Here is a 441,838-nt window from a genome sequence, read left to right as displayed (position 1 = left end):
AGAGTAGGACGCCGCCGAACAAATTTTAGGAAAGGCCCACGCCGTATGGCGTGGGCCTTTTTGCGTTTGAGCCCAGGCTGTTCCCCGAAAGGGGTGAGCCGGAGCGGATCAGAGCCGGCCCGCCCCTTTCAGAGCCAGATACGCATCCGCCAATGCCGGCGCCAGATCCTCCGGCGTCGCGTCCACGACCGTCACCCCATGACGACGGAGCTGCTCAGCCGTGCGCTGACGTTCACTCTGCGCCTGAGCCGCTGCCGCGGCCTCGTACACCGCCTCCGTGTTCCCCCGGGCCTTCGCCATCCGAGCGATATGCGGGTCCGCGACCGAGGCGACCAGAAGGCTGTGTCGCTGGGTGAGCTGGGCAAGCACAGGAAGCAGACCCTGTTCCACAGGAGCCGCGTCGAGAGACGTGAGCAGCACGATCAAGGAGCGGCGAGGTGCCGTACGCAGCGCGGCCGCGGTGAGCCCGCGCGCGTCGGTCTCGAGGAGCTCCGGTTCCAGCGGGGCCATCGCGTTCACCAGACCTGGCAGTACGTCTCCTGCCGAGCTGCCCTGGACCAGAGCACGTACCCGGCGGTCGTACGCCAGGAGTGCCACGCGGTCGCCGGCTCGGGAGGCGAGCGCCGCGAGGAGGAGAGCCGCGTCCATGGAGGCGTCGAGGCGTGGTGCGTCGCCCACACGGCCGGCGGAGGTACGGCCGGTGTCGAGGACGAGCAGGATGTGACGGTCGCGTTCCGGGCGCCAGGTACGGACGGCGACGGCGGACTGGCGGGCGGTGGCTCGCCAGTCGATCGAGCGGGTGTCGTCGCCGGGGACGTACTCGCGCAGGCTGTCGAACTCCGTTCCCTCGCCACGGGTCAGCACGCTCGTGCGGCCGTCGAGTTCGCGCAGTCGCGCGAGCTTCGACGGGAGATGCTTGCGGCTGGTGAACGGGGGCAGGACCCGCACGGCCCAGGGCAGCTTGTGGGTGCCTTGGCGGGAGAACAGCCCGAGAGGGCCGTAGGAGCGGATCGTCACCCGGTCGGCCTGGCGATCGCCGCGCCGGGTGGGGCGCAGTCGGGTCGTCACACGTCTGCGTTCGCCCGGAGGCACGGTCAGACGGTGCCTGGAGGCCTCCGTCTCGGTGCCGGGCTGCCAGCTGCTGGGCGGCCACGCGTCGCGCAGCCGCGCTCGCAGAGGGCGACGGGACGGGTTGGTGACCGTGACCGTGACGTCGGCGGTTTCGCCGAGTCGGATGGAGGTGTCGCCGGACCGGGACAGGACGAGCCGTCGTACCGGCGCGGCGAGTGCGTAGTCGCAGGCGCAGGCCAGGGCCAGTGGGCCGTTTACCGCGAGGATGCCCGTCCAGCCCGGTTCCAGGACGCCGACGGGGATCGAACCGAGGGCCGCGAGAAGAGCGGCGCGTCCGGTGAGCGCCATCAGCGGGGGACCGGGACGTGCGTGAGGACGGCATTGATGACGGAGTCTGCCGTCACGCCCTCCATCTCTGCTTCGGGGCGCAGCTGGATCCGGTGCCGCAGGGCGGGCAGGGCGAGGGCCTTCACATCGTCGGGGATGACGTAGTCGCGGCCCGTCAGCCAGGCCCAGGCGCGGGAGGCGGCCAGCAGCGCGGTGGCACCGCGCGGGGAGACGCCGAGGGTGAGGGAGGGCGACTCTCGGGTGGCGCGGCAGATGTCCACGACGTAGGCGGTGATCTCGGGGGACACCGTCGTCTTGGTGACGGCGCTGCGGGCGGCTTCCAGGTCGGCGGGGCCGGCGACCGGGCGTACGCCGGCGGCGCGCAGGTCGCGCGGGTCGAAGCCCGAGGCATGGCGGGTCAGGACGTCGATCTCGTCCTGCCGGGAGGGCAGCGGGATCGTCAGTTTGAGCAGGAAGCGGTCCAGCTGGGCTTCGGGGAGAGGGTAGGTGCCCTCGTATTCGACGGGGTTCTGTGTCGCGGCGACCAGGAACGGCTCGGGGAGCGGGCGCGGGGTGCCGTCGACCGTGACCTGGCGCTCCTCCATGGCTTCGAGGAGAGCGGACTGGGTCTTGGGCGGCGTGCGGTTGATCTCGTCCGCGAGGAGGAGGTTGGTGAAGACCGGGCCGGGCTGGAAGGAGAACTCGGCGGAGCGGGTGTCGTAGACGAGGGAGCCGGTGACGTCGCTCGGCATCAGGTCCGGGGTGAACTGGACGCGCTTGGTGTCGAGTTCGAGTGCGGACGCCAGGGTACGGACGAGCAACGTTTTGGCGACCCCGGGGACTCCTTCTAGCAGGACGTGTCCGCGGCACAGGAGAGCGACGACGAGGCCGGTCACGGCGGGGTCCTGGCCGACCACGGCTTTGGCGATCTCGGCGCGCAGGGTTTCCAGCGAGGCGCGTGCGGTGCTCGCGTCCCCGGTGGTCCCGGCGTTGTCAGTGGTCGGGTCCATCATGGACGGCGTACCTCTCTTTCGAGGGCGTCGAGTTGGTCGGTCAGTGCGATGAGGGCCGCGTCGTCGCCGGGCGGCGCCCCGAAGAGGAGGGAGTGCAGGGTCTGTCCGTCGCCGGAGAGGTGGGCGGACAGGGCGGGCAGCAGGGCCTCGGGCGCGTGCGCCTGGGTGACGGGGACACCGACGAGGGGGGCGAGCCGGGTGCGGGTGGCGGAGCGAAGAGCGGCGGCCGCGCGGTCGCGGGCGTCGGCCTTGCGGTAGAGGCGGGCGCGGCCTTCGGTGGTCTCGGAGGCGCGGATCGCTACGGGGAGTCTTTCGGGTACCAGCGGGCCGAAGCGGCGTGCCCGCCAGAAGGCGGCGACGAGCGCTGCGATGAACAACTGCAGGGTGCCCCAGAGCCAGCCCGAGGGGAGCAGGTCGAGGAAGTTCTTCCGGCCGCCGGTGTCGGTGGCCGAGGTGTCGGCGAGCGAGGGGAGGTACCAGACCAGATGGGGGCGGGAGCCGAGGAGTTGGAGGGCGAGCGAGGCGTTGCCCTGCTTGTCGAGTCGGTCGTTGTAGAGGATGTCGGGCGCGCCGAGTACGACGGTGTCACCGCCCCCGGATGCCTCGGGGATGCGCAGCACGGTGGCGAGCCGGTTGCTGGGGTAGCAGGAGTCGGCGTCGAGGTGGGTGGTGGTGTAGCGGACGCCGCCGGTGTCGGCGGAGCCCGCGCGCCGGGCCTCGGGCAGGGTGCAGTCGGGGGCGAGTGTGGTGCCGGTGCTGATGGCGGGGTCCGCGGTGACACCGGGGGCGAGCCGCTCGACGGACGGGCCGCCGGCCGCGACGAGTACGGTGCGCCCGCCGGAGGCCGCGGTGGCCCGGTGCAGCCAGCTCTGTTGACGGTCCGTCAGAAGATCGGGTACGGCGATCAGGAGAGTGGTGTCCGGCCCGACGGCGGTGCGTGCCGCGCCGAGTGTGGTGACCACGCGTGTGGAGACGCCCCGGTCGGCGAGGAGTTGGGCGACGGCGCGGCTGCCGTAGGGGTCGGCGGAGCGCGGGTCCAGTTCGCCGTGCCGGGCGGTGGAGCGTACGGCGGCCATGGCGACGGCCGCCGCCAGGATCAGTACGACGGCGAGTGCGATGCCCCGCGCGCGGGTCCACACCTGGCGGACGGCGGGTGCGGTGGAGGTCGTCGGCAGCGTGGCCTCGGCAGTCACTCGGCGGCCCCCCGGTGGGTGGTGGGGGCCGTGCTGGTGGTGCTGTGGGCGAGTGCGGGCCGGGTGCGTTCCAGGTCGCGGTCGAGTCCGGCGATGCGGTGGTACGACTCCTCGGTGGCCCTGCGCCCGCCGTATGTCACGTCGTCGAACTCGCGGGCCGCGGCGCGCAGTCGGTCGGTGTGTACGGGCAGGGTCCGGCCGGCCTCGGCGGCTGCCTCGTCGGCGGTGCGGCCCGGACGGGCGTCGAGCAGGGTGCGTTCCTCCAGAGAGCGGACGATGGCCCGCATGCGTTCCTGTACGGCCTGGTTCCAGTGGCCCTGGGCCGCGTGCGCCTCGGCGGCGGCGCGGTGTTCGGCGGCGTTGCGGGGGCCGTCGTCGAACAGGACGGCGGTGGAGGAGGGTTGCCGGCGCGGGGTGCCGAGCCGCCACCACAGGGCGGCCAGGACGGCGACGACGAACAGGACCACGACGATCAGGCCGATCGTGCCGCCGGGTGTCGCCGAGGCGGCCGAGTCGAGCAGCCGGTCGAGCCAGTCCCAGAACGCCTTCAGCGCCCGCTGGAACAGCCCGGGGTCGTTCTCGTGGTACATCCGTTTGGACAGTTCGCGGCGAGCCGCCTCCCGCGCCGGGTCACGCGGGATGGTCACCGGCGGCTCGGCTCCCGAGCCGCCTGCCGCGCGGGCCGTGCGCAGCAGGCTTCGTACGACCGTGCCGCCGGCTTCCGACGGGGCCGCTGTCGTGAGCACTCCCCCCGTGAGGCTCACCGAGTCAGCTCCCCGGGACGGGACCGGGGGCGCCGGAGCCGGCGTCCTGGACACCGGCGGCGCGGGCCAGTTCGAGGTCGAGGGCCTCGCGGCGGATGCGCTGGTCGATGTAGAGGAGCACGGTGACGCCCGCGCTGATCGGCAGGGTGAGCGCGGTGCCGATCAGGGCGCCGATGCCCTGGATGATCAGGGCGGCCCAGCCGATGTGTCCGCCGCCGGTGCCGAGCATGTCGTCCACGCCGTCGCCGCTCACGGCGGCCCCGATGGCGGTGAAGGGGATGCTGATGAGCGCCTCGACGATCCTGACGATGAGCGCGGTGAGCAGCAGGATGCCGAAGGTGCGCCACCAGGCGCCGCGTACCAGCTTCGCGGAGCGGCTCATGGCCTTGACGATGCTCTGGCGTTCCAGCATCAGGGCGGGCGTCGACAGGCAGAAGCGGATCAGCAGCCACACCGAGACGATGATGGCGCCGAGGATGCCCAGGGCCAGCAGCGCCGCCCCGCTGTTGTCGCTGCCGCCGAAGGCCAGGACGAGAATTCCGGGCAGTGCCCCGGCGAAGAGCACGCCGATGACGATCAGGCCCAACAGGATGAGCAGCCCGAACAGCTTGAGGAGTTGCGGGCGGGCGTCCCGCCAGGCCTCGCCGATGCTGACCGGCCTGCCGAGGACGGCACGGCTGGTGATGGTCGTGAGCAGGGCGGTGGCGATGACCACGGCGACGCCGGAGATCAGCGTGACGATGCCGGTGCCGAGCATGACGTCGGGCAGGGCGCGGAAGACGTCGTCAGGCCGGGCGTCGGGGGCGTTGACCCGAACCTGTGCGAGGGCGTCGTTCAGGACGAAGCCCTGCACGAGGACGAGGCTGACTGCCGAGAACAGGGCGACGGCCAACGAGATGCCGAGCACCGTGCGCCAGTAGGTGCGCATGGTGGAGACGGCGCCGTCGAGGATCTCGCCGACGCCGAGCGGGCGCAGCGGGATGACGCCGGGCTTGGCCGCGGGCGGGGGACCGCCCCAGCCGCCGCCCCAGCCGCCGTAGCCTCCGGGGTTGCCGTGACCGCCGTAGCCGGGGGGCGGGCCGCCTCCGGGGCCTCCGGGGCCGGCGGGCGGACGGGGGCCCCAGCCCGGTCCGGGCGGAGGGGGCGGCGGGGCCTGGTTCGGGCTGGGGGCACCCGTGGGCGCGGACCACTGGCCGGGTGGCGGCTGCTCCTTGGACCACTTCACGCCTGGATGCTGCGCGTTCGCGTCCGACTGGGGCTCGGGTGTGCTGTCGCCGGGGCGGTCGGCAGGCTCTGCGGGACCGGACGCGCCGGGTTCCCGCCCCTCGTTCGACGGGGCGGATCCGGGCGAGGCCCAGCCCGGAGTGTCTGTCATCGAAGCTCCTTCTCGACGCCCGTCCGCGGTCGCGGCGGCAGGTTGGCTGCCATCGTGCCATGGGGTGGTCACGGGGGTACCGGCCGCGGTGGGGACTGGACGCCTTCCATTGTTCCGCCGGATCCGGGGCAGACTGACCGCATGGCTGATCAGCAGGCGCGAACGGACGGGAACAAGCGGTCGACCGAGATACCCGTGATCCGATGGGAGGAGCCACCTGAAGGCCCTGTGCTGGTGCTTCTCGACCAGACACGGCTGCCGGCCGAGGAGGTCGAGCTGGTGTGCACGGACGCACCGGCGCTGGTGGAGGCGATCCGCTCGCTCGCCGTGCGCGGGGCGCCGCTGCTCGGGATCGCGGGCGCGTACGGTGTCGCGCTCGCCGCCACGCGCGGCTTCGACGTGGCCGAGGCGGCGGTCGCGCTCAAGGGCGCCCGGCCCACCGCGGTGAACCTGTCGGTCGGCGTGCGCCGGGCCGAGGCCGCGCACCAGGCCGCGCTGGCGAAGACCGGAGACCCGGCCGCGGCGGCCGCGGCGGCTCTCGCCGCGGCGCGGTCGCTGCACCGGGAGGACGCCGAGGCCAGTGCCCGGATGGCGGCCCACGGTCTGGCGTTCCTGGACGAGCTGCTGCCCGGCGGCGGACACCGGATCCTTACCCACTGCAACAGCGGTTCGCTGGTGTCGGGCGGCGAGGGCACGGCCTTCGCGGTGGCGCTCGCGGCGCACCGTGAGGGACGGCTGCGGCGGCTGTGGGTGGACGAAACACGTCCGTTGCTGCAGGGCGCCCGCCTGACGGCGTACGAAGCGGCCCGCAGCGGCATGGCGTACACCTTGCTCACCGACAACGCGGCGGGTTCCCTGTTCGCGGCGGGTGAGGTGGACGCGGTGCTGATCGGTGCGGACCGGATCGCGGCCGACGGCTCGGTGGCGAACAAGGTGGGGAGTTATCCGCTCGCCGTGCTGGCGCGGTACCACCATGTGCCGTTCATCGTGGTGGCGCCGGTGACGACGGTCGATCCGGGCACCCCCGACGGGGCGTCCATCGAGGTCGAGCAGCGGCCCGGCTCCGAGGTGACCGAACTTTCGGTACCCCAGGTACCGGTGACGGGGCCGGGGGGCGGGCTTCCGGTGGCGCCGCTGGGAACCCAGGCATACAACCCGGCGTTCGATGTGACGCCGCCCGAGCTGGTGACGGCCATCGTCACCGAGGAGGGGGCCGTTTCACCCGTGACGGCCGAGACTCTCGCGGAGCTGTGCGCCAGGTCGTGCCCGTGACGATCGGACGGGGAGACGGCACGCCTTCGGTGCTCGGGTAGCCTCTTTGTTCACGCGGTCAGGGGTACCGGATGGACCTCGTCGGCCAGGTGGCCAGCACGTTCGTGGATGCGCTGGACCGCTTCGGCCGAGGGGGCCTCGGAGAGGCAGTAGACCGTGCCGGACTCGGGGTCAGCCCAGGCTCTCTCGAAATGGACGCCTTCTTCCTTCTCGATGGCGAGGTCGGCCCTGTGGGCCTGCATCAGCTGATCGGCCGTGATGCCCTTCATCCCGTGGTGGACATCCATGAACTGGGGCATGGCGTTGTGCCTCCTTCCGGCTGTCGCGTCCCGGCGTACCGCGGCGTGGCTTGTCAGGTCCGCCATGTCCCATCATGTGCCTGTACGACTGCGATGGCGACCGCCGCTCCCCGGTCAGGAGCTGAGCGACGTCAGGGCCGACATCTGTGACTGACATCGACGTCGGCGGACAGGGGCAGACAGTGACGGCTCCGTACGACTATCGTCACCGGCCAGTGACCTCGCTCACCAGCGCCTCTGTCACTGTTACGAGAATGGGATGATGTCGTTTATGAAGGGACGAGTCCTTGTCGTCGACGACGACACCGCACTGGCCGAGATGCTCGGCATCGTGTTGCGTGGTGAAGGTTTTGAGCCGTCTTTCGTAGCCGACGGCGACAAGGCGCTGGCCGCTTTCCGGGAGACCAAGCCCGATCTGGTGCTGCTCGACCTGATGCTGCCCGGACGGGACGGCATCGAGGTGTGCCGGCTGATCCGGGGAGAGTCCGGGGTGCCGATCGTGATGCTCACGGCGAAGAGCGACACCGTCGATGTCGTCGTGGGCCTGGAGTCGGGCGCCGATGACTACATCGTCAAGCCGTTCAAGCCGAAGGAGCTGGTCGCCCGGATCCGGGCGCGCCTGCGCAGGTCGGAGGAGCCGGCGCCGGAGCAGCTGACCATCGGTGACCTGGTCATCGACGTGGCCGGGCACTCGGTGAAGCGGGACGGGCAGTCGATCGCACTGACCCCGCTGGAGTTCGACCTGCTGGTCGCGCTCGCCCGCAAGCCGTGGCAGGTGTTCACGCGTGAGGTGCTGCTCGAACAGGTGTGGGGCTACCGCCACGCCGCCGACACGCGGCTCGTCAACGTGCACGTCCAGCGGCTGCGTTCCAAGGTCGAGAAGGACCCGGAGCGCCCGGAGATCGTGGTGACCGTCCGTGGCGTCGGTTACAAGGCCGGACCCAGCTGACATGTCCGGGGACAGCGCCGCTTCGGCCCCCGGTCGGCCCGGGGCCCGTCCGGGGCGGCCTGTCGGCCGGACGGCTGGTGCGCGGTTCAGGAGTCTTTTCGAGGGCGGGCTGCTCGAGGGCGGGGTTCAGGGGAGCCCGGTCCTCAGGCTGTTCCTGCGCTGGGTGCGCCGCCCGCTGCTGCCGGTGATGCGGCTGTGGCGGCGCAACATCCAGCTGAGGGTCGTCGCCACGACACTCGTGATGTCGCTGGGCGTCGTCCTGCTGCTGGGTTTCGTCGTGATCGGGCAGGTGCGCAACGGCCTGCTGGACGCGAAGGTGAGGGCCTCGCAGAGCCAGGCCACCGGAGGTTTCGCGGTGGCCAAGCAGAAGGCCGACGAGGCGGCCAGTGGTGCCGGTACGGGCGCGGCCACCGGGAGCGGCACCGCCGACGGCACGTCGACCACGGACGGCCGTCCGTCGCAGAACGTCATCCCGTGGATGAGCGACCTCGTGGAGTCCTTGTCCAGTGGTGGCGCGGGCGCCTTCAATGTCGTCACGCTGCCCGTGGGAGACGACAGCGGCGGCGGGCGCAGCCCCCGTGGCTCCGGGTACGTCAACGCGACCTCCAGCGTGCCCACCGATCTGCGCGATCGGGTCAACAGCGGTACGACGGCCGCGCAGAGCTACACCCGGATCACGTACTCCAACGGCAAGGAGTCGCAGCCGGCGCTGGTCATCGGCAAGCAGGTCAACGACCCCAACGGGCGGCCGTACGAGCTGTACTACCTCTTCCCGCTCACGCAGGAGGAGAAGTCCCTCAGCCTGGTCAAGGGCACCCTCGCGACCGCCGGGCTGTTCGTCGTCGTGCTGCTCGGGGCCATCGCCTGGCTGGTGGTGCGTCAGGTCGTCACACCGGTGCGGATGGCGGCCGGGATCGCGGAGCGGCTGTCCGCCGGGCGGTTGCAGGAGCGGATGAAGGTCACCGGCGAGGACGACATCGCGCGCCTGGGCGAGGCCTTCAACAAGATGGCGCAGAACCTCCAGCTGAAGATCCAGCAGCTGGAGGACCTGTCGCGGATGCAGCGCCGGTTCGTCTCGGACGTCTCGCACGAGCTGCGTACGCCGCTGACGACCGTCCGGATGGCCGCCGACGTCATCCATGAGGCGCGCGAGGACTTCGACCCGGTGACCTCGCGGTCGGCGGAGCTGCTCGCCGACCAGCTGGACCGCTTTGAGTCGCTGCTCGCGGACCTGCTGGAGATCAGCCGCTTCGACGCGGGCGCGGCGGCGCTGGAGGCCGAGCCGATAGACCTCAGGGAGGTCGTCCGGCGCGTGGTCAGCGGCGCCGAGCCGCTCGCGGAGCGCAAGGGCACGCACATACGCGTGCTGGGCGATCAGCAGCCCGTCGTCGCCGAGGCCGACGCCCGGCGCGTGGAGCGCGTACTGCGCAACCTCGTCGTCAACGCCGTCGAGCACGGCGAGGGCAAGGACGTCATCGTCAAGCTCGCCGCGGCGGGCGGCGCGGTCGCCGTCGCCGTCCGCGACTACGGCGTGGGCCTCAAGCCGGGCGAGGCGACGCGCGTCTTCAGCCGCTTCTGGCGGGCGGACCCGGCACGCGCGCGGACCACCGGCGGTACGGGCCTCGGGCTGTCGATCGCCCTGGAGGACGCGCGGCTGCACGGCGGCTGGCTGCAGGCCTGGGGCGAGCCGGGCGGTGGCTCCCAGTTCCGGCTGACGCTGCCGAGGACCGCGGACGAGCCGCTACGGGGCTCGCCGATACCGCTGGAGCCCAAGGACTCGCGCCGCAATCGCGGCCTCGACGAGGCCGGTCTGCCCGGCGGAGCCGAGGAGAAGCGGGCGACCGTACCCGTGCAGCAGGGCGGCGGCCAGACACCCGCGCTGCCGCCGCGCGCCCCGATCGCGCCGCGGCTGAGCGCCGTCGCGCCCGCCGCCGATCCGGCCGCACTGCCCGGCAACGGCAACGGCGCGCGTGTGGTGCCCCGGCCCACGGGTGGCGCACGGCGCACGGACGACAGGGCTGCCGTGGATACGGACGGCAAGGCCGCCGTGGATCCGGCACCCGAGGCGGGCGCGGCCCGTCCGGACGCGGCCGGGCCACAGGACGACGCGGTTGGGCCGAAGAACCACGTGGCCGAGCCGCAGGACCACGTGGCTGGGCCGCAGGACTCGATGGAGCCAGGGGAGGCATTTCGTGGGCGCTGACCGCACGGGGGGCGCTCGGCCCAGGCCGGGACGCGCGGTGGCGTACACCGCCTTGGGGGCCGTACTGCTGGCCGGGTGCGCCTCGATGCCCGACAGCGGGGACCTGAAGAACGTGGAGTCCACGCCGCGGCAGGACACCGGGGTCCGGGTGTTCGCCGTGCCGCCGGCCGAGGGCGCCGGGCCCGCCGAGATCATGCAGGGCTTCCTGGAGGCGCTGACCAGCGACGATCCGGGGTATGACACGGCCCGCAAGTACCTGACGTCCGACGCGGCGAGCACTTGGCGGCCGGATCGGTCGACCACGGTCCTCGCGGGCGGACCGAGCATCGAGCCCGGCTGCCGGGCGGGTGGCAGCCCGGATCTGCCCAGCAGCATCACCTGTGTCCTGGCGGGCAGCCGGGTCGCGACCGTGGACGGGCAGCAGGCGTATCAGCCGACCGGTGGTTCCTTCCGCAGGAAGGTGCATCTCACGCGGAACCCCAAGGACGGTCAGTGGCGCATCGACAAGCTGCCCGACGGGGTCGTCATGGGCAAGTCGGACTTCCAGCGCAACTACACGTCCGTCGACAAGTACTACTTCGCTTCCGACACGGTGGTCAGGTCGACGGGGCAGCCGGTGGCGGTCGCCGATCCGGTGTTCGTGCGCAGCAAGGTGGACCCGATGACGCAGATGGTCCGCTCGCTGCTGGCCGGCCCCTCCGGCTGGCTCGACCCGGTCGTCAGGTCCGGCTTCCCGATGGGTACGGCGCTGCAGAAGGACGTGTCGGGTCTGGCGCCGGACGACCAGAACAAGCTGACCGTGCCGCTGAACCTGAAGGATTCCCAGGTCAAGGCGACCAGTTGCACCGAGATGGCGACGCAGGTGCTGTTCACCCTGCGGAACCTGGCGCCGACGCTGGAGTCGGTCGAGTTGCAGGGTGTCGGCGGCCACCGGCTGTGCGACCTGAGCGAGGAGCGCGCCGAGTCCGCCGCCTGGCACGGGTCGGCCAAGAGCCCCGACAACCTGTACTACCTCGACGGCAAGCACCGGCTGGTACGGATGCCGACGGGGAGCACGAACACCGACGCCCTCGCCGTGCCGGGGCCGCTGGGCGAGGGTGCCAAGGCGCTTGAGTCGGTGGCGGTGTCGCGGGACGAGCACTCTGCGGCCGGGGTCGGTGACCAGGGCAGATCCTTGTACATGACCTCGCTGACGACGGGTGCTTCGCTGGGCGGCGCGCTGGTGACCAGCCAGGGCCCGACCGCCCACGACCGGCTGACGACGCCGAGCTGGGACGCCCGCGGCGACCTGTGGGTGGCCGACCGCGACCCGCAGCGCGCCCGGCTCTACATCCTGCGGCAGGGCGCCACCAAGGCCGAGCAGGTCGCGGTCCCGGACCTGCCCGGCCAGATCACGGACGCCCGGGTGGCGGGCGACGGTGTGCGGATCGCGCTGGTCGTGGAGAAGGACGACAAGCAGTCCCTGCTCATCGGCCGCGTCCAGCACGGCGACGGCACCGGTCAGGGCATGTCGGTCGTCGACCTGCGCTCGGCCGCGCCCGACCTGGAGCAGGTCACCGCCCTGTCGTGGGCAGGTGACAGCAGGCTGCTCGTCGTCGGCCGGGAGCAGGGCGGTGTGCTGCAGATGAGGTACGTCCAGGTCGACGGCTCCACACTCGACGGTCCGACGCCGGGCGGGCTTCCCGGCGTCAAGGCGATCGCCGCGTCCGAGGACGAGCGGGTGCCGCTGGTGGCCTACTCGGACGACGGGATCGTACGGCTGCCGTCCGGGGCGCAGTGGCAGAAGGTGGACAAGGACGGTACGGCACCGGTCTATCCGGGCTGAACACCGCGTCTCCATTCCGGGCTGAACACCGCGTCTCCATCCGGGCTGGACACCGTCTCGCGCGCTACCCGGCGTTGTCCACAGGGGGTTTTCCACAGGGGTGGCAGAGCCGCTTCGGCGTTGGCACAGTGGTGCACATGCGGGGGTGGTGGCGGGACCTCACCGACCTGGTGCTGCCGGCCGACTGCACGGGCTGCGGAGCACCTCGTACGGTGCTCTGCCCACGGTGCCGGGCCGCGCTGTGCGGACGCGCGCCGCGGCGGGTGCGGCCGGTGCCGGAGCCGGCCGGGCTGCCGGTGGTGCACGCGGCCGCTCCGTACGCGGGCGAGGTGCGCACACTGCTCCTCGCGCACAAGGAACGGGGCGCGCTGTCTCTCGCGGGAGTGCTGGGTGTGGCTCTGGCGGGGGCGGTGCGGGCGGGGCTCGGCGGCAGTGGTGCCGGGGAAGCGGGTCTGCGGCCCGTGCTGCTCGTCCCCGTGCCCTCCGCCCGGTGGGCCGTGCGGGCGCGTGGGCACGATCCGGTGCGGCGGATGGCGCTCGCGGCGGCCGGGGAGCTGCGGCGCAGTGGCACGCCCGCCAGGGTGGCGGCCGTGCTGTGTCAGCGGCGGGCCGTGGCGGACCAGGCCGGGCTCGACGCCCGGCGGCGCCTCGCGAACCTCGCGGGCGCCCTGGAGGTCACGGCGGGCGGTGCCCGGCTCCTCGGCGGCGGACAGGTCGTGCTCGTGGACGACCTGATCACGACCGGTGCGAGCCTCGCGGAGGCGGCACGAGTCGTACGGGAGGTGGCGGAAGAGCGAACCATAGGGGGAACGGTCGTGTACGAGGGCGTAACTCGGGAAGGAAGGGATGAACGACGGATCGGAGCACGGCAGGAGAGCGGGAAGTGGATGCATGGTGCACCGGAAAAGGGGGCGTTGAACGCCCTCGGGGGTGTACTCCATGCGGCCGTGATCGCCGCTCCGCGGGATTCTTTTGAAATAAACAGGAACTGACCGCTGACTCGCATCGTTGCAGGTAGCGAGAGGCGCAATTCACCTGAACGGAGGTACGCCGGAGTAGAGGGTGACGACATCCGTCCGGGCGAGATATGTTCGGTTGTGAGGAAAGGCGCAGGCCACACCTCGCATATCGGAATGCCGTGCCATGGGTTTTCCACAAACACCGGGCCGGCGGGGTGGAGATCTCGCCCTTGGGGGAGGAGGAGGTGGACGTCACCGAGTCCGAGGTCCGGTGCTCACCGGATCTGGTGCAAGAGGGAGATGCTCCGCCGCTGGAGCGGAGCGATCCGGGAACGGAGTTCTGCGTGGACATCGTCGTCAAAGGCCGCAAGACCGAGGTGCCCGAGCGGTTCCGCAAGCACGTGGCCGAGAAGCTGAAGCTGGAGAAGATCCAGAAGCTCGACGGCAAGGTGATCAGCCTCGACGTCGAGGTGTCCAAGGAGCCCAACCCCCGACAGGCCGACCGCTGTGACCGAGTGGAGATCACGCTCCGCTCCCGCGGTCCGGTGATCCGGGCGGAGGCGGCGGCCAGCGACCCGTACGCGGCACTCGACCTCGCCGCGGAGAAACTGGACGCCCAGCTGCGCAAGCAGCACGACAAGCGGTTCTCGCGCCGTGGCGCACGGCGGATCTCGGCGGCCGAGGTCCCCGACCACGTCCCTGGCGCGGCCACGCTGAACGGCAATGGTCTGCCCGTCCAGGAGGACGAGGCGGACGGAGTGCCGACGAAGAAGATCGGCTCGCTGGAGGTCAAGGGTGAGGGCCCCCTCGTCGTCCGGGAGAAGACCCATGTCGCCGCTCCGATGAGCCTGGACCAGGCCCTCTATGAGATGGAACTGGTCGGCCACGACTTCTACTTGTTCGTCGACTCGGAGACGAAGGAACCGAGCGTCGTCTACCGGCGACATGCCTACGACTACGGTGTGATCCACCTCAACACGGACCCGATGGTCGCGCAGCTGCCCGCGACGGGGGGCGCGCTGGGCGGCTGACGTCACCCGGCCGACGTCGAGCCGGTGCCCCTGGAAGCGCGTGTGCGCCCCCAGGGGCACCTGTGTGCGACCACTTCACGCCCCGCACGTCACCTCGGTGTCGCCTGGGCATGAAATCATGGCCGGACCGGCCCAACCGGTGGGCCGCTGCCTTGGGTTGGCGATGGCACAGGATCACAGGCCACAGCCTTCAGGGGGAGGAACGATGGCGGACACCTTCGGACCGATGCGGGACGAGGACGGCGACGACGGTGTCATCGGCATGGGCCCGGACACCGGCTCCGTACGCGCGGAACCGATCAGGGTCCTGGTCGTGGACGACCACGCTCTCTTCCGGCGTGGCTTGGAGATCGTGCTGAAGGCCGAGGAGGACATCCAGGTCGTCGGCGAGGCCGGCGACGGCGCCGAGGCCGTGGACAAGGCCGCCGATCTGCTGCCCGACATCGTGCTGATGGACGTCCGCATGCCCAAGCGCGGCGGGATCGAGGCCTGCACCTCCATCAAGGAGGTCGCCCCCAGCGCCAAGATCATCATGCTGACGATCAGCGACGAGGAGGCCGACCTCTACGACGCGATCAAGGCGGGCGCGACCGGATACCTCCTCAAGGAGATCTCCACGGACGAGGTGGCGACCGCCATTCGCGCGGTGGCCGACGGGCAGTCGCAGATCAGCCCGTCCATGGCGTCCAAGCTCCTCACCGAGTTCAAGTCGATGATCCAGCGCACCGACGAGCGCCGGCTGGTGCCCGCGCCGCGGCTGACCGACCGGGAGCTGGAGGTCCTCAAACTCGTCGCGACCGGGATGAACAACCGGGACATCGCCAAGGAACTGTTCATCTCCGAGAACACCGTGAAGAACCACGTCCGCAACATCCTGGAGAAGCTCCAGCTGCACTCCAGGATGGAAGCCGTGGTCTACGCGATGCGGGAGAAGATCCTGGAGATCCGTTAGGCGAGCGTGCGGCCCAGTTCTCTCGTCAGGGGCTCGCGCAGCTCCGGGGGGTCCATCCGCTCCACGCGGACGTCTGTGCAGTTCACCCAGGTGGCTGCCTCGATCAGGGCCTGGGCGATGGCCGGGACCGCCTTCGGGCCGTCCGCGGTGACCTGCTTGGCCACCAGAGTGCGCCCCTCGCGCGCCGGGTCCACGCGCCCGACGAGTCGGCCGCCGGCGAGCACCGGCATGGCGAAGTAGCCATGGACCCGCTTCGGCTTGGGCACATACGCCTCCAGGCGATGGGTGAAGCCGAAGATCCGCTCCGTACGTGCCCGCTCCCAGATCAGCGAGTCGAACGGCGAGAGCAGCGTGGTGCGGTGGCGGCCGCGCGGCGGCGTCGCCAGAGCCGCCGGGCCGGCCCAGGCCGGCCGGGACCAGCCCTCCACCTCGACCGGGACCAGACCCGAGTCGGCGATGACCGCGTCGACCTGCTCGCCCTTGAGCCGGTGGTAGTCGGCGATGTCCGCGCGTGTGCCCACGCCGAGGGACTCGCCGGCCAGCCGGACCAGACGGCGCAGACACTCGGTGTCGTCCAGCTCGTCGTGCAGCAGTGCGTCCGGGATGGCGCGCTCGGCCAGGTCGTACACCCGCTTCCAGCCGCGGCGCTCGACGCACACCACCTCGCCGTACATCAGCGCGCGTTCCACGGCGACCTTGGTGCCGGACCAGTCCCACCATTCGTTCGTCTTCTTCGCGCCGCCCAGCTCCGTGGAGGTCAGCGGGCCCTCCGCGCGCAGCTGTTTGACGACCTGCTCGTAGGTGCCCTCGGGCAGTTCGTGGTTCCAGTGCGGGCGGTCGCGGTAGGCGCGGCGGCGGAAGGCGAAGTGCGGCCACTCCTCGACGGGGAGGATGCAGGCCGCGTGCGACCAGTACTCGAAGGCGTGCGGGCGCGCCGGCGACACGCCGACGGACGCCGGCTTCCAGTAGGCGGACTCGACCGTCTTGCGGCCGATCGCGCCGAGCCGGGAGTACGGCACCAGTTCATGGGAGCGGGCGAGGACCGAGATCGTGTCGAGCTGGACCGCGCCGAGGTGGCGCAGCACGCCGCGGACTCCGGCCCGCCGGTCGGGCACGCCGAGGAAGCCCTGGGCCCGCAGGGCGATACGGCGGGCGTCGTCCGCGGTGAGAGTGGTGGTCGGGCGCGGAAGGGTCGTCATGCCCCGGACGATAGAGGGCGGCACTGACAGTCCGCGCTGAGCTGCGGTTTCACCGGACGCGGGCGGGCAGGTACGGCGCCGTGGACGGCAGACCCAGGTCCGAGGGGAGCAGGGAGGCGACCCAGCAGTCCCGCCGCACCCCTCTGTTGTTGATCGCGGAGCGCAGGGTGCCCTCGATGGTGAAACCGGCTCGCTCGGCCACCGCGCGGGAGGCACCGTTGCCGACCTCGGCACGCCATTCGACCCGGTCGATGCCGACCGCGGTGAAGATCCAGCGGCAGGCGGTGAGCGTGGCCTCGGTGAGGTAGCCGTGGCCGCGGCGCTCCTTGGCCCCCCAGAACCCGACCTCCGCCACACCGAGCGAGCGCATGGTGAGGCTGAGCATGCCGGCGAGTTCCCCGCCGGTGAGGAAGACCCCGAAGGTGCACATCGAGCTCTGCGCCCAGCCGTCGGGGACCAGTTGCTCGGTGAAGCCGCTCGCGTGCTCGGGCAGATACGGTGAAGGCACTGTGGTCCAGCGCTGGATGTCGGGATCCTGCGCCGCCTCGTACACCGCCTGGGTGTCGTGCGGGCCGACCGTGCGCAGGACCAGGCGGTCCGTGGTGAGGGTGACGGGTTCCATCGGCCGATTGTGCTCGGCAGGCCGCGCGCGGGCCATCGGATTTCGCTGCGCGTGAGCACGTGATCACATTTCGCGCAATTCCTTGCGCCGATGCGGCACTATCGGCCTGGCCCGTCCGTTGTCCCGGATGAAGCAGCCGTCGGGCCGCCAGGCCTCCCGAGCCAGCCGGGTCCTCGCATACGATGGCCGTTGCTCAGTACGTCCAATGGAAACCGACCGTCCCAGGCCCGACCGGCAAGGAGACAAACCCCCGTGTCCGTCCTCTCGAAGATCATGCGTGCAGGCGAAGGTAAGATCCTGCGCAAGCTGCACCGCATCGCGGACCAGGTCAACTCCATCGAAGAGGACTTCGTCGACCTCTCCGACGCCGAGCTGCGGGCCCTCACCGAGGAGTACAAGCAGCGGTACGCCGATGGTGAGAGCCTGGACGACCTGCTCCCCGAGGCGTTCGCCACCGTCCGTGAGGCCGCCAAGCGCGTCCTCGGCCAGCGGCACTACGACGTGCAGCTGATGGGTGGCGCCGCCCTCCACCTCGGCTACGTGGCCGAGATGAAGACCGGTGAGGGCAAGACCCTCGTCGGCACCCTGCCCGCGTATCTGAACGCCCTGTCCGGCGACGGCGTCCACATCGTCACGGTCAACGACTACCTGGCCGAGCGCGACTCCGAGATGATGGGCCGCGTCCACAAGTTCCTGGGCCTGGACGTCGGCTGCATCCTGGCCAACATGACGCCGGCCGAGCGCCGCGAGCAGTACGGGTGCGACATCACGTACGGCACGAACAACGAATTCGGCTTCGACTACCTGCGCGACAACATGGCGTGGTCCCAGGACGAGCTGGTGCAGCGCGGCCACAACTTCGCCATCGTCGACGAGGTCGACTCCATCCTGGTCGACGAGGCGCGTACGCCGCTGATCATCTCCGGCCCGGCCGACCAGGCCACCAAGTGGTACGGCGACTTCGCCAAGCTGGTCACGCGCCTGAAGAAGGGCGAGGCGGGCAACCCGCTCAAGGGCGTCGAGGAGACCGGCGACTACGACGTCGACGAGAAGAAGCGCACGGTCGCCATCCATGAGTCCGGTGTCAGCAAGGTCGAGGACTGGCTGGGCATCGACAACCTCTACGAGTCGGTGAACACCCCGCTCGTGGGTTACCTGAACAACGCCATCAAGGCCAAGGAACTCTTCAAGCGCGACAAGGACTACGTCGTCATCGACGGCGAAGTCATGATCGTCGACGAGCACACCGGCCGTATCCTCGCCGGCCGCCGCTACAACGAGGGCATGCACCAGGCGATCGAGGCGAAGGAAGGGGTGGACATCAAGGACGAGAACCAGACGCTCGCCACGATCACCCTGCAGAACTTCTTCCGCCTCTACGGCAAGCTCTCCGGCATGACCGGTACGGCGATGACCGAGGCCGCCGAGTTCCACCAGATCTACAAGCTCGGCGTGGTCCCGATCCCGACCAACAGGCCGATGGTCCGCAAGGACCAGTCGGACCTGATCTACCGTACCGAGGTGGCCAAGTTCGAGGCCGTCGTCGACGACATCGCGGAGAAGCACGAGAAGGGCCAGCCGATCCTCGTCGGCACGACCTCCGTCGAGAAGTCGGAGTACCTCTCGCAGCAGCTCAGCAAGCGCGGCATCCAGCACGAGGTGCTGAACGCCAAGCACCACGAGCGTGAGGCGTCGATCGTCGCTCAGGCCGGCCGCAAGGGCGCGGTGACGGTGGCCACCAACATGGCCGGCCGTGGTACGGACATCAAGCTCGGTGGCAACCCCGACGACCTCGCCGAGGCGGAGCTGCGCCAGCAGGGTCTTGACCCCGAAGAGCACATCGAGGAGTGGGCGCAGGCACTGCCCGCCGCGCTGGAGAAGGCCGAGCAGTCGGTCAAGGCCGAGTTCGAAGAGGTCAAGGACCTCGGCGGGCTCTACGTCCTCGGCACCGAGCGGCACGAGTCGCGGCGCATCGACAACCAGCTGCGCGGTCGTTCCGGCCGTCAGGGCGACCCCGGCGAGTCCCGCTTCTACCTCTCCCTCGGCGACGACCTGATGCGCCTGTTCAAGGCCCAGATGGTCGAGCGCGTGATGTCCATGGCCAATGTGCCGGACGACGTCCCGATCGAGAACAAGATGGTCACGCGCGCGATCGCGTCCGCGCAGTCGCAGGTCGAGCAGCAGAACTTCGAGACCCGTAAGAATGTTCTGAAGTACGACGAGGTCCTCAACCGCCAGCGCGAGGTCATCTACGGCGAGCGTCGGCGCGTGCTGGAGGGTGAGGATCTGCACGAGCAGGTCCAGCACTTCATGGACGACACGATCGACGCGTACATCGACGCGGAGACCGCCGAGGGCTTCCCCGAGGACTGGGACCTGGACCGGCTGTGGGGCGCCTTCAAGCAGCTCTACCCGGTGAAGGTCACCATCGACGAGCTGGAGGAGACCGCCGGGGACCGGGCCGGTCTGACCGCCGAGTTCATCTCCGAGTCCATCAAGGACGACATCCACGAGCAGTACGAGGCGCGGGAGACGCAGCTCGGCTCCGAGATCATGCGGGAGCTGGAGCGCCGGGTCGTGCTGTCGGTCCTCGACCGCAAGTGGCGCGAGCACCTCTACGAGATGGACTACCTCCAGGAGGGCATCGGCCTGCGCGCGATGGCGCAGAAGGACCCGCTGGTCGAGTACCAGCGCGAGGGCTTCGACATGTTCACCGCGATGATGGAGGGCATCAAGGAGGAGTCCGTCGGCTATCTGTTCAACCTGGAGGTCCAGGTCGAGCAGCAGGTCGAGGAGGTCCCCGTCGAGGCCGAGGAGCCGGTCGGCGAGGGCGTCCAGGAGACGGTTCCGGCGCAGGCCGGGGCGCGTCCGGAGATCCGTGCGAAGGGGCTGGACGTTCCGCAGCGGCGGGATCTGCACTTCTCGGCGCCCACCGTGGACGGTGAGGGCGGTGTCGTGGAGCGCGACCTCGAGGACGACGAGCCGGTGCGCTCCGAGTCGGACGGGCTGACGCGGGCGGAGCGACGGCGCCAGGCCAAGGGCGGACGGCGTCGTAAGAAGTAGGGCGTCAAGCAGGGCGTCAGTGCGGCGAGTCGGCCGCTGAGAAGGGCCGGTTCCCTCGGGAGCCGGCCCTTCCGTGTTGCCGCCTCACTCCTGCCGTGCGGTGCTCTGCGCCGTCAGGTGCCTTGTGCCGCCGCGGGGCGGGGGCCGGTCTCCACCGCTGTGCAGCGCCAGCGGAGGTCCTGGCCCAGCTCCAGACGGAAGGCCAGGGCGCGCAGCCGGTCGCCGGCGGCGATACGGGCGAAGACCTCCAGGGCGCCCTCGCCGGGGACGTAGTAGCCGATGTCCTGGACGACGGGGCGGGATCCTCGGGTGCGCAGGGGGCGGCGTTCGGCGAGGCGGGTCAGGTCGTCGTAGGCGCGGCCCACGGTGTGCCGGAGCATCCAGTGGACGGGCCGCTGACCGCTCAGGACGGCCAGCAGACGCTCGGCGAAGAGGTCGGTGGGGCGTACCGGCGGCCGGGCCGTCTCCGGCGCTGTACGGGCCGTACCCGCGTTCCGGGGCACGGCGGGCGGCAGGTCACGCATGCTCCTGACCGCTGGCTTCCGGGGCGGGGCACCGCCCGGGCGGCGGGTGTCGCGGCGGGTCGGCGGGCAGTGGCGCGGGCGGGGCTGGGCGGTGCGGTTCATGACCTTGTTCATCGAGGTCCCCGTTCGGCGGGCCCGGTCGGTACCGGGCGGTAACTCGCTGGTGGGGATCTTGTACGGGGCTCGGGAGCGGGGTGGCAAGGACGAAGGCAGGGGCGCGGAAGGGGCGGAGAGGTTCACCTATCCGGGGGAGGAAGAGGGTGCCGAACCCCAGGATCCGGCGGGTGCGCCGGGTGAATGCGCGGCCTGGAGTTGACGGCTTCCCGGGTGTGGGCACAGACCCGAAAGGGGACGGGCGCACGTATCCTGAAGGCCCTCCGGGAGACGCGGCAGCCGGCCTTCCCGGGGCCACAGCGGAGCCTTTGAACAGGAAAGAGCGGCCAGCATGCGCGTCTACGTCCCCCTGACCCTCCCCGGTCTCGCCGAGGCGCACAGGACGGGTGAGCTGGGGAGCGGCCCCTTCCTCGCGTACGCCGTCACGCCCGCGCTGCGCGAGTGGTACCTCTCCGAGGACATCGAGGAACTGGAGTACGCGGCGCTCAGCCGGGCCGCGCTGGCCTCGCTGCGGCTGCTGGCGGCCGAGCCGGATGCCCTGCGGCGCCGGGTCGTGGTCGCCGTGGACGTGGCCGACGGCGCCGCGGGCGCCGACCCGGACCGCGGGCTCGACCCGTCCGCCCTCGGCGAGGTCACCGTCACGGTGACCGTGCCGCTCGCGAAGGCGGCCGCGGTGCATGTCGACGCCGGTGACGCGGAGCGGGACGTGGCCGCGGCGGCGGACGTGGTGGAGGCGGCCGACGGCGGGGACGACGACGCCCAGTTCGTCGTGGACGGCGCCGAGGATCACGAGCTGCTGTGGTACGCCACGCAGGAGATCCCCAACCTGATCGGGCTCGCCTGACTGCTCCTGCCCGCCCCCGGCCGGCAGACGTCGTTGTCAGTGGTGGCGGGTACGGTTTTTGGCATGGGGATGCAGGAGAGCGCACACATCGTCTGGGATTGGAACGGCACGCTTTTCCACGACACCGACGCGATCATCGGCGCGACGAACGCGGCCTTCGCCGAGCTGGGGATCGCGCCGATCACGCTGGAGCAGTACCGGTCGCTGTATTGCGTGCCGGTGCCGAAGTTCTACGAGCGGCTGATCGGCCGGCTGCCCACCGACGCCGAGTGGGAGCTGATGGACGGGATCTTCCACCGGCACTATGCCGAGCACCGGGGGCGGTGCGCGCTGACCGAGGGGGCGGCGGAGCTGCTCGCGGGGTGGCGGTCGGCGGGGCACAGCCAGTCGCTGCTGAGCATGTATGTGCACGAGGAGCTGGTGCCGCTCGTGCGGGGCTTCGGGATCGAGACGCACTTTCTGCGGGTCGACGGGCGTACGGGGCCGTCCGGGGGCAGCAAGGCGGAGCACATGGTGCGGCATCTGCGGGCGCTGAGCGGGGTCGTGGAGCCGGCGCGGACCGTCGTGATCGGGGACGCGGCGGACGACGCGATCGCGGCGCGGGGCGTCGGTGCCCGGGCCGTGCTGTACACCGGGGGGTCGCACGGCCGGGCCAGCCTCGAGGAAGTGGGGGTGCCGGTGGTGGACACCCTGGAGCAGGCGGTGGAGGAAGCACAGCGAATAGCCGCGTAGCCGCGGCCCGGGTTCCGGTGGTCCTCGCGGGGGTGGGTGCGATCGCGCAGGTGGGCGCGGTGTCTCAGCTCGCCGGTGCCGTCGCTCGCAGGATCTTCAGGAACTCGCGCATCCAGGCCGGGTGGTCCGGCCAGGCCCGGGAGGAGACCAGGGTGCCGTCGACCACGGCCTCGCTGTCCTGGAAGCCCGCTCCGGCTGCCTGCATGTCCGGTTCGAGTGCCGGGTACGCCGTGACGCGGCGGCCGCGCAGGCTGTCGATCGCCGCGGTGAGCAGCGGGCCGTGGCAGATCTGGGCGACGGGCTTGTCGGAGTCGAAGAACGCCTTGAGGATCTTGCGGAGTTCGGGGTCGTTGCGCAGATACTCGGGGGCCCGGCCGCCGGGGATGACGACGGCCACATAGGCGCCGGGGTCCACGTCGGCGAAGGCCAGGTCGGCGGGCCAGGTATAGCCCGGCTTCTCGGTGTAGGTGTCGTAGCCGGGTTCGAAGTCGTGGACGACGAAGCGCAGGGTCTTGCGGGAGGGGGCCGCGATGTCGACCTCGTAGCCTTCCTCGCGCAGACGCTGGTACGGGTAGAGGACTTCCAGGGACTCCGCCGCGTCGCCGGTGACGATCAGGATCTTCGCGGGCATGTCGGCTCCTCCGGGTGCTCCGAGGTGCTCCAGTACTCCTGGGCGGGACGCGCACTGTCCCAGGGCAAGGTGCCAACACCGGGCGTGCTCTGCCAAGAGGGCCGCCGCGGTTCCGGCCCGCCCTGTACTCAGAGTGCGGTCGCGGCTCCGCCGGCGCGACCGGACGCCGCACCCGGCCGTGCCCGCTCCCGTGGGCCGTCGGATCCTCACCGGACCCCCATGGGATACGTCACCACCCCCCACTCCGATGCTGTGCAGATCGTCAAACTTCACCCCTTGGTTTTGTACACATACGGCTCATGACGGGCCCCGGGTAAGGAGCGATAGCCTTGTGGCGTGATCAGCGCGATAGTTCGCGGGGGCGATCCTGTCCCCGCCCCGCGCCCGGGTTGCACGGAACACCTCCGTGACCGGGCGGCGGTCGCTGGTCTTCGCGGGCGGGACGGGGCCACAGGAGCCCCCGGGACGCCGAGGACAACCCTGGACACGGCGGCGCCGAGAGCAGCGTCACACCCGACGGGCGTGTCGAGAATGGCCGAATTCCCCCCGCACATCTCACCTCGCGGCATAGCGTCGATGCGGACCGGACACCCCGGGCCGTGGCGTCGAGCCGGAGGGAAAGAGGCCGTACTTCCTTCTACGTCACGCAATGGCGCGCGACAGGAGTCAGAGGACAATGCAGACCAAGCTGGACGAAGCCAAGGCCGAGCTGCTCGAAAGGGCTGCTCGGGTAGCTGAGAACAGCCCGGTCGGGGGGCACCTACCGACCGGGACCGCGGGCGAGGGCTCCCCGGGCACCCCGGACAGCGAGTCCGTACTCGCGTTCCTCCAGCGCTACTACCTGCACACCGCCCCGGAAGACCTTGCCGACCGCGACCCGGTCGACGTCTTCGGCGCCGCGGTCTCGCACTACCGTCTCGCCGAGAACCGCCCCCAGGGCACGGCGAACGTGCGGGTCCACACCCCGACCGTGGAGGAGAACGGGTGGACCTGCAGCCACTCGGTCGTGGAGGTCGTCACCGACGACATGCCCTTCCTCGTCGACTCGGTCACCAATGAGCTGACCCGGCGCGGGCGCGGCATCCACGTCGTCGTCCACCCGCAGTTCGTCGTCCGGCGTGACCTCACCGGCAAGCTGATCGACGTCCTGCCGGCCGCGCCGGGCGAGGACCTCCCGCACGACGCGCACTTCGAGTCCTGGATCCATGTGGAGATCGACCGGGAGACCGACCGGGCCGATCTGAAGGAGATCACGGCCGATCTGCTGCGGGTGCTCTCCGACGTCCGCGAGGCCGTCGAGGACTGGGAGAAGATGCGGGAGGCGGCGACCCGGGTCGCCGCCGATCTGGCGAGCGAGCCCGTTCCGGGCGACCTGCCCGGGCCCGAGGTCGAGGAGGCCCGCGAGCTGCTGCGCTGGCTGGCCGACGACCACTTCACCTTCCTCGGCTTCCGCGAGTACCAGCTGCGTGACGACGACACGCTCGCCGCCGTGCCCGGCACCGGCCTCGGCATCCTGCGCTCCGACCCGCAGCACGCCGAGGACGACCAGCACCCGGTCAGCCCCTCCTTCGAGCGGCTGACGGCCGACGCCCGGGCCAAGGCCCGCGAGCACAAGCTGCTCGTGCTGACCAAGGCCAACAGCCGGGCCACCGTGCACCGGCCGTCGTACCTGGACTACGTCGGCGTCAAGAAATTCGACGCGGACGGGAACGTCGTGGGGGAGCGGCGCTTCCTCGGGCTGTTCTCCTCGGCCGCGTACACCGAGTCCGTGCGCCGGGTCCCCGTCATCCGCCGCAAGGTCGACGAGGTGCTGCACCGCGCCGGGTTCTCGCCCAACAGCCACGACGGCCGCGACCTGCTCCAGATCATGGAGACCTACCCGCGCGACGAGCTGTTCCAGACGCCCGTCGCCGAACTGCAGTCCATCGTCACGAGCGTGCTCTATCTGCAGGAACGGCGCCGGCTGCGGCTCTACCTGCGGCAGGACGAGTACGGGCGCTACTACTCGGCCCTCGTGTACCTCCCGCGTGACCGCTACACCACCGGTGTCCGGCTGCGGATCATCGACATCCTGAAGGAGGAGCTCGGCGGTGTCAGCGTCGACTTCACCGCCTGGAACACCGAATCGATCCTGTCCCGGCTGCACTTCGTCGTCCGTGTCCCGCCGGGCTCCGAGCTGCCCGAGCTGTCCGACGCCGGCAAGGACCGCATCGAGGCCCGGCTGGTCGAGGCGGCCCGCTCCTGGGCCGACGCGTTCGCCGAGGCGCTGACCGCCGAGTGCGGCGAGGAGCACGCGGCCGAGGTGCTGCGCCGCTACAGCCACGCCTTCCCCGAGGGCTACAAGGCCGACCACACCCCACGCGCCGCGGTCGCCGACCTGGTCCACCTGGAGCAGCTCAGCGAGGACAGGACCTTCAGCCTGAGCCTGTACGAGCCGGTGGGCGCGGGTCCCGAGGAGCGCCGCTTCAAGATCTACCAGAAGGGCGGCTCGGTCTCCCTCTCGCATGTGCTGCCGGTGCTCAGCCGCCTCGGCGTCGAGGTCACCGACGAGCGGCCGTACGAGCTGCGCTGCTCGGACCGCACCACCGCCTGGATCTACGACTTCGGGCTGCGCGTGCCGAAGGCGAACGGCGCCGGGGAGTACCTCGGCGACGACGCCCGCGAGCGCTTCCAGGAGGCCTTCTCCGCCACCTGGACCGGCAAGGCCGAGAACGACGGCTTCAACGCCCTGGTGCTGAGCGCCGGGCTGTCCTGGCGGCAGGCGATGGTGCTGCGCGCCTACGCCAAGTATCTGCGGCAGGCCGGTTCGACCTTCTCGCAGGACTACATGGAGGACACCCTCCGCAACAACGTCCACACCACCCGGCTCCTCGTCTCGCTGTTCGAGGCGCGGATGTCCCCGGACCGGCAGAAGGCCGGACTGGAGATCACGGACGCCCTGCTGGAGGAGCTGGACGCGGCCCTGGACCAGGTGGCGAGCCTGGACGAGGACCGGATCCTCAGGTCCTTCCTCACCGTCATCAAGGCGACCCTGCGCACGAACTTCTTCCAGGAGAGGGTCGACGGCACGCCGCACGACTACGTCTCCATGAAGTTCGACCCGCAGGCCATCCCGGACCTGCCCGCGCCCCGCCCGGCGTACGAGATCTGGGTGTACTCGCCGCGTGTCGAGGGCGTGCACCTGCGCTTCGGCAAGGTCGCGCGCGGTGGCCTGCGCTGGTCCGACCGGCGTGAGGACTTCCGGACCGAGATCCTCGGCCTGGTCAAGGCCCAGATGGTGAAGAACACGGTCATCGTGCCGGTCGGCGCCAAGGGCGGCTTCGTCGCCAAGCAGCTGCCGGACCCGGGCAAGGACCGCGACGCCTGGCTGGCCGAGGGCATCGCCAGCTACAAGACGTTCATCTCGGCGCTGCTCGACATCACCGACAACATGGTCGCCGGCGAGGTCGTACCGCCGCAGGACGTGGTCCGGCACGACGGGGACGACACCTACCTGGTCGTCGCCGCCGACAAGGGCACCGCGACCTTCTCCGACATCGCCAACGACGTCGCGAACACCTACAACTTCTGGCTGGGCGACGCCTTCGCCTCCGGCGGCAGCGCGGGCTACGACCACAAGGGCATGGGCATCACCGCGCGCGGTGCCTGGGAGTCCGTGAAGCGGCACTTCCGTGAGCTGGGCGTGGACACCCAGTCCGAGGACTTCACGGTCGTCGGCATCGGTGACATGTCCGGTGACGTGTTCGGCAACGGCATGCTGCTCTCCGAGCACATCCGCGTGGTCGCCGCCTTCGACCACCGGCACATCTTCATCGACCCCACGCCGGACGCGGCCACGTCCTACGCCGAGCGCCGCCGGCTGTTCGAGCTGCCCCGCTCCAGCTGGGCCGACTACGACACCGAGCTGCTGTCGGCGGGCGGCGGGATCTTCCCGCGCGCCGCCAAGTCGATCCCGCTCAACGCCCACATCCGCGAGGCCCTCGGCATCGAGGGCAAGGTCGCCAAGATGACCCCGGCCGACCTCATGAAGGCGATCCTGCACGCACCGGTCGACCTGCTGTGGAACGGCGGCATCGGCACCTACGTGAAGTCGTCGGCGGAGTCGAACGCGGACGTCGGCGACAAGGCCAACGACGCCATCCGCGTCGACGGCAAGGACCTGCGGGTCAAGGTCGTCGGCGAGGGCGGCAACCTGGGGCTGACCCAGCTCGGCCGGATCGAGTTCGCCATGCACGGCGGCAAGATCAACACCGATGCGATCGACAACAGCGCCGGCGTGGACACCTCCGACCACGAGGTGAACATCAAGATCCTGCTGAACGGTCTGGTCGCGGAGGGCGACATGACCGTCAAGCAGCGCAACAAGCTGCTTGCCGAGATGACCGACGAGGTCGGCGCGCTGGTCCTGCGCAACAACTACGCGCAGAACACCGCGCTGGCCAACGCCCTGTTCCAGGCGGGCTCCATGCTCCACGCCCAGCAGCGGTTCCTGCGCCATCTGGTGCGCGAGGGCCATCTGGACCGGGCGCTGGAGTTCCTGCCCACCGACCGCCAGGTCCGCGAGCGGCTCTCCCAGAGCCAGGGTCTGACCGGTCCGGAGACCGCGGTCGTGCTGGCGTACACGAAGATCACGGTCGCCGAGGAGCTGCTGCAGACCTCGCTGCCGGACGACCCGTATCTGCGGACCCTGCTGCACGCGTACTTCCCGACGGCCCTGCGCGAGCGGTTCGCCGAGGCGATCGACAGCCACCCGCTGCGCCGCGAGATCACCACGACCGTGCTGGTCAACGACACGGTCAACACGGGTGGTACGACGTATCTGCACCGGCTGCGCGAGGAGACCGGCGCCTCCCTGGAGGAGATCGTCCGGGCCCAGACCGCGGCCCGCACGATCTTCTCCTCGGCCCCGGTGTGGGACGCGGTGGAGGCGCTGGACAACAAGGTCGACGCGGCCGTCCAGACCCGGATCCGGCTGCACTCGCGCCGGCTCGTCGAGCGCGGCACGCGCTGGCTGCTCAACAACCGGCCGCAGCCGCTGGAGCTCGCCGAGACGGTCGAGTTCTTCGCCGAGCGGGTCGAGCGGGTCTGGCAGGAGCTGCCGAAGCTGCTGCGCGGCGCGGACCTGGAGTGGTACCAGCACGTGTACGACGAGCTGTCCGCGGCCGGCGTCCCGGACGAGCTCGCCACGCGCGTGGCCGGCTTCTCCTCCGCCTTCCCGGCGCTCGACATCGTGTCGGTGGCCGACCGCATGGGCAAGGAGCCCCTGGACGTCGCCGAGATCTACTACGACCTCGCCGACCGGCTCAGCATCACCCAGCTGATGGACCGCATCATCGAGCTGCCCCGCGCCGACCGCTGGCAGTCCATGGCCCGCGCCTCGATCCGCGAGGATCTGTACGCGGCTCACGCGGCGCTCACCGCGGACGTCTTCGCGGCCGGCAACGGCACCTCCAGTCCCGAGCAGCGCTTCACGGCCTGGGAGCAGAAGAACGCGCCCATCCTGAGCCGGGCGCGCACCACCCTGGAGGAGATCCGGGCTTCGGAGACGTTCGACCTCGCCAACCTCTCGGTGGCGATGCGTACGATGCGGACGCTGCTGCGGACGCATTCGTAGCCGTACGACGGCGTTCGTAGCCGTACGGGAGTGAGGGCGCCCCGGGCCGACGTGGAATCGGACCGGGGCGTTCCCCTTCTTGCTGACCTTTAGCAAAAAACGATCAATGAATTTACCGTTTCCTGCTAATCGGCAGCCTTCGGTTAGGGTCGACGCTGTGACTGTTCAACTCACCGAGACTCGTCCGGCGGCACCCCCCGCGCCGGCTCCGGCCCGGCCTGTCAGGCGTGTCGTGCTGGAGGTGGTGAGATTCGGGATCGTCGGCGGCAGCGGTGTCCTCGTCAATTTCCTGATCTTCAACCTGCTGCTGCGCGGCTTGGGTTGGCAGGCGATGACCGCGACCGTCCTGGCCAGCTGCATCGCGATGGCGACCAATTACCTGGGTTTCCGCTATTTCGCCTATCGCGACCGGGCCTCGCGCACGCGCAGCCAGATCATCCTGTTCTTCGTCTTCAGCGGCCTCGGTGTCGTCATGGAAATCGGCCTGTTCTGGGTCGGTTACCACGGACTGGGCCTGCACGGAGTGCTGCAATCGAATGTGGCGAAGGCCCTGTCGATCGTGCTTGCCTCCGCGTTCCGATTCCTCGTCTATCGCACTTGGGTGTTCCAGCAGGATGCACACCGCACCGCCTGATACTGAACCGGTGAACCGCACACAGCCGACGGCCGGCGCCGCCCGGGCCGGCCGGGCACTGCCGCAGGTGGCCGCCGCGCTCGTCGTGGTGCTGCTGCTCCTGGTGGTCGTCCGGCTGCCATGGGCGGGCGACCTCGGCATGCACGCCGCCACCATCCAGCGGCTGAGCCATGACCTGTTCCATCCCGGCAATCCGCTGGTCGACGCGGACACGCCGAGCCCCTACTACTCGCCGTGGATGCTGGTGCTGGGCGCGGTCGCCAAGGTGACCGGTCTGTCGGTGTTCATGGTGCTGCGGCTCGGCGCGCTGGTCGCGCTGACGCTGTTGGTCACCGGGGTCTGGCGCTATGTCCGCACCCTGTCCGCGCATCGCGCCGCACCGGCCCTGGCGCTGCTCAGCCTGCTCTTCCTGTGGGGCCCGGTGCTGTTCACCTGGTCCGGGTTCCTGGGCCTGAACTCGCTGGCGCTGACGGTGTCGTACCCCAGCGTCCTCGCGCTTGGCCTCACCTTCCACTTCTGGGCCTGGGTCACGCGGGCGGTGCGCGAGGAGACCGCGTGGGGAAGGTGGCTGTGGCTCGGCGGGCTCTGGGCCCTGATCCTGCTCTGCCACCAGTTCACCGGCGTCGTGGCGTCGCTGGGGGCGCTGGCGATGGTGATCGCGGCGCGGCCGGCGCGCCCGGTGCTGCTGCGGCTGGCCGCCGCGCTGGCGCTCGGCGTGGTCCTGCTGTGGCTGTGGCCGTACTACGACTTCTTCTCGCTCTTCTCCGCCGGCGCGGACCTGGAGGCCATCCACCGGCCGCTGTACGGGCAGCTGGCCGAGCGGTTCGGGCTGGTGCTGCTCGGGGCGCTGGCGCTGGTGCTCCGCTTCCGGCGCGACCGGTGGGACCCCCTGGTGCTGTTCTTCGTCCTCGGGGTGCTGATGTTCGCCGCGGGCGGGCTGACCGGGCACTACTCCTGGGGCCGGGCCCTGCCGGCCGCGCTGATCCCGGCGCAGCTGGCCGCCGCGGTGGAGACCGTGGCGGCCGGGCGGCGGGCGGTGCGGCTCGGGTGGGCGTGTGTGCTGGGCGCCGCGCTGCTGGTCGGGGCGTGGACGCAGGTCGGGACGCTCGGGTATGTGACGGGCCGGGGTGCGCTGCCGTCGGTGGTGGCGGCGAAGTACCGGACGCCGTGGGTGGGGTACCACTGGATCACGCCGTGGGTGAAGTACGGGGATGTGGTGATGGCCCGGACGATGCCGGCGCGACAGATCCCGGCGTACGGGCCGTACACCGTGGCGCCCGGCTATCCGGATGTGTTTCTTCCGGATGCGGGGCGGAGGGAGGCGGCGGTCGAGCGGTACTTCGCCGGAGCGACGCCTTCTTCTGAGCGGGCCGGGATTCTGCGGGAGTACGACGTGCGGTGGGTCGTGGGACCGGACGGTCTGGCCGGTCCTGGCCTGCGAAAGGTGACCGCCGGCCCGGATGACCAGGTCCTGTACCGAGTCGTGCGCTGAGCTGACGCGTGCGCTGAGCGTCGTGCGCCGAGCTGACGCGGGCCCGCTTCGTTGGCGGGCCCGCGGTACAACGGTGGTGCGACGTGCGACCCGGTGCCTACCGGAGCACGCTCGACAGCAGCTTCGCCGCCTTGCGGACCTTCGGGGGGGCCACTCGCTTGATGACCGGGCGGATCACCCGTGCCGTCACTCCCACCGGGCGCCAGTGGAACTGGAGGCGGCCGGGGGCGCGGCCCTCCGGCTCGATGGTGACCTCGTGCGGGGCAGCGCCGGAGCGGTAGTCGATGCGGGTCTTGAGCGTGGGGAAGGCCAGCGGGGCCAGCAGCAGGCCGGAGTTGGACAGGCCCTGCTGCTGGAGGCGGATCAGCGGGTGGCGTGCGCCAGCGAAGCCCTGGAGGGGAAGCGCGGCGGTGGTGAGGTCGAGGCGGACCTCGCCCTCGAAGACGCCGGGGCTGATCGGGTTCAGACGGAAGGGCACCGTCATCCGCCGGCCACCGGGAGAGAGCAGCAGGCTGGCGCGCTGGGGGCCGACCGGGAGGCGAAGCCCGGGGTCGTAGGTGCGGATCGCCAGGGTGAGGGTGGCGCCGGGGCCCGGGGTCAGTTCCGTGATCTCATGACGGAACTGCGCGCTCGGGAACGGACGCGTGTCCAACTCCAGGTCGGACACGTCCAGTTCGCGACGGCCGCGCTCGGTGGACGGCACACTGTCGCCCCAGTACGGCACACCGGACGCGTCGGCCGTGACCTGCCGCGGCGCCACCTGAGGCGCCAGGCCGCGCGCGGCGGGCCGGACGTCGTCGAGGCGGCGCTCCCGCAGCAGCTCCAGCACGATCCGCTCGGAGCGGGGCAGCCGGGCGTACGCGCCGGGGGAGAGGGTGTCCAGGTAGGGGTTCATGATGTCCGCGAAGGCGCCCACCCAGTCCTCGTCCCGGTAGGGCAGGTCACCCGCGTACAGCCTGAAGTCGTGCTTGAGGAACTTGTAGTCCTTGTCCTCCCGCAGCCCGGTGTGCCCGCTCTCCTCCAGGAAGTCGTCGATCATGCGGTGCACGCGGATGCGGTCCTCGACGTTGGAGATCTTGTGCCGCTGGTTGGAGATCGTGGCCGTCTCCGCTGCCGCGAACGGCTCGATGTGCCAGACGTACACCGGCTCCGGGATGATCGTGAACGCCTTCGCCAGGCAGAACGCCTGGATCGAGAACAGCTGGTCCTCGTAGTGGACACCCTCCGGGAAGCGGAGGTTGTGGCGGTTCAGGAAGTCGGCGGTGTACATCCTGTTCGTCGACAGCGGCCAGAAGAGCAGGTCCGGGTCCGACTCGATGCTCTCCACCGTGCGCCGCTCGGCGAACAGCTGCGGCATCCACGTGGAGCGGCGGCCGGTGTCCACCCTGAGGCGCTGGCAGGTGCCCATGGTGAAGTCGACCTCGCGCTCGCGGTGCGCGGCGAGCAGCAACTCCACCGCGTTCGGCGGGAGTTCGTCGTCACTGTCGAGGAACATCAGATACGGCGCCCGGGCGATCTCGATGGCCCGGTTGCGCGGGGCGCTGCAGCCGCCGCTGTTCTCCGGCAGACGGAGATAGCGGATGCGATCGTGCTCCGCCTCCAGCCGGCGCGCCACCGTCGGAGTGTCGTCCGTGGAGTGGTCGTCGCTGATGATGATCTCGATGTTGGCGTGCGTCTGGGCGAGCGCCGAAGCCACCGCGCGGGGCAGGAGGGCCGCGTCGTTGTAGACGATGACGGTGACCGTGACATCGGGGGTCGTGGTCGTTGCGGTCGTCATGCCGAGGCCTCCTCGGGGGTCGGGGCGGGGGTGCGTTCCTCGAGCGGGATCACCGGTGGCAGTGACTCCTCCGGCTCGCCCAGGAACACCCGTCGTACGACGCGTTCGGCGGCGCGTCCGTCGTCGTACTCGCAGAACCGGCGGCGGAAGGCCGTGCGTGCCTTGGCCGCGCTCTCGTCGCGCCAGGCGCCGGAGGCGAAGATCTCCGTCAGCTCCTCCTGGGTGCGGGCGACCTGGCCGGGGTGTTCGGTCATCAGGTCGAAGTAGACGCCCCGGGTGGTCCGGTAGGTCTCCCAGTCGTCGGCGTAGACGACGATCGGGCGGTCGAGGTTGGCGTAGTCGAACATGATCGACGAGTAGTCCGTGACCAGCGCGTCGGCGGCCAGGCACAGCTCCTCGACGGGGTCGTAGGAGGAGACGTCGATGATCCGGCCGGAGCGGCGCAGTCCGGTCAGCGGGGAGGCCGCGCCGCCGTAGAAGTAGTGGGCGCGGACCAGCAGGACCGTGTTCTCGCCGAGCCGGTCGGCGAGTTCGGCGAGGTCCAGACGCGGGGTGAAGCCGGCCTCGTAGTCGCGGTGCGTCGGCGCGTACAGCAGGGCCGTCTTGCCGGGCGGGATGCCGAGGCGGGCGCGGGCCGCGCGGACGGCCTGGGCGTCGCTCGTGTAGAAGACGTCGTTGCGCGGATAGCCGTAGTCGAGGGAGGTGTAGCGGGCCGGGTAGGCGCGCTCCCACATACGGGTCGAGTGGCTGTTGGCGCTGACGCTGTAGTCCCACTTGTCGATGCGGGACAGCAGCGCGGCGAAGTCCAGGCCCTTGGCGGCGGCCGGGTGTTCCATCTGGTCCAGGCCCATGCGCTTGAGCGGGGTGCCGTGGTGGGTCTGGAGGTGGATCGCGTCGGGGCGCTTGACCACCGCGTTGGGGAAGTTGACGTTGCTCGTCAGGTACTTGGCACTCGCCAGGATCTCCCAGTAGCGGCGGGTGCCGGGGACCACATGGTCGGTGCCGGGCGGCAGCAGGGCCGTGTTCTGCTTCGACACCGTCCACACCTGGTGGATGTGCGGGGCGAGTTCGGCGAGCTTGGCGGCGATCGCGGCCGGGTTGCAGGCCACTCCGCGCTCCCAGTACGCGTCGAACACGGCCAGGTCGGGGTCGACCGGGCGGCTCAGGGCGCGGTGGTACTGCTGGTCGCGGAGCTTGGCGCCGACCTGGCGCTTACGGGTCCGTACGGCCTTCTTCGCGGCGCGGCGGGTGCGGTTGGCGGCCTGGAACGCGCGGTACTTGGTGTACGCGCCCTCTTCCAGCAGCCCGTGCCGTACGCCCTCCACGCCCGCCGGGCGCTCGTGGTTCTCGGGGCGCCAGCGGACCGCGGCGAGCGAGGCCCGGCGGAAGAACTCCCGGGCCACCGCGTCGGGCAGGTTCTCGCCGGCGAAGGTGCGCACGAGGTCGCGCATCATCAGGTCGTACAGCACCGCGCGGGCGGCGCGGCGGTCCCTGGCCGGCGCGAGCAGCGCGTCGTAGCGGTCGATCAGCGCGAAGCGGTCCTCGGGGGCGCGCGGCGGCAGGCTCTCGGGGCGCAGCTCGCGGCGTTCGTACGCCACCTGGTTCAGACAGGCGACACGGCCGGCGCGCAGCAGGGCGGCCTGGGCGGCGTGCGGCTCGTCGTCGGTGGTGAGGTCCGCCTCGTGCGCCCGCCAGAAGTCGGTGCGCAGGGCGCGGTTGCCGAGCAGCGGGGTGAGACGCAGCAGGTCGGCGGCCTCGTCCAGGGGCAGGCCCTCGCGGCCGACGGCGGCGAGCAGGCGGCCGTCGCGCGAGGGCCTGGCGGCGGTCTGCCAGGTGGTGGTGACGTGGTCGAGGAGCAGGAGGTCCACGCCGGCGCCCGTGGCCCCGGCCGCCCCGGTGGTGCCGTCGGCGTCCGCGGCGTCGAGTTCGGCGGTCCGCTCGGCGATCAGCCGGGGGGCACCGGCCGGCAGGCTGTCCTTGGCGTGGACGAAGTGCAGCCAGCGGCCGGTCGCGCGGGCGGCGCCCGCGGCCCGCGCCGCCGCGTCACCGGTGTCCTCGGGCAGCGGTACGACGACGGTGTGCGGGGCGTGCCGCTCGGCGGCCTCCCGCGCCCAGTCTCCGACCGCCGCGACGATCACTTCGGCGTCCGTGAGCGGATGGGCCTCCAGGGAGTCCAGCAGCTCTGTCAGATGCCCCTGTGCGTTCGGTCCGTAGACGATGACGCTGAGTTGGGGCATCGCAGTGGACTCCTTCGGCTTGTGGGGTTTGGGGATTCTTCATAACATACTGTCACTAAGCGGATGAAAGGGATATCCGCTCGTGGAGTAAGAGATGGCCCAAGAAGGAAGACGGAGTTCCGTGGTCTCCGGTTTCTTCCTCGGTCACCTTTTCTTCTTCTTCTCGCCATCCGGCTCGCTCACGCGGCCTTGCGCGCGCCGGCCTTCTTGTCGCTCTTGTCGCCGGTGAAGGCCTCGTACTCCTTCATGACGTCCTCGGTCGGCCCGTCCAGGCGCAGCTCGCCGCGCTCCAGCCAGATAGTGCGCTCGCAGGTGTCGCGGATCGACTTGTTGTTGTGGCTGACCAGGAAGACCGTGCCCGCCGTCGCGCGCAGCTCGCGGATCCGCTCCTCGGAGCGCATCTGGAACCTGCGGTCACCGGTGGCCAGGGCCTCGTCGATCAGCAGGACGTCGTGGTCCTTGGCGGCGGCGATGGAGAAGCGCAGCCGGGCGGCCATACCGGAGGAGTAGGTACGCATCGGAAGGGTGATGAAGTCGCCCTTCTCGTTGATCCCGGAGAAGTCGACGATGTCCTGGTAGCGCTCCTTGACCTGCTCGCGGGACATGCCCATGGCGAGACCGCCGAGGTAGACGTTGCGCTCACCGGTGAGGTCGTTCATCAGGGCCGCGTTGACGCCGAGCAGGGAGGGCTGGCCGTTGGTGTAGATGTGGCCGTTCTCCACCGGCAGCAGGCCGGCGACGGCCTTGAGCAGCGTGGACTTGCCGGAGCCGTTGGTGCCGATGAGGCCGATCGCCTCGCCCTTGTAGGCGACGAACGACACCTTCTTCACCGCGTGCACCTTGCGCACCCCGGCCGCCTTCTCGGTCTGCTGGCGGCGGAACATGCGGTTGAGGGCGGCGGTGGCGCTGCCGCGGCCGGCGCCGGTGCCGTTGACCCGGTAGACGATGTCGACGCCGTCGCAGACGACCGTGGGGATCTTCTCGTCGCCGTCGAGGCGTTCGAGCCGCTCGCGCATCATGCGCTCGTCGGGGGTCTCTTCGCGGACCTCGTCGAGGATCTCGTCGCGGATCTCGGGGTTCTTGGGGGTCTGCTCAGCCACGGCCGTACTTCTCCTCTGCCTTCCAGAAGTAGATGAAGCCGCCGATGCCGACGGCCAGGGCCCAGCCGGCGGCGACCAGCCACACGTGCGGGGGGAGCTGCTTGGAGTGGAAGCTGTCGATCAGCGCATAGCGCATGAGGTCGATGTAGACGGCGGCCGGGTTGTTCTCCAGCAGGACCAGGACGATGTGCGGCAGGTGGTCCTTCTTGGTGAGCTTGCCGATGCTCCACATCACGCCGGACACATACATCCAGGTGCGCAGGATGAACGGCATCAGCTGGGCGATGTCCGGGGTCTTGGCGCCCATCCGCGCCATGATCATGGCCATGCCCGCGTTGAACAGGAACTGCAGGATCAGCGCGGGGATGGCGAGCAGCCAGGACGCGGCGACCGGGATGCCGAAGCAGAGCAGGATGACGACCAGCGCGGTCATCGAGAACAGCAGCTGCTGGAGCTGCTGGAGACAGAAGGAGATCGGCAGGGCGGCGCGCGGGAAGTGCAGGGCGCGCACCAGGCCGAGGTTGCCGGAGATCGCCCGGGTGCCGACCTGGATCGAGCTCTGTGTGAACGTCCAGATGAACACGCCGGTGACCAGGAACGGGACGTAGTCCTTCACCCCGTGGCTGGTGCCGAGCAGCACGCCGAAGATGAAGTAGTAGACCGCCGCGTTCAGCAGCGGGGTCATGACCTGCCAGATCTGGCCGAGCTTGGCCTCGCTGTACTGCGCGGTGAGCTTGGCGGTGGCGAAGGCGGTGATGAAGTGGCGCCGGGCCCACAGCTGGCCGATGTACTCCGACAGGGAGGGGCGGGCGCCGCTCACCGTCAGGCCGTGCCGGGCGGCAAGCGCCGCGAGATCGTCGTCGGCCGGGGCCTGGGTGGGGGGCGGTGTGTCGAGGACCTGGCTCACATCCGCTGCTTTCGCTCGGGGGGAGGGGGATGCGCGTCCGGCTGGCCGCCGGGGCGCGGCACGGTCAGCCGTCCGACGTTTCCTTACGCTTCTCTTCACGTTCTCTTACGTCAGGACGGGACCGTATCGTCGCATCGTGAGCGTAGAACCAATCGACGTCGGAACGCAACCGTTTCGTCGTAACGCACCTATGCTGTGAGTCATGACGACGAACGCCGACGAGATCCCCAAGCGTGAACGCCGCAGGGCTCCTGCGGGAGCCGCCGTGCTCCGAGAGGACGTGACCGAAGCCATTCGCGCGGCGGTCTTCGAGGAACTCGCGGCGGTCGGCTACGCCCGGATGTCGATCGAGGGCATCGCGCGCCGGGCGGGGGTCGGCAAGACCGCGGTGTACCGGCGCTGGCGTTCCAAGCTGCACCTCGTCCTGGATGTCGTCTCGGCGATGGCGGTACTGGGCCTCCCGGTCCCCGACACCGGCTCCCTGGAGGGCGATCTGCGCCTGCTCTACGAGGTCACGTCCCGCGCCCTGCGCCACCCGGTCGCCTCGCAGATCATCCCCGACCTCCAGGCGGAGGCGGCCCGCAATCCCGATATCGCCGATGCCTTCCAGAAGGCCCTGCGGGACGGTCAGGAGGGCGTGGCCAGCAAGATCGTGGCGGCGGCGGAGGCGCGGGGCGAGGTCAGCGCGGGCATCGACCCCGACCTGGCCCTGGATCTGATCTCCGGCCCCCTGTACTGGCGCGCGGTGGTCATCCGCTCCCCCAAGCCGCCGAAGGGCTACCTGGAGAAACTGGCCCGGGCCACGGCGGGGGCGCTCAAGGCGCTGTGAGGGTACGGCCGGGCCCGTCGAGCAGTTGCCCGGCGAGACCCCGCAGATCCCGCGCGCCCAGCACGCGTGCGCCGAACCCCGGCAGCGGCACATGCAGCGGTTCGAGCCAGCGCCCCGGTATCGCCCCGGCCCCGTACACCGCTCCCGCCAGCGCCCCCGTGACCGCTGCCACCGTGTCCGTGTCGCCGCCGAGATCGACGGCGGCGCGCACGGCTTCCTCGTACGACGTGGTGGTCCGCAGCGCCCACACGGCCGAACCGAGACAGGGCCACACGGCGCCGTTGAACTCGGTGGCCCGGTCGGGGTGCCACTGGGGGGAGAGGACCGTTTCGTAGCGCGGCAGATGCCCGGGGTCGAGGGCGGCCAGCGTCGCCGGTACGGCGCTGAGCGGGTCGTCCCCGGTCAGGGCCACGCGGATCAGCTCGTGCAGCGCCGCCGTGCCCTCCCAGGCCGCGGGGTCGCCGTGGGTGAGGGCGGACAGCCGGCGGGCGGCGGTCATGGTGGACTCGCGGCCGTGCCGGGCGAAGTGCACCGCCGAGGGGGCCGCGCGCATCAGCGCGCCGTTGCCGGCGGCCCGTTGATTCATCCGGAAGTGGAGTGCGGCGGCCGTGTCCCAGGGGGCGCCACCGCTCAGGACGGCCTCCGTCTGGAGGCCGATGTCCTTCGGGCCGGCCGCCGCCCAGCGCTGGAAGCGCCGGAAGACGTCCGGCGGATCCAGACCGCGGCGCTCCAGCAGGGACTCGGCGGTCAGGACGGCCATCTGTGTGTCGTCGGTCGCCTCGCCCGGATCCCAGCCGCCGCCCCCGCACATCTCGCCGCCGTGTCCGGGACGGGGGAAACGGGCCGAGAAGGCGCCCTCGGGACCGAACTCGAAGGGCGCCCCGAGCGCGTCACCGACAGCGGAGCCGAGTACGGCGCCGACGGCGCGCTCGGTGCGAGAGGGACCGGTCATCCGCAGAGCGTACGACTCCGGCGGGGCCGGCGGCTGCGAGGGAGACCGGGGCCCGCCGGAGGCTGCGGCTATGAGCGGGCGGCTTCCGGGTGGTGGCGGAGCCAGCCCTCCCAGGCCGAGGTGATCATGTCCTGGACGTCGTACTTGGCCTGCCAGCCCAGTTCGGTGGCGATGCGGTCGGCCGAGGCGACGACACGCGCGGGGTCACCGGGGCGGCGCGGGGTGACGGTCGGCGCGCGGTCGTAGCCGGTGACCGCGTTGATGCGGTCGATCATCTCCCGCACCGACACACCCTCGCTGCGCCCGATGTTGAGGGTCAGGTCGGTGCCGGGGGCGGAGGCCAGGGCGCGGGCGACGGCCACATGGGCCTCGGCCAGGTCGACCACATGGATGTAGTCGCGCACACAGGTGCCGTCCGGCGTCGGGTAGTCGTCGCCGAAGATGCGCGGCGGCGCGCTCTCGGTGAGCTTCTCGAAGACCATCGGGATCAGGTTGAAGACGCCGGTGTCGGCCAGTTCCGGGGTCGCCGCGCCGGCCACGTTGAAGTAGCGCAGCGACGCGGTCGCGAGGCCGGTCGCCTTGCCCGTCGCCCGCACCAGCCATTCACCGGCCAGCTTCGTCTCGCCGTAAGGGGACATCGGGACGCAGGGGGTCTCCTCCGTCACCAGGTTGACGTCCGGCATGCCGTAGACCGCCGCCGAGGAGGAGAAGAGGAACGACGGGACCTCGGCCGCCGTGACCGCTTCCAGCAGGACCCGCAGGCCCTCCACGTTCTCCCGGTAGTAGTGCAGCGGGCGCTCCACCGACTCGCCCACCTGCTTCTTCGCCGCCAGGTGCACGACCCCGCTGATCTCGTGCTCGGCGAGCGTGCGGGCCACCCGGTCCGCGTCCAGGACGGAGCCCTGGACGAGCGGCACCTCCGCCGGCACGCGTTCTGCGACACCCGTGGACAGGTCGTCGTAGACGACCGTGCGTTCGCCCGCCTCGGTCATCGCCCGTACGACGTGTGCCCCGATGTATCCGGCACCGCCGGTGATCAGCCAGGTCATGTGCGGCCGTCTCCTCCTCAATTGCTCGATCGGCCCCCCGTGTGTCAGCGAAACGGAAGACGCTCTCAGTGAAGCAGGCGCCTGAGCCTGCCGCGCGCCACCTGCAGGACCCCGCGCACGCCGGTCGCCACCCGTACGGCGAGTGCGCCGGAGTGCGTGGCGTACGGCTGGATCAGGAGCACGCCGTGCCGGGCGCTCGGGACGGCGCTGCGGCGCAGCCGGCCGGCGCCCGTCAGCGCGTGCGCCGTGACGTCCCGCTCCGCGCCGTCCGCGAAGCGCACGGTCACCCGCAGATCCCAGGTGCCCGCGCCGAGCGCGCCGAGGCCGACGGGCAGTTCGGCCGACCAGCTCTCCGCGCCGGACTCCGCACCGCCGGGCGTCAGCGGAGCCGTCGTGTGCCCGCGCAGGTGCTCGTCGTCCCGGGACTGCCAGGCCACCTCCACCTCGCGCGGGTCCGCCTCGGTCACCCTGCCGTACAGGTCGTGCAGCCGCAGGAGCAGGCGTGAGGCACGCGCGCGTGGCTGCAGTTCCGCGTCGACGGCGAGCGGCAGGGCGGAGACCGGGCGGGTCATGAGCGGGGCGAGGGTGACCTGCGGAAGGTCCTCGGACCACACGGGGACGCCGTCGGGGGTGCGGGCGTAGGGCGGCAGCAGGCGCGCCGGGCGCGCGGCCAGTTCCCGCATGCGGGGCAGGTCGCGGGGCTCGGGCGACTCCAGGACGACCCGCGCGATCACCCGGCCGGGGGCGCAGGGGTTCAGCTCCCAGTCGGCGGCGTCGTAGTGCGCGAGGTGCTCCCGGGTGTGCGTCCACCACGCGCGCCGGTACTGCTCGTCACGCAACCCCAGCTCGCGCGTGTACATGCGCACCTCGTGGTCGAGGAACTTGGCCCGCACCGCCCGCGCCAGCTCCTTCTGCCCGGCGCCCAGCAGGATGTCATACGCCAGCGTGCACGCCTCGACGCGCGCCTTCCAGTTGTCGATGCGCTCCCGGTCCAGCGAGAGCGACAACTGCTCGGCGGACCGGCGCACATGCCACACATACACGCGGTCCGGTACGAGCGTGAAGCGCGGGCCGGCGGCCATCACGCGTGCGGTGAAGACGATGTCCTCGTAGAGGAAGCGGCCCTCGGGGAAGCGGATGCCGTGCTCGCGCAGGAAGTCGGTGCGGTACAGCTTGTTGACGCACAGCGTGTCGTGGACCAGGCGCGGGCGCTGGGCGGGGCGCGCGAGGACGGTGTGCGCCGTGTAGAGGGGCGCCTGCCAGGGCTGTTCGCGCCCCGAAGGCAGCTCCCGGCGCACGCACAGCCCGCTCGCGACCTCGGCGTGCGCCCCCGTGGCCGCCGCCAGCAGCGCGTCCACCGCACCGGGCGGCAGCACGTCGTCGCTGTCCAGGAACATCACGTACGGCGTCGTCAGCGCGTCGATGCCGGTGTTGCGTGGGGTGCCGCAGCCGCCGCTGTTCTCGCTCCGGCGCACCACGCGCAGCCGGGGCTCGGTGGCGGCCAGCTGCTCCAGCAGCTCGGCACTGCCGTCCGTGGAGCAGTCGTCCACGGCGACGACCTCGGCGACCGCGGGGCCCTGGGCCAGCGCAGAACGCACGGCATCGGCCACATGGGCGCGGTGGTTGTAGCTGATGACGACGACGCCGACCTGCGCCGCGCGCGGCGACTCGGCGGTGCCTGTTCTCTCGACGGCACCCGCCGGCTCGGCGGTGCCTGTTGTATCGGGGGCGTCGGACGGGTCTGGTCGCATCGGATCCACGGGCCGGGAGCGTAGAAATATTCGGTAATAGCCCGTTAAGAGACGCTCAGGGCTCGTTCCGGAAGACGATCGGAATCGGGTTGAGGTTCCCTTGTTTTCATAGTCTTTTCATTCGGTCGTGATGTGCGCCACAGACGGACGAAAGACAGTACGGCGGCGGCTGCCAGGATCCCATTGCGAGCCAGCATCAGCACACAGCCCGCCCAGGTGCCGTCGATCACGTCGCCGTAGCGCATCGGGAACACCAGTGTGCTCAGCGCGGTCGCCGCCAGGACCAGCGCCGCGACCGGCCGCTGGCTTGTGTGCCGCGAGGTCAGGCACACCGCGGCGAGCCCGACCAGCCAGATCATGTACTGCGGGCTGATCACCCGGCTGGTGACCGTGAACAGCAGCACCGCGCACAGCGCCGCGTCGAACGGCGTGGCCTCGCTCCAGCACCGCGCCCGCGCCCGCCACAGCACCAGCAGCGCGAAGGACAGCGCCGTCAGCGCCAGCGAGGCGGTGGCGACGGCGCGCACGTACGGGCCGACCATCTCGACGGCGCCGAACTGGTAGCGGGCCTGGCCCGGCCAGCCCAGGTGCCGCGCCAGGTTCAGCGCCGTACCGCCGAGCGACTCGATCTGCACCCCGCGTCCGCCCTGCTCCCGCAGAAAGGACAGCGGATGGCGGAACGGCACCGCGAAGAGGGCGAACGAGACGGTCCCGGCGGCCGCCGCCCACGCCCACGTCCCGCGTGTCTGCCGTCCCCGGGGCGTGCCCAGCAGCACCAGCGCCGGCCACACCTTCACCAGCGCGCCCAGCGCCGCGAACACACCGCCCGCGCGCGGGGAGCGGCCGAGCGCCAGCAGGGAGAGCACGGCCAGGGCGGTGACCTGGACGTCGTAGCGGGCGAGCGGGAGCTGCAGCAGCAGCGGCAGACCGCCCGTCCACAGGGCCGCGCCGAGCAGGCTGCGGCCGGCCCGGCTGCCCGCGCGGGTCAGGGCCGTCGTGACCAGCGCGTCCACGGCCAGCGTGAGAGCCACGAACGCCTGAAAGTAGGTCAACCAGGGCAGCAGGCCCGGCGCCAGCAGCACCGCGCCCGCGCCCGGCGGGTACTGCCACAGGGTGTCGTGCGTCGGGAACGAGCCGTGCGCGAGGACGCCGTACCAGTGGAAGTACAGCCGCCACACCTCACGGCTCACCGAACCCCCGCCCAGCACCGGGGCGCTGTCGTGGACGAGCAGCCACAGCATCAGGCCGCGCGTGGTGAGCCACAGGGCGGCGAGGGCGTGCACCGGACCGGAAGTGACACGGAGACGGTTCATCGCGTGGGAGCCTAAGCCGCGCGGATGGTGTATCCCTTCCGATACGCCGTCATGACAGCTAAAAGGTTGGTTAATCGTAAAAGAACGGGCCGTGGTGAACGTCGGGCTTCCTCTGAAACCGCAGTCGCGCCGGGCGGCTGCAGCACCAGTCTTCGGGCCGGCCGGCGGTGCGACGCGCCTGCCGGAGGACCGGCGGGCCCGGATACGCCGCCGGGCCGCCGTCGGCGTGCCCGCGCTGGTGATGCTGGGGATCGGGCTCTGGGGGCTCGACCGGGGCGGGATGTGGCGCGACGAGGCCGTCAGCTTCCAGGCCGGGCGGCGCACGGTGCCGCAGATCTGGCTGCTGCTGCACGACGTGGACGCCGTGCACGGTCTGTACTACCTCCTCGTGCACACCGTCCTCGCCGTCCACCCCGGCGAGGTCGTCTTACGGCTGCCGTCGGTGTGCGCGGCGGCGGTGACGGCCGCGCTGGTGGCGGCGCTCGGCACCCGGCTGCTGCGGCCGCGCGTCGGGCTGTGGGCCGGGCTGCTCTACGCCGTCGTGCCGATGGCCGGGCACTATGCGCAGGAGGGCCGCTCGTACGCCCTGGTGGCCGCCGGTGCCACCGGCGCGACGCTGCTGTTCGTGCGGGCGGCGCGGGGGGACGGCCGGGGCGGCTGGTGGCCGTACGGCCTGGTCCTCGGCCTGACCTGCTGGTTGCACGAGTTCGCGGTGCTGCTGCTGTGCGCCCATGGGGCCTCGCTTGCGCTGGCCCGGGCCGGGGCGCGGGTGTGGCGGCGCTGGGCGTGTGCGGCGGGCGCGGTCGGGCTCTCGCTGCTGCCGATGGCGCTCGTGTCGCGGGGGCAGTCGGCGCAGGTGGCATGGCTGCGCAGGCCTACGGCGGATACGGCGCAGGGGCTGCTGCGGGCGTTTCTCGGGCCCGCGGACGGGGTGTACTGGGTGTGCCTGGGGCTCGCCCTGGCCGGGCTGGTGGGGTCGGCGGGCCTGGTGGGGCGGCGGGGGGACATCACCCTTGCGGGGGTGGCCCTGCCGTTGACCGTGGTCCCCCCTGCGGTGCTGATGCTGGTGTCCCAGGCGTCGCCGCTGTATGTCGACCGGTATGTGCTGTACGCGTTGAGCGGGGCGCCGCTGTTGGTGGCGGCGGGGGCCGAGCGGGTGGCGGGGTCGGTGGGACGGGCGGGGCGGCTGTGTGCCGACCGGGTGGGGGAAAGACGTCGCTCGCCGCAGCGTCCCTCGGTGCCACAGCGTCTTTCGGTCCGGCAGCGTCTCTCGGTGCTCCGGCGTCTTTCGGTGCTCCGGCGTCTCTCGGTGTCGGGGCCCTCTCTCCGCACCCTCGCCGGTGTGTTCGCCATCGTCCTCGCCCTGCTTGAGCAGCTCCCCCTGCTGCGTGCCGACCGTGACCCGGCGACGCGGGCCGATGATCTGGGGGCCGTCTCCCGGGTGGTGGCGCGGGAGACGGGGCCGGGCGACCCGGTGCTGTTCCTGCCCGGCGATGCGCGCAACGCGGCCCTCGCCTATCCACGGGCGTTCCGTGGGGTGCGGGACGTGGCGCTGGTCGAGGGGGCCGCCGAGTCGGGGACCCTGTACGGGCGGGAGGCCGGGCCGGCCGAGATGCGGCGCAGGCTGGGGCGGCTGGACCGGGTGTGGGTCGTCGCGGACCACGATCTGCTCACCGGGCGCTGGAGCCCGCGCAAGCCCGCCGAGCTGACCAAACTGGCCGTGCTGAAACGCGACTTCACCGGGCAGAAGGAGATCCTCCGGGACGGCACGGCCGTCCGGCTGTACGTCCGCAACCCCCTGCCCGTGCCGGCTATCCCGCCTCGCGCTCCGCTGCCGCCTCGCGCTCCGCTTCCGTCAGGGCCGCCGCGTCCAGTGCGGTCGTGAGCTGGTCGAGGCGTTCGCGCAGGTCGGTGATCTCCGCCAGGTCGAAGCCGGTCGCGCCCATGATGCGGCGCGGCACCCGAAGGGCCCGCTCGCGCAGCGCCGCGCCCTCCTCGGTGAGCCGGACCTGTACCGAGCGCTCGTCCCGCGCGCTGCGCTCCCGGCGTACCAGGCCCGCCGCCTCCAGCCGCTTGACCAGGGGGGACAGCGTGCCGGAGTCGAGCCGCAGATGCTCGCCGAGCGTCTTGACCGGCACGTCGCCGTATTCCCACAGCACCAGCATCACCAGGTACTGCGGGTAGGTGAGCCCGAGGTCCTTGAGGATCACGCGGTAGACGCCGTTGAAGGCGCGGGACGCGGCGTGCAGGGAGAAACAGATCTGGCGGTCCAGGCGGAGCCAGTCCGTGTCGGCGGGGGAGGAGGCGGTGGAAGGGGCGGAGGGGGTGGAGGACGAGGCGGTCATGGTTCCAGGGTAGCTCCAGTAGCCCATTTAATTGTGCACAACTGAATTGTGTGCTCTACTTGTACTCGCAACGGACACCGCATCGAGATCAGCGAGAAGGACGGGTCACCATGGACGCGATCTACACCGCAGTCGCCACCGCCACGCACGGCCGGGACGGTCGTGCCGTCTCCTCCGACGGCAAGATCGACCTGAAGCTGGCCCCGCCGGTGGAGCTGGGCGGCAACGGCCAGGGCACCAACCCCGAGCAGCTCTTCGCCGCCGGTTACGCCGCCTGCTTCGGCAGCGCCCTCGGCCTCGTCGGCAGGCAGGCGAAGGTCGACGTCACCGAGGCCGCGGTGACTGCTGAGGTCGGCATCGGCAAGCAGGGCGAGGGCTTCGGCCTGAAGGTGACGCTGCGCGTCGAGCTGCCCGACACCGTGGACGAGGAGACCGGCCGCAAGCTGGTCGAGACCGCCCACCAGGTCTGCCCCTACTCCAACGCCACCCGCGGCAACGTCGACGTCGACCTCGTCATCGAGTAACCGTCGAGCGGCCCACCCGGGTGCCGGTCCCCGTCCGCGGGACCGGCACCCTCGCGTATGCGCCCCGAGGCCCTGTCGGCCTACGCCGACGTCAGCGCGTCCCGTCCCGCGGGCTGCCCCGGGATCCGCAGCGCGGCGGGCTCCGGCATGGGTTCGCCCAGCAGCAGCGTCCGTACGACGCGCTCGGCGGCCCGGCCGTCGTCGAACTCGCAGTACCGGGCCCGGAAGTCCGCCCGCAGCAGCGCCGACTCCTCGTCCCGCCAGCACCCCGAGGCGAACAGCCAGGCCAGCTCGCGGTAGGAGCGGGCGACATGGCCCGGCGGCTCGGCGGTGATGTCGACGTAGGCGCCCCGGCTCGCGGAGAACGCGGGCCAGTCGTCGGCGTGCAGCACGATCGGCCGGTCCAGGTTGGCGTAGTCGAACATGACCGACGAGTAGTCGGTGACCAGGACGTCCGCCGCGAGCAGCACGTCCGTGAGGCGCGGCTCGTCGGTGGCGTCGATCACGATGCCGCGCCGCGCCAGCTCCGCGAGGCCCGCCCCGCGCGCCGGACCGTTCGCCAGCGACGGATGCAGCCGGACCACCAGGGTGCGGCCCTCGCCCAGGTCGGCCGCGAACCGGGCGAGGTCGATCCGCTCGACGTGCCCGACCCGCCGGTAGTCCCGGCGGGTCGGCGCGTACAGCACGACGGTGTGGCCGGCCGGGATGCCGTGCCGCTCGCGGAAGTCGCTCGGGCCGCCGTTCACCAGCACGTCGTTGCGCGGGCTGCCGGTGCGCAGCGAGGTGAAGTGACAGGGATAGGCCCGCTCCCAGGCCAGCTCGGCGTGGCGGCTCGCGACCAGGCTGTAGTCCCAGCGGTCGGCCCGGCGCAGCATCTGCGGCACGTCGAAGCCGAGCCGGGCGCCCGGCTTGTCCAGCAGATCGGCGCCCAGGTACTTCAGCGGGGTGCCCTGGTGGGTGTGGATGTGCACGCTGCCGGGCCGCTTGGCCAGCGCGCCGGGCCAGTTGACGTCGTTGACGAAGAACTTCGCCCGCGCGGCGACCTCCAGATAGCGCCGGGAGCCCACGATCACATGCTCCACGTCCGGCGGCAGGAGAGCCGCGGTCTCCTCGTCCCGCACCGCCCACACCCCGTGCAGCAGCGGGGCGATCTCCCGGGCCGTGGCGTAGACGGCCGCCGGGTCGCCCAGCATGCCGCGGTGCGAGGACGCCGAGTAGAGGACCAGGCGCGGGTCCAGCGGGCGCAGTGCGTGCAGGGACGCCCAGCCGGCGCGGGCCCGCGCGGCGGCCGCGTCGCGGACCAGGCCGGCCCGCCGCGCCGCCTCCTGCCCGGCCCGCGCCGTCTGCCGCCGGATCCGGTACGCCGTCCAGGAGCCCTCCAGCGCGCCGGTCCCACCGTCGACGACGGCTCCCTCGGGCCGGTGCGCGCGGAACATCTGTGCCGTACGCCGGAAGAACTCGGCCTTGTCGCGGGGCGGCAGCCGGTCCGGCTTGGCCAGGATGTCCAGGCAGTGCTCGCCCATCTTGCGGTGCAGATACGGCCGCCAGTGCGCCAGCCCGGGGCGCTGTTCGACGAACGCGAAGACCCGCTCGTACTGGTCGTGGACGTCGAAGTGCTTGGCGCTGGTCGTGGACAGGATGTTGCCCTGCCGGCGCTGCCGGTAGTTCAGACAGATCCGGTCCAGCACGGCGATCCGCCGGGCGCTGAGCATGACCGGGAAGGTCCAGGGGGTGTCCTCGTAGTAGCCGGGCGGGAAGGAGAAGCCCTCCGCCGCGACGAACGCGCGCCGGTAGACCTTGTTCCACACCACCATCAGCAGATCCAGGATCTTCGGGTACTGCGCGGCGGTGAAGGTGTCCGCCCCGGCCTCGGCGAGGATCTCGGCCAGGACATTGCGCCGGGTGCCGCCCCACCAGTAGGTGCGCGCGTAGTCGAAGACCAGCACATCCGGGTCCGCGGCCTCGGCCAGCCGGTCGGCGACGGCCCTGAGCGCGCCCGGGGTGAGCGTGTCGTCGCTGTCCATGAAGAACAGATAGTCGCCGGTGGCGAGCGCCAGACCCGCGTTGCGGGCCCGGCCGAGGCCCACGTTCTCCGGCAGGTGCAGCACCGTCACCCGCGGGTCGCGCCCCGCGTACTCGTCGAGGATCGCGCCGCAGCCGTCCGGGGAGCGGTCGTCGACGGCGATCAGCTCGAAGTCGCCGTAGGACTGCGACAGCACCGAGTCCAGGCACTCGCGCAGAAAGCCCTGCACCTTGAAACAGGGCACGATCACACTGAAGCGGGGCACGGCGGGTCAGCTCCTTGCGAGGGTCGCGGCGGCGGGGGCGGGGACGCGGTCCGCGAGCGGGATCACGGGGGGCAGCGCCTCCGGCGGCTCGCCCAGCAGCACCCGCCGTACGACGCGCTCGGCGGCCCGCCCGTCGTCGAACGCGCAGAACCGCTCCCGGAACGCGGCTCGCAGCGCCGCGGCCCCGGCGTCCGCGTAGGAGCCGTCGCGAAAGAGCGCGGCCAGTTCTTCGGGCGTGCGCGCGATGTGGCCGGGCGGCTCGGCCGTCAGGTCGAAGTAGACGCCGCGTGTCTCCCGGTAGACGTCCCAGTCGTCGGCGTACACGACGATCGGCCGGTCCAGGTTGGCGTAGTCGAACATGATCGACGAATAGTCGGTGACCAGCGCGTCCGAGGCCAGGCAGACGTCCTCCGAGGAGCGGTGCGCGGTGACGTCGATGATGCGGTCCGAGCCCAGGGCGCGGCCCCGGTCGTAGAAGTAGTGGGCACGCAGCAGGACGACGATGTCCTCGCCGGCCGCCGCGCAGAACGCCTCCAGGTCCAGGCCGGGCTCGAAGCCGGTGTGGTGGTCGCGGTGGGTCGGCGCGTACAGCACCGCCGTCGCGCCTTCCGGGACGCCCAGCTCGCGCCGGACGCGGGCCACATCCTCGCCGGTCGCCGTGCAGTAGACGTCGTTGCGCGGATAGCCGTACTCCAGGTGCTCGTAGGAGCCGGGGTAGGCCCGCTCCCACATCTGGGTGGAGTGCCGGTTGGCGGAGAGGTTGAAGTCCCAGCGGTCGACGCGGCCCAGCAGCTTGGTGAAGCTGCCCGAGCGGGCGGCCACCACCGGGTACGTCGACTGGTCCACGCCCATCGTCTTCAGCGGGGTGCCGTGCTGGGTCTGCAGATGCACACTGCCGGGCCGCTTGACGATCCCCTCGGCGAAGTTGGCGTTGTTGACCAGGTAGGTCGCGCGGGCCAGCACGTTCCAGTAGCGGCGGGAGCCGATCACCGCGTAGTCCACGTCCTGCGGCATCGCGTGCGCCTGGTCCGCCTCGACCAGGAACACCGAGCGGATGTGCGGGGCGAGTTCGCGGGCCTTGGCGTGGATCGCGGCCGGGTTGCAGGCGTAGCCCCGGCCCCAGTACGCGCAGTACACGGCCAGCCGGGGGTCGAGCGGGCGGCGCAGGTCGCGGGCGTAGCGCAGCCGGGTGCGCAGCATGCGCGGGCGCGGCAGCCGCTCGGCGGCCCGGACGGTCACCTGGTTGGCGCCGCGCAGCGCGCGGAAGGCGGTGTACGCGCCCGCCGCCAGCAGCCGGTGCTGCACCCCCAGGCTGCCACCGGGCGCCCGGTACCCGGCCGGCCGGTGGCGCCGGTAGAGGCCGGCCGCGCGGCGGAAGAACGCCCGGTGCCCGGACGGCAGCCGCTCCGGCCGCGAGGCCGTCTTCAGCACCTGCGTGAACAGCTGCTCGAACAGCGCCCGGAACCGCTCGGCGGACAGCGCGCCCCCGGCGGCCCGGGTCAGCACCAGGTCCACCTGGTCGAGCAGGGCGTGCTGGTGCGGCCCCGGCAGATTGAGCCGGCTGCCCTGCCGGCGCAGCCGGTGCCGTACGACGACCCGGCGCAGCACCGCGATCCGGCCGGCCGCGACCGTGGTCAGCCCGCCCCAGCCGAGGTCGGTGAAGTGGCTGTCGGGGAAGGCGAGTTCCTGCTCGACGAGGAAGGAGCGGCGGTAGACCGCGCTCCAGGCCGGGAACGGGACGCCGGTCAGTTCCGGCAGCTCGGCCGGGGCGAAGGAGCCCGTGGGGGCCTTCGCCAGCAGCGGGGCCGCCGGGTTGCCCGGCTCGCCCTCCCACCAGGGGGCGCGCTCGTGCTCGACGTAGAGCACGTCCACGGCGCCGGTCTCGGCGAGGCGGGCGTCCAGCGCCGCGAGCGCACCCGGCAGCAGCAGGTCGTCGCCGTCGAGGAACAGCACATACGCGCCGGTCGCCGCCCGCAGCCCGGCGTTGCGCGCCCCGCCCAGCCCGGCGGACGGCGGTGAGTCGACCGGGGTCACCCGGCAGTCCCGCTCGGCGTGTCCGGCGGCCACCTCGCCGGCCGGGGCGTCGGGGGCGTCGCAGACCGGGATCAGCTGCAGATCGCCGAAGGACTGGCCGAGAACCGAGTCCAGCGCCTGGGACAGCCGGCCGGCGACCCCATGGGAGGGGACGATGATGCTGAAGCGGGGCATTCTGTTCTTTCCGTTGTCTCGCGGACCCGGCCGGGCACACGGCCGGGTCGCCCTGCCGGACGCCAGGTGGACGGCCGGCTCGGGGTGGGCCGCGTCGAGCCGAGGAGCAGGGGAACTCCCGAGGGGATCAACGGTGGTCAACGCCTCTCGGTGACGGGGAGGGAACCGGAAGGTTGCGGCACGGTGGCCAAGGGGGAGTGCTCGCAGGCCGACGGCACCGGCTTGCGCTCCGCGACCGGCACCACCGACGGCAGCCCCTGCTCACCGAGGACCAGATGCCGTACGACCCGCTCGGCGGCGCGTCCGTCGTCGTACGGGCAGAAACGCTCCCGGAACGCCGCCCGCAGCTGGGCCGAGCGGGAGCCGCGCCAGTGGCCGGTCGCGAAGATGTCGATCAGCTCGTCCTCGGTGCGCGCGACCGCGCCCGGCGGGAAGGCCCGCAGGTCGAAGTAGGTGCCGCGGGAGGCACGGTAGGCCTGCCAGTCGTTGCAGTGCACCACGATCGGCCGGTCCAGGTTGACGTAGTCGAACATGATCGACGAGTAGTCGGTGAGCAGCGCGTCCGAGGCCAGACACAGGGATGCGACGCTCGGGTGGCCGCCGACGTCGATGACCCGGTTGCCCGTGCCGAGCGGGCCGCCGTGCACGGGGTGCGGGCGGGCCAGGATCACAAAGCGCGGGCCGAGGCTGCGTGCGATCCGTTCCAGGTCCAGCAGCGGGCGCTGGGTGCGCACATGGTCGCGGAAGGTCGGCGCGTACAGGATCGCGACCGCGCCCTCGGGGATCCCCAGCGACTCACGCAGCCGGGCCACGTCCGCCGAGGTCGCGCGCTGGAAGAGGTCGTTGCGCGGGGCGCCGTACTCCAGCGTCGTGTAGCGGCCCGGGAAGACCCGCTCCCACACGAGCGTGGAGTGCTGGTTGCCGGACAGGACGACGTCCCACTGGTCGACGCCGCGCAGCATATGGGCGAAGTCGGTGCCGCCGGCCGCCGCGGGCCGCTCCTGCAGATCCAGGCCCATGTGCTTGAGCGGGGTGCCCTGCCGGGTCTGGATCATCACCTGTCCGCGCCGCTTGCGCAGCCGCCGCTCCAGTACGTCGTCGGTGACCAGGTACTTGGAGCGGGCCAGCGCCGTGAAGTAGGCGGCGGTGCCGGGCCGCAGCCGGTGCGGGCCGGGCGGGACCGTGTGCCGGTGCTCGTCGCGGGCGATCCACGCGGTCCGCACCTGCGGGGCATGGGTGCGGAACGCCTCCTCCAGGGCGCCCGGATCCCCGCTGTGGCCGCGGCCCGCCCCGGAGGCGAACACCGCCCGGTCGGCGCGGACGGGCAGCCGCAGCTGGATCCGGTAGTGCAGCCGCAGCGCGCCGGCGCGCACCGCGCGCGCCAGCTTCACCATCGCCTTCAGGGTGCGCCGGCGCACGGCCGAGGACAGCTGGAGCGCCCGGAACGTGCGGTGCAGACCGAAGCGGACCAGGGCGTGCCGCAGCCGCAGCCGGGCCCCCGGCACCCGATGGCGGCGGCAGTGGGCGCGGGCCCGGCGCAGGAACTCGCCGTGCGTCCCGCGCGGCAGCCGGCCCCGCCTGGCGAACACCGTCGCGAAGTGGTCGACCATGCGACGGCACAACTCCGGCCGCCAGCGCGCCAGTTCGGGATGGTCCTCGACATACGCGAACACCCGGTCGTACTGCTCGAACACATCGAAGTGCTTATGGCTGACGGTGCCGAGGATGCTGCCCTGGCGGCGCTGCCGGTAGAGCACGCACACCCGGTCCAGGGTGGCGATCGACCCCGCCGTCATCAGCACCGGGAAGGTCCAGGGGGTGTCCTCGTAGTAGCCCGGCGGGAAGGCGAAGCCCTGCTCCTGGACGAACTCCCGCCGGTAGGCCTTGTTCCAGGCCACCATCAGCACGCCGAGCAGCCCCGGCCGGTCCTCCAGCCGGAACGCCGCCGGGCCCTGCTCGACGAGCTGGGCGGCGAGCTGGTTGCGCACCTGGCGGCCGTCCCAGTACGTGCGCGCGTAGTCGTACACCAGGACGTCCGGCTCGCCGCACTCCTTGATCCGGTCGGCCACGGCCCGCAGCGCGTCCGGGGTGAGGGTGTCGTCGCTGTCCAGGAAGACGAGGTAGTCGCCGCTCGCCTCGGCCATCCCCGCGTTCCGGGCCCGGCCGAGCCCCTGGTTCTCGCGCAGGTGCACGGCGCGCACCCGCGCGTCACGGGCGGCGTACTCGTCGATGATCGCGCCGCAGGCATCCGGTGAGCAGTCGTCCACCGCGATCAGTTCCAGATCGGGATACGACTGCGACAGCACCGAGTCCAGGCACTCGGAGAGATACGCCTGGACCTGGTACGCGGGGACAATGACACTGAACCTGGGCAAGGGACATCCATGGGTCGTCGGTCGGCGCGGGGGCTTTGACCGGAAACGGCCGATGGAGTGAATCGGTTACGGTTTCGTACGGCATGTGGGGGACAAGGGGTGTTGGGCGCGCCGCGGGACACCCCCCGCCCGTTCGCCGGATCGGGGGGTGTCCCGGTGTGCGGCTACTTGACCGCGCCGGCCATCACCCCGGACACGAACTGCCGTTGGAACGCGAAGAACACGGCCAGCGGGATCACCATGGAGATGAACGCGCCGGGCGCCAGCACATCGATGTTGTTGCCGAACTGCCGTACCTGCGTCTGCAGGGCGACCGTGATCGGCTGGGTGCCCGACTTGGTGAACACCAGCGCGACCAGCATGTCGTTCCACACCCACAGGAACTGGAAGATGCCGAGGCTCGCGATCGCCGGCCCGCCGAGCGGCATCACCACCCGTGCGAACAGCCGCAGTTCACCGGCGCCGTCGAGGCGGGCCGCCTCCAGCAGCTCACGCGGGATCTCCGCGAAGAAGTTCCGCAGCAGGAACACCGCGAACGGCAGACCGAAGCCGGTGTGGAACAGGATCACGCCGAGGATGGTCCCGAACAGGCCGATCCTCCCGAACAGTTCGGCGATCGGGATCAGCGCCACCTGAACCGGCACCACCAGCAGACTCACCACACCCAGGAACCACCAGTCCCGGCCCGGGAACTCCATCCAGGCGAAGGCGTAGCCCGCGAGCGCGCCGATCACGACCACCAGCAGCGTCGCCGGGACCGTGATCAGCACCGTGTTCAGCAGGGAGTGGGTGATGTCGCCGTTCTCCAGCAGCTTGTGGTAGCTGTCGAAGGTGAGCTGGGACGGCTTGGTGAACACCTGCCACCAGCCGCTCGCGCTCATGTCCTCGGGCGCGCGCAGCGAGGAGATGAGCAGACCGATCGTCGGCACCAGCCAGAACAGGCCCACGACGATCAGGAACACCCGGACCAGACCGCCGCTCAGCCGCTCGGCGATCTTCGAGCCGAGGGACTGCCGCGCCCTCACCGTCCGGGCCGGTCCGCCCTCCGTGATGCTTCCGGCGGTCGCCGTCATCGCCGCACCTCCCGCCTGAGCCGACGGATGTTGAACGCCATCACCGGGATCACCAGCACCAGCAGCAGCACCGCGATCGCGCTCGCGACGCCCGGCCGGCCCTCCGCGAAGCCCTTGCGGTACAGCTCCAGGGCGAGCACGTTCGCATCGTCCTGGGAGGAGCCCGGCGCGATGATGTAGACGAGGTCGAACACCTTCAGCACATTGATCATCAGCGTGACGGTGACCACCGCGAGCACCGGTGCGAGCAGCGGCACGGTGACCTTGCGGAACACCTGCCACTCGGTGGCGCCGTCCACCCGCGCCGCCTCCAGCAGCTCCCGGGGCACACCCGCGAGCCCCGCCGCGATCAGCACCATCGCGAAGCCCGCCCACATCCATACATACGCCCCGATGATCGCCGGGGTGACCAGCGCCGGGCCGAGCCACTCGACCCCGTTGTACGGCTCCTTGAAGTTGCCGGCCGGAAGCCACAGCCGGGCCCCGTCGGCGGACGCCGGCAGTGTGAAGGTGCCGTCACCGGCCGCCGTGGTGGCGGCGACGACCTTGCCGTCCTTCACCGCCTCGATCCGCATCCCGGCATAGCCCAGCTCGGAGGGATCGGGTGCGCCGAGCCGTCCCACGCCCTTGCCGCGCGTGAAGTCCTGCCAGGTGGTGCCGGTGACCTTCCCCGGCTCCGGCCTGGCGGTGACGGCCTTCTTCGCGCCGCCGGGCAGCTGGTCGGGCGCGACACCGACGAGCGGAAGCGCGACGGGCCGCCCGGCGTGGACGGTGGCCCTGGTGAGGAAGCCGCCGTTCTGCGCGACGAGCGGCGACTCGCGGCCCGGGTGGGCGTTCGGGAACGCCGACGACTGCGCGAAGGTGTCGTGCACCCCCACCCACACCGCGTTGGCGACGCCCTTGTGCGGATCCTGGTCGTACACCAGCCGGAAGATGATCCCGGCCGCCAGCATCGAGATCGCCATCGGCATGAAGACGACCAGCTTGAACGCCGTTCCCCAGCGCACCCGTTCGGTCAGCACCGCGAAGACGAGCCCGAGCGCGGTGGACACCGTCGGCGCGAACACCACCCAGATGATGTTGTTCTTCAGGGCGGTGCGGATGCCGTCGTCCGTGAAGAGGGTCTTGTAGTTGTCGGCGCCCGCGAAACCGTCACCGGAGTTGTCGTAGAAGCTGCGGACGAGCGAGTACCCGATCGGGTAGACCACGAGCGCGCCGAGCAGCACCAGGGCGGGCAGCAGGAACAGCGCTGCCACGGCCTTGCGGGTGCCGGTCACGCTCCTGCGAGCGCGGGGTGCGGCCGGACCCGGTGGGGCCCCGGCCGCCGCTGCCGACGCCATCGCCGGCTCAGCTCCCGCTTCCGTACGCCGCCGCCGCGTCCTTCTCCAGCTTCGCCTGGGCGCCCGCCACGTCCGCCGGGTTCTTCAGGAAGTCCTGCAGGTCCTTCCACTCGCCCTTGCCCGGGGTGCCGCCGAAGGCCTGCGGGGCCTGGTCGGACATGTCGAAGCGGAAGTCGTCACCGGACGCGATCAGCGCCTTGGCGATCTTCTGCTGCACCGCGTTCGGGTACGCCGAGACCGGCACGTTCCTGTTCGGCGAGAGATAGCCGCCGAGCTTCGCCTGGATCGTCGCCGCGTCCGGGGAGGCGAGGAAGGTGGCCAGGGCCTGCGCCGCCTTGGAGTCCTTCAGGATCACCGCCGCGTCACCGCCGGAGACCACGGGCGCGGCGGAACCCACGGCCGGGAACGGGAACACCTTCGCGTCCGTGCCCACCTTCGCCTTGGTCTCACCGATGTTGACCTGCACGAAGTCGCCCTCGTAGACCATCGCGGCCTTCGGCTGGTCGCCGCCGGTGAAGGTCTGGGTGACCGAGGCCGGGAACTCCGTCTGCAGCGCGCCGTCCTGACCACCCGCCAGATAGTCCTTCTTGCCCCAGATCTGCGCGAGTGTCGTGAGGGCCTGCTTGACCGAGGGATCCGTCCACTTGATCTTGTGCTGGGCGAGCTGGTCGTACTTCTCGGGCCCCGCCTGGGACAGATACACGTTCTCGAACCAGTCCGTCAGCGGCCAGCCGTCGGCGCCCGGCACCGAGAACGGGGTGACCCCGGAGTCGTACACCGCCCGCGCCGCGGTCAGCAGGTCCTGCCAGGTCTTCGGCTCCTTGGCGCCCGCGTTCTCGAAGACCTTGGCGTTGTACCAGATCAGCGACTTGTTGGCGGCCTTGTAGTAGACGCCGTACGGCGTGCCGCCGACCGTGCCGATGTCCTGCCAGCCCTGCGAGTAGTTCTTCCGCAGTTCCTTCAGGGCGTCCGGGCCGAGCGGCTTGGCCCACTTGTTCTGCACGGCCTGTTTGATCGCGCCGGGCTGCGGCAGCATGGCCACGTCCGGCGGCTGGCCGCCAGCGATCTTCGAACCGAGGAAGTTGATGATCGGGTCCTGGGCGGGCACGAAGGTGACGGTCGCGCCCGTGCGCTTCTCGAACTCGGCGAGGACCTTCTTGAAGTTGGCCTGCTCGGCGCCGGTCCAGACGGCGGCCACCTCCAGATGGGCGCCGTTCAGCTTCGGCAGGGAGACGGTGGAGGCGCTCGGGGTCTGCTCCCCGCCGCCCTTGTCCTTGTCCTTGTCACCGCTGCCGGAGCAGGCGGTGAGCGCGAGGGCTCCCGCGAGCAGCGCGGCGAGTGGGGTGAGGGTCCTGTGTGTCCGGATGGTGCTGCTCCTGCTGCGCATCACTTCCCCGTTCGTCGTTCTCCGTTGAACGTCGTCTGAACGTCGTCGAGCCTCAGAACTCTTCTCTTGTGCGCTCCGGTGTACGCCGGGCCGCTCAAGGCGGGCAAGAGCGCCTGCGGTGTCCGGCGGCTCATCGTGACCGGCTCGTGACCGGGGGTGTATGCGTCTGTCTTCGGCAGCCCGGCCTACAGCAGGGACGGCACCCGGGCCGCCGACACCTCCCGGGCCGCCCGCTCCACCGCGCTCGCCAACAGTGCCAGGTCGGTGGGGCCGTTGCCCAGCTCCCGCACCGGCCGGCGGGTGGGCGGGTCGCCCATACGCTGCCAGTCCAGCGGCACCACTGTCGGCCGCTGGGTCGCCGTACGCGGGATACGGCCCGTCACCCGGCCGCCCTGGAAACCGATGCCCTGCCCGTCCGGCCGCGCCAGCCGGCCACGCCCCGGCGCCGGTTCCTCCGGCCCCTGCTGGGGAGCGTCGAGCACGACCCGCAGGGCCGCCTGCCGCGCGGGCTCCGTCTCCGCCGTACGACCCCCGATCCCGGCCGCCGCCACCAGGTGCACCCCGAGCCGCTCGCCGTCCCGGGCGACCGCCTCCAGGGCGCGCATCACCGAACCGGCCGCGGGCCGGCCCGGCGAGCCGAGCGAGGGTGAGACCAGCGCGTCCAGATCGTCGACGACGACCACGAGCCGGGGCAACGGCGGCGCCGCCTCGGCCTGCCGGCGCGCGGCCGCCCCCGGCCGCAGCCGCAGGGTGGAGCTGGGCGGCGCCTCTATGTCGCCGTTCGCGGGCGCGCGCTGCGTCACGAACCGGCCCGCCGCCGCACGCCCCGCGTGCCACTGCGCGAAGTCCGTGCGGTCCAGCAGCTCCGCCCGCCGCTTCAGCTCGGCGGCCAGCGACTGGGCGAACTCCCGCATCCGCACCGGGTCGTTGGCGACGAGATGCGTGGTGACATGCGGTATGTCGGTGCACACCCGCAGGCCCTCGCCGCGCGCCGCGCCCGTCGCGATGCCGTCCCGGCCGTCGACCAGCACCACGCCCAGCCGGTCCGGCCGCTCGGCGGCGGCCAGCGAGGCCACCAGGGCCCGCAGCAACTCCGTACGACCGCTGCCGGCCGGCCCCTCGATCAGCAGATGCGGCCCGTCGGCCACCAGGTCGGCCGTGAGCGGTCCGTGCGGCCCGGCACCGAGCACCGCCCGCGCCCGGCCGCCCGCCGCCCGGGTGTCGTCCGCGGCGTCCGCCCAGCGCGCCATCAGCGACGCCGGGGTGGCGCGGGCCAGCCCCAACTCGTCCAGCAGCCGCGCCGACTGCGGCAACGGCGCGGCCACGCGCGTGTCCCGCACACCGACCGGGCCGTCCGGTCGCAACGGTGCCAGCGCCCGCGCGAACCGCTCCGCCCAGGCGGGGGAGACCGCGTCCACGGCGGCGAGCGTGCCCGGTCCGACGGGTCCGCCCGGCGCCACCCGCATCAGATGCAGCGCGGTCGCGACATCACCGCTGAGCAGCGCCACGGCACCGCAGTGCCGGAACGTCGGCGCCACCGCGCACGCGGCCTCGTACGTCAGCGCCACGGGGGAGGCGGGCGAGGCCGGCTCCGTCTCGGCGAGACAGATCACATGGATCCCGGCCCGCGGCCCGGCCGCGGCAAGCCGCGCCATGGCGTCCTGCAGCGCGCCGCCGCCGGGATCCCCGTCCACGACGACGACCGTGTAGGGCCCCGGGAAACCGCCTGCGCCGGTCTCGCCGTCACCCTTGGCCCAGGAGGGCCGGCGGGCGGCGGGACCGGCCGGCGCGTGGTGGGCGGAGGAGGCGGTGTGCCCGCCGGGCGCGGGAGCGGACTGCTGGGAGGGGATCCCGGCGGTGTCGGGGGCGGCGGGGATGCGGGGGGCGTGCGCAGGCGTGGAGTCGCCGGGGTGGCCGGGGCGACGGGGGAAGGGTGCGGGAGGCGGTACGCCGGGGGTGCCGGGGTGGCCGGGGTGGCCGGAAACGAGTCCCGGGGCGGGGGCGGCGGGCCCGGCGGGGCCGGGGCCGTGGTCGCCGGCCGTCCGGCCCGGGGAGGGCGGCGCACCGAGCGCCTCGGCGGCATCCCGCGCCGCCGGTGCGCCCGAGGGGGAGACCTGGGCGACGGCACCCGGGCGGGAACCGTCCACGACGGTGCCGGACGGATCGCCGTGCCCGAGGGCGCCCGACGGGTCGGCGTGCCCGGGGGTGCCGGACGGATCGCGGTGCCCGAGGGTGCCGGACGGATCGCCGTGTGCGGAAGTGCCGGACGGATCGGCGTGCGCGGGGGTGCCGTACGGATCGGCGTGCGCGGGGGTGCCCGGCGTGGTGGTGGGCACGGTCGCGCGCCCGGGGTGGGCGGCGCTCCGGCCGGTCGCCGCGTGGTCGTCCACCCGGCGCAGCAGCTCCTGCGCGCGGGCCGCCGCCTGTTCGCGGTCGTAGGCCAACAGCAGCCGGCAGTCCTGGCCGTGGGCCGGCCGGATGTGCGGCAGCCAGCCCAGCCAGGACCACTCGGCCGTGCGCTCCGCCACGGGGCGCGAGCGGTCGGCGCTGATCAGCACGATCTCCAGCTGGTCGGGGGAGTGCAGCGCGGCCAGCTGGGCGAGCACGGCGCGGGCCAGCCCGGACAGCCGGGGGCGCGGACCGGCCAGACCCAGCGCGCCCGCCTCGCGCAGTGCCGCCGTCACGGGCACCGCGGGCAGCAGGCCGGAGCCGTCCGGCGCGCTCCGGTCGGCCGTGCCGAGCCGCACCGTCAGCGCCTCCGCGTGGCCGGGCTCGCGCTCCCACAGCCGGGGCCCGGGGCCGAGCGCCGCCAGCAGCAGGGCGGCGGGATCCGGCCAGGTCTCGGGCTGCTGCGGTGCGCTGGCCGGCGGGGCGGCGCCGCTGTCGGTGCCGGCCGGGGTGCCGTCGTACGTCTCGGGGCCGGCGGGCTGCTCACCGCGCCCTCCGGCCAGCCGCCGCGCCCACGCGCCGAGCCCACGCCGCCGCGCGCCCTGCGGCACGCCGCCGCCCCCGACGGAAGTGTCCTCACGGCCGTCCGCGCGCGGATCCTCGCCGGGTGCGGGGAACGCTCCGGCCACCGGACCGGGCCCGCCGACGCCGAAGCGCCCGGCGTGGGTGTCCCCACCCCTGTGGTTCTCGATACCCCTGTGGTTCTCGATCGACGGCGCCCTGCCCTGGCCCGGCACCACGCCGGGCTCCGCGGCCCGGTGCGCGGGACCCTCACCCCCCGAGGCCCCCCATCCGCCGGCCCCGTACCCATGCTGAGCCGACCGCCCGGAAGCCGCGTCGGCACGGGACGCCGCCGCACCCGTCGCCGACGCCGCACCCGCGGGAGACCCGCCCGGGGCCGCCGACGGCGCATCCTTCCCGCCGGAACCGGAAAGGTCGTCCCGGACGACCCGGAGACACCCCTCCCCGTCGGAGACGACCCGCGCCCCCGCCCCCGGCGTCACCGCGACCCGCAGCGCTGACTCCCCGATCCGCAGCAGGCCCCCGGCAGGGACCCGCACCGGACGCTCACCCACCCGCACCCCGTCCAGCGCCGTCCCGTTCGTGGAGCCGAGGTCGGCGACCGAGACGCGGCCGTCCGCGCCGACGGTGACCGCGCAGTGCAGCCGGGAGACATCGGGGTCGTCCAGCGGCACATCCGCTTCGTCCGAGCGGCCCACGGTGATCCGGCCGCCGTGCAGCAGATGGACCCCGCCGGCGTCCGGGCCCGCCACGACATGCAGCTGGGTCGGCGCGTCGTCCGGCTCGGGATGCGGCTCGGCGGCCGCCGGGGCGCCCAGGGACAGCACGGCGCCGTCGACCAGCGGGGGCTCGCCGAGGGTGCGGTGGCGGGGGTCGAGGCGTTCGGTCCCGGCGTACAGCACCACGGAGGCTCCGCCGGTGTCGCGGCCCGCGCCGCCCTCGCCGGTGACCGCCCCGGCCAGCGCCGACGCGACCGCGGCCAGATCCGTGCCGGTGGGCGCCGTGACCAGCACGTCGCGGCTCGCGGCACGCCCCCGCGGCGAGGACGGGCCCAGCGGGTCTACGACGGTCAGCCGGATCTGCATCCCCACCCCAACACGAGCACGTCGGCCAGTACTGGAAGGCATCCTCGCACCTGCCACCGACAACGCGCCCGGCACCCGGAAAGAAGTGATCTTGATTGGTCGGCTCTGCCCCCAAAAGTGCCTGACCAGTAGGACACCGGCGATCACTTGAGATCAGTCACGTCCGGTCCCGGCAACCAGGAGGCCGGGACGCGCGTCTTCCGGACGAGCAGTGACGCCCCCGAGGGCGGCACTACAGTGGGGCGGAACAACCGGAATGCAGGCAAGCAAGCACCAGCAAGCAGCAGGGAGCGCGTGACGTGCGGCCAGTCGGCAGCAAGTACCTGCTTGAGGAGCCGCTCGGACGCGGCGCCACAGGCACCGTCTGGCGTGCGCGCCAGCGCGAGACCGCGGGCGCCGAGGCGGCCGTGGCCGGTCAGCCGGGCGAGACGGTCGCGATCAAGGTCCTCAAGGAGGAGCTGGCGAGCGATCCGGACATCGTGATGCGCTTCCTGCGGGAGCGCTCCGTCCTGCTCCGCCTGACCCACCCGAACATCGTCCGGGTCCGCGACCTGGTCGTCGAGGGCGATCTGCTGGCGCTGGTCATGGACCTCGTCGACGGCCCCGACCTGCACCGCTATCTGCGCGAGAACGGCCCCTTCACCCCGGTCGCCGCCGCGCTGATGACCGCGCAGATCGCCGACGCGCTCGCCGTGAGCCACGCCGACGGGGTCGTGCACCGCGACCTGAAGCCCGCCAACGTACTGCTCGCGCAGAACGACGGCCAGATGCACCCGATGCTGACCGACTTCGGCATCGCCCGCCTCGCCGACTCCCCGGGCCTGACCCGCACCCAGGAATTCGTCGGCACGCCCGCGTACGTGGCACCGGAGTCCGCCGAGGGCCGCCCGCAGACCTCCGCGGTCGACATCTACGGCGCCGGCATCCTGCTGTACGAGCTGGTCACCGGCCGTCCGCCGTTTGCCGGCAGCACGGCCCTGGAGGTGCTGCACCAGCATCTGAGCGCCGAGCCGCGCCGCCCCTCGACCATCCCCGACCCGCTGTGGACCGTCATAGAACGCTGTCTGCGCAAGAGCCCGGAGGAGCGCCCGAGCGCCGAGAGCCTCGCGCGCGGACTGCGGGTCGTCGCCGAGGGCACCGGGGTGCATGCGAACCCCGCGCAGATCGCCGCGGCCGAGGGCGTCGGCGCGCTGCTGGCCCCGGACCCGGCCCCGACGGCCGTCCCGGGGGTGCCCGGTGCCGCCGACCCCACCCAGGTGCTGCCGACGAACGCGCCGCAGGGCTCGTACGACCCGAACGGGGCGACGAGCGTGCTGCCGCACACCGGTGGCCCCGCCGGCGCCGCCGACCCCACCGCCGTACTGCCGAACACCGGTGCGGCGGACCCGACGGCCGTGCTGCCGAACACGGGCCCGCAGGGACAGCAGCCCGAGCAGCCGCACCCCTGGCAGTCCCAGCTGGCCGCGGCCCGCGACCGCAACGAACAGACCCAGGTCCAGCAGTTCCTGTCCCCGGAGGACGACCCGCTGCGTCACCGGCCGCAGCGGCAGGTCGCCCGGCCCGGACAGCAGCCGCGCCAGGCCCCGCAGGGCCGCCCCCAGCAGCCGCAGCGGCGCGGCCGGCAGCAGGGATACCAGCAGGGGTACGGCTATGCGCCGCAGGCGCAGCCCCAGCAGTACGCCCCGCCGCAGCAGCCGCAGCGGTACGCGCCGCCCGTCCCGGAGCCGCAGCGGCCCGCCCGTGAGCCGCGCGCGCCGCGTCAGCGCAGCGCCAACCCCATGAAGATCCCGGGGCTCGGCTGTCTGAAGGGCTGTCTGTTCACGATCGTCATCCTGGTCGTGGCGAGCTGGCTGATCTATGAGCTGACCCCGCTGCACACCTGGATCGGCCAGGGCCGCGGCTACTGGCACGAGGTGACCCACTGGGTCCACCAGACGAGCAAGTGGGTGAAGGAGCTGGGCGGCTCGGGCGGCAACTGACCCCTGGTACATGAACCCCGTACTCGCGGTAACCGGTCGCGAGTCTGGGGATTTGTCGACACCTGGCGGGTGATTTCCGTCTCCGCGGTGAAGGTTGGCTCGCCGGACGCGTAGTTTTAGCGGCAACACGCGTCTGTAGGAGCAGTCTTGGCACGGAAGATCGGCAGCCGGTACACCGCGAACCAGATCCTGGGGCGGGGCAGCGCCGGCACGGTGTGGCTGGGCGAGGGGCCGGAGGGCCCCGTCGCCGTCAAGCTGCTGCGCGAGGACCTCTCCTCCGACCAGGAGCTGGTCGGACGTTTCGTCCAGGAGCGCACCGCGCTGCTCGGCCTGGAGCACCCGCACATCGTCACCGTGCGCGACCTGGTCGTCGACGGCAACGACCTGGCCCTGGTCATGGACCTCGTGCGCGGTACCGATCTGCGCACCCGCCTGGAGCGCGAGCGGCGGCTCGCCCCCGAGGCGGCCGTGGCCATCGTCGCCGACGTCGCCGACGCGCTGGCGGCGGCCCACGCGGCCGGGGTCGTGCACCGCGACGTCAAGCCCGAGAACGTCCTCCTCGACATGCAGGGCCCGCTCGGCCCCGGCGGCGCCCACCCCGCCCTGCTGACCGACTTCGGCGTCGCCAAGCTGATCGACTCGCCGAAGCGGACCCGGGCCACGAAGATCATCGGGACGCCGGACTACCTCGCCCCCGAGATCGTCGAGGGCCTGCCACCGCGCGCGGCGGTCGACATCTACGCCCTCGCGACGGTCCTGTACGAGCTGCTGGCGGGCTTCACCCCCTTCGGCGGGGGCCACCCGGGTGCGGTCCTGCGCCGCCACGTCACCGAGACGGTCGTCCCCCTCCCCGGCATCCCCGAAGAGCTGTGGCAGCTGCTCGTGCAGTGCCTGGCCAAGGCGCCCGCGTCCCGGCTGCGCGCCTCGGAGCTGGCGGCGCGGCTGCGTGAGCAGCTGCCGCTGCTGGCCGGGATGCCGCCGCTCGACGTGGACGAGCCGGACCTCTCCGAGGAGGCGGCGGAGGAGTCCGCGCCGACGGCACCGCCGGCGGGGGAGCCGGTACGCCGGCGGGGAGCGGTGTCCCTCGTCCCCGGGGCCAAGCCGGACTCCAACCGGGACACGCATACGTCGATGCGGGTGCCGGGGCCGGACGAGCTGGCGGGCGGCGCCCACGGGACCGCGCGCGCCCCTCGGGCCACCGGTACGCCACGGCCGGGCTCGGCCAAGCACCGGGCCACGGTGCGGCGGCGCCGGATCACGCTGGGCGTGGCCGGGGTGGCGCTGGCGGCGATCGTGGGGGTCGGCGCGTACGCGGCCTCTTCCGACGGGGACTCGAAGCCACCACAGGACACCCACAGCACGTCTGCCCCCTGACTCATCCCGGGGGCTCCCCCCTGGACCTCGGGCCGGGGGCGGGAGGAGGGAAGAGCGGGGAGGGCGGTCGTGCGATTCCGGTCGGTCCGGTCCGCCGGGACGGTGCCCTCCCGGCCGACCGGGACGGGTGGGTGGGTGGCAGGCGGGGGTCTGTGGGCGGAGCCCCCGGGCAGCGGGGCCGAGGTCGGTTGCCACAGCCGTTACGCTGGAGGCGTGGCAGTCGTCGATGTATCCGAAGAGCTGAAGTCCCTCTCCTCGACCATGGAGTCGATCGAGGCCGTCCTGGACCTCGACGCGATGAGGGCAGACATCGCCGTGCTCGAGGAGCAGGCGGCCGCGCCGTCCCTCTGGGACGACCCGGACGAGGCGCAGAAGATCACCAGCAAGCTCGCCCGCCTCCAGGCCGAGGTCAGGAAGGCGGAGGTGCTGCGCGGCCGGATCGACGATCTCGCCGTCCTCTTCGAGATGGCCGAGGAGGAGGACGACCCGGACACCCGTGCCGAGGCCGAGTCCGAGCTGGCCTCCGTGAAGAGGGCGCTGGACGAGATGGAGGTCCGCACCCTGCTGTCCGGCGAGTACGACGCCCGTGAGGCGCTCGTCAACATCCGCGCCGAGGCCGGCGGTGTCGACGCCGCCGACTTCGCGGAGAAGCTGCAGCGCATGTACCTGCGCTGGGCCGAGCAGCACGGCTACAAGACCGAGCTCATCGAGACGTCGTACGCCGAAGAGGCCGGCATCAAGTCGACCACCTTCTCCGTCCAGGTGCCGTACGCCTACGGCACCCTCTCCGTCGAGCAGGGCACGCACCGTCTCGTGCGTATCTCGCCCTACGACAACCAGGGCCGCCGTCAGACGTCCTTCGCAGGTGTCGAGGTGCTGCCCGTGGTCGAGCAGACCGACCACATCGAGATCGACGAGTCCGAGCTGCGCGTGGACGTCTACCGCTCCTCCGGACCCGGCGGCCAGGGTGTGAACACCACCGACTCGGCGGTGCGCCTCACCCACCTCCCCACGGGCATCGTCGTCTCCTGCCAGAACGAGCGCTCGCAGATCCAGAACAAGGCCACGGCGATGAACGTCCTCCAGGCCAGGCTGCTGGAGCGCCGCCGGCAGGAGGAGCAGGCCAAGATGGACGCCCTCAAGGGCGACGGCGGCAACTCCTGGGGCAACCAGATGCGTTCGTACGTGCTGCACCCCTACCAGATGGTCAAGGACCTGCGCACCGAGTTCGAGGTCGGCAACCCCGAGGCCGTCTTCAACGGCGAGATCGACGGCTTCCTGGAGGCCGGTATTCGCTGGCGCAAGCAGCAAGAGAAGTAACTTTGTCGACAAGGTAACTGCCGCCCGAGAGGCGGCAGTTGTCTTTTGTCTGGGTTTTACATCACACTCACAGGCTTCAATTCGCCGCAAACCCCCATCTGCGGGACATGGCGCCCGCAATGCCCTTGACGTTGCTTTGAAAAATCGGGAGGGTGACACGCGGCATGCGTACTTAAAGGGGCGCATGTGAACCGGGGGAATGAGTTGACGCAGACTTCGTCACCGGCTGCCTCCCGTCGATCACGGCACGCCCCACGCGCCGCCTCATTGACGAACAGCTACTGGGGGTAGCAACCATATGACGAAGAAGACGCGGATCCGGGTCGCGCGGATAGCCGCCGGCGCCGTGATCGCGGCCGGTGCGTCACTCACCGCCGCCGGCGCGGCCTCGGCCCTGGACCTCGGCGTCCAGGCCGGCCCGATCAACCTGGGCGTGCACACGAACGCCGGTGAAGACGACGGTGGCACCGACGGCGGCTGCCCGATCGCCGTCTGCACCACCGACGGCGGCGGCAACGGCACCACCGGCGGTGCCTCCACGACCGGCGGCGACAACGGCACCACCGGCGGTACCGACACCACCGGCGGCAACGCTGCCACCGGCGGCAACGACTCCACCACCGGCGCCGTCACCATCGGCGGTGTCATCGGCGGCGGCGACACGACCGGCGGTGACAACGGCACCACCGGCGGCAACGGCACCACGGGCGGCAGCACCACCGGTGGTGACAACGGCACCACGGGCGGCAGCACCACCGGTGGTGACAACGGCACCACGGGCGGCAGCACCACCGGTGGCGACAACGGCACCACCGGCGGCAACGGCACTGGCGGTGACAACGGCACCACGGGCGGCAGCACCACCGGTGGCGACAACGGCACCACCGGCGGCAGCACCACCGGCGGTTCCACCACCACGGGTGGCAGCACGACCGGCGGTTCCAGCACCACGGGTGGCAGCACGACCGGCGGTTCCAGCTCCACCGGCGGCAGCACCACCGGTGGCTCCGGCAGCACGGGCGGTTCCAGCTCCACCGGTGGCTCCAGCACCGGCGGCAACAACGACACGCCCCAGGGCGGCAACAACAACGCCACCCAGGACCAGGGCTCCTCGAACCTGAGCGACACGGGCTCCGACAGCAAGCCGCAGGGCAGCGGCAAGCAGCTCGCCGAGACCGGTGCCGGCCAGACCGCGTTCCTGGTCATCGGTGCCGCGACCATGATCGCCGGCGGCGTCGGCTTCCGTATTCTGCCGCGGCTGGTGAACGGCCGGGGCGGCGCGGCCGCCTGAGCGTAGCCGTCAGGTCACGCAACGCACGCAGTGCGTACGATCAAGGGCCCGGAGCTTGGCGCTCCGGGCCCTTGTGGCATGTCCTGGGGGATTCTCGGGCTTGCCCTGCGTCACTCGCGCGTCCGCACGTGCTACGCGGTCTGGTGCGCCAGCAGCGCCACCGCGGCGACCAGCACCGCCAGCAGCGCGATCAGCGCCATCGGGTTCACCCCGCCCAGAAATCCCTCGTGCTGCAGTCGCTCGCGGTTGGCACGGCACACCGGGCACCGGCCCTCGCTCACGGGCGCCGCGCAGTTCGCGCACACCAACCGGTCGTACGTCATGCGGTCGCCCTCCTCGCACCGGCCATCACTCGTATCAACGCTCACGGGAACGAGAACGTTCCCCCTCCACTGTGCCAGGTTCGTACACGCCATGCTCGGGCCCCGGAAGAGCGGGACGGAATCAGGAGCCGGTACAAAAACGTACAAGCCTTACTCAACCTCGGCCTGCGACTGCACTTGCAGACCCGGTTCGCGTATGGTCACGCTCATCTACCCCCGGCGACCCGTGGTGCATCCGTGATCCGATTCGACAACGTCTCCAAGGTCTACCCCAAGCAGACCCGCCCCGCACTCAGGGATGTCTCCCTGGAGGTGGAGAAGGGCGAGTTCGTCTTCCTCGTGGGGTCCTCCGGCTCCGGAAAGTCCACCTTCCTGCGGCTCGTCCTCCGCGAGGAGCGGTGCAGTCACGGACAGGTGCACGTGCTGGGCAAGGACCTCGCGCGCCTCTCCAACTGGAAGGTGCCGCAGATGCGCCGCCAGCTGGGGACCGTCTTCCAGGACTTCCGGCTCCTGCCGAACAAGACCGTCGCGGAGAACGTGGCCTTCGCCCAGGAGGTCATCGGCAAGTCCCGCGGCGAGATCCGCAAGTCCGTGCCGCAGGTGCTCGACCTCGTCGGGCTCGGCGGCAAGGAGGAGCGGATGCCCGGCGAGCTGTCCGGTGGTGAGCAGCAGCGCGTGGCCATCGCGCGGGCCTTCGTCAACCGGCCCAAGCTGCTCATCGCCGACGAGCCCACCGGCAACCTCGACCCGCAGACCTCCGTCGGCATCATGAAGCTGCTCGACCGGATCAACCGGACGGGCACCACCGTCATCATGGCGACTCACGATCAGAACATCGTGGACCAGATGCGCAAGCGCGTCATCGAGCTGGAGAAGGGCCGCCTCGTCCGCGACCAGGCCCGCGGCGTCTACGGCTACCAGCACTAAGCAAGTTCACGACGGAAAGGCTTGACCCGACGCCATGCGCGCCCAGTTCGTCCTGTCGGAGATCGGTGTCGGTCTCCGCCGCAATCTGACGATGACCTTCGCCGTCATCGTCTCCGTCGCCCTGTCCTTGGCACTCTTCGGCGGCTCGCTGCTGATGAGCGACCAGGTGAGCACCATGAAGGGCTACTGGTACGACAAGGTCAACGTCTCGATCTTCCTGTGCAACAAGCACGACGCCGACTCGGACGTCAACTGCGCCAAGGGCGCGGTCACCGAGGACCAGAAGAAGCAGATCCAGTCGGACCTGCAGAAGATGCCGGTCGTCGAGAAGGTGTCCTACGAGTCGCAGGACGAGGCCTACAAGCACTACAAGGAGCAGTTCGGAAACTCTCCGCTGGCCAGCTCGCTGACGCCGGACCAGATGCAGGAGTCGTACCGGATCAAGCTGAAGGATCCGCAGAAGTACCAGGTCATCGCGTCGGCCTTCAACGGACGCGCCGGTGTGCAGTCCGTGCAGGACCAGAAGGGCATCCTGGACAACCTCTTCCAGCTGCTGAACCTGATGAACCGCGGCGCGCTCGGCGTGATGGCGATGATGCTGATCGTCGCGCTGCTGCTGATCGTCAACACGGTGCGTGTCTCGGCGTTCAGCCGCCGGCGCGAGACCGGGATCATGCGCCTGGTCGGTGCCTCGGGCTTCTACATCCAGGCGCCGTTCATCGCCGAGGCCGCGGTCGCCGGGCTCATCGGCGGCGGGCTCGCCTGCGTGGGCCTGGTGGTCGGCCGGTACTTCACCATCGACCACGGCATGGACCTCTCCCACAAGCTCACCCTCATCAACTTCGTAGGCTGGGACGCGGTGTTGGCCAAGCTGCCGCTGATCCTCGCCACGAGCGTGCTGATGCCCGCGTTGGCGGCGTTCTTCGCGCTGCGCAAGTACCTGAAGGTGTGACGCATCCCAAGAGGGCCGTACGGGCATCCGGCCGTACGGCCCTTCGCGTTGTCCTAGACTCACCGCCATGTCAGGCCGAGACCGGTTGTCCCCGCCCCGCCGCATCCGCCGCGGGGCCGCCCTGACCTTGGTCTTCGCCGGCGTGCTGGTCACCGGCGCCGCGACCGGCTCCTTCCCGGAGCCCGACGCTCCGGCGCGCAGGACCACCGTGGGGCCGGCGCCCGAGGCCACCCACGAGGACGTCCGGGCCGCCGCCGCCGAGGCGATGGCCGACGGAAAGTCCCCGATGGAGGCGGCCGAGCGGGTGGTCAGCCGCAGCGGGGACCGCTGGGGCGCCGTCTACTCCGAGGGCGAGTACCAGGAGTTCCAGGAGGCCCTCGACGGCCGCTACACCGGCGTCGGCCTGTGGGCGGGGCGCGAGCGCAGCGGCCGGATCGAGGTGACCCGGGTGCAGCCCGGCTCGCCGGCCGCCGTGGCGGGGATCCGCAAGGGCGACCGGCTGCGCAGTGTCGACGGCCGCAAGGTCGACGGGCGGCCGGTCACCGAGGTGGTCTCCTTACTGCGCGGCGAGGCCGACGATGCGGCCGCCGGTACGACCGTCACCCTGGGCCTGCAGCGCGGCACGCGCGCGTGGACCGAGAAACTCCGCCGGGCCAGTCTGTCCACCGACTCCGTCACCGTGCGCAGACTGGCCGGCGGGGTCGACGTCATCAAGATCGCCGCGTTCACCAAGGGCTCCGGCGACGCCGTACGCGCCGCGCTGCGGCAGGCCCCGGCCGAGGACGGGATCGTCCTCGACCTGCGCGGCAACTCCGGCGGCCTGGTCACCGAGGCGGTGGAGACCGCCTCCGCCTTCCTCGACGGCGGCCTGGTCGCCACGTACGACGTCGACGGCGCCCCGCGCTCCCTGCACGCCGACTCCGGCGGCGACACCGACCGGCCCCTGGTCGTCCTCGTCGACGGCGGCACGATGAGCGCGGCCGAGATGCTCACCGGGGCGCTGCAGGACCGGGGCCGCGCGGTGGTGATCGGCTCGCGCACCTTCGGCAAGGGCTCCATCCAGATGCCGACGCAGCTGCCCGGCGGGTCCGTCGCCGAACTGACCGTCGGCCATTACCGCACCCCCTCCGGCCACAGCGTCGACGGTCGGGGCATCACCCCCGACCTCGATGTCGGGCAGGCCGACGGCCAGGCCGCGGTGGAGCGGGCCGAGACCGTGCTCAGCGGCCTGGGCGACGCCGATTAAGGGCTGGCCGTAAGCCCCCTCCGTAGTGCGAAAATGGACGGCACTATGAGCAAGGGAATGTACGTACCGAAGGAGTCCCAGCCCAAGCAGGGCGGCGGGGCCGGCAAGGCCAGGGACGGCGAGAAGGGCGGCAAGCGCAAGATCGTCGCCCAGAACAAGAAGGCCCGGCACGACTACGCGATCGTCGACACCTACGAGGCCGGTCTCGTGCTCACCGGCACCGAGGTCAAGTCGCTGCGCGAGGGTCGGACCTCGCTGACCGACGGCTTCGTCCACATCGACCGGGGCGAGGCGTGGCTGCACAACGCCCACATCCCCGAGTATCACCAGGGCAGCTGGACCAACCACTCCGCGCGCCGCAAGCGCAAGCTGCTGCTGCACCGCGAGGAGATCGACAAGCTGGAGTCCAAGGCCCAGGAGTCGGGTCACACCATCGTGCCGCTCGCCCTGTACTTCAAGGACGGCCGCGCGAAGGCCGAGATCGCGCTCGCACGGGGCAAGAAGGAGTACGACAAGCGCCAGACCCTGCGGGAGAAGCAGGACCGGCGTGAGTCGGACCGGGCGATCGCGGCGGCGAAGCGGAGGCAGCGCGGCGTGTAGCCCGGGAATACGGTGGCATCGGCGAGCGTTGGTCACGTACGATGGCGCCAACACCGGTTGAACCCGGTGTGTGCATTGAAAACACAACATGGGGATGATCGGTTTCGACAGCGGCTGTCGAAGCAGGGGAAGCGTGTCGAGGAAGCGGCAATGATCTCGTAAACCATATGTCGCAAAAAATAATCGCCAACACCAAGCGCGATTCCTTCGCCCTCGCTGCCTAAGTAGCGACTTGCGAAGTGTCAGCCCGGGGCTGTTCCCGACCCGGATCCTGGCATCAGCTAGGGAACTAAACCTTGATCCCGGTCACGGGGTGAAGAGGGAAACCAAACAGTGACTGAGCCCGTCGGCGACTTGTTCGCGTGATCGCCGGGGCTGAGAAAATCACAGCGAACTGCACACGGAGAAGCCCTGATTCCGCACCGTTGGACGCGGGTTCGATTCCCGCCATCTCCACCAGCCCCTCCGGGGGTACCCCATGTGGGCGAGGCCCCGTCGCGTTGAGCGGCGGGGCCTTACGTCTGTTTCCCGGACCCGACCAGCTTCCCGGACCCGACCTGCTTCCCGGTCCTGGCCGCCACGCCGATGATCAGTGCCGTGCCCGCCGCCGCGACCGGTACGGCGAAGCCGGACTCCGGTGCGGCGTGCTCGGCCGTCCAGCCGCCGATCGCCGAGCCGCAGGCGATGCCGGCCAGCAGCCCGGTGACGGCGAGGCTCATGCCCTCGTTGAGGCACCCCTCGGGGGTGCGGCGCTGCACGAGCGTCATCGCTGTGACCATCGTCGGCGCGGTGGCCATGCCCGCGACCAGCAGGGCGGCGGCCAGCGCGAGCAGCGACCCGGTGCCGCGCGCGGACAGCAGCGGCAGCGTCATCAGGGCCGTCATCGCGGCCAGGCACCGGGGATGGAGCCGCTCGGCCGGCCCGGCCGGCCGCAGTGCGCCGTACAGCAGACCCGCCGCGCACGAACCCGCCGCCTGCAGGGCGAGGACCACACCGGCCGCCGACCGGTGCCCGTGTGCGTCGGCGTACGCGATCGTGACGACCTCCATGGACCCGAAGACGGCACCGGTGGCGAGGAATCCGGCGAGCAGCGCGGGGAACCCGGGTGCCCGCAGCGGTCCCTTCCCCCGGGCCCGCCGCTGGACGGGCGGCTCGGTCGAGCGCTGCCCGGTGAACAGCAGCATGCCGGCGAGCAGCAGCACCGCGCCGACGAGCGTGCCGGCCTCCGGGAAGAACGCGCCGGTCAGGAAGGAGGCGAGGACCGGGCCGAGCATGAAGCACAGTTCGTCGGCGGCCTGCTCGAAGGAGTTCGCGATGTGCAGCGCACCGGGGTCGTCGCGCAGCAGATGGGCCCAGCGGGCGCGGGAGAGCCCACCGATGTTGGGGGTGGTGGCGGTGAGGGCGTAGGCGGCGAACAGGGTCCAGTCGGGGGCGCCGTAGCGCACGCACAGCAGCAGCGCGAGGCTGCCGAGCACGGCGGCGAGCGTGGCCGGTACGGCGACACGGGCCTGCCCATGCCGGTCCACGAGCCGGGCGACCCAGGGGCCGGCCAGCGCGGTCACCGCGAGGCCGGTGGCGGTCACGGCACCCGCGAGGGCGTACGAGCCCCGGGAGCCGGCGATCATCACGACCGCGCTGATGCTGAACATGCCCATGGGGAGACGGGCGAGGAGGTTGCCGGCGGTGAAGGCGCGGGTGCCGGGGAGGGAGAACAGACGGCGGTAGCTCCGTCGCGCGGGCGCGGATATGAGAGGGGGCATGCGGCAACTCTCGCCCCGAGTGGATCAAGCGGTCCAACACCTTCTGCGCACCGATTAACGCTCCTGTGTTGTAAGTTCACGCCCATGCCCGCTCCCGCCCACCTGGACCCGCGCCTGCTGCGCGCCTTCGTCGCGGTCGCCGAGGAACTCCACTTCACCCGGGCCGCCGCCCGTCTGTACGTCGCCCAGCAGGCGCTCAGCCGGGACGTACGCCGGCTGGAACGGGAGCTGGGCGCCGAGCTGTTCGTCCGTACGACCCGGCAGGTGACGCTGACGGCGGACGGCGATCGGCTGCTGCCGCTCGCACGCCGTGCGCTGGCCGCCCAGGACGACCTGCTCGCCGCGTTCGCCGCCGGCGCCGCCCGCCCCCTGCTCGTGGACCTCAACTCCCCGGGCCTTCTCACCGGCCGGCGCGTCCTGCACCGGGCCCGTGAACTCGCCCCCGACTGCGAGCTGATGGCCCGCTACGAGAGCGGCCTGACCGGAGCCGCCACCGAACTGCTGGCCGGCCGCCTCGACGCCTCCTTCGGCCGCTTCGCCGGCCTGGACCCGGCACTGCGCTCGGGGCTGGCACAGCAGCCGGTGCGCTACGAGCCGATGGCCGTCGTCCTGCCCGAGGACCATCCCCTGGCCCCGCGTGCCGAGGTACCGCTGGCGGCGCTGGCCGGGGAGACGGTGTACGCCGGCGCCGGCAACCCCCGCACGGCGGAGTGGACCGACCTCGCCCGCCGGCTCTTCGAGGGGCGCGGCATCGACGTCGCCCCGCCCCTCCCGCTGGCCGTCGGCGACGAGGAATTCGAACGGATCATGTCCAGGACCCGCCACCCGGTACTGGCCGTGGTGGACTTCCCGGCCATGCCCCGCACGGTCCGCCGGCCGCTCGTCGACCCCGTCCCGCTGTCACCGGTCTCCCTGGTGTGGCGCAAGGGGCTGGCCCATCCCGGACTGGACGCCCTGCGCCGGGCGGCGGCCGAACTGGCCCGGGCGGAGAACTGGCTGCGGCAGCCGGCCGGCGGATGGCTGCCGGCCGTGGACGCCGGTGAGGGCCACCGGTGAGCGGGAGCCTCACCGACCCGTGCCGGGTCCGGTGAGAGCAACGTTTTCTTGCGGTCACCCACAGGCACAGGGGTGAAACGCGCTCTCTCTACCTTCGGGTCCGGAAGTGAGCAGCCGGAGCACCGTGGAGGAGCGATGACAGCCCCAGCCCCAACCCGTCGCAGTGGCCGCTGGATCGAGCGCTGGGACCCGGAGGACGAGGGGTTCTGGAAGGCGACCGGTCAGCGGACCGCCAACCGGAACCTGCTGTTCTCCGTCCTCTCGGAGCACATCGGCTTCTCGGTCTGGACCCTGTGGTCCGTCCTCGTGCTGTTCATGGGCCCGGAGTACGGCCTCACGCCCGCCGACAAGTTCCTGCTGACCTCGATGGTCACCCTCGTCGGCGCCGTGGTGCGCGTCCCCTACACCTTCGCCGTGGCCGTCTTCGGCGGCCGCAACTGGACGATCGTCTCGGCGAGCCTGCTGCTCGTACCGACCGTCGCCGCCTACACGGTGATGAAGCCGGGCACGTCCTTCGGCACGTTCCTGTGGATCGGCCTGCTGGCCGGCATCGGCGGGGGCAACTTCGCCTCCTCCATGACCAACATCAACGCTTTCTTCCCGCTGCGGAAGAAAGGCTGGGCGCTCGGCCTCAACGCGGGCGGCGGCAACATCGGCGTGCCCGTCATCCAGCTCGTCGCCCTCGCGGTCATCGGCGCGAGTGGCGGCCCGCGCGTGCTGCTGGGCATCTACATCCCGCTGATCGTCGTGGCCGCCGTGTGCGCCGCTGTGTTCATGGACAACCTGGCCACGGTGCAGAACGACACCGGCGCGGCCAAGGACGCCGCCAGGGACGCCCACACCTGGATCATGTCCTTCCTCTACATCGGCACGTTCGGGTCGTTCATCGGCTACAGCTTCGCCTTCGGGCAGGTGCTGACGATCCAGTTCGGCCGCACCCCGCTCCAGGCGGCCTACCTCACCTTCATCGGCCCGCTGCTCGGGTCCCTGATCCGGCCGGTCGGCGGCCGGCTCGCCGACCGGTACGGCGGCGCCCGCATCACCCTGTGGAACTACGTCGCCATGGCCGCCGCCACCGCCGTACTGATCGTCGCGAGCCGGCAGAAATCGCTGGTGCTGTTCGTCAGCGTCTTCGTGGTGCTGTTCGTGCTCAGCGGGCTCGGCAACGGCTCCACGTACAAGATGATCCCCGGCATCTTCCAGGCGAAGGCCCTGGCCGAGGGGCTGGCAGGGGAGGAGGCCGTGGCCTGCGGGCGGCGGCTGTCGGGCGCCGCCATGGGGCTCATCGGCGCGGTCGGCGCGCTCGGCGGGGTCGGCATCAATCTGGCCTTCCGCCAGTCCTTCCTCTCCTACGGCTCCGGCACCGGCGCGTTCGTCGCCTTCCTCGCGTTCTACGGCCTGTGCTTCGCGGTGACCTGGGCCGTATACCTTCGCCGCCCGGCCGCACAGGCTGAGACCATGACCGTACAGGAGACAAAACCGCAGCTCAGCTATGCCGACGTGTGACGTAACACCGGCGCAATGAAGCCGAACCGAGCCTGTCACGCGCCGTTGACAGGCTCGTTCGGCTTGCCGGTCAGCTAGGAGAGCCCCATGTACGACGAAGAGCAGCAACCCCGGCAGCCCGGTGCCCCTGAGCATGGTCCGCTCGCGGGATTCACCGTGGGTGTCACCGCCGCGCGCCGGGCCGACGAGCTGGGCGCCCTGCTGCAGCGGCGCGGTGCCGCCGTGCTGCACGCACCCGCCCTGCGCATCGTGCCGCTCGCCGACGACGGCGAGCTGCTCGACGCCACCAAGGACATCATCGACCAGGTGCCGGACGTGGTCGTGGCCACCACGGCGATCGGTTTCCGGGGCTGGATAGAGGCCGCCGACGGCTGGGGCCTCGGCGAGCAGCTGCTCGCGCGGCTGCGCCAGGCCGAACTGCTGGCCAGGGGCCCCAAGGTCAAGGGGGCGATCCGCGCGGCCGGTCTGACGGAGGAGTGGTCGCCGTCCTCGGAGTCCCTGGCCGAGGTCCTGGACCGACTCCTGGAGGAGGGCGTGGACGGCCGCCGTATCGCCGTACAGCTGCACGGTGAGCCGCTCCCCGGCTTCGTGGAGTCGCTGCGGGCCGGGGGAGCGGAGGTGGTCCCGGTCCCGGTGTACCGGTGGATGCCCCCGGAGGACATCACCCCGCTGGACCGTCTGCTGGAGGCGACGCTCGCCCGTTCGGTGGACGCGCTCACCTTCACCAGCGCCCCGGCGGCCGCCTCCCTGCTCTCCCGCGCGGAGGACCGGGGGCAGCTGCCGGAACTGCTGGCCGCCCTGTCCCATGACGTCGTGCCGGCCTGTGTGGGCCCGGTGACGGCGATCCCGCTGCAGGTGCGGGGCGTGGACACGTTCCAGCCGGAACGCTTCCGGCTGGGCCCGCTGGTCCAGCTGCTCTGCCAGGAACTGCCGGCCCGGGCCCGCTCGCTGCCGGTCGCCGGGCACCGGATGGAGATCCGGGGCCACGCGGTCCTGGTCGACGGCGACCTCAAGCCGGTGCCGCCGGCGGGCATGTCGCTGTTGCGCGCCCTGGCCCGCCGCCCCGGCTGGGTGGTGCCCCGCGCGGACCTGCTGCGGGCGCTGCCGGGCGCGGGCCGAGACGAACACGCGGTGGAGACGGCGATGGCCCGGCTGCGTACGGCCCTCGGTGCGCCGAAGCTGATCCAGACGGTGGTGAAGCGGGGCTACCGCCTGGCCCTGGACCCGGCGGCGGACGCGAAGTACGCGGACGCGTAGAGCTGCGCGGACGCGTAGAGCCACGCGTCCGCGCAGCGCGCCGGGTCGCCGGCCGTGCCGTTCACCGGGTCGCTCACCGCGCGTCGTACTCGTCGTGGCGGCGCCACCAGACGCCGGACTCGTTGCGGCCGAGGGGCGCGCGGTCGAGCCACTGGTACATGCCCCACAGGGCGTCCAGCCCGCGCGAGTACGCCGAGTAGGTGTGGTGGACGACGCCGTCCTGCAGGGCGAACGCGCTCACGCCGGGGCCTTCTCGCCGGTACGTCCGCCAGTCCGTGCCGACGATCGACTGGCTGAAGGCGTCCCGGGAACGCTTCTCGTCGGCCGTCGCCGGCCGCAGATCCGCCTCACCGAAGTTGTACGCGACGACACCGGCCTCCCACTCCTCCTCGGTGTGCGCCACCCCGAAGTCGGTGTTGAAGTCGCTGCCGTGGGACGACGCCCAGGGGAAGCTCCAGCCCATCCGCTGCCGGTACGCCTGGAGTCTGCCGAGCGGGGCCCGGGAGACCGCCCAGAACATCACGTCGTGGTGGGCGAGATGGACCACGGTGGTGTCGAAGCCGTCGGCGATCGCCGAGCAGGACGGGCATCCGGCGGTGTAGTCGGGCCCGAACATGAAGTGGTAGACGAGCAGCTGGGAGCGGCCCTGGAACAGGTCGGCGAGCGCGACCGTTCCCTCGTCCGTCTCGAAGCGGTAGTCCTTGTCCACCCGGACCCAGGGCAGCTCCTGCCGGCGCCGGGCCAGCTCGTCGCCGCGCCGGGTCAGTTCCTTCTCGTCCTTGAGCAGCTCCAGCCGCGCGGCGAGCCACTCCTCGCGTGTCCCCGTCCTGTGACCGGTCATGGTCTGTCTCCTTCGTCTTCTTGACCTGCTGTTCTGTCGTCACATCGGTGGTGGTGCGATCCCCGGGACCAGTGCGGGCGCGACGACGAGCACGATGCCGAGCCCGACCGTCGCCAGAGCGGGCGGAACGTCGACCGCGGTCTTCGCGGGCAGCAGTTTCTGGGTGCAGGCGAGGACGGTGACCACCGCCATCCACCAGGGGCTCATCACGTCCAACGCCACGAGCACCGCCATCAGGCCGAGGTCGGATGCGGCGCAGTACAGGCCGAACCCGAGCCCGGATGCGGCATCCTCGCGGCAGCGCCGCCGGAAGTACCGCTTGACCGGGGTGAGTTCATAGGCGCCCGCCGCGATCACCACGACGCCGGCGGCCCCCGGCCCGTGCGGCCGGTCCAGCGCGTACGCCACGACACCCGCGAGCACCCAGACGGCCAGGCAGGAGGCGGCGAACGGGGCCGCGTCCCGCGTCCGGCCGCTGCCGCGGACCTGCCGGGCGAGTGCCGGGGCCACGCCCGGCAGCATCATCGCGGCCATCATCGTCGTCCACGTCACGGCGAAGAACCCCGGCGAACCGGGCCCGGACGCGATCCCCATGTCCATGCCCCGCATCAGCGGGACCGCGGCCGCCCAGCATGCCGCGGCCAGCCCGAGCGTCAGCCCCAGCACGACGGCCGGCGCGCTCGGGCGCCGCACTGCCGGCATTGCCATGTCCACCATCGCTTCTCCCTTCGCGGTGTCGGCGATGCGACCGGGCGGCGACCGGCGTCACGCGGAGCCGCGGGCCTGCTCGTCGAGGTGGTCCTTCAGGGCGTCGAGCGGACTGTCCCAGTCGCGCGCCAGCGCGGCCAGGAACTGCTGCGCCACCTGCATCGGGGCGGACCGCAGCCGGTAGCGCACCCGGCGCCGCTCACCCGGTTCGGCCGTCACCAGGCCGGCCTCGGCCAGCAGGGCCAGGTGTTTGGCGATCGCCTGCCGGGTGATCGGCAGCCGTCCGGCCAGGTCCGTGGCCGTCGCCGGCCCCCCCGAGGCCAGCGCGGCCAGGACGGCGCGCCGGGTCGGGTCGGCCAGGGCGGCGAAGACCTGCTCGGCGATCGCCTCGACGTCAGGCTGCGGCATCGAGGTGGTCGACCAGTTCGCCCAGCTCGCGCGCCCAGCCCTCGGTGTGGCCGTCGTACTCCTCGCGGTGGAGGTCGTCCGGCAGCTGGGCGAAGCCGGTCTCGACCACGGTGAGCCGGGTGCCGGTGGCGACCGGTTCGAGCGTGAACTCCACATAGGTGCGGCGCGGATCGTCCTTGGGCAGTCCGGCCATGCGCCACGTGAAGCCGAACACCGTCGGCTCCTCCACCCGCTCCACCCGCATGTCGGCACTGTGGCCGCCGTCCCATGTCATCCAGGCGGAGCCGCCCGGACGCAGGTCGATCCCGGCCTTGTCGCCGAACCAGGAGCTCAGACCCTCGGCCGTGGTGAGCGCCGCCCACACCGTGGCCGGCGGGTGCGCGATGTCGACGGTCCGCTCGATGCGATCAGGGAATGCCATAGCTGCCTCCACGTGTATAGCAACCAACTGATTGCGATACTATGGCAACCGATTGGTTGCGTCAATCGCCGGGGTGCCGCCGGAGATCGAGCCGGTACCAGGTCCCCGGCTTGCCGCCGAGATCGGCGGGATCGGCCGGGCCGGCCGGGACGAAACCGGCCTTGGCCAGCACCCTTCGGGAGGCGGCGTTCGCATGGGCCGCGGCCGCCCGGACCGTGTGCAGCCCGTACCGCCGCGCCGCCGGCCCGCACAGCTCGCGCACGGTCGCGGTCGCCACACCGCGCCCGGCGACGTCCCGCGCGACCCGGTAGCCGAGCACCGCCTCGCCGTCCGCGATGTCGACCAGGTTGAACCGGCCGAGTACGGAGCCGTCCTCGGCGACCAGCACATGGAAGGCGCAGACGCCGGCCTCCTGCTCGGCCAGCAGGGCGCGGTACCGGTCGGTGAAGCGGTCGAAGTAGGCGTCGCCGCGGTCGGAGACGAAGGCGGCGAAGTAGGCGCGGTTCGCCAGCTCGAAGGCCAGGACTTCCGGGGCGTGGCCGGCGGTGAGACGCTGCAGCTCGGGCATCGCCCGACCGTATCCGGCTACGCCGACCGAGACGATCGAGACGACTGCGCTGACTGCTCCGACTGTGCGGACCGCGCCGACTGTGCCGACTGCGGGGAGCGGTCGAGGCGGCCGTACAGCAGCAGGGCCCGGGCCAGGAGTCCCAGCGCCAGGGTCGAGCCCACCGCGCGGACCGTGTTCCAGGCCACCCAGGGGCCCTCGAAGTGGTCGCGCAGCGCGGCCGGGGCGCCCTTCGCCGCCAGGGCGTTGTTCAGCGGGATGCTGAACGCCATCGTGACGAGGAAGACCAGGGCGTACGCCGGCAGGGCCGCCCGGTTCGGTCGTCGCTGCGGGCCAGGGCCGGCATCACCGCGCAGGCGAAGATGGAGAAGACCCCGGCGCTCAGGCCCATGGTGATCGTCGCCGCGACCAGGACGGCGGTCCTGGCGGGCGTCGTCGTGGCGGCCTCGGAGGCCGTGGCCGCGGTGTGTTTCTGCGTGTGCTTCTGCGCCGTGTGCCAGGTGTTCGTCATGTCTCCGGGCAACCCGCTGCCCCCCGGTCCCGGACATGGCCGAGGCGCGGTCCGGCATACGCGTGCGTCCAGCCGGTACGAGGGGTTCCGGCAGGGCGTCCGGGCGGGCACTGTGAAGGGGAGAGCGGTGACGGAACGGTTCCCCCATCACAGTCCCGGCCTAGGCGGTGACAGGCACATGGCACTGGGTACGGCCACGCCCCCGTACGAGCTGCGTTTCGACGCCGGACGGATCTGCCTCGATCTCCTCGCGACCACGTATCCGGCCGAACGGCTGGACTCCGTCGAGTCGTTGTGCGCGTGGATCGCCGGGGCGGCGCTGGTGCCGGAGGGTACGGCGCTCGGCCACGCCGACGCCCCCTGGCTCGTCGGGTTCCGGGAACTGCGCGCGCACGTCGGGCAGTTGCTGCGAGCCGCGCACGCCGTGGACCCGTCGTCGTACGACCGCTCCCTCGCCCGCGTCAACGAGGCAGCCCGCGCCTCGACCCCGGCCCCGTTCGCGGTGCGGGCCGAGGACGGCCGCCTGGTGCGGGAGCTGGCCGGCCCGCCGACCTGCGCGGGGCTGCTCGCGCTGGTCGCGCGGGACGCCGTGGAGCTGCTCACCGATCCCGTCGCACGGGCTGCCGTGCGGGAGTGCGAGGGCGACAACTGCCCGCTGGTGTACCTGGACACGTCCAGGGGGCGCCGCCGGCGCTGGTGCTCCAGCGAGGTCTGCGGGAATCGGGAGCGCGTGGCCCGGCACCGGCGGCGGGCCGCCCTCACGCGGGTCTGACCCCCCCCACCGCGACCACCCCACCGCGACCGCCCCACCGCGACCGCCCCACCGCGATCGCCCCGTCATGACCCCCGGCCACGATCCGCCCGCCCGCGACACGCCCGGATCCGGCCCGCGCGCGGCGTGATGTGCGTAACACTCCGTTTCCCGGCGGCTCGTGCGGGGCAACTCTGCGGTCCGGGCCACCCCTCGACGATGTGTCGGAAATGTAAAGATCATGCGGGGGGAATATGCGCGCATGTCCCTGTCGGCGCGTCATCCCCGAGAAAACTGTCGCCTCCGTTTGAACACCGCGCCGCCGCTTTCCGTACGGGTGGGCGAGCGACCGACTGGGGGAACCCCCGGACACCGGAGGTGGGCGTGCGCAAGGATGCGGCCGTGGCCAATGAACGTGGATCGAGGGCCCGACATCGCATGTCCTCACAGCCCTCGGAACCTGACGAGGAGCTGATGCGTGCGCTCTACCGGGAGCACGCCGGACCCTTGCTCGCGTATGTCCTGCGACTGGTCGCCGGTGATCGGCAACGCGCCGAGGACGTCGTACAGGAAACGCTCATCCGTGCCTGGAAGAACGCCGGTCAGCTCAATCGGGCGACCGGTTCGGTACGCCCCTGGCTGGTGACGGTCGCGCGCCGCATCGTCATCGACGGCCACCGCAGCCGGCAGGCCCGGCCGCAGGAGGTCGATCCGTCGCCGCTGGAGGTCATCCCCGCGGAGGACGAGATCGACAAGGCGCTGTGGCTGATGACGCTGTCGGACGCGCTCGACGACCTGACCCCGGCCCACCGGGAGGTGCTCGTCGAGACGTACTTCAAGGGGCGTACGGTCAACGAGGCGGCCGAGACGCTGGGTATACCCAGCGGCACGGTGCGTTCCCGGGTGTTCTATGCCCTGCGATCGATGAAGCTGGCACTGGAGGAGCGGGGGGTGACGGCGTGATGAGCAGTGGTTACGGGGGAATCCAGGGATTCGGTGCGGGTGGTCCGGGTATGTCTGGTCCCATGAACCCCAGGTCGGGATCTTCGGTGCCGAGCGAGCACGAGACCGTCGGCGCCTACGCCCTCGGGATTCTCGACGACGCCGAGGCAACCGCTTTCGAGGCGCATCTCGCCGGCTGCGAGTGGTGCGCCCAGCAACTGGACGAGCTGGCCGGGATGGAGCCGATGCTGGCCGCCCTCGCGGATCTGCCGGGCTCCGGCAGCACCCCCGCGATCGGCGACTCGCTGTCCGCCAGGCCCAGCCCCCGGCTGGTGGAGAAGCTGGTCGACGAGGTCGCCGACAAGCGCGCCCAGAAGCGCCGGCGCGGCTTCTACATGATCGCGGCGGCGGCCGCGCTGATCATCGCCGGACCGCTCGCCGCGGTGGCCGTGAACGGCGGCTCCGGTGGCACGGGCCGGACCACCGCGTCCTCGGCCCAGACCACCTTCGAGGCCATGCCGGACAAGAAGTCGGCCACCGACCCGACGTCCCAGGTCAGCGCCACCGTCGGCATGCAGCAGAAGGACTGGGGCACCCAGGCGGTCCTGGAGCTGAAGAACGCCAAGGGGCCGCTGAAGTGCTCGCTGGTGCTCGTCGCGAAGAACGGGCAGCGCGTGACGATGTCCTCGTGGTCCGTACCGGACTGGGGCTACGGCATCCCGAACGCCAAGACGGAGGAGGCCAAGAAGCCCCTGTACATCGGCGGCGCGGCGGCCTTCAAGCCGAACGAGATCGACCACTTCGAGGTCGTGACCTTCGAGGGCAAGAAGCTGGTGCAAGTGCAGGCGTAGCGGCAACGGGGGCGACGCCCCCAGGTGCCGTCCCGTGGCTTTGAGGGCCCCCTTCGCGTACGGTTGACGGCTGCCCAGCACGTCAGAAGGGGGCCCGGTGGCCGCTCAGGTTCAGCAGTCCGCGGTCGGCTCGGTACACGCACACGATTCCGTCCGTGACCGGGAGATCAGCGTCGAACAGGAACACCTCGACCGGGTGTACCGGCGGCTGGAAGAGAAGATCCACGAGGCCGAGTTCCTGATGCACGACGCGGCCAAGCGCGGCCAGGTCGGCACCCCGGGTGCGCTGGCCGAGCGGGACGCCCAGGTCTTCCGGGCCGGCATCCACCTCAACCGGCTCAACAACGAGTTCGAGGACTTCCTCTTCGGACGGATCGACCTGCTCCTCGGCAAGGACGGCAAGAAGGGCCCCGACGGGGCCTACACCGCCGTGGAGCCGGCGGACGGCGCCGTGCGGGGCGACAACACCGCCGACATCGCCGAGACCCTGCACATCGGGCGCATCGGCGTCCTCGACGAGGACTACTCCCCGCTGGTCATCGACTGGCGGGCGCCCGCCGCCGCGCCGTTCTACCGGGCCACCCCGGTGGACCCGGGACGGGTCGTACGGCGCCGGGTCATCCGCTCCAAGGGGCGCCGGGTCCTCGGCGTCGAGGACGACCTCATGCGGCCCGAGCTGACCGCCTCCCTCGACGGCCGCACGCTCCCCGTCATCGGTGACGGCGCCCTCATGGCCGCGCTCGGCCAGGCCCGCAGCCACACCATGCGGGACATCGTCTCCTCCATCCAGGCCGAGCAGGACCTGGTGATCCGGGCCCCCGCCGCCTCCATCACCTATGTCGAGGGCGGCCCGGGCACCGGCAAGACCGCCGTCGCCCTGCACCGCGCCGCCTATCTGCTCTACCAGGACAGACGCAGATACGCGGGCGGCATCCTCATCGTCTCCCCGACCCCGCTGCTCGTCGCCTACACCGAGGGCGTGCTGCCCTCGCTCGGCGAGGAGGGCCAGGTCGCGATCCGTGCGATCGGCTCACTCGTCGACGGCGCCGAGGCCACGCTGTACGACTCCCCGTCCGTGGCCCGCGCCAAGGGCTCGTACCGGATGCTGAAGGTGCTGCGCAAGGCCGCCCGGGGCGCCCTGGAACAGGGCTCCGCCGCCGCGGCGGGGCAGCTCGCCCTCGACGAGGACACCGAGGCGCCGGCCGTCACCCGGGCGCCCGACCGGCTCCGCGTCGTCGCCTTCGGGCGCCGGCTGGAGCTTCAGGCGCCGGAGCTGGAGCGCGTCCGCCGTACCGCCCTCGGCGGCACCGCCCCCGTCAACCTGCTCCGCCCGCGCGCCCGCAAGCTGCTCCTGGACGCCCTGTGGGCCAAGTCCGGGGCGGGTACCCGGCACAGCGACCCCGAGCTGGCCGCCGAACTGCGCGCCTCCTTCGACGAGGACGTCACGACCGAGGACTCCTTCCTCGCCTTCCTCGACGCCTGGTGGCCCGAGCTGACCCCGAAGGCGGTGCTCGCCGCCATGGCCGACGAGAAGCGGCTCGGCCGCTGGGCCCGCCGGATCCTCAACCCCGGCGAGGTCCGCAGGGTCGCCCGCTCGCTCCAGCGCGACGGCCACTCCGTGCACGACATCGCCATGCTCGACGAACTCCAGGCGATCCTCGGCGCCCCGGCCCGCCCGCGCAAGAAGCGCGAGCTGGACCCGCTGGACCAGCTCACCGGCCTGGAGGAGCTGATGCCGGTGCGCGAGGAGAGCCAGCGGGAGCGGGCCGAGCGGCTCGCGCAGGAGCGCACCGAGTACGCGCACGTCATCGTGGACGAGGCACAGGACCTCACGCCGATGCAGTGGCGCATGGTCGGCCGCCGCGGCCGGCACGCCACCTGGACGGTCGTCGGCGACCCCGCCCAGTCCTCCTGGTCCGACCCGGACGAGGCGGCCGAGGCCCGGGACGAGGCCCTCGGCACCCGGCCCCGGCGCCGCTTCCAGCTCACCGTGAACTACCGCAACCCTTCCGAGATCGCCGAGCTCGCCGCCAAGGTGCTCGCGCTCGCCATGCCCGGCTCAAAGGCGCCCAGCGCCGTGCGGTCCACCGGGGTGGAGCCGCGTTTCAGCGTCGTACGACAGGGTCTGGAGCGGACCGTGCGGGCCGAGGCCGAGCGGCTGCTGGCCCTGGTCGACGGCACGGTCGGCGTGGTCGTCGCCATGAACCGGCGCGAGGAGGCCCGGCGCTGGCTGGCCGGGCTCGGCGACCGGGTGGTGGCACTCGGCAGCCTGGAGGCCAAGGGGCTGGAGTACGACGCGACGGTCGTCGTGTCCCCGGCGGAGATCGCCGACGAGTCCCCGGCCGGTCTGCGGGTGCTGTACGTGGCGCTGACCCGGGCCACCCAGCAGCTGACGGTGGTGTCGGGGGAGCGGGACGAGCCGGACACGGCCGGGGTGCCCGACCTGCTGCGGGACTGACTTTCCTGTGAACATCCCGGAGGGGAATGGCCGTACGGCATCGGTTTGTTAGCCTTGGTGTGGCACCGGCCCGATCCAAGCCCCCGGGCCCAACCTTTGTCCCTGCGAGGGACCACTTGCCGCGAGGCGAGCATGGCGGGTCGGTGTCATCAACGTGTGGGAGACCCACATCACGGACGTGATGTGGGTCTCTTTCTTTGGTGCCGACGCCCCTTTTCCCGCCTGATCGTTTCTCGTATGGTGGAAGAGGTTTTCCGAAATCGCGCACCACTCATGAACAAAACGTCCGCAATCCAAGGCGACTACCACGTACTCCGCGGTAGGTGCGACGATCGGACGGCATAACTCGCGACACGGTGAAAGCAGAGGAAGTCGGCCATGGCAACGGCGCCCAGCGTCTCCTACTCGATGACCATTCGGCTGGAGGTGCCCGCGAGCGGAACCGCCGTCTCGCAGCTCACCACCGCTGTGGAGTCCTCCGGGGGCTCGGTTTCCGGCCTCGACGTCACCGCGTCCGGCCACGAGAAGCTCCGTATCGACGTCACCATCGCGGCCACCTCCACGGCCCACGCCGAGGAGATCGTCGAGAAGCTCAAGGGCATCGAGGGCGTCACCCTCGGCAAGGTCTCCGACCGTACGTTCCTGATGCACCTCGGCGGCAAGATCGAGATGCAGTCCAAGCACCCCATCCGCAACCGTGACGACCTCTCCATGGTCTACACGCCGGGTGTGGCCCGCGTCTGCATGGCGATCGCCCAGAACCCCGAGGACGCCCGCCGCCTCACCATCAAGCGCAACTCGGTTGCGGTCGTGACGGACGGTTCCGCGGTGCTCGGCCTCGGCAACATCGGCCCGAAGGCCGCGCTGCCCGTCATGGAGGGCAAGGCGGCCCTCTTCAAGCGCTTCGCGGGCATCGACGCCTGGCCGCTGTGCCTGGACACCCAGGACACCGACGCGATCGTGGAGATCGTCAAGGCGATCGCCCCCGGCTTCGCGGGCATCAACCTGGAGGACATCTCCGCGCCGCGCTGCTTCGAGATCGAGGCCCGGCTGCGCGAGGCCCTCGACATTCCCGTCTTCCACGACGACCAGCACGGCACCGCCATCGTCGTGCTCGCCGCCCTGACCAACGCCCTGCGCGTCACGGGCAAGGCCATCGAGAACATCCGGGTCGTGATGTCCGGCGCCGGCGCGGCCGGTACGGCCATCCTCAAGCTGCTCCTCGCCGCGGGCGTGAAGAACGCCGTCGTCGCCGACATCCACGGTGTCGTGCACTCCGGCCGCGCGGACCTGGTGGACGCCCCGGCCGACTCGCCGCTGCGCTGGATCGCCGACAACACCAACCCCGAGGGCCTCACCGGCACCCTGAAGGAGGCCGTGCGCGGCGCCGACGTGTTCATCGGCGTCTCCGCCCCGAACGTCCTCGACGGCGACGACGTGGCCGCCATGGCCGACGGCGCCATCGTGTTCGCGCTCGCGAACCCCGACCCCGAGGTCGACCCGGCGATCGCCCGTCAGACGGCCGCGGTCGTGGCCACCGGCCGCTCGGACTTCCCGAACCAGATCAACAACGTGCTGGTCTTCCCGGGTGTCTTCCGCGGTCTGCTGGACGCCCAGTCCCGCACCGTCGACACCGGGATGATGCTCGCCGCCGCGCAGGCCCTCGCCGATGTCGTCAGCGAGGACGAGCTGAACCCGAACTACATCATCCCGAGCGTCTTCAACGACAAGGTCGCGGGCGCCGTCGCCGGAGCGGTCCGCGAGGCCGCGAAGGCGACCGGAGCGGGGGCGACGGCCTAGGGCTGGCCCAGGGCCTGTCCGCACACCCCTCGGGCCCCTGCGCGCCTCGCCGCGGTGACGCTGTGACGTACTGTGCAAGGGCTGTGAGGATCACCACGGCGGCCCGCGCACCGGCGCGTCGTGGAACCAGCTGATGCCGGGCGCGCTCTAGGGTGGCGCCGAGCGGGCGCTTTTCGTGTGACTCCCCAGGGTGTTCTCACGACTCCTACGGGTGCCGGATTGGCTTTACCGCCGCAGGTAGGGGCAGGATGCGTCCCTGGGCGCGAGCGCATCGGCATCGCAGTGCCTCGGGCGGATCCGCCGCGTGGCACACCCCAACGGCAAGAAAAACACGGGAGTAACAACATGAACCGCAGTGAGCTGGTGGCCGCGCTGGCCGATCGCGCCGAGGTGACCCGCAAGGACGCCGACGCCGTGCTGGCCGCGTTCGCCGAGACCGTCGGCGAGATCGTCGCCAAGGGCGACGAGAAGGTCACCATCCCCGGCTTCCTGACCTTCGAGCGCACCCACCGTGCCGCTCGCACCGCGCGCAACCCGCAGACCGGCGAGCCGATCAACATCCCCGCCGGCTTCAGCGTGAAGGTCACCGCGGGCTCCAAGCTCAAGGAAGCCGCCAAGGGCAAGTGATGTTGCCGTTCGTGCGCCACGGGACGGCGTACGAGGCGTTCTGACACACGATGACGCCAAAGGGGCGGCCCTCCGGTGAGGAGGGCCGCCCCTTCGTCGTACGCGCGTGACAGGCCGTCAGCCGAGCGCCTTGCCGGGCAGTTCCACCTTCGCGCCCAGTTCCACGAGCTTCTCCATGAAGTTCTCGTAGCCGCGGTTGATGAGGTCGATGCCGTGGACGCGGGAGGTGCCCTCGGCCGCCAGGGCCGCGATCAGATACGAGAAGCCGCCGCGCAGGTCGGGGATGACCAGGTCGGCGCCCTGGAGCCGGGTGGGGCCGGAGACGACCGCCGAGTGCAGGAAGTTGCGCTGGCCGAAGCGGCAGACGGAGCCGCCCAGGCACTCGCGGTAGAGCTGGATGTGGGCGCCCATCTGGTTGAGCGCGGAGGTGAAGCCGAGCCGGGACTCGTACACCGTCTCGTGGATGATGGACAGGCCCGTGGCCTGCGTCAGCGCCACCACCAGCGGCTGCTGCCAGTCGGTCTGGAAACCGGGGTGCACGTCCGTCTCCAGCGCGATGGACTTCAACTGGCCGCCCGGGTGCCAGAAACGGATGCCCTCGTCGTCGATCTCGAAGGCACCGCCCACCTTCCGGTAGGTGTTCAGGAACGTCATCATCGAGCGCTGCTGGGCGCCGCGGACGTAGATGTTGCCGTTGGTCGCGAGCGCCGCCGACGCCCAGGACGCCGCCTCCAGGCGGTCCGGCAGGGCGCGGTGGGTGTAGCCGCCGAGGCTCTCCACACCGGTGATGCGGATCGTGCGGTCGGTGTCCATCGCGATGATCGCGCCCATCTTCTGCAGCACGCAGATGAGGTCCTCGATCTCCGGCTCGACGGCCGCGTTGGACAACTCCGTGACGCCCTCGGCCATGACGGCCGTCAGCAGCACCTGCTCGGTCGTGCCCACGGACGGGTACGGCAGCCGGATCTTCGTACCGCGCAGGCCCTTCGGGGCCTCCAGGTACTGTCCGTCCGCGCGCTTCTCGATGGTCGCGCCGAACTGCCGCAGCACATCGAAGTGGAAGTCGATGGGCCGGCCGCCGATGTCACAGCCGCCGAGGCCCGGGATGAACGCGTGGCCGAGACGGTGCAGCAGCGGACCGCAGAAGAGGATCGGGATACGGCTGGAACCCGCGTGGGCATCGATGTCGGCCACGTTGGCGCTCTCGACATGCGTCGGGTCCATCACCAGCTCGCCGGGCTCCTCGCCCGGACGGACCGTCACCCCGTGCAGCTGGAGCAGGCCGCGGACGACCCGCACGTCACGGATGTCGGGAACATTGCGCAGTCGGCTCGGCGCGCTGCCCAGCAGGGCGGCGACCATGGCCTTCGGTACGAGGTTCTTCGCACCGCGGACACGGATCTCGCCCTCCAGCGGGGTTCCGCCGTGGACAAGCAGTACGTCGTCATTGCCGTTGACGGTCATGTATCTCGCGTTCCGATGAGTTGGGCAGGGGCCGGCCGATCACTGTGCGCAGGGGCCGGGAAGACAGGGTAATCGCCGATTACCCCCCGTCCGTAAGCCCGAGTACCGCCCAGTCCGTCATAGCTGTGTCACAACACGAACCGTTCCCTTTCGGGCACATGGGGTCACCGGGCGCGGATGTGCGCCTGGGGCGCTCCCGTACTCCCTGAGCTGCGTTCACTCCGGCCACCCGTTGGCTCCCCACGGCGGGGGAAGATGCGGGATCATGTCTGGCATGACCGAGGTGTCCTCGCTCACAGGGCGGCTGCTCGTGGCCACACCCGCCCTGGCGGACCCGAACTTCGACCGCGCGGTGGTGCTCCTTCTCGACCACGACGAGGAGGGTTCGCTCGGTGTCGTCCTCAACCGCCCCACCCCGGTGGACGTGGGGGACATCCTCGAAGGCTGGGCGGACCTCGCCGGCGAGCCCGGAGTGGTCTTCCAGGGCGGCCCCGTCTCGCTGGACTCCGCGCTCGGCGTGGCGGTCATCCCGGGCGACGCGAACGGCGACCTCGCCCCGCTGGGCTGGCGCCGGGTGCACGGCGCGATCGGCCTGGTCGACCTGGAGGCCCCGCCGGAACTGCTCGCCTCGGCCCTCGGCTCCCTGAGAATCTTCGCCGGATACGCCGGCTGGGGCCCCGGCCAGCTGGAGGACGAGCTGGTCGAGGGCGCCTGGTACGTGGTCGAGTCGGAACCCGGCGACGTCTCCTCGCCGGCCCCCGAGAGACTCTGGCGCGAGGTACTGCGCCGCCAGCGCAACGAACTGGCCATGGTCGCCACGTATCCGGACGACCCTTCTCTCAACTGATGCGTGTGAGCTTCAGTACCCTGGCTGGTATGAGCACTCTTGAGCCCGAGCGCGGGACTGGTACGGGGACACTCGTAGAGCCGACACCGCAGGTGTCCCACGGCGACGGCGACCACGAGCGCTTCGCCCATTACGTCCAGAAGGACAAGATCATGGCGAGCGCCCTCGACGGCACCCCCGTCGTGGCGCTGTGCGGCAAGGTCTGGGTGCCGGGCCGCGACCCGAAGAAGTACCCCGTGTGTCCCATGTGCAAGGAGATCTACGAGTCCATGGGCAGCGGAGGCGACGACAAGGGCGGCAAGGGCGGCAAGGGCGGCGACAAGTAAGGGTCCGTCCGGGATCGGCTCTCCGAGGTCGTGAGGCCCCTGGTGCGTGCGCGGTGCGCGCGTGCCGGGGGCCTTCGTGTTCTCTGGTCAGGAGTGGTCGAGACCTGTAGCCTCCTCGAAGTTGTGCACAGTGAAACGGTCGTTGCACTCAGTGCAACGCATGTGGCGGAGGTGCGGCGGGCGACATGAGTGACGAACCCCTCTTCCCGGAACCCGACGTGGCGCTGATCCCCGCGCCGGCCGGCATCACGGCCTCGCTGCCCGGTGGCGGCACCGGATCCGTCATCGACGAGCACACCGGGATCGAGGCCACCGAGGGCACCGAGCGGGTCGCACGCTGGCTGCGTACGACGGTCGGCGCGGCGACCGGCCTGCCGCTGGCCCCGCACCGGGCCGGCGGGTCCCGTGTCCTCCTGCGGATCGATCCCGCGCTGGAGGACGAACTCGGCAGTCCGGAGGCCTATCAGCTGGGTGCCGACGGCGGTCTCGTCGCGATCGACGGTGCGAGCGAGGCCGGCCTTTTCTGGGGCGCCCAGACCTTTCGTCAACTCCTCGGTCCGGAGGCCTTCCGGCGGGCGCCGGTCACCGGGCGGACCGAGTGGGAGTTCCCGGCCGTGACCGTCCGCGACGCCCCCCGATTCCGCTGGCGAGGCCTTCTCCTCGACGTGGCCCGGCACTTCATGCCGAAGGACGGGGTGCTGCGCTATCTCGATCTGATGGCCGCGCACAAACTCAACGTCTTCCACTTCCATCTGACCGACGACCAGGGCTGGCGCATCGAGATCAAGCGCTATCCGAAGCTGGCCGAAACCGCCTCCTGGCGGGCACGGTCGAAATTCGGTCACCGCGCGTCCCTCTTGTGGGAGGAGAAACCGCACGGGGGTTACTACACCCAGGACGACATCCGGGAGATCGTCGCCTATGCCGCCGAGCGGCATATCACCGTCGTCCCGGAAATCGACGTACCGGGCCATTCGCAGGCCGCCATCGCCGCGTATCCGGAACTCGGCAACACCGATGTCATCGACACCACCGCCCTCGACGTCTGGGACAACTGGGGGATCTCCGCCAACGTACTCGCCCCCACTGACACCACCCTGCGCTTCTACGAGGGGGTGTTCGAGGAGGTCCTGGAACTGTTCCCCTCGCGGTTCATCCATGTCGGCGGCGACGAGTGCCGCAAGGAGCAGTGGACCGAGTCGGTGACCGCCAAGACCCGGATCGCGGACCTCGGCCTCGCCGACGAGGACGAGCTGCAGTCGTGGTTCATCGGCCACTTCGACGCCTGGCTCTCCGCGCGCGGGCGCCGGCTCATCGGCTGGGACGAGATCCTGGAGGGCGGGCTCGCCCGGGGTGCCGCGGTGTCGTCCTGGCGCGGCTACGGCGGCGGGATCGCGGCCGCGCGGGCCGGCCACGACGTCGTCATGTGCCCGGAGCAGTACGTGTATCTGGACCACCGCCAGGCCCCGGGCGAGGACGAGCCGGTGCCGATCGGGTTCGTGCGCACCCTGGAGGACGTCTACCGGTTCGAACCCGTTCCGGCCGACCTCACGGAGGCGGAAGCCCTGCATGTGCTGGGCACTCAGGCCAACGTCTGGACCGAGGTGCTGGAGGACGCCGCGCGCGTGGACTACCAGACCTTCCCGCGGCTCGCGGCCTTCGCCGAGGTGGCCTGGAGCCGGCTGCCGGCCCCCGCGGAGCGGGACTTCGCCGGCTTCGAACGCCGTATGACAGCCCATTACGCGCGACTTGACGCCCTCGGAGTCGCCTACCGGCCGCCCGCCGGGCCCCGGCCGTGGCAGCGGCGCCCCGGCGTCCCGGGCCGCCCGGTCGAGGGGCTGCCGCCGGACAGGTGACCTCGCGGCCGGACCGCCGCCCCGAACAAGTGCCGGAAAACCGCGCCAAGAGTCACCAAAGAGTGTCAATCGCCGCGCACCGGTGATGCCATGCGAAAACGGACCATCTCCGTGGTGAGGTGGGCGAATGCCTCCTAGCGGACCCCCGCGTTCGGCCCTTGCGAAGATGTGCCAGAGTTGCCACGTCCGCCCTGTGAGCACGTACCGTACGGCCACACAGGTGGGACCAGGTGGGGCAGCGGGAAGGGGCAGCCGGTTTGACCACGCACGCACCGCAGGCGGCGCAGGCCGTCACGCTGCCCACGACGCTGGACGAGGCGGTGGCGGCCCTCGGCGCCATGCCCGCCGCCGTGCCCGTCGCGGGCGGCACCGATCTGATGGCCGCCGTCAACTCCGGCCAGCTCAGGCCCGCCGCCCTGGTGGGTCTCGGGCGGATCAGCGAGATCCGGGGCTGGCAGTACCAGGACGGCCACGCACTGCTCGGCGCGGGCCTCACGCACGCGCGCATGGGCCGCCCCGACTTCGCGGCCCTGATCCCGGCGCTCGCCGCCGCCGCGCGCGCCGCGGGCCCGCCGCACATCCGCAACGCGGGCACCCTCGGCGGCAACATCGCCTCGGCCGCGCCGACGGGTGACGCGCTGCCGGTCCTCGCCGCCCTGGAGGCGACGCTCATCATCGCGGGCCAGAACGGCGCCCGCCGGGAGATCCCGGTGTCGCACCTGCTGGCCGGCGTGGAGATGCTGCGCGGCGGCGAACTCATCGGCTTCGTGCGCGTGCCGCTGCTGCACGCCCCGCAGGTCTTCCTGAAGGCGACCGGACGCACCGGACCGGGCCGCTCGCTGGCCTCCGTGGCGCTCGTCCTCGACCCCGCCCGGCGCGGAGTGCGGTGCGCCGTCGGTGCCATAGCGCCGATGCCGCTGCGGCCCCTGGAGGCCGAGCAGTGGGTCGCGCAGCTGATCGACTGGGACAACGACCGCGCGCTCGTCCCGGAGGCCCTGACCGCCTTCGGCGAGTACGTCGCCGCGGCCTGCATCCCGGACCCGGCACCGGAGCCCGACGGCTCGGTGACCCCGCTTCCGCCCGCCGTACTGCACCTGCGGCGCACCGTCGCCGCACTGGCCCGACGAGCACTGGGGAGGGCGCTGTCGTGACCGACGACCAGCATGGAGAGGCCACGCCCCAGGGCGGCGGCCGCTGGGACCCGTTGCCCCAGGGCGACTACGACGACGGCGCCACCGCCTTCGTCAAGCTCCCCGAAGGCGGCATCGACGCCCTGCTGTCCGGCGACAGCCCGCTGGCCGCTCCCGGGCACGGCTATGTGCCGCCGCGGATAACGGTCGCCCCCGGCACCGGGGACCCCGCCGCGACCGGCACGTGGGCCGCGCCCGCGAGCGGCGTGGAGTGGCCCGACCCGAACGCCGCACCCCAGGCGCCGGCCGCGGACGACCGGTTCACGTACCAGCCCGGCGCGACCCAGCAGTGGACCTTCGAGGAACCCCCGGCCCCGGCCCCGGCCGCGCCCGGACACGACGTCACCGGGCAGTGGTCCATCCCGGTCGCCGGTGGCGACCTTCCGGACGAATCGGGCGAGTTCACCACGTCGTCCCTGGTCGAGCAGTGGGGTGGCACCCCGCCGGCCACGCTGCCCGGCGGCGCGTCCGCGCCCTGGGCGACGGAGGGCGCGGGCCGCCCCTGGGACCGCCCCGCGGACACCGGTCACGCCGAGCACACCGGTCACACCGGCCTGCCCGACCACACCGACGCGCACCCGGCGGGCGGTTCGGCCGCCCCCGCGCCGGGCGGCGCGCCGGCGCAGGAGTACACGCCGGACGAGCAGTACACCCAGGAAGGGCAGTTCGCGTCGGACGAGCAGTACGCGCCGAATGAGCGGTTCGCCCCCGAAGGGCGCTTCGCCCCGGACGAGCGGTACGCCTCGGACGAGCGGTACGCCCAGGATCCGACCGGTCGCGAGGAGACCCGGCACGAGGAGACCCGGCACGAGACGGCCGGGCATGAGGCCACCGCGCACGAGGCCACCGCGCACGAGATCGCCGGTCATGAACCGATCGGTCACGAACCGGTCGGTCACGCGGATGTCGGGCACGCCGACGCCGCGCACGCGCGCGCCGTGGAGGCCACTCACCCCGGCGAGTTCGCCGAAGCGGCGCAACCGGCGGGTGCGCCGGCCGCGGCGCCCGACAGGGACGGCCACGCCCCCGCCAAGGCCCCTGAGGGCCCCGCTGACGGCCCCGTGGGCCACGACGGCCCCGCAGGGCCCGTCGAGAGCCCGGAGGCCGCCACAACGCCCGCTACGGCCGACACGGACGCGACCGCCGACCCGACGGCACCTCAGACCCCGGCCGCCGCAGCCGTACCGGAGGCCGCGGTCCTGACGACCGACACGCCCGAGGCACCCGGGGAGGGCGGCACACCCGAGGACGCCCCCGAGACCGCCGACGCCCCCGACGTCACCGGCCAGGACGCCGCGCCCCGGCCGGAGGCGGCCGCCGCCGAGGAGCACTCCGCGCCCCAGCCGCCGCACGACGACCACCCGCTCGCGTCCTACGTCCTGCGGGTCAACGGCGCCGACCGGCCCGTCACCGACGCCTGGATCGGCGAGTCGCTGCTGTACGTCCTGCGCGAGCGGCTCGGCCTCGCGGGCGCCAAGGACGGCTGCTCGCAGGGCGAGTGCGGGGCCTGCAACGTCCAGGTCGACGGCCGGCTGGTGGCCTCCTGCCTGGTCCCGGCGGTCACCGCGGCCGGCAGCGAGGTGCGTACGGTCGAGGGCCTGGCCGCCGACGGACAGCCCTCCGACGTGCAGCGCGCGCTCGCCCGGTGCGGTGCCGTGCAGTGCGGTTTCTGCGTGCCCGGCATGGCGATGACCGTGCACGACCTGCTGGAGGGCAACCCCGCGCCGACCGAGCTGGAGACCCGGCAGGCGCTGTGCGGCAACCTGTGCCGCTGCTCCGGCTACCGGGGCGTCCTGGAGGCCGTCCAGGAGGTCGTCGCCGAACGCGAGGCGTCCCACGCCGCGCCCGGCGACACCGAGCAGGAGGCGGACGAGGTCCGTATTCCCCACCAGGCGGGCCCCGGCTCCGGCGGCGTCAACCCGTCGGCGTTCGAGGCGCCGGGCGCCTTCGACACGCCGTCGGCCGCGCCCGCGGGCTACGGCGACGCGCGCGATCCGTACGGCACGCCCGACCCGTACGGCACGCCGCCGCACGGCACCCCGGGACCGCATGACCCGCACGACCAGCACTACGGCCAGGACGGAGGCCAGGCGTGAGCAACGAAGCCGCCACGGCGACCACCGCCGCGGAACCCGCTGCCGAGACCGAGGCGTTGCCGCACGGCCTCGGCGTCTCCCTGCCGCACGCCGACGCCCGCGCCAAGACCGAGGGCACCTTCCCGTACGCGGCCGACCTGTGGGCCGAGGGCCTGCTCTGGGCCGCCGTGCTGCGCTCCCCGCACGCGCACGCGCGCATCGTGTCCGTCGACACCGGCCACGCGCGCGAGATGCCCGGCGTCCGCGCGGTCATCACGCACGAGGACGTGCCCGGCACCCCGCGCCACGGCCGGGGCACCCCCGACCGGCCGGTGTTCGCCTCCGAGGTCGTACGGCACCACGGCGAGCCCATCGCCGCCGTCGCCGCCGACCACCCGGACACCGCGCGCATGGCCGCCGCCGCCATCATCGTCGAGTACGAAGTACTCGATCCCGTCACCGACCCGGAGCAGGCCTTCGAGGCGGAGCCCCTGCACCCCGACGGCAATCTGATCCGGCACATCCCGCTGCACCACGGCGATCCGGAGGCGGCCGGCGAGATCGTCGTCGAGGGCCTGTACCGGATAGGGCGCCAGGACCCGGCCCCCATCGGCGCCGAAGCCGGCCTCGCCGTGCCCCGCCCCGACGGCGGCGTGGAGCTGTACCTGGCCTCCACCGACCCGCACGCCGACCGCAACACCGCCGCGGCCTGCTACGCCCTGTCCCCGGATCGAGTGAAGATCGTGGTCACCGGGGTGCCGGGCGCCACCGCCGACCGCGAGGACCAGGGCTTCCAGCTGCCGCTCGGCCTGCTCGCGCTCAGGACCGGCTGCCCGGTCAAGCTCACGGCGACCCGCGAGGAGTCCTTCCTCGGCCACGTCCACCGCCACCCCACCCTGCTGCGCTACCGCCACCACGCGGACGCCGAGGGCAAGTTGGTGAAGGTGGAGGCGCAGGTCCTGCTGGACGCGGGCGCGTACGCCGACACCTCCGCCGAGGCGCTGGCCGCCGCGGTCTCCTTCGCGTGCGGCCCGTACGTCGTCCCGAACGCCTTCATCGAGGGCTGGGCCGTGCGCACCAACAACCCGCCCTCCGGCCATGTGCGCGGCGAGGGCGCGATGCAGGTGTGTGCCGCCTACGAGGCGCAGATGGACAAGCTGGCCAAGAAGCTGGGCCTGGACCCGGCGGAACTGCGGCTGCGCAACGTCCTGGCGACCGGCGACGTGCTCCCCATCGGCCAGACGGTGACCTGCCCGGCTCCGGTGGCCGAACTCCTCCAGGCGGTACGGGACTTCCCGCTGCCCGCGCTGCCCAAGGACACGCCCGAGGAGGAGTGGCTGCTGCCGGGCGGGCCCGAGGGCGCGGGCGAACCGGACGCGGTGCGCCGGGGTGTCGGCTACGGCCTCGGCATGGTGCACATGCTCGGCGCGGAGGGCGCCGACGAGGTGTCCACGGCGACGGTCAAGGTCCACGACGGGGTCGCCACCGTGCTGTGCGCGGCCGTCGAGACCGGCCAGGGCTTCACCACCCTCGCCCGGCAGATCGTCCAGGAGACCCTCGGTATCGAGGAAGTGCATGTGGCGCCGGTCGACACCGACCAGCCACCGGCGGGCGGCGGCTGCCGCGGCCGGCACACCTGGGTGTCGGGCGGTGCGGTGGAGCGCGCGGCGAAGATGGTCCGCACGCAGCTCCTGCAGCCGCTCGCCCACAAGTTCGGCATGTCCACCGAACTGCTCCAGATCACGGACGGCAAGATCACCTCGTACGACGGTGTGCTGTCGACGACGGTCACCGAGGCGATGGACGGCAAGGAGCTGTGGGCCACCGCCCAGTGCCGTCCGCACCCCACCGAGCCGCTGAACGCCGCCGGCCAGGGCGACGCCTTCGTGGGCCTGGCCTTCTGCGCGATCCGTGCGGTGGTGGACGTCGACATCGAGCTGGGCTCGGTCCGGGTGGTGGAGCTGGCGGTCGCCCAGGACGTGGGCCGGATCCTCAACCCGACCCAGCTGGCCGCCCGGATCGAGGCGGGCGTGACCCAGGGCGTGGGCATCGCCCTGACCGAGAACCTGCGTACGCCCCGCGGTCTGATCCGCCACCCCGACCTGACCGGATACGCCCTGCCGACCGCCCTCGACGCCCCGGACATCCAGATCGTCAAACTGGTCGAGGAACGGGACGTCGTGGCTCCCTTCGGCGCCAAGTCCGTCAGCGCGATCCCGGTCGTGACGGCACCGGCCGCGATCGCCTCCGCGGTCCGCGCGGCCACCGGCCGCCCCGTCAACCGGCTCCCGATCCGCCCGCAGGCGGCGGTGGTGACGGACCGGTGAGCGCGCTCCGCCGCACCTGATCCGGGAGCTTCCCACGGGCGCGCAACGGAACCGTGGTGCCGGGCGTCCCTCCTGGCGAGGGCCGTTGTCAGTGGGGCGGCGTAGTGTGCTGGGCAGTGGGGGATGCCGCCCAGGGCCGGGTGCGAGGACGCGCGCGGTCACGCACGGGAAGATCGCGGGGGAGCGATGAGCACGACCGACGCCGGGGTTCCGGCGATCACGCTGACCGAGGCCGAGCTGGACCGTTATGTCACACACGCGCCGACGCGCGGCCTGCTCGGCGGCGCCGGACTGCCCGCGGACACCGACCTGCTGACCTTCTCCCCACTGCGCCGGCACGGTCTGCGCACGCTCGCCGACGCCGCGGACGGCCCGTTCCGTGTGGCGGACGAGCTGCGCGACCGCCTGGTGATAGGCGAGCTGCTCAACCCGGCGGGCATGGCACGCGAGTCCATCCTGCTCGACGGCGGCACCGGCGAGCTGACGACCGCCTATCTCTTCGACCCGTCCGCCGCCCGCCCCTTCGCCCCCTGTCTCGTCACCCTGCTGCGCTTCGCCGCGGTCACCGAGGAACTGGCCGGCCTGCGCGGCCGTTTCGCCTCCCTCGCCGGCCGGTACGGCCCGAAGACGGTGGCCGAGGCGACCCGCCGGCTGCTCTCCCTCTTCGAGGAGGGCACGGCCGGCAGGGTCCCGCCGTACTGGAAGGCGGCCGCCCTGATCCGCCCCCTCGCCCTCGTCGCGGGCCCCGGCACGGCGTCCGGGCTCACCCTGGACGTCCCGGGCCGTCTGCTGGACCAGGAGTTCGGGCACGGACGGGTGGCCCGCTTCGAGGAGGTCGACTTCCCCGCGACGCTCACCCACGAGCCGACCCGGCGCTTCCTGCGCGAGACCGGGCTGCCGGAGGAGGCGGTCCTCTTCCACGCCGACACGGACGTCCCGCTGCCCACGCTCCGGGAGTACTTCACCGAGGAGTACGCGGGCGACTTCGCCCTGGACGAACTCCCGGCCCACGCCGATCACTTGATCCGCCTCGGCCGTCTGGTCGAGGACAACAGCCTGGTGGTCGACGGCAGAACGGGCGCGGTGCTGACCTTCAGCGAGCCGGAGGCGACGCTCCACCCCCTCAACACCGATATCTCCACCCTCGCCTGCACGCTCTGGCTCCTGCACCACGAGCGCACCATCGACAAGCACCTCGGCCGGGAACTGACGACCCACGCCTACGACCAACTGGCCGCGGCCATGCTCCACACCCTGACCGCCCTCGACCCCACCGCCACCCTCCCGGACACGTCCTGGCACTACTGGACGGAGCAATTCCGGGACGAGTCGGGCGGGGTGCTCTGAGGGAGAGCGAGCGGTTCAGGACCCCGTCGGGGTGCCGTGCAGCCGGACCGTGCTGAGGATCTTCATGATGGTCGCTTTGGGAACCTCGTCGGGGACGCCCTTGGCGCCGAAGAAGATCCATGACACGAAGTCACCGGCCGCGTTCTTGAAGCCGAACGCGAGCGCCTTGCCGTCGGTGGCGCACTTGCCCTTCTGGGGCGTGTGGGACGACCGGGCCCAGGCGATGCTCCCCTGGACTCCCGAGGCGGTCTTGTAGGGCTGGGCCTTCGCATCGACGGTGAAGCTCTTCTTGTCCGGCTGTGTATAGGGGGCGTAGACCCACCAGCCCACCGTGTTCACCGCTACTTCGTCGGTGTTCTTGGCGCCGCCCGCGCCCTTGCTGCCGGCCGCGGCCAGATCCGTGTCCTCCGTCCGGCCGTCCTTGTCGTCGTCGGACGTGCACCACTTCGGCTTGTATTCGGCTACGCCTGCCATATAGGCAACGGGATTGCCCGTCTTGTTGTCCGCGAAACCGAAGGCGGAGGTCGGCGATCCCACCGTCCAGTCCGCCGGCACGTCGAAGGCGATGCCCCGCTTGGGGTTGACGGTGACCTTCCAGCCGGGGATGGTCGGCTTCTCGCCCCCGGCGTCACCCCCGGCGCCGCGCGGGTCGTCGCCCGACCCGGACGCGGAGGCCGTCGGGCTCTGCGAAGCACTGGCCGACGACGTGGGCTTGTCGCCCCCGGCGTGGTCGTCCTTGTTGCCGCCGAGGACCAGGAAACCGGTGACACCGGCGGCCACCACCACGACCGTGGCCGCCCCGATCGCGATGGCCTTGGTCCGGTTCCCCCCGCCGCGTGGCGGCTGCGGCGCCCCCACGGGCGGGGGCGCACCCCACTGCGACTGCGTCGGCTGCTGATAGGGATTCGGCTGCTGATGCCCCGTCTGCTGGTACGGGTTCGGCTGCTGGTAGGGATTCTGATGCTGCGGGTTCTGCTCGCCCCCGGGCGGCTGCTGTCCTGGCCACATGGTCGGTAACCCTAGGGGGGCGACATCCCTTGGAGGGTGCCGCCCCCTGCCTGGTCAGGCACCAGAGGCCGTGGCGGGATTCGAACCCACGTAACTCGCTTTGCAGGCGAGTCCCTGAACCACTCGGGCACACGGCCGTGTTGAGTTGTCGTTCTCGGCCGTGGTGGGATTCGGACCCACGTAACTCCCCGCGGGCGGAGCCCGCTGATGGATGCTGCGCAGGCGAGTCCCTGGACCACTCGGGCACACGGCCGTGTTCGTGGTGATGACGCTATGGCGCGGGGTGGGCGGGCTCAAGGGGAAGCGCGGGGCTGCAACGGGACTGCCATACCGCGTTCATGAAAGGGGGTTGAAGGGGCTGAGGGGGGCTGAAGGACAGGTCTACGACCAAGGTCGCAGGGTGGGCCGGACCATTGACAGGGGTCAAACCGGGCTGCGGGTCTTACTCTGACGGGCATGGCCGCCCTGGAACCCGGTGACGACGCCGCCGTGTCCCTGTCCGTCGAGCGAGGCGACGACGGCGTGCTGAGCCGCGCCTATCGGGCGCTGAGCGTCGGGATCGTCTCCGTCGTGCTGCTGATCGCCTTCGAGGCGACCGCCGTCGGGACCGCCATGCCGGTCGCGGCACGGGAGCTGCACGGGGTGGCGCTGTACGCGTTCGCGTTCTCCGGGTACTTCACGACCAGCCTGTCCGGGATGGTGCTCGCTGGGCAGTGGTCCGACCGGCGGGGGCCGCTCGGGGCGCTGACCACGGGCATCGGCGCCTTCGCCGCGGGGCTCGTCGTCGCCGGTACGGCCCAGGTCATGTGGGTGTTCATCCTGGGCCGGGCCGTGCAGGGGTTCGGCGGCGGACTGGTCATCGTCGCGCTGTACGTCGTCGTCGGCCGTGCCTACCCGGAGCGGCTGCGGCCCGCGATCATGGCGGCCTTCGCGGCGGGCTGGGTCGTCCCCTCGATCGTCGGCCCGCTCGCCTCCGGCGCCGTCACCGAGCACCTCGGCTGGCGCTGGGTCTTCCTCGGCATACCCGTCCTCGTCGTGCTCCCGCTCGCCCTCGCCCTGCCGCAGATACACCGCAGGGCCGCCGGCCCCGTGGACGCGCGGGCGGGCGCCCACTCCTTCGACCGGCGGCGTATCCGGCTCGCCCTCGGTGTCTCCCTCGGCGCCGGCCTCCTGCAGTACGCCGCCCAGGACCTGCGCCCGCTCTCCCTGCTCCCGGGGCTGGCCGGCGCCGCCCTGCTGGTGCCCGCCGTCCTCGGCCTGCTGCCGCCCGGCACCTACCGGGCGGCCCGCGGACTGCCCGCCGTGGTGCTGCTGCGCGGACTGGCCGCCGGCTCCTTCATCGCCGCCGAGTCCTTCGTCCCGCTGATGCTCGTCACCCAGCGCGGCCTGTCGCCGACGCTCGCCGGTTTCTCGCTGGCCGCGGGCGGCGGCACCTGGGCGCTGGGCTCGTGGCTGCAGGCCCGGCCGCAGGCGCAGCCGTACCGGGAGCGGCTGATGAGCACGGGGATGGTGCTGATCGCCGCCGCGATCGCCGCCGCCCCCGGTGTCCTCGTGCACTCCGTGCCCGTCTGGACGGTCGCCGTCGCCTGGGGATTCGGCTGCTTCGGGATGGGCCTGGTGATCTCCTCCACCAGCGTGCTCCTGCTCCAGCTGTCCGCACCGCAGGAGGCCGGCGCCAACTCGGCCGTGCTCCAGATCTCCGACGCCCTCTCCGATGTCGTCCTCCTCGCCGCGACCGGCGCCGCCTTCGCCGCCCTGGGCGGCGGCAGCGCGGCGGCCGCCACGACCGCCACGACCGCCACGGCCTCGACCGCCCACGGCACCCACCCGGCCGCCTTCGCCGCCGTCTTCCTGCCCATGGCGGGGGTGGCGCTGGTGGGGGCGTGGGTGACGACGCGACTGCGGGCGCGCCGACCCGAACGGGGTGGATCCCGGCGGCTGTGACGTCGATCCCACCCGCGGCCGACCCACCCTCGTCCGGGCCTTGGGGGCCGGGCGGCGCCGGTAGGGTGGCCCGGTTGTCATACGTAGCCGAGCCTCACACAGCCGAGCCCGACACAGCCGAGCCCCACCAGACGAGCCCCGCAAAACGGAGACCGTGACTACCACCGCCGCTTCTTCCGCGCACTCGCACCACCTCTCGCCCGCCTTCCCCGGCAGGGCCCCCTGGGGTACCGCCAGCAAGCTGCGTGCCTGGCAGCAGGGAGCGTTGGAGAAGTACGTCCAGGAGCAGCCGCGTGACTTCCTGGCCGTCGCCACGCCCGGCGCCGGCAAGACCACCTTCGCGCTGACGCTCGCCTCCTGGCTGCTGCACCACCATGTCGTCCAGCAGGTGACCGTGGTCGCGCCGACCGAGCATCTGAAGAAGCAGTGGGCGGAGGCGGCGGCCCGGATCGGGATCAAGCTCGACCCCGAGTACAGCGCGGGCCCGCTCGGCAAGGAGTACGACGGCGTCGCGGTCACCTACGCGGGTGTCGGCGTGCGCCCCATGCTGCACCGCAACCGCGTCGAGCAGCGCAAGACCCTCGTCATCCTCGACGAGATCCATCACGCCGGTGACTCCAAGTCCTGGGGCGAGGCCTGTCTGGAGGCGTTCGAGCCCGCCACCCGCCGGCTCGCGCTGACCGGTACGCCGTTCCGTTCCGACACCAACCCCATCCCCTTCGTGACGTACGAGGAGGACAACGCCGGCATCCGGCGGTCCGCCGCCGACTACACGTACGGGTACGGGTCGGCCTTGTCGGACGGGGTCGTGCGGCCCGTCATCTTCCTCTCCTACAGCGGCAGCATGCGCTGGCGTACGAAGGCCGGTGACGAGATCGCCGCCCGGCTCGGCGAGCCGATGACCAAGGACGCGGTCAGCCAGGCCTGGCGTACGGCGCTCGACGCGCGCGGCGAATGGATGCCGAGCGTGCTGCGCGCCGCCGACCAGCGGCTGACCGAGGTCCGCAAGGCCATCCCGGACGCCGGTGCCCTCGTCATCGCCTCCGACCAGGACTCCGCCCGCGCCTACGCCAAGCTGATCCGCGAGATCACCGGTACGAAGGCGACGCTCGTGCTGTCCGACGACGCCGGCGCCTCGAACCGGATCGACGAGTTCAGCGACAGCGACGACCGGTGGATGGTCGCGGTGCGGATGGTGTCCGAGGGCGTCGACGTACCGCGGCTCGCGGTCGGGGTGTACGCCACCACCATCTCGACCCCTCTCTTCTTCGCGCAGGCCGTCGGGCGTTTCGTACGGTCCCGGCGGCGCGGCGAGACCGCGTCCGTGTTCCTGCCGACCGTGCCCGACCTGCTGACCTTCGCCAATGAGATGGAGAAGGAACGGGACCACGCCCTCGACAAGCCGAAGAAGGAGGGCGAGGAGGACCCGTACGCCGAGTCCGAGAAGGAGATGGAGGAGGCGAACAAGCAGCAGGACGAGGACACCGGCGAGCAGGAACAGTTCGCCTTCGAGGCGCTGGAGTCCGAGGCCGTCTTCGACCGGGTGCTCTACGACGGCGCCGAATTCGGTATGCAGGCCCACCCCGGCAGCGAGGAGGAGCAGGACTACCTCGGGATTCCCGGGCTGCTGGAGCCGGACCAGGTCCAGATGCTGCTCCAGAAGCGGCAGGCCCGGCAGATCGCGCACAGCCGCAAGAAGCCGGACAGCGAGGCCGATCTGCTGGAGCTGCCCGCCGAGCGGCGGCCGGTGGTCAGCCACAAGGAGATGATGGAGCTGCGCAAGCAGCTCAACACCATGGTCAGTGCGTACGTCCACCAGAGCGGCAAGCCGCACGGGGTGATCCACACCGAGCTGCGGCGGGTGTGCGGGGGGCCGCCGAGCGCGGAGGCCACGGCGGGGCAGCTGCGGCAGCGGATCGCCAAGGTGCAGGAGTGGGCCACGCGCATGCGGTGACGCTCCGCCGGGTCAGCCGATTTCTTTCCCACCCACCCACCCACCCACCCACCCGTCTCGGTCGGCTGAAAGGCCGACGCCACGGGGCTCCACCCCGGACCCCCCCAGGCAGATGGCGCGTGTCAGTTCCTGGGGTGTGTGCGTATCCGGACGAATTGCGGCAGGCCGGATCTCGCCTTGCCCGGATTCTGGACGGAGCCTTCCGCTCAGCGAACCTGCTTCGCTACTGTCCCGCTACGCACACGCCCCGTGGCAGCGCCGCCGCGGAGCGCAGCCGTGAAGCGACACAGCCCGGAGCCGCCGGGCCGTACGGCCGATCGGCGGCCTCTGAAGCGCGTCGCCGACGGGACTCGGTGACGCATCCATCGCTCGGTGGCCGTCGACCTCACCACCAAAGGAGTGGGCGTCGTGACCGCGGAGACCTCTCAGACGCTCGACCGGGGGCTGCGTGTCCTCAAACTGCTGGCCGACACCGACCACGGGCTGACCGTGACCGAGTTGTCCACAAAACTGGGCGTGAACCGTACCGTGGTGTACCGGTTGCTCGCCACCTTGGAGCAACACGCCCTCGTACGGCGTGACTTGGGCGGGCGAGCCCGGGTCGGGCTCGGGGTGCTGCGGCTCGGACGGCAGGTGCATCCGCTGGTGCGGGAGGCCGCGTTGCCGGCCCTCAGGTCGCTCGCCGAGGACATAGGCGCGACGGCGCATCTGACACTGGTGGACGGCACGGAGGCGCTGGCCGTCGCCGTGGTCGAGCCGACGTGGACCGACTATCACGTGGCTTACCGGGCCGGCTTCCGGCATCCGCTGGACCGGGGAGCCGCGGGGCGGGCGATCCTGGCGGCCCGGCAGTCGCCGTCCCTGGACCCCGGGTACACCCTCACGCACGGGGAGCTGGAGGCCGGGGCGAGCGGGGCCGCCGCGCCGCTGGTGGGGGTCAGCGGGGTCGAGGGCAGCGTGGGTGTCGTGATGCTGACGGACTCCGTACCGGAACGGGTGGGAGCGAGGGTGCTGGAAGCGGCCCGAGAGGTCGCCGACGCCCTGCGCTGAGTCGTCCTGGCCGTCCGGCCGACCCCCGACCCCCGACCCCCGGCTTCGGCCGATCCGCTCACCCCGCGCCGCGATCGCGGTGGACGCTGCATGCGGCATGAGGCACCGGTCCTCGTCACGTTAGATTGATGTCGTGCTCTCTCGTCTCACACGTCCCCAGGCCGTAGCCCTCTGCGCGCTGCCCGTCGTGGCCCTGCTGGCCACGGCGGCGTTCGCGCCGCTGCCGTTCGCGGTGGCCCAGCCCGGGATGACGGCGAACGTGCTCGGCGAGAACAGGGGCAGTCCGGTGATCACCGTCTCCGGCGCGACCGCCCGGAAGACCAGCGGACAGCTGCGCATGGTCACGATCGAGGCGACCGGCCCGGACACCAAGGTGACCTTCGGTGACGTGCTCGGCAACTGGTTCCGTACCGACCGGGCCGTGATGCCGCACGACGCCGTCTACCCGAGCGGCGACACCGTCACGGAGATCGAGAAGCACAACGAGGCGCAGATGCGGCAGTCCCAGGACGCGGCGACCGAGGCGGCGCTGAAGTATCTGGGGCTGAGCGCCGACAAGGTCAAGGTCACGCTGAAGCTCGCCGACGTGGGCGGGCCGAGCGCGGGTCTGCTGTTCACCCTGGGAATCATCGACAAGCTGCACGGCGACGGCAGCGGCGGCGACCTCACGGGCGGCCGGAACATCGCCGGTACGGGCACGATCGACGCGGACGGCAAGGTCGGCGCGGTCGGCGGGGTGGCTCTGAAGACACAGGCGGCCCAGCGGGACGGGGCGAGCCTCTTCCTGGTGCCGAAGGCCGAGTGCGCCGACGCCAAGGCACAGCTGCCGAAGGGGCTGCGACTGGTCCCGGTCACCACGCTGAAGGGCGCGGTGGACTCCCTGGTCACGCTGGAGAAGGGCAAGGGCTCGGTCCCGAGCTGCTAGGGCCTACTTCACGAACCCCTGCTGCTTCATCCAGTCCAGGGCCACCTGGTGCGGATCCTGGCCGTCCACGTCCACCTTGGCGTTCAGCGTCCGGGCTACCGTGTTGTCGAGCCTCTTCGTGACCGGCTCGATGACGGTCGCGACGGCCGGCCATTTCTCCAGGACCTTGGTGTTGATCACGGGGGCCGCGTTGTAGTTGGGGAAGAACTTCCTGTCGTCCTCCATCACGGCCAGGTTCATCGACTTGATGCGCCCGTCGGTGGTGAACACCTCCCCGTAGGCGCACTTCCCCTTGTCCACCTGGGTGTAGATGATCCCGGTGTCCATCTGGGTGACGTTCTTCGCCGGCACGCTCATCCCGTACGCCTTCTCCAGACCGGGCAGCCCGTCGGCCCGGTTGGCGAACTCGCTCTCCACGCACACGGTGACGGCGCCCGGGTCCTTCGCGGCCAGCGCGGCCACCTGCGAGAGCGTCCGGGTGCCGTACTTGTGGAAGTTGGCCTGGTTCATCGCCAGGGCGTAGGTGTTGTTCAGCCGCGCGGGCGGCAGCCAGGTCAGGCCGTTCCTCCGGTCGGCGTCCCGCACCGCCTGCCACTGCTGCTCCGGGTCGGGGATCGGGTGGCTGTTGCCCTGATAGGTGATCCAGGCGGTGCCCGTGTACTCGTACATGGCGTCCGCGGCCCCGCTCCTGACCGCCTCGCGCGCCCCGATCGACCCCTGGATGCCGGTGCGGTCCAGAACATCCGCGCCGGCCGCCTGAAAGGCGATCCCCATGATCGCGCCGAGGATCAGCTGCTCGGTGAACTCCTTGGAGGTGACGGTGAGATGGGCCCCCTTGAGCGGCTCGCCGCCGCCGACGACGCCGGGCCGGACGTCGTCGGCCATGGGGGAGCCGCTGGTCAGACCGCAGCCGGACGCCGACAGCAGCCCCGCCGCCAGCAGACATACACCGCGTCTCATCGGCCCGCCTCCAGTCCGCGCGGACGCAGCAGCACCTCCGCCAGCGAGGCCAGCCAGTCCACCAGCAGGGCCAGCGCCACGGTGAGGACCGACCCCAGCACCAGCACCGGCATGCGCTGGGTGGTGATGCCGGTGGTGATCAGCACACCCAGGCCGCCGCCCCCGCCGAAGGTCGCGAGCGTCGCCGTACCGACGTTGAGGACCAGGGCCGTACGGACGCCCGCGAGGATCAGCGGGACGGCGAGCGGGAGCTCGACCCTGCTCAGCACGCCGAGCGGGGACATGCCGATGCCACGGGCCGCCTCCAGCAGCGTCGGGTCGTTGGCGTTCAGACCGGCGATCGTGTTGGAGAGGACCGGCAGGATCGCGTAGACGATGATGCCGATCAGCGCGGCCTTCGTGCCCGTGCCGAGCCAGATGACCAGCAGGGCCAGCAGACCGATCGCCGGGGTCGCCTGGCCCATGTTGGCGAAGGTCATCGCGAGTGGGGTGGCCCGGCGGAAGATCCGCCGGGTGAGCACGATGCCCAGCGGGATCGCGATGATCAGCACGAAGAACGTGGAGATCACCGTCAGTTCCACGTGCTGCCACAGCGCCTTGGAGACCTGGCCGCCGGACAGCGCGTTCCGCGAGATCGTGTCCAGCCGCGCCTGCCGGAACCACAGCCAGGTCGTGAGCAGCAGGACCACCAGGAAGGCGGGCAGGACCGTCAGCCGCGGCCAGGACAGACGCCGGGCGGGCGGGCGCTGGACCGGGGGCGGGGCCTCCTGCTCCGCCTCGCCCTCGTCACGGAAGGCGAGCCCCTTGACCTCGTGCTCGCCCTCGGGCCGCGGCTGCTGGTCGGTGCTCACGCCTTCGTCACCCCTCCGGGACCCTCCTGCTCCTGATGGGTCTGCTGGGCGCGGGTCTCCTCCAGTTCGTGCTGGGCCTCCATCGCCTCCAGCCGGTCGGCCTCCAGCAGCTCGTGCACGGAGTTCATCAGGGTCTCCATGTCCACGACGCCGATGTACTCGCCGCGCCGCCCGGTCACCGCGACCCGGCCCGCGTTGTCCGTCAGCACGGCCTCCAGCGCGTCCCTGAGGGTCGCGTCCCGGGTCACCGTGTCGTGCACCAGCGTGCCCGCGCGGGCCAGCGAGCCCTTGGCCCGCATCAGGTCGCCGCGGCGCAGCCACTTGTAGGGACGGTGGCGCTTGTCGAGGAGCAGGATCTCGTTCGTGCCGCTCCCGCGGATCGCGGTGAAGATCTGCTGGAGCGGGGTGTCCAGGGTCACCGTCGGGTAGTCCTGCATCTCCACGTCCCGCACCCGGGTCAGGTTCAGCCGTTTCAGGGCCGCGCCCGCGCCGACGAAACCGGAGACGAAGTCGTCGGCCGGGTTGGTGAGGATCGCCTCCGGGGTGTCGAACTGGGCGATGTGCGAGCGTTCGCGCAGCACGGCGATCCGGTCGCCCAGTTTGATCGCCTCGTCGAAGTCATGGGTGACGAACACGATCGTCTTGTGCAGCTCGTGCTGGAGCCGGATCAGCTCGTCCTGGAGGTGGTCGCGGGTGATCGGGTCGACCGCGCCGAACGGCTCGTCCATCAGCAGCACCGGCGGGTCGGCCGCCAACGCCCGTGCCACGCCCACGCGTTGCTGCTGGCCACCGGAGAGCTGGCGCGGATAGCGGCCGTGGAACTCGCCCGGATCGAGCCCGACGAGGTCCAGCATCTCCTCCACCCGGTCCCGGATCCGCTTCTTCGGCCAGCCGGTCATCTTCGGTACGAGCGCGATGTTCTGCGCGACCGTCATGTGCGGGAACAGGCCCGAGGACTGGATGGCGTAGCCGACCTTGCGGCGCAGCCTCACCGGGTCGATGTCGGTGACGTCCTCACCGTCGATGCGGATACGGCCGCCGGTCGGCTCGATCAGCCGGTTGATCATCTTGAGCGTCGTGGACTTCCCGCAGCCGGACGGGCCGACGAAGATGACCGTCTCGCCCGCCTTGATCTCCATGCTCACGTTGTCCACGGCCGGCTGCTGACCGCCCGGATACCGCTTGGTCAGGTTCTCCAGCTCGATGGAGGCGCCATGGGTGGCGGTGTCGCCCGTGCGGGCGGACGTCTCAGACACGGATCCCCCTCGGAATGGTCAGCCGGCCGATCAGGACGTACGCCGCGTCGAACAGGAGGGCGAGGATGATGATCCCGAGGGTGCCCGCGAGCACCTGGTTGAGGGCGTTCTTGCTGCCCAGGGAGGCGAGTCCGCGGAAGATCTCGTTGCCGAGGCCGGGTCCGGAGGCGTAGGCGGCGATCGCGGCGATGCCCATCAGCATCTGTGTGGAGACCCGGATGCCGGTCAGGATCGGCGGCCAGGCCAGCGGCAGCTCCACCCGCAGCAGCCGCATCGGACCGGACATGCCGATGCCCCGGGCCGCGTCCACCAGCGCCGGGTCCACCCCGCGCAGGCCCACGATCGCGTTCCGCACGATCGGCAGCAGCCCGTACAGCGTCAGCGCGATCACCGTGGGCGGCACGCCCAGGCCGACGACCGGGATGAGCAGACCGATCATGGCGAGGGAGGGGATGGTGAGGATGGTGGAGGTGGCGGTGGTGGCGAGGTTGCCCGCCCAGTCGGAGCGGTAGGTGACGACCCCGACCAGCACCCCGATGGCCGTCGCCAGGACCATGCACTGGAAGACCGCGCTGGCGTGTTGGTAGGCGTCCGCGAGCAGCTGCTGGTGGCGGTAGCCGAGGTACTCCCAGAACGTCACCTGCACTCACCTCGGATCGGGCCGCGTCCCTTTCGCCTCCCGGGCGGCCTGTTCCACCAGGGGGATGATCCGCAGCGGAACGGGGTTCTCCATGACGATCGTCGTGGAGGCCCGGACGATGCCATCAAAGCCGACGACCCGGTCGATCACCCGTTGAAGATCGGCGTTCGAGCGGGCCACCAGCCGGCACAGCATGTCTCCGCTGCCGGTGGTGGTCAGCAGCTCCAGCACCTCCGGCACGGTCGCCAAGTGCGCCCGGACGTCCGGCCCTTGGCCCTGCCGGATCTGCAGCGTCGCGAAGGCCGTCACCGGATATCCGAGGGCCGCCGGGTCCACCTGCGGACCGAATCCGCGGATGACTCCATTCGACTGAAGCCGGTCCAGCCGGGCCTGCACCGTGCCCCGCGCGACCCCCAGCCGCCGGGACATCTCCAGCACGCCGATGCGTGGCTCCCGGGCCAGGAGCACGATGATGCGCCCGTCCAGATGATCGATCGCCATGGCACCCCCAGGATGGTCATCCTGTACAGAAAGACCGCCGACTCGGTCGTACTGCTAGGCATATTGCCCAGTGAATACGCGAACTATTGCGCACCTTGCAGAGCGGGGTCACCCTTCCGCTATGACGCAGACCACACACCACACTCCCGACACCGCACGGCGGGCCGACCCCTTCCCGGTCAAGGGAATGGACGCGGTCGTCTTCGCCGTGGGCAACGCCAAGCAGGCGGCGCACTACTACTCCACCGCCTTCGGCATGCAGGTGGTCGCCTACTCCGGACCGGAGAACGGCAGCCGCGAGACCGCCTCCTATGTGCTGGAGAACGGTTCCGCCCGGTTCGTCTTCACCTCGGTCATCAAGCCGAGCACCGACTGGGGCCGCTTCCTCGCCCGGCATGTGGCCGAGCACGGCGACGGCGTCATCGACCTGGCCATCGAGGTCCCGGACGCCCGTGCCGCCCACGCCTACGCCGTCGAGCACGGCGCCCGCTCGGTCGCCGAGCCGTACGAGCTGAAGGACGAGCACGGCACCGTCGTCCTCGCCGCCATCGCCACGTACGGCGAGACCCGGCACACCCTGGTCGACCGCTCCGGCTACGACGGCCCCTATCTGCCCGGCTTCGCCGTCGCCCGGCCGATGGTCGAGCCGCCCGCCCGGCGCACCTTCCAGGCCGTCGACCACTGCGTCGGCAACGTCGAGCTCGGCAGGATGAACGAGTGGGTGGCCTTCTACAACAAGGTCATGGGCTTCACGAACATGAAGGAGTTCGTGGGCGACGACATCGCCACCGAGTACAGCGCGCTGATGTCGAAGGTCGTCGCGGACGGCACCCTGAAGGTCAAGTTCCCGATCAACGAGCCCGCGATCGCCAAGAAGAAGTCCCAGATCGACGAGTACCTGGAGTTCTACGGCGGCGCGGGCGTCCAGCACATCGCGCTGAACACCAACGACATCGTGCAGACCGTCCGCACCATGCGCGCGGCCGGCGTCGAGTTCCTCGACACCCCCGACTCCTACTACGACACCCTCGGAGAGTGGGTCGGCGACACCCGGGTGCCCATCGACACCCTGCGCGAGCTGAAGATCCTCGCCGACCGCGACGAGGACGGCTATCTGCTGCAGATCTTCACCAAGCCGGTCCAGGACCGTCCGACCGTCTTCTTCGAGATCATCGAACGGCACGGCTCCATGGGCTTCGGCAAGGGCAACTTCAAGGCCCTGTTCGAGGCGATCGAGCGCGAGCAGGAAAAGCGCGGCAACCTGTAGGCGCCTACGGGGCCTACAGGGCCGACGAGTCCTACGAGGCCTACCGGGTCTCACTGGGCGGCGGTTCCCCGGAAACGTCGCCCAGTTCCCGCAGCGCGGCCTGCGCCGCCGAAGCTCCCAGCGGGGAGAAGTACGGGTTGATCCGCAGGTGGGGACGTACCCGGTAGGCACACACGGTGGTCCAGGGCGCACACTGTGCGTCAACACGACGAGCCCATCCGGGCGGCCCAAGGCAGTCATGGACGGGGTTCACACCGATGGCCGCGAGTGCCAAGCTGTGATCATGAGCCGTATCGAAGCACCCGTCGAAGATGGCGCTGCGGCCGATGAAGGCGCTGCGGCAGCCGGCGATCTCAGCGGCCGGCTCCTGGCCGGTCTGCCCGCCGAGGCCGTCCTGACCGACCCCGACGTCACCGCCTCCTACGCCAACGACATGGCGAGCTTCTGCCCGGCCGGTGCCCCGGCCGTCGTCGTCCTGCCGCGCACCGTCGAGCAGGTCCAGCACGTCATGCGCGTCGCCACCGAGCTGCGCGTCCCGGTGGTCCCGCAGGGCGCCCGCACCGGCCTGTCCGGCGGGGCCAACGCCACCGACGGCTGCATCGTGCTGTCGCTGACCAAGATGGACCGGATCCTGGAGATCAGCCCCGTCGACCGGATCGCCATGGTCGAACCGGGCGTGATCAACGCGACCCTCTCCCACGCGGTCGGGGAACACGGCCTGTACTACCCGCCGGACCCCTCCAGCTGGGAGATGTGCACCATCGGCGGCAACATCGGCACGGCGTCCGGCGGTCTGTGCTGCGTCAAGTACGGCGTGACCGCCGAGTACGTCCTCGGCCTGGACGTCGTCCTCGCCGACGGCCGTCTGATGTCGACGGGCCGCCGCACCGCGAAGGGCGTGGCGGGCTACGACCTCACCCGCCTCTTCGTCGGTTCCGAAGGCTCGCTCGGCATCGTCGTACGGGCCGTGCTCGCGCTTCGGCCGAAGCCGCCGCAACAGCTGGTGCTGGCCGCCGAGTTCCCCTCCGCGGCGGCCGCCTGCGACGCCGTCTGCCGGATCATGGAGGGCGGTCACGTCCCCTCCCTCCTCGAACTGATGGACCGTACGACCGTCAAGGCGGTCAACGACCTCGCCCACATGGGCCTGCCGGAGACCACCGAGGCGCTGCTGCTGGCCGCCTTCGACACCGTGGCTCCGGCCGCCGACCTCGCCGCCGTCGGAGCCCTGTGCGAGGCCGCCGGCGCCACCGAGGTCGTCCCGGCCGAGGACGCCGCCGAGTCCGAACTCCTCCTCAAGGCCCGGCGGCTCTCGCTGACCGCGCTGGAGGCGGTCAAGGGCACGACGATGATCGACGACGTGTGCGTGCCCCGGTCGCGGCTCGGCGAGATGCTGGCGGGCGTCGAGCGGATCGCCGCCACGTACGGCCTGACCATCGGGGTCTGCGCGCACGCCGGTGACGGCAACACCCATCCCACGGTCTGTTTCGACGCCCAGGACGTCGACGAGTCGCGGCGGGCCCGGGAGTCGTTCGACGAGATCATGGCCCTCGGTCTGGAGCTGGGCGGCACCATCACCGGTGAACACGGCGTCGGTGTGCTGAAGAAGGAGTGGCTGGCCCGGGAGATCGGCCCGGTGGGGGTCGAGATGCAGCGAGCCGTGAAGCAGGCCTTCGACCCCCTGGGCATCCTCAACCCGGGCAAGGTCCTCTGAGCCCGCGTCCGCGCCCCCGCTCACCGGGCCAGCAACTGGTCGAGGGCGTCGTCGATGCCCAGCTGCCCGCCCTCCGTTCCCGGCGGTACCGCCCGCAGGGTCCGCTCCAGCCAGGCCGACACCTGTGGGACCGGCGCCTCCAGCAGCGCGTCGCCGTCCGGCGAGCTGAGCGCCATCAGTACGACGCTGCGCCCGTCCACCTTCGTCGGCCACACCCGCACGTCCCCGTGCCCGCACGGCCGGAACACCCCTTCCACCAGCAGTTCGCGGGCGAACGTCCAGTTGACCGGGGACTCGGAGTTGATGTGGAAGGTGATGTGGACGGCGTACGGATCGTCGGAGCGGTAGCTCAGCCGGGCCGGCACCGCGATACCGCGTTCCGGCGACAGGATGAGCCTCAGTTCCAGCTCGCGTTCCACCACTGTGTGCTGCATGACCTGCGTTCCTTTCCTCGTCTGCGCTGGTCGGGGCCGATCGGGGCGGTCCCGCACCAGGGGAGAGCGGGCAGGGGCCGGGCCATTACGCGGGTTCGGAGAAATTTTTTGTGCGAGCGTGTGAGAGCCGGGTACGGCGTTGCCCGGAAAGGAGTGGGTCCTGCGGGACTGGCGCTGCGGGGGGCCCGGGTCTGATAGATGTGGAGACCCCTATTCACACCCCCGAGCAGATACGGGACGACGGACCATGACCGCCCCAACCCCGGCCCCTGGTGACGACAGGCCCCGCGAGGGCTACTACCCGGACCCGTCCATCCCCGGCTACGTCCGGTACTGGAACGGCGCCTCCTGGGTGCCCGGCACCAGCCGGCCGGCGCCGAAGGACGGCGAACCGCTCGCCCCGCCGCCCGGCGTCCACCCCGCGACCCCCGCGGTGGAGGAGACGGGCCCGCACTTCTTCGACGAGGACCCCGGGCCTACGCCCGCCGGGCAGGACCGCGGCGATGACGCCGGCCGGCCCGCCGGACGGTTCGGTGCCCCCGCGGACGGCGGCGCACCCACCGGCTGGGGCGTCGACCCGAGAGTGCCCGCGGAGGACCGGGCCCGGCCCTCCGGCCCCGCGGCCGAGCCGTCGGCGCAGGACGGCGAACCGGACCCGAGCGGCACGTTCATCTTCCGCCGCCCGGTCCCGGGGCCCGCCGCCGTCAGGGACGAGGGCACGATGACCTTCCGTCCGGTACCGGGCCAGGGCCGGCCGGGCGCGGGCGCGCCGGACCCGCGCTACGGCACACCGTCGTCGGCCGCTCAGCAGCCCGCCGGTGCGGAATCCGGGGCGGCATCCGGTTTCGGGCCGCACGGTGCGGCCGGTGCGGGCGGTGTTCCCGGTGCTTCGGGTGCGTCCGGTGCGTCCGGCGGCTTCGGACCGCAGGGCCCCGTCGGCGCGCCCGTCCCGCCCCCCGCCGCGGCCCCCTCGATCCCCGCGCCGCAGTCCCAGGGCCCCGGTTTCGGTGCCGGAAAGGCGGCCGCCGCGCGCGCCGCGGCCGCCCAGACACCGCACATGCCCCAGGCGGCGCTGCCCGCCCAGGCCGCGCGCTCGGCCGTGGCGCCCTCGGTGCCGGCCCAGGGCGGCACCCCGGGCGCCCCGGTGACCAGCGGCCCCGGTGGCGGTCAGGCGTCCTGGGCGCAGCAGGTGCATCAGCTGGCCGGCGGCGCCGACGAGCAGCCCGTGGCGCCGTGGAAGCCGGTGGTGGAGGACCCGTTCCAGGCGGCCGCGCGCCGCCAGGCCGCCGCCCGTCCCGCGGGACTCGGCAGGCGGTTCGCCGCCCGGCTGATCGACACGCTGGCCGTGGGCGCGGTGACGGCCGCCGCCGCTGTACCGATCGGCACCAGGGCCGTCGACCACGTCCAGCAGAAGATCGACGCGGCCAGGCTGTCCGGCCGCGAGGTCACCGTCTGGCTGCTCGACGGCACGACCGCCACCAGCCTCGGCATCGTGCTCGCCGTCCTGCTGCTCGTCGGCGCCGTGTACGAGGCGCTGCCCACCGCCAGGTGGGGCCGCACCCTCGGCAAGAAGCTGCTGGGTCTGGAGGTGCGGGACATCGAGGGGCACGAGCCCCCCTCCCTGGGCGCGGCACTGCGCCGCTGGCTGGTCTACAGCGTGCCCGGCCTGCTGGGCATCGGGATCCTGGGCGTGCTGTGGTGTGTGTTCGACCGGCCCTGGCACCAGTGCTGGCACGACAAGGCGGCGCACACCTTCGTCGCCGGCTGAGCCGTTCCGGCCGAGCACAGGCTGAGCGAGGGCCGACGGGCGGCCCGTACCCCGTACGGCCGCCCGCCGGGTGCGGCGCCGGGGCGTTCGGGGTCCACTCGGGCCATGAGCAGCGAACCGCCCCCCGGCTCCGGAGAGCAGCCCCCCGAGGACGATCCGTTCAGGAAGCGGCCCCCGTCGGACCAGGGGTCGGGCTCGCCGTACGACACCCCGTACGGCGGCGCCCAGCAGCCCCCACCGTCCGGCGGCGGAGGTCCGCAACCGCCCCCCGGCGGACAGCAGCCACCCCCGTGGGGCGGACAGCAGCCACCCCCCTACGGCGGACAGCAACCGCCCCCCTACGGCGGTGGCCAGCCTCCTCCCTACGGCGGCGGGCCGTACGGCGGCGGCCCCTACGGCGCCGGGCCCGGCTACCCCGCCGACCCGCTGGCCGGTATGCCCCCGCTCGCCGACAGCGGCCGGCGCACGCTCGCGCGGATCGCCGACATGATCCTCGTCGGCATCGTCGTCTGGCTGCTCACCTGGGCGTTCGGTGTGCGCGAGTACAACGTCAACGGCAATCACGTCGAGGTCGGCAAGTCCGTGGGCCAGTCCGTCATCGCGGCCGTGCTGTACATCGCGTACGACACCTTCATGATGAGCAAGTACGGCCAGACCCTCGGCAAGAAGTGGCTCAACATGCGGGTGGCGAACCTCGACAACGGCGCCACGCCCTCGGTGCAGACCAATCTGATCCGCTCCCTGGTGCTCTGGGTGCCGTTCGCCTTCTGCTGCGCCTGTATCTGGACGTTGATCTGCGGCGGCTGGAGCTACTTCGACAAGCCGTACAAACAGGGCCTGCACGACAAGGCGGCCAAGACGGTGGTGGTCACCACCGGCTGAGCGGCGGCGGCACACACGAAAACGGCGGGTCCGTACTCAGGTCACGGGCCCGCCGTTCACGTGTGTGCCGTTCAGAGCGGCGTGGACACCGGTTGCTGCTGTTCCTGGGGTGCGGGCTCGGCGGATCCGGACGCTGCCTCGGCCTTGGCGGCCGGTGGCAGTGGCACCGTCATCGCCACGAGCAGGCCCAGGGCCATGGCCGCGAGGACGATGACGGTGATCCCGAGGCCGGAACTCGTCTGGGACAGCAGCAGCATGGCGAGCGTCGAGAAGATCACGGTGCAGGAACCGTAAACGAGCTGTGCGGCGGTCGGACGAGGCATGGCAATCGTGTCCTCGGAAGTCTTCGGGATGGGGGGTGCCATTCGACTCTCTTCGCGTGCATGCCCGAACGGAACCCCTGGTAAGCGTGACCTAACCCACGGTACAGGTGCACGGGGGGCGCACAGGAAGCACGGTATCCGTAAAGCGGACGCCAACTCCGCATAGTGCACAGGAAGTGGCCGAGTCAAGGTCTGTCTTTTCTCTTAAACCTCTAGTCAAATTACGTCACTTGAAAAACGCGCTCGATCATGCACATCTGCGTGCAGCGTGGGAGGGGAACTCAAGTGACCAGCAGATCCTGGACGTTCAGAGCCGCCGCGATCGGGGTGACGCTCGCGGCGGCCTCCGCGACGTTCGCCACCTTCGCCGTCGCGGAGGCGAGTACTCAGGCCCGGCCCGCGGCTGTCGACCGGCACGACCCGGCTCCGGTGAAGCAGCGGGCGCACGATCTCGACGGCCCGCTCAGCAAGACCCAGGAGGCCCAGCGCCGGGAGGCGCTCAGCCAGCTCATATCGGGCAAGGCCACGGCGCGGGAGCGGAACGGCTCCAAGGTCGTGGCCCTGAAGAGCCGCAAGGGCAAGAGCAAGTACGTCGAGCTGAGCCGCGAGAAGACCGACAAGATCTTCACGATCCTGGTGGAGTTCGGGGACAAGACCGACCCCAAGTACGGCGGCACCGCCGGCCCGCTGCACAACAAGATCGCAGCGCCGGACCGCAAGCAGGACAACTCCACGGCCTGGCAGAAGGACTACAACCAGAAGCACTACCAGGACCTCTACTTCGGCACCGGCAAGAAGACCGAGTCGCTGAAGAAGTACTACGAGAAGCAGTCCTCGGGCCGCTACTCGGTCGCCGGCGAGGTCTCCGACTGGGTCAAGGTCCCCTACAACGAGGCCCGTTACGGCAACAACGCCTGCGGCCAGACCAACTGCCCGAGCGTGTGGAACGTGGTCAGCGACGGCCTGAACGCCTGGGTCGCCCAGCAGAAGGCGGCCGGCAAGACCGACGCCGACATCAAGAAGGACCTCGCCCGGTACGACCAGTGGGACCGCTACGACTACGACCACGACGGCAACTTCAACGAGCCCGACGGCTACGTCGACCACTTCCAGATCGTGCACGCCGGTGAGGACGAGTCCGCGGGCGGCGGAGCCCAGGGCAAGGACGCGATCTGGGCCCACCGCTGGTACGCCTTCGGCACCGACTCGGGCAGCACCGGCCCCGCGGACAACAAGCTCGGCGGCGCCCAGGTCGGCGACACCGGTGTCTGGGTCGGCGACTACACCATCCAGCCGGAGAACGGCGGCCTCGGTGTCTTCGCCCACGAGTACGGCCACGACCTCGGCCTGCCCGACGAGTACGACACCGCGGGCGGCGACAACTCCACCGGCTTCTGGACCCTGATGTCCTCCGGCTCCTGGCTCGGCACCGGCAGGGAGTCCATCGGCAACCTGCCCGGCGACATGAACGCCTGGGACAAGCTGCAGCTGGGCTGGCTGAACTACGACACCGCCAAGGCCGGCAAGCAGTCCACGCACAAGCTGGGCGTCGCCGAGTACAACACCTGGGACAAGCAGGCCCTCGTGGTCGACCTGCCGGACAAGGCGGTCACCACCACGATCACCGAGCCGGCCCAGGGCGCCACCCAGTGGTGGAGCGGCAGCGGCAACGATCTGAAGAACACGCTGACCCGGTCCGTGGACCTCACCGGCAAGTCCTCGGCGAAGCTGGACCTGGACGGCTGGTGGGCCACCGAGGACGGCTACGACTTCGTCTACACCGAGGTGTCGACCGACGGCGGCGCCAACTGGACCGCCCTGGACGGCACGGCGGACGGCCAGGCGATCCCGCGCGACGGCAGCGGCAAGCCGGCCCTGACCGGCTTCTCGCAGACGCACAAGAAAGTGTCGTTCCCGCTCGACGCCTACGCGGGCAAGAAGATCGACCTGCGCTTCCGCTACGCCACCGACAGCGGTGTCGCCGGGAACGGCTTCACGGCCGACGAGATCAGCGTGAGCGCCGACGGCGCGCCGGTCTTCTCGGACAACGCCGAGACGCAGGACACCGGTTGGACCGTGAGCGGCTTCTCCCGCATCGGCGCGTCCTTCACCAAGGACTACAAGCAGTACTACATCGCCGAGAACCGGCAGTACGTGTCCTACGACAAGACCCTCAGGACGGGCCCGTACAACTACGGTTCGGGCAAGCGCCCCGGCTGGGTGGAGCACTACCCGTACCAGAACGGCCTGTTGATCTGGAAGTGGGACACCTCCCAGGCGGACAACAACACCAACAGCACCAACGGCCACCCGGGTTCCGGTCTGATCCTGCCGGTCGACTCGCATCCGCAGGCGCTGAAGTGGTCCGACGGCACGCTGCTGCGCAACCGCATGCAGGCCTACGACTCCCCGTTCAGCCTGTACGGCACGGACGGCATCACGCTGCACAAGGCGGACGTCCCCACGGTGATCAAGGCGTCGAAGGGGGTGCCGGTCTTCAACGACCACACCAGCACCTACTACGACCCGGCGAACCCCACCGGCGGTGTGAAGATCACTGACACTAACACCAAGATCGCGATCGTCAAGGAGGCCGCCAATGGCTCGACGATCTTGCTCAAGGTTGGTCCAGCAGTAAAGTAATCCATGTTTTCGCAGGTCAGACGCGTATCGGCGGCAACCCCTTGGCGGGTTGCCGCCGCTCGTGTTTAGGTGCGTCCTGTGGACCGCTTATTGACACCGACCGAAACGGGGATGTGACGGCATGGCCGCAGGAGGCTTTTGCAGACTGCCGAACGGCACGGTCGTAGTGGCTCTGAACCTGCCCTACGACTCCGCCGCCGTGCGGGTGCTGGTGCACGCCCAGAACCGGGCCCGGGCCCTGACCAGGCTCCGCAACCTGGGACTGCGTGCGATCTACCTCCGGGGGAACGCCGCGCCTCCGACACCGGACGAGATCACGGCCGTACTGCACCACCCGGACGGCCTGATATGGCGCACGGCACCGACCGACAACGGTGTCATGGTGAATGAGCTGTGGCATCCGATCCGGGCACTGCTGCGGAGGTCCGCGGTGGTGTAGGACTTCGGGGACGCGTCAGACGACGGGCTTGCCGGTGAGCTCCACGCCCGCCGCGCGCAGCTCCTCCAGCGCCCGCTCGGTGGTCTCCTCGGCGACGCCCGCCGTGAGGTCCAGCAGCACCTGGGTGCGGAAGCCCTCGCGCGCCGCGTCCAGCGCGGTGGCGCGCACACAGTGGTCGGTGGCTATGCCCACGACGTCGACCTCGTCGATGTGGCGCGCGCGGAGCCACTCGGCGAGCGGGACGCCGTTCTCGTCGGCGCCCTCGAAGCCGCTGTAGGCGGCCGAGTACGCGCCCTTGTCGAAGACCGCGTCGATCGCGCCGGAGGCGACGGCCGGGGCGAAGTTCGGGTGGAAGCCGACGCCCTCCGTGCCCGCGACACAGTGCGCGGGCCAGGAGCGGACGAAGTCGGGGTTGTCGGCGAAGTGGCCGCCGGGGGCGATGTGGTGGTCCCGGGTGGCCACCACATGGCGGTACCCGGTGCCCCCGGCCTGGCCGATCAGCTCCGTGATCGCGGCGGCCACGTCCGCGCCCCCGGACACCGCGAGGCTGCCCCCCTCGCAGAAGTCGTTCTGCACATCTACGACGATCAAGGCGCGGCGCATGGTGGGTGTCCTTCGACTGATGGGTTAAGTAACTGAGCCTAGAGACTTCCGGGCCCGGACGGGAGGGGGCGTCCGAAGGAGACCGCCACGGTCTTCTCCAGGGCGTGTTGCGAAAGTCCCGCCTGCCGCCCGACGCAACACGCCCTAGCTGCCCGGGCGCCCCTGGACGTACTCCGTCGGAATGACGGGTTCCCCTCGGGAGAGCTGGGTCGCGGAGAGGGGGAGATTGGCGCGGGCGGCGATATGGCGCTCGCGCGGGACGTCCAGCGTCTCGCGGGCCACCACGTCCCCGCCCTTGACCAGTTCGACCAGCAGCTGCCGGTCCGCCAGCCGGGGCGGCACCGCGCCGGTGCCCACGACCTCGGCCTCCGCCACCCCGTCCTCGTCCAGCCGGCGTGCCGCCCACTTGCGGCCGCCGACGGAGGTCTTGCCGCCGCTGGACTTCTTCGCGACCGGCACCAGCGCTGCCTCCGGGTCGCCGGACCCGGCGCGTGCGACCAGCTTGTAGACCATGGAGCAGGTCGGGTGCCCGGAGCCGGTGACCAGCTGGGTGCCGACGCCGTACGCGTCCACCGGGGCGGCGGCGAGCGAGGCGATCGCGTACTCGTCCAGGTCGGAGGTGACCACGATCTTCGTCTTCGTGGCGCCCAGCTCGTCCAGCTGCTGGCGGACCCGGTGCGCGACGAGCAGCAGGTCACCGGAGTCGATACGGACCGCGCCCAGCTCGGGGCCGGCCACCTCCACGGCCGTACGGACGGCGCGGGCGACGTCGTAGGTGTCCACGAGCAGGGTGGTGCCCCGGCCGAGGGTGTCGACCTGGGCCTGGAAGGCGTCCCGCTCGCGGTCGTGGAGCAGGGTGAAGGCGTGGGCCGAGGTGCCGACGGTCGGGATGCCGTAGCGGAAGCCGGCCGCCAGGTCGGAGGTGGTCGCGAAGCCGCCGACGTACGCCGCCCGGGCCGCGGCCACCGCCGACAGCTCGTGGGTGCGGCGGGCGCCCATCTCGATCAGCGGGCGCCCACCCGCGGCGGAGGCCATACGGGAGGCGGCCGCGGCGATCGCCGAGTCGTGGTTGAGGATGGAGAGGATGACGGTCTCCAGCAGCACGCACTCGGCGAAGGTGCCCTCGACCCGCATGATCGGCGAGCCGGGGAAGTAGACCTCGCCCTCGGGGTAGCCCCAGATGTCCCCGCCGAAGCGGTAGTCGGCGAGCCACCGCAGGGTCTCCTCGTCGACGATCTCCCGCTCGCGCAGGAAGCCGAGGACGCCCGCGTCGAAGCGGAAGTTCTCCACCGCGTCCAGGACGCGTCCGGTGCCGGCCACCACGCCGTAGCGGCGCCCGTCCGGCAGCCGCCTGGTGAAGACCTCGAACACGCTCCGCCGCTCGGCCGTACCGCCCCTCAGCGCGGCCTGCAGCATCGTCAGCTCGTACTGGTCCGTGAAGAGCGCCGTCGAGGGAACATCCACCGGCAGCCCAAGGTCCGCTGTGTTCATGGCAATGGATAGTACCTCCATTTCGTCAGTGTGACGATTTTCGCTGAGCGTGGCAGCATGGGCACTGTGACGTCACCCGCGCCCGTAGAGATCGAACGCACCGAGTCGGCGGAGGAGGTCTTCGCCGTACCCGAACCCGACGTCCCCTGGGTCACGATCGTGCACAACGACCCGGTCAACCTCATGAGCTATGTGACGTACGTCTTCCAGACGTACTTCGGCTACACCAAGGACAAGGCCACCAAGCTCATGCTCGACGTCCACCACAAGGGCCGGGCGGTCGTCTCCAGCGGAACCCGCGAGGAGATGGAGCGCGACGTGCAGGCCATGCACGGCTACGGTCTGTGGGCCACCCTGCAGCAGGACCGGAAGTAGCGAACCCAATTCCATGCCCGGACACTTCGAACCGCTCCCCGGCGGCGGCGCGGCCGTCGCGCTCGACGACGTCGAGATCTCCATCATCCGGTCGCTCGCCGTCCAGCTGCTGGAGCTGATCGGCCCCGGCCCCGGCGCCGATTCCCCGAAGGACCCGCTCGCCGAGCTGTTCGCGGAGGGGCCGAGCGAGCCGCCCGCCGATCCGGTGCTCAGAAGGCTCTTCCCGGACGCCTACAGCGACCCGGAGAAGGCCCCGGACTCGCCCGCCGACGCCGAGGAGCGGCTGGCCCACTCCGCCGAGTTCCGCCGCTACACCGAGAACGACCTCAGGGCCGGCAAGCGCGAGAACGCGCTCGTGGTGATCCGCACCCTGGACGCGCTCGCCCCGGTGGACGAGGGCGGGGCGGTGCTGAAACTGACGCCGGGGGAGTCCCGGCAGTGGCTCAGTGCCCTCAATGACCTGCGGCTCGCGATCGGCACCCGGCTGGAGATCATCGACGAGGACGACACCGATCTGCTCTACCGGCTCCCCGACGAGGACCCGCGCAAGCCGATGGTGATGGCCTATCTGTGGCTGGGCGGGCTCCAGGAGACCCTGGTCGCCACGCTGATGTCCTGACCGTGTCCTGATCGCGGCTTGCACGGTGCACGAGTGTTCGCTCAGCGGACGCTCAATTCCGGATAACGATCCCGTCACCGTCATGGCCGGTTTTGTCGCATTCGAGCGTCGTCTGTCCGCTTTTACCTGTGTGATGCGCCACAGCGTGCCCGTGTGATCAATATTGCGACCGTGATAAATCTTCACGATCGCCCGGGCGGACACCACCCATGTCCGGCCGGGTGCGCCACCGAGCCGACGACCGTCGGCCAGGCTCAGCGGACCCGGAGAAGCCCGAGCGCGTTCCCACGCCGCCCGGACTTTCCCGAGCCCGCTCAACTCCATCATCCGGGGGGATCGAAACCCGATCCGAGGCCGACGACTAGGCCCGGGTCGGCATGGAGAAAGGCGCACCACACAATGACCTCATCGCAGGTCGACCAGCTTCGCGACGGCAATGAGGCCGCGCGGGCCGAGGACAGCGAGGACGGCGAGGGGTATCAGCGCGGGCTCGGGTCCCGGCAGATCCAGATGATCGCCATCGGCGGTGCCATCGGCACCGGCCTGTTCCTCGGCGCGGGCAAGGGCATTTCCAAGGCGGGCCCCAGCCTGATCCTCGCGTACGCCATCGCCGGCGTCGTCATCTTCCTGATCATGCGGGCGCTCGGCGAGCTGCTGATGTACCGCCCCGTGTCGGGTTCGTTCTCCGAGTACGCGCGCGAGTTCATCGGTCCTTTCGCGGGCTTCGTCACCGGCTGGACGTACTGGCTGTTCTGGGTGGTCACCGGCATCACCGAGGTCACGGCCGCGGCCGCCTATATGACGTACTGGTTCGACATCCCGCAGTGGGTCTCGGCGCTGATCTTCACGTTCGTCCTGTACGCCGCCAACCTGATCTCCGTGAAGCTCTTCGGTGAGCTGGAGTTCTGGTTCTCCATGGTCAAGGTCACCGCGATCGTCGGCATGATCCTGATCTGCGCCGGCATCCTCACGATCGGCTTCTCCGACGCCGGCAAGACCGCCTCGGTCAGTCACCTGTGGAACGACGGCGGCTTCTTCCCGCACGGTGTCGGCAGCACGTTGATGACCCTGCAGATGGTCATGTTCGCCTTCCTCGCCGTCGAGCTGGTCGGTGTCACCGCGGGCGAGTCCAAGGACCCCAAGAAGGTGCTGCCGAAGGCGATCAACACGGTGCCGTGGCGCATCGCCGTCTTCTACGTCGGCGCGCTGATCATGATCCTTTCGGTCGTGCCGTGGACCAACTTCCACCCCGGCGTGAGCCCGTTCGTGGCCGCGTTCCGGAAGATGGGCCTCGCCGCCGGCGCCGGCATCGTGAACTTCGTCGTCCTCACGGCCGCGCTGTCCTCCTGCAACTCCGGCATGTACTCCACCGGCCGCATGCTGCGCGACCTGGCGCTCAACAGCCAGGGCCCGAAGTTCTTCACCAAGCTGACGCGCAGCGGCACCCCGCTGGCCGGCACCACGTTCTCCGCCGCGCTGATGCTGGTCGGCGTCTGGATCAACTACCAGTGGCCGGGCAAGGCGTTCGACTACGTGGTGTCCTTCGCGACCATCTCCGGCATGTGGGCCTGGATCGTCATCCTGGTCTGCCAGATCCGCTACCGGGCGAAGGCGAACCGCGGCGAGCTGCCGCAGAGCGAGTTCCGCGCGCCGGGCGCGCCGTACACCAGCGTCTTCGCGCTGCTCTTCATCTTCATGGTGATCGTGCTCATGGGTATCGACAAGGACGCCCGGGTCTCGCTGTACTGTGCTCCGCTGTGGGGCGCGATTCTCGGCGTGTCCTACTGGGTGCTCCGGCGCCGCAACCCGGAGGCCGCGGCCTTCCGCAAGCGCTGAACACCGTAGGACCAGCTGGACACCGCAAGACCGGCTGGTCACCGCAAGGCCAACGGAAAGGACGTCCGGCCGGCGAGGGTACTCGTGGCATTCTCGCCGGCCGCCGCTCAGGACGTCCAGCATGTGGGCCGCCCTGTACCACACCTCGGTACGGGGCGGCCCCTCTGCTTATCCTGACCGTCATGCTGACCATCACCCAGGCCCTGTACGACCAGATCGTCGCCCATGCGCGCGAGGACCACCCCGACGAGGCGTGCGGCGTGGTCGCCGGCCCGGTGGTCGCCGGCCGGCCCGAACGGTTCATCCCGATGCTGAACGCGGCCCGCTCGCCCACCTTCTACGAGTTCGACTCGCAGGACCTGCTCAAGCTCTACCGCGAGCTCGACGACCGCGACGAGGAGCCGGTGATCATCTACCACTCCCACACCGCGACCGAGGCCCACCCCTCCCGCACCGACATCTCCTACGCCAACGAGCCCGGCGCCCACTACGTCCTCGTGTCCACCGCCGACACCGACGGCCTCGGCGATTTCCAGTTCCGCTCGTTCCGGATCGTGGAGGGCGAGGTCACCGAGGAAGAGGTCAAGGTCGTGGAGGCCTACTGATCTCGCCATCCGGCCGGAATTCATCCAGCATGCGAGATCACACTCCGGAATCCGGACCGGGAATCGATACGATGAGCCCATGGTTCTGAACGACGTGAGCGAGAAGGCGCGGGGCGAGCTGCTCGTGGCGCGGCTGCACGTCGACCTGTGCAGGCTGAACAGCGCCATCTGTTGATTTCCCCCTGCCGCCGTTCGGCCCGTGTGCCGCGGCGGGCCGCCGCACGCCCGAACCGACGACACTTCCGACAGGAGCCCTGAGCCATGGCCATCGAGGTCCGCATCCCGACCATCCTCCGCCAGTACACCGACGGTCAGAAGGCGGTGGAGGGCAGCGGTGACACCCTCGCCGAGCTGTTCACCGACCTCGAGACCCGGCACACGGGCATCCAGGCCCGCATCGTGGACGAGGGCAAGCTGCGCCGCTTCGTCAACGTGTACCTGAACGACGAGGACGTCCGCTTCCTCAACAACATCGACACCAAGCTGTCCGACGGCGACACCGTGACGATCCTGCCGGCCGTCGCCGGCGGAATGCACTGATCGGTTACTGAGCAGCGATGCGCTACGACTCCCCGCTGGCGGCGGTGGGCAACACCCCCTTGGTGCGCCTGCCGCGACTCTCGCCGTCCGCCGACGTCCGCATCTGGGCCAAGCTGGAGGACCGCAACCCCACCGGTTCGGTCAAGGACCGTCCCGCGCTGCACATGATCGAGCAGGCGGAGAAGGACGGCCGGCTGACCCCGGGCTGCACCATCCTCGAACCCACCTCGGGCAACACCGGTATCTCCCTTGCCATGGCGGCCAGGCTCAAGGGCTACCGCATGGTGTGCGTGATGCCGGAGAACACCTCGCAGGAGCGCCGGGACCTGCTCGGCATGTGGGGTGCCGAGATCATCCCCTCGCCGGCCGCGGGCGGCTCCAACACCGCGGTGCGGATGGCGAAGGAGCTGGCGGCCGAGCACCCCGACTGGGTGATGCTCTACCAGTACGGCAATCCGGACAACGCGGGCGCCCACTACGCCACGACGGGCCCGGAGATCCTCGCCGACCTCCCCTCGGTCACCCACTTCGTCGCGGGTCTCGGCACCACCGGCACCCTGATGGGTGTCGGCCGCTATCTGCGCGAGCACAAGCCGGGCATCCAGATCGTCGCCGCCGAACCGCGCTACGACGACCTGGTGTACGGCCTTCGGAACCTGGACGAGGGCTTCGTACCGGAGCTGTACGACGCCTCCGTGCTGACCTCGCGCTTCTCGGTCGGCTCGGCCGACGCGGTCACCCGCACCCGTGAACTGCTCCAGCAGGAGGGCATCTTCGCGGGCGTCTCGACCGGTGCCGCCCTGCACGCGGCGATCGGTGTGGGCAAGAAGGCGGTCAAGGCGGGGGAGTCCGCCGACATCGTCTTCGTCGTGGCCGACGGTGGCTGGAAATATCTGTCCACCGGCGTCTACACGGCGGCCACCACCGAGGAGGCCATCGCAACACTGCAGGGCCAGCTCTGGGCGTGATGCCGCGCCTATCAGAACCGCCCGTTCCGCATCAAGCGGTGATCTGGCCCCCTCTCTCATGAGGGGGCTAAGCCATTCCTATGGCAGAGCAAAGAAAACTCTCCGGTACTGCCGGTGATGCCCGGGCCAGGATTACGTTCCTCCCGCACCCTGTCATGTCACGCTCACCCAGCGTCCATGACAGGTGTCTGCGAATGTCATGCTCATGACTGCGCGGTCACGCCGCCGCTACGCGCGTCACGGGCCTGCCAATCCAGTGCGCATCCCCACGTCAACGGAGGCAGTACCCCATGCGTGAGTCACGCCTGAGCAAGCGGAGACGGAGTCTGCGAAGACTCCTGGCGGTCTCCTTCCCCGCCCTCACCCTCACCGTCGCCGGACTCGTCGCGGCACCGACGGCCGGAGCCCAGCCCACCGCGGCCCACCCGCACACCACCAAGGTCACGCAGAACGACAAGGCGCTGACCGCACCCGGGCGGCAGACCTACCACTCCACCGGCAAGGCCGGCCAGAAGGTCCCCACGACCCATCTGTGCGCCACCGCCAAGCCGGGGCACGCGTCCTGCTTCGCCCAGCGCCGCACCGACATCAAGCAGCGGCTCGCCTCGGCGCTCGCCGCCGCGGCCCCCTCTGGCCTCTCCCCGGCCAACCTGCACAGCGCCTACAACCTGCCCACCGCGGCCGGTTCCGGCATGACGGTCGCCATCGTCGACGCCTACAACGACCCCAACGCCGAGTCGGACCTGGCCACTTACCGCTCCACCTACGGCCTGTCCGCCTGCACCAAGGCCAACGGCTGCTTCAAGCAGGTCAGTCAGACCGGCTCCACCACCTCGCTGCCGACCAACGACACCGGCTGGGCCGGTGAAGAGATGCTCGACATCGACATGGTCAGCGCGGTCTGCCCGAACTGCAGCATCGACCTGGTCGAGGCCAACTCCGCGAACGACACCGACCTCGGCATCGCCGAGAACGAGGCCGTCGCGCTCGGCGCCAAGTTCATCTCCAACAGCTGGGGCGGCTCCGAGTCCTCCTCCCAGACCAGCGAGGACACCCAGTACTTCAAGCACCCGGGCGTCGCGATCACCGTCTCCTCCGGTGACTCCGCCTACGGCGCCGAGTACCCGGCGACCTCCCAGTACGTGACCGCCGTCGGCGGCACCGCGCTCACCACCTCCTCCAACTCCCGTGGCTGGAGCGAGTCGGTGTGGCACACCAACTCCACCGAGGGCACCGGCTCCGGCTGCTCCGCCTACGACCCGAAGCCGAGCTGGCAGACCGATACCGGCTGCGCCAAGCGCATGGAGGCCGACGTCTCCGCGGTCGCCGACCCGGCCACCGGCGTCGCGGTCTACGACACCTTCGGCGGGTCCGGCTGGGCGGTCTACGGCGGCACCAGCGCCTCCTCGCCGATCATGGCCTCGGTCTACGCCCTCGCGGGCACCCCGGGCTCCGGCGACTACCCGGCGAAGTACCCGTACCAGCACACGGGCAACCTGTACGACGTCACCAGCGGCAACAACGGCAGCTGCTCCCCGTCGTACTTCTGCACCGCCGGTACCGGCTACGACGGCCCGACCGGGTGGGGCACCCCGAACGGCACCGCCGCCTTCACCGCCGGCTCCAGCAGCGGCAACACGGTGACCGTGGCCAACCCCGGCGGCCAGTCCACCACCACGGGCGGCTCGGCCAGCCTGCAGATCAACGCCACCGACAGCGCGGGCGCGGCCCTGACCTACAGCGCGACCGGCCTGCCGACCGGGCTGTCCATCAACAGCTCCACGGGCCTGATCTCGGGCACCGCTTCCACCGCGGGCACCTACCAGGTCACGGTCACCGCGAAGGACTCCACCGGCGCCTCCGGCTCGGCCTCCTTCACCTGGACCGTCGGCTCCGGCGGCGGTGGCTGCACCTCCGCCCAACTGCTGGCCAACCCGGGCTTCGAGTCGGGCAGCACCGGCTGGACCGCGACCAGCGGTGTCATCAACACCGACTCGGGTGAGGCCGCCCACGGCGGCTCGTACAAGGCCTGGCTGGACGGTTACGGCTCCTCGCACACCGACACGCTGTCCCAGTCGGTGACGATCCCGGCCGGCTGCAAGGCCACCCTCACCTTCTACCTGCACATCGACACGGCGGAGACCACCTCCTCCACCGCGTACGACAAGCTGACGGTGAGCGCCGGTTCGACCACCCTGGCCTCGTACTCGAACCTCAACGCCAATTCCGGGTACGCGCAGAAGACCTTCGACCTGTCCTCGCTGGCGGGCCAGACGGTCACCCTGAAGTTCAACGGCGTGGAGGACTCCTCGCAGCAGACCAGCTTCGTCGTGGACGACACGGCCCTGACGACCAGCTGATCCGTCCCCTCCGCACCACCCGGTGATCCCGCACGCGGAAACGGTCCGCGTGCGGGATCCGTTCGTCGTGCTGCTACGTCTCATCTGCATCAGGCGGCCGACCCCACCCGGCCACGGCAGAAAGGCGAACCCCCATGCGCCGTACGACGACCTCCCTCGCCCTCGCGGCGACAGCGCTGCTCCTCGCCGGATGCGGCTCGCACAAAGGCTCGGACAACGCGGGCGGCGGTGCCAAGGTGTCGCCGTCGGCGACCTCCGCACCGGCCAAGGGCGGCTGTGCCGCCGATGTGCAGCTGAAGGCCGCGGACGGCGGCCGTACCGTCTGCGTGAGCAAGGGCGGCGAGGTCCGGCTGACCCTGGACGGCACCAAGTCCCGCCCCTGGAAGCCGGTCATGGTGAGCGGCAGCGCCCTCAAGGGCATCAACGCCGGCTTCGCCATCCAGCCGGGCGACGCCAACGCGGCGTACCACGCGGTGACGGCCGGCACCGTGAAGCTGACGTCCTCCCGCCCGCTGTGCGCCCAGCCGACGGCCCCCGGCCAGGTCTCCTGCAAGGGGATCCAGGACTGGACGGTCACGGTCACCGTGAAGTGATCAGCCGGCCAGGTGCCGTACCTGGTCCCACAACACCGGGTCGACCACGCCCACCCGGCGCCGGAAGTCACCCACCGGTACCTCGCGCAGCTCGTCGGTCTCCAGGAAGCTGGGCCGGCCGTGGGCGTCGCCGACCGCGCCGGGCGGGAGCGGGATCACCCCGGCGTGTTCGTCGTGGTACTTGCTGGTTATCTTCGCGACCGTGGCCCGGTTCCCGCGCACGGCCAGCACCAGACACGGCCGGTCCTTCACCTCGGCGCGGTCCTCGTAGGGCACGTCCGCCCACCAGATGTCCCCGGGGGCCGGCCGGGCCGCCCGCGGCGGGCGCGTCCCGGCACGCCCGAGCGGCCGAAGCCGCCGTCCGCCGGGCCGGCGACCGCGCCCCCAGCCGTCGACGAGCGTGGCGACCAGCGCGAGCAGTACCACCGCCGCGAGCGCCAGCCACCAGGACGTGTCCATACGACGACGTTACCGGCGCGCGCCGAGGATCGCGCGCCCTCTGATGAACCTTGTGCGCCCCTGGTCCAGCCGAACCGGTGACAGCGCAGGTGAGTTCGCCCACAACGGCCCTTTGCGGAGGAGCGACCCGCGCCCCCGCGCCGTACGCTCGACAAACCGCACGACCCCCGTTTCCTGCCCTTTTGATCTTTGTCGTTCGACCTTTCCCGTGATCTTTCCCTCGATCTTTCCGCCAACGGAGGTTTCTGCTTCATGAAGCTCACCGTCGTCGGCTGCTCGGGGTCGTTCCCGTCCGCGGAATCGGCCTGTTCGAGCTACCTCGTCGAGGCCGACGGCTTCCGGCTGCTCCTCGACATGGGCAATGGCGCCCTCGGCGAGCTGCAGCGCCACTGCGGTCTCTACGACCTCGACGCGATCTTCCTGAGCCATCTGCACGCCGATCACTGCATCGACATGCTCGCCTACTTCGTCGCGCGCTACTACCGCCATGACGGCGGCCGCTGCGCCCCCATCCCGGTCTACGGCCCCGAGGGCACCGAACACCGCCTGACCACGGCCTATGCCGACACGCCCTCCGCCTCGTCCATGAGCGAGGTCTTCGACTTCCACACCGTCAAGCCGTCCACGTTCGAGATCGGCCCCTTCACGGTGCACACCGAGCGGGTGCGTCACCCCGTGGAGGCGTACGCCATCCGGGTCGAGCACGACGGGCGGTCGCTGACGTACTCCGGCGACACGGGTGTCACCGAGGCGCTGGACGAGCTGGCCCGGGACACCGACCTGTTCCTGTGCGAGGCCGCGTTCACGCACGGCAAGGAGAACATCCCGGACCTGCACCTGAACGGCCGTGAGGCGGGCGAGTCGGCGGCCCGCGCGGGCGCCCGCCGCCTGGTCCTCACCCATATCCCGCCGTGGACCGACCCCGAGGTCAACGTCCGGGACGCGCGCGAGGTCTTCGCCGGGCGGGTGGAGCTGGCCGCGCCGAGGGCGACGTACGACATCTAGCTCTTCCGCGCACAAAAAGGCCCTGGAACCCGTTCGTCCGGTTCCAGGGCCTTCGAGCGCCTGTGGAGGCCTTACCCGAGGCCTTACTTGGCCTCGGCCTTCTCCAGCTCGGCGAGTTCCTCGTCGGACTCACGGCCCGGCGTCGGCAGGTTGAACCTGGTGATGGCGAAGCGGAAGACCACGTAGTAGACGGCGCCGAAGCACAGGCCGACCAGGGCCAGGCCCCATGGGTTGCTCGCGATGCCGAGGTTCAGGGAGAAGTCGATGGCGCCGGCGGAGAAGCCGAAGCCGTCCTTCATGCCCAGCGCCCAGGTCAGCGCCATGGAGATGCCGGTGAGCACCGCGTGGATCGCGTACAGGACCGGCGCGATGAACATGAACGTGAACTCGATGGGCTCGGTGACGCCGGTGACGAAGCTGGTCAGGGCGAGCGAGAGCATCATGCCGCCGACCACCTTGCGGCGCTCCGGGCGGGCGCAGTGCACGATCGCGAGGCAGGCGGCCGGCAGGCCGAACATCATGATCGGGAAGAAGCCGGTCATGAACTGTCCCGCGGTCGGGTCGCCGGCGAGAAAGCGCGCGATGTCGCCGCTCTTGCCGTGGTAGTCGCCCGCCTGCAGCCAGGGGAAGGAGTTCAGCAGGTGGTGCATGCCGATCGGGATCAGCGCACGGTTGGCGACACCGAAGATGCCGGCGCCGACGGCGCCCGAATGCACCAGCCACTCACCGAAGTTGTGCAGGCCCGTGCCGAGGACCGGCCAGATGTAGCCGAAGACGATGCCGAGGATCAGACCGGCGAGGGCCGACAGGATCGGCACCAGCCGGCGGCCGCCGAAGAAGCCCGCCCAGTCCGGCAACTTGGTGCGGTAGAAGCGCTGGTAGAGCAGGGCGACGGCGAGGCCCATCACCACACCGCCGAGGACCTTGGCGTCCGCCGGGGCGTTCGCCATGACGATCTTGCCGTCGACGACCGTCGCCACCTTCGGCAGGTTCTTGTCGGTGAACGTGCCGAGGACGTTCTTGAAGACCAGGTAGCCGACGACCGCGGCGAGGGCCGTGGAACCGTCCGACTTCTTCGCGAAGCCGATCGCGATGCCCACGGCGAACAGCAGGGCCATGTTGTCGAGGATCGCGTTTCCGCCGGCGGCCATGAACGAGGCGATCTTCGTCAGGAACGTCGGGAAGGAGGCGCGTCCCAGCATGTCCGTGTTGCCGAGGCGGACCAGCAGGGCGGCGGCCGGCAGCACCGCCACCGGCAGCATCAGGCTGCGGCCGATGCGCTGCAGCACGGCCATCACGCCGGGGCCCTTCTTCTTCTCGGCCGCGGGAGCGGCGCTGGCCGTGGTCACAACTTCCTCCTGGGGGTACCCCCGGCCGGAGGCTGGGGGAGGGCATGCGAGCGCCGCCCGGGGATCCATGGGAGGGGGACGGCAGCGTCTCTGGTCTACACCACTCAGTGGTGTAGACCTGTTGTAGCACGATGAAGGCGGTGTAAGGAACCACGAAATCCGCTACGGGAACGCTACGCGGCGTGCCCGACGACCCCGGCTCAGGCCTTGGTGATGTCCTCGACCTCGTCCTCCGGCTCACGGCCCGGCGTCTTCAGGTCGAATCTGGTGATCGTGAACCGGAAGGCGACGTAATAGACCGCCGCGAAGCACAGGCCGATCGGGATGATCGCCCACGGCCGCGTCGCCAGTTTCCAGTTGATGACATAGTCGATCAGGCCGGCCGAGAAGCTGAAGCCGTCGTGCACCCCGAGCGCCCAGGTCACCGCCATCGAGACACCGGTGAGCACGGCGTGGACCGCGTAGAGCGGGGGGGCGATGAAGAGGAAGGAGTACTCGATCGGCTCGGTGATGCCCGTGACGAACGACGTCAGCGCCACCGACAGCATCAGACCGCCGACCTCCTTGCGGCGGTGCGGCTTGGCGCAGTGGGTGATCGCCAGCGCGGCCGCCGGCAGCGCGAACATCATGATCGGGAAGAAGCCCGAGGTGAACTGGCCCGCGTGCGGGTCGCCGTTCAGGAACATGTTGATGTCGCCGTGCACCACGGTGCCGTCGGGCTTGGTGTAGCTGCCGAACTGGAACCAGATGGGCACGTTCAGGAACTGGTGCAGGCCGACCACGAGCAGCGCCCGGTTGGCGAGCCCGAAGATCCCCGCACCCCAGGCGCCCGCGTCCCGCAGCCAGTGGCTGAAACTCTCCAGGCCGCTGCCGATCGGCGGCCAGATCCACAGGCACAGCGCCGAGAAGACGATCGCGACGAACGCCATGAGGATCGGCACCAGGCGCCGGCCGTTGAAGAAGCCCAGCCAGTCCACCAGCCGGGTGCGATGGAAGCGGGCCCAGAAGAAGGCGGCCAGCAGACCCATGACGATGCCGCCGAAGACGCCCGGGTTCTGGAAGGTGAAGGGCGCAACCGAACCGGTGCCCGCGCCGACGGCCACCTGGCAGCCGACCTGCGGGATCGCCTTCGCGCCGGCGGGGCAGGACTCGGGGAACTGGTGCAGCACGCCGTAGTAGACGAGGAAACCCGCCACCGCCGCGAGCGCCGTCGAGCCGTCCGCCTTCTTCGCCATGCCGATCGCCACGCCCACACAGAACAGCAGCGGCAGACCGAGGGAGCCGTCCAGCAGGGCACCGCCCGCGCCCGTCATCACCTGGGAGACGTCCGTCCAGCCCAGGCCGTCCTTGCCGAACACGTCCGGCTGGCCGAGGCGGTTGAGGATGCCCGCCGCCGGCAGCACCGCGATCGGCAGCTGCAGGCTGCGGCCCATCTTCTGCAGGCCCTGGAACAGGCGGTTCCAGCGTTCCCGCGCCGCGCCGGGGGTGCTGCCGGCAGGTGTGCTCTCGGCGCTCATGGCGTCCTCCCGGACGGGCGACTTCGTCGCGGTTTGGCGACCGTCCCCCGGGTGGTGTAGACCAGTTGGCGGACGGTTCCGCTGTCGTGATCGCCATCATTCGGCACGGACGGCATGACCGCTCGCGAAGATGGGCCAACTGTGGGTTACTGCGACAAAGCGGTTCGGATCAGGGAGAAGGAACATGGCCAGCAAGGCTGAGAAGATCGTCGCCGGCCTCGGCGGTATCGACAACATCGAGGAGATCGAGGGCTGCATCACCCGGCTGCGCACCGAGGTGTCCGACCCCGGCCTGGTCGACGACGCCGCCCTGAAGGCCGCCGGCGCCCACGGAGTCGTCAAGATGGGCACCGCCATCCAGGTCGTCATCGGCACCGACGCCGACCCGATCGCCGCGGAGATCGAAGACATGATGTGAGCCGAACCGGTTCACCGGCAAGGGGCTCCTCCCGAGGCGGGAGGGGCCCCTTCCCTTTGTACGACTAGGCTCCATGCCATGTCTCGCATCGACGGCCGTACTCCCGAACAGCTCCGCCCGGTCACCATCGAACGCGGCTGGAGCAAGCACGCCGAGGGCTCCGTCCTCGTCTCCTTCGGCGACACCAAGGTGTTCTGCACCGCCTCCGTGACCGAAGGCGTCCCGCGCTGGCGCAAGGGCAGCGGCGAGGGCTGGGTCACCGCGGAGTACGCCATGCTGCCCCGCGCCACCAACACCCGCGGCGACCGCGAGTCCGTCAAGGGCAGGATCGGCGGCCGCACCCATGAGATCTCCCGGCTCATCGGCCGCTCGCTGCGCGCCGTCATCGACTACAAGGCGCTCGGCGAGAACACCATCGTCCTCGACTGCGACGTCCTCCAGGCCGACGGCGGCACCCGCACGGCCGCCATCACCGGCGCCTACGTGGCCCTCGCCGACGCCGTCGCCTGGGCCCAGGGCAAGAAGCTGATCAAGGCCGGCCGGCAGCCGCTCACCGGCACCGTCTCCGCCGTCTCCGTCGGCATCGTCGCCGGCGTCCCCCTCCTCGACCTCTGCTACGAGGAGGACGTGCGCGCCGAGACCGACATGAACGTCGTGTGCACCGGCGACGGCCGCTTCGTCGAGGTCCAGGGCACCGCCGAGGCCGAGCCCTTCGCCCGCGAGGAACTGAACGCCCTGCTCGACCTCGCCGTCGGCGGCTGCGCCGACCTGGCCGCGATCCAGCGGGCCGCCCTGGACGCCACACTCGGAAAGTAAAGGACAGACCAACAGCAAACGTGCGCGCGGGCAACCCGCGCGCCCTCCCCGGCGTCCTAGGGATACGGGCGCACGGCCCCACCACCGTGTGCCCGGCCAGTTCCGCCGGGCGCCCAACCAGGGGAGGGACCACCACCATGGCCGTCAGCCGACGCCGTCTCACCGCCGTCGCCGTCGTCGTGGCAACCGCCACGCTCACCGCCGGCCTCACCACCGGCTGTGACGCCGTCGGCAAGGCCCTGGACTGCGTGCAGACCGCCGACTCCATCGCCGACAGCGTCACCGACCTGCAGCAGGCCGTGGAGAACGCCGCGAACGACCCCACCCAGGCCGACAGTTCGCTGAACGCCATCGAGAAGAACCTCGACAAGATCGGCGACAAGACCGACAACGCCGACGTCAACAAGGCGGTCGATCATCTGCAGAAGGCCGTGGACAACATCCGTACGGCCATCAAGAACGGCGACAGGACACCGGACGTGAGCCCGGTGACGGACGCGGCCGGCGAACTGACCAAGGTCTGCACGAAGTAGCCGCCGTGGGACGGGCCGTGGGCGGCCACGGGCCGTCCGCCGCCGGTCGCGCCCACCCGGCAGCGCCGCCTGCCGGCGTACGGCCCCGTGTCCCTCGGAGGCGGCTCAGTACTCCCCGTCCCGGCCCTGCTCCCGGCGCTCCAGCTTCTCCTGGCGGCGCTCCTCCTTCAGGCGCTTCTGCTCGGCCCGGGTGACCTTGCGCTGCACGGCGACCCCGCCCCAGAAGGCGAGCCCGCCGATGATCACCCGCGGAGCGCCCGGCTCGGCCGGGCCGGCGTCCCTCGGGTGCTCGAAGCCGCCCATGATGCCGATGCCACGGACGACCACCTCCACCCCGGGCTCCACGATGACCTGCACACCGCCCATGATCGCCACGCAGTTGATCTCGACCTCGCGGTCCGCGAAGTCCGCCTCCCGCAGGTCGATCTCGCCGCCGCCCCAGAACGCGAAGCAGCTGAACCGCTTCGGCACCGTCCAGCGGCCCTTGCGTTGGAAGCCCGACATGATGCCGACCGCACCGGTCGAGGACCCCTCACCGCCGACGATCCGGCCGGCCCAACCGCCGTCCCGCGCGGGCTCCTTGGTGAAGGAGACGGGGGCCGGCGCCGCCGCCGTGCCGGCCGTCGGCAGATCGCGGGTGATCGGAGCCAGCTCGCCGTAGGTCCGTGCCTGGTACACCGCCTCCAGGCGCTCCTCGAACTCGGTCATGTCGAGCCGGCCCTCGGCCACGGCCTCCCGAAGGACTTCGGTGACCCGCTCCCGGTCGGCATCGGAGGCCCGCAGGTCCGCACGCGCGTCGTCGCTCATGACAGCAGCCTACGAGACCGCCTTCTCCGCGTACATCTTGGCGATGACGGCCTCGATGTCCGGTTCCCGCACCGACAGGTCCACCAGTGGATACTCCGCCGCGAGCCGCGCGACGAGCGGCGCCGCCGACTGTCCCGCCGGGAAGGCCAGCCACTGCCGCGGCCCCTCCACCCGCACCACCCGCGCCGACTCCACCTCGACCGGTGGCAGCTCCCGCTCCAGGTCCACCACCAGCGTCCGTTCGCTCTCCCCGGCCTCGTGCAGCCCGGCGAGCGGACCGTCGTACATCAGCCGGCCGTGGTCGATCACCATCACCCGGGAGCACAACTGCTCGATGTCCTGCAGATCGTGCGTGGTCAGCAGCACGGTCGTGCCCCGCTCCGCGTTCAACTCCCGCAGGAACCCCCGCACCTTGGCCTTCGACACGACGTCCAGACCGATCGTCGGCTCGTCCAGGTACAGCACCTCGGGATCGTGCAGCAGCGCCGCCGCGATGTCCCCGCGCATCCGCTGCCCGAGCGAGAGCTGCCGTACGGGCACATCCAACAGGGCCTCCAGCTCCAGGAGTTCGACACACCGGTCGAGATTCTCGCGGTAACGGGCGTCCGGGATCCGGTACATGCGGTGCGCCAGCCGGTAGGAGTCGATCAGCGGCAGGTCCCACCACAGGGTCGTACGCTGCCCGAACACCACCCCGATCCGGTGCGCGAGGCGCCGCCGCTCCCGCGAGGGGTCGATGCCCGCCACCCGCAGCCGCCCCGCGCTCGGCGTCAGGATGCCGGTCAGCATCTTGATCGTGGTCGACTTGCCGGCGCCGTTCGGCCCGATGTACCCGACCATCTCCCCGCGCGCCACGGTGAACGACAGCGAGTCCACCGCCCGCACCTCACGCCGCTCCCGTTTCAGGAACCCGGTCTTCCTGCGCACCACGAAGACCTTCTCGACCTGCTCCAGCGCGATGAAGTCCGCGGTGCCGTCCTCGGTGAGGGTGTCGTCCGCCATCAGTCAGCTCCCTGTGCTCCGGTACGAACGAAGTCCCGTCCGCCAGGCCAGCCCCGCCAGGGCACAGCACGCCACCGCCACCAGCGGCGGAGCGAACGCCAGCCATGTGGGCAGCGCCAGCGGATACGGCCGCCCCAGCACATAGGTCGCGGGCAGCCAGTTGACGAAGGCCAGCGGCAGCACGAAGGTCACCCCGCGCACCAGCTCCTTCGCGAACACCGTCGGCGGGTACTGCAGCAGCGTCGTACCGCCGTAGGTGAAGGCGTTCTGCACCTCGGAGGCGTCCTGCGCCAGGAACTGGAAGGCCGCCCCCGCCACGAACACCGCGCAGAAGATCCCGCAGCCGCTCACCAGCATCACCGGCATCAGCACAACCTTCAGCGGGGTCCAGTCGACGTCGAGCCGGGTCAGCGACCAGCCCAGCACCAGCGCGCCCTGGACCACCCGGCCCAGCCGCCGCAGCGCGAACTGGTCGGCCGCCATCTGCACCAGCACCGGCGCCGGACGCACCAGCAGCGTGTCCAGCGTGCCGTCGCGCACCCGCCGCCCCAGCCGCTCCATCGACCCGATCAGCAGGTCGGCCAGCCCGAAGGCCGTACCGGACAGGCCGTACAGAAAGGCGATCTCGGGCAGCGACCAGCCGCCCAGGGCGTCCACCCGGGAGAACATCAGCATGATCCCGACGAAGTCGAAGAACGTCGTCGCGAAGCTGCCGAACGTGGTCATCACGAACGAGGCGCGGTAGGCCATCGTGGACCGCACCCACATCCCGGCGATCATCAGATAGGTCCGCACGCCCTCGCGCACCGGGCCGCTCTCACCCACCCTGGACCACCACCCGCCGGGTCGCCGCCGCCTGCACCAGCCGTCCCGCGCCCAGCAGCGCCACCGCCCACGCGCCCTGGAACGCGTACGTGCCCCACGGGTCCGCGTGCCCCAGCAGGATCTGGGCCGGCGCCTGGAGCAGGGAGGACCACGGCAGGGCCCGTACGACCTCGCCGAGCGCCCCGGGAAACACGTTCAGCGGCAGCAGCATGCCCGAGCAGAAGTAGCTCGCGAGCCAGGCCATCTGCGTCACCCCCATGCCGTCCAGCAGCCAGAACGCGCTCAGCGCCACCAGATAGCGGATCCCGAACCCGACGAGCATCGCCAGCAGCACGGCGACGAGGAAGGCGACCCAGGTGCCCGCGTCCGTCGGCAGATACACCGGGAAGCACAGGGCGCCGAAGGCGAAGGGCACCACGCCGCGGCCCAGCAGCTGGAAGAAGGCCCGCCCCAGGTCGGTCGCCAGCCACCACAGCTGCAGGTCGGAGGGACGGTAGAGATCGATTGCCACGTCCCCCGTACGGATGCGATCCATCAGCTCGCCCTCGACGCCCCCGCCGCCGATCGCGAGCGTCGACAGCAGCGCCTGCCCCAGCCACACATAGGTCACGACCTGCGATTCGTCCCACCCGCCGAGGTGCGGCCGCTCGTCCCAGAGCGCGCGATAGGTCGAGACGAGAATCAGTCCGAAGACCGTGTTCGTGAACACCCCTGCCGCAGTGGCGGCCCGATACGTCGCGTACCGTCTGAATCCCCCCGCCGCGACGGCACCGTACAACCGTCCCGCGCCCACGCCAGTCCACCTCCTGGGACCGCTCGACACCGAAGCGCAGGAGCCTAGTCCGGAGGTCCGGCTGCCGGCCACGCAATTTGTGGCCGAAGCGTGCCGGAATCCGGGAACGGAACGCCAGGTGCGAGAGTCTTCAAACCGGGGGCGCAGAAGCGTACGAGGCGTACGGGAACGTACGACGCGAATACAGACGCGAAACAGGAGTCCGTGCACGACATGAGCGACGAGCCGCAGCCGCAGCAGCCGACCGAGGGCGTGCCGCCGAGCAAGCCGCTGCAGGCTGAAGGGCCCGGTGAGCCCGGGGGCCGCGATGACACGGCCCCCGCGACGGCCGGGGGGACCGACAAGCCGACCGGGGCGCAGCCCGCGCGGACGCCGGAGCAGGCGGAGGCGACGGAGGCGGCCGACTCGGAGCGCTCCGGGCAGGCCGGGCAGGATGGGCGGGCCGGACGGGCCCGTCAGGCCCGCGGCGGCCGAACGGGTGATCGTCCGGCGTCCCCGCCCCCTTCGGCTCCTGCCGACGACCCGGCCCCGGCGGCTCCCGCCGACAAGCCGGCCCCGGCGGCTCCCGCCGACAAGCCGGCTCCGGGGGACCCTTCGGCCCAGGACCGGACGGCCTCCATGGCCCGTGCCCGCCAGGCGGCCCGAGACGGCCGCACGGAGCCGGGCCCGGCCGGTCCGACCGGCGACACACCGACCGCCGGGGACCGGGCGCCCGGCGCGGCCGCGGCGCCTGGCGGGAACGCGGCGCCTGGCGGGAACGCGGCGCCTGGCGGGAACGCGGTGCCCGGTGGGAACGCGGTGCCCGGTGGGAACGCGGCGCCCGGTGGGAACGCGGCGCGTCGTGAGGGCCCCGCGCCGTCCGACGGGGCCGTCGGCGGTGCGCCGGCGGCCGGCGCGGCCTCGGGTTCCGGTGACGATGCGACGCGTCGCGCGGGCTCGGCCCCGGGCGCCTCGGGTGGTTCCGCGGATCGCGCTGCGGCGTCCGCCGCCGGTGCCTCGGAGCAGCCGCAGTCGCCCGAGAGCACCCAGGTGCTGCGGCGGGTCACGGCGCCCCGCGGCGCGAAGGGGGACGGGTCCGGCAAGGCGGCCGAGCAGACCCCGGCGCCCGAGAGCACCCAGGTCCTCCGGCGGGTGAACGCACCCCGAGACGGCGCGGGGACGGACGACGCCGCCAGGACGCCGGCCGCCGCCCCGGCCGGCGAGCCGAACGCCACCGGCCGTACGCCTCGCACTCCCCGTACCGCCGCTCCCGGCGCGAACCGTGCGGTCCGTGCGGCCGGAGCGGTGGCCGTCGGCGCGGCCGGAGCCGCCGCCGGTGCCGCAGGCACGGCGAACGCGGCAAGCGCGGCGAACGCCGTCGGCGCCGCCGCTCCCCGCCCGCGCACCGGCGCCCAGCGCACCGCCGGGCGCTCCACCCCCGGCGGTGACTCCGCCCCCGCCCCCGAGCAGGGCACCGCTCAGCGGGCCGAGGACGGCGGCAAGGGCAAGGGGAAGAAGCCGAAGCGGCCGAAGCGGACCGGGTGGCGCAGGATCATCCCCACCTGGCGCATGGTGCTCGGCGGCTTCTTCGTCTGTGTGCTGGCGGTCATCGGGCTCTTCTTCCTCGGCTACTCGATGGTCAACATCCCGCCGGCCAACGCCATGGCCATGAAGCAGAGCAACGTCTATCTGTACGCCGACGGCTCGCAGCTGGCCCGCGACGGCGACATCAACCGGGAGAACGTGAGCCTCGCCCAGGTCTCCAAGGACGCCCAGCACGCCGTACTGGCCGCCGAGGACCGCGACTTCTACTCCGAGTCGGCCATCGACCCCAAGGCGATGGTCCGTGCCCTGTGGAACACCGCGACCGGCAAGGGCAAGCAGTCCGGCTCGACGATCACCCAGCAGTACGTGAAGAACTACTACCTGGCCCAGGAACAGACGGTCACCCGTAAGGCCAAGGAGTTCTTCATCTCGATCAAGCTGGACCGGCAGAAGTCCAAGGACGAGATCTTCGAGGGCTACCTCAACACCAGCTTCTTCGGCCGCAACGCCTACGGTATCCAGGCCGCCGCCCAGGCCTACTACGGCGTGGACGCCAAGGACCTGGACCCGGCCCGCGCCGCCTATCTCGCCGCGCTCGTCAACGCGCCCAGCGAGTACGACGTCGTGGCCCACCCCGAGAACAAGTCCGCAGCCGTGGCCCGCTGGAACTACGTCCTCGACGGCATGGTGAAGAAGGGCTGGCTCAGCCAGTCCGAGCGCACCGGCCTGAAGTTCCCCATGCCGAAGGAGCAGACGGTCTCCACCGGCCTGTCCGGGCAGCGCGGTTATCTCGTGCGGGCGGTCAACGACTACCTGACCAAGAACAACATCATCGACGCCGACACACTGGAGGCCGGCGGCTACCGCATCACCACCACCATCCAGAAGAACAAGCAGAACGCCTTCGTCAAGGCGGTGAACGACCAGCTGATCTCCAAGCTGGACAAGAAGAACAACAAGGTCGACAACTACGTCCGCGCGGGCGGCGCCTCCGTCGATCCGAAGACCGGCAAGGTCGTCGCGATGTACGGCGGCATCGACTATGTGAAGCAGTACACCAACGGCGCGACCCGCGGTGACTTCCAGGTCGGCTCGACCTTCAAGCCGTTCGTGTTCACCTCGGCGGTGGAGAACGGCTCGACCACCCAGGACGGCCGCCCGATCACCCCGAACACCCAGTACGACGGCACCAACGAGCGCCCCGTGCAGGGCTGGAGCGGCGGCGCCTACGCCCCGCAGAACGAAGACCAGAAGTCGTACGGCCAGATCGACATCACCAAGGCGACGGACCTGTCCGTGAACGCCGTCTACGCGCAGATGGCGGTCGACGTCGGCCCGTCCAAGGTCAAGCAGACCGCGATCGACCTGGGCGTCCCGTCCGGCACCCCGGACCTGCAGCCGTATCCGTCGATCGCGCTCGGCACCGCCACCGCCAGTGTGCTGGACATGGCGGAGAGCTACGCCACGCTCGCCAACCACGGCAAGCGCGGCGCGTACACCATGATCGAGAAGGTCACCAAGGACGGCACGGACGAGATCAGGCTGCCCGGGCAGCCGGTCAAGCAGGCCGTCAGCCGGGAGGCCGCCGACACCACCACGTCGATCCTGCAGAGCGTGGTCGACAACGGCACGGCCACCGCCGCGCAGGGCGCGGGCCGTCCGGCGGCCGGCAAGACCGGTACCGCCGAGAACGACACGGCCGCCTGGTTCGCGGGTTACACCCCGGATCTGGCCACGGTGGTCTCCGTCATGGGCCAGGACCCGGTGACGGCCAAGCACATGGGGCTGTACGGCGCGCTCGGCCAGGCCCGGATGAACGGCGGTGGTCCGCCGACCCAGATCTGGGCCCAGTACACGCAGGACGCGCTGCGGGGCAAGCCGGCCGCCGACTTCGACCTCCAGCTGGAGCAGGGCGCCGACGAGCCGCAGCCGCCGAGCGCGACCGGCCCGGCCCAGTCGGGTACCCCCTCCGGCCGGCCCACCGGCAGTGCGACCGCCAGCCCGACCGGCGGCGGCGCCACCATGAGCCCGGCCGGCGGCACCACCGGCAGCACCCCGACCACCGGCGGCACCACCGGCACCCCGACCACCGGCGGTGCCACGACCGGCGGCACCACCACCGGTGGTGACACCACGGGCGGCGGGACGACCGGCGGCACCGACACCACCGGCGGGACGACCGCCGGGGATGCCACCGGGGGTGATGCGGCGGCCGGCGGTGCGGACGGCGCCGGCGGTACGACGGGGACAGCCGCCGGCGACGGCGGCGGCCCAGGCCCCGTGACCTGACGTCTCAGTGGCCGCTGGTCGCCTTCAGCCCCACGACGGCGACCAGCAGCAGACAGACGAAGAAGATCCGGGCGGCGGTGACCGGCTCACCCAGCACCACCATGCCGAGCACCGCCGCACCGGCCGCCCCGATGCCGACCCACACGCCGTAGGCGGTACCGATGGGCAGGGACTTCGCGGCGTACGACAGCAGGATCATGCTGGCGACGATTCCGGCGCCGGTGAACAGGCTGGGCACCAGCCGGGTGAAACCCTCCGTGTACTTCATCCCGATCGACCAGCCGACTTCGAGCAGACCGGCGACGAGCAGCAGAACCCAGGCCATGACAGGCACCTCCGAGACGCAGTGACTCTTCTTCGGTGCGTCGTCTTTGCCTGTGTCCCGGTACGGCGCGTCTCGTCGGGTTCGCTCTCGAAGATAGCAAAGGAAACGCAAAAGGGGCCGGTGACGATGGTCACCGGCCCCTTTTGCGACAGGGACTCGATTCGGAATCAGAGATACGGAATCAGAGATACAGCCCCGTGGAGTCCTCCGACCCCTCGAAGCGGTCCGCGGCCACGGCGTGCAGATCCCGCTCGCGCATGAGCACGTACGCCACACCCCGCACCTCGACCTCGGCCCGGTCCTCCGGGTCGTACAGGACGCGGTCCCCGGTCTCCACCGTGCGTACGTTCTGGCCGACCGCGACGACCTCGGCCCAGGCCAGTCGGCGTCCGACCGCCGCGGTGGCGGGAATCAGGATGCCGCCCCCGGACCGCCGCTCGCCCTCGCCGGTGTCCTGCTTGACCAGAACCCGGTCGTGCAGCATCCGGATGGGGAGCTTGTCGTGATGGGAGGTGCTGTGCTCGTCTCTGATGGGGCTCACGCCTCGAACCTACCTGTCCTCGCCCTGCCCGTATGCGTCCGGGTCAGTCCTTGCGCCGCCGGGAACCCACCGCGAACAGCCCGACCACGCCGACGGCCAGCAGCGCGACCGGCACGACCCGCTCCAGCCGCACCCCGCCCGCCTCGTCGACGAACTGCCCCCTGACCTCACTCACCAATCGGTTGACCTGCACATATGCCCGGCCCAGAGTGTGGTCGACATGGGCGACGGCCTTCGCCTTGGCATCGCCGACGATCGTCTTCGGATGCACCCGCACCCCGATCTCGTCGAGTGTCTCGGCCAGCACGTCACGGCGGCGCTTGATGTCCGCCTCGATCTGCGCCGGGGTTCTGGTGTCCGAGGTGTCCGCCACCGTACAGCCTCCGAAGTCTCCTGATGTTGTTCCGAACAGTTTGTCAGTTGTGGGCCGCACCGCGCCGCAAGGCCCCCCGGTTACGCTGGCCCGATGAGCGAGCGACTCCAGCCGGGGGACGTGGCCCCCGCCTTCACCCTCCCCGATGCCGACGGCCATGAGGTGTCCCTGTCGGACCACAAGGGCCGCAAGGTCATCGTCTACTTCTACCCGGCCGCCCTGACCCCCGGCTGCACCAAGCAGGCCTGCGACTTCACCGACAACCTGGAGCTGCTGGCCGGCGCCGGCTACGACGTCATCGGCATCTCCCCCGACGCCCCGGAGAAGCTGGCGAGGTTCCGTGAGAAGGAGTCCCTGAAGGTCACCCTGCTCGCGGACCCGGAGAAGCAGGTCACCGAGGCCTACGGCGCCTTCGGCGAGAAGAAGAACTACGGCAAGACGTACCTGGGTGTCATCCGCTCCACGATCGTCGTGGACGAGCAGGGCAAGGTCGAGCGGGCCCTCTACAACGTCCGCGCCACCGGTCACGTGGCCAAGATCATCAAGGATCTGGGTATCTGACCACCGGGACCCGCTGCCCGGCCGCTAGCATGGCCGGGCAGCATCAGGCGGCCGTGGTGGAATTGGCAGTCACGCTGGGTTTAGGTCCCAGTGGGGTAACTCCCGTGAGGGTTCGAGTCCCTCCGGCCGCACCAGAGTTCGGCAGTTCGGCCGGGCGCCTCGCGCACGTCAGCCGAGCAGTTCACGGACGACCGGCACCAGCGCGCGGAACGCCTTGCCGCGGTGGCTGATGGCGTTCTTCTCCTCGGGGCTCAGCTCGGCGCAGGTGCGGTCCTCGCCCGCCGGCTGGAGGATCGGGTCGTAGCCGAAGCCGCCCGCGCCGGCGGGCAGGTGCCGCAGGGTGCCGCGCAGCTGTCCCTCCACCACCCGCTCCGTGCCGTCCGGCAGGGCCAGGGCGGCGGCGCAGGCGAAGTGGGCGCCGCGGTGCTCGTCCGCGATGTCGGAGAGCTGGGCGAGCAGCAGATCGAGGTTGGCCCGGTCGTCGCCGTGCCGGCCGGCCCAGCGGGCCGAGAAGATGCCGGGGGCGCCGTTCAGCACGTCGACGCAGAGGCCCGAGTCGTCGGCGACCGCCGGCAGACCGGTGGCGCGGGCGAGCGCGTGCGCCTTCAGCAGGGCGTTCTCGGCGAAGGTGACGCCGGTCTCCTTGACGTCGGGGATGTCGGGGTAGGCGTCCGCGCCGACGAGTTCATGGGGCAGTCCGGCGTCGGCCAGGATGGCCCTCAGCTCGGTGATCTTTCCGGCGTTGCGGGTGGCGAGGATCAAGCGCGTCATGCCCGCCAGTATTCCCCGCCCCGCGAGCCCGGCTCCGCCCGCCCCGCTCCGGCTCCGCCTGTCCCGACAGGACTTGCCTGCCCCGACATGACTTACAGCTCCGCCTGCCCCGCGCCCTTGAGCACGCTCAGGTCGAACACCTCGGCCATCCTGCCGAAGCCCAGGTCACTGGGGTGCAGATGGTCGCCGGAGTCGTAGTCGGGGCGCAGCCGGCGCGGGTCATAGGGGTCGCGCAGCGCCTTGTCGAAGTCGACGACCGCGTCGTACACACCACCGGAGCGTATCTGCGCGTTGACCTGCCGGCGTACCGTCTCGCGGGCCGGGGTGTAGCCGCGGTGGCCCCGGAACGGTGTCAGGGTGGCGCCGACGACCTTCAGACCGCGGCCGTGCGCCTCGCGGACCAGGGTGCGCAGTCCGGCGAGGATGCGGCCGGGGTCGGCGAGGCGGGGGTTGCGCAGGATGTCGTTGACGCCGAGGTCGATGACGACGACCTTGACGTTCGGGTGGGAGAGCACATCGCGGCCGAAGCGGCCGAGGCCGCTCTGGTTCTCGGCGGGCCTGCCGAGCCCGTCGGCGAGCACCTGGTTGCCGCTGATGCCCTCGTTCACGACGCTGTAGCGCGGCACCTGCCGCCCGCCTGCGGCCGCGTCGCGCAGCCGGCCGGCGAGGAGGTCCGGCCAGCGGTGGTTGGCGCCGGTGGTGGACGTTATGCCGTCGGTGATGGAGTCACCGAGGACGACGACCGTGCCGTCCGCCTCGTTGCCGAGGACGTCCAGACTCGTCACATAACGCCAGTACGGCGTCTGTTCGGTGTACGGGGCGCCCGTCGCGTCCTCGGTGCGGTCACCGTCGGCGACGTACGAGGTCTGCTGGGCGTGCGGATGGTAGGTGACCGGGCCGGACGGCGTGGGGGAGTAGGTGGTGACCAGCACATCGCCGTCGTGCGGGACGGTGAGGCGTACGGCGTCGCTGACGGCCTCGCCGCCGGCCGGGATCACCACGCTCGTGGCGCCGCCGAAGGTGAGACGGCGCATCGAGTCCGGGTCGGCCGCGGCGGTGCCGTCGCCCGCGGACACGGCGATCGAGGCGTGGGTGAGGGGCAGCGGAGCCTGGCCGTAGAGATTGGACAGTGTGATCCGGGCGCTCGTCCCGCCGGTGCTCGTGTGCACGACATTGCGCACCGAACGGCCCGCGAGGCCCTGCGCCTCGGTGCCGGGCTCGCCGCCGGCCGGGGAGGCGGACCAGGCGCCGACCCAGGTGCCGGTCGAGGCGGGGGCCGCGGCGGAGCCATGGTGCGGGCGGTCGTCGGTGAACGCGCCGCGCGAGCTGCCGTGGTCGGCCGCCACGGTCAGATAGATGGCGGCGGACACGGCCACGACCAGCGCGAGCAGCGCACTGAGCACGGCATAGCCATGTCGCTTGGTCACGCTGTGGTGTTCTCCTCGGGGAAGGGAGCCCGAGGCTCCGATCTTGTGAGCCCATCATGCGTCATGGGCCGGGCGGAGCTGTCAGGGCCCTGCCCATACCCGCGCTCGGACAGACGCCGGGAACTCTTGTTCCGTTCCGGGAGTCGGTCAGGCAGGGACAATTTGTGTGCGGAATCACCGCGGGATCACCGAACGGGTGGAGCTGATGGAACCGACCGAGACGGAGACGGCGCCGGTACCGGCGCGCGGGGTGTCGTACCGCACCATGACGGCCTTCACCCCGGCCGACGAGGAACGCCGGCGCGGGGTGCGCCGTATGAAGCTCACGGCGACCGGCCTGCTGCTGTTCGTGGCGCTGGTCTACGTCCTGGCCAAGCTGGCCGCGCACGAGGGCGCCGGGCCCTGGGCGGACTATGTGGCCGCGGCGGCGGAGGCGGGCATGGTCGGCGCCCTGGCGGACTGGTTCGCCGTCACCGCGCTCTTCCGGCACCCGCTCGGGCTGCCCATCCCGCACACCGCGATCATCCCCACCAAGAAGGACCAGCTGGGCGTCTCGCTCGGCGAGTTCGTCGGCGAGAACTTCCTCTCCGAGGACGTCGTACGGCAGCGGCTGCGCGCGGTCGGCATCGGCAGCCGGCTCGGGGCCTGGCTGGCCGAGCCTGAGCACGCGGACCGGGTGACGGCGGAACTGGCCAGCGCGCTGCGCGGCGCGCTGACGGTGTTGCGCGACTCCGATGTGCAGGCGGTCGTGACCGAGGCCGTCACCCGGCGGGCGAACATCCAGGAGATCGCGCCCGGCATCGGCAAGATGCTGGAGGGGATCGTCGCCGACGGCGGGCACCGGCGCGTGGTGGACCTGGTGGTGACCCGGGCGCACGACTGGCTGGTGCTGCACCGGGACGACGTGATGGTCGCCGTGGAGGGCGGCGCGCCCGGCTGGACCCCCCGCTTCGTGGACCGCAAGGTCGGTGAGCGGGTCTACCGGGAACTGCTCCGCTTCGTCACCGAGATGCGGGACATGCCCGCCCATCCGGCGCGCGGCGCGCTGGACCGCTTCCTCAACGACTTCGCCGCCGACCTGCAGTCCGACACCGACACCCGGGCGCGGGTGGAGCGGCTCAAGGGCGAGGTGCTGGGCCGCGGCGAGGTACAGGACCTGATCGCGTCCGCCTGGACGGCCGTACGCTCCATGATCGTGGCGGCGGCCGAGGACGAGCGCAGCGAGCTGCGACTGCGGGTGCGGGCCGCGCTGCTGTCGCTGGGCAGGCGGATGGCGACCGAGCCGAAGGTGCAGGAGAAGGTCGACAGCTGGGTCGAGGGCGCGGCGGTGCATGTCGTGACGACGTACCGCAAGGAGATCACCTCACTGATCACCGACACCGTGGCCGGCTGGGACGCCGAGCACACCACCCGGAAGATCGAGGCCCACATCGGCCGCGACCTGCAGTTCATCCGGATCAACGGCACGGTGGTGGGATCACTGGCGGGCCTGCTGATCTATGTGGTGACGCAGACGCTGGGGGCGTGAGGGGTCCGGCGGCGGAGGGCAGGCAGAGGAGAGGCCAGAGAGCTGAAACCCGGTGCTCTCAGGCCCCTGTCGTGGAACCCGGTCGCACGATCATCAGAACGGTCACGGTGGCCCACAACAGGTTGAACACCCCGGTGACCATGGCGAGCCGTGCGGGGTTCGCGTCCCGGCCCTCCACGAGCGCGCTCTGGGCGGGCAGCACCAGCGCGGCGAGGACCACGGCGGCGAGGGCGGTGAGCGCGATCGACACGATCAGCCAGGCACTGCCCAGCACCCCCATCTCGCTCGCCGTGGCGAACCCGAAGACCGGGACGACGACACCGACCAGGGCGTACACCCGGCAGATCCGGTGCAGCAGCCGCAGGGTCCCGGTCGAGCCCGCGTCCTTGGGGTCGGCGGCCATCCGGCGCGCGACGGGCGGGAACATGCTGGCGGCCACGGTCACGGGTCCTACGGCGACGATGGCGGCGAGGACGTGGACGGCGAGGAGGAACTTGGTCACGCGCTGACGGTAGGCGGCGACCGGATCATGCGACAGCGGCGAGAATGCCAGTCTTCAACGGATTCCCGCCAGAGGTATGCAGGGGCTGCAGGGGCGGGCTGTCCAGGGGGATATCCACTTCTCCGACGCTGATGGGTGCTGTTGGCCACAATTCGTCGTAGCCCTAGGATCCCGCCATGCACACCGTGGCCGTACTGGCGCTGGACGGCGTCGTCCCCTTCGACCTCTCCGCCCCCATCGACACCTTCGGCTGGGCGCGGCTGCCGGACGGCCGGGAGCCGTACCGGGTGCGGGTGTGCGCGGAGCGCGAGGAGGTGAGCGCGGGCGCCTTCACGGTACGGGCGCCGTACGGCCTGCGCGCCCTGGCGGAGGCGGACACGATCATTCTGCCGGGCCTGGCGGAGCTGCCGACGGAGTTGCCGGAGGGCGTCGCCGAGGCGCTGCGCTCCGCGGCCTCGCGGGGCACCCGGATCGCCTCGATCTGCGTGGGCGCCTTCCTGTTCGCGGCGACGGGCCTGCTGGACGGTCTGCGCGCGACGACGCACTGGTACGCGGCGGACCGGCTGGCGGCGCTGTATCCGAGGGTGACGGTCGACCCGAACGTCCTCTACGTCGACAACGGCCAGTTCCTGACGTCGGCGGGCGCGGCGGCGGCGCTGGACATGTGCCTGCACATGATCCGCAAGGACTTCGGCTCGGCCGTCGCCGCGCACGCGGCCCGGATGTCCGTGATGCCGCTGGAACGGGAGGGCGGGCAGGCGCAGTTCATCGTCCACGACCTGCCGCCGGCGCCGTCGGGTGCCACCCTGGAGCCCCTGCTGCACTGGCTGGAGGACCACTGCGACCGCGATATGACGGTGGACGAGATCGCGGCGCGGGCGGACATGAGCACCCGTACCCTCAACCGCCGCTTCCGTGAACAGACCGGCACGACGCCCTTGCAGTGGCTGCACCGGGCCCGGGTGCGGCGGGCCCAGCATCTGCTGGAGACGACGCCGTACCCGGTGGAACGGATCGCGGCCCAGACGGGCTTCGGCTCCCCGACGGCCTTCCGCGAACGCTTCCGGAGGGTGGTGGGGACGAGCCCCCAGGCGTACCGGAGGGCGTTCAGGGCGGGGGAGTTGCGAGGGGAGGGGCGACCGGGGTGAGGGCGCGGCGGCCGGGCTCCGGGACGCGCCGACCGGACTCCACTGAGGCCTCTCAGGCCTTGCGGTCGGCGACGGTCCAGGAGGCCAGGGCGACGGCGCCGGCGACGCCGAGGACGGACGGCCAGGCGCCGACCTTCTTCGCCAGCGGGTGGGATCCGGCGAACGCGGCGATGTATCCGGCTGTCAGCGCACCGGCGGCCTTCCCGCCGGCCTGCTTGCGCCACTGCTGAGCGGCAGCGACGCCCGCGACGGCCAGTACGGCGCCGCCCAGTTGCCGCTTCTTGGTCCAACGGGCGACGCCGTACCCGCCGACGAGCCCGGTAGCGGCGACAACTGCACTGGGAATCCTGGCCACGAATGCCTCCTCTGTTTCTGCCTGCGGCCGAGGCTAACGCGCAGGCCACCGAGGAAACCGAACCTGAGTCGAGATGTGTCAAGTCTCCACTCTCCCCGGAGAGCTGGACCAAGCCGAAAAGCCCCCCGTTGCTGGGAGGCTTGTCGGCTGATCTGCCATTTGTTGTGTCATTCACCGGGGATGCGGACCGTTGCCGGAACAAGGTCGGCATCCCCCGTGTCGGCGGTGGGCAAGCCGGCCGGCCCACCGGACGCCTGGCCAGCTGCCGCTGTCCGCCGTCAGGGATTTACGGTTGCCGGCCTCTTTAGAAGGCGCTGCTGTTGCAGCCCATGGTCGAGCCGAGGTGGCTGGACTGCGCACCCGGGTCGCCCTCGCCGTTGAGCGCGTTGCCGAGCACGCCGTTGAGGATTCCGACCTCGCCGAGGACGTCGACGTTCAGGTCGTGCGACCGGCAGTTGGCGCTCTGCAGGACGCTGCTGTTCCCGCCCCCGCCGCCCTCGCCACCGGCGAAGGCGGTGCCGGAGGTCAGGAGCCCGACGCTGCCGATGGCGGCGACCAGGACGGCGGTCTTGCGAAGCTTGTGCATGTCATCTCCATGGTGTGGGTGCGGATACGGTCGGTGACGGATCGACCGCTTGCGGTTATGGAGATTAGTGAGAAAATACCCCGCAAATCACCGAGGCGCGCCGATTTCGTGATCAGGTGATGGAAACACGACGAAACCATCACGACCCACTACAAACAGCTAATACGACAGATGATCCCGGCTCCAGCGGCCCAGCCGTCCCACCGAGTTCGCCCTTGCCGCGGGCGGACAGCCGGCGCCCCTCCGACCGCGACGCCTACGGTCAGCACAACCGCGTCGAGCGGCGCACCGCCCGACCGGAGCAATGGGGCGGAACTGCTCAACTACTACGACGTGCAGGTCGACGGAGTCAGGACGGAGCCTCAGCCTTGTTCCAATAGGTCAGGGCTTTCCGGATCAGGGCGCAGGCGGCATCTCCATAGTCGGCCGCGCTCCTCAAGGCGCCGAATGCCCTTTCATGAAGGGCGAGTTCGTCCGGATCCGTGATGTCCACGCCGGACGAAACGAGTTCATAGTGCGCTCGCCCGCCGTCGTACAGGTTGAACAGGTTGAAGCCGGGAAAGGGGACCACACTGACCTCGGCGGCGGTCGGGAGGACGCCGAGCGTGAGCGAGGGCAGTGCGATGTCGCGGAGCAGGCGCTCCATCTGTCCTCGCATGACCTCGGGCCCTCCGACATTCGTGTACAGGGCCTGCTCGCCGAGGATCACGTCGTAGTGATGCTCCCCGTCGTACAAGACCTGTTGGCGCTCCATGCGTTTGGCCACACCCGCTGCCACGTCGTCTGGCACGCCGAGGAAATCGACGACCTTCCGGAGGATCACGCTCGCGTAGGCCTCGGTCTGGAGTGTGCCCCAGATCATCGCCGGCACATACGCCTTGCCGTGCCGCGTCTGCCGGTACCAGTGGACGACTTCGTCCTGGATGTCTTCCGTGCCGCTGGACAGCCGCTCCTGCCAGGGAATCAAGCCGGTCATACCGTCGCTCCTTGTTCAACGGGACACATCAGCTCAGGCCTCGCACGGTTCGGAGAACACGTCACTATCGCGAGCGACAGGTACGAGGGGCGTTCGAGATAGAACCCGAGTGCCACGTCATCACCCGAAGTCAGTTTCCCGGCAGCCGAGTTGACCAGCACCGTGAGCTTGGCGAAGTCCCGCTCCCATTCGGAGGCGAACCGAGGCGCATACTCGGCCACACGCGCCCCGACCCAGGCGGCGGCGTCCTTCGCCTCAGCCCACGTGCCACGCACCAGTGATCGCGGTTTGACGAGCCAATACGCCGTCTCCAGCGGAGGAAGGTCCACGACCGGGAACTCCGCTGCGACTTCGCGGTAGCGCTGGATCAGCTCGGGTTTGCATCCGGCCGGCGGCGGCTCGGGATGCGGAGGCCGCCGTAGGGCTTCCTGATCGAAGCGTTCTTTGGCTCCCACCCATAGATAGCCGTGGTGATGCACAGTCGTTCCTGTCGGGCGTCGAAGGTCGAGGGGCGGGCCGGTCCCGGCCTCCATGCGGAATCCGGGACCGGCCAGGGGCATCAGACGGACAGTCCGAACCTCTCCGGATCGATGCCGGCCACGGCCAGCTCCTCCGTCGTGAACCGCAGCGGCTCCATCTCCGGCCGCTTGCTGTCACCCAGCGCCCAGGCGTCATCGCCGATCCGGGCGAGCGTCACGCACCCCTCGGTACAGGGCCCTCCACAGGACTTCACGAAGGAGGCCCCGCTGATGTCGAGCCCGTACAGCTTGTTTCCGTCCAACATCACTGCACCTTCCTGTTCATCTGATCGCGGCCATGACCGACCGCCGCCGCCCTGACGGGACGGGAGTTCATGCGGGAGAGGGGCGCGATACCTCAGCGCCTGGAGCTCTTGCCGCGTCCGTCGCAGCGTTGACACGCACACGGTGGCCACTCGGCGGTGATCAGGGGCGGAAGGTCATCCACGGCGAACACCGCACGCTCTGGGCCCCAGGTCTTCCCGGAGTCCCACGAGACACGAATGGTCATGAGGGGGCTGTCGACAAAGAGCCTGATTTCCATTGATCCTCCCCGGTTTTCATGACGCACACATGATTCACCGGCGGTGGCGCAAATCCCAGCTTTATTCCCGTTGGCTCCTAAAGATCAACGGTAGAGACTCGCCCATTCTTGAAGAAGGGACCGGGCTGTGTCTCCGAATCGCGCCTGCTCCTCGTACTGCTTGAAAACTTCCAGATGTTCGGCAATATCACGAGAGTCGCGGAAGACGGTCCGCCCGGTGAACGTCTCGACAGTGGCAAGCCTGTCGTCGTAGACCGTGAAAGTGTTCATGGGGCCACGGCTTATGACCGTGCCCATGGGTATGAGACCGATCCGTATGTTGGGGAGATGGGACAGCGAAGCTAGGCGATCGATCTGCACAGCCATGGCTGGAGGAGGGATCGCGGCCCAGCGCACGGCCTGCTCGGTGAGCAGGAAGGTGAAGTGCTTCGTGGTGTCGTACAGAACCGCTTGACGCTCCAACTTTCGGGCCACCGTCTTGGCGACGTCTCCTGGTGAGTACTCGAGGCTGGCACGGATGTATTCAGGAGTAGCCAACAATCCAGTGATCATCGCAGGAAGAAAGAGCCGAAGCTTCTTGGCTTCAGCTTCCAGGGTGGCCAATTCTGCCTGGCGCTTTTCAAGTCCGCGTCGCCAGGACGACCGGATGGGTTGCCACTCGGTGTTCGCTAGCCGCGCCAGCACCGCTATTTCGGTAACCAGTTCCTCTGGAGCTTCGAGCGCCCGCAGGATGAGCTCGACGTCGATCAGGCTCGGCGTGATCTCGGCAGTCTCGATTTTACTGATCTTGGACTGTGACACATTGCAACGCTTGGCGAGCCGGACTTGGGACAGTCCGGCTCGCTTGCGCAGCGTTCTCAGGGTTTCGGCCAGGTCGGCTTTCGACTCTCCCAGCCGCTCAGGATCAAGCGTCAAAGCCCTTCACGTACTCCTCGAAGGGCACCGATTCTGTGAGGGCGATGCGCTGGTACTCCCGGTATGGTTCCGGGGCGCCTTCGTACATTTCCCGATCGATCTGAGTCCCGTCCGGCTCGTAGTTCATGAGCACAATACGAGAGCGGTCGAACATCCAGAAGTCCTGAACGCCGTCTAGGGGGTTGGGACGATCGGTCACGTCGAGGATGCGGATCGCCTCACCGGCTTCAACGTTGTGGCGGTAGTGCTCGAACTCGAAGCGCAGGTAGTCCGAGAGAGGCTGCGCGATGATGTGCACTCGCCCAACGCTGCGGCCGCTCGTCACGTACGCCTTGACCCGATCGAACCAAGGCTGTGTCGCTTCACGCGTCACGGGCTCGCCGGCCAGGAATCGGCGCACGGCCTCTTCCTCCTGCGGCACGCGGTAGACGGGCAGAGTTTCCAGACGCCATGCCTCTTGTTGCATGGCGTCGAAAGCCCTCCGCCAGTCCTCACCAGCCAAGAGCACGGACAGCCTCCCTCAGGACCGCCTCCGGGATCTCCACGAGTGCTTCGCCCTCCGGCGGATCGAAGGCGCGCGACAAGTTCCCTTGGACCACGATTGCCCCCGAGCCGGTCCGGTACACGTTGGGGCAATCGTCGCCCCCACACTGGCCGTTCCCGTTCCCGTTCCCGGTCAGCCGAGTCAGATCTCCACGTGTCATGGTTCCGCCCTGTGCGCCGGGCAGGGCCCCTCCCTGCCTCAGGGAGGACGTTAGGGCGGCTGGGAGGAGCGGGTCCATGACGCCACGGAAATATTCCAGTAGTGGGGTAGTTGATCTAGCAGCGGGTGTAAGTGCTCGTCACGTGAGGAAACGATTTTGGGGTACCGAACGAGGTGCCTGTCCGGGCGGTTACGCAGACTGCGGGGAGGTATCCGGACGCGTCGGCGAGCTCCTCCGCTGGATGCATACGCCTGGCCGTGACGCGGACGACGTAGTCGACCGAGCCCAGACACGCTTCGAGGCGGAAGCCGAGAGGCTTACCCGCTGGTGATCGCGGCGGAGTAAGACCACACGTCGGCGGGGAGCTCATGCTGCAGGTCCCAAGTGATCGCCATCGGCTTGTTACCAGTGTGCTTCACGTAGGTGGCCGGGCCCAGGAGCATCCAGGGCTCGGGCTTACCAATGCTGTTCACCTTGTAACGGCGCAGGAACAGCAGAACTTGGCTGCCTTGGTCGGCGTGGTGCTGGTAGCGCAAGCCCGTCCGGGACCTTTCGGACGTGCTGTTCTGGGACTCCCAGTGGTAACGGGTGGGGCTGATCGCGTAGTCCCTGTAGCGAACGTTGGGGGAGAAGTCTCGTTCGTTCTTCTCTGAGGTGATGAAGAGCGCGTCGGTCTTGATGTCCTCGACCCAGCTCACCCCCTGACTGAAGACGCCTGGAGCAGCGGGGTGGAAATTTCTTCGGTAGGAGCGACTGCGGCCTTCTGTCCGGCCGGCCTGCGGGCGGCCGGACGTCGGTGTCAGCGCTCCAGCATGTTCGCGAAGAAGCCCAGGCGAGGATCCTCAGGGGTGCCGACGAGCAGCGCGCGGTCGAGGAGGATGTTGTTGTGTTCGCAGCTCGTCTCGGGGAGCATCACGCAGGCGTGGCACGCCGCCAGGTTCGCACCCGCGGACCGTGCCTCGACGCACAGCGGGTCGGCCGAGCACCAAGTGGCACGCCGCAGCGCAGAGCGGAGCACCTGGGCGAGGCGTTCGGGCTCGCCCTGGGTCACCATGCCGCCGAGACTCCCCGCAGAATCGCTGGTCGCGGTGTAGACGAGGAGCCCGGCCATGCCTGCGTCCGTGTACAGGCGCTCGCGGAGTGCCGCAGCGGGATAACCGGCCTCCAGGCTCCACTCGTTGATCAACACGTGTGCCAGGGTGTGCAGCAGCACCATGCGGGGCGTCGCCGGAGAGAGCGGCACCTCCGCCGGGTCGGCGGCCCGCTCCCTGAGCGCACGGTCGTGGTGGGTGCGCATGCGCTCCACACGGGCTGCCACCGCGACCGACCGTGTCCAGTCGTCCAGCCGGTTCTCGTCGAGACGCACGAAGACGCCCTCACCGTGTACCTCCATGGCAGGGAGCCAGTCGGTCGGCGTCAGGGAGAGTGCCGCCTCGTGACCCTCGGAACTGGACTCCGGGTCCGCGATGCGGGTGAACGCCTTGAGCGCTCGCACCTCGCGCAGGCGCTTGACCAGCATGGGCCTTTCGACGCCGTACGGGGCGAGGACCACAGGGTCGGAGACGGGCGGTTCGCACACGAACTGTTCGTCGCGCCCCTTGTCCCCCAGCGCGTTGCCGGCGCACAGCCGCTCGTACTCCTGGCGGCGCAGCGCCTGGTAGCGGTTCTCCGACCTGGCGTCCGCGGCGCCCTCCTCGGCCGAGTCCTCCGCCTGTTCGGCCTCCAGCAGTGCCATGACGGCGTCGAGGGATATCGAGTTGTCACCCTGGAACGCTCCCATGAGGTAGATCTCGATCTTCTCGCGGGACGAGAGCGAGCGCAGACGCTCCCAGTGGCCCACCAACTTGTCGGCAATGCCATCGCTCCACGGGGGGATGGACAGGGCGGACTTCAGCACCGGCTGCCAGACCGCCGACGAACCACGCTGGAGCGTGCGGGGCGCCTGACTGCAGAACTCGGCGGGCGCGTCCTTGAGCCAGGGCCGCTTGCCTTCGCACCGCACACCGAGGTCGCTGAGGGCCGACCGGCGGAAGGCGCCTTCCATGGAGGCCTCCGGCACACCGCACGTGCAGGAGATGAGAATGGAGCGCAGCGAGGCGCTCTGGCCGGAGAAGCGCATGCCCATCTCGCCGCCGCAGTGGCCGGTGGAGCCTTCCTCGCGGTTCTTGCGGTGGAGCCACTTCCAGTAGGGGAAGTCGTCGAGGTGCCCGTCCTCGCACGCCGTGACGAAGCGGGACGGCACGAGGGGCTCGTCGTCGCAGACCGTGCACACGTTCTTGCCCGGCGGGGGATTGAAGCCTCGTACGTGTTGCAAGGACTGACACCTCGGGCACGAGTGCCACAGTGGGAACCGTCGCACGCGTACTCCGTCCTTGCTCGTGTCCTTGGAGGCCGGGGGCAACCGGAAGTGGCTCACACCCAGGACTCGGGCGAGACGGTGCTCGTGGATGATCGGTGCTTCGTCGAGCGGCCAGCTTCGGTAGGCGTCGTCGATGCCGGAGACGATGAACGACTCGTTGTCGACGGCGATCAGCGCCCCCACACCGTACGTGGTGATCATCTGCGCGCGACGAACAGCGCCACGGCGGGGGAGGGCGAGACGGGGCGCTGCCGAGTCGCCGTCGGCGCGACGGCGGCGACGCTCGCGGGGTGGGGTCATCTGGAAGCCTCCAGGAAGAGAGCGGACTCGGCGTCGACGTCGCGCAGGCTCCACAGGGTGGACCATGCGCGGTTGTCCTCGGACTCGTCGTCGTACGGCTTGAGCAGGGCGGGGGTGAGATTGCCGTGGACGGGCTCGTACAACAGGCCGCCGTGGCCGTCCGCCATCTCCTGCCACCAGTCGACGAACTCGTCGAAGGCATCGGAGGTGTCCTGCAGCTCCTCGGGGGCGATCTGGGAGACGCGATCCGTCAGCAGCGGCTTGATCTCGGTGTACAGGCGGTCCACGTACCCCTCGATCCGACCGGCGTCGTCGTTCTCCCGGGCCTCGGGGATGAGGATGCGGGCGAGGGCCACGACCACGGCGTGCAGGCCGCGGTCACGGGACCGGGCGGAGAACGGCGTCACGGACGTCGACTCGACCTCGCGATAGAGCGCGGAATGGAAGTGCAGGAAGCTCTCGTAGTGCGAACGGTCGCGAGCCCGGGCGGAGTTGAGCATCACGGCCACCAGCCCCGGATGGGCGCGGCCCACGCGGCTGGTCGCCTGGATGTACTCGGCCGTGGTCTGCGGCTGGCCCATCAACGCCATCAGGCCGAGGCGGTCCACGTCGACGCCGACGGCGATCATGTTGGTGGCCAGGAGGACATCACGGACATCGGGATCCGGGTACCGCTTCTCGATCTCCTTGAGCCGGGTGGGGATGAGGCTCGCGTCCACCCGGCTCGTCAACTCCGAGTATCGGTTGGAGAGACGTACGTCCGTGCCGTCCCGTTCGGCGAGCAACCTGAGGTAGTCCTCGACGTCGTCGTTCACCTGGAGTTCGGCGGCCGACAGCAGACGAAGGCTGTTGAAGTAACCGACCAACGTCCAGTACGCGTCCCGGACCTCGTCGCTCGTCTCCGCGCACATGGCCTGATGCAGCAGGGCCGCGTACGTGCGGATGAGGAGAACGGACTGGCTGGTGGCGGGGGCGAGCAGGCCCACGTAGCGTCGACTGGCCTTGGTCCTGCGGTCGGTCTCCACGGCGAACCACGAGTCCCGGGCGTCCAGACCGGCCGGCGGGAACTGGCGTACGTCCCGGTCGAAGAGATTGCGTCCCTGATCGGACGCGCGACGGATGGTCGCTGTGGAGGCGATCACCTTCGGCCGGTCGGCAAGAGCGTCGACAGCCGTCTCGTACAGACCGGTCAGTGTGCCCAACGGCCCTGAGATCAGGTGGAGTTCGTCCTGGACGATCAGTTCCGGGGGTGGGGTGTCGTCGCTGACGCGGTCGCGGTTGAAGAGCGCGGCCGTCTGCTTGCGCCACGGCATGGACGCGAACTTGTCGACCGTGGCGATGACGAGGGTGGGGCGGGCCTTGTAGACGGTCTGGTCCACCACGTGCACGGGTAGCCCGGAGGCGAATGCGCAATCCGGGCCGGGACAGCGCACATCCATGCGGACGTCGTCCTCGTCCACCGTGTAGTTGTGAGCGTCCAGTGCCGTCCCGCACCAGGGACAGGAGTGGAGCTGCACGGGGTTCTCCGTCTGCAGGTTCTGTCCGCCGCGCAGTTTCAGCAGTTTGTCCGAGGCTGTCTTCAGGTCGTTGGGTGTGGCCGACCTGCCGACCCACATGCCGATGGAGATGCCTTCGTGGCCCAGGCGTTCGGGGGCGGCTCGGCGCATCGACTCCATCGCGCAGATGAGGATCGTGGCGCGCTCGAACTGCTGGAGGGTGAGCAGCCGCAGCGTGTACCGCATGAGCACGGTGACGCCGCCGCCGTCGGCACCCCGACGCAGCCGGCGCAGGAACGTGGTGAAGGCGATCAGGCCGAGGTAGGCCTCGGTCTTGCCACCACCGGTGGGAAACCACAGCAGGTCCGAGATCCTGCGGTCGGGGTGCTTCGGGTCGTCGATACCGCGGAGGCACAACAGAATGAACGCGATCTGGAACGGTCGCCAGCGCTGGACCGAGAGGTCGGGCGCACCCACACGGCCGCCCTTCACCCAGGCGCTTCGCGCGCGCTGCTCCGCCATTGCCCGATTGGCCAGTCGGAAGGCTTCCATGACATCCGGTTCGTCCGCCAGGGCCCGGATGCCCTCACGCATCCGGCCGAGGGCTTCGCGGCAGGCGTCGAGCTGCGCATGCGCCGCATCCTGGTAGGGGGTTCCGGCGAGAGCGGTGGCCTCCGATGCCTTGGCCTCGATCCACTGCTCGTATCCGAGGGCCAGCCCGCGCAACGCGGACAGCACCTCGGTGTCCGGGCGTTCGGCGAGGCCGAGCATGCCGAGCGCCGAGCTGTCGATCTCCGGGTTGGAGTCGGTCAGCAGCACCTCGTGGGTGGGCAGGAACTCAGAGCGGACCTCGCTGACCGCGGCACGCTCTATGTCGGTCAGACCGACCTGTGGCGGCGTCCAGTGCCAGTGGGCGGAGCAGCCATGACCCACTGCGAAGGTCGGGGCATGGCGGTACAGCAGGCGGCTCGCGGCCAGCTCCAGGTCGGCGGCGGGGACGTCGGGGGAGCGTTCGACGAATGCGGACGCACCGTTGACCGCACGGACCCGGAGACCGGGCTGGAACAGGGCGAAGGCGTCCTGGAGTTCCCGCTCACCCACGACCTGCAGGTTGATCAACGTCACCGTGACGGTCACCGTGCCGGAGGATGCGTCCGCCGGTCGGACGAGGACGTGCAGCTTCACCCGGCCGGTGGCAAGGCCCAGCTCGTGAACCTCGGGCCGGGTGACATCGATCGGCGTGTCCGACAGCTCCAGTTCCCGACGCTGCCAATGCTCGCGCTGTTCGACCGTGGTCCTGGCCTCCGCGTGCCGGGCCGCAACCGTCCGGCCCGCGGCGTCCACCGGGACGTACACAGCGGCTCTCGCGGAGACCACGATCTCGGAGCTGATCTCGGGGGCGACGGCGAAGGTGAGACCCATGGCCGACGGGCGACGGTCACCCGACACCGGAGGTTCGAAGGAGGGGCCGGTGTCCTCCGAGCTGTCGTTGCCGAGCAGCGGGGGCTCCGGGCCCTCCTGCTCGGCGGTGTCCTCCTCCTGCCGTCGGCGGCCGTCGGCGTCGGCGGCCCGGGGGAAAAGGACACCGATCGGATAGCGAGTGATCGGGGCGTCCTGGGTGAGGATCTCGGCCGGGTCGTCCCCTGCCTCGACGTCCGGACCGAGAAGCTCGCGGCGCAGTCGGGTCACCAGTGCCTCACGGACCCGGTAGTGCTCGGTGTGCGGGCTGGTCCTGTGCGTCATCCCTGTTCCTCCCCGGCGCGTTCGCCGCGCAGATGCCGACCGATTCCGGTGATACGAGGGGCGATCCACACCCCGTTGCCGCCGACCCCCGCGTTCGCGCCGGCCGCCGTGCTGCCCGCCACCGTCTCCAGCGTGTCCACCCGCAGGTCCACGATCTCCGCCGGCCAGGTGACGTCCCACGAGCGCGAGATCATCTCCACCGCGTACAGGTCCCGACGGAAGCGCTCGGAGACCTCGCCGACGATCCGGTCGCGGTGGACCAGGTCGTAGGGCGGACTCTGGTCCGGACCCGTGGGGAGCGCGTGGCGCATCCGAAGCGTCACCGCATCGCCTGGACGAACCTGCTCGAGGAGGTAGGTCTGTGTCTCCACGGCGGACACGTCCGCGTCGTACGGGCCAGGAGGCTGCCCGCGGTGGATGTCTCCCGGCATGACCTGGACGCCGTAGCGCTCATGCTTCCTCCAACCACCCAGGTACCAACGGCCGGTGGAACGGTGACGCCGTATACGGGAGGTGTCGGGACCGGTCACGTGGTACAGGTCCTGGCGGGCTCGCGTCATGGCGACGTACAGGGCCCGCGCCTCTGCCGGTATGTCGAGGTCCTCGTGCGCTCGGCGCAGCTCCGCGACGGACGGCGGTGACAGGAGGAGCACCCGGTCGTACTCCAGGCCCTTGGCCCGGTGCACCGTCGAGACGGTCAACCGAGCCGTCTCCGGGTCGGTCAGATCGTCGGGGAACCGTCCCTCGGCCACCAGACGCCCCACGGCGGTCACGTCGACAAGGCCCCGGCCGGTGCGTCGAGTCACGGCACGCAACGATCGCCAGCAACGCTGCGGCTCCACGCCCGTGGGCAGCGGGATCCCGCCGAGCAGTTCCAGGAAGCGGGCCTCCGTGAGCGTCGACGACCCGGCACGGCGCAGCAGTTCGGCGACCCAGGACGGCACGGGCCGGTCCTGCAGCGAACGCTTGAGTGCGTGATCCACGCCTTGCTCGTGGAGGAGTTCGGAGACGGCGAGCGCCTGACGGTTGTCGCGCGTGAGAATGGCACAGGTGTCGGGGTACGCCTTCAACGTATTCAGCGTGAATTCATCGGCCAGGTCGCCCAGGCCCGGCAGGTCGAGCAGCCGGTCGCGCAGCTCGTCGTGGAGCACCGCGGCCGCGGCCTCCTGGCCGCCCGTGGAGACGGCCAGGCGCTGCAGCTGGTCGCTCACGGTGAGAGCCGTGCGCGCCTCGGGGCTCTTCGCTCGGAAGTTCTCGGTCAGTTCGAGTTCGACGAGGTCGTCGTAGGACGTTCGCAGCCAGGTGAAGAACCGATCCGTCTCTCCGGCACGATCCGACGGGTCCTCGATCTGGAAGCCGTAGATGCCCTGGGCCGAGTCGCCGACCACGGTGAATCCGCACGAACGCTGGAAGCGATCGAGCAGGGTCTCCACCAAGTCCCTTCGATCGCCGACGAGATCCTGCGCCTCGTCGATCACCACATGTGAGGGAGCGCCCAGCTCTCCTGCTTCCACCGCGCCCTTCATGATCGCGTTCGTGGCCGCGCGGATGCGCTCGTCGAAGCCGAGGGCCGTCCAATCCTCGTCCGGGTAGGCCGACACGAGCAATTGGTACGCCCACGAGTCGAAGGTCTGGACCCGAACCCTGCGGGCTCGGTCGCCATGTCGGGCGATCCGGTCCCGCAGCTCACGGACGGCGGCGTGGGAGAAGCTCAGGACGAGGATGTCGCCCGCCTCCAGCACCTCCTCGGGGTCCTCGTGTCCCACCAAGGCGTCGAGACGCCGCACCACCGTATGGGTCTTGCCCGAGCCGGCTCCCGCGGTGACGAGGAGTCGAGTGTCCCAGGGAAGGGCGACGACGGCCCGCTGCTCGTCGGTGAGCCGAGGACTGTCGCCGTAGGGGTCGGTCACTTGCTGCTCCACAGGTGCTCGAACTGGGTGAAGGCCAGGGCGGTGTCGAAGTTCTGGATGTTGTCCCTGACGTTGAGGATCAGGCAGGTCTCCTTGCCACCGTTGAGGGGACCGCGCAGGCCGCGTCCGATCATCTGCTGGTACATGTTGGGGCTGTAGACCGGGCGCGCGACCACGACGGCTCGAGTGGCGGGCGCATCGAAGCCCTGAGTGAGCACGCCGTAGTTGGTGAGCACGCGAGTGCGGCCCGCTCGGAAGTCGTCGATGCGTCGACGGCGGTCGTGGGACGACGTCGTGGAGTCGACCGCGGTGGCGGTGACGTTCCGGTCACGGAGCTTCGCTGCCAGGTACTTGGCATGGTCGACCGAGGTGGCGAACACCAGCACCGGCCAGTCCCGCGGCATGTCCGAGATCTCGGCCAGGATGCGGGCGTTGCGGTCGTGGTCGTCGGCCAGCCGCTGCTCGGCTGCCCTGGACAGGAGACTCAACTGCTGGGCGCGTTGCTTCTCCTCGGGCTTCAGGGTGATCGTGCCGCCTTGCAGGATCCGATGCTCGACCTGTGCCAGCATCTTGAGTCGCTGCAGCTCGGCGTAGGCATCCCCGTCCGGGAAGACGCCTTCGTCCAGACGCCGACCACCGAAGCGATTGATCAGGCGGCGCGTCTCCTCCTGGTTGGTGTTGCGGAAGGGCGTCGCGGTCAGACCCAGGAGATGACGTTCGGTGCGGGAGGCCGTCAGGCCCAGGTGCGTGAGGATCTCGGTATAGCGAGGTGTGATGGCGGTGTGCGCCTCGTCGACGATGACGAGGGCCGCGTCCCGCAGCCATGCATAGGCGTCGGCCGCGAGGCAGTTCGGCTGCTGGAGCTTGGCGTCGGTGGCGACGACCAACTGCGGTCGGTCGCCGACCAGACTCGCCTCGTTCGTCGACCACAACCGGTTGATCGCCAGCGGCGTCTCCGCGCCGACCTTCTCCCAGACGAACTTCCAACTCTGCACCGCCTGCTCGCACAACTCCTCGGTCTGGGCGATCCACAGGATCGGTCCGTCGAGCTGCCCCACCTGCTTCACCCAACGGATCACCGCCTCGGCCGTGACACGCGTCTTACCGGCGCCGGTCGGCAGGGACAGCATTCCGCGCTGAGGGACGATGCGGTCCAACATCGCGAAGACGTTCGCGGCCAGGCGCTCCTGGTAGTCGTGCAGACGGGGGAAGCGCCGCGGCCCGTCCACATCGATCCGCGGCTCCAACGACGGTGCCTTGAAACCGGCGAAGGCGTCCGGGAAGCGGAGGTCCGCCACGAAGGCCACTGCCGTGGAGGCGCCCGTGAACGACGCCGGGGCGTGGCTCGGATAGACGTTCTGCAGGTCGCGGGCGTGCACCTGCAGGATGCTGTCGCCATGCGCGTTGAACGCCATCTGCGCGACGCGGTGGTCTTCGGGCTCGGATCCGCCGTTCTCCGCGCGCTCACCGTCCATCAGCCCTGCCGGCAGACGATCCCGTAGGGCTTCGGCGCCCAGTAGCAGCAGGAGCTTGGCCACCACGTCGTCGGCCTCACGCACGGCCTTCAGCGCGTTCTTGACCTTCTGGTCCTGCTCCTGGCGCTGCTGAACCTCCAGCAGCTGTCGGCAACCGGACTCGCCCATTCGCCAGTGGAGTTCGCGGTCCACCGCCATCACGGCCTCCAGAGGTGTGGCCGGTTCGAGGACGAGGATCACTGCGCCCTGCAGGCTGCTGTTCAGGGTCTTGGGGCGCATGCCGTTGGGACTGCGCGTCACCTCTTCGAGGACCTTGCACCTCTGGAGCGTGTACTGGTCCACCTGTGAACCGCGCAGCTGCCGCAGCGTGGGAAACGCTTCCTTGAGCGGTATCGACTCACCGGCCGGCTCGTACCGGATCTCGCGGCTGATCACATCGGCGTACGGCAGCATCCCCCACTGCTTCACGAGCAGCTCGGCGTCCTCGGCCGACGCGGCCGACAGGGCGGGCAGTCGTTCGGCCCGCAGCGCCCGATACTCCTCCTGCGACGAGGCTACGGCGATCTCGCCGTCGGGGCGCGTACCCCACTCGTCGCCGATGCGACACCGGGTGAGGGTGTCCTCGGGGAAGGACACCTCCAGGCGCGTCAGCAGCACGTACGTGTTGCCGACGAAAGCGTCGTCCTCGCTGTGCTGCAGCTTGTCCAGAAGCTGGCTCCAGAACGAGTCGGGCACCGCCTCGACGCCGGCGGCGAGGCGGAGCTTGCGGGCCTTCTCGGTGCTGATCCGAGCCACCGGCAGCACGTCCCCGTACGCGGAGAGCTGCGGACCGACCGCCTCGGTGACGCGGCGCAGGCCCTGCGAGGTGAGGACGAGGCCGTGCCGCTTGAGCATCCAGCGGACGGGCGAGGGTACGGCCCGTCGGGTGCCGACCTGTGCCCCCACCTGCAGCGTCCAGTTGTCGACGAGGGCGTCCTCGGGCAACAGCTCCAGGAAGTCGGCGCGGGCCCGGTCCGAGAGCTGAGGCAGCAGATGCAACGGTCCGCCGATCGCAGCGCCCTCCAGCTTGATCTTGGCGAGTGCGGGGCGGGACGCCTGATCGGGCAGGGCCGCGCAGTAGGCCCTGTGCATGGCCTCCCGGTACTGCTCGAACCACGGCTCGCCCTCCGGCCGGTAGCCCCCCTTGGGCCGGTCACGCAGCCCCACTTCGCGGAAGAGGGTCATGTCGTCGGAGTGGAATCGGGCGTCCACGGTGATCGAGGGGTCCGATTCCGGTGTGACGACCGGACCGGGCAGCAGACAGTCCCGCATCGGGCGGAAGCGACCGTCCGAGGTGCGTACGTGCAGAGTCGCCGAAGGATCGGGCACGCGCCGCTGTACCTCGTGCGACAGCAGGCCGCTGCCGGCCTGGTGGAACAGTTCCCAGAAGCGGATCCACTCCTGAGGGCCGTACGAGGCGAACCCCTGCTCCAGGACGCTGACGAAGCGGCCTCGCACGTCGGCCTCGCGGATGCCGACCAGGGTGAGCGCACTTGCGAGCGAGGGGTCGTCGGACAGCGCGCTGTCGACGTAGACGAGGGACTCACGCAGTCCGTCCTGATCGGCGCGGCGGAACACCTTGCCGACGACCGGGGCCACCATGCCGTGTTCCTCGGTCAGCACGACCCTTGCGGCGCGAGCCTCGTCCGCGTACGGCGAGGACGACTGGATCATGTCGGCGACGACACGGACAGCGATGGCGGACGCCTCGGCGGATCCGTCGGCGACCAGTGCCTCCAACCACTCCCGGACCGAGGCGCGTTCGCGCTTGGCGGCCTTGAGGATGTGCTCCACCTTGCCGGAGCGGACGTCGGTGGCCTCCACCGACGGGTGCAGCCAGTTCGCGGGTCGGCCAGGGTACGAGTTCCACAGCGTGAGCCAGCGGACCAGGGACTTGTTGTCCTTGCCGAGCGACGGGTGGATGTTCAGATCGCGCGGGACCTGCAGTCGTCCGTCCTGGTCCGGGAGCGACGGACGGTGTGCGGTGGCCTCCCAGATCTGCTCGGTGAGATGGCGGTCGGCCCAGCTGACCGTCTCGGACTCACGAGAACGTCCGGGGAGAAGCGGGAGATAGGCGGCCGGGTCGTCGGCGGGAGCCAGCTTGGGCAGCGACTCGACCACCAGACGGGCGGCCACCTGGATCATCTCCTGGTTGAACGGGGAGGAGTCCAGGAGGTTCTGGCGGTCCTCGTTGGTCTTCCAGGCACCGTTGAGGATTCCGCTCAGCGTCATCTCGTACTTGGTGGGGAAGAACGACCAGAATCGACCCCGGCCCTTGAAGGTGGCCAGGAGTCCGGTGGCCTCCTTCACATACTCGGGTACGGCCCACGAGATGTCGAGGGAGACCCGGTCGTGCAACTCTCCTGCGCTGGAGCGGGCGGCGGCGGTGGGCTCGTGGGTGAGGGTGAACACCCGCCATCTGGTGGTCGAGGAGGGCCGGCCGGGCGACAACTCGCACACGGTGTGCAGCTCCTGGTCACGCTCGACCGTGAGGGTCCGTCGCACGACGGGGCGTGGACGACGGTCCTCGAGGATCACCTTGGCGACGTGTGGTGAGAAGAGCTGGAACCCGACGGGGAACTCCTCTCGGCCGCCCGAGGGTCCTCCGTGCATGTCCTGCCCCAGTCGATCGGCGGCTCCGTCGAGCAGCGGCAGGCGCACGACGGTGGTGGCCCATCCCAGGAGTCCGTCGAGCACGGGGTCGGCGGAGCGCTCGGCGGCTTCGTCCAACGGGCGAGCCATGCGGAGCACAGGAGACTCGAACTCCTCGCCGAGACGAGCCGTGACCTCGGGAACGGAACGGATCTGCTCGTGCGCCCACTCGCGATCGAAGCCGAAGGAGCCGGTGCTGCCGAAGAATTGAGGGGCGTCGGTCACGACGAGCACGGACTTCACACCCACGCCGAACCGGCCGATCTGGCCGCCGCGCTTGCGCGACATGCTCATCCGGAGAATCGTCTCGGCACCTTCGGCGGTGACAGGGGTGCCCTCGTTCGCACAGTAGAGATGGGTGTCCGTCAGAACGACGTGAACGCAGCCCCCGGGCTCGGCGGCGATTTCGTCCGCGGCGTTCTGCACGAGTTCGAAGAGCTGTCGGTCGCCGTATCCGCCCTGGGTGATCCGCCTTTCTCCGTTCGCATGCTCCGGAATGAGACCGGGATCGACGGCGTACGTCCTGAGAACGCGCGAGGACTGGTCGACAACGGCCTTGATCACGGGGGTCGGTTCGGGAGGCACGGGACTCCGATCCTGGACGATGACCTGCATGGGGATGGGAATTGAGGGCGACTGCGGTGTCGAGACGTTCACCGAACTGATGTTGCGTCAGGCCATTGGCGGTGTAGGGATGATGGCATGGACGTTGCTGCTGTGGCAGCGGTTCCGGTTTTTCGAGGTGGATTTTCCGAAGTCCGGCGGAAGGTCTCACTCGAGGGGTGGCAATTCTGCACTGCGGCCTGCACTCTCCGGGGCGGGAATTGCGACCGAGAAGCCTGGGGAGGAGAAGAAGGCACACGTCTGCCAAAGCGATCGGAGAATGGTTTCTTCCGATGCGGATGAGGCCGCTTCGGGGACCGTACTCGGCCATGTCGAGGATGCGCAAGGGTGCTTTCCGGTGGGGTGCTTACCGGACAGGGAAACGGACAACTGTGGATGATTCCGGGTGAACTGCTGGCGGTATGGGTGTCCTGGCGTCCGGGGCGCTGTCAAATGTCCTTTGACGGATCGTGTGCTGTCAAAGGGGCCGGTAGGGTGGTGCTGTCCGACGCAAGTGGAGCAGGCCCCGAGAGCAGGTGACCGTGGAAGCAGGCGAGGACTTCGGTCCATGGCTGGCACGGCAGTTGAAGCTCGTCGACATGACGCAGACCGAGCTGGCTCAGACCGTGAAGGTGACGCGCGCGGCCGTCTCGGCGTGGATCACCGGAAGAGCGACTCCGCGTCCCGAGACGATCGACCGCATCGCCCAGGCCTTGAACACCGACCTGGCCACGGTGCACACCCGCACCACCGACACCCAGGCCGGCCTCCCTGTCGGCTGGTACCACCGCCCGGGACACGTCGATGGGGGGCGGGAGTTGGGCAATGCCGCCGCGTTCGCCTTCGATGCCGACGTGTCGGTGCTGGCGCGGGAGACCTGCCAGAACAGCCTCGACGAGCGACTCACGACCCATGGGCAACCGGTGCGCGTGCGCTACACCCTGCACGAGCTGACCGGGGAGACACTCGCGCGGTTCCGTGAGGCGATCCACTGGGACGACCTCTACCCACACTACGAGGCTTCGCGCGCACAGGACAACAAGGTCGGTCGGGTCATCGACGCGGGGCTGCGCGACATGTACGAGCACGACCGCCTGGTGCTGCTGCGGGTGGACGACTACAACGCGGCAGGCCTGACCGGCGACGATTACGGTGACGGCCGCTTCGCGGCGGTGGTCAGGCGTCAGCTCGACAGCCACAAGTCCGTGAGCACCGCGGGGGGTTCGTACGGTCTCGGCAAGGCGACCCTGTGGGCGACCAGCCGGCTCGGCCTCGTGCTCATCAACTCCACGTTGTCCGAGCCGCACGAGGGTCGTACCGAGCGCCGTGTGATCGGGCGCCTCGATCTGCCGTGGCGTCAGGTGAACGGCGAGCCCTGTGCCGGGCCGGCCTGGTTGGGTCGGCCCGACCCCGACCGACCCGGGGCCAAAGTGGTGCGCTCCTGGTGGGCGGACGAGGAGGCCGTCGAATCCCTCCACCTCACGCGCGAGAGCGGTGAGCCCGGCACGTCGTTCCTGATCGTCGGGGCTCATGACGTGGCGAGCCTCGCCGACGACAGCTCTGCCGCCGAGGGCGACGAGGCCGAGGACGACGACAGCATCCAGCGGATGCATCGCAGGCTCGTACATGCTTTGGGCACGAACTTCTGGGCCGCGATGGTGGGTGGGGGCGACCGTCTGCCGCTTCTGGAGGCATCCGTGCGTACCCTGCGCAACGGGGCCGTGGTCATCGAGGAGAAGCGCGTGGATCCCATGGTCACGCAGCCTTCCCGCACGCGGGCCTTGAAGGCCTTCCTCGACGGCACGACCGTGGAGCATCTCACGGAGTCCGGGCAGGTCGCCGCGACCACCGTGCCCCTCAACCTGCCCGCCCGCGGCGGCAAACGAGTCTCCATGGGAGAACATCGCGCAGTGCTCCTGGTGACGAACGCCGAGGACGCGGACGACAAACCCAATCGTGTCGTGGCCATGCGCGGTAACCGCATGACGGTACGGGACACCGCTGTTCCGGGCCTGCCCCTGTCCGTCAACCCCTTTCAGGCTGTCCTGCTGACGGGCGAAGCCGCAGGAATGCAGGCCCCGTTCGCAGCCGAGGCCGAGCAGTTCCTGCGTGCCGCCGAGCCTCCGGAGCACAACAAGTGGGGACAGACCGAAGAGCTGACGCTCACCTACTCGCCCTCGGCGTTCCGTCGGATCAGCGGCCTCACCCGTGAGACCAACTCCGCGATCAAGGCCTTGGTCGCTCGCCCCAAGAAGGGGTCCAAGCAGGGGGGCGGGCGCCTGGCCCGGACGTTGACCGTCGGTGCGACGAAGAAGCGGAGGCGATTGTCGGCGGCGACCATGCCGGTGCTCGAGGAGCTGGACGCCCAGATACTTGAAGGAGGCGCTTGGCAGGTCATCGGCGAGATCAAGGTCCCTGCCGGCGGCCGGGACTGGCGCCTCGTGCCGGTGGCCAAGTTCGACGTGCGCTCCGGCCCACGTCCCGGCATCGCGTGGGCCGAACTCGTGGGAGTGGACAACTGCCAGGTGGTGGACGGAGCTCTTCGATTCTCCGCCTCGGGCACGGCGACGTTCCGCGGAGTGACCGACCCCACCACACACGCCGTCCGGACGAGTCTCAGTGGTCTTGTCGTCGAACTGCGCACCGGTGAAGGGGAGTCGGCGTCATGAAGGTGTTCCCGTATCCGCGGCTGCGCGGCACGGTCTCGTTGCGGGTCGACGCGGCGCGTGTGAAGGCACCCGAGCGGTCCCGCGAGCAACTCGACTCCCGTGCACGTTCCGTGGTCGAACGTGTCGTCGCGCTGGGTATGGCGGAGACGGAGGACTGGGACACCGCCACCCTGACCGTCTCGGCGACGATTCCCTCGAAGGCGACCGAGCCGGGGGCTCCGTGGTCCGACATCGCCGTGGTCGCCGTGCTGACGGACCGGAGCACGAACACCCGGGTCACGTCCAGGCTCGCCTCCGATGCGGAGAGTGGCCGCGAATGGCGCGGTGAACTGCAGATGCTCCGCTCCGACCTCTCCGACCGTGCCGACCTGACGGTTCAGGTCGTCGCGACGGTCGAGGGGGTGCCCGGGCGCATCGTCGGGGAAGCGTCGGACGACTGGATCATCGACGTCGGGAGCGACGTCCCGACCCGGGAGCAGAGCTTCGAGATCAAGGAGGTCGGGTTCGCCAAGGGGCCACGCCGGCTGCAGAACTTCACCGACGCGCCGTGGATCGTGAACACGTCGGGGGCATTGCCCACCGTTCACATCAACACCGACTTCGAGGGCATGACGGATGTCCTCGAAGCCGAAGGGCGGGGCCCCGAAGGCCTGGTCAACGCGATGATGGTGTCCCAGATGGCCGCGGACGTCTGGATCGCCGTGTTCCACTCGGCCATCGGTGACCTGGAGATCGAGGCCGACGGCACTCCGCTGTTCCCGTACGGGTGGCAGGGCGAGGTGCTCAGGGAGATGCTGGCCGACGTCGTGCCCGACCGGACACTCGAGGACGCGCTGCGTGAGGTGCATCGCAGGCGTGTGGGCGCGACCGGATGGGCGGAACTGCAGCCGCGCATCCAGTACGCGGCGATGCGCAGGGCCGAGGTGCCGCGGGCGCTTCTGGAGACCGTACGCGGCCTGGAGAAGCTCAAGCGTGAGGATGAGGCATGACGGAGAAGCCCGACCACCTGCAGGAGTTCCTGGCTCGGCTCGCCGACGAGGAGGCGGCGCAGTTCATCACGGACGGGGTGCTCTCGGGGAAGGACAACGTTCCCTACATCGCCCTCAACCAGTCGACCGAGCCGCTGCCCGAGAGTCCCCGCCGGCGAACGGGTCCGGTTCGGGACCTGATCGACGACGCGATGTACATGCACAAGGACCACAGCCCGACTCAGGCGGACGCCTGGCTCGCCCCCCGTCTCCATGCGGTTCTGCGTCTGACGCGTGCGGAAGCGGCGGATCCCGCGCTGTGGAACTACTTGGCCCTCGGCGTCGCTCCCGACTTCGTGGTCTGGCGGCATTTCTCGGAGAAGCGCAAGACCGTCAATGCCCGGTACTTCAAGGGCCCTCACTACAAGCAGGCCCTCGCGAGGCTCTGGTGGTCGGCCGAGCTGTTCCGCGACGGGCCCGACTACGAGCCCGTCGTAGCGGCTTGCGGAAACCAGGACATGCTGAACACGGTGTTGCGGTTGGACGTCATCGACCACCGGCCGACGGCGCAAGCGCTGGTGCGGCTGCTGCAACGTGGTGTCGTGCGGACGGGCCGTGAGGCGAACGCCTTGGGCAAGGCCGTCAACGCGGCGGCCGCGACTCTCATGTACGACGTCATCGCGCCTGACGTACAGCGGGATGCCGGCGCCGTGCGCCGATGGATCGACGAGGGGGAACAGGGCGGCACGGTGCTCCACCGCGCTCTTCCCGCGGGCCCGGCCGACGGGCGTGCCCCGGAGGACTCGGTGGAGCGCCTGACGAATCACTTCTCGGAGCTGTTCGAGGAAGCGAGGGTGCGAGGAAGGGAAGAGAACCACGAGGAGACGGAGGTGGACTGATCGTCCCGACCGAACTCCTCGTCACCCGCTGGGATCTGAGCGGATGACACCCGAGGCTCCCCATGTGTTGGAACGTCAAAGTGATGTATCTCACTACCTGCTTGACTGCTGTTTGCAGGTAGCCCGGAGAAAGGGTTCTGCGAGTTGGATCAAGGGCGGTAAGGTGTAGCGCAACTTGACTCCCCCCCGGCCCCGATCGCCTCGGCTGGGTACCGAGGCGTCAGTCTTGCCACCAGGCAGGCTGACAGCAGCCCGGGTAAGGAGTTGAGCCGCGATGGGCGGTAGTCGCAAGGGGCCCAGGAAGAAGAGGCGGGATCCGGATTGGTGGATCCCCGTCCTGCTGGCTGTCCTGTCGACGATTACGGCAGTCGCAGGATGCGTGAGTCAGGTGGCCGCCCGCTAGCGGGCCGGAGTTCGGCCGTAGCGCTCGTCAAGTGAGTGCGACCGGTTGATGGACGGCCGAACCCACCTGACATGGAACGCTCCGAATGCGGCCCGGTATGGATGGCAGTCCATGCCGGGCCTTCATTCTTGAAGCGCGAGCGCTGTTTCTCGTGACGACCTGGAGGGTCACGAGCCATCTGAGCTTGGATCGTAAGTTTCGCGCACCTGTTGATGCAAGCCGAAAGACTCGGCGGAATGATCCTATCTATTTGTGAAGTCGCAGGTCAGGATGGTGGCGGCACAACGCGTGTTCAATTTGATTTGACATCGAGGGGGCTGTCAAATTGTGAGGTGAATGCGCCTTTTGTAGTGACTCAAGTGGTCAAGCTCCGACGTCCATGCGCGCGTGGGGAGGTCGCCAGGTCTTGAGTGCTCCGATGGCCCGCTGCTTCCGACTTTCGCCCAGGCGCAGTGCCGTGCACAGGATGTGGATGGCCAGGAGCGGCGGGATCGCGTTGCCGATCTGCTGCGCGACGTCGGTGCCCCGCCAGGGGTACTCGACCGGGAACGTCTGGAGCAGGCCGGCCTCGCGGAGTGAGAAACGATCCTGTTCCGGACCCAGTTCGGGCTCGCCGTTCTCGTCGAACCCCTTGAGGTCGTACAGCTTGTTCCGGCTCACCTTGCCGGTGACCGTGGCGGCCGGCGTGTCGGAGGTGCGGAGCCCTCGCTTCTTGGGGTCGCCTCCCGATCCGTAGTTGGAGCGAACGACGAAGTCCGTGGACCGTGTGTCCATGAGGGCGTCGCGCATGGAGACCCACGGCTCCAGCCGCCCGCGGGGCTGGGTCGGAGGGTCGAAGAGGGGGCTCTGGTGTACCGCGGGGCTCGGTGCTTCCGGTTCCTGCGGAGCGAGTCGCTTCGCCCCCTTGCGATAGCGCTGATGTGTGAGGGGAGGGAAGTCCACGCCCTGCCCTGCGGTTCCCCGGTGGCGGGCGATCAGTACCGCCCGGCGCCGCGTCTGCGGTACGCCGTACTCCTCGGTGTGCAGGATGTGGCAGTCTGCGTCGTAGCCCAGCTCGCGAAGGATGTCGCAGTACTTCTTCCAGACCGGCAGGACGGTGGGTACCTGTTCCAGGACCACCACCTCGTAGGGGTCGGCCTTGAGCTTCTTCTCGACGATCCACCGTAGAGGTTGCAGTACGAGTCCGGTCCGCTCGTCGGCCCACGACAGTTCCTGGGCTCTCCGGTTCACCTCGGCCCAGGCCCGTTCGAGATCCTTGACGTTCCGGCTCTGCCCCACGCGCTCGGCGAGGTCCTTCACCTCTTCCAGGGCCTTGTGCCCCTCGCGGTTGCCCGCCACCGAGTACGTCTGGCAGGGCGGACCGCCGGTGAGAATGCGAGCCGAGGCGACCTCGGGGTCGAGCGGGTTGACCTTCGCCACATCCGGTTCCTCGGTCGTGCGTAGGCCTGCCGCGTGCCGCGTCGCTCGAGTCGACTCCTCCCATTCCACGCCGATGGTGGGCAAGCCGAGCACCTCGGCCGCGATGTCCAGGCCGCCCGGCCCTGCAAAGAGGTCCACAATATCGGGCTTTGTCTGGTTTGCGTCCGGATGGGGTGCTCGGGTCATGAGGTGGAAGTGTAGCCGGCGTGGGGTCGCCTGCGCCGCCTGCGTCACGCGGTCGGTCGGGAACCCGCAGTTCCTCCCGTGACCTGGTGATTCCTCGTTCAGGATCGGAGCGCCCGGGCGATGGCCCGGCCGAGCGCCTCACTCACCGGCGGCGGGGAGGCGTGGCCGATCTGCCGGTACCGGGCCGTCTTCCTACCCGTGATCTCCCATTCGCTTGGGAAACCCTGCAGCAGGGCCGCCTGGTCCACGGTGAGCTTCACCATGCCCTCCTTGCCGAGTCCCGGTGCCCACGCGAAGTCCGACCCAGGGATCTCGTCGCCCAGTGAGTGGGCGTTCACCCCCAGCTTCTCCCACTTTCGTTTGGAACCGGCCGGGCCGAGGTCGGCCCCGCCCCGGTTCTTCGATCCACCGACCAGCGTGGGAGCCACGGTGGTCGCCTGGGACGCCCACAGCTCGGCGTCCCTCCAGCCGCGCGACCGCATGGAGGGTGCCAGAGCCTCGCCGACCGAGACATGGTCCGTCACGGTGGGGGACGGCGGTCGGAACGACGGGAACCACTGCTTCTTGATCGCCACGAGAACCCCCTGCTGCCGGTCCTGCGGCACCCCGAAGTCGGCGGCGTTGAGAACGAACCAGTTGAACTCGTAGCCGAGGTGTTCCAGTTCTGCGCGGGCGAACTCCCGGAAGTCGCGGAATCTGTCCGAGTGGGTCAGCGTCGGCACGTTCTCGACGAGCAGCGCCCGCGGCCCGACGGCGTGCGCGAGGTACACGGCGGCCCTCAGCAGTCCTTCCTCCTCGCCCGACTCGGCCCGGGCAGCCGTGGCGTTGGACCTCACCCGTGGCAGACCCGCGGACAGCAGATCCACGTCGTAACTCTGTGGGTGCTCGCTCGGATCGAAGTCCAGCAGGTCCGCCTGCAGCACGTTCCAGTGCGGACGGTTGGCCCTCAGGGTCCGGCAGGCGTCGTCGTCCTCGTCGAGCAGCAGTCGCGGCTCGAAGCCGGCCAGCTCCAGCCCCAGGGCGAGCCCACCTGCCCCCGAGCACACATCGACAAAGGTCAGTCCGCTCAACGATCTCTCCCCCGTCCTTGCTGGGCCCGCCTCCGCTCGACCGCCGCCGCGATGCGCAGGGCCACGTCCTCCGGCGCTTCATGTTCCCAGAAGCGCAGTACTTCCCACCCGGCCTCCATCAGGTGCTCCGTGGTCTCCACGTCTCGCGCCATGTTGCGGTCCAGCTTCTGCCGCCACCACTGCGCGTTCGACTTCGGTTGCGTCGCGTGTTCCGGGCAGCCGTGCCAGAAACATCCGTCGATCAGCACGGCCAGCTTGACCGAGGTGAAGGCCACGTCGATGCGGCGCCGGGCCATGCCCGGCACCGGATATTCGACGCGGTAGCGCAGCCCGGCCGCGTGGAGCAGGCGTCGGACGGTCAGCTCGGCCGCCGTGTCCTTGCTGGCCTGCTTGCTCATGCGTGCCGAGACGGCGGGCGACGACGGTTTCACTGTGCTCAAGGCGACTGTGCCTCACGATCGTGGCTCGGTCCGGGTGGCCGCCGAATCCGGGTGGATCGTTCGAGACCTCGGACTTACGGCTGTGATGTCGATTCCATCACGGGGCCGTGCGCCATCACACCGCCTTCACGCCTCCGAGCCGCCGTGGCACTCCCCATAGACCTCCTCCGTCCCGCACCAGCACTCCGACCCCCGTTGCGGTGGCCAGGCCACTGCGCGGCCGCGGGAGGCCAGAGTCGTTGCGTATTGGGGGAGGAGGGTGGTGTCCTCCGGCGTGGTGCCTTCTGAGGCGGCGAAGGCCTCGTAGGACGGGACCGTGCCCGTGACGATGCCGAGGTTCGCGGTGCCCGAGGAGGACAGCTCGCGCAGGGAGGACTCTATGGTCGACAGATGGGTCTCGTGGGACGGGTACTCCGACGACAGGGTGGGGTAGGCCGAGAGGAGTTCGGTCAGTTCGCCCGCCGGCCAGTGCAGGACCGCCACCGGGAAGGGGCGGGAGAGGGCCTCGCGGTAGGCGCCCAGTTCGGCGCGGAGGCGGGAGATCTCCGCCTGGAGTTCCGCCGGGTTGTCCGAGCCCAGGGACCAGACGCGTTTGGGGTCGTGGAGTTCGTCCAGGGGGACAGGGGACGTGTGGAGACTGTCCGCCAGGGTGTCCCAGTCGTCGTGCGGCCGGCCCAGCATGCGGCGGACGCGGTGGCGGCCGTAGAGAAGGGCGTGGGTGGAGGGGGCCGGGGCTGGGGAGTCCGCTCCCGGTGCCGGCAGGAGCAGGTGCGCTCCCTCTGTGAAGGTTTCCGCCGCCGCCTCCAGCTCGTCGTGCGACTCCAGGGACTCCGCGATGATCACCCAGGGGGCCGGGTCGCGCGGGGCGGTCACCCGGATGCCCTCGATGATCGCCCTCGCCTCCGCCTCGTGGCCGTACTCCCAGAGGTTCGAGGCCTTCAGGGCCCGCACGAGGGACGGGCTCTCCAGGGCGGCGGCGGACGACAGCAGGCGGTCGTAGAGCGCGGTCGCCGCGGGGCGGTCGCCGGACAGTTCCAGGTGGGCCGCGGCGCGCAGGAGCAGGGCCTCGGCGTCCTCGGGGTACAGTCCGGCGGTTCGCTCCAGGCGTGCCGCTTCGGCGGTGTGGTCGACGTTCTCGGCAGGCGTGTCGGGGCGCATGGGGGACACCGTACTGCCGAGGCGTGGCGGAAGGGGGTAAGCGCAGGTCAGGGGATCGTCAGTGAGCGTTCACGGTGTACCCGGCGTTCACGTCCGTCCGTGGGTGTTCACCATGCCACTCCGTCCACGTCCGTCCGTGGGCGTTCACCGTGTCGCCCCGTCCGCGTCCGTCCGCGGGTGTTCACCGTGTCACTCCGTCCACTTGCAGTGTCTGGACCGACTTCGGTGCGAAGGAGGCCGAGACCGTCTTCCCTGACAGATAGGTGTCCGTGTGCGGGGTGTAGAGGTCCGCGCCGCCCGTCGTCACCGTGTTCCAGCGGGGGACCAGGCCGCCCGGGCCGCCGGTCACCGAGGAGAACCGGGAGAGGTCGAAGGTCAGGGTCTGAGCGGTGGTGGAGGTGTTCGCCGCCACGATCACCAGGCGTTTCGCCGATGTGTCCAGCGCCGCCGCCGCGTAGCTCGCTCCCGTGTCCAGGATCGTCATTCCGGGGCGGATGTGGCGGGTGAATTGGGCCAGTACGTAGTACTTCGTCTGTATGGTGGTCGGCTGGAGCGTCGAGGCGTCGTAGGCGATCGTCGCCCAGCCCGCGCTCGGGTCCATCACCTGCCAGTACACCCACGCCGTCGGATGCAGCCAGCGGAAGTCGTAGAGGAGGTTTCCGGCCAGGGTGAGGCCCGTGCCGTCGCTGTCTCCTGTTTCCGAGTTCCAGAGTGACTTGCCGGACGTCGTGACCACGTCCGTGTAGAGGAGGTCGCGGCGGCCGCCGGAGCCCTGGTAGCCGTGGACGTTGACCCGGTCGACGTAGCCCTTCGTCGTCGAGGAGAAGGAGTTCCAGGTGGTGCGCGCCAGGTCGTAACTCGTCTCGTCCGAAGCCGAGATCTTCGTGGCCGTCAGGCCCCGCTTGTTCAACTCGCTGCGCAGATACGGCAGTACGGCCGACTGGACCGTCGCGTCCATGTGGCAGCCCTCCTGGGTGCCCGTCGCCGTCCACCAGGAGGACGAGGGCTCGTTGAAGGCTTCGACCGTCGCGAACGTCACGCCCCAGTTCTGCTTCGGGTACAGGGCCACGGCCGCCAGGTGGGAGGCGTGCTGGCGGTAGTTCCAGGACTGGAGGTTGTCGCCGCCGTCGGAGGCGCCGGACGGGTTGTGGTTCAGGCACATCCACCACATCGGGGAGTTGGCGAACAGCTCGGTGGTCGCGCCCCGTCGGGCCGCTTTCTGCAGCATCGCGCGCTGGGCGGCGTCCGCCGTCCACTTCCAGGAGGAGGAGGCCGGGTCCTCGTTCGTCCAGTCCTGCCAGTAGCCCTCGATCTGCTTGAACGACGGGATGTTCGGGGAGGCGGTCATCGACTCGCCGTTCACGCTGTTCCAGCCGCACCCGCCCAGGTTGTAGCGGGCGATGTTCAGGCCGAGGCCCGGGAGTGACGTGCCGTCGTACGTCGTCGTCCTCGTGGTGAAGAAGATGTCGGCGAAGTCGTCCCTCGCGCCGAAGACGTTGGCCCACCAGGCCAAGGACGTGCCCCAGCCCTCCCAAGTGCCGTACGTGGTCGACGGGTTGACCGCCACCGTCGCGTCCGCCCGTGCCGTGCCCGTCGCCAGGGCGCTGCCCAGGATGCCGCCGCTCGCCGCGGCGAGCAGGGTTCTGCGTCGGATCATGACTTCTCCGCCTCTCCGTTGCGGCCTCTCCGTTACGGCTCCGGCAGCAGGAAGCATCGGGGGTGACGGGCGGGTTGTCGAGGGTTGTGACAGCCCTTTCTCAAACCGCTTGAGGAAGGGCCTCCCCCTTGTGGGCATGGCCAGTTGCGCGCGCTGCGCCTATCTTGCGGGCGGCTCCCCCGGAGATGCGACGCGGAGATTCCGCGTGGAGGTCGGCGCGGGCGTGAGTGCGGGGGTGGGTGCGGATGCGGGTCCGGTCCGGCGTGCGGGTCCTACGGCACAGTGACCGACGTCGGCGTGCCCGGCGCCGGCGTGTGCTGTGGGGCGGGGGAGAGGTGCTCGTCACCGTCGGGGTGCTGCTCATGCTGCTGGTCGTGCACCAGCTGTGGTGGACCAACCGGGAGGCCCGGCGCGGGGCCGAGCGGAAGGTGGAGGCGTTGGAGCGGGAGTGGGGCAATCCGGGGGCCGGGGCCGGGGGCGGTGGCGGGAGTCCGCCGGTCACCCCGTCCGGCTCGCCCACGGCTTCGGCTTCGGCTTCCGCGGCCGGCTCCGGCAGGTCCACCCCGCGTGCGCCGCGCTCGTCGTACGCCCCCGTCGCCCTGCCCCGGACGTCCCAGGCCTACGCCGTCCTCACCATCCCGCGGCTGGGGCTGCGCGTCCCCGTCGCCGAGGGGGTGAGCAAGGCCGACGTCCTGAACATGGGCTACGTCGGCCACTACCGGGGCACCCAACAGCCGGGCCAGGCCGGGAACTTCGCGCTCGCCGGGCACCGGAACACCCATGGCGAGCCGTTCCGGTACCTGCCCCGGCTGCGGCGCGGGGACGACATCGAGGTGGAGACGCGGACGGCGTCGTACACGTACGACGTCGACCAGGTGCTGCCGCGGACCTCCCCGACGGACTCGGGGGTCGTCCGGCCCGTGCCGCGCTCCCTCGACCGGCCGTCCTACGGCTATGCCGCGCCCGGCTACTACATCACCCTGACCACCTGCACGCCCGAGTTCACCTCGCGCTACCGGATGGTGGTGTGGGGGAAGCTGGTGTCCATGCGGCCCAGGTGAGCCCCCCCTCCCCGCGAGATCACCGCTCGACGTCACTGCCGCGCACTCACCGCCCGCGCAGCGCCACCGGCACACCCACCGCCCCCCCCGCAGCGCCGCCGGCACACCCACCCCACACACAGCGCCGCCGGCGCACTCACCGCTCCCGCAGCACCAGCACGCTCACCGCACCCGCCGCCGCCAGCCCCGCCGACACCAGCAGGGCGATGTTCGCGCCCGCGGCCAGGGTGTGGGCCGAGGTGGCGAGGGCGATGGTGAGGGCCACGCCGGCGCAGGAGCCGATGTAGCGGAAGGTCTGCTGGGCGCCCGAGCCCATCGCGGCGCGCTCCCGCGGTACCGACTCCACCGCCAGCAGCGGCAGCGCGCCGTTGAGCAGGCCGCTGCCCACCCCGCTGATGATCAGGCCGGGCAGCAGCCGGGCCCAGGAGCCGGAGGCCACCGCGCCGAGCATGGTCAGTACGGCGACGGTGTGCAGGGCGAAGCCGACGGCGAGCTGCGCGCGCGGCGCGATCCGGCCGGCCAGGTGCTTGACCTGGAGGGCGACCGCGAAACTCAGTCCGGACCAGAGCAGGAACAGCCAGGCCGTGTCCATGGGGGACAGCCGGAGCGTCTGCTGGAGCAGCGCCGGCAGGAAGCTGAACATGCCGATCACGGCGAGGCCGGTGAACAGGCCGCCGGCGGCCGAGGCCAGGAAGCGGGCGTGGCGCAGCAGACCGAGGTCGATCATCGGCGTGCGGGTGCGGTGTTCCACCACGGCGAAGAGCGCGATGAGGACCGCGGCGGCGGCGAACAGCAGCTCGACCGGTGCGCGCAGCCAGCCGTCGCGGCCGAGCGTCAGGGCCGCGACCAGGGCCACCAGGGCCAGACCGAAGGCCAGCGCGCCGAGGACGTCCGGCCGGCCGCCGCGCGGCGCCCGGGACTCGGTGAGGGCGCGGGTACCGAGCGCGGCGACCACGAGGGAGAGCGCGCCCAGGACGCCGTACGCCACCCGCCAGCTCGGCAGCGCGCCCGCGACCAGTGGGCCCACCGCGATGCCGCCGCTGACGAAGGCGCCCCACACACCGGTCGCGTGCAGCCGGCTGCGCGGTGCGGGGAAGGCCGCCACCAGCAGGCCGAGGCTGCTTGCCAGGATCGCCGCGCTCGCCGCTCCCTGGGCGATACGGGCGAGGGTGAACTGCCAGGTCGACGTGGTGAGGGCGCCGAGTGCGGTGGTGAGGCCGAGGGCCAGGGTGCCGCCGAGGAAGATCCGGCGGCGGCCGTAGTCGTCGGCGAGGCTGCCGGCCACCAGCAGCAGGGCGGCGAGGCCCAGCGGGGTGCCGTTCAGCAGCCAGGCCTGCCCGGAGAGCGGGGTGTGCAGGGAGGCCGCGGTGTCCGGGAGCGTGACCATCGGGGCCGTGTACGTCATCAGGGCCGCGGCGGTGGCCGCGCTGGTCAGGGCGAGTGTGGCCCGGGGGCGTGCGGGTGCGTCCCGGGCGGTCGTGCCGGATACGGCCGTGGCGGCGGGGGCGGTGGCGGGGTCGAGCCCGGTCATGGCGTGGTCCTGTCCTCTTTGGGCTGTAGGTTCGTTCATTGAATCGACCTGGCCCGGCCACCGTAACACTGTCAGTTCGGTCATTGAACCAAGGTGTCGGAAAGTGGCTACAGTGGACGGCATGGCACTGGGCAAGGACTACGCGACACAGGAGTGCTCGATCGCCCGCGCGCTCGAGATCATCGGCGAGCGCTGGACGCTGCTCGTCGTCCGGGACGCGCTGTACGGCGTGCGGCGGTACAACGACTTCCTGGTCCACCTCGGCATCCCGCGCGCCGTGCTGGCGGCCCGGCTGCAGACCCTGACCGGCGAGGGCATCCTCGAAAAGCGCCGCTACCAGCAGTCGCCGCCGCGCGACGAGTACGTCCTCACCGAGCGCGGCCGCGCCCTGTGGCCGACCCTGCGCGCGCTCGGCCTGTGGGGGCGCGAGCACTTCACCGAGACCCAGCTGCGCTACTTCCGGCACGCGGACTGCGGCACGGAACTCGGCCCGTACGGCGAATGCCCCGCCTGCAAGGCCGTCGTACCGCTGGAGGACGTCGTCATGGAACCCGGCCCCGGCCTCGACCGCGCCCCGGCGGACCCGGTCAGCAGGGCCCTGCTGAAGCGGAAGCGGCTGCTGGAGCCGCTGGAGACGGAACCCGCCTGAGAACCCGCCTGAGAGCCCCCCCAAGGGCCCGCGGGCCTCGGGTCGCTCAGGGCGCCGCCTGCCCGTCGCCCCTGAGCAGGTCGACCGCCATCTGGTCGGTCTGCTCCGACCGGCCGCCGAGCCGGTGGACGACCACCCAGCGGCCGTCCGCCATGGCCCCGGCGAAGACGGAGGCGTGGCGGGTCGCGCCGTTGTGCCACAGCAGCGCGCCGGCCGTCTGCCACGAGGGCGCGGGCTCCCCCAGCCGGCGGTCCACCGCCAGCCGGACCAGCAGATCGGCGACCGCGCGCGGGGTGGCCCACAGCCCGCCCGCCGGCAGGATCGCCCCGTCCATGGTCCAGGGCCTGCGGTCCCGGCCGAGGAACCCGGGGGCGAGCAGCCGCCGGCCCGCCTCGGGGCGCACGCTCACCTCACAGACGTCCAGCGGGCGCAGGACGTGCTCGGCGAGCAGTTCCTCGTACGGCGCGCCGGCCGCGGCGACCAGGGCCGCGCCCAGCACGGCGTACCCGAGATTGGAGTACTCCTCCTCCTGTCCCGGCGGCCGGACCACGACCCCGTCCAGCCGGCCGAGCAGCCGGCGCAGGGCCGCGTCGTCGAACCCGGCGTACGGATCGCGGTTGCCGGTGTCGGGCGGCAGCCGGGGCAGCCCGGAGGTGTGCTGGGCCAGCTGCCGCAGCGTGATGCCGGTGCCGGGAGCGGCGGGGAGCCAGCGCTCGACGGGGTCGTCGGCGTCGAGCAGGCCCGCGGCTGCCATCCGCATGAGCGCCGTACCGGTGAGCACCTTGGTGAAGGAGCCGATCTCGACGAACTGGTCCACCGCGTGACCGTCACCGGCGCGCGCGGGAGAGGTGTCGCTCAGGATGCAGAAGGGAGTACGAGGCACGCGGGGTCCTTGGGGGTTCTCGGGGGCTCTTGGGGATTCATGGAGTACGGCGGCGACGGCGAGTACGGCGACGACGACGAGTACTGCGGAGACGGGGAGTACTGCGGAGACGGCGAGTACTGCGGCGACAGCGGTTTTTCGGCCATCACCCGCCCCTGTACTTGGTGTTCGCGCTGTTCAGGTATAAAGGGCAGGATGGCATGGGTGGTTGTGACCGTGGGGAGGGGAGTCGAGTGGTCCGCAGAGTGACGCGATCGCGTGAGTTCGCCCCGCTGCTGCTTCTTCTGCTGCTGCTGCCGCTCTTGCTGCTCGACACCGGCAACCTGACCGCGACCGTGGCCCTGGCCGCGACCGCCGCCGCCGGTTCCGCGCTCGCCCTCTGCTCCCTCCTCGCCGCCCGCAGCGCGCCCGCCGTCCCGCCCACCCGGGTACGCACCGCGATCCGGGACCGCGCGCGGCGTACGGCCTTCCTGCCGCAACGCGATCCCGACGCGCCCGGCCGGCGCCGGCCCAGGGCACCCGGACACGCCCTTCCGGCGACCGCCGCGTAGGGCACGTCCCACCGCACTTCCGGGTACGTGACCCCGCGCGGGTCGTCATGCCGCTCTGCTCATCCGCGCGCCTTCCGCGCGCTTCCGGCACGACGAGACCCCCGGAGGGCTCACCCACACATGTCCGTCTTCTCTGTCTTCTCCGTCTTCGCGCGTCTGGTGGAGCAACTCGCCGACCTGCTCCAGCCGCTGTTCCACGCCTCCGCGGCCGCCGCCGCGATCGTCCTGTTCACCGCGCTCGTACGACTCCTCGTCCACCCGCTCTCCCGCGCCGCCGCCCGCCGCCCGCGGCCAGCGGGCACGCGCCGCACTCCAGCCGCGCCTGGCCGAGCTGCGCCGCAAGCACGCCAAGGACCCGCAGCGGCTGCAGCGGGCGGTGCTGGAACTGCACCGCGAGGAAAAGGTGTCACCGCTGTCCGGCTGTCTGCCCGGACTGCTCCAGCTGCCCGCGTTCTTCCTGCTCTACCACGTCTTCTCCAGCTCCACGATCGCCGGCGAGGCCAACGGGCTCCTCGGCCATCAGCTCTTCGCCGCGCCGCTCGGCGGGAAGTGGGCCGACGCGCTCGGCGCCGGGGGGCCGTTCGGCCCCGCCGGGCTGGTCTACCTCGTGCTCTTCGCGCTCGTCGCGGCCGTAGCCGCCTTCAACTACCGGCGGACCAAGCGGATGATGGCGGACAATCCGGTCACCGTGGGTGCTGGTGCTGGTGCTGGTGCTGGTGCCGGTGCCGGTGAGCAGGTGCCGGGGCTCGGCGCGGTCAACAAGGTCATGCCGTTCATGTCCTTCTTCACGCTCGTCACCGTGGCGGTCGTCCCGCTCGCCGCCGCGCTCTACGTCGTGACCAGTACGACCTGGAGCGCGGTGGAGCGGGCGGCTCTGTATCGGTAGAGGGCCTGGTCACAGCCCTGGTTACGGTCCAGTACGTGAACAGGGTCTTGCGGAGTGGACGCCTCGATTGGAGGATCGACCAGTCCTCCGATGGCTGCACCCATCGGTCCGGGCGTCCGCTATCGAGGGAGATGGTGACCATGAAGCTGCTGCGAGTCGGTACGGCAGGGGCCGAGCGGCCCGCGCTGCTCGATGCCGAGGGGACCCTCCGGGACCTGTCGGGCATCGTGGCCGACATCGACGGCGCGTTCCTGGCCGACGAGAGTGCGCTGGACCGGGTACGGGCGGCGGCCGAGGCCGGTGAGCTGCCCGTGCTCGACGCCACGGGCCTGCGGATCGGGCCTCCGGTCGGCCGCATCGGAAAGGTCGTGTGCATCGGGCTCAACTACCACGACCACGCCCGTGAGACCGGTGCCGAGCCGCCCGCCGAGCCGGTCGTCTTCTTCAAGGCGGCGGACACGGTGGTCGGGCCGCACGACACCGTGCTCGTCCCCCGTGGGTCGCGCAAGACCGACTGGGAGGTGGAGCTGGCCGTCGTCATCGGGCGTACGGCCCGCTATGTGGAGTCGGCCGAGGAGGCGCTCGCGCATGTCGCGGGGTACGCGGTCGCGCACGACGTGTCCGAGCGGGAGTTCCAGATCGAGCGGGGCGGCACCTGGGACAAGGGCAAGAACTGCGAGACGTTCAATCCGCTGGGGCCGTGGCTGGTGACGGCGGACGAGATCCCCGACCCGCAGCGGCTGTCGCTGAAACTGTGGGTCAACGGGGAACTGAAGCAGGACGGTACGACGGCCGAGCAGATCTTCCCCGTGGCGGAGGTCGTGCGGTACGTCAGCCAGTTCATGACGCTCTACCCCGGGGACGTCATCAACACGGGGACGCCCGCGGGGGTGGCCATGGGCCGGCCCGAGCCGAAGCCGTATCTGCGGGCCGGGGACGTCGTCGAGCTGGAGATCGCCGGCCTCGGCCGGCAGCGCCAGGAGCTGAAGGACGCCTGAGCCAGGTAGAGATGTGGGGCGCCCTTCGCGCAGTCGGTCCCCGGGCGCCTCACACCTTCAGGAACTGCTCCAGCGCCGCCACGACGAACCGGTGGTCCTCCAGCTGGGGCAGGCCGGAGACGGTCACCGCGCCGATGACGCCCACGTTCTCGACGCGGACCGGGAAGGAGCCGCCGTGGGCCGCGTAGGCGTCCGGATCGAGCCGCGAGGAGTCCTCGAACGTCGTGCCCTTGGCGCGGAAGCGGGCGCCGACCAGGTAGGAGGAGGCGCCGTAGCGCTCCACCACCCGGCGCTTGCGGGCGATCCAGGCGTCGTTGTCCGGGGTGGAGCCCGGCAGGGCCGCGTGGAAGAGCTGCTGGCCGGCGCGGTGGATGTCGATGGCGACCGGGGCCCGGCGCTCCCGGGCCAGTCCGACCAGGAGCGAGCCGAGGGCCCAGGCGTCCTCGTGGCTGAACCGCCGGAAGACCAGCCGGCGTTCCTGCTCCTCCAACTCCTCGACGGACGGGGCGGGTTCGGGGGTGGTCCGAGGGGCGGGCCGCGACATCAGAGGGTCACCGTGACCTTGTCGCGGGCGGACCGGCGGGCCGCTTCCAGTACGTCCAGGGCGGCGGCCGCCTCCAGCGCGGTCACCGGGTTGGGTCCCGTGCCGGTCAGGGCGCGGGCGACGGCCGTGTAGTAGGCGGGGTAGTCGCCGGGCAGGGTCGGTACGGGGGTGCCGCCGCCGGTCACCGGCGACTCTCCCCCAGAGCCGATACGGCCCCACAGGGACGCCTCCTCCGTGCCCCAGTCGGCGGTGGTGCCGGGGCGGTCGCCCTCGCGCAGGGCCGCCTCCTGCGGGTCCAGGCCGTACTTCACATAGCCGGCGCGGGAGCCCAGCACCCGGAAACGGGGGCCGAGTTGCGCGGTCGTCGCGGAGACATAGAGGTGGGAGCGGACGCCGCCGGCGTGTGTGAGCGCGATGAAGGCGTCGTCGTCGGTCTCGGCGCCGGGGCGGCGGATGTCCGTCTCCGCGTACACCTCGGTGACCGGGCCGAAGAGGACCAGGGCCTGGTCGACGACATGGCTGCCGAGGTCGTAGAGCAGACCTCCGATCTCTGCCGGGTCGCCGGACTCGCGCCAGCCGCCCTTCGGCTGCGGGCGCCAGCGCTCGAAGCGGGACTCGAAGCGCCAGGGGTCGCCGAGTTCGCCGTCCTGAAGGAGCTTACGGAGGGTCAGGAAGTCATTGTCCCAGCGGCGGTTCTGGAAGACGGACAGGAGCAGGCCGCGCTCCTCGGCGAGGGCGGCGAGGCCACGGGCCTCGGCCGCGGTGCCGGCGACCGGCTTGTCGACGACGACCGGCAGGCCCGCCTTCAGGGCGGCGGTGGCGAGCGGGACGTGCGTCTTGTTCGGGGAGGCGATGACGACCAGGTCCAGCCGGTCCGCGCGGTCGAACAGCTCCTCCGGCGTGGCGACGGGCGTCACGTCAGGGAACTCGGCGCGGGCCTGCCCCTGCCGCTCCGGGTCGGAGGTGACCACGGTGTCCAGGGCGAGGCCCTCGGTGGCGGCGATCAGCGGGGCATGGAACACGGAGCCGGCGAGGCCGTAGCCGATCAGGCCGACGCGGAGGGGGGTAGCAGTCATGCGTCCTACTTTCGCAACGCTGTTGCCAAAGTGCAAGTGGTGGGGAGAATGGGTGGCGTGAACAGGACGAGGTCGAGGACGGCGGCGAGCACGACGGCGAGGGCGGGCGCGGAGCCGGAGCCGGGCCCGGCGGCGGCGCCGGCTCCGGGGCAGGAGCAGGGGCCGGGGCAGGAGCGGCGGCCGGGGATGGGTACGGCGGGGGCGAATCTCGGCGCGGTGCGCAGCCACAACGCCGCGCTGGTGCTGGGGCTGCTGCGGGACGCCGGCGCGGAGGGCATCAGCCGGCTGGAACTCGCCGAGCGGACCGGGCTCACCCCGCAGGCCGTCAGCAAGATCACCGCACGGCTGCGCGAGGAGGGGTACGCGGCGGAGGCCGGGCGGCGCGCGTCGACGGGGGGCAAGCCGCGGACCGTGCTGCGGCTGGTGCCGGAGGCGGGGCACGCGGTGGGGGTGCATCTGGACCGCGACGAGCTGCGGGTGGTGCTGGTCGATCTGGACGGCGCCGTGGTGGCGCAGCGGCGGGCGGAGCTGGATCTCGGGGCCCGGGCGGAGGCGGTCCTCGGGGTGGTCGCCGAGGCGGTGGAGGAGCTGGTGGGGGAGGCGCTCGGCCTCGGGGACGAGGGTCTCGCCGGTGCCGGGACGCTGCTCGGGGTGGGAGTGGCGCTGCCGGGCCCGCTCGATCACTCCCGTGGTGTGCTGCACCGGGTGACCGGGTTCCCCGAGTGGGACGGATTTCCGCTGCGCGACGCCCTCGGGGAGCGGCTGGGGGTGCCGGTCGTGGTGGACAAGGACACCAACGCGGCGGCGCTCGGGCTGTCGGTGGGGGGCGAGGCGGGATCCCGGTCCTTCGCGTATCTGCATCTCGGTACGGGGCTCGGTGCCGGTCTGGTGATCGGCGGGCGGGTGCACCGGGGGGCGCGGACCGGGGCGGGGGAGTTCGGGCACCAGGTGATCCAGCTGGACGGGCCGCTGTGCGAGTGCGGGAACCGGGGATGCGTGGAGGCGCTGTGCCTGGCGGCGGTGGGGCGGGGGGAGCCCGGGGAGGCGGCGCGTGTGCTGGGGGTGGGGGCGGCGAATCTGGTGGCGCTGCTGGACATCGATGTGGTGCTGCTCGGGGGGCGGACGGTGGCGGGGGAGCCGGGGGTGTTCGTGCGGGGGGTCGAGGACGTGCTCGATGCGCGGGCTCGGCGGGCGGGCGCGCGGGGGGAGCCGGTGCCGGTACGGAGCTCCACGCGGGGGGAGCGATTGGTGGCCGAGGGCGCGGCGCAGCTGCTGCTGGCACCGGTGTTCGGCCGGGGCGACGCGTGACGGCGCGGTGAGTTGTGGCGGGGTGGGGCGGGTCGCCTGTCGGCGCGTGCCGGGTGCTGCTCGCCCACCCGTGCCGCCTGGGACCGGACAACCTGATGGGGCGGGCCTGGTCCGCGGTGCCCACGGCCCGGCGCATGGCCGCGCTTGCGCGCGCCGCCAAGAGCGCGGGTTACCGTCTCGCTCTCTTGTCGAACAGCTTCGGCATGGATCCGTTCAACCCGTATGAGCAAGCAGGGATTTGGGGCCTGTTCGAGGTGCACATCATCTCCGAGCAGGTCCGCACGGCGAAGCCCGACCCTGCGATCTACGAGCTGACGTTGGAGCGTCTCGGACTTCCTGCACAGGCATGTGTGTTCGTTGATGACCATCCCCGGAACCTCCCGCCTGCCGAGGCCCTGGGTATCACCACCGTCCTTGCGACGGATGAAGCCGCCACGGTGGCCGAGCTTGAGGCATTGCTCGGAGTGAGCGCTGCACGTTCCGTCTCTAGGGAACATCATGCCCGCGGCTGTGGTTGTGGTGGCCGAGATCGTTTCCCGACGTGAGGAGGACGCATGCCCACGGCCGTGCAAGTGAGGCAAACCGGCGGTCCCGAGGTGCTAGAGGTTGCCGAGGTGGAAGTTGGCGACCCGGGCCCGCGCCAGCTCCTGGTCGATGTGGCGGCCGCGGGTGTGAACTACGTCGACACCTACCAGCGCAGTGGGCTTTACCCGATCCCCTTGCCTTATACCCTCGGCCTTGAGGGCGCCGGGAAGGTAGCCGCGGTCGGTGCTGACGTGACCGGGTTCGCCCCAGGCGACCGGGTGGCCTGGCAGGGTGTGCCCGGTAGCTACGCGCAGCGGGCGCTGATACCGGCCGATGCCGCGGTGCACGTACCGGACGGGGTGACGGACCAGATCGCCGCCGCCGTACCGTTGCAGGGGATCACGGCGCACTACCTGGTCACCTCCACCTATCCAGTCAAGTCGGGCGAAGCGATCCTGGTGCACGCGGCGGCCGGTGGGGTCGGCCTACTGCTGATCCAATTGGCGAAGGCACGCGGCGCCCGGGTCATCGGCACGGTGTCCACCGCGGCGAAGGAGAAGCTCGCCCGCGAGGCCGGTGCCGACGATGTGATCCGCTATGACCAGGTGGATTTCGCCTCGGCAGTTCGGAACCTGACCGCTGGCGAGGGCGTACACGTCGTCTACGACGGAGTCGGCAGGTCCACACTGGACGGAAGCCTGAATAGCCTGCGCAAGCGAGGCCTGTTGGCGCTGTTTGGCGCATCCAGTGGGCCGGTGCCGCCGATCGACCCGCAACGGCTCAACAAGGCCGGTTCGGTGTACCTGACCCGCCCGGATATCGACGACTACAGCCAGACCCGTGAGGAGCTGGAATGGCGGATCGGCGAGCTTTTCGCTGCTGTGGCCGACGGTTCGCTAAAGGTGCGGATCGGCGCCACGTACTCGCTTACCGACGCACGGCAGGCCCACGACGACCTACACGCCCGCACGACCACTGGCAAGGTGCTGCTCATCCCCTAGATGGATGAGTCCAGGGGATGGCCTGCGGGCGTGAGACGAGGGCGTCCAATGTCGGTGTGTGAAGACAGACCTGGACACCCTCGCGACGGCACTCTACGCCCGGATCGACGACGAGTTGAAGGCTTCGCCGTGGCTGGCCCCCTGGCGTCCGGAGACCGGGATCTCGCCTCGGCTCAGTGACGCGGAACTGCTCACCCTCGCGGTGATGTCGGCGCTGCTCGGCTACACGTCCGAGCGGCGCTGGCTGCGCCGTGTCGATCGGGACTTTCGCGGCCTGTTTCCCTATGTGCCCCGGCAGTCCGGCTACGGCAAACGGCTGCGTGCCGCGTCCTCGCTGCTCACCAGCATGATCCGGATTTTGGCCCGGGACACCTCGCTGTGGCACGACGACGTCTGGCTGGTGGATTCCACCCCGGTCGGCTGCGGCTGCTCCCGCGAGACGGCCAGACGCTCCGACCTGGCTGGATGGGCCCAGTACGGGTACTGCGCGTCACACTCACGGTACTTCTGGGGCCTGCGGCTGCACCTGGTGTGCACCCTCGGCGGGCTGCCGGTCCTGTTCGCACTGACCGGCGCGAAAGCCGACGAGCGCGAGACGCTGCGCGACATGCTCGACACCGCACCCGAGGTGACCGCCTCCCACCCGGGGCAGACGATCATCGCAGATAGGAACTACTACGGCCGCGAGTTCGAGCACGCCCTCACCGAGCGTCAGCTGCGGCTCCTGCGGCCGGCTCGCCAGGGCGAACCCGAGCGGGCCGGGGCGCACCTGTTCAAGCCGCTGCGACAGGTCATCGAGTCGATCAACCAGACATTCAAGGGGCAGCTGGACCTGGAACGACACGGCGGCAAGAGCCCAGCGGGGGTGGCGGCACGCGTCCTGTGCCGGATCCTCGCCCTCACCGCGGCGATCTGGCACAACGACAAGACCCGACAGCCGATCAAACGATCACTGACCGCCTACGACCACTGACCGCAGCGACACCCCTTGGACTCATCCATCTAGCGGCGACTTCCGGTCAACTCGCTCTGTCCGCAGAGGCTGCCGTCTCCCCGTAGGAACCCGCCGCTGTGCCGCACGTCCATGATGTCCCCCTGCGTCGACAGCTGATCGACCCCGTCGTCGTGGGGCCAGACGCACGACCGTGTCACGCTCAGCCGCCTGTCCCATTCCTGCACCGGCCGCGCGATCACCTTCGCGCCCCTGTGACCTACGCCGACGCACGCGCCGTGGCCGCGTCTGGGCCGTTCGGGTGGTCACAATGGGACCAAGCGCATCAAGCGAATCAATAGGCCACTGTCATCTCACACGACGCACCCATCAGTGCGGTGAGGAGTGAGTATGCGCCGCTCTCGGATCGCCCGCGTCGCCCGTATCGCCACCGCAACCCTCGTCGGCGCCGGCACCGCCCTCGTCGCGCTCGCCGGGTCGGCCGCCGCCGCGCCGGTCGGCACCGTCAGCCCTGCCTCGGTGAAGCCCGGTCAGAGTGTGCGGCTCACGCTCACCGGATGCAGCGACCCCCGCCAGGGCGGCCGTGCCGAAGGCGCGCCGATCGGCAACGGCACCACGGCCCGCAGCCCCATCGACGGCGTCGACCTCAGGTCCACGGCCGGGGACACCCTGAACGGGACGGCCACGATCGTGCGGTACGCACAACCCGGCGTGGCACAGATCTACCTGGCCTGTGCCTCCGATCCGTCCACCGTGGTCACCGTGGACGTCACCGTCACCGGCTGACCCCCGCTCTGCCCCCACGGAACTCCGCTGATCGAGCGGAGTTCCGTGGGCCCCCGGAGTGGCAGCTCTCCGTGTCGCCGGACGTCCGGCATGGTCATGTGTTCATGCGACTGTGCACGTCCCTGCCGCCCTGCCTTGCCGCAGCGGCCGCCGTCACCGTCCTCGCCCCCGTGCCGTCGGCCGTCGCCCATGCCGGCACGCCGCCCCCCGCCTGCGTCGCCGCCGACGCGCACGCGTTTCCGCTCGTCACCCGGATCCGCGGCGGACCCGGCTCGTACGAGGCCGGCGGCGGATACGGCACCTGGTACGTCGACCTCACCAACACCACCGGCCGGATCTGCACCGGCGTCCATCCGCTGATCGTGCTCGTCGACGACAACCGCGCGCTGCGGCCCGACCAGCCTCAGCTGGACTTCTATGACGGTTCCCGGGCCCGGCCGGTGACGTTCGAGGGCACCGACGAGCAGGAGCTGATCGGGGTGCTGGACGCCACGGGGTTCGCCGGGTTCGCCGTACCGCCCGGCGGGACCGTCAGTGTCAAGGTCAGGCTCGCGCTCCCCTCCGATGTCGCGCCGGACCGGGTCACCGTCAACGCGGCCGTCGTCCAGCGCCGGGGCGACGACGGGGACTGGGTCGGGGAGTCCGACGCGTACCGGTTCGCGGTCAGCCAGGACGGACACGACCCGCCGCCGGATCCGCAGAGCACGCGGGACGGCGGGAGCGTGGCGCCCAGCGCGTCCGGCAGCCCGCAGGCCACGCCCGGTGCCGGCACCGCCACCCCCGTCGCCGACTCCACGCCCACCCTCGATCCCGCCCCGCCGTCGGCCCAGGCGGCGGGGGAAGCGGGGAGCCGGGCGGGTGAACTGTCCCGGACCGGACCCGGCTCCGCCCGCGCGCTGCTCGCGGCCGCCGCCGCGCTGACCGCCGTCGGCGCGGGCGCGCTGCTGGCCCGCAGACGCGGCTGAGGCCCGGCTGAGGCCCGGCTAAGGCCCGGCTGAGGTGCGGCCGAGGCGTGGCCGAGGCGTGGCGGGACCGGGGGCCGTACGATCAACTTCCGGTCGGTCTGCGACGATCCCCTGGTGGACTACCCGAACGACCAGGCCCCCGGCGCCCCCGTCCGCTCCGGCATCCCCGAGCACGGGCGCATCCCCAAGTACTACGCGGTGAAGGCGCGGATCGCCGCGCTGCTGGACGAACTGGGGGAGGACAGCGTCATCCCCACCGAACGGGATCTCGCCGAGCGCTATGACGTCGCCCGCGAGACCGTACGGCAGGCCGTGCGTGAGCTGGTGCTGGAGGGGCGGCTGCGGCGAAAGGGGCGCGGGACCGTCGTCGCCGGGCCCAAGCTGGCCCAGCCGCTGTCCCTCGCCAGCTACACCGAGGGCGTGCGGCGGCAGGGCCGTACCCCCGGCCGTACGCTCGTCACCCTCGACCGCTTCCCCTGCCCGCAGGCCCTGGCCGCCGAGACCGGGCTCACCCGGGGCGAGCCCGTCTGGCACCTGGAGCGGGTGCTGCTCGCCGACGACGAGCGGGTCGGCCTGGAGAGCACCTATGTCGCCGTCGAGCGGGTGCCGGGTCTGCGCGGCGACTTCGACCCGGACTCCTCCTTCTACGCCTATCTGAAGGCCCAGGGCATCGACTTCGGCGACGCCGACGAGCGCGTCGAGACCGTGCTGGCCACCCCGCGCGAGGCCCTGCTCATCGGCACCCCGCCGGCCCTGCCGATGCTGCTGATCCACCGCGTCTCCCGGGACACGCAGGGGCGGCCGCTGGAGCGGGTGCGCTCGCTCTACCGGGGCGACCGGTTCTCCTTCACCGCCCACCTCACGGGCTGACACCGTCCCGCCGGGCTGACACCGCCCCTACCGGCCGGTACCGCCCTCTCGCGGGCCGGTCACGTCCGGAATCCGCCCATCGGTACCCCCGTGAACATTACGAGAAGATAACGGGTCTAGCCCAAACGTGATGGGTCGTTCACGCTCTCGTTGTCAGCCGGACCCTTCCGGTTCCCCGATCCCGAGGAGCGTTGACGTCGTGAGACTGACAGTCGTGGGAGCAGGCGTGGTGGGCACCATGCACGCCTGGCAAGCAGTGCAGCGCGGCCACCAGGTCGTCCAGATCGAGCGGGAGGCGGAGGCGCGCGGCGCCTCGCTCCGCAACTTCGGACAGATCTGGGTCAGTGGCCGCGCGGGCGGAGAAGAACTGGAGACCGCGCTGCGGGCGCGGGAGCTGTGGGAGGAGATCGGCGGGCGCGTGCCGAAGCTGGGCTTCCGGGCCAACGGCTCGCTGACCCCGGTGCGCGGAGATCTCGAACTCGCCGTCGCCGAGGCCGCCGTGGCCCGCCCGGACGCCGCCGCCCGCGGCTACAAGCTGCTGACCCCCGGCGAGGCCCGGACCGTCAACCCCGCCCTGCGCGGCGAGTTCGACGCCGCCCTCTACTGCGAGCGCGACGCCGCCGTCGAGCCCCGCACCGCCCAGCTCGCCTTGCGCGAGGAACTGCTGAAGTCCCCGCACTACACCTTCCTGCCGGGCCGTGAGGTCCGTGACGTGGTCGGCGCCGCAAGCGTGCGCGACGACCACGGGGACGTGCACGAGGCCGACGCCGTCGTGCTGTGCACCGGCGCCTGGCTCGGCGGACTCGTCCGCGAGCTGGCCGGCCCCGACCTGCCGGTGCGCCGCGTACGCCTGCAGATGATGCAGACCGCCCCGCTCGGCGAGCCGCTGACCACCTCGGTCGCGGACACCGACAGCTTCCGCTACTACCCGGCCTACGCCTCCCCGGCCCTGGACGCGCTCAACGCCGGCCGGCCCCAGGCGCGGACCGCGGCCGAGCACAAGATGCAGCTGCTCATGGTGCAGCGCGCCGACGGCGGACTGACCATCGGCGACACCCACGAGTACGAGCACCCCTTCGCCTTCGACACCGTCGAGGACCCCTACGACCACCTCACCGGGGTCGTCGAGTTCTTCCTCGGCCGGCCGCTGCCGAAGATCCGCCGCCGCTGGGCCGGCGTGTACGCGCAGTGCACCGACAAGAGCCGTGTCGTGCACCGGCAGCAGGTGAGCGACGGCGTGTGGCTGGTCACCGGACCCGGCGGGCGCGGCATGACCTGCTCGCCGGCGATAGCCGAAACGACCGCGAACGAACTGGGCTGGTGAGCACCCCCATGACCGCATCCCCCGAGAACATCCGTCTCGTCGTCCTCGACATGGCCGGGACCACCGTCGCCGACGACGGCCTCGTCGAGCGCGCCTTCGCCGCCGCCGCGGCCGAACTGGGCGTCGAGCCCGGCTCGGCCGAGCACACCGAACACCTCGCCTACGTCCGCGCGACCATGGGCGAGTCCAAGATCTCCGTCTTCCGGCATCTGTTCGGCACCGAGGACCGCGCCCAGCGCGCCAACACCGCCTTCGAGAAGGCCTACGGCGACCTGGTCGACGCCGGTCTGATCGCCCCCGTGCCCGGGGCCCGCGAGGCCATCGAGGCACTCGCCGCCGACGGCCGCAGTGTCGTCCTGACCACCGGTTTCGCCCGGGTCACCCAGGACGCCATCCTCGCCGCCCTAGGCTGGCAGGACCCCTCGTTCCCCGTCTCGCTCACTCTGTGCCCGGCCGACGCCGGCGGGCGCGGACGGCCGTACCCGGACATGGTCCTGGAGGCCTTCGTCCGCACCAAGGCCGCCGAGGGCGTGAGCCAGATCGCCGTCGTCGGCGACACCTCGTACGACGTGCTCAGCGGCGTCCGCGCCGGGGCCGGACTGGTCGCCGGCGTGCGCACCGGCGCCCATGGCGACGAGGCGTTCCGCGCCGCCGGTGCCACCCACGTCCTCGACTCCGTCGCCGACCTGCCCGCCCTGCTCTCGGGAGCGCGCTGAGATGGGCATCCGCTTCGACTCCGTCACCGTCGCCTACGACGGCAACGTCGTCCTCGACCAGCTCGACCTGACCGTCGAGCCCGGCGAGGTCATGGCGCTGCTCGGGCCGTCCGGCTCCGGCAAGACCACCGCGCTGCGGGCGGTCGCCGGATTCGTACGGCCCGTGTCCGGGCGGGTGCTCCTCGGCGGCCGGGACGTGACGGACCTGCCGCCGTACCGGCGAGGCATCGGCATGGTCGTGCAGCAGTACGCGCTCTTCCCGCACATGCGGGTCGACGAGAACGTGGCCTTCGGGCTCAGGGCCCGCAAGGCGGCCAAGGGCGAGATACGGCAGCGGGTCGCCGAGGCGCTGGAGATGACCGGCATGGCCGCCTACGCCCGCCGCCACCCGCGCGAGCTGTCCGGCGGACAGCAGCAGCGGGTCGCCATCGCCCGCGCGCTGGCCATCCGGCCGGACGTGCTGCTCCTGGACGAGCCGCTGTCCGCGCTCGACGCCCGGCTGCGCTCCGGGATGCTCTCCGAACTCGCCCGGCTGCACCGGGAGTTGCCCGACGTCTCGATGCTGTACGTCACCCACGACCAGGTCGAGGCGCTCACCCTGGCCGACCGGATCGCGGTCATGGACAAGGCGCGGCTGCAGTCCTGCGGTACGCCGAAGGAGCTGTACCGCTCCCCGGCCGACGAGTTCACCGCCTCCTTCGTGGGCGGCGCGAACCTGGTGCCGGTGACCGTCGGCTCCGGGGGTGTCTCCTTCGCGGGCACCGAGCTGAAGGTCGACACGACCGGGGTGCTCGCGGGGGCGCGGGCCACGCTGTGCGTACGGCCGCATCTGGTCGGGCTCGGCGAAGGGCCCAACCGGGTCGTCGGCACGGTCACCGAGATCCAGTGGCGGGGCGCCACGCACCGGCTGTACGTCGAGGTCGACGGGCACAGTGTGATGGCGGACCTGCGGGAGCTGAGGAATCCGCCGGCGCTCGGGGACGCGGTGGCTCTGCACTTCGCCCCCGAGGACGCGGTGCTGCTGCCCGCCGGAGTCACCCATGAATAGGCGTCTGTTGTGGGCCCTGCCACCGGTGGCCCTCCTCGCCCTCTTCTTCCTCTACCCCCTCGCCCTCGTCGTCCAGCAGTCGTTCCAGCCGGACTCCGGAGGCACCTCGCTCACGCCGTACTCCGATGTCTTCGCCTCCGAGGCCTTCCGGAACGCGCTGTGGACCACCGTCTGGCTGGCCGTGGCCTCCACCATCGGGTGTCTGGTGCTCGGGTTCCTGCTGTCGCTGGTCATCGCGTTCGTGCCGTTCCCCGGGGCGAAGGCGGTGGCGCGGTTCATCGATGTGTTCCTGTCCTTCCCGTCCTTCCTGATCACGCTGGCGCTGCTGTTCATCTACGGCAGCGTCGGCATGGCGAACGGGGCGTGGACGGATCTGACCGGTGCGTCGAGCGGGCCGTTCCAGTTCCTGACCACGCCCTGGGGGGTGCTGCTGGCCGAGGTCACCTACTTCACGCCGTTCGTGATGCGGCCGCTGCTCGCCGCCTTCTCACAGCTGGACACCGCGCAGCTGGAGGCGGCCGGCTCGCTCGGGGCGCGGGCGCCGCGGATCGTACGGCAGGTGATCCTGCCGGAGGCGCTGCCCGCGCTCGCGGCCGGCGGCAGCCTCGTCCTGGTGCTCTGTCTCAACGAGTTCGGGATCGTGCTCTTCACCGGTGCGAAAGGGGTCACGACCCTCCCGATGCTCGTCTACAGCAAGGCGATCCTGGAGTCCGACTATCCGGGCGCGTGCGTGGTCGCCGTCGTCAACGTCCTGATCTCCGTGGGGCTGTACGGCCTCTACCGGGTGGTGAGCCGTCGTGCTGGTGCATAGCCGTGGGGCCAAGTGGGCCGTATGGGCGGTGTTCCTGCTGCTCTTCGTGCCGCTGTTCGCCCTTCCCCTTCTCGTGGTGCTCGGCGCCTCCTTCGCCACGCACTGGTCCAGCGTCCTGCCCTCGGGGCTGACCACGGCCAACTACCGTGCCGCCACCCGCGGCGAGGCCCTCCAGGCGCTCACCACCAGCCTGCTCACCGCCGCCGGAGCGAGCCTGCTCGCGCTGGCCGTCGGCACCTGGGCCGCGCTGGCCGGGGCCGCCCTGAAGCAGCGCTACCGCAGGGTCGTCGACGCCCTCTTCGTGCTGCCGGTCGCCGTGCCGTCGGTCGTCGTCGGACTGTCGGTCCTGGTGGCGTTCTCCAAGCCGCCGATGCTGCTCAACGGCACCCGGTGGATCGTGATCCTCGCGCACACCGTGCTGGTCACGGCGTTCGCCCACCAGTCCGTGTCGGCGGCGGTCACCCGCCTCGACCCGGCCTACGAACAGGCCGCCGCCTCCCTCGGCGCCCGGCCCTCCACTGTGCTGTGGCGGGTGCGGCTGCCCCTGCTGCTGCCGTCCCTGACCGCCGCCGCCGGCCTCTGCTTCGCCCTCTCCATGGGCGAGCTGAGCGCCACGATGATGCTCTATCCGCCCGACTGGACCCCGCTTCCGGTCCTGATCTACGCGGCCACCGACCGCGGTGCCCTGTTCACCGGCTCCGCCGTCGCCGTGGTGCTGATGGCCGCGACCCTGCTCGTCCTGTTCGCCCTCTCCCGGGTCCGCACCCGGGCGTCGTACCGCTGACCCCCCGCATCCCCCCCGCACCCCCACCTCCCCCGTCATCCCCGTGAAAATGCCAGGAGTTGGCCTCGCCATGCCCAGAACCCGTATCACGCTCGCCGTAGCCCTCGCTCTGCTCGCCACCCCCGCGCTGTCCGCCTGCGACGGCTCCTCCGCCGCCTCCGACGCCAAGGAAGTCACCGTCTACAGCGCCGACGGCCTGAAGGGCGAGAACGGCGACGGCTGGTACGACAAGGTCTTCGCGGACTTCACCAAGCAGACCGGCATCAAGGTCAAGTACGTCGAGGGCGGCTCCGGCGAGATCGTGCAGCGCGCCGTCCGCGAGAAGAGCAACCCGCAGGCCGATGTGCTGGTCACCCTCCCGCCGTTCATCCAGGAGGCCGGCGGCAAGGGCCTGCTGGAGAAGTACGAGCCGGGGGACGCCGACCAGGTCAGCGGCGCCGACAAGGCCACGGACGGCACCTGGACCTCGGTCGTCGACAACTACTTCGGCTTCGTCTACAACAAGAAGGAGCTGAAGCAGGCCCCCAAGACCTGGGACGAGCTGCTCGACGCCGAGTACAAGAACAAGCTGCAGTACTCCACCCCGGGTGTCGCCGGTGACGGCACGGCCGTGCTCATCAAGGCGATGCACGACTTCGGCGGCAAGGAGCAGGCCCTCGCCTACCTGAAGAAGCTCCAGGCCAACAACGTCGGCCCGTCCGCCTCCACCGGCAAGCTCGCCCCCAAGGTCGACAAGGGCGAACTGCTCGTCGCCAACGGCGATGTGCAGATGAACTACGCCCAGTCCAAGACCATGCCGGGCCTCGGTCTCTGGTTCCCGGCCGGCAAGGACGGCAAGCCCACCACCTTCGCCCTGCCCTACGCGGCCGGCCTCGTCAGCAAGGCCCCGCACAGCGAGAACGGCAAGAAGCTGCTCGACTTCATGCTCGCGCAGAAGCAGCAGCAGGAGGTCAGCGAGATCGGCGGCGGCTTCGCCTCCCGCCAGGACGTCAAGGCCACCGACGCCAACGCCATCGCCCTGACCAAGATCATGGACGGCGTCGAGTTCTTCGAGCCGGACTGGGCCGACATCAACAAGAACCTGACCTCGTACGTCGAGGACTGGAAGTCGGCCACGGGCAGCTGAGCCCTCCGGGGGTTCGGCCGCCAACGGGTCCCGCCCCGCCGCACGTCACCGTCCCGCCGTCGCGGCCGGTCGCGCAGTTCCCCGCGCCCCTGGGGAACTGCCGTACCGTCGGCCGCACAGTGGCCGTGGCGCCGGTCCACGCCGCGGCAGCTGCGAGCAACGTCCGGGTGCGGTTCCGCTGCACCGGCGGAGACAACTGGTATCGGGTGGTCGACGGAGTGCGGATCAGCCAGGGCTGAGCAGGGTCAAGTCCGGGCCGCTCTGATTAGGCTGGGGGCGTCGGTACGCCGTGGTTCCGGCGCCCCCGCTTTCCCGACCGTACGCATGCCAGGAGACGCGCAACATGGCAGACCGCAAGCCCATCGAGTCATGGCTCACCGACATGGACGGCGTCCTGATCCACGAAGGGGTGCCGATCCCCGGCGCCGACGCCTTCGTGAAGAAGCTCCGTGAGTCCGGGCGGCCCTTCCTGGTGCTCACCAACAACTCCATCTACACCGCCCGTGACCTGCACGCCCGGCTGAACCGCATGGGCCTTGAGGTGCCGGTGGAGAACATCTGGACCTCGGCGCTCGCCACCGCCCAGTTCCTGAGCGACCAGCGGCCCGGCGGCAGCGCCTACGTCATCGGCGAGGCCGGTCTGACCACGGCGCTGCACGACATCGGCTACATCCTCACCGACCACGACCCCGACTTCGTGATCCTCGGCGAGACCCGCACCTACTCCTTCGAGGCCCTGACCAGGGCCGTACGGCTGATCAACGACGGCGCCCGGTTCATCGCCACCAACCCCGACAACGTCGGCCCGTCCACCGAGGGCGATCTGCCCGCCACCGGCTCCGTCGCCGCCCTGATCACCGCCGCGACCCGCAAGAAGCCGTACTTCGTCGGCAAGCCCAACCCGCTGATGATGCGGGCGGGGCTCAACGCGATCGGCGCGCACTCGGAGACCTCGGCGATGATCGGCGACCGCATGGACACCGACGTCCTCGCCGGCCTGGAGGCCGGGATGCGGACGTTCCTGGTGCTGTCCGGTGTCACCCAGCCCGACGATGTCGACCGCTACCCCTTCCGCCCCTCGCAGGTCGTCGACTCCATCGCCGACCTGGTCGACCTGGTCTGACCTGCGCAGATCCACTGATCCCAAGCTCCGGTCCACCCATTCGGAGCAATGGGGCGCCTCCCGGGGATGCGGCGGCGCCCCGGCCGGGGGAGCCTCCTGATAACTGGAGGTTCACGATGGGCTCACTACGCCTCACTCTCTGTACGGCGGTCCTCGCCGTCACCGCGTTCGCCCCGGCCGCCCACGCGGCCGACCCCGACTCCGGCTCCGTCCTGGTGACCCCCGCCTCCCCCGCACCCGGCACCGATGTGGCCCTGCGGGTCAAGGGCTGCTCCGGGCCGCGGGGCACCGCCGTCTCCGGCGCGTTCGTCAGCGACGCCCTGCTCACCGGAAGCCAGGGCAGCCTGTCCGGCGAGACCCGCGTCCGCACCTCCCTCAAGCCAGGCGCCTACGCCGTCAGGATCACCTGCGCCGACTACGTGATCAGCGGGCGGATCACGGTGGCCGGCGACGGGTCGGGGGCGGCGGGAGAGACGGGCGGGACGGGCGGCGACCGGGGGTCCGGACAGGGCGACCGGGGCTCCGGCCGCGAGCCCGGCGACGCCGCCACGCCCATCGCCCCCGTCCACGCGGGCGGCGGCGGTACCGCGCACTTCGCCACCGTCGCGACCACCGAGTCCGGGCCGGACACCGTCCAGGAGGTGTCCGGCCTGACCCTCGCCGGGATCGCGGCGGCCGTCGTCGGGCTCCGCGCCCGCCGCCGCCGTAAAAGGCGCTGACGGCGGCCCATGTCCGAGGACCGTGAGCCCGCCGCCGGCAGCGGCACCGGCCGGCTGGTCACCGGCCTGGTCTGGGCGGTGCTGCTGCTCGGACTGTGGCTGTGGGGGCGTGCCCTCACCGGCGTACCGCACGGCACGGACGGCTCCGCCAGGGGCGATCTGTTCGCCGGCGGCCCCGCCGTGCTGCCCCGCGCCGCCGCGCCGCTCGGGGACGCCCTGCCGCAGCGCGTCGACATCCCCCGGCTCGGGGTGCAGGCGCCGGTGGTGAGCCGTGGCCTGGACACCCAGGGCGCCGTGGACCCGCCGCCCTTCGACCAGCCGGGCGTCGTCGGCTGGTACGGCGCCGGCACCCGGCCCGGAGCCGCGGGAGCGGCACTGCTGGTGGGCCACGTCGACACCGCGACCCGGCCCGCGGTCTTCTACAAACTCAGCACGCTCGAACCCGGCAACACGGTCCGGGTGGTCCGCTCGGACGGCAGGGTCGCCGCGTTCACCGTCGACGACGTCCGTGTCCTGCCCCGCGCCCGCTTCGATGCCCACCAGGCCTACGGCCCCCATCAGACGGGCCGCGCCGAACTCCGCCTCATCACCTGCGGCGGCGTCTTCGACCGCGTCAGCGGCAGTTACACGGCCAACGTGGTGGTGTCCGCGTACCTCACCGGAACCACCCGCTGACCCCCGTACGCCCCGTCACGCGACCTCGTGACGGACCGGTCGGATATGCCACGATTGGGACTCGTACCAGTTCGCCCAGGGGGGACCAGGGGGATACGCATGGACGACATCAGGGGGGCCCGTTCTTCCGCGCGGGCGTCGACGGCGGTGGTGCTCGGGGCGGCGCTGCTGCTCGCCGGATGCTCCTCCTCGGGGGGCGACAAGAACGGGGACCCGGGGGGCCGGATCACCCAACAGCCCAAGGCCGCCGACCCGTTCTGGGTCAACCCGGACGGCACCGCGGCCCGCCAGCTCACCGCCTACACCACGTCGGGCGACAGGACGAAGGCCGAGCAGATCCGGAAGATCGCCGAACAGCCGGTGGGGGAGTGGATCGGCCCGGACAACCCGCAGGACGAAGCCCGCGGCTTCACCGAGGCCGCCCGGAAATCCGGCCGCACGGCCCTGCTCGTCCTCTACGACATCCCGCACCGAGACTGCGGCCAGTACTCGCAGGGCGGCGCCGCCGACGGCGACACCTACCGCGCCTGGATCGACGGGGTGGCCCGGGGCATCGAGGACCGCTCCGCCATCGTGATCCTCGAACCCGACGCCGTACTCCACCTCGTCGACGGCTGCACCCCGGACCGGTTCCACGAGGAGCGCTACGACCTCCTCAAGGGCGCGATCGCCAAGCTCAAGTCGCTGAAGAACACGAAGGTCTACCTGGACGCGGGCAACGCCGGCTGGGGCCACCCCGACCAGATCTTCCCGTCCCTCCAGCAGGCCGGCGTCGACCAGGCCGACGGCTTCGCCGTCAACGTCTCCAACTTCTACTCCACCCAGGACTCCATCGCCTACGGCAAACAGCTCTCGTCGAAGGTGGGCGGCAAACACTTCGTCATCGACACCAGCCGCAACGGCAACGGCCCCTACACCTCGGGCGACCCGGCCCAACGCTGGTGCAACCCCCCGGGCCGCGCCCTGGGCGAAGCCCCGACCACGAGGACGGCGGACCCCCTGGTGGACGCCTACCTGTGGGTCAAGCGCCCGGGGGAGTCCGACGGAACGTGCAAGGGAGGCCCGAAGGCGGGCCAATGGTGGGCGAGTTATGCACTCGCCCTCGCCGAGGGCAGCAAGTGACTCAGGGAACCCTCACCCACTGCGCCTCACTCGGCGTCCCCTGGTCGTCGTCCACGAACAGCATGTACCACCCCGACTGCACCAGATTCCGGCTCTTCGGCACCGTCACGGTGACCCTGTTCCCGGACGCCTTGAAGTCCAGCGCGACGGACCGCTGATCCACGTCCGTGACATGTGTCGACGCACTCGGCCGGATCAACCGCGCCTTCCTGATACCGGCCGCGTGCTCCGACGTGAACGTTCCCGACGCGCCGCGGGCGATCGTCTGCGGGCCACCGCCCAGCGTCGGCCGGGAGCCCCGGTACAGATACGGCGGGGTGTAGATCTCGATCCGCTGCTCGAACTTGCCCGGCTTGGTGTTCGCCTTGTCCCCGTACAGCGAGTCGGACCCGAAGAACATCACCCGCCCGTCCGGCAGCAGGATCGACCCGGAGTGGTAGTTGCGTCCCACCAGCGGATCGGCGACCTGGGTGAAGCTGTTGCTGTCCGGGTGGTACAGCCGCGCCTGCAGGATGTCGGAGTCACCGCGCCCCCGGTAGTCCTCTGAGCCCCCGCTCACCAGCACCGTGTCGTCGGGCAGGATCGACGTCTGCGGATACCGGGTGCCCTTCTCCAGTTCCGGACCGTCCACGAACCTGGGATCCGGGTCCTTCAGGTCGATCAGCCGTGTCTTCCTGCTCGACAGCTTGGACTCACCGACGCCCCCACCGCCGACCACCATGAACTTCTCGTTCTGCGCCGGAGGCAGCAGCACGGTCCCGGAGGTCTCCATCCGGTCCGGATCGCCGAGGCCGGGCAGCCTGGTGAACCGGTTGGTGCCGACGTCCCAGACACCGGGCTCCCGGCCCACGTTGTCCGGCCCGTACCCCGCGTTCGAACCCGAGTAGAAGATCTTCCCGTTCTGCATCAGGAACAGCGCCGGGTACGTCGGGAACTGCCGGGTCGTCCTCGTGTACGTCCACTTCTTCGTCTGCGGATCGAAGACCTCGTTCTTGCCCGGCACCAGCTGACCGATGTCGTCGAGACCGGAGACACTGAGGATCCTGCCGTCGGACAGGGTCGTCAGCGTCGGGTACCAGCGGGCCTCGTTCATCGGGTCGACCTTGATGTACCGCTCGGCGACCGGATCGAACTCGTAGGAGTCCCTGATCCCTTCGAAGTCCTTCTTGTCGAGGGCGAGCTTCTGCGCGATGCCGTAGGTGTTGCGGGCGTCGGGGCCGGTCAGTCCCTGGATGCGGTAGTTGTCCTGGGTGCCGGTCTCGTACCGGGTGCCCTCCGCCTGCGCCTCGACGTAGACCCGGCCGTAACCGGGGTTGTTCCGCAGCCACTTGCCGGCCCTGTCGAAGACCTTCGTGGCGCGCGGGACAAGGACCGGGTCCTGGGAGGCGAACGTCCTGTGGTTCTGCCGGCCGGTGAACCTGGTGCCCGCGGGCAGGGTGATCGGCTTGTCCGGGTTCTCGTTGTACAGGATCATGACGCCGCCGGCCTTCTTGACGTCGCCCTTGAGCTTCTCGTACCGCTTGGTGCCGCCCGCGATCAGCAGATTGCCGTTGGCCAGCTGAGTGTGGCCGGTGCAGAACAGGTCGTTGGGCGTGGGGATCTTCTTGACCGTGCCCTTGACCGGGTCCCAGATCCGGGTGTCGAACTCCTTCCGGTCGAAGTTGTCCTGGTTGTTGCCCGAGCCCGCGACCAGCAGCACCTCGCCGGTGTGCAGGAGCGCCGCGTGGATGGTGTCCTGGCGGTACTGCGGCGGGAACTCGATGATGTCCCAGTGGCCGTTCTCGGCCTTGTACTCGGGTCTGTTGATCTTGTACTGGTGGTACTGCGCGGTGCCGAAGCGGTACACCCACGGCCCGTTCATCCCGGCCAGCGCGAGTACCACCGCCGTACCGATCGCGAGCCTGCGGGCACGACGGCGGCCTGCCCCGTCCCTCATTCCTTACGTCCCCCCAGTCCGCCGAGAGCGATCTGCATGGCCTGCTCGCTCTGCTCGCTCCGGTCCGCGCTCCGCTCCCCGTACCCGGTGTTCGCCCAGGTGGGCCGCGCCTGCGGGACATGCGGTGCGCGGGCCGCGTACGGCACGGGCGCGTCCCGGGGCGGGGGCACCGGCACGGGTGAACCGGCCGGGTGCCGGGACGCGCGCCGCTCCTGCCGCAGGGTGTACCGCCAGACGAAGATCGGCGAGGCGGTGATCAGCAGGGCGAAGGACGCCCATGTGATCATCGCGGGCTGGGAGTGCCCGAGCGCGAAGCCGGCGGCGAGCGAGCCGGCGAAGACCAGGATGAAGAACCAGTGGATCCGGAACGTCCCGAACAAGGTGTCGGGGCTGGCCGATTCGCCCTTGGGCGTCACCACGAACCTGCTCTTGCGGCGCAGTACGGCGTCCATCAGGGAGCGCGCGTAGACCGGCGCGGACAGCGCGGACATCACCATGCCCGCGACCCCGCCCGACCCCTCCGGCTCGTGCGGGGAGACATTGTGCCGCCGGTTCCAGATGTAGAGGCCGATCTGGAGCGCCGAGGCGTTGCCGTACAGCATCAGCCACACGGTCGGGTCGATGTTCACACCCGAGGCGCCCAGGCCCAGGAACAGCGCGCAGCTCAGCGCCGCGAGGATCCAGTTGAGGGCGGACATCGGATAGAAGATGATCATCATGGTGTAGTTGAAGAGCTTGCCCGGCCCCAGCGTGAACAGGCCCTTCCAGTACTGCTTGAGGATCGTCTCGTAGGTGCCCCGGGACCAGCGCAGCTGCTGGGTGAAGAAGTCGGTCCAGGCGTTCGGGCCCTCGCCGACGGCCAGCACGTCCGGCGTGTAGACGGACTTCCACTTCTTCCCCGTCGCCGGGTTCTTGGCGCGGTGCATCTCGAAGCCCGTCGCCATGTCCTCGGTGATCGAGTCGTACAGGCCGCCGATCTGCTGCAACGCCCTGATCCGTACGGCGTTGGAGGTGCCGACGAACATCGGGGCGCCGTAGCGGTTGCCGGCGCGCTGGATCAGGGCGTGGAAGAGGAACTGCTGGGACTCGGCGGCTTTGGTGACGAACGTGTCGTAGTTGCCGTACACCTGCGGGCCGATGACGAAGCCGACGTCCGGGTCGCGGAAGTAGCCGAGCATCCGCTCCAGATAGTTGGGCAGCGGGACGTGGTCGGTGTCGACGGAGGCGAAGAAGTCGTAGGACCCGCCGTGCGCCTCCAGCCAGGCGTTGTAGTTGCCGTGCTTGGTCCTCGCGCGGTGCGGGCCCTTGGCCTGGTTCCACCTGGCGACGCCCTTGCGGGTGAAGTGGTGCACGCCGAGCCGGGCGCAGACCTCCTTGACGGCCGGGTCGTCGCCCTCGTCCAGCAGCCATACGTGCAGCAGCCCCCGGTGGCGCAGTTTCACCGCCGCCTGAAGGGTCTTCGTCACCATGTCCAGCGGCTCCTTGCCGGGCACGAAGGAGGTGAGGAAGGCGACGCGGGTGCCGGCCTCGGGCACGACCGGGACCGGGTCGCGGGCGACGAGCGTGGCGTGCGCGTTGGACAGCACGTTCATGCAGCGGAAGAACTCGATCAGACCGATCGAGACGAGCATGACGGTGTCGAGGGCCGGCAGGAAGTCGTAGGCGGGATAGTCGCGCTGGGTCCAGTGCTCGGGCTGGAGCAGCCAGAACAGCAGCACCAGGGAGAGCACGGGGGCCGCGCCCAGCATCAGCGCGGCGCGCAGGCGGTGCGGCTCCTGGGAGAGCAGCGAGCGGTACTGCACCGTGTAGGGCCGGGTCGGGTCGGGCTGGGTGAGGGGGCCCGCGAGCCGGCTGTAGTGCTCGTAGTCGTATCTCGGCAGGCTCTTCCTCATCCGGCGGAACTGGCCCGTACGGTGGTTGACCACCCTGAGCTGTGTGGTCTGTGACGGATCGTCGTGAGCGTGGCCCGGTCCCGCGCCCGTCGGCGTCGACGCCATGAGTCATTCCCCCCACACGCAGGTCACCGCGTGTTCGGTCGGTCCTTTGCCGCACGCGGCCGACTCCCCTTAAGCCCGCCCGCGCGGTTCAGTGGCAGTGCGCAGTCCTCACGTCTTCCCCACGTCGCAGACACAGGACGGCGACCTTCCGGTTGCATGATGCCCCCCTCGGCACCGATTCATGAGCGGGTCCCCCTCCCCGCCTGCCGGCAACCGGGTGCTTCCCCCCAACTCCCGCCAAACGGCGGCAGCTTGGACATCCAGGGTTCTACGATGATCTGCATGATCGCAAGATGCGAAACGCGGTGTTTACCGCTCAAACCCGTTCATTGTGGCGCGGGTGGGGCGCGGGAGGCCGGCGTGCGCCGGTGGTCTCGGAGGGTCGGGGCGCACCGGTGGTGGCGAGGCGGACACGGATGTTGCAGAAGTGGTCTCTTATGGCCTCCTCCGCCCGTATCGCATCACCGGAGCGGACCGCGTCCAGGATCTCCCGGTGCTGGCGGCAGGTGACCCTGGGGTCCTGCGGCACGTCCACCAGATCCCGCTGCACCCGGTGGAAGGCGTCCCAGAACGCCTCCAGCACCTCGCTCAGCAGCACGTTGTCCAGCCCCCGGTAGAGGGTGGCGTGAAAGGCCCGGTCCGTCTCGGCGAGAGGGGCCCCTTCGGCGGCCTCCCGTTCCATACGGTCCACGAGGGCGTCCAGTTCGAGAAGGTCCGTCTGCGGCAGCCGCCCGGCCAGCCGCGAGACCAGCCCTCGCTCCACGGCCTCGCGCAGCTCCAGCAACTGCAGCAGCGAGTCCTCGCCCCGGTAGTGGCCGGCGACGGTGCGGAAGACCAGCCCCTCGATCATCGGCGCGAACGACATCGAGCCGACGTACGTCCCGAACCCGTGCCGGATCTCCACGATCCCCATCGCCTGGAGCGCCTTCAGAGCCTCGCGCACCGAGTTCCGGCTCGCGCCGAGGTACTCCATCAGCTCCGGCTCGGTCGGCAGCGGCGCCCCCGAGGGCAGCCGTCGGTCCACGATCAGCTTCTTGATCCGCTCCTGAAGGTTCCGGGCTGCCATGGCCAGAGGGTATCCGGCCAATCGGGGGTACGGACCGGTTCCGGCCTCCCGGCGCCGGTCACTGCGGCTGGGGGGGTGTGGGTGGCGGAGCCCCCACTTCGCGCGGCGCGGCCGCGCAAAAACAGAGATGGCGAGCCAGGTCCGCGCGTTTTGCGGACATAGCTCGCCATCGTCATCGTGCGCCGCCAGGGACTCGAACCCCGGACCCGCTGATTAAGAGTCAGCTGCTCTAACCAACTGAGCTAGCGGCGCCTGCTGACGGAGATAACTCTACCTGACCTTTCGGGGTGCCTTCGACCGCCTTCTGGGGGCCTCACGGTGACCGGATGGGCACCCGGAGGAGCCGTGTACATCATTCGGACCGTCAAAGTGGCGGTCCGGTGGACAGTTGGGAAACTGACCAACGTGCACACTCGCGGACATATCCCTTCCAAATGTGAGGCAGATCGCATGACGGCTCCGGTGTTCGAGGAATTCGACCCCGCGAGCGACTGCGACTGTCCCGGCTGCGTGCCGGGGCGGTGGGCCGGTCCCCGCCTGCCGTCCGGCCGCACCGGCTCTCACCCGGCCGCCACCTGCGGGATCGTGGCCGTGGCCGCCGCGTCCGCCGTCCTCGGCGCGGTCGCCCCGGCCGCCGCGGTCACCCCCGGCCGGCCCACCGAGGAGCGTCCCCCCGCCCCCGGCGGCGACGAGCCCGAGACCCCCCAGGGCGGCCGGGCCCCCCTGCACGGCCCGGCCGGCAAGCCCGCCACGCCCACCGTCCCGATCCCCGCGGCCACCCGGACGCAGATCATCAACCGGGCCAAGCTCTGGGTGACCGCACAGGTGCCGTACAGCATGAGCGCCTTCTGGTCCGACGGTTACCGGCAGGACTGCTCGGGCTTCGTCTCCATGGCCTGGGGTCTGCCCGGCAACGAGTGGACGGGCAGCCTCGGCCAGTACGGCGTGAAGATCACCAAGGAGGAGCTGCAGCCCGGGGACATCTTGCTGTACCACAACCTCGACAACCCCCAGCAGGGCTCCCACGTGGTGATCTTCGGCGGCTGGACGGACTACACGCACACCAACTACACGGTCTACGAGCAGACGCCCCCGCACGCCCGCAAGCAGGCCACGCCCTACCCCTACTGGAGCCACACCGACAAGTACGTCCCCTATCGCTACAAGGGTGTCACCGGCGACACGACGACCCCGACGCCGGGCACCGTGACTCCACCGGCCACCGTCCCCCCGCCGGCCACCGCCACGACACCGGGCACCATCACCATCCAGGGCACCGTCACGATCCCGGTCGCCGCCACATCACCCGTCGCCGGCTCGCCGGAGGCGCCCGGCTACCCCGGCCGGAGCCGGTTCCGCCCGGGCGAGGAGAACGCGGATGTCGCACAGCTGCGCCGCCGACTCGTGCGGAAAGGGTTCGGTGGGTTCTACGCGACCGGCCACGCACCTGGCTGGGGCGACGCGGACCGGCGCGCGGTCGGGGCCTTCCAGCGCGCCCAGGGCTGGCGCGGTGGCGCGGCGGACGGCTATCCGGGGCCGGAGACCTGGCGCCGGCTGTTCGCGGCGGCCGACCCCGGCGAGGTGATCGACCTCTGACCCCTCCCGTACACCCCACCACCTGTTCATGACGCATCTGGCGCGGAGGCTGGAGGCACGCATGAGTACGACCACGTCACACACACCGCCCGAGTCCGAGGGGCCGGCCGAGGGCGCCGTGGCACCGGGCGGCCGGCCGTCCCGGCTGATCCAGAACGAGGTGACCACCGAGATCCCCGTCCATCTGCTCTTCCGGGACGGCCCCGACCCCGTGGCGGTGCCGCTCAAGCCCGCCGTGGTGGCCCGCCGGCAGAGCACCGGCGAGCTGCCGCGGCTCAGATCCCAGGCGTCGGCCCGCCGCCGGCCGCTGCCGGAGCTCGACCCTGAGCTGGTGGAGCGGTCGGCGCGGGTGCTGCCAGGGGCGGCCGGGGTGCTGGCCGGGGCGTGCGGGATCGCCGGAGGCCTGGCGACCTCATGGTGGGCCGGGCTGTTTCCGGCCGGCGCGGTGGAGGCGCTGCGGCTGCCCGCGTCCGCGGGTGCGGGGCTCGGTCCGGCGCAGTGGGCGGCGTACGCCGGGGCCGGGGCGCTCGGCTGGTTCGGCTTCGGCGGGCTGGCCCGGGGGCGGACCGGGCGCGCCTGGGTGCTCGGCCTGTTCGGCCGCTACCGGGGGACGGTCCGGCGCACCGGGCTGCTCTGGGTGAACCCGCTGGTGCTGCGCCGGCGGGTGGATGTGCGGCTGCGGCACTGGCGCAGCGCGTCGATGGCCGCGGCGGATCCGGAGGGGATGGCGCTGCGGGTGGTGGTGCTGGTGGTGTGGCGGGTGCGGGACACCGCGCGGGCCGTGCTCGGTATCGAGGACCACGAGACGTATCTGGCCGAGTGTGTGGAGGCGGCGCTGGCCCGGGTGCCGGTGGAGCCGGCGTGCGGGAGCAGGGGCGGGGTGACGGCGGCCGGGGACGCGCTGACCCGCCTGGTGTCCGAGGAGACCGCGCCGGTCGGCCTTCAGGTGTTCTCGGTGCGGCCGGTCCGGGTGGAGTACGCCCCGGAGGTCGCGGCGGCGATGAACCGGCGCAGGATCGCCGCGCTGGACGCCCGGCAGCGGGCCAGCATGCTCAGCTCGGTAGTGGACTCGGTGGAGGACACGGTGACCCGGCTGACCGTGCGCGGCCTGGTCGAACTCGACGACTACGAACGCAAGGTGCTGGTGCGGGACCTGACGGTCGCCTTCTGCTCGGGGCGCGGGGAGCCGTCCTAGGCTGTACCACGGTTGGTGTGGACATGTTCAACCAACGGCAATAATCTGACACTTGGTCTAGACCTACCTGCACAGCTCACCGAACTCCCCACGTTCTCCAGGAGCGGCAGCATGCGCACCAAGACCACGTTGTCCGCGGTCGTGCTCGGGGTGGTGACCGCCGGAGCGTTCGCGCTCTCCACCGGCGGCGCCAGCGGGCACGGCTACACCGACCTCCCCATCAGCAGACAGAAGCTCTGCGCCAACGGCACCGTGACGGACTGCGGTGACATCCAGTACGAGCCGCAGAGCGTCGAGGGCCCCAAGGGCTTCCCGGCCGCGGGGCCAGCCGACGGCCAGATCTGCAACGGCGGACTGAGCCGGTTCGCCCAGCTCAGCTCGCCGGCCACACCCTCCGGCGGCGCCTGGCCCACCACCAGGGTGACGGGCGGCCAGACGTACACCTTCCGCTGGCAGTTCACCGCCATGCACGCCACGACCGACTTCAAGTACTACGTCACCAGACAGGGCTGGAACCAGAACCACGCCCTGTCCCGCTCGGACCTCGACCTCACCCCGTTCCTGACGGTCCCGTACAACGGCCAGCGCCCGCCTGCCACCCTCAGCCACAGCGGCACCCTGCCGTCCGGGCTGAGCGGGCACCACGTCATCGTCGCGGTGTGGACGATCGCCGACACCGGCAACGCGTTCTACGCCTGCTCGGACGTCACCTTCTGAGGTCCGTTCCGTCACGGCACGGAAACTGAGGTTCCCTTGAGGCCGGGCGCCCCCTGTGCCGGGTACGTTCCCGGCACGCCGATCACTCGGAGCGGCGTACCGACCTCGGGGGACCTCATGTTCGAGCTGTTCTTCTACGCCGTGCCCGGCCTCATGATCGCCATGGCGGTCTTCACCCTGGTCCGGATGGCCGGCCGGTCCCGCCAGGTGCGCAGCGCCTGGAACAGTGGGCTGACGGCCGAGGCGCGGTGTCTGCGGACCTACACCACCACCAGCGGCGGCGGCGGAGAGACCTCCGTGCACACGACCCTCCACCACGTCTACGAGTTCACCACCCGCGAGGGTCGTGCCGTCCGCTTCGAGGAGCGGAACGGGCCGGGGACGACCCTTGAGGGCGACATCGTCACCGTGCACTACACGGCCGAGCACCCCGAGCGGGCGACGGCACACGCCCCGGCGCGCGGAAAGCTCGCGGCCGAATCGGGCTGTGTGGTGGCGTTCCTGGGCGTGTTCATCGCGGGGTGTGTCGCCTTCATGGTCACCGCCCATCTGGCGTTCTCGGCGACGGACGGCTTCCTGCCGTAGTCTCCACATCTGACGTAGCGTCAACTATCGTGCGCCCTCATGGACTCCACGAGGCACACGGTCGCCGACCTGGTGGCGGCACGCTGGGGCGACCACCGGCCGGGGCTGTGGTGCGGGGAGCGGGTGCTGACGCAGCACGAAGCGGCCGCGGGCGCCGCCGCCCGGGCGGCACTCCTCGCCGACCTGCTGCCCCCGGGTGCCGTACCGCACATCGGCGTCCTCCTCGACAACACCGAGGAGTTCCCGCTGTGGCTCGGCGCCGCCACCCTCGCCGGCGCGGCCGTCGCCGGGATCAACCCCACCCTCCCCCACGCTCGGCTTCGCTCGCGCGGGGGGACCCCCAGGCCCCGAACTGGCCCGGGACATCGTGCACACCGAGTGCCCGCTCCTGGTCACCGAGCGGATCCTGCTGCCGCTGCCGGCGGGCCTGGAGCTGCCGGGGGTGCGGATCCTCGTGACCGACGACGAGGAGTACGGCGCCCTCCTCGCCCCGTACGCCGGCGCCGTACCCGACACGTCCCGCGCCGCCCCCGGCGACCGGCTGATGCTGTACTTCACCTCCGGATCGACCGGCGCCCCCAAGGCCGCGATCTGCTCCCAGGGGCGGCTGGCGGCGGCCGGGCAGGCGCTGGCCGGGCAGTTCGGGGTGCGCGCGGACGACGTGCACTACGTCTGCACGCCGATGTTCCACGGCAACGCGGTCATCGCCGACTGGGCGCCCGCGCTGGCCGCGGGAGCCGGAGTGGCCCTGCGCCGCCGCTTCTCGGCGTCCGGGTTCCTCACCGACGTACGCCGCTACCGGGCGACCTATTTCACCTATGTCGGCCGGGCGATCCAGTACATCCTCGCCACCGAGGAGAGGGCGGACGACCGTGACAACCCACTGCGGCTCGGCTTCGGCACGGAGGCCGGCGCGGTGGACGCGGCGGCCTTCGAGCGCCGGTTCGGGGTGCGCCTGGTCGAGGGGTACGGCTCCTCCGAGGGCGGTGCGGCGATCCAGTGGGCGCCGGGCACCCCGAAGGGCGCGGTGGGGCCGGCCGGGCCGGGGCTGGTGGTGCTCGATCCGGCCACCGGACGCGAGTGCCCGCCGGCCGTCCTCGACTCCGCCGGGCGCCTGCTCAACGGGGAAGAGGCGATAGGGGAGCTGGTGAACCGGGCGCCGAACCCCTTCGAGGGCTACTGGCGCAACCCGGCGGCGGAGGCCGAGCGGCGGCGGGCGGGTGTGTACTGGACGGGCGACCTCTTCTACCGGGACGCCCGGGGCTACCTCTATTTCGCCGGCCGTGCCGATGACCGCATCCGTGTCGACGGGGAGAACCTCGCCGCCGCGATGATCGAGAACATCGTCGCCCGGTACGAGGGCGCGGCGGCCGTCGCCGTCTACGGGGTGCCGGACCCGGTGACCGGGGACCAGGTGATGGCGACCCTCGCCGGCTCCTTCGACCCGGCGGGCTTCACCGCGTTCCTGGCGGCCCAGCCCGACCTGGGGACGAAGATGGCGCCCCGGTTCGTGCGGGTGGTGGAGCGGATGCCGGTGACGGCGACGAACAAGATCCACCGGGCGCTGTTGCGCCGCGAGGGCTATGCGTGCGCCGATCCGGTGTGGTGGCGGCCGCCGGGGGAGCCCGGCTACCGGAGGCTGACCTCGGGTGCCGCCGAGGGGGCGTGGGTGGCGGAGCCCCCACAACGCGCGGCGAAGCCGCGCAAGAACGACGATGGCGAAGCATGACCGCGCTTTTTGCGGTCATGCTTCGCCATCGTTATCGTGCGCCGCCAGGGACTCGAACCCCGGACCCGCTGATTAAGAGTCAGCTGCTCTAACCAACTGAGCTAGCGGCGCATGACTCTCGCCTTCCGTGGGGTTTTACTCCCGCGGTCGGCGACGAAGAAAATACTACCTGGTCCGAGGGGGTGCTGATGACCACCCCCGTGACCCCCGGACAGGCCCTAGATCGTCAGGGACAGCAGAACCGGTGCCGCGTTGCGGTTGAGCGCGTCGGCCGCCTGCTTCAGACGGTGGGCGTGCTCCACCGGGAGGGACAGCGCGAGGCAGCCCACCGAGGAGCCCGCCGTGATCGGGACCGCCGCGCAGACCGTGCCGACCGCGTACTCCTGGAGGTCCAGGACCGGCACCGTCGCCGGCTGTGACTCCAGACGGGACAGCAGCAGCTTGTCGCTGGTGATGGTGCGCGAGGTGAGGCGGGCCATCTTGTGCCGGGAGAGATGGTCGCGGCGGGCGTTGTGGTCGAGCTGGGTCAGCAGGCTCTTGCCGACCGCCGTGGCATGGGCGGAGTAGCGGAAGTCGACCCACTCGTTCACCGCCGGGGTCGTCGGACCGGCGGCGTACTGGGTGACCTTGACCTCGCCGTCGACGTACCGGCTCATGTAGATGGCCGCGCCGACCGAGTCGCGCAGCCGGTCCAGGGTGTGCTGGAGCTTCTCGCGCACCGCCTGCTCGCGGTCGTGCGCGGAGGTGAGGCGGCGCAGGGTGTCGCCGGTGACGTACGCCCCGTCGGTGATCTGCTCGACATAGCCCTCGCGGCGCAGCATGCGCAGCAGGGCGGTGAGCCGTTCGGAGCCGAGGCCGGTGTGCCGGGCCAGCTCGGTGTCGGTGACGCCGGCGGAGTGGCGGGCCACGGTCTCCAGCACGCGCAGCGCGTCCTGGGCGGAGTGGTACGGGGCGGTCGGCTCGTGCATCAGCGCCACGGTGGTCTCCCCCTGCGCTCGCCTGTCAGTGGCCGCGAGATCCGGTCGGTGGATCGCGTTCCACGATAACGGGCAAACCCGCTGCGGGGTGAGGGGGTTGGCGAGATTGTTGCCCTCGCCGTGCCCCTCCCAACTGCGGCGCAGACCCTTTGGCATATGCCAGGGTCATGACCCAGTGGTCGGACCTCGGTGTCTGCCGGATCCGTGCCGCATCTCACAGGACCGCGCCGCACCTCACAGGACCGCGCCGAGGAATTCCCGGGTGCGGTCCTGCTCCGGGTCGCTGAAGATCTTCTCCGGGGAACCCGACTCGATCACCCGGCCGCCGTCGAACATCAGCACCTGGTCGGAGATGTCACGGGCGAAACCCATCTCGTGGGTCACACAGAGCATCGTGATGTCCGTGCTGCGCGCGATGTCCCTGAGCAGATCGAGCACGCCCGCGACCAGCTCCGGGTCGAGCGCGGAGGTCACCTCGTCCAGCAGCAGCACCCGCGGCCGCATCGCCAGCGCCCGGGCGATCGCCACCCGCTGCTGCTGCCCGCCGGACAGCCGCGTCGGCCGGGCGTCGCACTTGTCGGCCAGCCCCACCAGCTCCAGCAGCTCGCGGGCCCGCGCCTCGGCCTCGTCCTTGGACATGCCGAGGACCTGCACCGGCGCCTCGGTGATGTTGCGCAGCACGTTCATGTTCGGGAACAGGTTGAACTGCTGGAACACCATCCCGATCTTCTTGCGGACCTCCCGGATCTGCTTCTCCGGCGCCGGGAAGAGCTGCTCGCCGTCGACGGCGATCGTGCCCTCGTCCGGCTGGGTGAGGGTCATCAGCAGCCGGAGGATCGTCGTCTTGCCGGAGCCGGACGGGCCGATCAGGGTCACATGCTTGCCGGGGTCGACGGTGAAGTTCAGGTCGTCGAGGACGGTGTTCGTGCCGAAGCGCTTGGTGACGCCCGCCAGCCGGATCAGCTCACCGCCGGCCGTGTTCGCGCCGGCGCCCGGCTCGGTGTCTTTGGTCAGGGGAGTGTCAGCGGACAAGACGTCGCTCCAGGGCTCGCATGAGAAGGGAGGCCAGATAGGAGATGAGGATGAAGGCCACACCGATCACGGTGACCGGCTCGGTGAACTGGAAGTGCTGCTGGGAGTAGAGCCGGGCCTGCCCGAGCATCTCCAGCACGGTGATCACCATGAGCAGCGGTGTGTCCTTCAGCATGGCGATCACATAGTTGCCGAGCGCCGGGACCACCCGGCGGATGGCCTGCGGCAGGATGACCGCGGTCCAGGTCCGGTGCCGGGGCAGGTTCAGCGCGGTCGCCGCCTCCCACTGGCCGGCGGGCACCGCCTCGATGCCGGCCCGGTAGACCTGCATGGTGTACGTCGAGTAGTGCAGGCCGATCGCGAAGACGCCGGTGGTCAGCGCGGAGAAGGTCAGACCCCACTCGGGCAGCACGTAGAAGAGGAAGAACAGCTGGACCAGCAGCGGGGTGTTGCGTACGAACTCCGTGACCACCCCGACCGGCCAGCGCACCCACCGGGTCGGCGTGCGCATCAGCAGCGTCCACACCAGACCGAGCGTGAAGGACAGCAGCGAACCGAGGGCCAGGGCCTCCAGGGTGACCCGCAGTCCGTCCCAGAAGTGCGGCATGAAGCCGCTCACGGCATTCCAGTCCCACGTCATGCGACCCGCCCCCCCACTCCGGTCGTCTGCGCCCGCTTCAGCTCACGCGCCGCGGCGAACGTGCCGGCGTCCTTCCCGACGCCCGCCTTCAGCCGCTTCTCCAGAGCGCGCATCAGCCGGGTGAGCACGAAGGCGATGGCGAAGTAGATCAGCAGGATGTACGTGTAGATCTCCGCGCTCTGCTGCAACGCCAGCCGCACCAGATTCGCGCTGAACGTCAGATCGCCCATGCCCATCACCGACACCAGCGCGGTGCCCTTGAGCAGCTCGATCAGCAGATTGCAGAACGAGGGGATCATCTCCGGCACCGCCTGCGGCAGCACGATCAGCCGCAGCCGCTGCCAGGGCGTGAAGCCGAGCGCGATCCCGCCCTCCTTCTGCGCCGGCTCCACCGCGTTCAGCGCACCGCGCACGATCTCCGAGCCGTACGCGCCGTACGTCAGACCGAGCGCCAGCGTGCCCGCCCACAACGGCACCAGCTGCCAGCCGGAGACGATCGGCAGCACGAAGTACACCCAGAAGATCATCACCAGTGCCGAGGTGCCGCGGAACACCTCGGTGTAGACGCCGGCGACGAAGCGCACGATCCACAGCCGGTGCGTGCGCGCGACGCCGACGACGAACGACACCGCCGTGGCCAGCAGCGCGCCGAACACCAGCAGCTGGATGGTGGTCCAGACACCCTTGAGTACGAGTTCCCACAGCCCCGAGGTCATCCGCCGCACAGCTCCTTCGCGGTGAGGTCGGTCATCTCGGCCTTGGTGAAGCCGAACGGCTTCAGGATCCGGAACAGCTCGCCGCTCTGCCTCAGCTTGTGCAGCTCGGCATTGAAGGAGTCCCGCAGACCCGTCTCGGTCGGCCGGAACGCGAACGCACCGCCGTCGACATGCGGCTTCCCCTTGACCAGCGGCGCGAACGGCTCGGTGGCCTCCGCCTTCGCGGACTTCTTCACCACTTCACGGGTGGTGAGCGCCGTACCGGCGAAGACATCGACCCGGCCCGCCTCCACGGCGTTCAGCCCGGCCACCTGGTCCGGCACGATCAGGATGTCGCCCTGCTTGTACCCGGCCCCGACGGCGTACTCGATCTCGGCGTACCCGGTGCCGGTGGCGAACTTCGCCTTCTTCGCGACGACGTCCTTGTAGGAGTGCAGCCCCAGCGGATTGCCCTTGCGCACGATGAACGAATCGAGCATCTGATAGTCGGGGTCGGCGAAGATCACCTGCTGGCAGCGGTCCGGATTGACGTACATCCCGGCGGCCACGACATCGAACTGCTGCGAGTTCAACCCCGGAATCAGCGAACCGAACTCGGTGGGCACGGGCTGCACCTTGTCCACCCCGAGCCGCTTGAAGATCACCTTGGCCAGTTCGGGCGCCTCCCCCGTGAGGTGCCCGTCCTTGTCGATGTACCCGAAGGGGATCTCACCGGCGATCCCGAGCCGCACGATGCCCTGTGCGCGCAGCCGCTCCAGCAGGTCGCCGCCCTTCTTGCCCGACGCCTCGGCCACCCGTGTGCAGCCCGCCGCGCCCAGCGCACCGAGGGCGGCGAGCCCGCCGAGACCGCCGAGCACCGAGCGTCTGCTGTGTCTGTGTCCCGACCGGAATGTGTGTACGTCGTTCCCAAGTGGTGGAGCCATGGCGGCGCGGCTACCCAAGCGCATCCCGGCTATGCACCCTTGTTTTCATGGCCGATCGATTCGTCACCGTCTCGCTCGACAAGCGGGACGTGCACTGCACCGCACGACTGCTGGCCGACCGCGCGCCCCTGACCTGCGCGGCGGTATGGGACGCGCTCCCCCTCGCGGGCGACGTCTACCACGCCAAATACGCCCGCAACGAGATCTACGCCCTCTTCCCGCCGTTCGCCTCCACGGAACCCCCACTGGAGAACCCGACGGTCACCCCGATTCCCGGCGACCTCTGTTACTTCTCCTTCGCCGGCGCCGAGCTGGGCACGAAGGCCTACGGCTACGACCGCGAGGTCCGCCCCGGCAGCACGGTGGTCGACCTGGCCCTGTTCTACGAACGCAACAACCTCCTCCTCAACGGCGACGTGGGCTGGGTACCGGGGATCGTCTGGGGCCAGGTGGTGGAGGGCCTGGAGCCGATGGCGGAGGCCTGCAACGACCTGTGGCGGACGGGGGCGGCGGGCGAGACGCTGAGCTTCCGGCGGGCGTGAGTGTTTTTGGTTCACTGCTGAAGCTGTGGCGTCCTCGCCTCTCGGACCATGCAGTCGTACAACGGGGCACCTTCCCATGGATGCGAGGTCCCGATCTTGTGGTAGCCCCATGCCAGATAGGCGGAGCGAGCCGGGTTTGCCTCCGGTTCGGGTCGGACGGTGAGCGTGACCCGCTCCGCGTCAACGCCGTTCAGGAGGCGAGTGTGCAGACCGGCGGCGATGCCGCGCCGACGCCACGCCCTGCGTACGGCCAGTTCAATGATCGCAAAGGAGCGATGGCCGTTCTCCCGCATGAACGCCTCCGGCAGCGTGACATCCTGAAGGTTGTGCCACCAGCGGGTTTCCGGGGCAAGAAAGTAGCCGTATGCGAAGCCGACCACCTCCTCTCCGTCCCGGGCGACGACCAGGCGCATGCTCGGACGGCGGACGTGCACCTGGTAGTGGTCGATGAACTCGGCAACGTCCCAGGGCCCTTCCCGATAGGGGGGGTCGGCATAGATTTCCTCGTACGCCGCGAGGAACCCGTCGAGGTGGTCGGCAGTGGCTGGGCCCTCGTACCGGTCGAACGTCACGGTGGTCATCAGGCGGCCCTTCGCCCACAGGCATACTCGCGCAACTCCTGGGCGGCGTCGCGGGCGCTGACGGCGTGCGTCCTGTCCAGCAGATCCACCACCTCCCCGAGGCGCCGCATCACACGCCCGGACTCGATCTCTTCCAGGTGCTCCAGGCTTCCGACGGCATGAGCGGCACCCTGGTCGACATTGCCGGCGTTGACCATGCCGCGGGCAAGGGTGATCCGGTACAGGGCACGGCTGGGACGAGGTGACGAACGGCCTGGTGGGCGCCGTCCTCGCGGCCATGATCGCCCTGCGGTACGTCAACGGCGACCGAGCGCCGGAAGAGTTCAACCAGATCATCTTCCGGCGCACCCGCCGCGGCCGTGAAGCCCTGGAAGCCGCGGACGTCTGACGCCTGACGTTCCGCACCTGCGCCCGGCGAGCTGCCCCGATCGGTCGAGCCGGGGCAGCGCTGCCGTCCGGAACGGCGAGAACCGCCGTCCGCCGGGGATGACCCAGCTGCTTCCCGCCGCAGCCGAGCTAAGCCACGCCACGGACGGGCGCCGCCGAAGCAGCCCCGGCCTCGTACAGCGCATGTGCGGCCCGTAGGACCAGATCGTCCCGGTGCCGGGCGGCCACGATCTGCAGCCCCACCGGCAGGCCGTTCCCGTCCGTCCCCACCGGGATGCTCGCCGCGGGCTGCTGGGTCAGGTTGAAGGGGTAGGTGAACGGCGTCCAGCCCGTCCAGCGGCGGTGCGCCGAGCCGCGCGGCACCTCCACCCCCGCCTCGAACGCCGTCACCGGCAGCGTCGGGGTCACCAGCAGGTCGTACCGCTCGTGGAAGCGGCCCATGCGGCGGCCGAGGTCCATACGGACGTCGACGGCGGCCAGGTAGTCCAGCGCGCTCAGCCGGGCGCCCCGCACACAGATCTCGCGCAGACCGGGGTCGAGGAGCTGGCGCCGGCGCGGGGAGAAGCGCTGGGTGAGCCGGGCCGCGCCGCTGAACCAGAGGGCGTGGAAGGCCTCCAGCGGGTCGCTGAAGTCGGGGTCGGTCTCCTCGACGTACGCGCCGAGGCCGGCGAGGGAGGACACCGCGCGCCGTACCGCCGCCGCGACCGCCGGCTGGACCGCGACCTGTCCGCCCAGGGAGGGCGAGTAGGCCACCCGCAGTCCGCGGACGCCTCCCTTGAGGCCCTCGGTGAAGGAGCCCGGCGCGGGCGGCAGCGCCGACCAGTCCCGCGCGTCCGGGCTCGCGATGACATCCAGCAGCAGGGCCGCGTCGGCCGCGTCCCGGGTCATGGGGCCGGTGTGCGACAGCGTGCCGAAGGGGCTCGAAGGGTAGAGAGGGACCCGGCCGTAGGTCGGCTTCAGGCCGAAGACGCCGCAGAACGCGGCCGGGATCCGGATGCTGCCGCCGCCGTCCGTGCCCAGCGACAGTGGGCCCGCGCCGAGCGCGACGGCCGCCGCGCTGCCCCCGCTGGAGCCGCCGGCGGTGCGGGAGTGGTCGTGCGGGTTGCGGGTGACGCCGGTGAGCGGGGAGTCCGTCACGCCCTTCCAGCCGAACTCGGGGGTCGTCGTCTTGCCCAGGAACACCGCGCCGTGTTCCCGCAGCCGGGCGACCGAGGGGGCATCCTCCTCCCAACGCCCCTGTTCCGAGCGGGTCTTGGAGCCGCGCAGGGTCGGGTGGCCGCGCATCAGCAGGATGTCCTTGACCGTCACCGGCACGCCGTCGAGCAGTCCGGCCGGCTCACCGCGCCGCCAGCGCTCCGCCGACTCCCGGGCCCGGACCAGCGCGTCCTCCCCGGTGAACCGGACGAAGGCGTTCACCTCCGGCTGGGTCCGCCGGGCCCGTTCCAGCGTCTGCTCGGTGGCCTCCACCGGACTGAACTCGCCCTTGCGGTATCCGTCGAGGAGCTGAACGGCGGTCAGGTCGGTGAGTTGCATGCACCCTCCTGGTGGATCAGTGGCCGGGGACGTAGCCGCGTTTCTTGTCGACCACGTTCACCAGTGATCTGCCCGCTGCCCACCGCTCGTACAACTCCACGAACTGAACCCCCAGTTCATCGCGCCAGCCGACCGTGTCGCCGCTCATGTGCGGGGAGACGATCAGGCCCGGCAGTCCCCACAGCGGGCTGTCCTCGGGGAGGGGTTCGGTGGTGAAGACGTCCAGCGCCGCGCCCGCGATCCAGCGGTGGGCCAGGGCATGGGCCAGGGCGTCCTCGTCGACGAGCTGACCGCGGCCGACGTTGACGAAGAAGGCCGAGGGCTGCATCACGCCGAAGCGACGGGTGTCGAACATGCCGTACGTCTGCTCGGTCAGCGGCGCCGCCGCGATCACCCAGTCCGCGCGGGAGACCAGCCGGTCCAGGTCGGCCGGGCCGTACACACCCGTCCTCGGTACCCGTCCGACCAGCGCCGTCGTGACACCGAGCGCCTTCAGGGTCCGTACGATCGCCCGGCCGATCGGGCCCGAGCCGACCACGCACGCGCGCGTGCCCGCCACCCGCCGGCCCTCCCGGTGCCGCCACACCCGCTCCCGCTGGAGCTCCAGGGTGCGCGGAAGATCCTTCGCGACGGTGAGCACGAGCGCCGCCACGTACTCGGCGATCGGCTGGTCGAAGATCCCGCGCGCATTGGTCACCACCGTGTCGGACGCGGCGAGTTCCGGGCACATCAGATGGTCCACGCCCGCGCTCGCCGTGTGCACCCAGGCCGGCCTCGCCCCCTGGCCCGGCCAGGCCTCGCGCACCGCGTGCGAGGTGAAGTCCCAGACCAGCAGGGCGTCCGCCCGCGGCAGCCGCTCGGCCAGCCCCGCGGCGTCGGTGTGCACGATCCGGGCGTGACCGGTGAGCCTGCCGAGCCGGGGCGGCGGCTCGGCGTCCAGGACGAGAAGGGTGGGAAGGGTTCTCATACGGGGCGGCTCCGGGCGTCTGACATGCACGGATAATGCGCGGATTGACCACGCTCGCACCCGAACCTACCTTCGTCAACACGGGCGTGCTCGACGCGCCTTGCCCCTCGTCGTTCTCGTGTGAGGCGGTGCCTGCCCATGGACGTCACCTTTCTCGGCGGCCCTCGCCCCCAGCGGGGGGTCGGGGTGGTCGCCCCTTTTGACTTCGCCCTCGACCGGGAGCTGTGGCGCTGGGTGCCCGACGAGGTGTCGCTGCATCTGACGCGCACGCCGTTCGTGCCGGTCGAGGTGAGCCTGGACCTGGCCCGGCTGGTCAGCGAGCACGAGACGCTCGGCGACGCGGTGCGCGCCCTGACCGCCGTCACGCCCGAGGTCGTCGCCTACGCCTGCACCTCCGGCAGCTTCGTCGGCGGCGTCACCGGGGAGCGGGTGATGCGCGCGGCGATGAGCCTGGCCGGGGCCCCGCCCTCGGTGACCACCTCCGGGGCGCTGCTGGAGGCGCTGGCCGAGCTGGACGTCCGCCGGGTCGCGCTGGTCACGCCGTACACGGTGTCCGTGACCCGGGCGCTGGAGGAGTTCGTCGCCGAGGGTGGCGTGCAGGTCACCGGGTGCGCCTTCATGGGGCTGACCCGGGAGATCTGGCGGGTGCCCTACCGGGACGTCGTCGCCATGGCGCGGCAGGCGGTCCAGCCCGGCACCGCCGACGCGCTCTTCATCTCGTGCACCAATCTGCCGACGTACGACGTGATCCCCCAGCTGGAGGCCGAGCTGCGCATCCCGGTGCTGTCCGCCAACCAGGTCACGATGTGGGCGGCGCTGCGCCGGCTGGGTACCCGAGCGGTGGGGCCCTATCAGGCGCTGCTGGACGCATCGGCGCGTGTCTGGCCCCCGGCAGTGCCGGAAGAGACGCAGGAACACCAGGAAGGGCCGTCATGACCGCACTCGGATTCCTCTACCCGGGCCACTCCGCCGAGGACGACTATCCGCGCATCGAGCAGCTTCTGGGCAGCGACATCCGGGTGGACCTCGTCCACACGGACATCGGCGAGGACGCGCACCGGGTGGACGCGCTGCGCGAGATGGGCTCGGCCGAGCGGCTCGGGGCGGGCATGGAGCGGCTGCGGCTGGCCGGCGCCGAGACGGTGGTGTGGGCGTGCACCAGCGGAGGGTTCGTGCACGGCTGGGAGGGCGCGCAGACGCAGGTGCGCACGCTCGCCCGGCTGGCCGGGATGCCGGCGTCCTCGACGTCGTTCGCCTTCGTGCACGCCGCCCGGGAGATCGGGGTACGGCGGGTCGCCGTCGGGGCGACCTATCCGGCGGACATCGCCGCGCTGTTCGCGGACTTCCTGCGGGCCGGCGGTCTGGAGGTGACCGGGACCCGCTCCTCGGGGATCGTCACGGCCGCGGAGGTCGGCACCTGGGGCGAGGAGGATGTGCTGACGCTGGCGCAGGCCGCGGACGTCCCCGACGCGGAGGCCGTGCTGCTGCCGGACACGGCCCTGCACACGGCCGCGTATCTGCCGCTGCTGGAGAAGGCGCTGTCCAAGCCGGTCCTCACGGCGAACCAGGTCAGTGTGTGGGAGGGGCTGCGGCTCGCGGACCGGCGGGTGAACGCGCCGGTGCTGGGGGCGCTGTTCACGAGGGAGCCGATCGTCCAGGTCTGAGGCGGGAATAAGCGGAGACTGTCTCCTGTTAGCCGACGCAGGACAGCACCGAGGACCGCTCACGCTCGAAACCAGGAGGCCCACACCGTGTCGGCAGACGAGATCCGGGGCACGACGCACGGGACCGCCCCCGTCCCCCTCTCCGTACTGGACCTGGTCACCGTCGGCGCCGGCAGTACCGCCGGCGACGCCCTGCGCACCAGCGTGGCGCTCGCCCGGTCCGCCGAGGCGCGCGGATTCCACCGGTACTGGGTCGCCGAGCACCACTCGATGCCCGGTGTCGCCTCCTCCTCGCCCGCGGTGATCCTCGCCCACCTCGCCGCCCACACCGACCGCATCCGGCTCGGCTCGGGCGGCGTGATGCTGCCCAACCACGCCCCGCTGGTGATCGCCGAGCAGTTCGGCACGCTGGAGGCGATGGCGCCGGGACGGATCGATCTCGGCCTCGGCCGGGCGCCGGGCACGGACGGCGCCACGGCCGCCGCGCTGCGCCGCACCGACCTGCCCGACCAGGGCGCCGACGACTTCCCCGAGCAGCTCGCCGAACTCACCCGCTTCCTGGACGACGACTTCCCGGACGGGCATCCGTACCGGCGTATCCACGCGATCCCCGGCCCCGTCCAGGCCACCGCCCCCGGCGGCGTCCAGTCCCCGCACCGGCCGCCCGTCTGGCTGCTCGGCTCCTCCGGCTTCAGCGCCCGCCTCGCCGGTCTGCTGGGTCTGCCGTTCGCGTTCGCGCATCATTTCTCCGCGCAGAACACCATCCCGGCCCTGGACCTGTACCGGCAGACCTTCCGCCCCTCCGCGGTCCTGGCCGAGCCGTACGCCCTGATCGGCGTCTCCACCCTCGCCACCGACGACGCGCGGGAGGCCGTCCGGCAGACCCGGGCGACGGCTCTGAACATGCTGCGGCTGCGCATGGGCCGGCCGGGTCTCTTCCCCGACCCGGCGGAGGCCGAGAAGCACGAGTTCAGCCCGATGGAGGAGGAGTTCATCACCTCCTGGACGGCCAACATCGTGCACGGCACCGCCGACGAGGTCCGCTCCGGCCTCGACGACCTCCACAAGCGCACCGGCGCCGACGAGCTGATGCTCCTCTCCCACGCCCACCGCGGCGAACTGCGCCTGCGTTCCTATGAGTTGATCGCGGACGCCTATGGATTGCCGACCGCGTAGGTCTGCTCGCCGAGGAGTTCGGAGATACGATCCGGCGACACCGGGCGGGAGTACAGCCAGCCCTGCCCGGTGTCGCAGCCGATCCGGCGCAGCCGGGTGGCCTGGGCCGAGGTCTCCACGCACTCCGCGGTGACGGTGATGCCGAGCCGGTGGGCGAGCTGGATCATCGCCTCGACGACGACCTCGTCGGCGGGGTTGGGCGCGAGCGCCCGCGCGTCGCCCTCGTACTGGAAGCCGCGCACGAAGGAACCGTCCAGCTTCAGCGTCGAGACCGGCAGCCGGCTGAGGTAGGCGAGGTTGGAGTAGCCGGTGCCGAAGTCGTCGATGGCGATGCGGACACCCATGTCGCTGAGCGCCTGCAGGGCCTGCAGGGGCTGGCCGGCCGAACCCATCACCGCGGACTCGGTCAGCTCCAGCTGCAGCAGATGCGGGGCGAGCCCGGTCTCGGCGAGGATCTCCGCCACATCGGCCACCAGGTCGGAGTCCCACACCTGCCGTACGGCCACATTGACGCTGACGAAGATGGGCGGCTCGGCCGGATGGTCGAGCTGCCAGCGGCGGGCCTGCCGGCAGGCGGTCACCAGCGCCCAGCGGCCGAGCTGCACGATCGAGCCGTCCTCCTCGGCCAGTCCGATGAACCGATTCGGCGTCAGTGTGCCGAACTGAGGATGATTCCAGCGGATCAACGCCTCGACCCCGCTGAGCCTGCCGTCCTCCATACCGACCAACGGCTGGTATTCGAGCGCGAATTCGCCGCGTTCGATGGCGGGGCGCAGAGTGGACGACAGGGCCTGGCGGGTCATCCGGTGGGCGTTGCGCTCGGGATCGAACAGGGTCCAGCGGCCCTTGCCGTCGGCCTTCGCCCAGTACAGGGTCGTATCCGCCGCCTGCATCAGACCGGTGGCCGTCGTACCCGCAGCGTGGCGCTCCACGACCCCGATCGACGCCGTCAGGGACAGCCGCTGGCCGGCCAGGTCGAAGGGGGCCTGAAGGGCCTTGAGCGCCGACTCGGCGAGTTCGGCGAGCTGTTCGGTGCCGGTGGAGTCCTCCACGAGCAGGGCGAACTCGTCGCCGCCCAGCCGGGCCACCAGCGGGGTGACGGCGCGGGCGTAACCGGCCTCGTCGGCCACCCGGGTCAGCCGCTCGGCCGCGGCCGCGAGCAGCCGGTCACCGACGCGGTGGCCGAGGGTGTCGTTGACGGCCTTGAAGCCGTCGAGGTCCAGATAGCACAGGCCGATCCGGCCGGTGCCGCTCTGCTCGTACGACTCCGCCTCCAGCGCGGCCGTCAGCCGCTCGAAGAACAGGGTGCGATTGGGCAGCCGGGTCACCGGGTCGTGCATCTGCAAGTGCCGCAGCCGCGCCTGGAGTTCACGGCGGGCGCTGATGTCGGCGACGGACAGCAGCACCCCGGGCTCGCCGTCGCCGAGCGGGGCGATGGTGACCTGCGCCCACACCGAGTGCCCCTCGGGGTGTTTCAGCCGGCGGGTGCAGCGCAGCTTGGCCTGCCGGCCGCGCAGGACCTCGCGGTAGGCGTGCCAGCTGCGGGTGTCCGAGGTCAGGTCCACCAGATCGGCGGCGACCCGGCCGATGACGGTGTCCGGGTCGGTGCCGAGCAGCTCGCCGAAGGCCCCGTTGGCGGCGGTCACGAGTCCGCCGCGGTCCACGACGGCCATGGCGAGTGGTGCGGCCGCGAACACAGAATGATAGGTGGGATGGTCACTGTCTGTTACGGCTGACCGGTCGAGGTCTGCCGCGGGCGTCGGCCCTTCGGACGTTCCGCTCACCGCTCGCTCCCGCAGTGCACTCGATCTCTGTCCGTGCCGGAAAGTGTGCCGATCATAGAGGCTGGCCCCGGGCCCTTCCAGCCACTCTCCAGTGTCCCGGACGGAGCAAGGTTTCTGACAGATCGTTTCTGCCCGCACGTGGGCGGGTTCTTCGGGCCTCCGACCAGTTGTGACGTTCCGTGAGTGTTTCGGGGTGTCGAGCGCCGGAGCGCGCGGGCGCGCCGGACGGCGCACTCACCCTAGTGGTGCAGATAAACAGGGCATAGCGCAACACATACCAGCAATCTGGATGAGGTCTCGATGAGGTCTCGTGAGTCGCATCCGGAGGTCAGGTCCGTGCCCAAGCTGCGTAGCACCGCCGCCGTGTGCACCACGCTGTCGGCGCTCGCCGCGACGTCGATCCTCACCGGCCCGTCGGTCGCCGAGCCCTTCTCCACCACCCCCTGCGCCCTGCGGCGGACCGACGCCCACCACTCCGAGGGCGTGGACACCTGGAACCCGGACTACACCCGGCCGACCCGTCCGCTCGACGCCGTGCTGGTCTTCCTCTCCTTTCCGGACTCCACCCCGCACGCCACCGCCGCCGAGTTGACGGCCGATCACTTCCCCGCGACCAGCCGGTACTACGAACAGGCCTCCTACGGCAGGTTCACCCTCCGCCCGCACCCGCTGAAGCACTGGCTGCGCATGCCCCGGCCGTCCACGGCGTACGCCATGAAGCGCGACTGGAGCGTGGAGGACCGGGCCGCCTATCTGCGGGACGCGTTCGCGGTCGCCGACCAGGAGGTCGACTTCTCCCGGTACCAGGTCGTGTACCTGGTCGCCGACCCGGACGCGCCCGGCGTCGACTCGGACGCCACGAAGGTCGTGAACCTCGATACGCCCGTGCATGTCGACGGCACGGATGTCCGCCGGGTCGTCACCGTGTTCGAGAAGCATCCGCCGGACCGGCTGGTCCTCGCCCATGAGACCGGCCATGTCTTCGACCTGCCCGACCTCTACCATCGCCCGGACGACGGCAAGGGCGACTGGGACACCTACGTCGGCGACTGGGATCTGATGGGCAGCCAGTTCGGGCTCTCCCCGGACCTGTTCGCCTGGCACAAGTGGCGGCTGGGCTGGCTGGACCCGCGCCAGGTGGAGTGCGTGCACGGCGTGACGCCGACCCGGCTGACCCTGGAGCCGCTGGAGGCCGGCCCGGGGGTCCTGGTGCAGGGCGCGGAGGGTGCCCCGGCGTTCGGCCTCGGGCACGGGCTGAAGCTGGCGATCGTGCGCACCGGACCCGACAGCGCGCTGGCCTTCGAGGCGCGCGGCTCGGCCGGGAACGACCGGGCCGGCTGCCGGCAGGGGGTGCTGGTGTACCGGATCAGGAGCGGGGCGGAGTCCGGGGGCGGGCCCGTGGAGGTCGTCGACGCCCACCCGCACACCGAGGCCTGCTGGGAGAACTCGGTCTACCCGCCCCTCGCCGACGCCCCGGTCGCCCTCGGCGAGAGCTTCACCGTACCCGGGGAGGGCGTACGGGTGGAGGTGGAGGGGAGAACGGCTTCGGGGGCGTGGACGGTACGGATCACACCGGGGGCGCGTGAGGACTGAGCGTCACCGAAGACCGACTGCCGTCGTATACGAAAACAGCGGGCCGGATTCTTTCGAACCGGACCCGCCGTTTCCTTCGCGTGCGCCGCCAGGGACTCGAACCCCGGACCCGCTGATTAAGAGTCAGCTGCTCTAACCAACTGAGCTAGCGGCGCCTGCTGACGTCGTAGACCTTAGCATCCTGGTCGGCGGGAGGAAAAATCGATATCCGCACTGCCGCGCGGGCCGCGCGGACGGCCGCCCAGAGCACGACCTCGGGGCCCGGCAGCCACGGGTGGCGGGTGTCCGGGGCGACCAGCCAGCGGGCGGTGCCGGCCGCGTCGCCTCCGCCGGGTGCCGGGACGGTGACCGCGTCGCCCGTGCCGTGGCAGAGCAGTGGCGGCACCGCCCGGGTGCGGTTCGAGCCCCACTCCTCCCAGGCCAGCAGCGAAGGTAACCGCGGGGCCGTGCCCGGTGCGGCGAACAGCAGTACACGGCCGCGGAACACCGCGACCGGGCCCGAGCCCGGACCGTCGTCCCACAGCCGGTCCAGCATCCGGCGGCCGAAGATCGCCGGCGCGCTCACCACGTCGAAGACGGTGCCGCAGGGCAGGGCGACCGGGGTGTCCGGGTGCGCCTCCCAGAGGGCGGCCGTGCGACGCGGATACGTTCCTGCCGAGGCGAGCCAGTCGATGCCGGCGGGGGTGACTCGGGTGACGTTCGGTGCGCTGCTCATGACGCCCATATGTACCGGGGGTGAGCGGCCCGTTCTTCTGAGTTGCCGAAAGTCGGGACAAAGATGGCAGGGGAGGAGTATCTTGCCCGCCTGGCATATGCCAGGCGGGGATACTCGGGGGATATCAAGGGGACCGCCGCACCGGGCCGGGGTGGGGCGGGCGCGCGGTCACACGGGAGCCGGGCGCGCGGTCACACGGGGTCGGCGGACGTCCGCCCCTCGGTGTTCCCCCGCATCAGGTCCCGCCCGAACTCGACCATCTTCTTCGCGTAGTCCTCCGTCCACTCCGCCTGCTCGGCGATGTCCGCCGGGGTCAGCCGGTCGAAGCGGCGCGGGTCGGCGAGCTGGGCCGCGGCGACGGCCTGGAACTCCACGGCCCGGTCGGCGGCCGCGCGGAACGCCTGGGTCAGCTCCGTGGCCCGGGCCAGCAACGCCCGTGGATCCTCGATCGACTCCAGGTCGAAGAAGTGCTCGGGATCGGCGGCCGCCTCCGCGGGCTCGAAGATCAAAGGCGCGGGGCGTAGCCGCGGTTCGGCACGACGCGGCGTGGGCTCCGCCATGTCCTGTCTCCTCCTCGTACGGTTCACTGGGCACCGCCTCCGGACGGCCCACCGTCCATTGTCCCGCGCCCGCGCAAGGGGCCGGTGGGGGGGGAGCGGGGGAGGGGCGCCGGCGGACGCGTGGCCGATGCCGTGCGCCGCATGCGAACGGCGGCCTGCCGGGTGGGTCCGGCAGGCCGCCGTCGTCGGGGGTCAGGCCGTGGCGCTCGTGATGATCGCGAACGGGGCGCCGAACGGGTCGAGCAGCATCGCGAAGCGCCCCACGCCCTCGCCGTCCATGGCGGGGATGATGACGGTGGCGCCCAGCTCGGCTGCCCGGGCCAGGGTGGCGTCGCAGTCTGTGACCTCGAAGTACGGGTGCCATTCGGAGGTCGATCCGGCGTCCAGGTTCTCCTGGGCCAGCTGCATGATGCCGCCGTGCATGGTCTGCTCGCCGCCGCCGGCAGGAGCGGCGACCGTGTAGACGACGCCTTCACCCATGGGCTTGTCCCGGGTCTCCCACGACAGGACGCTGCCGTAGAAGTCCTTCGCGGCCGCGGCGTCGGTGGTGTACAGCTCGATCCAGCTGACGCTGCCAGGATCGTTGACGAGCTCCAGGCCGTCGGTGTCCCGCGGTTGCCACACGGCGAACTCGGCGCCCGTCGGATCGGTGAAGCCGGCCGTCCGTCCGGACGTGAGGACATCCGTCGGCGGGACGCGGACGGAGCCGCCGGCCTGCTCCACGGCCTTGGCGGTGGCGTCGGCGTCCACGCTGCGGAAGTACACCGTCCACGCGGAACTCGCGCCCTCCTCCGTCAGCGGGCCGACCGCGGCCACCATCCGGCCGTCCTGCCGCAAGAAGCCGTAGCCTCCGGCCTCCGGGCCCGCGGAGGCGAACTCCCAGCCGAACACACCCGAGTAGAAGGCGACGGCCGCATCGACGTCGGGGGTGCCCAGGTCGAGCCAGTTCAGCCCGCCGGGGACCTGTGTGGACGTCAGCATGAAGTGCTCCTGTCGTGTCTGGTCTCCTCCAGGGCCGGCGGCCCAAGAGCCTGCCTTCAGCGTGGCAGCGGGCGCCGCCCCCGGGGGGTGTACCGAACACTTTCGGCCAGCGATTCGGCCGTGCCCCGACTGCGGGTGAGTCAAACGGCTCCTCCGAGGATCATGGCCGCCAGCTCATCCGGTGTTCGGCCGGGTGGGCCAGGATCGCGTGGTTCGCCTCCCATCCGTCCGGGGCTGTAACCATGGGCCGCCTCCGGCGGCGTGCCGGACTCCGTCCGGCGGATGGGGGCACGGCAGCCGAGGCCGTCCGGGCGGGCACCGAAGGGGTCGGTCAGGGGCGCCAGACCACCCGGTGCTCGGACCAGTGATCCCATGTGGACATCATTGCCTCCCACCCGTCCGGGGCTGTAACCATGGGCCGCCTCCGGCGGCGTGCCGGACTCCGTCCGGCGGATGGGGGCACGGCAGCCGAGGCCGTCCGGGCGGGCACCGAAGGGGTCGGTCAGGGGCGCCAGACCACCCGGTGCTCGGACCAGTGATCCCATGTGGACATCATTGCCTCCCACCCGTCCGGGAACTTCACCAGCGTGCCCAGCTGGACCGGTTCCGTGGAGGGGTAGTCGTCCAGGAGGTCGCCGATGCCGGCGCGGCAGACCACGATGCAGGCGTGGCGGTGGCGGGAGGCCAGGACGCACAGGCGGCCGGTCTCCAGGTGGAAGGCGGTGGCGTCGGGGCGGCCGGAGAGCGGGTGCAGGACGACCGTGACGTCGTACTCCCGGCCCTGGAGCCGGTTCGCGGTGTCGACCGTGACGTCCGCCACGCCCAGCTCGGCGAGCGCCGTTCGGACCGCCGCCGCCTGGTCGCGATGGGCGGTGCCGACGGCGACGCGGTCGGCGGTCAGCGGCAGCGGCCGGCCGGGCGCGCGCTCCGACGTCGCCGCGCCGCCCCGGTCCAGCAGCCGGCGTACCACGGTGGCCACCGCGCGCACCGCCTCCGGATCCGTGCGCGGGGTATGCCGGGCGGGCAGCTCCAGCAGGCCCCAGCCGGAATCCGCCGCCTCGTCGATCACCCGGTCCGGTCCGGAGCCGTCCGAGGGGACCGCGAAGCTCAGCCGGCGGTCGCCGTGGGCGGTGCCGCTACGGAACGGGGTGTACGGGTAGAACGCGTCGGAGACCAGCGGCGCCGCCGAGGCGGGCAGTCGCCAGGAGACCGGCAGGCGGTGCTGGGGGAGCGCCGGGTTGTGGGCCAGCAGGGTGGTGACGGCGGAGGCCGAGGGGTCGTACGACAGGCCCGCCCACTGCTCGCTGCCGACGATCGCGAACGGATCCAGCTGGCCCGGGTCGCCGACGAACAGCGCCCGCTCGAACAGCCCGGCCACGGCCAGCAGCGAGTCGGAACGCATCTGGTACGCCTCGTCCACGATCGCGTGCCGCCAGGGCTCGTCCACCTTCACATGCGCCCACTTCGCCGCCGTGGACAGCACGACCGGCAGAGCGCCGAGGTCGGCGGCCTTCGCGGACGTGCGGACCTGCGGCAGGTCGTCCAGCGCCTTGTCGTAGGCGTCGGTGTCGCTGCTGTGCAGCCGGCCCACCGGCAGGTCCGGGTTCTTCTCGGCGAGCCGCAGGACGAGGTCGTCCACCTGGGCGTTCGTCTGCGCCACGACCATCAACGGGCGGCCCGCCTCAGCCAGTTCGAGGGCCGCGCGGACCACGAGTGTCGACTTGCCGGCGCCCGGCGGGGAGTCCACGACCACGCCCCGCTCGGTGCCGTGCACCGTGTCGTGGAGGATCGCGTCGGTGGCGCGGGCGGCGGCGGCCCCGGGGGCCAGGTCGGCCGTCGTCACAGCACGTCCTCCTCGGTCACGGTGTCGGGGGCCTCCGGCGCGGGCTCACCCGGGGGGCCGCCGTGGGTCCACGGCGTGTCCTCGGGGTCGGGCAGTCTCGCGCCGCCGCGCTGCTCGTGCTCGAAGAGCGTGAAGCAGATCCGGTCGCCCTTCTCCGGCACCGAACCGGGCTCCGGCTCCTTGCCGCGGCCCATCTTGTCCAGGACGCGCAGGACCAGCACCCCGTCGGCCTCCTGCCCGGCCAGCTCCGCCGACTGCGGCCTGCCGCCCAGCGAGCGGTACACCTTCGCGCGCTCCGCGAGATGCGGCCGGTCGTCCGTGCGGACCGTCACCAGCGGGCGCGGACTCGGCCGCTTGCCCTCGCTGTACGCGAGGACGACATCGGTCACCTCGCCCGTGAACGCCTCCCCGGCCAGCCGCCGCCCCGCCATCACCAGCGGGTCGTCCAGCGCCTCCTGCGCCTCCAGCCGGGCCTGCTCGCGCTCGCGCGTGGCCAGCTTGTTCGCCGCCGTCACCGCGTCGTCCCGGCGCGGCTGCGGGGGCTCGCCGGCCAGCACCCGGTCGCGATGGCCGGTGAAGGACCAGCGGTCGCGCGTCCAGCGCTCCTCGGCATGCGCCCCCTCGGGCAGCGCCCGCAGCAGATCCAGGCCCCGCCACACCGCGTCCCAGGTGGGCCGGGTGCGGCTCGCCACCAGGTCGCGGACCTCCCGCTCGGCCGCCGTGAGCGCGGCCAGCCGGTCGTCGGCGGCCAGGGCGTCCTCGGCCGCGGCGAGCGCGGTGCGGGCACGGTCGTAGCGCTCGATCGCCGGGGCCAGCAGCTTGTTGTCGAACGCCGGGTCGGTGGCGGGACCGGCCGGCGGACACAGCAGCTGGCCCGCCGCGTCCCTGGCCAGCTCGGCCCGGCGCGCGGCCGCGGCGCCACAGCCGCCCTCCGGAGGGTCGATCCAGGCGAGCAGCGCGCCCAGATGCTGGTCCTCCAAGGCGGACTGGCCGCTCGCCCAGTGCCGGGACAGCACATCGGTCAGGGCGAGGAGGAGGGAGGAGCCGGGGACCCGGGACCGCTCGCCGTAGTGGGTGAGCCAGCGACCGAGCAGCGGCACCCGGGGCGGCGCCGGATAGGGCGCCTCGGGGTCCTGCTCGGCCGTACGGCGGAACCGCATCGAGCGGCCCAGCAGCCGTACGAAGTCCAGGCCCGCGCGGCTCGGCACGATCAGCTGGGGGGCGTCCGCGCACAGCTCCGCCTCGACCTTGACCCGCTGGCCGGTCTCCGGGTCGGTCTCGGTGCGCTCGGCCGCCTCCACGGACCCGGCGTAGGAGTCGATGTACGGCAGGACGGTGTCGGCCAGGTCGGCGAGGAACGTGAAGCGCAGATCGCGGTCGCGCGGCTGCGGTACGACCAGCAGACGCGGGGCGTCCCGGTCGGTGCCGGCCAGCGCGCCGAGCGGGGCGCCGGCCTCACCGGCGGTGGTGAGCGGCACGAACACCAGCGGCCGCGCCGACAGATGCCGGTGCCGGACGGTCGCGACGGGCTGGGCACGGCCGCTGCTGACGGCTTCCAGCCGGGCCAGGGTGGTGATCAGGGACACGCGGACACCTCCGCCAGAGCCTCGGCCCGCAAGGCCGCCGCCCGGCGCAGCGCCGCGACCGCCGGGTCGTCCGGCTCGCCCGTCTCGCCGCGGGCCGCCGCGAGGACGTCCTCGACCGTGCTCAGACCGCCCAGTTCCGCCCGCAGAGAGCGGCCGAGGCGGGTGACGGCGCCCGCCTCGCGGGAGCGTTCGCGGCAGTGGAAGGCCAGCTCGCAGGCGGACAGGCACTCGGGTGCGTACGTCGCCGGGACCGCCGCCACGGCGGCCGTCAGCTGCTCGGCACTGCGGTCGGGGGCGAAGCACACGCCCTCCGGCAGGGCCTCGGCGATCTCCTCGATCCGGGTGAGCCGGGCCAGCTGGCGCGCGGTCACCGCGCGCTGCTTGCGGACGTCGACGGCACGGCCCGCGGCCAGGTTGGAGAAGTCCTTCGGGCACACCAGCAGCACCCGGTGACGCACGCGCGGCACCGGATCGAGCCGTGCGGCGACCTTCTCCAGCGCCAGCACGTACACCGCCGCCTGCCGGGCCGCCGCGCCGACCTTGGCCGGGTCCGCCGAACCGTCCAGCATCGGGAAGGACTTGATCTCCACCACCGACCAGCTGCCGTCGGGGTGCACCACCACCGCGTCCGGCTCCAGGAAGGCGAACGAGCCGGCCACGTCCAGCGCCAGCATCGGATGGTCCAGGAGCGTCCAGCCGCCCGCGCGCGTGGCCTCGCGCAGCGCCAGCGCCGTACGGGCCGTACGCCCCTCGGGGCCGTGCGCGGTCAGGTCGGGTACGGCGGCCCCGGCCGGCGGCTCGGCGCCCGGGTCGAGACGGGTGTGCGCGAGGCGCAGCAGCTCCGCGCCGCCGTCGGCCTTCACCCGGGCCTCGAACGCGTTGCCCCGGGTCAGCGCGAACTGCGACTGCCCGAAACCGGAGGGCGCGCCCAGCGCGCTCGCCAGGCGCGCCTTGTCCACCCCGGCGCCGTCCAGGATCGCCCGCCGCGCGCACCCGGGGTTCGCGGCGAGTGCCGCGAGGGCGCGCGCGTCCAGGGCCCTGGCGGGGACGTCGGGGCCGCGCAGCTCAGCGAGCCGACGCCCGAGCCCCTTCGCCCGCGTCGCGGGGGGAGGCGTCCGGTTCGGCACCGGCGTCGAGCTGCGACTCGCGCTGCCGTGGAATTCGCTCACCCGCGGAAGTCTGGCATCCGCCACTGACAATCGGGGAGTCCGTGCCGGCCGCGACCGCCGCGCCCCGCCGGAACAGCCGGGAACGGAGCAGGTCCAGGCCGCGCATGACCCGCGGCGCGAGCAGGTAGCCGACACCCATCACGGCGACGCCCGCGACCGCGTCGAGGAAGTAGTGGTTGGCGGTGCCCATGACCACGAGCGCGGTCCCCAGCGGATAGGCGACGCCGAGGATCTTCGCGAGGCGGGTGCCGCCGTGCCGCCACAGCATCACGCCGCACCACAGCGCCCAGCCGACGTGCAGGCTCGGCATCGCCGCGTACTGGTTGGTCATCCCGCCCATGCCGCGCGGCGCGCTCGCGTCCGCGCCCCACCAGCCGTACGAGCTGTAGTGCGCCATGGTGTCCACGAAGCCGTGCCCCGCGGCCAGCAGCCTGGGCGGGCAGGTCGGCATCAGCGTGAAGCCGATCAGGCCGATGAAGGTCGAGGTCATCAGCCAGGTGCGGGCCCGCCGGTAGTGCTCGGCGCGGGCCCGGAACAGCCAGATCAGCAGGACGGGCGTGATCAGGTAGTGCAGCGAGGCGTACCAGAAGTCCGCCGGCACGCCCAGCCAGGGCTCGCGCGTGAACAGCCGGTTGAGCGGGTGCTCGGCGTTCAGGTGCAGGGCCTGTTCGAGGCGCAGGAGCGCCAGACCGTGGTCGACGGCGCTGTGCACGTCACCGCGCGCGAGCAGCCGGCCGGCCGAGTAGCAGCCGTAGACCAGGAGGATCAGCGGCAGCTCGGTCCACCAGCGCAGCCGGGTACGCGGGACCCCCTCGGTGCCCGGTGGCTCGGTCTGCGGCATCCGATGGCCCTCCCCGTTCGTTCCGCTGTGGTGCGCCGCCGTGGGCGACCGTGCCACTTTACGGCGTCCGTATCTCGCCCATGCGGGCCCTCCGGCCCACAAAGACGCCGACATCGCCCGTCGGGTTGCCCCGAACGGGTGTGAGCGATGATGGAGAAGTCCTCTTTTCTTGTTCCCGTGGCGTCTGTGTGGCGTCCCGCTCCCGGAAAGGTCCCTCATGGCACCGCGCATCCTGCTGGCCCGGCACGGACAGACGCAATGGTCGCTGTCCGGCAAGCACACCGGCAGGACCGACGTGCCGCTGCTGGAGGAGGGCCGGCGGGGGGCCAAGCTGCTCGGCGAGCGACTGCACCGCGCTCCGCTGGACGGGCTGCCGGCGGTGGAGGTGCGCACCAGCCCGCTGGCACGCGCGCGTGAGACGTGCGAACTGGCCGGCTTCGGCGACCGGGCCACCCCGTGGGACACGCTCATGGAGTGGGACTACGGCGCCTACGAGGGCATGACGCCGGCCGAGATACAGGCGGTGCGGCCCAGGTGGCTGATCTGGCGGGACGGTGTGCCCGAGGGCGAGAGCATCGCCGACGTGACCGCGCGCGCCGACGAGGTGGTGGCCTGGGCGCGGTCGGCCGACCGCGACGTCCTGGTCTTCGCCCACGGCCACATCCTGCGCTCCATCGGCGCCCGCTGGCTGGGCCTGCCACTGGACTTCGCCGCGCGGATCCGCCTCAGCCCGACCTCGCTGTCCGTGCTGGGCTGGGCTTATGGCGAGCCGGCGATCGAGAGCTGGAACGACATGGGCCACCTGGCGGTGTGACCCCCGAAAGCCGGCGCGCCCCTTCCAGGGGCGCCGACTGCCGCACCCCCGCGCCGACTGCTCCCCCTACCCCCGACCGCTACGCCCGCCCGACCCGCGGCGCACACGCGTGGCGGTCGAGGAAGTCCGACACCCCCGACGCCCGCCGGTGCGGCAGCAGCACCCGCGCCGTCCCCGCCAGCATCGACTGGATCCGGGACGACTGCACCTGGTCCAGCAAGGTCAGCACCCGCAGCCCCGCCTCCGCCGCCTCGTCGGGACGCCCCTCGCGGGCGAGGTCGTCGGCCAGCTCGGCGGTGTACAGCGCGATGTTCCGGGTGAAGTGCGGATCCTGCAGCTGCGCCGCCCGGCGCGCGTGCCGGGACGCGCGCCGCCAGTCGCCCAGCGTGGACCAGCACTGCGCCTCCAGACCCTCCAGCTCGGCCTCTCCGTAGAAGCTCATCCACTCGGGGTCGGCGTCCGAGCGGCCCCGCCCGAAGAAGGTCTGCGCCCGCACGAGCGCCTGCTCGCAGCCGGTGCGGTCGGCGAGCCCCGCCCAGCCGCCCGCCTCGCGCAGCGCGAGCAGCGACAGCAGCCGCGCGGAGCCCAGGGGCCGGGCGGCGCGCTGCGCGGCCTGTGCCGCGCGGACCGCCTCGCGGGGGCGGCCGGCGTCCCGCGCGAGGAACGCGGTGTTGCAGAACGCGTGCGCCTCCAGCGCCGGATCCCCGGTCATCCGGGCCGTGGCCAGCGCCTCCGCGTAGTGCGAGCGGGCATCGTCGAAGCGGCCGGAGTCGTGTGCCAGCCAGCCCACGGAGATGGCGAGTTCACCGGCGCCGGAGTGCAGCCGCTCGGCGGTGGTCTGCCGGGTCGCGCCGGCGTCCAGCAGCGCGTAGGCCGCGCGCAGGGGAGCCGCCGCACGCCGGTAGAGGCCGTCCGCGCCGTGCCGGTCGTCGAGCAGCCGGATCCGGCGGACGGCCTCCTCCAGGGCGGCCGCCTCGGGGCTGCCGGGCCGGCGCGCGGACCGTACCGCCGCCGCGGTGTCCGTGGTGAGCCCCATCGGGGTCAGCGTGGCGGCGGCCACCGTGGCGCCTCCGCCGGTCATGAATGCGCGACGCAGCACGTCGCTCTCCTCGTGGTTCAGGTGGTCTTTCGCGTACGGCTCGTGCGGGTCGTGCGGGTCGTGCCCGTCCGGTGTGTCATACGGCAAGAGCGCCCCCGGCGTCTCACCGGCCCGGTGGCGCTCACCGACGATGAGCGTCACGGGCGCGTCCGCCGTCGTACGCGCCGCGCGGCCGCGGACGGACGAGCGGGGCGCGAACCCGAGGTCGGTGAGCGTGCGACCGGGGAACATATGCAGGAACACCCGTTCGTATGCGTAGTTCGGGCAGCGGATCTCGCCCGCCTCGACCCTGCCGATGTAACGCGCGTCACAACTCACCCGCTCACCGATCTCGCGCGCGGCGCGCCGTACGAGCGCCGCGAACTCGGCCGGTGAGCGCCTGCCGCGCAGTTGCCGGAAGGCGAGGTTCGGCCGGGATGGCCGTTCGGGCAGTGACGAGGTCGCGGTTGACGACGCCATGGCCGGGTCCTCTCGTGCGAACCGTCGAACCATGCCGGATCCGGGGCGGATTCGGGACGAGTTGTCCGAGTGACGCCCTGGTTCCGGCGGGCATGAACGTACCTGCTGTGAAGGACCCGCCACGCTGTGTTTAGCTACAAACCGGATATCTCATCCATGATCTGCCATGAAGTGCCATCCTTTGCGGCGCACTTGTGCCGTAGCCGTTGACGCGCTGACGCGTTGAACTCCATGGACCGCAACAGGGCTGTGTGGTGGAGGCCGGCATGGAGACCAGCCAGAGCAACGATCCTTGTACGTCGCCGTCGTCGTCCGTAGAGGACGCGGCGGCCTGCGACCTCGTGACGGTACCGGCCCGGCAGGGCCTTGAGGCGGTCGACATCCTGCGGCGCGGTGCCGGTGACGGCGTGGGCCCCGTCCTGCACGACGGCGGCTGCGCCACCCTCGGCTTCCTGGTCCCGGCCGGCACGGCGGCCTGCTGGGACGTGCCCGGCAGTACGTGCACGGAGACGGACGGGCGCGGACTCAGACTGAACCCCGGGGAACCGGTGGAGAGCTCCGACTGGCTGCTGCCGCCCGGCGAGGCCGACCTCGCCACCGACCCGGTGGTGCTGCGCCGGGCCCTCGGGGAGGCGGCCCGGATGATCGAGGCGGCCGACAGCCGCAAGTGAGGCGGCGGGCTCAGCCGGCTCCGGGCGGGCTCAGTCGGCCCCGGGCGGCCCGCGGCGGCCGTCGGGGTCGGCCGGCCGTCGGCGCGGCGCGGTCCCGCACGGCCTGCGACAATGGCCGAATGGGCAGGTCCAGGAGCACGCGGCAGACACGGCGCGGATCGGCCGCCGTCGAAGCCGTCGTGGAGGCGGTCGACGGCGGACTCGCCCAGCTCGTCCCCGATCCCGACCGCGGCCGGGCATGGACGCTGCTGATCGACGGCGCCCCCCAGTCGCACGTCGACCTGGACGACCCCGCGCACCTCTCCTTCGAGTACCAGCGCCGTCTCGGCCATGTCATCGACCTCCTCGCCCCGCCCGGCAAGCCCGTGCACGCCCTGCACCTCGGCGGCGGTGCCTTCACCCTCGCCCGGTACGCCGCCGCCACCCGGCCCCGCTCCACCCAGCAGGTCATCGAGCGGGACGCGAGCCTTGTCCAACTGGTCCGCCGGGAACTGCCGTTGGACGCGAACGCCCGGATCAGGGTGCGTTCGGCGGACGCGCGCGCGGGTCTCGCCAAGGTGCCGGACGGCTGGGCGGACCTGGTCATCGCCGATGTCTTCAGTGGCGCCCGCACCCCGGCCCACCTGACCTCCGTCGAGTTCCTGGACGAGGTCCGCCGGGCCCTGCGGCCGTCCGGGATCTACGCCGCCAACCTCGCCGACGGCCCGCCGCTCACCCATCTGCGCGGCCAGATCGCCACCGCCGCCGCCCGGTTCGCCGAACTCGCGCTGATCGCCGACCCCGCGGTGCTGCGCGGCAAGCGCTTCGGCAACGCGATCCTGGTGGCCTGCGACGCCCCGCTCCCACTCGCCGAACTCACCCGCCGCGCCGCCTCCGACCCGCACCCGGCCCGGGTCGAACACGGCAAGCAGCTCACGGACTTCACGGGCGGTGCGCTCCCGGTGACGGACGAGACGGCGGCGGCCTCCCCGGCCCCACCTCCCTCGGTGTTCCGCTAGGCCCTGTCGTTAAATTCCCGTCGTTGACAGTCTCTTTCGATGCAACTCACATCATTTCAGGAGCCGTCCGCGTGTCGCCCTCTGACCGGTGCTGATCTGGTGACCCATTTCCGCGGAAGTGTCCGCGGAAGTCCTCCAGAAGCAATCGGAAGGAAACGGTCATGAGCGCTGCCGTCCGACGGACCGCCTCTGCCCTGGGCGCGGTCGCCGCGGTCCTGCTCGTCCTCGTCGCGTTCAACTCGTTCACCTCGTCCTCGGCCGGTGCCGCGGTCTCCAGGCCGCTCGTCAGGTCCACGTACTTCACCGGCTCCGCCACGGTCACCTGCCCGTCCGGCTACACGGCCACCGGCGGCGTCGGCGTCGACGTGCAGAACAGCATGTACGTCGCGCGCACCGAGCCCGTCACGAACTCCGCCGGCAAGCCCGTCGGCTGGAAGGGAGACATACGGCAGCGGGTCAACGGCGCGGCCGCCACCGGAACGGTCTACGTCGTCTGCGCCCAGTGACCTGTCAGTAGGCGCCGACCTCCACATGCGGCGGCCCGTCGTGCCAGGTGCAGATCACCGACACCCGGCCGGTGCCCCGGCTGAACTCCACCCGGATCCATGTCGCGGTCTTCCACACCTGCATCGACCAGCCGGCACCCGGGGTCGCCGACACCAGCGTGGCGCTGGACGCGTCCAGTTCGAACACCGCCCGGCCGCCGTCGGTGTCGTAGGACTTGACCTGGCCGGACGCGGAAGGGGACGCGGAGGGGCTGGGCGAGTGGCCCGGCGTCCGGGGGGTGTGGGCAGGGGCCGGTGCCGCCGAGCCGGCCGGTGGCCGCTTCGAGGGGGACGGCCGTCGCGTCGGCGAGCCCAGCGCCTGGGTGCCCTGCGCCGAGGCGCCGGTGTCCGTGATCGGCAGGGCACGCGGCGGGTCGTACGCCGTCGCGGCCATCACCGTGTGCACACCCCACCACGACAGCGTGACCGCCGCTCCCGTCGCGAGCAGCCACGCCAGTACGTGTACGAGTCCTCTGCGCATCGCGGGCCATACTGCCTCAGGGGCACCGCCGTACGCACACCCCCCGGGTTATCCACAGGCAGCCGCCGGTGTGGACCGCATGGCGTACGGTGCGGCGCATGGCAAGTGTGCTCGTGGTCGAGGACGACCAGTTCGTACGCTCGGCGCTCATCCGGCATCTGACCGACGCCGCACACACCGTGCGCAGCGTCGGTACGGCACTGGAGGCGCTGCGCGAGGTCGCCCATTTCCGTTTCGACGTGGTCATCCTGGACCTCGGACTGCCGGACCTGGACGGCTCCGAGGCGCTGAAGATGCTCCGCGGCATCACCGACGTGCCCGTCATCATCGCCACCGCCCGGGACGACGAGCCGGAGATCGTCCGGCTGCTCAACGCCGGTGCGGACGACTATCTGACCAAGCCGTTCTCCGTCGAGCACCTCTCGGCACGGATGGCGGCCGTGCTGCGCCGGGCCCGCTCCGGCGGCGGTGAGGCCCCGCCCTCGTCCGTGTTCCGCGTCGGCGGCCTGACCATCGACCCGCTGCGCCGCCAGGCCGAGCTGGACGGGGCCCGCCTCGACCTCACCCGCCGCGAGTTCGATCTGCTCGCCTTCCTGGCCGGCCGGCCCGGGGTGGTCGTCCCGCGCAAGGAACTCCTCGCCGAGGTCTGGCAGCAGTCCTACGGCGACGACCAGACCATCGATGTCCATCTGTCCTGGTTGCGCCGGAAATTGGGGGAGACGGCCGCACGGCCCCGCTATCTGCATACGCTCCGGGGGGTCGGCGTGAAGCTGGAGCCGCCCATGGACGGGGAGCCGGCGCGATGAGGTGGGCCCTGGTCAAGGTCTGCCTGGCGGTCACCACCATGGTCGTGGTCGCCTTCGCGGTGCCGCTCGGCCTGGTCGTCAAGGAGATGGCCCGTGACCGCGCGTTCTCGAACGCCGAGCGGGAGGCCGCCGCGGTCGCGCCCGCGCTGTCCATCACCACCGACCGGGACAAACTGGAGCGGGTCGTGGCCTCCGCCGGCGCCGACTCCGGGATGGCCGTGCATCTGCCCGCGGACGGGGGCCGGTCCGCGCTCGACCTCGGCCGGCAGCGCGCCGCCGGCCGCGACATCGAGGCCGTGCGGAAGATGGGCCGGGTCTCCACGACCACCGTGGCCGGCGGCTCGACCCTGCTTCAGCCGGTCGCGCTCGGCTCCGGCGCCATCGCGGTCGTCGAGGTCTTCGTCCCCGAGTCGGAGGTGACCAACGGTGTGGGCACGGCCTGGGCGGTGCTCGCGGCCGTCGGTCTCGGGCTGATCGTCGGCTCCGTCGCGGTCGCCGACCGGCTCGGGGTGCGCATGGTGCGGCCCGCCCAGCGGCTGGTCCGGGGCGCGCGTGAACTGGGCGAGGGCAGGCTGGGCGCCCGGGTGCCGGAGGACGGCCCGACCGAACTGCGGCTCGCGGCCGTGGCCTTCAACTCCATGGCCGACCAGGTCGTCCAGCTCCTCGCCAACGAGAGAGAGCTGGCCGCCGACCTCTCCCACCGGCTGCGCACCCCGCTCACCGTCCTGCGGCTCAACGCGGCCTCCCTCGGCGGCGGACCGGCCGCCGAGCAGACCCGGGCCGCCGTCGCCCAGCTGGAGCGCGAGGTCGACACCATCATCCGTACGGCCCGCCAGGCCAAGCCGCAGACGGTCGCGGCCGGGCCCGGTGCCGGGTGCGACGCGGCCGAAGTGGTCCGCGAGCGGATGGAGTTCTGGTCCGCGCTCGCCGAGGACGAGGGCCGTAAATGGCGGGTGGCCGGTGCGGAGCGGCCGGTGCGCATACCGGTGGCCCGCGCCGACCTGGCCGCGGCCCTCGACGCCCTGCTCGGCAATGTCTTCCGGCACACCGCCGAGGGCACCGCCTTCGCGGTCGATGTGCACAACGGCGAGGACGCGGTGATCGTGCTGGTCTCCGACGCGGGCCCCGGCATACCCGACCCGGACGCGGCGATGGCGCGTGGCCGCGGCTCCGGGAGCGCGGGTTCGACCGGGCTCGGACTGGACATCGTGCGCCGGCTGGCCGAGTCCACCGGCGGGGACGTCCGGCTCGGCGCCTCGGTGCTGGGCGGTGCCGAGGTGCGGATCTGGTTCCAGCTGGACGGGCGCGGGCCGGTCGGGCGTGGGCACCGGGGAGCGGTGCGAAGACGCCGGTCGGGCAAACCGGTCCCCGCTGGTCTCGACCATTAATCGTCCCCGATCCCTTCCTTAAGCGAACCCTAAGGTCTGCAAGGGCCGTCCCGATCAAGTGTTTTGCCCGATTCCGGATCGCTAGCGTGCTGACGCACCCCACCCCCGTGAACAGCGAAGGCAGGCACACGCATGAGCACGCACCGGCGCAGGATCAGTGGCAGGAACAAGGCGATAGGCGGTCTCGTGGCCGCGGCCGTCGTCGGGGGCGGCGCGGTCCTGCTCACCGGCACCGCCAATGCCGCCGGCGTGAACGCCGCGTACACCAGGACCAGCGACTGGTCGACCGGCTACACCGGCCAGTACGTCGTCACCAACAACAGCAGCCGGCAGGAGAAGACCTGGACTCTCCAGTTCGACCTCCCGGCGGGCGCCAAGCTCAGCTCGCTGTGGAACGGCGAGTCGAGCGTCAGCGGTTCGCACGTCACCGTGAAGCCCCCCAAGTGGGACACCGCGGGCCTCGCCCCGGGCAAGTCGGTGACCGTCGGCTTCGTCGTCGACGGCGGCGGCGCCCCGACGGGCTGTCGTATCGACAACTCCGCGTGCTCCGCGGACGGCGGCGCCACCCCCGAGCCGAGCGGCCGGCCCACCAGGACGCAGTCGCCGGCCCCGACCGGCACGCCGGGCAAGAGCGCCACGCCCACCCCGACCAGGACCGTCACCCCGACCCCGACCGCCAGCCAGACCACCGGCAGCGGCAGCGGCACCAAGGCCGCCGGCGGCTTCGCCCCGTACGTCGACACCTCCCTCTACCCGGCCTTCGACCTGGTCGGCGCGGCCGACGCGACCGGAGTGAAGAACTACAACCTCGCCTTCGTCACCGACGGCGGCGGCTGCACCCCCAAGTGGGGCGGTGTGACCGACCTGAACGGCGACGCGGTGGCCAAGCAGATCGGTGCCCTGCGTGCCAAGGGCGGTGACGTCCGGGTCTCCTTCGGCGGCGCCTCCGGATCGGAGCTGGCCACCACCTGCTCCTCCGCCGACGCGCTGGCGGCGGCCTACGGCAAGGCGGTCGACGCCTTCAAGCTGACCAAGGTCGACTTCGACGTCGAGGGCGGGGCACTGCCGAACACGGCGGCCAACACCCTGCGGGCCAAGGCGATAGCGAAGCTCCAGGCACAGCACCCGGACCTGGACGTCTCCTTCACCCTCCCGGTGATGCCCGAGGGCCTCACCCAGGACGGCGTGAACCTGCTGTCCAACGCCAAGTCCAACGGCGCCAGGATCTCCACCGTCAACATCATGGCGATGGACTACGGCGCCTCCTACAGCGGCGACATGGGCGGCTACGCCCAGCAGGCCGCCACCGCCACCCAGGCCCAGATCAAGGGCGTCCTCGGCCTGTCCGACTCCGCCGCCTGGAAGGCGGTCGCGGTGACCCCGATGATCGGCGTCAACGACGTCTCCTCCGAGGTCTTCAAGGTGGACGACGCCACCCAGCTGGTGGACTTCGCCAAGTCCAAGGGCCTCGGCGGCCTGTCGATGTGGTCCGCGGCCCGCGACAAGCAGTGCGACGGCGGCGCGAAGAACTCCGCCGACCCGACCTGCAGTTCGATCGTCCAGGACAAGAACGCCTTCTCGAAGGCCTTCGGCGCCTTCAACTGACACGCCGCGCACCGTCTCCGACGTCAGATCTGCATGCACATGCCTATATAGTTCCGGCCCGGGCGATCTTCGCCCCGGGGCGGACGTCGTCGGTCACAGCGACGCACAGCCCCTTTCACATGTCATCCGCCCGGGCGCCCGCGTCCGGGCCGCACCACTTCGGGGGAATCGTGACGTCCATTCGCCATGCCCTGGTCACCACCGTGCTCGCCTGTGCCGCGCTCACGCTGACCGCCTGCCAGCCCGACGACGGCACCGACGCCGGCGCCGCCGTCACCCCTTCCGCCACCGCGAGCCACGCCGGCAAGGCCGGCGGCCAGGACAGCGACAAGGGCAGCGGCAAGGGCAGCGGCAAGGGCAGCGACAAGGGCGGTGCCAAGAGCGCCTGCCACACCCTGGCCCCGGGCCACAAGTACGTCCAGGTCGAGAGCGTCTCAGGCGCCATGAACACCCTCACCACCAAGGACGCCACCCAGAACTGCAACCCTGACGAGGGCGCCTTCTACCAGGCGAAGGGGAAGGAGCACGAGTACACGGTCGCCTCCGGCGCCACGCCCATCTACGTCCTCCATGTGAAGAAGAAGGGCCCGGCGAAGATGACCGCCGCGGGCGGCGGCATCGAGCACGTCCGCATCTGCGCCGACGGCACCGCGCAGGACACCGGCACGCCCGCCGACACCAGCGACTGTTACGGCGAGAACTTCTACGACGTGGTCGTCAACAGCGCCGGCAAGCTCACCGAGATGACCGAGCTGTACGGCTCCTGAGAGCCCTGGCGTGGCCCCGGATGGCCGGTAGCATCGGAGCATCCGGGGCACGAGGGGGCGCAGTGATCGAACTGTCCGACATGATCCGCGAGTTGAGGGCGCAGCTGACGTCTGCCGTGGCGGACGGGGACGGGCAGTTCGTACGCTTCGAACTGGGCCCGGTGGAGGTCGAGGCGACCGTCGCGGTCACACGCGAGGCGGGCGCGGACACCAAGGTGCGGCTGTGGGTGGTCGACGCCGGCGCCAACGGCAAGTACGCACAGGCGCAGACCCAGCGGATCAAGGTCACCCTGACCCCGCAGGCCGTCCCGGCGGACGGCGGCCCGGTCCGGCCCGTTCTGATCGCGGGCGGCGAGGTTGACGGCGAGCGCTGAACCCGGTCTTCGGCCGGAGCGGGTCGCCGAGATCATCGTCAGCCTGCCGGAGGGCGGGGGCCGGCGCGGGACCGGATACCTCGTCTCGGCGAAGCTGATCCTGACCGCCGCGCACGTGGTCGACGGCGCCGCGCGGATCCGGGCCCGTTTCCAGGCCGACCGCCCCGAGGAGCGGACCACCGAGGCGACGGTGCTCTGGCGGCACCAGGGCATCGACATCGCGCTCCTCGCCTTGGGGCCGACGGAGTCGACCCTGCCGAAGGAAGAGGTCCCGCCGGTCTCCTACGGCCGGATCGGCGAGCTGGACGCGGTGCTGACCTGTACCACCCTCGGCTTCCCCCGCTTCAAGCTCCGCGCGGACGATGCCGGTTCACGTTTCCGGGACGCCGAGCACGTACGAGCCACCTGCGCCGTTCTCTCCAACCGGCGCGAGGGGACCCTCGACCTCGCCGTCGCGTCGGCGCCCCCCGACGACCCGGACCCCGAGCGCAGCCCGTGGGAAGGCATGTCCGGGGCACCCGTCTTCGCCGCCGGCCGGCTCGTCGGCGTCGTCGCCCGCCATCACCGCGGCGACGGACCGGGACGCCTCGCCGCAAGCCGCGTCGACCGCTGGGCCGACGGTCTGGACGCGCCGGAACGATCCGTTCTGGAAGAACTGCTCGGCCGCGAACTGCGCTGCTCCGCGCTGCCCGCCACCACACCGCTCGGCGGCTCCGACCTGGTCCAGGAGATCTACCGCGCCCAGCTCGCCGACATCGCACCGCAGCAGCTGGAGGACAGACGGACCGAGCTGGACGACCTGCTCTCCTTCTGCGCCGGCGCCGAGCCCTACCGCTGGCTCCAGGCCCCGCCCTGGGCGGGCAAGACCGCCCTCGCGGCCTGGTTCGCCCTGCACCCGCCCCGCGGTGTCGTACCCGTCTGGTTCTTCATCACCGCCCGCTACGCCGGCCAGTCGGACGGCGCGGCGTACACGGAAGCGGTCATCGACCAGCTCGCCACCATCGCCGGCCGGGAACCGGTCCGCAACGCCTCCGCCATGGCCCGCGACGGCGAACGCCGGCTGCTGCTGCGCCAGGCCGCCGAACGGGTGGCCGAGCGGGGCGGCACCCTGCTCCTCGTCGTCGACGGCCTCGACGAGGACCAGTCCCTCGGGCCCGGCGGCAGTGGCACGAGCATCGCCTCGCTGCTGCCGGAGCGGCCACCGGCGGGTGTCCGCGTCCTGGTGACCAGCCGGACCAACCCCGGCATCCCGGCCGACGTCGGCGGCGCACATCCGCTGCGCCACTGCCGGACGGAGAAGCTGGCTCCCGCCGCCGCGGCCCGGCACACCGAGCACGAGGCGAAGTACGACCTCCAGCAGGCCCTGTCCGGCGACCGTCTGCAACGCGACCTGGTCGGCCTGCTGACCGCCGCCCGCGGCGCCCTCACCCTCGACGACCTGCGAGAACTCATCGAGAAACCGGCCTACGAGCTGCGCGGACGGCTGGGCAGCGCGTTCGGCCGCATTCTGCGGCTGCGGGGCGATGTGAACGTCGGGGGCGGCGGCGGAGACAGCTCCGGCATCGACGGCTACGGCTACGGACACACCAGCGGAGTGACGCTGTACGCCTCCAGCCGCGGCTACCTCTTCGCGCACGAGACCCTGCTGGCCGCGGCGCAGGACGAACTCGGCCCCGACACGGCCGCGTACCTGGAGCGGCTGCACACCTGGGCCGAGACCTACGAACGACAGGGCTGGCCGGAGCACACCCCGCCGTACCTGCTCCAGCCGTACGGCCGCCTCCTCGCGCACCTCGGAGAAACCGACCGCACCGCACGGCTCGCCACGGACGCCGGGCGCCGCGAGCGGCTGCGTCAGCTCACCGGCAGCGACGCCGCATGCCTCGCGGAGATCGCGGCGGCACGGGAGAACGTCCACCGGGCCGACCCCGGCGACCTGGGCGCGCTGGCGGCGCTGGCGATCGCCGAGGACCTCGTGGCGCGCACCAACGAGTCGCTGCATCCGGCCATTCCGGAGGTGTACGCGCGTCTCGGCCGCATCCGGCAGGCGATCGGTCTGGCGCGCAGCGTCTTCCGGCCCCAGGACCGGGCGTACGCACTCGTCCGCGTGGCCCGCGTCCTCGCCGAGGCGGGCGACACACGGGCGGTGGACCTGGCGGAGGAGGCCGTGGAACTGACAGAGCCGATGATCGACGAGGAGGGCCGGCACCACGACGACGGCCAGGGTCTGTGGGCCCGTGGGCAGGTGGCCACGGTGCTGGCACTGCTGGGGAACCGGACGGAGAGCCTGCGCAGGCTCCGTGAACTGTCGCTGCTGCACCACGCCGACGATTCCGGGAGCGTCGTCCCGGCCTACGTCCGGACCGCCACGGCGCTGGGCGACCGGCCGTCCGCCGTCGAACTGCTGGACCAGGCGGAGGCATGGGCCGAGGAGCAGAGCGTGTTCCCGGCCGTCCAGATCCATGTGCTGGCATCGGTCGCCGACGCATGGGAGCGGATCGAGGAGCCGGGCCGGGCAGCACGGCTCTACGACTTCGCGGCGGAACTCGCCCTGTGCCACGCAGACCCGGCCGAACTTCCCGAGGCGGCCGAAGAGGCCCTGCGCCGGGCTCGACCCCATCAGGCGGCACGCCGCACCCGGCTCGCCCTGTCCCATGCCGACGGGCTGCTGCGGGCCCCGGAGCGCCTGAGTACCTGGCAGGAGGGGTTCCACGCCGTGCGCGCACTCGTCGCGGCGGGCCGGGCGGACGATGCCGAGCCGCTCGCGCACGAAATCTCGGCAAGGGGGCCACGGGAGTTGGCCCCGGTCCTGGGAAACCCATGGTCCGTGATCGCGGAAGGACATGCCCGAGCGGGCAGAGCCGAGCAGGCATGGAACGCGCTGGTGGCCGCCCAGGAGTTCGCCTTCGACGAGGACGACTCCACCCCCACACGCGTCGCCGGTCTGCTGGCCGAGGCCGACGCCGCCGATCGGCTGGAGGCACTGCTGGGCGCCTCGACACAGGCCCGGCCGATGGCGGTCGCCGGCGCGTACGCGGCCCTGGCCCGCCACTTCGCCGACCGCGACGAGGCGCGCTGTCTGCGCCTGCTCGACCAGGCCCAGCAGGTGCGCAGGGCCGCCTACGGTGCCGAGGAGGAGCGCCTCGCGGTCTTCGCCGCGGCGCTCGCCCGCACGGGCCGGGCCGAGGAGGCCGAGCGGCTCGTGGCGAGGATCGGCTCACCGGACGTACGTGCCTGGGGATATGCGGCCGTGTCGGTGGCCCTCGGGGACCGGGACACCCGGAACGCGCTGCGCTGCGCCCGGCGGGCGGCCCGCGTGGCCCCCGTGGTGGAGGATGTGAACGCCCAGGTCAACGTGTCGATCGCGATCGTTCAGGCCTGGGCGTGGTCGGGATCGGCACAGGAGGCCGGGGCGGCGGCCGAACAGCTCCCCGAGGTGCCGGGGGAGGTCTGGCCACGGCATCGGGCCCGTGCCCTGGCCGCCGCGGGCCTGTGGACCCATGACCCGGAGGCGGCGGGCCGGCTCTTCGACGCGTTCATGGCGGACATGGACCACCGCCTCGTCGCCGAGGCAGCGCAGTTCCTCGCGGCGGCCCTGCCCCACGACCGCACGCGCGCGGACCGCGCCATGCAGCGCCTGCTCGACCTCTCCTACGACGACCGCTCCTGGTCGTACCAAGACAGAGCGCTGGCCTGTCTGGTGACCGCCACCACGGAGCCCGCCATCGCCCGGGACACCTTCGCCCGGCTGGTACGGGAATGGGAGAGCTACCCTTTCGACGAGAATCCGGTGATCACGTTCGCCCTCGTACGCGCCGCGCTCCACGGACTCGAAGCGGTTCACCCGGTCCTGTACGACACGGCAGACGCGGAGCGCTCCGAGACGCTCGCCCACCTCGCGGCCTACGCCGCCGGCGTACCGGGCGATTTCCTGCTCACCCGGCTCACCGGAGAGCCACGAGGCCGCGTGCACACCGCCCTCCGCCTCGCCACCCTCCTCGCCCCGCTCCCGGCCGGCCCCGACCTCCCCCGCGCCAGAGCGCTCCTCGCGGAGACCCTCACCCGGGACGGCTGGCAGCACGCCCTCCCGATCCTCGCGGCCATCGACCCCGGGGCGGTCCTGCGGGCGCGGGACCTCGTCCTCACACACCTCGGCCTGCACGAGTGAAGAGCGCGCGGCACCCCTCCGAGTGCCGCGCCCCCTGCGCCCCTCACACCCCCGGCAACACCCCGGAACGCGCCGCCTCCCCGTACCACCGCGCGCTCGACTTCGGCGTCCGCTCCAGCGTCCCGTAGTCCACGTACACCGCCCCGAACCGCTTCCCGTAGCCGTGCCCCCACTCGAAGTTGTCCAGCAGGGACCACAGGTAGTAGCCGCGCACATCGGCGCCGTCCGTGATGGCCCGGCGGACCGCCGACAGATGGCCGTGCAGGTAGGCGATGCGCTCGGGGTCGTGGACGCGGCCGTCCGGGTCGGGCTTGTCGTCGTAGGCGGCGCCGTTCTCCGTCACGTACAGCGGCAGCCCGGGCGCCTCCCTCGTGTACCGCATCACCAGGTCGTACAGGCCCGTAGGGTCGATCGTCCAGCCCATCTCGGTGCGCTCGCCCGGCGTCTGGTGGAAGCGGACGTCATCGGCGCCCGGCCAGGGGGAGTGGTCGCTGGCGCCGTGGCCGTCCGCCCGCGGGCCCCCGGTGCTCCCGGACGCGGCCGACACCAGGGACGGGGTGTAGTAGTTGAGGCCCAGCGCGTCCAGCGGGACGTGCATCGCGCGGGTGTCGCCGTCGTGGACGTACGACCAGTCGGTGACCGAGGCCGTCGCCGCGAGCAGGGACGCGGGGTACGCCCCGTGCAGCAGCGGGCCGTGGAAGATGCCGTTGGCCAGGTCGTCGATCCGGCGGGCCGCGGCCAGATCGGCCGGGTCCGGCGAAAGCGGCCGGACCACCGCGGAGTTGAGGCTGATCGCGATCTCGTTGCGGGCCGGCATCACCGCACGCAGGGCGGATGCGGCCAGGCCGTGGCCGAGGTTGAGGTGGTGGGCCGCGCGCAGGGCGGCCGCCGGGTCGGTACGGCCCGGGGCGTGCACACCGGAGCCGTAGCCCAGAAAGGCGCTGCACCAGGGCTCGTTGAGGGTGATCCACTGCTCCACCCGGTCGCCGAGGGCCTCGGCCACCAGCTGGGCGTACTCGGCGAACCGGAACGCGGTGTCCCGCTGCGGCCAGCCCCCCGCGTCCTCCAGCTCCTGCGGCAGGTCCCAGTGGTAGAGGGTGAGCGCGGGCCTGATGCCGTGCGCCAGCAGCTCGTCCACCAGCCGGCGGTAGAAGTCCAGGCCCGCCTGGACCGCCGGGCCCCGGCCGGTGGGCTGCACCCGTGGCCAGGAGACCGAGAAGCGGTACGCGGTGAGGCCCAGCTCGGCCATCAGCGCCACGTCGTCGCGGTAGCGGTGGTAGTGGTCGACGGCGATGTCACCGGTCTCACCGCCGGCCGTCCGGCCCGGCGTATGGCTGAAGGTGTCCCAGATGGAGGGGGTACGGCCGTCCTCCCGCACCGCCCCCTCGATCTGGTAGGCGGAGGTCGCGGCGCCCCAGAGGAAGGCGGGGGGAAACACCGCGGGAGAGGCGGGGGAGGCGGGGGAGGAGGAGACGGAGTCAGGCATGGAAGCGCTCCCATGGGGTCGAAGGAGACCGACGGAGTAGGCGGGCCGGGGAGAGGAGGTGGGCCGGAGAGAGGAGGAGGGCGCGCGTGATCAGCCCTTGATCGCGCCCTGCATGATCCCGCCCACGATCTGCTTGCCGAACAGCAGGAAGGCGAACAGCAGCGGCAGCGTGCCGAGCAGCGCGCCCGCCATGATCACCGCCTGGTCGGGGACATACCCGGTGCCGAGCGAGTTGAGGGCCACCTGCACGGTCGGGTTCTGCTGGTTCAGGGCGATGATCGGCCACAGGAAGTCGTTCCAGGCGAACACGAACGTCAGCAGGCCGAGTACGGCCATCGCGGGCCGCGCCGCCGGGAAGACGACGTGCCACACGATCCGCAGGCTGCTCGCGCCGTCCACCCGGGCCGCCTCGATCAGTTCGGTCGGCAGCGCCTGCACCAGGTACTGCCGCATGAAGAACGTACCGAAGGCGGTGACGAGACTCGGCAGGATCACCGTCTGCAGCTGGTTGGACCAGCCGAGGTCCGACATCCACAGGTACAGCGGTACGACGGCCAGCTGCGGCGGGATCATCATCGTGCCGACGGTCAGCAGCAACAGCAGGCCGGAGAAACGGAACCGCAGCTTGGCGAAGGCGAAGCCGGCCAGCGTCGAGAACAGCACCGTGCTCACGGTGATCGTGCCCGCCACGATCACCGAGTTGAACATCGCCGTGCCGAGCCCCGCCTGGTCCCAGGCGCTCTGCAGGTTCTTGAACAGATTGCCGCCGAACCACAGCGGCGGCGGGGTCTCGTCCAGCCGGTGGGCGGTGCGCGAGGCCGCGATCGCCGTCCACACCAGCGGGGCCAGGGAGGCGAGGGCGAAGACGGTCAGCACGACATACGTCACCGGACCCGCGTGCAGCTGCCTGCCGGCACCCGTCCGGCCCCGGCGCGCCCTCTGAGCGACCTGGGGTGACGTCAGTTCACCAGTAGTCATGGAGACTTCCTCAGCCGTCGGGTGAGCAGCAGATTGACCGCGGCGACGACCAGCAGGATCAGGAACATCGACCAGGCGATCGCGGACGCCTTGCCGAGGTTGCCGATGATCCAGCCCTGGTCGTACATGTACAGACCGAGCGTCTGGTACTGGTGCTCGGAACCGCCCTTGGACCCGCTGACCCCGCCGAACAGCAGCGGCTCACCGAAGAGCTGGGTCGCGCCGATCGTCGAGACCACGACCGTGAACAGGATCGTCGGCCGCAGCTGCGGAACCGTCACATGCCGGAACTGCTGCCAGCGGTTGGCCCCGTCGAGCGCCGCCGACTCGTACAGATCGGCCGGGATCGCCTGCATGGCCGCCAGATAGATCAGCGCGTTGTAGCCGGTCCACCGCCAGATCACGATCGACGACACCGCGAACCGCGAACCCCAGTCGGATTCACGCCAGTTGACCGGGTCCACCCCGAAGAAGTGCAGGATCCAGTTGACCATGCCGCCGTCCCAGGAATACAGCAGCGTGAACACCAGGGTCGCCGCGGCCACCGAGGTGGCGTACGGGGTCAGCATCACCACACGCCACGCGGTCGAGCCGCGCAGCCGGTAGTTCAGCAGATGGGCGAGCCCGAGCGCGGCCAGCAGCTGCGGCACGGTCGAGATGACACCGATGCTGAGGGTGTTCCTCAGCGCGTTCCAGAAGAAGTCCGAGGACCACAGGTTCCGGTAGTTGTCGAGGCCCGCCCACGTCTGGTGGTCCAGCGCGGACAACTGCACATGGTGCAGCGAGTACCAGGCCGTGTAGAGCAGCGGGACCAGCGTGAACGCCGCGAACAGGACGAAGAACGGCGACACGAACACATACGGCGAGGCCTTCATGTCGAAGCGGTACAGCCGGCTGCGCCAGGAGGCGGCGCCCGGCGGGCTGCCGGACGCGGCCTCGGTGCTCGACGCGGAGCGCGCGAGAACCTGCTCGGGGCTGGTCACTGGCCCAGCACGTCCTTGATCTCCTTGGTCGCCGCGTCCCAGCCCTGTGACGGCGACTTGCCCTTCTGCTCGACCTGGAGGATGCCGATGTCGCTGATCGCGTTGTCGATCGGCTTGTCCTTGGCGCCGAGGGGCTGCGGGGGGATGGTCTTCGCCGCGTCGGAGAAGATCTGGGTGAGCGGCGCGTCCGAGAAGTACGCCGTGGTGTCGGCCTGCGGCTTCAGGCCCGGGTACGCCGACGGGGTGGAGGGGAAGCTGGCCTGCTTGGCGAACACCTTCGCCTGCTGCTCGGGCGCGGTGAGCCACTTCGCCAGCGCGACGGCCTCCTTCTGGTGGCTGGTCGCGGTCGGTACGCCGAGGAAGGAGCCGCCCCAGTTGGACGCGGCCGGCGCCGCCGCCACGTCCCACTTGCCCTTGCCCGAGTCACCCGACTTCTGCTCGATGTAGCCGACCATCCAGGCCGGGCAGGCGACGCTGGCGAAGGTGCCGTTGGCGAAGCCCTGGTCCCAGGTCGGGTCGAACTGCTTGAGCTTCGCCGACATGTTGCTGGTGGCGACGGTCATGGCGGCGTCCCAGGCCTTCTTCACGCCCTCGGACCTGTCCCAGACGACATTGCCGTCCTTGTCGTAGTACCGCTCGCTCGCGCCGCCCACCGCCGCGTTGTAGACGGAGGAGGCCGAGTCCACGAACGTGGTGCCCTTGGGCGCCTTCCGCATGTACTGCTTGCCGAGATCGACGTACTTGGACCAGTCGCCCTTCCACAGCTCGGCGAGCTTGGTCCGGTCGGTCGGCAGCCCGGCCTTCTGGAACAGGTCCTTGCGGTAGCAGACGGCCATCGGCCCGACATCGGTCCCGAGCCCGATGAGCTTGCCGTCCTTGGTGGTGGCCTGGGCGTTCTTCCAGGCCAGCCACTGGGACTTGTCCACATCCTTGCCGAGGTCCACGAACTTGTCGGCCTGGGTCTGCACGGCCTCGGTGATGTTGCCGATCTCGATGGCCTCGATGTCGTCCGTGCCGGAACCGGCCTGGAGCCGGGTGAGCACCTTCGGCCAGTACACATCGGTACGGGTGGTGACGTTCTCCTTGACGCTGATGTCCGGATGCAGCTTCATGTACTCGTCGTAGAGGCCGGCCTGCTTGTAGCCGAAGACGCCGAAGGTGCCGATGGTCAGCGTGATCTTGCCCTTGCCACTGCCGTTGCCGCCGCCGGAGTTGTCCGACGAGCCGTCGTCCGAGTCCTTGGCGCAGCCGGCCAGCAGTCCCGTGGTCAGGGCGGCCACGGCCGCGAGGGCCATCAGCCGCTGGGACCGGCGGATGCTCGTGCGCATTGCGTCCTCCTGTTGCCTGACGTGCGTGCGGGTTGTGTAGGTGTCAGGTAGTGTGGGAGCGCTCCCATTCATGATGTGTTGAAGAGTCGTCGGTGCGGCGCGGGGTGTCAAGGGAGCGGACAACGGCAACGGCGTTCGTTTATTGGGTCGTTAGGCGACAGCCCCGAAAGGCGGCGAGCACGGCGAACGGTGCTGTTACATTCCAGGCCGGCACGGAGGACATGACGAGAAAGGCGGCGCCCATGGCAAGCCACGGAGCGCGGGGCCGCGGCGGGGGCCGGCCCACGCTCGAAGAGGTCGCCGCGCGGGCCGGGGTCGGCCGGGGCACGGTCTCGCGCGTGATCAACGGCTCGCCCCGGGTCAGCGACGCCACGCGCGCGGCGGTCGAGGCGGCGGTCGCGGAACTGGGCTACGTCCCCAACACCGCCGCCCGCGCCCTCGCCGCCAACCGCACCGACGCCATCGCGCTCGTCGTCCCCGAGCCGGAGACCCGGTTCTTCGCCGAGCCGTACTTCTCGGACATGCTGCGCGGTGTGGGCTCCCAACTCTCCGACACCGAGATGCAGTTGCTGCTGATCTTCGCCGGCGGCGACCGGGAGCGCCGGCGTCTGGCCCAGTACCTGGCGGCCCATCGCGTCGACGGCGTCCTCCTGGTCTCGGTCCACGCCGACGACCCCCTGCCCGATCTGCTGGCCCAGCTGGAGATCCCGGCCGTGATCAGCGGCCCGCGCTCGGCCGGCGAGACGCTCACCTCGGTGGACTCGGACAACTACGGCGGCGCCCGCTCGGCCGTGGAGCATCTGCTCTCCGGCGGCCGTACCCGCATCGCGCACATCACCGGCCGCCTCGACGTGTACGGCGCCCAGCGCCGCGTCGACGGCTACCGCGACGCCCTGCGCGAGGCGGGCCGGGAGGCGGACGAACTCCTCGTCGAGCCGGGGGACTTCACGGAGGAGGGCGGCCGCCGGGCGATGTCCGTACTCCTGGACCGGCGCCCGGACCTGGACGCGGTCTTCGCCGGCTCGGACGTGACGGCGGCCGGCGCCCGGCAGGTGCTGCGCGAGGCGGGCCGCCGTATCCCGGACGACGTGGCGCTGGTCGGCTACGACGACTCGGCCATCGCCCGCCATATGGACCCGCCGCTGACCAGCGTCCGTCAGCCGATCGTGGAGATGGGCCGGGCGATGATCGACCTGCTGCTCTCGGAGATCGCCGACCACCGCCCGCCCGCCTCGCGGGGACCGGAGCGCCGGCATGCGGTACTGCCCACGGAGCTGGTGCCCCGGGCGTCGTCGTGACGACGGGCCCCTGTGTCCGCGCCGCCGGGCCCGGCGGCGCGGCTGCGGCGTGGCACCGGCGGATCGGTCGGCGAAAACGAATCAGCCGGTGACCCGTCTTTCGACGGAGTCACCGGCTGATCGGTGAGGGTGAGTGACGGGACTCGAACCCGCGGCATCCTGGACCACAACCAGGTGCTCTACCAGCTGAGCTACACCCACCATGACCGGTGGTGGAACTTGTCGTTTCCCCGACCGGCCGAGAAGAAGTCTACAGGGTCCGAGGGGGTGCTCGCGCACATGTTTTCGCGAGCCCCTCTCCTCGGTGTCCCCGCGGTGCTACGGCGCGGGCAGGACGTGCTTGGCGGCGATCGCCTTCGCGGTGTCGGAGTCCGGGCCGGGCTGCGGGACGAAGACGGCCTCGCGGTAGTAGCGCAGCTCGGCGATCGACTCGCGGATGTCGGCGAGGGCCCGGTGGTTGCCGTTCTTCTCCGGGCTGTTGAAGTACGCCCGCGGATACCAGCGCCGCGCCAGCTCCTTGATGCTGGAGACGTCCACGATCCGGTAGTGGAGGTAGGTCTCCAGGGCCGACATGTCGCGCTCCAGGAAGCCGCGGTCGGTGCCGACGGAGTTGCCGCACAGCGGAGCCTTGCCGGGCTCCTTCACGTACTTCTTCACATACGCGAGGACCTGTGCCTCGGCGTCCGCCAGGGTCGTACCGTTCGGCAGCTCGGCCAGCAGCCCGGACGCGGTGTGCATCTGACGCACCACCTCCGGCATCGTCTCCAGCGCCCGGTCCGGCGGGCGGATGACGATGTCCACCCCCTCGCCGAGTACGTTCAGCTCGGAGTCGGTGACGAGGGCGGCTACCTCGATGAGAGCGTCGTCGGACAGCGAGAGGCCGGTCATCTCGCAGTCGATCCACACCATGCGATCGTTCATGCGACCACCCTAAAGCTGACGTCGGCTTTTGGGCTCCCCCGTGCCGGTGCCGGGCTCGTGGCCGACAGGTGAGGGCCGAAGAGGACGGAGCGGAAAAGAAAGAGGGGCGAGCGTGCGCTCGCCCCTCTTCCCCTCCTGCTCAGCTACCGCTGCGTGGTCCCGGCAGCAGGCCCACCGCGCCGGCCGCCTGGCGGCGGCTCTGCATCGGGACCCCGTTGTCACGGTCCGGGTGCAGCATGGGCGGGTGCCCCAGCGGGCCGGGGCCCGCGAGACCCGGTGGCGGGCCGGGCTGGCCGGACATGGACAGCGACGCCTCCGCGTCGGCCGGCCTGTCACCCTGCGGCCTGCGAGCCCGGTAGGCGGCCCGGTAGGCGGCGGGGGACGAGCCGAGCTGGCGGCGGAAGTGCCCGCGCAGCGCGACGGGGGAGCGGAAGCCGCACCGGCCCGCGACCTCGTCCACGGAGTAGTCCGACGTCTCCAGCAGCCGCTGTGCCTGCAGCACCCGCTGGGTGATCAGCCACTGCAGCGGTGCGCTGCCGGTCAGCGAGCGGAACCGGCGGTCGAACGTACGGCGGCTCATATAGGCGCGTGCCGCCAGGGTCTCCACGTCGAACTGCTCGTGGAGGTGTTCCAGCGCCCAGGCGACGACCTCGGCGAGCGGGTCGGCGCCGATCTCCTCTGGTAAAGACCTGTCGAGATAGCGCTCCTGCCCGCCGCTGCGGCGCGGCGGGACGACCAGGCGCCGGGCGAGCGCGCCGGCCGCCTCGTTGCCGTGATCGGTCCGCACGATGTGCAGACAGAGATCGATTCCGGCCGCGGTGCCCGCCGACGTCAGCACATCGCCGTCGTCGACGAACAGCTCCCGCGGATCGACGTGCACCGACGGATAGCGCTTGGCCAGCGTCGGCGCGTACATCCAGTGGGTCGTCGCCGGGCGGCCGTCCAGCAGGCCCGCCGCCGCGAGGACGAAGGCCCCGGTGCACAGCCCGACGATGCGGGCACCCTCCTCATGCGCCCGGCGCAGTGCGTCGAGCGCCTCCTCCGGCGGTGGCGCGGTGATCGAACGCCAGGCCGGTACGACGACCGTCCCGGCGCGCGAGATCGCCTCCAGCCCATGCGGCGCGGTGAGTTCCAGGCCCCCTGTGGTCCGCAGCGGGCCTTCCTCGCCGGCGCACACCAGCAGCCGGTAGCGCGGCACTCCGGCGTCCTGGCGGTCGATGCCGAACACCGACAGCGGAATGGAACTCTCGAAGATGGGGCCGCCGCTGAACAGCAGCACCGCGACAATCTCCTTGCGGCGTCGCCCGGATAGTTTCCGGGCAGCGGCCTCCGGCGCGGCAGTGGAGTCGTGGCTCATACTGCTAAGCCCCCCTCGGTGGTCGCGGCTCCTCGGTTGTGTCGCTCCTGCACGTTTCCCCTCGGTCCTGCACGAGTCCCCCGCCGTAAGACAGTCAAGATCGAATCTACTGGCTCCCGCGGTCTCACGGTGACCAGTTCCGAACGCCCCAGATTGTCGACATGACAACTTGGCGTGAAGCATTCGATCACGAAGCGTTGCACTCGCGGGGCGTGCAGGGAAGTGCGCCTTGTCGCAGTGGCCAAACCGCGTAGGGTGCGCATCGGCCCGTAGACCCTTTCCGTGCAGGTCGAACGGGGGTTGGGGGGTGGTTCGGACCCCCCTTGGGCCGTATTGAGAAGTTGGCTGAAAACCAGCTGTCGAGGGTGTGGAAACAGGTCAATCGACCGGTGTCCGTCGGCGGGTGTGACGTCCGCCTCTTTGCTCCGCGCAATGCTTTGCGGAACGGTTCTGTCGCAGGGCGCACCGCTCGGAGCGGCGCAGCAGGATCCGGCACACGGCCGTGACGGCGACCAGACCCAGCGCGGCGCCGGCCGCGCCGGCCAGCGAGGTGCCGTACCAGACCAGGACCACGGGCACGAGAACGCAGCTGAAGGCGGCCCAGCGGATCACATCGCTCACGGTGTCCGGCGCGGCGGGCGGCTCGGAGGTGGGTCGGGGACCGGGCATCACTCGTACTCCCTGTGGCTGCGGTTCAACCGGGTTCAACGTCTGTTCGACGGGTCGGTCACCGGCCGTACGTCTGTGAATCCCGTGCAAACCGCCTGTACGGGGCAGCAACCATTGCGTTACGGGCGCGGCTCGTGCATGCTCCGGTGAACCCCTACGGACATCGGGGGACCGCTTACGGAGCGTGCGCGGGATCTGGGCTCAGGAGGCGTGCCGCCGTACCCTTGGGGGTATGGGGTTGGGAAGATGTTTCCCGGACACAGCTCCGTGACACAGCTCTGCGCACACCGTCGTCCCTCCCATAAAGGATCACAACGCCGAGACAGCCATGGCCGGTCACGAATTCTCCGAACCCGCGGACCGCAAGCGGCCCGTCGCCGATCCCACGGCGTCCGAGCCCCTGGCGGCGGAAGAGTCACGCCCCTCCTGCGACCCAGCCTTCCGGCACGGAGTCGTCGTCGGCTTCGACGGCTCCACCTCCAGTGAGCGCGCCCTCGCCTACGCCATCGGCATGGCCCACCGCTCCCACTCGGGCCTGATCATCGTCCATGTCGCCAACCGGCTGCCGACCACCGTGTGGGCCGGCTGCGAGCCGCCCGTCTTCGTCGACGTGCCGGACCATCGCACCGAGGTCCTCGGGCTGGAGCTGGCGTGCGCGGACTATCTGGCCGAGGTCCCGTGGATCCTCGTCGAGCGCGGCGGGGACATCTGCCACGAACTCGAAGAGGTGGGGCGTGAGTACGAGGCGGACGCGATCGTCGTCGGCTCCACGCACGGCATCGTCGGCCGGATCTTCGGCTCCGTCGCCGGGCGGCTCGCCAAGCGGGCGCAGCGCCCCGTGATCGTCATCCCCTGAGCGCCCCAACTCCCTTTGTGCAGCGCGAAACTACTCGCGCGTAGAGGTGGTTTGTGCCCTTGTGAAGGGCATATATCGGTCACCCCGCAACAGCACAGCACGAAGGGAGCCCGCCGTGGACAGCGAAGTCTCTGCGGGAAGCGGAAGTACGACGGTGGTGGGCCGACTCGCCCTGGGGATCACCCTGTTGGCGTTCGGCCTCGGTACGACTGGTGTGATGCACGGCGTGGCAGCGTCCGACGCCGTGTCACTGGCTCACTATGTGGGCGGAGTTGCCCTGTTCCTCCTCGGCCTGGTGGCCTTCCGGGGCGGCGACAAGGCCTCCGGTACGGGTTTTGTGTCTCTCGGCGCCCTGTGGTTCACCTGGGCCGTCGCGGATCACTCGTCGGCGAACGCGGCCGGACTCTTCCTTCTCCTGTTCGCCCTCGTGGCGCTCACCCTGACCCTCGCGGGCGGGGACAGCCTCGGTCAGCTCATGCACGCGCTGCTGTTCCTGGCGATGCTGGTGCTGGCCGTCGCGGCCTTCGCCGACAGTTCCTCCCTGGCCAAGGTGGGGGGCTGGGTCGCCACGGTTTCCGGTGCCGTGGCCTGGTACGCGGCGACCGCGGTGCTGGCTCACTGGCCCACCACCCTGCCCGGGCGTGCCGCCGGCCGGGGGGTGACGGCCACCGGCTGATTCCCAGCGGCACGGAGCGGCCCCCCGCGTGCACGGTGGCACACGCGGGGGGCCGCTCTGTTGTCGCCCTTTCGGGCGGGCTATTCCACCGTCACCGACTTGGCGAGGTTCCTCGGCTTGTCGATGTCCCGCCCGAGGGCTGTCGCCGTGTGGTACGCCAGCAGCTGCAGCGGGATGCCCATCAGGATCGGGTCCAGTTCGTCCTCGTTCTTCGGGACGATGATCGTCTGGTCGGCCTTGTCCTGGTGCCGGTGGGCGACCGCGAGGATCTTGCCGCTGCGGGCCTTGATCTCCTCCAGGGCGGCGCGGTTCTTCTCCAGCAGGTCGTCGTCGGGGACGATCGCCACCGTGGGCAGGGCCGGCTCGATCAGGGCCAGCGGGCCGTGCTTCAGCTCGGAGGCGGGGTAGGCCTCGGCGTGGATGTAGGAGACCTCCTTGAGCTTCAGGGAGGCCTCGCGGGCCACCGGGTAGCCCCGGACGCGGCCGATGAAGAGCATCGAGCGGGCCTCGGCGTACAGCTCGGCCAGCTCCTTGATCTGCTCCTCCTGCTTGAGGATCTCGGTGATCTGGTCCGGCAGCCTGCGCAGGCCCTCGATGATCCGCTTGCCGTCGCGGACCGAGAGGTCACGGGTGCGGCCCAGGTGGAGGGCCAGAAGCGCGAACGCCACCGTCGTGTTCGTGAAGCACTTGGTCGAGACCACACAGACCTCGGGGCCCGCGTGGACGTAGATCCCGGCGTCGGCCTCGCGGGCGATCGCCGAGCCCACCACGTTGACGACGCCGAAGACCCGCGCGCCCTTGCGCTTGAGCTCCTGCACGGCGGCGAGGACGTCGTACGTCTCACCGGACTGGGAGACGGCCACATAGAGGGTGTCGGGGTCGACGACCGCGTTGCGATAGCGGAACTCGGAGGCCGGCTCGGCGTCGGCGGGGATGCGGGCCAGCTCCTCGATCATCTGGGCGCCGATCATGCCCGCGTGGTACGAGGTGCCGCAGCCGAGGATCTTCACGCGGCGGATCTGGCGGGCCTCGCGGGCGTCCAGGTTGAGGCCGCCGAGGTGCACGGTGGAGAAGCGGTCGTCGATGCGGCCGCGCAGCACGCGGTCCACGGCGTCGGCCTGCTCGAAGATCTCCTTGTGCATATAGGTGTCGTGGCCGCCCATGTCGTAGGAGGCGGCCTCCCACTCCACGGTGGTCGGCTCGGCCGCGGTGCGGGTGCCCTCCGTGGTGTAGGTGCGGAAGTCGTCGGCCTTGAGGGTGGCCATCTCGCCGTCGTCGAGGGTCACTATCTGCCGGGTGTGGGCGACCAGGGCGGCGATGTCCGAGGCGACGAACATCTCCTTCTCGCCGATGCCGAGGACCACCGGGGAGCCGTTGCGGGCCACCACGATGCGGTCGGCGAAGTCGGCGTGCATGACCGCGATGCCGTAGGTGCCCTCGATCAGCCGGAGGATCTCGCGGACCTTGTCCTCCAGCTTCTCGGCCGTGGAGCGGGCGATGAGGTGGGTGAGGACCTCGGTGTCGGTCTCGGAGAGGAACTCGACGCCGTCCGCCTCCAGCTTGCGGCGCAGGTCGGCGGCGTTGTCGATGATGCCGTTGTGGACGACGGCGACCTTGCTGTCGGCCGACATGTGCGGGTGGGCGTTGGTGTCGGAGGGGGCGCCGTGGGTGGCCCAGCGGGTGTGGGCGATGCCGGTCGTGCCCTTGAAGCGCGCCGGGACCTTGGCCTCCAGATCGCGCACCCGGCCCTTGGCCTTGACCATCTTCAGTCCGGGCGCCTTCGGGGAGGTGACGACGATGCCCGCCGAGTCGTAGCCGCGGTACTCCAGCCGCTGCAGGCCCTCCAGGAGGAGAGGGGCTACGTCACGCTTCCCGATGTATCCGACAATTCCGCACATATATAGGTATCTCTCAGCCTGGCGTCTCAGCCGTAGACCATGCGGCGCAGCTGCCTGAGCGTCAGCTCGGGCGGTGCCACCGCGCGGTATTTCAGGTCCGCCCCGATCCGCTCGAAGATCTCCGTGTTCACCAGGCCCTGGGTCTGCAGCTCGCGATGGCGGCGACGGACGTAGTCCTCCGTCGACTCGTCGAAGTAGGCGAGCACGTCCTGGATCACCCGCAGTGCCTCGCCCCGGCTCAGGGGCGTGGACCGCGACAGATGATCAACGAGTTCGTCGTGCACCCGTAGATCCTGGGGTACCGGCGCCGGTTTCGCAAGAATCCTGCCCGATTTCGGGCAACCGCCCGGCGGGGGGTCTCGTGGATCTCTGTTCGTCGGCTGTCCATCCTGTGTCTTGCGTCTCATTGAAAGCGCCCGCGCGTCAGACTCTCGTGGCGCACCATGATCGGAGGCGGTGGCGTGACGCCCATGCGAAGGGGCTGCAGCGCCCGACGGCTGCCGAGCTGTCGAGGCAGGTCATCACCGAGGCGAAGAAGACTTCGGAGCGGGCCTGGCTCGGTGCGGTTTCTGCGGTGGTGCTCCAGCAGTCCCTGCGGGACCTGGAGACGGCGTACAGCAACTTCTTCGCCTCGAAGAACGGCACCCGCAAGGGTCCGTCGATGGGCCCGCCGAAGCTGAAGAGGAAGACCGCCCGGCAGGCGATCCGATTCACCGCGAACGCCCGCTGGTCGATCACCGAGGGTGGGAAGCTGCGGCTTCCGAAGGTCGGCGACATCGAGGTGCGCTGGTCCCGCGAGCTACCCTCGCAGCCGTCGTCGGTGACGATCATCAAGGATCTGTCCGGCCGGTACTTCGCGTCGTTCGTCGTGGAGGTGGAGGACAAGCCGCTGCCCGAGCTGGATGTGGAGGAGACGGACACCGGGATCGACCTGGGCCTGTCCTCCTACGCCGTGCTGCGCGGCCGGAAGATCGCTTCTCCGAAGTTCTTCCGCCGCCGGGAGAGGAAGCTCAGGCGGGCCCAGCGGGCTGTGTCTCGCAAGCAGAAAGGATCGAACAACCGGCGCGAGGCCCAGCGGGCCGTCGCAAGGATCCATGCCCGCGTTGCCGACCAGCGACGCGACTTCATCGAGCAGGAGACCACCCGCATCGTCCGCGAGAGCCAAGCGGTCTATGCGGAGGACCTGAACGTGAAGGGCATGGCGAGTCGGAACGGCAGGCTCGGCAAGAGCGTCCATGACCAGTCCCTGGGCAGATTCGTCCGCATTCTTGAAGCCAAGTGCGCCCGGCACGGGCGGATCTTCGTCAAGGTCGACCGGTGGTTCCCCTCCACCCGGCTGTGCTCACGATGCGGGTGCCTCACCGGCCCCAAGGGCCGCGAGGAACTGCACATCCGCGTGTGGACCTGCGCGGAGTGCGGAACCTGGCACGACCGGGACGAAAACGCCGAGGCCAACATACGCGCCGCTGGACGGAAACATGCCGCTGAGATGCGGCATGGGGCGGAGCGTCGAAACGCCTGTGGAGAGCACGTCAGACCTCGCAAGCCGGGGCAGCACTCGCTGAAGCAGGAACCCACCCGAAGCCTCGCCGTAAACGGCGGGGCAGGCGGGAATCACCCACGCACACGCGGGTGAGGACGTCAACTCAACTACTCCTTCCGCGCCGTTGATGCACTACAGGCGGTCCTCACATCCGCTTGAGGACCGCCTGCTTGGCCACGGCGAACTCGTCGTCCGTCAGGATGCCGTCGCGGTGCAGGTCGCCCAGTTCGCGCAGGCGGCGCAGCAGGGTGTCGTGGTCGTCCCCGTCGGCCGCCTTGTCGAGCACCGGCGGATCCTGCCGTACGTCCCCCTCCTCCGCCGCCGGATGCGGCAGCCGCGCCTGTACGGCGGCGCCCACCAGGGCCATCAGCGGGTCCTTCTTGAAGCCCCACAGCTCGACCGCGTTCGGGTCGTACTTGGGCGGTGCCGTGACCGGGGCGCCGCGCACCAGGAACCGCAGATGGCCGTTCTCCAGCCCGGCCGCCGGCTGCCACTCCACCGCGGTGATCTCCGTGACCGGGATCGTCCGGGGACCGCCGGCGGCCTTGGCGTCCTCCGTCTTCCAGTTCCACTCCAGCCGTACCCGCTCCCCGTCGAAGCTCGCCGTGCCGTCCCCGGCGGAGGCGGACACCGGCAGCGAGGGCCCCGGCAGCAGATACCCGGCGACGGGACCGGGGGAGACCCCGTCCAGCAGCAGTGCGCCCCGGACCTCGTCCGCGAAGTACTCGGCGACGCCGTACCGGTCGGACTCCACCGTCAGCTGGTAGGGGTCGTTCGCCTCGCCGAGCCGGCCGCCGGTGGCCTGCAGCAGTGGATCGGCGCCGTCGCGCAGCCGCAGCCTGAGCCGCCCCGACTTGCGCCCCTGTTCGACGGAGACCCCGGCCAACGCGCCCAGCGGAACGATGAGTTCGCCCAGCTCGCGGCGGAGCAGACCGATGTTCTTGTCCCGCCCCGGGGTGAGCCGCAGGGCGTCGCCGTCGAACGCCCAGGTGCCGTCCTTCTGGATGATTTCCGCCATGGAGGGATTGTTTCACCGGATCTGCGGGATGGTGGTCTCGACCACATCTGAAGGGAGCGCATGTGAGACGCGACCACAGCACGACTCCCCGGACACCCCGCATCCTCGGTTCGCTGCTGCTCGTCGCGGCGGCCGGGGCCTTCACGCTCGGCGCCGCGCCCACGGCACAGGCGGCCGCCCCCACCCCGCTGGACCGGGTGGTCCCGGCGCCCGCCTCCGTCCAGCCCGGCGGCGTCCCGTACCGCATCACCCGCGCGACCGGCGTCCGCGTCGACGGCTCCGCCGAGGTCCGCCGCATCGGCGGCTATCTCGCCGGCATCCTGCGGCCCTCCACCGGCTTCGCGCTGCCGCTGACCGAGAGCGGCGCCGGCGGCATCCGACTCCATCTCGCCCAGGGCGACTTCGGCGCCGAGGGCTACCGGCTGCACAGCGACGCGGCCGGTGTCACCATCACCGCGAGCGCCCCCGCCGGACTCTTCCACGGGGTCCAGACGCTGCGTCAGCTCCTCCCGGCGGCCGTGGAGAAGGGGACCGTGCAGTCCGGCCCCTGGCAGATCGCCGGCGGCACCGTCGAGGACCGGCCCCGCTACTCCTACCGGGGCGCCATGCTGGACGTCTCCCGGCACTTCTTCGGCGTCGCGCAGGTCGAGCGGTACATCGACCGGCTGGCCATGTACAAGATCAACGAACTGCATCTGCATCTCAGCGACGACCAGGGCTGGCGCATCGCCATGGACTCCTGGCCGCGCCTGGCCGCCTACGGCGGTTCCACCGAGGTCGGCGGCGGCAAGGGCGGCTACTACACCAAGGCCGATTACCGGGAGATCGTCTCCTACGCCGCCTCCCGCTATCTGGAGGTCGTGCCCGAGATCGACATGCCCGGCCACTCCAACGCGGCCCTCGCCTCCTACGCCCAGCTCAACTGCAACGGCCAGGCACCCCCGCTGTACACCGGCACGGAGGTCGGCTTCAGCTCACTGTGCGTGCCCAAGGACGTCACCTACGACTTCGCGGACGACGTGGTGAAGGAGCTGGCCGCGCTCACCCCCGGCCGCTATCTGCACATCGGCGGCGACGAGGCGCACTCCACCAGCCACGCCGACTATGTGACGTTCATGGACCGGGTACAGCCGATCGTCGCCAAGTACGGCAAGACGGTCATCGGCTGGCACCAGCTCACCGGCGCCCACCCGGCCAAGGGCGCCATCGCCCAGTACTGGGGGCTGGACAGCACCAGCGCCGCCGACAAGGCCCAGGTCGCCAAGGCCGCCCAGAACGGCACCGGTCTGATCCTGTCCCCGGCCGACCGGGTCTACCTCGACATGAAGTACACCAAGGACACCAAGCTGGGCCTGGACTGGGCGGGCCTGGTGGAGGTGCGGCGGTCGTACGACTGGAACCCCGGCGACTACCTCGCGGGCGCGCCGGGTTCGGCGGTCCGGGGCGTGGAGGCGCCCCTGTGGTCCGAGACCCTGAAGACGGACGCCGACATCGACTACATGGCGTTCCCGCGGCTTCCGGGCGCGGCCGAGCTGGGCTGGTCCCCGGCGGCCACGCACGACTGGGACGCGTACAAGGTGCGCCTCGCCGCACAGGCCCCGCGCTGGGACGCCCTCGGGATCAGCTACTACCGCTCGCCGCAGGTGCCGTGGCCCGCGCCGTAGGGTGACAGACCGGCGGGCTCCCCCAAGGACCGTACTCGGGGGAGCCCACCGGCCCGGATCAGAACCCCGCGATGGGATTCTTCAGGGTTCCGACCAGCTGGAGGGCGCCCGAGGGATCCGCCAGGTCGACCATCTGCCGGTTGTCGCGCAGCTGGAGCCGGTTGAGGCAGGACAGCGCGAACTCGGGGGCGAACATGTCGTACTGCCGGAACTTGTCACCGAGTTCGGGGTTCGCCTCCTGGTACTCGCGGGTGACCTCCGCGACCGTGCGCCAGAAGCCGTCCTCGTCCAGGATCTCCTCGCCGGCGAGGAGGGCGGCGAGGAAGCGGAAGAAGCAGTCGAAGACATCCGTGAAGATCGACAGCAGCTTCTTGTCCTCGGGGACCTCGACCGCGATCCGCCGTACCTCCGGCGGCAGCACCGCGTCGGGGTCCATCACCACGATCTCCTCGGCGATGTCCTTGTAGACCGCGCGCTGTACGACCCCGTCCTCCAGGGCCAGGATCACGTTCTCGCCGTGCGGCATGAATGCCAGGTCATAGGCGTAGAAGCTGTGCAGGAGCGGTGTGTAGTACGCCCGCAGATAGCGGCGCAGCCACTCGGTGGGAGTGAGCCCGGAGCGCTCGATCAGCGCGCCCGCGAAGGAGGCGCCGGCGTGGTCGACGTGCAGCAGGGACGCCATGGTCGCGAGGGACTCGCCCGTACGCAGCGAGGGCACCGGGCTCTCCCGCCACAGCGCGGCCAGCATCTTGCGGTACGGCGAGTAGCGGTCGGTGGCCTGCTCGTACTCCAGGTGCCGGTAGCCGACGGCCGCCCGTTCCCGGATGATCGTCAGGCCCGTCGACTTCAGCACGGGGTCGTTCTCGATCAGCTGGGCCAGCCAGTCGTTGATCGCCGGGGTGGCCTCCATGTAGGCGGCCGAGAGTCCGCGCATGAAGCCCATGTTGAGCACGGACAAAGCCGTCTTCACATAGTGCTTGTGCGGGGCGCTGGAATTGAAGAAGGTCCGGATCGACTGCTGGGCCAGATACTCGTCGTCGCCCTCGCCGAGGCAGACCAGATGCCGACGGGCGACCTCGGCGGCGAAGGTGACGGACAGCTTGTTCCACCACTGCCAGGGGTGGACCGGCAGGAACAGGTAGTCGGCGGGGTCGAGCCCCTGCCCGGTGAGCGTGGCACGGAAGCGGCTCAGCGCCCGCTCGCCCAGCTCTCCCCGCAGGAAGTCCTCGTACTCGATCCCGACGCCCGCCGTGAACGCGGCCCGCGAGCGGTGCGCGGCCAGCCACACCAGCCGTACGGGGCTCGCGGTCTCCGGGGCGTACGACAGATACTCGTGGACGCCGAACCCGAGTCGCCCGTTGTTCCCGACGAAGCAGGGGTGCCCCTCGGTCATCCCGGTCTCGATCGCCTGGAAACCGCTGCCCGCAAGCTCCGCCGAGGTGACGCGGGGCTTGGTGAGCTTGTAGCAGGTGCCGGACAGGGTGGAGGAGATCTCCTCCAGATAGACCGGCAGGATCTCGTCGCTCAGGCCCAGGGACGTCTTCAGCTCGATGAAGAAGTCCAGTGCCGCCAGGGGCAGTTCGCCGCCCTCGCGGTGCCGGGTGAGCGAGTCGGCGTCGATCTGCCAGTGGTCGAGGGCGCGCCGGACGGCGGAGAACCGGTACGCGGTGAGGCCGTCGTCGCTGCGGACGACATACCGCTCGCCCTCCCGCTCGGGGGTGATGAGGCGCTCATGGGCGAACTCGGCGAGCGCCTTGCGTAGGAGGAGCCGGTTGGCGCTCGCCCAGCGCTCGGGGGACAGATGGGCCACGGCGTCGGCGAGGCTCATACGGCCACCCCCGTCGCGGCGGCGTACCGCTCGCGCGTGCAGAAGCTCAGCAGGGCCGTCTTCTCCGGCTTCTGGATCTCCCGCTCGGGCACGAACCCGACGGCCTCGTTCAGGGCGTGTACGGCCTTGTTGGCCACGTCCGGTTCGACGACGACGCGCCGCACCGCCGGGTCCTCGAAGAGGCGGGCCATGACGGCGGTGATGACGGACCGGGTGAACCCGTGCACGGGCGTGTCGGTCGCCGGGGTGAGGAAGTGCATGCCGATGTCGCCGGACTGTGCCTCGTACAGGCCGGTCAGCTCCCGCTGCGCGGGGTCGTACTGCTCCATGAGGAAGACCGGTTCGCCGTCCCGCAGCCCGAGCAGCGCGTGGTGGTGCGCGTCCGCCGCGATCTCCATGTACGCGCGCTCGACGTCCTCCAGTTTCGCATCCTGCATCATCCAGAAGGCGGCCTTGGGATGGGTGACCCAGGAGTGCAGGAGCTCGGCGTCCTGCAGGGGATCGACGGGACGGAAGGTGAAGGTCATACGGCGAACTCCTGGAAAGCGATGGTCTTCTCGACCGGGTAGTACTCGGTGCCGAGCAGCTCGCGGACGATGTACGCGTTGCGGTACGCGCCCATGCCCAGGTCGGGGCTGGTGACGCTGTGGGTGTGGACGCCGGCGTTCTGCAGGAAGACACCGCGGCCGGTGACGTCGACGGCGTAGTTGCGGGCGACGTCGAAGCGGCCGTGGCCGTCGAAGAGCAGCCGGTCGCGGAGCGGGGTGAGGAAGGCCGGGGGCTCGTAGTGGTAGCCGGTGGCCAGCAGCAGGCCCTCGGTGCCGATCTCGAAGTCCTTGTCCTGCTCGTCCTGGTGGAAGCCGAGGGTGTAGCCGCCCTCGTCGTGACGGGCGCTCGTCAGGCTGGAGTTGGTGAGCAGCCGGGTGGGCACGGGACGGTCGCCGCTGGTGACGTTCTTCTGGTAGAGCAGGTCGAAGATCGAGTCGATCAGATCCGAGTTGATGCCCTTGAACAGGCCCTTCTGCTGCTTCTCCAGCCGGTAGCGGGTCTCCTCGGGCAGTGCGCGGAAGTAGTCGATGTAGTCCGGGGACGTCATCTCCAGGGTCAGCTTGGTGTACTCCAGCGGGAAGAACCGCGGGGAGCGGGTGACCCAGTTGAGCTGGTAGCCGTGGGAGTCCATCTCGGCGAGGAGCTCGTAGTAGATCTCGGCGGCGCTCTGGCCGCTGCCGACGATCGTGATGGACTTCTTCGCCTGCAGCTCCGCCTTGCGGTGCATGTACTGGGAGTTGTGCAGGAAGTCGCCGCCGAGGTCCTGGCAGGCCTGCGGGACGAAGGGGACCGTGCCGGTGCCGAGGACCAGGCGCCGGCCGCGGAAGACCTCACCGGTGTGGGCGCGGACCACGTACAGCTCGTCCTCGTACGTCACCTCGGTGACGGTCCGGCCGAAGCGGACGCTGCTGAGCCGGCCGGCCGCCCAGCGGCAGTAGTCGTCGTACTCGACCCGCAGCGGATAGAAGTTCTCGCGGATGTAGAACGAGTACAGCCTGCCCTTCTCCTTCAGATAGTTGAGGAAGGAGTACGGCGAGGTCGGGTCGGCGAGGGTGACCAGGTCCGACATGAACGGGGTCTGGAGGTGGGCGCCGTCCAGGAACATCCCGGCGTGCCACTCGAAGTCCGGCTTGGCGTCGAGGAAGACACCGTCGAGGCCGTCGATGGGTTCGGTGAGGCAGGCGAGGCCGAGGTTGAAGGGGCCGAGCCCGATCCCCACGAAGTCATAGGTGCGGCTGGCTTCAGGAAGCGCGGTCAAGGGACTCTCCCAGGTACTGCTCGGCGTGGCCGGCGATCAGATCGAGGACGGCGGCGATGTCGGCCGGCGTGGTCTCGGGGTTGAGCAGGGTGAACTTCAGGTAGTGGCGGCCGCCGACCTTGGTGCCCGCGACCACGGCGTCGCCGGAGGCGAACAGGGCCTTGCGGGCGTAGAGGTTGGCGCGGTCGATCGCGGCCGGGTCGGTGACGGTCGCCGGGATGTAGCGGAAGACGAGGGTGGACAGGGCGGGTTCGACGACGACGTCGAAGCGGGGGTCGGCGGCGAGCAGTTTCCAGCCCTCGGCCGCGAGGTCGCAGACCTCGTCGAAGAGCGCGCCGACGCCGTCGGCGCCCATCACCCGCAGGGTCATCCAGAGCTTGAGGGCGTCGAAGCGGCGGGTGGTCTGCAGGGACTTGTCCACCTGGTTGGGGATACGTTCCTGCACCATGCGGCGCGGGTTGAGGTACTCCGCGTGGTAGGTGGCGTGGCGCAGCGTGGCCGCGTCCCGGACCAGCACCGCGGACGAACTCACCGGCTGGAAGAAGGACTTGTGGTAGTCGACCGTGACCGAGTCGGCGCGTTCGATGCCGGCGATCCGGTCCCGGTGCTTCAGCGAGGCGAGCAGCCCGCAGCCGTAGGCCGCGTCGACGTGCATCCACACCCCGTACTGCGCGCACAGTTCGGCGATCTCCGGCAGCGGGTCGATGGAGCCGAAGTCGGTGGTGCCGGCGGTGGCGACCACCGCCATCGGGACCAGCCCGTCGCGCCGGCAGCGCTCCAGCTCATGGGCGAGGGCCACGGTCTGCATCCGCTTGTCGTGGTCGACGGGGAGACAGACGACGCTGTCCGGGCCGAGGCCGAGCAGTTTCGCGGACTTCTGCACGCTGAAGTGGCTGACCTCGGAGGTGAAGATGCGCAGGTCGGCGACGGAGTCGGTCTTGGCCTCCTCCCTCGCCAGAAGCAGCGCCTGGAGGTTGGACTGGGTGCCGCCTGAGGTGAACACGCCGTCGGCGGCGGGCCCGAGGCCGATCCGCCGGGTCGTCCAGTCGATGAGCTTGCGCTCGATGAGGGTGCCGCCGGCCGACTGGTCCCAGGTGTCGAGGGAGGAGTTGACGGCGGTGAGCACGGCCTCCCCGAGCACCGCCGGGATGACGACCGGGCAGTTGAGGTGGGCGAGGTAGCGGGGGTGGTGGAAGTAGACCGCGTCCTTCAGGTAGAGGTCCTCCAGCTCGTCCAGGACGGCGGCGGTGTCGCTGAGCGGGCGGTCCAGGTCGATGGCGTCGACGCGGGGGGTGAGGGCGTCGACCGTGACGCCGGTGAACGGACGGTCGGTGGTGGCGAGTTTGGCCGCCACCCGCTCGACTCCTTCGGTCACGGAGCTGCGGTAGTGCTCCGCGGTGAGGCCATTGAGCAGGTGCGAGCGCATGTGGGGGTCCTCCGAGGGGACGGTCCGTGCGGGGGTGCGAACGGATTCCGTTCTACTTAGGTTAGCCTAACCTAACTTTTCTGGATCAAGGTGTGCGGCACCCGTGACCGGTGTCACGCCGAGGGGGTCGCTCCGGAGCTACTCCGCGGCCCGCAGCTGTTCCTCCGTCAGGCCCTGGCGCCAGTAGCCGACGAACGTCACCCGTCGCCGGTCGACCCCGCGCTCACCGACGAAGTGCCGGCGCAGCGCCTTCATCTGTCCCGACTCGCCCGCGAGCCATACGTACGGCCGCTCGCCGAGGGGCGGTCGGGCGGCCCGTACGGCGTCGACGGCCATGGGGGCGCCGTCGTGCCGTACGAGCCAGGTGATCTCCGCGTCCGCGTCCGTGCGCACGTCCTGGATGTCACCGGCGTGCGGCACCTCCAGCCAGGCGTGGACGCGGGTGCCGGACGGCAGGGACTCCAGGATCGCGGTCGCGGCCGGTACGGCCGTCTCGTCGCCCCACAGCACGACGAGACCGGTGTCCTCGGGCGGGCGGAAGCGGATCGCGCGGTTGTCGGCGACGGCGGGCCCGAGCAGCAGGACACGGTCGCCGGCGGTGGCCCGGGAGGCCCAGCGGGAGGCCGGGCCGGCGGGGGTGGGTGCGCCGGGCTCGACGCCGTGCAGCGCGAAGTCGATGTCGATCTCGCTGGTGTGGCCGAGGGCGTCCCGGCGCAGGGCGCGCAGCGTGTACGAGCGCATCACCGCCCGTATGTCGTCCGGCAGTTCCCGCCACGCCTGCCACCACCCGTCCCCCAGATCCAGGGGCACGACGGGCTCGGGCTGGCCCGGGTGCGGCAGGAACAGCGACAGGGACTGGTCACACCCGTCGGAGTGGAAGGCCCGCAGATCGGCACCGTCGAAGGTGACCCGGAGCAGAGACGGCCCCAGCCGCCTCGTCCGTACGACCTGCAGGGAGAAGAACCGGAACGGGGCGGCTACGGCCGTCGTCATGTGTGGCTCCTGAAAGGGGGGTGGGATTCAGGGCTTTTCCGCGCTGTCCGCGCTGTCTTGAAGGTTTTCCCTGACCTCAGCCGACCTTCTTGGCCTTCTCCAGGGCCTCGGCCAGAGTCGTCAGCAGCGGCACGCACTTGTCGTACGACAGGATCGGCTCGGGGGAGCGGGAGATGACCTGCCCGGCCTTCACCGCGGGCAGCTTCTTCCAGGTCGGCTTGGTGATGTCGGCGGGCTGGATCGCCGAGGACCGGTCGTCCATCATGATGATGTCGGCGCGGTACTTGTCGACGTTCTCCCAGCTCAGCGACTCGTACCAGCCGCCGCCCTGCTTCTTCGCGCTCTCCGGCGGCTCCACGAAGTTCACGCCGAGGGCCTTGAAGTACTCCAGGTCGACGGAGAGGTTGGTGCCGGAGACGTAGAAGAGCGGGTCGCTCGCGCTGCCGGCCATGACCTTGATGTCCGGCTTGGCCTTGGCGGCGGCGCGCAGCCGGGCGGCCGCGGCCTCGAAGCGCTTCTTCGCGTCCGTCACCTTGGCGGCCTTCATGTCGCCGCCGAGCGACCCGGCGAGGTCCCACATGCGCTGCAGCGGCGCGGTGAGCTGACGGTCGTAGACGGAGACGGCGACGCTGGGCGCGAGCTGCGCGATCTTCTTCTTCGACTCCTCGGGGACGTACCAGAGCGTCCCGGCGCCGTCGAACATCGTGGTGATCAGCACCTCGGGGGCGAGGGAGGCGTACTTCTCGATGTTGAACTGGCCCCAGGTGTTGCCGAGGACCGTCACCTTGCTGATGTCCATGTCACCGGCCTGGACATCGGGCTTGCCGTCCTTGGTCCTCGTCGGCCCGAAGACGCCCTTGACCTGGACGCCGTAGTCGTAGAGGGCCGCGCCGACGCCGGTGAAGGCGACGATGTCCGCCGGGACCTTGTCGAGCTTCACGCTCGTGCCGCGGTCGTCCTTGAAGGACCAGGGGCCGGACTTCCCGGCCTTCGTCCCGCTGCCCGCGTCACTGTCTTTGCCCTTGCCGTCCCCGCAGGCGGCGAGCGCGCCACCGAGTCCGACGGCGCCGCCCGCGACGAGGAGGCCGCGGCGAGTGAGGTGGGTGGCACGGGCTTGGGACATGGGTATGACTGCTTTCGAACGGGGCGGAGCGCCCGCCGGACAGGTTCGAAGGTAGGTTAGCCTAACCTCACCTGATGTCCAGGGTTGGGGCGAACCCGCGCGCCTGGCGCCCTGCCGCTCGCAGGAGAGCGCGACCTGCTTCGACGTCACCCGACGGGGCGCGTAGCCGTCTTGTACATGGCGGCGGCTGTGAATGTCCCCCTGCCGTTCACCATGCCCGGCTACGGTGTCGGCGGCGCGACATACCTTCGCAGGAGAACCATGAGATCCCCATCCCGTTTCGGGTTGGTCGCACTGGTCACGGCGACAGCGGCCGTTTCCGGCGCTCTGCCCGCATCGGCCTGGTCGCCGCATGACGGCTACCCCGGGAACCCGCACCGCAGCGATGTCGTCGACATCCAGGTGCTCAACGTCTCCGATTTCCACGGCCAGCTCGACCCGCTCAACGTACGTGGCGTCGGTGACGTGGGCGGTGCGGCGGCGCTGAGTTCGTACTGGAAGGCCGACCGCGAGAAAAACCCCGACACGCTGCTGCTGACTGCCGGTGATGCCGTCGGCGCGAGTGCGCCCATCTCCGGCTTCTTCGACGACACGCCCACGATCCGGTTCATGAACCACGCGGGCTTCGACGCCGACACGTTCGGCAACCACAACTTCGACAAGGGCCTGGAGCACCTGCAGGACCAGATCGACGCCGCGCAGTTCCCGTACGTGTCGTCGAACCTGACGCACCTGGACGACAACCTGAGCGACGTCAGCCCCTACACCATCAAGAACGTCGACGGCGTGCGGGTCGCGATCATCGGCGTGACCAATCCCGAGGCCCCGACCCTGGTGGCGCCGGGAAACCTCGGCACGATGACGGTCGCCGACCCGGCGGCCGCGGCCATGCGCGCGCGTACGGAGGCGGCCCGGCACGGCGCCAGGGTGTTCATCGCCCTCGGCCACCTCGGTATCGAAGGCACCGACCCCTCGGGCAACCAGACCGGACCGCTGACGGACTTCGCGCAGAAGGTCCACGGCTTCGATCTGGTCCTGGGCGACCACACCGATGTGCGGTACCAGGGTCAGATCAACGGCGCCCTGGTGCTTGAGAACCGGAGCAAGGGCGCCACCTATGCGCGCACCACGCTGACCTACGACCGCCGTCGCGGCGGCCGGGTCGTGAACGCCGCCTCCGAGTTCGTCGTACCGGTCAGCAACGCGGTACAGCCGGATCCCGAGGTGGTGGCGATGCTGAAGCCCTACCGCGACGAGATGGCGAAGCGTTACGACAGCACGGTGGGAACGGCGACGGGGCTGTTCGGGAACGAGGAGAGCGACGTGCGGGGCCGGGAGACGGCGCTGGGTGACCTGACCGCCGACGCGCTGCGGGCCACCTACAAGACGCAGGTCGCCTTCACCAACGGCGGCGGAATCCGTGCGGCGCTCCCCTCGGGGTATCTGCCGGCCGACACCTCGCTCAGGCGTCCTTCCTCGGGCTATGCCGCCGGTCCGCCGTATGACCTGGTGACGGGTGACGCGTACTCGGTGCTGCCGTTCGGCAACCAGTCGCTCACACGGACGCTCACGGGCGCGCAGCTGTGGGCGGTGCTGGAACACAGCGTCAGCAAGGCACCCGGCAGCTTCGGCGGCTTCCTGCAGGTTTCAGGACTGCGGTTCACCTACGACTCCGCCAAGCCGGCCGGGTCCCGCGTCCAGTCGGTGACCCTCGACGACGGCACGCCGGTGGCGAACGACGCCACCACGTACACGGCGGCCACCAACGACTTCACCAACGCCGGCGGTGACGGGTACACGATGCTGGCCGACGGCCAGGGCACCAGCCGCAACCTGATGGCGGCGGACCTGCTGGACTACATCACCGCCCGGAAGACACTCACACCGGCCACGGACGGCCGCATCGAGGACGCCGCCCGACCGGGTGCCTGACGGACACACCGACATCCCTCGCCTCCGTCCGGGCGGGGATGTCGCGTTTCCGCACCCGAGAACACTTCGTTCGCGCTGAACCCCTGGGGACAGACGGTGGCGGGAGGACCACGGCCGGCCGCCGCGCGACGGGCACCGACCTGCGGGAGGAAGCGGCCTTCGCGGACGGCCTTGAGGGCGTCATCCATCGACCACCACATGAGCTTGAAGTCCGCATTCCACGGCATGAGTTGCCGAGGGCCGCAGGTGAGATGTGCGGCCGCGAAGAGGTGCACTCTGTCAGTAGAGCCCCACCCATCTGCCACGGGGGAACGACGGACGGGCGGGCGGCTCAGCCGACGACCGGCACGAGTTGGTCCGCAGAGTTGAGCCATAGTCGCTGTCCGTCACGGTCCACGGTCAGTCCGAACCGGTCCCGGCCGGGCCGTTCCTGCTCCTCCCACCAGTGACAAGCCGCCTCTACTTCATCCCAGAGTCGTCGGGGCCCTGACTGCCGCACGCTTGCACCTTCTACGTGGGCTCAGGAGCCGTCAGCGGCCCACAGGCGGCAGCCGATCACCTGTCGGTCGTTGTCCAGGTCAGATGGAGCGCGGCGCTCGTGCTCGTTGTGGTGTCGGCGCTAGCTGGGTGCAACGCTTCTGGGAAAGGCAAACCGGCGGCGGGGGCGCCGGTTGCGACGGGCCCGGTGACGATGCCCGACCTGGTCGGGGAGAACGCTGAAGAGGCTGAGGATCAGCTGGAGAACCTCGGGGTGGCCGAGAGCCGGATCAAGCTGAGGGCGGACGACGGGCACCATGTGGTGGTGCTGGTGGCATCGAACTGGGACGTGAACACCCAGTCGGTGAAGACGGGTGCGCGGCTCGGAGCGAAGCAGGTGGTCGTCCTCGGCGTTGGGAAGTCGACGTGGCGCGAGCGTCACCACGGCCACCTGCTCTAGGCGGAGTCCGACGGGTCGTGCGGACGGCCTGGTGATCCTGGCGTGAATCGCGCGGCTGCTAGGAGCCTCGGGGTGGGGTCTTGGGGAGGGTAGCCCTGCTCAACGGGCGATCTTGTCCAGCAGTGATGCCAGTTCGATCGGTCGGGACAACATCGGCCAGTGCTCGGTCGGCAGGTGGCGTAGGTCCATGTCGGCCATCGGCTCGAACACTGGGTTGCCGCTGTCGGCCGGCATGCGCACCTGTTCGGGGCTGAATGCTGAGGCGATCACCGAGCAGTGCGTGTCCGGCGGCACCGTGGGGCGGTTCAGGGGGCGAGTGGCGGTCGCGAACGGCTGAGGTGTGATGATCCGCTCCATCCGCTGACCGGCGCTCAGGACAGGAGTGAGGGGAGCGGCAGTGAGCGATGCGCGGCGTCGGCGTTCAAGGCCACCGGCACAACTTGAGGACCGACGCCGCGCGGCGTCTCAGCTCCTCAGCTCACCTTGATGGTCGCCTTCCACGGCGCGATGGCACGGGGGCACTTGTGCCCGGGGTCAGCCCGGCACTGCCGCACGGCGGAGATGGTGCTGGTACCGGGGCTTTCCGCGTGCAGGACCGCGTACGCGTCACCGGCCGGTGTTGTGCCGCCGATAGTCCGGCTCAGGACGTGGGCATCGCCGGAGCTCGGCATGCTCCACGTATACGTCAAGCCCCCCTCGCGCGAGGCCTTCAGACGGATCATGGTGTCGTCACCGACCGATCGAGCCACGCTCTGGCCGTTGTCGGAGTCGGTAAGGACGTGAGGGTCGTCCAGACCGGAGTGTGGTGCGGCGGAAGCGGCTGTGGTGACCAGCGCGGCGGTCACCGCCAGTCCCAGCGTCAATCCGGTCGCATACTTCGCGGCTTTCACGGTTACCTCCAGGCAGACGACGGACGTGCTGATCAACGTCCCGCACGCCCGTCACGCAATGCCCTTCCCCGGGAGAACCACCTGATTCGCCGAACGGCGCCAGACGGGGGCAGACGGGGGGCCGGACGGCGCCGCCGGACCGACTCGTACGACGGCGCCCCCGTACCCCTGGCTCACCTAGCTCACCAGCCCCAACTCCCGCGCGATCAGCATCCGCTGCACCTCGCTCGTGCCCTCGCCGATCTCCAGGATCTTGGAGTCGCGCCACATACGGGCCACCGGGTACTCGTTCATGAAGCCGTAGCCGCCGTGGATCTGGGTGGCGTCGCGGGCGTTGTCGACGGCGACCGTCGAGGAGTACAGCTTGGCCAGGGCCGCCTCCTTCTTGAAGGGTTCGCCGGCGACCAGGCGGGAGGCCGCGTCGCGCCAGGCGAGGCGGGCCGTGTGGGCCTTCATCTCCATGTCCGCGATCTTGAACTGGATGGCCTGGTTGGCGCCGATGGGGCGGCCGAAGGCGTGGCGCTCCTTCGCGTACTTCACCGACTCGTCGACGCAGCCCTGGGCCAGACCGGTGGCGAGTGCCGCGATGGCGATGCGGCCCTCGTCGAGGATGCGCAGGAACTGGGCGTAGCCGCGGCCCTCCTCGCCCACCAGGTTGGCGGCGGGCACCCGGACGTCGGCGAACGACAGCTCACGGGTGTCGGAGGCGTTCCAGCCGACCTTCGAGTAGGGCGCGGCGACCGTGAAGCCGGGGGTGCCGGACGGGACGATGATCGCGGAGATCTGCGGCCTGCCGTCCGGCTTGCGGCCGGTCACGGCGGTGACCGTGACCAGCCCCGTGATGTCCGTGCCGGAGTTGGTGATGAAGCACTTCGAGCCGTTGATCACCCATTCGTCGGTCTCCGGGTCCAGGCGGGCCGTCGTCCGGGTCGCCCCGGCGTCGCTGCCGCCGTCCGGCTCGGTCAGCCCGAACGCGCCCAGCATCTCGCCCGCGCACAGGCGGGGGAGCCACTCGCGCTTCTGCTCCTCGGTACCGAAGAGATGCAGGGGCATGGCGCCCAGCGAGACGCCCGCCTCCAGGGTGATCGCCACCGAGGAGTCCACCCGGGCCAGTTCCTCCAGGGCGATGCCGAGCGCCAGATAGTCGCCGCCCATGCCGCCGTACTCCTCCGGGAACGGCAGCCCGAACAGGCCCATGCGGCCCATCTCGCGGACGATCTCGTACGGGAACTCGTGCCGCTCGTAGAAGTCACCGATCTTCGGTGCCACGACATCGTGCGCGAACTCCTCCACCGTACGGCGGAGTTCCTCCAGCTCGGGGCTGAGACGGTGGTCCATGCTGATCACTGGTCCTTGTGGGAGAGAGCGCGGACGGTACGGGACGGGCTGGGCCGGTCCAGATGGGCGGCCATCCACACGCTCGTGGCGGTCAGACGGCCGAGGTCGACCCCGGTCTCGATGCCGAGGCCGTGCAGCATCCAGACGAGGTCCTCGGTGGCGAGGTTGCCGGTGGCGGACTTGGCGTACGGGCAGCCGCCGAGGCCGCCGGCGGACGCGTCGATGGTCGTCACGCCGTGCTCCAGGGCCGCGTAGGTGTTCGCGAGCGCCTGGCCGTAGGTGTCGTGGAAGTGGACGCCGATCGTGTTCGTCGGCACGCCCTCCTCGTTCAGCAGGGCGAGCAGTTCGAGGACGTGGCCCGGGGTGGCCACCCCGATGGTGTCGCCGAGGCTCAGCTCGTCACACCCCATGTCCCGCAGGGCCGTGCAGACGCGGGCCACCTGGTGGAGCGGCACCGCGCCCTCCCACGGGTCGCCGAAGCACATGGACACATAGCCGCGGACATGCGCGCCCGCGTCCCTCGCCTGCCGCACCACCGGCGCGAACACGGCGAGCGACTCGTCCACCGTGCGGTTGAGGTTGGCCTTGGCGAAGGACTCGGTGGCGCTGGCGAACACGGCGACCCGGTCGGCGCCGAGCGCCAGCGCCCGGTCCAGTCCGCGCCGGTTGGGCACCAGCACCGGCAGCTCGGCCCCCACGAGATCCTTGACCATCGGGAACAGCTGCTCGGCGTCGGCCAGTTGGGGCACCCACTTGGGGTGCACAAAACTCGTCGCCTCGATCGTCGTGAGGCCCGCGTCGGCGAGCCGGCGGATGAACTCCGCCTTGATCTCGGTCGGTACGGCCCGCTTCTCGTTCTGCAGGCCGTCACGCGCGCCGACCTCGTGGATCCGCACCCGCGCGGGCAGATCGGCGGCCGGTACGACCATGGGGAGACCGTTGGCAGTCACTCCGCCACCACCCCTTCCTCCTCGTGTGGTGCGATCACGGCGAGCACCTGGTCCATGGCGACCGTCGTGCCCGCGCTCACGTCCAGTTCGGCGACCGTGCCGGCGTGCGGGGCGGAGATGACGTGCTCCATCTTCATCGCCTCCACCACCAGCAGGCTCTGCCCGGCGGCCACCTCGTCGCCGACGGCCACCTTGACCACGGTGACCGTGCCCGGCATGGGCGCGGTCAGGGAGTCGGCGCCCGCGTGGGCGGACCTGCCGAGGGACGCGGCCACCGGGTCGTGGTCCCGCACCTGCCAGGCGTCGCCGTCCCGGCCGATCCAGTCACCGGCCCGGCGGAAGGCGTGGCGGACGCCGTCGAGGGTGACGGAGACCGTGTCGTGCGTGACGGTCGCGGTGCCGCGCGGGGTGTACGTCACCGGGTCCTGCACCCGCAAGTGGAAGGCGGGCGGCTTCGGGGTGCCGCCGAGCCGCCAGCCGCTCGGCACCGAGAAGGGGTCGACCCAGCCGTCGGTGCGCGGCTCCAGCGCACGCGCGCGTACGGCCGCCGCCGCCTCGTAGACCTCCTCCGGGACGTCGGTGGACACCAGGTCGTCCACCACCCGCTCGACCAGGCCGGTGTCCAGGTCACCCTGGACGACGGCCGGGTGGGCCAGGAGCCGGCGCAGGAAGCCCGCGTTGGTCGGCACGCCCAGCGTGACCGTCTGCGCGAGCGCCGCCCGGAGCCTGCGCAGCGCCGTCTCGCGGTCGGGGCCGTAGGCGATCACCTTGGACAGCATCGGGTCGTACAGGCTGCCCACCTCGGTGCCCTCGCTGAGCCCGGAGTCGGTGCGGACACCGTCGCCCTGCGGCTCGTCCAGCAGCAGGACCGTGCCGCCGGAGGGCAGGAAGCCGCGCGCGGGGTCCTCGGCGCAGATCCGGGCCTCGACCGCGTGCCCGGTGAGCGTGATGTCGGACTGGGCGAAGGGCAGCCGCTCGCCGGCTGCGACTCGCAGCTGCCACTCCACCAGATCGAGGCCGGTCACCAACTCGGTGACCGGGTGCTCTACTTGGAGACGGGTGTTCATCTCCATGAAGTAGTAGTTGCGATCCCCGCCGGAGACGATGAACTCGACCGTACCCGCACCACGGTACCCGCACGAGCGCGCCGCCTGCACGGCCGCCTCGCCCATCGACGCGCGCGTGGCCTCGTCGAGGAGCACGCTCGGCGCCTCCTCGATGATCTTCTGGTGGCGCCGCTGGAGCGAGCACTCGCGCTCGCCGAGGTGGACCACGTTGCCGTGGCCGTCGGCCAGCACCTGGATCTCGATGTGCCGGGGCCGGTCGACCCACCGCTCCACCAGCAGCGTGTCATCGCCGAAGGAGGCGCGGGCCTCACGGCGGGCAGCCGCGATCTCCTCCTCCAGCACGGTCAGGTCCCGCACCAGGCGCATGCCCTTGCCGCCACCACCGGCGGACGGCTTCAGCAGCACGGGCGCGCCCAACTCGCGGGCTGAGTCGGCCAGTTCGGGGTCACGGCCGCCGGGCACCACCGGCACCCCGGCCGCCTTCACCGTCTCCTTGGCGCGGATCTTGTCGCCCATGAGCGCGATCGCGTCCGCCGACGGGCCGATGAAGACCAGCCCCGCCTCCTCGCAGGCACGCGCGAAGGCGGCGTTCTCGGCGAGGAAGCCGTACCCGGGGTGGACGGCCTGCGCACCCGTGCGGGCGGCGGCCTGAAGCAGCCGCTCCGTCGACAGATAGCTCTCGGCGGCCGGCGCCGGACCGATCCGTACCGCCGTGTCGGCCTCCCGGACATGCCGCGCGTCGGCGTCGGCGTCGGAGAAGACCGCCACCGAGCGCACGCCCAGCGAGCGGAGCGTACGGATGACGCGTACGGCGATCTCGCCCCGGTTGGCGACCAGCACTGTGTCGAACACGGTTCCCCTCCTCACATCCGGAAGACGCCGAACTGGGGGTCTCCCAGCGGCGCGTTGGCACAGGCGGTCAGCGCGAGACCGAGCACCTGACGGGTGTCCAGCGGGTCGATCACGCCGTCGTCCCAGAGACGGGCGGTGGCGTAGTAGGCGTTGCCCTGGCTTTCGTACTGCGCGCGGATCGGGGCCTTGAAGGTCTCCTCGTCCTCGGCGGGCCAGGCCTCTCCCCGGGCCTCCAGCTGGTCGCGCTTGACCGTGGCGAGGACGCTCGCGGCCTGCTCGCCGCCCATGACGGAGATCTTGGCGTTGGGCCACATCCACAGGAAGCGGGGGGAGTAGGCCCGGCCGCACATCGAGTAGTTGCCCGCGCCGTACGACCCGCCGACCACCACCGTCAGCTTCGGCACGCGCGTGCAGGCCACCGCCGTCACCATCTTGGCGCCGTGCTTGGCGATACCGCCCGCCTCGTAGTCCCTGCCGACCATGAACCCCGAGATGTTCTGCAGGAACACCAGCGGGATGCCGCGCTGGTCGCACAGCTCGATGAAGTGGGCGCCCTTCTGGGCGGACTCGGAGAACAGGATGCCGTTGTTGGCGACGATCCCGACCGGGTGGCCGTGGATCCGGGCGAAGCCGGTGACCAGGGTCTGCCCGAACTCGCTCTTGAACTCGGCGAAGCGGGAACCGTCGGCCACGCGCGCGATGATCTCGCGTACGTCGTAGGGGGTACGGGAGTCCACGGGGACGGCGCCGTACAGCCCGTACGGGTCCACCTTGGGCTCGGCGACCGGTGTGACCTCCCAGGGGAGGGACCGCCGGGCCGGGAGCGTGGCGACGATGTTCCGCACGATCCGCAGGGCGTGCGCGTCGTCCTCGGCGAGGTGGTCGGTGACCCCGGAGACCCGGGAGTGGACCTCGCCGCCGCCCAGCTCCTCCGCCGTGACGACCTCGCCGGTGGCGGCCTTCACCAGGGGCGGGCCGCCCAGGAAGATCGTGCCCTGATTGCGGACGATCACGGCCTCGTCGCTCATGGCCGGGACGTACGCGCCACCCGCTGTGCAGGAACCGAGCACGGCCGCGATCTGCGGGATGCCGGCCCCCGACATCCGGGCCTGGTTGTAGAAGATCCGCCCGAAGTGGTCCCGGTCGGGGAAGACCTCGTCCTGCATCGGCAGGAAGGCGCCGCCCGAGTCCACCAGGTAGACGCACGGCAGCCGGTTGTCCAGAGCCACCTCCTGCGCGCGCAGATGCTTCTTCACGGTCATCGGGTAGTACGTGCCGCCCTTGACGGTGGCGTCATTGGCGACGATCACGCACGCGCGCCCGCTGACCCGCCCGATCCCGGCGATCACCCCGGCGGCCGGGGCCTGGCCGTCGTACATCCCGTCGGCCGCGAGCGGCGCCAGCTCCAGGAACGGCGAGCCGGGGTCGAGCAGTGTGTCCACTCGGTCCCTCGGCAGCAGCTTGCCCCGCGCGGTGTGCCGGGCCCTTGCCTTCTCGCCGCCGCCGAGGGCGGCCGCGGCCAGCTTGGCGCGCAGCTCCTCGGCCAGCGCGAGATGCGCCTGTTCATTGGCCCGCCAGGCCTCCGACGCGGGGTCTGCCGCGCTCTGAAGCTCCGGTGCCTCCTGCATCCTGCGGTTCCCCTCACCAGTGATCGAACCTGTGGGTCGAAGGTGTTAATGAGCGTTAACCATTTCCTTCAGGTTAACGACCGCTAACCTCGCTGTCTAGAATTGCCTGCATGGTCACCAGAACCGATGCCCCGACCCGCCGTGAGCAGATCCTGAAGGAGGCCGCCCGGCTCTTCGCCGAGCGCGGCTTCCATGGCGTGGGTGTCGACGAGATAGGCGCCGCGGTGGGCATCAGCGGGCCCGGCCTCTACCGGCACTTCCCGGGCAAGGACGCGATGCTCGCGGAGCTGCTGGTCGGCATCAGCGGCCAGCTGCTGACGGGGGCGAAGCGGCGCCTGGCGGAGGCGGACGGGGTGCCCGCGGGCCGGATCCTGGACTCCCTCATCGAGGGCCACATCGACTTCGCCCTGGACGACCGTCCCCTGATCACCCTGCACGACCGCGAGCTGGACCGCCTGCGCGACAGCGACCGCAAGCTGGTGCGCCAGCTCCAGCGGCAGTATGTCGAGCTGTGGGTGGAGGTGGTGCGGGAGGTGTACCCGGCGCTGACCGAGCCGACCGCCCGCTCGGCCGTGCACTCCGTCTTCGGCCTGCTCAACTCCACCCCGCACCTGGGTCGGGCCGGGACTTTGCCGGGCCGGGGAGCTACCGCGGCGCTGCTGCACCGGATGGCACGGGGGGCGTTCGCGGCGGCGGGTGCAACCGGGGGCTGAGTCGGGGCGGCCGATGAGCCTGCTGGCAGCGCCGCGTCTCAATACTCTGGAGCCATGGGCATGGACTACGCGAAGATGCGCGCGATCGCCGAGGATCTCGGGACCTACGCTGAGCAGCTCGAAGGGGCCTGGAGCGTCGAGATCGGCCCGTCTGGACCGATACTGGCCATGATGTGCCCGTCGAAGCGCCATGAGGGCACTATCCGCCGTATCTGCAAGCAACTGGACGAGCAGCTCCTCGCCACGCACCCCGGCTACATCTGTGCGAGCGGCCCCGAGATCGAGCACCCGGCGCTTGGCCGCATGCGGCTACCCGACGCGGTCGTTATCCCCGAGGCTGTCCTCGATGAGGAAGGTCTCGCTGTTGACGCGACTCAGGTGCTTGCGGCTGTCGAGATCGTCTCGCCGTCCAGCCCGAACAACGACTATGTCGAGAAGCTCGACGACTACCCGGCCATGGGCATCGCCGATTACATGATCGTCGACCCCCGCACGGGAACCATCGAGGTGTACTCCGATCCCTGCAAGGGGCGTTACACCCGCAAGGACCCGTACATCTTCGGCGACTCGGTGCCGTTCGGCCCCTGGACGGTGGACACCTCCGCGTTCCGCCGCTACGGCAAGGCCGGTAACTGACCGTTGCCACTCGCCCGTGCCGGGCGGGTGGCACACCTCACCCTGGACGCATCGCCGTACTCGCCGGTATCTTCGATGCTGAGCAAGCGCTTAGACAGGTACCTGGAGGTGGGCGGCGTGCGCCGTACGGTGTTCAACGAGGATCACGAGGCGTTCCGGGAGACCCTGCGCGCCTTCATCGAGGCCGAGGTCGTCCCGGTCTACGACGAGTGGTTCGCCGCCGGCCAGGCGCCGCGCGACTTCTACTACAAGCTCGGTGAGCTGGGCATCTTCGGCATCAACGTCCCCGAGGAGTTCGGCGGCGCGGGCATGGACAGCCACAAGTTCGAGGCCGTCCTCTACGAGGAGACGGCCCGCGCGGGCGTCCAGTTCGGCGGCTCCGGCGTGCACGTCCTGCTCGCCCTGCCGTACATCAAGATGCTCGCCTCCGACGAGCAGAAGAAGCGCTACCTGCCGAAGTTCGTCAGCGGCGAGGAGATGTGGGCCATCGCGATGACGGAGCCGGGCACCGGTTCCGACCTCGCGGGCATGAAGTCCACCGCCAAGCTCTCCGAGGACGGCACCCACTACGTCCTCAACGGCGCCAAGACCTTCATCACCGGCGGTGTCCACGCCGACCGCGTGATCGTGTGCGCCCGTACCTCCGCGCCCACCGCCGAGGACCGCCGCCACGGCATCTCCCTGTTCGCCGTGGACACCAAGTCCGAGGGTTACTCCGTCGGCCGCAAGCTCGACAAGCTCGGCCTGAAGACCTCCGACACCGCCGAGCTGGCCTTCGTCGACGTCAAGGTGCCCGTCGAGGACCTGCTCGGCGAGGAGAACAAGGGCTTCTACTACCTCGGCCACAACCTCGCCTCCGAGCGCTGGGGCATCGCCTTCGGCGCCTACGCGCAGGCCAAGGCCGCCGTCCGGTTCGCCAAGCAGTACGTGCAGGAGCGCACCGTCTTCGGCAAGCCGGTCGCCCACTTCCAGAACACCAAGTTCGAGCTGGCCGCCTGCCAGGCCGAGGTCGACGCCGCCGAGGCCGTCGCCGACCGCGCGACCGAGGCCCTGGACGCCGGCGAGCTGACCCCCGCCGAGGCCGCCTCCGCGAAGCTGTTCTGCACCGAGGTCGCCCACCGCGTCATCGACCGCTGCCTGCAGCTGCACGGCGGCTACGGCTACATGAACGAGTACCCGATCGCCCGCCTGTACGCGGACAACCGCGTCAACCGCATCTACGGCGGCACCAGCGAGATCATGAAGTCGATCATCGCCAAGGACATGGGCCTGTAAGGGCCCCGTAACCGGACATCATCAGCGGCCGCTACAACTGACGCCATGAGCCAGGCACTTCAGGATCTCCTCGATCTGCTCGACCTGGAGCAGATCGAGGAGAACATCTTCCGCGGCCAGTCCCGCTCCGCCGTCGTACCCCGGGTCTTCGGCGGGCAGGTCGCGGCGCAGGCGCTGGTCGCCGCCGGGCGGACCGTGCCCGCGGACCGGCCCGCCCACTCCCTGCACGCGTACTTCCTGCGCCCCGGCGACCCCGGCGCGCCGATCGTCTACACCGTGGACCGCATCCGCGACGGCCGCTCCTTCACCACCCGCCGCGTGGTCGCCGTCCAGCACGGCAAGCCGATCTTCCATCTCTCGGCGTCCTTCCAGACGCACGAGGACGGCCTCGAACACCAGGCGCCGATGCCGCCCTCGCCCGACCCGGCGACCCTGCCCACCTCGCAGGAGCGGCTGCGCGGCTACGACCACCTCGCCCCGGAGGTCGTGGAGAAGTTCCTTGAGGCCCGCGAGGCGATCGACCTCAGGTATGTGGAGGAGCCGCCGTACGGCCGGTTCGGCGAGCCGCGCGAGCCGCACTCGCAGGTCTGGTTCCGCACCAACGGCAAGCTGGCCGACGACCCGTTGCTGCATGTCGTCCTCGCCACCTATGTCTCCGACATGACCCTGCTCGACTCGATCCTGCTCGCGCACGGCCGCGGCGGCTGGGCCGTGGGCGATGTCGTGGGCGCCTCCCTGGACCACGCGATGTGGTTCCACCGGCCCTTCCGCGCCGACGAATGGCTGCTGTACGACCAGGAGTCGCCGTCCGCGCACGGCGGCCGCGGCCTCGGCCAGGCTCGGATCTACACCCAGGACGGGCAACTCGCCATCACCGTCATCCAGGAGGGCGTGGTCCGCGTACCCCGGCCCTGACTCGCCGAGATGCCGAGTGACACCCCGGGCACTAATCTCTAAGAGTGAAAGCCGTAGCACACGGCGTAATCGGCTGACGAGTTTCCGGGCTCCGGAACGGCAGACGTCGGCGGCGACCGTCGTGTCCTCAACCTCTGCGGCCACACCTGAAGAGCGCGCCGTGCCTTCCCCCTCTGTGAGCACGGCGCCGGCCATCCGTCCCGCGCCTCCCCGACAAGCCGCGAGGGATGGAAACGAAAGGGTAGTACTCCATGCGAGCACAGCGCGTTAGGCGTTATGTCGTGATGTCCGCGGCAGGTTTCCTGCTGGCGGGCGGAACCGCCATCGGTGCGGCGGGCACCGCCTCGGCGGCACCTGAATGCGGTCACCACCACGGCCGTCACCACCACCATCATCATCACCACCACGGCCACGGCGGCCACGGCAACGGCCGCGGTGACAACGACAACGGTCGTGGTGACAACGACGACAACGGTCGTGGCGACAACGGCAAGAACAGCGACAACGGCGACAACGGCAAGAGCAGCGGCAGCAGCAAGGACAGCGGCAGCAGCAAGAACAGCGGCAGCAGCAAGAACAGCGGCAGCAGCAAGAGCAGTTGACCGCGGCCGTGGACTGACGTCGTCAGCGCCCGCACTGTGCGGCTCCCCCTGCGGGGCCGCACAGTGCTGTCGGGGTATGGGCGGGTCAGGTCAGGAAAGTCCCGCCTCCGCCAGCAGATACGCCGTCATCGGGTCGTAGTGGCGGGGGCTGACCACATGGTCGTCGAGCGGTACGACGACCTCGACGGTGCCCTCGGACTCGGCGAGGAACAGCGCCGGGTCGTTGCAGTCGGCGTACCCGACCGAGTCCAGGCCGTGCTGTCCGGCGTACCCGGCCCAGCCGTGGTCGGCGACAACCAGGTCCGGCAGCGGGCGCCCCGCACGCTCAAGTCCGGTCAGAATGGCCCGCATCGGCTCCCCGGAGTGGGTGTGCCACAGCGTGGCCCCGTGCTCCAGTACCGCCACGTCCGCGAACTGCATGACGTATCCCTCGTCCGTCTGCAGCCCGTCCGGGATGACCATGATCTCGCAGCCGGCGGCGCGCAGCGCGGCGGCCGTGGCCCGGTGCACATCCAGCAGACCGCCCGGGTGGCCGGTGGCGAACAGCACCCGCTGCTGCCCCCCGGCCGCCTTGCGCAGCCGTGCCGCCATCCGGTCCAGCGCGTCCACGGTCAGCTCGGGGTCGATGGTGTCCTGTCCGTAGCGGTACTCGGGGTCGTCGTTGACCCCCACCCGCTCGGCCATCACCGCGAGCACGTCCTGCTCGTCCGTCCAGCGGTCGCCCAGCTCCAGGCCGAACCAGAAGTTGCGGACACCGTTGGCGAGCTGACGGTAGTGGGAGAGGTTGTTCTCGCGGGGTGTGGCGACGTCCCCCGCGATACGGGTCCTCACCAGATGGTCGAGGAGCTGGGCGCGGCTGGGTGTCCCGGATATCGGCATGCCTCCCATTGTGAGGCAGCGCGTCGCGGGCGTCCTCGGCGTACCGGTCGCTGGGACGGGGCTCACCCGCCAGGTCAGCCGTGCCGCAGCGCGAACCACAACTCCATGCGTACGTCGGGATCGTCGAGGTCGGCGTCCAGCAGGGCGGCGCAGCGGGCGATCCGCTGCCGCACGGTGTTGCGGTGCACCTCCAGCGCCACCGCCGTACGGTCCCAACTGCCGTGCAGGGCCAGCCAGTTGCGCAGGGTCTCGGCCAGCTCGGGCCGGCCGGCGAGCGGGGCGAGCAGGGCGCGGGCGTGTGCCTCGGCGTCCGGCTGGGGCACCAGGTCGGTCAGGCCGGGGCGGGCGCGGTGCCGGACGAGCGGGGCGCGGGTGGCGCGGGCGCGGGCCAGGGCGCGGGCCGCCTGGGCGTCGGCGGCCGGCCACTCTCGCGGCGCCACGGCGGCACTCGCCCCGAGCGTCCAGCCGGGCTGCGGCTTCGGGGTCCGCCCGCCCGGCACCAGCACCCGCACCGCGTCCTGGCCGAGGTCGACCAGCGCCGAGCCCAGGGCGGCGCCGAGCGCCGAGGCGGCCACGGCGTCCGGCGGCTGTGCCTCGGGCCGGGCGTGCACCACGACCCAGCCCTCCTCCCCGAGCAGGGGAGCGACGTCCTCGGGCGCCGCGCCGAGCAGGAGCCGCACCAGCGCCGAGGACCGCGCGGCCCCGGCCCCGCTGCGATGCTCCCCGGTCAGCAGCGACAGCAGCACCGCGGCCACCGAGGCGATGGTGTGCTCGCCGGGGTCGCGGCGCGCGGTGACGACACCGAGCACGAACCCCTCACCGGCGCCCAGCGCGTAGACGGCGAGATGGCTCTCCCCGACGGTGTCCGTCGCGGAGGCGGGCAACGGCCGTCCGGCGGCCGCCGGCGGGACGGCGGGTCCGGGCCGTCCGGCGGCCGGGGAAGCCGCGGTGGTCCGCTCGGCGGCGCAGCGGTCCGCCGCGACGGCCGTGCCTGCTGCCGTGGTTGCCGCGGTGCCGCTTGCCGTGTGGCCGTCGCCCGGGGTGGCGGACTCGGCTCCGGTGCGGTCCGCCGCCCGGCGCGGTCCGCTCGCCGTGTCGGCCGTGTCGGCCGTGTCGGCCGTGGCTGTGGTTGCCGCGGTGCCGCCTGTCGTACGGCTGTCGGCGGGGGCACCTGGGGCACCTGGGGCGCCGGGGGCGGTGGTGCGGTCGGCCGTGCCGTTCGGCTCCGGCTGGGGCGGGGTGAGTCGTCCGTCCGGGGTGCCGGGATCGGGCCCGGGGGCCGCCTCGGGTGCCGGGGCGCCGGCGGTGGGGCGGACCACCGCCGCCAGGGCGGCCAGCGCGGCGCGGACTTCCGTGGCGGGCTCCCGGCCCGCCGTGGCGAGAGCCGTGCCGTCGGGGCCGTAGAGCACCGCGTGGCCGAAGAGGTGCTGGGCGAGCCGGCGCAGCACCGACGGCACCGGGTCCGGGCGGGCGGCCGCGGCGGCGAGGCTCTGCTGGGCCTCGGTGACCCGGCGCAGCTCGGCGAGGCGGGCCCGCGCCATCAGCTGCCAGACCGCGCGGGCCACGCCGGAGAAGGTGGTCTGGGGCGGGACCTCCAGCAACGGGAGGCCGTGGGCCTCGCAGGCGGCGACCAGGGCGCGCGGGACCGTGTCGTGCACCGGGGCCACGCCGAAGCCGAGGGCCGCGCCGCCCGCCGCGACGATCCGGGAGACATAGTCGTCGAAGTAGTCGCAGGAGCGGCCGGAAACCGCCGCCTCAGGGATGTGCACCCCGGCCGTCAGCAGCAGTTCGCCGCCCAGCAGATACGGGTACGGGTCGGCCATCTCCGAGGTGTGGGCCCAGTGGATCGCGATCCCCGGATCCGCCGGCCCGGCGATCTGCCGCAGGGCCAGGTCCTCGCGGGCCAGCAGGGCCGACAGCGGTACGGGTGGGGTCGGTGGGACCGCTGGGGTGATCGAATCCGACATGGTGTGCACACCCTCCACTCCATCCCGTTCGCATGGATAAAACGTACACTTCCGAGGCTCGCCGCGGACACCTAATGTCGACCCAGGAACCACCTGAGCAGCACATGCGCGATGAAGCGCAAGAAAGAAGGCACTTCACCATGAGCAGCAACGACACGCCCCGCGGTCCCGTCGACTCCTCCCGCGTCCCGCGGTACGCCGGACCCGCGACCTTCGCCCGGCTGCCCCGCCTGGACGAGGTCGGCACCGCCGACGTCGCCGTCGTGGGCGTGCCGTTCGACTCCGGTGTCTCCTACCGGCCGGGCGCCCGCTTCGGCGGCAACGCCATCCGCGAGGCGTCCCGGCTGCTGCGCCCGTACAACCCGGCCCAGGACGCCTCCCCCTTCGCCCTCGCCCAGGTCGCGGACGGCGGCGACATCGCCGTGAACCCGTTCAACATCAACGAGGCCGTCGACACCATCGAGGCCGCCGCCGACGACCTGCTCGGCACCGGCGCCCGTCTGATGACCCTGGGCGGCGACCACACCATCGCGCTGCCGCTGCTGCGAAGCGTCGCCAAGAAGCACGGCCCGGTGGCCCTGCTGCACTTCGACGCCCACCTGGACACCTGGGACACCTACTTCGGCGCCGAGTACACCCACGGCACCCCGTTCCGCCGCGCGGTGGAGGAGGGCATCCTCGACACCGAGGCGCTCTCGCACGTCGGTACCCGCGGCCCGCTGTACGGCAAGCAGGACCTCACGGACGACGAGAAGATGGGCTTCGGCATCGTCACGTCCGCCGACATCTACCGCCGCGGCGCCGACGAGGTCGCCGACCAGCTGCGCCAGCGCATCGGCGACCGCCCGCTGTACATCTCCATCGACATCGACTGCCTCGACCCGGCCCACGCGCCCGGCACCGGCACCCCGGAGGCGGGCGGCATGACCTCCCGTGAGCTGCTGGAGATCCTGCGCGGCCTCGCATCGTGCAACCTGGTCTCGGCGGACGTCGTCGAGGTGGCGCCCGCCTACGACCACGCCGAGATCACCTCGGTCGCGGCCTCCCACACGGCCTACGAACTGACCACCATCATGAGCCGCCAGATCGCGGCGGCGCGGAAGGACGCGTAAGCGCAGTGACCCACGACCACGACCTGGTACTCCGCCCGACGCAGGCGCAGATCGCCGCCGCGCTGAATCCTCCCCCGGGGCGAAACGGCGGAGACCTGGTCGTGGAGACCCTGGCCGGGCTCGGCGCGACGACCGTCTTCGGCCTGCCCGGCCAGCACGCCCTCGGTATGTTCGACGCCCTGCGCAGGTCCGCTCTGCGCTATGTGGGCCTGCGCGTGGAGAACAACGCGGGCTTCGCGGCGGACGCGTACGGCCGGATCACCGGAGAGGCGGCCCCGCTGCTGCTGTCGACGGGCCCCGGGGCGCTGACATCCCTCGCGGCTCTCCAGGAGGCGGTGGCGGCCTCGGCCCCCGTGCTGGCGATCAGCAGCCAGATCCCGACGGCCGGCCTCGGCGGCGGCCGCCACGGCTATCTGCATGAACTCCCCGACCAGTCGGCCTCGTTCCGGGGCGTGGTGAAGTCCGTCCACACGGTCCGTACCCAGTCCCAGATCCCGTCCGCGATCGCGGAGGCCTGGAAGTCGGCGCTCACCGCCCCGCACGGCCCGGTGTGGGTGGAGATCCCGCAGGACGTGCTCCTCGCCGAGACCCTGCTGCCGGTGGTGACGGCTCCGGACGCGACCCCGGAGGAACTTCCCCCGCGCCCCGAACTGACCGCGGTGGCGGCCGACCTGCTGTCCCGCGCGGCCCGCCCGGCGATCATCGCGGGCGGGGGCGTCGTACGGTCGGACGCCTCGGGCAAACTGCGTCAGCTGGCCGAGAAGCTCCAGGCCCCGGTCGTGACGACCTTCGGCGGCAAGGGCGCGTTCCCGTGGCACCACCCCCTGTCCCTCCAGTCCTGGCTGGAGGACCGCCACACCACGGACTTCCTCCAGGACGCGGACGTACTCCTGGTCATCGGCTCGGGCCTCGGCGAACTCTCCTCGAACTACCACACGTTCACACCGCGCGGCCGGGTGATCCAGATCGAGGCCGACCTCGGCAAACTGGAGTCCAACCACCCCGCCCTCGGCATCCACGCGGACGCCCGCCTCGCGCTCCAGGCCCTGCTGGAGACGGTGGAGGAGCGTGACGACGCCTCGGCGCCGGAGCGGGTGCGGGAGGTGCTCGGGAAGGTCGCGGATCGCATCGCCGGGCAGGAACTCACCCTGGAACAGGACGTGTTGGCCTCCGTCCGCCGCGCCCTGCCCAAGGGTGCTCCGTCCTTCTGGGACATGACGATCCTGACGTACTGGGCATGGTCGGCCTTCGACCCCCAGGGCGCGAACACCATGCACTCCGCACAGGGCGCCGGCGGCCTCGGCTACGGCTTCCCGGCGGCGCTGGGCGCGGCGGTGGCCGACCCCACGCGCCCGGTGCTGGCGGTCTCCGGCGACGGCGGAGCCCTCTACTCGATCGCCGAGCTGGCGACGGCCCGCCAGTACGACCTCCCGGTCACCTGGCTGATCGTCGACGACGGCGGCTACGGCATCCTCCGCGAGTACATGACGGACGCCTTCGGCCAGGCCACGGCGACGGAACTGACCCGCCCCGACTACGCGGCCCTCGCCGAGTCCTTCGGGGTGCCGGGCGTCCGTACGACCCCCGAGACCCTCGCGGAAGACCTGGCGAAGGCACTGGCGGCACCAGGCCCCTCGGTGGTCGTACTCCCGGCGGTGCTGCGTATGTTCGCGCCGACGCACCTCTGACTCAGGACACCGGGAACGGCTCCGAGGGTGCTCAGTGGCACGTGCTCGACGAGCTGATGTACACCTGCGTCGGGTGCGCTCCGTTGAAGGCCCAGCCCTCACCCGGCTTCATGCAGATGGCGGGGTGGTTGGAGAAGCGCACGTAGGCCACGTCGTCGTGCCGGGTGTTGAGCGCGCCCTTCGCGCTGCGGCTCGCGCCGAGCGACTGCCAGTAGCCGGTGTCCTTGAACTTTCCGGTCATCGTGTTGCCGTTGTAGAAGCACACGTACGGATACGGACAGCTGGGGCGGGCGGCGGCGGCCGAGGCGGCCTGCGCGGAGACGGTCAGGCCGCCGGCCATGGCGCACGCGGTCAGGACGGTCGCGGTCGCGAGACGGAATCGCATGGATGCTCCCTGAGGTCGATCGCTGGTCGGTTGCCGGTGCGGCCCGCCCCACCCCCGTGGGGGCGGGCCGCCTGGGGCGGTGCGGGGTGGACCGCACCGCCCGTCGTGCACCACCGACAGTGCGGGCCGAGTCCGGGGCGGGGACAGGGCTGCCGGACAGATGCCGTCGGCGGGGGACGTCCCATCCGTTGACCTGTGGGAACGCTCCGCGCCATGAGGCGCCGGCGGGACGCGCGGACGCCCGCCGAGGCGGCCGAAACCATGCGCCCGCCCCGCAGGCCACGGGAACCGCGGGCGCGCGAGGGGCATCCTCGTTGGAGTTGGCAACAGACGTCGGCATCAGACGCTGGCAACAGACATGGGGTGGAACATGTCTCGCTGGAAGGAGTTGCCCGGCTCACTCGATCCGCGAGTGCGACAACTCGCCGTACAGATGCGCCGGATCAAGGACCACAGCGGACTCGGACTTGAGGCGCTGGCCGGCCGGACCGGCTACAGCCGTGCCTCCTGGGACCGCTATCTCAACGGCCGCGCGATACCGCCGCGGCAGGCGGTCAAGGCGCTGGCCCGCGCCTGCGACATCGACCCGGACCGGCTGCTGGCCCTGCACGAGGTGGCCCTGGCGGCGGACGCAGGGGGCGAGGTCCGTGCCGACCCGGTAGGGGAGACGGAAGCCGGGCCGGAAGCGGGGTCGGATGCCGGGGCGGACTCCGGGCCGGACTCCGGGCCGGACGATCAGGGGAGGGTACGAGGACGTGGCCGGCGGATGCGCGGAGCCGTACTGGCGGCCGTCGTGGTCGTGGCGGCCGTGACCGTCCTGCTGGTGACCGCGCCGTGGGACGGCGGACGCGAGCGGACCGGCGGCCGGCCGGCTCCGGCGGACGCCATGGCGTCCGCCGCGCCGACGGGGACACCGACGGGGGCGTTCGTGTACCGGGCCGGCAAGGACTACCCCTGCACGGTGCACCGTGCAGGGGACGGGCTGCTGTACGCGGGATACAGCGGCACCCGGGCCGGCCTGATCGGCATGGGGTCCACACAGTGGCCCGTCGTCGAGGCGCAGTGCCTGCTGCGCCACCACGGCCTGTCGCCGGGGATCGCCGACGGGAACTTCGGCGCCCGCACCGAGCACGCGGTGGAGCAGTTGCAGGGCCGGGCACATCTGCGGGTGGACGGGATCGTCGGCGAGGACACCTGGGGGGTACTGCGGAAATGACGTCCGGCGACCCGTCCAACGGCGACTCGTCCGGCGGCCGGGCGGTGGAGCGCGAACGGCTGGCGGAGACCCTGCGCGGGCTGCGGGCCCGGACCGGGCTGAGCCTCGCCGCGCTGGCCGCGAAGACGCCGTACAGCAAGTCGTCCTGGGACCGCTATCTCAACGGCAGGACCGTCCCGCCCCGGCAGGCCGTCGCGGAACTGTGCGAGCTGGCGGGCGAGCACCCCGGCCGCCCGCTCGCCCTGTGGGAACTGGCCGACGCCGTGTCGAGCGGGCGCGCGGCGGGCGGCGGTACCGGCGCCGCCGGGCACGGACGCCGTCCCGTGGCGGCGCCCTCGCCCGCCCCGGCAAGGACGCCGGTCCCGCCCGTGGCCCACGGCCGCCCGGCCCGGGGCCGGCTCGCCGCAGTCACGGGCGGGCTCGCGGTCGTCGCGGTCGTCGTGACGCTGGCGGCCACCGGCGTCCTCGGCGGCTCCGCCCCGGACCGGCGCACCACGCCCTCCCCGTCCCCCTCCGCACCGGTGCAGGGATGCCACGGCGACGGATGCACGGGCAAGGACCCCGAGACCTACGGCTGCGGAGCCGAACCCGTGCCGGTGACGCTGGGCCGGAAGAGCTTCCCCGGGCCGACCGTCGTCAAGATCCGGCACAGCTCCGCCTGCGGTGCGGTGTGGGCCCGGATCGACCTCGGCCGGGTGGGGGACCGGGCGGAGATCCTCGTACCGCGGCACGCCCCGGGGCGGATCCAGGTCAAGGACCGGCACGACGCCAGGGACTCCCTGTCCACCCCGATGGTCGCCGCCTCCGGACCTGACCTGGACCGGGTGCGCGCCTGCCTGGTCCGGGACGGCGAGCGGTACTGCTTCGGCACCGGCTGACGGCCCGCCTCAGCTCACGTCCGACGGGTCCAGCCGGTAGAGGGCCGACTGGTCGGTCCGCGAAGCCGAACTCCTGCTGTACGCGCTCTGCTTCACCGCCGTGCCGTGCTTCTTCACCCAGTTCGACACCTCGGTGCTGAGGCTGTTGCCGCCGCCCCCGGGGCCGCCGCCCATACCGCCGCCGATCTGGACGTAGTGCAGCCGGCCCTCCTTCACCAGTTCCTTCAGCTTGGCGACGGTCATCGCGTTGTCCGTACCGGTGAAGCCCCACATGGAGATGACCGGCACCTTGGCGCTCAGCTCGATCTGGGCCGCGCTCTGCGAGTTGGAGACCGCGAGCAGCCAGGCGGCACCGTCCCGGTGCTTCTTCAGGTACGCGATCAGCTCGCTGTTCGCACCACCCATGCCGCCACCCATGCCGCCACCCATGCCGCCACCCATGCCGCCGCCCATGCCGGCTCCCGTGCGGCCGCCCGCGCGTCCGGTGCCGCCCGGCGCCGTACCGTCCGACGCGCCCTGGCCGCCGGGAAGTTCACCGTTCTGGCCGCCGCCCGGGAAGCCGCCGCCCGCCTCGGCGTTCTGGCCGCCTCGCTGACCGCCGGGCATCTCTCCGCCGCCCGGGAAGCCACCCCGGTCACCGCCGCCGCTCCGGCCCCCGCCGGGTCCGCCGCCGAAGCCGCCTCCGGTCGAGGGGCCGGCCGTCGGGTTCACGCCGCTCATCCCGCCGCCCGAACCGGACGGCACCGACCAGGCGTACGCCGCCGGGCCCGCGATCGCGGCGACGACCGCGGCCGCGACGGAGGCCGCGAACAGCCGCACGCGGTTGCCGGAGCGGAAGACGAACAGGCCGACGATCGCCGCCGCCGTCACCACACCGACGGCCGGCCACAGCCATGTGTTCCAGCCGGAGGCCCGGCGCAGCAGCACGATCGCCCAGACCGCCGTGACCGCGAGGCCGGCCGGCAGCACCCACGCCCAGCGCCTGTCGGCGCGGAACGCGCGCAGCAGCAGGACGCCGCCGCCCCCGCACAGCGCCGCGATACCGGGGGCGAGGGCGGTGGTGTAGTACGGGTGCATCGTGCCCTCGGCGGTGGCGAAGGTGACGTAGTGCAGGATCGTCCAGCCGCCCCAGAGGACGAGCGCGGCCCGGGTGAGGTCGGTGCGCGGTGCGCGGCCGCACAGGATCAGGCCGCTGACGAGGGCGATGGCCGCGAACGGGATCAGCCAGGAGATCTGGCCGCCGAGGATGTCGTTGAACATCCGGCCGAGCCCCGCGGACCCGGAGAAGCCTCCGCCCCCGCCTCCGCGCCCGCCGCCGTTGCCCTCGCCGCCGAAGATCCGGCCGAGGCCGTTGTAGCCCATGATCAGGTTCCAGGCGGTGCCGTCCGTCGAACCGCCGATGTACGGCCGCTCGGAGGCGGGCACGAGGGACACGGCGATCGCCCACCAGAAGCTGGCGACGGCCAGGACCACGCCGGCGATCAGCAGATTCACGATCCGCCGCACCGGCTTCGGCCGGGCCGCGAGCAGATGGACCGCGAAGACGGCGGGCAGCGCGATGTAGCCGGCCAGCATCTTCGTGTTGAAGGCGAGGCCGAAGCACACCGCCGAGCCGAGCAGGGGCAGCAGCGTGCCGTTGCGGGTGGCGCGCAGGGCGAGCGCCGCGCCGCCGACCATCAGCAGGACGAGGATCGTGTCGGGGTTGTTGTCCCGGTTGATGGCGACCGTGATCGGGGTCAGCGCGAGGACGAGCGCGGCCGGCGCGGCCGCCGCGTGCCCGAAGGACCGCTTCACCGAGGTGTGCAGGATCCAGATCGCGCCGAGCCCGGCCGCGACCTCCGGCAGCATCATCTGCCAGGTGCCGAAGCCGAAGATCCGGCACGACAGGCTCATGACCATGTCGGCGAACGGCGGTTTGTCGACGGTGAGGAAGTTCCCGGCGTCGAGCGAGCCGAAGAACCAGGCCTTCCAGCTCTGCGTGCCGCTGTAGACGGCCGCGCTGTAGAAGCTGTTGAGGCTCTGGCCCGAGAGGTTCCAGGTGTAGAGCACGGCCGCCAGCAGCAGGATCGCGAGCAGCGCGGGCAGGGACCAGCGCGGCGCGCGCTCCGGCTCGGTGGCGTGGGGGAGGGTATCGGTGGCAGATGTCACCACTGCACCCTGCAGACCGGCGATGGGTACGCGCTGTGCCGCACCTGGCCGGAAGCTGTGGGTCGGGCCTCTCAGCCCGGGAAGCCCCCGCCCTTGACGGCCACGACGAACGCCGACCAGCCTCCGGCGGGAAAGACCAGCGCGGGGCCCTGCGGGGCCTTGGAGTCACGGACGGGCACGCCCGAGGGGTGCCCGTCGAGGACTTCGAGGCAGCTGTTGGCTTCCGTTCCGCTATAGGACGACTTGCGCCAACCTCGCAGTGTGTCTGCACTCAGGATGGTGTGCTCAGTCATGGTGTCCATAGTCCTTCGCTGTCGCCCGCAACAGGGCAAGTGACTCTTGTAGCGGCAACGCATCGCTCAATGCGAGATGGTAGGCGCCCTGGAGTCGTTCGACGACGGCGGGGGAGTCATGAACCTTGCCGATCTGGAGCCCCTCGGAGTACGCCACCGGCGGCTGGTCCTCGAACCACATGAGCGTCAGCGTGCTGTTCAGGATCTGGTAGGCACCGATGCCGTACGGCATCACATGGGTGCGTACGCGCCCGCTCTCCGTCAGGCGGACGAGGTGCGCGATCTGTTCCGCCATGGCCTCCGGGCCACCGACGGGGCGTCGCAGCACCGACTCGTCCAACAGCGCCCACACCACGGGCGTCACCGGGTCGGTGAGGATCTTCGAGCGCTCAAGGCGTGAGACGACGAGCTTGTCGCGCTCCTCTTCGCCCACCGGGGGATACCCCACACTCAGCAGGGCTCGCGCGTACCTCTCCGTCTGCAGGACACCAGGCACGAAGGTGGGCGCGAACTCGCGGATCACCGTTGCCTGTTGTTCGAGTTCTCGGGCCGCTTCGAAGTAGCCCTCCACCACCACGTCGTCCTGGGGCAGGAAACTGATCAGCACATCCCCCGTGTCCAGAACCCTGTCCAGGCGCCGTGCGTCCTCCTTCGAAGGGAAGCGACGGCCCGCCTCGATATGGGCGATGTGCGAGCGGGTCATGAACGCCATGTCGGCCAGTTGCACTTGCGTCAGTCCCGCCGCCTCGCGGCGCTGCCTGAGCCAGTCACCATATGTGGTCCCCATGGCCAACTCCCTTGTGACACATGCCCTGTCGCGCCGAACCCTCGGACGAGCCTAGTGCGGCACGTATCACTCTGTGAGTGGTTCGCTACAGAACGCGAGGCCTGTTCCGGCCTGACGGCACCCGCCCGAGGTTTGTCATGTCCGTCCTGGAAGCATGCGTACAACTCTCGGCCGTCCCGGCGCGTCATGCAGACGGCGCAGGGATGCGCCCATGCGACGTTCAAAGGGGGACCTGTATGACCCACCGCATATCCCGGCGTGCCAGGGTGCTGGCGGCAGCCGTCGGCGCCGGGGCGCTGGTATCCGCCGTCACCGCCGCCACACCGGCCGCCGCGGCCGCGCCCGCCGTCAGCTGTACGTCCGCCAAGGCGGGCCTCGCGGCCAAGCTGCAGAAGGACATCACGGCCGCCCTCGCGGGCCGCGGAGGCACGGTCGCGATCGGCCTGTACGACCGTGCGACCAGCACCACCTGCACCCTGCGCGCCACCAGCTCCTACGACTCGGCCAGCACCGTGAAGGTCACCGTGCTCGCGACGCTGCTGTGGGACGCCAAGAAGCACAACCGGTATCTGACCGACCGTGAGACCTCGCTCGCCAAGGCCATGATCACCCAGTCGGACAACAACGCGACGACCACGCTGTGGAAGCAGCTCGGCCTCACCAAGATCAAGGGCTTCCTGGCCGCCGCCGGCATGACGAAGACCGTGCCGGGCGCGGACGGCTACTGGGGCCTGACCCAGGAGAACGTCACCGACGAGCAGAAGCTGCTCCGGCTCGTCACCGCCAAGAACAGCGTGCTCAGCGACAACTCCCGCGCCTACATCCTGAAGCTGATGGGCCAGGTCATCACCTCGCAGCGGTGGGGCACCCCGGCGGGCGCGCCGTCCACCGTCTCCGTGCACGTCAAGAACGGCTGGCTGCAGCGCGCGACGCACGGCTGGCGGGTGCACAGCCTCGGTGCCTTCGACGGCGCCGGCCACGACTACATGATGTCGGTGCTCACCCAGGACAACAGCACCATGGACTACGGCGTCACCACCATCCAGAACGTCGCCAGGGCCATCCACAAGGACCTGGTGCCGACCCCCGCCGGCGCCGCGGTGTACGTCCCGACCGGCAAGCCCAGCGAGGCCTTCGTCGCGGTCCCGCCGCAGGGCTGACGAGGGGGGCGGCCGGCGAACCGCACCCGGCGATTGTTGCGGCGGGATGAAATCCGGGCCCGCCGGCGTTGGTGCCTTCCGGCGGACGAGCTGAACTGGGAGGCACCGGCGTGGCAGCGCAACGGGGATGGGCACGACGTCTGGCGGCGTACGCCTGGCGGTATCCGAAGGACGTGATCCTCGCCCTCGGCTCCTCGCTGGCCGGCATGGCGGTCATGGCCGTCGTCCCGCTGATCACCAAGGTGATCATCGACGATGTGATCGGGAACCACACCCGTTCCATGGCCCGCTGGGCCGGCGCCCTGGTCGGCGCGGCCCTCTTCGTCTACGTGCTCACCTACATCCGCCGCTACTACGGCGGCCGGCTCGCCCTCGACGTCCAGCACGACCTGCGGACCGAGATGTACGGGACGATCACCCGCCTCGACGGCCGCCGTCAGGACGAGCTGTCCACCGGGCAGGTCGTCGGCCGGGCCACCAGTGACCTGCAGCTGATCCAGGGCCTGCTCTTCATGCTCCCGATGACCATCGGGAACGTCCTGCTCTTCGTGATCTCCCTGGTGATCATGGCGTGGCTGTCGCTGCCGCTGACCCTGGTCGCGCTCGCCGTGGCGCCCGCGCTGGCCTGGATAGCCAAGCGCAGCCGCAGCAAGCTGCACCCCGCCACCTGGTACGCGCAGGCGCAGGCCGCCGCCGTCGCGGGCGTGGTCGACGGCGCGGTGAGCGGCGTACGCGTGGTGAAGGGCTTCGGGCAGGAGGAGCAGGAGACCGGGAAGCTGCGGGAGGTCGGCCGCAGGCTCTTCGCGGGACGGCTGCGCACCATACGGCTGAACAGCAGGTTCACCCCCGCCCTGCAGGCCGTCCCGGCCCTCGGCCAGGTCGCCATGCTGGCGCTCGGCGGCTGGCTGGCCGTGCGCGGGCACATCACGCTCGGCACCTTCGTCGCCTTCTCCAGCTATCTCGCCCAGCTGGTCGGCCCGGTCCGGATGCTCGCGATGGTCCTCACGGTCGGCCAGCAGGCCCGCGCCGGCACCGAGCGCGTCCTGGAGCTGATCGACACCGAGCCGACGCTCCACGAAGGCACCAGGACCCTCCCCGCCGACGCGCCCGCGACCGTCGAGTTCGACGACGTGTCCTTCGGCTACGACGACGGGCGCCCGGTCCTGCGCGGACTGACCTTCGAGATACGCCCTGGTGAGACCCTCGCCGTCGTCGGCTCCTCCGGCTCGGGCAAGTCCACCCTCGCCCTGCTGCTGCCGCGCTTCTACGACGTCACCCACGGCGCCGTCCTGATCGGCGGCCACGATGTGCGCGAGCTGACCCATCAGTCGCTCAGGGCCGCGATCGGGCTCGTCCCCGAGGACTCCTTCCTCTTCTCCGACACCGTCCGCGCCAACATCGCCTACGGCCGCCCGGACGCCACCCGGGAGGAGATCGAGGAGGCCGCCCGCGCCGCCCAGGCGGATCGTTTCATCCGGGAACTCCCCGAGGGATACGACACCAAGGTCGGCGAGCAGGGCCTGACCCTCTCCGGCGGCCAGCGCCAGCGCGTCGCCCTCGCCCGCGCCCTGCTCACCGACCCCAGGCTGCTGGTCCTGGACGACGCCACCTCGGCCGTCGACGCCCGGGTCGAGCACGAGATCCACGAGGCGCTGAGGCAGGTGATGGAGGGCCGTACCACCCTGCTCATCGCGCACCGCCGCTCCACCCTGAACCTCGCCGACCGCATCGCCGTCCTCGACGGCGGCCGGCTCGCCGACCTCGGCACCCACGAGGAACTCCAGCAGCGCTCGGCCCTGTACCGGCGGCTGCTGACCGACCCGGACGAGCTGGGCGGGGTCTCCCCGGGCCATGCCGAGCCCGCCGCACTGCCCGAGGACACCTCCGTACGCGAGGAGCTGGACGCCGAGTTCGACGCCGAACGGGGCGTGACCCCGAGGCTGTGGACCGGCGACCGGGAGGCGAAGAACGCCGAGGACACCGCGCTCTCCGGCTCTCCGGCCACCCCGGAACTGCTCGCCCTGGTGGACGCGCTGCCCCCGGCCACCGACACCCCGGACATCGACGAGGCCCGCGCCGTCGTGCGCGAGGACTCCTACGGCCTGCGCCGGCTGCTGCGCGGCTTCGGCCCGCCACTGCTGCTGAGCCTGCTGCTGGTCGCCGTGGACGCGGGCGCGGGCCTGCTGCTGCCGGTGCTGATCCGGCACGGCATCGACGCGGGCGTCACGAAGGCGGCCCTGGGCGCGGTCTGGGCGGCCTCGCTGCTCGGACTGCTGACCGTGCTGGTGCAGTGGGCCGCGCAGACCGGCGAGACCCGGATGACCGGCCGCACCGGCGAGCGGGTCCTCTACTCCCTGCGCCTGAAGATCTTCGCCCAGCTCCAGCGGCTCGGCCTCGACTACTACGAGCGCGAGCTGACCGGCCGGATCATGACGCGGATGACGACGGACGTCGACGCGCTGTCCACCTTCCTGCAGACCGGCCTGGTCACCGCGTTCGTCTCGGTCGTCACCTTCTTCGGCATCATGGTCGCCCTGCTGGTCATCGACGTACAGCTCGCCCTCGTCGTCTTCGCGACGCTGCCCCCGCTGGTCGTCGCGACCGTCTTCTTCCGCCGGGCCAGCGTGAAGGCGTACGAACTCGCCCGGGAGCGGGTGTCGTCGGTCAACGCCGATCTGCAGGAGTCGGTCGCCGGGCTGCGGATCGTGCAGGTCTTCGGGCGCGAGCGGGACGGCGGGCGGCGCTTCGCCGAGCGCAGCGACAGCTACCGCGCCGCCCGTATCCGCGGTCAGTGGCTGATATCGGTCTACTTCCCGTTCGTGCAGCTCCTGTCGTCCGTCGCCGCGGCCTCCGTGCTGATCGCGGGCGCGCACCGGGTGGAGGCGCAGACCCTGACCACGGGCGCCCTGGTCGCCTACCTCCTCTACATCGACCTGTTCTTCGCCCCGGTCCAGCAGCTGTCCCAGGTCTTCGACGGCTACCAGCAGGCGACGGTCTCGCTGGGCCGCATCCAGGAGCTGCTGCGCGAGCCGACGTCCACGAAGGCCGCGGACGAGCCGCTGGAGGTGCTGTCCCTGCGCGGTGACATCGCCTTCGAGGACGTGCGGTTCGCCTACGGGGACGACGAAGAGGCGCTCACCGGCATCGACCTGACGATCCCCGCCGGGCAGACCGTGGCCTTCGTCGGCGAGACCGGCGCCGGCAAGTCCACCCTCGTCAAGCTGGTCGCCCGGTTCTACGACCCCACCGGCGGCCGGGTCACGGCCGACGGCACGGACGTGCGCGCCCTGGACCTGACCTCCTACCGGCACCGCCTCGGGGTGGTCCCGCAGGAGGCCTACCTCTTCCCGGGCACGGTCCGCGACGCCATCGCCTACGGCCGCCCCGGCGCCACCGACGCCGAGGTGGAGGCGGCGGCGCGGGCGGTCGGCGCCCACGAGATGATCGCCACGCTCGACGGCGGCTATCTGCACGAGGTCGCCGAGCGCGGCCGTAACCTCTCGGCCGGCCAGCGCCAGCTGATCGCGCTCGCCCGCGCCGAACTCGTCGACCCGGACATACTCCTGCTCGACGAGGCCACGGCCGCCCTGGACCTGGCCACGGAGGCACAGGTCAACCAGGCCACCGACCGGCTGGCGGGCCGTCGTACGACCCTGGTGGTCGCCCATCGCCTCACCACGGCGGCCCGCGCGGACCGGGTGGTCGTGATGGACCACGGCCGGGTCGCGGAGGACGGCACCCACGACGAGCTGCTCGCCCGTGACGGCCGGTACGCCGAACTGTGGCGGACCTTCGTCGGCCGGGCCGAACCGGAGGAGCCGGTGACCGTGTCCCGCTGACGGTCGTGCAACCATGCGACATACGTCGTGCGTCCGTACATCCGTACGGCTGACGGGGGATATGACCGCGAGGACGGGGAGGACAACAGTGGACAGAAGTGGGATACGCCGACGGCTGGCGCTCGGCGCGGCGGTGCTGGCCGCGGCCGGGACGCTCGGCCTCGCGACATCCGGCGCCGCCCAGGCCGCCACGGGTGGCGGCTGCGGCGGGCGGGAGGTACAGACCCTGTCGTTCAGCACCGGCGTCACACACGTCTACAACAACAACGGCTACGTCTGCGCCGTGACCGTCGCCCGGAAGTCGGGCCGCACCCAGACCATGTCCGTCAGCCTCCAGGTCAGGGGCGGCCGGCCGGTCGTCGACACGGGCCGCTACAAGTACCTCGCGGGCCCGGTCACCGTCCACGCCGGCCACCGCTGCGTGTGGATCAAGGGCTCGGTGGGGAAGCCGGGCGTCAACACGGGCTGGATCCTGTGCTGACGGCCCGCCCCCGGCGCTGACGGCCGGCCGGGACGCCGGGCTGCGGGAACCGGCCCGGTGTCCGGCCCGTCCAACGGCCAGGCTGCCGGAGGAGTCTTCCGTGGTGCGGTGTCGGCGTGCACGCCTGGCAGCGAGCGCCGACCACCCTCTCCGCCGCATCCGGCCGACAGCCCGTCGCCATCGGCGCGCCCCCCTCAATGCGCCGATGGCGGCCCCTCTTGCGGTTACTGTGCTTTCCCTTGACGGAAAGAAACCTCCCGGATATTCGTGACTCCTCGGAAGTTTCCTTCAGCGGTTCTCCTCTGGAAGGAGCGCACGTGTCCGACCCCGGCAGACCGTCCAGACGCGCCGTCCTCGCCGCGACCGCGGGCCTCACCGCCGCGCTGACCGTACCGACCGACGCCCGTGCCGCCGCGCCCCCCGACGCCCGCCGGCTGCGCTCCCTCGTCTCCCGGATGACGCTTCGGGAGAAGGTCGGCCAGCTCTTCGTGATGCGGGTCTACGGCCACTCCGCCACCGCTCCCGACCAGGCCGACATCGACGCCAACCTCAAGGAGCTGGGCGTCCGCACGGCCGCCGAGCTGATCGCGAAGTACCGCGTCGGCGGCATCATCTACTTCACCTGGGCCCACAACACCCGGGACCCGTACCAGATCGCGGACCTCTCCGACGGCATCCAGCGGGCCTCCCTGGACCAGCCGCGTGGCCTGCCGGTGCTCGTCTCCACCGACCAGGAGCACGGCGCGGTCTGCCGGGTCGGCAAGCCCGCCACGCTCTTCCCCGGCGCCATGGCCGTCGGCGCCGCCCGCTCCCGCGCCGACGCGCACACCCTCGGCCGGATCTCCGGCGCCGAACTGCGCGCGATGGGCATCAACCAGGACTACTCCCCGGACGCCGACGTCAACGTCAACCCGGCCAACCCGATCATCGGCGTACGGTCGTTCGGCGCCGACCCGGGCGCCGTCGCCGCACTGGTGGCCGCCGAGGTGGCGGGCTATCAGACCTCCCGGGTCGCGGCGACCGCCAAGCACTTCCCGGGCCACGGCGACACCGCCGTCGACAGCCACACCGGCTTCCCCGTCATCACCCACAGCCGCGCGCTGTGGGAGAAGCTGGACGCCGTGCCCTTCCGGGCCGCGATCGCCGCGGGCATCGACTCGATCATGACGGCGCACATCCAGTTCCCGGCCCTGGACGACTCCGGCGACCCGGCCACCCTCTCCCACCCCGTCGTCACCGGCATCCTGCGCGGCGAACTCGGCTACGACGGGGTCGTGATCACCGACTCCCTCGGCATGGAGGGCGTCCGCACCAAGTACGGCGACGACCGGGTGCCGGTCCTCGCCCTGAAGGCCGGCGTCGACCAGCTGCTCAACCCGCCGTCGATCGACGTGGCGTTCAACGCCGTGCTGAAGGCCGTCCAGGACGGCGAGTTGACCGAGTCCCGCCTGGACGAATCGATCCTGCGCATTCTGCGGCTGAAGGCCCGGATCGGACTCTTCGACCACACCCGCGCCGGCCGGGGGGCCATCGAGCGCACGGTGGGCACCAGGGCGCATCTGGCCGCCGCCGACCGGATCGCCGAGCGCACCACCACCCTGCTGGTCAACGAGGACCGCACCCTCCCCTTCGCCCCCCGTACCGAGTGCCGGATCCTGGTCGTCGGCGCGGACCCGGACTCCCCCTCGGGCACCACAGGACCGCCCACCGGTGTGCTGGCCGCCGCCCTCACCGAGCTGGGCTTCACCGCCACCGCCCGGTCCACGGGCACCGCGCCCTCCGCCGCGGCCGTCGCCGAGGCGGTCACGGCCGCGCGGGACGCGGACGCCGTGGTCGTGACGACGTACAACGTGACGGCGGACAACGCGCAGCGCACCCTGGTGTCCCAGCTGCTGGCCACGGGCAGGCCGCTCGCCGTCCTCGCCGTCCGCAACCCCTACGACGTGGCTCAACTGCCCTCCGTCAAGGCCTGTCTGACGTCCTACGGCTGGACGGACGTCGAAGTGCGCGCCGCCGCACGGGTGATCGCCGGACGCGTGGCCCCGCGCGGCAGGCTGCCGGTGCCGGTGCAGCGGGCCGACGACCCCAGTCAGGTGCTGTATCCGATCGGGCACGGCCTGACGTACCCGTCGTACGCCACACACCCGGCGTAATCCCCCCGAAGGGCGGAAACCCTCGTCCATGTCTGGCGTGGCCGCGCTGCCGGGGGCCACGCTGGACGGGGGTGTCAGGGGGATGGCGATGCGTGGGAAAGGTGCGGTCGGAGCCGTGTGCCTCGTGTGCCTGCTGCCGGCCGTCCTGCTGGCCGGCTGCCGGGAGCGGCCGGGCACCCCGGTCGGCGACGCCCGCCCCACCCCGGCCACGACCGGCGGCTATGGCGCCGAGTTCCTCGCGGTCGGCGAGTGCAGCTCCTTCGGCACGACCAGCTTCACCGAGGTGCCCTGCACCAGCGAGCGGGCGGCGGCCAGGGTCGTCGCCCGCTACGACGGCGCCGCCACCGACGGCCCGCTGTGCCCGCCGGCAACCGACTTCGTGCTGCACATCAGCGCCCAGGCCACGATCCCCCCGGGCTACGCCTGCATGCGCGACCTGGAGCCCCCGCACCCCGGCGACCCCGGGGGCGGAGGCGGCCCGCGCACGATCCCGGGCGACTGTGTGTACACCTCCGGCGCGGGCGAGGTCCGCGAGACCCCGTGCGACGGCTCGGGCGGACACCGGCCCCAGTACCGCATCACCAGGGCGGCGCCGACGCGGGACGACTGCCCCGCGTCGACGACGCTCTACGTCCAGCTGGGCGGCGGCGATCCGGTGGGCTGCGCACGCCGGCTGTGAGCCGCTACGGCTTCAACACGGGCTCGCGCTCGGCATTCCGCGCATCCAGACTGACGTCGAAGCGGGCCAGGGGCTCGGCCTTGGCGACGTCGGCCGAGGAGACCCCCGCCCACTGCAGGATGCGCCCCGTCGCGAGGGCGTTCTCGGCCGGCACCAGGCCCGCCACGTTGGCGCCGTGGTTCATGCCGGGCGCGGTGAGGACATAGGAGTCACGGGCGCCCGCCCCGACCCGGAACCGCTCCGAGCCCCACGGGTCGTTCTGGCCGTACACGAAGAGCATGTGCGTCGCGTGGTGCCGCACCCAGGTGTCCACGTCCCGCATGGCGTACGGCTTGAAGCGCATCGGGATGGAACGGGGCACGAAGTTGCGCGGCGGCTGGTAGCCGTACCGGATCAACTTCCGCTCGATGTAAGGGAAGTGGATGGTCGGCGAGCCCAGCTGGGTGCCGGCCTGGTAGTAGTACGGCGTGAACGGGGCGAGACCCTGGTCGGTGTAGGCGGCGAAACCGGAGATGGTGTCGACCGACTTCCAGATGTCCTCGTCGCTCGCGGTCGCCGCGTGCGCCGGCACGGTGTCGCAGTCCTTCAGCAGGCTGTACTGCCAGAAGCTCCACGCATAGTCGAGGACGACCGCCTCGTAGGCCTTGTCCAGTCCGCCGACCGTGTCGAAGGTGTACCCCTTGCCGGCGGCGTACTGCGCGTACCGCTTCTCCAGCGGCGCCCGGCGCACCAGCGCCTCCCGCTGGACGGCGTCCACCCGGTCCCGGCACTCCTTGGTGCCGACGGTGGTGAAGAAGCGGTCGTAGGCCGAGTCCTCGTTGTTGACGACGTCGTTGGGCGCGACGTAGGCGACCACGCCGTCCATGTCGCGCGGGTAGAACCGCTTGTAGTACGTCGCCGTCATGCCGCCCTTGGAGCCGCCGGTGGCGATCCAGTGGCCGCCGTAGACCGGCTTCAGGGCCTCGAACACCCGGTGCTGGTCACTGGCCGCCTGCCAGATGTCCAGCTTGGACCAGTCGGCCGGGTCGGGGCGGGACGGGGTGAAGAAGCGGTACTCCAGAGAGACCTGGTTGCCGTCCACGATCCGGGTGGGCTCGCTGCGCGAGGGGTTCGTGGAGACGTTGTAGCCGCTGGTGTAGAAGACCGTCGGGCGGCTGGTGTCCTTGTGCAGCACGGTGATCCGCTGCTGGAAGGTGCCGCGGTCCGGGTGCCGGTGGTCGACCGGCTGGGTGTAGTTCAGGACGAAGTAGCGGTAGCCGGGATACGGCTTCTCCTCGATCAGGCTCATGCCCGGTATGGACAGCAGCCGGTCCTTGATGTCGGTGGGCCCGGACCTGGCGGCGGTGGCCGCACTCGCCGCCGTACCACTCAGCGTGCCGAACAGCACCGCGAGCGCCAGCAGCCATCTGAGCGCCTTGCGCATGCGCACTCTCCCCTGTGTGACCGATGTGAGACACATGTGCGCCGGAAGCTATCGGAGGAACGGCCTTCACAACAGAGGCAGTTACGAGGACCGGGCCGGCCGGCCGTCAAGATGACGCGTTCAGGGCGGCGCGTTCAAGGTGACGCGTTCGGTGGTTCCAGGCGGTGGCCGATCGCCGATCCCAGCCGGCCGATCTCGCCGGCCTCGACGCCGAGTCGCTCACCGAGAGCGGTGAGATGCAGGTCGACGGCGGCCTCGACCAGGGCGGCGAGGACGGCCGCGGCGGCTCGGGCCCGCGCGACGGAGAGCGCGAGCACACCCGCCGCGACCAGGGCGGCGGGCCACCAGAGGAGCGCCACAGCCGCATAGAGCAGACCCCAGCCGGCCAGCCGGGCCGCGGCGTCGTAGGCCGTGCGGGCCCCGGCGAGGTCGAGGCGCAGGGGCTCGGGCAGCAGCGCCCACAGCCGGGGCCAGGCCGGTTCCAGGTCGAGGCGGTACCGCGCGTGCAGGCGGACGGCGACGGAGGCGAAGCACTCTCCGATCCGAGTGGGGCGCTGCGGCTCCGGCGCCCGCCGACGGCGAACGGCCCGGTGGCCGCGGGCTCGGACCAGCCATCCGCCCGGGCCGGCCCGAGCCGCGGCACGGGCGACGGCCCGCCGGTCGCGCTCCCTGAGCCGCCGCCACCGGTTGCGCCGCCAGCGCAGGAGAAGGGAGCCCGGCAGCCCCGCCCCGTCCGCGCCCCAGAGCCACTGGAACAGCCCGCCGAGCGCGTCGGCCACCAGCCCCACGGCGCCCGCGGCCAGCAGCGCGGCGGCGGTGACCAGCAGGATGGCCGCGGAGCTGTGCCCCGTCCGGTGCGCGGCGATCCGGTCGAGCCAGTCGGTCAGCCGCACGGTGTCGAAGGGGTGGGCGTGGCCCAGCCGCACGGCGACGACCAGCGTCGCGACCCACAGCAGACCGGCCAGGACCACCGTCTGGAGCCACCGTTCCGCGATGCGGGTGCCGACGCCGGCCAGCAGCGCGGTCATCAGAGCGGCGGATAAGGTCGCAGCGGCTCGCCGGACGCGCACCGCGGCCGCTCGTTCGCCTCCTCGGGCAGGACCACACGATCGCAGGCGCCCATCGGACACACCCAGGCCCGCCCCTCGGGCCGCAGCCCGAAACCGCCCGGCAGCCGGGAGTCGGTGTGGTCGCGCACGGCGAGCGGACTCAGGGAGTTCCGGGCACAGGCGTCCTCGATGGCGTCCAGCAACTGCGCCGCCCGCTCCGGGTCCGCGGCCGAGCCGGGTCCCCGGCCGATCAGGGCGAGCAGTTCGCCCAGCTCCGTGCCTGCGCCGGCCGTCTCGATCTCCGCGGCCATCGTCTCGTGCCGGGTGAGCTGATCGCACAGGAGGCCCAGTCGGTGTTCCACGCCCTTCACCGGCCCCACTTCCCCCTCGCGTCGCGGCTGGCCGTCAACTCTCTTTCCATCGGCGAGAGTTGTCAATGTACCGTCCTGGCAGAGGTGCGCGGCGCGAGGTGCGGGGGATGCGATGGACGGCCGGGACGAACTGCTCGCCGAATTGCGGCGCCGTATCGACGAGGCCGTCGAGACGGGCGACGCCCGGGAACTGTTCACATCCGGCACCGGGCGGACGGCCGCCGCTCTGGCCGCGGCCGTCGAGCGGAGCGCCGATGTCGAGGCGTGCCACATCCTTGGCTGGTTCCACTGGTTCCGCTACAGCACGGAACCCACCCTGGAGGAACTGGTCGAGGCCGTCCGCCGTCTGGCCCCGGTGCACGAGGCGGACCCGGACGCCGTACCGGAACCACTGCTGCCGGCGTTCGAGGAGCGCGGAAGCGAGGGCATACCGGGTGACGCGGCCCTCGAACTCGGCCTCGCCTTGGCCCACGCCTATGAAGCCGACCGCCGGCCGCCGCTGCTGCGCCGGGCCGTGGACCTGTTCCGTGCCGCGAGCGCCGGCTCCCTCACCCCCGGGCTCGACCGCGCCATGTGCCTCAACAACCTGGGGCACGTCCTGCGGCTGAGCTACGAGCACACCGAGGACGGCGCCGCGCTGGACGAGTCGGTCGCGGCCGCCCGCCGGGCCGTGGCCGCCACCCTGCATCCCGAGCGGGCCATGTTCCTGAGCAACCTGGGGCTCGCGCTGCTGCGACTGCACCAGCGCGACAAGGACATGGCGGTCCTCGACGAGGCGGTCGCGGTCGCCCGCCGGGCGGTCGCCACGGCCCCCGCCCACCACCCCAACCAGCTGATGTACGGCAACAACCTCGGCATCGTGCTGTTCGCCTGGGCAGGCGCCCGGCACGACGAGGCGGCGGCCACCGAGGCGATCGGGCTGATCCGGAAGGCCGTCGCCGCCATCCCGGTGCACGACCCCGGCCGCGGCGCACGGCTTCATTTCCTCTTCCTCGCCCTGCGCGCACAGTACGAACGGACGGACGACCTCGCCCTGCTGACCGAGGCGGTCGAAGTCGGCCGTGACGCTGCCGCCGCCGCGCCCGACGGCCATCCCTCCCGCGCCGTCCGCCTGGACCAACTGGGCACCGTCCTGGTCCGGCTGTTCGAACGGACCGGTGCGCGGGCCGATCTGCTGGCGGGAGTCGATGCCGCGCGAGCGGCCGTCGCCGCCGTGCCCGCCGGTGCGCCCGGTCGCATCGGATACCTGCACAACCTCTCCGCCGCACTGCGGACGCTGGCCCAGCACCGCCTGGACCCCGCCGCGGCGCGGGAGGCGGAGGCCGTCGCACGCGAAGCTCTGGCGGCCGCCTTCGTCGGCAACCCCGATCGCCCCCTGGTCCTGAACACGCTGGGCCTCGCCCTGTACATCCGGTACGAACAGGTCAGAGACGTGCGCCTGTTCGACGAGGCGGTCGAAGCCGTCCGGGCCGCCGTCGCCGGGCTCCCCGACGACTCCGCGGACCACGCCGGCCGGCTGGGAAACCTGTCGACGATGCTGCGTTCCCGGTACGAGGAGACCGGCGAGACCGACCTGCTGGACGAGGCGATCGCCGTCGGCCGGCAGGCCCGCGACATGCTGCCCGCCGGCCACCATCACCTGGCCGCCGTGCTGAGCAATCTCGGCATCGCGCTGACCAGGAAGGCCGAACGCACCGGCGGCATCGGGCAAGCGGCCGAGGCCGTCACGTCCACCCGGGCCGCCGTCGCCGCCACTCCCGTCGGCCACCCCGAACGCGTCGCGCGGCTGAACAATCTCGCGCTGGCGCTGCACACGAGGTACCAGCTCGACGGGGAGCACGAACCGCTGGACGAGGCGGTCACCGCGCTGCGGGAGGCCGTCGGCTCGATCACCGCCGATCATCCGGTCCGGGCCACGGTCCGCAACACCCTCGGGATCGTCCTGGTCGGCCTGTTCCAGCGCACGGGAGACGCGGCACTCCTCAGGGACGCCGTCGAGACCCTCCGCACGGCCGTGGCGGACACACCGCCGGGCGCCTCCGACCGGGGCATGCATGTGAACAGCCTCGGTCTCGCGCAGCAACACCTGTTCTGGCACACCGGCGATTCCGCGTCGCTGGCCGACGCGATCGAGACCGGCCGGGAAGCCGTCGCCGTCACCCCCCAAGGCCACCCCAACCGCCCGCTGTACCTGGGAAACCTCGGGGCCTCCCTGCAGATGTCGTACCAGCGCACCGGGCGGACCGAGGACATCACCGAAGCGGTGGCGATCGGGCGCGAGGCCCTCGCCGCCTATCCCGAGGGGGATCCGAAGCGTGGCATTCAGGCGATCGGGCTCGGTACGTCCCTGCTCGTGCGGGCCCAGCAGAGCCAGGATGCCGAACTGCTGGCGGAGGCCGTCGCCGTCAACCGTGAGGCCGTCGCCGCCACTCCCGCCGGCCATCCGAACCGCAGCCGGGCGCTGGCCCTGCTGGGCGGCGCCCTGAGACTGCGGTACGTCCGGGACGACGATCCCGCCCCGCTGCGCGAGGCGGTCGCCGTCAGCCGCGCATCCGTCGAAGCCGCAGCCGAACTGCCCCTTCTCCCCGCGCAGTTGAGCAACCTCGCCCTCACCCTCCACCTGCTCCTCGTGCGCACGGACGACGCCGGGCTGCTGCCCGAGATCCTGACCGCGTCCCGGGCGGCGGCCGAGGACGAGTCCGCGCCGGTCGAGGTCCGTATCGCCTGTTACCGGCGGATCGCCGCCCTGACCCCGCGCGGCGGCACCGGCGCGCAGAAGGCCCTGGCCGCCGCCGAGGCGGCCGTCGCCCTGTTGCCGGAGATCGGGCTGCGGGACCTGGACCTCGGCGACCGGGGCCAGAAGATCGGCGAGGCCGGTTCGCTCGCGGGCGCGGTGGCCGCCGCCGCCCTCGACGCCGGACGGCCGTGCCGGGCCGTGGAACTGCTGGAGCAGTCACGCGGGGTGCTCACGGCCGAGTCGGTCGCCGCCGCGGGTGCCGACCTCGACCTGCTGAACTCGGCCGCTCCCGAGCTGGCGTCGGCCTTCGAGGAGCTGCGCACCCGCCGCACGGCTCTCGACCGGCCCGCCCCCGAGGCCGTCGAAGCCGCGGCTCCTCCCGCCGCCCGCGCCGCCGCCCGCCGCGCGGCACAGGCCGAGTGGACCGCGCTGCTCACCCGCATCCGCGGCCTGGACGGCTTCACCGGCTTCCTCACACCTCCGGGAGCCGCCGAACTCACCGCTCAGGCGGCCGAGGGACCGGTGGTGTACATCAGTTCCGCGCCGACGCGGTGCGACGCCCTCGTCCTCACCGGCGATCCCGGGGACCCGGTGCGTGTCGTACCGCTCGACGGCCTCACCGAGACGGACGTCGTACGCCGCATCCAGGCCCTCGCGAACGCCGGCGAGACCTCCGGCGACCCCGCCGCCGCCCCCGCCGCCCGCCGCGCCGCCCAGCGCGACATCCTCCGCTTCCTCGCCTGGCTCTGGGACGCCGTCACCGGACCGGTGCTGGCCGCTCTGGGCCACACCGCGCCTCCGGCTCCGGACGGGCCCTGGCCGCATGTGTGGTGGTGCCCCGTCGGGGTCATGGCCTACCTGCCGCTGCATGCCGCCGGGCACCACGACGACCTCGCCGACGGTTCTCCGCATGGCGACGCGCCGCGCACGGTGCTCGACCGGGTCGTCTCCTCCTACACCGCGACCGTGCGGGGACTGGCCCGTGCCCGCGCCCACCGGTACCGGACCCGCCCCGGCGCGCGCACCGCGATCGTCGCCGTCCCCGACGCACCCGGTGCCGCCCCGCTGGACGGTGCCGCCACCGAGGCGGAGCTGCTCACCGGACTGATCCCGGGCGCCGAGATCCTGGCCCGCCCGACCCGCGCGGCCGTGCTCGCGGCACTTCCCGACCACCCGGTGGCGCACTTCGCCTGCCACGGCGAGCCCCACCAGACCGACCCCTGGCGCGGCCGGCTGATCCTCCACGACCACCAGACCGATCCGCTGACCGTCGCCGACATCGGCGCCCTGCACCTGGACGGCGGGCTCGCCTTCCTGTCCGCCTGCAGCACCGCACTGACCGCCCTGCAGTTCGCGGACGAGTCGCTACACCTCACCGGCGCGTTCCAACTGGCGGGCTACCCGCATGTGGTGGGAGCCCAGTGGCCGGTGGGCGACCGGGCCGCCCACCAGCTCGCCGCCGACTTCTACGGCCACCTCACCGACGGTGGTACCGCCCCACCCGCTCCCGCCCGCGCGGCCGATGCCCTGCACCACGCCACCCGGCGCCTACGCGAGCGCTACCCGCTCACGCCGACTCTCTGGGCCGCTCACTCGCACACCGGCGCCTGAGCCTCCACCGGCGCCTGAGCCGCTTCTCCGCATTCACCTCCGCAGCCGATCTACGCGGCCTCGTCCAAGAGCCGCAGCAGATGCTCCCGCCCCGCCCCGAGCAGCCCCGCGAGCGGCGCGGCCGACCCGTACCAGCGCTTCTCGTACTCCCAGCACAGCCACCCGTCCCACCCGCGCCGGCACAGCACGTCCACGCACTCGGTGAGGGGGAGTACCCCTGAGCCCAGCGGCAGCGGCGCCGTGTCCTGCGCCGAGGCGATGTCTTTGACCTGCACATATCCCAGATGCGGGGCGAGAGCGGCATACGTGTCGGCGGGCTGCTCGCCGCCCAGCCAGGTGTGCATCACATCCCACAGCGCGCCGACCTGCCGGTGTCCCACCGGGCCGAGCACCCGGATCGCTGCGGCACCGGTGGGATGCGAGTCATGCGTCTCCAGCAGGATCCGCACCCCGAGCGCGGCGGCGTCCTCGGCGGCCGTGGCGAGCCGCCCCGCGGCGATCGCGTCGGACTCCTGCCGAGGGCGGTCCGGGTCGCCGCCGGGGAAGACCCGGACGAAGGGCGCGCCCAGGTCGTGGGCCAGCCGCAGCAGGTCCCGCACCTCCGCCAGTACGGGCGCGTCGGCACCGGGCGCGGCGACGCGCGCGTACCCGGCGACACCGAGCACCTCGACCCCGGCCTCCTCGAACAGGGTCGCGGTCCGCGCGCGTTCGGCGGGGGAGAGGCCGGGATGCACCGGCTCCTCCGGGTGGGCGCGCAGTTCGACGCCGTGGTACCCCTGCGCGGTCGCGAGGGCCAGGACCTCCGGGACGGGCATCCCGGGGACACCGAGGGTGGAGAACGCCAGCTTCATGGCTCGGACCCTACTCGTCACTCGCCCGATCTGCGCAGATCCAGCCGCCAGTCCTGCCCCACGAGATCCTTCCCGAAGGAGCGGTGCGCTCTCTCGGCGACGAGGACGAAGCCGTGCCGCTGGTAGATACGGCGGGCGCCGGCGAGTACGTCGTTGGTCCACAGCACCAGCTCCCGGTAGCCGGCGCCGCGCGCGAAGTCGAGCACGGCCCGCACCAGCCGGTCGCCGACGCCGTGCCCGCGCGCCTCGGGCTCGACGAGCAGCAGCCGCAGCCGGGCGGTGCCGGGCGCCTCGTCCCGTACGCACATCACACAGCCCACCGGCCGGCCTGACCGCTCGGCGATCCACACCCGCTCCAGATGCGGGTCGTGGTCCTCGGCGAAGTCGGCGACGATCCGGGCGACCAGCCCCTCGTAGTCGGCGTTCCAGCCGTACTCGGCCGCGTACAGCGCGGCGTTGCGCTGCACGATCCAGCCGAGGTCGCCGGGGTGCGGCTCGCGCAGCGCGATCTCCTGCGGCCCGGCGCGCCGCTCGCCGAGGATGTCCTGGATGGTCCGCATGGCCTCCGCCAGCCGTGGCCGGTCGGCCGGGGCCACCGTGTCGAGCAGGGCACCGACCGTGTCCCGGGCCCGCTCGTCCAGCACAGCGGCGGCCTCCCGGCCGCGCGTGGTCAGCCGCACCCGCCGTCGGCGCGGATCGCTGGCGGAGGGCCCGCGTTCGATCAGCCCGGCGTCCTCGAACTTGTTCAGGATGCGGCTCAGATAACCGGCGTCCAGGTCGAGCCGGGTGCGCAGATCGACGGCGTCGAGGTGCGGCACCCGGGCGAGTTCGTACAGCACGCGGGATTCGGTGAGGGTGTAGGGGGCGTAGAGACGGCGGCCGTGGTCGAGGGAGCCGACGAGGCCCGTGTAGAAGCGGTTGAAGGCGCGGACGTCCTGGACGGTCATGATCGCCCCCGGATGTTTGACCCAGTCAGAGATTCCGTCCCTCCGAGCCTAGGCCCTGTCGTCCCCCGCCGCCCGCCCGCGTCCACGGCCGGGCCCTGCCGGAGCCCCAACTTCCTTTCCCGGATATTTCTTTCCGCCGTGTGCCCTGCCTTTGACATCCCTGCGATCCCGCCGTAGGTTTAAAAGGAAACGTCACTTATGTCCGTTTTGAAGCGGCAGTGACGGCCCGCCGTAGGAACGCGTATCGCGAGCGGCGGACGACGCGCAGAGCTACGCGCAGGCTCTGGAGCGAAGAGGGGCGGCCCCTGGAGGCCGTCGGAGAATTCATCACACCCTGGAGAGGGGTCCATCATGCGCGCGCACACCCGTATCAAGAGAGTGGCCATCGCGGTCTGCTCTGCACCGATCCTGGCCATCGCGGCCGGAGCCGGAGCCGCCCACGCCGCCACCACCGCCGCTCCCGACCACATCACCACGGTGGCGTACACGCACGACCACGGCGGAGGCTGGGGAGACGACCACGGCGGCTGGGGTGACCATGGCGGCTGGGGCGACCACGGCGGCTGGGGCTGGGGCGACGACCACGGCGGTTGGGGCTGGGGCTGGGGCGATGACCACGGTGGTTGGGGCTGGGGAGATGACGGCTGCGACTGAAGGTCGGCAGGTGTGATCGACACCCCCTGAGAACAAAGGGTGGATCCGGGTGCCCTACCCCATGGGCACCCGGACCCATGTGGCCACACGGTGAGGCGGTGACCGGATGAGGATCGTCTGCGTGGGTGGAGGCCCGGCCGGGCTGTACTTCTCGATCTCCGCGAAACTGCGGGACGCCGGGCACGAGATCACCGTGATCGAGCGGGACCCGCCGGAGGCGACGTACGGCTGGGGCGTCGTGTACTGGAACGATCTGCTGGACATCCTGCACCGCAACGACCCTGAGAGCGCACGGGCGGTGAGCGCGGGTTCCGTGCTCTGGCAGGACCAGGAGATACGGCTGCACGGCAGCCGGCACGACGGCACCGCGTACTTCGGCGGCTACGGATACAGCATGGGCCGCGCCGCCCTGCTGGATCTCCTGACCCGGCGCGCGCGGGCCCTCGGTGTCGACGTCCGGCACGGACAGAAGCTCGACGACCCCGCCGAGTTGCCGGAGGCCGATCTGATCGTGGCCGCCGACGGCGCGGGCAGCCGGATCCGGCAGAGCCGCGTCGAACACTTCGGCACCCGGGTGGAGACCGGCCGCAACCCCTATATCTGGCTCGGCACGGACCGGCAGTTCGGCAGCTTCGTGTTCGACTTCGAGGAGACCCCGGCGGGCTGGATCTGGTTCCATGCCTACCCCTCGATCCAGGGGCGGGTCAGCACCTGCATCGTGGAGTGTTCACCACAGACCTGGCAGGGCCTCGGACTCGACACCCTCGAAGCCGAGGACGCCGTACCGCTGCTGGAGAAGATCTTCCACCGCGCGCTCGACGGCCACTCCCTGATCAGCAGATCACGCGGCGAACCGGCGAAGTGGCAGCGGTTCTCCCACATCGTCAACCGGACGTGGGTCGACGGCCGTGTGGTCCTGGCCGGCGACTCCGCGCACACCACCCACTTCACGCTCGGCTCCGGCACCCGGCTCGCGATCATCGACGCGATCGTGCTGGCCCACAGCCTCTCCCGGTACCCGGACCTGCCCACGGCGCTGCGCGAGTACGACCGGCACCGCCGCGCGGAACTGCACTCCACACAGGCCGGAGCCCGCTCCAGCATGGCCTGGTTCGAGCAGCTCGACGACTACCTGGACCGCGACCCGGTCTCCTTCGCCTACGCCATGTCGGTCCGCACGGGCCGCCAGAGCCCCTGGAAGTACCAGGCCCACCTCGCCACCCAGATCGCCGCGATCCGCAGCGCACGGCGGGCCTACGACACGGGCCGGCGCTGGTACCGGGACCGGCGCCGGGGCGAGGCGCCCCTGCCGCTGCTGGGCCGGTCACTTCCCGGCTGACGGCACCCCGGTCGACCCCCGCACCATCAACTCCCCCCGGATGGCGGCGACACCCCCGGGCGGCGCCTCCTCCCGCCCCATGGCGATCCGCCCGGCCCGCGCCCCCGCCTCCGCGAGCGGCAGCCGCACCGTCGTCAGCGAAGGCACCGTGTCCACACTGAACGGCAGGTCGTCGAACCCGGCCACCGACACATCGGCGGGAATCCGCAGCCCCGACTCCCGCAGCGCCGCACACGCCCCGAGCGCGACGGAGTCGTTCGCCGCGACGACCGCCGTCAGGGACGCGTCCCGGCGCAACAGCTCCAGCGTGGCCTCGTATCCGGACTGGCGGTCGTACCGTCCGTGCACGGTCCGGCGGGGGTCCTCCTCGATGCCCGCCGCCGTGAGCGCCGCGCGATGGCCCTCCAGCCGGTGGCGCGTCGTCGTACGCTCCCCGGGGCCCGCGATATAGCCGAGGCGCCGGTGGCCGAGGCCGAGCAGATGCTCGGTGAGCCGGCGGGCGCCGCCCCGGTTGTCGAACGTGAGCGCGACCGCGTCGGTGCCCGGCGCCGGCGGCCGCCCGCACAGCACCACCCGGGTGCCGGCCTCGGTGAGTTTGCGCAGCTTGGCCGCGACCGCCGCCGCGTGCGGGGCGTCCTCCACGGCCCCGCCGGTCAGCACCACGGCCGCCGCGCGCTGGCGCTGCAACAGCGTCAGATACGTCAGTTCCCGCTCCGGGGAGCCGCCCGTGTTGCACACGACCGCCAGCCGCTCGCCGCCCGCCCGGCCGCCCGGACCGCAGATCTCGGCCTGGATCGCGCTCGCCATGATCCCGAAGAACGGGTCGGCGATGTCGTTGACGAGAATGCCGACGAGATCCGACGTGGCCGCGGCCAGGGAGCTGGCGGGGCCGTTGAGGACGTAGTCCAGTTCGTCCACCGCGCGCAGCACCCGCTCGCGGGTGGCGGCCGCCACGGGGTAGTTGCCGTTCAGCACGCGCGACACCGTCGCGGGTGAGACCTGGGCGCGGGCCGCCACATCCGCCAGGGTCACCGTCATGTCGTCGTCCTCCGGTCGTGCATCGTGTCGTACGCCCTCGTAGACAGCCAGGCCGAGCCGCTGGTTCCGGGAAACTGTCGAGCAGACCTTAAAGCCATGGACCCGGGATGTTCGCCCCCTCGAACAACTCGAAGGGGACACGGTCTTGTACGGGCCGGTGTCCAGAGGTTAGCTTCTCTCGATAGAAAGCGCTTGCTGTACTCGCTTGCCGTACCGACCGGGGCGCGCGGCGCCCCCGAAGGGGACTGACGTGACACGCAAGACGGTGCGTATCGCCATGAACGGCGTGACCGGGCGCATGGGCTACCGCCAGCACCTCGTCCGGTCGATCCTCGCCCTGCGCGAGGCAGGCGGGCTCGACCTCGGCGACGGCACCGTGCTGTGGCCGGAGCCGATCCTGATCGGCCGCCGCGCGCACGCCCTGGCCGAGATCGCCGAACGGCACGGCCTGGAGCATGTCTCCACCGATCTCGACGCGGTACTCGCCGACCCCACCGTCGACATCTACTTCGACTCCCAGGTCACCTCCGCCCGCGAGGCGGCCCTCACCAAGGCGATCGCCGCCGGAAAGCACGTCTACACCGAGAAGCCGACGGCGACGGGACTGGCGGGCGCCCTCGAACTCGCCCGTCTCGCCCGGGAGAAGGGCATCAAGCACGGCGTCGTCCAGGACAAGATCTTCCTGCCGGGCCTGCTGAAGCTGAAGCGGCTGATCGACGGCGGCTTCTTCGGGCGGATCCTGTCCGTGCGGGGCGAGTTCGGCTACTGGGTCTTCGAGGGCGACTGGCAGCCCGCCCAGCGCCCCTCCTGGAACTACCGCGCCGCGGACGGCGGCGGCATCGTCGTCGACATGTTCCCGCACTGGGAGTACGTGCTGCACGAGCTGTTCGGCCGGGTCACCTCCGTCCAGGCCCTCGCCACCACCCACATCCCGCAGCGCTGGGACGAGCAGGGCAAGCCCTACGACGCCACGGCGGACGACGCGGCCTACGGCGTCTTCGAGCTGGCGGGCGGCATCGTCGCCCAGATCAACTCCTCCTGGGCGGTCCGGGTCAACCGCGACGAACTGGTCGAGTTCCAGGTCGACGGCACCGAGGGCTCGGCCGTCGCCGGCCTGCGCGGCTGCCGCGTCCAGCACCGCTCGGCGACCCCCAAGCCGGTCTGGAACCCGGACGTCCCGGCCACCGAGGTCTTCCGCGACCAGTGGCAGGAGGTGCCGGACAACACCGGGTTCGACAACGGCTTCAAGGCCCAGTGGGAGCTGTTTCTCAAGCACGTCTGCGCCGACGGGCCGTACCACTGGGACCTGCTGGCCGGCGCCCGCGGCGTGCAACTCGCCGAGCTGGGCCTGAGGTCCTCCGTCGAGGGCCGCCGCATCGACGTCCCGGAGATCTCCCTGTGACGATCCGACTCCCCCGCGCCGACGGCACCCTGCGGGCGTACGAGCCCCGCACCGAGCCCCTGCTGTTCCCGCCGGGCACCCCCTTCACCTCCCGTACGGTCTTCTCCGCGGCCCATGTCGTCGCCGACCCCCGCGCCGATGTCTCGCCCGACTCGCCCGCGGCCGTCGACTGGGACGCCACCCTCGCCTTCCGCCGCCATCTGTGGGCGCACGGGCTCGGCGTCGCCGAGGCCATGGACACCGCCCAGCGCGGCATGGGCCTGGACTGGGCGGGCGCGGCCGAACTGATCCGCCGCAGCGCGGCCGAGGCGAGGACGGCCGGCGGCCGGATCGCCTGCGGCGTGGGCACCGACCAGATCACGGGCGGCGCCCTGGCAGAGATCCGCGCGGCCTACGAGGAACAGCTGGCGGTGGTGGAGGAGGCCGGCGCCCAGCCGATCCTGATGGCGTCCCGCGCCCTGGCCGCCGCCGCCTCGGGCCCCGAGGACTACCTGGAGATCTACGGCCACCTCCTGCGCCAGTCCGCCGAGCCGGTGATCCTGCACTGGCTGGGCCCCATGTTCGACCCTGCGCTCAAGGGCTACTGGGGCTCCGCCGACCTGGACGCGGCGACGAAGGTGTTCCTGGAGGTCATCGCCGCCCACCCCGACAAGGTCGACGGCGTCAAGGTGTCCCTGCTCGACGCCCGGCGCGAGATCGGCCTGCGCCGCCGGCTGCCGAAGGGCGTGCGCTGCTACACCGGCGACGACTTCCACTACCCGGAGCTGATCGCGGGCGACGAACAGGGCTTCAGCCACGCCCTGCTCGGCGTCTTCGACCCGCTGGGCCCGCTGGCGGCCGAGGCGGTGCGGGTCCTGGACACGGGCGACACGGCCGGCTTCCGGGAGCTGCTGGACCCGACCGTCGCCCTCTCCCGGCATCTCTTCCAGCCGCCGACCCGCTTCTACAAGACGGGTGTGGTCCTCCTCGCCTGGCTCGCCGGCCACCAGTCGCACTTCACGATGGTCGGCGGACTGCAGTCCGCCCGCTCCCTGCCGCACCTCGCGCGCGCCTACGAACTCGCCGACGGCCTGGGCCTGTTCCCGGACCCGGCGCTCGCCGAGCAGCGGATGACGAACCTGCTGTCCCTGTACGGAGTGAACCCGTGACCGCTCTCGCGCGCTTCAGCATCAACCAGATGACGGTGAAGCAGCTGTCCCTGCCCGAACTCGCCGCGGCCTGCGGTGCGTCGGGTGTCACCCAGGTGGGCCTGTGGCGTGCACCGGTCCAGAAGTACGGCCTTCGGGCGACGGCGAAGCTGATGCGCGACGCGGGGCTGACCGTGACGACCCTGTGCCGGGGCGGTTTCTTCACGGCGATCGAGCCGCGGGCGCGTGCCGTCGCCCTCGCCGACAACCGCCGGGCGGTCGAGGAGGCGGCCACCCTCGGCACGGACACCCTCGTCCTGGTCTCCGGCGGCCTCCCGGCGGGCTCCAGGGATCTGCCCGGGGCCCGGGAGCGCGTCGCCGACGCCCTCGCCGAACTGGGGCCGTATGCCGAGCGGCACGGCGTACGGCTCGCCCTGGAGGTGCTGCACCCCATGTACGCCGCGGACCGCTGTGTGGTCTCCACCCTCGCCCAGGCCCTGGACCTCGCCGAACGCTTCCCCGCGCACCAGGTCGGGGTGGCCGTCGACACCTACCACATCTGGTGGGACGACCAGGCGCCCGCGCAGATCGCACGGGCGGGGGCGGGCGGCCGTATCCACGCCTTCCAACTCGCCGACTGGATCACCCCGTTGCCCGAGGGCGTCCTCAACGGGCGGGGCCAGATCGGCGACGGAGCGATCGACATGCGCGCGTGGCGGGGCCATATGGAGGCCGCCGGGTACACCGGGCCCATCGAGGTCGAGCTGTTCAACGAGGAGCTGTGGGCCCGGGACGGCCGGGAGGTGCTGGCGGAGACGTTGAAGCGTTTCCGCGGCGCTTTCCTGTGATCGGCGGCGCTCTCGGACAAGGCGGCTCCATCGCAAGGTCGGACCGCTTTACGAGCCCTGAGCGGGGCCCACGCCCCCCGGGTCAGAAGAACACCCCGCACCGCAGCAGCACATTCGCGTACGGGCGGGCCTCGCCGGTGCGGACCAGCAGGCGGGCGCCCGCCGAGAGTTCCTTCAGCCGCTCGTGCGGGACCAGCTCCAGGTCCTGGAAGTGGGCGGCCAGCAGGGCCCGGTTGGGGCCGCGCAGCTCCTGCGCCGCCGTCGCGCCCTCCACCACCAGCTCGGCCAGCAGACCGTCCAGGACCTCCGCGAACGACGGCACCCCGGCGCGGAACGCCAGGTCCACCACGCGCGGCCCGGCCGGGATCGGCAGGCCCGCGTCGCACACCAGCACCCCGTCCCCGTGCCCCAACTCGGCCAGCGCGCCGGCCAGATGACGGTTGAGGATCCCCGCCTTCTTCACAGCAGGCCGACCTCCCGCGCCGTCGGATACGACTCCTGCGCGCCCCGCCTGGTCACGGCCGCCGCGCCGACCCGGGCCGCGTAGGCCGCCGCCTCCTCCAGCGCCGCGCCCGCGCCCAGCCGCCAGGCCAGCGCGGCCGTGAAGGCGTCCCCGGCGCCGGTCGTGTCCACCGCGTCCACCTTCACCGACGGCACGGAAGAGACACCACTGGAGTCGGCCACCAATGCCCCCTCGGCACCCAGCGTCACCACCACCGAGCGCGGGCCCTTCGCCAGCAGCAGCCGCGCCCAGTCCGCCGGGTCCTCGCTCACACAGGACTCGCCGAGGATCACCCGCGCCTCGTGCTCGTTGACGATCAGCGGATCGCAGGCCGCGAGCACCTCCGTGGGCAGGGGCCGCGGCGGGGACGGGTTCAGCACGAAACGGCTGTCCGGGGACAGGTTCCGTACCACCTCCACGACCGTCTCCAGCGGGATCTCCAGCTGCGCCGACACCACCCGGGAGGCGAGGAACAGACTCACGGCCGCCCGGACGTCCGCGGGGGCCAGCCGGGCGTTGGCGCCGGGCGACACCACGATGCTGTTGTCCCCGGACGGATCCACGGTGATCAGCGCCACGCCGGTCGGCGCCCCGCCCACCAGCACCCCGACCGTGTCGACACCGGACGCGCGCAGGGAGTCCAGGAGCAGCCGGCCGTAGGCGTCGTCGCCGACCCGGGCCAGCAGGGCCGTACCCGCGCCGAGCCGGGCCGCGGCGACCGCCTGGTTGGCGCCCTTGCCGCCCGGGTGGACGGCCAGGTCGCCGCCGAGCACCGTCTCACCGGCGGCCGGCCGCCGCTCGACATCGATCACGAGGTCGGCGTTGGCCGAACCCACGACCAACAGGTCGTAGTCGTACATCAGTTGACTCCCCTTGCTCCGCTGAGCGACGACCCGCCTGGGGCCATCCGCTCGTGGTCACCCGCTGAAACCGGCCACGTTGTCCTTCGTGACCACCTTCACCGGTACCTTCACCGTCGGCTCCACCTTCTTGCCCCGCACCGCGTTCAGCGCGTTGTCGACGGCAATCCTTCCCAACTGCGTCGGCTGCTGTGCGACCGACGCGTACAGCGTGCCGTTCTTCACCGCCGTCAGCCCGTCCGGGGTGCCGTCGAATCCGACGACCTGCACGGACGTGCCGGCCTTGGCGCCGAGCGCCTTGACCGCGCCCAGCGCCATCTCGTCGTTGGCGGCGATGACGCCCTGCACATCCGGGTGGGCCTGGAGCAGGTTCGACATCACGTCGAGGCCCTTGGTCCGGTCGAAGTCGGCGGGCTGCTGGGCCAGCACCTGGATACCTGGGTAGGCCTTCAGGCCCTGCGCGAAGCCCGCCGCCCGCTCCCGGGCCGCCGACGTACCCGCCTGGCCCTGCAGGATCACGATCTTGCCCGTGCCGCCGAGCTTCTCGGCGATCGACCTGGCGGCCAGCTCACCGCCGGCCACGTTGTCGGACGCCACCAGGGTGTCCACGTCCGCCTTGTTGACGCCGCGGTCGACGGCGACCACCGGGATCCCCGCCTTGTCGGCGGCCTGGACCGAGTTGCCCGCCGCGTCCGAGTCCACCGGGTTGACGATGATCGCGCCCAGGCCGGAACTGGTGAAGTTCTGCACCTGGTTGGCCTGCTGCGAGGCGTCGTTCTGGGCGTCCGTGACGGTCAGGTCCACGCCCAGCCTCTTCGCCTCGGCCTCGGCGCCGGCCCGGATCTGCACGAAGAAGGGGTTGTTGAGGGTGGACAGCGACAGGCCCATCCTCGGGTTCGCGGCGGACGACGAGCCGTTGTGCAGGAAGGACGTGGCCCCGACGACCGCCACGGTCACGACGGCCGCGAGGCCGTACGTCGCCGCCCGCCTGCCCCCGCCGCCCCCGCCGGGGACGGTCGCCGCCGCGCCGGCCCCCGCCTTGCGGCGCACGGTGTCCAGCAGCACCGCCAGCGCGATGACGACACCGATCACGACCTGCTGCCAGAAGGCCGAGACGCTGAGCAGGTTGAGACCGTTCCTGAGCACCGCCAGGATCAGCGCGCCGATGAGTGTGCCGGACGCCTTGCCGGTGCCGCCCGCGAGCGAGGCGCCGCCGATGACGACCGCGGCGATCGCGTCCAGTTCATAGCCGTCGGCGGCCTGCGGCTGCGCCGAGGACAGCCGGGAGGCCAGCACGACGCCGGCGACGGCGGCGAACACCCCGGACAGCGCGTAGATGGCGAGCTTCTGCCGGCGCACCCGCAGCCCCGACAGCCGCGCAGCCTCCTCGTTGCCCCCGATGGCGTACATGGAACGCCCGATGTACGTCCGCCCCAGCACGAGGGCGGCCAGCAGCCCCATCACGACCATGACCAGCACGGGCACCGGCAGCCAGCCGCCGAGCGTGTCGCCGAGATGCGAGACCGAGCCGGGGAAGGCGATCGGCGAGCCCTGCGAGATCACCAGGGCGAGACCACGGCCCACCGACAGCATCGCCAGCGTCGCGATGAACGGCGGCAGTTTGCCGTAGGCGATGAGGAAACCGTTCACCAGACCGGCCGCCACACCCGTGCCGAGCCCGAGGAGCACGGCGAGTGGCACCGGCACCCCGGCGTGTGTGGCGCTCCAGGCCAGCACGGTCGCCGACAGCGCGGCCACGGACCCGACCGACAGGTCGATACCGGCCGAGACGATCACGAAGGTCACACCGAAGGCGAGGACGGCCGTGACGGCCGCCTGGACACCGATGTTGAGCAGATTGTCGGTCGTCAGGAAGTCCCCGGACAGCGCCGACAGCGCGATGACGAGGACGATCAGCGCGGTGAGCGCGCCGTTGTCCAGGAGCAGCCGGCGCAGGCCGCCCGTGGCGGCGCCGCTCGCGCCCGCCCGGCTCTTGAGCGTGTCAGTGGCCACGGCTGGCCTCCTTCGCGGTGTTCTTGTCAGCGGTGTTCTTGTCAGCGGTGTGCTTCTCGGCCGTGTTCGTCCCGGCGGTGTTCGTCCCGGCAGTGGGGGTGGAGACGGCGAGCGCCATGACGGCGTCCTGCGTGGCGTCGGCCGCGTGCAGTTCGCCGGCGATCCGGCCCTGGGCCATGACCAGCACCCGGTCGCTCATGCCGAGCACCTCCGGCAGATCGCTGGAGATCATGAGCACGGCGGCACCGGCCGCGGTCAGTTCATTGATCAGCTGATAGATCTCGACCTTGGCGCCGACGTCGATCCCGCGCGTCGGCTCGTCGAGGATCAGCACCTTCGTGTCGGCCAGCAGCCACTTGCCGATGACGACCTTCTGCTGATTGCCGCCGGACAGCGTCCGCACCTGCTGCCCCAGCCCGGCCATCCGCACACCCAGCTGACGGGCGATCCGCTCAGCGGCCATGTGCTGGACCTTGCGGTCGACGAATCCGCCCCGGGTGGCGGCCCGCAGCGTGACGAGCCCGAGGTTCTCCTCGACGGAGGCGTCCAGCACCAGCCCCTGTCCCTTGCGGTCCTCCGGCACGAGCCCGATCCCGGCGGCCATCGCGGCGTTCACGTCATGCCGCCGGAGCGGCGTCCCGGAGACGGCGACGGCCCCGCCGTCGTACGGATCGGCCCCGAACACGGCCCGTACGACCTCGGTCCGCCCGGCGCCCACCAGCCCGGCGATCCCGACGACCTCCCCGGCCCGCACCTCGAAGCTCACGTCATGGAACACCCCGTCCCGGGTGAGCCCCTCTACGGAGAGAAGGGCCGCGCCCCGTTCGGCCCGCTGCCGCGGATACTGCTGCTCGATGGACCGCCCGACCATGAGCCGTACGAGTTCGTCCTGCGGGGTGGAGGCGGGAACCTGCCCGACGCTCCTGCCGTCCCGGATGACGGTGACCCGGTCCCCGAGGGCGGCGATCTCCTCCAGGTGATGGGTGATGAAGACGATGCCGACGCCGTCCTCGCGCAGCTGACGCACGATCGCGAAGAGCTTCTCGACCTCCTCCGAGGTGAGCACGGCGGTCGGCTCGTCCATGATGAGCACGCGCGCGTCCAGGCTGAGCGCCTTGGCGATCTCGACCATCTGCAGCCGTGCGATGCCGAGTTCACGCACACGCGCGCGTGGGGACACGGCGACCCCGACCCGCGCCAGCAGCGCCTCGGCGTCGGCCTCCATCCTCTTCCGGTCGATCAACCCGAAGCGCCGGGGCTGCCGCCCGAGAAAGATGTTCTCGGCGACGGTCAGATCCGGAACGAGGTTGAACTCCTGGTAGATGGTCGCGATCCCGAGCCGCTCCGCGTCCTGGGCACCATGAATGCGCACCTCACGCCCACCCGCCAGGACCCGCCCGCCATCGGGCGTGTGGGCCCCGGAGAGCATCTTGATGAGGGTGCTCTTGCCGGCGCCGTTCTCACCGAGCAGCACATGGACCTCGCCCCGGCGCAGATCGAAGTCGACGCCGTCGAGGGCGACCACGCCCGGGAAGGTCTTGCGTATGCCCTCGATGCGCAGCAACTCGTCCGGGTCGCTCACGACGTGCTCCTGTTCCTCGGGAGATGCTCGCCGCACGAGCGGCGCACGACGAGCCGGGCGGAGAGGGCGACGGACGCGGCGGCCCGCCCCTCGATACGGTCGACGAGGGCCCGTACGGCGGCCCGCCCCAGCTCACCGGTCGGCTGGGCGATCGCGGTGATGGGCGGATCGGTGTGCACGAACCAGGGGATGTCGTCGAACGCGGCCAGCGCGATGTCGTCCGGCACCCGCAGTCCCCGCACGCGTACGGCGTCGAGCGCGCCGAGCGCCATGAGATTGTCGGCGGCGAAGACGACCTCCGGCGGCTGCGGCAGGTCCAGGAACCCCTCGGTGACCCGCCGCCCGCTCTCGGCCTGGAAGTCGCCCTGCCCGATGTAGACGTCGGGGAGCGAAAGTCCGTACTCGGCGAGGGCGGCCCGGAAGGCCTCGACGCGCTCACTGCCGGTCGTGGTGGCGGCGGGCCCGGCGATGATCGCCAGCCGCCGATGCCCCAGCGCGTACAGATGCGCGACCAGGTCCCGTACGGCGGCCCGTCCATCGGCCCGTACGACGGGCACGTCCACGCCGGGGATCCACCGGTCGACGAACACCATGGGCGTCCCGGCCCGAGCGGCATCCAGCATCAACGGCGACCCCCCGTCGGTGGGGGAGACCAGCAGCCCGTCGATCCGCCGATCGAGCAGATTGCGCACATGATGGTCCTGCAACTCGGGCCGCTCGTCGGCGTTCCCGATGATCACGCTGTACCCGAGCGCCCGCGCCTCCTCCTCGACGGAGCGGGCCAACTCGGTGAAGTAAGGATTCAGTACATCGCTGATCACCAGCCCGAGGGTGTGCGTCTGATCGGTACGCAGCGACCGGGCGACGGCGTTCGGACGGTAGCCCAGCGCTTCGACGGCCGTCAGTACGCGCGCGCGGGCGTCGGCGCTGACCGACGGGTGCGCGTTCAGCACCCGCGACACGGTGGCCACGGACACCCCGGCCGCCGCGGCGACGTCTTTGATACTCGCCATCGAGGGGCTCACCTCCTCGTGAGTTTTCGCGGCTCGTACGGGGCGTGGAATCGATTACACCCACGCCATGGGAAGGATTGGAATCGATTACACGGCCGCGTCGCAAGAGGTTGAACATTGACCGAAACCTAATCGTGACCGGGTGCGGGTGCGGGTGCGAGGCTGCGAGCGAAGTTCACCCCCGCCCCCGCTCTGGCGTCATGTACCCAGACACTCCGTGGGCCCGGCACCGGTCAGGGCGCCTGCCTCCCGGGCCGCTCGCTCGCTTCGGCCTGACACTGTCCGGGGAGCGAGCAGCCCGACGGCCACGGGATCACTCCGTGTCGAACAACTCCGCGGCGTCCGTGGCGTGCATGGCTTGCTGGGCCCAGAGCTCCAGCTGAGCCAGGTCCCTGCACGCCGCCACTCGCTTGCGGTCGGCTTCAAGTACCGGGATGCGGCGCCACTCCAGAATGTGCAGCACCATCTCGGCCTTGGCCTCGGCGCGACCTTGTTCCAGGCCTTGTTCGAGGCCTTGTTCGAGGCCTTGCTCCCGGCCCTGTTGCCAGCCTTCTTCCAGGCCCTGCTCCCGGCCTTCTTCGCGTACTTGCTCGGCCAGGGGGTGTCGCCAGAAGTACTGGATCGCCGTCATGAGGTCCCTCCACATCTGCTTCGCCTGGGGGTCGGCCAGGCAGGAGTCGACAAACTGCACGAAGACTGCGGCACTGTCGGGGTCGATGGTCCCCAGGGCGGCGGCCAGTGATTCCAGTATGGCCGGAGCCTTGGGCCCGCGTCCGTGTGTCATGGCCGAGAGCACCGCAAGAGGTACGTCCCGCTCGGCCTGATGCGTGTCGGCGATCACGGGTACGTTGTCCGGGCCGATGACCAGCGGACGTACTGTCATCGAGTCCCAGCCGGGGAAACCGAACCGGATCGGCTTCGACGCCCACCGCGCGGTCTTGCTGCTCTGCGTGATCACGATGAGCACCGGCTCGCACCGGTACTTCTCATACAAGTAGGACAGGTAGTAGGGCCAGCTGCCCCGCTTGCGTTCGTCCGCCTTCCCCTGCGACTCCACGACCAGCAGATACGTGCCCTCGTCCGTCTCCGCCCGCAGCAGGGTGTCGACCCGGCGCTCGACCGGTTCGATCTCGGTGAGGTCCACGTTCAGCGCGGCGATCTCCCGGGGCTCGGGGAACGGCACGTGCAGGACCTTCTGTAACGCCTTCGTCAGCAGCGTCGGATCCTTCTGGAAGATCCGATGCAGCGCTTCATGCGACGAGCCGACCATCAGCTCTCCTTTCCATCGCGGTGATCAACGAGTCACGCCGCCGCAAGTTCGCACCACACGTACTTCCCCCGGTCCCCGAACCGGGCCGTCGGCTGCCACCCTCAGTACCGCGCACACGCCTTCACCAGCCCCAGCCCCCGCCCGTCCTCCCACTGCGCCACCTGCTCCAGCGGACGCGGAGGATCCGGCGGGGCAGGGTCGCTGTCCCACGCCCCGATCCACACGGTGTCCTCCGGGGTACGACGCACCCTCAACGCGGCCGGGCCCTTCGTATGCCGCACAGCATTGGAGACCAACTCGGCAGCCAGCAGCTCCGCGGTGTCCACGATCCCGACCAGCCCGTGCAGGGTCAGGATCAGCCGCAGCGTGCGCCGGCACACCGTCACCGCTCTCAGGTCGTTGGGAACGTAGAGCGTGTAGTCCCAGGACTCGATTTCGGGCATGCGTCATCAACTCCGGTACAGAGGGATGGATTTGGCGCGCGGTGGCATTGCCGCAGCCGTCACAGCATGACGGTGCAGTGCGCTTCCGCTGCGTGTGCGGTACGTCACCGACGGTAGGGGTAACGTGTAACCCGTGGCAAGCTGATCGCGCGATCCACCCTCGAAAGAGCAGGAGCAACTCATGGTTCAGAGGCGTGAACCAACAGCACGTCAGTTGCGCCTGGGGGTCGAGTTGCGGAGGCTCCGCGAGGCAGCCGGACTCACCGCCATCCAGTCGGCGGCGCTACTCGGGGCCAACAGGGTGCAGATGAGCCACATCGAATCAGGGCTCACGGGAGTGAGCGAGGAGCGACTGCGCCGACTCGCATCCCATTACGCCTGCACCGATGCGGAGTTCATCGATGCGCTGGTCGAGATGGCCACAGACCGGGCGCGGGGTTGGTGGGAGGAGTACCGGGGCTTGCTTCCCACGTCATTTCTGGACTTGTCTGAGCTGGAGCACCATGCCCGGTTTCTCCGGCACGTGGCAATCCTGTACGTGCCAGGCCTCCTGCAGACCGAGGGCTATTCACGTGCTGTCTTCTCGTCCAGACTTCCAGAACTGACCGGCGAAGAACTTGAGTTGCGCATCCGGCACCGAAAGGCACGTCAGCGGTTCACCATCCCGTACGAAGCGGTGGTTCATGAGGCGGCGCTGCGGATCAGGGTCAGTGATCGTGCCACCTCAAGGGCCCAACTCACCCGACTCGTCGAGCTGTCCGAAGCGGAGCACATCACCGTGCGCGTCATCCCCTTCGACATGGACGGTTTCGCCAGAGCCTCAAGCACCATGACGTACGTGGGCGGCTCCCTGCCCAAGCTGGACACAGTGGTCCGTGACGCCTTGCACGGCACAGCCTTCATTGATTCCGAGGCTCAGCTCAACACCTACCGAACCAGCTTCCGTAGAGTGGAGGCCGCGGCGCTCGAACCCGGACAGTCGCGTGATCTCATCCACCGGCTGGCGAAGGAGTTGTGAGGAGAGACCCCATGGGCAACTGGCGAAAGTCGTCCTACTCCGGCCCGGGCGATGGTAACGAGTGCGTGGAGATCGCCACCACCCGCACCCGCGTTGCCATCCGCGACTCCAAGATCCCAGCCCATCGCACCCTCACCTTCCCCGCCCCTGCCTTCACCACGTTCCTCGAAGCCGTGAAGAAGCGAGACATGGCGCCGTAGGGCCACGCCCACGCCCACGCCCATGCCCTCGACAGCGCCCGGCCCGGAACCAGGCGTGCGGCGCTGGGGAGTCGACGCACAGCCAAGTCAAGTGTGGACTGAGCGCTAACGCTCTCCGCCCTGGTCGTGAGCAAGACTGACGGGGCATTCGAGGCCGCTCACGACCACACGCTCGCAACTGGCGCAGGTCGGACCAGTGCCGCACATGGCTTCGTGCACGCCTCGAAATCGAAAATCGACGTAATACAGGGGGAATCTTGAGCTCATCTTTGAAGCGGCGCGTCTTCATAGGGGTCGGCACAGTGTTCGCGGCCGTCGGCATTGCCGCGAACTCCGCCAGCTCCGCCATGGCGAACGTCTACTGGAGCGCCAGCACTCCGGGTTCATGGGTGGAGTTCTGGCCGGATGGAGATACTTTCCGGATCCACGACACACTTTCTGATGGAGCCTCGGCTGCCGTTCAGTACAAGCTGAAGAGGACCGACGGCGCCGGGTGGTATTCGACGAAGACACTCGTCCATTCGGGCGGAGCAGGCTCATCAGGGGACTTCATCCGGGATTTCCCCGAGGATACGAGTATCGACTTCCGCGCCTGCCTTTACAAGGGCGGTAAAGCATACTCGTGCAGTGCGTGGACCTACGCCTATACCTTCGACGACTGAACCCAACCTCGGTCGTCCATGAGGGTCCGTCAGCTTGCCGACGGACCCTCAATGCTGCCGGCCGACGCTGAAGGCTTCTCTGTGGAGTAATCGCGGAATATGGCCGACTTTCTGTACGGAGTGCTGTTTTGATTGAGATCCCTTCGGTGTCTTCTTCCCTGCTCGTCCAGGGCATGGTATTGAGCCAAACCAGTCTTGTCGGCCCGGGTACGCCCAACCTGCACCCTGCGGTACTGGAGTTCGTCGACTCGCTACCAGTGGAGACGCGCAGGAGGTTCACCGGTCGGTGCGCAGAGTCGGCCTTGGTGTCGGACCAGTTGTGGGAGATGGACTCGGCGCGCACGGACGGCCGTAGTGTGACGCTCCGGGAAGCGGCCTCCCGATTCCACGACAGCGCTCTGACATCCCGCATGATTCGAGAGCCTGGTAATCCGGACCATGGGAAGTCTACGACCCCGTGCCCTGTCTGTTCGGCTCTGTTGCAGGAACTCGGAATCAGGGTAATTGGCTGACGGAATTCTGTCGGTGGACGAGAAAGGTCGTTTCTTCCGCCTCCGCCACAGTGGGGGCCTTGGCGCCCCCGATGTCACACCCCACCGGTACCGTCGGATCATGGCTCAACAGGTGGGGACCCAGGGCGGTGAGCGGAAGCTCGCCGTGCTTGAAGGGGTGCTGGAGAGGATCACGTACGCCAACGAGGAGAACGGGTACACGGTCGCCCGGGTCGACACCGGCAGAGGCGCCGGCGATCTCCTCACGGTCGTGGGTGCGCTGCTCGGTGCCCAGGCGGGGGAGTCGCTGCGGATGGAGGGCCGCTGGGGGTCGCACCCCCAGTACGGCAAGCAGTTCCTCGTCGAGAACTACACGACCGTCCTGCCCGCCACCGTCCAGGGCATCCGGCGATACCTGGGGTCCGGGCTGGTCAAGGGGATCGGACCGGTCTTCGCCGACCGGATCACACAGCACTTCGGCACCGACACCCTGCGCATCATCGAGGAGGAGCCCAAGCGGCTCATCGAGGTGCCGGGGCTGGGTCCCAAGCGGACCAAGAAGATCGCCGAGGCCTGGGAGGAACAGAAGGCGATCAAGGAGGTCATGCTCTTCCTCCAGACCGTCGAGGTGTCGACGTCCATCGCCGTACGGATCTACAAGAAGTACGGGGACGCGTCGATCTCCGTCGTGAAGAACCACCCCTACCGGCTCGCCGCCGACGTCTGGGGCATCGGCTTCCTCACCGCCGACAAGATCGCCCAGTCCGTCGGGATCCCGCACGACAGCCCGGAGCGGGTCAAGGCAGGTCTGCAGTACGCGCTGTCGCAGTCCGCCGACCAGGGCCACTGCTTCCTGCCGGAGGAGCGGCTGATCTCCGACGCCGTGAAGCTGCTCGCCGTCGACACCGGACTCGTCATCGAGTGCCTCGCCGAACTGGCCCAGCCGGGAGAGGACGGCGAGGAGCCGGGCGTCGTACGGGAGAAGGTGCCGGGATTGGACGGCGAGCACTCCGAGCCTGTCACCGCCGTCTATCTCGTCCCCTTCCACCGGGCCGAACTCTCCCTCTCCGCCCAGCTGCTCCGCCTCCTGCGCACGGACCAGGACCGGCTGCCGGGCTTCCAGGACGTCGAGTGGGAGAAGGCTCTCGGCTGGCTGAAGACACGCACCGGGGCCGATCTCGCGTCCGAGCAGGAGGCCGCCGTACGCCTCGCGCTCACCCGCAAGGTCGCCGTGCTCACCGGCGGGCCCGGCTGCGGCAAGTCCTTCACGGTGCGCTCGATCGTGGAGCTGGCCCGTGCCAAGCACGCGAAGGTGCTGCTCGCCGCGCCGACCGGACGGGCCGCCAAGCGGCTCGCCGAGCTGACCGGCGCGGAGGCCTCCACCGTGCACCGGCTGCTGGAGCTGAAGCCCGGTGGGGATGCCGCCTATGACCGGGACCGGCCGCTCGACGCCGACCTGGTCGTGGTCGACGAGGCCTCCATGCTGGATCTCCTCCTCGCCAACAAGCTGGTCAAAGCCGTACCGCCGGGGGCGCATCTCCTCTTCGTCGGGGATGTCGACCAGTTGCCCAGCGTCGGCGCGGGGGAGGTGCTCCGCGACCTGCTGGCGCCCCAGAGCCCTGTCCCCGCCGTCCGGCTCACCCAGGTCTTCCGGCAGGCCCAGCAGTCCGGAGTCGTCACCAACGCGCACCGGATCAACTCCGGGCGGCATCCGCTCACCGAGGGACTGAAGGACTTCTTCCTCTTCGTGGAGGACGACACGGAGGAGGCCGGGCGGCTCACCGTGGATGTGGCGGCGCGTCGGATTCCGGCCAGGTTCGGGCTGGATCCGCGGCGGGATGTGCAGGTCCTCGCGCCGATGCACCGGGGTCCGGCCGGTGCCGGCACTCTCAACGGCCTGCTTCAGCAGGCCATCACCCCGGGCCGCCCCGACCTGGCCGAGAAGCGCTTCGGCGGCCGGGTCTTCCGTGTCGGCGACAAGGTCACCCAGATTCGCAACAATTACGACAAGGGGAAGAACGGTGTCTTCAACGGCACCGTCGGCGTCGTCACATCGCTCGATCCGGTCGACCAGCGCCTGACCGTGCTGACGGACGAGGACGAGGAGGTCCCGTATGAATTCGACGAACTGGACGAACTGGCCCATGCGTACGCAGTGACCATCCACCGTTCGCAGGGAAGTGAATATCCCGCTGTGGTGATTCCCGTCACGACCGGAGCATGGATGATGTTGCAGCGGAACCTGCTGTACACGGCGGTGACACGGGCGAAACGGCTGGTCGTCCTCGTCGGTTCACGCAAGGCGATCGGGCAGGCGGTGCGCACGGTGTCCGCGGGGCGGCGTTGCACGGCGCTGGACTTCCGGCTGCATGGCTCCTGACCTGCCCCTGGGCGGGCGTCGCGACGTGCGTCACACAAAATGATCGATCAAATGAGTCGTGAAGGTCACAGAGCACTTCCAGATGCCGCGCGAAGGGGGCAGGATGGGCAAGTTGGCGGCACTGAGTGCCGCCAATGGGCCCAATGGTCGACCCCGAGTGCACTCTCCTGAGCCAAATGGGGGATGGTAGAGACAGTCAGGGCACCTCGAAGATGAGGCACTACGTCGGTGAGGGAAGACGTGAGCGACAACTCTGTAGTACTGCGGTACGGCGACGGCGAGTACACCTACCCGGTGGTCGACAGCACCGTCGGCGACAAGGGCTTCGACATCGGGAAGCTCCGCGCCCAGACCGGGCTGGTGACCCTGGACAGCGGGTACGGCAACACGGCCGCGTATAAATCCGCTGTCACCTACCTCGACGGCGAGTCGGGCATCCTCCGCTACCGCGGCTACCCCATCGAGCAGCTGGCCGAGCGCTCCACCTTCCTCGAGGTGGCGTACCTGCTGATCAACGGCGAGCTGCCCACCGTCGACGAGCTGACGACGTTCAAGAACGACATCACGCGGCACACGCTGCTGCACGAGGACGTCAAGAACTTCTACAAGGGCTTCCCGCGTGACGCCCACCCGATGGCCATGCTGTCCTCGGTCGTCTCGGCGCTGTCCACCTTCTACCAGGACAGCCACAACCCCTTCGACGAGAAGCAGCGCGACCTCTCCACGATCCGGCTGCTCGCGAAGCTTCCGACGATCGCGGCGTACGCGTACAAGAAGTCGATCGGCCACCCGTTCGTCTACCCGCGCAACGACCTCGGCTACGTCGAGAACTTCCTGCGCATGACCTTCTCGGTGCCGGCGCAGGAGTTCGACCTCGACCCGGTCGTCGTCGCCGCGCTGGACAAGCTGCTGATCCTGCACGCCGACCACGAGCAGAACTGCTCGACCTCCACGGTCCGTCTGGTCGGTTCCTCGCAGGCCAACATGTTCGCGTCGATCTCCGCCGGCATCAGCGCGCTGTGGGGCCCGCTGCACGGCGGCGCCAACCAGTCCGTGCTGGAGATGCTCGAAGGCATCCGCGACTCCGGCTCCGACGTCGACACCTTCATCCGCAAGGTGAAGAACAAGGAGGACGGCGTCCGCCTGATGGGCTTCGGCCACCGGGTCTACAAGAACTTCGACCCGCGCGCCAAGATCATCAAGGCCGCCGCGCACGATGTGCTCTCCGCGCTGGGCAAGTCGGACGAACTCCTCGACATCGCCCTGAAGCTGGAGGAGCACGCGCTCTCCGACGACTACTTCGTCGAGCGCAAGCTGTACCCGAACGTCGACTTCTACACCGGTCTGATCTACCGGGCCATGGGCTTCCCGACCGAGATGTTCACGGTCCTGTTCGCCCTCGGCCGGCTGCCGGGCTGGATCGCCCAGTGGACCGAGATGATCAAGGAGCCGGGTTCCCGTATCGGCCGTCCGCGCCAGATCTACACGGGCGTCGTCGAGCGCGACTTCGTGCCGGTCGAGGCGCGCTGACACCTGGCGGTGAGGGGCGCCGTTCCATCGGCGCCCCGGTGGCGGGCCGAGCTGCCCCGGGCGGGCCGAGCCGCCCCGGTGGCGGGCCGAGCCATGGAAGAGTGGCCGTAGCCATGGAAGAACGGCCGTAGAAGAACAGTCGTAGAAAAACAGAAGGCGCCCTGTCGCCGGTCCCCCCACGGGCCGACGATCAGGGCGCCTTCCCATGTCCCGGTGCGGATTCCCCCCACGGGATCCGGCCGGGCGCTCGGAGAGGACAGCGCCTGAATCGCTGTCGTCGAGCAGAATGAGCAAAACTCGTCCTGCTCCAGTGATGCGGTGCGGTCTGCCGGGACAACGCACGCTGGGAGGGCCGCTCAAAGCTTCCCTGTGTGCGTGCCCCGGCAACGCATCTCTGAGGAAGTCCCCCAAGACATCCCCAGATGCCGGCTGACGCCCCCCAAGACGCCGAACCGACATCGCCAACTTAGACCTTCGAACCCCTTCGATGGTTACGTTCGCATCACTGTGATCTGCGTCTCTTGCATATGTCCATTAGGTACGCAAGAGCCCCGATACAGCGATCGGGGCTCAGGCGTAAGGATGATGCGCGAGCCTTGTGAAGAGCTTATGTGAGGCTCGCGTAGGACTCCAGAGGGTGTCTCAACTTCGGTGGGCGGCGAACCGCCGGTAACCTCGCGGGATTTCAGCGGAAGCGGCGCAGCCGCAGGCTGTTGGTCACCACGAACACCGAGGAGAAGGCCATCGCCGCGCCGGCGATCATCGGGTTGAGCAGCCCGGCGGCGGCGAGCGGCAGCGCGGCCACGTTGTAGCCGAAGGCCCACACCAGGTTGCCCTTGATGGTGGCCAGCGTCCGCCGGGAGAGCCGGATCGCGTCGGCGGCCACCCGCAGGTCGCCGCGGACCAGGGTCAGATCGCCGGCCTCGATCGCGGCGTCGGTGCCGGTGCCCATGGCCAGGCCCAGGTCGGCGGTGGCGAGCGCGGCCGCGTCGTTGACGCCGTCGCCGACCATGGCCACGGTCCGCCCCTCGCGCTGCAGCCGTCGTACGACGTCCACCTTGTCCTCGGGGAGCACCTCGGCGAACACGTGCGTGGCCTCGATCCCGACCGTCCGCGCGACCGCCTCGGCGACCGTCCGGTTGTCGCCGGTGAGCAGCACCGGTGTGAGCCCCAGGGAGCGCAGCTCGTCCACCGCCTCGGCGCTGGTCTCCTTGACCGCATCGGCGACGGTGAGGACGCCGCGGGCCCGCCCGTCCCAGCCGGCCACGACGGCCGTACGGCCCTGCTGCTCGGCCTCACGGGCCGCGCGGGTCAGCTCCGGCGGTACCTCGTCGTAGAGCCGCCCCACGGCCACCTCGCGGCCGTTCACGCGCCCGCGCACGCCCTGCCCGGGGACGTTCTCGAAGTGCTCGGCCGCCGGCAGTGATCCGGTGCGTGCCTGCGCGCCGGCGGCGATCGCGCGGGCGATCGGGTGCTCGGAGGCGTGCTCCAGGGCGCCGGCGAGGCGCAGCAGCTCCTTCTCGTCCTCGCCCTCGGCGACGTACACCGCCTGGAGGGTCATCCGGCCGGTGGTGACGGTGCCGGTCTTGTCCAGGACGACGGTGTCGACGCGGCGCGTGGACTCCAGTACCTCGGGGCCCTTGATGAGGATGCCGAGCTGGGCGCCGCGTCCGGTGCCGACCATCAGCGCGGTCGGTGTGGCGAGGCCCAGGGCGCAGGGGCAGGCGATGATCAGGACGGCCACGGCGGCGGTGAACGCGGCGACCGTGTCGCCGGTGAGGGCCAGCCAGACGCCGAACGTGGCGAGCGCGAGGAGGATGACCACGGGCACGAAGACGGCGGAGATCCGGTCGGCGAGCCGCTGCACCTCGGCCTTGCCGTTCTGCGCGTCCTCCACGAGCCGCGCCATCCGGGCGAGCTGGGTGTCGGCGCCGACCCGGGTGGCCTCGACGACCAGCCGGCCGCCCGCGTTGACCGTGGCGCCGGTGACCCGGTCGCCCGGCGAGACGTCCACCGGCACCGACTCGCCGGTCAGCATGGACGCGTCCACCGCGGAGACACCCTCGACCACCGTGCCGTCGGTGGCGATCTTCTCGCCGGGCCGGACGACGAACCGGTCGCCGACGGCCAGGGAACCGACGGGAACGCGCACCTCACGGCCGTGACGCAGTACGGCGACGTCCTTGGCGCCCAGCTCCATCAGCGCCTTCAGGGCCGCCCCGGCGCGCCGCTTGGAGCGGGCCTCCAGATAGCGGCCGAGCAGGATCAGGGCGACGACCCCGGCGGCGACCTCCAGATAGATGGTGGAGGCGCCGTCCATGCGCGAGACGGTGAAGCGGAACGCGTCGTGCATGCCGGGCATGCCCGCGTCACCGAAGAACAGGGCCCACAGCGACCAGCCGAACGCGGCCAGGGTGCCGACCGAGACCAGGGTGTCCATGGTGGCGGCGCCGTGCCGGGCGTTGGTCCAGGCGGCCCGGTGGAAGGGCGCGCCGCCCCAGACGACGACGGGCGCGGCGAGGGTGAGGGAGAGCCACTGCCAGTTGTCGAACTGCAGCGCCGGGATCATCGCGAGCAGGACCACGGGCGCGGCGAGCAGGGCGGAGACGAGCAGGCGGTGACGGAGGGCGCCGAGTTCGGGATCCCGCTCGGGGGCTTCCGCTCGGGCCTTGGGCTCCGACGCCGGCGGCGCGGGCTCCTCGGCGGTGTAGCCCGTCTTCTCCACGGTGGAGATCAGGTCGGCCACCAGGACGCCCTCACCGAAGGCGATCTTCGCCTTCTCGGTGGCGTAGTTGACCGTGGCGCTGACGCCCTCCATGCGGTTGAGCTTCTTCTCCACCCGGGCGGCGCAGGAGGCGCAGGTCATCCCGCCGATGAGCAGCTCGACCTCGGCGGTGCCGGCTATCGCGGTCGGGTTCTGTGCCGCGTTCTCTGCGGTGGTGCTGGTCATGTCCGGACTCCAGACATCGGACCGGGCCGTGCGGATCCAGTATCAGCTGGTCGGCACGGCCCGATCGGGGAAAGGTTTCGGGTCCCGCCCGCGACGACGGGACCGGTCGTACGTGCCTTGCGTTTCGTGCGTGCCCTGCCGGTCAGGCGTGTCGTGCGTGCTTTGCTGGTCGGGCGTGTCGTACGTGCCCTGCCGGTCAGGCGTGTCGTACGGGTCCCGCGCTCAGATCCTGCCGGCCAGCTCGAAGCCGGCCTCGTCCACGGCGGCGCGCACGGCCTCGTCGTCCAGTGGGGTCTCGGAGACCACGGTCACCTCGCCGGTCGACGCGACGGCCTTCACCGAGCTGACGCCGGGGAGCTGGGAGATCTCGCCGGAGACGGAGCCTTCGCAGTGGCCGCAGCTCATTCCGGTCACCTTGTAGACCGTGGTGACGGAGCCTGTGGTGTCGGTGTGGGCGGTCATGTCGTTACTCCTCGTCGAGGCGGGTGGGGCCGGTGGGGCCCGCGAGGGAGCCCCACGTTCTCCACACTATACCCCTAGGGGGTATTTCACCAAGAGGTGTCCCGGCGCGTCAGCGTCCGCACCCAGCCGACGCCGGCCAGGGCCACCAGGGCCAGCCCGCCGACCGAGAAGAGGGTGAACAGGTGCTCCTGCGCGGTGCTCGGCCGGGCGAGGTATCCCAGGGTGAACAGTCCTCGGTGCAGGCCGGTGCCGGTGCCGGTCAGCCGGGCGGCCATCCACAGCGCCAGGCCGTGCGTGGAGTCCCACAGGGCGTGCAGCAGGGACACCCCGAGGCAGGTGCCGAGCACCGGCGCGGTGACACGGAAGCCTCCGCTGAGACGGCGCCGGGCCAGCAGCGCGCCGCCGGCGATCGCGGTCCACAAGCCGTGCCCGAAGGGGACGAGCACTCCGCGCAGGACCTCCGTCTCCAGCAGGGACCGCAGTCCGGCACCCCGGGCGGAGGCGGCCGCGTCGAAGGCGTACCCGGCGCTCTCCAGGGCCGCGAAGCCGAAGCCGACGGCCGCCCCGAGCACCAGCCCGGCGCGCAGCCCGCGCAGATACGGCAGCCGGTGCAGCACGAACACCAGCGTCGCGAGCTTGGCCGCCTCCTCGATCAGGCCGACGCAGACGAACGTCCCGGGGGAGGGGCGCAGCAGATACGACTCCGTGAGCGAGGCGCCGAGCGCGCCGAGGGCCCCGCCGGCCAGGAAGCAGCCGAGAATCGCGCTGACGCCCAGGTCACGGCCGTGCCGCTCGTACGCCCACAGCACGAAGACGACCGGTACGAGAAAGCTGCCGAGCAGGATCAGCGTCGGCAGCGGCGTGCTGTTCCGCGTCTCGTACGTGATCCACGCGGTCAGCGCCCACAGGGCGAGCCCGCCGCCCAGGCAGCGCCGCCACAGGCCCGCGCCGATGCGGGGGTACGGCGGTGGCGGCTGCTGGGGGCCGGGTATGCGGGCCTTGGGTGTGCCGGGAGGCGGGGGGTGGCTCACGTCGGTCCCCTCGGACGGCTGCTGGGCGATTTATCCGCACTGTAGGCAGATGTTCCGGGTGTCGCAGTCCGGGACGGGCCGCGTCGGCCGCCCGCAACCGGGTCGCCGCCGAGGGGAGTTCGAGGCCGGTGGTGTCCGGGTCAGCCGCGGCCGAGCCGGTCGCCCACCAGCGGTTCCAGGTAGCGCATCAGGACGTCCTTGACCTCCTGGACATAGGCCGCGCGCTCGGCGCCCTCGTGGGCGAGGACCAGCTCCAGTCCGGCCTTGTAGATCCCGAGGCAGACGTGCGCCGTGCGGGTGACGTCGGCCTGGCCGGCGCCGGGCATCAGGGAGCCGAGCAGGCCCTCGATCCGGCCGGTCAGCGTGGTGTACAGCTGGTCGTGCGTCTCGGCCATCCGGCCCGGGATGTCGGGGCCGTGCATCAGCGCGAAGAACACCGGGTGCTCGGTGTTGAAGGCCATGAACCGGTCGATGGCGGAACCGACGGCCTCCTCCAGCGGGGTGGCGGGATCGATCGGGGCCAGCGCCTCGCCGTAGGTCTCCCGCATCTCGTGGACGAGCCGGTCGCCCAGCTCGATCGCGATCGCCTCCTTGTTCGGGAAGAACTGGTACAGCGTCCCCGGCGAGACGCCGGCCTCGCGGGCGATGGCGTTGGTGCTGGCGGCGGTGTAGCCGGTGGTGCAGAAGACCCGGGCCGCCGCTTCGAGCAGCTGGGTGATACGGCGCTCGCCGCGGGCCTGCCGGCGGCGCGGCTGCTCCTTCTGTGTCTGCGCCTGTGTCTGCGCGTTGTCGGGCACGAGTTGTCCCCAGATCTCCGAACGGGATTGACAAACACGAGCTATCGCTCGCATTCTGTGAAAACGCGAGCGATCACTCGTGTTTGCCATTTTACGGTTTCCACGGTGAAGGGGACACCGCACCATGACCGAAGTCAACAGCCCGCCCCGCCCCGGCGGCTGGACCCGATTCGTGACCGCCCGGCCACGCCTGTCGCTGCTGGTGGCCCTGGTGCTCACCGCGCTCGCCGTGCTGGCCGGCAGCGGTGTCGCGGACCGTCTCGGCAGCGGCGGGTGGGAGGACCCGGCCGCCCAGTCGACGTATGCCACCAAGGCCCTGGAGCGGGAGTTCCCTGATTCCCAGCCGAACCTGCTGCTCCTGGTCGACGCGGGCCGCGCCTCGGTCGACGATCCGGCGGTCGCCGCCCGGGCCCGGGGCCTGGCCGGCCGGCTGGCGGGGGAGAAGGGCGTGACCGGCGTCGGCTCCTACTGGCAGAGCAGGTCACCCGCCCTGCGCGCCGAGGACGGCCACGAGGCGCTGATCGCCGCCCGCATCACCGGCGACGAGAACGCGATGGCCAGGACCCTCGACCGCATATCCCCCCGCTACCGGGGCGCGCACGGCCCGGTCCAGGTGAAGGTCGGCGGCATCGTCGCCGTCCGGCACGAGATGCAGACGATCATCAAGGAGGATCTGACCCGGGCCGAGCTGATCGCCCTGCCGATCACCCTTGTGCTGCTGGTGATGGTCTTCGGCAGCGCCGTCGCCGCCCTGCTGCCGCTCGGTATCGGCATCGTCGCCATCCTCGGCACCAACGCCGTCCTGCGCGCTCTGACGTCCTTCACCGACGTCTCCGTCTTCGCGCTCAACCTCACCACGGCCCTCGGTCTGGGCCTGGCCATCGACTACGCCCTGTTCATCGTCCGCCGCTACCGCGAGGAACTGTCCACGGGCGCAGACCCGTTGACGGCGGTCGCGGCGACCCTGCGCACCGCCGGGCGCACGGTGCTCTTCTCCGCCCTCACCGTCGCGGTGTCCCTGGCCGCCATGATGGTCTTCCCGCAGTACTTCCTGCGCTCCTTCGCCTACGCCGGCATCGCCGTGGTCCTGCTCGCCGCGGCCGCCGCCCTGATCCTGCTCCCGGCCGCCCTGGTCCTGCTCGGCCATCGCGTCAACTCCCTGGACCTGCGCCAGCTGTTCCGCCGGGGCCGCGACCGGGGGCCCGACGGGGGTAGGGCCTGGGCGCGGACCGCCGGCCTGGTGATGCGCCGCGCCCCGCTCTTCGCCCTCGGCACCACCGTTCTGCTGATGACCCTCGGACTGCCCTTCCTGGGCGTGAAGTTCGGCACGGCCGACGACCGCCAGCTCCCCTCGACCGCCGAGTCCCATGTGGTGCAGGACCAGATCCGCGAGGGCTTCCCGGGCAGCCCCGGCGGCGGTCTGGAGATCCTCGCCGAGGGCAGGACCACCGGCGCCCAGTACGCCGCCTACAAGCAGCGGGTGGCCGCCCTGCCCGAGGTGGTCCGTGTCGAGGGTCCGCTGGTCAAGGGCGACGCCGCCTACTTCACGGTGCGGCCGAAGGGGGAGGCCGTGGGCGACGCGGCCCAGCGCCTGGTGGGCGACGTACGAGCCCTCCGCCCGCCCTTCGACACCAAGGTGACCGGCACCGCGGCGGTCCTCGTCGACACCAAGCACGCGATAGCCGAACGCCTGCCCTGGGCAGCCGTGTTCATCGCCGTCGTCACCCTGCTCCTGGTCTTCCTGCTGACGGGCAGCGTGCTGATACCGATCCAGGCGGTGGTGCTCAACGCGCTCAGCCTGACGGCGATGTTCGGCGCCGTGGTCTGGGTGTTCCAGGACGGCCATCTCTCCGGCCTCCTCGGCTTCACCAGCCCGGGCTCGGTCGAGACCACCCTGCCCGTGCTGATGTTCTGCGTGGCCTTCGGACTCTCCATGGACTACGGCGTGTTCCTGCTCTCCCGCATCAAGGAGGAGTACGACCGCACGGGCGACCACGACGCGGCCGTGCGGCACGGACTGCAGCGCACCGGCGGGCTGATCACCGCGGCGGCGGTCATCCTCGCGGTGGTGATGGTCGCCATCGGCACCTCACGGGTGACCAACACCAAGATGCTCGGCCTCGGCATCGCGCTCGCCGTGCTGATGGACGCGATGGTCGTCCGGAGCCTGCTGGTCCCGGCGATCATGCGGCTGACCGGGCGGGCCACCTGGTGGGCGCCGGCACCCCTGCGCCGCCTCCACGCACGGTTCGGTCTGAGCGAGGGCGAGCCGGCGGCACCGGCGCAGGTGAGAGAGCCGGCGGGGGTGTGAGGCCGCCGGCCGCCGTGGCAGGGTGGGCCCATGAGAGCCGTGGTGTTCGAGAAGTTCGGTGAGCCGGCCGAGGTCCGGGACGTCCCCGACCCGGAGCCCGCGGAGCACGGCGTGGTCGTCCGGGTGGCGGCCACCGGCCTGTGCCGCAGCGACTGGCACGGCTGGATGGGCCACGACCCCGACATCACACTGCCGCATGTGCCGGGGCATGAACTCGCCGGTGTCGTCGAGGCGGTGGGCTCCCGGGTGACCGGATGGCGGCCCGGCGACCGGGTCACCGTGCCGTTCGTGTGCGCCTGCGGCACCTGCCCGGCCTGCGCGGCGGGCGACCGGCAGGTGTGCGAACGCCAGACCCAGCCGGGCTTCCACCACTGGGGCTCCTTCGCGCAGTACGTGGCGCTCGACCACGCCGACGTCAACCTGGTGGCGATCCCCGACGACATGGCGTACGCCACCGCCGCCGCCCTCGGCTGCCGTTTCGCCACCGCCTTCCGCGCGGTGGTGCAGCAGGGCCGGGTGGCGGCGGGGGAGTGGGTCGCGGTGCACGGCTGCGGCGGGGTCGGGCTGTCGGCCGTGATGATCGCGGCCTCGGCCGGCGCCCGTGTGGTCGCCGTCGACGTCTCGCCCCAGGCCCTGGACCTGGCACGGGCCTGCGGGGCCGCGGAGTGCGTCGACGCGACCGGACTGCCCGACCCGGCCGAGGCCGTCCGCGAGCTGACCGGGGGCGGCGCCCATCTCTCCCTCGACGCGCTCGGCTCGCCCGCCACCTGCGCGGCCTCCGTGAACGGCCTGCGCCGCCGCGGTCGGCATGTCCAGGTGGGCCTGCTGCCCTCACCGGACGGCACCACACCCGTCCCGCTGGCCCGCGCCATCGCCCTGGAGCTGGAACTGCTCGGCAGCCACGGCATGGCCGCGCACGCCTACCCCGGCATGCTGCGCCTCGTCCGCTCCGGCGTCCTGCGCCCCGACCTCCTGGTGACCTGCACGATCACCCTCGACGCGGCACCGGCGGCCCTCGCGGCGATGGGCAGGGCACCAGGAGCCGGAGTCACGGTCATCGAACCGCGGACCTGAGAGCGGCCCACCGGCGGTCGAGGCTGATGGAGCGACTGTGCCCCACGCGAGCGGTGGGGCACAGAGGACTTCTTCCCGGGGGCCGGGGGCGGGGTCAGTCCGGTTGGCGGCCCCGGTTGCCCGGCCGGGAGGCGACCCAGGCGCGGACGGTGTCGGCGTACCAGTAGGGCTTGCCGCCCTCCACATGGTCGGGCGGGGGCAGCAGCCCGTGTTTGCGATAGGACCGTACGGTGTCCGGCTGCACTCTGATGTGCGCCGCGATCTCCTTGTAGGACCAGAGCCTTCGGTCGGTCATGACCCGCACCTCCCTGCGCGCGCCGCGGCGGCGGCCGGGGGCGGCCGTCGGGGGAGCCGGGCGCTGCGCTGGCGATCACCAAGCCTGTGTCCGGTGAACGACACAGAGTGACCGGAGGACAGGGCCTGTCGACACGGTGTGACGCACAACCCGCGTACTCGGGACATGCGTGACACAAACACGGCGTTTGTGACGTGGCCGACGCAAAGGTGTGCGCCGGGGGTGCCGACACGGCGCGTGGACGCGGCACGGGTCCGTTCGCGAGGGCGGGCCGGGCCTGCTGCGTCAGCCCCGGCCCGCCGGCTTCCCCGCATCGCCCGGCGACCGCGTCCCAGGGGCGCACTCCTGGCCCCGTCCCCCTGGGGCGACCTAGGCCCTAGCCGCCCGGCACTCCCGTCTCCCCCGTCTCCCCTGTCTTCCCCCGTCTCTCCCGGGAGTTCGATGGCCGGGTGAACAGCGTGCCCGGTGCCGGCCCCGCGGGTCTTGGAGAAAAGCGCACCGTGGCCGGGGGCGAGTACCAGACTCGTCGCCTCGCCCGCCAGGAACTCCCCGGGACTGCAGCCGGTCATGGTCCTGAGCTCACCGCTGAAGTGCGCCTGGTCGTAGTACCCGCACAGCGCCGCGGTCTCCGCCTGCCCGTGTCCCGCGGTCAGCAGCCGCCGCGCCCGTTGCACCGGCAGCACCCGGGCCGCCGCCTTCGGCGGAAGGCCGATCTGCTCCCGGAAGCGGTTCTCCAAGTGCCGTACGCTCCAGCCCGCTTCCGCGGCCGGCCGGGGCACCGGGAGCCGGCCGGAGCTGCGCCCGAGCGGCGACCAGGCGTGCACCACCCGCTCGGAGACGGGAGCGCCCGCGCGCATGCGCTCCAGCAGCGCCCGGTCGAGCAGCGCGAACCGTTCCGGCCGGCGGGGCAACGCGGCGAGCGCGGCCGCGAGTTCGCCCAGCGGCACCCCCGCCGGGCCGGCCAACTCGTCCGGATGCAGGGAGCGGTTGGCCAGTTCGTACTGCTCCGTGTCGAACAGGGTGAACGCCGCCCAGGGGGCGAGCAGTACCTCGATCCCGGAGAGCCGGCCCGCGTGTTCACCGAGGGCGGGCGCGGCGGTCAGCCCGTTGACGACGGACACGAGGCTCACCGGGGGCCGCCCCGCCCGGGTGATCCGCACCGGCGCCTCGAAGCCCAGCAGCAGCGTGGCCGCCGCGATCGGTGTCTCCAGCCGGCGGCGCGGCCGGTCGAGGGTCAGCCGTATGCCGCGATAACTGATCACTCCCGGCCGCAACGCCGGATGCGGCCGGGCAGACACGGTCGACACGGCACCCATGCTACGAGCGGGACGGACGCCTCCCCAGGTGTCGGGCGCCGATCCGATCCGGATACGGGACAGTGAGTGAGGAGGGTGACAGCGACGTCATGGGTGCCGGAGCGCGAGCGGACGGAAAGCGCTGTCCCTGACTGGTCCGAATGTCTGGACAAACTATTGACAGGGCTCGGTGTGGGGGACTACAAAACCGGGGAGAGCCGTGACGAAGGGAAGCCGATGGCCTACGACCTGATCACCATGGGACGGATCGGAGTGGACCTCTACCCGCTGCAGACCGGTGTCCCGCTCGCCCAGGTGTCGTCCTTCGGCAAGTTCCTCGGCGGGTCGGCGACGAATGTCGCGGTCGCCGCGGCCCGGCTCGGCCGGCACACCGCCGTGATCACCCGGACGGGCGACGACCCGTTCGGCGCCTATCTGCACGAGGCGCTGCGCGGGTTCGGCGTCGACGACCGCTGGGTCACCCCGGTCCCCGGGCTGCCGACCCCGGTCACCTTCTGCGAGGTCTTCCCGCCGGACGACTTCCCGCTCTACTTCTACCGGCAGCCCAAGGCGCCCGACCTGGAGATCGACGCCCACGACCTGGACCTCGACGCCATCCGCGAGGCCCGCGTCTTCTGGGTCACCGGCACCGGACTGAGCGAGGAGCCCAGCCGTACGGCCACTCTCGCGGCCCTCGCCCACCGGGCGAAGGCGGGCCCGACGGTCTTCGACCTCGACTGGCGCCCCATGTTCTGGACCGACCCCGCCGCGGCCCGCCCGTTCTACGCCGAGGCCCTGCGCCACACCACGGTCGCCGTCGGCAACCTGGACGAGGTGGAAGTCGCCACCGGCGTACGCGAGCCGCATGCCGCCGCCCGCGCCCTGCTGGCCGCCGGGGTCGAGATCGCCGTCGTCAAGCAGGGACCCAAGGGCGTCCTCGCGGTCAGCCGCAACGGCGACTGTGCCGAGGTCCCGCCGCTGCCCGTCACCGTCCTCAACGGACTCGGCGCCGGCGACGCCTTCGGCGGCTCCCTGTGCCACGGCCTCCTCGAAGGCTGGGACCTGGAGACGGTGATGCGGCACGCCAACGCGGCCGGCGCCATCGTCGCCTCCCGCCTGGAGTGCTCCTCGGCGATGCCCACCCCGGACGAGGTGGCCGCCGCGCTCGACGCCGGAGCGGTGCTGTGAGGGCCGGCCGGGTCACGGGCACCCACACCGAGGGCGGGGACGCCGGACGCAGCCCCCGCGTCGACGTCGCCGAACTCGTCCGCGTCCGCACCCACCACCCCGAGGCGATCGCCGAGGCCGCCGCCCGCCGGGCCCGCCGCCCGCTGCTGGACGAGAACGGCCGGCTGATGATCGTCGCCGCCGACCACCCGGCCCGCGGCGCGCTCGGCGTCGGCGACCGCAAGCTTGCCATGGCCAACCGCGCCGACCTGCTGGAACGGCTCTGCCTGGCACTGAGCCGGCCCGGCGTCGACGGCGTCCTCGCCACCGCCGACATACTGGACGACCTGCTGCTGCTCGGCGCCCTCGACCACAAGGTCGTCATGGGCTCCATGAACCGGGGCGGACTGCAGGGCGCCAGCTTCGAGCTGGACGACCGCTTCACCGGCCACCGCCCCGAGGACATCCAGCGGCTCGGCTTCGACGCGGGCAAACTGCTGCTGCGCATCGACTACGACGACCCCGGCTCGCTGACCACCCTGGAGTCCACCGCCCGCGCCGTCGACGAGATGGCCGCGCGCCGGCTGCCGGTCTTCGTGGAGCCGTTCATCAGCCGCCGCGACTCCGCGGGAAAGCTGGGGAACGACCTGTCGGCCGAGGCGGTCACCAAGTCCATCGCCATCGCCTCCGGCCTCGGCGGCTCCTCCGCCTACACCTGGCTGAAGGTCCCCGTCACCGACGACCCCGACGACATGGCCCGGGTCATGGAGACCTCCACCCTGCCGGCCGTACTGCTCGGCGGCGACATCGGCGACTCGCCCGAGGGCCAGGTCGCCGCCTACGAGAAGTGGCGCGGCGCGCTCCAACTGCCCACCGTGCGCGGCCTGGTGGTCGGCCGCTCGCTGCTGTACCCGGCGGACGGCGATGTGGCCGCCGCCGTGGACACCGCCGTAGGACTGCTGTGAGGGCCGCATGACCAGCACCGATCTGCATCTGCCCAAGGGCGCCACCGCGAACGACCGGTACGCCGTCGACATCGGCCCCGAGTCGGCCGCCTGGACACACAGCAGCCTGCGCGTCGTCGAGTTGGCGCCCGGCGGCGGCCATACGTTCACCACAGGCGACAGTGAGTGGATCGTGCTTCCGCTGGAAGGCGGATGTACCGTACAAATCAAGACTGCGTCAACCGAGCAGTGCGAGTTCCAACTCCTGGGCCGGGAAAGCGTGTTCGCGGACGTCTCCGACTTCGCGTACGTTCCCCGGGACGCCCGGGTCCAGATCGCCTCCGGCGCGGGAGGCCGCTTCGCCCTGGCAGGAGCGAAGTGCGAGCGACAACTCCCCGCCCGCTACGGCCCCGCGCCGGAGGTCCCCGTCGAGCAGCGCGGCAGCGGCGCCTGCGCCCGCCGGGTGCGGAACTTCGCCTCCGCGGACTCCTTCGACTGCGACAAGCTGATCGCCGTCGAGGTGATCACCCCGGGCGGCAACTGGTCCTCGTACCCGCCGCACAAGCACGACGAGCACCGGCCGGGCGAGGAGTCCGAGCTGGAGGAGATCTACTACTTCGAGATCGACGGTCCGAACGGCCTCGGCTATCAGCGGGTGTTCCCCTCCCGCGCGGGCGGCTCCGACGTCCTCGCCGAGGTCCGCTCCGGGGACGCCGTGCTCGTCCCCGACGGCTGGCACGGCCCGTCCATCGCCCAGCCCGGCCACGACATGTACTACCTGAACGTCATGGCGGGTCCGGGCGAGACGCGGGAGTGGCGGATCTGCTTCCACCCCGACCACACCGAGACCACAGGGGGATACCGATGACGATCCGGCTGACCGTCGCCCAGGCGCTCGTCCGCTTCCTCGCCGCCCAGCACACCGAACGGGACGGCGCGCGACAGCGGCTGATCGGCGCCACCTGGGGCATCTTCGGCCATGGCAATGTCGCGGGGCTCGGCCAGGCGCTGATCGAGTACGCCGAGGTGATGCCGTATCACCAGGGCCGCAACGAGCAGTCGATGGTGCACGCGGCGGTCGGGTACGCCCGCCAGTCCAACCGGCTGTCCACGCACGCGGTGACGACGTCGATCGGCCCCGGCGCCACCAACCTCGTCACGGGCGCGGCCCTCGCGACCATCAACCACCTCCCGGTCCTGCTGCTGCCCGGCGACGTCTTCGCAACCCGCCCCGCCGACCCGGTGCTGCAGCAGCTGGAGGTGCCGTACGCGGGCGATGTGTCGGTCAACGACAGCCTGCGCCCGGTGTCGAGGTACTTCGACCGGGTCACCCGGCCCGAAGCCCTGATCCCCTCGGCGCTGCAGGCCATGCGGGTCCTCACCGACCCCGTCGAGACCGGCGCGGTCACCCTCGCCCTGCCGCAGGACGTACAGGCGGAGGCCTTCGACTGGCCCGAGGAGTTCTTCGCCGAGCGCGTGTGGACGGTACGCCGGCCGGGCGCGGACCCCGTCGAGCTGGCCGAGGCGGTCCGGGCGGTGCGGGACGCGCGCCGGCCGCTGGTCATCGCGGGCGGCGGCGTCCACCACAGCCGCGCCGAGGCGGCCCTCGCCGAGTTCGCCGAGGCCACCCGCATCCCGGTCGCCTCCACCCAGGCCGGCAAGGGCTCCCTGCGCTACGACCATCCGCAGGACGTCGGCGGGGTCGGCCACACCGGCACCGCGACCGCCGACGAGCTGGCCCGCACCGCGGACCTGGTGATCGGCGTCGGCACCCGCTACACCGACTTCACCACCGCCTCCGGCACCCTCTTCGAGAACCCGGACGTCCGTTTCCTGAACCTCAACATCGCGCCCTACGACGGCCACAAGCTGTCCGGGCTGCCGCTGGTCGCCGACGCCCGCAGCGGTCTGGGCGAGCTGACCGAGGCGCTGGCGATGCACGACCACACGGCGGCGGAGCCGTACGTCACCGAGTACACCGAGGACAAGGAGCGCTGGGAGCAGCGCGTCGACGCCTGCCTCGCGGCCGACGAGATCGACGTACGGCCGACCCAGCCGCAGGTCATCGGCGCCCTGGACGCCCTGGTGGACGAGTCCGACATCATCATCAACGCGGCCGGCTCGCTCCCCGGCGATCTGCACAAGCTGTGGCGGACCCGGTCCTTCGACCAGTACCACCTGGAGTACGGCTACTCGTGCATGGGCTACGAGATCCCGGCCGCGCTCGGGGTGAAGCTCGCCGCGCCGGAGCGCAACGTATGGGCGCTGGTCGGCGACGGCACCTATCTGATGATGCCGACCGAGATCGTGACCGCCGTGCAGGAGGGCATCGCGATCAAGGTGTTGCTGGTGCAGAACCACGGGTACGCGTCCATCGGCGGGCTCTCGGAGTCGGTGGGCGGCGAGCGGTTCGGCACCGCCTACCGCTTCCAGGCCGGCGACGGGACGTACACGGGCGACCCGCTGCCCGTCGACCTCGCCGCCAACGCGGCCAGCCTGGGGATGCGCGTGCTGCGCGCGAAGACCGTACGGGACCTGCGCGCGGCGCTCGCCGAGGCGCGGGCCGCCGACACTCCCACATGTGTCTACGTGGAGACCGAAACGTCCGACACTGTGTCGGGCGCGCCTCCGGCGCAGGCCTGGTGGGATGTTCCTGTGGCCGAGACCGCGACCCGCCCGTCGGCGGTCAAGGCACGTGAGCTGTACGAACGGCACGTCTCGACCCGACGCCGCCATCTGTAAGAAGGAGTCTCTGGGCATGACGAAGATCGTCAACCACTGGATCGGCGGCAAGACCGTCGAAGGCGCGTCGGGCACGTACGGGCCGGTCACCGACCCGGCGACCGGCGCGGTCACCACCAAGGTCGCGTTCGCGTCGGTCGAGGAGGTGGACGCGGCCGTCGCGGCGGCCAAGGACGCCTACGCGACCTGGGGCCAGTCCTCGCTGGCCCAGCGGACCACCGTCCTCTTCAAGTTCCGGGCGCTGCTGGACGCCAACCGGGACGCGATCGCCGAGCTGATCACCGCCGAGCACGGCAAGGTGCACTCCGACGCGCTCGGCGAGGTCGCCCGCGGTCTGGAGATCGTGGACCTGGCCTGCGGTATCAACGTGCAGCTGAAGGGGGAGCTGTCGACGCAGGTCGCCAGCCGGGTCGACGTCTCCTCCATCCGGCAGCCGCTCGGTGTCGTCGCGGGCATCACGCCGTTCAACTTCCCGGCGATGGTCCCGATGTGGATGTTCCCGATCGCCATCGCGTGCGGCAACACCTTCGTGCTCAAGCCGTCCGAGAAGGACCCTTCGGCGTCGCTCAAGATCGCCGAGCTGCTGTCCGAGGCCGGTCTGCCGGACGGTGTCTTCAACGTCGTACACGGTGACAAGGTGGCCGTGGACCGGCTGCTGGAGCACCCGGACGTCAAGGCGGTCTCCTTCGTCGGCTCCACCCCGATCGCCCGCTACATCCACACCACCGCCGCCGCCAACGGCAAGCGCGTGCAGGCGCTCGGCGGCGCCAAGAACCACATGCTGGTGCTGCCGGACGCCGACCTGGACGCGGCCGCGGACGCCGCGGTGAGCGCCGCCTACGGCTCCGCCGGCGAGCGCTGCATGGCCATCTCGGCCGTCGTCGCGGTCGGCGCCATCGGCGACACGCTGGTGGAGAAGATCCGTGAGCGCGCCGAGAAGATCAAGATCGGTCCGGGCAACGACCCGACGAGCGAGATGGGCCCGCTGATCACCAAGGTCCACCGCGACAAGGTGGCGTCGTACGTCTCCGGTGCCGCCGCCGAGGGCGCCGAGGTCGTCCTGGACGGCACCGGGTACACCGTCGAGGGCTACGAGGACGGCCACTGGATCGGGCTCTCGCTGCTGGACCGGGTGCCCACGTCGGCGAAGGCCTACCAGGACGAGATCTTCGGCCCGGTGCTGTGTGTGCTGCGCGTGGACACCTATGACGAGGGCGTGGCCCTCATCAACGCCTCGCCGTTCGGCAACGGCACCGCGATCTTCACCCGGGACGGCGGCGCGGCCCGCCGCTTCCAGCTGGAGATCGAGGCGGGCATGGTCGGCGTGAACGTGCCGATCCCGGTGCCGGTGGGCTACCACTCCTTCGGCGGCTGGAAGGACTCGCTCTTCGGCGACCACCACATCTACGGCAACGACGGCACGCACTTCTACACCCGCGGCAAGGTCGTCACCACCCGCTGGCCCGACCCGGCCGACGCCCCCACGGGCGTGGACCTGGGCTTCCCGCGCAACCACTGACCGTAGTCAGACCCCGCCGTCAGGCCGTCCGGATTCCGGACGGCCTGACATTTTTTTGATGCGTCGGCTGCGGTTCCCGTTCACGTGGGACGAAACGGGTGACGAAGGGGTTACATGAAGATGACCTTCAAAAGCAAGGTCACATTCGCCCAAGGCTTGATGGATGCCTCCACCAGGCTTCACAGCCTGTGAATGTGATGCGACGTACGACCCTTCGCAGCTGCGGATTCCGAAGGTAAACGGCCATTGACGCGGCGGTTTTCGTCGGGGTTCCATGCAGCACCGTCCCTGCCGCCGGAGGCATCCGTACGAGTCGATCGGAACCGCCGCATGACCGACACGCTCCCGAAGTCCGTGGCCGACACCGCGCCCGCCCAAGCGCCGGGCCTGAAGCGTTCCATCGGTGTCGTCGGCGGCACCCTGCTGACGCTGTCGTGCGTCACGCCCGCCTCCACACTGTTCGTGATCGTGCCCGACCTCTTCTCCAGCCTGGGCACGGCGACCGCGCTCTGTATCGCCATCGGCGCGCTGCTCTGTATCCCCGTGGCGTTCTGCTACTCGGAGCTGGGCACCCTCATCCCCAGCGCGGGCGGCGAGTACGCCATGGTCTCCACCCTGGCCGGACGGCTCGCCGGCTGGCTGGCCTTCGTGATGTCACTGCTCGTCGTGATGATCGTCCCTCCGGTCATCGCGATGGGCACGGCCGACTACCTGGCCCCGGTCGTCCACCTCGACCCGTCCCTCACGGGCGCCGGCGTGATGCTCGCGGCCACCCTCGCCGGTCTGCTGGACCTGCGCGCCAACGCCTGGATCACCGGCATCTTCCTGGTCCTGGAGGTCGTCGCCGCCGGCGTCGTCGCCCTCCTCGGCTTCACCCACGCCCACCGCGGCGCGAGCGCCCTCGGCTCCCTGCGGGTGGCCGGCGAGCACGCGCACGTCAACCCCGTCACGGCCATGATGGTCCTCTCCGGACTCGCCATCGCCCTCTTCGCCACCCAGGGCTTCTCCACCGCCGTCTACCTCTCGGAGGAGCTGGAGAACCCGCGCCGCAACGTCGCCCGCACCGTCCTCGCCACGCTCGCCATCTCCGGCGTCGTCATCCTGGTGCCGGTCGTCGCGATCACCCTGGGCGCCGGTGACCTGAAGACCCTGACCGGCGGCGACATCTCCAGCATGGTCATCGCCTGGAGCAACTCGGCCGTCGGTACCTTCGTCAGCCTGTGCGTGGCCCTCGCGATCATCAACGCGGGCATCGTCATGGTCATCCAGAACTCCCGCGTCCTGTTCGCCTCCGCCCGCGACAAGGCCTGGCCCACCCCGGTCAACAACGCCCTCGCCAAGCTCGGCCGGTTCGGCTCCCCCTGGGTCGCCACCCTCGTCGTCGGCGTCCCCGGCGCCTTCCTCTGCTTCGTCAACCTGGACACCCTGTACGGCGTCACCGGCGTCGCCGTCACCGGCCTGTACCTGCTCGTCGCGATCGCCTCGCTGCTCGGCCGGCGCGGGGCGCACGGCACTCGCAAGGCGTGGCGGATGCCGCTGTGGCCGGCGATGCCGGTCCTGCTCATCGCCGTCCTCGTCTACATCCTGGTCGAGCAGGACCCGTCGTACCTGCTGTGGACCGGCGGCATCACCGCCGTCGCCACCCTCTACTGGGTCTTCTACCTCCGCCCGCGCCGCGCGACCCGCTGGCTCGTGTCCCTCCCGGAGGACGTCCTGTCCGCCGAGGGCGCGCAGGCCTGACCTCGTCCGAGGGCGTTCACACCTGCGGCCCAGGGCGGCACAGCCGATCCAAGGGGCGCGGGGAACGGCGCGACCAGCCATCGACGGCCCGCAGCCGACAACGGCGAAGCACCTCGACGGCGCCGGACCGACCGGCTTTCGTACCGCCGCTGGAGTACGCCGCCAGGCCCCCGTACTCCTGCGGGAGGGGCGGGCGTTCAGCCCAGCGGCTGCACCGGTTGTCGGTGGCGGCCCGTACCGTTGAGCCATGGATCTCCGCCGGCTCTCGCTGCGAGGGCTGCTCAAGAGGCCGCGCCGGCTCGCCGCCGCCGCGGCCGCCGTCGTGGTGCTGGCCGGCGCCGGGACATGGACGGCGGCCGTCGCCGCCGACGGCACGCAGAGCGTGCGCGAGAGCGACCGGGCCATGGCGGTGGACGGCGTCCGCCTGGACACGTCGTTCTTCACTCCGGCGACCGCCGGACGGCACCCCGCCGTCCTGCTGGCGCACGGCTTCGGCGGCAGCAAGGACGACATACGCGGCCAGGCCGAGGACCTCGCCCGGCAGGGGTACGCGGTCCTGACCTGGTCCGCGCGCGGCTTCGGGAAGTCCACCGGAAAGATCGGGCTCAACGACCCGAAGGCCGAGGTCGCCGACGTCTCCCGGCTCATCGACTGGCTGGCCCGGCGCCCCGAGGTCCAGCTCGACAGGCCGGGCGACCCGCGCGTGGGCATGGCCGGCGGTTCCTACGGCGGCGCGATCTCCCTGCTCGCCGCCGGATACGACCACCGGGTCGACGCCATCGCCCCGGCCATCACGTACTGGAACCTCGCCGACGCCCTGTTCCCCAACGGCGTCTTCAAAAAGCTGTGGACCGGCATCTTCTTCAACACCGGCGGCGGCTGCGCCCGTTTCGAACCCGCGCTGTGCCAGATGTACGACAGGGTCGCCGAGTCCGGCACCCCGGACGCGGCCGCCCGCGCACTGCTCCAGGAACGCTCCCCGTCCGCCGTCGGATCCCGCATCAAGGTGCCCACTCTGCTGCTGCAGGGCCAGACGGACTCGCTGTTCACCCTCGCCCAGTCGGACGCGGCCGAGAAGGCGATCCGGGCGAACGGCGCCCCCGTGGACGTCGACTGGATCGCCGGCGGCCATGACGGCGGCGACCTGGAGGCCGACCGGGTCCAGTCACGCGTGCGTGCCTGGTTCGACCGCTATCTGAAGGGCGACAAGAGCACGGGCACCGGCCCGGCCTTCCGCATCACCCGCACCGGCGGCGTCAACTCGGGCGACGGCACGGCCCAGCTGCGCGGCGCGAGCGCCGCCGCCTACCCCGGGCTGCGCGACCACCCGCGCGCCATCGCCCTGAGCGGCGGCACCCAACGCGTCACCAACCCGGCCGGCGCCAGCCCGCCCGGTGTCTCCGCGCTGCCCGGCCTCGGCGGCTCCGGCGGCCTGAGCCAGCTGTCCGCGCTCGGCCTCGGTGTCTCCCTGGACTTCCCCGGGCAGTACGCCCGGTTCGACTCCGCGCCGCTCGGCCACGACCTGCAGATCACCGGCACCCCGACCGCGACCGTCCACATCACCTCGACCAGCGCCGACGCCGTCCTCTTCGGCAAGGTCTACGACGTCGGCCCCGGCGGCACCCAGCAGGTGCTGCCCGAGCAGCTCGTCGCCCCCTTCCGGGTGACCGGCGCCAGAGCCGGCAAGGACGTCACGATCACCCTGCCGGCCGTCGACCACCAGGTGCAGAAGGGCCACCGGCTCCGGCTGGTCCTCGCCGCCACCGACCTCGGCTACGCCTCACCTGCCGCCCCGGCCGGCTACGCCGTCTCCCTCAAGGGAGACCTGAGCGTGCCCACGGCACCCGCCGTCACCACCGCCGCGGCACCCCTGCCCGTCTGGGTGTGGTGGCTGCCGGCGGCCGGCGCGGCCGTCGCGCTCGCCCTGCTGCTCTCCGCCCGCCGCCGTACGGCGACCCCCGCTCCGGACCCCGCGCTGGCCGAAGTACCGCTGGTCATCCAGGACTTGAGCAAGCGGTACGCGAAGTCCGCCGACCGGTACGCGGTGCGCGAGCTGTCCTTCCGCGTCGAGAAGGGCCAGGTCCTCGGCCTGCTCGGACCCAACGGCGCGGGCAAGACCACCACCCTGCGCATGCTGATGGGCCTGATCACCCCGGACGACGGCGAGATCCGTGTCTTCGGCCATGCCATCCGGCCCGGCGCACCCGTGCTGTCCCGGGTCGGCGCCTTCGTGGAGGGCGCCGGCTTCCTGCCGCATCTGTCCGGACGGGAGAACCTGGAGCTGTACTGGCGGGCCACCGGCCGCCCGCCCGAGGACGCGCGTCTGGAGGAGGCCCTGCAGATCGCGGGCCTCGGCGACGCCCTCGCCCGCGCGGTGCGCACCTACTCCCAGGGCATGCGCCAGCGCCTCGCCATCGCCCAGGCCATGCTCGGCCTGCCCGACCTGCTCATTCTCGACGAGCCGACCAACGGTCTCGACCCGCCGCAGATCCGCGAGATGCGCGAGGTGATGATCCGCTACGCGGCCGGCGGCCGCACCGTGATCGTCTCCAGCCATCTCCTCGCGGAGGTGGAGCAATCCTGCACCCACCTGGTGGTGATGGACCGCGGCCGGCTCGTCCAGGCGGGCCCCGTCCGGGACATCATCGGCTCCGGCGACACCCTGCTCGTCGGCACCGCCACGCCCGTCCAGGAGCCGGTCGCGGAGAAGGTGGCCGCGCTGCCCGGGGTCGCCTCCGCCGTGCGCACCGACGACGGGCTGCTGGTCCGGCTGGACGCCGGCGGCACGGCCGAGCGGCTGGTCGTGGAGCTGGTGCGGCTGGATGTGCCCGTCGCCTCGGTCGGCCCGCACCGACGGCTGGAAGACGCCTTCCTCACCCTGATAGGAGGTTCCGCATGAGCGCGCTCACCGAGGTTGCCTCCGGATATCAGACGCGGCACACCCTGCCCCTGCGGGTCGAGCTGGTCCGCCAGCTCACCCGGCGCCGCACGCTGATCATGGGCGCCATCCTCGCCCTGCTGCCGTTCGTGCTGATGGTCGCCTTCGCGGTCGGCGGTGACCCGGCCGCCCGCAACGGCCAGATCACCCTGATGAACACGGCCACCGCCTCCGGCGCCAACTTCGTCGCGGTGAACCTGTTCGTCTCGGCCGGCTTTCTGCTGGTGATCCCGGTCGCCCTGTTCTGCGGGGACACGGTCGCCTCGGAGGCCGGCTGGTCCTCCCTGCGTTATCTGCTCGCCGCGCCCGTGCCCCGCGCCCGGCTGCTGTGGTCCAAGCTGGTCGTGGCGCTCGGGCTGAGCCTCGCCGCGATGATCCTGCTCCCGGTCGTCGCCCTCGCGGTCGGTACGGCGGCCTATGGCTGGGGGCCGCTGCAGATCCCCACCGGCGGTGCGCTCGACGCCGGGACGGCGGTGCAGCGGCTCGCGGTGACGGTGGCGTACATCTTCGTGTCCCAGCTGGTCACCGCGGGGCTCGCGTTCTGGCTGTCGACGAGGACGGACGCCCCGCTCGGCGCGGTCGGCGGCGCGGTCGGCCTGACCATCGTCGGCAACGTCCTGGACGCCGTCACCGCGCTCGGCCACTGGCGTGACTTCCTGCCCGCGCACTGGCAGTTCGCCTGGGGCGACATCGTGCAGCCGCATCCCGAGTGGTCCGGCATGGTCCAGGGCACGGCGATCTCCTTGAGCTATGCGTTCGTGCTCTTCGCTCTGGCCTTCCGTGGATTCGCCCGCAAGGACGTCGTGTCATAGTTTTCTTTTCCGTTGGCATATTCACTTTCTCGCGTCTGGCACACCATACGATCAATTGATTCGCCGAACGAATGCAAATCCCTCTGGGGAATTCCGAGTAATGCGCTTCTTCACTCCCGCGACATTCATGCGTATGGAGTAGTGCATCACTTTGGGCGCACTGCGGACTGCTATGTTCTGCGTCTGTCGGATCAGAGGTAACTTCAAGTGAGGAGAATCATGAAGAAGGCAGTTTTCACAACTGCGGCTTTGGCTATCGGCGCGAGTCTCGTGGGTGGCTCCGCCGTCGCGGCGTCGGCCGCCACCAAGGCACCCGCCAGCGGAACCGGCCCGCTCGGCCTCATGTCCCAGACCGAGGTGACTCCGGCCCTTGTGCCCGCCGCCGACACGGTGATGCGCGTGGCCAAGCAGGGCAGTCTCACCAAGGGCAGTGCGTTCGACCAGAACCAGTCGTCGACGGTCACCGGCACCAACAAGGCGGCGAAAGTCTCCGGCGTATACCTGGACGGGATGGGCCGGCCCGGCGCCAAGAAGCCCGCGATTCCGCTGAAGAACCCGGTCGGCACCGGCTCCGTCCAGCTCCACCCGCTGAACGGTCCGACGAGTGCCGGTCTCGGTAGCCTGCTCAACCAGAGGTGACCGGAATTCCGACGCTCTGATCCGGTTCTCGTCCGCCGCGGACCGACACCGCAGCACCGCGGGACGGGCCCGCGGTGGCCCTCCTGGTACGACCCGCGTCCGGCGCCTCGACGACCTGCTCCCCGAGGCCTTTGCCGGACCAGCGGCTCTGCGCCCGCCCGGCGCCCGATGTGTGCCGGGGATTACGCCTCAAGCCTGTCCGGCCCACTGGATTCCTCCTTGCCAGTGGGCCGGACGCACGTCGGCATTCATTCCTTTGCATGCGGTTACGGAGAAAAAGCGCACAGTACCGTTCCGCCATCCGGTGGAATCCGTACCGTATGGGTAGTGTCCGCGTGACTTTTCGCCACATATTTCGGTTTCTTGCTATGTAAGCGCGGCTAACCGTGAATCCAGGAAGGAACCGAGTTGACCAGGAAGTTCGCGGTCGTCACTGCACTCGCCCTTGGCGCCCTCTGCGGCAGCGTCGGCATTGCCTCCGCCCATGAGGACGGGAACACGACCAACGCCACTGGCGGAAACGGCTTTTCGGAGTCCCCGGTCGTCGTGAACGCCCCTCAGCAGGGCGTTGTTGTCGTTAATGGCTCGCTCATCGATGGCCGCTGCATCGCGCCGTGGTCCAACGGCGCCGTCCTCGGCGGCGTCGTTCCGCCGAACTCGCACTATGCAGCGTGCAACACGGCGACAGTGAACCAGCCCCAGAACGCCCCGTACGCCGGCGGCCTGCTCTTCTGACCCCTGCTTCGAGTCATCCGAGCAGGTGAACCCCTCAAAACGCAGTCCGGAAAGGACATCTCATGCGTAACAAGGTTACGGCCCTCTCCGCCCTCGCCGCAGGCGTCGTCCTGGCGGCCGCCGGCACCGCCGCAGCCGACAACTGCACGACCGTCACCGGCGGCAATGGCTTCTCGTCGTCCCCGGTCGTCGTGAACGCCCCGCAGCAGGGCGCGGTCGTCTCCAACGGCACGCTGGTCGACCTCCGTTGTGTCGCGCCCTGGTCCAACGGTGCCGTCCTCGGCGGTGTCGCTGCCCCGAACTCGCACTACGCAGCGTGCAACACGGCGACCGTCAACCAGCCGCAGAACGCCCCGTACGCGGGTGGCCTGCTCTTCTGACCCCTTTTTGGCTCCGGTCCATCCGGAGCAGGGCGGGGCCGTCAGCTGACGTTCCCCGCCCGCCCCGCCCCTCCCACCCGAAAGGCGCACCTCATGCGTAACAAGGTTACGGCCCTCTCCGTCCTGGCTGCGGGCCTTGTCCTGGCCGCCGGCGGCACCGCTGCGGCCGACGACACCACCACCACCGTCACCGGCGGCAACGGTTTCTCGGAGTCCCCGGTTGTCGTGAACCAGCCTCAGCAGGGCCTCGTCGTCTCGAACGGTTCGCTGGTCGACGGCCGCTGCATCGCGCCGTGGTCCAACGGTGCCGTCCTCGGTGGCGTCGTCGCCCCGAACTCGCACTACGCCGCCTGCAACACGGCCACGGTCGACCAGTCGCAGAACCAGGCCTACACCGGGGGCCTGCTCTTCTGAGCAGCCCCCACCCTGGCGGCCCGCCGAAGCTCGGCGGGCCGCCATTTGTTTTTCCCCGAAGACCTGAAGGCGTGTGCGCAGACCTGAAGGCGTGTGCGCCAAGACCAGTGCGCCACCGAAAACACCGAAGGCCGGCTCCGTGGAACGGAGCCGACCCGAATGGCCCGGTGCGTGTGCGTGCGTCTTTACCTGAGGCCCGGAAGCTTGGCCGGGAGCTTGCTGGGGAGCTTGGCAGGGCTCTTGCCGTTCAGCGGATTCGGCAGGGTGCGGCCGAAGACAGGGGTCTGGACGATGCCCGATTCCTTCACGCCCTGCGTCGCGCCCCTGACGTTCTCGGTCAGGGCGCCGGTCGGGATCTCGGCCGCGCTCGGGATCGAGTGGGTGACCGTCTTCCCGTCCTCGAGGAGGCCCTGCGCCGGCAGGTTCCCGGCGACGGCGGGCGTCGCGGTACCGGCGATGGCCAGGGCGCCGACCACAAGGGCGGCAGCCTTCAGATTCTTCATTGTGTTCCTTTCCTACGCAGCTCGGGTCACCGGAGGGGACTCGCTCCTCGAGGCATCGCGAGTGCCTGGGATCTCGCTTCCAACGGACTAACGAGACACCGCCGCCGCGGGAAACTCCGGCACCGGCAAGTTCCCGGAACTCATACATCCTGAATGCCGCGCAGAATTCTCATCGGATTATCTGTCATGTAGCTCATCGGCACTCGATGAAGCCAAGTGAGTGATGTAGTACGAGAAATATCCCCCTGATGGCGGCGGTCATTCCGACACAGGTGACGGGTTAGTAGAAAAAGACGGATAAGCGGCTAGTGTTGCATCCGAATCCGACGCGTTTTATGCCGAACCTACGATCACACCCATTGTGTTGGGGGTTCGGAATGTTTCTTCGGAAGGGAAGCCTCGGTCATGCGCATTCCCCTCGGTTCCGTCCCGCACCGGGCGACGCGGTCCACTGCACGCGAGCCGCACGTCCTGCATGTCACCCAGCCGGTCGAGGGCGGTGTCGCCCGATTCGTGACGGACCTGGCGACGGCGCAACTCGCCGCGGGGCTGCGGGTCACCGTCGCCTGCCCGAGAGGCGGCACGCTGACCCACGCACTGCGCACGGCGGGCTGCAGGGTGCTGCCCTGGGAGGCGACCCGCTCGCCCGGGTCCCGACTGCCCGGCGAGGTCGGACGGTTGGCCCGGCTCGTGCGCGCGGTGCGGCCCGATGTGCTGCATGCGCACAGCGCGAAGGCCGGGCTCGCGGCGCGGCTCGCGGTACGCGGCCGGCTCCCCACCGTCTTCCAGCCGCACGCCTGGTCGTTCGAGGCCGTGGACGGTGTGATGGCCCATGCGGCGCTGCAGTGGGAGCAGTTCGCGGCGCGCTGGGCGACGCGCGTGCTGTGCGTGAGCGAGGCGGAACGCCGTACCGGGGAGCAGCGTGGCATCGCCGCCCGGTGGCAGGTGATCCCCAACGGCGTCGACACGAACAGGTTCCAGCCGGACGGGGACATCGCCCGGTCCGCGGCGGGCCCCCTCGTCGTGTGCGTGGGACGGCTCTGCCGCCAGAAAGGCCAGGACGTCCTCCTTGAGGCCTGGCCCGCCGTGCTGCGGCAACTGCCCACCGCCCGGCTGGTCCTGGTCGGCGACGGTCCGGACGCCGGCCCGCTGCGTGCCGTCGCCCCCGCGTCGGTGGAGTTCGCCGGCCCGACGCTGGACGCGGCCCCCTGGTACCGGGCCGCCGACGTCGTGGTCCTGCCGTCCCGCTGGGAGGGCATGGCGCTCGTCCCCCTGGAGGCCATGGCATGCGCCCGGCCGGTGCTCGTCACGGATGTGGACGGAGCGCGCGAGAGCCTCCCGCCCGGCCATCTGCCGCACTGTCTGGTACCGCCCGAGGACCCCGACACGCTGGCACGCGCGCTGACGGCACTGCTGCTCCGCGGGCCGCTGCGCGCGGCACTGGGCGCCCAGGGCCGCGCCCATGTGCTCGCCGCCCACGACGTACAGCAGACCGCGGACGCGGTCACCGACGTGTACCGCGAACTGCTCGGCATCGTCACCACGCCGGTCGTGGTACCCAACCAGAGCAGAGAGTCCATCACCACATGACTGCGGAAAGCACCGTTCCTCCTCCAGCCGGGGGGCCGCGGGCGGCCGTCTCCGTCCTCGCCCCGCCCGGCGCCGCCACCGGACCCGGACTCTCCTCCGGGCGGGGCGCCCGCCGACTTCGGCGGACCTCCTGGGCGCCCTTGCTGATCGCCGACCTCGGCGGTCCCCTGCCGGGTGCCCTGGCGTTGCCGCAGGCGCAGCGGTACCTGCTGCTCATCGCCCTTGTGGGGCTGTGCGTGATCGCCCTGAACCGACGGGCCCTGCTCTACGACACCTCGGAGGTCCCCGGCGTACTGGAGGAACTCCCCTCCGTCTGCGGGCGGGTGGCCGTCGGCTGGGCGGTCCTCGCGGCGCTCTCCCCGCTGCGGCAGCTGCCGCCGACCGCGCTCGCCGCCGCGTGCGCCGTGCACTGTCTGGCGGCCTGCGTGCTCCGTGAAGCGGTGCACGGGCGGCGGCGCAGGGCGCTGCGGCGCCGCCCCCGCCCCGCGCTGGTGGTGGGCCCGCTCCCGGCTGCCGCCCGGCTCGCGGCCGCGCTGCAGCGCAGCCCGCGCTGCGGAACACGGCCGGTGGGCCTGGTCGCCGACGCCCCGGCCACCCTCCCCGAGGCCGCCGACCGGCCCGCGCTGCCGGTCCTGACCACGCGTGAGGAAGCGCATCGCGCGCTCATCCAGAACGGTGTGGAGTCGGTGCTCGTCGTGGGGCCCGCGGCCCGGGCGCAGCGGGCCCCGCTGCTGCGCGAACTCGCCGCGTTCGGCTGTGTGCTGTGGGAGGTGGACGCGGACTCGCCGGCGTACAGCCCGCGCGGGCGGCGCGGGCGGGCGGGGCACCTGGCGGGCTTCTCCCGCAGGCTGCTGTGTCCGGGCACCCGCGGGCGCGGCGACGGCGTCGGCAAGCGGGTACTGGATGTGGTCCTCTCCGGCGTGCTGCTGCTGCTCGCGGCTCCGGTGCTCGGGGTGTGCGCGGCCGGCCTGAGGTTCACCGAGGGCCCCGGCGTGGTGTTCCGGCAGGAGCGGATCAGCAAGGACGGACGGTCGTTCACGATGCTGAAGTTCCGTACCCACAGGCCCGCCAGCGCGCACGAGGCCGCGACCCGCTGGAGCGTGGCGGACGCGGAGGACATGAGCCGCTTCTGCCAGTTCCTGCGCCGCACCTCGCTGGACGAGCTGCTCCAGCTGTGGAACGTCTTCCGCGGTGACATGAGCCTGGTCGGGCCGAGGCCCGAACGCCCCTATTTCGTCACGAAGTTCAGCCAGACCCTCCCGGGCTACCCGGCGCGCCACCGGATGCGGACCGGCATGACCGGACTCGCCCAGATCCACGGGCTGCGCGGCGACACCTCGATCGAGGACCGCTGCCGTTTCGACAACGCCTACATCGACAACTGGTCGCTGTGGCAGGACATCTGCATCCTGGTGCGCACGGCGGTGCTGTTCATCCGGCCTACGGGGAGCTGAGCGGCGGTGAGCGCTCCCTCGCCGGCCGCGCCCGCCCCGGCCCTGGCGCTGCCGGTGCTGCGCCGCGCCGCGCCGGTGCTGCCGGTCGTGGCGATCGTCGTCCTGCTGGGGCTGCCCGTGGCGCCCGACAGCAACGCCACCCCCGCCGACGCGACATCGGGGCTGGTCGTGCTGTGGGCCGTCGCCCACACCGTGCGGCAGGCGCGGCGCCCGCTGACCAGGACGGCCGCGGTCGTCCTCGGACTGCCGGTGGTGGGGCTCGCGGTCGCCGCGAGCGGCGCGGTGACACCCGCCGAGGCGTTCACCGGACTGGCCCGCTATCTGCAGGTGTTCGTGCTCGTACCGGTCGCGGTGGTGCTGCTGGTGCGGGACCGGCGGGACGCCCGGCTGCTGCTGTGGTCGCTGGTCGGCCTCGCCCTGTGGGAGGGCGCGCTCGGGGTGCACCAGTTCCTCACCGGGACCGGGGCCTCGTACCAGGGAGCCGAGATCAGGGCGGTGGGCACGTTCGGGCCCGCCGACGTGATGGGGATGGCCACCGCCGTGGCGTTCGGACTGGTGGCCGCGACGGGCCTCGCCCTCGGGGCACGGACGCGGGCGCTGCGGACCGTGGCGGCGGGGTGCGCGCTGGCGCTGCTGCTGCCGCTCACGGTGTCCTTCAGCCGGGGCGCCTGGATCGCCACGGCCGTCGCCTGCGGGGCCCAGCTGCTCATGGCCGGCGTACGGCGCGCGGCGAGGACGGCCGCGGCGGCGGTCGCGGTCGCGGTGGTGCTGGTGGGCGGGTTCGGAGTGGGCGCCGCGGTGCTGCAGGAACGGTTGAGCAGCATCACGCGGGTCGCCGACGCACCGGACCAGTCCGTGGTCGACCGCTACAGCCTGTGGGCGGCGGCCGGCGACATGTGGCGCGGGCACCCGGTGACGGGCGTCGGGCTGAAGGCCTTCCCCGCGCACCGGGACGGACATGCCTCGCTCGCGCTGTCCTCGGGCAGTGACACGGACGCCGCGGGCTGGGGCTTTCGGCGTCAGCCCCTGCTCACCCCGCACAACATGTATCTGCTGGTGCTCAGCGAGCAGGGCCTCGTGGGCGTGCTCACGGCGATCGGCGCCTGGCTGGCCCTGCTGGTGTGCGCGGTCCGGCGGATGCGCCGGGCGGGGCACGCCCGGGACTGCGCCGTGGCGGCCTGCGGGCTGCTGCTGTGGCAGTACGTCGACTTCCTGTACGCCGACATCGGCGGACCCTCCACCGTGCTGACCGGCGTGTGCCTCGGACTGGGCGCCTGGTGGGCACTGACCCCTGAGGCGATCGCGGGTACGGCCGCGGAGGCGAGCGTGCGATGAGATCCCCATCCGCTGCCTCGCGGGGGATCGCCGACGACGGGACCGACGCCGAGGACGCGCGCCCTGCCGACGGCCGGGCCGGTGCCTCCGCGGGCGGTTTCCTCGCCCGGGCGACATTGATCACGGCCGTGCTGTCGGTGGCCGGCGCGCTGCTCGGGCTCGGCCGGGACCAGGCGCTCGCGCACTTCTTCGGCGCCGGTGCGGCCACCGACGCGTTCCTGGTGGCCTGGACCGTGCCCGAGATGGCGTCGACCCTGCTGGTCGAGGACGGGATGGCGTTCCTGCTGGTGCCCGCGTTCAGTGCGGCGCTGGCCCGGCGGGCGGCCGGGAGCGTGTCCCCCGATCCGGTGCGCGCGCTGGTCGCCGCCTCGCTGCCGCGGCTGTCCCTCGCCTTCGCCGCCGTGGCCGCCGTGCTCGTGGCCGGGGCGCCGCTGCTGGTCGGCGTCCTCGCGCCCGGCCTGTCCCACCCCGGCCTGGCGGTCGCCTGCACCCGGCTGACCGCGACCTGTGTGCTGAGCTTCGGGCTGGCCGGGTACTGCAGCGCCGCGCTGCGGGCCCATCGCAGCTATCTGGTGCCGGCGACGATCTACGTCGCCTACAACGCCGCGATCATCGCCACCATGGTCCTCCTCGGCCAGCGCTGGGGCGTGCGGTCCGCGGCCCTCGGGGTCGCCTTCGGCGGGTGCCTCCAGGCCGCCGTACAGGCGCCGTTCCTGTGGCGGCGGCTCGCCGAGCGCCCCGACGGGCCCGCCGCCGGCCCCCGCGGGGACGGCGCGCAGCCGCTCACCCCCGCCCCCGCCCTGGTCCTGGCGGTCCTGCTGTTCGCCCTGTGCCGCCAGTCTCAGGTCCTCATCGAGCGCCATTTCGCCTCCCTGCTGCCCGCCGGCGCCATGTCACACCTCAACTACGCGCAGAAGATCGGGCAGTTGCCGATGTCGCTGGCGCTGATGCTGTTCGTCGTCACCTTTCCCGTGCTGGCCCGGGCCATCGCCGAGGGCGACATGCGGCGGGCCCGGGACCGTATCGAACGGGACCTGGTGATGGTGAGCGGCATCGTGCTGCTGGGCGCCGCGGTGATCTCGGCGTGTGCCCCGCAGATCGTCCACCTGCTGTTCCAGCGCGGCGCCTTCACCGTGCAGGACACCGCCGCGACCGCCGGCGTCCTACGGGTGTACACGCTCGGGCTGCTCGGCCACACGCTGGTGGGCGCGCTGGTGCGGTCGTACTTCTCGGCGGGCCGCACCACCTGGTACCCCACGGGCGTGATGGCCGTGGGCATGGTCGCCACCGCCGTCATCAGCGCCTGCACGGTGGGGCGGTGGGGCGCGTGCGGCATCGCCGCCGCCAACGCGGCCGGCATCACGCTGACCGCCGTGCTCCTGCTGCGCGGGCTGGGCAGCCGCAGCGTCGCCGTGCGCGTCCGGCGCGTCGCGGCCGAACTGGCAGTCCCGGTGGGCGCGGCGGCGGCCGCCGCCGCGGCCGGACTCGTCTGCGCGCGGCCCTTCAGCTCGCCGTCGGCCGGTCTCGCGGCCGGCTGTCTGGGCGTCCTCGCGGTCTATCTGCCGCTGCTCTGGGCCTTCGACGTGGCCGGAGCCCGCTCGCTGGCCCCCGCGGCACTTCCCACCGTCCGACGCCTTCTGACGCGAAAGCAGGGCCATGGTCGTTGACGCTTCCGAAGCTCGCCGTGCGGCCGGGCAGGCTCCCGGACCCGGCGCAGAGGGACGGTTTCGCAGGGGGCCCGCCGCATGGGTGGCCATGTACCACTCCGTCTCGGACTCCTGGGACGACCCGTTCAACATCACCGTCTCCGCGACCCGCCTCGCCCGGCAGCTCGCCTGGCTGCACGGCCGGGGCCTGCGCTGCGTCAGCGTGCGCGAACTGCTCGCCGCCCGCGACCGGGGACAGGAGCGCGGCCTGGTGGGGCTCACGTTCGACGACGGGTACGCCGACTTCGTCACCACCGCGCTGCCCGTGCTGCACCGCTGGGGCTCCGGCGCCACCGTGTTCGTGGTGGCCGGGCGGCTCGGCGGCGAGAACGACTGGGAGCTGTCCGGCCCGCGCAAGCGGCTCCTGACCGCCGACGACATCCGCGGGCTGGCGGCCCTCGGCATCGAGATCGCCTCGCACGGCCTCACCCACTCCGACCTCACCCGGCTCCCGGACGAGGTGCTGCGCGCGGAGGTGCACGGCAGCCGAGCCCTGCTCGCCGAGCTGACCGGCCAGGACATCCTCGGCTTTTGCTACCCCTACGGCCGGCTCGACGCCCGGGTCGGGGCCGTCGTGCACGGCGCCGGCTACCGCTACGGCTGCGCCGTCGCCCCCGGCCCCGCCGACGCCGGCGACCTGGCGCTGCCCCGGATCCACATCGGGCAGGCCGACACCGGGGTGCGGCTGGAAGTGAAACGGCGACTCGCCCGCCCCTGGGGGCGCGCCCTGGAGGCCTCATGAGAGTGCTGCACATCATCACCGGCCTCGACGCCGGCGGCGCCGAGCAGCAACTGCGGCTGCTGCTGCGCCATCTGCCCGCGCGGTGCGACGTGCTCACGCTGACCCGCCCCGGTCAGGTCGCCGACGGGCTGATCGCCGACGGCGTCCGCGTCACCGACCTCCGCATGGGCGGCAACCGGGACGTCGGCGCCCTGCTCCGCCTCGCCCGGCACATCCGAGCCGGCCGCTACGACGTGGTGCACACCCATCTGTACCGGGCCTGTGTGTACGGCCGGATCGCCGCCCGCCTGGCCGGCGTCCGGACCGTGGTGGCCACCGAACACTCCCTGGGCGCACGGCAGTTGGAGGGCAGGTCGCTGAACGCGGGCATCCGGGTCCTGTACCTGGCCACCGAGCGGCTCGGCCGGGCCACGGTCGCCGTCTCCCCGACGGTCGCCGCCCTGCTGCGCGACTGGGGCGTGCCCGGCCGGCGCATCCAGGTCATCCCGAACGGGATCGACGCCGGCCGGTTCCGCTTCGACGAGGTGCGCCGCAAGGAGGCCCGTGCGTTCTACGGACTGCCCGAGGACGCCTATGTGGTGGGCTGCGTCGGCCGGCTCGTCGCCACCAAGCGCTTCGACGTGGCCGTCCGCGCGCTGGCACTGCTGCCCGCGGACGTACGGCTGCTGCTGATCGGCGCCGGGCCCGAGGCCGGGCGGCTGCACCGCCTCGCGGGGGAGCTGGGCATCGCGGACCGGATGCTCATGACCGGCGAACTGCTCGGCGGCCCGGACCCGGGCCAGGGCGCACCCGACCTCCCCTCGGTGCTGTCCGCGCTGGACGCCCTCGCCGCGCCCGCCCTGGAGGAGACGTTCGGGCTGGCCGCGCTGGAGGCGCTCGCGGCCGGCCTCCCCGTGCTGTACACGTCCGCCCCCGCCCTCACCGACCTGCCCCGGGCCTCGGCTCCGGGTGCCGAGCGGATCAGGGGCGGGGCCGAGGCGTACGCACGCGTCCTGCTGCGGCTGCACGTGGCAGGACCCGGCGACCGCGCCGCACCCGACGCCGTCCGGCGCTACAGCATCGAGCACACCGCCCGGCAACTGATGGACGTGTACACGACCGTCCTGTCCGGTCACGACCTGGAAGCGAGCCCCTGATGACCGACACGCCCGCACAGCCCGAACACCCCTACCGCCGGATCCTCCGGCAGGCCTACCGGCTGCTGCTGCGCTGGCTGATCCCGGCCGGCGTCGTGCTCGGCGCCGCGGCCGGCGGCGTCTACGGCGCGGTGAAGCCGGCGCAGTACTCGGCGACGAGCTACGTCATCGCCGTACCGGCCGAGAAGTCGCGGTCCGATCCGGCGACGGCCCTCGGATTCGCGCAGGCCTACGGCCGGGTCGCGACTCAGCTGGCCGTGCTGGGGCAGGCCCAGAAGAAGGCGGGGGTGCCGGCGGCGAAGCTGCGCAGCACCGTGCGGGCCGAGACCTCGCCCGATGCCCCGATGATCGCCATCACGGCGGTCTCCGGACGCCCCGGCCGGGCCGCCGACATCGCCAACGCGGTGTCCGGGGCGCTCACCAAGCAGGCCAACAAGACCAAGAAGGCCACCGGCATCGCGCTGGCGCGGCTGTCCGCCGCCCTCGCCCCCACCGAGCCGTCCTCTCTCTCGCCGGGGCTGACCTCGCTGGTGGGCGCGTGTGCCGGCGGTCTGCTGGGCGGCCTCGCCCTGCTGGCCCGGCCCCGGTGGGCGCCGGCGGACGGCGAGCGGGGGCGGGCGCAGCTGCCCGCCCCGGCACCCGCCGCCGACGCCCAGGAGGCGCGGTGACGACGGTGTCCCGACGCGCGCCGTCGGTGGAGCTGTGCACCGACGAGCGTGTGTTCGCGGAACTGGCGCCGCAATGGGAGCGCCTGCACCGGGCCTGTCCGTCGGCGACACCGTTCCAGAGCCACGCCTGGCTGCACTCGTGGTGGCTGTCGTACGGCACCGCGGGCGGGCTGCGGCTCGTCCTGGTGCGGGACGGGGATGAACTGGTGGGCGCCGCACCGCTGATGCGGGTGCGCCGCCCGTGGCCCGCGCTGGTGCCGATCGGCGGTGCCATCACCGACTTCAGCGATGTGCTCCTCGACGCGGCGGCGGCCGCCGAAGGCACCCTGGCGCTGACGGACGCCCTGGCCGAACTGGCCCGCACCGCGCTGATCGACCTGCGCGAGGTGCGGCCCGGCGGCGCCGCGGAGCGGATCTACCTCGGCTGGCGCGGTCCGCGCCGCCGGCTGTCCGACTCCGCGTGCCTGGAGCTGCCCGCGCTGCCCATGGACCAGCTGATCGGCCGGCTGCCGTCGGCGCGCGCCCAGCGCGTGCGCAACAAGGTGAACAAGCTCACCCGGCTCGGCGTCGTATGGCGCCCGGTGCACCAGGACGACACCGAGAGCGGCCTGCGCCGCCTCCTGGATCTGCACCGGCTGCAGTGGCAGGACCGCAAGGTGACACCGGAACACCTGCGGCCGCGCTTCCTGGAGCATCTGATCCGCTCCGCGGGCCGGATGGTCCGGTCCGACGAGGCGGTCGTCAGGGAGTTCCTGCTCGACGGCGAGGTGGTCGGCGTCGACCTGACCCTGATGTCGAGACGGTGGGCGGGCCTGTATCTGTACGGCGTCCACCCGAGGCTGCGGGAGCGCAGGACGGATGTGGCGACGATGCTGCTGCGCGCCTCGGCCGAGTATCTCGGCGACGGCGAACGCCAGGTCCTGAGCCTGCTGCGCGGCAACGAGCCGTACAAGTACCGCTGGGCCCCCGAGACGGTCGTCAACCAGCGTCTGCTGCTCGCGGGCCGGCGCACCGCGCCGCTGCTGGCGGCCGCCGTCGGCGACGCCACCGCACGGGGCTGGGCTCGCGGCGGGCGGCGCCGGCTCGCGTCCGCGTTCACCGACCACACCTGCACCGAAAACGCGAGGAAGGCAACGGCATGACGGTCTCTGGGGTCGAGTACGCCGGCGAGCGGGCGGACCCACCCATCGCGGACGACACACCTGAGCTGCACTGCCCCGCATGTCTGGAACAGGGAAAACCGCTGCGCATGGTCGTCGAGGGCCGGTACCGGCTGGTCCGCTGCCTCGACTGCCGCACGGAGTACTTCCGCCCCGACCCGGCGCTCGCCCGCCACGACGGGCGGCCACCGGTCAGCGCGTACTGGGAGCCGTACAAATTCGGCCTGTACGCGAGCGACGACGTCCGGCGCGGCTATGAACAGCGGTACGAGACGGCGCTGGACCAGGCGGAGCGTCTGACCGGACGCATCGGCACCGTGCTCGACGCCGGCTGCGGGATCGGGAACTTCGTCAGCTACGCCCAGACCCGCTGTGACCGCGCCTACGGCGTCGACGTGGACCCCGACGCCGTGCACATGGCGCGGTCCCGGGGACTGCGGGTCGCGCTGGGCGACGACCTGGACGCGCTGCTGCCCGACGCCGCCGCGGACGCGCTCACCCTGTGGGACGTCGTCGAGCATCTCTACGACCCTTTTCCCGCGCTGGCCCGGTATCTGAGCAAACTCCGTCCCGGGGGCACGGTCGTCATCGAGACGCCGGACGCCTCGTTCCCGGTGCGGCCCCTCGCTCTGGCCATGAACGCCGCAAGCCGTGGCCGGGTCGATCTGACGGGACACCTGTATTACTGGGAGCGCAAGATCTATTTCACGGAATTCGGCATCCGCGCGCTCCTGAACCGGCTGGACTGCGAGGTGATCTCGGTGGAACGCACGACATCACCCCGGGCGAAGATGCAGGAGATCTTCACGCGTTATGCGGACGCCTCGTGGCAGAGCCGCGCACTGGCCCGCACCTGGCCCCGCCTCGAAAGCGCGGCCCGCCGAGTCGGGCGGGGAAACAAACTCGTCGTCATCGCGCAGTGCATGGGCGGTTATTGAAACGCCGAAATGCCGCCGTCATGCGTTGCCGTTGCACGGGCAGCCGGGTGGCCGGGGAACCGGTGCCGACGGCTGCCCCAGGCCGGTCACGGGCTTGAGTGAGGCGGGGTCCGGCGGCTGCGGCTTCTGGTCCGGTGGCGGGGGCCGGCCGGACAGTGCCGCGCGGTAGAGGGCGGACGCCCGGGGGTTGCCGGAGCACAGCCACACACCGTGCGGGCAGTAGTCGGCGATCGTCTGGTACAGCGGCTTCTGCTCGTCGAACCACGCGAGCATGCGCAGCATGTACGACACGTTGTCGCCGTTGCGGAACAGGCCCCACTCGGGATACGAGACCGGCTTGCGGTGCGTCTTCGCGAAGTCGACCTGGTCCTGCAGGCCGTAGGGCTCGGACACCTGCTCGTCGAAGGTGATCCCCGCCGGCTGGTCGTAGGAGTCCATGCCGAGGACGTCGACGACGTCGTCACCGGGATAGCACTGCGGCCACGGCACCGCGTCCGCACCCCGGTTGGGGGCGAAGTCGAAGGTGAAGTGCGCTCCGGGCACCGAGCGCATGACGGTGACGATGCGCCGCCAGTACGCCTTCCAGTCGGCCGGGTCGGGGCCGCAGCGGTGGGTGTAGGTGATGCCGTTCATCTCCCAGCCGAGCACGAGGATCGTGTCCGGCACCCTCAGATCGACGAGGTGCTCGGCGAGCGTCCGGAAGTGCGCGTCGAACTCGCCGGCCGCGGCGCGCCGCAGCAGCTGCTGGACCTCGGTGTCGGGGAGATGGTCCTCGTTGTGTTCCATCATCGGGACGTTGAGCACGAGGAGCCGGTCGTCCTTGCCCCGCCGCCACTGGGCCCAGCTGTCCAGGAAGCCGGGCGCGGCCTCGATGTTGCTCCACCGGTCCCCCGGCAGGTAGGTGTGCCCCACGCGGATCTCGGAGTGGTCGAGCCAGTTGCTGAGCCCCTGCATGCGCAGGACGCCGAGGGGCCCGTAGTTGAGGTACGCGCCGAACGCGGGCGGTGCCGCGGGCGAGGGGCTGCCCGTCGCCCCGTTCGAGGGGCACGAGGCGGGCAGGGACCGCACCGCCGGCGGGCAGTGGTGCGCGGCCCGGTGCGCCGCGTCGTCGGTCGTGAGGGCTGGGTTGGGAAGGATCGTCGATGCCGCGAACATCCCGGCGGCGAGGAACGTCACTCGCCTCAGGGAGCGGACACGCTCGGACGTCATTCCCGACTCCTTTGGTGTGACTGGGTCCTATGTACCGGGACACAGCCATATATACGCTCATTGCACCAATAGGGCCGGATGGCTCGACGTCGCTGGGCCACAAGGACGACCGGAGGAATGTTGTTCCGGTGGGTGCTGGGTGCCGGGCGCGAGGTGCCCGGCACCCAGGGGGTGGGAGAGGGGAGGGGGCGGACTACCGCTGGGCGGCCCGGCCTCGGCGGTACAGGATGGTTCCGCCGGCCAGCAGCGCTCCGCTGGCCGCGATGGCCGCGATGGTGCCCTCCGCGCCGGTGTGCGGCATCGAGGGCTTGTGGTGATGGTGGTGGTGCGGCCGGTGGTGCGGCGGCATGTGGTGCGGCGGCATGTGGTGGTGGACGGGCTGGGCGTGGTGGTGGTGCGGCGGGGGCACCCGGGTCGGCTTGTGCGTCTCCTCCTCGCCGTAGTCGTTTCCGTAGGACGGCTTGTGACTCGGTTCGTCGTCGCCGTAGCTGCTGCTGCTGTTGTTGCCGTAGGAGGAATCGTCGTCGCCGTAGTCGTTCCCGGAGGACGACTTGTGGCCGCGGTCATTGTCGTCGTCGCCGTAGTCGCTGCCGGAGGAGCTGCCGTAGTCGTTTCCGTAGGACGGCTTGTGACTCGGTTCGTCGTCGCCGTAGTTGCTTTCGGTTTTGCTGCTGTAGGAGGACTTGTGGTTCGTCGTCGCGTGGACGGTGTCATCCCGGGCCGAGAGACTGTCGGTCATCTCGCGGGCCATCTGCATGGCGCTTTCCGCACGCTCCACCGCCCGCTCGGCGCTCGAGGCACCCGGGAAATCCCATTGCCCCATGTCGTCCGCCAGAGCAGCGTATGAGTCGGCCCCTGTCGTATACGGATCGGAGTCCGCGAACGCCCAGCCGCCGCACAGGGAAAGGGCGCCTGTCGCGGCTGCGGCCACGACCAATCCCTTGGTCAGGGTCTGTCGCACTCTTTGTTTCCTCTCAGAGGGATCGAATGCCGGCTCTGCAGCCAGTTGAAATGGGGGCACGATCACACATGCCACCACTAGCGGACTGTGAACGAAATATGGAGGTCCGAGGAAATGGTGGCACGTGAATCGCCGGAGAATTCACCCGAATGCCCGTCAGCCGGGGCCGGGACTCACCCGCGGTACAGGGCCTCGATCCGCTCCGCGTACGCGGCCGTCACCGCCTGCCGTTTCACTTTCAAAGACGGGGTGAGCAGCCCGTTCTCTGGGTCCGGCAGGGTGAATCACGGCAGGCTTCGGTCCCGAATGGGCGGCCGGGGCGCCGAATCACCGGGATGGCCGTGACGAGACGTCTGACCATGCACGAACCAATATTTCTGACGGATGGTCGGACAGCCGGCACGCCCGACCGGTTGCAGACGGTGCAGGGCGATTTCACGGTGGGCACAAGATCCTGCGCACCACCGAAAGGAACCCCCCATGGGTGGTCTGCCCGTCCGGCGCATCGCGAGCACCACGCTGTGCGTCACCCTTCTGGCCGGTGCCACCGGCCCGGCCGCCGTCGCGGCCGACTCCACCCGGGAACGCGTCGACGCGACCGCCCACACGCCCGTCCCCGGCGCGGACGCGCTCCTCGTACAGGTCCAGCTCCTCGCCAACCTCGGGATCGTGCTCACCCCGGTCAGCGATCTGCTGAGCGCGGTGCTCAAGGCCGACAACGGACAGCTGCCCACCGCCCAGGCCGATGCGCTCGTCCAGGCCGCCAAGGACGCCATCGCCAAGGTGACCGCGGCGGCACCGGCCGCCGGCCCGCTGTCCCCGCACACCAAACCGGCCCCGGGCTGGCAGCCCCCGCACACGAAGCCGGCCCCGCACACGAAGCCCGCGCCGAAGCCGCCGGGCGCCAAGGAGCGGGCCGACCTCGCGGGCGACGCCCTCGCCGGCCTCACCAAGGCGCTGGACGCCCTGCCGAAGGCCATCACCTCCGGTGACGCGAGCAAGGCCGCCCCGGCGGTCACCGCGGTGCTGACCGGCCTCGTCGGCTGCCTCGCCGCCGTGCTGCTGTCCGGCGGACCGGCCGTGCCCAACCTGCCCGGGCTGCCGGCCCTGCCCCCGCCTCCCTCACTGCCGGGTGTCTGACCGGGTGAGCGCGCACCGGACGACGGGCGCGGGCCGCGGCTTCGCGCTGCTCCTGGTGCTCACCGGCGCGGCCGGACTGCTGGCCTCCTGGGTCATCACCCTCGACAAGTTCAAGCTGCTCCAGAACCCGGGCTTCACACCGGGCTGCAGCCTCAATCCGGTGGTGTCCTGCGGCAGCGTCATGAAGAGCCCGCAGGCCGCGGTCTTCGGCTTCCCCAACCCGATGCTCGGCCTCGTGGCCTACGGCATCGTGATCTGCGTCGGCATGAGCCTGCTCGCGGGCGCCGCCTTCCCGCGCTGGTACTGGCTGGCCTTCGACGCGGGCTGTCTGTTCGGGATCGGGTTCGTGTCGTGGCTGCAGTTCGAGTCGCTGTACCGGATCGGCGCGCTGTGCCTGTGGTGCGCTCTCGCCTGGGTCGCCACGATCCTGATGTTCTGGTACGTCACCTCGTTCGCCGTACGCCACCGGTTCCTGCCCGCGCCGGCCCCGCTGCGGGCGTTCTTCGCCGAGTTCACCTGGGTGCTGCCGCTGCTGCACACCGGGGTCGTCGGCATGCTGATCCTGACCCGCTGGTGGGACTTCTGGACCGGCTGAGGCCGCCGGTACTCCGCCACCGGCCGGCGCATGTCACCGGTACGGCGGTCACCGGTCCGGCCGCACGGCGGTGACCGCGAGTGCCGTCCGGCTGTTACCGCCTCGGACAACCGAACCGGACGAGGAGTGAACGATGGTTCCAGGTGTCGGCGGAGCGCCGGCGGGCGGACGGCACTCCGTGCCGGCCGCGGACGGAGCGCGGCCCCAGGGCAGAACACGGCGGGACGTGACCAGGGGACTGCTCTCCTCGGCCGTCGCCGCGGCACTCGCCCCCGCGGTCGCGGCCTGCGGGCGCGACGAGCATGCCCCGGACGACGGCCGGCGGGCCAACGCCTTCGACGAGACCTACCGGGGCCGCCGCATCCGCGGCGTCGAGGTCCGCGCGGCCCACCGGGCCGTAGGCGGTGGCGGCGGCGCTCTGTGGGAGGTCACGATCGACGGCCGCCGGCTGCATCTGATGCGCCGCGCCGACGGCAGCTGGCTGAGCATGGTCGACCACTACCGCTCGTACCCGACCCCGCTGGCCGCGGCCCGCGCGGCGGTCGACGAGCTGGGCCCCGACGAGCAACTGCACGACCTGGCACCGGGGCCGATGGGTGAGGGGCCGATGCACACGGGAGGCGGGCATGGCGTACACGCGTAAGAACGTCAACAGGCTGACCGCCGGCGAGCGGCGACGGTTCGTGGGCGCCCTGCTGGAGGTCAAACGGAGTGGTGAGTACGACGAGTTCGTGCGCATGCACATCGACTTCAACACCCCCGACGGGGAGAGCGGCCTGCGCACCGCCCACATGGCGCCCTCCTTCCTGCCCTGGCACCGCAAGCTCCTGCTGGACCTGGAGCGGGCGCTGCGCCGGGTGGACGACTCGGTGACCGTGCCGTACTGGGACTGGACCCGCGACCGCACGCCCACCTCCGTGCCGTGGACCGACGACCTGCTCGGCGGCAACGGACGGCGCTCGGACAAGCAGGTGATGAACGGCCCGTTCGCCTACCGGTCCGGCCACTGGAGGCTCACCGAGAACGTCACCGACCGGCGCTACCTCACCCGCGACCTCGGCCGTGCCCGCGACCCGATCCAGCTGCCGACCGCGCAGGACGTGGAGGTGGCGATGGCCGACCCGGTCTACGACACGGCGCCCTGGGACTCGACGGTCACCCGGGGTTTCCGCAACAAGCTGGAGGGGTGGGGACAGGGCCGGGGCAAGGTCTCCTGGCACAACCACAACCGGGTGCACCGCTGGATCGGCGGGGTGATGGTCGGCGGCGCCGCCGTCAACGACCCGGTGTTCTGGCTGCACCACGCCTTCGTCGACCTGCAGTGGGTCCGCTGGCAGCAGCGGTACCGCGAGCACCGCTACCTTCCGGCCACGCCGCCCGGGGAGCGCAGTGCCCAGCACGACCGGGTGGTGGCCCGGCACGACCGGCTGCCACCGTGGGACGTGACCCCGGACGACCTGGAGGACATGAGCGGGGTCTACCGCTACGAGTGAGGCCGCGAGGATCCCCGAAGGGCCCCGGCGCTCACGGTGCCGGGGCCCTTCCCCCATGTCGTGCACCCCGTCCGTCAACTCCGACCGCGGTCCTGCCCGTTCACCGTTCTCCCCGCCGTTCGCTTTGCCGTTCGAGACGTCACACGTCCCGCTGAAAAGCCGGCGACACGGCAACATCCGTCCGGTGCACGGCTCTCCGTTGACCAAGTCTGAGTCTTCTGCGAAGGAGACGCCCCTGTGCGAATTTCTGACATTCAGCGCTGTGAAGTGCGGCCCGGACGCCTCGTCGAGTGGACGTTCAGCCCGGCGACCGTCGCGACCGCGGCAGCGCTGCCGCCGGATCCGCGGCCACCGGCGTACATCCAGGAGTCGCACATCAGGACCGCGCGTTCGGTGCGTGAGGACGGACTGTTCGTGCCGACGTGGATCGGCACGGCCTTCGACCTGCCGGACCGGGCCGATCTCGACGCACTGGAACAGGCGTTGCGCGGCTGGACCCTGCGGCACGAGACGCTGCGCAGCGGCTTTCGCTGGGCCGGCGACGACATGCACCGGTTCACGCTCGACGAGGACGATGTGTCCCTGCACCGCGAGGTGATCGGCGACTTCACCGACGCGGACACCCTGATCCGTTATCTGCAGGACCGGTTCGATGTCGCGGCGGACGCGCTCGGCTGGCCCAACTTCATCTACGCGGCCGTCGTCCGTGACGATTCCACCAGCGTGTACCTGGCGTTCGACCACACCAACGTCGACGCCTACTCCCTGCAGCGCATCCCGGACGAGATCCACGAGCTCTACCGGGCGGCCGCCGCGGGCCGGCCCCTGACCGAGGCGTCCGTGGGCAGTTACGTCGACTTCTGCGAGCTGGAACGGGCGAACGCGGACGGCATCGACGACACACACGCGATCGTCGCCCGCTGGCGGGAGTTCATCGCCCGCGGCGACGGCACCCTGCCGGACTTCCCCGTCGACCTCGGTCTGCGCCCCGGTGGCCCGCTGCCCGCCCAGAAGCTGATGCGCGAGCCGCTCGTCGACGCGGACGTCGCCGCCGCGTTCGAGACCTACTGCCGGCCCTACGGCGGCAGCATGGTGGGCGTGCTGGCCGCGACCAGTCTGATCGTGCACCAGCTCGGCGGGCAGCCGGTCTACCGCACGGTCGTGCCGTTCCACACCCGGGTGAAGTCCGCGTGGTCGGACTCGGTCGGCTGGTACGTCGGCGGCGCGCCGATCGAGGTGCCCGCGGCACGGGACTTCGACGGCGCACTCGCCGCGGTCCGCACCGAGTTGCAGGCCAACCGGCAGCTGGCCCGCATTCCGCTGGCGCGCGTACTGCGGCTGCTCGGCGCCGACTTCCGCCCGACCTCGCCCGACCTGTACTCGATCGTCTCGTACGTGGACGCCCGCGTCGTCCCCGGCGCGGAGAGCTGGCTGGAGCAGAAGGCCTACGGTCTGCTCCGGGTGTCGTACGGCGACCAGGTGTGTGTCTGGATCACCCGGCTGCACGAGGGGTTCTGGCTCGCCTGCCGCTACCCGGACACCGACATCGCCTACAAGAACATGCGGTGTTACGTCGAGGCACTGCGCGATCTCATCGTGTCCGTGCCCGCGCACAATCGCGTCCTGGCCACGGAGCCGACCTTTTCGTAGTACCGCCGGACAACTGCCGTGTCCCACATTCCCGTTGGCGCGCCGAAGGGCAACTCCCCATGTCATGGCGGTAGTTGGGGTCATCGGGAAAAGCCCCGGTGTTCATGTCCCCTTTTGGACACGGATATCCGGCAAAGTGGAATACGGTGTATCGCTACTGGTAGTGTTCGCTCAGTCACGGTAGGCAATCAGCCCCGATGTCCAAGCAAGGAAGAACCGAGGGTTCCATGCGCAAGCTTCAGCAAGTCGTGATCGCAGCAGTGGCGGCCGGCGGTCTGGCCGGCGTCGGTGCGGGTGCCGGCACCGCCTTCGCCCATGGTGGCCGCGGGTTGGAGGTGAACGACATGTACCGCCCCTACCAGGAGTGCAGCCCGCAGACGGTGGCCGACGGCAGCCTGCCGGTCAGCGTGCTCGGTCTGTCGCAGACCCTGGACACCACCTGCGGCCAGTTCAACAACGCCTTCACCGGCTGAGGCCGACGGCGTCATCACGCGCGACGCCTTCCGTGGAACCCTTCGGGTCACCCTCCGAAGGGTTCCCCGCACGCTCGGCCGGTCACCCGGCTCTCCAGGACGAAATCGAGGCCGGGCACGGCCGGTTCGTGGCGCACGGTGCCCGGGCGATCCCCGCAAAGGAAACGCATCACATGCTCAGTAGAAAGAAGATCGCGGCAGTCTCGGGGCTCCTCGGTGGCCTCGCCGTGACCTGCGTCGGCTTCGCCCACGCGTCCACCGCGGCCGACCCGGGAGGCTGCAAGCGCGACCTCCAGGGCGGCGTCACCTGCATCCAGCGGGTCCAGGGCGAGATCCCCGAGGACGGGTACATCCCCCACTCGGACACCTGCACGCCGATGCAGCCGCTCACCCTTCCCGCCGCGCTGGGGAACGGCACCATCAAGTACGGCCCCGAAGTGACCTGTTCCGCGCCGCCCCGTGACAAGGGCGACGGTAAATCAGATTTTTCCGGCCTGTTCGATTGAGCCTTCGGGCGGGAATCTCCCGGCGAACCCCGTGACGCAGACCGGAGCCGTAAGTCGACACGACGCATGACCAAAAATGCCCGATTTGCTACCTATTGTGTGTATATGCTCACTCCAGGTAGTCAACCAGGGCTGCGTGCCCGGGCAAGAAAGGCTCAATCATGCGTAAGTTTCAGCGTGCGGCGGTCGTAGCGGCGACGCTCGCGGGTCTGTCCACCCTCGGCGTCGGTGTCAGCTTCGCCGGCGGCTACGACGACCACACCCCGCAGGAGATCACCGCTGTGGCCAACTCGTCGGCCAACGCCGTCGCCACGTACGGCAGCACCTTCGGGCGCCCGTACGGGGGCCAGCCGCAGGGCCACGACGACCCCGCTCCCCAGGAGGGTGGTTACGGCAACGGCGGTGGTGACAACGGCGGCGGTGGCGCCCCCGGCAACGACCAGTAAGACCAACGAGGTCCACGATGCGCGGGTGTGAGCGCGTGCAGCGGTCGTAGCGCATCGGCATTCATGTCGTAGCGCATCGGCATTCATTTGGAACGCGATATGCACATCGTACGAACTGTACGTCCCTGTACCGGACCGACTCGGACGGTTCACCGGTGTGCTGAGTAATACCCCATGGCGAAGGCAGCCCGGACGCGCGGCAGACCCCCTCAGGGTGTGCGTCCGGGCTGCGGCAATGCCACCGCCGGACGCACCCGGAACCGCGTCCAGGCGCCGGGTCCCCACTTTCGACCTTCTCCAAGGCCCGGGTGCACGTCGGTCAACGACGGGCACCCGGGCCTCCAGTGCAAAGGAACGCAGCGCATGTTCACTCCGCAGAAGATTGCGACCGTCACAGGGCTCGTCGGAAGTCTCGCGGTGATCTGTGTCGGCGCCGCGCACGCGCACGCCGACGGCCCCAAGGGCGACTGCAGGACCACCGCCCAGGGCGACACCGTCTGCGTGCGCAAGAGCGAAGTCCGCATCGACAAGCGCGGCAAGCACATCCTCAAGCAGGCGCAGGACTGCGCGGTCATCGACCGGCCGCGCGTGGTGGGACCCGACGACGATCTGCTGGCCGGCGGCGCCAAGAACGTCGGGCCGGTGGTGGAGTGCGACAACGTGGTCAAGGTGCCCAAGGGCTTCAAGGGCTTCAAGGGCTTCAAGAAGCCGCACATCCGGTTCTGAGGCGCGAAGCGCAGAATGCCGGACCGGGATCGTCCCGGTCCGGCATTCTCATGTTCGGCGGCAGGGCCCGCCGAGACCGACGGGCCCTGCCTGCTTGTTACTTGCCGACGCTGTTGTTGCAGCCCATGCTCGAACCGAGCTGCGACTCCTGCGCACCGGAGTTGCCCTCGCCGTTGAGCGCGTTGCCCAGCGCGCCGTTGAGGATGCCGACCTCGCCGAGGACGTCGGCGTTGAGGTCGTGGGACCTGCAGGTGGTGCTCTGCAGGACGCTGAAGCGGGAGCCGCCGCCTCCGCCCTTGCCGCCCATCCCCTGATCGGCGTGTGCGGCGCCGGCGCTCAGGAGTCCGACGCTCCCGAGAGCGGCGACCAGAACGGCAGCCTTGCGGAGCTTGTGCATGTCTTCTCCGGTGGAAGTGAAGGGATGCGATCCGTGAGAGATCGACTTCGTACGGTTATGGAGGCTAATAGGAAATATCCGAAGACAAACACGGCGCGCCGAATTTGGTAATTCTCTTCACTCCGAACGCTCAATGATATGCAAAGACTAATGATATGTAGAATAAAAGATATGCAGAATAAAAAAAGTCCCGGCATCGGGCCCGAGGTCCGATGCCGGGATCATTTACCGCTCTGGCCGCCTGGGCGGCCGTGCGCCTCAGAAGGCGCTGTTGCTGCAGCCCATGGTCGAGCCGATGTGGGTCGCCTGGGCGCCCGGGTCACCCTCGCCGTTGAGCGCGTTGCCCAGCAGGCCGTTGAGGATGCCGACCTCGCCGAGGACGTCCAGGTTCAGGTCGTGCGACTTGCAGTTGGAGCTCTGCAGGACGCTGAAACCGCCGTGGTCACCGCCCTTGCCGCCGCCTTCCTGTCCGCCCGCGTGCGCCGTGCCGCCCACGAGTCCGATGCTCCCGATTGCGGCAACCAGGACGGCAGCCTTGCGAAGCTTGTGCATGTCATCTCCGGTGGAGTGTGAAGGGGTTGCGATCTGTGGCAGATCGCGTTCTTACAGTTACGGGAGATTAATAGGAAATAACCCAAAACGGACAGCGACGCGCCGGTTTCTTGATCTATTGGCAAAAGCACCCGAAAGCCGCAGCGCGCACACGCGGGCCCTTCGAGGACGCTCCTCGAAGGGCCCGCGTCGGGCGTCGGTATGCGGTTGTCAGGTGCCCTGGGGCCGGTCCTAGCGTGCCTGGGCGAGGGCGTTCGACGACGAGTGCGCGAGGACGTTGGACTGGTTGTTGCCCTGGCTGCACTCGATGCCGTGGGTATCGGCGGCGGCGAGCAGTGCGACCGGTACGTTCGCACCCAACAGGGCCTGCGGGCTGCACTCCTGGGACGGGCGGAAGAGGTTGCTCTGGAGCGCGTCGCTGCTCTGCGACGGGGCGGCCTGAGGGCTGATCTGCGGGTTGATCTGCGGGCTCAGATCGGGGTTGACCTGCGGGGTGACCTCAGCGCCCCGCTGCGGACCCTGCGGGGCCTGCTGGCCGAAGGTCTGTGCGGTGGCCCGGGCGGAGGTCGCGGCGGAGGCCTGCGCGTCCGGCTGCGAAACGGGGGGCGGATAGCCGCCGTTGTAGGCGGGGGCGACCGCGGAGCTGGGGCCGGCACCGGCGGCGGACAGACCGCCGGCTGCTGCGACGATGAGCGCGACTTGCTGAAGCTTGCGCATGAAACCCTCGGCCCTTCATTGACCTGTGCACGGAACGTGTCGAAATGCTGATGAGCCAGTGCAGTTGGAGATTTTCTCGGTGACCTGTGCGGCTGCGGCGGACCATCGCTCTGACCCAATGGGGAACGAGGGAAGAGGGGTACGGATACGGTGTGCCGGGGTCTGATCACCCATTTGCCCCAGGCCTTGTGCGCCACGCCGCCGCGTTCCGGATGTCTCTGCAATCATGCTCGCGGACTTCCGGCCGTCAATGGCAAATGGGTGACGGTGCTTCAAGTCCCGTGACCGGCACGGGGGAAAGTTCGTTGCCAGCTGGGAGAGGGCAGCGATCATGGATCACGGAGGGGCAAGGAAATTCGCTGTCGGCTCCGGCGTGAGTCCGTGTGCAGCCCAGTAGTTACCCCCGCAAAGGCGCAGTACGAACATCAGACTGGGCGCACGTGAGACTGCGCTGAATACAACGGATTTCCTGTTCAGGTTTCGAAGGGCCGAGGGTTTCATGCGCAAGCTTCACAAGGCCGCTGTTGTCGCAGCAGCGGCCGGCGGTCTGACCGCCATCGGCGCCGGCGTCAGCCATGCCGACGCTCCCGTCGGATACGGTGCCGTTCCAATGTCGGCTCCCGAGTACCCCGCACCCCAGTACTCGGTGCCCCAGTACGCGCCACCGCAGTACGCGCCGCCTCAGTACCCCCAGTACGCGCCACCGCAGTACGCGCCGCCCCAGTACCCCCAGTACGCGCCGCCTCCGCCGCCCGGTCCGCAGGCCATGGCGCAGGCCCGTTCGCGCGGCTTCGCACAGGTCGAGGCTCCGCCGCCGTACTCCCCGCCGATGATGCAGGCGCCGCCTCCGCCGCCGCCCGCGCCCCCGCAGGCGCCGGCCGGCTATGCCTCCGCCTCGGCCTCGTCGGGGGGCACCGCGCAGGCCGGGAACTCGCCGTACGGCGGCCCGGAGCAGTCCGCCGCCCCGCAGTACAGCGCGCCGGCCCCCCAGCAGTCGCAGGTCATGCCGCAGGTCAGCCCGCAGTCCGCGCCGGAGGTCATGCCGCGCGTCGCCCCGCAGGTCGCCATGCCCCAGACCTTCGGCGCCGCGGACGGTCCGCCGCACGTCGCGCCGCAGGTGAACCCCTCGGTGAACCCGCAGGTGAACCCGCTCATCAACCCGCTGCTCGCACCGGACACGCCGCGGGCGCCCGGGCTCGGCCTCGGGCAGGTCGCGGCGCCTCCCGTCGGCTCGCTCGGGCTGCCCCGACTCGGCTGACCGCCTCCGGCGATCCTTCGCCGCCCCAATCGATCTGCCAGCAGATCGCATCCGCTCGACCAACGGAGAAGCAATGCGCACGTTTCACAAGGCCGTCCTCGTGGGCGCCATGCTCGGAAGTGTCGGCTCCCTCGGCGTCAACACCGCCTTCGCGCACGGCGAGCCGGGCCATGACCTTGAGGTCACGCAGGCCACCGAGTGCCGCTCGCACGACATGAACATCAATGTGCTCGGCAGCGTCGGCGCCGTCAACGGCCTGGCCGGCAACCTGCTGAACGGCGAGGGCTCCCCGGGCGCGCAGCCCACCAACCTCGGTTCGGACATGGGCTGCAACAGCAAGGCACTCTGACCGGCGGCGCCGCACGCCGGACTTGTGCGGCTGCGGCGGCACGCGGACGGTGTGTCCGCGGTCCCGCCGCGACCCGGTGACAGCCGGACAGCGCCGGACCCTCCCCGCGAACACCGAGGGGGAGGGTCCGGCGCTTTGCTGCGTCGCGGCCCGGGGTCCGGGGCCCTGACCCCTGGGTCCGGGGCCCGCGGTCGGGGAGGGAGCCGTACCGGAGGCAGTCAGGGAAGGGCCGTACCGGAGGCGAAGTCGCTTGCCGGCCGGTAACTCCTCCGTGTCGCCGCCGGCGAGAGCCGCGGCCAGGGCGCCCTCGCCGGGCTGCCCCGGGGCCTGCGCGGCAATGAGAACGCCCTCCCGAAGGAGGGCGGACAGTGGGCGCCCCCGGCAGGACTCGAACCTGCGGCCAAGCGCTTAGAAGGCGCCTGCTCTATCCACTGAGCTACGGGGGCCTGGTGTGGCGGCCTCGTGCGGGATGCCCTGGCCGGGCTGACCCGTGACGTGGCCCGGGGACAAGGATAGGGCTCCCGGTTCCTTGACCCCGCTGCTTCGCCTCCGTGGCTCGATGTGGAGGTTCGGTGAAGCGGTCCTGATAATCGCAGGCAGGTGCGATTCGTGCATCGCTTTTGGCGTCCGACGCACCGGGTGTTGTGCACTCGTTATGCCTGGACTGTGCCCGTGCCCCAATGGTTCCTTCCGTCCGTTCCGTCCTCTCGGCACGCAGACATGTCTATATGCTTCAGAATTCCCCTAAAGTTGGGCATTCTTCGCATGTGGTGACCTTGGACGTACGGCCTCAGCTGCTCGACACACTCTCCGCTCTGCGCGATCGTGTCGCCGCCACACGCTTTCCGCTGCCCCTGCCCGGGGCCGCACGTGCGCGTGCCAACCGCGACGAGCTTCTCGCACAGCTAGACGACTATCTGGTACCCCGCCTGCGGGAACCCGAGGCGCCGCTGCTGGCCGTCGTCGGCGGATCCACCGGCGCGGGGAAGTCGACGCTGGTCAACTCCCTCGTCGGGCGGCGCGTGAGCGAGGCGGGCGTGCTGCGGCCGACGACCCGGACCCCGGTCCTCGTCTGCCATCCCGACGACCATCACTGGTTCGGCGCCATGCGCGTGCTCCCCGAGCTGACCCGCGTGTGGTCGGCCGAGCAGGACCCGGTCGACGACCTGCTGCTGCCCGCCCGCGAGGAGCCCACGCGCGTGCTGCGCATCGAGACCGCCGAAACCCTGCCGCGCGGGCTCGCCCTCCTCGACGCCCCCGACATCGACTCGCTCATCGCCGACAACCGTGTCCTGGCCGCCGAGCTGATCTGCGCCGCCGACATCTGGATCATGGTCACGACGGCGACCCGCTACGCCGACGCCGTCCCCTGGCACCTGTTGCGCACCGCCAAGGAGTACGACGCCACCCTCGTCACCGTGCTGGACCGGGTGCCCCACCAGGTCGTCTCCGAGGTCTCCCGGCAGTATGGCGCCCTGCTCACCAAGGCCGGCCTCGGTGACGTACCCCGCTTCACGGTGCCCGAGCTGCCCGAGTCCGCGTGGGGCGCCGGGATGCTGCCCGCCACCGCCGTCGCGCCGCTGAAGAACTGGCTGGTCCATCACGCCCAGGACACCGCCGCCCGACAGCGCGTCATCGCCCGTACGGCGTACGGCCTGCTCGACTCGCTCCAGTCCCGGATGCCCGAGCTGGCCAGCTCCGCCGCCGCCCAGTACGCGGCCGCCCTCCGGCTCACCTCTGCCGTGGACACCGCCTACGACGGCGAGCACGCGCGTGTGCGCGCCCGGCTGCAGTCCGGTGCCGTGCTCGCCGGGGACGCGCTCAAACGCTGGCGGGCCTTCCCCCTGGACTGCACCCCCGCGGAACTCCTCGACGCGCTTGTGGAGAGCCTGGCCGCGCTGCTGCTGTGCGCCGTCACCGCGGCGGACGAACGCATCGACGAGGCCTGGCGTCATGAGCCCGCGGCCGAGGCCCCGGGCCTCGCCGACCGCGGACTGTCCCTGGAGAGCGCCGAGCACCGCATCGGCCTCGCCGTACGGCGCTGGCGGCGCGAGATGGAGGAGTACGCCGAGGACGAGGTGCGGGTGCTGGAGCGGACGTCCGCGCCCGATCCGGAGATCGTCGCCGCCGTCGTCGCCACCGCGCTGCTGGGCGGGCGCCGGGCGCGCAACGCGGGCGAGGGGCTCGCCGACCGGATGGGCGCCCAGGGCGCGCTGCGGCTGCGTGAGCGCTCCGGACGCCTGCTGACCGAGTACGTGGACCGAGTCATGCACGCCGAACGCGAGCGGCGCCTCGCCGCGCTGGAGGCCTTCGACATCCAGCCCGCGCCCCAGGCCGAACTCATCGCCGCCCTGTCCGTACTGCAGAAGGAGAGGTGACCGGTGAAGGCCGCCACCGATCAGGACCACATGGAGCACACCGACCACATGGCGCCTACTGAGCACAGCGGTCACATGAATTCCGAGGTCATGAACCCCGGAGAGCGTGCCGACCTTCTCGGGGAGCCGCTGCCCCCGGGCGCGGGGGCACTCATCGACCCCGTCGCCGCCGCCCCCGAGGACCGGACCGAGGACGAAGCGACGAGGGGCCCGTCGCACGAAGCGACGTACGAAGCGACGTACGAAGCGAGGGGCGAATCGGCGAACGAAGCGGCTCGTACGTGGGAAGCGCTCCGTGAGTGGGATGCGCTCCCTGAGCGAGACGCGCGCGTGGCGGACCGGGACGTGGGCCGGGACATGCCCGCCACCGCCACCGCCACCGCCGGCGTCGACGCGGACAGCGCTCCGCGCCTGCGTCCGTCGCACCGCCCGCCCCGGCAACCCGGCCCCAGCGACGAGACATCCGCACGGCGCGGAACCGCCGACGCTGGCATCGACACCGGAGCCGCCAGCGGCACCGGCACCGGCACCGGCATCGACGCTGACGCCGACTCCGACTCCGACTCCGCGGAGGCCTGGGACGACGGCCTGATCGCCCGGCGCGTCACGGAGGCCGGAGCCGCCGTGCTCGCCGCCGAACGCGAGGCCGACAGCCGGGGCCAGGGCAGCAACCCGCCGCCCCCGCTGGCGTACGACGGCCCGCTGCGCTCCCGGCTCGACGCCCTGCGCGAACTCGTCGGCCTCTCCCGCACCCGGCTGGACAACCGCACCCTCGCCGAGGCGGGCCGTGTCCTGGACGAGGCGGCCGCCCGCCGCAAACTCTCCGGCCGGCACACCGTCATCGCCATCGCGGGCGCCACGGGCAGCGGCAAGTCGCAGCTGTTCAACGCCCTCGCCGGCGTGGCCATCTCGGAGACCGGCGTACGGCGTCCGACCACGGCCGCCCCCATCGCGTGCAGCTGGAGCGACGGCGCGGCGGGCCTCATCGACCGCCTCGGCATCCCGGGCCGGCTGCGCCGCCGCCCCGCGCACAACCCGGACAACGACGGGGAGCTGCGTGGGCTCGTCCTGGTCGACCTGCCCGACCACGACTCCGCCGCCGTACAGCACCGTGAACAGGTCGACCGGATCCTGAAACTGGTCGACGCGGTGATCTGGGTGGTCGACCCCGAGAAGTACGCCGACGCCGTGTTGCACGAGCGCTATCTGCGGCCCATGGCCGGCCACGCCGAGATCATGTTCGTCGTCCTCAACCAGGTCGACCGGCTGCCCGGGGAGGCCGCCGACCAGGTCCTGGACGACCTGCGGCGGCTGCTGGACGAGGACGGCATCGCGCTCGGCGAGCACGGCGACCCGGGTGCCAGCGTGCTCGCGCTGTCCGCGCTCACCGGCGACGGCGTCACCGAACTGCGCGAGGCGCTCGGCCAGTTCGTGGCCGAGCGCGGCGCGGCGGCCCGCCGGGTCGCGGCCGACGTGGACTCCGCCGCGACCGGACTGCGGCCCGTCTACGCCGCCGAACGGCGGGTCGGCCTCAGCGAGGAGGCGCGCGAGGAGTTCGCGGCGCGGCTCGCGGACGCGGTGGGCGCCACCGCGGCGGGCGATGCCGCCGAGCGGGCCTGGCTGCGCAACGCGGGGCGCGCCTGCGGCACGCCCTGGCTGCGGCTGTGGCGCTGGTACCAGGGGCGCGGCGACGCCACGACGGGCCGCCATGCGGCACGTCCCCAGGCCGAGGAGGAGATCACGGCACGCCAGCGCGTGGAACAGGCGGTCCGTACGGTGGCCGACCGGGCCTCGGCCGGGCTGCCAGGGCCGTGGGCGCTGGCGGTGCGCGAGTCGGCCGTACGCGGCGCACAGGGTCTGTCGGAGGCGCTGGACGAGCTTGCGGCGCGGGCCGGAATGCCGCCGGGCCGCCCGCCGCGGCCGGGCTGGTGGCCGGTGGCGGTGCTGGTCCAGGCGGCCATGACCCTGCTGCAGATCGTGGGCGGGCTGTGGCTGGCGGCCCAGATCGCCGGTGTCATGGGCCCCAACCTCGGTGTCCCGGTGCTGCTGATGGTGTGCGGGATCATCGGCGGGCCGCTGGTGGAGTGGAGCTGCCGGATGGCGGCCAGAGGCCCGGCCCGGCGCTACGGCCAGGAGGCGGAACGGCGGCTGCGGGAGGCGGCGGCCGGCTGCGGCCGGGCCCGGGTGCTCGATCCGGTGGCCTCGGAACTGCTGCGCTATCGGGAGGTGCGCGAGCAGTACGCGCGGGTCGTGCGGAGCGGCGCGGGGGTGGGCGTGAGCTGACGGCGGCAGGCGGCCACCCCGGGCGGCGCGCGGGCCGAAGGCCGGCCGCGATCGTTCGGGGTGGACGTGTGTATGGGGGGAGTCGGGGGCGTGAGGTGCGGGCCACGGCCGTGACCGTGGGGGCGTGAAAGGGACGTCGGCCGTGGTCACCGGGGGGTGAGGGCGGTGGCGGGGGACGCGGATCACTCGTCCGGGTGACGGGGATTTCCACAGGTGGGCGGGGTGTCCACAGGGCTCGGCGGGCCCGGCCCGGCGGAGGCAGTCTGAGGTCGCGGCGATCGCACGGCGGGTCCGGCCGGAGGGACGGCGGACGGCAGGCGCGATCGCCGGGACGTGCCGGCGCGTACGGCGGTCGTACGCGCCGGCACGGCAGACACAGCCGTACGGGACGGGCCCGTACGCGTGTCCGCCCGGCCGTCGCGGGCCGGGCGGGGGAGGGGAGTGCAAGGAGATGAACGAGACGATCGTCTGCGTGGTGGGCAACGTGGCGACCCCGCCGGTGTACCGGGAGTCGGCGGCGGGACCGTCGGCCCGGTTCCGGCTCGCGGTGACCGCGCGCTACTGGGACCGGGAGAAGAGCGTCTGGACGGACGGACACACCAACTTCTTCACGGTGTGGGCCAACCGGCAGCTCGCGGTGAACGTGGCGGCGTGCGTGGAGGTGGGCCAGCCACTTGTCGTACAGGGCCGGCTGAAGGTGCGCACGGAGGTGCGCGACGGGCAGCAGCAGCGGGCGTCGGCCGATATCGACGCCGTGACGGTCGGCCACGACCTCGCCCGCGGTACGGCCGCCTTCCAGCGCACGGCCAGGCCGGAACCGGCGCTCACGGCGGCCCGGCCGGAGCCCGACTGGGAGACACCGCGCCCCGCCGGTCCACCGGACGGGGCAGTGGCTCAACAGGCCCCGGAACCAGCAGTGGTGACATGACATCAGCGGCCGAGGGACGCGCCGGTCCCGGCCGTTCGGTCCCGGCGCGGTCGCCGAACGCCCGCTGCGAACGGGTGGATTTGTCGATTTGCGCAGCTCATGGGCGGTCCCGGGGATAACGATTGCGGATCGGATCGCCCATCGGATCATCCGACCGGCGGGAGAGGCTGCGACTGATCCATAGGATGCCGGGCGTGCCCCTCGGGGGGTCGTCGATTCTGCTGGTGGGACCGCCCCCCATGTCCAACGGGTCCTGCTCGAAGGGGAATTCTGTGCATTCTGCGTTCTCTGGGTTCCGCCGTTCCGCCGGAGCGGCGCGCCTGGCCGCCGCTGCGACGGTTTCCGGTCTCGTGGCAGCCGGTGCGCTGTCCGGTGCCGGCAGGGCCGCGGCCGACGAGACACCGCAGACCCCGGGCGGGGCGACGGCCACGATCAACGGCCTGAAGACCTACGGCGAGGCCGTGATCCACGAGGACGGCGGCGACCAGCGGGTGGCGGCGGGCCTGTTCGAGATGTCCGTCGACGGCGGCGGCGCCCTGCAGACGTACTGCGTCGATCTGCACAACCCGACCCAGCGCGACGCCCGCTACCAGGAGACGTCCTGGAGCGGCACCTCGCTGGGCGCCAACAAGGACGCCGGCAAGATCCGTTGGATCCTGCAGAACTCCTACCCCCAGGTCAACGACCTCGCCGCGCTCGCCCACCGGGCCGGCGCCGGCACGCTCACCGAGCAGGACGCGGCGGCCGGCACCCAGGTGGCCATCTGGCGCTACTCCGACCATGTCAAGGTCGACGCCGTCGACCCGCAGGCCGAGAAGCTCGCCGACTATCTGCAGAAGAGCGCCCGCGACCTCGGTGAACCGCGGGCCTCGCTCACCCTGGACCCGCCGGCGGTCTCCGGCCGCCCGGGTGACCTGCTCGGCCCGGTGACCGTGCACACCAACGCGGCCGGAGTCACCGTGAGTCCGCCCGCGGACGCGGCCACCAGCGGGGTCAAGATCACCGACAGCACCGGCAAGGCGATCAACTCGGCGAAGGACGGCAGCCGGCTGTACTTCGACATCCCCGAGGACGCTTCCGCGGGCCCCGCGCACACCTTCGGCAGCGCGGGAAGCGCGGCGCAACTGACCGTGCAGGCGTCGACCACCGTGCCCGTCGGCCGCGCCCTCGCCTCCGACAGCCGCAGCCAGACCCAGATACTGGCCGGCTCCAGCGAGTCCACCGTCTCCGCGACCGCGACCGCCACCTGGGCGCCCGAGGGGGCCATACCAGCGGTCTCGGCCCGCAAGAACTGCGCGAAGAGCGGCGTGGACATCATCGCGGCCAACAAGGGCGACGAGCCCTTCAGTTTCGAGCTGACGGGCGTCGAGCACACCATCCCCGCGGGTGCCGTCCGCACGGTGACCATCCCGCTCCAGGAGGACCAGGCCTACGACTTCACGATCACCGGGCCGCACGGCTTCAGCCGCCGCTTCACCGGTGTCCTCGACTGCCGGACGCAGGGCGCGATCACGACACAGACGACCCAGGCCCACAACGAGCCCGGCCCCGCCACGGTCGGCGGCAGCGCGGCCCCCGACACCGACCTCGCCGCGACGGGCGGCTCCGCGATCACCCCGCTGATCGCCGGAGTGGCCATCGGCTTCGTCGTGATCGGCGGCGCGGTCCTGATCCTCCACCGCAAACGCGAACAGCCGGACAGCTGACCTCGTCGGGCGTCATCACCCGGTCACTTTCTCGCCGCCTTCAGAAGCTGGTCCACCGTGCGTTCCGTCCAGCGGTCCTCCGTCTTCATTCCGTAGGGCGCTTGCTCCGAGTCGCTGAGGTGCTCGACTCCTTTCCGGTCCCGCGAGATGGTGACGACCAGTTCGGGAGAGGTGTCGCCCTTGGCGAAATCGGCTCCCTCGTACCACTGACGGAGGACCGACCATGCGGTCGCATAGTCCGTACGGTGTGTCAGGTTCAGCATTTCGCTGCTGTGATAGACCTTGGAGGAATAGCGAATGAAGTCGTCCCCCTGGTTCGCGACCCAGTCCGGGGCGTCCCGGAGATGTCTCTCGCCCGCGTGCTCCGTGTCCCAGGAGGCCTCGCCCGAGTCGGCGTAGTCGTTCCCCAGGGTGCCGCGATCGGCGCGGATGAAGGAAACGCTCGCGCCGGCCTCGATGCGCCCGAACCCCGCGCTCAGCGGCACATCGACGACGAAGTCGCCGGAGACGTCGTCCCCGGGATCGAGCCAGTCCCCCGGCTCCGCGAGCCTCCCCGTGCCGAGCATGCGGGACGGCGCGTACACGACGTGTCTCACCGTCTCGTCGTCATTCAACAACTCCCGCTTCCACACATCCGCCCTCGTGCCCTTCTCCGTGAACCGGGTCGGCCATCCCCGCACCGTCCACATGGTTCCCACGAGGGAGATCCGCACCGAACCGGCATTACGGAACTCCACATGCGCCGGAACATGCAGCACAGTCCCGTCCGCGCTCAGGGTGGGGTCGCCGAACGAGACGCCGAAAGGAATGCGCACGGGCGTGGAGTACGGAACGTACATCTGTGAATAGGCGAGGCTCGCGAGTCCGACGGCGCCGGACACCACCACACCGAGCGCGACGCCCTTGGGGTGGGGGATCTGCCGCCACACCCCCTGCCGCGTCAGCGTCCACAGGGACCAGACCACCCAGAGCACCAGCGCGATCCACAGCAGGAGGAAGGGGGTGTAGTCGCCACCCTGGATCTGTGTGATCAGGAACATCAGGTTCGTGAGCGTCACCGTGGCGACGCCCACCAGGACGGCCGCGCCCGAGTAGCGCGAGGCCCTCTTGCCCCAGTAGTCGGCCACCGCCACCGTCGCGACCGCCTCCGCCAGCGCCGCCGCGACGAAGGTGACCCCGACCACGCGCCCCCCGTACGCCAGCGCGTTGAACGCGTCCGACATGCCCACGTATGACAACACCGCGGCGGACGCGAGAAGCCCCAGCGCCATCAGCACGCCGGCGGCGCGTCTTCGCACGGGGCGGTCCGGCCAGCAGGACCTGTCCGCCACCCAGCGGACCTGGCCCGGGTCGTCGAGGTCGAGGTCCGCGGGCAGGCCCGCCCGGCGCAGAAGCCTTCGCGCACCGCGAGGCGACCAGGCCCGGCCGACCCTCTCCCCTCGGACACGCACGACCCGAAGACCCCGGCCGTCCGGGGCCTCCACGACGACAAGTGGGTGGCTGCTCATGAGCAAAGGGTGATGATCCCCTCGCACCGCCGCCCGTAACGACGCGCGCCCCCACCCCGGCGAGCCGACGAAGCCCCAGGTCACAGCCCCCCGGCGATACGGGTTTCCATCCAGGCCTGGCGGTCAGGCAAGATGGGTTGTATCTGCCCACTGCCAGATTTCAAGCTGCCGGACGGTTTCTCTTGGCTGAGTTCATTTACACCATGCGCAAGGCGCGCAAAGCGCACGGCGACAAGGTGATCCTCGACGACGTCACCCTGAGCTTCCTGCCGGGAGCGAAGATCGGTGTCGTCGGCCCGAACGGTGCCGGTAAGTCGACCGTGCTGAAGATCATGGCCGGTCTCGAGCAGCCGTCGAACGGCGACGCGTTCCTGTCGCCGGGCTACAGCGTCGGCATCCTGCTGCAGGAGCCCCCGCTGAACGAGGAGAAGACCGTCCTGGAGAACGTCCAGGACGGTGTCGCCGAGATCAAGGGCAAGCTGGACCGGTTCAACGAGATCGCCGAGCAGATGGCGACCGAGTACACCGACGCGCTCATGGACGAGATGGGCAAGCTCCAGGAGGAGCTGGACCACGCCAACGCCTGGGACCTCGACGCCCAGCTGGAGCAGGCCATGGACGCCCTGGGCTGCCCGCCCGGCGACTGGCCCGTCACCAACCTCTCCGGTGGTGAGAAGCGCCGCGTCGCGCTCTGCAAGCTGCTGCTCGAAGCCCCCGACCTGCTGCTCCTCGACGAGCCCACCAACCACCTCGACGCCGAGTCGGTGAACTGGCTGGAGCAGCACCTCGCCAAGTACCCGGGCACCGTCGTGGCCGTCACCCACGACCGGTACTTCCTCGACAACGTCGCCGGCTGGATCTGCGAGGTCGACCGCGGCCGCCTGCACGGCTACGAGGGCAACTACTCGAAGTACCTGGAGACCAAGGCCACCCGCCTCAAGGTCGAGGGCCAGAAGGACGCCAAGCGGCAGAAGCGGCTCAAGGAAGAGCTGGAGTGGGTCCGCTCCAACGCCAAGGGGCGCCAGGCCAAGTCCAAGGCCCGTCTCGCCCGGTACGAGGAGATGGCCGCCGAGGCCGACAAGATGCGGAAGCTGGACTTCGAGGAGATCCAGATCCCGCCGGGCCCGCGGCTCGGCAACGTCGTCGTCGAGGTCGACAAGCTGAACAAGGCCTTCGGCGAGAAGGTCCTCGTCGACGGGCTGAGCTTCACCCTCCCGCGCAACGGCATCGTCGGCGTCATCGGCCCGAACGGCGCCGGCAAGACCACGCTGTTCAAGATGATCCAGGGCCTGGAGACCCCGGACTCCGGCGACATCAAGGTCGGCGAGACCGTCAAGATCTCCTACGTCGACCAGAGCCGCGAGAACCTCGACCCCAAGAAGACGCTGTGGGAGGTCGTGTCCGACGGGCTCGACTACATCAACGTCGGTCAGGTCGAGATGCCGTCCCGCGCGTATGTGTCCGCCTTCGGTTTCAAGGGCCCGGACCAGCAGAAGCCGGCCGGTGTGCTCTCCGGTGGTGAGCGCAACCGCCTCAACCTGGCGCTGACCCTGAAGCAGGGCGGCAACCTGCTGCTTCTCGACGAGCCCACCAACGACCTCGACGTCGAGACCCTCTCCAGCCTGGAGAACGCGCTGCTGGAGTTCCCCGGCTGCGCCGTCGTCGTCTCCCACGACCGGTGGTTCCTCGACCGTGTCGCCACGCACATCCTCGCCTACGAGGGTGAGTCGCGGTGGTTCTGGTTCGAGGGCAACTTCGAGTCGTACGAGAAGAACAAGGTCGAGCGGCTCGGTCCGGACGCCGCGCGTCCGCACCGCGCCACCTACAAGAAGCTGACCCGGGGCTGATCGGTCTTGCGCCACATCTACCGCTGCCCGCTGCGCTGGTCGGACATGGACGCGTACGGACATGTCAACAACGCGATCTTCCTCCGCTATCTGGAGGAGGCCCGCATCGACTTCACGTCCCTGAGGGGCGCGGAGTCCAAGCAGGGGTCCGTGGTGGCGCGCCATGAGATCGACTACCGGCGCCAGCTCACCCACCGGCCCACGCCCGTGGACATCGAGCTGTGGGTCACGGAGATCAGGGCCGCGTCCTTCACCGTCTCCTACGAGGTGAAGGACCCGGACGTGATCTACGTCCAGGCGCGGACCGTGGTCGTCCCGTTCGACTTCGAGGCGCAGCGGCCGCGCCGGATCACCGCCGAGGAGCGGGAGTTCCTCCAGCGGTACACGGACAACGCCGATGACACCGCCGACGAGGAGGCCGTCGCCGCATGACGGTGCTGCACCTGGCCGACGAGACGGAGGCGGCCGATCTCGCCGCCTTCCTCTCCCGGCTGCTCCACTACGACCGTGGAGCCGCGGTGCGGCTGCAGGCGGTCGGCACGGCACTCGCCGTGTTCGGCCGCCCGCCGTCCTTCGAGGTGCTCGCCGTCCGCGCGGTACGGCTGGCGAAGCCGTACGAGAACGGGCTCGACGCCACCCTCGACGTGACCGTCTCCGCCGGTCAGCTCCTGGAGTCCGTGGACGAGCGCGCGGCCACCGCGCAGGTGCCCGCCGCGGTCACCGGTCCGCCGTGGGCGGGTGTGCTGCCGCCGCGCGGCGGCTGGCAGGCCGAGCCGGGGCTGCCCGTCCCGGAGGCGCTGCGGGCGACCGTCGCCGCGGCGGTCACCGAGTTCCGCTCGCGTACCGGGGAGCTGGCGCACGAGGGCCGTACCCGCGCGGAGCTGGACCGGATCGGGCGGGACATCTGGTCCCGGGAGATCGGCCGGACCGGGCTTCCGGTGCGGGCCGTGCACGCGGCCCAGTCCCTGGGCTTCCTGCGGCCGGGCGGCGATCCCGCCGACACCGGGCTGTTCTCCTCGGGGGCGTGGCTCAGGCTGCGCACCCCGTACGGCTCCGTCGTCGTACGGCGCGCCGGGCTCGGCACGCTCGGCGTCAGCGTCCGCTGAACCCGCCCCGTCACTCGCCCCGTCACTCGCCCCGTTTCAGCCCTTCGGGCGATGCGGAATTCGACCTTCAGCGGCGGGAGTCGAGGCTCACTCCGGTGTGTTCACCATCGACGCGGCCGCGTACGTCAGGTAGTTCCACAGCGTCGTCCGGTGCTCCTCGGAGAGTCCCAGCTCCTCGACGGCGACCCGCATGTGCCGCAGCCAGGCGTCGTGCGCCGCGCGGTCCACGGTGAACGGGGCGTGCCGCATCCGCAGCCGCGGGTGGCCACGGTTGTCGCTGTAGGTGGTGGGGCCGCCCCAGTACTGCATCAGGAACAGGGCCAGCCGCTCCTCGGCCGGGCCCAGGTCCTCCTCCGGGTACATCGGCTTCAGGATCGGGTCCTCGGCGACCCCCTCGTAGAAACGGTGGACGAGCCGACGGAAGGTCTCCTCCCCGCCGACCTGCTCGTAGAAGGTCTGCTCCTGAAGCGTGCCGCGCCGAATCTCATTCACGCCCCCATGGTCTCAGACCGGGTGACCGAGGACTCAAGCCTTAGGTCCTGTCCGGCGGATCCTGTCGCGGACGCGGGGGCCGGCACGCCCATCTGCGGCGTTGTCGTCACTCGCCGACGCTCCGCGTCGACTCCCTCCTCCGCCTTGCAGCTCGACGCACCAGCCCCCGCTCACCTGCGCCGATGAGGCACCGCCACTTTCCCGCGACCTGATCCGCCGGACAGGCCCTAGGACTCGCGGGGGCGGCCCGCCCCTACTGTGGAGCCATGGGGACGGGTGTGTACGACACCGAGACCGAGTTGCTGGCCGCCGCCGAGCGGGCCGCGCTGGTGCGGAAGATCGACGCCGAGGGGGTCTGGGCCGGGGACCCGGTGTGGCGGGAGGCGTTCGCGGCCGTGCCCCGGCATCTGTTCGTGCCGTACTACTACGTCGCCGGACGGCACGGCTATGAGCGCCGCTGGGGCGAGGGCCCCGGGCGCCGGGCCCGCGAGCGCTGGCTGCGCGGCGCCTACGCGGATGTGCCGCTGGCCACCCGGCTGCGCGACGGCGAGCTGCTCTCCTCCAGCAGCCAGCCCTCCCTGATGGCGCGGATGCTGGTCGCGCTGGCGGTCGAGGACGGCGACCGGGTCCTGGAGGTGGGCGCCGGTACCGGCTACAACGCGGCCCTGCTCGCCCACCGGCTCGGCGACGACGACCTCGTCACCACCGTCGACCTGGAACCGGAGATCACCGAGTCGGCCCGCCGGCATCTGGACGCGGCCGGCTTCCATCCGGTCGTCGTCACCGGCGACGGTGCCCGCGGGGTGCTCGAACGCGCCCCCTTCGACCGGATCATCGCCACCTGTGAGCTGTCCACCGTCCCGCGCGCCTGGCTCGCCCAGTGCCGCCCCGGCGCCCGGATCCTCACCCCGCTGGCCACCGGCCTGCTCGCGCTGACGGTCCGGGACGGGGCACACGCCGAGGGCGGTTTCCTCGACACGGCCGCCTACTTCGTACCGCTGCGCGGCGCGGGCCGCACGGAGCCGGAGGGCGTCTCGCTCGCCGGGCTGCCGGGCCGGGTCCGCGAGCAGGACACGTTCCGCTTCCTGCTCGCGCTGACCCGGGGCACCCTCGATCCGCGGGAGGCCTGCGCGCTGTGGGAGCGCGAGGGCATGCCGGGGCGCGAGCGGTACGGCGTCACCGTCGGCGGCGAGCGCACCTGGGCCTGGCTGGACGAGCCGGCGGGGCCGTACGCCTGGCCCCTGCCGTGACCCGTCCCCGGGCCTCGCTCAGGCCCGCCGTACGGTGATCGTCGTCCAGGCGCCCACGTGCACCCGGTCCCCGTCCTGCAGCGGCACCGGCACGAACGGCTGGATCGGTTCCTCGGACATGTTGACCGTGGTGCCGTTGGTCGAGTTCTGGTCGACGACCGCCCAGCTGCCGTCGGGCTGCTGCACCAGCACCGCGTGCTGATGCGAGACGCCCGGGTCCTCCGGCGGCACCGACAGGTCGACATCGGGGGTGTCGCCGGTGGAGTGCCGGCGGCGGCCGATGGTGAGCTGGTTGCCGTCGAGCGTGCGCTGCTGCTCGGGCGAGTACGCGGGCAGGTTCAGGCCCGCGGCCTCCGGCCCCGAGCGCTGCATCATCGCCATGAAGTAGTCGCGGTCCGGGCCGATCGTCGCCGTCCAGGTGGCCCGCTGCTGCGGGAAACCGGGGCCGGGCGGGGGCGGGGCCTGAGGGGAGGCGGGCTGCGGGTAGCCGTAGCCGCCGCCGGGACCGCCGTGCTGACCGCCGCCGGGACCGCCGTGCTGACCGCCGCCGGGACCGCCGTGCTGACCGCCGCCGGGACCGCCGTGCTGACCGCCGCCGGGATGGGCGGACGACGGCGGGGAGATCACCCAGTCGTCCTCAGCGCCGCCGAAGGAGGGACCGCCGAAGGCGGGGCCACCGGGGGGCGGACCGCCGACCGGGGGCCGGCCGGTCTCGCCCGGGAACGCGGGCGGTGCGGGCGGAGCTGGCTGCGCGTACGCCTGCGGAGCGCCACCGGGGCCGCCACCGGGCCCGGCAGGCGGGGTCATGCCGGGCGGCGGCGGTACCGGACGCGAGGGGTCGCCGCCGAAGCCGGCGGGACCGGGCGCGCCGGGGCCGCCCTGGGGCGGGCCGGGGGGAGTCGGGACACCGGGACCCGAGGGCTCACGGCCGTAGGGTGCGCCGGGACCGGACGGCTCGCGCCCGAAGGGCGGCGGACCGGCGGGGCCACCGGGACCCTGGCCCTGGCCGGGACCTTGCCCCTGGCCGGGCCCGGGGCCGTAGCCGGAAGGAGCACCCGGGTTGCCGCCGTACGCGGGCGGGGCGGGCGGACCCGAGGGGCCGGGTGAGGTCTGCGGGCCGGCCGGGCCGCCGAACGGCGCCGGGCCCGACGGCTCGCTGCCGAAGGACGGGATCGGCTCGGCGGGCCGGTTCATCTGCGAGGGCCGCGAGCCCTGGTACTCGTACCCGTCACCGGCGCCGTAGGTCGCGCTCGGCGGCTGGAACCGCGCCTGCGGCGGGCGCGGCGCGGCCGGCGCGGCCGGGGTGTACGAGGTGGCCGTGTTGGTCAGGAAGTTCCACCGGCACTCCTCGCAGAAGGGCGCGCCGCCCTCACGGGGCGTACGGCACTGCGGGCACAGCTCCGGCTCCGGGACCGGCATGCCCTGCGGGCGCGGCGCGGGCGGGACGCCCTGCGGGGGCGGCGGCGGGAAGCCGTAACCGCCCGCGGGCGGGGGCGGCGGCGGGGGCGGAGGTACGGCACCGGCCATGCGGTGACCGCAGACCTCGCACCAGTCGTCGGAACCCGACTGGTGTCCGTTCGGGCAGGTCGGCATGTCGGCGGTTCCCCTTCTCCAAGCTTCCAGGGTCACTTCTTTACACGAACAGTCTTTGTGGACCGGGTTTCCAAGGTCATCTCATCCGCCTCGGCCACCCTCGTCTTCAACCGCACAGTACCTGTCGCGGCATCGACCACGTCCACCACCTTCGCAAGCAGTTTCGCAGTATCGGCGTTCCCCGAGGCACTGGCGAGCTGAACTGCACGCCCCAGTTTGGCTGTTGCTCCATCGAAATCGCCCGCTTTGCGAAGGTCCAGCCCTTGCTGGATGGCTTGCGCCAGTTCGGCCTGCCCGGTGTAGTGGGCGACCTGGGGGTTGATCGAGGTGGAGGCCGTCATGTCGTCGGTCCACACCGCCCGGACCAGGCCCTGCGCGCCCAGGTTCTGTACCGATCCGTCCGATTGCGGGATGACCAGGGACACCCGGGCGGCGAGCATCTCCTGGCCGAGACCGGCCGCCGGGACCTCCACACACAGGTGATAGTCGCGGGACTCGTCGCCCCAGGACCCGGTCGGATAGTCCCCCGCGCGCGGCCCGGCCTCGGTGCGGCGGGCCGTCAAGTCCTCGACGGCGGGCGCCACTTGCTTGACGAACCGGATGGTCGTACCGACCGGTGTCCACACCCGCAGGGCGACGTCGGCGACCCCCTTGCCCATCGCCGTCTCCATCATCCGCGTGAAGTCGGCGGCGAGACCGGCCGGATCGGCGACGATGTCGGCCGTGCCGAGCAGCGCGGAGGCGATCCCTGTGACTTCTTTCACTTCCCAGTCGGTGCCCACGCCCCGCGCGTCACAGGTGAACCGTCCGGCACACGCCTCCAGCGCCGCCGACAGATCCTCCGGGGACTCGTGCTCATTGCGGCCGTCGGTGAGCAGGACGCCGTGCCGGATGGTGACGTCCGCCGAGGCCAGCAGCCGGTCGGCGAGCCGGAGCCAGGTGCCGATGGCCGTACCTCCGCCCGCGCTCAGCCGCCGCAGCGCCTGCTTGGCCTGCTCACGGGTGCTCGCGTCGGCGACCGCGAGCCGCCCGCCGCCCGGATAGACCTCGCTCGCCACATGGGTGCCGCCGATCACCGCGAAGTGCGTGCCGTCGCGCAGGGCGTCGATCGCGGCCGCCGTGGCCTCCCGGGCGCCGCGCATCTTGGCCGGCGGATAGTCCATGGAGCCCGAGCAGTCCACCATGACCGCCACGGCGGCGGACGGGCCGCGGCCCGCCGTGTACACCGGGGTCACGGCGCTGCCGACGGTGCCGCCGCCGGTCGCCGTCACGGTGACGATGGAGTTGACCTCGCGGCCGCTCTCGGGCAGGTACTCGTTCTGGTACACCTCCATCGAGAACTGCGGCACATGCGATTTCGCGAAATTGGCCATGCTCGTTCGAATCCCCCTTGGAACGCCTCGCTGTGACACGAGACGACGCGTGTGAGCGGACCGGTCCCCTGCGGTCCTGTGAGGCTTCCCCGTTCCCTCGGCCTCAGGCCTCTGATGCCCCCTCGGGCGGCGCCGGGAACGGTACGACGGCCACTGTTACGTTGTCGTGGCCCCCGCCGTCCAGGGCGTGGCCGACCAGTACCCGGGCGCTGTGCAAGGGGCGCTCGGCGGCGTCCGCGGGCACCGCCTCGGCCATCTCCTCGGCCGTCTCGGCGTAGTTCCACAGGCCGTCGGTGCACACCACCACGACGCCGGAGCGGTCCGGCTTGAAGGACGCGGTGTGCGGTTCCAGTTCATAGGCGTCCGCGCCGAGCCAGCCGGTGATCGCGTGGGCGCGTTCGTCGGCGTACGCCTCGGACTCGCTCATCAGACCGGCCGCGACCATCTGCGCGGCCCAGGAGTCGTCCTCGGTCAGCCGGGCCGCGGGCGCGCTGCGGTCGTCCGGCACCCAGTAGACCCGGCTGTCGCCGACCCAGCCGACGACCAGCAGCCCGGCGGCGACCACCGTGCCGACGATCGTGCAGGCCGGGGCGTTCTGGTGCGGGGCGTGCTCGCGGGCCGAGGCGGGTTCCTCGGCGAGCGCGTTCACGGCCTGCGCGGCGGCGACGATCGCCTCGTGCAGGGCCGTCTGCGGATGCGTGCCGCGCGGCAGCGCCGCCAGCAGCGTGTCACCGGCGGCCCGGGAGGCGGCGCTCGACGCGTCGTCGGGCCGGGTCGCGGAGGACACGCCGTCGCAGACGACCGCGAGCACCGCCGGGGTGCCGTCGGGCAGCGTGGTGCTGCCGACGGTGAAGGCGTCCTCGTTGCGGTGGTGGCGCAGGCCCCGGTCGCTGACGGCGGCCACCGGGCCCGACTCCCGCTCCATGTGGTCGCGTTCGCGGGGCTGGGCGTGCCCGCAGTTCTCGCAGTAGCCGTCGCTGTCCACCCGGCCCGCCCGGCAGGCCACGCACAACTGCACGGGCTCCTGCGGCGCGGCACCGCCCTCGGGCCGCTCGGCCACCCGCGGGTCGGGTGCCTGCAGCGGGTACTCCTCCGGCTCCGCGGTCCGGTCGAATCGGACCCCGGATCCGGCCGGCCGCGCCGGCTCCCGCGCATCGGAGCCGCTCACGGCGAGCGTCCCATGGTCCTGCGGGGGTGCGGGCACGACGGAGAGGTCGTGTCCGCACGCTCCGCAGAAGAGGTCACCCGACTCCACGGGCTCGGCGCAGCTCGGGCACTTCGCCGGTGCGGTCTGCTGGGGCATCTGCGACATCAACTACACCCACGTCCGGGGGCGGTAACGGTTGGCCCGTTCCACCAGTTCGATCCTCTCCTCGCCGCCGGGCGCCAGCCGGGCCAGCGTGCGGTAGGCGCGCTCCAGGCCGAAGCGGAGGCCCCGCTCGTCCAGACCGCTGCCCAGCAGCACCCGTCCGCCGCCGGCGGGCCGGCTGTCCTGGCCTGTGGAGAGTATCCAGTCCAGCGCCGAGCCGAGCACTTCCGCCGACAACAGCTCGCGGCGCGCCGGGTCCAGACCGTAGGCGTCCAGCGCCTCGACCTGCCCGGCGGCGGCCGTCAGGTCGTCCAGGAACGGTACGTCGCCGGCGGTCGCGGTGCGTTGTCTCAGCCGCGCCCGTACGGCGGCGACCCGGGCGGCCGTGTAGTGGATGGAGGACTCCGGCACCGACTCCAGCGTGTGCACCGCACCCTGCCGGTTCCCGGCCGCGAGCTGCACCCGGGCCAGGCCGAAGGCGGCGCTCACATAGCTGGGGTCGGTCGCCCACACCAGGTGGTAGTACTCGGCCGCGTTGTCCAGCTGGCCGAGCACCTCCGCGCACAGGCCCAGTGCCAGCTTGGGCGAGGCCTCGCCGGGGAAGGCGTCGTAGACCGCGTCGAAGGCGAGCGCGGCGCCCTCGAAGTCGCGGGTGACCAGGGCGGCCACGCCCCGGTACCACACCACCCGCCAGTCGTCGGGCCGCTCCTCCTCCAGCTTGGCGAGGCTCATCAGCGCGGCCTGTGTCTCGTCGCTCTCCAGCCGGGCGCGGATCTGCCGCAGCCGGGTCTCCACGGTCCGCGTGGGCGCCGCCTCCAGGGCGCTGATCAGCTCGGCCGGCGCGGAGGTCATGAGACCGGCCAGGAAGCCCGCGTTGGGGTCGCCCGGGTCGACCAGCGGGACGGGCAGGGCGAGCGAGGCGGCCGGGGTGTCGACGGGCCTGACCAGGGCGGCCGGGGGCAGCGCCGGTGCCTGTGGCACGGCTCTGCGCACCTCGCGCGCCCCCAGCAGGGACACATCGCCCTCCAGCCGCGGGAACAACTCCCGGTCGACGACCCGCACTTCGGGTCCGAACAGCGTCGACAGCGCGGGCCGCGCCTGTCCGCTCTGCAGCGAGACCACCTCGCGCAGCACACCGGTCAGCTGCTCCGCCATCTCCTGCGCGGAACCGAACCGGCGGGCCGGGTCGGGGTCGGTGGCCCGCACGAGCAGCCGGTAGAAGGACTCGTAGCGGCGGAAGACCTCGATGGTGTCCGGGTCGGGCAGGGAGTCGGCGTAGACGGTCGTGTAGCCCTGGAAGTCGAAGGTGAGCACCGCGAGCGTACGGCCCACCGTGTACAGGTCGCTCGCCACCGACGGGCCGGCCTCGGCGACCTCCGGCGCCTGGTAGCCGACCGTGCCGTAGATCGCCGACTCCTCGTCGTCCATGCGGCGCACCGCGCCCATGTCGATCAGCTTGAGCTGGTCCTCGGTCTGGATGGCGTTGTCGACCTTGAAGTCGCAGTACAGCAGGTTGCGGCTGTGCAGATGGCCGAGGGCCTCCAGGGCCTCGATGCCGTAGGCGCACGCCTGCTCCACCGGCAGCGGATCGCGTCGGCCCTCGGCGGTGCGGCGGGCGTTGGCGATCTCCTTCAGGGACTTGCCGCCGACGTACTCCATGACGATGTAGCCGTCGAGGGAGCCGGTGCGCTGGTCGAGATGCTCGACGAAGTTGTAGATCCGCACGATGTTGCCGTGCTCGATCTCCGCGAGGAAGCGCCGCTCGGAGATCGCGGCGGCCATCGCGTCCTGGTCGCCGGTGTCCAGCAGGCCCTTGAGTACCACCCACCGGTCGGACACGGCCCGGTCCACGGCCAGATAGACCCAGCCGAGCCCGCCGTGCGCCAGACAGCCGGCGACCTCGTACTGGCCGTGCACCACGTCGCCGGCCTTCAGCTTGGGCACGAAGGAGTACGGGTGTCCGCACTTGGTGCAGAAGCCCTCCGTACGGCCCGCCCGCTCGCCCCGGGCGCGACCGACGGGCACCCCGCAGTCGGCGCGCGAGCAGAACCGCTTGCGCTCGGGCACCTCCGGGTTCTCCAGCACCATCGCGCGCGGGTCGGGGCGCGGCACCTGCGGCACGTTCACCAGGCCGGCGCCGAGCCGGCCGCGCGTGGACGTCCCCGAGGAGGAGCCGGAGCTGCGCACCGACACCGAACGCCCGGTGGAGCGGCCCGACAGGGAGCGCGAGAGCCGCCCCGACACCGAGCGCCGCGACTTCGACGACTGGGAGGACGTGCGCGAGCTGTGCGAACCCCGCGAACTGCCGCTCTCCACGGCGCCCTTGGTGAGCCCGGTGGGCGGCGAGCCGACCATCCCGTTCTCCGACACCACCGGCGCCAGGCCGCAGGTGTCGCAGTACAGCTCACCGCCGCCGACGTCCTCGTACGACCCCTCGCAGCCCGGCCGCTGACAGGTCTGCCCCGCCTGACTCATGACTGACCCCCCTTACGGTCCTCCGGCGCCCCCGCGCCGCCCAGTAGTTCGGCTGCCAGCTGCTGATAGCGCAGCACGGCCTGTTCGGCCACCCGCAGGTCGCAGGGCGCGCTCCACAGCATCCGCCGGGCCGCGTCGTACCGCTCGACCAGGAACGGGTCCTCGGCGAGCCCGTGCCGGGCCACCTTCGCCTTGTAGGCGTCGAGTCGGCCGCGCAGTTCGGCGCGGACCGCGAGCGGTGCGGTGACCGCGGTCAACGACTCGCGGGCGCGCAGCAGTTCGTCCTCCGCCTTCTGCTCCAGCGACTCCAGCAGCGGGGACAGCCGGTGCCACTGCGCCTGCCTGCGGTACTCGGCCGCCGTCGCCAGCTGCTCCTGGAGCACCGTCGGCGGGCCGCTGACCACCGGCACCTCCGTCGCCGCGATCTTCGCCAGCACCTCGCCGCGGGCCGTACGGGCCTCGGCGAGGGTGCGGTCGGCGCGCGAGAGCACGTCCCGCAGCCGGATCAGCCGCGCCTCCGCGTCCTGGCGGACCGTCAGCACGGCGTCGATCTCCCGGCGCACATCCTCCAGGGCGCGCGCCTCACGGTCGTACACCGTGGTGTCCGGACGGCCGCCGCCCGGCGCCGAACTGCCGGCGGTCGGCGTCCAGAAGGCCAGCGGGTCCGAGACGACCTCCTCGCGCAGCCGGGTCAGCGTCCGGGTGATCTGCTCCAGGTCGTCGCCCGCCGGATGCTCGCCGGGGCGTACCCCGACGGAGTGTGCGAGCGACCGGGTGCGCTGGAGCTCCGCGGCGAGTAAATCGATCCGGGCGGGCAGCGCCGACCACACCGCGTCGGCGGTGACGACCAGGTCCAGGCTCGTCGCGTACAGCTCGTTCATCCGGTCCACCAGCGCGGCCAGCGAGAAGGACTCGCTCAGCCGGTCGCCGCCGGCCACCGTCACCGACTCGCCGCGCAGCAGCCCGGTCAGCTCCACCAGGTCCTCGCGGCTGGACCAGCGGCGCCGGCCGCGGATCTCCCGGGCGGAGCGCAGCGCGGCCGCGTAGGCGTCGAAATACCCCCACAGCAGGGTGATCTGCGCTTCCGTGGACTGCCAGCGCTCCTGGGTGACACCGGTCAGCCGGGCGCCTTCGAGGAGTCTGCGGCCCGCGTGGTCCTGCAACGCCAGCAGCGAGGTCTCGATCGCCTCGTGCTCCTGGCCGAGCCGCGCCAGCGCACGGTCCACCTCGTCCCGGTCCATCACCGGCCCGGCGGGGTCCGTGACGCCCATCGATCACCTCTCGCTGCTTCGGTCTTCCGGTCGGATGTCGCTCAACTCGTCCGCAGATACTGCGGTGCGGGCGGCTTGGACGGGTTCGAGTCCTTCCCCAGTGTCGCCGACAGCCAACTGTCGTACGACGCCTGCCAGCCGTTCGCGCGATAACCCACCAGAACACGATTGACCCGGCGTACCAGATCGGAGGCGTCCTTCTTCATCGCCACGCCGTAGTACTCGGTGGTGAACGCCCCGCCCTTCAGTTCGACGGTCGGGTCCTGCGCGGCCTGGCTGGCGGCGAGCGCGCCATCGGTCACCACCGCGTCCACCTCGCCCAGTTGCAGCCGGACGAGACAGTCGAGCTGGTTCGGGACGGTGGTGGAGATGTCCGTGGAGGAGGGCAGGCCGTCGGTCTTCCGGTCGCCGTCCAGCTTGGTGTAAGCCGTAGAACCGGCCGCCGTGCACAGCTTCTTGTGCGCCAGGGAGGAGTTGTACCCCGTGACGGACGACGACTTGGGCGCGAGGACCTGCTGTCCGGTCTTGAAGTAGGGCGCCGAGAACGCCACTTGAGCCAGCCGCTCGCAGGTGATCGTCATGGTCCGTACGACCATGTCCACCCGGCCGTCCTGGATCGCGGTGATCCGCTGGCTGGTCGGGATCGCCTTGAACTGCACCGCGTCCGGGTCGCCGAGGATGTCCTGCGCGATCCGGTGCACCAGGTCGATGTCGAAGCCCTCCAGCTCCGCGCCCTCGGTGTTCGGATTGCGGTAGCCCCAGTGGTAGCTGTTCTGGTCGACGCCGACGATCAGCTTGCGCTTGGCGCCCGTACGGGACTTGATCGCGTCGATCGTCGGCCCGTCCGCGCCGGAGGGCGCCAGGGTCTGGTTCTGCGCGTTGGAGTCCGTGCAGCTCCCGGCGCGGGCCTGCACACCGTCGGCGGCGGTCTGGCCGGACCGCTGCGCAGGGTGCGGGGAGCTCCGCTGGGTGCACGGCAGCAGCAGGACGAACGCCAGCGCCAGCGCGCACAGCACCGCCATCGCGCCGACCCCGCCCCAGCCCCGCAGGGAGGCCCGTACACGTGCCGCGTACATCGTGATGCCCCCTGTCACCGGTACTCCGAAAGTCTGCGTCCGATACCGAGCACCGCGCCCACCGCGCCGAGCACCGCGAGCACGACCGCGCCCGCCGGCAGCCCGGCCATGGCGTCCCGCCCGTCACCGGCGGCCCGCTGGAACTCGGCCTGCTCATGGTCGATGGCGCGGGCGAGGCTGCTGTCGACGCCGTCGAAGCACTGGCCGGTGGCGCCCTTGGCGCCGATCACCTTGTCCAGCGCCTGCTGGTAGTTGCCGTTCTCGTCCTCGGTGCGGGCCGAGGCGTGGCGCTGCTTCCACACCGCCATGTCCGACCGGGCCGCCTGGACCGGTGTACGGCCGCCCTGGTCGTCGGCGAGCTGCCCCGCCCGGGTCAGGCCCTTGCCGAGCGTGGCCAGGTCCTGGTCGAAGGCGTAGTAGTAGGCGTCGTACGGCTTGCCGTCGACCGTGATGGTCTCGGCGCCGCGCGCCACCAGGCTCAGGTTCTCGTTGCCGCGCGCCTTCAGCGAGGCGATCCGGGCGTCGTGCAGGACGGTCAGCGAGCGGACGCCGTGGTCGTAGGAGCCGGTCAGCTCCGTGCGGGCCACCGCGTGCCCGACGACCAGCCACAGCAGGGCGACCGCGGTGGCGGTGGAGGCGGCGACCAGGCCGTGGTTGAGGACGCGGTTGGTGCGCCGGAACGTGCGCCGCTGGGCCCAGCCGAGCCCGGCCAGCGCGAGCAGCCCGAGCGCGATCGCGATCCACGGATACGGCGTGGCGTCGCCGTAGTCGGCGTCGAGCCGCTGGTTCTCCTTGGTGTAGAGATCCTCCGCCGCCGGGAGCATCTCCTTCTGCATCTTCTCGTTGGCGTAGCGCAGATAGGCGCCGCCGACCGGATAGCCCTGCCGGTTGTAGGTCCGCGCCCGCTCGACGAGTCCCTTGTACTCGGGCAGCAGCCGGTTCAGCTTGGTGATCGTCGACTCGGAGGCCGAGCCCGGGTCGGCGTTCGTGGCGGCCGTGACGAGCCCCGCGGCGGCCGTGCTGATGTCCTTCTCGTACCGGTCGCGCGCGTTTGCGCTCTCCTGGCCGCCGGCCAGGAAGCCGCTGGAGGCGGCCGTGTTGGCGTCCGCGAGCGAGCGGTAGATGTCGGCCGCGCCGGAGCTGAGCGGCTGGCTGCGGTGCAGCACGTCGTCGGCGGCGGCCGCCCGCTCGTCGGCCTGCCAGGCGGCGACCGCGCCGAACGCCACGACCAGCAGCGCCAGTACGGCCCCGATGATCCGCAGCCGGCCCGGCTCGGTGGTCGCCGCGGCCCGCAGCCGGTCGGCGCCCTCGGCGAACGCGGTCCGCCGGGCGGAGGGTGCCGGGGAGCCCATGGGGGCGGGCCGGGCGCTCTGGCGGGGGATGCCGGGGGCGGCGGGCATGCCGGAGCCCGCCGCTGGTGGCGCTGTGCTCTTCGGCGGCTGTGTCACTCGACCTCCCCCAGGGTCTGCTGTCGCGGCCCAGTATCGCGGCAGGCGCCGACATCCGCATCGGCCTTCACTGGATCTTGATTGGATCGCAGTGTGCACCTCACATGAATACGCCCTGCGCACCTGTTCGGTTCCAGGGGGAGGCCCAGACCCTGTCGGGGCGCGGCGCCGCGCGGAGTTACCGGTCCCAGTACCCCCGCGCCCGCTCCCGCGCCGACGCTCCGGCGCCCAGCCGGTCCAGGCCCAGCAGGGCCGCACCCAGCACGGGACTCGCCGTCACCACGCGGACGTCGGCCTTCGGGGCGCGGGCGGTCAGCAGCTCGCGGACGGTGTCGTTGAGCAGGGCGTGGCCGGCCGTCAGCACGCTGCCGCCGAGCAGCACCGGTGTCTCCTCGTCGAGCAGGTCCAGGCGGGTCAGCGCCACCGCGGCCATCACCGTCACCTCCTCCGCGAGGCGGGTGACGATCGCGCGGGCCACCGCGTCGCCCTCGGCGGCCGTCGCGAACAGCACCGGGGTCAGCTCATGGCGGCGGTCCTCGTCGATGTGCTCCAGGTGCAGCGCCTCGATCAGGGCGTACATGGTCGGCAGCCCGAAGTGCCCGGGGAGCGTACGGGCGAGCGCCGTCGGCCCGCCCCGGCCGTCCTCCGCGCGGGCCGCGAACCACAGCGCCTCCTCCGCGAGTCCCCACCCCCCGCCCCAGTCACCGGAGATCCGGCCGATGGCCGGGAAGCGGGCGGTACGGCCGTCGGGGCGCATGCCGACGCAGTTGATGCCCGCGCCGCACACCACGGCCACCCCGCGCGGCTCGGCGACACCCGCCCGCAGGATCGCGAAGGTGTCGTTGCGGACCGCCACCGACGCGCCCCAGCCGCGCGCCTGCAGCGCGGTCGCCAGCTGCTCCTCCTCGACGGGCAGATCGGCGTTGGCGAGACAGGCCGAGACATGGGAGACGGAGGTGACGGACGCGTCCGCGAAGGCGCGCGCGACCGGTTCGGCCAGCGCGTCCACCGCCGCCGTCACCCCCACCGCGGGCGGGCGGAAGCCGCCGCCGCGGGCCGTGGCCAGCACCTCTCCGGTGGCGCTGACCACGGCCACGTCGGTCTTGCTGTTGCCCGCGTCGACGGCAAGAACAGTCCCGGATCCAACTGCGGTCAGGCCCACGCGAGGTGCTCCCGGTTGTGTGCGATCAACTGGTCGGTGAGGGCGTCGGCGTAGGCGTACTGGCCGATCAGCGGATGGGCGAGCAGGGCGCGGAAGACGCGGTCGCGGCCACCGCGCAGGGCCGCCTCCAGGGCCAGGTCCTCGTACGCCGTCACGTTCGCGATCAGACCGGCGAACAGCGGGTCCGGCTCCGGTACCGGCAGCGGGACCGGGCCGTTCGGGCCGATCGCGGCCTGGACCTCGATCACCGCGTCGTCCGGGAGGAAGGGCAGCGTGCCCTGGTTGACCGCGTTCACCACCTGATACGGGCTGCCCGCACCGCCGAGCAGTGCGGCCGCCAGGTCCACGGCCGCCTCCGAGTAGTAGGCGCCGCCGCGCCTGGCGAGCAGCGCGGGCTTCTCGGCCAGGGCCGGATCGCCGTACATCGCCAGCAACTCCCGTTCCATGGCGGCGACTTCGGCCGCTCGGGACGGCTTGGTGCGCAGCTCGTCCACGACCTCGTCGTGGGCGTAGTAGTAGCGCAGGTAGTAGGACGGGACCACGCCCAGCCGGTCCAGGAGGGGGCGCGACAGACGGAGGTCTTCGGCGATCGAGTCGCCGTGCTCGGCCAGCAGCTTCGGCAGCACGTTCGCGCCCTCCGGACCGCCGAGGCGCACACCTGTTTCCCAGGTGAGGTGGTTCAGGCCCACATGGCCCAGATGCACATCCGCCGGGGCCACACCCAGCATGCCCGCGAACTTCCGCTGGAAGCCGATCGCCACGTTGCACAGCCCGACCGCGCGGTGCCCGGCCTGGAGCAGGGCGCGGGTGACGATGCCGACCGGGTTGGTGAAGTCGATGATCCATGCGCGCGGGTTGGCCCGGCGGACCCGTTCGGCGATGTCGAGGACCACCGGCACCGTGCGCAGCGCCTTGGCCAGGCCGCCCGCGCCGGTGGTCTCCTGGCCGACGCAGCCGCACTCCAGCGGCCAGGTCTCGTCCTGCTCGCGGGCCGCCTGGCCGCCGACGCGCAGCTGGAGCAGCACGGCGTCGGCGCCGTCGATGCCCGCGTCCACGTCAGCGGTGGTGACGATCCGGCCGGGGTGGCCCTGCTTGGCGAAGATCCGGCGGGCGAGGCCGCCCACCAGCTCCAGGCGCTCGGCGGCCGGGTCCACGAGGACGAGTTCCTCGACGGGCAGGGTGTCCCGCAGACGGGCGAAGCCGTCGATGAGTTCGGGGGTGTAGGTCGAACCGCCGCCGACCACGGTGAGTTTCATATACGGATCAACCCTTCACTCCGGTGAGTGTGACGCCCTCGACGAACGCCTTCTGGGCGAAGAAGAACACGAGGATCACGGGGGCCATGACCAGCACGGTCGCGGCCATGGTGAGGTTCCAGTCGGTGTGGTGGGCGCCCTTGAAGGACTCCAGGCCGTAGGACAGGGTCCAGGCGCCGGGGTTCTCGGAGGCGTAGATCTGGGGGCCGAAGTAGTCGTTCCAGGCGCAGAAGAACTGGAAGAGGGCCACGGCGGCGATGCCGGGGCGGGCCATCGGCAGGACGACCTTCAGCAGGGTCCTGAGCTCCCCGCATCCGTCCACCTTCGCCGCGTCCAGGTACTCGTTCGGGATCGTCATCAGGAACTGGCGCAGCAGGAAGATGGAGAACGCGTCGCCGAACGCCATCGGGACGATCAGCGGCCACAGCGTGCCGGACAGGTCCAGTTGCTTCGCCCAGAACAGATACATCGGGATGATCACCACCTGCGGTGGCAGCATCATCATCGAGATCACCAGCATGAGGGACAGGTTGCGGCCCCGGAAGCGGAACTTGGCGAGGGCGTACGCCACCGGGATCGACGAGACGACGGTGAGCACGGTGCCCAGGCCGGCGTAGACCAGTGTGTTCTTCCACCAGGTCAGAAAGCCGGGCGTGTCGAAGACCTTCCTGTAATTGCCCCACTCCCAGGTGTGCGGGATCAGGTCGCGGCTGAGTGCCTGGGTGTCGCTCATCAGCGAGGTCAGGAACACGAACACGAAGGGGAGGACGAAGAAGAGCGCGGCGGCGACCCCGAGGGCGTGGATCGCCACCCACTCCAGCAGGGCCTTGCGGCGGGCCGTGCGCCCGGCGTCCGACAGCGGCGTCTTCAGCTCCACCGGCCGGTCCAGTACTTGGGTCATCGTCAGTCACCTGCCTGGATGAGACCGCCCCGGCGCCGCATCAGGAACGCGGTGAACACCATGGACAGGGCGAAGAGGACGAGGGCGACGACACAGGCGGAGCCGTAGTCGAAGCGCTGGAAGCCGAGGTTGTAGACCAGCTGGGGGAGGGTCAGGGTGGACTTCTCCGGGTAGCCGGGCTCGAACATGGTGCCGGCGCCCTGGATGACTCCCGAGGCGACCTTCCCGGCGATGAGCGGCTGCGTGTAGTACTGCATCGTCTGGATGACCCCGGTGACCACCGCGAACATCACGATCGGGGAGATGTTCGGGAGCGTGACGTACCGGAAGCGCTGCCAGGCCGAGGCGCCGTCCAGCTCCGCCGCCTCGTACTGCTCCGTCGGTACGTCGAGCAGCGCGGCCATGAAGATGACCATCAGATCGCCGATGCCCCACAGCGCGAGCAGGGTGAGGGCCGGCTTGGACCAGGCGGGGTCGTTGAACCAGCCCGGCGCCGGGACGCCGATCTTGCCCAGGACCGAGTTGACCGGTCCCGTACCGGGGTTGAGCAGGAAGGCGAAGGCCATGGTCGCGGCGACCGGCGGGGCGAGGTAGGGCAGATAGAAGAGGGTGCGGAAGACGCCCGTACCCGTCTTGATCTTGGTGATGAGCAGGCCGATACCGAGGCCGAAGACGACCCGGAGGGACACCATCACGAGCACCAGCCACAGGGTGTTGCGCATCGCGGGCCAGAAGTACGGATAGTGCTCGAAGACGTATGTCCAGTTCTTCCCGCCGCTCCACGTCGGCGCCTTGAAGCCGTCGTAGTGCATGAAGGAGAAATAGACCGTCGAGATCAGCGGGTACGCGAAGAAGACCGCGAAGCCGATCAGCCAGGGCGACATGAAGGCGAGGGTCCGCAGCGCCGAGCGGCGGCGCTTGGATGCCAGAGTGACCGAACTCATCGGCTACTTCGCCTGCGCGATGTCCGTGTCGATCTGCGCGGCCGCTTTCTTCAGGCCGGCCTTCAGATCGGTGACCTTGCCGCTCTCGTAGTCGAATCCGAGCTGCTGGATGGTGGTGAGATACACACCGCCGTTGACCGAGGCGGGCGTGGTGGTCGAATTCGGGTCGGCGGCGATGTCCAGGAAGGTCTTGAAGCGCGGGTCGTACGTCAGCTTCGGGGACTTCAGGGCCGCGAGCGTGGAGGGCACGTTGTGCAGGTCGTTGGAGAAGCCGACCACCGCGTCCGTGTCCGTGGTGATGTATTTGACGAATTCCCAGGCCGCGTTCTGCTTGTGGCCGGCGGCGGCGATGCCCGCGACGGTGCCGGTGATGTAGCCCTTGCCGTACTGGCCGGCCTGGTCGTCGGGGACGGGCAGCGGGGCGACGCCGATGTCGAACTTCGGCTTGGCCGCCAGCGCCATCCCGAGCCGCCACTCGCCGTCGAGCTGCATGGCGACCTGGCCGGTGTGGAAGGGGTGTTCGGCGCCCCACTCGTCACCGAGGGTGGAGCGGAACCTCTCCAGCTTCCGGAATCCGCCGAGCTCGTCCACGAGCCGCTTCTGGAGGGTGAATCCCTTTTCGAAGGCCGGGTCCTTGCCGAGGTCCGACTTGCCGTCCTTGCCGAAGTACGTCGGTGAGAACTGTGCGAAATAGTGCTCGGTGGTGGTCTCCCAGCCGTGGTAGTCCGGCATGAACCCGAGCTGTTTGTACGAGTCCCCGTCGGCGATGGTGAGTTTCTTCGCGTCGGCCTCGAACTCGGACCAGGTCTTCGGTGGGGAGGCGATGTGCGCCTTCTTGAAGGCGGTCTTGTTGTAGTAGAGCCCGTATGCGTCACCGAGCAGCGGCGCCGTGCAGCGGTTGCCGTCGAACCGGGTGTACTCGTTCATCGTCTTCGGGAACGTGGCCTGCGGGTCGATGCCCGACTTCTTGAAGAAGGGGTTGAGGTCGACCAGCGCGCCGGAGGAGCAGAACTTTCCCACGTTGTTGGTGGTGAAGGAGGAGATCACATCCGGCGCTTTGTCACCCCCCGACCGCAGCGCCTGATTGATCTTGTCGTCGGTCATATCGCCGACGACGTTCACATGGATGTTGGGATGCGCCTTCTCGAAGCCGGAGACCAGCGAGGTGACGGCCTTGACCTCGTTGGGCGCGCTCCAGGCGTGCCAGAAGTTGATCGTCGTGTCCTTCGCGGCGTCGTCCGTGGCGCCCGAGCCGGACTGGCCGGTACAGGCGGTGGCGAGCAGCGCCAGCGACGCCGTCAGGGCAAAAGCCGTCTTTCGGGCAACTGAAGGTATGACTTCGGGCATGGCGAGGTCTCCCAAGGACGGGTGAACGGGGAAGGAGGGGGTGCTGGAGGTGCTGGGGGGCTCAGCGCGAGGTGTCGAAGACCTCGTCGCGGGTGGTGACGAGCGCGGACTCCAACGCGCCGCGCAGAACGGGGTGTTCCTGGACGTTGCCGACGACCAGTCGGGGACGGGCCGCGGCCAGCTCCTCCAGCTCGGCCTGGACGAGGGCGCGCAGCCGCTCGCCGCCGGCCGTCAGCGCGGAGCCGCTGAGGACGACGAGTTCGGGGTCGAGGACGGAGACGAGCGAGGCGAGACCCGTGGCGAGCCGGGTGGCGTAGGTCTGCAGCAGCTCCCGGTAGGGGCCGCTGGTGTGGTCGGCGGCACGGGCGACGAGTTCGGCGGCGACTTCGGTGTACGGCCCCGACGGCAGGTCCTCGATGCCCAGTTCACGGGCCAGTTTCGGTACGGCCTGGGAGCCGGCCAGTTCCTGGTATCCACCGCTGTTGGCCTTGGTCACCTGCCGCACGAGGGGGGTGCCCGGCACCGGCAGGAAGCCGACCTCGCCGGCGCCGCCGGTCCAGCCCCGGTGCAGCCGGCCGCCGAGGACCAGGGCGGCGCCGAGGCCCTCCTGGCTCCACAGCAGCACGAAGTCGCCGTGGCCCTTGGCGGCGCCGAGCCGTTGTTCGGCGAGGGCGACGAGGTTGACGTCGTTCTCGTACTCCACCGGCATCGGCAGGGCGGCGGCGAGTTCGTCGAGCAGGCTGGGGGAGTGCCAGCCGGGCAGATGGGAGGCGTAGCGCAGCCGGCCGGTGGTGGGGTCGAAGGCGCCGGGGGTGCCGATGACGAGCCGGTGCACATCGGACCGGGCGAGTCCGGCCGCCTTCACGGCGGCGTCGAGGGCATCGGTGACCTGCTGGACCACGGGCCCTGCGGGATGCCGTCCCGGGGTGGGCAGCTCGTACTCGCCGACGGTGCGGCCGGTGATGTCGGCGACGGCGGCGCGGATGCGGTGCGGGGCGACATCGAGTCCGGCGGCGTACGCGGCGCCGGGATGGACCGCGTACAGCTGGGCGCCCGGGCCCGGCCGGCCCTCGCTGGTGCCGGTGACCCGGACCAGGCCGGCCGCCTCCAGGCGGGCCAGCAGCTGGGAGGCGGTGGGCTTGGACAGGCCGGTGAGCTTGCCGATCCGGGTGCGTGACAGCGGCCCGTGCTCCAGCAGGAGGTCCAGGGCGGCGCGGTCGTTCATGGCGCGCAGCACGCGTGGGGTGCCCGGCGTACCGGCGGTTCCTGCCATGGGCTCGACACCTGCCTTTCCAGCCGCCCAGCTTCCCAGTGACCTGGCCAGACGTCCAGCCAAGATCATTGTTAGGAAACTTTCCTATTTGGGTGGGAGGAACGTAAGCCCAGGACGAAGGGGGCGTCAATAGACAACGACCGCGAGGAAACGGAGTCGTTATCTCGGGGGCGGGGCCGGGGCTCGGTCAGCCCTGGAGGAAGGGGGCGGTGTCGAGGGTGGGGTACGGGGTGGGGAGGGTGAGGGGGTCGCCGAGGTCGACCTTGGTGTCGGTGGCGTAGTAGGCCTCGGTGGGGTCGTCACCGGGGAGGACGGGGTCGGTGTAGCAGTGGGCCGTCTTGGAATGGCGGTCGATGAGGACGTAGACGGGGACTCCGGCAGCGGCATAAGCGCGGAACTTCGGGCCTGTGTCCGTTTCTAGGTTGGTCGAAGTGACCTCGCCGATCAGAGCGATCATGTCGATGGGATACCAGCCTTTGTGGGCTGTGCGGTACGACTCATCGAGTTCGGTCGGCATGCGGCGACGAATGTACAAGTCAGGAACGACCAAGGCCGTCGTCTTGCCGTCCTTGTCGGCGGCGCGGTACCCGTTGCCCATGCCTGCCAGTTCGAACCCGGCGTTGAAGAACTGGACCGCGAGCTTGAAGGCACCGTCGTTGTGATTGTCATTCGGCTGCGGTGGCACGATGGCCGTCCCCTCGACGTACTCCGGCCGAATCGGCATCGGTGACGCCTCTTCGAACGCACTCAACAGGTCAATGGGGTCCACCTGCGTCATGACCGGCTCCATGATCGGTTCGGCGCTCATCGCTTCTCCTTGTCGCACTGATGCCAGGCTAAGCCCACGCCGGGCGCCCCGGCAGAACGATGGGGCACCCCGTGCGCTCCCCGCGCCGGAATGCCCCACCTGTTCACTCGAACGAGTGTGCTGAACCGTTCCGCTCGCTACTTGGCCGGAGGCTCCGGCTGCTGGGGGGCGATCGGCGTCGCCGCCTTCGCCTGCGCGGAGTCCGCGTTGGAGAAGGCCGACGGAGCCGCGACCGAGGCTGACGGGTCGGGGGTGTCCGCCGCGTCCTCCACCGTCGTCGCGCCGCCCACGATGCGGATGTGCGCCGCGTCGAACGCCCGCTTGATGCGCCAGCGCAGCTCCCGCTCGACCGTCAGTGACTTGCCGGGCATCGTCTTGGCCGAAACCCGCACCACCATCGAGTCGATCAGGACCGAGTCCAGGCCGAGCACCTCGATCGGACCCCACAGCATTTCGTTCCAGGGCTCTTCCTTGCTCATGTGCTCGGCGACCAGGTCCAGCGTCTCCTTGACCTTGTCCAGGTCCTCGCTGGAGCGGACCGTCACATCGACGCCGGCCGTGGCCCAGCCCTGCGAGAGGTTTCCTATCCGCTTGACCTCGCCGTTGCGGACGTACCAGATCTCACCGTCCGCGCCGCGCAGCTTGGTCACGCGCAGTCCGACCTCTATCACCTCACCGGTGGCCACCCCCGCGTCGACCACGTCACCGACGCCGTACTGGTCCTCAAGGATCATGAACACGCCGGAGAGGAAGTCGGTGACCAGGTTCCGGGCGCCGAAACCGATGGCCACGCCCGCCACTCCGGCCGACGCCAGCAGCGGCGCCAGGTTGATCTTGAAGGTGGACAGCACCATCAGCGCGGCCGTGCCGAGGATCAGGAAACTCGCCACCGAGCGCAGCACCGAGCCGATCGCCTGCGAGCGCTGCCGGCGCCGCTCGGCGTTGACCAGCAGACCGCCCAGCGCGGTGCCGTCCACCGCCTCCGCGGTGCGGCTCATCCGGTCGATCAGCTTGGTGATCGCCCGCCGCACCACCGCGCGCAGCGCCACCGAGACGACCACGATCAGCAGGATCTGCAACGCCATCGCGAGCCAGGTCGACCAGTTCTGCTCGACCCAGGTCGCCGCGTTCGTCGCGCTCTGCTGGGCGTCCTGGATCGAGGGCACGGGCGGCTCCGTGGAGCCCGAGGGGGAAGGGGACGGGGTCGGCGACGCACCGGCGGCCACAAGGACGGCGGGCAAGGACGACACGGCAGGTACCTCCAAGGTGCTGCACGGTCCGTACCGGCGGGGCGGTCAAGGTCTTCAAGGTCACGAAAAGATCACCGGACGGACAGGACCACCACACTAACGGGGCATTGTGTGCCTCCCGCGCGGATCCGCCAAGGAGGGGCACCGGAGAGACCGGTCTCACCCCGGCTTGAACAGGCCATGATCCGGGGGATGAATCGGATGTGGTCGAAAACACTCCCAGCCCGTTACCGGGACATGGTGGCGCTTCCACCAGGCATGAGGGGAGACTGGCTGCAGATCGTCCCGGCGCGAGCCACGCGCCGCCGACGCCCAAGGAGGCCCCCGTGCCGCATGTCCTGGTCCTCAACGCGTCGTACGAGCCGCTCGGCGTCGTACCGCTCCGCCGCGCGCTCATCCTCGTCCTGGAGAACAAGGCTGTCTCCCTGGAGGAATCCGGCGCCTATATGCACAGCGCAACCGTCACAGTCCCCGCACCCAGCGTGGTCCGGCTCAAGCGATTCGTCCGGGTTCCCTATCGGGGGCCCGTTCCTCTCACCCGCCGTGCGCTCTTCGCCCGCGACGGGGGCCGGTGCATGTACTGCGGTGGCGTCGCAACCAGCGTCGACCACGTCATCCCGCGCAGCCGCGGGGGCAAGCACGTCTGGGACAACGTGGTGGCCTCCTGCCGCCGCTGCAACCACGTGAAGGCCGACCGGCACCTCGTCGAGCTGGGGTGGCGGCTACGGCACAAACCGGCTCCGCCATCGGGGCTGGCCTGGCGCATCATCGGCACCGGGCATAGGGATCCGCGCTGGCTGCCGTACTTGCAGCCGTACGGCGCGGATGACGCCATGGCCCGGATCGACGGCATTTCTGCCTAGATCCGGGCCCGTGTTGTTTTGCGCCCAGCAGGCCGGCAGGCAGTAGTCCGGCAGGCCGGTAGGGGCGTGGTGGTGCCTGTCCGGCGGCCGCGGGTGCGTCGTGGCCGCTCGCGCAGTTCCCCGCGCCCCTCACAGGTCGGCCGCCCGGCCCGGTGTTCTCCCCGCGCCCCCTCGGGCCGGACATGCGCCCCGTCCCGCGTACGCGGCCGCGCCGGAGGCGAACGCGGTCGGCGCCGCCGCCCCGTTCCGGTGCTCCGGAAAACGGGAGCGAGTGCGGGCGCCGTCTCGGGGTAGGCCTGCCGTAACCCGTTCAAAGCCGCACCATCCGGCCAGCGGCACCATGCGACGGACCCGACGGACCAGACCGCCCCGAGTGACCGCCGCACCCGACCGCCGCATCCGACCGACGCACCCGAAGGAGAACCGCGTGCCCGTACCGGCCCGACTCTCGATCCCGGCCCAGTGGAAACCCGAGGCGGCCCTCCTGGCCCCGGATGACGACGCGTCGCTGTGCGTCTTCAGTGCCGAGAGCGCCTGCGCCCAGGCCCCGCTGACCAGCGAGCCGCCGCTGCCCGACGCCGAGCCCCTGACCAGCGAGCCACCGCTCGCCGATGCCACCCCGCTGACCAGCGAGTCCGACGCCTTCGGTGTGGGGTCGTACGCATCCGACGCCTTCGGTGCGGGGTTGTAGATGACCGCGGCGCTGGAGGACGCGCACCTGTCCCGGCTCGCCGAACTGCACGGGGTCGCCGTCTCCTACAGCCCCGCCCCGGGCCGCGAGGTCCCGGTCCCCGCCTCCGCCGTGGTCGCCGCGCTGGCCGCCCTCGGCGTCGACGCGGCCGGCCCCGACGCCGTACGCACCGCGCTCGCCGCACGGGAACGCGAGCTGCGCGAGCGCCTGTTGCCGCCGACCCTCGTGCACTGGGCCGGTGACCCCGAGGGCCCCGCCGCCCTCGCCGCGCTGCCGCCCGGCACCCGTCTGCGCGTCGAGACCGAGGACGGGCAGGAGCAGGACGGGATGGAGTGGGGCGGGCCGGGGCAGGACGGGCTGGAGTGGGGCGGGACCGGGGAGCTGCCGCTCGGTGTGCACCGGGTGACCGCTGTCGCCCCCGACGGCCGCAGCGGACACGCCCGTCTCGTCGTCGCCCCCGACCGGCTGCCCGCCCCGCCCGGCCGCTCCTACGGCCTTCTGGTCCAGCTGTACTCGCTGCTCTCGCGCCGCTCCTGGGGCATGGGCGACCTCGGTGACCTCGCCGAGCTGGCCGGCTGGGCCGGACGCACCGCCGGCGCCGGATTCGTGCAGGTCAACCCGCTGCACGCGGCCGTACCCGGCGCCCCCACCGACCCCTCCCCGTACCGTCCGTCCTCCCGCCGCTTCCCCGACCCCGTGCATCTGCGGGTCGAGGCCGTCCCTGAGTTCGCGTACGTCGCGGACCGCGAACGGCTCGGCCGGCTGCTGGAGCGCGCCGAGCGGCTGCGCGCCACCGTCCTCGACAAGGGCGCCCTCATCGACCGCGACGCCGTGTGGGAGCTCAAGCGCGAGGCCCTCGAACTGGTCCTGGCCGTCCCCCTCGACCCCGGCCGCCAGGCCGCCTACGACGACTTCCGCGCCGCCCACGGCCAGGCCCTCGACGACCACGCCACCTGGTACGCCCTCGCCGAGACCCACGGCACCGACTGGCACGGCTGGCCCGACGGCCTGCGCGACCCCCGCTCAACGGCCACCGCCCGCGCGCGGGCCGGCCTCGCCGACCGGGTCGAGTTCCACGCCCGTCTCGCCTGGCTCACCGACGGCCAGCTCCGCGCCGCCCAGTCCGCGGCGGCGGAGGCCGGGATGCCGGTCGGGATCGTGCACGACCTCGCCGTCGGCGTGCACCCGGCGGGCGCCGACGCCTGGGCTCAGCAGGACGTGTTCGCCGCCGGCACCTCCGTCGGCGCCCCGCCCGACGCCTTCAACGCCCGCGGCCAGGACTGGGGCCTGCCGCCCTGGCGCCCCGACCGGCTCGCCGCGTGCGGGTACGCGCCGTACCGCGATCTGCTGCGCGCCCTCTTCCGCTACGCCGGCGCCCTGCGCATCGACCACGTCATGGGCCTGTTCCGGCTGTGGTGGGTCCCCCAGGGCAGCCCGCCCACCGAGGGCACCTACGTCCGGTACGACGCCGACGCCATGCTCGCCGTACTCGCCCTGGAGGCCACCCGCGCCGGCGCCGTCGTCATCGGCGAGGACCTCGGCACCGTCGAGCCCGGCGTGCGCGAGACCCTGCAGCGGCGCGGGGTGCTCGGCACCTCGGTGCTGTGGTTCGAACGGGACTGGGAGGGCGACGGACGCCCGCTGCCGCCCGACCACTGGCGCGCCGACTGCCTGGCCACCGCCACCACCCACGATCTGCCGCCCACCGCCGCCCGGCTCACCGGCGACCACGTCGACCTGCGCGACCGCCTGGGCCTGCTCACCCGGCCGGCGGCCGAGGAACGCGCCGAGGCCACCGCCGACGCCGCGGAGTGGCTCGCCCTGCTGGGCAGTCTCGGCCTGCTGGACCTGTCGGCCGCCGGGCCGCCCGGCTCGGACGAGGAGGAGGAGATCCGCGCCGTCCACCGCTTCCTGCTGCGCACCCCGGCCCGGCTGATCGGCGTCTGGCTCCCGGACGGCGTGGGCGACCGCCGCCCGCAGAACCTCCCGGGCACCTGGGACCAGTACCCCAACTGGCGGCTGCCGATCGCCGACCGCGACGGTCGGCCGGTGCCGCTGGAGGAACTGACCTCCGTCCCCCGCCTGCGGGCATTACTCGACGTATTCACACAGGTCGCAGCCGTGTCAGCCGCCACAACGGGACCCCGGGCGAGCGGCCTTCCGGGTGGTTCGCTAACTTGAGGACCGTGGACAAGAAGAACGCCCTGCGCGCCGGCGCCCTGGCCGCCGGTACGACGCTGATGATGCTGCTCATGTCGTCCCCCGCGCTCGCGCTGACCCGCGACGACGGCGACGACCCCGGCCATGGTCTGAGCGTCGTCCAGACGCTGGGCCTCTACGTGCTCGCTCCGGCCGTCCTGTTCGCGGTCATCGCCGGCCTGGTGATGGCGCTGGACAGGTCGAAGATCCGGGTCGTCAAGCCCTCCGTTCCCGCGAAGCCCGAGGCCAAGGCCAAGGCCTGACCGGACACCGGTTCTCTCTCCGGGGGCGCCCGCCCTCCCGCCGGTACGCGCGTGTCGCCGTACCTCGGGGGAGACGGGCGCCCTCGGCTTTTTTGTTGTTCGGCTGGAGTGCCCCGGGCTCGGTGCAGGCGGCGCCCTCAGCCTCCGGCGACCTCGCGGTGCGCCGCGCGAACGATCTCCCCGGCCTCGCGGACGGCCCGCTCGCGCACATTCGGGTCGGGGCTGCTGAGGGCCTGCTCGGCGGCGTGCAGCCGACGGGCCGTCTCCGGGTGCCGCTCGATCTCGATGACGACACCCCACTGGCGGTAGAACATCCGGATCGGCACGACGCTGTCCTCGTCCCCGGCCCGTACGAACGCCTTCTGAAGGTCCTCGAAGAATTCGGGCAGGCGGGAGGGGGCGACCGCGGCAACGGCTTGTCGAAGCGCCGGCAGGGTCAGCTCGGGCTTGGGGACGAGCGGACCGCTTCCGTCCGCGTATGGCATGCTCATCGGCCGCCTCTTCCGTTCGTCCAACGCCATTCCCGTCACTCCCGTGTGCAGAGACTGAGCCCGAGGCCCCACTGTGCCCAGACGGTCTTGCCCACGCCCACCCGTGGGCCCACACCCCAGTCGTCCGCCAGTGCCTCGACCAGTAGCAGCCCCCGCCCGAACTGATCCTCGCCGGTCGCGTCCCGGGGGCAGGGCAGCCGTTCGCCGCGGGGGTCGCTGACCTCGACGCGAAGCATGGCGGCCGTCGTGCAGATCCGTACCCGGATGAGCCGGTCGCGCAGGCTGCCGTGCAGCAGCGCGTTGGTCATCAGCTCGGAGGTGACGAGGGCGACGTCCCCGGCGAGATGCGGATACGCCCACGTGATGGCGAGGCGTGCGGTGCGGTGCCGGGCGAGCGCGATGCTGCGGGGGACGGGGGTGTAGTCGAGCTGGTCTTCGTGGAGGACGGGGTCGGGGGAGGGGTGGGCGTCGGGCATGGAGTGCACCTTCCGGATGGCTCCGCTGTGTGGGCGACTGGATGCCGAACGTAGCGGTGTGCATGCATCAGGTGCAAGGTGTTCGGGTGCAATTGTCTCCAACGGGTGACGGGTTGGAATTCCGCAGGAGAGACTTGTTCTGTGACTCGTACCTCGCCATTGGGTAACCGGACGTCAACTGTGCTGGGCCGCAGGCTCGGCGGGGAGTTGCTGCGCCTGCGCGACGCCGCCGGTAAGACCCAACGTCAGGCAGCGGATGCCATCAACGCGTCCAACTCGAAGATCGTGAAGATGGAACAGGGCTGGGTTCCCATGCGGGACCCCGACATCCGTGCGCTCTGCGAGTGTTACGGCGTGGACGACCGCGAGGCCGTAGCCCGGATGCTGGGGCTGGCGAAGCTGGACCGCGAACGCCGCAAGGCCAATGGCTGGTGGCAGGACTCACCTCACCCGGGCACCTTCTCCGAGTACATCGCGCTGGAGGACGTCGCCAGTCGTGTACGAGCCTGGGAACTCTCCCTGATCCCCGGCCTGTTCCAGACCGCCGAGTACGCCCGTGCGCTTGCGGTGAGTGAAGGAGCAGGGGTGTGGGAGGACCCCGACGACATCGAGCGCTTGGTCGAGATCCGCATGCGTCGGCAGGAGCGACTGCATGGCGAGCGTCCGCTGCAGGTGTACGCCATCGTCTGGGAAGCGGCACTGCGGCAGTTGATCGGTGGTCCCGACATCATGCGCGCACAGTTGGAGCATCTGCTGAAGGTGGCCAAGCTCCCGAATGTCCGCCTTCAGGTGCTGCCGTTCCGTGCGGGTGGACACCCGTGCATCACGGGACCGTTCACCATCATCTCGTTTGCCGAGAGCGAGGCTCTGGACGTGGTTCACACAGACACCATCATGTCTACTGTGTGGGTGGAGAACGACGTCGAGAGCGCGGCATACGGCGCCTTCTTCGACCGCACGGCCCGGCTCAGCCTCGCCCAGCGCGACTCCGCCCGACTGATCAACACCGTCCGCGAGGAGTTCTGACCCATGCCCGAGTTCGACTTCGTGACGTCCAGCTATAGCAACACCGGAGGGAATTGCGTCGAAGTCGCCCGCAACATCCCCCACACCATCGCCGTCCGCGACTCCAAAGCCCCCGACGGCCCGATACTCCGCCTCACCCCGAAGGGCTGGGCGGAGTTCACGGCGTCGTTGGGGCTCAGCCACGCGGCAGCAGGACGCGGGACAGGGCCGCGGTAAAGAGGAGAAGCGCGGCGACGGCCAGGAGGCCGAGGCGCATGCCCTGGAGGGAGAAGTCGCCGCCGGGGCCGGCGAGGAGGCTGCCGAAGAGGGCGACGGCCAGCGCCCCGCCGGTCTGCCGGAAGGAGTTGAGCAGCCCCGACGCGGTCCCCGCGCGCTCTCCCGGGACCGCGTCCATCAGCAGCGCGGTCAGCGCGGGCACCACGAGCGCCCCGCCGATGCTCAGCGGCAGCAGTAGGACCAGGACCAGCCACACCGGGGTGTGCGCGGCCAGCGGCAGCATGGCCAGCATCGCCCCCGCGAAGATCAGCTGGCCGGCGACGATCACCGGGCGCCGCCCGATCCGCTCCGCCATGCGCGGCGAGACCAGGTTGGTCGCCGTCACCACCGCCGACATCGGGACGAACATCAGTCCGGCCGCCGTTCCCGACATCCCGCGCAGCTGCTGGTAGTACAGCCCCAGCAGGAAGATCCCGCCGTAGAAGGCGGCGTTGACGGCGAAGCCGACCGCGAGCGGGACGGCCACCCGGCGGTTCCTCAGCATGGCCAGCGGGACCATGGGCTGGCGGTGTCGGGTCTCTGTCGCGTAGAAGGCGTAACCGGAGACGACGGCGAGCGCGGCGGCGGCCAGCACGGGGCCGCTGGTCCAGCCCCGGTGGCCGCCCTCGATCACCGCGAAGGCCAGCCCGGCCAGGGCCAGTACGGCGGTGAGCTGGCCGCCGCCGTCCAGCGCGGCGGGCCGCCGCGGGGAGCGCGGCACCCGGATCAGCAGGCCCAGGATCACCGCGCCCACCGGGAGGTTGAGCAGGAACACCGCCCGCCAGCCCGCCGAGTCGGTGAGCAGCCCGCCCAGCACCGGGCCCGCGGCCATCGCCACCGAGCCGCCGACCGTCCACAGCGCGATCGCACGGGCGCGTTCCCGGGCGTCCTCGTACGCCTGCCGGATCAGCGCCAGCGAGGCCGGCATCACGATCGCGGCGGCGCCGCCCTGCGCCACGCGCGCGGCGATGAGCACGCCGATGCCGGGCGCGAGCGCGCAGCCGAGGGAGGCGAGGGTGAACAGGGTGATGCCCCAGGCGTAGGCGCGGCGGGCGCCGGTGCGGTCGGAGAGGGCGCCGGCGGAGAGCATCAGGGCGGCGAACATCAGGGTGTACGCGTCCACCACCCACTGCAGCCCGGCCATCCCGCCGCTGAAGGAGTTCCGGATCGAGGGCAGGGCGATGTTCACGGCCGAGACGTCGATGGTGATCACGGTGAACCCGAGCAGCGAAGCGAGCAGCGCGAGACCGCCTCCGCGTGGCGCGGCGGGGGCACCGGAGGGTGGCGCGGCGGGACGGGCCCGGTCCGGCTGTCGTCGCCGTACCGTGTGCGCCGATGACTTGGGGGCGTCCGTCGATGCCTCGGGGGTGTACTCGTGAGTGGGGGCGGTGTTGGTGGACTGGCGCGGGGTGTTCGGCACGGTGAATCCCTTGAATCCGTGGGTGGTTGACGGCCTGTCGATGTGGTCTGTCGGCGGTGACGGGGCGGGCGGCGGCAGCCTGCCGGGCCGCGGTCCGGTGCCATGCACCCCCTGGGCCCCGGCGGGCCGGGCCGCCCGCTCCGGCATCAACTGTGCGTCCGCGCGCGGCCGTACGGCAGACCGCGCTGTGCCGGGGGTGCCGCGTTCCAGGCCCTGACAGGGCCCCCCACGTTCCCCGCCCGCCTGCGACAATGGCTGGATGGCAGCAGCATCAGCGGACACCCGGGGCACTGAGCTGGGCAGATACCTGAAGGCCCGCAGGGCGCAGGTGCGCCCGGAGGAGGTCGGCCTGCCGGCCGGCGCGGGGGTGCGCCGCACTCCCGGACTGCGCCGGGAGGAGCTGGCCGCACTGGCCGGGGTGAGCGTCGACTACTACATCCGCCTGGAGCGCGGCCGGGAGACCAACCCCTCCCTCGCCGTCGTGGACGCCCTCGGCCGTGCCCTGCGGCTGCGCGGCGACGGTTACGAGCGTCTGCACGAGCTCGCGGAGCTGGCCGCGGGCCGCGCCTCGGAGCTGCCCGCCTGCTCGGACCACACCGTCCGCGACTCGGTACTGCGCATGCTGGAGTCGATGCGCCCGCTGCCCGCCTATGTGGTGAGCCGCTACAACCGCGTACTGGCCGCGAACCCGCCCGGCCGCCGGCTGCTGCCCGGGCTCTGGGACTGGCCGGAGCCCCAGCGCAACCTGATCCGCTATCTCTTCCTCCACCCGGTCGGCCGGACGATCTACGACCCCTGGGAGGAGAACGTCGCCCTGTCGGTGGCGCATCTGCGGGCGGTCGCCGGGGCCGACCCGGACGATCCCGAGCTGACCGCGCTCGTCGGCGAACTGGTGCTGAAGTCACCCGAGTTCGCGCGGCTCTGGGAGCGGTACGACGTCTGCGAGCGCGGCGGCGGGCAGAAGACCTTCCAGCATCCCAGGGTCGGCCCGATCACCCTGACCTATGAGGTCATGCGGCTGGCCCGGACGGGCGGCCAGCGGATGGTGGTCTACCAGGCGGCCCCCGGCACCCCGGACGAGCAGGCCATGCTCCGCCTGGAGTCGGCGGACGCCCGGCCGGAGCCGGTGCCCTCGGGTCATCCGGAGCCGGGCCCCGCCCGCACGCCGTCCCTCGCTCTCGGGTAGTTCAGGTGGCTCAGCTTGTGCTTTAACCTCTGAGCGCCTCATTTCAACAGGGCAGCCGTGAACAACTCGCGGTGTGCCGCTAGCCACTCCTGGATGCGGTCCCAGCGCTGCCAGCCACCGTGCTCGGACAGTGCCCGGGTGTAGGCGGGATCACCGTCGGCCACTCGGTCGGTGACGAAGGCCCGGCAGGATGCGGTGGCCTGTTCGATGACGCCGGGCAGTTCAGCGCGCTCCTGCGGGGAGAGGCCGTAACCGTCGGCGAGGATCCGCAGTCGTGTCGGGGCGTCCAGCCCCGCGGGATGGAGAACTGCCGCGGACGTGGGATCGAGCATGGGAATCCAGTAGCGGGCGGTCATGGCAACGTCCCATACGGCTCGGCCGGGGGCCGCCAGGTCGAAATCGATCAGGGCTGCGGCATGGCCGTCGCGGAAGACGACGTTGTCCGGGCACACGTCGTTGTGGCACAGCATCGTTCCTCCCGCCGGGTCGGCCAGGGACCGGGGCCAGTTGACGCATGCGTCAACCGCGATGGCCGCGCTGGCGTCGTGCAGGCGGCGCAGCAGGCTGCCCACCGATCTCAACGCGGTCTCGGTCATCGCCCAGCGCGGATACGGCGGTAGAGCGACGTCGCCCGGGATGAAGGTCAGCTGCTCGCGGCCGTCTGCGGTAAGACGGATCGGCCTCGGAGCCGCGTCGAACCCGTGTTCTTCGAGCGCGAGGAGATGGGCATGGAGGGCGCGCGCGGTGCGCGGCGCCGGGCGTTCTACCAGAGCACCGTGGCGGAAGACCGCGCCCGCGTTCATCATGCCTCCGGCCAGGGCTTCGCCCTCCGCCGTCTCACCGTCAGCCGTCATGTCGATGACGCTACCGTCAGGACGGCCGAGTGGTCCGCTCTTTGTAGAGCCTGGCGTCGTGGCTGACGGGCTGCGAGGTGGACCTTGCTGGTCTGCCCGCCCCGAGAGCGTCCCAGGAGAGCGGCCTTCAACCGGGGTCTGCGTCGGCGGCGCGGACGCCGCCGCTCCTCGCGCCCACTCGATACGCGCCCTAGTGCCCCGGCAGGCAACGTTTGCCCGTGAAGGAGCGGCGTCCGGTGCGTGCTCTCGGCGTGCCGGCCGGAAGTCCTCGTACTGGGCGTACGTGGGCTTTCGGCCGGTGCGGCGAGAGGGCGTGCCGGGCGTCGCGACGGGGCGAACGTTGCCTGTTGGGGCACTAGCGCCCCGCTTCCTCCGTACCGGAGAGCAACTCCCGCAGCAGGCCGGCCAGTTGGCCGGCCTGTTCGTCGTCGAAGGGTGACAGGGCCGCCGTCTGGACCGTGAGGCCCGCGGTGACCGCCCGGTCGATGACGTCCAGTCCCTTCTCGGTCAGCGTCACCTTCAGGCCGCGCCGGTCGTGCGGGTCGGGGGAGCGGCGCAGCAGGCCGGCCTTCTCCAGCTTGTCGAGGCGGCCGGTCATGCCGCCGGTGGTGAGCATGAGGGTGGCCGACAGCTCGCGCGGCGAGAGGGTGTACGGCTCGCCCGAGCGGCGCAGGGTCGAGAGCACGTCGAACTCGCCGCGGGAGATGCCGTAGGGGCGGTACGCCTCCTCCATGCGGTCCCCCATCGTGCGGGAGAGGCGGTAGATCCGGCCGAAGACCTCCATCGCCCTGGTGTCGAGGTCCGGCCGGACGGCGGCCCACTGGTCGATGATCGCGTCGACGGGATCCCTGTGCTGCTGTGGGCCTTCGCTCATGGGCCGAGTATTCCTCGCTCGATGGTCACCCGCAAGAAAGTAGCTTGCGGAAAAGTAGCTTGGCGCTAAGCTACTTTCGAGCAAGCTACTTAGGAGGGCGCATGAGGACTCACGCGATCAAGAGAAAGAGCCGGGCGGACGGCCGTGTCCCGGGCGAGTGGGCGCTGCCCGTCACCGCCGCCGTCAACGGCGTCGGCACCGGCATGTACGTCCCGTTCACCCTGGTCTTCTTCCACGCCGTCACCGGGCTGTCCTTCACGGTCGTGGGTGCCGTGCTCACCGCCACCGGCCTCGCCGGCATCGCCCTGCTGCCGCTCGCCGGCGCGGCGGTGGACCGCCACGGCGCGAAGCGGGTGCTGTACGCGCTCTACGGCGTCCGGGTCGCCGGCTTCGCCCTCTACCCCTTCGCGCACTCCCTGGGTGCCTTCGCGGTCGTCGCCCTGGTCACGGCCGCCGCCGACCGGGCCTTCCCGGCCGCCCAGCAGTCGCTGATCGGCGAGGTGGCGCACGGGGCGGGCCGGGACCGGCTGCAGGCGTCGACGCGCGCGCTGCAGAACGCCGGGAGCGGGGCGGGCGCGCTGCTGGCCACGCTGGTCGTCTCCGTCCTGGGCCACGCCGGTTACTCGTACGCGGCCTGGGGCAACGCCCTCTCCTTCGCATTCGCGGCGCTGCTGCTGCGACCGCTGCGGCCGGCGCCGCCGGCCGGGGAGGCCCCGGGCACGCACCGGGCGGGCGCCGGCTACCGGCTCGTTCTCGCCGACCGGCCCTTCCTGGTCGTCACCGGCGCCAACTTCCTGAACGCGCTGAGCTATTCGGCCCTGGCGGTGCTCTTCCCGCTGTTCATGGTGGAGTGGCTGCACGGCCCGTCGGTGCTCACCGGCGCCGCGTTCACCGTCAACACCGTGCTGTGCGCGGTCGCCGGGGTCGGTGTCGGCGCCTGGGTCCGCAGGACCGGAGCCCGGCGCACTCGGGCGGCGGCGCTGGGCGGGGCCCTGTTCGCGGCCGCCTTCGCCGCGCAGATCGTGCTCGGCACCGTACGGCCCCACTCGCCCGGCGTCCTCGGCGGCGCCCTGGCCGCCGTGGTCGTCGTCTACACCCTCGGCGAGCTGATCCACAGCCCCGCCTCCCAGGTGCTCGCCGTCGAGGCGGCGCCGGAGGCCGTACGCGGCCGGTACCTGGCGGCGTACCAGATGTCCTGGTCGCTGGCGAAGGCCGTGGCGCCCTCACTCTTCACCGCCCTGCTCGCCCTGGACGGCCGGGCGCCCTGGGCCGTCCTCGTCCTCACCTCGGCGGTGGCCGCCGCCCTGCTGATCCGGACGGAACGCCGACTGCCCGCTCAGGCGCTACGGCCCCTGCCGACAACCGTGACCCACGGCGGCCCCCCGACCTCCGGCCCGGTCCCCGGTCCGGCCTTTGGCCCGGTCCCCGGTCCGGCCCCCCTCTCGGCCCCGGCTGCGTCCCTCGTGCCGTCCCCTGTTCCCGCCGGTCCCGAAGGGAACCGGCCGTGAAGCGATCCGTGAGCGTCCCGCTCACCGCCCTCGCCCCCGTTTCCTGGGGCACCACGTACGCCGTCACCACCGCGTTCCTGCCGCCGGACCGCCCGCTGTTCACGGCCCTGGCGCGGGCCCTGCCCGCCGGACTCGTCCTGCTGGCGCTGACCCGGGTGCGGCCGCGCGGCGGCTGGTGGGGCAAGGCGGCGGTGCTCGGCGCGCTGAACATCGGCGCCTTCTTCCCGCTGCTGTTCGTGTCGGCGTACCGGCTGCCCGGTGGCATGGCCGCCGTCGTCGGCTCGGTCCAGCCGCTGTTCGTCGTCGGCCTCTCCGCTCTGCTGCTCGGGCAGCGGCCGGCCCCGCGCACGCTCGTCACCGGTGCCGTCGCCGCGCTCGGCGTCAGCCTCGTCGTCCTGCGGGGGGCCGGAGCGCTCGACGCCCTCGGTGTGCTCGCGGCCGTCGCCGCCACCGCCTCGATGGCGGCCGGCACGGTCCTGACCAAGCGGTGGGGCCGCCCGGACGGTGTCGGCCCGCTCGCGCTCACCGGCTGGCAGCTCACCGCCGGCGGCCTGCTCATCGCGCCGGTCGCCTTCCTGGCCGAGGGCGCCCCGCCCGCGCTGGACGGCCGTGCCCTCGGCGGCTATGCCTACCTGGCCCTGGCCAACACGGCGGTGGCGTACTGCCTCTGGTTCCGCGGCATCGGCCGCCTCACCGCTCCCCAGGTCGCCTTCCTCGGCCCGCTGTCCCCGCTCACGGCGGCCGCCGTCGGCTGGGCGGCGCTCGGCCAGGCGCTCGCACCGGTGCAGGTGGCGGGCATGGCGCTGGCCTTCGGCGCGACGCTCGCGGGACAGCTGGGCGACCGGGGAGGCGGGGGCGACCGGCGAGCGGGAGCGGCTGGGGCGACGTGCGATCGTTCAGTTCTACTGAAGAGAATAGTCAAAAACTTTCGATAGACCTGATAGGTCGCCCGCTGCGACGGTAGGAGCACCGCACCGCACCACACACCCGCACCATCGCCCCCGAAAGGATCCCCGTGACCGCCGTCCTGCACCGGACCACGACCCCTGCCCCTGCCCCTGCCCCGGCCGCCCCCCGCCTCCCGCGCGAGGCGGCCGCCCCGCTGCTCGGCCTCGCCTGCGCCGCGCTCGCCACGGTCGTCTGGTCGGGCAGTTTCGTCGTCTCCCGAGGCCTGCACGACAGCGTCCCGCCCATCCAGCACGCCTTCTGGCGCTGGGTGATCGCCCTGCTCGCCGTGGCCCCCTTCGGCGCCCGACAGGCCTGGCGCCAGCGGGCCCTGCTGCGCCGCCACGCCCGCTACGTCCTCCTCGCCTCCCTCCTCGGCGTGGCCGTCTACAACACCCTCGTCAACCAGGCCGGACTGACCACCCCGGCCCCCACCATGGGCATGATCATGGCGGCCTCGCCGGTGCTCATGGCGGTGTTCGAACGCCTCGGAGGCGTACGGCTCGGCGCGCGTCGTACCGCCGGGCTGCTCGTCGCCTGCGCGGGCGTGGCGCTGCTCGTCGGCGGCGGCGCGGAGTTCGCCCCCGGCGACCTGTGGATGATCGCGGCCACCTGCTGCTTCGCGGGTTACAGCGCGCTGCTGCGCCGCAGGCCGGCCGAACTGGCGGGCACGGCCTTCCTCTTCACGACATTCCTCATCGGCACCGCCCTCCTGCTCCCCGTCCAGGCCGCGAGCCTGGCCCTCCAGGGCGGCTTCACCCCGACCACCGGCACGGTCCTGCCGCTCCTCTATGTGGGCGTGGCCTCCTCCGCCCTCGCCTTCTTCGCCTGGAACAAGGCCATCGCCCTGATCGGCGCGACCCGCGCGGGCATCGTCTACTACCTCCAGCCGGTCTGCGTGGCCCTGCTCTCCTGGGCCGTCCTCGGCGAGACGACCGGCGGGCCGCAGCTGCTGTCGATGGGCCTGATCCTCGCCGGGGTGGTGCTGGGCGCCGGGGCACGGCGTTGACGTGTAGTTTTCCCGGCATGGCCGAGTGGGACATCCGGAAGCTGCAGATCTTGCGCACCCTGCGGGAGCGAGGGACGGTCACCGCGACGGCCGAGGCCCTGCACATGACCCCGTCCGCGGTCTCCCAGCAGCTGACCAATCTCTCCCGACAACTCGGCGTGCCCCTGCTGGAGGCGCAGGGCCGGCGGGTCCGTCTCACCGACGCGGCGCGTCTGGTGCTGACCCACACGGAGCCGGTCTTCGAGCAACTGGAGCGTGCGGACGCCGAGTTGGCGGCGTACAGCCGGGGAGAGGCGGGCGAGGTGCGGGTAGGCGCCTTCTCCACCTCGGTCCCCGCCCTGGTCGTCCCGGCCGTACGGGCCCTGCGGGACACCCACCCCGGGGTGACCGTCCGGGTACGGGAGGCGGAGGCGGCCGAGGCCTACGACCTCCTGACCGCCGGCAACGTGGACCTGGCCCTGTCCCTGGCGGCCGAGGCCCCGAGCGCGGCGGACCCCCGCTTCACTCAAGTCCCCCTCCTGGCCGACCCCTTGGACGTGGCCCTGCCTCCCGGCCACCCCCTGGCCACGGCCCCTGCCCTGACCCTCACCGACCTGGCCGCCGAACCCTGGATCTTCGGCGGCAGCGGCCCCTGGTCGGCCATCACCCGCCGCGCCTGCGAGACCGCCGGCTTCAGCCCCCACCAGGGCCACTCCGCCTCCGGCTGGACCGCGATCCTCGCCATGGTGGAGGCGGGCATGGGCGTGGCCCTGGTCCCGAGAATGGCCGCGACCCGCCGCGCCGGCGTCGTGCTGCGCGACCTCGGCCCGGCAGGCCCGGTCCGCCATGTGACGGCAGCGGTCCGCAGGGGCGGCGAGACGGGCCGGGCGGTGACGCATGTACTGCAGGCGCTGCGGGAGGCGGCGGGCGCTCATGCCGCCCCGGTCACTCGGGAGTGAACTCGTACTGCACTTCGTAGAGATGGCCTGCCTTGACCATGACGGTGGCCTCGATGGGGCGGTTGCCGTCGCTGTACACCACGCGCAGCGTCCGGAGCACCGGAAGATCGCTGGGCAGGCTCAGGGCCTGGTACTGATCCTGGGTGGGAACTCTGGCGGAGACCCGGTCGACGCTCAGGCGGGGAGGGAAGCCGAGTTCGGTGAGAAGGGTGGGTGTACCACCCTTGATCTTGCGCTTCTCCGCGATAGCCGTTCCCCGGGCGATGTGCATGGGGTAGTACGACCTGACCAGTTCGGCCGGTTCGCCGTCGGTGGAGAGGAGCTGGTGCCGCAGAAGGGTCGTGTCACCGGCGGCGATGTTCAAAGCCGCGGCGACGTCGGCGGGAGGTCTGACCTCGCTCACATCCAGCAGGGTGCTCTGAGCCCGGAATCCCCGCTTCGCGGCCTCGGCCAGCCAGCGGTACGGCTCGCCCGGCTCGGCCGGAGCCATGTACGAAGCCGGGCGCATGGTCCGCTGGCGATGCTCGCGGACGGTGACTGAGGCTCCGGCGCGACCGATCACGAGCCGCTCGTCCTTGAGGACTTGGAGCGCCTTCTGGATGGTGGCGTTGGATGCGTCGAATCGTTCCTTGAGCTGAGCGGTGGAGGGCAGACTCGCACCCGGAGCCAGATCCCCGCTCATGATCTCGTCCCGGAGGTCGGCGGCGATCCGCTCGTGCAGTGACCGGCGGTCCGGGCTGTCGGTGTTGTCGGTGGGCACGGTCATCCGATCCGAAGCTCGTAACGAAGCCGCTGCCTGTGAGCCGGCATGACCATTATGTCGACCTGAATGGGCCGGTCCTTGCTGTCCAACGTGACCCGGCTCAGCTTGAGGACCGGCTCGTCGGCAGCGAGCTGCAGGACCTCGCGCTCCTCCGCGCTGGGAAGGCGGGCGGTCACGTCCTCACACACGCGTGTGCCGACGTGCCCGAGTTCGGCGAGGAGGGTCACGGCGCCACCGGGGATCTTCCCCTTCTCGGCGAGACGGGTACCGCGGGCGATGCTCACGGGGTAATACGTGTCAGTCAACTCGCAAGGTAGATCATTGAGTTGGATGATTCGGCGGCGCACGACAACGGTCTCCCCCTCGGCTGCACCGAGGAGTGCGGCGACTTCGTCCGAGGCGAGCACCTCGCCGGCCTGCACGATGCGCTGGCTCCCTTTGCCGCCGCGCGCCGCGGCCTCGGTTCCCCAGGCGTCGGGCTGCCCCTTCTGTCGTGGTGTCAGGTACGGCATCGAGGTACTGACCCACGTGCTGTCGCTCACGGTGTCCTCCTGTGTCGGTTGCCGATCTCGCCGCTCTACACGGTAAGCGACTCGCCTCACTTGCCCCCCTGAGCATACCTCTCTGCTTTTCGTGAAAGCTGGTATGGTGCTGGTCGATCGCTCAACTCGGAGCAAGGCGGGGTGCACTATGTCTCAGTCACGGCAAAGACGATTCCCTCGTACGCACAGATCCGTAGCAGCCGCCCGCGCATTCGCTCTCGAAGCGCTCACGGAGTGGGACCGCCTCGATCGGTACGACGATGTGAGGCTCTGCGTCTCGGAGTTAGCCACGAACGCCGTGCTGCACGGTGTTCCTCCAGGCCGTGAGTTCTGCCTGATGCTTGTCGCCGACGGCCCCCTGATCCGCGTCGAGGTGCGCGACAGCGGGGGCGGACATCCACACGTCGTGCAGCAAGGGGCCGATGGGTGCCGGGGTAGGGGGCTTCTCCTGGTGACAGCCTTCGCTGATGACTTCGGCGTTGTGGTCCACAACCCGGGGAAGACTGTGTGGGCGGAGTTCAAGAGCGGTCCGGTGCCTGAATGGATTCGGAACGTTCGGCCGCAGTTCCTAGACTGACCCCATGGGTTTCCTGAGCACTCCGCACCACTGCTTCCTCTGACCGGAAGGCAGTGAGGGCGACACCCGACGGTGTCGCCCTCCTCCGTGTGCCTGTCGTGTGACACATCCCGCGCGTGGATCGTCCGGCGTGTGGATCGTCCCGCGCGCACGCAGGCACGGTTCCCTTCCCTCGCCCCGCCAGGAGTGCCCCATGCCCACGTCGTATCCCCCTGCCCTCGCGCCCTTCCTCGATCTGCTGCGCTGCCCCACATGCCGCGTGCCCCGGCTGCGCCCCGACCGCGGTGCGCTGCGCTGCCGGGCCGGTCACACCTTCGACCTGGCCCGGCACGGCTATGCCGGCCTCCTGACCGGCACCCGTGCCACCAGCGGCGACGACGCGGCCATGGCGCGGTCCCGGGACCGGTTCCTGGCCACCGGCGGCTACGGCCCCGTGCGCCGGGCGGTGGCCGGCCTCGCCGCCGTCGCGCTGCCGGGCCGGGGCACGGTCGTGGACGCGGGGTGCGGTACCGGCTACTACCTGGCCGGTGTCCTCGACCGGGTGCCCGGCGCCCGCGGTCTGGGACTGGACACCTCGGTGCGCGCCCTGCGCTCGGCGGCCCGGGTCCACGGCCGGGCCGCCGCGGCGAGCTGGGACGTCTTCCGGCCCTTCCCGCTCGCCGACGGGGCGGCCGATGTCGTCCTGGACGTGTTCGCCCCGCGCAATCCGGCCGAGTTCCACCGGATACTGCGCCCCGCCGGCCGGCTGGTCGTCGTACGTCCCACGGCGCGGCACCTCGCCGAGCTGCGTGGCCGGGTGCCCTCGATGGTCACGGTCGACCCGGCGAAGGAACACCGGCTGCACCAGGCCCTGGACCCCTACTTCGAGGCCGCCGAGACCGAACGGGTCGAGTACCGTCTCTCCCTCACCGGGCCGGAGCTGTCCGACCTGGTCGGGATGACACCGAGCGCCCGCCATGCGGACCCCGACGACCTGGCCCGCGGCGACCGGCTGCCGGACCGGGTCACCGTCTCCGTGCTGGCCACCGGCTACCGGCGCCGGCCGACGCCACGGCCGTAGGCCCGACGGGTCCCACAACCAGGAACTAGGCCCGCCGCACCTCGTACAAGAAGCACCCGTACTCCACCGCCCGCACCTGCACCACCGCCACCTCCGGGTCCGTGAAGGCCTCGGCGAGGGCGGACGGGAAGTCGGTGTCGACCAGGCGGCCGCCCAGGATGCGGCCGTCGGCGCAGTAGCGGCGCAGGACGCGGTGGGCGTCGGTGAAGGGCAGGGCGGCGGGGTCGGCCGGGCCCGGGCAGGGGGCGGCGTGGATGAAGACCGGGCCCTGCTCGTCGTACGCGCCGGGGGCGGCGCCCGTCTCGGCCGCCCAGCGGCGCAGCGGCGCGTACGCGACCAGGGCGATCCGCTCGCCCGGCGCGCTGCGGCGCAGGCAGCAGCGCAGCGGGGCGCCGCCCTCCTCGTCGGTGAAGGAGGTCATGGGGCGGCCCGCGTCGTCGGTGGTCCGCAGGGCGGTCAGGGTTTCCGGGGGGATCGGACGCGCCGGGTACGTGTGTGTGGTGTATGTCGTCGTCATGCGTCCAGGGTCCGCTTCCGGCGCCGCGCTCACCGGCGGGAACCGGACATCGCGCTCCCTGTGGATCCCATGGAAGGATGGCGCAACCCACACATAACGAGGAGATGACCGCGTGCCTGGCACAAACCTGACTCGCGAAGAGGCGCAAGCGCGGGCCGAGCTGCTCACCGTTGACTCGTACGAGATCGACCTCGACCTCTCCGGCGCGCAGGACGGCGGCACCTACCGGTCCGTGACCACGGTGCGCTTCGACGTCGCCCGCGGCGGATCCGCGTCCTTCATCGACCTGGTGGCGCCCACCGTCCACGAGGTGACCCTGAACGGCGACGCGCTCGACCCCGCCGAGGTCTTCGAGGACTCGCGGATCGCGCTGCCGGGGCTGCTGGAGGGCCGGAACGTGCTGCGCGTGGTCGCGGACTGCGCGTACACCAACACCGGCGAGGGCCTGCACCGCTTTGTCGACCCGGTCGACGAGCAGGCGTACCTCTACACCCAGTTCGAGGTGCCGGACGCCCGCCGGGTCTTCGCCTCGTTCGAGCAGCCGGACCTGAAGGCGACCTTCCAGTTCACCGTGACGGCGCCCGAGGGCTGGACCGTCATCTCGAACTCGCCGACGCCCGAGCCCAAGGACAGCGTCTGGGCCTTCGAGCCGACCCCGCGCATCTCGTCGTACATCACGGCGCTGATCGTCGGTCCGTACCACTCGGTGCACAGCGTGTACGAGAAGGACGGGCAGAGTGTGCCGCTGGGCATCTACTGCCGTCCGTCGCTCGCCGAGTTCCTGGACTCGGACGCGATCTTCGAGGTCACCCGGCAGGGCTTCGACTGGTTCCAGGAGAAGTTCGACTACGCCTACCCGTTCGCGAAGTACGACCAGCTGTTCGTGCCCGAGTTCAACGCGGGCGCGATGGAGAACGCGGGCGCCGTCACCATCCGCGACCAGTACGTCTTCCGGTCCAAGGTGACCGACGCGGCGTACGAGGTGCGGGCCGAGACGATCCTGCACGAGCTGGCCCACATGTGGTTCGGCGACCTGGTCACCATGGAGTGGTGGAACGACCTGTGGCTGAACGAGTCGTTCGCCACCTACACCTCCATCGCCTGCCAGGCCGCCGCCCCCGGCTCGCGCTGGCCGCACTCGTGGACCACGTTCGCGAACTCCATGAAGACCTGGGCGTACCGGCAGGACCAGCTGCCGTCCACGCACCCGATCATGGCGGACATCCGCGACCTGGACGACGTGCTCGTCAACTTCGACGGCATCACGTACGCCAAGGGCGCGAGCGTGCTGAAGCAGCTCGTCGCGTACGTCGGCGAGGACGAGTTCTTCAAGGGCGTGCAGGCGTACTTCAAGCGGCACGCGTTCGGCAACACGCGCCTGTCCGACCTGCTCGGCGCGCTGGAGGAGACCTCCGGGCGCGACCTGAAGACCTGGTCGAAGAAGTGGCTGGAGACGGCGGGCATCAACATCCTGCGCCCCGAGGTCGCGACGGACGCCGATGGCTCGATCACCTCCTTCGCCGTCCGCCAGGAGGCCCCGGCGCTGCCCGCCGGCGCCAAGGGCGAGCCGGTGCTGCGCCCGCACCGCATCGCGATCGGCTTCTACGACCTCGACGCCGCGAGCGGCAAGCTGGTGCGCACCGAGCGCGTCGAGCTCGACGTCGACGGCGAGCTGACGGTCGTACCTCAGCTGGCGGGCAAGCGGCGCCCGGCGGTGATCCTGCTGAACGACGACGACCTGTCGTACGCGAAGGTCCGCCTGGACGAGCCGTCGCTGGCGTTCGTCACCGAGCACCTCGGCGACTTCGGCGCCTCCCTGCCGCGCGCCCTGTGCTGGGCGTCGGCCTGGGACATGACGCGGGACGCCGAACTGGCCGCCCGCGACTACCTCTCCCTGGTCCTGTCGGGCATTGGCAAGGAGTCCGACATCGGCGTCGTGCAGTCGCTGCACCGCCAGGTCAAGCTCGCCATCGACCTGTACGCCGCCCCGGCCGCCCGCGAGTCCCTGCTGACCCGCTGGACCGACGCCACGCTGGCGCATCTGCGTGCGGCCGAGCCGGCGAGCGACCACCAGCTGGCCTGGGCCCGTGCCTTCGCGGCGACGGCCCGCACCCCGGAGCAGCTGGACCTGCTGGAGAGCCTGCTGGAGGGCACCCACACCATCGAGGGCCTGGCCGTGGACACCGAGCTGCGCTGGACGTTCGTGGAGCGGCTGGCGGCGGTCGGCCGCTTCGACGAGGCGGAGATCGCGGCGGAGTACGAGCGGGACAAGACCGCGGCCGGCGAACGCCACGCGGCGACGGCCCGCGCCGCCCGCCCGACGCCGGAGGCGAAGGCGGAGGCCTGGGCCTCGGTCGTCGACTCCGACAAGCTGCCGAACGCCGTGCAGGAGGCCGTGATCGGCGGCTTCGTGCAGACCGACCAGCGTGAGCTGCTGGCGGCGTACACGGACACGTACTTCGAGGTCCTCAAGGGTGTCTGGGACTCCCGTTCGCACGAGATCGCCCAGCAGATCGCGATCGGCCTGTACCCGACGGTCCAGGTCTGCGAGGAGACCCTGACCAAGACGGACACCTGGCTGTCCTCGGCCGACCCGAACGCGGCCCTGCGCCGCCTCGTCTCGGAATCCCGCGCGGGCGTCGAGCGGGCGCTGAAGGCTCAGGCGGCGGACGCGGCGGCCGGCGAGTAGGCACACCGATCAGGGCGCCCGGACGTGGTACCGGGCGCCCTTGCCATGCCTGTTGGTCAGCCCGGGAACATCCCCCCGGTCACATTGACGAACGTGCCGGTGATGCCTGCCGCGTGGTCGGAGGCGAGGAAGACGGCCGTGGCGGTGATCTCGGCGAGGGTGGGGTTGCGGCGGGTCATGCGCAGGCCGGCCAGGTGGTCGAGGATGCCCGCGATGTTCACGTTCGGGTCGACGGCGCGGAGCTTGTCCTCGGACAGGGTCTCCGGGACGCCCGCCGCCCACAGGCCCACCACGCGCACCCCGCGCGGGCCCAGCTCCATGGCGAGGTTGCGCACCAGGGCGTCGGTGGCCGCGTCGGCCGGGCCGGTGCCGCCCATCATCGGACTACCGTGCGCGGAGCCGCTGTTGAGGGTGAGGATCACACCCGAGCCGCGTTCGGCCATGCGGCGGGCGGCGGCGCGGGCGGTGAGGAAGTTGGCGCGCGTGCCGTCGAGGACGGGGCGCAGGAAGTCGTCGGCGGACATCTGTGTCAGCGGGGCGCCCTGTACGTCGCCCCGGCTCACCAGGTTGAAGGAGACGTCGATCGTGCAGACCCGGTCCGCGTGCTCCTCCACCGCCGCCTCGTCCAGTGCGTCCACGACAGCCGTCTCGGCGTGTCCGCCGGCCGCGGTGATGTCCTTCGCCACGGTGTCCAGCGTCTGCCGGGTACGGCCCACGAGGTGCACCCGGGCGCCCTCACGGGCGAAGGCGCGGGCCACGGCGCCGCCGATCGAGCCGCCGGCGCCGTACACGATCGCGGTCCTGTCGGTGAGCAGCATGGGGAACTCCCTGAGCGAGTGTCCGATGAGTGTCTGTCATACGTCTGTGCAGACCTACGACACCAGGGAAACTCATCGGTCACAGCCGTTCCCGGTACGCCTTTGTGCGTGCGGTGGCCTACTTCGCGGACAGCTCCGCCGCCACCAGCTCCGCGATCTGCACCGCGTTCAGCGCGGCGCCCTTGCGGAGGTTGTCGTTGGAGATGAACAGCGCGAGGCCGTTGTCCACCGTCTCGTCGCGGCGGACGCGGCCGACGTACGACGGGTCCTGGCCGGCCGCCTGGAGGGGCGTGGGGATGTCGGAGAGGGCGACGCCCGGGGCGCCCGCGAGCAGCTCGGTCGCGCGCTCGGGGGAGATCGGACGGGCGAAGCGGGCGTTGACCTGGAGGGAGTGGCCGGAGAAGACCGGGACGCGGACACAGGTGCCGGAGACCTTCAGACCCGGGATCTCCAGGATCTTGCGGGACTCGTTGCGCAGCTTCTGCTCCTCGTCGGTCTCGTTCAGTCCGTCGTCGACGATCGAGCCCGCCAGCGGAAGCACGTTGAAGGCGATCGGCCGCTTGTAGACCTGCGGCTCGGGGAAGTCCACCGCCGCACCGTCGTGGGTCAGCTTGTCGGCCTCGGCGACGACCTTCTGCGCCTGGCCGTGCAGCTCGGCCACGCCCGCGAGGCCCGAGCCGGACACCGCCTGGTAGGTGGCGACGACGAGCGCCTGAAGGCCGGCCTCCTCGTGCAGCGGCTTCAGGACCGGCATCGCGGCCATCGTGGTGCAGTTCGGGTTGGCGATGATGCCCTTGGGGCGGTCGGCGACCGCGTGCGGGTTCACCTCGGAGACCACCAGCGGGACCTCGGGGTCCTTGCGCCAGGCCGAGGAGTTGTCGATCACGACGGCGCCCTGCGAGGCGACCTTCTCGGCCAGCGCCTTGGAGGTCGCGCCGCCCGCGGAGAAGAGCACGATGTCGAGACCGGTGTAGTCGGCGGTCGCCGCGTCCTCCACCGTGACGCCGTCCAGCAGGCTGCCGGCCGAGCGGGCCGAGGCGAACAGACGCAGCTGCGTGACCGGGAAGTTCCGCTCCGTGAGGATCCCGCGCATGACCGTGCCGACCTGACCGGTGGCTCCGACGATTCCGACCCTCACAGCGACTCCCTCTGTGTGTCTCTTCTGTGCTTTTCTTCCACGGCCAGGTGCGTGACCGGGGCGTTTCCATCATGCGGCCGACCCCGGTCCACCTGTCCAATTCTTTGCCCGGCGTGCCCGAGGAATGGGACAGACTTCCCCCGTCCGACGGTTCCACGCCTCCGCCGTTCACCCCGCTGAGCTGGAGGAATTCCCTCGGCGAAGGCCCCGCGCCGCAAGCTGTGCTGTCCCGCCCCTGCCCGTGCGGACCCCGGCCACACGGCGGTGTGACGTACGCCTCGAACCGGATGAGGTCAGCTCTCCTTGGAGCGCGCGTAATGCCGTGACGCCTTCGCCCGGTTGCCGCACGCGGCCATCGAGCACCAGCGGCGGGTGCCGTTCCGGGACGTGTCGAAGAAATGCAGGATGCAGCCGCCGCCCGCGCAGCCGCGGATCCGGTCCGGGGCCCGGTCGAGCAGGTGCAGATAGTCGCGGGCGGCCAGCCAGGCCGGCCCCCAGGCCGGGTCGGCGAACTCCGCCTCCTCGGCGGGACCGTCGGCGGTCAGCCGGGCCCGGATCCGCCCGTGCGCCAGGACGGCGTCCACGAGCGGCGCCGCCGCGCGCGGTGGCCCGTTCACCGCGGCCGTGAGCGCCTCGCGGGCCTCGTGCAGATGGCGCAGCACCTGTGCGTCGGCCGGGTGGGTGCCGGCCAGCCCGTTGCCCGCGAGCCACACCGCCAGCCCGTCGGTGTCGGCGAGCAGGTCCTGGGTGACGCCGTCCCGGTTCCACCGGGTGTTGAGCAGATCGAGCGCGAGCGGCTCACCGGTGAGCGGGCGGGGATCGGGGGCGGGGGGCATGGGGGCGCTCCTTCTCTGGCTAACCGTTCAAGAGTACGTCACCGGTTGACTTCCCCGTCTATAACCCCTTAATCTCATGATGAAGGTTAGATGATTCAAGAAGGAGAACCCCATGGCTCCGCGCATCGCGCACACCGGCCTGAACGTCACCGACCTCGACCGCTCCCTCGCCCTCTACCGCGACCTCCTCGGCTTCACCGTGCTCGCCGAGGGCAAGGAGGACGAGCAGCGCTGGGCGATGCTGGGCGAGAGCGGCGAAGCCCCGCTCGTCACCCTCTGGCAGCAGGCGCGGGGGTCGTACGACAGCGGCCGCCCCGGACTGCACCACCTCGCTTTCACGGTGGACTCCGTCGAGGAGGTCCGGCGGTACGAGACCGCGCTGCGGGCGGCCGGGTTCGACTTCGCCCACGAGGGCGTGGTCGCCCACCGCGAGGGCGGGACGTCGGGCGGCATCTTCTTCCACGACCCCGACGGCATCCGCCTGGAGATCTCCGCCCCCCTCGGCCCCGACGGCGCCCCGGCCCCCCACGTGGACGCCCCGACCTGCGGCTTCTTCTAGCCATGGGCACCTACCACGCGGGCTCGCTCGCCCTGCAGGAACTGCTGGGCGTCCGCGACCGCGCCGACCACGTGGGCCGCTCCCTGGGCCAGGACATCAAGCCGGTCGCCGCGGCCTTCCTGGCGCTGCAACCCCTGCTGATCGTCGGCGCGGCGTCCCCGGAGACGGGGAGGGTCTGGACCTCGGCCCTCACGGGCACACCCGGTTTCGTCCGGGCCACGGGCCCGAGGCGGATGTCCGTCGCCACTGATGCCGCGCATGAATCCGACGGGTGGCCGAACGAGCCGAACGGCAGCCGGCCTCCAGGGGCGCGGGACCCCCTCGCGACGGCGCTGAGCACCTCCGGCACGCCCCTGGGCACCATCGCCCTGGACCCCCGTACCCGCCGCCGTATGCGCCTCAACGGCCGGCTGCGGCCGGCGCCTCGCGGATTCGCCGTCGAAGCGGACCAGGTCTTCTCCAACTGCCCCAAATACATCCAGCGCAGGGAGTCGTACGAAACGGTCGGCGACCGCACGCCCGGCACTGACCGCCTCCTCGCCGAACTCGGCCCGCGCGAAAGGGACTTCATCCGGGCCGCCGACACCTTCTTCCTGGCCACGGTCCACCCCGGCGGAGCCGACGTCAGCCACCGCGGCGGCAACCCCGGCTTCGTGCACGTCACTTCGCCGACCGAACTGACCTGGCCGGACTACCCCGGCAACGCCATGTTCCTCACCCTCGGCAACCTCCGCACCGACCCCCGGGCCGGACTGCTCCTGCTCGACTGGACCACCGGTGACACCCTCCAGCTCACCGGCGCGGCACACACCACCGTCACCGCCGAAGGCCGGCGCACGGTCCGCTTCACCCTCGCCGAGGCCCGCTGGACCCCGGCCGCCCTCCCCCTGCGCTGGTCCGCACCGGAGTATTCACCGGCCAACCCCAGCGGTTAACGTCGTTCGATGGAACAGAAGTTGAGGGTGGCGGCCTACGCCGTGTGCGTCCGCGACGGACAGCTCCTGCTCGCCCGGTCGCCCGGCCCGGACGGAACCCCCGAGTGGGTGCTGCCCGGCGGCGGCATGGAGCACGGCGAGGACCCGTACGACACCGTCCGCCGCGAGGTCACCGAGGAGACCGGCTACCGCATCGAGGTGACCGGTCTGCTCGGCGTGGACTCCCTGCGGCTTCTCGGCAACCCCCGCCTCGGCCGCCGCAAGGACCATCATGCCCTGCGGCTCGTCTACGAAGGCAAGGTCGTCGGCGGTGAACTCCGGTACGAAGTCGGTGGATCCACCGATTTCGCGGCATGGCAGGACCTTTCGGTCGTACCGGACCTGAATCGGGTGCCA

The 441,838-nt window shown here is 71.2% G+C and carries 386 protein-coding genes, 8 tRNA genes, 1 other RNA gene, 5 pseudogenes and 1 riboswitch (1 of these 401 running past the window's edge); of the genes and pseudogenes, 209 read left to right on the top strand and 191 right to left on the bottom strand.

Annotated features, from left to right (window positions below; translation table 11 throughout):
• Window positions 1–108: 108 nt before the first annotated feature.
• Genes IE277_RS06160 through IE277_RS06140 form a run of 5 tightly spaced genes read right to left on the bottom strand, consistent with a single transcriptional unit; the run spans window position 109 to window position 5,743 of the window.
• Entirely contained in the window at window positions 109–1,419 is a 1,311-nt protein-coding gene (locus tag IE277_RS06160; RefSeq protein WP_189949131.1) for a DUF58 domain-containing protein, read from the bottom strand.
• Window positions 1,419–2,408, bottom strand: coding sequence for an AAA family ATPase (locus IE277_RS06155; protein WP_189949262.1), 990 nt, complete (start codon window positions 2,406–2,408; stop codon window positions 1,419–1,421). Before IE277_RS06155 ends, IE277_RS06160 begins: the two co-directional genes overlap by 1 nt.
• Window positions 2,408–3,604 carry a DUF4350 domain-containing protein gene (locus IE277_RS06150; protein WP_189949130.1) on the bottom strand — a complete coding sequence of 399 codons (1,197 nt, stop codon included), beginning with the start codon at window positions 3,602–3,604 and terminating at the stop codon, window positions 2,408–2,410. Before IE277_RS06150 ends, IE277_RS06155 begins: the two co-directional genes overlap by 1 nt.
• On the bottom strand, window positions 3,601–4,368 hold the full coding sequence (locus IE277_RS06145) for a DUF4129 domain-containing protein (RefSeq protein ID WP_189949129.1): 768 nt from the start codon (window positions 4,366–4,368) through the stop codon (window positions 3,601–3,603). Before IE277_RS06145 ends, IE277_RS06150 begins: the two co-directional genes overlap by 4 nt.
• 4 nt (window positions 4,369–4,372) lie before the next feature.
• Window positions 4,373–5,743, bottom strand: coding sequence for a DUF7847 domain-containing protein (locus tag IE277_RS06140; protein ID WP_189949128.1), 1,371 nt, complete (start codon window positions 5,741–5,743; stop codon window positions 4,373–4,375).
• A 141-nt stretch (window positions 5,744–5,884) separates the two neighbouring features.
• On the opposite strand from IE277_RS06140, the gene mtnA reads away from it, so the two are divergent.
• Complete coding sequence (gene mtnA / locus IE277_RS06135) at window positions 5,885–7,015, top strand: S-methyl-5-thioribose-1-phosphate isomerase (RefSeq protein ID WP_189949127.1); 1,131 nt, start codon at window positions 5,885–5,887, stop codon at window positions 7,013–7,015.
• A 50-nt stretch (window positions 7,016–7,065) separates the two neighbouring features.
• Here mtnA and IE277_RS06130 read toward each other — a convergent pair whose 3' ends face one another.
• On the bottom strand, window positions 7,066–7,314 hold the full coding sequence (locus IE277_RS06130; RefSeq protein ID WP_189949126.1) for an SCO4226 family nickel-binding protein: 249 nt from the start codon (window positions 7,312–7,314) through the stop codon (window positions 7,066–7,068).
• A 259-nt stretch (window positions 7,315–7,573) separates the two neighbouring features.
• On the opposite strand from IE277_RS06130, the gene mtrA reads away from it, so the two are divergent.
• The 6 genes from mtrA to IE277_RS06100 all read left to right on the top strand — a co-directional run bounded on the left by mtrA (window position 7,574) and on the right by IE277_RS06100 (window position 15,233).
• Window positions 7,574–8,263: a two-component system response regulator MtrA gene (gene mtrA, locus IE277_RS06125; protein ID WP_189949125.1), complete on the top strand. Its 690-nt coding sequence runs from the start codon at window positions 7,574–7,576 to the stop codon at window positions 8,261–8,263.
• Window position 8,264: 1 nt separating this feature from the next.
• Entirely contained in the window at window positions 8,265–10,466 is a 2,202-nt protein-coding gene (mtrB, locus tag IE277_RS06120; RefSeq protein WP_189949118.1) for an MtrAB system histidine kinase MtrB, read from the top strand.
• The gene (locus IE277_RS06115; protein WP_229880703.1) at window positions 10,456–12,291 is read left to right on the top strand and encodes an LpqB family beta-propeller domain-containing protein; all 1,836 of its coding nucleotides are present in this window, start codon (window positions 10,456–10,458) and stop codon (window positions 12,289–12,291) included. The genes mtrB and IE277_RS06115 overlap by 11 nt, the downstream gene beginning before the upstream one ends.
• 137 nt (window positions 12,292–12,428) lie before the next feature.
• Window positions 12,429–13,283 (top strand): ComF family protein, encoded by an 855-nt coding sequence (locus IE277_RS06110; RefSeq protein ID WP_189949114.1) that lies wholly within the window; start codon window positions 12,429–12,431, stop codon window positions 13,281–13,283.
• A 311-nt stretch (window positions 13,284–13,594) separates the two neighbouring features.
• Complete coding sequence (gene hpf, locus IE277_RS06105) at window positions 13,595–14,281, top strand: ribosome hibernation-promoting factor, HPF/YfiA family (protein ID WP_373310725.1); 687 nt, start codon at window positions 13,595–13,597, stop codon at window positions 14,279–14,281.
• A gap of 205 nt (window positions 14,282–14,486) precedes the next feature.
• Complete coding sequence (locus IE277_RS06100) at window positions 14,487–15,233, top strand: response regulator (RefSeq protein WP_189949112.1); 747 nt, start codon at window positions 14,487–14,489, stop codon at window positions 15,231–15,233.
• On the opposite strand, the gene IE277_RS06095 is transcribed toward IE277_RS06100, so the two are convergent.
• The gene (locus IE277_RS06095; RefSeq protein WP_189949110.1) at window positions 15,230–16,432 is read right to left on the bottom strand and encodes a winged helix-turn-helix domain-containing protein; all 1,203 of its coding nucleotides are present in this window, start codon (window positions 16,430–16,432) and stop codon (window positions 15,230–15,232) included. The two genes, IE277_RS06100 and IE277_RS06095, sit on opposite strands and share 4 nt — an antisense overlap.
• A 49-nt stretch (window positions 16,433–16,481) precedes the next feature.
• The gene (locus IE277_RS06090) at window positions 16,482–17,054 is read right to left on the bottom strand and encodes a GNAT family N-acetyltransferase (RefSeq protein WP_189949108.1); all 573 of its coding nucleotides are present in this window, start codon (window positions 17,052–17,054) and stop codon (window positions 16,482–16,484) included.
• A 252-nt stretch (window positions 17,055–17,306) separates the two neighbouring features.
• Between IE277_RS06090 and secA the strand changes: the two genes are divergently transcribed.
• The gene (gene secA, locus IE277_RS06085) at window positions 17,307–20,117 is read left to right on the top strand and encodes a preprotein translocase subunit SecA (RefSeq protein WP_189949106.1); all 2,811 of its coding nucleotides are present in this window, start codon (window positions 17,307–17,309) and stop codon (window positions 20,115–20,117) included.
• 113 nt (window positions 20,118–20,230) lie between these two features.
• On the opposite strand, the gene IE277_RS06080 is transcribed toward secA, so the two are convergent.
• Window positions 20,231–20,755, bottom strand: a complete 525-nt coding sequence (locus tag IE277_RS06080; RefSeq protein WP_189949104.1) for an Rv3235 family protein — start codon at window positions 20,753–20,755, stop codon at window positions 20,231–20,233.
• A 331-nt stretch (window positions 20,756–21,086) separates the two neighbouring features.
• On the opposite strand from IE277_RS06080, the gene IE277_RS06075 reads away from it, so the two are divergent.
• Both IE277_RS06075 and IE277_RS06070 read left to right on the top strand, forming a co-directional pair.
• Entirely contained in the window at window positions 21,087–21,599 is a 513-nt protein-coding gene (locus tag IE277_RS06075) for a DUF6912 family protein (RefSeq protein ID WP_189949103.1), read from the top strand.
• A gap of 63 nt (window positions 21,600–21,662) precedes the next feature.
• Window positions 21,663–22,331, top strand: a complete 669-nt coding sequence (locus tag IE277_RS06070; RefSeq protein WP_189949101.1) for an HAD family hydrolase — start codon at window positions 21,663–21,665, stop codon at window positions 22,329–22,331.
• Window positions 22,332–22,395: 64 nt separating this feature from the next.
• Here the strand turns inward: IE277_RS06070 and IE277_RS06065 are convergent, their stop codons facing one another.
• The gene (locus tag IE277_RS06065; RefSeq protein WP_189949100.1) at window positions 22,396–22,962 is read right to left on the bottom strand and encodes a DJ-1/PfpI family protein; all 567 of its coding nucleotides are present in this window, start codon (window positions 22,960–22,962) and stop codon (window positions 22,396–22,398) included.
• A 676-nt stretch (window positions 22,963–23,638) separates the two neighbouring features.
• Between IE277_RS06065 and IE277_RS06060 the strand changes: the two genes are divergently transcribed.
• The 3 genes from IE277_RS06060 to IE277_RS06050 all read left to right on the top strand — a co-directional run bounded on the left by IE277_RS06060 (window position 23,639) and on the right by IE277_RS06050 (window position 30,702).
• A complete protein-coding gene (locus IE277_RS06060; protein WP_189949097.1) occupies window positions 23,639–28,576 on the top strand; it encodes an NAD-glutamate dehydrogenase in 4,938 nt (1,645 codons plus the stop codon).
• Between the two features lie 232 nt (window positions 28,577–28,808).
• Window positions 28,809–29,210 carry a GtrA family protein gene (locus IE277_RS06055; protein ID WP_229880677.1) on the top strand — a complete coding sequence of 134 codons (402 nt, stop codon included), beginning with the start codon at window positions 28,809–28,811 and terminating at the stop codon, window positions 29,208–29,210.
• Window positions 29,191–30,702: a putative glycosyltransferase family protein gene (locus tag IE277_RS06050; protein ID WP_373310716.1), complete on the top strand. Its 1,512-nt coding sequence runs from the start codon at window positions 29,191–29,193 to the stop codon at window positions 30,700–30,702. The genes IE277_RS06055 and IE277_RS06050 overlap by 20 nt, the downstream gene beginning before the upstream one ends.
• Window positions 30,703–30,799: 97 nt before the next feature.
• Here the strand turns inward: IE277_RS06050 and IE277_RS06045 are convergent, their stop codons facing one another.
• The 4 genes from IE277_RS06045 to IE277_RS06030 form a co-directional block, all read right to left on the bottom strand.
• Window positions 30,800–32,479: a glycosyltransferase family 2 protein gene (locus IE277_RS06045; protein ID WP_189949093.1), complete on the bottom strand. Its 1,680-nt coding sequence runs from the start codon at window positions 32,477–32,479 to the stop codon at window positions 30,800–30,802.
• A complete protein-coding gene (locus IE277_RS06040) occupies window positions 32,476–34,716 on the bottom strand; it encodes a CDP-glycerol glycerophosphotransferase family protein (protein WP_189949091.1) in 2,241 nt (746 codons plus the stop codon). Before IE277_RS06040 ends, IE277_RS06045 begins: the two co-directional genes overlap by 4 nt.
• A 179-nt stretch (window positions 34,717–34,895) precedes the next feature.
• Window positions 34,896–35,732 (bottom strand): ABC transporter ATP-binding protein, encoded by an 837-nt coding sequence (locus IE277_RS06035; RefSeq protein WP_189949257.1) that lies wholly within the window; start codon window positions 35,730–35,732, stop codon window positions 34,896–34,898.
• Window positions 35,733–35,808: 76 nt separating this feature from the next.
• Window positions 35,809–36,723 (bottom strand): ABC transporter permease, encoded by a 915-nt coding sequence (locus tag IE277_RS06030; protein WP_189949089.1) that lies wholly within the window; start codon window positions 36,721–36,723, stop codon window positions 35,809–35,811.
• A 202-nt stretch (window positions 36,724–36,925) separates the two neighbouring features.
• Here IE277_RS06030 and IE277_RS06025 point away from each other — a divergent pair, with 202 nt between their 5' ends.
• Window positions 36,926–37,552, top strand: a complete 627-nt coding sequence (locus IE277_RS06025; RefSeq protein ID WP_189949087.1) for a TetR/AcrR family transcriptional regulator — start codon at window positions 36,926–36,928, stop codon at window positions 37,550–37,552.
• Here the strand turns inward: IE277_RS06025 and IE277_RS06020 are convergent.
• From IE277_RS06020 to IE277_RS06005, 4 genes are all read right to left on the bottom strand, one after another.
• Window positions 37,539–38,504, bottom strand: coding sequence for an ADP-ribosylglycohydrolase family protein (locus tag IE277_RS06020; protein ID WP_189949085.1), 966 nt, complete (start codon window positions 38,502–38,504; stop codon window positions 37,539–37,541). The genes IE277_RS06025 and IE277_RS06020 overlap by 14 nt on opposite strands.
• A 68-nt stretch (window positions 38,505–38,572) precedes the next feature.
• Window positions 38,573–39,553, bottom strand: coding sequence for a UDP-glucose 4-epimerase GalE (gene galE / locus IE277_RS06015; protein WP_189949083.1), 981 nt, complete (start codon window positions 39,551–39,553; stop codon window positions 38,573–38,575).
• Between the two features lie 65 nt (window positions 39,554–39,618).
• Window positions 39,619–41,304 carry a glycosyltransferase family A protein gene (locus IE277_RS06010; protein ID WP_189949255.1) on the bottom strand — a complete coding sequence of 562 codons (1,686 nt, stop codon included), beginning with the start codon at window positions 41,302–41,304 and terminating at the stop codon, window positions 39,619–39,621.
• 44 nt (window positions 41,305–41,348) lie between these two features.
• Window positions 41,349–42,617: a glycosyltransferase 87 family protein gene (locus IE277_RS06005; RefSeq protein ID WP_189949081.1), complete on the bottom strand. Its 1,269-nt coding sequence runs from the start codon at window positions 42,615–42,617 to the stop codon at window positions 41,349–41,351.
• A gap of 241 nt (window positions 42,618–42,858) precedes the next feature.
• On the opposite strand from IE277_RS06005, the gene IE277_RS06000 reads away from it, so the two are divergent.
• Window positions 42,859–44,502: a glycosyltransferase family 39 protein gene (locus tag IE277_RS06000; RefSeq protein WP_189949253.1), complete on the top strand. Its 1,644-nt coding sequence runs from the start codon at window positions 42,859–42,861 to the stop codon at window positions 44,500–44,502.
• Here IE277_RS06000 and IE277_RS05995 read toward each other — a convergent pair.
• Window positions 44,429–44,962, bottom strand: coding sequence for a MarR family winged helix-turn-helix transcriptional regulator (locus IE277_RS05995; RefSeq protein WP_189949079.1), 534 nt, complete (start codon window positions 44,960–44,962; stop codon window positions 44,429–44,431). The two genes, IE277_RS06000 and IE277_RS05995, sit on opposite strands and share 74 nt — an antisense overlap.
• Before the next feature lie 110 nt (window positions 44,963–45,072).
• On the opposite strand from IE277_RS05995, the gene IE277_RS05990 reads away from it, so the two are divergent.
• Window positions 45,073–45,486 (top strand): organic hydroperoxide resistance protein, encoded by a 414-nt coding sequence (locus IE277_RS05990; RefSeq protein ID WP_189949078.1) that lies wholly within the window; start codon window positions 45,073–45,075, stop codon window positions 45,484–45,486.
• An 80-nt stretch (window positions 45,487–45,566) separates the two neighbouring features.
• Here the strand turns inward: IE277_RS05990 and IE277_RS05985 are convergent, their stop codons facing one another.
• The 7 genes from IE277_RS05985 to IE277_RS05955 all read right to left on the bottom strand — a co-directional run bounded on the left by IE277_RS05985 (window position 45,567) and on the right by IE277_RS05955 (window position 60,212).
• Window positions 45,567–47,774 (bottom strand): bifunctional glycosyltransferase/CDP-glycerol:glycerophosphate glycerophosphotransferase, encoded by a 2,208-nt coding sequence (locus IE277_RS05985; protein ID WP_189949075.1) that lies wholly within the window; start codon window positions 47,772–47,774, stop codon window positions 45,567–45,569.
• 6 nt (window positions 47,775–47,780) lie between these two features.
• Window positions 47,781–49,982 (bottom strand): bifunctional glycosyltransferase/CDP-glycerol:glycerophosphate glycerophosphotransferase, encoded by a 2,202-nt coding sequence (locus IE277_RS05980; protein WP_189949074.1) that lies wholly within the window; start codon window positions 49,980–49,982, stop codon window positions 47,781–47,783.
• 137 nt (window positions 49,983–50,119) lie between these two features.
• The gene (locus tag IE277_RS05975; RefSeq protein WP_189949072.1) at window positions 50,120–52,357 is read right to left on the bottom strand and encodes a bifunctional glycosyltransferase/CDP-glycerol:glycerophosphate glycerophosphotransferase; all 2,238 of its coding nucleotides are present in this window, start codon (window positions 52,355–52,357) and stop codon (window positions 50,120–50,122) included.
• A 164-nt stretch (window positions 52,358–52,521) separates the two neighbouring features.
• Entirely contained in the window at window positions 52,522–53,430 is a 909-nt protein-coding gene (locus IE277_RS05970; RefSeq protein WP_189949070.1) for a carbohydrate ABC transporter permease, read from the bottom strand.
• On the bottom strand, window positions 53,427–54,770 hold the full coding sequence (locus tag IE277_RS05965; RefSeq protein ID WP_189949068.1) for a carbohydrate ABC transporter permease: 1,344 nt from the start codon (window positions 54,768–54,770) through the stop codon (window positions 53,427–53,429). The genes IE277_RS05970 and IE277_RS05965 overlap by 4 nt, the downstream gene beginning before the upstream one ends.
• A gap of 7 nt (window positions 54,771–54,777) precedes the next feature.
• Entirely contained in the window at window positions 54,778–56,157 is a 1,380-nt protein-coding gene (locus IE277_RS05960) for an ABC transporter substrate-binding protein (protein WP_189949066.1), read from the bottom strand.
• Window positions 56,158–56,342: 185 nt separating this feature from the next.
• Window positions 56,343–60,212, bottom strand: coding sequence for an FtsK/SpoIIIE domain-containing protein (locus IE277_RS05955; RefSeq protein WP_189949251.1), 3,870 nt, complete (start codon window positions 60,210–60,212; stop codon window positions 56,343–56,345).
• Window positions 60,213–60,511: 299 nt separating this feature from the next.
• Here IE277_RS05955 and IE277_RS05950 point away from each other — a divergent pair, with 299 nt between their 5' ends.
• The 4 genes from IE277_RS05950 to IE277_RS05935 all read left to right on the top strand — a co-directional run bounded on the left by IE277_RS05950 (window position 60,512) and on the right by IE277_RS05935 (window position 66,176).
• Window positions 60,512–62,191: a serine/threonine-protein kinase gene (locus tag IE277_RS05950; RefSeq protein ID WP_189949064.1), complete on the top strand. Its 1,680-nt coding sequence runs from the start codon at window positions 60,512–60,514 to the stop codon at window positions 62,189–62,191.
• A 147-nt stretch (window positions 62,192–62,338) separates the two neighbouring features.
• Window positions 62,339–63,565, top strand: coding sequence for a serine/threonine-protein kinase (locus IE277_RS05945; RefSeq protein WP_189949062.1), 1,227 nt, complete (start codon window positions 62,339–62,341; stop codon window positions 63,563–63,565).
• A 213-nt stretch (window positions 63,566–63,778) separates the two neighbouring features.
• Entirely contained in the window at window positions 63,779–64,885 is a 1,107-nt protein-coding gene (gene prfB / locus IE277_RS05940; protein WP_189949060.1) for a peptide chain release factor 2, read from the top strand.
• A gap of 298 nt (window positions 64,886–65,183) precedes the next feature.
• A complete protein-coding gene (locus tag IE277_RS05935; RefSeq protein WP_189949058.1) occupies window positions 65,184–66,176 on the top strand; it encodes a hypothetical protein in 993 nt (330 codons plus the stop codon).
• Between the two features lie 131 nt (window positions 66,177–66,307).
• On the opposite strand, the gene IE277_RS05930 is transcribed toward IE277_RS05935, so the two are convergent.
• Window positions 66,308–66,499 carry a hypothetical protein gene (locus IE277_RS05930; RefSeq protein WP_189949056.1) on the bottom strand — a complete coding sequence of 64 codons (192 nt, stop codon included), beginning with the start codon at window positions 66,497–66,499 and terminating at the stop codon, window positions 66,308–66,310.
• A gap of 237 nt (window positions 66,500–66,736) precedes the next feature.
• Between IE277_RS05930 and ftsE the strand changes: the two genes are divergently transcribed.
• The 5 genes from ftsE (at window position 66,737) to ssrA (ending at window position 70,683) form a co-directional block, all read left to right on the top strand.
• Window positions 66,737–67,426 carry a cell division ATP-binding protein FtsE gene (gene ftsE / locus IE277_RS05925; protein ID WP_189949054.1) on the top strand — a complete coding sequence of 230 codons (690 nt, stop codon included), beginning with the start codon at window positions 66,737–66,739 and terminating at the stop codon, window positions 67,424–67,426.
• A 34-nt stretch (window positions 67,427–67,460) separates the two neighbouring features.
• Window positions 67,461–68,378, top strand: a complete 918-nt coding sequence (gene ftsX, locus IE277_RS05920) for a permease-like cell division protein FtsX (protein ID WP_189949053.1) — start codon at window positions 67,461–67,463, stop codon at window positions 68,376–68,378.
• Between the two features lie 67 nt (window positions 68,379–68,445).
• Window positions 68,446–69,624 carry a S41 family peptidase gene (locus tag IE277_RS05915; RefSeq protein WP_189949052.1) on the top strand — a complete coding sequence of 393 codons (1,179 nt, stop codon included), beginning with the start codon at window positions 68,446–68,448 and terminating at the stop codon, window positions 69,622–69,624.
• A gap of 57 nt (window positions 69,625–69,681) precedes the next feature.
• The gene (gene smpB / locus IE277_RS05910) at window positions 69,682–70,224 is read left to right on the top strand and encodes an SsrA-binding protein SmpB (RefSeq protein ID WP_229880825.1); all 543 of its coding nucleotides are present in this window, start codon (window positions 69,682–69,684) and stop codon (window positions 70,222–70,224) included.
• A 90-nt stretch (window positions 70,225–70,314) separates the two neighbouring features.
• Window positions 70,315–70,683, top strand: a transfer-messenger RNA (tmRNA) gene (ssrA, locus tag IE277_RS05905).
• A 56-nt stretch (window positions 70,684–70,739) separates the two neighbouring features.
• On the opposite strand, the gene IE277_RS05900 is transcribed toward ssrA, so the two are convergent.
• Complete coding sequence (locus IE277_RS05900; RefSeq protein WP_189949051.1) at window positions 70,740–71,984, bottom strand: MFS transporter; 1,245 nt, start codon at window positions 71,982–71,984, stop codon at window positions 70,740–70,742.
• Between the two features lie 84 nt (window positions 71,985–72,068).
• On the opposite strand from IE277_RS05900, the gene IE277_RS05895 reads away from it, so the two are divergent.
• The 3 genes from IE277_RS05895 (at window position 72,069) to IE277_RS05885 (ending at window position 75,803) form a co-directional block, all read left to right on the top strand.
• Window positions 72,069–73,040, top strand: a complete 972-nt coding sequence (locus IE277_RS05895; protein ID WP_189949050.1) for a LysR family transcriptional regulator — start codon at window positions 72,069–72,071, stop codon at window positions 73,038–73,040.
• Between the two features lie 135 nt (window positions 73,041–73,175).
• Window positions 73,176–74,546, top strand: coding sequence for a nitrate/nitrite transporter (locus IE277_RS05890; protein ID WP_189949049.1), 1,371 nt, complete (start codon window positions 73,176–73,178; stop codon window positions 74,544–74,546).
• A gap of 87 nt (window positions 74,547–74,633) precedes the next feature.
• A complete protein-coding gene (locus tag IE277_RS05885) occupies window positions 74,634–75,803 on the top strand; it encodes a uroporphyrinogen-III synthase (RefSeq protein ID WP_189949048.1) in 1,170 nt (389 codons plus the stop codon).
• 73 nt (window positions 75,804–75,876) lie between these two features.
• Here the strand turns inward: IE277_RS05885 and IE277_RS05880 are convergent, their stop codons facing one another.
• From IE277_RS05880 to IE277_RS49415, 7 genes are all read right to left on the bottom strand, one after another.
• Window positions 75,877–76,644, bottom strand: a complete 768-nt coding sequence (locus tag IE277_RS05880) for a DUF899 domain-containing protein (RefSeq protein ID WP_189949046.1) — start codon at window positions 76,642–76,644, stop codon at window positions 75,877–75,879.
• Between the two features lie 39 nt (window positions 76,645–76,683).
• Window positions 76,684–77,361 carry a DUF2182 domain-containing protein gene (locus IE277_RS05875; protein ID WP_189949044.1) on the bottom strand — a complete coding sequence of 226 codons (678 nt, stop codon included), beginning with the start codon at window positions 77,359–77,361 and terminating at the stop codon, window positions 76,684–76,686.
• Window positions 77,362–77,409: 48 nt separating this feature from the next.
• Window positions 77,410–77,760, bottom strand: a complete 351-nt coding sequence (locus tag IE277_RS05870; protein WP_189949042.1) for an ArsR/SmtB family transcription factor — start codon at window positions 77,758–77,760, stop codon at window positions 77,410–77,412.
• Window positions 77,747–78,181, bottom strand: coding sequence for an SRPBCC domain-containing protein (locus IE277_RS05865; protein ID WP_189949040.1), 435 nt, complete (start codon window positions 78,179–78,181; stop codon window positions 77,747–77,749). The genes IE277_RS05870 and IE277_RS05865 overlap by 14 nt, the downstream gene beginning before the upstream one ends.
• Window positions 78,182–78,242: 61 nt before the next feature.
• Entirely contained in the window at window positions 78,243–78,749 is a 507-nt protein-coding gene (locus IE277_RS05860; protein WP_189949038.1) for a GNAT family N-acetyltransferase, read from the bottom strand.
• 17 nt (window positions 78,750–78,766) lie between these two features.
• On the bottom strand, window positions 78,767–79,021 hold the full coding sequence (locus IE277_RS49420; RefSeq protein WP_373310714.1) for an anthrone oxygenase family protein: 255 nt from the start codon (window positions 79,019–79,021) through the stop codon (window positions 78,767–78,769).
• The gene (locus tag IE277_RS49415; RefSeq protein ID WP_373310713.1) at window positions 79,000–79,260 is read right to left on the bottom strand and encodes an anthrone oxygenase family protein; all 261 of its coding nucleotides are present in this window, start codon (window positions 79,258–79,260) and stop codon (window positions 79,000–79,002) included. The genes IE277_RS49420 and IE277_RS49415 overlap by 22 nt, the downstream gene beginning before the upstream one ends.
• 178 nt (window positions 79,261–79,438) lie before the next feature.
• On the opposite strand from IE277_RS49415, the gene IE277_RS05850 reads away from it, so the two are divergent.
• The 6 genes from IE277_RS05850 to IE277_RS05825 all read left to right on the top strand — a co-directional run bounded on the left by IE277_RS05850 (window position 79,439) and on the right by IE277_RS05825 (window position 86,689).
• On the top strand, window positions 79,439–80,032 hold the full coding sequence (locus IE277_RS05850; RefSeq protein WP_189949036.1) for a CGNR zinc finger domain-containing protein: 594 nt from the start codon (window positions 79,439–79,441) through the stop codon (window positions 80,030–80,032).
• Between the two features lie 357 nt (window positions 80,033–80,389).
• The gene (locus IE277_RS05845) at window positions 80,390–80,974 is read left to right on the top strand and encodes a sigma-70 family RNA polymerase sigma factor (protein ID WP_030167252.1); all 585 of its coding nucleotides are present in this window, start codon (window positions 80,390–80,392) and stop codon (window positions 80,972–80,974) included.
• A 62-nt stretch (window positions 80,975–81,036) separates the two neighbouring features.
• Window positions 81,037–81,804 (top strand): anti-sigma factor family protein, encoded by a 768-nt coding sequence (locus tag IE277_RS05840; RefSeq protein WP_229880673.1) that lies wholly within the window; start codon window positions 81,037–81,039, stop codon window positions 81,802–81,804.
• 97 nt (window positions 81,805–81,901) lie between these two features.
• Window positions 81,902–84,262 (top strand): HelD family protein, encoded by a 2,361-nt coding sequence (locus tag IE277_RS05835; protein ID WP_189949032.1) that lies wholly within the window; start codon window positions 81,902–81,904, stop codon window positions 84,260–84,262.
• A 378-nt stretch (window positions 84,263–84,640) separates the two neighbouring features.
• Window positions 84,641–86,062 (top strand): NAD-dependent malic enzyme, encoded by a 1,422-nt coding sequence (locus IE277_RS05830; RefSeq protein ID WP_189949030.1) that lies wholly within the window; start codon window positions 84,641–84,643, stop codon window positions 86,060–86,062.
• Between the two features lie 345 nt (window positions 86,063–86,407).
• On the top strand, window positions 86,408–86,689 hold the full coding sequence (locus IE277_RS05825) for an HU family DNA-binding protein (protein ID WP_014673024.1): 282 nt from the start codon (window positions 86,408–86,410) through the stop codon (window positions 86,687–86,689).
• A gap of 117 nt (window positions 86,690–86,806) precedes the next feature.
• Here the strand turns inward: IE277_RS05825 and murA are convergent, their stop codons facing one another.
• The gene (gene murA / locus IE277_RS05820) at window positions 86,807–88,153 is read right to left on the bottom strand and encodes a UDP-N-acetylglucosamine 1-carboxyvinyltransferase (RefSeq protein WP_189949028.1); all 1,347 of its coding nucleotides are present in this window, start codon (window positions 88,151–88,153) and stop codon (window positions 86,807–86,809) included.
• Window positions 88,154–88,427: 274 nt separating this feature from the next.
• Here murA and IE277_RS05815 point away from each other — a divergent pair, with 274 nt between their 5' ends.
• From IE277_RS05815 to IE277_RS05785, 7 genes are all read left to right on the top strand, one after another.
• Window positions 88,428–89,000 carry a YqgE/AlgH family protein gene (locus tag IE277_RS05815; protein ID WP_189949027.1) on the top strand — a complete coding sequence of 191 codons (573 nt, stop codon included), beginning with the start codon at window positions 88,428–88,430 and terminating at the stop codon, window positions 88,998–89,000.
• A 29-nt stretch (window positions 89,001–89,029) separates the two neighbouring features.
• Window positions 89,030–89,326 (top strand): DUF3039 domain-containing protein, encoded by a 297-nt coding sequence (locus IE277_RS05810; RefSeq protein WP_067131646.1) that lies wholly within the window; start codon window positions 89,030–89,032, stop codon window positions 89,324–89,326.
• A 185-nt stretch (window positions 89,327–89,511) separates the two neighbouring features.
• Complete coding sequence (locus tag IE277_RS05805) at window positions 89,512–91,182, top strand: beta-N-acetylhexosaminidase (RefSeq protein ID WP_189949024.1); 1,671 nt, start codon at window positions 89,512–89,514, stop codon at window positions 91,180–91,182.
• A gap of 257 nt (window positions 91,183–91,439) precedes the next feature.
• Complete coding sequence (locus IE277_RS05800) at window positions 91,440–92,333, top strand: FAD binding domain-containing protein (RefSeq protein ID WP_189949023.1); 894 nt, start codon at window positions 91,440–91,442, stop codon at window positions 92,331–92,333.
• Window positions 92,330–94,468: a (2Fe-2S)-binding protein gene (locus IE277_RS05795; RefSeq protein ID WP_189949021.1), complete on the top strand. Its 2,139-nt coding sequence runs from the start codon at window positions 92,330–92,332 to the stop codon at window positions 94,466–94,468. The genes IE277_RS05800 and IE277_RS05795 overlap by 4 nt, the downstream gene beginning before the upstream one ends.
• A complete protein-coding gene (locus tag IE277_RS05790; protein WP_189949019.1) occupies window positions 94,465–96,774 on the top strand; it encodes a xanthine dehydrogenase family protein molybdopterin-binding subunit in 2,310 nt (769 codons plus the stop codon). Before IE277_RS05795 ends, IE277_RS05790 begins: the two co-directional genes overlap by 4 nt.
• Window positions 96,775–96,960: 186 nt before the next feature.
• Window positions 96,961–98,121 carry an SUKH-4 family immunity protein gene (locus IE277_RS05785; protein ID WP_189949017.1) on the top strand — a complete coding sequence of 387 codons (1,161 nt, stop codon included), beginning with the start codon at window positions 96,961–96,963 and terminating at the stop codon, window positions 98,119–98,121.
• Between the two features lie 15 nt (window positions 98,122–98,136).
• Here the strand turns inward: IE277_RS05785 and IE277_RS05780 are convergent, their stop codons facing one another.
• The 3 genes from IE277_RS05780 to IE277_RS05770 form a co-directional block, all read right to left on the bottom strand.
• Window positions 98,137–99,129, bottom strand: coding sequence for a DUF8017 domain-containing protein (locus IE277_RS05780; protein WP_189949015.1), 993 nt, complete (start codon window positions 99,127–99,129; stop codon window positions 98,137–98,139).
• 65 nt (window positions 99,130–99,194) lie between these two features.
• Window positions 99,195–99,266 (bottom strand) — tRNA-Cys (locus IE277_RS05775).
• Between the two features lie 18 nt (window positions 99,267–99,284).
• Window positions 99,285–99,382: transfer RNA gene (locus tag IE277_RS05770), tRNA-OTHER, on the bottom strand.
• Between the two features lie 203 nt (window positions 99,383–99,585).
• On the opposite strand from IE277_RS05770, the gene IE277_RS05765 reads away from it, so the two are divergent.
• The 4 genes from IE277_RS05765 to IE277_RS05750 all read left to right on the top strand — a co-directional run bounded on the left by IE277_RS05765 (window position 99,586) and on the right by IE277_RS05750 (window position 105,002).
• The gene (locus tag IE277_RS05765; RefSeq protein WP_189949013.1) at window positions 99,586–101,073 is read left to right on the top strand and encodes an MFS transporter; all 1,488 of its coding nucleotides are present in this window, start codon (window positions 99,586–99,588) and stop codon (window positions 101,071–101,073) included.
• 154 nt (window positions 101,074–101,227) lie between these two features.
• Window positions 101,228–103,027, top strand: a complete 1,800-nt coding sequence (locus IE277_RS05760; RefSeq protein ID WP_189949012.1) for a DEAD/DEAH box helicase — start codon at window positions 101,228–101,230, stop codon at window positions 103,025–103,027.
• A gap of 408 nt (window positions 103,028–103,435) precedes the next feature.
• A complete protein-coding gene (locus IE277_RS05755) occupies window positions 103,436–104,077 on the top strand; it encodes an IclR family transcriptional regulator (protein ID WP_189949010.1) in 642 nt (213 codons plus the stop codon).
• Window positions 104,078–104,210: 133 nt separating this feature from the next.
• Window positions 104,211–105,002 (top strand): S16 family serine protease, encoded by a 792-nt coding sequence (locus tag IE277_RS05750; RefSeq protein WP_189949008.1) that lies wholly within the window; start codon window positions 104,211–104,213, stop codon window positions 105,000–105,002.
• 3 nt (window positions 105,003–105,005) lie between these two features.
• Here IE277_RS05750 and IE277_RS05745 read toward each other — a convergent pair whose 3' ends face one another.
• From IE277_RS05745 to IE277_RS05725, 5 genes are read right to left on the bottom strand one after another with little or no spacing between them, the layout of a single operon-like run.
• Window positions 105,006–105,962 (bottom strand): glycine betaine ABC transporter substrate-binding protein, encoded by a 957-nt coding sequence (locus IE277_RS05745; RefSeq protein ID WP_189949007.1) that lies wholly within the window; start codon window positions 105,960–105,962, stop codon window positions 105,006–105,008.
• Window positions 105,959–106,813, bottom strand: a complete 855-nt coding sequence (locus IE277_RS05740; RefSeq protein WP_189949006.1) for an ABC transporter permease — start codon at window positions 106,811–106,813, stop codon at window positions 105,959–105,961. Before IE277_RS05740 ends, IE277_RS05745 begins: the two co-directional genes overlap by 4 nt.
• Window positions 106,810–108,069: a betaine/proline/choline family ABC transporter ATP-binding protein gene (locus IE277_RS05735; RefSeq protein WP_189949005.1), complete on the bottom strand. Its 1,260-nt coding sequence runs from the start codon at window positions 108,067–108,069 to the stop codon at window positions 106,810–106,812. The genes IE277_RS05740 and IE277_RS05735 overlap by 4 nt, the downstream gene beginning before the upstream one ends.
• Window positions 108,062–108,709: an ABC transporter permease gene (locus IE277_RS05730; protein WP_189949004.1), complete on the bottom strand. Its 648-nt coding sequence runs from the start codon at window positions 108,707–108,709 to the stop codon at window positions 108,062–108,064. The genes IE277_RS05735 and IE277_RS05730 overlap by 8 nt, the downstream gene beginning before the upstream one ends.
• A 6-nt stretch (window positions 108,710–108,715) precedes the next feature.
• Window positions 108,716–109,210: an Lrp/AsnC family transcriptional regulator gene (locus tag IE277_RS05725; protein WP_189949003.1), complete on the bottom strand. Its 495-nt coding sequence runs from the start codon at window positions 109,208–109,210 to the stop codon at window positions 108,716–108,718.
• Window positions 109,211–109,331: 121 nt separating this feature from the next.
• On the opposite strand from IE277_RS05725, the gene hppD reads away from it, so the two are divergent.
• Window positions 109,332–110,477: a 4-hydroxyphenylpyruvate dioxygenase gene (gene hppD / locus IE277_RS05720; protein WP_189949002.1), complete on the top strand. Its 1,146-nt coding sequence runs from the start codon at window positions 109,332–109,334 to the stop codon at window positions 110,475–110,477.
• A 277-nt stretch (window positions 110,478–110,754) separates the two neighbouring features.
• Complete coding sequence (locus IE277_RS05715; protein ID WP_373310724.1) at window positions 110,755–112,188, top strand: FAD-binding oxidoreductase; 1,434 nt, start codon at window positions 110,755–110,757, stop codon at window positions 112,186–112,188.
• 20 nt (window positions 112,189–112,208) lie between these two features.
• On the opposite strand, the gene IE277_RS05710 is transcribed toward IE277_RS05715, so the two are convergent.
• Window positions 112,209–112,622: an SsgA family sporulation/cell division regulator gene (locus IE277_RS05710; RefSeq protein WP_189949000.1), complete on the bottom strand. Its 414-nt coding sequence runs from the start codon at window positions 112,620–112,622 to the stop codon at window positions 112,209–112,211.
• 247 nt (window positions 112,623–112,869) lie between these two features.
• Here IE277_RS05710 and IE277_RS05705 point away from each other — a divergent pair, with 247 nt between their 5' ends.
• Both IE277_RS05705 and IE277_RS05700 read left to right on the top strand, forming a co-directional pair.
• Complete coding sequence (locus IE277_RS05705; RefSeq protein WP_189948998.1) at window positions 112,870–114,390, top strand: RDD family protein; 1,521 nt, start codon at window positions 112,870–112,872, stop codon at window positions 114,388–114,390.
• 105 nt (window positions 114,391–114,495) lie between these two features.
• Window positions 114,496–115,272, top strand: a complete 777-nt coding sequence (locus IE277_RS05700; protein ID WP_189948996.1) for an RDD family protein — start codon at window positions 114,496–114,498, stop codon at window positions 115,270–115,272.
• A 71-nt stretch (window positions 115,273–115,343) separates the two neighbouring features.
• On the opposite strand, the gene IE277_RS05695 is transcribed toward IE277_RS05700, so the two are convergent.
• Complete coding sequence (locus tag IE277_RS05695; RefSeq protein ID WP_189948994.1) at window positions 115,344–115,595, bottom strand: hypothetical protein; 252 nt, start codon at window positions 115,593–115,595, stop codon at window positions 115,344–115,346.
• 285 nt (window positions 115,596–115,880) lie between these two features.
• Here IE277_RS05695 and IE277_RS05690 point away from each other — a divergent pair, with 285 nt between their 5' ends.
• Both IE277_RS05690 and IE277_RS05685 read left to right on the top strand, forming a co-directional pair.
• Window positions 115,881–118,238 carry an immune inhibitor A domain-containing protein gene (locus tag IE277_RS05690; protein WP_189948991.1) on the top strand — a complete coding sequence of 786 codons (2,358 nt, stop codon included), beginning with the start codon at window positions 115,881–115,883 and terminating at the stop codon, window positions 118,236–118,238.
• 121 nt (window positions 118,239–118,359) lie between these two features.
• Entirely contained in the window at window positions 118,360–118,677 is a 318-nt protein-coding gene (locus IE277_RS05685) for a hypothetical protein (protein WP_189948989.1), read from the top strand.
• A 15-nt stretch (window positions 118,678–118,692) separates the two neighbouring features.
• Here the strand turns inward: IE277_RS05685 and IE277_RS05680 are convergent, their stop codons facing one another.
• Window positions 118,693–119,280, bottom strand: a complete 588-nt coding sequence (locus IE277_RS05680; RefSeq protein WP_189948987.1) for a nicotinamidase — start codon at window positions 119,278–119,280, stop codon at window positions 118,693–118,695.
• A gap of 144 nt (window positions 119,281–119,424) precedes the next feature.
• Window positions 119,425–120,771, bottom strand: coding sequence for a nicotinate phosphoribosyltransferase (locus tag IE277_RS05675; RefSeq protein ID WP_189948985.1), 1,347 nt, complete (start codon window positions 120,769–120,771; stop codon window positions 119,425–119,427).
• Window positions 120,772–120,828: 57 nt separating this feature from the next.
• Between IE277_RS05675 and clpS the strand changes: the two genes are divergently transcribed.
• The 9 genes from clpS to IE277_RS05635 all read left to right on the top strand — a co-directional run bounded on the left by clpS (window position 120,829) and on the right by IE277_RS05635 (window position 128,667).
• A complete protein-coding gene (clpS, locus tag IE277_RS05670; RefSeq protein WP_189948983.1) occupies window positions 120,829–121,146 on the top strand; it encodes an ATP-dependent Clp protease adapter ClpS in 318 nt (105 codons plus the stop codon).
• A 13-nt stretch (window positions 121,147–121,159) separates the two neighbouring features.
• Window positions 121,160–121,765, top strand: a complete 606-nt coding sequence (locus IE277_RS05665) for a DUF2017 domain-containing protein (RefSeq protein ID WP_189948982.1) — start codon at window positions 121,160–121,162, stop codon at window positions 121,763–121,765.
• Between the two features lie 399 nt (window positions 121,766–122,164).
• A complete protein-coding gene (locus IE277_RS05660; protein WP_189948981.1) occupies window positions 122,165–123,601 on the top strand; it encodes an amino acid permease in 1,437 nt (478 codons plus the stop codon).
• Between the two features lie 182 nt (window positions 123,602–123,783).
• Window positions 123,784–124,206, top strand: a complete 423-nt coding sequence (locus IE277_RS05655; RefSeq protein ID WP_189948980.1) for a M67 family metallopeptidase — start codon at window positions 123,784–123,786, stop codon at window positions 124,204–124,206.
• A gap of 79 nt (window positions 124,207–124,285) precedes the next feature.
• The gene (locus IE277_RS49410; RefSeq protein WP_373310711.1) at window positions 124,286–124,381 is read left to right on the top strand and encodes a putative leader peptide; all 96 of its coding nucleotides are present in this window, start codon (window positions 124,286–124,288) and stop codon (window positions 124,379–124,381) included.
• An 86-nt stretch (window positions 124,382–124,467) separates the two neighbouring features.
• Window positions 124,468–124,746: a MoaD/ThiS family protein gene (locus tag IE277_RS05650; RefSeq protein WP_189948979.1), complete on the top strand. Its 279-nt coding sequence runs from the start codon at window positions 124,468–124,470 to the stop codon at window positions 124,744–124,746.
• Between the two features lie 17 nt (window positions 124,747–124,763).
• On the top strand, window positions 124,764–125,714 hold the full coding sequence (locus IE277_RS05645; protein ID WP_189948978.1) for a PLP-dependent cysteine synthase family protein: 951 nt from the start codon (window positions 124,764–124,766) through the stop codon (window positions 125,712–125,714).
• A 290-nt stretch (window positions 125,715–126,004) separates the two neighbouring features.
• Window positions 126,005–128,074 (top strand): putative Ig domain-containing protein, encoded by a 2,070-nt coding sequence (locus IE277_RS05640; RefSeq protein ID WP_189948977.1) that lies wholly within the window; start codon window positions 126,005–126,007, stop codon window positions 128,072–128,074.
• A gap of 134 nt (window positions 128,075–128,208) precedes the next feature.
• On the top strand, window positions 128,209–128,667 hold the full coding sequence (locus IE277_RS05635; protein ID WP_189948976.1) for a hypothetical protein: 459 nt from the start codon (window positions 128,209–128,211) through the stop codon (window positions 128,665–128,667).
• Here IE277_RS05635 and IE277_RS05630 read toward each other — a convergent pair whose 3' ends face one another.
• Entirely contained in the window at window positions 128,668–129,126 is a 459-nt protein-coding gene (locus IE277_RS05630; protein ID WP_189948974.1) for a type II toxin-antitoxin system PemK/MazF family toxin, read from the bottom strand. It lies immediately after the preceding gene.
• A gap of 252 nt (window positions 129,127–129,378) precedes the next feature.
• Here IE277_RS05630 and IE277_RS05625 point away from each other — a divergent pair, with 252 nt between their 5' ends.
• A complete protein-coding gene (locus IE277_RS05625; RefSeq protein WP_189948972.1) occupies window positions 129,379–130,131 on the top strand; it encodes an MBL fold metallo-hydrolase in 753 nt (250 codons plus the stop codon).
• A gap of 83 nt (window positions 130,132–130,214) precedes the next feature.
• On the opposite strand, the gene IE277_RS05620 is transcribed toward IE277_RS05625, so the two are convergent.
• Window positions 130,215–131,480: a PTS transporter subunit EIIC gene (locus IE277_RS05620; protein WP_189948970.1), complete on the bottom strand. Its 1,266-nt coding sequence runs from the start codon at window positions 131,478–131,480 to the stop codon at window positions 130,215–130,217.
• A 200-nt stretch (window positions 131,481–131,680) separates the two neighbouring features.
• Window positions 131,681–132,997, bottom strand: a complete 1,317-nt coding sequence (locus IE277_RS05615; RefSeq protein ID WP_189948968.1) for a PTS transporter subunit EIIC — start codon at window positions 132,995–132,997, stop codon at window positions 131,681–131,683.
• Between the two features lie 184 nt (window positions 132,998–133,181).
• Between IE277_RS05615 and IE277_RS05610 the strand changes: the two genes are divergently transcribed.
• From IE277_RS05610 to IE277_RS05600, 3 genes are all read left to right on the top strand, one after another.
• Window positions 133,182–133,415: a PTS sugar transporter subunit IIB gene (locus IE277_RS05610; protein ID WP_161294306.1), complete on the top strand. Its 234-nt coding sequence runs from the start codon at window positions 133,182–133,184 to the stop codon at window positions 133,413–133,415.
• A gap of 78 nt (window positions 133,416–133,493) precedes the next feature.
• Window positions 133,494–134,231: a ribonuclease PH gene (rph, locus tag IE277_RS05605; protein WP_189948966.1), complete on the top strand. Its 738-nt coding sequence runs from the start codon at window positions 133,494–133,496 to the stop codon at window positions 134,229–134,231.
• A gap of 137 nt (window positions 134,232–134,368) precedes the next feature.
• Entirely contained in the window at window positions 134,369–134,764 is a 396-nt protein-coding gene (locus tag IE277_RS05600; protein ID WP_189948964.1) for a hypothetical protein, read from the top strand.
• 105 nt (window positions 134,765–134,869) lie between these two features.
• Here the strand turns inward: IE277_RS05600 and IE277_RS05595 are convergent, their stop codons facing one another.
• The 4 genes from IE277_RS05595 to IE277_RS05580 are packed head-to-tail and all read right to left on the bottom strand — an operon-like array spanning window position 134,870 to window position 138,191.
• Window positions 134,870–135,571 carry a DUF1707 SHOCT-like domain-containing protein gene (locus IE277_RS05595; RefSeq protein ID WP_189948962.1) on the bottom strand — a complete coding sequence of 234 codons (702 nt, stop codon included), beginning with the start codon at window positions 135,569–135,571 and terminating at the stop codon, window positions 134,870–134,872.
• A 9-nt stretch (window positions 135,572–135,580) separates the two neighbouring features.
• On the bottom strand, window positions 135,581–136,573 hold the full coding sequence (locus IE277_RS05590) for an ABC transporter ATP-binding protein (RefSeq protein WP_189948960.1): 993 nt from the start codon (window positions 136,571–136,573) through the stop codon (window positions 135,581–135,583).
• A 3-nt stretch (window positions 136,574–136,576) separates the two neighbouring features.
• Window positions 136,577–137,353 carry an ABC transporter permease gene (locus IE277_RS05585; protein WP_189949247.1) on the bottom strand — a complete coding sequence of 259 codons (777 nt, stop codon included), beginning with the start codon at window positions 137,351–137,353 and terminating at the stop codon, window positions 136,577–136,579.
• Window positions 137,354–137,390: 37 nt separating this feature from the next.
• Window positions 137,391–138,191: an ABC transporter permease gene (locus IE277_RS05580; protein ID WP_189948958.1), complete on the bottom strand. Its 801-nt coding sequence runs from the start codon at window positions 138,189–138,191 to the stop codon at window positions 137,391–137,393.
• A 1,029-nt stretch (window positions 138,192–139,220) separates the two neighbouring features.
• Here IE277_RS05580 and IE277_RS05575 point away from each other — a divergent pair.
• The gene (locus tag IE277_RS05575) at window positions 139,221–142,004 is read left to right on the top strand and encodes a transglycosylase domain-containing protein (RefSeq protein ID WP_229880823.1); all 2,784 of its coding nucleotides are present in this window, start codon (window positions 139,221–139,223) and stop codon (window positions 142,002–142,004) included.
• 4 nt (window positions 142,005–142,008) lie between these two features.
• On the opposite strand, the gene IE277_RS05570 is transcribed toward IE277_RS05575, so the two are convergent.
• The 3 genes from IE277_RS05570 to IE277_RS05560 all read right to left on the bottom strand — a co-directional run bounded on the left by IE277_RS05570 (window position 142,009) and on the right by IE277_RS05560 (window position 143,243).
• On the bottom strand, window positions 142,009–142,329 hold the full coding sequence (locus tag IE277_RS05570) for a DMT family transporter (RefSeq protein ID WP_189948956.1): 321 nt from the start codon (window positions 142,327–142,329) through the stop codon (window positions 142,009–142,011).
• A 34-nt stretch (window positions 142,330–142,363) separates the two neighbouring features.
• A riboswitch (guanidine-III (ykkC-III) riboswitch) is annotated at window positions 142,364–142,432 on the bottom strand.
• A gap of 78 nt (window positions 142,433–142,510) precedes the next feature.
• On the bottom strand, window positions 142,511–142,813 hold the full coding sequence (locus IE277_RS05565; RefSeq protein ID WP_189949243.1) for a GroES family chaperonin: 303 nt from the start codon (window positions 142,811–142,813) through the stop codon (window positions 142,511–142,513).
• A 100-nt stretch (window positions 142,814–142,913) separates the two neighbouring features.
• Window positions 142,914–143,243, bottom strand: a complete 330-nt coding sequence (locus tag IE277_RS05560; RefSeq protein ID WP_189948954.1) for a DUF3618 domain-containing protein — start codon at window positions 143,241–143,243, stop codon at window positions 142,914–142,916.
• A gap of 93 nt (window positions 143,244–143,336) precedes the next feature.
• On the opposite strand from IE277_RS05560, the gene bcp reads away from it, so the two are divergent.
• Together bcp and IE277_RS05550 are read left to right on the top strand one after the other, a co-directional pair.
• Window positions 143,337–143,804 (top strand): thioredoxin-dependent thiol peroxidase, encoded by a 468-nt coding sequence (gene bcp / locus IE277_RS05555; protein WP_189948952.1) that lies wholly within the window; start codon window positions 143,337–143,339, stop codon window positions 143,802–143,804.
• 47 nt (window positions 143,805–143,851) lie between these two features.
• Window positions 143,852–143,938 (top strand) — tRNA-Leu (locus tag IE277_RS05550).
• Window positions 143,939–143,972: 34 nt separating this feature from the next.
• On the opposite strand, the gene rdgB is transcribed toward IE277_RS05550, so the two are convergent.
• A complete protein-coding gene (gene rdgB, locus IE277_RS05545) occupies window positions 143,973–144,575 on the bottom strand; it encodes an RdgB/HAM1 family non-canonical purine NTP pyrophosphatase (protein WP_189948950.1) in 603 nt (200 codons plus the stop codon).
• A gap of 92 nt (window positions 144,576–144,667) precedes the next feature.
• Entirely contained in the window at window positions 144,668–146,002 is a 1,335-nt protein-coding gene (locus IE277_RS05540) for an SGNH/GDSL hydrolase family protein (RefSeq protein ID WP_189948948.1), read from the bottom strand.
• Between the two features lie 205 nt (window positions 146,003–146,207).
• On the opposite strand from IE277_RS05540, the gene IE277_RS05535 reads away from it, so the two are divergent.
• Entirely contained in the window at window positions 146,208–147,530 is a 1,323-nt protein-coding gene (locus IE277_RS05535; RefSeq protein ID WP_229880802.1) for a DUF445 domain-containing protein, read from the top strand.
• 58 nt (window positions 147,531–147,588) lie between these two features.
• Here the strand turns inward: IE277_RS05535 and IE277_RS05530 are convergent, their stop codons facing one another.
• Window positions 147,589–148,032 carry a hypothetical protein gene (locus tag IE277_RS05530; protein ID WP_189948947.1) on the bottom strand — a complete coding sequence of 148 codons (444 nt, stop codon included), beginning with the start codon at window positions 148,030–148,032 and terminating at the stop codon, window positions 147,589–147,591.
• Window positions 148,033–148,208: 176 nt separating this feature from the next.
• Between IE277_RS05530 and IE277_RS05525 the strand changes: the two genes are divergently transcribed.
• On the top strand, window positions 148,209–149,180 hold the full coding sequence (locus IE277_RS05525) for a GlxA family transcriptional regulator (RefSeq protein ID WP_189948945.1): 972 nt from the start codon (window positions 148,209–148,211) through the stop codon (window positions 149,178–149,180).
• Between the two features lie 52 nt (window positions 149,181–149,232).
• Here the strand turns inward: IE277_RS05525 and IE277_RS05520 are convergent, their stop codons facing one another.
• The 13 genes and pseudogenes from IE277_RS05520 to IE277_RS05465 form a co-directional block, all read right to left on the bottom strand.
• Window positions 149,233–149,535, bottom strand: coding sequence for a hypothetical protein (locus tag IE277_RS05520; protein WP_189948944.1), 303 nt, complete (start codon window positions 149,533–149,535; stop codon window positions 149,233–149,235).
• Window positions 149,536–149,839: 304 nt separating this feature from the next.
• Window positions 149,840–150,121 (bottom strand): hypothetical protein, encoded by a 282-nt coding sequence (locus tag IE277_RS05515; RefSeq protein WP_189948943.1) that lies wholly within the window; start codon window positions 150,119–150,121, stop codon window positions 149,840–149,842.
• 349 nt (window positions 150,122–150,470) lie between these two features.
• Window positions 150,471–151,097 (bottom strand): DUF5753 domain-containing protein, encoded by a 627-nt coding sequence (locus IE277_RS05510; RefSeq protein WP_189948942.1) that lies wholly within the window; start codon window positions 151,095–151,097, stop codon window positions 150,471–150,473.
• The gene (locus tag IE277_RS05505; RefSeq protein WP_189948941.1) at window positions 151,094–151,576 is read right to left on the bottom strand and encodes a hypothetical protein; all 483 of its coding nucleotides are present in this window, start codon (window positions 151,574–151,576) and stop codon (window positions 151,094–151,096) included. The genes IE277_RS05510 and IE277_RS05505 overlap by 4 nt, the downstream gene beginning before the upstream one ends.
• Window positions 151,577–151,656: 80 nt before the next feature.
• On the bottom strand, window positions 151,657–151,881 hold the full coding sequence (locus IE277_RS05500) for a DUF397 domain-containing protein (RefSeq protein ID WP_189948940.1): 225 nt from the start codon (window positions 151,879–151,881) through the stop codon (window positions 151,657–151,659).
• Window positions 151,882–152,243: 362 nt separating this feature from the next.
• On the bottom strand, window positions 152,244–153,074 hold the full coding sequence (locus tag IE277_RS05495) for a helix-turn-helix domain-containing protein (protein WP_189948939.1): 831 nt from the start codon (window positions 153,072–153,074) through the stop codon (window positions 152,244–152,246).
• Window positions 153,064–153,582, bottom strand: a complete 519-nt coding sequence (locus IE277_RS05490; protein WP_189948937.1) for a DUF6879 family protein — start codon at window positions 153,580–153,582, stop codon at window positions 153,064–153,066. Before IE277_RS05490 ends, IE277_RS05495 begins: the two co-directional genes overlap by 11 nt.
• On the bottom strand, window positions 153,566–153,778 hold the full coding sequence (locus IE277_RS46955) for a hypothetical protein (RefSeq protein WP_229880800.1): 213 nt from the start codon (window positions 153,776–153,778) through the stop codon (window positions 153,566–153,568). The genes IE277_RS05490 and IE277_RS46955 overlap by 17 nt, the downstream gene beginning before the upstream one ends.
• 317 nt (window positions 153,779–154,095) lie before the next feature.
• Window positions 154,096–154,497 (bottom strand): annotated as a pseudogene (locus tag IE277_RS05485) (DUF3427 domain-containing protein); the annotation flags it as partial.
• An 80-nt stretch (window positions 154,498–154,577) separates the two neighbouring features.
• A complete protein-coding gene (drmB, locus tag IE277_RS05480; protein WP_189948935.1) occupies window positions 154,578–156,437 on the bottom strand; it encodes an MrfA Zn-binding domain-containing protein in 1,860 nt (619 codons plus the stop codon).
• Window positions 156,434–159,676 (bottom strand): helicase-related protein, encoded by a 3,243-nt coding sequence (locus IE277_RS05475; protein WP_189948933.1) that lies wholly within the window; start codon window positions 159,674–159,676, stop codon window positions 156,434–156,436. The genes drmB and IE277_RS05475 overlap by 4 nt, the downstream gene beginning before the upstream one ends.
• Complete coding sequence (locus IE277_RS05470; RefSeq protein ID WP_189948931.1) at window positions 159,673–161,586, bottom strand: UvrD-helicase domain-containing protein; 1,914 nt, start codon at window positions 161,584–161,586, stop codon at window positions 159,673–159,675. The genes IE277_RS05475 and IE277_RS05470 overlap by 4 nt, the downstream gene beginning before the upstream one ends.
• Window positions 161,583–166,367: a DEAD/DEAH box helicase gene (locus IE277_RS05465; protein ID WP_189948929.1), complete on the bottom strand. Its 4,785-nt coding sequence runs from the start codon at window positions 166,365–166,367 to the stop codon at window positions 161,583–161,585. The genes IE277_RS05470 and IE277_RS05465 overlap by 4 nt, the downstream gene beginning before the upstream one ends.
• Here IE277_RS05465 and IE277_RS05460 point away from each other — a divergent pair.
• From IE277_RS05460 to IE277_RS05445, 4 genes are all read left to right on the top strand, one after another.
• Complete coding sequence (locus IE277_RS05460; protein ID WP_189948927.1) at window positions 166,366–166,755, top strand: hypothetical protein; 390 nt, start codon at window positions 166,366–166,368, stop codon at window positions 166,753–166,755. The two genes, IE277_RS05465 and IE277_RS05460, sit on opposite strands and share 2 nt — an antisense overlap.
• A gap of 142 nt (window positions 166,756–166,897) precedes the next feature.
• The gene (locus IE277_RS05455) at window positions 166,898–169,024 is read left to right on the top strand and encodes a helix-turn-helix domain-containing protein (protein WP_189949240.1); all 2,127 of its coding nucleotides are present in this window, start codon (window positions 166,898–166,900) and stop codon (window positions 169,022–169,024) included.
• Window positions 169,021–170,013, top strand: a complete 993-nt coding sequence (locus tag IE277_RS05450; protein ID WP_189948926.1) for a hypothetical protein — start codon at window positions 169,021–169,023, stop codon at window positions 170,011–170,013. The genes IE277_RS05455 and IE277_RS05450 overlap by 4 nt, the downstream gene beginning before the upstream one ends.
• On the top strand, window positions 170,010–170,891 hold the full coding sequence (locus tag IE277_RS05445) for a DUF6339 family protein (RefSeq protein ID WP_189948925.1): 882 nt from the start codon (window positions 170,010–170,012) through the stop codon (window positions 170,889–170,891). Before IE277_RS05450 ends, IE277_RS05445 begins: the two co-directional genes overlap by 4 nt.
• A 766-nt stretch (window positions 170,892–171,657) precedes the next feature.
• On the opposite strand, the gene IE277_RS05440 is transcribed toward IE277_RS05445, so the two are convergent.
• From IE277_RS05440 to IE277_RS05420, 5 genes are all read right to left on the bottom strand, one after another.
• Window positions 171,658–172,851 carry a DNA cytosine methyltransferase gene (locus IE277_RS05440; RefSeq protein ID WP_229880671.1) on the bottom strand — a complete coding sequence of 398 codons (1,194 nt, stop codon included), beginning with the start codon at window positions 172,849–172,851 and terminating at the stop codon, window positions 171,658–171,660.
• 146 nt (window positions 172,852–172,997) lie between these two features.
• Window positions 172,998–173,969, bottom strand: a complete 972-nt coding sequence (locus IE277_RS05435; RefSeq protein WP_189948923.1) for a DNA cytosine methyltransferase — start codon at window positions 173,967–173,969, stop codon at window positions 172,998–173,000.
• Window positions 173,966–174,367 carry a very short patch repair endonuclease gene (locus tag IE277_RS05430; protein ID WP_189948922.1) on the bottom strand — a complete coding sequence of 134 codons (402 nt, stop codon included), beginning with the start codon at window positions 174,365–174,367 and terminating at the stop codon, window positions 173,966–173,968. Before IE277_RS05430 ends, IE277_RS05435 begins: the two co-directional genes overlap by 4 nt.
• A gap of 168 nt (window positions 174,368–174,535) precedes the next feature.
• On the bottom strand, window positions 174,536–175,567 hold the full coding sequence (locus IE277_RS05425; protein ID WP_189948921.1) for a hypothetical protein: 1,032 nt from the start codon (window positions 175,565–175,567) through the stop codon (window positions 174,536–174,538).
• Between the two features lie 181 nt (window positions 175,568–175,748).
• Window positions 175,749–177,224 (bottom strand): glycoside hydrolase, encoded by a 1,476-nt coding sequence (locus tag IE277_RS05420; RefSeq protein ID WP_189948920.1) that lies wholly within the window; start codon window positions 177,222–177,224, stop codon window positions 175,749–175,751.
• A gap of 245 nt (window positions 177,225–177,469) precedes the next feature.
• Here IE277_RS05420 and IE277_RS05415 point away from each other — a divergent pair, with 245 nt between their 5' ends.
• A complete protein-coding gene (locus tag IE277_RS05415; RefSeq protein WP_189948918.1) occupies window positions 177,470–178,285 on the top strand; it encodes a class E sortase in 816 nt (271 codons plus the stop codon).
• A 136-nt stretch (window positions 178,286–178,421) separates the two neighbouring features.
• On the opposite strand, the gene IE277_RS05410 is transcribed toward IE277_RS05415, so the two are convergent.
• On the bottom strand, window positions 178,422–179,816 hold the full coding sequence (locus tag IE277_RS05410; protein ID WP_189948916.1) for an MFS transporter: 1,395 nt from the start codon (window positions 179,814–179,816) through the stop codon (window positions 178,422–178,424).
• 112 nt (window positions 179,817–179,928) lie between these two features.
• On the opposite strand from IE277_RS05410, the gene IE277_RS05405 reads away from it, so the two are divergent.
• The gene (locus tag IE277_RS05405) at window positions 179,929–180,465 is read left to right on the top strand and encodes a winged helix-turn-helix transcriptional regulator (protein WP_189949239.1); all 537 of its coding nucleotides are present in this window, start codon (window positions 179,929–179,931) and stop codon (window positions 180,463–180,465) included.
• Window positions 180,466–180,511: 46 nt separating this feature from the next.
• Here the strand turns inward: IE277_RS05405 and IE277_RS05400 are convergent, their stop codons facing one another.
• Window positions 180,512–181,348, bottom strand: coding sequence for a serine hydrolase domain-containing protein (locus IE277_RS05400; RefSeq protein WP_189948914.1), 837 nt, complete (start codon window positions 181,346–181,348; stop codon window positions 180,512–180,514).
• 39 nt (window positions 181,349–181,387) lie between these two features.
• Here IE277_RS05400 and IE277_RS05395 point away from each other — a divergent pair, with 39 nt between their 5' ends.
• The 4 genes and pseudogenes from IE277_RS05395 (at window position 181,388) to IE277_RS05380 (ending at window position 183,783) form a co-directional block, all read left to right on the top strand.
• A complete protein-coding gene (locus tag IE277_RS05395) occupies window positions 181,388–181,597 on the top strand; it encodes a hypothetical protein (RefSeq protein WP_189948912.1) in 210 nt (69 codons plus the stop codon).
• Complete coding sequence (locus IE277_RS05390; protein ID WP_373310708.1) at window positions 181,549–181,899, top strand: DUF6412 domain-containing protein; 351 nt, start codon at window positions 181,549–181,551, stop codon at window positions 181,897–181,899. The genes IE277_RS05395 and IE277_RS05390 overlap by 49 nt, the downstream gene beginning before the upstream one ends.
• 120 nt (window positions 181,900–182,019) lie before the next feature.
• A pseudogene (locus tag IE277_RS05385) lies at window positions 182,020–182,785 on the top strand (YidC/Oxa1 family membrane protein insertase).
• 140 nt (window positions 182,786–182,925) lie between these two features.
• Window positions 182,926–183,783 (top strand): fumarylacetoacetate hydrolase family protein, encoded by an 858-nt coding sequence (locus IE277_RS05380; RefSeq protein ID WP_189948908.1) that lies wholly within the window; start codon window positions 182,926–182,928, stop codon window positions 183,781–183,783.
• A 49-nt stretch (window positions 183,784–183,832) separates the two neighbouring features.
• On the opposite strand, the gene IE277_RS05375 is transcribed toward IE277_RS05380, so the two are convergent.
• Complete coding sequence (locus IE277_RS05375) at window positions 183,833–184,327, bottom strand: heme-degrading domain-containing protein (protein WP_189948906.1); 495 nt, start codon at window positions 184,325–184,327, stop codon at window positions 183,833–183,835.
• Entirely contained in the window at window positions 184,327–185,403 is a 1,077-nt protein-coding gene (locus tag IE277_RS05370) for a Gfo/Idh/MocA family protein (protein ID WP_189948904.1), read from the bottom strand. The genes IE277_RS05375 and IE277_RS05370 overlap by 1 nt, the downstream gene beginning before the upstream one ends.
• A gap of 216 nt (window positions 185,404–185,619) precedes the next feature.
• Here IE277_RS05370 and IE277_RS05365 point away from each other — a divergent pair, with 216 nt between their 5' ends.
• From IE277_RS05365 to IE277_RS05285, 17 genes and pseudogenes are all read left to right on the top strand, one after another.
• Window positions 185,620–186,711, top strand: a complete 1,092-nt coding sequence (locus IE277_RS05365) for an ROK family transcriptional regulator (protein ID WP_373310722.1) — start codon at window positions 185,620–185,622, stop codon at window positions 186,709–186,711.
• 83 nt (window positions 186,712–186,794) lie between these two features.
• Window positions 186,795–187,256: pseudogene (locus tag IE277_RS05360) on the top strand (HAD-IA family hydrolase); the annotation flags it as partial.
• A 9-nt stretch (window positions 187,257–187,265) separates the two neighbouring features.
• A complete protein-coding gene (locus IE277_RS05355; RefSeq protein WP_189948902.1) occupies window positions 187,266–188,237 on the top strand; it encodes a quinone oxidoreductase family protein in 972 nt (323 codons plus the stop codon).
• A 58-nt stretch (window positions 188,238–188,295) separates the two neighbouring features.
• The gene (locus tag IE277_RS05350; protein WP_189948900.1) at window positions 188,296–189,210 is read left to right on the top strand and encodes an IS982 family transposase; all 915 of its coding nucleotides are present in this window, start codon (window positions 188,296–188,298) and stop codon (window positions 189,208–189,210) included.
• A gap of 369 nt (window positions 189,211–189,579) precedes the next feature.
• Window positions 189,580–189,975, top strand: coding sequence for a hypothetical protein (locus IE277_RS05345; protein ID WP_189948898.1), 396 nt, complete (start codon window positions 189,580–189,582; stop codon window positions 189,973–189,975).
• Between the two features lie 104 nt (window positions 189,976–190,079).
• Window positions 190,080–190,940: a hypothetical protein gene (locus IE277_RS05340; RefSeq protein ID WP_308433353.1), complete on the top strand. Its 861-nt coding sequence runs from the start codon at window positions 190,080–190,082 to the stop codon at window positions 190,938–190,940.
• A gap of 114 nt (window positions 190,941–191,054) precedes the next feature.
• Entirely contained in the window at window positions 191,055–191,810 is a 756-nt protein-coding gene (locus tag IE277_RS05335; protein ID WP_189948894.1) for a GntR family transcriptional regulator, read from the top strand.
• 199 nt (window positions 191,811–192,009) lie between these two features.
• Window positions 192,010–193,134 (top strand): TIGR03364 family FAD-dependent oxidoreductase, encoded by a 1,125-nt coding sequence (locus IE277_RS05330; RefSeq protein WP_189948892.1) that lies wholly within the window; start codon window positions 192,010–192,012, stop codon window positions 193,132–193,134.
• A gap of 8 nt (window positions 193,135–193,142) precedes the next feature.
• Entirely contained in the window at window positions 193,143–193,850 is a 708-nt protein-coding gene (locus IE277_RS05325; protein WP_189948890.1) for an HAD family hydrolase, read from the top strand.
• A 1-nt stretch (window position 193,851) separates the two neighbouring features.
• Entirely contained in the window at window positions 193,852–194,898 is a 1,047-nt protein-coding gene (locus IE277_RS05320) for an ABC transporter ATP-binding protein (protein WP_189948888.1), read from the top strand.
• Complete coding sequence (locus IE277_RS05315) at window positions 194,891–195,709, top strand: 2-aminoethylphosphonate ABC transporter permease subunit (protein ID WP_189948886.1); 819 nt, start codon at window positions 194,891–194,893, stop codon at window positions 195,707–195,709. The genes IE277_RS05320 and IE277_RS05315 overlap by 8 nt, the downstream gene beginning before the upstream one ends.
• Complete coding sequence (locus IE277_RS05310) at window positions 195,696–196,493, top strand: ABC transporter permease (protein WP_189948884.1); 798 nt, start codon at window positions 195,696–195,698, stop codon at window positions 196,491–196,493. The genes IE277_RS05315 and IE277_RS05310 overlap by 14 nt, the downstream gene beginning before the upstream one ends.
• Window positions 196,494–196,563: 70 nt before the next feature.
• The gene (locus IE277_RS05305) at window positions 196,564–197,619 is read left to right on the top strand and encodes a 2-aminoethylphosphonate ABC transporter substrate-binding protein (RefSeq protein ID WP_189948882.1); all 1,056 of its coding nucleotides are present in this window, start codon (window positions 196,564–196,566) and stop codon (window positions 197,617–197,619) included.
• Between the two features lie 343 nt (window positions 197,620–197,962).
• Window positions 197,963–198,742 (top strand): HAD-IIA family hydrolase, encoded by a 780-nt coding sequence (locus IE277_RS05300; RefSeq protein WP_189948880.1) that lies wholly within the window; start codon window positions 197,963–197,965, stop codon window positions 198,740–198,742.
• A gap of 116 nt (window positions 198,743–198,858) precedes the next feature.
• Entirely contained in the window at window positions 198,859–199,461 is a 603-nt protein-coding gene (locus tag IE277_RS05295; protein ID WP_189948878.1) for a hypothetical protein, read from the top strand.
• Window positions 199,462–199,470: 9 nt separating this feature from the next.
• Complete coding sequence (locus IE277_RS05290) at window positions 199,471–200,136, top strand: class F sortase (protein ID WP_189948876.1); 666 nt, start codon at window positions 199,471–199,473, stop codon at window positions 200,134–200,136.
• Between the two features lie 99 nt (window positions 200,137–200,235).
• Entirely contained in the window at window positions 200,236–201,258 is a 1,023-nt protein-coding gene (locus tag IE277_RS05285; protein WP_189948874.1) for a glycoside hydrolase family 6 protein, read from the top strand.
• Between the two features lies 1 nt (window position 201,259).
• On the opposite strand, the gene glxA is transcribed toward IE277_RS05285, so the two are convergent.
• The 4 genes from glxA to IE277_RS05265 form a co-directional block, all read right to left on the bottom strand.
• Window positions 201,260–203,194, bottom strand: coding sequence for a radical copper oxidase GlxA (glxA, locus tag IE277_RS05280; protein ID WP_189948873.1), 1,935 nt, complete (start codon window positions 203,192–203,194; stop codon window positions 201,260–201,262).
• Window positions 203,191–205,191, bottom strand: coding sequence for a glycosyltransferase family 2 protein (locus tag IE277_RS05275; RefSeq protein WP_189948871.1), 2,001 nt, complete (start codon window positions 205,189–205,191; stop codon window positions 203,191–203,193). The genes glxA and IE277_RS05275 overlap by 4 nt, the downstream gene beginning before the upstream one ends.
• A gap of 316 nt (window positions 205,192–205,507) precedes the next feature.
• On the bottom strand, window positions 205,508–206,257 hold the full coding sequence (locus tag IE277_RS05270) for a FadR/GntR family transcriptional regulator (protein WP_229880664.1): 750 nt from the start codon (window positions 206,255–206,257) through the stop codon (window positions 205,508–205,510).
• A 178-nt stretch (window positions 206,258–206,435) separates the two neighbouring features.
• A tRNA-Lys gene (locus IE277_RS05265) sits at window positions 206,436–206,509 on the bottom strand.
• Window positions 206,510–206,707: 198 nt separating this feature from the next.
• Between IE277_RS05265 and IE277_RS05260 the strand changes: the two genes are divergently transcribed.
• From IE277_RS05260 to IE277_RS05240, 5 genes and pseudogenes are all read left to right on the top strand, one after another.
• Window positions 206,708–207,853, top strand: coding sequence for a peptidoglycan-binding protein (locus tag IE277_RS05260; RefSeq protein ID WP_189948869.1), 1,146 nt, complete (start codon window positions 206,708–206,710; stop codon window positions 207,851–207,853).
• A 61-nt stretch (window positions 207,854–207,914) separates the two neighbouring features.
• Window positions 207,915–209,048 carry an SPFH domain-containing protein gene (locus IE277_RS05255; protein WP_189948867.1) on the top strand — a complete coding sequence of 378 codons (1,134 nt, stop codon included), beginning with the start codon at window positions 207,915–207,917 and terminating at the stop codon, window positions 209,046–209,048.
• 111 nt (window positions 209,049–209,159) lie between these two features.
• The gene (locus IE277_RS05250) at window positions 209,160–209,765 is read left to right on the top strand and encodes a lytic polysaccharide monooxygenase auxiliary activity family 9 protein (protein WP_189948865.1); all 606 of its coding nucleotides are present in this window, start codon (window positions 209,160–209,162) and stop codon (window positions 209,763–209,765) included.
• A 117-nt stretch (window positions 209,766–209,882) separates the two neighbouring features.
• On the top strand, window positions 209,883–210,350 hold the full coding sequence (locus IE277_RS05245; RefSeq protein ID WP_189948864.1) for a DUF3592 domain-containing protein: 468 nt from the start codon (window positions 209,883–209,885) through the stop codon (window positions 210,348–210,350).
• Between the two features lie 39 nt (window positions 210,351–210,389).
• Window positions 210,390–212,079 (top strand): annotated as a pseudogene (locus tag IE277_RS05240) (AMP-binding protein).
• Window positions 212,080–212,116: 37 nt separating this feature from the next.
• Here IE277_RS05240 and IE277_RS05235 read toward each other — a convergent pair.
• The 6 genes from IE277_RS05235 to ehuB form a co-directional block, all read right to left on the bottom strand.
• Window positions 212,117–212,190: transfer RNA gene (locus tag IE277_RS05235), tRNA-Lys, on the bottom strand.
• 107 nt (window positions 212,191–212,297) lie between these two features.
• Window positions 212,298–213,056: an IclR family transcriptional regulator gene (locus IE277_RS05230; protein ID WP_189948862.1), complete on the bottom strand. Its 759-nt coding sequence runs from the start codon at window positions 213,054–213,056 to the stop codon at window positions 212,298–212,300.
• Between the two features lie 234 nt (window positions 213,057–213,290).
• Window positions 213,291–214,088, bottom strand: coding sequence for an ectoine/hydroxyectoine ABC transporter ATP-binding protein EhuA (ehuA, locus tag IE277_RS05225; protein WP_189948860.1), 798 nt, complete (start codon window positions 214,086–214,088; stop codon window positions 213,291–213,293).
• Complete coding sequence (gene ehuD, locus IE277_RS05220; RefSeq protein WP_189948858.1) at window positions 214,078–214,728, bottom strand: ectoine/hydroxyectoine ABC transporter permease subunit EhuD; 651 nt, start codon at window positions 214,726–214,728, stop codon at window positions 214,078–214,080. Before ehuD ends, ehuA begins: the two co-directional genes overlap by 11 nt.
• Window positions 214,725–215,444 carry an ectoine/hydroxyectoine ABC transporter permease subunit EhuC gene (ehuC, locus tag IE277_RS05215; RefSeq protein WP_189948856.1) on the bottom strand — a complete coding sequence of 240 codons (720 nt, stop codon included), beginning with the start codon at window positions 215,442–215,444 and terminating at the stop codon, window positions 214,725–214,727. The genes ehuD and ehuC overlap by 4 nt, the downstream gene beginning before the upstream one ends.
• Complete coding sequence (gene ehuB / locus IE277_RS05210; RefSeq protein ID WP_189948854.1) at window positions 215,441–216,367, bottom strand: ectoine/hydroxyectoine ABC transporter substrate-binding protein EhuB; 927 nt, start codon at window positions 216,365–216,367, stop codon at window positions 215,441–215,443. Before ehuB ends, ehuC begins: the two co-directional genes overlap by 4 nt.
• A gap of 47 nt (window positions 216,368–216,414) precedes the next feature.
• On the opposite strand from ehuB, the gene IE277_RS05205 reads away from it, so the two are divergent.
• Window positions 216,415–216,909 (top strand): DUF3830 family protein, encoded by a 495-nt coding sequence (locus IE277_RS05205; protein WP_189948852.1) that lies wholly within the window; start codon window positions 216,415–216,417, stop codon window positions 216,907–216,909.
• 11 nt (window positions 216,910–216,920) lie between these two features.
• On the opposite strand, the gene IE277_RS05200 is transcribed toward IE277_RS05205, so the two are convergent.
• Window positions 216,921–217,490, bottom strand: coding sequence for a GNAT family N-acetyltransferase (locus tag IE277_RS05200; RefSeq protein ID WP_189948850.1), 570 nt, complete (start codon window positions 217,488–217,490; stop codon window positions 216,921–216,923).
• Window positions 217,490–217,687 carry a hypothetical protein gene (locus IE277_RS05195; protein WP_189948848.1) on the bottom strand — a complete coding sequence of 66 codons (198 nt, stop codon included), beginning with the start codon at window positions 217,685–217,687 and terminating at the stop codon, window positions 217,490–217,492. The genes IE277_RS05200 and IE277_RS05195 overlap by 1 nt, the downstream gene beginning before the upstream one ends.
• A 44-nt stretch (window positions 217,688–217,731) precedes the next feature.
• On the opposite strand from IE277_RS05195, the gene IE277_RS05190 reads away from it, so the two are divergent.
• The gene (locus tag IE277_RS05190) at window positions 217,732–217,878 is read left to right on the top strand and encodes a hypothetical protein (protein ID WP_189948847.1); all 147 of its coding nucleotides are present in this window, start codon (window positions 217,732–217,734) and stop codon (window positions 217,876–217,878) included.
• A gap of 128 nt (window positions 217,879–218,006) precedes the next feature.
• On the opposite strand, the gene IE277_RS05185 is transcribed toward IE277_RS05190, so the two are convergent.
• Together IE277_RS05185 and IE277_RS05180 are read right to left on the bottom strand one after the other, a co-directional pair.
• Window positions 218,007–219,410, bottom strand: coding sequence for an amidase (locus IE277_RS05185; RefSeq protein ID WP_189948846.1), 1,404 nt, complete (start codon window positions 219,408–219,410; stop codon window positions 218,007–218,009).
• A 16-nt stretch (window positions 219,411–219,426) separates the two neighbouring features.
• The gene (locus tag IE277_RS05180; RefSeq protein WP_189948845.1) at window positions 219,427–220,377 is read right to left on the bottom strand and encodes a D-2-hydroxyacid dehydrogenase; all 951 of its coding nucleotides are present in this window, start codon (window positions 220,375–220,377) and stop codon (window positions 219,427–219,429) included.
• 138 nt (window positions 220,378–220,515) lie between these two features.
• Between IE277_RS05180 and IE277_RS05175 the strand changes: the two genes are divergently transcribed.
• The 3 genes from IE277_RS05175 to IE277_RS05165 all read left to right on the top strand — a co-directional run bounded on the left by IE277_RS05175 (window position 220,516) and on the right by IE277_RS05165 (window position 223,217).
• Entirely contained in the window at window positions 220,516–221,313 is a 798-nt protein-coding gene (locus tag IE277_RS05175) for a maleate cis-trans isomerase family protein (RefSeq protein WP_189948844.1), read from the top strand.
• Complete coding sequence (locus IE277_RS05170) at window positions 221,310–222,041, top strand: maleate cis-trans isomerase family protein (RefSeq protein ID WP_189948843.1); 732 nt, start codon at window positions 221,310–221,312, stop codon at window positions 222,039–222,041. Before IE277_RS05175 ends, IE277_RS05170 begins: the two co-directional genes overlap by 4 nt.
• Window positions 222,042–222,128: 87 nt before the next feature.
• On the top strand, window positions 222,129–223,217 hold the full coding sequence (locus IE277_RS05165; protein ID WP_189948841.1) for an LLM class flavin-dependent oxidoreductase: 1,089 nt from the start codon (window positions 222,129–222,131) through the stop codon (window positions 223,215–223,217).
• On the opposite strand, the gene IE277_RS05160 is transcribed toward IE277_RS05165, so the two are convergent.
• Window positions 223,196–225,001, bottom strand: a complete 1,806-nt coding sequence (locus tag IE277_RS05160; RefSeq protein ID WP_189948839.1) for a putative bifunctional diguanylate cyclase/phosphodiesterase — start codon at window positions 224,999–225,001, stop codon at window positions 223,196–223,198. The genes IE277_RS05165 and IE277_RS05160 overlap by 22 nt on opposite strands.
• Before the next feature lie 300 nt (window positions 225,002–225,301).
• Between IE277_RS05160 and IE277_RS05155 the strand changes: the two genes are divergently transcribed.
• A complete protein-coding gene (locus tag IE277_RS05155; RefSeq protein WP_189948837.1) occupies window positions 225,302–226,594 on the top strand; it encodes a M6 family metalloprotease domain-containing protein in 1,293 nt (430 codons plus the stop codon).
• Window positions 226,595–226,675: 81 nt separating this feature from the next.
• Here IE277_RS05155 and IE277_RS05150 read toward each other — a convergent pair.
• The 8 genes from IE277_RS05150 to IE277_RS05115 form a co-directional block, all read right to left on the bottom strand.
• A tRNA-Lys gene (locus tag IE277_RS05150) sits at window positions 226,676–226,749 on the bottom strand.
• The gene (locus tag IE277_RS05145) at window positions 226,740–227,309 is read right to left on the bottom strand and encodes a bifunctional DNA primase/polymerase (RefSeq protein WP_189948835.1); all 570 of its coding nucleotides are present in this window, start codon (window positions 227,307–227,309) and stop codon (window positions 226,740–226,742) included. Before IE277_RS05145 ends, IE277_RS05150 begins: the two co-directional genes overlap by 10 nt.
• A 191-nt stretch (window positions 227,310–227,500) precedes the next feature.
• Entirely contained in the window at window positions 227,501–227,869 is a 369-nt protein-coding gene (locus tag IE277_RS05140) for a DUF8844 domain-containing protein (protein ID WP_189948833.1), read from the bottom strand.
• 192 nt (window positions 227,870–228,061) lie between these two features.
• Window positions 228,062–228,850, bottom strand: coding sequence for a VOC family protein (locus tag IE277_RS05135; RefSeq protein ID WP_189948831.1), 789 nt, complete (start codon window positions 228,848–228,850; stop codon window positions 228,062–228,064).
• Window positions 228,851–229,352: 502 nt separating this feature from the next.
• Window positions 229,353–230,693 carry an AAA domain-containing protein gene (locus IE277_RS05130; protein WP_189948830.1) on the bottom strand — a complete coding sequence of 447 codons (1,341 nt, stop codon included), beginning with the start codon at window positions 230,691–230,693 and terminating at the stop codon, window positions 229,353–229,355.
• Window positions 230,690–232,279, bottom strand: coding sequence for an amino acid adenylation domain-containing protein (locus IE277_RS05125; protein WP_189948828.1), 1,590 nt, complete (start codon window positions 232,277–232,279; stop codon window positions 230,690–230,692). The genes IE277_RS05130 and IE277_RS05125 overlap by 4 nt, the downstream gene beginning before the upstream one ends.
• On the bottom strand, window positions 232,270–233,406 hold the full coding sequence (locus tag IE277_RS05120; protein WP_189949234.1) for a hypothetical protein: 1,137 nt from the start codon (window positions 233,404–233,406) through the stop codon (window positions 232,270–232,272). The genes IE277_RS05125 and IE277_RS05120 overlap by 10 nt, the downstream gene beginning before the upstream one ends.
• Window positions 233,345–234,289, bottom strand: a complete 945-nt coding sequence (locus IE277_RS05115; protein WP_189948827.1) for a phosphatase PAP2 family protein — start codon at window positions 234,287–234,289, stop codon at window positions 233,345–233,347. Before IE277_RS05115 ends, IE277_RS05120 begins: the two co-directional genes overlap by 62 nt.
• 217 nt (window positions 234,290–234,506) lie before the next feature.
• Between IE277_RS05115 and IE277_RS05110 the strand changes: the two genes are divergently transcribed.
• A complete protein-coding gene (locus IE277_RS05110; RefSeq protein ID WP_189948826.1) occupies window positions 234,507–235,103 on the top strand; it encodes a histidine phosphatase family protein in 597 nt (198 codons plus the stop codon).
• Window positions 235,104–235,182: 79 nt separating this feature from the next.
• Here the strand turns inward: IE277_RS05110 and IE277_RS05105 are convergent, their stop codons facing one another.
• Window positions 235,183–236,661 carry an NsdA family TPR-like regulatory protein gene (locus IE277_RS05105; protein ID WP_189948825.1) on the bottom strand — a complete coding sequence of 493 codons (1,479 nt, stop codon included), beginning with the start codon at window positions 236,659–236,661 and terminating at the stop codon, window positions 235,183–235,185.
• A gap of 266 nt (window positions 236,662–236,927) precedes the next feature.
• Here IE277_RS05105 and IE277_RS05100 point away from each other — a divergent pair, with 266 nt between their 5' ends.
• The 3 genes from IE277_RS05100 (at window position 236,928) to IE277_RS05090 (ending at window position 238,836) form a co-directional block, all read left to right on the top strand.
• Window positions 236,928–237,332 (top strand): hypothetical protein, encoded by a 405-nt coding sequence (locus IE277_RS05100; RefSeq protein WP_229880661.1) that lies wholly within the window; start codon window positions 236,928–236,930, stop codon window positions 237,330–237,332.
• A 119-nt stretch (window positions 237,333–237,451) separates the two neighbouring features.
• Window positions 237,452–238,330 carry a spermidine synthase gene (locus tag IE277_RS05095; protein WP_189948823.1) on the top strand — a complete coding sequence of 293 codons (879 nt, stop codon included), beginning with the start codon at window positions 237,452–237,454 and terminating at the stop codon, window positions 238,328–238,330.
• A 161-nt stretch (window positions 238,331–238,491) separates the two neighbouring features.
• Complete coding sequence (locus tag IE277_RS05090) at window positions 238,492–238,836, top strand: hypothetical protein (protein ID WP_189948822.1); 345 nt, start codon at window positions 238,492–238,494, stop codon at window positions 238,834–238,836.
• A 4-nt stretch (window positions 238,837–238,840) separates the two neighbouring features.
• On the opposite strand, the gene IE277_RS05085 is transcribed toward IE277_RS05090, so the two are convergent.
• Window positions 238,841–239,356, bottom strand: a complete 516-nt coding sequence (locus tag IE277_RS05085; protein WP_189948821.1) for a hypothetical protein — start codon at window positions 239,354–239,356, stop codon at window positions 238,841–238,843.
• A gap of 98 nt (window positions 239,357–239,454) precedes the next feature.
• Between IE277_RS05085 and IE277_RS05080 the strand changes: the two genes are divergently transcribed.
• The 6 genes from IE277_RS05080 to IE277_RS48735 all read left to right on the top strand — a co-directional run bounded on the left by IE277_RS05080 (window position 239,455) and on the right by IE277_RS48735 (window position 248,464).
• On the top strand, window positions 239,455–240,162 hold the full coding sequence (locus IE277_RS05080) for a response regulator transcription factor (RefSeq protein WP_189948820.1): 708 nt from the start codon (window positions 239,455–239,457) through the stop codon (window positions 240,160–240,162).
• Window positions 240,159–241,550, top strand: a complete 1,392-nt coding sequence (locus IE277_RS05075; RefSeq protein ID WP_189948818.1) for a sensor histidine kinase — start codon at window positions 240,159–240,161, stop codon at window positions 241,548–241,550. The genes IE277_RS05080 and IE277_RS05075 overlap by 4 nt, the downstream gene beginning before the upstream one ends.
• Before the next feature lie 132 nt (window positions 241,551–241,682).
• Window positions 241,683–243,155 carry a glycoside hydrolase family 18 protein gene (locus IE277_RS05070; protein ID WP_189948817.1) on the top strand — a complete coding sequence of 491 codons (1,473 nt, stop codon included), beginning with the start codon at window positions 241,683–241,685 and terminating at the stop codon, window positions 243,153–243,155.
• A 170-nt stretch (window positions 243,156–243,325) separates the two neighbouring features.
• Complete coding sequence (locus tag IE277_RS05065) at window positions 243,326–243,922, top strand: hypothetical protein (protein ID WP_189948815.1); 597 nt, start codon at window positions 243,326–243,328, stop codon at window positions 243,920–243,922.
• Between the two features lie 62 nt (window positions 243,923–243,984).
• Window positions 243,985–244,296, top strand: coding sequence for a trypco2 family protein (locus IE277_RS05060; protein WP_189948813.1), 312 nt, complete (start codon window positions 243,985–243,987; stop codon window positions 244,294–244,296).
• On the top strand, window positions 244,280–248,464 hold the full coding sequence (locus IE277_RS48735) for a trypsin-like peptidase domain-containing protein (protein ID WP_189948811.1): 4,185 nt from the start codon (window positions 244,280–244,282) through the stop codon (window positions 248,462–248,464). Before IE277_RS05060 ends, IE277_RS48735 begins: the two co-directional genes overlap by 17 nt.
• 43 nt (window positions 248,465–248,507) lie before the next feature.
• Here IE277_RS48735 and IE277_RS05050 read toward each other — a convergent pair whose 3' ends face one another.
• The 4 genes from IE277_RS05050 to IE277_RS05035 all read right to left on the bottom strand — a co-directional run bounded on the left by IE277_RS05050 (window position 248,508) and on the right by IE277_RS05035 (window position 253,239).
• Complete coding sequence (locus tag IE277_RS05050) at window positions 248,508–249,950, bottom strand: GH1 family beta-glucosidase (RefSeq protein WP_189948809.1); 1,443 nt, start codon at window positions 249,948–249,950, stop codon at window positions 248,508–248,510.
• Between the two features lie 90 nt (window positions 249,951–250,040).
• Window positions 250,041–250,928: a carbohydrate ABC transporter permease gene (locus IE277_RS05045; protein ID WP_189948807.1), complete on the bottom strand. Its 888-nt coding sequence runs from the start codon at window positions 250,926–250,928 to the stop codon at window positions 250,041–250,043.
• Entirely contained in the window at window positions 250,925–251,911 is a 987-nt protein-coding gene (locus IE277_RS05040; RefSeq protein WP_189948806.1) for a carbohydrate ABC transporter permease, read from the bottom strand. Before IE277_RS05040 ends, IE277_RS05045 begins: the two co-directional genes overlap by 4 nt.
• Window positions 251,908–253,239 (bottom strand): ABC transporter substrate-binding protein, encoded by a 1,332-nt coding sequence (locus IE277_RS05035; protein ID WP_189948804.1) that lies wholly within the window; start codon window positions 253,237–253,239, stop codon window positions 251,908–251,910. Before IE277_RS05035 ends, IE277_RS05040 begins: the two co-directional genes overlap by 4 nt.
• A gap of 242 nt (window positions 253,240–253,481) precedes the next feature.
• On the opposite strand from IE277_RS05035, the gene IE277_RS05030 reads away from it, so the two are divergent.
• Window positions 253,482–254,537, top strand: a complete 1,056-nt coding sequence (locus tag IE277_RS05030; protein WP_189948802.1) for a LacI family DNA-binding transcriptional regulator — start codon at window positions 253,482–253,484, stop codon at window positions 254,535–254,537.
• A gap of 128 nt (window positions 254,538–254,665) precedes the next feature.
• Here the strand turns inward: IE277_RS05030 and IE277_RS05025 are convergent.
• The 4 genes from IE277_RS05025 to IE277_RS05010 form a co-directional block, all read right to left on the bottom strand.
• A tRNA-His gene (locus tag IE277_RS05025) sits at window positions 254,666–254,738 on the bottom strand.
• A gap of 117 nt (window positions 254,739–254,855) precedes the next feature.
• Window positions 254,856–255,458 carry an oligoribonuclease gene (orn, locus tag IE277_RS05020; protein WP_189948801.1) on the bottom strand — a complete coding sequence of 201 codons (603 nt, stop codon included), beginning with the start codon at window positions 255,456–255,458 and terminating at the stop codon, window positions 254,856–254,858.
• A gap of 139 nt (window positions 255,459–255,597) precedes the next feature.
• Window positions 255,598–256,815 carry a helix-turn-helix domain-containing protein gene (locus IE277_RS05015; protein WP_189948800.1) on the bottom strand — a complete coding sequence of 406 codons (1,218 nt, stop codon included), beginning with the start codon at window positions 256,813–256,815 and terminating at the stop codon, window positions 255,598–255,600.
• Between the two features lie 378 nt (window positions 256,816–257,193).
• Window positions 257,194–257,484, bottom strand: a complete 291-nt coding sequence (locus IE277_RS05010) for a hypothetical protein (RefSeq protein WP_189948799.1) — start codon at window positions 257,482–257,484, stop codon at window positions 257,194–257,196.
• Between the two features lie 328 nt (window positions 257,485–257,812).
• On the opposite strand from IE277_RS05010, the gene IE277_RS05005 reads away from it, so the two are divergent.
• Together IE277_RS05005 and IE277_RS05000 are read left to right on the top strand one after the other, a co-directional pair.
• Window positions 257,813–258,340 carry a universal stress protein gene (locus IE277_RS05005; protein WP_189948798.1) on the top strand — a complete coding sequence of 176 codons (528 nt, stop codon included), beginning with the start codon at window positions 257,813–257,815 and terminating at the stop codon, window positions 258,338–258,340.
• 115 nt (window positions 258,341–258,455) lie between these two features.
• A complete protein-coding gene (locus tag IE277_RS05000; protein WP_189948797.1) occupies window positions 258,456–259,016 on the top strand; it encodes a GPR1/FUN34/YaaH family transporter in 561 nt (186 codons plus the stop codon).
• Between the two features lie 80 nt (window positions 259,017–259,096).
• Here the strand turns inward: IE277_RS05000 and glmS are convergent, their stop codons facing one another.
• A complete protein-coding gene (gene glmS / locus IE277_RS04995) occupies window positions 259,097–260,914 on the bottom strand; it encodes a glutamine--fructose-6-phosphate transaminase (isomerizing) (protein WP_189948796.1) in 1,818 nt (605 codons plus the stop codon).
• Window positions 260,915–260,940: 26 nt separating this feature from the next.
• Entirely contained in the window at window positions 260,941–261,198 is a 258-nt protein-coding gene (locus IE277_RS04990; RefSeq protein WP_189948794.1) for a hypothetical protein, read from the bottom strand.
• Here IE277_RS04990 and IE277_RS04985 point away from each other — a divergent pair.
• Window positions 261,138–262,550, top strand: coding sequence for an RNA-guided endonuclease InsQ/TnpB family protein (locus IE277_RS04985; protein ID WP_308433351.1), 1,413 nt, complete (start codon window positions 261,138–261,140; stop codon window positions 262,548–262,550). The two genes, IE277_RS04990 and IE277_RS04985, sit on opposite strands and share 61 nt — an antisense overlap.
• A 52-nt stretch (window positions 262,551–262,602) precedes the next feature.
• Here the strand turns inward: IE277_RS04985 and IE277_RS04980 are convergent, their stop codons facing one another.
• Complete coding sequence (locus tag IE277_RS04980) at window positions 262,603–263,475, bottom strand: DUF4429 domain-containing protein (RefSeq protein ID WP_189948792.1); 873 nt, start codon at window positions 263,473–263,475, stop codon at window positions 262,603–262,605.
• A gap of 62 nt (window positions 263,476–263,537) precedes the next feature.
• Between IE277_RS04980 and IE277_RS04975 the strand changes: the two genes are divergently transcribed.
• On the top strand, window positions 263,538–265,139 hold the full coding sequence (locus IE277_RS04975) for a beta-N-acetylhexosaminidase (protein ID WP_189948790.1): 1,602 nt from the start codon (window positions 263,538–263,540) through the stop codon (window positions 265,137–265,139).
• A 58-nt stretch (window positions 265,140–265,197) separates the two neighbouring features.
• Here the strand turns inward: IE277_RS04975 and IE277_RS04970 are convergent, their stop codons facing one another.
• From IE277_RS04970 to IE277_RS04945, 6 genes are all read right to left on the bottom strand, one after another.
• Window positions 265,198–266,967: an IucA/IucC family protein gene (locus IE277_RS04970; protein WP_189948788.1), complete on the bottom strand. Its 1,770-nt coding sequence runs from the start codon at window positions 266,965–266,967 to the stop codon at window positions 265,198–265,200.
• The gene (locus IE277_RS04965; RefSeq protein WP_189948786.1) at window positions 266,964–267,494 is read right to left on the bottom strand and encodes a GNAT family N-acetyltransferase; all 531 of its coding nucleotides are present in this window, start codon (window positions 267,492–267,494) and stop codon (window positions 266,964–266,966) included. Before IE277_RS04965 ends, IE277_RS04970 begins: the two co-directional genes overlap by 4 nt.
• Complete coding sequence (locus tag IE277_RS04960) at window positions 267,491–268,774, bottom strand: lysine N(6)-hydroxylase/L-ornithine N(5)-oxygenase family protein (protein WP_189948784.1); 1,284 nt, start codon at window positions 268,772–268,774, stop codon at window positions 267,491–267,493. The genes IE277_RS04965 and IE277_RS04960 overlap by 4 nt, the downstream gene beginning before the upstream one ends.
• Entirely contained in the window at window positions 268,758–270,200 is a 1,443-nt protein-coding gene (gene desA / locus IE277_RS04955) for a lysine decarboxylase DesA (RefSeq protein WP_189948782.1), read from the bottom strand. The genes IE277_RS04960 and desA overlap by 17 nt, the downstream gene beginning before the upstream one ends.
• A 138-nt stretch (window positions 270,201–270,338) precedes the next feature.
• On the bottom strand, window positions 270,339–271,193 hold the full coding sequence (locus IE277_RS04950) for a siderophore-interacting protein (protein ID WP_189948780.1): 855 nt from the start codon (window positions 271,191–271,193) through the stop codon (window positions 270,339–270,341).
• Between the two features lie 76 nt (window positions 271,194–271,269).
• Window positions 271,270–272,316 carry an ABC transporter substrate-binding protein gene (locus tag IE277_RS04945; protein ID WP_189948779.1) on the bottom strand — a complete coding sequence of 349 codons (1,047 nt, stop codon included), beginning with the start codon at window positions 272,314–272,316 and terminating at the stop codon, window positions 271,270–271,272.
• Between the two features lie 261 nt (window positions 272,317–272,577).
• On the opposite strand from IE277_RS04945, the gene IE277_RS04940 reads away from it, so the two are divergent.
• The gene (locus IE277_RS04940) at window positions 272,578–274,248 is read left to right on the top strand and encodes a bifunctional metallophosphatase/5'-nucleotidase (protein WP_189948777.1); all 1,671 of its coding nucleotides are present in this window, start codon (window positions 272,578–272,580) and stop codon (window positions 274,246–274,248) included.
• 691 nt (window positions 274,249–274,939) lie between these two features.
• Window positions 274,940–275,185, top strand: a complete 246-nt coding sequence (locus tag IE277_RS04935; RefSeq protein ID WP_229880790.1) for a PASTA domain-containing protein — start codon at window positions 274,940–274,942, stop codon at window positions 275,183–275,185.
• A gap of 99 nt (window positions 275,186–275,284) precedes the next feature.
• Here the strand turns inward: IE277_RS04935 and IE277_RS04930 are convergent, their stop codons facing one another.
• The 6 genes from IE277_RS04930 to IE277_RS04905 all read right to left on the bottom strand — a co-directional run bounded on the left by IE277_RS04930 (window position 275,285) and on the right by IE277_RS04905 (window position 281,910).
• The gene (locus IE277_RS04930; protein WP_189948773.1) at window positions 275,285–275,542 is read right to left on the bottom strand and encodes a hypothetical protein; all 258 of its coding nucleotides are present in this window, start codon (window positions 275,540–275,542) and stop codon (window positions 275,285–275,287) included.
• Window positions 275,543–275,658: 116 nt separating this feature from the next.
• Window positions 275,659–276,075, bottom strand: coding sequence for a hypothetical protein (locus IE277_RS04925; protein WP_189948771.1), 417 nt, complete (start codon window positions 276,073–276,075; stop codon window positions 275,659–275,661).
• Between the two features lie 177 nt (window positions 276,076–276,252).
• Window positions 276,253–277,413, bottom strand: coding sequence for an acyl-CoA dehydrogenase family protein (locus IE277_RS04920; protein ID WP_189948770.1), 1,161 nt, complete (start codon window positions 277,411–277,413; stop codon window positions 276,253–276,255).
• 5 nt (window positions 277,414–277,418) lie between these two features.
• The gene (locus tag IE277_RS04915; protein WP_189948768.1) at window positions 277,419–278,363 is read right to left on the bottom strand and encodes a hydroxymethylglutaryl-CoA lyase; all 945 of its coding nucleotides are present in this window, start codon (window positions 278,361–278,363) and stop codon (window positions 277,419–277,421) included.
• Window positions 278,360–280,282, bottom strand: coding sequence for an ATP-binding protein (locus IE277_RS04910; protein WP_189948766.1), 1,923 nt, complete (start codon window positions 280,280–280,282; stop codon window positions 278,360–278,362). The genes IE277_RS04915 and IE277_RS04910 overlap by 4 nt, the downstream gene beginning before the upstream one ends.
• An 11-nt stretch (window positions 280,283–280,293) precedes the next feature.
• A complete protein-coding gene (locus tag IE277_RS04905; protein ID WP_189948764.1) occupies window positions 280,294–281,910 on the bottom strand; it encodes a carboxyl transferase domain-containing protein in 1,617 nt (538 codons plus the stop codon).
• A gap of 110 nt (window positions 281,911–282,020) precedes the next feature.
• On the opposite strand from IE277_RS04905, the gene IE277_RS04900 reads away from it, so the two are divergent.
• The 5 genes from IE277_RS04900 (at window position 282,021) to IE277_RS04880 (ending at window position 286,051) form a co-directional block, all read left to right on the top strand.
• Window positions 282,021–282,623, top strand: coding sequence for an SACE_7040 family transcriptional regulator (locus IE277_RS04900; RefSeq protein ID WP_189948762.1), 603 nt, complete (start codon window positions 282,021–282,023; stop codon window positions 282,621–282,623).
• A 60-nt stretch (window positions 282,624–282,683) separates the two neighbouring features.
• Window positions 282,684–283,259: a Uma2 family endonuclease gene (locus IE277_RS04895; RefSeq protein ID WP_189949232.1), complete on the top strand. Its 576-nt coding sequence runs from the start codon at window positions 282,684–282,686 to the stop codon at window positions 283,257–283,259.
• A gap of 117 nt (window positions 283,260–283,376) precedes the next feature.
• Window positions 283,377–284,534: an acyl-CoA dehydrogenase family protein gene (locus IE277_RS04890; RefSeq protein WP_189948760.1), complete on the top strand. Its 1,158-nt coding sequence runs from the start codon at window positions 283,377–283,379 to the stop codon at window positions 284,532–284,534.
• A 45-nt stretch (window positions 284,535–284,579) separates the two neighbouring features.
• Window positions 284,580–285,449 (top strand): acyl-CoA thioesterase II, encoded by an 870-nt coding sequence (gene tesB / locus IE277_RS04885; RefSeq protein WP_189948759.1) that lies wholly within the window; start codon window positions 284,580–284,582, stop codon window positions 285,447–285,449.
• Between the two features lie 284 nt (window positions 285,450–285,733).
• Entirely contained in the window at window positions 285,734–286,051 is a 318-nt protein-coding gene (locus IE277_RS04880; protein ID WP_189949266.1) for a hypothetical protein, read from the top strand.
• Between the two features lie 90 nt (window positions 286,052–286,141).
• Here the strand turns inward: IE277_RS04880 and IE277_RS04875 are convergent, their stop codons facing one another.
• Together IE277_RS04875 and IE277_RS04870 are read right to left on the bottom strand one after the other, a co-directional pair.
• Window positions 286,142–286,930, bottom strand: coding sequence for a phosphatase (locus tag IE277_RS04875; protein ID WP_189948758.1), 789 nt, complete (start codon window positions 286,928–286,930; stop codon window positions 286,142–286,144).
• Window positions 286,931–287,004: 74 nt separating this feature from the next.
• Window positions 287,005–288,897, bottom strand: coding sequence for a PucR family transcriptional regulator (locus IE277_RS04870; RefSeq protein WP_189948757.1), 1,893 nt, complete (start codon window positions 288,895–288,897; stop codon window positions 287,005–287,007).
• 140 nt (window positions 288,898–289,037) lie between these two features.
• Between IE277_RS04870 and speB the strand changes: the two genes are divergently transcribed.
• Together speB and IE277_RS04860 are read left to right on the top strand one after the other, a co-directional pair.
• Window positions 289,038–290,009 carry an agmatinase gene (gene speB, locus IE277_RS04865; RefSeq protein ID WP_189948756.1) on the top strand — a complete coding sequence of 324 codons (972 nt, stop codon included), beginning with the start codon at window positions 289,038–289,040 and terminating at the stop codon, window positions 290,007–290,009.
• A 5-nt stretch (window positions 290,010–290,014) separates the two neighbouring features.
• On the top strand, window positions 290,015–291,697 hold the full coding sequence (locus IE277_RS04860; RefSeq protein WP_189948755.1) for a thiamine pyrophosphate-binding protein: 1,683 nt from the start codon (window positions 290,015–290,017) through the stop codon (window positions 291,695–291,697).
• A gap of 31 nt (window positions 291,698–291,728) precedes the next feature.
• Here IE277_RS04860 and IE277_RS04855 read toward each other — a convergent pair whose 3' ends face one another.
• Window positions 291,729–292,082: a hypothetical protein gene (locus IE277_RS04855; RefSeq protein WP_189948753.1), complete on the bottom strand. Its 354-nt coding sequence runs from the start codon at window positions 292,080–292,082 to the stop codon at window positions 291,729–291,731.
• Window positions 292,083–292,452: 370 nt separating this feature from the next.
• Here IE277_RS04855 and IE277_RS04850 point away from each other — a divergent pair, with 370 nt between their 5' ends.
• Entirely contained in the window at window positions 292,453–293,298 is an 846-nt protein-coding gene (locus IE277_RS04850; RefSeq protein ID WP_189948752.1) for a helix-turn-helix domain-containing protein, read from the top strand.
• Window positions 293,295–294,176 carry a helix-turn-helix domain-containing protein gene (locus tag IE277_RS04845; RefSeq protein ID WP_189948750.1) on the top strand — a complete coding sequence of 294 codons (882 nt, stop codon included), beginning with the start codon at window positions 293,295–293,297 and terminating at the stop codon, window positions 294,174–294,176. Before IE277_RS04850 ends, IE277_RS04845 begins: the two co-directional genes overlap by 4 nt.
• A gap of 9 nt (window positions 294,177–294,185) precedes the next feature.
• Here IE277_RS04845 and IE277_RS04840 read toward each other — a convergent pair whose 3' ends face one another.
• The 3 genes from IE277_RS04840 to IE277_RS04830 form a co-directional block, all read right to left on the bottom strand.
• The gene (locus tag IE277_RS04840) at window positions 294,186–296,324 is read right to left on the bottom strand and encodes a glycosyltransferase family 39 protein (RefSeq protein ID WP_373310706.1); all 2,139 of its coding nucleotides are present in this window, start codon (window positions 296,322–296,324) and stop codon (window positions 294,186–294,188) included.
• 71 nt (window positions 296,325–296,395) lie between these two features.
• Window positions 296,396–296,617, bottom strand: a complete 222-nt coding sequence (locus IE277_RS04835) for a DUF397 domain-containing protein (protein ID WP_189948747.1) — start codon at window positions 296,615–296,617, stop codon at window positions 296,396–296,398.
• A complete protein-coding gene (locus IE277_RS04830; protein ID WP_189948745.1) occupies window positions 296,610–297,404 on the bottom strand; it encodes a helix-turn-helix domain-containing protein in 795 nt (264 codons plus the stop codon). Before IE277_RS04830 ends, IE277_RS04835 begins: the two co-directional genes overlap by 8 nt.
• A 236-nt stretch (window positions 297,405–297,640) precedes the next feature.
• Between IE277_RS04830 and IE277_RS04825 the strand changes: the two genes are divergently transcribed.
• The 5 genes from IE277_RS04825 to IE277_RS04805 all read left to right on the top strand — a co-directional run bounded on the left by IE277_RS04825 (window position 297,641) and on the right by IE277_RS04805 (window position 305,716).
• Window positions 297,641–298,564: a serine hydrolase gene (locus IE277_RS04825; protein ID WP_189948743.1), complete on the top strand. Its 924-nt coding sequence runs from the start codon at window positions 297,641–297,643 to the stop codon at window positions 298,562–298,564.
• A 110-nt stretch (window positions 298,565–298,674) separates the two neighbouring features.
• Complete coding sequence (locus tag IE277_RS04820) at window positions 298,675–302,403, top strand: ABC transporter ATP-binding protein (RefSeq protein WP_189948741.1); 3,729 nt, start codon at window positions 298,675–298,677, stop codon at window positions 302,401–302,403.
• A gap of 88 nt (window positions 302,404–302,491) precedes the next feature.
• A complete protein-coding gene (locus IE277_RS04815; protein ID WP_229880642.1) occupies window positions 302,492–302,884 on the top strand; it encodes a hypothetical protein in 393 nt (130 codons plus the stop codon).
• A gap of 263 nt (window positions 302,885–303,147) precedes the next feature.
• Complete coding sequence (locus IE277_RS04810; protein ID WP_373310721.1) at window positions 303,148–305,037, top strand: glycoside hydrolase family 3 protein; 1,890 nt, start codon at window positions 303,148–303,150, stop codon at window positions 305,035–305,037.
• An 88-nt stretch (window positions 305,038–305,125) separates the two neighbouring features.
• Window positions 305,126–305,716: a hypothetical protein gene (locus tag IE277_RS04805; RefSeq protein WP_189948737.1), complete on the top strand. Its 591-nt coding sequence runs from the start codon at window positions 305,126–305,128 to the stop codon at window positions 305,714–305,716.
• Between the two features lie 4 nt (window positions 305,717–305,720).
• On the opposite strand, the gene IE277_RS04800 is transcribed toward IE277_RS04805, so the two are convergent.
• The 3 genes from IE277_RS04800 to IE277_RS04790 all read right to left on the bottom strand — a co-directional run bounded on the left by IE277_RS04800 (window position 305,721) and on the right by IE277_RS04790 (window position 308,550).
• On the bottom strand, window positions 305,721–307,139 hold the full coding sequence (locus IE277_RS04800) for a S28 family serine protease (protein WP_189948735.1): 1,419 nt from the start codon (window positions 307,137–307,139) through the stop codon (window positions 305,721–305,723).
• A gap of 134 nt (window positions 307,140–307,273) precedes the next feature.
• Complete coding sequence (locus tag IE277_RS04795) at window positions 307,274–308,167, bottom strand: hypothetical protein (RefSeq protein ID WP_189948734.1); 894 nt, start codon at window positions 308,165–308,167, stop codon at window positions 307,274–307,276.
• A complete protein-coding gene (locus tag IE277_RS04790) occupies window positions 308,167–308,550 on the bottom strand; it encodes a hypothetical protein (protein ID WP_189948732.1) in 384 nt (127 codons plus the stop codon). The genes IE277_RS04795 and IE277_RS04790 overlap by 1 nt, the downstream gene beginning before the upstream one ends.
• A 121-nt stretch (window positions 308,551–308,671) precedes the next feature.
• On the opposite strand from IE277_RS04790, the gene IE277_RS04785 reads away from it, so the two are divergent.
• Window positions 308,672–312,907, top strand: coding sequence for a CHAT domain-containing protein (locus tag IE277_RS04785; protein WP_189948730.1), 4,236 nt, complete (start codon window positions 308,672–308,674; stop codon window positions 312,905–312,907).
• A 50-nt stretch (window positions 312,908–312,957) separates the two neighbouring features.
• Here IE277_RS04785 and IE277_RS04780 read toward each other — a convergent pair whose 3' ends face one another.
• The gene (locus IE277_RS04780; RefSeq protein WP_189948728.1) at window positions 312,958–313,758 is read right to left on the bottom strand and encodes a sugar phosphate isomerase/epimerase family protein; all 801 of its coding nucleotides are present in this window, start codon (window positions 313,756–313,758) and stop codon (window positions 312,958–312,960) included.
• 17 nt (window positions 313,759–313,775) lie between these two features.
• On the bottom strand, window positions 313,776–314,705 hold the full coding sequence (locus IE277_RS04775) for a bifunctional helix-turn-helix transcriptional regulator/GNAT family N-acetyltransferase (protein WP_189948726.1): 930 nt from the start codon (window positions 314,703–314,705) through the stop codon (window positions 313,776–313,778).
• Window positions 314,706–315,056: 351 nt separating this feature from the next.
• Between IE277_RS04775 and IE277_RS04770 the strand changes: the two genes are divergently transcribed.
• Entirely contained in the window at window positions 315,057–315,359 is a 303-nt protein-coding gene (locus IE277_RS04770; RefSeq protein WP_189948724.1) for a hypothetical protein, read from the top strand.
• A gap of 121 nt (window positions 315,360–315,480) precedes the next feature.
• A complete protein-coding gene (locus IE277_RS04765; RefSeq protein ID WP_229880639.1) occupies window positions 315,481–316,698 on the top strand; it encodes an FAD-dependent monooxygenase in 1,218 nt (405 codons plus the stop codon).
• On the opposite strand, the gene IE277_RS04760 is transcribed toward IE277_RS04765, so the two are convergent.
• Window positions 316,684–317,736, bottom strand: coding sequence for a LacI family DNA-binding transcriptional regulator (locus IE277_RS04760; protein WP_189948721.1), 1,053 nt, complete (start codon window positions 317,734–317,736; stop codon window positions 316,684–316,686). The two genes, IE277_RS04765 and IE277_RS04760, sit on opposite strands and share 15 nt — an antisense overlap.
• A gap of 250 nt (window positions 317,737–317,986) precedes the next feature.
• Between IE277_RS04760 and IE277_RS04755 the strand changes: the two genes are divergently transcribed.
• Genes IE277_RS04755 through IE277_RS04745 form a run of 3 tightly spaced genes read left to right on the top strand, consistent with a single transcriptional unit; the run spans window position 317,987 to window position 321,113 of the window.
• Window positions 317,987–319,138: a Gfo/Idh/MocA family protein gene (locus tag IE277_RS04755; RefSeq protein WP_189948719.1), complete on the top strand. Its 1,152-nt coding sequence runs from the start codon at window positions 317,987–317,989 to the stop codon at window positions 319,136–319,138.
• Window positions 319,135–320,286, top strand: a complete 1,152-nt coding sequence (locus tag IE277_RS04750) for a dihydrodipicolinate synthase family protein (RefSeq protein WP_189948718.1) — start codon at window positions 319,135–319,137, stop codon at window positions 320,284–320,286. The genes IE277_RS04755 and IE277_RS04750 overlap by 4 nt, the downstream gene beginning before the upstream one ends.
• Window positions 320,283–321,113 (top strand): sugar phosphate isomerase/epimerase family protein, encoded by an 831-nt coding sequence (locus tag IE277_RS04745; RefSeq protein WP_189948716.1) that lies wholly within the window; start codon window positions 320,283–320,285, stop codon window positions 321,111–321,113. The genes IE277_RS04750 and IE277_RS04745 overlap by 4 nt, the downstream gene beginning before the upstream one ends.
• An 82-nt stretch (window positions 321,114–321,195) precedes the next feature.
• On the opposite strand, the gene rbsD is transcribed toward IE277_RS04745, so the two are convergent.
• The 7 genes and pseudogenes from rbsD to IE277_RS04710 all read right to left on the bottom strand — a co-directional run bounded on the left by rbsD (window position 321,196) and on the right by IE277_RS04710 (window position 328,796).
• Complete coding sequence (gene rbsD, locus IE277_RS04740; RefSeq protein WP_189948714.1) at window positions 321,196–321,576, bottom strand: D-ribose pyranase; 381 nt, start codon at window positions 321,574–321,576, stop codon at window positions 321,196–321,198.
• Window positions 321,573–322,475 carry a ribokinase gene (locus tag IE277_RS04735; protein WP_189948713.1) on the bottom strand — a complete coding sequence of 301 codons (903 nt, stop codon included), beginning with the start codon at window positions 322,473–322,475 and terminating at the stop codon, window positions 321,573–321,575. The genes rbsD and IE277_RS04735 overlap by 4 nt, the downstream gene beginning before the upstream one ends.
• A gap of 57 nt (window positions 322,476–322,532) precedes the next feature.
• Window positions 322,533–324,488, bottom strand: a complete 1,956-nt coding sequence (locus IE277_RS04730; RefSeq protein WP_189948711.1) for an ABC transporter permease/substrate-binding protein — start codon at window positions 324,486–324,488, stop codon at window positions 322,533–322,535.
• Window positions 324,478–326,070 carry a sugar ABC transporter ATP-binding protein gene (locus IE277_RS04725; protein WP_229880604.1) on the bottom strand — a complete coding sequence of 531 codons (1,593 nt, stop codon included), beginning with the start codon at window positions 326,068–326,070 and terminating at the stop codon, window positions 324,478–324,480. The genes IE277_RS04730 and IE277_RS04725 overlap by 11 nt, the downstream gene beginning before the upstream one ends.
• Window positions 326,067–327,083, bottom strand: a complete 1,017-nt coding sequence (locus IE277_RS04720) for a LacI family DNA-binding transcriptional regulator (protein WP_189948709.1) — start codon at window positions 327,081–327,083, stop codon at window positions 326,067–326,069. Before IE277_RS04720 ends, IE277_RS04725 begins: the two co-directional genes overlap by 4 nt.
• A 313-nt stretch (window positions 327,084–327,396) precedes the next feature.
• Entirely contained in the window at window positions 327,397–328,353 is a 957-nt protein-coding gene (locus tag IE277_RS04715) for a hypothetical protein (RefSeq protein WP_189948707.1), read from the bottom strand.
• Window positions 328,354–328,385: 32 nt separating this feature from the next.
• Window positions 328,386–328,796 (bottom strand): annotated as a pseudogene (locus tag IE277_RS04710) (ATP-binding protein).
• 181 nt (window positions 328,797–328,977) lie between these two features.
• Here IE277_RS04710 and IE277_RS04705 point away from each other — a divergent pair.
• The 6 genes from IE277_RS04705 to IE277_RS04680 all read left to right on the top strand — a co-directional run bounded on the left by IE277_RS04705 (window position 328,978) and on the right by IE277_RS04680 (window position 335,077).
• Window positions 328,978–329,814, top strand: coding sequence for a helix-turn-helix domain-containing protein (locus IE277_RS04705; RefSeq protein ID WP_189948704.1), 837 nt, complete (start codon window positions 328,978–328,980; stop codon window positions 329,812–329,814).
• Window positions 329,815–329,825: 11 nt separating this feature from the next.
• The gene (locus IE277_RS04700; protein WP_189948702.1) at window positions 329,826–330,014 is read left to right on the top strand and encodes a DUF397 domain-containing protein; all 189 of its coding nucleotides are present in this window, start codon (window positions 329,826–329,828) and stop codon (window positions 330,012–330,014) included.
• A 302-nt stretch (window positions 330,015–330,316) separates the two neighbouring features.
• Window positions 330,317–330,676: a hypothetical protein gene (locus tag IE277_RS04695; RefSeq protein ID WP_189948701.1), complete on the top strand. Its 360-nt coding sequence runs from the start codon at window positions 330,317–330,319 to the stop codon at window positions 330,674–330,676.
• A 146-nt stretch (window positions 330,677–330,822) separates the two neighbouring features.
• On the top strand, window positions 330,823–331,188 hold the full coding sequence (locus IE277_RS04690) for a YwqJ-related putative deaminase (RefSeq protein WP_268252143.1): 366 nt from the start codon (window positions 330,823–330,825) through the stop codon (window positions 331,186–331,188).
• A gap of 100 nt (window positions 331,189–331,288) precedes the next feature.
• Window positions 331,289–333,547, top strand: a complete 2,259-nt coding sequence (gene recD2 / locus IE277_RS04685) for an SF1B family DNA helicase RecD2 (protein WP_189948697.1) — start codon at window positions 331,289–331,291, stop codon at window positions 333,545–333,547.
• Between the two features lie 240 nt (window positions 333,548–333,787).
• Window positions 333,788–335,077 carry a citrate synthase gene (locus IE277_RS04680; RefSeq protein ID WP_189948695.1) on the top strand — a complete coding sequence of 430 codons (1,290 nt, stop codon included), beginning with the start codon at window positions 333,788–333,790 and terminating at the stop codon, window positions 335,075–335,077.
• Window positions 335,078–335,762: 685 nt separating this feature from the next.
• Here IE277_RS04680 and IE277_RS04675 read toward each other — a convergent pair.
• The 4 genes from IE277_RS04675 to IE277_RS04660 form a co-directional block, all read right to left on the bottom strand.
• A complete protein-coding gene (locus tag IE277_RS04675) occupies window positions 335,763–338,027 on the bottom strand; it encodes a heavy metal translocating P-type ATPase (protein WP_189948693.1) in 2,265 nt (754 codons plus the stop codon).
• A gap of 222 nt (window positions 338,028–338,249) precedes the next feature.
• On the bottom strand, window positions 338,250–338,489 hold the full coding sequence (locus tag IE277_RS04670) for a heavy-metal-associated domain-containing protein (RefSeq protein WP_189948691.1): 240 nt from the start codon (window positions 338,487–338,489) through the stop codon (window positions 338,250–338,252).
• Between the two features lie 86 nt (window positions 338,490–338,575).
• Complete coding sequence (locus IE277_RS04665) at window positions 338,576–339,520, bottom strand: PrsW family intramembrane metalloprotease (protein ID WP_189948690.1); 945 nt, start codon at window positions 339,518–339,520, stop codon at window positions 338,576–338,578.
• A gap of 140 nt (window positions 339,521–339,660) precedes the next feature.
• Window positions 339,661–340,317 (bottom strand): TetR/AcrR family transcriptional regulator, encoded by a 657-nt coding sequence (locus IE277_RS04660; RefSeq protein ID WP_229880601.1) that lies wholly within the window; start codon window positions 340,315–340,317, stop codon window positions 339,661–339,663.
• 124 nt (window positions 340,318–340,441) lie between these two features.
• Here IE277_RS04660 and IE277_RS04655 point away from each other — a divergent pair, with 124 nt between their 5' ends.
• Together IE277_RS04655 and IE277_RS04650 are read left to right on the top strand one after the other, a co-directional pair.
• On the top strand, window positions 340,442–342,628 hold the full coding sequence (locus IE277_RS04655; RefSeq protein WP_189948685.1) for an MMPL family transporter: 2,187 nt from the start codon (window positions 340,442–340,444) through the stop codon (window positions 342,626–342,628).
• A 30-nt stretch (window positions 342,629–342,658) separates the two neighbouring features.
• A complete protein-coding gene (locus IE277_RS04650; RefSeq protein WP_189948683.1) occupies window positions 342,659–343,702 on the top strand; it encodes a zinc-dependent alcohol dehydrogenase family protein in 1,044 nt (347 codons plus the stop codon).
• A 94-nt stretch (window positions 343,703–343,796) separates the two neighbouring features.
• Here IE277_RS04650 and IE277_RS04645 read toward each other — a convergent pair whose 3' ends face one another.
• Window positions 343,797–343,997 carry a helix-turn-helix transcriptional regulator gene (locus IE277_RS04645; RefSeq protein WP_189948682.1) on the bottom strand — a complete coding sequence of 67 codons (201 nt, stop codon included), beginning with the start codon at window positions 343,995–343,997 and terminating at the stop codon, window positions 343,797–343,799.
• Window positions 343,994–345,304, bottom strand: a complete 1,311-nt coding sequence (locus IE277_RS46940) for an AraC family transcriptional regulator (RefSeq protein WP_229880599.1) — start codon at window positions 345,302–345,304, stop codon at window positions 343,994–343,996. The genes IE277_RS04645 and IE277_RS46940 overlap by 4 nt, the downstream gene beginning before the upstream one ends.
• A gap of 225 nt (window positions 345,305–345,529) precedes the next feature.
• On the opposite strand from IE277_RS46940, the gene iolC reads away from it, so the two are divergent.
• From iolC to IE277_RS04580, 12 genes are all read left to right on the top strand, one after another.
• A complete protein-coding gene (gene iolC, locus IE277_RS04635; RefSeq protein ID WP_189948681.1) occupies window positions 345,530–346,480 on the top strand; it encodes a 5-dehydro-2-deoxygluconokinase in 951 nt (316 codons plus the stop codon).
• Between the two features lie 107 nt (window positions 346,481–346,587).
• Entirely contained in the window at window positions 346,588–347,424 is an 837-nt protein-coding gene (locus tag IE277_RS04630; protein WP_189949228.1) for a Cgl0159 family (beta/alpha)8-fold protein, read from the top strand.
• Window positions 347,425–347,431: 7 nt separating this feature from the next.
• Window positions 347,432–348,271, top strand: coding sequence for a 5-deoxy-glucuronate isomerase (iolB, locus tag IE277_RS04625; RefSeq protein ID WP_189948679.1), 840 nt, complete (start codon window positions 347,432–347,434; stop codon window positions 348,269–348,271).
• Window positions 348,268–350,145, top strand: a complete 1,878-nt coding sequence (gene iolD, locus IE277_RS04620; RefSeq protein WP_189948677.1) for a 3D-(3,5/4)-trihydroxycyclohexane-1,2-dione acylhydrolase (decyclizing) — start codon at window positions 348,268–348,270, stop codon at window positions 350,143–350,145. Before iolB ends, iolD begins: the two co-directional genes overlap by 4 nt.
• Window positions 350,146–350,161: 16 nt before the next feature.
• Window positions 350,162–351,664, top strand: coding sequence for a CoA-acylating methylmalonate-semialdehyde dehydrogenase (gene mmsA, locus IE277_RS04615; RefSeq protein ID WP_189948676.1), 1,503 nt, complete (start codon window positions 350,162–350,164; stop codon window positions 351,662–351,664).
• Between the two features lie 330 nt (window positions 351,665–351,994).
• On the top strand, window positions 351,995–353,404 hold the full coding sequence (locus tag IE277_RS04610; protein WP_189948675.1) for an APC family permease: 1,410 nt from the start codon (window positions 351,995–351,997) through the stop codon (window positions 353,402–353,404).
• A 247-nt stretch (window positions 353,405–353,651) separates the two neighbouring features.
• Window positions 353,652–356,303 carry a CocE/NonD family hydrolase gene (locus IE277_RS04605; RefSeq protein WP_189948674.1) on the top strand — a complete coding sequence of 884 codons (2,652 nt, stop codon included), beginning with the start codon at window positions 353,652–353,654 and terminating at the stop codon, window positions 356,301–356,303.
• A complete protein-coding gene (locus IE277_RS04600) occupies window positions 356,300–357,154 on the top strand; it encodes an ABC transporter permease (protein WP_189948673.1) in 855 nt (284 codons plus the stop codon). The genes IE277_RS04605 and IE277_RS04600 overlap by 4 nt, the downstream gene beginning before the upstream one ends.
• Window positions 357,155–357,373: 219 nt before the next feature.
• Entirely contained in the window at window positions 357,374–357,793 is a 420-nt protein-coding gene (locus IE277_RS04595; RefSeq protein ID WP_229880596.1) for a hypothetical protein, read from the top strand.
• 408 nt (window positions 357,794–358,201) lie between these two features.
• On the top strand, window positions 358,202–358,528 hold the full coding sequence (locus tag IE277_RS04590; protein WP_189948672.1) for a hypothetical protein: 327 nt from the start codon (window positions 358,202–358,204) through the stop codon (window positions 358,526–358,528).
• A gap of 62 nt (window positions 358,529–358,590) precedes the next feature.
• Window positions 358,591–358,908, top strand: coding sequence for a hypothetical protein (locus IE277_RS04585; RefSeq protein ID WP_189948670.1), 318 nt, complete (start codon window positions 358,591–358,593; stop codon window positions 358,906–358,908).
• A gap of 93 nt (window positions 358,909–359,001) precedes the next feature.
• On the top strand, window positions 359,002–359,322 hold the full coding sequence (locus IE277_RS04580) for a hypothetical protein (protein WP_189948669.1): 321 nt from the start codon (window positions 359,002–359,004) through the stop codon (window positions 359,320–359,322).
• Window positions 359,323–359,507: 185 nt separating this feature from the next.
• Here the strand turns inward: IE277_RS04580 and IE277_RS04575 are convergent, their stop codons facing one another.
• Window positions 359,508–359,825, bottom strand: a complete 318-nt coding sequence (locus IE277_RS04575) for a hypothetical protein (protein ID WP_189948668.1) — start codon at window positions 359,823–359,825, stop codon at window positions 359,508–359,510.
• A gap of 405 nt (window positions 359,826–360,230) precedes the next feature.
• On the opposite strand from IE277_RS04575, the gene IE277_RS04570 reads away from it, so the two are divergent.
• The 9 genes from IE277_RS04570 to IE277_RS04530 are packed head-to-tail and all read left to right on the top strand — an operon-like array spanning window position 360,231 to window position 370,554.
• Window positions 360,231–361,415: a glycosyltransferase gene (locus IE277_RS04570; protein ID WP_189948667.1), complete on the top strand. Its 1,185-nt coding sequence runs from the start codon at window positions 360,231–360,233 to the stop codon at window positions 361,413–361,415.
• Window positions 361,412–362,869 (top strand): exopolysaccharide biosynthesis polyprenyl glycosylphosphotransferase, encoded by a 1,458-nt coding sequence (locus IE277_RS04565; protein WP_189948666.1) that lies wholly within the window; start codon window positions 361,412–361,414, stop codon window positions 362,867–362,869. Before IE277_RS04570 ends, IE277_RS04565 begins: the two co-directional genes overlap by 4 nt.
• Window positions 362,870–362,875: 6 nt before the next feature.
• On the top strand, window positions 362,876–364,204 hold the full coding sequence (locus IE277_RS04560) for an O-antigen ligase family protein (protein WP_189948665.1): 1,329 nt from the start codon (window positions 362,876–362,878) through the stop codon (window positions 364,202–364,204).
• Window positions 364,201–365,871, top strand: coding sequence for a murein biosynthesis integral membrane protein MurJ (murJ, locus tag IE277_RS04555; protein WP_189948664.1), 1,671 nt, complete (start codon window positions 364,201–364,203; stop codon window positions 365,869–365,871). The genes IE277_RS04560 and murJ overlap by 4 nt, the downstream gene beginning before the upstream one ends.
• Window positions 365,861–366,652 carry a polysaccharide deacetylase family protein gene (locus IE277_RS04550; protein ID WP_189948663.1) on the top strand — a complete coding sequence of 264 codons (792 nt, stop codon included), beginning with the start codon at window positions 365,861–365,863 and terminating at the stop codon, window positions 366,650–366,652. The genes murJ and IE277_RS04550 overlap by 11 nt, the downstream gene beginning before the upstream one ends.
• The gene (locus IE277_RS04545; protein ID WP_189948661.1) at window positions 366,649–367,788 is read left to right on the top strand and encodes a glycosyltransferase; all 1,140 of its coding nucleotides are present in this window, start codon (window positions 366,649–366,651) and stop codon (window positions 367,786–367,788) included. Before IE277_RS04550 ends, IE277_RS04545 begins: the two co-directional genes overlap by 4 nt.
• The gene (locus IE277_RS04540; protein ID WP_189948659.1) at window positions 367,788–368,456 is read left to right on the top strand and encodes a YveK family protein; all 669 of its coding nucleotides are present in this window, start codon (window positions 367,788–367,790) and stop codon (window positions 368,454–368,456) included. The genes IE277_RS04545 and IE277_RS04540 overlap by 1 nt, the downstream gene beginning before the upstream one ends.
• Window positions 368,453–369,598, top strand: coding sequence for a GNAT family N-acetyltransferase (locus IE277_RS04535; protein WP_189948658.1), 1,146 nt, complete (start codon window positions 368,453–368,455; stop codon window positions 369,596–369,598). The genes IE277_RS04540 and IE277_RS04535 overlap by 4 nt, the downstream gene beginning before the upstream one ends.
• On the top strand, window positions 369,595–370,554 hold the full coding sequence (locus IE277_RS04530) for a class I SAM-dependent methyltransferase (protein ID WP_189948657.1): 960 nt from the start codon (window positions 369,595–369,597) through the stop codon (window positions 370,552–370,554). The genes IE277_RS04535 and IE277_RS04530 overlap by 4 nt, the downstream gene beginning before the upstream one ends.
• 18 nt (window positions 370,555–370,572) lie before the next feature.
• Here the strand turns inward: IE277_RS04530 and IE277_RS04525 are convergent, their stop codons facing one another.
• Together IE277_RS04525 and IE277_RS04520 are read right to left on the bottom strand one after the other, a co-directional pair.
• Entirely contained in the window at window positions 370,573–371,763 is a 1,191-nt protein-coding gene (locus IE277_RS04525) for a glycoside hydrolase family 26 protein (protein WP_189948656.1), read from the bottom strand.
• Between the two features lie 193 nt (window positions 371,764–371,956).
• Complete coding sequence (locus IE277_RS04520) at window positions 371,957–372,520, bottom strand: LPXTG cell wall anchor domain-containing protein (RefSeq protein ID WP_189948655.1); 564 nt, start codon at window positions 372,518–372,520, stop codon at window positions 371,957–371,959.
• A 684-nt stretch (window positions 372,521–373,204) separates the two neighbouring features.
• Between IE277_RS04520 and IE277_RS04515 the strand changes: the two genes are divergently transcribed.
• From IE277_RS04515 to IE277_RS04475, 9 genes are all read left to right on the top strand, one after another.
• A complete protein-coding gene (locus IE277_RS04515; protein WP_189948654.1) occupies window positions 373,205–373,864 on the top strand; it encodes a hypothetical protein in 660 nt (219 codons plus the stop codon).
• A 4-nt stretch (window positions 373,865–373,868) separates the two neighbouring features.
• Window positions 373,869–374,459: a vitamin K epoxide reductase family protein gene (locus IE277_RS04510; protein WP_229880591.1), complete on the top strand. Its 591-nt coding sequence runs from the start codon at window positions 373,869–373,871 to the stop codon at window positions 374,457–374,459.
• Between the two features lie 133 nt (window positions 374,460–374,592).
• Window positions 374,593–375,102, top strand: coding sequence for a tyrosinase family oxidase copper chaperone (locus tag IE277_RS04505; RefSeq protein WP_189948650.1), 510 nt, complete (start codon window positions 374,593–374,595; stop codon window positions 375,100–375,102).
• Window positions 375,086–375,952, top strand: coding sequence for a tyrosinase family protein (locus IE277_RS04500; RefSeq protein ID WP_189948647.1), 867 nt, complete (start codon window positions 375,086–375,088; stop codon window positions 375,950–375,952). Before IE277_RS04505 ends, IE277_RS04500 begins: the two co-directional genes overlap by 17 nt.
• A gap of 237 nt (window positions 375,953–376,189) precedes the next feature.
• Window positions 376,190–377,602 carry a condensation domain-containing protein gene (locus tag IE277_RS04495; RefSeq protein WP_189948645.1) on the top strand — a complete coding sequence of 471 codons (1,413 nt, stop codon included), beginning with the start codon at window positions 376,190–376,192 and terminating at the stop codon, window positions 377,600–377,602.
• A gap of 227 nt (window positions 377,603–377,829) precedes the next feature.
• Window positions 377,830–378,075: a hypothetical protein gene (locus tag IE277_RS04490; protein ID WP_189948643.1), complete on the top strand. Its 246-nt coding sequence runs from the start codon at window positions 377,830–377,832 to the stop codon at window positions 378,073–378,075.
• Window positions 378,076–378,248: 173 nt separating this feature from the next.
• Entirely contained in the window at window positions 378,249–378,581 is a 333-nt protein-coding gene (locus IE277_RS04485) for a hypothetical protein (RefSeq protein ID WP_189948641.1), read from the top strand.
• A 161-nt stretch (window positions 378,582–378,742) separates the two neighbouring features.
• Window positions 378,743–379,027 (top strand): hypothetical protein, encoded by a 285-nt coding sequence (locus IE277_RS04480; RefSeq protein ID WP_189948639.1) that lies wholly within the window; start codon window positions 378,743–378,745, stop codon window positions 379,025–379,027.
• 363 nt (window positions 379,028–379,390) lie between these two features.
• Window positions 379,391–379,753 (top strand): hypothetical protein, encoded by a 363-nt coding sequence (locus IE277_RS04475; protein ID WP_229880588.1) that lies wholly within the window; start codon window positions 379,391–379,393, stop codon window positions 379,751–379,753.
• 97 nt (window positions 379,754–379,850) lie between these two features.
• On the opposite strand, the gene IE277_RS04470 is transcribed toward IE277_RS04475, so the two are convergent.
• The 3 genes from IE277_RS04470 to IE277_RS04460 form a co-directional block, all read right to left on the bottom strand.
• Window positions 379,851–380,150: a hypothetical protein gene (locus tag IE277_RS04470; RefSeq protein ID WP_189948638.1), complete on the bottom strand. Its 300-nt coding sequence runs from the start codon at window positions 380,148–380,150 to the stop codon at window positions 379,851–379,853.
• 258 nt (window positions 380,151–380,408) lie between these two features.
• The gene (locus tag IE277_RS04465) at window positions 380,409–380,702 is read right to left on the bottom strand and encodes a hypothetical protein (protein ID WP_189948636.1); all 294 of its coding nucleotides are present in this window, start codon (window positions 380,700–380,702) and stop codon (window positions 380,409–380,411) included.
• 231 nt (window positions 380,703–380,933) lie between these two features.
• Window positions 380,934–381,419 (bottom strand): hypothetical protein, encoded by a 486-nt coding sequence (locus IE277_RS04460; RefSeq protein ID WP_189948635.1) that lies wholly within the window; start codon window positions 381,417–381,419, stop codon window positions 380,934–380,936.
• Between the two features lie 499 nt (window positions 381,420–381,918).
• Between IE277_RS04460 and IE277_RS04455 the strand changes: the two genes are divergently transcribed.
• Window positions 381,919–382,677, top strand: a complete 759-nt coding sequence (locus IE277_RS04455; RefSeq protein ID WP_189948633.1) for a hypothetical protein — start codon at window positions 381,919–381,921, stop codon at window positions 382,675–382,677.
• A gap of 73 nt (window positions 382,678–382,750) precedes the next feature.
• Window positions 382,751–383,026, top strand: coding sequence for a hypothetical protein (locus tag IE277_RS04450; protein ID WP_189948631.1), 276 nt, complete (start codon window positions 382,751–382,753; stop codon window positions 383,024–383,026).
• A 373-nt stretch (window positions 383,027–383,399) separates the two neighbouring features.
• Here the strand turns inward: IE277_RS04450 and IE277_RS04445 are convergent.
• Window positions 383,400–383,472 (bottom strand) — tRNA-Arg (locus tag IE277_RS04445).
• A gap of 321 nt (window positions 383,473–383,793) precedes the next feature.
• Here IE277_RS04445 and IE277_RS04440 point away from each other — a divergent pair.
• From IE277_RS04440 to IE277_RS04425, 4 genes are all read left to right on the top strand, one after another.
• Window positions 383,794–385,404 (top strand): dynamin family protein, encoded by a 1,611-nt coding sequence (locus tag IE277_RS04440; RefSeq protein WP_189948629.1) that lies wholly within the window; start codon window positions 383,794–383,796, stop codon window positions 385,402–385,404.
• A gap of 3 nt (window positions 385,405–385,407) precedes the next feature.
• Window positions 385,408–387,687, top strand: a complete 2,280-nt coding sequence (locus IE277_RS04435; RefSeq protein ID WP_308433349.1) for a GTPase — start codon at window positions 385,408–385,410, stop codon at window positions 387,685–387,687.
• 451 nt (window positions 387,688–388,138) lie between these two features.
• Window positions 388,139–388,615 carry a single-stranded DNA-binding protein gene (locus tag IE277_RS04430; RefSeq protein ID WP_189948627.1) on the top strand — a complete coding sequence of 159 codons (477 nt, stop codon included), beginning with the start codon at window positions 388,139–388,141 and terminating at the stop codon, window positions 388,613–388,615.
• 239 nt (window positions 388,616–388,854) lie between these two features.
• Window positions 388,855–390,321, top strand: a complete 1,467-nt coding sequence (locus tag IE277_RS04425; RefSeq protein ID WP_189948625.1) for a Cys-Gln thioester bond-forming surface protein — start codon at window positions 388,855–388,857, stop codon at window positions 390,319–390,321.
• 23 nt (window positions 390,322–390,344) lie between these two features.
• On the opposite strand, the gene IE277_RS04420 is transcribed toward IE277_RS04425, so the two are convergent.
• Complete coding sequence (locus IE277_RS04420; RefSeq protein WP_189948623.1) at window positions 390,345–391,829, bottom strand: hypothetical protein; 1,485 nt, start codon at window positions 391,827–391,829, stop codon at window positions 390,345–390,347.
• 182 nt (window positions 391,830–392,011) lie between these two features.
• Between IE277_RS04420 and ettA the strand changes: the two genes are divergently transcribed.
• From ettA to IE277_RS04405, 3 genes are read left to right on the top strand one after another with little or no spacing between them, the layout of a single operon-like run.
• Window positions 392,012–393,676 (top strand): energy-dependent translational throttle protein EttA, encoded by a 1,665-nt coding sequence (ettA, locus tag IE277_RS04415; protein WP_189948621.1) that lies wholly within the window; start codon window positions 392,012–392,014, stop codon window positions 393,674–393,676.
• A 6-nt stretch (window positions 393,677–393,682) separates the two neighbouring features.
• On the top strand, window positions 393,683–394,108 hold the full coding sequence (locus tag IE277_RS04410; protein ID WP_189948619.1) for an acyl-CoA thioesterase: 426 nt from the start codon (window positions 393,683–393,685) through the stop codon (window positions 394,106–394,108).
• Entirely contained in the window at window positions 394,105–394,782 is a 678-nt protein-coding gene (locus IE277_RS04405) for a DUF8185 domain-containing protein (RefSeq protein ID WP_189948617.1), read from the top strand. Before IE277_RS04410 ends, IE277_RS04405 begins: the two co-directional genes overlap by 4 nt.
• Window positions 394,783–394,869: 87 nt before the next feature.
• Here IE277_RS04405 and IE277_RS04400 read toward each other — a convergent pair whose 3' ends face one another.
• Window positions 394,870–395,274, bottom strand: coding sequence for a globin (locus tag IE277_RS04400; RefSeq protein WP_189948616.1), 405 nt, complete (start codon window positions 395,272–395,274; stop codon window positions 394,870–394,872).
• Between the two features lie 266 nt (window positions 395,275–395,540).
• Between IE277_RS04400 and IE277_RS04395 the strand changes: the two genes are divergently transcribed.
• Window positions 395,541–396,524, top strand: a complete 984-nt coding sequence (locus IE277_RS04395) for a methyltransferase domain-containing protein (RefSeq protein WP_189948615.1) — start codon at window positions 395,541–395,543, stop codon at window positions 396,522–396,524.
• Window positions 396,525–396,542: 18 nt separating this feature from the next.
• Here IE277_RS04395 and IE277_RS04390 read toward each other — a convergent pair whose 3' ends face one another.
• The 15 genes from IE277_RS04390 to IE277_RS04320 all read right to left on the bottom strand — a co-directional run bounded on the left by IE277_RS04390 (window position 396,543) and on the right by IE277_RS04320 (window position 416,010).
• Window positions 396,543–398,117, bottom strand: coding sequence for an FHA domain-containing protein (locus tag IE277_RS04390; protein ID WP_189948614.1), 1,575 nt, complete (start codon window positions 398,115–398,117; stop codon window positions 396,543–396,545).
• A 32-nt stretch (window positions 398,118–398,149) separates the two neighbouring features.
• Entirely contained in the window at window positions 398,150–399,490 is a 1,341-nt protein-coding gene (locus tag IE277_RS04385; RefSeq protein WP_189948613.1) for a vWA domain-containing protein, read from the bottom strand.
• 103 nt (window positions 399,491–399,593) lie between these two features.
• The gene (locus IE277_RS04380) at window positions 399,594–400,802 is read right to left on the bottom strand and encodes a PP2C family protein-serine/threonine phosphatase (RefSeq protein ID WP_189948612.1); all 1,209 of its coding nucleotides are present in this window, start codon (window positions 400,800–400,802) and stop codon (window positions 399,594–399,596) included.
• A 3-nt stretch (window positions 400,803–400,805) separates the two neighbouring features.
• Window positions 400,806–403,274 carry a serine/threonine-protein kinase gene (locus IE277_RS04375; protein ID WP_189948611.1) on the bottom strand — a complete coding sequence of 823 codons (2,469 nt, stop codon included), beginning with the start codon at window positions 403,272–403,274 and terminating at the stop codon, window positions 400,806–400,808.
• Complete coding sequence (locus IE277_RS04370; protein WP_189948610.1) at window positions 403,271–404,545, bottom strand: coiled-coil domain-containing protein; 1,275 nt, start codon at window positions 404,543–404,545, stop codon at window positions 403,271–403,273. Before IE277_RS04370 ends, IE277_RS04375 begins: the two co-directional genes overlap by 4 nt.
• A gap of 41 nt (window positions 404,546–404,586) precedes the next feature.
• Window positions 404,587–405,621 (bottom strand): glutamate ABC transporter substrate-binding protein, encoded by a 1,035-nt coding sequence (locus IE277_RS04365; protein ID WP_189948608.1) that lies wholly within the window; start codon window positions 405,619–405,621, stop codon window positions 404,587–404,589.
• Between the two features lie 14 nt (window positions 405,622–405,635).
• The gene (locus IE277_RS04360; RefSeq protein ID WP_189949220.1) at window positions 405,636–407,021 is read right to left on the bottom strand and encodes a GlnX family signal transduction membrane protein; all 1,386 of its coding nucleotides are present in this window, start codon (window positions 407,019–407,021) and stop codon (window positions 405,636–405,638) included.
• A 226-nt stretch (window positions 407,022–407,247) separates the two neighbouring features.
• A complete protein-coding gene (locus IE277_RS04355) occupies window positions 407,248–408,231 on the bottom strand; it encodes an N-acetylglucosamine kinase (RefSeq protein WP_189948606.1) in 984 nt (327 codons plus the stop codon).
• Complete coding sequence (locus IE277_RS04350) at window positions 408,222–409,487, bottom strand: 6-phospho-beta-glucosidase (RefSeq protein WP_189948604.1); 1,266 nt, start codon at window positions 409,485–409,487, stop codon at window positions 408,222–408,224. Before IE277_RS04350 ends, IE277_RS04355 begins: the two co-directional genes overlap by 10 nt.
• Window positions 409,488–409,494: 7 nt before the next feature.
• Window positions 409,495–410,388 (bottom strand): carbohydrate ABC transporter permease, encoded by an 894-nt coding sequence (locus IE277_RS04345; RefSeq protein ID WP_189948602.1) that lies wholly within the window; start codon window positions 410,386–410,388, stop codon window positions 409,495–409,497.
• Window positions 410,389–410,390: 2 nt separating this feature from the next.
• Window positions 410,391–411,332: a carbohydrate ABC transporter permease gene (locus tag IE277_RS04340; protein ID WP_189948601.1), complete on the bottom strand. Its 942-nt coding sequence runs from the start codon at window positions 411,330–411,332 to the stop codon at window positions 410,391–410,393.
• Between the two features lie 3 nt (window positions 411,333–411,335).
• A complete protein-coding gene (locus IE277_RS04335) occupies window positions 411,336–412,679 on the bottom strand; it encodes an ABC transporter substrate-binding protein (RefSeq protein ID WP_189948600.1) in 1,344 nt (447 codons plus the stop codon).
• A gap of 61 nt (window positions 412,680–412,740) precedes the next feature.
• Entirely contained in the window at window positions 412,741–413,952 is a 1,212-nt protein-coding gene (locus IE277_RS04330; protein WP_189948599.1) for an ROK family transcriptional regulator, read from the bottom strand.
• Between the two features lie 187 nt (window positions 413,953–414,139).
• On the bottom strand, window positions 414,140–414,760 hold the full coding sequence (locus IE277_RS04325; protein WP_189948598.1) for a Uma2 family endonuclease: 621 nt from the start codon (window positions 414,758–414,760) through the stop codon (window positions 414,140–414,142).
• 137 nt (window positions 414,761–414,897) lie between these two features.
• Window positions 414,898–416,010: a mechanosensitive ion channel family protein gene (locus tag IE277_RS04320; RefSeq protein ID WP_189948597.1), complete on the bottom strand. Its 1,113-nt coding sequence runs from the start codon at window positions 416,008–416,010 to the stop codon at window positions 414,898–414,900.
• A gap of 326 nt (window positions 416,011–416,336) precedes the next feature.
• On the opposite strand from IE277_RS04320, the gene IE277_RS04315 reads away from it, so the two are divergent.
• From IE277_RS04315 to IE277_RS04300, 4 genes are all read left to right on the top strand, one after another.
• On the top strand, window positions 416,337–416,873 hold the full coding sequence (locus IE277_RS04315) for an HNH endonuclease (protein ID WP_189948596.1): 537 nt from the start codon (window positions 416,337–416,339) through the stop codon (window positions 416,871–416,873).
• Between the two features lie 427 nt (window positions 416,874–417,300).
• Window positions 417,301–417,564 (top strand): hypothetical protein, encoded by a 264-nt coding sequence (locus tag IE277_RS04310; protein WP_189948595.1) that lies wholly within the window; start codon window positions 417,301–417,303, stop codon window positions 417,562–417,564.
• Window positions 417,565–419,745, top strand: coding sequence for a 4-alpha-glucanotransferase (malQ, locus tag IE277_RS04305; RefSeq protein WP_189948594.1), 2,181 nt, complete (start codon window positions 417,565–417,567; stop codon window positions 419,743–419,745).
• 5 nt (window positions 419,746–419,750) lie between these two features.
• Window positions 419,751–420,026, top strand: a complete 276-nt coding sequence (locus tag IE277_RS04300; RefSeq protein ID WP_189948593.1) for a hypothetical protein — start codon at window positions 419,751–419,753, stop codon at window positions 420,024–420,026.
• 137 nt (window positions 420,027–420,163) lie between these two features.
• Here the strand turns inward: IE277_RS04300 and IE277_RS04295 are convergent, their stop codons facing one another.
• Both IE277_RS04295 and IE277_RS04290 read right to left on the bottom strand, forming a co-directional pair.
• Window positions 420,164–420,517, bottom strand: coding sequence for a hypothetical protein (locus tag IE277_RS04295; RefSeq protein WP_189948590.1), 354 nt, complete (start codon window positions 420,515–420,517; stop codon window positions 420,164–420,166).
• Between the two features lie 35 nt (window positions 420,518–420,552).
• Entirely contained in the window at window positions 420,553–420,993 is a 441-nt protein-coding gene (locus IE277_RS04290) for an ATP-binding protein (RefSeq protein ID WP_189948589.1), read from the bottom strand.
• A gap of 183 nt (window positions 420,994–421,176) precedes the next feature.
• On the opposite strand from IE277_RS04290, the gene IE277_RS04285 reads away from it, so the two are divergent.
• The gene (locus tag IE277_RS04285) at window positions 421,177–422,019 is read left to right on the top strand and encodes a helix-turn-helix domain-containing protein (protein ID WP_189949219.1); all 843 of its coding nucleotides are present in this window, start codon (window positions 421,177–421,179) and stop codon (window positions 422,017–422,019) included.
• A 3-nt stretch (window positions 422,020–422,022) separates the two neighbouring features.
• Entirely contained in the window at window positions 422,023–422,235 is a 213-nt protein-coding gene (locus tag IE277_RS04280) for a DUF397 domain-containing protein (protein ID WP_189948587.1), read from the top strand.
• On the opposite strand, the gene IE277_RS04275 is transcribed toward IE277_RS04280, so the two are convergent.
• The gene (locus IE277_RS04275) at window positions 422,195–423,502 is read right to left on the bottom strand and encodes an MFS transporter (protein WP_189949217.1); all 1,308 of its coding nucleotides are present in this window, start codon (window positions 423,500–423,502) and stop codon (window positions 422,195–422,197) included. The two genes, IE277_RS04280 and IE277_RS04275, sit on opposite strands and share 41 nt — an antisense overlap.
• A gap of 451 nt (window positions 423,503–423,953) precedes the next feature.
• Here IE277_RS04275 and IE277_RS04270 point away from each other — a divergent pair, with 451 nt between their 5' ends.
• On the top strand, window positions 423,954–424,880 hold the full coding sequence (locus tag IE277_RS04270; protein WP_189948586.1) for a helix-turn-helix domain-containing protein: 927 nt from the start codon (window positions 423,954–423,956) through the stop codon (window positions 424,878–424,880).
• Between the two features lie 38 nt (window positions 424,881–424,918).
• On the opposite strand, the gene IE277_RS04265 is transcribed toward IE277_RS04270, so the two are convergent.
• Entirely contained in the window at window positions 424,919–425,734 is an 816-nt protein-coding gene (locus IE277_RS04265; RefSeq protein WP_189948585.1) for a phosphotransferase, read from the bottom strand.
• Between the two features lie 355 nt (window positions 425,735–426,089).
• Window positions 426,090–426,608: a MarR family winged helix-turn-helix transcriptional regulator gene (locus tag IE277_RS04260; RefSeq protein ID WP_189948584.1), complete on the bottom strand. Its 519-nt coding sequence runs from the start codon at window positions 426,606–426,608 to the stop codon at window positions 426,090–426,092.
• A 101-nt stretch (window positions 426,609–426,709) separates the two neighbouring features.
• Between IE277_RS04260 and IE277_RS04255 the strand changes: the two genes are divergently transcribed.
• From IE277_RS04255 to IE277_RS04240, 4 genes are all read left to right on the top strand, one after another.
• Window positions 426,710–428,116, top strand: coding sequence for an MFS transporter (locus tag IE277_RS04255; protein WP_229880585.1), 1,407 nt, complete (start codon window positions 426,710–426,712; stop codon window positions 428,114–428,116).
• Complete coding sequence (locus tag IE277_RS04250) at window positions 428,113–429,051, top strand: EamA family transporter (RefSeq protein WP_189948583.1); 939 nt, start codon at window positions 428,113–428,115, stop codon at window positions 429,049–429,051. The genes IE277_RS04255 and IE277_RS04250 overlap by 4 nt, the downstream gene beginning before the upstream one ends.
• A gap of 80 nt (window positions 429,052–429,131) precedes the next feature.
• On the top strand, window positions 429,132–430,070 hold the full coding sequence (locus tag IE277_RS04245; RefSeq protein WP_373310701.1) for a DMT family transporter: 939 nt from the start codon (window positions 429,132–429,134) through the stop codon (window positions 430,068–430,070).
• A gap of 17 nt (window positions 430,071–430,087) precedes the next feature.
• Complete coding sequence (locus IE277_RS04240; protein WP_189948582.1) at window positions 430,088–431,008, top strand: LysR family transcriptional regulator; 921 nt, start codon at window positions 430,088–430,090, stop codon at window positions 431,006–431,008.
• On the opposite strand, the gene IE277_RS04235 is transcribed toward IE277_RS04240, so the two are convergent.
• Together IE277_RS04235 and IE277_RS04230 are read right to left on the bottom strand one after the other, a co-directional pair.
• Window positions 430,995–431,774 carry a GntR family transcriptional regulator gene (locus IE277_RS04235; protein WP_189948581.1) on the bottom strand — a complete coding sequence of 260 codons (780 nt, stop codon included), beginning with the start codon at window positions 431,772–431,774 and terminating at the stop codon, window positions 430,995–430,997. The two genes, IE277_RS04240 and IE277_RS04235, sit on opposite strands and share 14 nt — an antisense overlap.
• Window positions 431,771–432,313, bottom strand: a complete 543-nt coding sequence (locus IE277_RS04230; RefSeq protein WP_189948580.1) for a GntR family transcriptional regulator — start codon at window positions 432,311–432,313, stop codon at window positions 431,771–431,773. Before IE277_RS04230 ends, IE277_RS04235 begins: the two co-directional genes overlap by 4 nt.
• 148 nt (window positions 432,314–432,461) lie before the next feature.
• On the opposite strand from IE277_RS04230, the gene IE277_RS04225 reads away from it, so the two are divergent.
• Both IE277_RS04225 and IE277_RS04220 read left to right on the top strand, forming a co-directional pair.
• Window positions 432,462–432,890 carry an ATP-binding protein gene (locus IE277_RS04225; RefSeq protein ID WP_189948578.1) on the top strand — a complete coding sequence of 143 codons (429 nt, stop codon included), beginning with the start codon at window positions 432,462–432,464 and terminating at the stop codon, window positions 432,888–432,890.
• A gap of 193 nt (window positions 432,891–433,083) precedes the next feature.
• On the top strand, window positions 433,084–433,950 hold the full coding sequence (locus IE277_RS04220) for a putative RNA methyltransferase (RefSeq protein ID WP_189948575.1): 867 nt from the start codon (window positions 433,084–433,086) through the stop codon (window positions 433,948–433,950).
• A gap of 25 nt (window positions 433,951–433,975) precedes the next feature.
• Here IE277_RS04220 and IE277_RS04215 read toward each other — a convergent pair whose 3' ends face one another.
• Entirely contained in the window at window positions 433,976–434,467 is a 492-nt protein-coding gene (locus IE277_RS04215) for a DUF1203 domain-containing protein (protein ID WP_189948573.1), read from the bottom strand.
• Between the two features lie 112 nt (window positions 434,468–434,579).
• Here IE277_RS04215 and pepN point away from each other — a divergent pair, with 112 nt between their 5' ends.
• Window positions 434,580–437,156 carry an aminopeptidase N gene (gene pepN, locus IE277_RS04210; protein ID WP_189948572.1) on the top strand — a complete coding sequence of 859 codons (2,577 nt, stop codon included), beginning with the start codon at window positions 434,580–434,582 and terminating at the stop codon, window positions 437,154–437,156.
• Between the two features lie 56 nt (window positions 437,157–437,212).
• Here the strand turns inward: pepN and IE277_RS04205 are convergent, their stop codons facing one another.
• The 3 genes from IE277_RS04205 to IE277_RS04195 form a co-directional block, all read right to left on the bottom strand.
• Complete coding sequence (locus IE277_RS04205; RefSeq protein WP_189948571.1) at window positions 437,213–437,974, bottom strand: SDR family NAD(P)-dependent oxidoreductase; 762 nt, start codon at window positions 437,972–437,974, stop codon at window positions 437,213–437,215.
• Between the two features lie 118 nt (window positions 437,975–438,092).
• Window positions 438,093–439,112 carry an aspartate-semialdehyde dehydrogenase gene (locus IE277_RS04200; RefSeq protein WP_189948570.1) on the bottom strand — a complete coding sequence of 340 codons (1,020 nt, stop codon included), beginning with the start codon at window positions 439,110–439,112 and terminating at the stop codon, window positions 438,093–438,095.
• A gap of 293 nt (window positions 439,113–439,405) precedes the next feature.
• Window positions 439,406–439,948 (bottom strand): CGNR zinc finger domain-containing protein, encoded by a 543-nt coding sequence (locus IE277_RS04195; protein ID WP_189948569.1) that lies wholly within the window; start codon window positions 439,946–439,948, stop codon window positions 439,406–439,408.
• 112 nt (window positions 439,949–440,060) lie between these two features.
• Between IE277_RS04195 and IE277_RS04190 the strand changes: the two genes are divergently transcribed.
• The 3 genes in view from IE277_RS04190 to IE277_RS04180 are tightly spaced (at most 9 nt apart) and all read left to right on the top strand, a layout consistent with a single transcriptional unit that may run on beyond the window.
• Window positions 440,061–440,507 carry a VOC family protein gene (locus tag IE277_RS04190; protein ID WP_189948568.1) on the top strand — a complete coding sequence of 149 codons (447 nt, stop codon included), beginning with the start codon at window positions 440,061–440,063 and terminating at the stop codon, window positions 440,505–440,507.
• Window positions 440,508–440,509: 2 nt separating this feature from the next.
• The gene (locus IE277_RS04185) at window positions 440,510–441,442 is read left to right on the top strand and encodes a pyridoxamine 5'-phosphate oxidase family protein (protein ID WP_189948566.1); all 933 of its coding nucleotides are present in this window, start codon (window positions 440,510–440,512) and stop codon (window positions 441,440–441,442) included.
• A gap of 9 nt (window positions 441,443–441,451) precedes the next feature.
• Window positions 441,452–441,838, top strand: partial view of an NUDIX hydrolase gene (locus IE277_RS04180; protein ID WP_189948564.1) — the 5' portion only. It continues 99 nt past the right edge of the window; only the first 387 of its 486 coding nucleotides appear in the window; the start codon lies at window positions 441,452–441,454; the stop codon falls past the right edge of the window.

Source organism: Streptomyces alanosinicus (assembly GCF_014650595.1).
In the GTDB taxonomy this organism is placed as follows: Bacteria; Actinomycetota; Actinomycetes; order Streptomycetales; family Streptomycetaceae; genus Streptomyces; species Streptomyces alanosinicus.
This window is presented reverse-complemented; position numbering and strand designations above follow the sequence as displayed.

Bases quoted from the DNA above. Each gene is read 5' to 3' on its own strand.
- IE277_RS05315 (WP_189948886.1), top strand. From the start codon at position 194,891: ATGAATAGGCGTCTGTTGTGGGCCCTGCCACCGGTGGCCCTCCTCGCC.
- IE277_RS05170 (WP_189948843.1), top strand. From the start codon at position 221,310: ATGACCGCACTCGGATTCCTCTACCCGGGCCACTCCGCCGAGGACGAC.
- IE277_RS05570 (WP_189948956.1), bottom strand. From the start codon at position 142,329: ATGGCCTGGGTTCTGCTGCTCGTCGCCGGTCTGCTCGAAGTCGGCTGG.
- IE277_RS04265 (WP_189948585.1), bottom strand. From the start codon at position 425,734: ATGACGGCTGACGGTGAGACGGCGGAGGGCGAAGCCCTGGCCGGAGGC.
- IE277_RS04775 (WP_189948726.1), bottom strand. From the start codon at position 314,705: ATGACCGTCCAGGACGTCCGCGCCTTCAACCGCTTCTACACGGGCCTC.
- IE277_RS05245 (WP_189948864.1), top strand. From the start codon at position 209,883: ATGTTCGAGCTGTTCTTCTACGCCGTGCCCGGCCTCATGATCGCCATG.
- desA (WP_189948782.1), bottom strand. From the start codon at position 270,200: ATGCGCTCGCACCTGCTCAATGGCCTCACCGCGGAGCACTACCGCAGC.
- IE277_RS04940 (WP_189948777.1), top strand. From the start codon at position 272,578: ATGAGATCCCCATCCCGTTTCGGGTTGGTCGCACTGGTCACGGCGACA.
- IE277_RS04455 (WP_189948633.1), top strand. From the start codon at position 381,919: ATGCGCAAGCTTCACAAGGCCGCTGTTGTCGCAGCAGCGGCCGGCGGT.
- IE277_RS04270 (WP_189948586.1), top strand. From the start codon at position 423,954: ATGGCAGCAGCATCAGCGGACACCCGGGGCACTGAGCTGGGCAGATAC.
- IE277_RS05745 (WP_189949007.1), bottom strand. From the start codon at position 105,962: ATGAGACGCGGTGTATGTCTGCTGGCGGCGGGGCTGCTGTCGGCGTCC.
- IE277_RS04325 (WP_189948598.1), bottom strand. From the start codon at position 414,760: ATGAGCGCCGAACCGATCATGGAGCCGGTCATGACGCAGGTGGACCCC.
- iolB (WP_189948679.1), top strand. From the start codon at position 347,432: ATGACCAGCACCGATCTGCATCTGCCCAAGGGCGCCACCGCGAACGAC.
- IE277_RS49415 (WP_373310713.1), bottom strand. From the start codon at position 79,260: ATGACGAACACCTGGCACACGGCGCAGAAGCACACGCAGAAACACACC.
- IE277_RS06070 (WP_189949101.1), top strand. From the start codon at position 21,663: ATGGGGATGCAGGAGAGCGCACACATCGTCTGGGATTGGAACGGCACG.
- IE277_RS05900 (WP_189949051.1), bottom strand. From the start codon at position 71,984: ATGCCCCCTCTCATATCCGCGCCCGCGCGACGGAGCTACCGCCGTCTG.
- IE277_RS04220 (WP_189948575.1), top strand. From the start codon at position 433,084: ATGCCCACGTCGTATCCCCCTGCCCTCGCGCCCTTCCTCGATCTGCTG.
- IE277_RS05515 (WP_189948943.1), bottom strand. From the start codon at position 150,121: ATGCACAAGCTTCGCAAGACCGCCGTCCTGGTCGCCGCCATCGGCAGC.
- IE277_RS05070 (WP_189948817.1), top strand. From the start codon at position 241,683: ATGAGCACGCACCGGCGCAGGATCAGTGGCAGGAACAAGGCGATAGGC.
- IE277_RS04525 (WP_189948656.1), bottom strand. From the start codon at position 371,763: ATGACGTCCGAGCGTGTCCGCTCCCTGAGGCGAGTGACGTTCCTCGCC.
- IE277_RS06025 (WP_189949087.1), top strand. From the start codon at position 36,926: ATGACGACGAACGCCGACGAGATCCCCAAGCGTGAACGCCGCAGGGCT.
- IE277_RS04385 (WP_189948613.1), bottom strand. From the start codon at position 399,490: ATGGCCAATTTCGCGAAATCGCATGTGCCGCAGTTCTCGATGGAGGTG.
- IE277_RS04450 (WP_189948631.1), top strand. From the start codon at position 382,751: ATGCGCACGTTTCACAAGGCCGTCCTCGTGGGCGCCATGCTCGGAAGT.
- IE277_RS04645 (WP_189948682.1), bottom strand. From the start codon at position 343,997: ATGACCGACCGAAGGCTCTGGTCCTACAAGGAGATCGCGGCGCACATC.
- IE277_RS06040 (WP_189949091.1), bottom strand. From the start codon at position 34,716: ATGCCCCAACTCAGCGTCATCGTCTACGGACCGAACGCACAGGGGCAT.
- IE277_RS04465 (WP_189948636.1), bottom strand. From the start codon at position 380,702: ATGCACAAGCTTCGCAAGGCTGCCGTCCTGGTTGCCGCAATCGGGAGC.
- IE277_RS05410 (WP_189948916.1), bottom strand. From the start codon at position 179,816: ATGACCGGGCTCGACCCCGCCACCGCCCCCGCCGCCACGGCCGTATCC.
- bcp (WP_189948952.1), top strand. From the start codon at position 143,337: ATGAGCGAGCGACTCCAGCCGGGGGACGTGGCCCCCGCCTTCACCCTC.
- IE277_RS05685 (WP_189948989.1), top strand. From the start codon at position 118,360: ATGGCCGCAGGAGGCTTTTGCAGACTGCCGAACGGCACGGTCGTAGTG.
- IE277_RS05650 (WP_189948979.1), top strand. From the start codon at position 124,468: ATGGCCATCGAGGTCCGCATCCCGACCATCCTCCGCCAGTACACCGAC.
- IE277_RS05380 (WP_189948908.1), top strand. From the start codon at position 182,926: ATGAAGCTGCTGCGAGTCGGTACGGCAGGGGCCGAGCGGCCCGCGCTG.
- IE277_RS04670 (WP_189948691.1), bottom strand. From the start codon at position 338,489: ATGACCGCCCACACCGACACCACAGGCTCCGTCACCACGGTCTACAAG.
- IE277_RS05880 (WP_189949046.1), bottom strand. From the start codon at position 76,644: ATGACCGGTCACAGGACGGGGACACGCGAGGAGTGGCTCGCCGCGCGG.
- IE277_RS04240 (WP_189948582.1), top strand. From the start codon at position 430,088: ATGGCCGAGTGGGACATCCGGAAGCTGCAGATCTTGCGCACCCTGCGG.
- IE277_RS05445 (WP_189948925.1), top strand. From the start codon at position 170,010: ATGACGGAGAAGCCCGACCACCTGCAGGAGTTCCTGGCTCGGCTCGCC.
- IE277_RS05030 (WP_189948802.1), top strand. From the start codon at position 253,482: ATGGCAAGCCACGGAGCGCGGGGCCGCGGCGGGGGCCGGCCCACGCTC.
- IE277_RS04655 (WP_189948685.1), top strand. From the start codon at position 340,442: ATGACCGAAGTCAACAGCCCGCCCCGCCCCGGCGGCTGGACCCGATTC.
- IE277_RS04705 (WP_189948704.1), top strand. From the start codon at position 328,978: ATGGTTCAGAGGCGTGAACCAACAGCACGTCAGTTGCGCCTGGGGGTC.
- IE277_RS04900 (WP_189948762.1), top strand. From the start codon at position 282,021: ATGGTCACCAGAACCGATGCCCCGACCCGCCGTGAGCAGATCCTGAAG.
- IE277_RS04260 (WP_189948584.1), bottom strand. From the start codon at position 426,608: ATGAGCGAAGGCCCACAGCAGCACAGGGATCCCGTCGACGCGATCATC.
- IE277_RS04365 (WP_189948608.1), bottom strand. From the start codon at position 405,621: ATGTACGCGGCACGTGTACGGGCCTCCCTGCGGGGCTGGGGCGGGGTC.
- galE (WP_189949083.1), bottom strand. From the start codon at position 39,553: ATGACCTGGCTGATCACCGGCGGTGCCGGATACATCGGGGCACACGTC.
- IE277_RS06010 (WP_189949255.1), bottom strand. From the start codon at position 41,304: ATGCGACCAGACCCGTCCGACGCCCCCGATACAACAGGCACCGCCGAG.
- rdgB (WP_189948950.1), bottom strand. From the start codon at position 144,575: ATGACGCGCTTGATCCTCGCCACCCGCAACGCCGGAAAGATCACCGAG.
- IE277_RS06000 (WP_189949253.1), top strand. From the start codon at position 42,859: ATGCTGGGGATCGGGCTCTGGGGGCTCGACCGGGGCGGGATGTGGCGC.
- IE277_RS05045 (WP_189948807.1), bottom strand. From the start codon at position 250,928: ATGACTACTGGTGAACTGACGTCACCCCAGGTCGCTCAGAGGGCGCGC.
- IE277_RS05695 (WP_189948994.1), bottom strand. From the start codon at position 115,595: ATGCCTCGTCCGACCGCCGCACAGCTCGTTTACGGTTCCTGCACCGTG.
- IE277_RS05610 (WP_161294306.1), top strand. From the start codon at position 133,182: ATGGCCAGCAAGGCTGAGAAGATCGTCGCCGGCCTCGGCGGTATCGAC.
- IE277_RS05095 (WP_189948823.1), top strand. From the start codon at position 237,452: ATGGGCAGGTCCAGGAGCACGCGGCAGACACGGCGCGGATCGGCCGCC.
- IE277_RS05565 (WP_189949243.1), bottom strand. From the start codon at position 142,813: ATGCTGCACGACCGGGTTCTGGTCAAGCAGGACACCGGCGAGGGCGAG.
- IE277_RS05195 (WP_189948848.1), bottom strand. From the start codon at position 217,687: ATGGTCAACGCCGGCAATGTCGACCAGGGTGCCGCTCATGCCGTCGGA.
- IE277_RS05460 (WP_189948927.1), top strand. From the start codon at position 166,366: ATGGGGATGGGAATTGAGGGCGACTGCGGTGTCGAGACGTTCACCGAA.
- IE277_RS04880 (WP_189949266.1), top strand. From the start codon at position 285,734: ATGTCCGCGGCAGGTTTCCTGCTGGCGGGCGGAACCGCCATCGGTGCG.
- IE277_RS05100 (WP_229880661.1), top strand. From the start codon at position 236,928: ATGGAGACCAGCCAGAGCAACGATCCTTGTACGTCGCCGTCGTCGTCC.
- IE277_RS04225 (WP_189948578.1), top strand. From the start codon at position 432,462: ATGTCTCAGTCACGGCAAAGACGATTCCCTCGTACGCACAGATCCGTA.
- IE277_RS05205 (WP_189948852.1), top strand. From the start codon at position 216,415: ATGGCCGATCGATTCGTCACCGTCTCGCTCGACAAGCGGGACGTGCAC.
- IE277_RS06100 (WP_189949112.1), top strand. From the start codon at position 14,487: ATGGCGGACACCTTCGGACCGATGCGGGACGAGGACGGCGACGACGGT.
- IE277_RS05200 (WP_189948850.1), bottom strand. From the start codon at position 217,490: ATGACCACCGTGACGTTCGACCGGTACGAGGGCCCAGCCACTGCCGAC.
- IE277_RS04650 (WP_189948683.1), top strand. From the start codon at position 342,659: ATGAGAGCCGTGGTGTTCGAGAAGTTCGGTGAGCCGGCCGAGGTCCGG.
- IE277_RS06020 (WP_189949085.1), bottom strand. From the start codon at position 38,504: ATGACCGGTCCCTCTCGCACCGAGCGCGCCGTCGGCGCCGTACTCGGC.
- IE277_RS05660 (WP_189948981.1), top strand. From the start codon at position 122,165: ATGACCTCATCGCAGGTCGACCAGCTTCGCGACGGCAATGAGGCCGCG.
- IE277_RS05370 (WP_189948904.1), bottom strand. From the start codon at position 185,403: ATGACTGCTACCCCCCTCCGCGTCGGCCTGATCGGCTACGGCCTCGCC.
- IE277_RS04895 (WP_189949232.1), top strand. From the start codon at position 282,684: ATGGACTACGCGAAGATGCGCGCGATCGCCGAGGATCTCGGGACCTAC.
- IE277_RS04920 (WP_189948770.1), bottom strand. From the start codon at position 277,413: ATGGACCACCGTCTCAGCCCCGAGCTGGAGGAACTCCGCCGTACGGTG.
- IE277_RS05050 (WP_189948809.1), bottom strand. From the start codon at position 249,950: ATGCCTGACTCCGTCTCCTCCTCCCCCGCCTCCCCCGCCTCTCCCGCG.
- IE277_RS05615 (WP_189948968.1), bottom strand. From the start codon at position 132,997: ATGAGCGCCGAGAGCACACCTGCCGGCAGCACCCCCGGCGCGGCGCGG.
- IE277_RS04720 (WP_189948709.1), bottom strand. From the start codon at position 327,083: ATGGCGAGTATCAAAGACGTCGCCGCGGCGGCCGGGGTGTCCGTGGCC.
- IE277_RS04825 (WP_189948743.1), top strand. From the start codon at position 297,641: ATGACCCACCGCATATCCCGGCGTGCCAGGGTGCTGGCGGCAGCCGTC.
- IE277_RS04485 (WP_189948641.1), top strand. From the start codon at position 378,249: ATGCTCAGTAGAAAGAAGATCGCGGCAGTCTCGGGGCTCCTCGGTGGC.
- IE277_RS05305 (WP_189948882.1), top strand. From the start codon at position 196,564: ATGCCCAGAACCCGTATCACGCTCGCCGTAGCCCTCGCTCTGCTCGCC.
- IE277_RS05340 (WP_308433353.1), top strand. From the start codon at position 190,080: ATGCGACTGTGCACGTCCCTGCCGCCCTGCCTTGCCGCAGCGGCCGCC.
- IE277_RS06005 (WP_189949081.1), bottom strand. From the start codon at position 42,617: ATGAACCGTCTCCGTGTCACTTCCGGTCCGGTGCACGCCCTCGCCGCC.
- IE277_RS05140 (WP_189948833.1), bottom strand. From the start codon at position 227,869: ATGGCGGAGCCCACGCCGCGTCGTGCCGAACCGCGGCTACGCCCCGCG.
- IE277_RS04420 (WP_189948623.1), bottom strand. From the start codon at position 391,829: ATGAGCAGCCACCCACTTGTCGTCGTGGAGGCCCCGGACGGCCGGGGT.
- IE277_RS04340 (WP_189948601.1), bottom strand. From the start codon at position 411,332: ATGAGTTCGGTCACTCTGGCATCCAAGCGCCGCCGCTCGGCGCTGCGG.
- IE277_RS05885 (WP_189949048.1), top strand. From the start codon at position 74,634: ATGTACGACGAAGAGCAGCAACCCCGGCAGCCCGGTGCCCCTGAGCAT.
- IE277_RS05005 (WP_189948798.1), top strand. From the start codon at position 257,813: ATGGCCGGTCACGAATTCTCCGAACCCGCGGACCGCAAGCGGCCCGTC.
- IE277_RS05635 (WP_189948976.1), top strand. From the start codon at position 128,209: ATGCGCCGTACGACGACCTCCCTCGCCCTCGCGGCGACAGCGCTGCTC.
- glmS (WP_189948796.1), bottom strand. From the start codon at position 260,914: ATGTGCGGAATTGTCGGATACATCGGGAAGCGTGACGTAGCCCCTCTC.
- IE277_RS04425 (WP_189948625.1), top strand. From the start codon at position 388,855: ATGTCCAACGGGTCCTGCTCGAAGGGGAATTCTGTGCATTCTGCGTTC.
- IE277_RS04785 (WP_189948730.1), top strand. From the start codon at position 308,672: ATGGACGGCCGGGACGAACTGCTCGCCGAATTGCGGCGCCGTATCGAC.
- drmB (WP_189948935.1), bottom strand. From the start codon at position 156,437: ATGACCCCACCCCGCGAGCGTCGCCGCCGTCGCGCCGACGGCGACTCG.
- IE277_RS05970 (WP_189949070.1), bottom strand. From the start codon at position 53,430: ATGACGGCGACCGCCGGAAGCATCACGGAGGGCGGACCGGCCCGGACG.
- IE277_RS04855 (WP_189948753.1), bottom strand. From the start codon at position 292,082: ATGCGATTCCGTCTCGCGACCGCGACCGTCCTGACCGCGTGCGCCATG.
- IE277_RS05475 (WP_189948933.1), bottom strand. From the start codon at position 159,676: ATGACGCACAGGACCAGCCCGCACACCGAGCACTACCGGGTCCGTGAG.
- IE277_RS04475 (WP_229880588.1), top strand. From the start codon at position 379,391: ATGTTCACTCCGCAGAAGATTGCGACCGTCACAGGGCTCGTCGGAAGT.
- IE277_RS05840 (WP_229880673.1), top strand. From the start codon at position 81,037: ATGAACCCCAGGTCGGGATCTTCGGTGCCGAGCGAGCACGAGACCGTC.
- IE277_RS04360 (WP_189949220.1), bottom strand. From the start codon at position 407,021: ATGCCCGCCGCCCCCGGCATCCCCCGCCAGAGCGCCCGGCCCGCCCCC.
- IE277_RS05865 (WP_189949040.1), bottom strand. From the start codon at position 78,181: ATGGCATTCCCTGATCGCATCGAGCGGACCGTCGACATCGCGCACCCG.
- IE277_RS06140 (WP_189949128.1), bottom strand. From the start codon at position 5,743: ATGACAGACACTCCGGGCTGGGCCTCGCCCGGATCCGCCCCGTCGAAC.
- IE277_RS05525 (WP_189948945.1), top strand. From the start codon at position 148,209: ATGCACACCGTGGCCGTACTGGCGCTGGACGGCGTCGTCCCCTTCGAC.
- IE277_RS04490 (WP_189948643.1), top strand. From the start codon at position 377,830: ATGCGCAAGCTTCAGCAAGTCGTGATCGCAGCAGTGGCGGCCGGCGGT.
- IE277_RS04280 (WP_189948587.1), top strand. From the start codon at position 422,023: ATGCCCGAGTTCGACTTCGTGACGTCCAGCTATAGCAACACCGGAGGG.
- IE277_RS05270 (WP_229880664.1), bottom strand. From the start codon at position 206,257: ATGGCAGCCCGGAACCTTCAGGAGCGGATCAAGAAGCTGATCGTGGAC.
- IE277_RS05700 (WP_189948996.1), top strand. From the start codon at position 114,496: ATGAGCAGCGAACCGCCCCCCGGCTCCGGAGAGCAGCCCCCCGAGGAC.
- IE277_RS05890 (WP_189949049.1), top strand. From the start codon at position 73,176: ATGACAGCCCCAGCCCCAACCCGTCGCAGTGGCCGCTGGATCGAGCGC.
- IE277_RS05995 (WP_189949079.1), bottom strand. From the start codon at position 44,962: ATGACCGCCTCGTCCTCCACCCCCTCCGCCCCTTCCACCGCCTCCTCC.
- IE277_RS05955 (WP_189949251.1), bottom strand. From the start codon at position 60,212: ATGCAGATCCGGCTGACCGTCGTAGACCCGCTGGGCCCGTCCTCGCCG.
- IE277_RS04565 (WP_189948666.1), top strand. From the start codon at position 361,412: ATGACTGCGGAAAGCACCGTTCCTCCTCCAGCCGGGGGGCCGCGGGCG.
- IE277_RS04930 (WP_189948773.1), bottom strand. From the start codon at position 275,542: ATGGAGCGGATCATCACACCTCAGCCGTTCGCGACCGCCACTCGCCCC.
- IE277_RS05355 (WP_189948902.1), top strand. From the start codon at position 187,266: ATGCCCACGGCCGTGCAAGTGAGGCAAACCGGCGGTCCCGAGGTGCTA.
- IE277_RS06045 (WP_189949093.1), bottom strand. From the start codon at position 32,479: ATGACGACCGCAACGACCACGACCCCCGATGTCACGGTCACCGTCATC.
- IE277_RS04800 (WP_189948735.1), bottom strand. From the start codon at position 307,139: ATGCGCAAGGCGCTCAGATGGCTGCTGGCGCTCGCGGTGCTGTTCGGC.
- IE277_RS04380 (WP_189948612.1), bottom strand. From the start codon at position 400,802: ATGTCGCAGATGCCCCAGCAGACCGCACCGGCGAAGTGCCCGAGCTGC.
- IE277_RS05415 (WP_189948918.1), top strand. From the start codon at position 177,470: ATGCGGGTCCGGTCCGGCGTGCGGGTCCTACGGCACAGTGACCGACGT.
- orn (WP_189948801.1), bottom strand. From the start codon at position 255,458: ATGAACGATCGCATGGTGTGGATCGACTGCGAGATGACCGGCCTCTCG.
- IE277_RS05500 (WP_189948940.1), bottom strand. From the start codon at position 151,881: ATGTTGGACGGAAACAAGCTGTACGGGCTCGACATCAGCGGGGCCTCC.
- IE277_RS04980 (WP_189948792.1), bottom strand. From the start codon at position 263,475: ATGGCGGAAATCATCCAGAAGGACGGCACCTGGGCGTTCGACGGCGAC.
- IE277_RS04845 (WP_189948750.1), top strand. From the start codon at position 293,295: ATGACGTCCGGCGACCCGTCCAACGGCGACTCGTCCGGCGGCCGGGCG.
- IE277_RS04835 (WP_189948747.1), bottom strand. From the start codon at position 296,617: ATGACTGAGCACACCATCCTGAGTGCAGACACACTGCGAGGTTGGCGC.
- IE277_RS04215 (WP_189948573.1), bottom strand. From the start codon at position 434,467: ATGACGACGACATACACCACACACACGTACCCGGCGCGTCCGATCCCC.
- IE277_RS05155 (WP_189948837.1), top strand. From the start codon at position 225,302: ATGAGGTCTCGTGAGTCGCATCCGGAGGTCAGGTCCGTGCCCAAGCTG.
- IE277_RS05645 (WP_189948978.1), top strand. From the start codon at position 124,764: ATGCGCTACGACTCCCCGCTGGCGGCGGTGGGCAACACCCCCTTGGTG.
- speB (WP_189948756.1), top strand. From the start codon at position 289,038: ATGAGCAGCAACGACACGCCCCGCGGTCCCGTCGACTCCTCCCGCGTC.
- IE277_RS05175 (WP_189948844.1), top strand. From the start codon at position 220,516: ATGGACGTCACCTTTCTCGGCGGCCCTCGCCCCCAGCGGGGGGTCGGG.
- IE277_RS04255 (WP_229880585.1), top strand. From the start codon at position 426,710: ATGAGGACTCACGCGATCAAGAGAAAGAGCCGGGCGGACGGCCGTGTC.
- mmsA (WP_189948676.1), top strand. From the start codon at position 350,162: ATGACGAAGATCGTCAACCACTGGATCGGCGGCAAGACCGTCGAAGGC.
- IE277_RS05665 (WP_189948982.1), top strand. From the start codon at position 121,160: ATGCCCGGACACTTCGAACCGCTCCCCGGCGGCGGCGCGGCCGTCGCG.
- IE277_RS04505 (WP_189948650.1), top strand. From the start codon at position 374,593: ATGGTTCCAGGTGTCGGCGGAGCGCCGGCGGGCGGACGGCACTCCGTG.
- IE277_RS04330 (WP_189948599.1), bottom strand. From the start codon at position 413,952: ATGGCAGGAACCGCCGGTACGCCGGGCACCCCACGCGTGCTGCGCGCC.
- IE277_RS05320 (WP_189948888.1), top strand. From the start codon at position 193,852: ATGGGCATCCGCTTCGACTCCGTCACCGTCGCCTACGACGGCAACGTC.
- IE277_RS05960 (WP_189949066.1), bottom strand. From the start codon at position 56,157: ATGCGCAGCAGGAGCAGCACCATCCGGACACACAGGACCCTCACCCCA.
- IE277_RS05640 (WP_189948977.1), top strand. From the start codon at position 126,005: ATGCGTGAGTCACGCCTGAGCAAGCGGAGACGGAGTCTGCGAAGACTC.
- malQ (WP_189948594.1), top strand. From the start codon at position 417,565: ATGACCGCGGCGCTGGAGGACGCGCACCTGTCCCGGCTCGCCGAACTG.
- IE277_RS06095 (WP_189949110.1), bottom strand. From the start codon at position 16,432: ATGACGACCCTTCCGCGCCCGACCACCACTCTCACCGCGGACGACGCC.
- IE277_RS05600 (WP_189948964.1), top strand. From the start codon at position 134,369: ATGGCCGTCAGCCGACGCCGTCTCACCGCCGTCGCCGTCGTCGTGGCA.
- IE277_RS05930 (WP_189949056.1), bottom strand. From the start codon at position 66,499: ATGACGTACGACCGGTTGGTGTGCGCGAACTGCGCGGCGCCCGTGAGC.
- IE277_RS06065 (WP_189949100.1), bottom strand. From the start codon at position 22,962: ATGCCCGCGAAGATCCTGATCGTCACCGGCGACGCGGCGGAGTCCCTG.
- IE277_RS04805 (WP_189948737.1), top strand. From the start codon at position 305,126: ATGCGTGGGAAAGGTGCGGTCGGAGCCGTGTGCCTCGTGTGCCTGCTG.
- IE277_RS04350 (WP_189948604.1), bottom strand. From the start codon at position 409,487: ATGAAACTCACCGTGGTCGGCGGCGGTTCGACCTACACCCCCGAACTC.
- IE277_RS05345 (WP_189948898.1), top strand. From the start codon at position 189,580: ATGCGCCGCTCTCGGATCGCCCGCGTCGCCCGTATCGCCACCGCAACC.
- IE277_RS05625 (WP_189948972.1), top strand. From the start codon at position 129,379: ATGAAGCTCACCGTCGTCGGCTGCTCGGGGTCGTTCCCGTCCGCGGAA.
- IE277_RS05250 (WP_189948865.1), top strand. From the start codon at position 209,160: ATGCGCACCAAGACCACGTTGTCCGCGGTCGTGCTCGGGGTGGTGACC.
- IE277_RS05710 (WP_189949000.1), bottom strand. From the start codon at position 112,622: ATGCAGCACACAGTGGTGGAACGCGAGCTGGAACTGAGGCTCATCCTG.
- IE277_RS05815 (WP_189949027.1), top strand. From the start codon at position 88,428: ATGACCGAGGTGTCCTCGCTCACAGGGCGGCTGCTCGTGGCCACACCC.
- IE277_RS05915 (WP_189949052.1), top strand. From the start codon at position 68,446: ATGTCAGGCCGAGACCGGTTGTCCCCGCCCCGCCGCATCCGCCGCGGG.
- IE277_RS05870 (WP_189949042.1), bottom strand. From the start codon at position 77,760: ATGCCGCAGCCTGACGTCGAGGCGATCGCCGAGCAGGTCTTCGCCGCC.
- rph (WP_189948966.1), top strand. From the start codon at position 133,494: ATGTCTCGCATCGACGGCCGTACTCCCGAACAGCTCCGCCCGGTCACC.
- IE277_RS05135 (WP_189948831.1), bottom strand. From the start codon at position 228,850: ATGCTGACGTCCACACAGGTCCCCGGCGGGCTGAACTGGCTCGACCTG.
- IE277_RS05805 (WP_189949024.1), top strand. From the start codon at position 89,512: ATGAGTGACGAACCCCTCTTCCCGGAACCCGACGTGGCGCTGATCCCC.
- IE277_RS04500 (WP_189948647.1), top strand. From the start codon at position 375,086: ATGGCGTACACGCGTAAGAACGTCAACAGGCTGACCGCCGGCGAGCGG.
- IE277_RS06110 (WP_189949114.1), top strand. From the start codon at position 12,429: ATGCGGGGGTGGTGGCGGGACCTCACCGACCTGGTGCTGCCGGCCGAC.
- IE277_RS05535 (WP_229880802.1), top strand. From the start codon at position 146,208: ATGGAACCGACCGAGACGGAGACGGCGCCGGTACCGGCGCGCGGGGTG.
- IE277_RS05035 (WP_189948804.1), bottom strand. From the start codon at position 253,239: ATGCGCACGAGCATCCGCCGGTCCCAGCGGCTGATGGCCCTCGCGGCC.
- IE277_RS05375 (WP_189948906.1), bottom strand. From the start codon at position 184,327: ATGTCGCGGCCCGCCCCTCGGACCACCCCCGAACCCGCCCCGTCCGTC.
- IE277_RS04460 (WP_189948635.1), bottom strand. From the start codon at position 381,419: ATGCGCAAGCTTCAGCAAGTCGCGCTCATCGTCGCAGCAGCCGGCGGT.
- IE277_RS04405 (WP_189948617.1), top strand. From the start codon at position 394,105: ATGACGGTGCTGCACCTGGCCGACGAGACGGAGGCGGCCGATCTCGCC.
- IE277_RS04780 (WP_189948728.1), bottom strand. From the start codon at position 313,758: ATGAAGCTGGCGTTCTCCACCCTCGGTGTCCCCGGGATGCCCGTCCCG.
- IE277_RS05585 (WP_189949247.1), bottom strand. From the start codon at position 137,353: ATGATCGCCGGGATGTGGGTGCGGTCCACGATGGCCTACCGCGCCTCG.
- ftsX (WP_189949053.1), top strand. From the start codon at position 67,461: ATGCGCGCCCAGTTCGTCCTGTCGGAGATCGGTGTCGGTCTCCGCCGC.
- ehuC (WP_189948856.1), bottom strand. From the start codon at position 215,444: ATGACCTCGGGGCTGTGGGAACTCGTACTCAAGGGTGTCTGGACCACC.
- IE277_RS04945 (WP_189948779.1), bottom strand. From the start codon at position 272,316: ATGTCCCAAGCCCGTGCCACCCACCTCACTCGCCGCGGCCTCCTCGTC.
- IE277_RS05390 (WP_373310708.1), top strand. From the start codon at position 181,549: ATGGGTGGTTGTGACCGTGGGGAGGGGAGTCGAGTGGTCCGCAGAGTG.
- IE277_RS04585 (WP_189948670.1), top strand. From the start codon at position 358,591: ATGCGTAACAAGGTTACGGCCCTCTCCGCCCTCGCCGCAGGCGTCGTC.
- IE277_RS04935 (WP_229880790.1), top strand. From the start codon at position 274,940: ATGCCCGACCTGGTCGGGGAGAACGCTGAAGAGGCTGAGGATCAGCTG.
- IE277_RS05680 (WP_189948987.1), bottom strand. From the start codon at position 119,280: ATGCGCCGCGCCTTGATCGTCGTAGATGTGCAGAACGACTTCTGCGAG.
- IE277_RS04205 (WP_189948571.1), bottom strand. From the start codon at position 437,974: ATGCTGCTCACCGACAGGACCGCGATCGTGTACGGCGCCGGCGGCTCG.
- IE277_RS05260 (WP_189948869.1), top strand. From the start codon at position 206,708: ATGACGGCTCCGGTGTTCGAGGAATTCGACCCCGCGAGCGACTGCGAC.
- IE277_RS05825 (WP_014673024.1), top strand. From the start codon at position 86,408: ATGAACCGCAGTGAGCTGGTGGCCGCGCTGGCCGATCGCGCCGAGGTG.
- IE277_RS04675 (WP_189948693.1), bottom strand. From the start codon at position 338,027: ATGACCAGCACCACCGCAGAGAACGCGGCACAGAACCCGACCGCGATA.
- IE277_RS05860 (WP_189949038.1), bottom strand. From the start codon at position 78,749: ATGCCCGAGCTGCAGCGTCTCACCGCCGGCCACGCCCCGGAAGTCCTG.
- murJ (WP_189948664.1), top strand. From the start codon at position 364,201: ATGAGATCCCCATCCGCTGCCTCGCGGGGGATCGCCGACGACGGGACC.
- IE277_RS04610 (WP_189948675.1), top strand. From the start codon at position 351,995: ATGACCGACACGCTCCCGAAGTCCGTGGCCGACACCGCGCCCGCCCAA.
- IE277_RS05875 (WP_189949044.1), bottom strand. From the start codon at position 77,361: ATGGTGGACATGGCAATGCCGGCAGTGCGGCGCCCGAGCGCGCCGGCC.
- IE277_RS05290 (WP_189948876.1), top strand. From the start codon at position 199,471: ATGTCCGAGGACCGTGAGCCCGCCGCCGGCAGCGGCACCGGCCGGCTG.
- mtrA (WP_189949125.1), top strand. From the start codon at position 7,574: ATGATGTCGTTTATGAAGGGACGAGTCCTTGTCGTCGACGACGACACC.
- IE277_RS49420 (WP_373310714.1), bottom strand. From the start codon at position 79,021: ATGGCGTTCAGCATCCCGCTGAACAACGCCCTGGCGGCGAAGGGCGCC.
- IE277_RS05705 (WP_189948998.1), top strand. From the start codon at position 112,870: ATGACCGCCCCAACCCCGGCCCCTGGTGACGACAGGCCCCGCGAGGGC.
- clpS (WP_189948983.1), top strand. From the start codon at position 120,829: ATGGGCACTGTGACGTCACCCGCGCCCGTAGAGATCGAACGCACCGAG.
- IE277_RS05595 (WP_189948962.1), bottom strand. From the start codon at position 135,571: ATGAGCGACGACGCGCGTGCGGACCTGCGGGCCTCCGATGCCGACCGG.
- IE277_RS05980 (WP_189949074.1), bottom strand. From the start codon at position 49,982: ATGCCCCGCTTCAGCATCATCGTCCCCTCCCATGGGGTCGCCGGCCGG.
- IE277_RS05630 (WP_189948974.1), bottom strand. From the start codon at position 129,126: ATGGACACGTCCTGGTGGCTGGCGCTCGCGGCGGTGGTACTGCTCGCG.
- IE277_RS04580 (WP_189948669.1), top strand. From the start codon at position 359,002: ATGCGTAACAAGGTTACGGCCCTCTCCGTCCTGGCTGCGGGCCTTGTC.
- iolC (WP_189948681.1), top strand. From the start codon at position 345,530: ATGGCCTACGACCTGATCACCATGGGACGGATCGGAGTGGACCTCTAC.
- IE277_RS05275 (WP_189948871.1), bottom strand. From the start codon at position 205,191: ATGGCGTCGACGCCGACGGGCGCGGGACCGGGCCACGCTCACGACGAT.
- IE277_RS05510 (WP_189948942.1), bottom strand. From the start codon at position 151,097: ATGACCGGCTTGATTCCCTGGCAGGAGCGGCTGTCCAGCGGCACGGAA.
- IE277_RS05675 (WP_189948985.1), bottom strand. From the start codon at position 120,771: ATGAACACAGCGGACCTTGGGCTGCCGGTGGATGTTCCCTCGACGGCG.
- IE277_RS04540 (WP_189948659.1), top strand. From the start codon at position 367,788: ATGACCGACACGCCCGCACAGCCCGAACACCCCTACCGCCGGATCCTC.
- ehuB (WP_189948854.1), bottom strand. From the start codon at position 216,367: ATGGCTCCACCACTTGGGAACGACGTACACACATTCCGGTCGGGACAC.
- iolD (WP_189948677.1), top strand. From the start codon at position 348,268: ATGACGATCCGGCTGACCGTCGCCCAGGCGCTCGTCCGCTTCCTCGCC.
- IE277_RS05830 (WP_189949030.1), top strand. From the start codon at position 84,641: ATGGCAACGGCGCCCAGCGTCTCCTACTCGATGACCATTCGGCTGGAG.
- IE277_RS06060 (WP_189949097.1), top strand. From the start codon at position 23,639: ATGCAGACCAAGCTGGACGAAGCCAAGGCCGAGCTGCTCGAAAGGGCT.
- IE277_RS05785 (WP_189949017.1), top strand. From the start codon at position 96,961: ATGAGCACGACCGACGCCGGGGTTCCGGCGATCACGCTGACCGAGGCC.
- recD2 (WP_189948697.1), top strand. From the start codon at position 331,289: ATGGCTCAACAGGTGGGGACCCAGGGCGGTGAGCGGAAGCTCGCCGTG.
- IE277_RS04530 (WP_189948657.1), top strand. From the start codon at position 369,595: ATGACGGTCTCTGGGGTCGAGTACGCCGGCGAGCGGGCGGACCCACCC.
- tesB (WP_189948759.1), top strand. From the start codon at position 284,580: ATGAGCCAGGCACTTCAGGATCTCCTCGATCTGCTCGACCTGGAGCAG.
- IE277_RS05115 (WP_189948827.1), bottom strand. From the start codon at position 234,289: ATGCCGCAGACCGAGCCACCGGGCACCGAGGGGGTCCCGCGTACCCGG.
- IE277_RS04570 (WP_189948667.1), top strand. From the start codon at position 360,231: ATGCGCATTCCCCTCGGTTCCGTCCCGCACCGGGCGACGCGGTCCACT.
- IE277_RS04395 (WP_189948615.1), top strand. From the start codon at position 395,541: ATGGGGACGGGTGTGTACGACACCGAGACCGAGTTGCTGGCCGCCGCC.
- IE277_RS05990 (WP_189949078.1), top strand. From the start codon at position 45,073: ATGGACGCGATCTACACCGCAGTCGCCACCGCCACGCACGGCCGGGAC.
- IE277_RS04430 (WP_189948627.1), top strand. From the start codon at position 388,139: ATGAACGAGACGATCGTCTGCGTGGTGGGCAACGTGGCGACCCCGCCG.
- IE277_RS05255 (WP_189948867.1), top strand. From the start codon at position 207,915: ATGAGTACGACCACGTCACACACACCGCCCGAGTCCGAGGGGCCGGCC.
- IE277_RS04545 (WP_189948661.1), top strand. From the start codon at position 366,649: ATGAGAGTGCTGCACATCATCACCGGCCTCGACGCCGGCGGCGCCGAG.
- IE277_RS06090 (WP_189949108.1), bottom strand. From the start codon at position 17,054: ATGGAACCCGTCACCCTCACCACGGACCGCCTGGTCCTGCGCACGGTC.
- IE277_RS05780 (WP_189949015.1), bottom strand. From the start codon at position 99,129: ATGTGGCCAGGACAGCAGCCGCCCGGGGGCGAGCAGAACCCGCAGCAT.
- IE277_RS05180 (WP_189948845.1), bottom strand. From the start codon at position 220,377: ATGAGAACCCTTCCCACCCTTCTCGTCCTGGACGCCGAGCCGCCGCCC.
- IE277_RS05935 (WP_189949058.1), top strand. From the start codon at position 65,184: ATGACGAAGAAGACGCGGATCCGGGTCGCGCGGATAGCCGCCGGCGCC.
- IE277_RS04965 (WP_189948786.1), bottom strand. From the start codon at position 267,494: ATGACCTTCACCTTCCGTCCCGTCGATCCCCTGCAGGACGCCGAGCTC.
- IE277_RS04470 (WP_189948638.1), bottom strand. From the start codon at position 380,150: ATGCACAAGCTCCGCAAGGCTGCCGTTCTGGTCGCCGCTCTCGGGAGC.
- IE277_RS04480 (WP_189948639.1), top strand. From the start codon at position 378,743: ATGCGTAAGTTTCAGCGTGCGGCGGTCGTAGCGGCGACGCTCGCGGGT.
- IE277_RS04520 (WP_189948655.1), bottom strand. From the start codon at position 372,520: ATGCAGATGGCCCGCGAGATGACCGACAGTCTCTCGGCCCGGGATGAC.
- IE277_RS05765 (WP_189949013.1), top strand. From the start codon at position 99,586: ATGGCCGCCCTGGAACCCGGTGACGACGCCGCCGTGTCCCTGTCCGTC.
- IE277_RS04600 (WP_189948673.1), top strand. From the start codon at position 356,300: ATGAGCGCGCTCACCGAGGTTGCCTCCGGATATCAGACGCGGCACACC.
- IE277_RS04770 (WP_189948724.1), top strand. From the start codon at position 315,057: ATGCGCGCGCACACCCGTATCAAGAGAGTGGCCATCGCGGTCTGCTCT.
- murA (WP_189949028.1), bottom strand. From the start codon at position 88,153: ATGACCGTCAACGGCAATGACGACGTACTGCTTGTCCACGGCGGAACC.
- hppD (WP_189949002.1), top strand. From the start codon at position 109,332: ATGACGCAGACCACACACCACACTCCCGACACCGCACGGCGGGCCGAC.
- IE277_RS06080 (WP_189949104.1), bottom strand. From the start codon at position 20,755: ATGAACAAGGTCATGAACCGCACCGCCCAGCCCCGCCCGCGCCACTGC.
- ehuD (WP_189948858.1), bottom strand. From the start codon at position 214,728: ATGACGTGGGACTGGAATGCCGTGAGCGGCTTCATGCCGCACTTCTGG.
- IE277_RS05425 (WP_189948921.1), bottom strand. From the start codon at position 175,567: ATGCGCCCCGACACGCCTGCCGAGAACGTCGACCACACCGCCGAAGCG.
- IE277_RS06130 (WP_189949126.1), bottom strand. From the start codon at position 7,314: ATGCCCCAGTTCATGGATGTCCACCACGGGATGAAGGGCATCACGGCC.
- mtrB (WP_189949118.1), top strand. From the start codon at position 8,265: ATGTCCGGGGACAGCGCCGCTTCGGCCCCCGGTCGGCCCGGGGCCCGT.
- IE277_RS04550 (WP_189948663.1), top strand. From the start codon at position 365,861: ATGGTCGTTGACGCTTCCGAAGCTCGCCGTGCGGCCGGGCAGGCTCCC.
- IE277_RS04290 (WP_189948589.1), bottom strand. From the start codon at position 420,993: ATGCCCGACGCCCACCCCTCCCCCGACCCCGTCCTCCACGAAGACCAG.
- IE277_RS05810 (WP_067131646.1), top strand. From the start codon at position 89,030: ATGAGCACTCTTGAGCCCGAGCGCGGGACTGGTACGGGGACACTCGTA.
- IE277_RS05010 (WP_189948799.1), bottom strand. From the start codon at position 257,484: ATGCCCGGTCCCCGACCCACCTCCGAGCCGCCCGCCGCGCCGGACACC.
- IE277_RS04335 (WP_189948600.1), bottom strand. From the start codon at position 412,679: ATGCCCGAAGTCATACCTTCAGTTGCCCGAAAGACGGCTTTTGCCCTG.
- IE277_RS04950 (WP_189948780.1), bottom strand. From the start codon at position 271,193: ATGACGACGGCCGTAGCCGCCCCGTTCCGGTTCTTCTCCCTGCAGGTC.
- IE277_RS05725 (WP_189949003.1), bottom strand. From the start codon at position 109,210: ATGGCGATCGATCATCTGGACGGGCGCATCATCGTGCTCCTGGCCCGG.
- IE277_RS06155 (WP_189949262.1), bottom strand. From the start codon at position 2,408: ATGGACCCGACCACTGACAACGCCGGGACCACCGGGGACGCGAGCACC.
- IE277_RS04735 (WP_189948713.1), bottom strand. From the start codon at position 322,475: ATGTACGACTACGACCTGTTGGTCGTGGGTTCGGCCAACGCCGACCTC.
- IE277_RS04795 (WP_189948734.1), bottom strand. From the start codon at position 308,167: ATGACCGCGCTGCTGGCCGGCGTCGGCACCCGCATCGCGGAACGGTGG.
- smpB (WP_229880825.1), top strand. From the start codon at position 69,682: ATGTACGTACCGAAGGAGTCCCAGCCCAAGCAGGGCGGCGGGGCCGGC.
- IE277_RS04905 (WP_189948764.1), bottom strand. From the start codon at position 281,910: ATGCAGGAGGCACCGGAGCTTCAGAGCGCGGCAGACCCCGCGTCGGAG.
- IE277_RS05325 (WP_189948890.1), top strand. From the start codon at position 193,143: ATGACCGCATCCCCCGAGAACATCCGTCTCGTCGTCCTCGACATGGCC.
- IE277_RS06160 (WP_189949131.1), bottom strand. From the start codon at position 1,419: ATGGCGCTCACCGGACGCGCCGCTCTTCTCGCGGCCCTCGGTTCGATC.
- IE277_RS05085 (WP_189948821.1), bottom strand. From the start codon at position 239,356: ATGCGCAGAGGACTCGTACACGTACTGGCGTGGCTGCTCGCGACGGGA.
- IE277_RS04295 (WP_189948590.1), bottom strand. From the start codon at position 420,517: ATGAGCATGCCATACGCGGACGGAAGCGGTCCGCTCGTCCCCAAGCCC.
- IE277_RS06050 (WP_373310716.1), top strand. From the start codon at position 29,191: ATGCACACCGCACCGCCTGATACTGAACCGGTGAACCGCACACAGCCG.
- IE277_RS05295 (WP_189948878.1), top strand. From the start codon at position 198,859: ATGGGCTCACTACGCCTCACTCTCTGTACGGCGGTCCTCGCCGTCACC.
- IE277_RS49410 (WP_373310711.1), top strand. From the start codon at position 124,286: ATGGTTCTGAACGACGTGAGCGAGAAGGCGCGGGGCGAGCTGCTCGTG.
- IE277_RS04190 (WP_189948568.1), top strand. From the start codon at position 440,061: ATGGCTCCGCGCATCGCGCACACCGGCCTGAACGTCACCGACCTCGAC.
- IE277_RS04575 (WP_189948668.1), bottom strand. From the start codon at position 359,825: ATGAAGAATCTGAAGGCTGCCGCCCTTGTGGTCGGCGCCCTGGCCATC.
- IE277_RS05655 (WP_189948980.1), top strand. From the start codon at position 123,784: ATGCTGACCATCACCCAGGCCCTGTACGACCAGATCGTCGCCCATGCG.
- IE277_RS05090 (WP_189948822.1), top strand. From the start codon at position 238,492: ATGAGCGCTGCCGTCCGACGGACCGCCTCTGCCCTGGGCGCGGTCGCC.
- IE277_RS05075 (WP_189948818.1), top strand. From the start codon at position 240,159: ATGAGGTGGGCCCTGGTCAAGGTCTGCCTGGCGGTCACCACCATGGTC.
- IE277_RS05450 (WP_189948926.1), top strand. From the start codon at position 169,021: ATGAAGGTGTTCCCGTATCCGCGGCTGCGCGGCACGGTCTCGTTGCGG.
- IE277_RS04850 (WP_189948752.1), top strand. From the start codon at position 292,453: ATGTCTCGCTGGAAGGAGTTGCCCGGCTCACTCGATCCGCGAGTGCGA.
- IE277_RS05430 (WP_189948922.1), bottom strand. From the start codon at position 174,367: ATGAGCAAGCAGGCCAGCAAGGACACGGCGGCCGAGCTGACCGTCCGA.
- IE277_RS05145 (WP_189948835.1), bottom strand. From the start codon at position 227,309: ATGAGCAGCGCACCGAACGTCACCCGAGTCACCCCCGCCGGCATCGAC.
- IE277_RS04195 (WP_189948569.1), bottom strand. From the start codon at position 439,948: ATGCCCCCCGCCCCCGATCCCCGCCCGCTCACCGGTGAGCCGCTCGCG.
- IE277_RS05185 (WP_189948846.1), bottom strand. From the start codon at position 219,410: ATGCAACTCACCGACCTGACCGCCGTTCAGCTCCTCGACGGATACCGC.
- IE277_RS04185 (WP_189948566.1), top strand. From the start codon at position 440,510: ATGGGCACCTACCACGCGGGCTCGCTCGCCCTGCAGGAACTGCTGGGC.
- IE277_RS04700 (WP_189948702.1), top strand. From the start codon at position 329,826: ATGGGCAACTGGCGAAAGTCGTCCTACTCCGGCCCGGGCGATGGTAAC.
- IE277_RS04390 (WP_189948614.1), bottom strand. From the start codon at position 398,117: ATGCCGACCTGCCCGAACGGACACCAGTCGGGTTCCGACGACTGGTGC.
- IE277_RS05105 (WP_189948825.1), bottom strand. From the start codon at position 236,661: ATGGCGTCGTCAACCGCGACCTCGTCACTGCCCGAACGGCCATCCCGG.
- IE277_RS04370 (WP_189948610.1), bottom strand. From the start codon at position 404,545: ATGGGCGTCACGGACCCCGCCGGGCCGGTGATGGACCGGGACGAGGTG.
- IE277_RS05965 (WP_189949068.1), bottom strand. From the start codon at position 54,770: ATGGCGTCGGCAGCGGCGGCCGGGGCCCCACCGGGTCCGGCCGCACCC.
- IE277_RS05465 (WP_189948929.1), bottom strand. From the start codon at position 166,367: ATGCAGGTCATCGTCCAGGATCGGAGTCCCGTGCCTCCCGAACCGACC.
- IE277_RS05015 (WP_189948800.1), bottom strand. From the start codon at position 256,815: ATGAGCCACGACTCCACTGCCGCGCCGGAGGCCGCTGCCCGGAAACTA.
- IE277_RS46955 (WP_229880800.1), bottom strand. From the start codon at position 153,778: ATGACACGTGGAGATCTGACTCGGCTGACCGGGAACGGGAACGGGAAC.
- IE277_RS06075 (WP_189949103.1), top strand. From the start codon at position 21,087: ATGCGCGTCTACGTCCCCCTGACCCTCCCCGGTCTCGCCGAGGCGCAC.
- IE277_RS04595 (WP_229880596.1), top strand. From the start codon at position 357,374: ATGAAGAAGGCAGTTTTCACAACTGCGGCTTTGGCTATCGGCGCGAGT.
- IE277_RS04875 (WP_189948758.1), bottom strand. From the start codon at position 286,930: ATGCCGATATCCGGGACACCCAGCCGCGCCCAGCTCCTCGACCATCTG.
- IE277_RS05285 (WP_189948874.1), top strand. From the start codon at position 200,236: ATGGACGACATCAGGGGGGCCCGTTCTTCCGCGCGGGCGTCGACGGCG.
- mtnA (WP_189949127.1), top strand. From the start codon at position 5,885: ATGGCTGATCAGCAGGCGCGAACGGACGGGAACAAGCGGTCGACCGAG.
- glxA (WP_189948873.1), bottom strand. From the start codon at position 203,194: ATGAGGGACGGGGCAGGCCGCCGTCGTGCCCGCAGGCTCGCGATCGGT.
- IE277_RS04715 (WP_189948707.1), bottom strand. From the start codon at position 328,353: ATGGTCGGCTCGTCGCATGAAGCGCTGCATCGGATCTTCCAGAAGGAT.
- IE277_RS04235 (WP_189948581.1), bottom strand. From the start codon at position 431,774: ATGACCGTGCCCACCGACAACACCGACAGCCCGGACCGCCGGTCACTG.
- IE277_RS04830 (WP_189948745.1), bottom strand. From the start codon at position 297,404: ATGGGGACCACATATGGTGACTGGCTCAGGCAGCGCCGCGAGGCGGCG.
- IE277_RS04345 (WP_189948602.1), bottom strand. From the start codon at position 410,388: ATGACCCAAGTACTGGACCGGCCGGTGGAGCTGAAGACGCCGCTGTCG.
- IE277_RS05420 (WP_189948920.1), bottom strand. From the start codon at position 177,224: ATGATCCGACGCAGAACCCTGCTCGCCGCGGCGAGCGGCGGCATCCTG.
- IE277_RS05895 (WP_189949050.1), top strand. From the start codon at position 72,069: ATGCCCGCTCCCGCCCACCTGGACCCGCGCCTGCTGCGCGCCTTCGTC.
- IE277_RS04760 (WP_189948721.1), bottom strand. From the start codon at position 317,736: ATGACGGTGACCCTGGCGGATGTGGCGGCCCGCGCCCAGGTCTCACCC.
- IE277_RS04970 (WP_189948788.1), bottom strand. From the start codon at position 266,967: ATGAGCCTCGCCGACGCCGTGGCCCATCTGTCCCCCGAGCGCTGGGCG.
- IE277_RS05850 (WP_189949036.1), top strand. From the start codon at position 79,439: ATGGCACTGGGTACGGCCACGCCCCCGTACGAGCTGCGTTTCGACGCC.
- IE277_RS04375 (WP_189948611.1), bottom strand. From the start codon at position 403,274: ATGAGTCAGGCGGGGCAGACCTGTCAGCGGCCGGGCTGCGAGGGGTCG.
- IE277_RS05110 (WP_189948826.1), top strand. From the start codon at position 234,507: ATGGCACCGCGCATCCTGCTGGCCCGGCACGGACAGACGCAATGGTCG.
- IE277_RS05590 (WP_189948960.1), bottom strand. From the start codon at position 136,573: ATGGCGGACGACACCCTCACCGAGGACGGCACCGCGGACTTCATCGCG.
- IE277_RS04515 (WP_189948654.1), top strand. From the start codon at position 373,205: ATGGGTGGTCTGCCCGTCCGGCGCATCGCGAGCACCACGCTGTGCGTC.
- IE277_RS05395 (WP_189948912.1), top strand. From the start codon at position 181,388: ATGGAGTACGGCGGCGACGGCGAGTACGGCGACGACGACGAGTACTGC.
- IE277_RS05080 (WP_189948820.1), top strand. From the start codon at position 239,455: ATGGCAAGTGTGCTCGTGGTCGAGGACGACCAGTTCGTACGCTCGGCG.
- IE277_RS04605 (WP_189948674.1), top strand. From the start codon at position 353,652: ATGGATCTCCGCCGGCTCTCGCTGCGAGGGCTGCTCAAGAGGCCGCGC.
- IE277_RS04870 (WP_189948757.1), bottom strand. From the start codon at position 288,897: ATGTCGGATTCGATCACCCCAGCGGTCCCACCGACCCCACCCGTACCG.
- IE277_RS06035 (WP_189949257.1), bottom strand. From the start codon at position 35,732: ATGCGCGAGCGGCTCGAACGCCTCGACGGCGACGAGAAGATCCCCACG.
- IE277_RS05300 (WP_189948880.1), top strand. From the start codon at position 197,963: ATGGCAGACCGCAAGCCCATCGAGTCATGGCTCACCGACATGGACGGC.